This window comes from Terrabacter tumescens (genome assembly GCF_014646815.1).
GTDB lineage: Bacteria > Actinomycetota > Actinomycetes > Actinomycetales > Dermatophilaceae > Terrabacter > Terrabacter tumescens.
Window position 1 is genome coordinate 229,406 of the sequence record NZ_BMNZ01000001.1, and the last position, 451,651, is coordinate 681,056.

General features: G+C 71.7%; 421 protein-coding genes, 9 tRNA genes, 1 other RNA gene, 6 pseudogenes and 2 riboswitches (2 of these 439 cut by a window edge). Of the genes and pseudogenes, 271 read left to right on the forward strand and 166 right to left on the reverse strand.

The genetic code is table 11. The features are described 5' to 3' along the window. Nucleotides 1-44: the end of a SulP family inorganic anion transporter gene (locus IEY30_RS01075; RefSeq protein ID WP_081920281.1), read on the forward strand. It extends 1,723 nt beyond the left edge of the window; only the last 44 of its 1,767 coding nucleotides appear in the window; its start codon lies off the left edge, out of view; the stop codon is at nucleotides 42-44. Next, nucleotides 41-892 (forward strand): diaminopimelate epimerase, encoded by an 852-nt coding sequence (dapF, locus tag IEY30_RS01080; RefSeq protein WP_030146512.1) that lies wholly within the window; start codon nucleotides 41-43, stop codon nucleotides 890-892. Before IEY30_RS01075 ends, dapF begins: the two co-directional genes overlap by 4 nt. A 118-nt stretch (nucleotides 893-1,010) precedes the next feature. Here the strand turns inward: dapF and IEY30_RS01085 are convergent, their stop codons facing one another. Then, nucleotides 1,011-1,763, reverse strand: coding sequence for a nucleotidyltransferase domain-containing protein (locus tag IEY30_RS01085; RefSeq protein WP_030146511.1), 753 nt, complete (start codon nucleotides 1,761-1,763; stop codon nucleotides 1,011-1,013). Beyond that, nucleotides 1,756-2,367: a class I SAM-dependent methyltransferase gene (locus tag IEY30_RS01090; RefSeq protein ID WP_030146510.1), complete on the reverse strand. Its 612-nt coding sequence runs from the start codon at nucleotides 2,365-2,367 to the stop codon at nucleotides 1,756-1,758. The genes IEY30_RS01085 and IEY30_RS01090 overlap by 8 nt, the downstream gene beginning before the upstream one ends. 156 nt (nucleotides 2,368-2,523) lie before the next feature. Here IEY30_RS01090 and hflX point away from each other — a divergent pair, with 156 nt between their 5' ends. The 4 genes from hflX to IEY30_RS01110 all read left to right on the forward strand — a co-directional run bounded on the left by hflX (nucleotide 2,524) and on the right by IEY30_RS01110 (nucleotide 5,754). Beyond that, complete coding sequence (hflX, locus tag IEY30_RS01095; protein ID WP_030146509.1) at nucleotides 2,524-4,029, forward strand: GTPase HflX; 1,506 nt, start codon at nucleotides 2,524-2,526, stop codon at nucleotides 4,027-4,029. Nucleotides 4,030-4,115: 86 nt separating this feature from the next. After that, entirely contained in the window at nucleotides 4,116-4,271 is a 156-nt protein-coding gene (locus tag IEY30_RS01100; protein ID WP_156035057.1) for a hypothetical protein, read from the forward strand. After that, on the forward strand, nucleotides 4,268-5,335 hold the full coding sequence (locus IEY30_RS01105; protein WP_030146507.1) for a GNAT family N-acetyltransferase: 1,068 nt from the start codon (nucleotides 4,268-4,270) through the stop codon (nucleotides 5,333-5,335). The genes IEY30_RS01100 and IEY30_RS01105 overlap by 4 nt, the downstream gene beginning before the upstream one ends. After that, nucleotides 5,332-5,754: a hypothetical protein gene (locus IEY30_RS01110; protein WP_052358185.1), complete on the forward strand. Its 423-nt coding sequence runs from the start codon at nucleotides 5,332-5,334 to the stop codon at nucleotides 5,752-5,754. Before IEY30_RS01105 ends, IEY30_RS01110 begins: the two co-directional genes overlap by 4 nt. Nucleotides 5,755-5,794: 40 nt before the next feature. Here IEY30_RS01110 and IEY30_RS01115 read toward each other — a convergent pair whose 3' ends face one another. Further along, nucleotides 5,795-7,498: a formate--tetrahydrofolate ligase gene (locus IEY30_RS01115; RefSeq protein WP_030146505.1), complete on the reverse strand. Its 1,704-nt coding sequence runs from the start codon at nucleotides 7,496-7,498 to the stop codon at nucleotides 5,795-5,797. A gap of 158 nt (nucleotides 7,499-7,656) precedes the next feature. On the opposite strand from IEY30_RS01115, the gene IEY30_RS01120 reads away from it, so the two are divergent. From IEY30_RS01120 to rpsT, 3 genes are all read left to right on the forward strand, one after another. After that, complete coding sequence (locus IEY30_RS01120; RefSeq protein WP_030146504.1) at nucleotides 7,657-9,897, forward strand: ATP-dependent DNA helicase; 2,241 nt, start codon at nucleotides 7,657-7,659, stop codon at nucleotides 9,895-9,897. 103 nt (nucleotides 9,898-10,000) lie between these two features. Continuing rightward, the gene (gene holA, locus IEY30_RS01125) at nucleotides 10,001-10,960 is read left to right on the forward strand and encodes a DNA polymerase III subunit delta (protein ID WP_030146503.1); all 960 of its coding nucleotides are present in this window, start codon (nucleotides 10,001-10,003) and stop codon (nucleotides 10,958-10,960) included. A 284-nt stretch (nucleotides 10,961-11,244) separates the two neighbouring features. Continuing rightward, nucleotides 11,245-11,505, forward strand: coding sequence for a 30S ribosomal protein S20 (gene rpsT / locus IEY30_RS01130; protein ID WP_030146502.1), 261 nt, complete (start codon nucleotides 11,245-11,247; stop codon nucleotides 11,503-11,505). A 79-nt stretch (nucleotides 11,506-11,584) separates the two neighbouring features. Here the strand turns inward: rpsT and IEY30_RS01135 are convergent, their stop codons facing one another. Beyond that, a complete protein-coding gene (locus tag IEY30_RS01135; protein ID WP_043415895.1) occupies nucleotides 11,585-12,145 on the reverse strand; it encodes a type II toxin-antitoxin system PemK/MazF family toxin in 561 nt (186 codons plus the stop codon). Nucleotides 12,146-12,283: 138 nt separating this feature from the next. Here IEY30_RS01135 and IEY30_RS01140 point away from each other — a divergent pair, with 138 nt between their 5' ends. Further along, nucleotides 12,284-13,513: an MFS transporter gene (locus IEY30_RS01140; RefSeq protein ID WP_030146500.1), complete on the forward strand. Its 1,230-nt coding sequence runs from the start codon at nucleotides 12,284-12,286 to the stop codon at nucleotides 13,511-13,513. Nucleotides 13,514-13,582: 69 nt separating this feature from the next. Here the strand turns inward: IEY30_RS01140 and IEY30_RS01145 are convergent, their stop codons facing one another. Beyond that, nucleotides 13,583-14,737, reverse strand: a complete 1,155-nt coding sequence (locus IEY30_RS01145) for a M48 family metallopeptidase (protein ID WP_229674779.1) — start codon at nucleotides 14,735-14,737, stop codon at nucleotides 13,583-13,585. A 205-nt stretch (nucleotides 14,738-14,942) separates the two neighbouring features. Here IEY30_RS01145 and lepA point away from each other — a divergent pair, with 205 nt between their 5' ends. From lepA to IEY30_RS01160, 3 genes are all read left to right on the forward strand, one after another. After that, entirely contained in the window at nucleotides 14,943-16,787 is a 1,845-nt protein-coding gene (gene lepA / locus IEY30_RS01150; protein ID WP_030146498.1) for a translation elongation factor 4, read from the forward strand. Between the two features lie 37 nt (nucleotides 16,788-16,824). Further along, a complete protein-coding gene (locus IEY30_RS01155) occupies nucleotides 16,825-17,676 on the forward strand; it encodes a helix-turn-helix domain-containing protein (protein WP_052358183.1) in 852 nt (283 codons plus the stop codon). A 65-nt stretch (nucleotides 17,677-17,741) separates the two neighbouring features. Next, entirely contained in the window at nucleotides 17,742-18,221 is a 480-nt protein-coding gene (locus tag IEY30_RS01160; protein WP_229674780.1) for a VOC family protein, read from the forward strand. A 35-nt stretch (nucleotides 18,222-18,256) separates the two neighbouring features. Here IEY30_RS01160 and IEY30_RS01165 read toward each other — a convergent pair whose 3' ends face one another. After that, entirely contained in the window at nucleotides 18,257-19,078 is an 822-nt protein-coding gene (locus tag IEY30_RS01165; protein WP_030146495.1) for a tyrosine-protein phosphatase, read from the reverse strand. A gap of 95 nt (nucleotides 19,079-19,173) precedes the next feature. Between IEY30_RS01165 and IEY30_RS01170 the strand changes: the two genes are divergently transcribed. Then, complete coding sequence (locus IEY30_RS01170) at nucleotides 19,174-20,436, forward strand: MFS transporter (protein ID WP_081920278.1); 1,263 nt, start codon at nucleotides 19,174-19,176, stop codon at nucleotides 20,434-20,436. Nucleotides 20,437-20,477: 41 nt separating this feature from the next. On the opposite strand, the gene IEY30_RS01175 is transcribed toward IEY30_RS01170, so the two are convergent. Further along, complete coding sequence (locus tag IEY30_RS01175) at nucleotides 20,478-21,206, reverse strand: peptidylprolyl isomerase (RefSeq protein WP_162180975.1); 729 nt, start codon at nucleotides 21,204-21,206, stop codon at nucleotides 20,478-20,480. A 55-nt stretch (nucleotides 21,207-21,261) separates the two neighbouring features. On the opposite strand from IEY30_RS01175, the gene hemW reads away from it, so the two are divergent. The 3 genes from hemW (at nucleotide 21,262) to IEY30_RS01190 (ending at nucleotide 25,944) form a co-directional block, all read left to right on the forward strand. Further along, nucleotides 21,262-22,497, forward strand: coding sequence for a radical SAM family heme chaperone HemW (hemW, locus tag IEY30_RS01180; RefSeq protein ID WP_030146492.1), 1,236 nt, complete (start codon nucleotides 21,262-21,264; stop codon nucleotides 22,495-22,497). A 24-nt stretch (nucleotides 22,498-22,521) separates the two neighbouring features. Continuing rightward, nucleotides 22,522-24,075, forward strand: coding sequence for an aldehyde dehydrogenase family protein (locus IEY30_RS01185; protein ID WP_052358175.1), 1,554 nt, complete (start codon nucleotides 22,522-22,524; stop codon nucleotides 24,073-24,075). 141 nt (nucleotides 24,076-24,216) lie between these two features. Beyond that, nucleotides 24,217-25,944 (forward strand): CHAP domain-containing protein, encoded by a 1,728-nt coding sequence (locus IEY30_RS01190; RefSeq protein ID WP_030146490.1) that lies wholly within the window; start codon nucleotides 24,217-24,219, stop codon nucleotides 25,942-25,944. A gap of 74 nt (nucleotides 25,945-26,018) precedes the next feature. On the opposite strand, the gene IEY30_RS01195 is transcribed toward IEY30_RS01190, so the two are convergent. Then, nucleotides 26,019-26,903: a DUF3097 domain-containing protein gene (locus tag IEY30_RS01195; protein ID WP_030146489.1), complete on the reverse strand. Its 885-nt coding sequence runs from the start codon at nucleotides 26,901-26,903 to the stop codon at nucleotides 26,019-26,021. Nucleotides 26,904-27,135: 232 nt separating this feature from the next. Here IEY30_RS01195 and hrcA point away from each other — a divergent pair, with 232 nt between their 5' ends. From hrcA to IEY30_RS01210, 3 genes are all read left to right on the forward strand, one after another. Then, on the forward strand, nucleotides 27,136-28,179 hold the full coding sequence (gene hrcA, locus IEY30_RS01200; RefSeq protein WP_030146488.1) for a heat-inducible transcriptional repressor HrcA: 1,044 nt from the start codon (nucleotides 27,136-27,138) through the stop codon (nucleotides 28,177-28,179). 78 nt (nucleotides 28,180-28,257) lie between these two features. Continuing rightward, complete coding sequence (gene dnaJ / locus IEY30_RS01205) at nucleotides 28,258-29,391, forward strand: molecular chaperone DnaJ (RefSeq protein ID WP_030146487.1); 1,134 nt, start codon at nucleotides 28,258-28,260, stop codon at nucleotides 29,389-29,391. Between the two features lie 18 nt (nucleotides 29,392-29,409). Continuing rightward, on the forward strand, nucleotides 29,410-30,153 hold the full coding sequence (locus IEY30_RS01210; RefSeq protein WP_030146486.1) for a 16S rRNA (uracil(1498)-N(3))-methyltransferase: 744 nt from the start codon (nucleotides 29,410-29,412) through the stop codon (nucleotides 30,151-30,153). An 87-nt stretch (nucleotides 30,154-30,240) separates the two neighbouring features. On the opposite strand, the gene IEY30_RS01215 is transcribed toward IEY30_RS01210, so the two are convergent. The 3 genes from IEY30_RS01215 to IEY30_RS01225 form a co-directional block, all read right to left on the reverse strand. Further along, nucleotides 30,241-31,476 (reverse strand): Gmad2 immunoglobulin-like domain-containing protein, encoded by a 1,236-nt coding sequence (locus IEY30_RS01215; RefSeq protein ID WP_043415623.1) that lies wholly within the window; start codon nucleotides 31,474-31,476, stop codon nucleotides 30,241-30,243. After that, on the reverse strand, nucleotides 31,473-32,057 hold the full coding sequence (locus IEY30_RS01220; RefSeq protein ID WP_030146485.1) for a SigE family RNA polymerase sigma factor: 585 nt from the start codon (nucleotides 32,055-32,057) through the stop codon (nucleotides 31,473-31,475). Before IEY30_RS01220 ends, IEY30_RS01215 begins: the two co-directional genes overlap by 4 nt. A gap of 191 nt (nucleotides 32,058-32,248) precedes the next feature. Next, nucleotides 32,249-35,212 (reverse strand): glycoside hydrolase, encoded by a 2,964-nt coding sequence (locus IEY30_RS01225; RefSeq protein ID WP_030146484.1) that lies wholly within the window; start codon nucleotides 35,210-35,212, stop codon nucleotides 32,249-32,251. Between the two features lie 257 nt (nucleotides 35,213-35,469). On the opposite strand from IEY30_RS01225, the gene IEY30_RS01230 reads away from it, so the two are divergent. From IEY30_RS01230 to IEY30_RS01290, 13 genes are all read left to right on the forward strand, one after another. Then, the gene (locus IEY30_RS01230) at nucleotides 35,470-36,510 is read left to right on the forward strand and encodes a LacI family DNA-binding transcriptional regulator (RefSeq protein ID WP_308423743.1); all 1,041 of its coding nucleotides are present in this window, start codon (nucleotides 35,470-35,472) and stop codon (nucleotides 36,508-36,510) included. 9 nt (nucleotides 36,511-36,519) lie between these two features. Further along, nucleotides 36,520-36,879, forward strand: a complete 360-nt coding sequence (locus IEY30_RS01235; protein WP_030146482.1) for a histidine triad nucleotide-binding protein — start codon at nucleotides 36,520-36,522, stop codon at nucleotides 36,877-36,879. Then, entirely contained in the window at nucleotides 36,876-38,408 is a 1,533-nt protein-coding gene (locus IEY30_RS01240; protein ID WP_030146481.1) for a S10 family peptidase, read from the forward strand. Before IEY30_RS01235 ends, IEY30_RS01240 begins: the two co-directional genes overlap by 4 nt. Before the next feature lie 40 nt (nucleotides 38,409-38,448). Then, nucleotides 38,449-39,585 carry a PhoH family protein gene (locus IEY30_RS01245; RefSeq protein WP_081920277.1) on the forward strand — a complete coding sequence of 379 codons (1,137 nt, stop codon included), beginning with the start codon at nucleotides 38,449-38,451 and terminating at the stop codon, nucleotides 39,583-39,585. Then, on the forward strand, nucleotides 39,582-40,049 hold the full coding sequence (gene ybeY / locus IEY30_RS01250) for an rRNA maturation RNase YbeY (protein ID WP_030146479.1): 468 nt from the start codon (nucleotides 39,582-39,584) through the stop codon (nucleotides 40,047-40,049). Before IEY30_RS01245 ends, ybeY begins: the two co-directional genes overlap by 4 nt. A gap of 19 nt (nucleotides 40,050-40,068) precedes the next feature. Beyond that, on the forward strand, nucleotides 40,069-41,382 hold the full coding sequence (locus tag IEY30_RS01255) for a hemolysin family protein (RefSeq protein WP_030146478.1): 1,314 nt from the start codon (nucleotides 40,069-40,071) through the stop codon (nucleotides 41,380-41,382). Then, the gene (gene era, locus IEY30_RS01260) at nucleotides 41,363-42,358 is read left to right on the forward strand and encodes a GTPase Era (RefSeq protein WP_229674781.1); all 996 of its coding nucleotides are present in this window, start codon (nucleotides 41,363-41,365) and stop codon (nucleotides 42,356-42,358) included. The genes IEY30_RS01255 and era overlap by 20 nt, the downstream gene beginning before the upstream one ends. A gap of 52 nt (nucleotides 42,359-42,410) precedes the next feature. After that, nucleotides 42,411-42,776, forward strand: a complete 366-nt coding sequence (locus IEY30_RS01265; protein ID WP_030146476.1) for a VOC family protein — start codon at nucleotides 42,411-42,413, stop codon at nucleotides 42,774-42,776. A gap of 40 nt (nucleotides 42,777-42,816) precedes the next feature. Next, the gene (locus tag IEY30_RS01270) at nucleotides 42,817-42,966 is read left to right on the forward strand and encodes a hypothetical protein (protein WP_156035055.1); all 150 of its coding nucleotides are present in this window, start codon (nucleotides 42,817-42,819) and stop codon (nucleotides 42,964-42,966) included. Further along, complete coding sequence (locus IEY30_RS01275; RefSeq protein WP_162180974.1) at nucleotides 42,963-44,417, forward strand: DUF5956 family protein; 1,455 nt, start codon at nucleotides 42,963-42,965, stop codon at nucleotides 44,415-44,417. Before IEY30_RS01270 ends, IEY30_RS01275 begins: the two co-directional genes overlap by 4 nt. 55 nt (nucleotides 44,418-44,472) lie before the next feature. Then, nucleotides 44,473-45,300 (forward strand): hypothetical protein, encoded by an 828-nt coding sequence (locus IEY30_RS01280; protein ID WP_030146474.1) that lies wholly within the window; start codon nucleotides 44,473-44,475, stop codon nucleotides 45,298-45,300. 220 nt (nucleotides 45,301-45,520) lie between these two features. After that, nucleotides 45,521-47,266 carry a 2-isopropylmalate synthase gene (gene leuA, locus IEY30_RS01285; protein WP_030146473.1) on the forward strand — a complete coding sequence of 582 codons (1,746 nt, stop codon included), beginning with the start codon at nucleotides 45,521-45,523 and terminating at the stop codon, nucleotides 47,264-47,266. A gap of 48 nt (nucleotides 47,267-47,314) precedes the next feature. Then, on the forward strand, nucleotides 47,315-48,835 hold the full coding sequence (locus IEY30_RS01290; RefSeq protein ID WP_030146472.1) for a glycosyltransferase-like membrane protein: 1,521 nt from the start codon (nucleotides 47,315-47,317) through the stop codon (nucleotides 48,833-48,835). 21 nt (nucleotides 48,836-48,856) lie between these two features. Here the strand turns inward: IEY30_RS01290 and IEY30_RS01295 are convergent, their stop codons facing one another. Both IEY30_RS01295 and IEY30_RS01300 read right to left on the reverse strand, forming a co-directional pair. After that, entirely contained in the window at nucleotides 48,857-49,672 is an 816-nt protein-coding gene (locus IEY30_RS01295; RefSeq protein ID WP_030146471.1) for a maleylpyruvate isomerase family mycothiol-dependent enzyme, read from the reverse strand. A 14-nt stretch (nucleotides 49,673-49,686) separates the two neighbouring features. Next, a complete protein-coding gene (locus IEY30_RS01300) occupies nucleotides 49,687-50,337 on the reverse strand; it encodes an alpha-ketoglutarate-dependent dioxygenase AlkB (protein ID WP_030146470.1) in 651 nt (216 codons plus the stop codon). Nucleotides 50,338-50,458: 121 nt separating this feature from the next. Here IEY30_RS01300 and recO point away from each other — a divergent pair, with 121 nt between their 5' ends. After that, entirely contained in the window at nucleotides 50,459-51,187 is a 729-nt protein-coding gene (gene recO, locus IEY30_RS01305) for a DNA repair protein RecO (protein ID WP_030146469.1), read from the forward strand. Nucleotides 51,188-51,242: 55 nt separating this feature from the next. Then, nucleotides 51,243-52,022, forward strand: a complete 780-nt coding sequence (locus tag IEY30_RS01310) for an isoprenyl transferase (protein ID WP_030146468.1) — start codon at nucleotides 51,243-51,245, stop codon at nucleotides 52,020-52,022. A gap of 71 nt (nucleotides 52,023-52,093) precedes the next feature. Here IEY30_RS01310 and IEY30_RS01315 read toward each other — a convergent pair whose 3' ends face one another. From IEY30_RS01315 to IEY30_RS01335, 5 genes are all read right to left on the reverse strand, one after another. Beyond that, nucleotides 52,094-52,513: a Fur family transcriptional regulator gene (locus IEY30_RS01315; RefSeq protein WP_030146467.1), complete on the reverse strand. Its 420-nt coding sequence runs from the start codon at nucleotides 52,511-52,513 to the stop codon at nucleotides 52,094-52,096. Beyond that, the gene (locus IEY30_RS01320; RefSeq protein ID WP_030146466.1) at nucleotides 52,510-53,583 is read right to left on the reverse strand and encodes a metal ABC transporter permease; all 1,074 of its coding nucleotides are present in this window, start codon (nucleotides 53,581-53,583) and stop codon (nucleotides 52,510-52,512) included. The genes IEY30_RS01315 and IEY30_RS01320 overlap by 4 nt, the downstream gene beginning before the upstream one ends. Next, nucleotides 53,580-54,422: a metal ABC transporter ATP-binding protein gene (locus IEY30_RS01325; RefSeq protein ID WP_030146465.1), complete on the reverse strand. Its 843-nt coding sequence runs from the start codon at nucleotides 54,420-54,422 to the stop codon at nucleotides 53,580-53,582. Before IEY30_RS01325 ends, IEY30_RS01320 begins: the two co-directional genes overlap by 4 nt. Next, on the reverse strand, nucleotides 54,419-55,414 hold the full coding sequence (locus IEY30_RS01330; RefSeq protein ID WP_030146464.1) for a metal ABC transporter substrate-binding protein: 996 nt from the start codon (nucleotides 55,412-55,414) through the stop codon (nucleotides 54,419-54,421). Before IEY30_RS01330 ends, IEY30_RS01325 begins: the two co-directional genes overlap by 4 nt. Nucleotides 55,415-55,492: 78 nt before the next feature. Further along, nucleotides 55,493-55,783 carry a DUF6703 family protein gene (locus IEY30_RS01335; RefSeq protein WP_030146463.1) on the reverse strand — a complete coding sequence of 97 codons (291 nt, stop codon included), beginning with the start codon at nucleotides 55,781-55,783 and terminating at the stop codon, nucleotides 55,493-55,495. A 78-nt stretch (nucleotides 55,784-55,861) separates the two neighbouring features. On the opposite strand from IEY30_RS01335, the gene IEY30_RS01340 reads away from it, so the two are divergent. Together IEY30_RS01340 and IEY30_RS01345 are read left to right on the forward strand one after the other, a co-directional pair. Further along, complete coding sequence (locus IEY30_RS01340; RefSeq protein ID WP_030146462.1) at nucleotides 55,862-57,256, forward strand: glycine--tRNA ligase; 1,395 nt, start codon at nucleotides 55,862-55,864, stop codon at nucleotides 57,254-57,256. A gap of 62 nt (nucleotides 57,257-57,318) precedes the next feature. Continuing rightward, complete coding sequence (locus IEY30_RS01345) at nucleotides 57,319-57,861, forward strand: HEAT repeat domain-containing protein (RefSeq protein ID WP_052358168.1); 543 nt, start codon at nucleotides 57,319-57,321, stop codon at nucleotides 57,859-57,861. Nucleotides 57,862-57,938: 77 nt separating this feature from the next. Here IEY30_RS01345 and IEY30_RS01350 read toward each other — a convergent pair whose 3' ends face one another. After that, nucleotides 57,939-58,778, reverse strand: coding sequence for a sulfurtransferase (locus tag IEY30_RS01350; RefSeq protein ID WP_030146460.1), 840 nt, complete (start codon nucleotides 58,776-58,778; stop codon nucleotides 57,939-57,941). 25 nt (nucleotides 58,779-58,803) lie between these two features. Between IEY30_RS01350 and IEY30_RS01355 the strand changes: the two genes are divergently transcribed. Further along, nucleotides 58,804-59,532, forward strand: coding sequence for an alpha/beta fold hydrolase (locus IEY30_RS01355; RefSeq protein ID WP_030146459.1), 729 nt, complete (start codon nucleotides 58,804-58,806; stop codon nucleotides 59,530-59,532). Nucleotides 59,533-59,562: 30 nt separating this feature from the next. Next, nucleotides 59,563-60,771, forward strand: a complete 1,209-nt coding sequence (gene dusB, locus IEY30_RS01360; protein ID WP_030146458.1) for a tRNA dihydrouridine synthase DusB — start codon at nucleotides 59,563-59,565, stop codon at nucleotides 60,769-60,771. A gap of 3 nt (nucleotides 60,772-60,774) precedes the next feature. On the opposite strand, the gene IEY30_RS01365 is transcribed toward dusB, so the two are convergent. Beyond that, nucleotides 60,775-61,482: a hypothetical protein gene (locus tag IEY30_RS01365; protein WP_030146457.1), complete on the reverse strand. Its 708-nt coding sequence runs from the start codon at nucleotides 61,480-61,482 to the stop codon at nucleotides 60,775-60,777. 56 nt (nucleotides 61,483-61,538) lie between these two features. Between IEY30_RS01365 and IEY30_RS01370 the strand changes: the two genes are divergently transcribed. Continuing rightward, nucleotides 61,539-62,177, forward strand: a complete 639-nt coding sequence (locus IEY30_RS01370) for a YdeI/OmpD-associated family protein (RefSeq protein WP_030146456.1) — start codon at nucleotides 61,539-61,541, stop codon at nucleotides 62,175-62,177. Between the two features lie 21 nt (nucleotides 62,178-62,198). On the opposite strand, the gene IEY30_RS22090 is transcribed toward IEY30_RS01370, so the two are convergent. Further along, nucleotides 62,199-62,330 carry a hypothetical protein gene (locus IEY30_RS22090; protein ID WP_020142547.1) on the reverse strand — a complete coding sequence of 44 codons (132 nt, stop codon included), beginning with the start codon at nucleotides 62,328-62,330 and terminating at the stop codon, nucleotides 62,199-62,201. 102 nt (nucleotides 62,331-62,432) lie between these two features. Between IEY30_RS22090 and IEY30_RS01375 the strand changes: the two genes are divergently transcribed. The 4 genes from IEY30_RS01375 to IEY30_RS01390 all read left to right on the forward strand — a co-directional run bounded on the left by IEY30_RS01375 (nucleotide 62,433) and on the right by IEY30_RS01390 (nucleotide 66,321). Next, complete coding sequence (locus IEY30_RS01375; protein ID WP_030146455.1) at nucleotides 62,433-63,662, forward strand: deoxyguanosinetriphosphate triphosphohydrolase; 1,230 nt, start codon at nucleotides 62,433-62,435, stop codon at nucleotides 63,660-63,662. Between the two features lie 51 nt (nucleotides 63,663-63,713). Continuing rightward, nucleotides 63,714-65,627 (forward strand): DNA primase, encoded by a 1,914-nt coding sequence (gene dnaG / locus IEY30_RS01380; RefSeq protein ID WP_030146454.1) that lies wholly within the window; start codon nucleotides 63,714-63,716, stop codon nucleotides 65,625-65,627. Further along, nucleotides 65,627-66,142, forward strand: coding sequence for a hypothetical protein (locus IEY30_RS01385; protein ID WP_030146453.1), 516 nt, complete (start codon nucleotides 65,627-65,629; stop codon nucleotides 66,140-66,142). Before dnaG ends, IEY30_RS01385 begins: the two co-directional genes overlap by 1 nt. Before the next feature lie 106 nt (nucleotides 66,143-66,248). Beyond that, nucleotides 66,249-66,321: transfer RNA gene (locus tag IEY30_RS01390), tRNA-Asn, on the forward strand. A gap of 58 nt (nucleotides 66,322-66,379) precedes the next feature. Here IEY30_RS01390 and IEY30_RS01395 read toward each other — a convergent pair. From IEY30_RS01395 to IEY30_RS01425, 7 genes are all read right to left on the reverse strand, one after another. After that, nucleotides 66,380-67,285, reverse strand: a complete 906-nt coding sequence (locus tag IEY30_RS01395) for an amino acid ABC transporter permease (RefSeq protein ID WP_030146452.1) — start codon at nucleotides 67,283-67,285, stop codon at nucleotides 66,380-66,382. Next, nucleotides 67,282-67,947 carry an amino acid ABC transporter permease gene (locus IEY30_RS01400; protein WP_030146451.1) on the reverse strand — a complete coding sequence of 222 codons (666 nt, stop codon included), beginning with the start codon at nucleotides 67,945-67,947 and terminating at the stop codon, nucleotides 67,282-67,284. The genes IEY30_RS01395 and IEY30_RS01400 overlap by 4 nt, the downstream gene beginning before the upstream one ends. A 77-nt stretch (nucleotides 67,948-68,024) precedes the next feature. After that, nucleotides 68,025-68,861, reverse strand: coding sequence for a glutamate ABC transporter substrate-binding protein (locus IEY30_RS01405; protein ID WP_030146450.1), 837 nt, complete (start codon nucleotides 68,859-68,861; stop codon nucleotides 68,025-68,027). Nucleotides 68,862-68,943: 82 nt separating this feature from the next. Further along, nucleotides 68,944-69,672 (reverse strand): amino acid ABC transporter ATP-binding protein, encoded by a 729-nt coding sequence (locus tag IEY30_RS01410; protein WP_030146449.1) that lies wholly within the window; start codon nucleotides 69,670-69,672, stop codon nucleotides 68,944-68,946. Nucleotides 69,673-69,882: 210 nt separating this feature from the next. Continuing rightward, complete coding sequence (locus tag IEY30_RS01415) at nucleotides 69,883-71,298, reverse strand: M23 family metallopeptidase (protein ID WP_081920275.1); 1,416 nt, start codon at nucleotides 71,296-71,298, stop codon at nucleotides 69,883-69,885. A gap of 364 nt (nucleotides 71,299-71,662) precedes the next feature. Continuing rightward, complete coding sequence (locus IEY30_RS01420; protein ID WP_030146447.1) at nucleotides 71,663-72,613, reverse strand: zinc metalloprotease; 951 nt, start codon at nucleotides 72,611-72,613, stop codon at nucleotides 71,663-71,665. Nucleotides 72,614-73,296: 683 nt separating this feature from the next. Next, nucleotides 73,297-73,373, reverse strand: a tRNA-Ile gene (locus IEY30_RS01425). 206 nt (nucleotides 73,374-73,579) lie between these two features. On the opposite strand from IEY30_RS01425, the gene IEY30_RS01430 reads away from it, so the two are divergent. The 5 genes from IEY30_RS01430 (at nucleotide 73,580) to IEY30_RS01450 (ending at nucleotide 77,365) form a co-directional block, all read left to right on the forward strand. Then, nucleotides 73,580-73,921 carry a bifunctional 3-phenylpropionate/cinnamic acid dioxygenase ferredoxin subunit gene (locus tag IEY30_RS01430; protein ID WP_030146446.1) on the forward strand — a complete coding sequence of 114 codons (342 nt, stop codon included), beginning with the start codon at nucleotides 73,580-73,582 and terminating at the stop codon, nucleotides 73,919-73,921. A 229-nt stretch (nucleotides 73,922-74,150) separates the two neighbouring features. Next, complete coding sequence (locus tag IEY30_RS01435) at nucleotides 74,151-74,666, forward strand: DUF3145 domain-containing protein (RefSeq protein ID WP_081920274.1); 516 nt, start codon at nucleotides 74,151-74,153, stop codon at nucleotides 74,664-74,666. A gap of 489 nt (nucleotides 74,667-75,155) precedes the next feature. After that, nucleotides 75,156-75,662 carry an HNH endonuclease gene (locus tag IEY30_RS01440; RefSeq protein WP_030146444.1) on the forward strand — a complete coding sequence of 169 codons (507 nt, stop codon included), beginning with the start codon at nucleotides 75,156-75,158 and terminating at the stop codon, nucleotides 75,660-75,662. After that, nucleotides 75,659-76,033: a WhiB family transcriptional regulator gene (locus IEY30_RS01445; protein WP_030146443.1), complete on the forward strand. Its 375-nt coding sequence runs from the start codon at nucleotides 75,659-75,661 to the stop codon at nucleotides 76,031-76,033. Before IEY30_RS01440 ends, IEY30_RS01445 begins: the two co-directional genes overlap by 4 nt. A gap of 123 nt (nucleotides 76,034-76,156) precedes the next feature. After that, entirely contained in the window at nucleotides 76,157-77,365 is a 1,209-nt protein-coding gene (locus IEY30_RS01450; RefSeq protein ID WP_030146442.1) for an RtcB family protein, read from the forward strand. A 105-nt stretch (nucleotides 77,366-77,470) separates the two neighbouring features. Here IEY30_RS01450 and fabF read toward each other — a convergent pair whose 3' ends face one another. The 11 genes from fabF to aceE form a co-directional block, all read right to left on the reverse strand. Continuing rightward, the gene (fabF, locus tag IEY30_RS01455) at nucleotides 77,471-78,721 is read right to left on the reverse strand and encodes a beta-ketoacyl-ACP synthase II (RefSeq protein WP_030146441.1); all 1,251 of its coding nucleotides are present in this window, start codon (nucleotides 78,719-78,721) and stop codon (nucleotides 77,471-77,473) included. 178 nt (nucleotides 78,722-78,899) lie between these two features. Continuing rightward, entirely contained in the window at nucleotides 78,900-79,148 is a 249-nt protein-coding gene (locus tag IEY30_RS01460; RefSeq protein WP_020145270.1) for an acyl carrier protein, read from the reverse strand. A gap of 138 nt (nucleotides 79,149-79,286) precedes the next feature. Continuing rightward, nucleotides 79,287-80,342: a beta-ketoacyl-ACP synthase III gene (locus tag IEY30_RS01465; protein ID WP_030146440.1), complete on the reverse strand. Its 1,056-nt coding sequence runs from the start codon at nucleotides 80,340-80,342 to the stop codon at nucleotides 79,287-79,289. 139 nt (nucleotides 80,343-80,481) lie between these two features. Continuing rightward, nucleotides 80,482-81,414: an ACP S-malonyltransferase gene (locus IEY30_RS01470; RefSeq protein WP_030146439.1), complete on the reverse strand. Its 933-nt coding sequence runs from the start codon at nucleotides 81,412-81,414 to the stop codon at nucleotides 80,482-80,484. A gap of 46 nt (nucleotides 81,415-81,460) precedes the next feature. Then, a complete protein-coding gene (locus IEY30_RS01475; RefSeq protein WP_043415603.1) occupies nucleotides 81,461-82,714 on the reverse strand; it encodes a PucR family transcriptional regulator in 1,254 nt (417 codons plus the stop codon). Nucleotides 82,715-82,802: 88 nt separating this feature from the next. After that, nucleotides 82,803-83,528: a class I SAM-dependent methyltransferase gene (locus IEY30_RS01480; RefSeq protein ID WP_052358164.1), complete on the reverse strand. Its 726-nt coding sequence runs from the start codon at nucleotides 83,526-83,528 to the stop codon at nucleotides 82,803-82,805. Nucleotides 83,529-83,537: 9 nt separating this feature from the next. Continuing rightward, nucleotides 83,538-84,734: an ABC transporter permease gene (locus IEY30_RS01485; RefSeq protein ID WP_030146436.1), complete on the reverse strand. Its 1,197-nt coding sequence runs from the start codon at nucleotides 84,732-84,734 to the stop codon at nucleotides 83,538-83,540. Further along, the gene (locus IEY30_RS01490) at nucleotides 84,731-85,702 is read right to left on the reverse strand and encodes an ABC transporter ATP-binding protein (RefSeq protein ID WP_081920273.1); all 972 of its coding nucleotides are present in this window, start codon (nucleotides 85,700-85,702) and stop codon (nucleotides 84,731-84,733) included. Before IEY30_RS01490 ends, IEY30_RS01485 begins: the two co-directional genes overlap by 4 nt. Before the next feature lie 112 nt (nucleotides 85,703-85,814). Then, on the reverse strand, nucleotides 85,815-86,279 hold the full coding sequence (locus IEY30_RS01495; protein ID WP_030146434.1) for an SRPBCC family protein: 465 nt from the start codon (nucleotides 86,277-86,279) through the stop codon (nucleotides 85,815-85,817). A gap of 38 nt (nucleotides 86,280-86,317) precedes the next feature. After that, the gene (gene argG / locus IEY30_RS01500; RefSeq protein WP_030146433.1) at nucleotides 86,318-87,742 is read right to left on the reverse strand and encodes an argininosuccinate synthase; all 1,425 of its coding nucleotides are present in this window, start codon (nucleotides 87,740-87,742) and stop codon (nucleotides 86,318-86,320) included. A gap of 171 nt (nucleotides 87,743-87,913) precedes the next feature. Next, the gene (gene aceE / locus IEY30_RS01505) at nucleotides 87,914-90,685 is read right to left on the reverse strand and encodes a pyruvate dehydrogenase (acetyl-transferring), homodimeric type (protein ID WP_030146432.1); all 2,772 of its coding nucleotides are present in this window, start codon (nucleotides 90,683-90,685) and stop codon (nucleotides 87,914-87,916) included. Nucleotides 90,686-90,971: 286 nt separating this feature from the next. Here aceE and IEY30_RS01510 point away from each other — a divergent pair, with 286 nt between their 5' ends. The 8 genes from IEY30_RS01510 to IEY30_RS01545 all read left to right on the forward strand — a co-directional run bounded on the left by IEY30_RS01510 (nucleotide 90,972) and on the right by IEY30_RS01545 (nucleotide 96,400). Next, entirely contained in the window at nucleotides 90,972-91,388 is a 417-nt protein-coding gene (locus IEY30_RS01510; protein ID WP_030146431.1) for a DUF3052 domain-containing protein, read from the forward strand. A gap of 69 nt (nucleotides 91,389-91,457) precedes the next feature. Continuing rightward, a complete protein-coding gene (locus IEY30_RS01515) occupies nucleotides 91,458-91,985 on the forward strand; it encodes a peroxiredoxin (RefSeq protein WP_052358163.1) in 528 nt (175 codons plus the stop codon). Nucleotides 91,986-92,019: 34 nt separating this feature from the next. After that, nucleotides 92,020-92,092 (forward strand) — tRNA-Val (locus IEY30_RS01520). A 1-nt stretch (nucleotide 92,093) separates the two neighbouring features. Further along, complete coding sequence (locus tag IEY30_RS01525) at nucleotides 92,094-93,050, forward strand: Nif3-like dinuclear metal center hexameric protein (RefSeq protein ID WP_081920272.1); 957 nt, start codon at nucleotides 92,094-92,096, stop codon at nucleotides 93,048-93,050. Next, the gene (locus IEY30_RS01530) at nucleotides 92,978-93,787 is read left to right on the forward strand and encodes a zinc ribbon domain-containing protein (protein WP_081920271.1); all 810 of its coding nucleotides are present in this window, start codon (nucleotides 92,978-92,980) and stop codon (nucleotides 93,785-93,787) included. Before IEY30_RS01525 ends, IEY30_RS01530 begins: the two co-directional genes overlap by 73 nt. 7 nt (nucleotides 93,788-93,794) lie before the next feature. After that, nucleotides 93,795-94,784 (forward strand): reverse transcriptase-like protein, encoded by a 990-nt coding sequence (locus IEY30_RS01535; protein WP_030146427.1) that lies wholly within the window; start codon nucleotides 93,795-93,797, stop codon nucleotides 94,782-94,784. Between the two features lie 24 nt (nucleotides 94,785-94,808). After that, complete coding sequence (locus tag IEY30_RS01540; RefSeq protein WP_030146426.1) at nucleotides 94,809-95,222, forward strand: rhodanese-like domain-containing protein; 414 nt, start codon at nucleotides 94,809-94,811, stop codon at nucleotides 95,220-95,222. Further along, a complete protein-coding gene (locus IEY30_RS01545; protein WP_030146425.1) occupies nucleotides 95,219-96,400 on the forward strand; it encodes an O-succinylhomoserine sulfhydrylase in 1,182 nt (393 codons plus the stop codon). The genes IEY30_RS01540 and IEY30_RS01545 overlap by 4 nt, the downstream gene beginning before the upstream one ends. 157 nt (nucleotides 96,401-96,557) lie before the next feature. Here IEY30_RS01545 and IEY30_RS01550 read toward each other — a convergent pair whose 3' ends face one another. Together IEY30_RS01550 and IEY30_RS01555 are read right to left on the reverse strand one after the other, a co-directional pair. Continuing rightward, nucleotides 96,558-97,649: an SLC13 family permease gene (locus tag IEY30_RS01550; RefSeq protein WP_030146424.1), complete on the reverse strand. Its 1,092-nt coding sequence runs from the start codon at nucleotides 97,647-97,649 to the stop codon at nucleotides 96,558-96,560. Between the two features lie 4 nt (nucleotides 97,650-97,653). Beyond that, nucleotides 97,654-98,403, reverse strand: a complete 750-nt coding sequence (locus IEY30_RS01555) for a YaaA family protein (RefSeq protein ID WP_030146423.1) — start codon at nucleotides 98,401-98,403, stop codon at nucleotides 97,654-97,656. 94 nt (nucleotides 98,404-98,497) lie between these two features. Here IEY30_RS01555 and IEY30_RS01560 point away from each other — a divergent pair, with 94 nt between their 5' ends. After that, nucleotides 98,498-99,934, forward strand: a complete 1,437-nt coding sequence (locus IEY30_RS01560) for an RNB domain-containing ribonuclease (RefSeq protein WP_030146422.1) — start codon at nucleotides 98,498-98,500, stop codon at nucleotides 99,932-99,934. 144 nt (nucleotides 99,935-100,078) lie between these two features. Here the strand turns inward: IEY30_RS01560 and IEY30_RS01565 are convergent, their stop codons facing one another. After that, a complete protein-coding gene (locus IEY30_RS01565; protein ID WP_030146421.1) occupies nucleotides 100,079-100,864 on the reverse strand; it encodes a hypothetical protein in 786 nt (261 codons plus the stop codon). Between the two features lie 261 nt (nucleotides 100,865-101,125). Between IEY30_RS01565 and IEY30_RS01570 the strand changes: the two genes are divergently transcribed. From IEY30_RS01570 to IEY30_RS01580, 3 genes are all read left to right on the forward strand, one after another. Beyond that, nucleotides 101,126-102,763 carry a peptide chain release factor 3 gene (locus tag IEY30_RS01570; RefSeq protein ID WP_030146420.1) on the forward strand — a complete coding sequence of 546 codons (1,638 nt, stop codon included), beginning with the start codon at nucleotides 101,126-101,128 and terminating at the stop codon, nucleotides 102,761-102,763. Between the two features lie 4 nt (nucleotides 102,764-102,767). Then, nucleotides 102,768-103,490: a polyamine aminopropyltransferase gene (locus tag IEY30_RS01575; protein ID WP_030146419.1), complete on the forward strand. Its 723-nt coding sequence runs from the start codon at nucleotides 102,768-102,770 to the stop codon at nucleotides 103,488-103,490. A 168-nt stretch (nucleotides 103,491-103,658) separates the two neighbouring features. Next, nucleotides 103,659-104,006 carry an STAS domain-containing protein gene (locus IEY30_RS01580; protein WP_162180973.1) on the forward strand — a complete coding sequence of 116 codons (348 nt, stop codon included), beginning with the start codon at nucleotides 103,659-103,661 and terminating at the stop codon, nucleotides 104,004-104,006. Nucleotides 104,007-104,028: 22 nt separating this feature from the next. On the opposite strand, the gene IEY30_RS01585 is transcribed toward IEY30_RS01580, so the two are convergent. Beyond that, nucleotides 104,029-104,427: an ATP-binding protein gene (locus tag IEY30_RS01585; RefSeq protein WP_052358161.1), complete on the reverse strand. Its 399-nt coding sequence runs from the start codon at nucleotides 104,425-104,427 to the stop codon at nucleotides 104,029-104,031. Between the two features lie 66 nt (nucleotides 104,428-104,493). Here IEY30_RS01585 and IEY30_RS01590 point away from each other — a divergent pair, with 66 nt between their 5' ends. Beyond that, the gene (locus IEY30_RS01590) at nucleotides 104,494-106,293 is read left to right on the forward strand and encodes a PP2C family protein-serine/threonine phosphatase (protein ID WP_030146416.1); all 1,800 of its coding nucleotides are present in this window, start codon (nucleotides 104,494-104,496) and stop codon (nucleotides 106,291-106,293) included. 87 nt (nucleotides 106,294-106,380) lie between these two features. Continuing rightward, nucleotides 106,381-106,776, forward strand: an RNA gene (gene rnpB / locus IEY30_RS01595) — RNase P RNA component class A. 261 nt (nucleotides 106,777-107,037) lie between these two features. Here rnpB and IEY30_RS01600 read toward each other — a convergent pair. From IEY30_RS01600 to IEY30_RS01635, 8 genes and pseudogenes are all read right to left on the reverse strand, one after another. Further along, nucleotides 107,038-107,985: a sensor histidine kinase gene (locus IEY30_RS01600; RefSeq protein ID WP_030146415.1), complete on the reverse strand. Its 948-nt coding sequence runs from the start codon at nucleotides 107,983-107,985 to the stop codon at nucleotides 107,038-107,040. A 370-nt stretch (nucleotides 107,986-108,355) separates the two neighbouring features. Beyond that, entirely contained in the window at nucleotides 108,356-109,468 is a 1,113-nt protein-coding gene (mraY, locus tag IEY30_RS01605) for a phospho-N-acetylmuramoyl-pentapeptide-transferase (protein WP_030146414.1), read from the reverse strand. A 255-nt stretch (nucleotides 109,469-109,723) separates the two neighbouring features. Next, nucleotides 109,724-110,464, reverse strand: coding sequence for a class I SAM-dependent methyltransferase (locus IEY30_RS01610; RefSeq protein ID WP_052358160.1), 741 nt, complete (start codon nucleotides 110,462-110,464; stop codon nucleotides 109,724-109,726). Further along, nucleotides 110,461-111,117 (reverse strand): winged helix-turn-helix domain-containing protein, encoded by a 657-nt coding sequence (locus IEY30_RS01615; protein ID WP_308423744.1) that lies wholly within the window; start codon nucleotides 111,115-111,117, stop codon nucleotides 110,461-110,463. The genes IEY30_RS01610 and IEY30_RS01615 overlap by 4 nt, the downstream gene beginning before the upstream one ends. A 72-nt stretch (nucleotides 111,118-111,189) precedes the next feature. Beyond that, nucleotides 111,190-111,939, reverse strand: a complete 750-nt coding sequence (locus IEY30_RS01620; protein WP_156035051.1) for a hypothetical protein — start codon at nucleotides 111,937-111,939, stop codon at nucleotides 111,190-111,192. Nucleotides 111,940-112,218: 279 nt separating this feature from the next. Beyond that, a complete protein-coding gene (locus IEY30_RS01625; RefSeq protein ID WP_052358158.1) occupies nucleotides 112,219-113,805 on the reverse strand; it encodes a DNA polymerase IV in 1,587 nt (528 codons plus the stop codon). A 289-nt stretch (nucleotides 113,806-114,094) separates the two neighbouring features. After that, a pseudogene (gene serA / locus IEY30_RS01630) lies at nucleotides 114,095-115,312 on the reverse strand (phosphoglycerate dehydrogenase); the annotation flags it as partial. Nucleotides 115,313-115,376: 64 nt separating this feature from the next. Then, entirely contained in the window at nucleotides 115,377-116,093 is a 717-nt protein-coding gene (locus IEY30_RS01635) for a GntR family transcriptional regulator (protein WP_081920265.1), read from the reverse strand. 16 nt (nucleotides 116,094-116,109) lie between these two features. On the opposite strand from IEY30_RS01635, the gene IEY30_RS01640 reads away from it, so the two are divergent. From IEY30_RS01640 to IEY30_RS01650, 3 genes are all read left to right on the forward strand, one after another. Continuing rightward, a complete protein-coding gene (locus IEY30_RS01640) occupies nucleotides 116,110-118,935 on the forward strand; it encodes an FAD-binding and (Fe-S)-binding domain-containing protein (RefSeq protein ID WP_030146407.1) in 2,826 nt (941 codons plus the stop codon). Between the two features lie 78 nt (nucleotides 118,936-119,013). After that, nucleotides 119,014-119,400, forward strand: coding sequence for a VOC family protein (locus tag IEY30_RS01645; protein ID WP_043415599.1), 387 nt, complete (start codon nucleotides 119,014-119,016; stop codon nucleotides 119,398-119,400). A gap of 89 nt (nucleotides 119,401-119,489) precedes the next feature. After that, the gene (locus IEY30_RS01650) at nucleotides 119,490-119,753 is read left to right on the forward strand and encodes a DUF1905 domain-containing protein (RefSeq protein ID WP_030146406.1); all 264 of its coding nucleotides are present in this window, start codon (nucleotides 119,490-119,492) and stop codon (nucleotides 119,751-119,753) included. A gap of 16 nt (nucleotides 119,754-119,769) precedes the next feature. On the opposite strand, the gene IEY30_RS21715 is transcribed toward IEY30_RS01650, so the two are convergent. Continuing rightward, entirely contained in the window at nucleotides 119,770-120,069 is a 300-nt protein-coding gene (locus IEY30_RS21715) for a MerR family transcriptional regulator (protein WP_030146405.1), read from the reverse strand. 291 nt (nucleotides 120,070-120,360) lie between these two features. Here IEY30_RS21715 and IEY30_RS01660 point away from each other — a divergent pair, with 291 nt between their 5' ends. Continuing rightward, nucleotides 120,361-120,801, forward strand: coding sequence for an Hsp20/alpha crystallin family protein (locus tag IEY30_RS01660; protein ID WP_030146404.1), 441 nt, complete (start codon nucleotides 120,361-120,363; stop codon nucleotides 120,799-120,801). Between the two features lie 13 nt (nucleotides 120,802-120,814). Then, nucleotides 120,815-121,153 carry a hypothetical protein gene (locus IEY30_RS01665; protein WP_156035047.1) on the forward strand — a complete coding sequence of 113 codons (339 nt, stop codon included), beginning with the start codon at nucleotides 120,815-120,817 and terminating at the stop codon, nucleotides 121,151-121,153. Between the two features lie 279 nt (nucleotides 121,154-121,432). On the opposite strand, the gene IEY30_RS01670 is transcribed toward IEY30_RS01665, so the two are convergent. After that, complete coding sequence (locus IEY30_RS01670) at nucleotides 121,433-121,930, reverse strand: hemerythrin domain-containing protein (protein WP_030146402.1); 498 nt, start codon at nucleotides 121,928-121,930, stop codon at nucleotides 121,433-121,435. A gap of 250 nt (nucleotides 121,931-122,180) precedes the next feature. On the opposite strand from IEY30_RS01670, the gene IEY30_RS01675 reads away from it, so the two are divergent. After that, the gene (locus tag IEY30_RS01675; RefSeq protein ID WP_229674783.1) at nucleotides 122,181-122,975 is read left to right on the forward strand and encodes a histidine phosphatase family protein; all 795 of its coding nucleotides are present in this window, start codon (nucleotides 122,181-122,183) and stop codon (nucleotides 122,973-122,975) included. Nucleotides 122,976-122,994: 19 nt separating this feature from the next. Continuing rightward, nucleotides 122,995-123,873: an NAD(P)H-hydrate dehydratase gene (locus tag IEY30_RS01680; RefSeq protein WP_229674784.1), complete on the forward strand. Its 879-nt coding sequence runs from the start codon at nucleotides 122,995-122,997 to the stop codon at nucleotides 123,871-123,873. Between the two features lie 61 nt (nucleotides 123,874-123,934). Here the strand turns inward: IEY30_RS01680 and IEY30_RS01685 are convergent, their stop codons facing one another. Then, a complete protein-coding gene (locus IEY30_RS01685) occupies nucleotides 123,935-124,891 on the reverse strand; it encodes an SDR family NAD(P)-dependent oxidoreductase (protein WP_052358147.1) in 957 nt (318 codons plus the stop codon). A gap of 122 nt (nucleotides 124,892-125,013) precedes the next feature. Between IEY30_RS01685 and IEY30_RS01690 the strand changes: the two genes are divergently transcribed. Together IEY30_RS01690 and IEY30_RS01695 are read left to right on the forward strand one after the other, a co-directional pair. Continuing rightward, on the forward strand, nucleotides 125,014-126,612 hold the full coding sequence (locus IEY30_RS01690) for a phytoene desaturase family protein (protein WP_229674785.1): 1,599 nt from the start codon (nucleotides 125,014-125,016) through the stop codon (nucleotides 126,610-126,612). Beyond that, nucleotides 126,609-127,067 carry an SRPBCC family protein gene (locus IEY30_RS01695; RefSeq protein WP_030146397.1) on the forward strand — a complete coding sequence of 153 codons (459 nt, stop codon included), beginning with the start codon at nucleotides 126,609-126,611 and terminating at the stop codon, nucleotides 127,065-127,067. The genes IEY30_RS01690 and IEY30_RS01695 overlap by 4 nt, the downstream gene beginning before the upstream one ends. Nucleotides 127,068-127,397: 330 nt before the next feature. On the opposite strand, the pseudogene IEY30_RS22220 reads toward IEY30_RS01695, so the two are convergent. From IEY30_RS22220 to IEY30_RS01705, 3 genes and pseudogenes are all read right to left on the reverse strand, one after another. Next, nucleotides 127,398-127,826 (reverse strand): annotated as a pseudogene (locus IEY30_RS22220) (glycosyltransferase family 2 protein); the annotation flags it as partial. Continuing rightward, nucleotides 127,823-129,199 carry a bifunctional PIG-L family deacetylase/class I SAM-dependent methyltransferase gene (locus IEY30_RS01700; protein WP_156035046.1) on the reverse strand — a complete coding sequence of 459 codons (1,377 nt, stop codon included), beginning with the start codon at nucleotides 129,197-129,199 and terminating at the stop codon, nucleotides 127,823-127,825. The pseudogene IEY30_RS22220 and the gene IEY30_RS01700, both read right to left, overlap by 4 nt. Continuing rightward, entirely contained in the window at nucleotides 129,193-130,242 is a 1,050-nt protein-coding gene (locus IEY30_RS01705) for an acyl-CoA dehydrogenase family protein (protein WP_188960083.1), read from the reverse strand. The genes IEY30_RS01700 and IEY30_RS01705 overlap by 7 nt, the downstream gene beginning before the upstream one ends. 219 nt (nucleotides 130,243-130,461) lie before the next feature. Between IEY30_RS01705 and asnB the strand changes: the two genes are divergently transcribed. After that, nucleotides 130,462-133,263, forward strand: a complete 2,802-nt coding sequence (gene asnB, locus IEY30_RS01710; RefSeq protein ID WP_081920262.1) for an asparagine synthase (glutamine-hydrolyzing) — start codon at nucleotides 130,462-130,464, stop codon at nucleotides 133,261-133,263. Next, nucleotides 133,260-134,228 carry a polysaccharide deacetylase family protein gene (locus IEY30_RS21720; protein WP_229674786.1) on the forward strand — a complete coding sequence of 323 codons (969 nt, stop codon included), beginning with the start codon at nucleotides 133,260-133,262 and terminating at the stop codon, nucleotides 134,226-134,228. Before asnB ends, IEY30_RS21720 begins: the two co-directional genes overlap by 4 nt. Here IEY30_RS21720 and IEY30_RS21725 read toward each other — a convergent pair. Continuing rightward, nucleotides 134,209-134,505 carry a hypothetical protein gene (locus tag IEY30_RS21725; protein ID WP_229674787.1) on the reverse strand — a complete coding sequence of 99 codons (297 nt, stop codon included), beginning with the start codon at nucleotides 134,503-134,505 and terminating at the stop codon, nucleotides 134,209-134,211. The genes IEY30_RS21720 and IEY30_RS21725 overlap by 20 nt on opposite strands. On the opposite strand from IEY30_RS21725, the gene IEY30_RS01720 reads away from it, so the two are divergent. Then, entirely contained in the window at nucleotides 134,474-135,553 is a 1,080-nt protein-coding gene (locus IEY30_RS01720) for a YncE family protein (RefSeq protein WP_229674788.1), read from the forward strand. The two genes, IEY30_RS21725 and IEY30_RS01720, sit on opposite strands and share 32 nt — an antisense overlap. 50 nt (nucleotides 135,554-135,603) lie before the next feature. Here the strand turns inward: IEY30_RS01720 and IEY30_RS01725 are convergent, their stop codons facing one another. Continuing rightward, entirely contained in the window at nucleotides 135,604-136,884 is a 1,281-nt protein-coding gene (locus IEY30_RS01725) for a hypothetical protein (protein WP_030146391.1), read from the reverse strand. Nucleotides 136,885-137,296: 412 nt separating this feature from the next. Here IEY30_RS01725 and IEY30_RS01730 point away from each other — a divergent pair, with 412 nt between their 5' ends. The 5 genes from IEY30_RS01730 to IEY30_RS01750 all read left to right on the forward strand — a co-directional run bounded on the left by IEY30_RS01730 (nucleotide 137,297) and on the right by IEY30_RS01750 (nucleotide 143,040). Further along, complete coding sequence (locus IEY30_RS01730) at nucleotides 137,297-138,130, forward strand: ABC transporter substrate-binding protein (RefSeq protein ID WP_030146390.1); 834 nt, start codon at nucleotides 137,297-137,299, stop codon at nucleotides 138,128-138,130. A gap of 42 nt (nucleotides 138,131-138,172) precedes the next feature. After that, nucleotides 138,173-138,958 (forward strand): amino acid ABC transporter permease, encoded by a 786-nt coding sequence (locus IEY30_RS01735; protein ID WP_030146389.1) that lies wholly within the window; start codon nucleotides 138,173-138,175, stop codon nucleotides 138,956-138,958. Continuing rightward, nucleotides 138,955-139,698 carry an amino acid ABC transporter ATP-binding protein gene (locus tag IEY30_RS01740; protein WP_030146388.1) on the forward strand — a complete coding sequence of 248 codons (744 nt, stop codon included), beginning with the start codon at nucleotides 138,955-138,957 and terminating at the stop codon, nucleotides 139,696-139,698. Before IEY30_RS01735 ends, IEY30_RS01740 begins: the two co-directional genes overlap by 4 nt. Before the next feature lie 139 nt (nucleotides 139,699-139,837). After that, entirely contained in the window at nucleotides 139,838-140,968 is a 1,131-nt protein-coding gene (locus IEY30_RS01745) for a glycerophosphodiester phosphodiesterase family protein (RefSeq protein WP_030146387.1), read from the forward strand. 53 nt (nucleotides 140,969-141,021) lie between these two features. Continuing rightward, nucleotides 141,022-143,040, forward strand: coding sequence for a phosphocholine-specific phospholipase C (locus tag IEY30_RS01750; RefSeq protein ID WP_030146386.1), 2,019 nt, complete (start codon nucleotides 141,022-141,024; stop codon nucleotides 143,038-143,040). A 36-nt stretch (nucleotides 143,041-143,076) separates the two neighbouring features. Here IEY30_RS01750 and IEY30_RS01755 read toward each other — a convergent pair whose 3' ends face one another. Together IEY30_RS01755 and IEY30_RS01760 are read right to left on the reverse strand one after the other, a co-directional pair. After that, nucleotides 143,077-144,177, reverse strand: coding sequence for an NAD-dependent epimerase/dehydratase family protein (locus tag IEY30_RS01755; RefSeq protein WP_030146385.1), 1,101 nt, complete (start codon nucleotides 144,175-144,177; stop codon nucleotides 143,077-143,079). Then, a complete protein-coding gene (locus IEY30_RS01760) occupies nucleotides 144,174-145,592 on the reverse strand; it encodes a glycosyltransferase 87 family protein (protein ID WP_162180972.1) in 1,419 nt (472 codons plus the stop codon). Before IEY30_RS01760 ends, IEY30_RS01755 begins: the two co-directional genes overlap by 4 nt. Nucleotides 145,593-145,706: 114 nt before the next feature. On the opposite strand from IEY30_RS01760, the gene IEY30_RS21730 reads away from it, so the two are divergent. From IEY30_RS21730 to IEY30_RS21740, 7 genes and pseudogenes are all read left to right on the forward strand, one after another. Continuing rightward, nucleotides 145,707-146,267, forward strand: coding sequence for a hypothetical protein (locus tag IEY30_RS21730; RefSeq protein WP_229674789.1), 561 nt, complete (start codon nucleotides 145,707-145,709; stop codon nucleotides 146,265-146,267). After that, on the forward strand, nucleotides 146,264-146,896 hold the full coding sequence (locus IEY30_RS21735) for a molybdopterin-dependent oxidoreductase (protein WP_229674790.1): 633 nt from the start codon (nucleotides 146,264-146,266) through the stop codon (nucleotides 146,894-146,896). The genes IEY30_RS21730 and IEY30_RS21735 overlap by 4 nt, the downstream gene beginning before the upstream one ends. Continuing rightward, nucleotides 146,896-147,324, forward strand: coding sequence for a hypothetical protein (locus tag IEY30_RS01770; protein ID WP_156035044.1), 429 nt, complete (start codon nucleotides 146,896-146,898; stop codon nucleotides 147,322-147,324). The genes IEY30_RS21735 and IEY30_RS01770 overlap by 1 nt, the downstream gene beginning before the upstream one ends. A 47-nt stretch (nucleotides 147,325-147,371) precedes the next feature. After that, a complete protein-coding gene (locus IEY30_RS01775) occupies nucleotides 147,372-148,055 on the forward strand; it encodes a glycosyltransferase family 2 protein (protein WP_030146382.1) in 684 nt (227 codons plus the stop codon). Beyond that, nucleotides 148,052-148,747 carry a TIGR04282 family arsenosugar biosynthesis glycosyltransferase gene (locus IEY30_RS01780; protein WP_052358142.1) on the forward strand — a complete coding sequence of 232 codons (696 nt, stop codon included), beginning with the start codon at nucleotides 148,052-148,054 and terminating at the stop codon, nucleotides 148,745-148,747. Before IEY30_RS01775 ends, IEY30_RS01780 begins: the two co-directional genes overlap by 4 nt. Then, nucleotides 148,744-149,505, forward strand: coding sequence for a class I SAM-dependent methyltransferase (locus IEY30_RS01785; protein ID WP_081920261.1), 762 nt, complete (start codon nucleotides 148,744-148,746; stop codon nucleotides 149,503-149,505). Before IEY30_RS01780 ends, IEY30_RS01785 begins: the two co-directional genes overlap by 4 nt. 191 nt (nucleotides 149,506-149,696) lie before the next feature. Next, nucleotides 149,697-150,419: pseudogene (locus tag IEY30_RS21740) on the forward strand (glycosyltransferase 87 family protein); the annotation flags it as partial. Nucleotides 150,420-150,685: 266 nt separating this feature from the next. Here the strand turns inward: IEY30_RS21740 and IEY30_RS01790 are convergent. The 5 genes from IEY30_RS01790 to IEY30_RS01810 are packed head-to-tail and all read right to left on the reverse strand — an operon-like array spanning nucleotide 150,686 to nucleotide 158,891. Further along, the gene (locus IEY30_RS01790) at nucleotides 150,686-151,933 is read right to left on the reverse strand and encodes an MFS transporter (protein ID WP_030146379.1); all 1,248 of its coding nucleotides are present in this window, start codon (nucleotides 151,931-151,933) and stop codon (nucleotides 150,686-150,688) included. A gap of 28 nt (nucleotides 151,934-151,961) precedes the next feature. After that, the gene (gene narI, locus IEY30_RS01795) at nucleotides 151,962-152,711 is read right to left on the reverse strand and encodes a respiratory nitrate reductase subunit gamma (protein WP_030146378.1); all 750 of its coding nucleotides are present in this window, start codon (nucleotides 152,709-152,711) and stop codon (nucleotides 151,962-151,964) included. Beyond that, complete coding sequence (narJ, locus tag IEY30_RS01800) at nucleotides 152,708-153,397, reverse strand: nitrate reductase molybdenum cofactor assembly chaperone (RefSeq protein WP_030146377.1); 690 nt, start codon at nucleotides 153,395-153,397, stop codon at nucleotides 152,708-152,710. Before narJ ends, narI begins: the two co-directional genes overlap by 4 nt. Next, complete coding sequence (gene narH / locus IEY30_RS01805; protein ID WP_030146376.1) at nucleotides 153,394-155,109, reverse strand: nitrate reductase subunit beta; 1,716 nt, start codon at nucleotides 155,107-155,109, stop codon at nucleotides 153,394-153,396. Before narH ends, narJ begins: the two co-directional genes overlap by 4 nt. Beyond that, nucleotides 155,109-158,891, reverse strand: coding sequence for a nitrate reductase subunit alpha (locus tag IEY30_RS01810; protein WP_081920259.1), 3,783 nt, complete (start codon nucleotides 158,889-158,891; stop codon nucleotides 155,109-155,111). The genes narH and IEY30_RS01810 overlap by 1 nt, the downstream gene beginning before the upstream one ends. Before the next feature lie 275 nt (nucleotides 158,892-159,166). Here IEY30_RS01810 and IEY30_RS01815 point away from each other — a divergent pair, with 275 nt between their 5' ends. After that, on the forward strand, nucleotides 159,167-159,862 hold the full coding sequence (locus IEY30_RS01815; protein WP_052358140.1) for a helix-turn-helix transcriptional regulator: 696 nt from the start codon (nucleotides 159,167-159,169) through the stop codon (nucleotides 159,860-159,862). A gap of 55 nt (nucleotides 159,863-159,917) precedes the next feature. Continuing rightward, a complete protein-coding gene (locus IEY30_RS01820) occupies nucleotides 159,918-160,124 on the forward strand; it encodes an ANTAR domain-containing protein (RefSeq protein WP_030146373.1) in 207 nt (68 codons plus the stop codon). 138 nt (nucleotides 160,125-160,262) lie between these two features. On the opposite strand, the gene IEY30_RS01825 is transcribed toward IEY30_RS01820, so the two are convergent. Next, entirely contained in the window at nucleotides 160,263-160,709 is a 447-nt protein-coding gene (locus tag IEY30_RS01825) for a hypothetical protein (protein WP_081920258.1), read from the reverse strand. Between the two features lie 203 nt (nucleotides 160,710-160,912). Here IEY30_RS01825 and IEY30_RS01830 point away from each other — a divergent pair, with 203 nt between their 5' ends. The 3 genes from IEY30_RS01830 (at nucleotide 160,913) to IEY30_RS01840 (ending at nucleotide 164,105) form a co-directional block, all read left to right on the forward strand. Continuing rightward, nucleotides 160,913-163,258: a molybdopterin cofactor-binding domain-containing protein gene (locus IEY30_RS01830; RefSeq protein WP_030146371.1), complete on the forward strand. Its 2,346-nt coding sequence runs from the start codon at nucleotides 160,913-160,915 to the stop codon at nucleotides 163,256-163,258. Nucleotides 163,259-163,269: 11 nt separating this feature from the next. Further along, complete coding sequence (locus IEY30_RS01835; RefSeq protein WP_030146370.1) at nucleotides 163,270-163,746, forward strand: (2Fe-2S)-binding protein; 477 nt, start codon at nucleotides 163,270-163,272, stop codon at nucleotides 163,744-163,746. Between the two features lie 176 nt (nucleotides 163,747-163,922). Next, nucleotides 163,923-164,105, forward strand: a complete 183-nt coding sequence (locus IEY30_RS01840; RefSeq protein WP_156035043.1) for a hypothetical protein — start codon at nucleotides 163,923-163,925, stop codon at nucleotides 164,103-164,105. 161 nt (nucleotides 164,106-164,266) lie between these two features. On the opposite strand, the gene IEY30_RS01845 is transcribed toward IEY30_RS01840, so the two are convergent. After that, entirely contained in the window at nucleotides 164,267-166,027 is a 1,761-nt protein-coding gene (locus IEY30_RS01845) for a protein kinase domain-containing protein (protein WP_052358138.1), read from the reverse strand. Nucleotides 166,028-166,208: 181 nt separating this feature from the next. Here IEY30_RS01845 and IEY30_RS01850 point away from each other — a divergent pair, with 181 nt between their 5' ends. The 10 genes from IEY30_RS01850 (at nucleotide 166,209) to IEY30_RS01890 (ending at nucleotide 174,363) form a co-directional block, all read left to right on the forward strand. Then, nucleotides 166,209-167,312 carry a YihY/virulence factor BrkB family protein gene (locus IEY30_RS01850; RefSeq protein ID WP_043415595.1) on the forward strand — a complete coding sequence of 368 codons (1,104 nt, stop codon included), beginning with the start codon at nucleotides 166,209-166,211 and terminating at the stop codon, nucleotides 167,310-167,312. An 86-nt stretch (nucleotides 167,313-167,398) separates the two neighbouring features. Beyond that, complete coding sequence (locus IEY30_RS01855; RefSeq protein ID WP_030146367.1) at nucleotides 167,399-168,613, forward strand: FUSC family protein; 1,215 nt, start codon at nucleotides 167,399-167,401, stop codon at nucleotides 168,611-168,613. 68 nt (nucleotides 168,614-168,681) lie between these two features. After that, nucleotides 168,682-168,882 carry a hypothetical protein gene (locus IEY30_RS21745; protein WP_030146366.1) on the forward strand — a complete coding sequence of 67 codons (201 nt, stop codon included), beginning with the start codon at nucleotides 168,682-168,684 and terminating at the stop codon, nucleotides 168,880-168,882. 33 nt (nucleotides 168,883-168,915) lie between these two features. Beyond that, on the forward strand, nucleotides 168,916-169,311 hold the full coding sequence (locus IEY30_RS01860) for a MerR family transcriptional regulator (RefSeq protein WP_229674791.1): 396 nt from the start codon (nucleotides 168,916-168,918) through the stop codon (nucleotides 169,309-169,311). Nucleotides 169,312-169,423: 112 nt separating this feature from the next. Beyond that, on the forward strand, nucleotides 169,424-170,077 hold the full coding sequence (locus IEY30_RS01865; protein WP_030146364.1) for an MBL fold metallo-hydrolase: 654 nt from the start codon (nucleotides 169,424-169,426) through the stop codon (nucleotides 170,075-170,077). A 22-nt stretch (nucleotides 170,078-170,099) separates the two neighbouring features. Further along, nucleotides 170,100-170,906, forward strand: a complete 807-nt coding sequence (locus IEY30_RS01870) for an ABC transporter ATP-binding protein (RefSeq protein WP_030146363.1) — start codon at nucleotides 170,100-170,102, stop codon at nucleotides 170,904-170,906. Then, nucleotides 170,882-172,453, forward strand: coding sequence for a hypothetical protein (locus IEY30_RS01875; protein WP_030146362.1), 1,572 nt, complete (start codon nucleotides 170,882-170,884; stop codon nucleotides 172,451-172,453). Before IEY30_RS01870 ends, IEY30_RS01875 begins: the two co-directional genes overlap by 25 nt. A gap of 121 nt (nucleotides 172,454-172,574) precedes the next feature. Beyond that, nucleotides 172,575-172,748: a hypothetical protein gene (locus tag IEY30_RS01880; protein WP_156035042.1), complete on the forward strand. Its 174-nt coding sequence runs from the start codon at nucleotides 172,575-172,577 to the stop codon at nucleotides 172,746-172,748. Then, entirely contained in the window at nucleotides 172,745-173,434 is a 690-nt protein-coding gene (locus IEY30_RS01885; RefSeq protein ID WP_081920256.1) for a cytochrome b N-terminal domain-containing protein, read from the forward strand. Before IEY30_RS01880 ends, IEY30_RS01885 begins: the two co-directional genes overlap by 4 nt. Next, nucleotides 173,431-174,363 (forward strand): hypothetical protein, encoded by a 933-nt coding sequence (locus IEY30_RS01890; protein WP_030146360.1) that lies wholly within the window; start codon nucleotides 173,431-173,433, stop codon nucleotides 174,361-174,363. Before IEY30_RS01885 ends, IEY30_RS01890 begins: the two co-directional genes overlap by 4 nt. Nucleotides 174,364-174,419: 56 nt before the next feature. Here the strand turns inward: IEY30_RS01890 and ppgK are convergent, their stop codons facing one another. Together ppgK and map are read right to left on the reverse strand one after the other, a co-directional pair. Then, nucleotides 174,420-175,178 carry a polyphosphate--glucose phosphotransferase gene (gene ppgK / locus IEY30_RS01895; protein WP_030146359.1) on the reverse strand — a complete coding sequence of 253 codons (759 nt, stop codon included), beginning with the start codon at nucleotides 175,176-175,178 and terminating at the stop codon, nucleotides 174,420-174,422. Nucleotides 175,179-175,273: 95 nt separating this feature from the next. After that, nucleotides 175,274-176,158, reverse strand: coding sequence for a type I methionyl aminopeptidase (map, locus tag IEY30_RS01900; RefSeq protein ID WP_030146358.1), 885 nt, complete (start codon nucleotides 176,156-176,158; stop codon nucleotides 175,274-175,276). Nucleotides 176,159-176,270: 112 nt separating this feature from the next. Between map and IEY30_RS01905 the strand changes: the two genes are divergently transcribed. Next, nucleotides 176,271-176,489, forward strand: coding sequence for a hypothetical protein (locus IEY30_RS01905; protein WP_030146357.1), 219 nt, complete (start codon nucleotides 176,271-176,273; stop codon nucleotides 176,487-176,489). A 98-nt stretch (nucleotides 176,490-176,587) separates the two neighbouring features. On the opposite strand, the gene panB is transcribed toward IEY30_RS01905, so the two are convergent. Then, nucleotides 176,588-177,481 carry a 3-methyl-2-oxobutanoate hydroxymethyltransferase gene (gene panB, locus IEY30_RS01910; protein ID WP_030146356.1) on the reverse strand — a complete coding sequence of 298 codons (894 nt, stop codon included), beginning with the start codon at nucleotides 177,479-177,481 and terminating at the stop codon, nucleotides 176,588-176,590. A 288-nt stretch (nucleotides 177,482-177,769) separates the two neighbouring features. On the opposite strand from panB, the gene IEY30_RS01915 reads away from it, so the two are divergent. The 4 genes from IEY30_RS01915 (at nucleotide 177,770) to IEY30_RS01930 (ending at nucleotide 185,942) form a co-directional block, all read left to right on the forward strand. After that, nucleotides 177,770-180,091: an immune inhibitor A domain-containing protein gene (locus IEY30_RS01915; RefSeq protein WP_030146355.1), complete on the forward strand. Its 2,322-nt coding sequence runs from the start codon at nucleotides 177,770-177,772 to the stop codon at nucleotides 180,089-180,091. A gap of 165 nt (nucleotides 180,092-180,256) precedes the next feature. Further along, nucleotides 180,257-181,594, forward strand: coding sequence for a type I glutamate--ammonia ligase (glnA, locus tag IEY30_RS01920; protein ID WP_030146354.1), 1,338 nt, complete (start codon nucleotides 180,257-180,259; stop codon nucleotides 181,592-181,594). Between the two features lie 50 nt (nucleotides 181,595-181,644). Further along, nucleotides 181,645-184,677, forward strand: coding sequence for a bifunctional [glutamine synthetase] adenylyltransferase/[glutamine synthetase]-adenylyl-L-tyrosine phosphorylase (locus tag IEY30_RS01925; protein ID WP_030146353.1), 3,033 nt, complete (start codon nucleotides 181,645-181,647; stop codon nucleotides 184,675-184,677). After that, entirely contained in the window at nucleotides 184,674-185,942 is a 1,269-nt protein-coding gene (locus IEY30_RS01930) for an MFS transporter (protein ID WP_030146352.1), read from the forward strand. The genes IEY30_RS01925 and IEY30_RS01930 overlap by 4 nt, the downstream gene beginning before the upstream one ends. 81 nt (nucleotides 185,943-186,023) lie before the next feature. On the opposite strand, the gene IEY30_RS01935 is transcribed toward IEY30_RS01930, so the two are convergent. The 3 genes from IEY30_RS01935 to IEY30_RS01945 all read right to left on the reverse strand — a co-directional run bounded on the left by IEY30_RS01935 (nucleotide 186,024) and on the right by IEY30_RS01945 (nucleotide 189,106). Continuing rightward, on the reverse strand, nucleotides 186,024-187,046 hold the full coding sequence (locus tag IEY30_RS01935) for a peptidoglycan-binding domain-containing protein (RefSeq protein ID WP_030146351.1): 1,023 nt from the start codon (nucleotides 187,044-187,046) through the stop codon (nucleotides 186,024-186,026). 144 nt (nucleotides 187,047-187,190) lie between these two features. After that, nucleotides 187,191-188,666 (reverse strand): MFS transporter, encoded by a 1,476-nt coding sequence (locus tag IEY30_RS01940; protein WP_229674792.1) that lies wholly within the window; start codon nucleotides 188,664-188,666, stop codon nucleotides 187,191-187,193. Beyond that, nucleotides 188,663-189,106 (reverse strand): DUF1810 domain-containing protein, encoded by a 444-nt coding sequence (locus IEY30_RS01945; protein ID WP_030146349.1) that lies wholly within the window; start codon nucleotides 189,104-189,106, stop codon nucleotides 188,663-188,665. Before IEY30_RS01945 ends, IEY30_RS01940 begins: the two co-directional genes overlap by 4 nt. Nucleotides 189,107-189,245: 139 nt before the next feature. Between IEY30_RS01945 and IEY30_RS01950 the strand changes: the two genes are divergently transcribed. Beyond that, nucleotides 189,246-190,388, forward strand: coding sequence for a serine hydrolase domain-containing protein (locus IEY30_RS01950; RefSeq protein WP_188960085.1), 1,143 nt, complete (start codon nucleotides 189,246-189,248; stop codon nucleotides 190,386-190,388). A gap of 204 nt (nucleotides 190,389-190,592) precedes the next feature. Here the strand turns inward: IEY30_RS01950 and glnA (IEY30_RS01955) are convergent, their stop codons facing one another. Continuing rightward, nucleotides 190,593-192,017: a type I glutamate--ammonia ligase gene (glnA, locus tag IEY30_RS01955; RefSeq protein ID WP_030146347.1), complete on the reverse strand. Its 1,425-nt coding sequence runs from the start codon at nucleotides 192,015-192,017 to the stop codon at nucleotides 190,593-190,595. Between the two features lie 196 nt (nucleotides 192,018-192,213). Between glnA (IEY30_RS01955) and IEY30_RS01960 the strand changes: the two genes are divergently transcribed. Continuing rightward, nucleotides 192,214-192,699, forward strand: coding sequence for an RDD family protein (locus IEY30_RS01960; protein ID WP_030146346.1), 486 nt, complete (start codon nucleotides 192,214-192,216; stop codon nucleotides 192,697-192,699). 114 nt (nucleotides 192,700-192,813) lie between these two features. Here the strand turns inward: IEY30_RS01960 and IEY30_RS01965 are convergent, their stop codons facing one another. From IEY30_RS01965 to lipB, 5 genes are all read right to left on the reverse strand, one after another. After that, on the reverse strand, nucleotides 192,814-193,548 hold the full coding sequence (locus IEY30_RS01965) for a DUF4191 domain-containing protein (RefSeq protein WP_030146345.1): 735 nt from the start codon (nucleotides 193,546-193,548) through the stop codon (nucleotides 192,814-192,816). 5 nt (nucleotides 193,549-193,553) lie between these two features. Then, on the reverse strand, nucleotides 193,554-194,579 hold the full coding sequence (lipA, locus tag IEY30_RS01970) for a lipoyl synthase (RefSeq protein WP_030146344.1): 1,026 nt from the start codon (nucleotides 194,577-194,579) through the stop codon (nucleotides 193,554-193,556). Between the two features lie 108 nt (nucleotides 194,580-194,687). After that, on the reverse strand, nucleotides 194,688-195,734 hold the full coding sequence (locus IEY30_RS01975; RefSeq protein ID WP_030146343.1) for an ABC transporter permease subunit: 1,047 nt from the start codon (nucleotides 195,732-195,734) through the stop codon (nucleotides 194,688-194,690). Then, entirely contained in the window at nucleotides 195,731-196,702 is a 972-nt protein-coding gene (locus IEY30_RS01980; RefSeq protein WP_030146342.1) for an ABC transporter ATP-binding protein, read from the reverse strand. The genes IEY30_RS01975 and IEY30_RS01980 overlap by 4 nt, the downstream gene beginning before the upstream one ends. A 128-nt stretch (nucleotides 196,703-196,830) precedes the next feature. Beyond that, the gene (gene lipB / locus IEY30_RS01985) at nucleotides 196,831-197,490 is read right to left on the reverse strand and encodes a lipoyl(octanoyl) transferase LipB (protein WP_030146341.1); all 660 of its coding nucleotides are present in this window, start codon (nucleotides 197,488-197,490) and stop codon (nucleotides 196,831-196,833) included. A 36-nt stretch (nucleotides 197,491-197,526) separates the two neighbouring features. Between lipB and IEY30_RS01990 the strand changes: the two genes are divergently transcribed. After that, the gene (locus IEY30_RS01990; protein ID WP_030146340.1) at nucleotides 197,527-198,594 is read left to right on the forward strand and encodes a Gfo/Idh/MocA family protein; all 1,068 of its coding nucleotides are present in this window, start codon (nucleotides 197,527-197,529) and stop codon (nucleotides 198,592-198,594) included. Nucleotides 198,595-198,759: 165 nt separating this feature from the next. Further along, the gene (locus IEY30_RS01995) at nucleotides 198,760-200,343 is read left to right on the forward strand and encodes a serine/threonine-protein kinase (protein ID WP_052358136.1); all 1,584 of its coding nucleotides are present in this window, start codon (nucleotides 198,760-198,762) and stop codon (nucleotides 200,341-200,343) included. Here IEY30_RS01995 and IEY30_RS02000 read toward each other — a convergent pair. Genes IEY30_RS02000 through lpdA form a run of 3 tightly spaced genes read right to left on the reverse strand, consistent with a single transcriptional unit; the run spans nucleotide 200,321 to nucleotide 204,554 of the window. Beyond that, nucleotides 200,321-201,229 carry a TIGR01777 family oxidoreductase gene (locus IEY30_RS02000; protein ID WP_030146338.1) on the reverse strand — a complete coding sequence of 303 codons (909 nt, stop codon included), beginning with the start codon at nucleotides 201,227-201,229 and terminating at the stop codon, nucleotides 200,321-200,323. The genes IEY30_RS01995 and IEY30_RS02000 overlap by 23 nt on opposite strands. A gap of 27 nt (nucleotides 201,230-201,256) precedes the next feature. After that, complete coding sequence (sucB, locus tag IEY30_RS02005; protein WP_030146337.1) at nucleotides 201,257-203,143, reverse strand: 2-oxoglutarate dehydrogenase, E2 component, dihydrolipoamide succinyltransferase; 1,887 nt, start codon at nucleotides 203,141-203,143, stop codon at nucleotides 201,257-201,259. 31 nt (nucleotides 203,144-203,174) lie between these two features. Continuing rightward, nucleotides 203,175-204,554 (reverse strand): dihydrolipoyl dehydrogenase, encoded by a 1,380-nt coding sequence (lpdA, locus tag IEY30_RS02010; RefSeq protein ID WP_030146336.1) that lies wholly within the window; start codon nucleotides 204,552-204,554, stop codon nucleotides 203,175-203,177. Between the two features lie 200 nt (nucleotides 204,555-204,754). On the opposite strand from lpdA, the gene IEY30_RS02015 reads away from it, so the two are divergent. Together IEY30_RS02015 and IEY30_RS02020 are read left to right on the forward strand one after the other, a co-directional pair. After that, the gene (locus IEY30_RS02015) at nucleotides 204,755-205,102 is read left to right on the forward strand and encodes a hypothetical protein (RefSeq protein ID WP_030146335.1); all 348 of its coding nucleotides are present in this window, start codon (nucleotides 204,755-204,757) and stop codon (nucleotides 205,100-205,102) included. A gap of 176 nt (nucleotides 205,103-205,278) precedes the next feature. After that, entirely contained in the window at nucleotides 205,279-205,467 is a 189-nt protein-coding gene (locus IEY30_RS02020) for a DUF5302 domain-containing protein (RefSeq protein ID WP_030146334.1), read from the forward strand. A 69-nt stretch (nucleotides 205,468-205,536) separates the two neighbouring features. Here the strand turns inward: IEY30_RS02020 and IEY30_RS02025 are convergent, their stop codons facing one another. Beyond that, on the reverse strand, nucleotides 205,537-207,006 hold the full coding sequence (locus IEY30_RS02025; protein WP_030146333.1) for a leucyl aminopeptidase: 1,470 nt from the start codon (nucleotides 207,004-207,006) through the stop codon (nucleotides 205,537-205,539). A 194-nt stretch (nucleotides 207,007-207,200) separates the two neighbouring features. Between IEY30_RS02025 and gcvT the strand changes: the two genes are divergently transcribed. Continuing rightward, nucleotides 207,201-208,319, forward strand: a complete 1,119-nt coding sequence (gene gcvT, locus IEY30_RS02030; protein WP_030146332.1) for a glycine cleavage system aminomethyltransferase GcvT — start codon at nucleotides 207,201-207,203, stop codon at nucleotides 208,317-208,319. 161 nt (nucleotides 208,320-208,480) lie between these two features. On the opposite strand, the gene IEY30_RS02035 is transcribed toward gcvT, so the two are convergent. From IEY30_RS02035 to IEY30_RS02060, 6 genes are read right to left on the reverse strand one after another with little or no spacing between them, the layout of a single operon-like run. Continuing rightward, nucleotides 208,481-209,284 carry an adenosylcobinamide-GDP ribazoletransferase gene (locus IEY30_RS02035; protein WP_043415587.1) on the reverse strand — a complete coding sequence of 268 codons (804 nt, stop codon included), beginning with the start codon at nucleotides 209,282-209,284 and terminating at the stop codon, nucleotides 208,481-208,483. A gap of 6 nt (nucleotides 209,285-209,290) precedes the next feature. Further along, nucleotides 209,291-209,911, reverse strand: a complete 621-nt coding sequence (locus tag IEY30_RS02040; protein WP_030146330.1) for a bifunctional adenosylcobinamide kinase/adenosylcobinamide-phosphate guanylyltransferase — start codon at nucleotides 209,909-209,911, stop codon at nucleotides 209,291-209,293. Beyond that, nucleotides 209,908-210,762: an ECF transporter S component gene (locus tag IEY30_RS02045; protein ID WP_030146329.1), complete on the reverse strand. Its 855-nt coding sequence runs from the start codon at nucleotides 210,760-210,762 to the stop codon at nucleotides 209,908-209,910. Before IEY30_RS02045 ends, IEY30_RS02040 begins: the two co-directional genes overlap by 4 nt. Next, the gene (locus IEY30_RS02050) at nucleotides 210,759-212,381 is read right to left on the reverse strand and encodes an ABC transporter ATP-binding protein (RefSeq protein ID WP_030146328.1); all 1,623 of its coding nucleotides are present in this window, start codon (nucleotides 212,379-212,381) and stop codon (nucleotides 210,759-210,761) included. The genes IEY30_RS02045 and IEY30_RS02050 overlap by 4 nt, the downstream gene beginning before the upstream one ends. Beyond that, a complete protein-coding gene (locus IEY30_RS02055) occupies nucleotides 212,378-213,463 on the reverse strand; it encodes an energy-coupling factor transporter transmembrane component T (RefSeq protein WP_030146327.1) in 1,086 nt (361 codons plus the stop codon). Before IEY30_RS02055 ends, IEY30_RS02050 begins: the two co-directional genes overlap by 4 nt. A gap of 15 nt (nucleotides 213,464-213,478) precedes the next feature. Beyond that, a complete protein-coding gene (locus tag IEY30_RS02060; protein WP_229674793.1) occupies nucleotides 213,479-214,255 on the reverse strand; it encodes an SCO2322 family protein in 777 nt (258 codons plus the stop codon). A gap of 110 nt (nucleotides 214,256-214,365) precedes the next feature. Next, nucleotides 214,366-214,480, reverse strand: a riboswitch (cobalamin riboswitch). 53 nt (nucleotides 214,481-214,533) lie between these two features. On the opposite strand from IEY30_RS02060, the gene IEY30_RS02065 reads away from it, so the two are divergent. Both IEY30_RS02065 and IEY30_RS02070 read left to right on the forward strand, forming a co-directional pair. Continuing rightward, nucleotides 214,534-214,749 (forward strand): hypothetical protein, encoded by a 216-nt coding sequence (locus tag IEY30_RS02065; RefSeq protein ID WP_030146325.1) that lies wholly within the window; start codon nucleotides 214,534-214,536, stop codon nucleotides 214,747-214,749. Continuing rightward, nucleotides 214,746-216,134 carry a serine hydrolase domain-containing protein gene (locus IEY30_RS02070; protein ID WP_030146324.1) on the forward strand — a complete coding sequence of 463 codons (1,389 nt, stop codon included), beginning with the start codon at nucleotides 214,746-214,748 and terminating at the stop codon, nucleotides 216,132-216,134. The genes IEY30_RS02065 and IEY30_RS02070 overlap by 4 nt, the downstream gene beginning before the upstream one ends. Nucleotides 216,135-216,177: 43 nt before the next feature. Here the strand turns inward: IEY30_RS02070 and IEY30_RS02075 are convergent, their stop codons facing one another. From IEY30_RS02075 to IEY30_RS02085, 3 genes are all read right to left on the reverse strand, one after another. Beyond that, the gene (locus tag IEY30_RS02075; RefSeq protein WP_030146323.1) at nucleotides 216,178-216,756 is read right to left on the reverse strand and encodes a DUF3043 domain-containing protein; all 579 of its coding nucleotides are present in this window, start codon (nucleotides 216,754-216,756) and stop codon (nucleotides 216,178-216,180) included. 100 nt (nucleotides 216,757-216,856) lie between these two features. Then, the gene (locus IEY30_RS02080; RefSeq protein WP_030146322.1) at nucleotides 216,857-217,444 is read right to left on the reverse strand and encodes a protein-L-isoaspartate O-methyltransferase family protein; all 588 of its coding nucleotides are present in this window, start codon (nucleotides 217,442-217,444) and stop codon (nucleotides 216,857-216,859) included. Between the two features lie 68 nt (nucleotides 217,445-217,512). Further along, on the reverse strand, nucleotides 217,513-218,322 hold the full coding sequence (locus IEY30_RS02085; RefSeq protein ID WP_052358135.1) for a methyltransferase: 810 nt from the start codon (nucleotides 218,320-218,322) through the stop codon (nucleotides 217,513-217,515). A gap of 87 nt (nucleotides 218,323-218,409) precedes the next feature. Here IEY30_RS02085 and IEY30_RS02090 point away from each other — a divergent pair, with 87 nt between their 5' ends. Further along, nucleotides 218,410-219,780, forward strand: a complete 1,371-nt coding sequence (locus tag IEY30_RS02090) for a dipeptidase (protein ID WP_030146320.1) — start codon at nucleotides 218,410-218,412, stop codon at nucleotides 219,778-219,780. Nucleotides 219,781-219,847: 67 nt separating this feature from the next. Here the strand turns inward: IEY30_RS02090 and IEY30_RS02095 are convergent, their stop codons facing one another. Beyond that, entirely contained in the window at nucleotides 219,848-220,636 is a 789-nt protein-coding gene (locus IEY30_RS02095) for a metallophosphoesterase family protein (protein WP_030146319.1), read from the reverse strand. A 6-nt stretch (nucleotides 220,637-220,642) separates the two neighbouring features. Beyond that, nucleotides 220,643-221,833, reverse strand: coding sequence for a quinolinate synthase NadA (nadA, locus tag IEY30_RS02100; RefSeq protein ID WP_030146318.1), 1,191 nt, complete (start codon nucleotides 221,831-221,833; stop codon nucleotides 220,643-220,645). A 115-nt stretch (nucleotides 221,834-221,948) separates the two neighbouring features. Between nadA and IEY30_RS02105 the strand changes: the two genes are divergently transcribed. From IEY30_RS02105 to aat, 4 genes are all read left to right on the forward strand, one after another. Next, entirely contained in the window at nucleotides 221,949-223,115 is a 1,167-nt protein-coding gene (locus IEY30_RS02105) for a glycerate kinase family protein (RefSeq protein ID WP_030146317.1), read from the forward strand. 130 nt (nucleotides 223,116-223,245) lie between these two features. Continuing rightward, nucleotides 223,246-223,623: an iron-sulfur cluster insertion protein ErpA gene (gene erpA / locus IEY30_RS02110; protein ID WP_030146316.1), complete on the forward strand. Its 378-nt coding sequence runs from the start codon at nucleotides 223,246-223,248 to the stop codon at nucleotides 223,621-223,623. A 164-nt stretch (nucleotides 223,624-223,787) separates the two neighbouring features. Then, the gene (locus tag IEY30_RS02115) at nucleotides 223,788-224,774 is read left to right on the forward strand and encodes a carbohydrate kinase family protein (RefSeq protein ID WP_030146315.1); all 987 of its coding nucleotides are present in this window, start codon (nucleotides 223,788-223,790) and stop codon (nucleotides 224,772-224,774) included. A gap of 51 nt (nucleotides 224,775-224,825) precedes the next feature. Beyond that, on the forward strand, nucleotides 224,826-225,500 hold the full coding sequence (gene aat, locus IEY30_RS02120) for a leucyl/phenylalanyl-tRNA--protein transferase (protein ID WP_030146314.1): 675 nt from the start codon (nucleotides 224,826-224,828) through the stop codon (nucleotides 225,498-225,500). Here the strand turns inward: aat and IEY30_RS02125 are convergent. Beyond that, a complete protein-coding gene (locus IEY30_RS02125) occupies nucleotides 225,469-225,729 on the reverse strand; it encodes a sulfurtransferase TusA family protein (RefSeq protein ID WP_030146313.1) in 261 nt (86 codons plus the stop codon). The genes aat and IEY30_RS02125 overlap by 32 nt on opposite strands. Next, on the reverse strand, nucleotides 225,726-227,009 hold the full coding sequence (locus tag IEY30_RS02130; protein ID WP_229674794.1) for a cysteine desulfurase family protein: 1,284 nt from the start codon (nucleotides 227,007-227,009) through the stop codon (nucleotides 225,726-225,728). The genes IEY30_RS02125 and IEY30_RS02130 overlap by 4 nt, the downstream gene beginning before the upstream one ends. A gap of 144 nt (nucleotides 227,010-227,153) precedes the next feature. Between IEY30_RS02130 and ctaC the strand changes: the two genes are divergently transcribed. From ctaC to IEY30_RS02145, 3 genes are read left to right on the forward strand one after another with little or no spacing between them, the layout of a single operon-like run. Then, the gene (gene ctaC / locus IEY30_RS02135; protein WP_308423745.1) at nucleotides 227,154-228,080 is read left to right on the forward strand and encodes an aa3-type cytochrome oxidase subunit II; all 927 of its coding nucleotides are present in this window, start codon (nucleotides 227,154-227,156) and stop codon (nucleotides 228,078-228,080) included. A gap of 41 nt (nucleotides 228,081-228,121) precedes the next feature. Next, nucleotides 228,122-229,843, forward strand: a complete 1,722-nt coding sequence (ctaD, locus tag IEY30_RS02140) for an aa3-type cytochrome oxidase subunit I (RefSeq protein WP_229674828.1) — start codon at nucleotides 228,122-228,124, stop codon at nucleotides 229,841-229,843. A gap of 3 nt (nucleotides 229,844-229,846) precedes the next feature. Then, on the forward strand, nucleotides 229,847-230,248 hold the full coding sequence (locus IEY30_RS02145; protein ID WP_030146309.1) for a cytochrome c oxidase subunit 4: 402 nt from the start codon (nucleotides 229,847-229,849) through the stop codon (nucleotides 230,246-230,248). Between the two features lie 421 nt (nucleotides 230,249-230,669). Here IEY30_RS02145 and IEY30_RS02150 read toward each other — a convergent pair whose 3' ends face one another. The 6 genes from IEY30_RS02150 to ctaE form a co-directional block, all read right to left on the reverse strand. After that, a complete protein-coding gene (locus IEY30_RS02150; protein WP_030146308.1) occupies nucleotides 230,670-231,023 on the reverse strand; it encodes a metallopeptidase family protein in 354 nt (117 codons plus the stop codon). A 104-nt stretch (nucleotides 231,024-231,127) separates the two neighbouring features. After that, complete coding sequence (locus IEY30_RS02155; protein WP_030146307.1) at nucleotides 231,128-231,691, reverse strand: DUF2231 domain-containing protein; 564 nt, start codon at nucleotides 231,689-231,691, stop codon at nucleotides 231,128-231,130. Between the two features lie 247 nt (nucleotides 231,692-231,938). Continuing rightward, nucleotides 231,939-233,705, reverse strand: a complete 1,767-nt coding sequence (gene qcrB, locus IEY30_RS02160; RefSeq protein ID WP_030146306.1) for a cytochrome bc1 complex cytochrome b subunit — start codon at nucleotides 233,703-233,705, stop codon at nucleotides 231,939-231,941. Then, on the reverse strand, nucleotides 233,702-234,811 hold the full coding sequence (qcrA, locus tag IEY30_RS02165; RefSeq protein WP_030146305.1) for a cytochrome bc1 complex Rieske iron-sulfur subunit: 1,110 nt from the start codon (nucleotides 234,809-234,811) through the stop codon (nucleotides 233,702-233,704). The genes qcrB and qcrA overlap by 4 nt, the downstream gene beginning before the upstream one ends. A gap of 49 nt (nucleotides 234,812-234,860) precedes the next feature. After that, nucleotides 234,861-235,670: a cytochrome bc1 complex diheme cytochrome c subunit gene (gene qcrC, locus IEY30_RS02170; protein WP_030146304.1), complete on the reverse strand. Its 810-nt coding sequence runs from the start codon at nucleotides 235,668-235,670 to the stop codon at nucleotides 234,861-234,863. 61 nt (nucleotides 235,671-235,731) lie between these two features. Continuing rightward, nucleotides 235,732-236,394 carry an aa3-type cytochrome oxidase subunit III gene (ctaE, locus tag IEY30_RS02175; protein WP_081920253.1) on the reverse strand — a complete coding sequence of 221 codons (663 nt, stop codon included), beginning with the start codon at nucleotides 236,392-236,394 and terminating at the stop codon, nucleotides 235,732-235,734. 274 nt (nucleotides 236,395-236,668) lie between these two features. Here ctaE and IEY30_RS02180 point away from each other — a divergent pair, with 274 nt between their 5' ends. Continuing rightward, nucleotides 236,669-237,139, forward strand: coding sequence for a response regulator (locus tag IEY30_RS02180; protein WP_030146302.1), 471 nt, complete (start codon nucleotides 236,669-236,671; stop codon nucleotides 237,137-237,139). Between the two features lie 3 nt (nucleotides 237,140-237,142). Continuing rightward, nucleotides 237,143-238,192, forward strand: a complete 1,050-nt coding sequence (gene trpD / locus IEY30_RS02185) for an anthranilate phosphoribosyltransferase (protein WP_030146301.1) — start codon at nucleotides 237,143-237,145, stop codon at nucleotides 238,190-238,192. A gap of 75 nt (nucleotides 238,193-238,267) precedes the next feature. On the opposite strand, the gene IEY30_RS02190 is transcribed toward trpD, so the two are convergent. Both IEY30_RS02190 and IEY30_RS02195 read right to left on the reverse strand, forming a co-directional pair. Beyond that, nucleotides 238,268-238,552: an Lrp/AsnC family transcriptional regulator gene (locus IEY30_RS02190; protein ID WP_030146300.1), complete on the reverse strand. Its 285-nt coding sequence runs from the start codon at nucleotides 238,550-238,552 to the stop codon at nucleotides 238,268-238,270. Nucleotides 238,553-238,571: 19 nt separating this feature from the next. Further along, on the reverse strand, nucleotides 238,572-240,371 hold the full coding sequence (locus IEY30_RS02195; RefSeq protein WP_030146299.1) for a DEDD exonuclease domain-containing protein: 1,800 nt from the start codon (nucleotides 240,369-240,371) through the stop codon (nucleotides 238,572-238,574). 542 nt (nucleotides 240,372-240,913) lie between these two features. Between IEY30_RS02195 and IEY30_RS02200 the strand changes: the two genes are divergently transcribed. Continuing rightward, on the forward strand, nucleotides 240,914-241,108 hold the full coding sequence (locus tag IEY30_RS02200; RefSeq protein WP_156035041.1) for a hypothetical protein: 195 nt from the start codon (nucleotides 240,914-240,916) through the stop codon (nucleotides 241,106-241,108). Between the two features lie 298 nt (nucleotides 241,109-241,406). Then, the gene (locus IEY30_RS02205) at nucleotides 241,407-242,624 is read left to right on the forward strand and encodes a hypothetical protein (RefSeq protein WP_030146297.1); all 1,218 of its coding nucleotides are present in this window, start codon (nucleotides 241,407-241,409) and stop codon (nucleotides 242,622-242,624) included. A gap of 3 nt (nucleotides 242,625-242,627) precedes the next feature. On the opposite strand, the gene IEY30_RS02210 is transcribed toward IEY30_RS02205, so the two are convergent. Next, nucleotides 242,628-244,418: an AMP-dependent synthetase/ligase gene (locus IEY30_RS02210; protein WP_030146296.1), complete on the reverse strand. Its 1,791-nt coding sequence runs from the start codon at nucleotides 244,416-244,418 to the stop codon at nucleotides 242,628-242,630. A 239-nt stretch (nucleotides 244,419-244,657) separates the two neighbouring features. On the opposite strand from IEY30_RS02210, the gene IEY30_RS02215 reads away from it, so the two are divergent. The 4 genes from IEY30_RS02215 to IEY30_RS02230 are packed head-to-tail and all read left to right on the forward strand — an operon-like array spanning nucleotide 244,658 to nucleotide 247,341. Continuing rightward, the gene (locus tag IEY30_RS02215) at nucleotides 244,658-245,101 is read left to right on the forward strand and encodes an SRPBCC family protein (RefSeq protein WP_030146295.1); all 444 of its coding nucleotides are present in this window, start codon (nucleotides 244,658-244,660) and stop codon (nucleotides 245,099-245,101) included. A 6-nt stretch (nucleotides 245,102-245,107) separates the two neighbouring features. Further along, nucleotides 245,108-245,644: a hypothetical protein gene (locus IEY30_RS02220; protein ID WP_030146294.1), complete on the forward strand. Its 537-nt coding sequence runs from the start codon at nucleotides 245,108-245,110 to the stop codon at nucleotides 245,642-245,644. Then, a complete protein-coding gene (locus tag IEY30_RS02225; RefSeq protein ID WP_030146293.1) occupies nucleotides 245,641-246,609 on the forward strand; it encodes an ROK family glucokinase in 969 nt (322 codons plus the stop codon). Before IEY30_RS02220 ends, IEY30_RS02225 begins: the two co-directional genes overlap by 4 nt. A gap of 39 nt (nucleotides 246,610-246,648) precedes the next feature. Then, nucleotides 246,649-247,341, forward strand: a complete 693-nt coding sequence (locus IEY30_RS02230) for an endonuclease/exonuclease/phosphatase family protein (RefSeq protein ID WP_043415816.1) — start codon at nucleotides 246,649-246,651, stop codon at nucleotides 247,339-247,341. A 10-nt stretch (nucleotides 247,342-247,351) separates the two neighbouring features. Here the strand turns inward: IEY30_RS02230 and IEY30_RS02235 are convergent, their stop codons facing one another. Further along, entirely contained in the window at nucleotides 247,352-248,008 is a 657-nt protein-coding gene (locus tag IEY30_RS02235; protein ID WP_030146291.1) for a hypothetical protein, read from the reverse strand. 177 nt (nucleotides 248,009-248,185) lie between these two features. Here IEY30_RS02235 and IEY30_RS02240 point away from each other — a divergent pair, with 177 nt between their 5' ends. The 4 genes from IEY30_RS02240 (at nucleotide 248,186) to IEY30_RS02255 (ending at nucleotide 252,680) form a co-directional block, all read left to right on the forward strand. Further along, nucleotides 248,186-249,052 (forward strand): lysophospholipid acyltransferase family protein, encoded by an 867-nt coding sequence (locus IEY30_RS02240; protein ID WP_030146290.1) that lies wholly within the window; start codon nucleotides 248,186-248,188, stop codon nucleotides 249,050-249,052. Between the two features lie 103 nt (nucleotides 249,053-249,155). After that, a complete protein-coding gene (macS, locus tag IEY30_RS02245) occupies nucleotides 249,156-250,415 on the forward strand; it encodes a MacS family sensor histidine kinase (protein WP_229674795.1) in 1,260 nt (419 codons plus the stop codon). Then, nucleotides 250,412-251,125 carry a response regulator gene (locus IEY30_RS02250; RefSeq protein WP_229674796.1) on the forward strand — a complete coding sequence of 238 codons (714 nt, stop codon included), beginning with the start codon at nucleotides 250,412-250,414 and terminating at the stop codon, nucleotides 251,123-251,125. Before macS ends, IEY30_RS02250 begins: the two co-directional genes overlap by 4 nt. A 118-nt stretch (nucleotides 251,126-251,243) precedes the next feature. After that, complete coding sequence (locus tag IEY30_RS02255; protein WP_229674797.1) at nucleotides 251,244-252,680, forward strand: class II 3-deoxy-7-phosphoheptulonate synthase; 1,437 nt, start codon at nucleotides 251,244-251,246, stop codon at nucleotides 252,678-252,680. A 150-nt stretch (nucleotides 252,681-252,830) separates the two neighbouring features. On the opposite strand, the gene IEY30_RS02260 is transcribed toward IEY30_RS02255, so the two are convergent. The 3 genes from IEY30_RS02260 to IEY30_RS02270 form a co-directional block, all read right to left on the reverse strand. Then, on the reverse strand, nucleotides 252,831-253,730 hold the full coding sequence (locus IEY30_RS02260; RefSeq protein WP_030146286.1) for a DMT family transporter: 900 nt from the start codon (nucleotides 253,728-253,730) through the stop codon (nucleotides 252,831-252,833). 10 nt (nucleotides 253,731-253,740) lie between these two features. Continuing rightward, nucleotides 253,741-255,738, reverse strand: coding sequence for a Stk1 family PASTA domain-containing Ser/Thr kinase (gene pknB / locus IEY30_RS02265; RefSeq protein WP_030146285.1), 1,998 nt, complete (start codon nucleotides 255,736-255,738; stop codon nucleotides 253,741-253,743). Nucleotides 255,739-255,810: 72 nt separating this feature from the next. Then, nucleotides 255,811-256,776 carry a lytic transglycosylase gene (locus IEY30_RS02270; protein WP_052358130.1) on the reverse strand — a complete coding sequence of 322 codons (966 nt, stop codon included), beginning with the start codon at nucleotides 256,774-256,776 and terminating at the stop codon, nucleotides 255,811-255,813. Between the two features lie 308 nt (nucleotides 256,777-257,084). Between IEY30_RS02270 and IEY30_RS02275 the strand changes: the two genes are divergently transcribed. Next, complete coding sequence (locus IEY30_RS02275; protein ID WP_030146283.1) at nucleotides 257,085-257,483, forward strand: Rv2175c family DNA-binding protein; 399 nt, start codon at nucleotides 257,085-257,087, stop codon at nucleotides 257,481-257,483. A 42-nt stretch (nucleotides 257,484-257,525) separates the two neighbouring features. Here the strand turns inward: IEY30_RS02275 and IEY30_RS02280 are convergent, their stop codons facing one another. Then, a complete protein-coding gene (locus IEY30_RS02280) occupies nucleotides 257,526-258,620 on the reverse strand; it encodes a polyprenyl synthetase family protein (RefSeq protein WP_373286650.1) in 1,095 nt (364 codons plus the stop codon). A 106-nt stretch (nucleotides 258,621-258,726) separates the two neighbouring features. Here IEY30_RS02280 and metF point away from each other — a divergent pair, with 106 nt between their 5' ends. Then, nucleotides 258,727-259,635: a methylenetetrahydrofolate reductase [NAD(P)H] gene (metF, locus tag IEY30_RS02285; protein WP_030146281.1), complete on the forward strand. Its 909-nt coding sequence runs from the start codon at nucleotides 258,727-258,729 to the stop codon at nucleotides 259,633-259,635. Between the two features lie 91 nt (nucleotides 259,636-259,726). On the opposite strand, the gene IEY30_RS02290 is transcribed toward metF, so the two are convergent. Both IEY30_RS02290 and IEY30_RS02295 read right to left on the reverse strand, forming a co-directional pair. Then, entirely contained in the window at nucleotides 259,727-260,284 is a 558-nt protein-coding gene (locus IEY30_RS02290) for a hypothetical protein (RefSeq protein WP_052358128.1), read from the reverse strand. 138 nt (nucleotides 260,285-260,422) lie between these two features. Continuing rightward, the gene (locus tag IEY30_RS02295; protein ID WP_030146279.1) at nucleotides 260,423-261,136 is read right to left on the reverse strand and encodes a DUF4126 domain-containing protein; all 714 of its coding nucleotides are present in this window, start codon (nucleotides 261,134-261,136) and stop codon (nucleotides 260,423-260,425) included. 574 nt (nucleotides 261,137-261,710) lie between these two features. On the opposite strand from IEY30_RS02295, the gene IEY30_RS02300 reads away from it, so the two are divergent. The 6 genes from IEY30_RS02300 to IEY30_RS02325 all read left to right on the forward strand — a co-directional run bounded on the left by IEY30_RS02300 (nucleotide 261,711) and on the right by IEY30_RS02325 (nucleotide 269,314). Next, entirely contained in the window at nucleotides 261,711-262,079 is a 369-nt protein-coding gene (locus tag IEY30_RS02300) for a DUF6504 family protein (RefSeq protein ID WP_268240951.1), read from the forward strand. A 39-nt stretch (nucleotides 262,080-262,118) separates the two neighbouring features. Next, a complete protein-coding gene (locus tag IEY30_RS02305; RefSeq protein ID WP_030146277.1) occupies nucleotides 262,119-262,568 on the forward strand; it encodes an SAV_6107 family HEPN domain-containing protein in 450 nt (149 codons plus the stop codon). Nucleotides 262,569-262,765: 197 nt separating this feature from the next. After that, nucleotides 262,766-266,710: a DNA polymerase III subunit alpha gene (locus IEY30_RS02310; protein ID WP_052358265.1), complete on the forward strand. Its 3,945-nt coding sequence runs from the start codon at nucleotides 262,766-262,768 to the stop codon at nucleotides 266,708-266,710. A 63-nt stretch (nucleotides 266,711-266,773) separates the two neighbouring features. Continuing rightward, nucleotides 266,774-267,538, forward strand: coding sequence for a class I SAM-dependent methyltransferase (locus IEY30_RS02315; protein WP_030146275.1), 765 nt, complete (start codon nucleotides 266,774-266,776; stop codon nucleotides 267,536-267,538). A gap of 42 nt (nucleotides 267,539-267,580) precedes the next feature. Beyond that, nucleotides 267,581-268,840 (forward strand): DNA polymerase IV, encoded by a 1,260-nt coding sequence (gene dinB, locus IEY30_RS02320; protein ID WP_030146274.1) that lies wholly within the window; start codon nucleotides 267,581-267,583, stop codon nucleotides 268,838-268,840. A 75-nt stretch (nucleotides 268,841-268,915) separates the two neighbouring features. Next, the gene (locus IEY30_RS02325; protein ID WP_030146273.1) at nucleotides 268,916-269,314 is read left to right on the forward strand and encodes an SCO2097 family morphological protein; all 399 of its coding nucleotides are present in this window, start codon (nucleotides 268,916-268,918) and stop codon (nucleotides 269,312-269,314) included. 183 nt (nucleotides 269,315-269,497) lie between these two features. On the opposite strand, the gene IEY30_RS02330 is transcribed toward IEY30_RS02325, so the two are convergent. Further along, nucleotides 269,498-269,986: a DUF456 domain-containing protein gene (locus IEY30_RS02330; protein WP_030146272.1), complete on the reverse strand. Its 489-nt coding sequence runs from the start codon at nucleotides 269,984-269,986 to the stop codon at nucleotides 269,498-269,500. A 68-nt stretch (nucleotides 269,987-270,054) separates the two neighbouring features. Then, entirely contained in the window at nucleotides 270,055-270,279 is a 225-nt protein-coding gene (locus IEY30_RS02335) for a DUF7455 domain-containing protein (protein WP_030146271.1), read from the reverse strand. A 360-nt stretch (nucleotides 270,280-270,639) separates the two neighbouring features. On the opposite strand from IEY30_RS02335, the gene IEY30_RS02340 reads away from it, so the two are divergent. The 7 genes from IEY30_RS02340 to IEY30_RS02370 all read left to right on the forward strand — a co-directional run bounded on the left by IEY30_RS02340 (nucleotide 270,640) and on the right by IEY30_RS02370 (nucleotide 278,430). Further along, complete coding sequence (locus tag IEY30_RS02340; protein WP_030146270.1) at nucleotides 270,640-272,772, forward strand: DNA gyrase/topoisomerase IV subunit B; 2,133 nt, start codon at nucleotides 270,640-270,642, stop codon at nucleotides 272,770-272,772. 422 nt (nucleotides 272,773-273,194) lie between these two features. Next, nucleotides 273,195-274,205 carry an AAA family ATPase gene (locus IEY30_RS02345; protein ID WP_052358264.1) on the forward strand — a complete coding sequence of 337 codons (1,011 nt, stop codon included), beginning with the start codon at nucleotides 273,195-273,197 and terminating at the stop codon, nucleotides 274,203-274,205. A gap of 24 nt (nucleotides 274,206-274,229) precedes the next feature. Further along, nucleotides 274,230-275,117, forward strand: a complete 888-nt coding sequence (locus IEY30_RS02350; protein WP_030146268.1) for a DUF58 domain-containing protein — start codon at nucleotides 274,230-274,232, stop codon at nucleotides 275,115-275,117. Beyond that, the gene (locus tag IEY30_RS02355) at nucleotides 275,104-275,583 is read left to right on the forward strand and encodes a hypothetical protein (protein WP_030146267.1); all 480 of its coding nucleotides are present in this window, start codon (nucleotides 275,104-275,106) and stop codon (nucleotides 275,581-275,583) included. The genes IEY30_RS02350 and IEY30_RS02355 overlap by 14 nt, the downstream gene beginning before the upstream one ends. Continuing rightward, nucleotides 275,574-276,563: a VWA domain-containing protein gene (locus IEY30_RS02360; protein WP_030146266.1), complete on the forward strand. Its 990-nt coding sequence runs from the start codon at nucleotides 275,574-275,576 to the stop codon at nucleotides 276,561-276,563. Before IEY30_RS02355 ends, IEY30_RS02360 begins: the two co-directional genes overlap by 10 nt. Next, nucleotides 276,560-277,570 (forward strand): vWA domain-containing protein, encoded by a 1,011-nt coding sequence (locus IEY30_RS02365; protein WP_156035040.1) that lies wholly within the window; start codon nucleotides 276,560-276,562, stop codon nucleotides 277,568-277,570. Before IEY30_RS02360 ends, IEY30_RS02365 begins: the two co-directional genes overlap by 4 nt. Beyond that, a complete protein-coding gene (locus tag IEY30_RS02370; protein WP_030146264.1) occupies nucleotides 277,567-278,430 on the forward strand; it encodes a tetratricopeptide repeat protein in 864 nt (287 codons plus the stop codon). Before IEY30_RS02365 ends, IEY30_RS02370 begins: the two co-directional genes overlap by 4 nt. A 22-nt stretch (nucleotides 278,431-278,452) precedes the next feature. On the opposite strand, the gene IEY30_RS02375 is transcribed toward IEY30_RS02370, so the two are convergent. From IEY30_RS02375 to IEY30_RS02385, 3 genes are read right to left on the reverse strand one after another with little or no spacing between them, the layout of a single operon-like run. After that, entirely contained in the window at nucleotides 278,453-279,715 is a 1,263-nt protein-coding gene (locus IEY30_RS02375; RefSeq protein ID WP_030146263.1) for a ferredoxin family protein, read from the reverse strand. Next, a complete protein-coding gene (locus IEY30_RS02380; protein WP_081920252.1) occupies nucleotides 279,712-282,252 on the reverse strand; it encodes a DNA gyrase/topoisomerase IV subunit A in 2,541 nt (846 codons plus the stop codon). Before IEY30_RS02380 ends, IEY30_RS02375 begins: the two co-directional genes overlap by 4 nt. Nucleotides 282,253-282,306: 54 nt before the next feature. Continuing rightward, on the reverse strand, nucleotides 282,307-282,927 hold the full coding sequence (locus tag IEY30_RS02385; protein ID WP_030146261.1) for a nitroreductase family protein: 621 nt from the start codon (nucleotides 282,925-282,927) through the stop codon (nucleotides 282,307-282,309). Between the two features lie 55 nt (nucleotides 282,928-282,982). Between IEY30_RS02385 and IEY30_RS02390 the strand changes: the two genes are divergently transcribed. The 4 genes from IEY30_RS02390 (at nucleotide 282,983) to IEY30_RS02405 (ending at nucleotide 288,261) form a co-directional block, all read left to right on the forward strand. Next, complete coding sequence (locus IEY30_RS02390; protein ID WP_081920251.1) at nucleotides 282,983-285,682, forward strand: bifunctional acetate--CoA ligase family protein/GNAT family N-acetyltransferase; 2,700 nt, start codon at nucleotides 282,983-282,985, stop codon at nucleotides 285,680-285,682. Nucleotides 285,683-285,786: 104 nt separating this feature from the next. Next, nucleotides 285,787-286,386 (forward strand): DUF5998 family protein, encoded by a 600-nt coding sequence (locus tag IEY30_RS02395; protein WP_030146259.1) that lies wholly within the window; start codon nucleotides 285,787-285,789, stop codon nucleotides 286,384-286,386. 22 nt (nucleotides 286,387-286,408) lie between these two features. Continuing rightward, nucleotides 286,409-287,557: an alkaline phosphatase family protein gene (locus IEY30_RS02400; RefSeq protein ID WP_229674798.1), complete on the forward strand. Its 1,149-nt coding sequence runs from the start codon at nucleotides 286,409-286,411 to the stop codon at nucleotides 287,555-287,557. Between the two features lie 11 nt (nucleotides 287,558-287,568). After that, entirely contained in the window at nucleotides 287,569-288,261 is a 693-nt protein-coding gene (locus tag IEY30_RS02405; protein WP_030146257.1) for a thymidine kinase, read from the forward strand. 68 nt (nucleotides 288,262-288,329) lie between these two features. Here IEY30_RS02405 and sepH read toward each other — a convergent pair whose 3' ends face one another. Then, entirely contained in the window at nucleotides 288,330-290,024 is a 1,695-nt protein-coding gene (sepH, locus tag IEY30_RS02410; RefSeq protein WP_052358123.1) for a septation protein SepH, read from the reverse strand. Between the two features lie 164 nt (nucleotides 290,025-290,188). Here sepH and IEY30_RS02415 point away from each other — a divergent pair, with 164 nt between their 5' ends. The 3 genes from IEY30_RS02415 to IEY30_RS02425 are packed head-to-tail and all read left to right on the forward strand — an operon-like array spanning nucleotide 290,189 to nucleotide 292,945. Beyond that, nucleotides 290,189-290,824 (forward strand): trimeric intracellular cation channel family protein, encoded by a 636-nt coding sequence (locus IEY30_RS02415; RefSeq protein ID WP_030146255.1) that lies wholly within the window; start codon nucleotides 290,189-290,191, stop codon nucleotides 290,822-290,824. Between the two features lie 58 nt (nucleotides 290,825-290,882). Next, nucleotides 290,883-292,049: a ferrochelatase gene (locus IEY30_RS02420; RefSeq protein ID WP_030146254.1), complete on the forward strand. Its 1,167-nt coding sequence runs from the start codon at nucleotides 290,883-290,885 to the stop codon at nucleotides 292,047-292,049. An 8-nt stretch (nucleotides 292,050-292,057) separates the two neighbouring features. Continuing rightward, nucleotides 292,058-292,945, forward strand: a complete 888-nt coding sequence (locus tag IEY30_RS02425; RefSeq protein ID WP_030146253.1) for an inositol monophosphatase family protein — start codon at nucleotides 292,058-292,060, stop codon at nucleotides 292,943-292,945. 138 nt (nucleotides 292,946-293,083) lie between these two features. Here the strand turns inward: IEY30_RS02425 and IEY30_RS02430 are convergent, their stop codons facing one another. Then, nucleotides 293,084-293,269 carry a hypothetical protein gene (locus IEY30_RS02430; protein WP_030146252.1) on the reverse strand — a complete coding sequence of 62 codons (186 nt, stop codon included), beginning with the start codon at nucleotides 293,267-293,269 and terminating at the stop codon, nucleotides 293,084-293,086. Nucleotides 293,270-293,617: 348 nt separating this feature from the next. On the opposite strand from IEY30_RS02430, the gene IEY30_RS02435 reads away from it, so the two are divergent. From IEY30_RS02435 to IEY30_RS02455, 5 genes are all read left to right on the forward strand, one after another. Beyond that, entirely contained in the window at nucleotides 293,618-293,917 is a 300-nt protein-coding gene (locus IEY30_RS02435; RefSeq protein ID WP_030146251.1) for a DUF4193 domain-containing protein, read from the forward strand. Between the two features lie 53 nt (nucleotides 293,918-293,970). After that, nucleotides 293,971-294,468, forward strand: a complete 498-nt coding sequence (dut, locus tag IEY30_RS02440; protein WP_030146250.1) for a dUTP diphosphatase — start codon at nucleotides 293,971-293,973, stop codon at nucleotides 294,466-294,468. A 103-nt stretch (nucleotides 294,469-294,571) separates the two neighbouring features. After that, the gene (locus IEY30_RS02445; RefSeq protein ID WP_030146249.1) at nucleotides 294,572-295,342 is read left to right on the forward strand and encodes a DUF3710 domain-containing protein; all 771 of its coding nucleotides are present in this window, start codon (nucleotides 294,572-294,574) and stop codon (nucleotides 295,340-295,342) included. 43 nt (nucleotides 295,343-295,385) lie between these two features. Beyond that, on the forward strand, nucleotides 295,386-295,781 hold the full coding sequence (locus tag IEY30_RS02450; protein WP_030146248.1) for an OB-fold nucleic acid binding domain-containing protein: 396 nt from the start codon (nucleotides 295,386-295,388) through the stop codon (nucleotides 295,779-295,781). Further along, nucleotides 295,774-296,502, forward strand: a complete 729-nt coding sequence (locus IEY30_RS02455) for a DUF3159 domain-containing protein (protein ID WP_030146247.1) — start codon at nucleotides 295,774-295,776, stop codon at nucleotides 296,500-296,502. Before IEY30_RS02450 ends, IEY30_RS02455 begins: the two co-directional genes overlap by 8 nt. Before the next feature lie 27 nt (nucleotides 296,503-296,529). Here the strand turns inward: IEY30_RS02455 and IEY30_RS02460 are convergent, their stop codons facing one another. Then, entirely contained in the window at nucleotides 296,530-297,216 is a 687-nt protein-coding gene (locus IEY30_RS02460) for a potassium channel family protein (RefSeq protein ID WP_030146246.1), read from the reverse strand. Between the two features lie 23 nt (nucleotides 297,217-297,239). Next, nucleotides 297,240-297,902 carry a potassium channel family protein gene (locus IEY30_RS02465; protein WP_030146245.1) on the reverse strand — a complete coding sequence of 221 codons (663 nt, stop codon included), beginning with the start codon at nucleotides 297,900-297,902 and terminating at the stop codon, nucleotides 297,240-297,242. A gap of 204 nt (nucleotides 297,903-298,106) precedes the next feature. On the opposite strand from IEY30_RS02465, the gene IEY30_RS02470 reads away from it, so the two are divergent. The 8 genes from IEY30_RS02470 to IEY30_RS02505 all read left to right on the forward strand — a co-directional run bounded on the left by IEY30_RS02470 (nucleotide 298,107) and on the right by IEY30_RS02505 (nucleotide 309,456). Next, entirely contained in the window at nucleotides 298,107-300,068 is a 1,962-nt protein-coding gene (locus IEY30_RS02470; RefSeq protein WP_052358263.1) for an APC family permease, read from the forward strand. Continuing rightward, nucleotides 300,065-301,333 carry a class I SAM-dependent RNA methyltransferase gene (locus IEY30_RS02475; protein ID WP_030146243.1) on the forward strand — a complete coding sequence of 423 codons (1,269 nt, stop codon included), beginning with the start codon at nucleotides 300,065-300,067 and terminating at the stop codon, nucleotides 301,331-301,333. The genes IEY30_RS02470 and IEY30_RS02475 overlap by 4 nt, the downstream gene beginning before the upstream one ends. Before the next feature lie 83 nt (nucleotides 301,334-301,416). Beyond that, on the forward strand, nucleotides 301,417-301,824 hold the full coding sequence (locus tag IEY30_RS02480) for an acyl-CoA thioesterase (RefSeq protein WP_052358121.1): 408 nt from the start codon (nucleotides 301,417-301,419) through the stop codon (nucleotides 301,822-301,824). 105 nt (nucleotides 301,825-301,929) lie between these two features. After that, complete coding sequence (locus IEY30_RS02485; RefSeq protein ID WP_052358120.1) at nucleotides 301,930-302,400, forward strand: Hcp family type VI secretion system effector; 471 nt, start codon at nucleotides 301,930-301,932, stop codon at nucleotides 302,398-302,400. 44 nt (nucleotides 302,401-302,444) lie between these two features. Then, nucleotides 302,445-303,725: a methyltransferase domain-containing protein gene (locus IEY30_RS02490; RefSeq protein WP_052358119.1), complete on the forward strand. Its 1,281-nt coding sequence runs from the start codon at nucleotides 302,445-302,447 to the stop codon at nucleotides 303,723-303,725. A gap of 86 nt (nucleotides 303,726-303,811) precedes the next feature. Then, nucleotides 303,812-306,604 carry an aconitate hydratase AcnA gene (gene acnA / locus IEY30_RS02495; protein WP_030146239.1) on the forward strand — a complete coding sequence of 931 codons (2,793 nt, stop codon included), beginning with the start codon at nucleotides 303,812-303,814 and terminating at the stop codon, nucleotides 306,602-306,604. Nucleotides 306,605-306,817: 213 nt separating this feature from the next. After that, nucleotides 306,818-307,969, forward strand: a complete 1,152-nt coding sequence (locus IEY30_RS02500; protein WP_162180970.1) for a C39 family peptidase — start codon at nucleotides 306,818-306,820, stop codon at nucleotides 307,967-307,969. A 131-nt stretch (nucleotides 307,970-308,100) separates the two neighbouring features. Beyond that, a complete protein-coding gene (locus IEY30_RS02505; protein WP_052358116.1) occupies nucleotides 308,101-309,456 on the forward strand; it encodes a C39 family peptidase in 1,356 nt (451 codons plus the stop codon). Nucleotides 309,457-309,571: 115 nt separating this feature from the next. Here IEY30_RS02505 and IEY30_RS02510 read toward each other — a convergent pair whose 3' ends face one another. After that, on the reverse strand, nucleotides 309,572-310,339 hold the full coding sequence (locus IEY30_RS02510) for a VOC family protein (protein ID WP_030146236.1): 768 nt from the start codon (nucleotides 310,337-310,339) through the stop codon (nucleotides 309,572-309,574). A gap of 31 nt (nucleotides 310,340-310,370) precedes the next feature. Between IEY30_RS02510 and IEY30_RS02515 the strand changes: the two genes are divergently transcribed. The 3 genes from IEY30_RS02515 (at nucleotide 310,371) to IEY30_RS02525 (ending at nucleotide 313,148) form a co-directional block, all read left to right on the forward strand. Beyond that, complete coding sequence (locus tag IEY30_RS02515) at nucleotides 310,371-310,763, forward strand: hypothetical protein (protein ID WP_030146235.1); 393 nt, start codon at nucleotides 310,371-310,373, stop codon at nucleotides 310,761-310,763. A gap of 123 nt (nucleotides 310,764-310,886) precedes the next feature. After that, the gene (gene dxs, locus IEY30_RS02520; protein WP_030146234.1) at nucleotides 310,887-312,752 is read left to right on the forward strand and encodes a 1-deoxy-D-xylulose-5-phosphate synthase; all 1,866 of its coding nucleotides are present in this window, start codon (nucleotides 310,887-310,889) and stop codon (nucleotides 312,750-312,752) included. 78 nt (nucleotides 312,753-312,830) lie between these two features. Next, nucleotides 312,831-313,148, forward strand: coding sequence for a hypothetical protein (locus IEY30_RS02525; RefSeq protein WP_030146233.1), 318 nt, complete (start codon nucleotides 312,831-312,833; stop codon nucleotides 313,146-313,148). A gap of 38 nt (nucleotides 313,149-313,186) precedes the next feature. Here IEY30_RS02525 and sigJ read toward each other — a convergent pair whose 3' ends face one another. Then, a complete protein-coding gene (gene sigJ / locus IEY30_RS02530; RefSeq protein WP_268240959.1) occupies nucleotides 313,187-314,158 on the reverse strand; it encodes an RNA polymerase sigma factor SigJ in 972 nt (323 codons plus the stop codon). Continuing rightward, nucleotides 314,155-315,120: an NAD-dependent epimerase/dehydratase family protein gene (locus tag IEY30_RS02535; protein ID WP_030146231.1), complete on the reverse strand. Its 966-nt coding sequence runs from the start codon at nucleotides 315,118-315,120 to the stop codon at nucleotides 314,155-314,157. Before IEY30_RS02535 ends, sigJ begins: the two co-directional genes overlap by 4 nt. Nucleotides 315,121-315,374: 254 nt before the next feature. On the opposite strand from IEY30_RS02535, the gene IEY30_RS02540 reads away from it, so the two are divergent. The 7 genes from IEY30_RS02540 to IEY30_RS02570 all read left to right on the forward strand — a co-directional run bounded on the left by IEY30_RS02540 (nucleotide 315,375) and on the right by IEY30_RS02570 (nucleotide 322,070). Then, nucleotides 315,375-316,601, forward strand: a complete 1,227-nt coding sequence (locus IEY30_RS02540; RefSeq protein WP_030146230.1) for a substrate-binding domain-containing protein — start codon at nucleotides 315,375-315,377, stop codon at nucleotides 316,599-316,601. A gap of 16 nt (nucleotides 316,602-316,617) precedes the next feature. Further along, nucleotides 316,618-317,352, forward strand: coding sequence for an ABC transporter ATP-binding protein (locus tag IEY30_RS02545; protein WP_030146229.1), 735 nt, complete (start codon nucleotides 316,618-316,620; stop codon nucleotides 317,350-317,352). After that, on the forward strand, nucleotides 317,349-318,101 hold the full coding sequence (locus IEY30_RS02550; RefSeq protein WP_052358114.1) for an ABC transporter ATP-binding protein: 753 nt from the start codon (nucleotides 317,349-317,351) through the stop codon (nucleotides 318,099-318,101). The genes IEY30_RS02545 and IEY30_RS02550 overlap by 4 nt, the downstream gene beginning before the upstream one ends. Next, entirely contained in the window at nucleotides 318,098-318,982 is an 885-nt protein-coding gene (locus tag IEY30_RS02555; protein WP_030146227.1) for a branched-chain amino acid ABC transporter permease, read from the forward strand. The genes IEY30_RS02550 and IEY30_RS02555 overlap by 4 nt, the downstream gene beginning before the upstream one ends. Further along, nucleotides 318,979-320,121, forward strand: coding sequence for a branched-chain amino acid ABC transporter permease (locus tag IEY30_RS02560; RefSeq protein ID WP_030146226.1), 1,143 nt, complete (start codon nucleotides 318,979-318,981; stop codon nucleotides 320,119-320,121). Before IEY30_RS02555 ends, IEY30_RS02560 begins: the two co-directional genes overlap by 4 nt. Further along, entirely contained in the window at nucleotides 320,118-321,047 is a 930-nt protein-coding gene (locus IEY30_RS02565; protein WP_030146225.1) for an alpha/beta fold hydrolase, read from the forward strand. The genes IEY30_RS02560 and IEY30_RS02565 overlap by 4 nt, the downstream gene beginning before the upstream one ends. A 78-nt stretch (nucleotides 321,048-321,125) precedes the next feature. Further along, the gene (locus tag IEY30_RS02570) at nucleotides 321,126-322,070 is read left to right on the forward strand and encodes a DUF1254 domain-containing protein (RefSeq protein ID WP_030146224.1); all 945 of its coding nucleotides are present in this window, start codon (nucleotides 321,126-321,128) and stop codon (nucleotides 322,068-322,070) included. Between the two features lie 40 nt (nucleotides 322,071-322,110). Here IEY30_RS02570 and IEY30_RS02575 read toward each other — a convergent pair whose 3' ends face one another. The 5 genes from IEY30_RS02575 to IEY30_RS02595 form a co-directional block, all read right to left on the reverse strand. Further along, the gene (locus tag IEY30_RS02575) at nucleotides 322,111-323,973 is read right to left on the reverse strand and encodes a helix-turn-helix domain-containing protein (RefSeq protein ID WP_229674800.1); all 1,863 of its coding nucleotides are present in this window, start codon (nucleotides 323,971-323,973) and stop codon (nucleotides 322,111-322,113) included. A gap of 49 nt (nucleotides 323,974-324,022) precedes the next feature. After that, the gene (locus IEY30_RS02580; protein WP_081920249.1) at nucleotides 324,023-324,844 is read right to left on the reverse strand and encodes a 3-hydroxybutyrate dehydrogenase; all 822 of its coding nucleotides are present in this window, start codon (nucleotides 324,842-324,844) and stop codon (nucleotides 324,023-324,025) included. A 167-nt stretch (nucleotides 324,845-325,011) separates the two neighbouring features. Continuing rightward, entirely contained in the window at nucleotides 325,012-326,541 is a 1,530-nt protein-coding gene (locus IEY30_RS02585; protein WP_030146221.1) for a helix-turn-helix domain-containing protein, read from the reverse strand. Nucleotides 326,542-326,602: 61 nt separating this feature from the next. Then, nucleotides 326,603-327,463, reverse strand: a complete 861-nt coding sequence (locus IEY30_RS02590; RefSeq protein WP_030146220.1) for an SDR family oxidoreductase — start codon at nucleotides 327,461-327,463, stop codon at nucleotides 326,603-326,605. After that, on the reverse strand, nucleotides 327,460-327,933 hold the full coding sequence (locus IEY30_RS02595) for a nuclear transport factor 2 family protein (protein WP_081920248.1): 474 nt from the start codon (nucleotides 327,931-327,933) through the stop codon (nucleotides 327,460-327,462). Before IEY30_RS02595 ends, IEY30_RS02590 begins: the two co-directional genes overlap by 4 nt. A 56-nt stretch (nucleotides 327,934-327,989) precedes the next feature. On the opposite strand from IEY30_RS02595, the gene IEY30_RS02600 reads away from it, so the two are divergent. Next, nucleotides 327,990-328,643, forward strand: a complete 654-nt coding sequence (locus IEY30_RS02600) for a TetR/AcrR family transcriptional regulator (RefSeq protein ID WP_162180969.1) — start codon at nucleotides 327,990-327,992, stop codon at nucleotides 328,641-328,643. A gap of 79 nt (nucleotides 328,644-328,722) precedes the next feature. On the opposite strand, the gene IEY30_RS02605 is transcribed toward IEY30_RS02600, so the two are convergent. The 4 genes from IEY30_RS02605 to IEY30_RS02620 all read right to left on the reverse strand — a co-directional run bounded on the left by IEY30_RS02605 (nucleotide 328,723) and on the right by IEY30_RS02620 (nucleotide 334,182). Further along, nucleotides 328,723-330,855 (reverse strand): 3-hydroxyacyl-CoA dehydrogenase NAD-binding domain-containing protein, encoded by a 2,133-nt coding sequence (locus IEY30_RS02605; protein WP_030146217.1) that lies wholly within the window; start codon nucleotides 330,853-330,855, stop codon nucleotides 328,723-328,725. Continuing rightward, nucleotides 330,852-332,090, reverse strand: coding sequence for a thiolase family protein (locus tag IEY30_RS02610; protein ID WP_030146216.1), 1,239 nt, complete (start codon nucleotides 332,088-332,090; stop codon nucleotides 330,852-330,854). The genes IEY30_RS02605 and IEY30_RS02610 overlap by 4 nt, the downstream gene beginning before the upstream one ends. Before the next feature lie 224 nt (nucleotides 332,091-332,314). Continuing rightward, entirely contained in the window at nucleotides 332,315-333,601 is a 1,287-nt protein-coding gene (locus IEY30_RS02615; RefSeq protein WP_030146215.1) for an HRDC domain-containing protein, read from the reverse strand. Beyond that, nucleotides 333,598-334,182 carry a DUF3000 domain-containing protein gene (locus IEY30_RS02620; protein WP_030146214.1) on the reverse strand — a complete coding sequence of 195 codons (585 nt, stop codon included), beginning with the start codon at nucleotides 334,180-334,182 and terminating at the stop codon, nucleotides 333,598-333,600. The genes IEY30_RS02615 and IEY30_RS02620 overlap by 4 nt, the downstream gene beginning before the upstream one ends. Nucleotides 334,183-334,277: 95 nt before the next feature. Here IEY30_RS02620 and hemE point away from each other — a divergent pair, with 95 nt between their 5' ends. Together hemE and murJ are read left to right on the forward strand one after the other, a co-directional pair. After that, a complete protein-coding gene (hemE, locus tag IEY30_RS02625; RefSeq protein ID WP_030146213.1) occupies nucleotides 334,278-335,330 on the forward strand; it encodes a uroporphyrinogen decarboxylase in 1,053 nt (350 codons plus the stop codon). A 38-nt stretch (nucleotides 335,331-335,368) separates the two neighbouring features. Continuing rightward, on the forward strand, nucleotides 335,369-337,012 hold the full coding sequence (murJ, locus tag IEY30_RS02630) for a murein biosynthesis integral membrane protein MurJ (protein ID WP_229674801.1): 1,644 nt from the start codon (nucleotides 335,369-335,371) through the stop codon (nucleotides 337,010-337,012). Between the two features lie 86 nt (nucleotides 337,013-337,098). Here murJ and IEY30_RS02635 read toward each other — a convergent pair whose 3' ends face one another. Beyond that, nucleotides 337,099-338,289, reverse strand: coding sequence for a DUF4349 domain-containing protein (locus tag IEY30_RS02635; RefSeq protein WP_030146211.1), 1,191 nt, complete (start codon nucleotides 338,287-338,289; stop codon nucleotides 337,099-337,101). A 140-nt stretch (nucleotides 338,290-338,429) separates the two neighbouring features. Beyond that, on the reverse strand, nucleotides 338,430-339,122 hold the full coding sequence (locus IEY30_RS02640; protein ID WP_229674802.1) for a DedA family protein: 693 nt from the start codon (nucleotides 339,120-339,122) through the stop codon (nucleotides 338,430-338,432). Between the two features lie 67 nt (nucleotides 339,123-339,189). On the opposite strand from IEY30_RS02640, the gene hemG reads away from it, so the two are divergent. Further along, a complete protein-coding gene (gene hemG, locus IEY30_RS02645; RefSeq protein ID WP_030146209.1) occupies nucleotides 339,190-340,572 on the forward strand; it encodes a protoporphyrinogen oxidase in 1,383 nt (460 codons plus the stop codon). 42 nt (nucleotides 340,573-340,614) lie between these two features. Next, the gene (gene hemQ, locus IEY30_RS02650; RefSeq protein WP_030146208.1) at nucleotides 340,615-341,316 is read left to right on the forward strand and encodes a hydrogen peroxide-dependent heme synthase; all 702 of its coding nucleotides are present in this window, start codon (nucleotides 340,615-340,617) and stop codon (nucleotides 341,314-341,316) included. A gap of 42 nt (nucleotides 341,317-341,358) precedes the next feature. Here the strand turns inward: hemQ and IEY30_RS02655 are convergent, their stop codons facing one another. From IEY30_RS02655 to IEY30_RS02665, 3 genes are all read right to left on the reverse strand, one after another. After that, complete coding sequence (locus IEY30_RS02655; RefSeq protein ID WP_052358105.1) at nucleotides 341,359-341,748, reverse strand: DUF1707 SHOCT-like domain-containing protein; 390 nt, start codon at nucleotides 341,746-341,748, stop codon at nucleotides 341,359-341,361. Between the two features lie 75 nt (nucleotides 341,749-341,823). Beyond that, complete coding sequence (gene msrB / locus IEY30_RS02660; protein ID WP_030146206.1) at nucleotides 341,824-342,267, reverse strand: peptide-methionine (R)-S-oxide reductase MsrB; 444 nt, start codon at nucleotides 342,265-342,267, stop codon at nucleotides 341,824-341,826. Between the two features lie 196 nt (nucleotides 342,268-342,463). Continuing rightward, entirely contained in the window at nucleotides 342,464-343,783 is a 1,320-nt protein-coding gene (locus IEY30_RS02665) for a VWA domain-containing protein (RefSeq protein WP_052358103.1), read from the reverse strand. Between the two features lie 331 nt (nucleotides 343,784-344,114). Between IEY30_RS02665 and IEY30_RS02670 the strand changes: the two genes are divergently transcribed. After that, the gene (locus tag IEY30_RS02670) at nucleotides 344,115-345,329 is read left to right on the forward strand and encodes an alpha/beta hydrolase family protein (RefSeq protein ID WP_052358100.1); all 1,215 of its coding nucleotides are present in this window, start codon (nucleotides 344,115-344,117) and stop codon (nucleotides 345,327-345,329) included. On the opposite strand, the gene IEY30_RS02675 is transcribed toward IEY30_RS02670, so the two are convergent. Further along, nucleotides 345,292-346,044, reverse strand: coding sequence for a dihydrofolate reductase family protein (locus IEY30_RS02675; RefSeq protein WP_030146203.1), 753 nt, complete (start codon nucleotides 346,042-346,044; stop codon nucleotides 345,292-345,294). The genes IEY30_RS02670 and IEY30_RS02675 overlap by 38 nt on opposite strands. 102 nt (nucleotides 346,045-346,146) lie before the next feature. Between IEY30_RS02675 and IEY30_RS02680 the strand changes: the two genes are divergently transcribed. Beyond that, on the forward strand, nucleotides 346,147-347,139 hold the full coding sequence (locus tag IEY30_RS02680; RefSeq protein ID WP_030146202.1) for a polyphosphate kinase 2 family protein: 993 nt from the start codon (nucleotides 346,147-346,149) through the stop codon (nucleotides 347,137-347,139). A gap of 45 nt (nucleotides 347,140-347,184) precedes the next feature. Here IEY30_RS02680 and IEY30_RS02685 read toward each other — a convergent pair whose 3' ends face one another. Then, entirely contained in the window at nucleotides 347,185-348,825 is a 1,641-nt protein-coding gene (locus tag IEY30_RS02685) for an acyl-CoA dehydrogenase family protein (protein ID WP_030146201.1), read from the reverse strand. A 121-nt stretch (nucleotides 348,826-348,946) separates the two neighbouring features. Between IEY30_RS02685 and IEY30_RS02690 the strand changes: the two genes are divergently transcribed. The 4 genes from IEY30_RS02690 (at nucleotide 348,947) to IEY30_RS02705 (ending at nucleotide 350,536) form a co-directional block, all read left to right on the forward strand. Then, the gene (locus IEY30_RS02690; protein WP_030146200.1) at nucleotides 348,947-350,155 is read left to right on the forward strand and encodes a YihY/virulence factor BrkB family protein; all 1,209 of its coding nucleotides are present in this window, start codon (nucleotides 348,947-348,949) and stop codon (nucleotides 350,153-350,155) included. A gap of 90 nt (nucleotides 350,156-350,245) precedes the next feature. Next, a tRNA-Gly gene (locus tag IEY30_RS02695) sits at nucleotides 350,246-350,318 on the forward strand. A gap of 28 nt (nucleotides 350,319-350,346) precedes the next feature. After that, nucleotides 350,347-350,417: transfer RNA gene (locus IEY30_RS02700), tRNA-Cys, on the forward strand. Between the two features lie 44 nt (nucleotides 350,418-350,461). Continuing rightward, nucleotides 350,462-350,536 (forward strand) — tRNA-Val (locus tag IEY30_RS02705). Between the two features lie 271 nt (nucleotides 350,537-350,807). On the opposite strand, the gene IEY30_RS02710 is transcribed toward IEY30_RS02705, so the two are convergent. Next, on the reverse strand, nucleotides 350,808-350,945 hold the full coding sequence (locus IEY30_RS02710; protein WP_229674803.1) for a hypothetical protein: 138 nt from the start codon (nucleotides 350,943-350,945) through the stop codon (nucleotides 350,808-350,810). Between the two features lie 133 nt (nucleotides 350,946-351,078). Between IEY30_RS02710 and IEY30_RS02715 the strand changes: the two genes are divergently transcribed. Continuing rightward, complete coding sequence (locus IEY30_RS02715) at nucleotides 351,079-351,741, forward strand: HAD family hydrolase (RefSeq protein ID WP_030146199.1); 663 nt, start codon at nucleotides 351,079-351,081, stop codon at nucleotides 351,739-351,741. Nucleotides 351,742-351,995: 254 nt separating this feature from the next. Here the strand turns inward: IEY30_RS02715 and IEY30_RS02720 are convergent, their stop codons facing one another. From IEY30_RS02720 to IEY30_RS02725, 3 genes and pseudogenes are all read right to left on the reverse strand, one after another. After that, nucleotides 351,996-352,412: a CBS domain-containing protein gene (locus tag IEY30_RS02720; protein ID WP_030146198.1), complete on the reverse strand. Its 417-nt coding sequence runs from the start codon at nucleotides 352,410-352,412 to the stop codon at nucleotides 351,996-351,998. A gap of 230 nt (nucleotides 352,413-352,642) precedes the next feature. Beyond that, a pseudogene (locus IEY30_RS22225) lies at nucleotides 352,643-352,708 on the reverse strand (excalibur calcium-binding domain-containing protein); the annotation flags it as partial. Between the two features lie 363 nt (nucleotides 352,709-353,071). Next, nucleotides 353,072-353,731, reverse strand: a pseudogene (locus IEY30_RS02725) (CoA transferase); the annotation flags it as partial. 726 nt (nucleotides 353,732-354,457) lie between these two features. Here IEY30_RS02725 and IEY30_RS02730 point away from each other — a divergent pair. From IEY30_RS02730 to IEY30_RS02740, 3 genes are all read left to right on the forward strand, one after another. Beyond that, entirely contained in the window at nucleotides 354,458-354,676 is a 219-nt protein-coding gene (locus IEY30_RS02730; protein ID WP_030146197.1) for a hypothetical protein, read from the forward strand. Nucleotides 354,677-354,702: 26 nt separating this feature from the next. Further along, entirely contained in the window at nucleotides 354,703-355,785 is a 1,083-nt protein-coding gene (locus IEY30_RS02735) for a glycosyltransferase family 2 protein (RefSeq protein WP_229674804.1), read from the forward strand. A gap of 106 nt (nucleotides 355,786-355,891) precedes the next feature. Then, nucleotides 355,892-356,311 carry a Dps family protein gene (locus IEY30_RS02740; RefSeq protein ID WP_052358094.1) on the forward strand — a complete coding sequence of 140 codons (420 nt, stop codon included), beginning with the start codon at nucleotides 355,892-355,894 and terminating at the stop codon, nucleotides 356,309-356,311. Between the two features lie 147 nt (nucleotides 356,312-356,458). On the opposite strand, the gene IEY30_RS02745 is transcribed toward IEY30_RS02740, so the two are convergent. The 4 genes from IEY30_RS02745 to IEY30_RS02760 all read right to left on the reverse strand — a co-directional run bounded on the left by IEY30_RS02745 (nucleotide 356,459) and on the right by IEY30_RS02760 (nucleotide 361,275). Further along, on the reverse strand, nucleotides 356,459-356,815 hold the full coding sequence (locus IEY30_RS02745; RefSeq protein WP_030146195.1) for a DUF1622 domain-containing protein: 357 nt from the start codon (nucleotides 356,813-356,815) through the stop codon (nucleotides 356,459-356,461). 261 nt (nucleotides 356,816-357,076) lie between these two features. Continuing rightward, nucleotides 357,077-358,801 carry a glycerol-3-phosphate dehydrogenase gene (gene glpD / locus IEY30_RS02750; protein WP_030146194.1) on the reverse strand — a complete coding sequence of 575 codons (1,725 nt, stop codon included), beginning with the start codon at nucleotides 358,799-358,801 and terminating at the stop codon, nucleotides 357,077-357,079. Between the two features lie 2 nt (nucleotides 358,802-358,803). Further along, the gene (gene glpK / locus IEY30_RS02755) at nucleotides 358,804-360,318 is read right to left on the reverse strand and encodes a glycerol kinase GlpK (RefSeq protein WP_188960087.1); all 1,515 of its coding nucleotides are present in this window, start codon (nucleotides 360,316-360,318) and stop codon (nucleotides 358,804-358,806) included. Nucleotides 360,319-360,423: 105 nt separating this feature from the next. Next, entirely contained in the window at nucleotides 360,424-361,275 is an 852-nt protein-coding gene (locus IEY30_RS02760; protein ID WP_043415558.1) for an MIP/aquaporin family protein, read from the reverse strand. A gap of 192 nt (nucleotides 361,276-361,467) precedes the next feature. On the opposite strand from IEY30_RS02760, the gene IEY30_RS02765 reads away from it, so the two are divergent. Then, on the forward strand, nucleotides 361,468-362,235 hold the full coding sequence (locus IEY30_RS02765) for an IclR family transcriptional regulator (RefSeq protein ID WP_030146191.1): 768 nt from the start codon (nucleotides 361,468-361,470) through the stop codon (nucleotides 362,233-362,235). Then, nucleotides 362,232-363,746 (forward strand): glycerol kinase GlpK, encoded by a 1,515-nt coding sequence (glpK, locus tag IEY30_RS02770; protein ID WP_030146190.1) that lies wholly within the window; start codon nucleotides 362,232-362,234, stop codon nucleotides 363,744-363,746. The genes IEY30_RS02765 and glpK (IEY30_RS02770) overlap by 4 nt, the downstream gene beginning before the upstream one ends. Before the next feature lie 17 nt (nucleotides 363,747-363,763). On the opposite strand, the gene IEY30_RS02775 is transcribed toward glpK (IEY30_RS02770), so the two are convergent. Continuing rightward, nucleotides 363,764-364,894, reverse strand: a complete 1,131-nt coding sequence (locus tag IEY30_RS02775; RefSeq protein WP_229674805.1) for a DUF1254 domain-containing protein — start codon at nucleotides 364,892-364,894, stop codon at nucleotides 363,764-363,766. Between the two features lie 586 nt (nucleotides 364,895-365,480). On the opposite strand from IEY30_RS02775, the gene IEY30_RS02780 reads away from it, so the two are divergent. From IEY30_RS02780 to IEY30_RS02825, 10 genes are all read left to right on the forward strand, one after another. Further along, nucleotides 365,481-365,954 (forward strand): ArsR/SmtB family transcription factor, encoded by a 474-nt coding sequence (locus IEY30_RS02780; protein ID WP_081920243.1) that lies wholly within the window; start codon nucleotides 365,481-365,483, stop codon nucleotides 365,952-365,954. Next, a complete protein-coding gene (locus tag IEY30_RS02785) occupies nucleotides 365,951-366,889 on the forward strand; it encodes a cation diffusion facilitator family transporter (RefSeq protein ID WP_030146188.1) in 939 nt (312 codons plus the stop codon). The genes IEY30_RS02780 and IEY30_RS02785 overlap by 4 nt, the downstream gene beginning before the upstream one ends. A gap of 122 nt (nucleotides 366,890-367,011) precedes the next feature. Continuing rightward, nucleotides 367,012-367,338 carry a putative quinol monooxygenase gene (locus IEY30_RS02790; RefSeq protein WP_030146187.1) on the forward strand — a complete coding sequence of 109 codons (327 nt, stop codon included), beginning with the start codon at nucleotides 367,012-367,014 and terminating at the stop codon, nucleotides 367,336-367,338. Nucleotides 367,339-367,434: 96 nt separating this feature from the next. Further along, nucleotides 367,435-367,507: transfer RNA gene (locus IEY30_RS02795), tRNA-Gly, on the forward strand. Between the two features lie 134 nt (nucleotides 367,508-367,641). Continuing rightward, a complete protein-coding gene (gene ligD, locus IEY30_RS02800; RefSeq protein ID WP_030146186.1) occupies nucleotides 367,642-368,610 on the forward strand; it encodes a non-homologous end-joining DNA ligase in 969 nt (322 codons plus the stop codon). A 61-nt stretch (nucleotides 368,611-368,671) separates the two neighbouring features. Continuing rightward, the gene (locus tag IEY30_RS02805; RefSeq protein ID WP_030146185.1) at nucleotides 368,672-369,154 is read left to right on the forward strand and encodes a glutathione peroxidase; all 483 of its coding nucleotides are present in this window, start codon (nucleotides 368,672-368,674) and stop codon (nucleotides 369,152-369,154) included. A 16-nt stretch (nucleotides 369,155-369,170) separates the two neighbouring features. Next, nucleotides 369,171-370,223: a chorismate-binding protein gene (locus IEY30_RS02810; RefSeq protein ID WP_081920242.1), complete on the forward strand. Its 1,053-nt coding sequence runs from the start codon at nucleotides 369,171-369,173 to the stop codon at nucleotides 370,221-370,223. Between the two features lie 61 nt (nucleotides 370,224-370,284). Continuing rightward, complete coding sequence (locus tag IEY30_RS02815; RefSeq protein ID WP_030146183.1) at nucleotides 370,285-371,130, forward strand: aminotransferase class IV; 846 nt, start codon at nucleotides 370,285-370,287, stop codon at nucleotides 371,128-371,130. Further along, on the forward strand, nucleotides 371,127-371,609 hold the full coding sequence (locus IEY30_RS02820; RefSeq protein WP_030146182.1) for a TIGR02611 family protein: 483 nt from the start codon (nucleotides 371,127-371,129) through the stop codon (nucleotides 371,607-371,609). Before IEY30_RS02815 ends, IEY30_RS02820 begins: the two co-directional genes overlap by 4 nt. Nucleotides 371,610-371,712: 103 nt before the next feature. Continuing rightward, a tRNA-Val gene (locus IEY30_RS02825) sits at nucleotides 371,713-371,786 on the forward strand. Between the two features lie 115 nt (nucleotides 371,787-371,901). On the opposite strand, the gene IEY30_RS02830 is transcribed toward IEY30_RS02825, so the two are convergent. Continuing rightward, entirely contained in the window at nucleotides 371,902-372,675 is a 774-nt protein-coding gene (locus IEY30_RS02830; protein ID WP_030146181.1) for a DUF427 domain-containing protein, read from the reverse strand. Between the two features lie 163 nt (nucleotides 372,676-372,838). Here IEY30_RS02830 and IEY30_RS02835 point away from each other — a divergent pair, with 163 nt between their 5' ends. The 4 genes and pseudogenes from IEY30_RS02835 to IEY30_RS02850 all read left to right on the forward strand — a co-directional run bounded on the left by IEY30_RS02835 (nucleotide 372,839) and on the right by IEY30_RS02850 (nucleotide 376,556). Next, complete coding sequence (locus IEY30_RS02835) at nucleotides 372,839-374,212, forward strand: phosphoribosyltransferase family protein (RefSeq protein ID WP_030146180.1); 1,374 nt, start codon at nucleotides 372,839-372,841, stop codon at nucleotides 374,210-374,212. 59 nt (nucleotides 374,213-374,271) lie between these two features. Beyond that, a pseudogene (locus IEY30_RS02840) lies at nucleotides 374,272-375,554 on the forward strand (erythromycin esterase family protein). 89 nt (nucleotides 375,555-375,643) lie between these two features. Beyond that, entirely contained in the window at nucleotides 375,644-375,994 is a 351-nt protein-coding gene (locus IEY30_RS02845; RefSeq protein WP_030146179.1) for an MOSC domain-containing protein, read from the forward strand. Nucleotides 375,995-376,034: 40 nt separating this feature from the next. Then, nucleotides 376,035-376,556, forward strand: coding sequence for a flavin reductase family protein (locus IEY30_RS02850; protein WP_030146178.1), 522 nt, complete (start codon nucleotides 376,035-376,037; stop codon nucleotides 376,554-376,556). A 72-nt stretch (nucleotides 376,557-376,628) separates the two neighbouring features. Here IEY30_RS02850 and IEY30_RS02855 read toward each other — a convergent pair whose 3' ends face one another. Beyond that, a complete protein-coding gene (locus IEY30_RS02855; protein ID WP_052358092.1) occupies nucleotides 376,629-378,581 on the reverse strand; it encodes an acyl-CoA dehydrogenase family protein in 1,953 nt (650 codons plus the stop codon). A gap of 21 nt (nucleotides 378,582-378,602) precedes the next feature. Continuing rightward, a complete protein-coding gene (locus tag IEY30_RS02860) occupies nucleotides 378,603-379,304 on the reverse strand; it encodes a TetR/AcrR family transcriptional regulator (RefSeq protein WP_030146176.1) in 702 nt (233 codons plus the stop codon). A 99-nt stretch (nucleotides 379,305-379,403) separates the two neighbouring features. On the opposite strand from IEY30_RS02860, the gene IEY30_RS02865 reads away from it, so the two are divergent. The 3 genes from IEY30_RS02865 to IEY30_RS02875 are packed head-to-tail and all read left to right on the forward strand — an operon-like array spanning nucleotide 379,404 to nucleotide 382,906. After that, nucleotides 379,404-380,720, forward strand: a complete 1,317-nt coding sequence (locus IEY30_RS02865) for an acetyl-CoA C-acetyltransferase (protein WP_030146175.1) — start codon at nucleotides 379,404-379,406, stop codon at nucleotides 380,718-380,720. Nucleotide 380,721: 1 nt separating this feature from the next. After that, nucleotides 380,722-382,041, forward strand: coding sequence for a 3-oxoacyl-ACP reductase (locus tag IEY30_RS02870; RefSeq protein WP_030146174.1), 1,320 nt, complete (start codon nucleotides 380,722-380,724; stop codon nucleotides 382,039-382,041). A 7-nt stretch (nucleotides 382,042-382,048) separates the two neighbouring features. After that, nucleotides 382,049-382,906 (forward strand): MaoC family dehydratase, encoded by an 858-nt coding sequence (locus tag IEY30_RS02875; protein WP_030146173.1) that lies wholly within the window; start codon nucleotides 382,049-382,051, stop codon nucleotides 382,904-382,906. Between the two features lie 45 nt (nucleotides 382,907-382,951). On the opposite strand, the gene IEY30_RS02880 is transcribed toward IEY30_RS02875, so the two are convergent. Next, a complete protein-coding gene (locus IEY30_RS02880; protein ID WP_052358091.1) occupies nucleotides 382,952-383,854 on the reverse strand; it encodes a GNAT family N-acetyltransferase in 903 nt (300 codons plus the stop codon). Between the two features lie 268 nt (nucleotides 383,855-384,122). Between IEY30_RS02880 and thrS the strand changes: the two genes are divergently transcribed. Next, nucleotides 384,123-386,108: a threonine--tRNA ligase gene (gene thrS / locus IEY30_RS02885; protein WP_030146171.1), complete on the forward strand. Its 1,986-nt coding sequence runs from the start codon at nucleotides 384,123-384,125 to the stop codon at nucleotides 386,106-386,108. Nucleotides 386,109-386,208: 100 nt separating this feature from the next. On the opposite strand, the gene IEY30_RS02890 is transcribed toward thrS, so the two are convergent. After that, a complete protein-coding gene (locus tag IEY30_RS02890) occupies nucleotides 386,209-386,709 on the reverse strand; it encodes a hypothetical protein (protein WP_030146170.1) in 501 nt (166 codons plus the stop codon). Nucleotides 386,710-386,942: 233 nt separating this feature from the next. Between IEY30_RS02890 and IEY30_RS02895 the strand changes: the two genes are divergently transcribed. Then, nucleotides 386,943-390,224, forward strand: coding sequence for a GH92 family glycosyl hydrolase (locus tag IEY30_RS02895; protein WP_030146169.1), 3,282 nt, complete (start codon nucleotides 386,943-386,945; stop codon nucleotides 390,222-390,224). On the opposite strand, the gene IEY30_RS02900 is transcribed toward IEY30_RS02895, so the two are convergent. Next, a complete protein-coding gene (locus IEY30_RS02900) occupies nucleotides 390,203-391,126 on the reverse strand; it encodes a prolipoprotein diacylglyceryl transferase (protein ID WP_229674806.1) in 924 nt (307 codons plus the stop codon). The genes IEY30_RS02895 and IEY30_RS02900 overlap by 22 nt on opposite strands. Before the next feature lie 546 nt (nucleotides 391,127-391,672). Between IEY30_RS02900 and IEY30_RS02905 the strand changes: the two genes are divergently transcribed. The 7 genes from IEY30_RS02905 to IEY30_RS02935 all read left to right on the forward strand — a co-directional run bounded on the left by IEY30_RS02905 (nucleotide 391,673) and on the right by IEY30_RS02935 (nucleotide 397,889). After that, the gene (locus tag IEY30_RS02905) at nucleotides 391,673-392,227 is read left to right on the forward strand and encodes an HIT family protein (RefSeq protein WP_030146167.1); all 555 of its coding nucleotides are present in this window, start codon (nucleotides 391,673-391,675) and stop codon (nucleotides 392,225-392,227) included. 99 nt (nucleotides 392,228-392,326) lie between these two features. Then, nucleotides 392,327-392,950: a phosphatidylinositol phosphate synthase gene (gene pgsA / locus IEY30_RS02910; protein ID WP_030146166.1), complete on the forward strand. Its 624-nt coding sequence runs from the start codon at nucleotides 392,327-392,329 to the stop codon at nucleotides 392,948-392,950. Further along, entirely contained in the window at nucleotides 392,947-393,960 is a 1,014-nt protein-coding gene (locus IEY30_RS02915; protein ID WP_052358089.1) for a phosphatidylinositol mannoside acyltransferase, read from the forward strand. Before pgsA ends, IEY30_RS02915 begins: the two co-directional genes overlap by 4 nt. Then, nucleotides 393,957-395,129, forward strand: coding sequence for a glycosyltransferase family 4 protein (locus IEY30_RS02920; RefSeq protein WP_030146164.1), 1,173 nt, complete (start codon nucleotides 393,957-393,959; stop codon nucleotides 395,127-395,129). The genes IEY30_RS02915 and IEY30_RS02920 overlap by 4 nt, the downstream gene beginning before the upstream one ends. After that, nucleotides 395,126-395,677, forward strand: a complete 552-nt coding sequence (locus IEY30_RS02925; protein WP_030146163.1) for a hypothetical protein — start codon at nucleotides 395,126-395,128, stop codon at nucleotides 395,675-395,677. The genes IEY30_RS02920 and IEY30_RS02925 overlap by 4 nt, the downstream gene beginning before the upstream one ends. Nucleotides 395,678-395,808: 131 nt before the next feature. After that, a complete protein-coding gene (pdxS, locus tag IEY30_RS02930; protein ID WP_030146162.1) occupies nucleotides 395,809-396,744 on the forward strand; it encodes a pyridoxal 5'-phosphate synthase lyase subunit PdxS in 936 nt (311 codons plus the stop codon). A 110-nt stretch (nucleotides 396,745-396,854) separates the two neighbouring features. After that, nucleotides 396,855-397,889 carry a DUF4037 domain-containing protein gene (locus IEY30_RS02935; protein ID WP_030146161.1) on the forward strand — a complete coding sequence of 345 codons (1,035 nt, stop codon included), beginning with the start codon at nucleotides 396,855-396,857 and terminating at the stop codon, nucleotides 397,887-397,889. A 58-nt stretch (nucleotides 397,890-397,947) separates the two neighbouring features. Here IEY30_RS02935 and kynU read toward each other — a convergent pair whose 3' ends face one another. Beyond that, complete coding sequence (gene kynU, locus IEY30_RS02940; protein ID WP_030146160.1) at nucleotides 397,948-399,201, reverse strand: kynureninase; 1,254 nt, start codon at nucleotides 399,199-399,201, stop codon at nucleotides 397,948-397,950. Between the two features lie 238 nt (nucleotides 399,202-399,439). Between kynU and pdxT the strand changes: the two genes are divergently transcribed. The 10 genes from pdxT to IEY30_RS02990 all read left to right on the forward strand — a co-directional run bounded on the left by pdxT (nucleotide 399,440) and on the right by IEY30_RS02990 (nucleotide 409,939). Beyond that, nucleotides 399,440-400,096 carry a pyridoxal 5'-phosphate synthase glutaminase subunit PdxT gene (gene pdxT / locus IEY30_RS02945; RefSeq protein WP_052358257.1) on the forward strand — a complete coding sequence of 219 codons (657 nt, stop codon included), beginning with the start codon at nucleotides 399,440-399,442 and terminating at the stop codon, nucleotides 400,094-400,096. Beyond that, nucleotides 400,093-400,854, forward strand: a complete 762-nt coding sequence (locus IEY30_RS02950; protein ID WP_030146158.1) for a YebC/PmpR family DNA-binding transcriptional regulator — start codon at nucleotides 400,093-400,095, stop codon at nucleotides 400,852-400,854. Before pdxT ends, IEY30_RS02950 begins: the two co-directional genes overlap by 4 nt. 142 nt (nucleotides 400,855-400,996) lie before the next feature. Continuing rightward, nucleotides 400,997-401,662, forward strand: coding sequence for a crossover junction endodeoxyribonuclease RuvC (ruvC, locus tag IEY30_RS02955; protein WP_030146157.1), 666 nt, complete (start codon nucleotides 400,997-400,999; stop codon nucleotides 401,660-401,662). Beyond that, on the forward strand, nucleotides 401,659-402,261 hold the full coding sequence (gene ruvA, locus IEY30_RS02960; RefSeq protein ID WP_030146156.1) for a Holliday junction branch migration protein RuvA: 603 nt from the start codon (nucleotides 401,659-401,661) through the stop codon (nucleotides 402,259-402,261). Before ruvC ends, ruvA begins: the two co-directional genes overlap by 4 nt. Continuing rightward, nucleotides 402,258-403,388, forward strand: a complete 1,131-nt coding sequence (gene ruvB, locus IEY30_RS02965) for a Holliday junction branch migration DNA helicase RuvB (protein WP_030146155.1) — start codon at nucleotides 402,258-402,260, stop codon at nucleotides 403,386-403,388. Before ruvA ends, ruvB begins: the two co-directional genes overlap by 4 nt. Before the next feature lie 233 nt (nucleotides 403,389-403,621). After that, nucleotides 403,622-403,981 carry a preprotein translocase subunit YajC gene (gene yajC, locus IEY30_RS02970; protein ID WP_030146154.1) on the forward strand — a complete coding sequence of 120 codons (360 nt, stop codon included), beginning with the start codon at nucleotides 403,622-403,624 and terminating at the stop codon, nucleotides 403,979-403,981. Nucleotides 403,982-403,988: 7 nt separating this feature from the next. Further along, nucleotides 403,989-405,908: a protein translocase subunit SecD gene (secD, locus tag IEY30_RS02975; protein WP_030146153.1), complete on the forward strand. Its 1,920-nt coding sequence runs from the start codon at nucleotides 403,989-403,991 to the stop codon at nucleotides 405,906-405,908. Further along, nucleotides 405,905-407,059: a protein translocase subunit SecF gene (secF, locus tag IEY30_RS02980; protein WP_030146152.1), complete on the forward strand. Its 1,155-nt coding sequence runs from the start codon at nucleotides 405,905-405,907 to the stop codon at nucleotides 407,057-407,059. The genes secD and secF overlap by 4 nt, the downstream gene beginning before the upstream one ends. A gap of 41 nt (nucleotides 407,060-407,100) precedes the next feature. Then, the gene (locus IEY30_RS02985; protein ID WP_030146151.1) at nucleotides 407,101-407,625 is read left to right on the forward strand and encodes an adenine phosphoribosyltransferase; all 525 of its coding nucleotides are present in this window, start codon (nucleotides 407,101-407,103) and stop codon (nucleotides 407,623-407,625) included. A gap of 28 nt (nucleotides 407,626-407,653) precedes the next feature. Then, a complete protein-coding gene (locus tag IEY30_RS02990; protein WP_188960088.1) occupies nucleotides 407,654-409,939 on the forward strand; it encodes a RelA/SpoT family protein in 2,286 nt (761 codons plus the stop codon). A 73-nt stretch (nucleotides 409,940-410,012) separates the two neighbouring features. On the opposite strand, the gene IEY30_RS02995 is transcribed toward IEY30_RS02990, so the two are convergent. After that, nucleotides 410,013-411,950 carry a DUF349 domain-containing protein gene (locus tag IEY30_RS02995; protein WP_030146149.1) on the reverse strand — a complete coding sequence of 646 codons (1,938 nt, stop codon included), beginning with the start codon at nucleotides 411,948-411,950 and terminating at the stop codon, nucleotides 410,013-410,015. After that, nucleotides 411,947-412,801 (reverse strand): peptidylprolyl isomerase, encoded by an 855-nt coding sequence (locus IEY30_RS03000; RefSeq protein WP_030146148.1) that lies wholly within the window; start codon nucleotides 412,799-412,801, stop codon nucleotides 411,947-411,949. The genes IEY30_RS02995 and IEY30_RS03000 overlap by 4 nt, the downstream gene beginning before the upstream one ends. Nucleotides 412,802-413,027: 226 nt before the next feature. Between IEY30_RS03000 and IEY30_RS03005 the strand changes: the two genes are divergently transcribed. Both IEY30_RS03005 and hisS read left to right on the forward strand, forming a co-directional pair. Continuing rightward, nucleotides 413,028-413,729: an MBL fold metallo-hydrolase gene (locus IEY30_RS03005; RefSeq protein ID WP_030146147.1), complete on the forward strand. Its 702-nt coding sequence runs from the start codon at nucleotides 413,028-413,030 to the stop codon at nucleotides 413,727-413,729. Between the two features lie 29 nt (nucleotides 413,730-413,758). Beyond that, a complete protein-coding gene (gene hisS, locus IEY30_RS03010) occupies nucleotides 413,759-415,084 on the forward strand; it encodes a histidine--tRNA ligase (protein ID WP_030146146.1) in 1,326 nt (441 codons plus the stop codon). 47 nt (nucleotides 415,085-415,131) lie between these two features. Here the strand turns inward: hisS and IEY30_RS03015 are convergent, their stop codons facing one another. Further along, the gene (locus IEY30_RS03015) at nucleotides 415,132-415,743 is read right to left on the reverse strand and encodes a hypothetical protein (RefSeq protein ID WP_030146145.1); all 612 of its coding nucleotides are present in this window, start codon (nucleotides 415,741-415,743) and stop codon (nucleotides 415,132-415,134) included. Beyond that, a complete protein-coding gene (locus IEY30_RS03020) occupies nucleotides 415,740-416,180 on the reverse strand; it encodes a hypothetical protein (RefSeq protein WP_030146144.1) in 441 nt (146 codons plus the stop codon). Before IEY30_RS03020 ends, IEY30_RS03015 begins: the two co-directional genes overlap by 4 nt. 242 nt (nucleotides 416,181-416,422) lie before the next feature. Between IEY30_RS03020 and ald the strand changes: the two genes are divergently transcribed. The 11 genes from ald (at nucleotide 416,423) to IEY30_RS03075 (ending at nucleotide 426,539) form a co-directional block, all read left to right on the forward strand. Then, on the forward strand, nucleotides 416,423-417,538 hold the full coding sequence (gene ald, locus IEY30_RS03025; RefSeq protein ID WP_030146143.1) for an alanine dehydrogenase: 1,116 nt from the start codon (nucleotides 416,423-416,425) through the stop codon (nucleotides 417,536-417,538). A gap of 35 nt (nucleotides 417,539-417,573) precedes the next feature. Further along, nucleotides 417,574-418,521, forward strand: coding sequence for a site-specific tyrosine recombinase XerD (xerD, locus tag IEY30_RS03030; RefSeq protein ID WP_030146720.1), 948 nt, complete (start codon nucleotides 417,574-417,576; stop codon nucleotides 418,519-418,521). 72 nt (nucleotides 418,522-418,593) lie between these two features. Beyond that, nucleotides 418,594-419,559, forward strand: a complete 966-nt coding sequence (locus IEY30_RS03035; RefSeq protein ID WP_030146142.1) for a ParA family protein — start codon at nucleotides 418,594-418,596, stop codon at nucleotides 419,557-419,559. Nucleotides 419,560-419,573: 14 nt separating this feature from the next. Beyond that, nucleotides 419,574-420,644 carry a segregation and condensation protein A gene (locus IEY30_RS03040; protein ID WP_030146141.1) on the forward strand — a complete coding sequence of 357 codons (1,071 nt, stop codon included), beginning with the start codon at nucleotides 419,574-419,576 and terminating at the stop codon, nucleotides 420,642-420,644. Beyond that, the gene (scpB, locus tag IEY30_RS03045; RefSeq protein WP_030146140.1) at nucleotides 420,637-421,293 is read left to right on the forward strand and encodes an SMC-Scp complex subunit ScpB; all 657 of its coding nucleotides are present in this window, start codon (nucleotides 420,637-420,639) and stop codon (nucleotides 421,291-421,293) included. Before IEY30_RS03040 ends, scpB begins: the two co-directional genes overlap by 8 nt. Then, nucleotides 421,290-422,249, forward strand: coding sequence for a pseudouridine synthase (locus IEY30_RS03050; protein WP_030146139.1), 960 nt, complete (start codon nucleotides 421,290-421,292; stop codon nucleotides 422,247-422,249). Before scpB ends, IEY30_RS03050 begins: the two co-directional genes overlap by 4 nt. Before the next feature lie 46 nt (nucleotides 422,250-422,295). Continuing rightward, nucleotides 422,296-423,378, forward strand: coding sequence for a prephenate dehydrogenase (locus IEY30_RS03055; protein WP_030146138.1), 1,083 nt, complete (start codon nucleotides 422,296-422,298; stop codon nucleotides 423,376-423,378). Between the two features lie 82 nt (nucleotides 423,379-423,460). Continuing rightward, the gene (cmk, locus tag IEY30_RS03060) at nucleotides 423,461-424,168 is read left to right on the forward strand and encodes a (d)CMP kinase (protein ID WP_030146137.1); all 708 of its coding nucleotides are present in this window, start codon (nucleotides 423,461-423,463) and stop codon (nucleotides 424,166-424,168) included. Then, complete coding sequence (locus IEY30_RS03065) at nucleotides 424,165-424,830, forward strand: lysophospholipid acyltransferase family protein (protein WP_030146136.1); 666 nt, start codon at nucleotides 424,165-424,167, stop codon at nucleotides 424,828-424,830. The genes cmk and IEY30_RS03065 overlap by 4 nt, the downstream gene beginning before the upstream one ends. Before the next feature lie 12 nt (nucleotides 424,831-424,842). Further along, nucleotides 424,843-426,378: a ribosome biogenesis GTPase Der gene (gene der, locus IEY30_RS03070; protein ID WP_030146135.1), complete on the forward strand. Its 1,536-nt coding sequence runs from the start codon at nucleotides 424,843-424,845 to the stop codon at nucleotides 426,376-426,378. Between the two features lie 87 nt (nucleotides 426,379-426,465). After that, nucleotides 426,466-426,539 (forward strand) — tRNA-Pro (locus tag IEY30_RS03075). Nucleotides 426,540-426,681: 142 nt separating this feature from the next. On the opposite strand, the gene IEY30_RS03080 is transcribed toward IEY30_RS03075, so the two are convergent. Both IEY30_RS03080 and IEY30_RS03085 read right to left on the reverse strand, forming a co-directional pair. Further along, entirely contained in the window at nucleotides 426,682-428,028 is a 1,347-nt protein-coding gene (locus tag IEY30_RS03080) for a tyrosine-type recombinase/integrase (protein WP_030146134.1), read from the reverse strand. Nucleotides 428,029-428,044: 16 nt separating this feature from the next. Further along, nucleotides 428,045-428,695 (reverse strand): hypothetical protein, encoded by a 651-nt coding sequence (locus tag IEY30_RS03085; protein WP_030146133.1) that lies wholly within the window; start codon nucleotides 428,693-428,695, stop codon nucleotides 428,045-428,047. 176 nt (nucleotides 428,696-428,871) lie between these two features. Between IEY30_RS03085 and IEY30_RS03090 the strand changes: the two genes are divergently transcribed. The 4 genes from IEY30_RS03090 to IEY30_RS03105 all read left to right on the forward strand — a co-directional run bounded on the left by IEY30_RS03090 (nucleotide 428,872) and on the right by IEY30_RS03105 (nucleotide 432,120). Further along, nucleotides 428,872-429,117 carry a hypothetical protein gene (locus IEY30_RS03090; protein ID WP_030146132.1) on the forward strand — a complete coding sequence of 82 codons (246 nt, stop codon included), beginning with the start codon at nucleotides 428,872-428,874 and terminating at the stop codon, nucleotides 429,115-429,117. A gap of 74 nt (nucleotides 429,118-429,191) precedes the next feature. After that, nucleotides 429,192-429,524 carry a hypothetical protein gene (locus tag IEY30_RS03095; RefSeq protein WP_156035037.1) on the forward strand — a complete coding sequence of 111 codons (333 nt, stop codon included), beginning with the start codon at nucleotides 429,192-429,194 and terminating at the stop codon, nucleotides 429,522-429,524. 344 nt (nucleotides 429,525-429,868) lie between these two features. After that, complete coding sequence (locus tag IEY30_RS03100) at nucleotides 429,869-430,714, forward strand: bifunctional DNA primase/polymerase (RefSeq protein ID WP_081920239.1); 846 nt, start codon at nucleotides 429,869-429,871, stop codon at nucleotides 430,712-430,714. Next, nucleotides 430,711-432,120, forward strand: a complete 1,410-nt coding sequence (locus tag IEY30_RS03105; protein ID WP_030146129.1) for an AAA family ATPase — start codon at nucleotides 430,711-430,713, stop codon at nucleotides 432,118-432,120. Before IEY30_RS03100 ends, IEY30_RS03105 begins: the two co-directional genes overlap by 4 nt. A gap of 496 nt (nucleotides 432,121-432,616) precedes the next feature. Here the strand turns inward: IEY30_RS03105 and IEY30_RS03110 are convergent, their stop codons facing one another. After that, on the reverse strand, nucleotides 432,617-433,297 hold the full coding sequence (locus tag IEY30_RS03110; RefSeq protein ID WP_030146128.1) for an SHOCT domain-containing protein: 681 nt from the start codon (nucleotides 433,295-433,297) through the stop codon (nucleotides 432,617-432,619). Nucleotides 433,298-433,633: 336 nt separating this feature from the next. After that, nucleotides 433,634-433,765 (reverse strand): hypothetical protein, encoded by a 132-nt coding sequence (locus tag IEY30_RS22095; protein WP_268240962.1) that lies wholly within the window; start codon nucleotides 433,763-433,765, stop codon nucleotides 433,634-433,636. A gap of 175 nt (nucleotides 433,766-433,940) precedes the next feature. Between IEY30_RS22095 and IEY30_RS03115 the strand changes: the two genes are divergently transcribed. From IEY30_RS03115 to IEY30_RS03160, 10 genes are all read left to right on the forward strand, one after another. Further along, nucleotides 433,941-434,912 (forward strand): restriction endonuclease, encoded by a 972-nt coding sequence (locus tag IEY30_RS03115; protein ID WP_052358083.1) that lies wholly within the window; start codon nucleotides 433,941-433,943, stop codon nucleotides 434,910-434,912. A gap of 29 nt (nucleotides 434,913-434,941) precedes the next feature. Further along, nucleotides 434,942-435,538 carry a hypothetical protein gene (locus tag IEY30_RS03120; protein WP_156035036.1) on the forward strand — a complete coding sequence of 199 codons (597 nt, stop codon included), beginning with the start codon at nucleotides 434,942-434,944 and terminating at the stop codon, nucleotides 435,536-435,538. A gap of 161 nt (nucleotides 435,539-435,699) precedes the next feature. Next, nucleotides 435,700-436,122 (forward strand): hypothetical protein, encoded by a 423-nt coding sequence (locus IEY30_RS03125; protein WP_156035035.1) that lies wholly within the window; start codon nucleotides 435,700-435,702, stop codon nucleotides 436,120-436,122. A gap of 809 nt (nucleotides 436,123-436,931) precedes the next feature. After that, nucleotides 436,932-437,300 carry a hypothetical protein gene (locus tag IEY30_RS03130; protein WP_030146124.1) on the forward strand — a complete coding sequence of 123 codons (369 nt, stop codon included), beginning with the start codon at nucleotides 436,932-436,934 and terminating at the stop codon, nucleotides 437,298-437,300. After that, on the forward strand, nucleotides 437,300-437,797 hold the full coding sequence (locus IEY30_RS03135; RefSeq protein ID WP_030146123.1) for a hypothetical protein: 498 nt from the start codon (nucleotides 437,300-437,302) through the stop codon (nucleotides 437,795-437,797). Before IEY30_RS03130 ends, IEY30_RS03135 begins: the two co-directional genes overlap by 1 nt. Next, entirely contained in the window at nucleotides 437,794-438,018 is a 225-nt protein-coding gene (locus tag IEY30_RS03140) for a hypothetical protein (RefSeq protein ID WP_030146122.1), read from the forward strand. The genes IEY30_RS03135 and IEY30_RS03140 overlap by 4 nt, the downstream gene beginning before the upstream one ends. Then, nucleotides 438,015-439,190 (forward strand): hypothetical protein, encoded by a 1,176-nt coding sequence (locus IEY30_RS03145; protein ID WP_030146121.1) that lies wholly within the window; start codon nucleotides 438,015-438,017, stop codon nucleotides 439,188-439,190. Before IEY30_RS03140 ends, IEY30_RS03145 begins: the two co-directional genes overlap by 4 nt. A gap of 472 nt (nucleotides 439,191-439,662) precedes the next feature. Then, complete coding sequence (locus tag IEY30_RS03150; RefSeq protein WP_030146120.1) at nucleotides 439,663-440,175, forward strand: hypothetical protein; 513 nt, start codon at nucleotides 439,663-439,665, stop codon at nucleotides 440,173-440,175. A 116-nt stretch (nucleotides 440,176-440,291) separates the two neighbouring features. Further along, on the forward strand, nucleotides 440,292-441,026 hold the full coding sequence (locus IEY30_RS03155) for a hypothetical protein (RefSeq protein WP_030146119.1): 735 nt from the start codon (nucleotides 440,292-440,294) through the stop codon (nucleotides 441,024-441,026). A 56-nt stretch (nucleotides 441,027-441,082) separates the two neighbouring features. Further along, entirely contained in the window at nucleotides 441,083-442,768 is a 1,686-nt protein-coding gene (locus IEY30_RS03160; protein WP_229674807.1) for an Ig-like domain repeat protein, read from the forward strand. Nucleotides 442,769-442,788: 20 nt separating this feature from the next. On the opposite strand, the gene IEY30_RS03165 is transcribed toward IEY30_RS03160, so the two are convergent. After that, a complete protein-coding gene (locus IEY30_RS03165; RefSeq protein WP_052358253.1) occupies nucleotides 442,789-444,198 on the reverse strand; it encodes a YibE/F family protein in 1,410 nt (469 codons plus the stop codon). Nucleotides 444,199-444,331: 133 nt separating this feature from the next. On the opposite strand from IEY30_RS03165, the gene clsA reads away from it, so the two are divergent. The 10 genes from clsA to gcvP form a co-directional block, all read left to right on the forward strand. After that, entirely contained in the window at nucleotides 444,332-444,940 is a 609-nt protein-coding gene (gene clsA / locus IEY30_RS03170; RefSeq protein ID WP_030146116.1) for a cardiolipin synthase ClsA, read from the forward strand. Nucleotides 444,941-444,966: 26 nt separating this feature from the next. After that, the gene (locus IEY30_RS03175) at nucleotides 444,967-445,902 is read left to right on the forward strand and encodes a DUF881 domain-containing protein (RefSeq protein ID WP_229674808.1); all 936 of its coding nucleotides are present in this window, start codon (nucleotides 444,967-444,969) and stop codon (nucleotides 445,900-445,902) included. Beyond that, nucleotides 445,899-446,231 (forward strand): small basic family protein, encoded by a 333-nt coding sequence (locus tag IEY30_RS03180; RefSeq protein ID WP_142177902.1) that lies wholly within the window; start codon nucleotides 445,899-445,901, stop codon nucleotides 446,229-446,231. Before IEY30_RS03175 ends, IEY30_RS03180 begins: the two co-directional genes overlap by 4 nt. A gap of 2 nt (nucleotides 446,232-446,233) precedes the next feature. Next, the gene (locus tag IEY30_RS03185; RefSeq protein WP_030146113.1) at nucleotides 446,234-447,379 is read left to right on the forward strand and encodes a DUF881 domain-containing protein; all 1,146 of its coding nucleotides are present in this window, start codon (nucleotides 446,234-446,236) and stop codon (nucleotides 447,377-447,379) included. A 151-nt stretch (nucleotides 447,380-447,530) separates the two neighbouring features. Continuing rightward, complete coding sequence (gene gcvH / locus IEY30_RS03190) at nucleotides 447,531-447,920, forward strand: glycine cleavage system protein GcvH (protein WP_030146112.1); 390 nt, start codon at nucleotides 447,531-447,533, stop codon at nucleotides 447,918-447,920. A 112-nt stretch (nucleotides 447,921-448,032) separates the two neighbouring features. Continuing rightward, nucleotides 448,033-448,503 (forward strand): FHA domain-containing protein, encoded by a 471-nt coding sequence (locus tag IEY30_RS03195; protein WP_030146111.1) that lies wholly within the window; start codon nucleotides 448,033-448,035, stop codon nucleotides 448,501-448,503. Then, on the forward strand, nucleotides 448,500-449,225 hold the full coding sequence (gene ftsR / locus IEY30_RS03200; protein ID WP_030146110.1) for a transcriptional regulator FtsR: 726 nt from the start codon (nucleotides 448,500-448,502) through the stop codon (nucleotides 449,223-449,225). The genes IEY30_RS03195 and ftsR overlap by 4 nt, the downstream gene beginning before the upstream one ends. 41 nt (nucleotides 449,226-449,266) lie before the next feature. After that, the gene (locus tag IEY30_RS03205; RefSeq protein WP_030146109.1) at nucleotides 449,267-449,788 is read left to right on the forward strand and encodes a bifunctional nuclease family protein; all 522 of its coding nucleotides are present in this window, start codon (nucleotides 449,267-449,269) and stop codon (nucleotides 449,786-449,788) included. Nucleotides 449,789-450,059: 271 nt separating this feature from the next. Then, a complete protein-coding gene (locus IEY30_RS03210; protein ID WP_030146108.1) occupies nucleotides 450,060-450,644 on the forward strand; it encodes a MerR family transcriptional regulator in 585 nt (194 codons plus the stop codon). A gap of 116 nt (nucleotides 450,645-450,760) precedes the next feature. Continuing rightward, nucleotides 450,761-450,860: riboswitch (glycine riboswitch) on the forward strand. An 80-nt stretch (nucleotides 450,861-450,940) separates the two neighbouring features. Beyond that, nucleotides 450,941-451,651, forward strand: the beginning of a protein-coding gene (gene gcvP, locus IEY30_RS03215; protein ID WP_030146107.1) for an aminomethyl-transferring glycine dehydrogenase. 2,217 nt of this gene lie beyond the right edge of the window; only the first 711 of its 2,928 coding nucleotides appear in the window; the start codon lies at nucleotides 450,941-450,943; its stop codon lies off the right edge, out of view.

A 451,651-nucleotide genomic window follows, 5' to 3' on the forward strand; every position in this document is an offset into this window, starting at 1 on the left:
CCGCGAGCACGGCCGGACGGCATACCGGAGAATGGCCGGCATGACGCGTTTCACCAAGGGCCACGGCACCGAGAACGACTTCGTGCTCGTCCCCGACCTCGAGGGAACGCTCGAGCTGACCCCCGCCCAGGTGCAGCGCATCGCCGACCGGCACGCCGGTCTCGGCGCCGACGGCGTCATCCGGGTCGTGCGCACGGCGCTCGCGACCGACGAGTCGGTGCGCGCCCAGTCGCACGAGGCGCAGTGGTTCATGGACTACCGCAACGCCGACGGCTCCCTCGCCGAGATGTGCGGCAACGGCACGCGCGTCTTCGCCGAGTACCTCCGCCGCGAGGGACTCGCCTTCGGCTCGTCGTTCGCCATCGCGACCCGTGCCGGTGTCAAGACCGTCCGGGTCGTCGACGAGGGGTATGCCGTCGACCTCGGTCCGTGGCGCCTAGGGGACGAGGAGGGTGCCCGACGTGACGGCTTCGACGTCATGGTCAAGCCGCGCCACGGCAAGCCGGTGCCGGCGCTGACGCTCGACATCGGCAACCCGCACGCCGTCGTCATGCTCCCCGAGGGCATCACCCTGGAGAACCTCGACCTCGGCGAGGCGCCCCAGCTGCACCCCGAGCCCGCCGGCGGCTCCAACGTCGAGTTCGTCCGCGCGGTCGGCCCGGGGCACATCGCGATGCGCGTCCACGAGCGCGGCGTCGGCGAGACGCGGTCGTGCGGCACCGGAGCCGCCGCCGCAGCCCTGGCGACGCGCTTCTGGTCCGGGGTAGAGGACCTCAGCCCGTGGACCGTCGACGTGCCCGGCGGACGCCTGACCGTCACGCCCCTGCCCGGTCAGCGCGTCGAGCTCGCCGGCCCGGCTGTCCTCGTCGCCGACGGGGACTTCCCGCTCTGACATCGGTGGCCCCTCGTTCGAGGTGATGTCGACACCCACGTGAGTGCCGCGATCACCTCGACCGGCGGCCACTCACCCCCGGTTCGAGGTGATGCCGGCCGCCACGCACGTGCCGCGATCACCTCGACTGCGGGGTCTCCGACGGGTCGGTGCCCGCGAGTCTGAAGCCCTCGAAGAGCGGCCCTCCGTGGCGGACCAGGACGTCGTCGGCGAAGGCCATCAGGAGCGACACGTCGCCGGCCGCCGCGGTGACGAGCGCCTGCTCGTGCCGGCTCCGCCAGGTGCTGGCCTCGCGCTCGTCGAGGTCGGCCAGCTCGCGCGCCACCCACTTGCCTCGGCCCCACCAGTGGCCCGACCCGTGCAGGAGCAGGTGGGCAGCCTCGTCGGCGAGCAAGGTCGCGCACACGAGGCGCTCGTGGGCGTCGTGCGCGTGGGTCACGTCGTCGAGCAGGTCGGTCACGGCATACCTCAGGGTGGCGAGGTCGTCGCCGGTGAGCGGAGGAGGTCCGGCTGCGAGCAGCTGCTGGGCGGTCTGCTGCCACTGCGCGCCGGACCCGTCCGTGTCGAGGAGGACGACCGAGCGTCCGAGGAGCCGCACCATGGTGGGCCGCCCGCCGGCGACGTCGCGCCGCACGTAGTGGCCGAGCGAGCTGTCCGTGTGCACGAAGAGCTCGACGGGCCACTCGCGGAAGCGCCGTGCGTCGCGGTAGGGCGCCGGTGGTCCCGGCAGCAGCACGGTCACATCGAGGTCCGAGCCTGGCGTGGCCGACCCGAGCACGACGCTGCCGCCCAGCCACGCGGCCCGGGCCTCGGGGAACCACTGCGCGACGAGGGCGCGGGCGTCGTCGACCGCGCCGTCGACGTCAGGCACGCCGGACCTCGAGGATGCGGAACGCCTTGGCCGACGACAGGCGCGTGCACCGCAGGCCCCAGTCCTGCTCGTTGATCCACTTCTGAAGCGAGTCCGAGCCGAGGTGCTTCTGCACGACGAGGTGGGCGACGCCGTCGTCGGCGAGGCGAGGGAGCCAGCGCTCGAGGAGGGCGTGCAGGGCGGCCTTGCCGACGTGGATCGGCGGGTTGGACCAGATCGTCGCGAAGCGGAGCCCGTCCGGGACGTCGTCGGGCTCGCAGAAGCTCGCGTTCTCGACGCCGGCCGTGGCGGCGTTGGTGCGCGCGAGGTCGAGCGAGCGCCGGTTGACGTCCACGCCCCACACGTGCGCGTCGGGGGAACGGAGCGCGAGGCTGATCGAGATCGGCCCCCAGCCGCAGCCGATGTCGAGCAGGTCGCCGGCGGGACTCGGATCGGGTGCGCCGGAGAGCAGCACCGCGGTGCCCGGGTCGAGCCGGTCGGGCGAGTAGACGCCCTTGGCCGTGGTCAGGGTGAAGGGTCGTCCCTCGAGCGTCACCTCGATGGTGCGGCGCCCCTCCGGCGTGGCCGGCTCGGCAGTGAAGTAGTGGTCGGTCGGCTCGCTCATCAGGGGCCACGCTATCGGCGCGGCTGCGGCTCTGCCGACGAGCGCGCGGGGCACACGTCGCCCAGTACGGCGACGAGCGCGTCGTGCGTGGGTATGCGTCCGGTGGGCACAAACGAGTGGATCGCGGCGTTGGACCAGTGGAACCATAGGGAGAACATGACGAGCAACCACACCCACACCACCGATGACTCCGCCCGCACTGCGGAGCGTGAGCGCGACCTCTTCGCCACCCGCGCCGACGCGCTGGCCGAAAACACCCACGACGGCGCCGAGACGGCATACCCCCTCTACGACGGCGACCAGTTCGACCGCGAGGAGCGTGCCGCTCTCCGGCGCGTCCAGGGACTGTCGACCGAGCTCGAGGACATCACCGAGGTCGAGTACCGCCAGCTGCGCCTCGAGCGCGTCGTGCTGGCCGGCGTCTGGACCGACGGCACGGCCGAGGACGCCGAGAACTCCATCCGCGAGCTCGCGGCCCTCGCCGAGACGGCCGGGTCGACCGTGCTCGAGGGCGTCGTCCAGCGTCGCCAGAAGCCCGACCCCGCCACGTGGCTCGGCAAGGGCAAGGCCCTCGAGCTGCGCGACATCGTCGTCGAGGAGGGCGCCGACACCGTCATCTGCGACGGCGAGCTCGCCCCCAGCCAGCGGCGCGCGCTCGAGGACGTCGTCAAGGTCAAGGTCATCGACCGCACCGCCCTGATCCTCGACATCTTCGCCCAGCACGCCAAGAGCCGCGAGGGTCGCGCCCAGGTCGAGCTGGCCCAGCTGCAGTACCTCCTGCCGCGACTGCGTGGCTGGGGTGAGTCGATGTCCCGTCAGGCCGGTGGCCGTGTCGCCGGTGGTGAGGGCATCGGTTCGCGTGGACCCGGTGAGACGAAGATCGAGCTCGACCGACGTCGGATCAACACCAAGATCGCCAAGCTGCGCCGCGACATCAAGGGCATGAAGACGAGCCGCGACACCCGCCGGCACTCGCGTCGGGCGGGCGGTGTCCCGTCGGTCGCCATCGCCGGCTACACCAACGCCGGCAAGAGCTCGCTGCTCAACCGCCTGACCGGCGCTGGTGTGCTCGTCGAGAACCAGCTCTTCGCGACCCTCGACCCGACGGTGCGCCGCACCGAGACCGAGGACGGCCGCGTCTACACGCTGGCCGACACCGTCGGCTTCGTGCGCAGCCTGCCGCACCAGCTCGTCGAGGCGTTCCGCTCGACGCTCGAGGAGGTCGGCGACTCCGACCTGCTCCTGCATGTCGTCGACGGCTCGCACCCCGACCCCGAGGGGCAGATCTCGGCCGTCCGTGAGGTGCTGGCCGAGGTCGGTGGCGACCAGATCAAGGAGATCATCGTCGTCAACAAGGCCGATATCGCCGACCCCGAGGTGCTTGACCGCCTCCAGCGGCACGAGAAGCACTGCATCACGGTCTCGGCCCGCACCGGCGCCGGGCTCGCGGAGCTGCGTGCGCTCATCGACCACGAGCTGCCCAAGCCCGACATCGAGGTCGAGGTGCTCGTGCCCTACGACCGCGGCGACCTCATCTCGCGCCTGCACGAGGAGGGCGAGATCCTCGAGAGCGAGCACGTGGCCGAGGGGACCCGGCTGCGCGCCAGGGTCACGCCGACCATGGAGCCCGACCTCGCGGCCTACGCCGTCGTCGCCAGCTGACTCCGACCGCTCGAAGGGCCCCCACCGTGGGGCCCTTCGGCATGTCGGGCCCGGGGCTGTCGGCGGTCTCGGGGAGGATGAGCAGCATGGCCCTCGAGATCCCGTGCCCCTACTGCGGCACCCAGATGTACGCCGAGCAGGCGCACAACCGCTGCCCGAAGTGCCTCTACATCGAGCCCTGCTGCGACGGCGCCCCGCTCGCCGCCTGCGAGACGCGTGCGCCCGAGCGACAGGTGCCGTGACCGCTCCTGCCGGCGAAGGCTCCGTCTGGCTGACGACCGAGCGGCTCGCGCTGCGACGTCCTCGTCCCGAGGACCTCGACGACTACGTGCGCGTGCACAACGACCCTCGCACGTACGCCCACTCGCCGGCGGGCATGCCGAGCCCGGAGCAGTGCCGCGAGCGACTGGCGGCCGACCTCGTCGACTGGCAGCGCGACGAGCTGGGGTATGCCGTCGTCGTCGACCGTGCCTCGGGTGACGTCATCGGGTGGGCGGGCTTGCGACACAAGGACTCCGACCACGAGAGCCTCAACCTCTACTACCGGCTCGAGCACGACCGACTCGGTGCGGGCCTCGGTCGGGAGATCTCCCGTGCCGTCGTCGCGTGGGCCGTCGAGCACCGGCCCGACGCCCTGGTGACGGCGATGGTCGACGAGGTCAACGCCGCGTCACTGCGCACCGCGGCGTCCGCCGGACTGGTTCGCGTGGGCACCCGGCCCATGAGGGACGAGCCCGACGGCACGCCGATGGCGTACTTCGAGGCGCCGAGGGTCGCGACCGTGCCACGTGAGGAGGTCACCGACCTCCGGGACGCCGTCGTGGAGCTGTGGCAGCGCGTCAACGACGCCGGCGGCTCGGTCGGCTTCCTGCCCGGCGCCGCACGCCGCGACGTGGCGGCTGCGTGGGACCGGCACGTCGAGGACGTCGACGCCCGGCGCTCCCTGCTGTGCGTGCTGCGCGACCCCGACGGCGCCGTGCGCGGCATCGGTCTCTGGGAGCACTCGCGGGGCTTCCCCCACGAGCACGTCGCCGGCCTCAAGCGGCTCATGGTCGACCCGGACGCCCAGGGACGCAACCTCGGACCCATCCTGCTCGCCGGCATGGTCGGCATCGCGCGGCGCGAGCTGCCGTGGGTCGAGCTGCTCCGCCTCGAGTACCGCGACGGCCTGGGACTGGGGGAGTTCTACGGCCGCGCGGGGTGGACCGAGGTCGGACGTGTGCCGCGCGGTCTGCGGCTCAGTGCGACGGACTACCGCGACGACGTCGCGATGGCGCGCCGCGTCGACGGGACCCCGCTGTCGTGAGCGTCGAGCTGCCCGTCGCGGCCCTGGCGGTGACGGCGGCGCTGCACGCCGGCTTCCAGGTGACGGTCACGGCTCTCGTCTACCCACCTCTGCTGGGGGACGGGTCGGACTGGTCCCGACGCCACGGGCTGCACAGCCGGCGCATCGTGCCGCTCGTCGTCCTGACCTACGGGGCGGTCCTCGTGTCGATGGTCTGGGTCGTCGCGGCCGGGGCGGTGCCTGCCAGCGCCTGGGTGGCCGGCGGGACGTTCGCGCTCACCCTGCTGGTGACGGCGGCGGGCGCCGCGCCGCTGCACGGCCGTCTCGGTCGCGGCTTCGACCCCGTCGTCGCGCGTCGCCTGCTGGTCGTCGACCGGTGGCGCTGCGCCCTCGCCGTCCTGGCGTCGGTGGCGGCCGTCGTGGCACTGCTGCAGGCGTGATGCGCTCGCGGGTCACGACGTCGGGCCACGACAGAACGGGTCACGACAGGCCGGTGACCCGGCCGTCGTCGGTGATGTCGATGCGCTCGGCGTTGGGCGAGGTCGGCAGTCCGGGCATCGTCCGCATGTCGCCGCAGATCGCGTAGACGTAGCCGGCGCCGACCGCGGCCCGCACCTCGCGCACGGGCATCCGCCACCCGCGTGGCGCGCCCCGCAGGCTCGGGTCGGAGGAGATCGACAGGTGCGTCTTGGCGATGACGACGGGCAGGCCTCCGTAGCCGAGGCGCTCGTAGTCCTTGAGCGCCCGCGCCGCCGCAGGACTGACGTCGATGCCGTCGGCGCCGTAGATCTGCGTCGCGACGGCCTCGATCTTCTGCTCGAGCGGCAGGTCGAGGGGGTAGAGGAACTCGAAGGACGTGGGCTCGTGCGCCGCCTCGACGACGACCTGGGCCAGCTCCAGCGCGCCGGCGCCGCCCTCGGCCACGTGACGGGTCACGGCCGACCGCACGCCGAGGCTGTTGCAGTACCGACGGATGACGGCGTGCTCGGACTCGTGGTCGTCGGGGAAGGCGTTGATCGCGACGACGGGCTGCACGCCGAAGCGCCGCACGATCTCGATGTGCTTGCGCAGGTTGGGCAGGCCGGCCTCGACATCCTTGGGGCGCTCCTCGAGCAGGCCCGCGGGCAGCGGCTTCCCGGCCTTGACGGCATATCGGCCCGAATGGGTCTTGAGGGCGCGGACCGTGGCGACGATGACGGCGACGTCGGGCTTGAGGCCACTGACGCGGCACTTGACGTCGAAGAAGCGCTCGGCGCCCATGTCGGCACCGAAGCCCGCCTCGGTGATCGCGTAGTCACTCCCGCGCATGGCGATGAGGTCGGCCGTGACGGACGAGGTGCCGGTCGCGATGTTGCCGAAGGGGCCGCAGTGGATGATCGCGGGTCCGCCCTCGAGGGTCTGGAGGAGGTTGGGCTTGATGGCGTCCTGGAGCATCGCCGTCATGGCGCCCGCCGCGTGGAGGTCCTCGGCGGTGACGCCCTTGCCCTCGGTCGTGTAGCCGATGACGATGCGCCCGAGCCGCGCCCGCAGGTCCCGGAGAGAGGTCGCGAGGGTGAGCAGCACCATGACCTCGCTCGCCGCGGTGATGTCGAAGCCGGTCTCGCGGGCCAGCCCGTCCTGACGCGCGCCGAGACCGATGACGATGTTGCGCAGGGCCCGGTCGTTGACGTCGAGCACCCGGCGCCACGTGATGTTGCGGACGTCGATGCCGAGCGCGTTGCCGTGGTGGAGGTGGTTGTCCATCATGGCGGCGAGCAGGTTGTGCGCGGACGTGACGGCGTGGAAGTCACCGGTGAGGTGCAGGTTGAGCCGCTCCATGGGCACGACCTGGCTGAAGCCGCCGCCGGCCGCTCCGCCCTTGATGCCGAAGGTCGGGCCCATGGACGGCTGGCGCAGCGCGACGACGGCGCGCTTGTCGAGGCGCTGCAGCGCCTGGGCCAGCCCGACCGAGGTCGTCGTCTTGCCCTCGCCGAGCGGGGTCGGCGTGACGGCCGTGACGACGACGTACTTCGCCTGATGCGGGAGTGCGGGCTCCGCGAGCACCGCGAGGTCGATCTTGGCGACGTCGCGGCCGTAGGGCTCGAGGTGCTCGGGTCCGACTCCGAGGTCGGCGGCGACGTCGGAGAGCGGACGCAGGGTCGCCGCGTTCGCGATCTCGAGGTCGGTGGGCAGGGGTGCGCTCATACCCCGATCAAACTCCGGTGGTGGACCTCGGACAGCCGAATCGCCGGAGTGGCGAGTGATGTCGGGCACCGCGGTGCGGCGGGAGCGGCACGAGGTGGGTCCACAGGCCGGGGGTCCACGGGGGCGGAGCCCCCGTGTGTCGGCACTACGCTGAACCAATGCCCCAGCGACCCGCGCTCGACGACCTCCTCCACGCCGCGGTGTCGGGGGTCGGCGGTGCCGAGCGGCCCGGACAGGTCCAGATGGCCAAGGCCGTCGCCCACGCCATCGACGACGGCGAGCACCTGCTCGTGCAGGCCGGCACCGGCACCGGCAAGTCGCTGGCCTACCTCGTGCCTGCGGTCGCCCACGCCTTCGAGGCGGGCAAGCCTGCCGTCGTGGCGACGGCGACCTTGGCCCTCCAGGCGCAGATCGTCGACCGCGACATGCCGCGCGTGGCCGACGCCCTGGCGCCGGTCCTCGGCCGGCGTCCCACCTACGCGCTCGTCAAGGGGCGCCGCAACTACGTGTGCCTCAACAAGCTCGAGGGCGGCTTCCCCGACGACGAGGACGGGCTGCTCTCGGTCGGTCAGGTCGACGCCTCCGTCGGGCGACTCGGCCAGGAGGTCGTCCGGCTCCGCGAGTGGGCGGGCGCCACGGACTCCGGCGACCGCGACGAGCTCGTGCCCGGCGTCTCCGAGCGGGCCTGGCGCCAGGTCTCGGTCTCGGCCCACGAGTGCCTGGGCGGCAAGTGCCCGCTGGTCGCGGAGTGCTTCGTCGAGCGCGCCCGCGAGGCCGCCAAGGACGTCGACGTCATCGTCACCAACCACTCCTTCATGGCCATCGACTCGTTCGAGGGGCGCCAGATGCTGCCCGAGCACGACGTGCTCGTCGTCGACGAGGCGCACGAGCTCGTCGACCGCGTCACCGCGACGATCACCGACGAGCTGACCGGCACCATGGTCATGACGGCCGCCAAGAAGGCCGGCCGCATGTCGGAGAACACCGCCGCGATGGACGAGGCGGGGGAGCTGCTCGCGCAGGCGCTCGAGCCGCTCGAGGAGGGCCGGATGCTCGGCATCCCGGAGTCCCTCGGGATGGCCCTCGCCCGGGTGCGTGACACCGCGCGCACGGTCCAGAGCGACCTCAAGCCGCCGCCCGGGCAGGAGGTCGACGGCGCTCGCCAGATCGCCCGCGCGGCGGTCGACGAGGTGCACGAGAACGCCGAGCGCATCCTCGAGGAGCGCGAGCTCGACGTCGTGTGGTTGAACCGCGACCAGCGCCGCGGGCCGGTCCTGCGCGTCGCGCCGATGAGCGTCGCGATGCTGGTGCGCGACAAGGTCTTCGAGGAGCGCACGGTCGTGCTCACCTCGGCGACGCTCGAGCTCGGCGGCACGTTCGACTCCGTGGCCGGCACCATCGGCCTGCGGGGCGAGGGCGCTCCGAAGTGGCAGGGTCTCGACGTCGGAAGCCCCTTCGACTACCCCAAGCAGGCCATCGCCTACGTCGCGGCCCACCTGCCGCCGCCCGGCCGCGACGGGGCGGGCGACGACACCCTCGACGAGATCGAGCAGCTCGTCCGTGCCGCCGGCGGCCGCACGCTCGGCCTCTTCTCGTCGATGCGTGCCGCGCAGACGGCTGCAGAGATCATGCGCGCCCGCTTCGGCGACGACATCCCCGTCCTGTGCCAGGGCGAGGACCAGATCACCACGCTCGTGCGCCAGTTCGCCCGCGACCCGCGCACCTGCCTCTTCGGCACCCTCACCCTCTGGCAGGGCGTCGACGTGCCCGGCTCGTCGTGCCAGCTCGTCATCATCGACCGCATCCCCTTCCCGCGCCCCGACGACCCGCTCGCCTCGGCGCGGTCGCAGGCCATCGCGCGCATGGGCGGCAACGGCTTCATGGCCGTCTCCGCCACCCACGCCGCGCTCCGGCTCGCCCAGGGGGCCGGCCGCCTCGTGCGCCGGGCCGACGACCGCGGCGTCGTGGCCTTCCTCGACTCCCGGATGATGACGGCGAGGTATGCCGGGTTCCTCCAGCGCTCGCTGCCGCCCTTCTACCCGACGACCGACAAGAAGATGGTGCTCGCCGCGCTCGCCCGCCTGGACGCGATGGCTCCGCCGCCCGTGGCCGTCGAGGAGCCGGCGCTGCGCTCCCTGACCGGGGCACGCGCCGACGCCGACGGCACGGAGCACCCGAGGCCGGTCGCCGTGCCGCCGCCCCCGCCTGTCTCGTCCCGCAGCGCCGTCACCTCCGGACACGCGTGGACCGACGAGCAGGACGAGGAGCTGCGCGACGCCGCAGAGGCCGGCATGCAGCTCGACGAGCTCGTCGACCACTTCGAGCTGCCCGAGGAGACCATCGGCGCACGCGTCGAGCAGCTCGGTCTCACCATTGCCACCGGCGCTCTCTTCGACTGAGCACGACCGGGCTCGCCCGCGGGCTCTCGGGTGCGCCCGCGCGCACCACCCGGATGCGTCGGGGTCGGGTCCTGCTGTCCGGGCCTCATGGCAGAGTTGGGCCATGACCGACCCGGCCGTCCCGCCCTTCGTGCTCGTGACCGGCCCGGAGGGCGTCCTCGTCGAGCGCGCCGTCGCCGCGGTCCTCGTCGGCGCCAAGGAGGCCGACGTCGAGGTCATCCGGATCGACCCGTCGACCTACGAGGCCGGAGCGCTGCAGATGCACGCGAGCCCCTCGCTCTTCGGCGGGGCCAAGACGATCGTCGTGCGCGACCTGCACGAGTCCGCCGACGAGCTGCAGCTCGACCTGCTCTCGCTCCTCGCGGCGCCCGACCCCGACCTCGGCCTCGTCGTCGCCCACGGCGGCGGCATGAAGGGCAAGAAGGTCCTCGACACCATGAAGAAGGCCGGCGCCCGGGTCATCGAGTGCCCGGCCGTCAAGACCGATCGCGACAAGACCGACTTCGTCATGAAGGAGTTCGCGGCCGCCCGGCGCAAGATCACCAACGACGGTGTCCGGGCCCTCATCGAGGCCGTCGGCAAGGACGTGCGCGAGCTGGCCGCCGCGTGCTCGCAGCTCGTCTCCGACACCGAGGGCACGATCGACGACGCCGTGGTCGACACCTACCACGGGGGCAAGGTCGAGGCGACGGGCTTCAGGGTCGCCGACGCGACGGTGGCAGGACAGTCGGGGGAGGCGCTGCGCCTCCTGCGTCACGCCATCGCCACCGGCGTCGACCCCGTGCCGATCGTCGCCGTCATCGCCTCGCAGCTGCGTCAGCTCATCAAGGTCGGTGCCGCCGGTCGCGGCAGCTCGGCCCAGCTGGCCAAGAGCCTCGGGATGGCACCTTGGCAGGTCGACAAGGCGCGCCGCGCCGTCGGGCACTGGAGCGCCGACGGGCTCGCCGTCGCGGTCCAGGCCGTCGCCGCCGCCGACTTCGAGGTCAAGGGCGGCGGACGCGACCCGGTCTATGCCGTCGAGCGGGCGATCCTCACCATCGCCCGGGCGCGCGCCGCGCGCTGACGCGGCGCTGACCGGCGTCTGGCCGGCAGTGTCTGTCCGGCGGCTCTGCTGCCTGCGGGACGACGCCGAGCCCGTGGTCACGAGGAGGGGCGTCACGGCACACGGCCGGTTTGGTGGCGCGCACCGGCCGCTGGTAACTTTGACCCTTGCGTGCGCGCTCAGGTCGTGCGCGCATGCATGCTCCACCCAGAGCTGTTCACGCAGGGTTGTCCCCACTCCCGGTCCCGAGCAGCTTTGCCGCCCTCTAACGGCAACCATCCGACCGAACGAAAGAAACCATCAACGTGGCAAACATCAAGTCGCAGCTCAAGCGCATCAAGACCAACGCGACGCGCACCGAGCGCAACAAGGCCGTCAAGAGCGAGCTTCGCACGTGGGTCCGCAAGGTCCGCGAGGCCACGGCCTCCGGCGACAAGGACGCAGCTGCCGAGGCCCTCAAGACCGCCTCGAAGAAGCTCGACAAGGCTGTCAGCAAGGGTGTCATCCACCAGAACCAGGCCGCCAACAAGAAGTCGGCCATGGCGAAGAAGGTCGCGTCGCTCTGACGCACACCCTGCACGCCTGAACGGGCCCGTCACCACGTGGTGACGGGCCCGATCTGCGTCCGGGAGCGTCCCGGAGCGCTCAGCCGTGCAGGGCGCGAGCCGCCGCGACGACCTCGTCGTACCGGTCACGGGGGAGCACGGCGCCCTCCCGGCGCACCCCGTCCGGGTCCACCCGGACGAGACGGTTGACGCGCACCTCGCTGGGGCGGCCCTGCCGGTCCCAGGCCCCGGAGCCGATGTCGACCCACTCGCGGCCCGAGCGGCGCTCCTGCTGCTCGTCGCGGTCGTGGTCCTTGCTCGTCAGGGGCAGCGCCACGAGCCAGTCGCCCTCGTGCCCGACGACGAGCACGGGACGGTCCTTGCCCTGGCTGTGGTCCTCCTCGTAGGGCACCCACGTCCAGACGATCTCGCCCGGGTCGGGGCGGCCGTCCCGTCGCGGGGCGTAGGTCGTGTCCGGCAGGCGCATCGCGTCACCCGGGTAGGCGCCGACCGGCCCGCCGGCGGGAGTGGCCGGGGTGGTGGAGGTGGCGGCCCCCCGGCGGGAGCTCGCGCGCGGGGCGGGTCGCCGGCCGGTCGCGGTGGAGCCGCTGCGCACGAGGCCGCGCAGCCGGCCGAGGAGTCGCTCGAAGGTGCTGGACATGGGAATCACCGTAGCCGCGCCGCCGTTACCGTTGGAGTCCGAGACCGGGTCGACGGCGATCCGCACCATGCCATCACGCCATCCCGCCGGTGCCACCACCGCCGGACGCCGCCGCACGACCGAACCCGGAGAGACCTCTTGAGCCCCGCCAGACGACGCACGACCCTCGCCATCCTGGCCATCGCCGTCGGCGGCTTCGCGATCGGCACGACCGAGTTCGTGACGATGGGCCTGCTGCCGCAGATCGCCGAGGGCACCGGTGTCGACATCGCGACGGCCGGCCACTACGTGTCGGCCTACGCGCTGGGCGTCGTCGTCGGCGCGCCGCTCATCGCCGTCGCTGCCGCGAAGGTCCCTCGCAAGGGCCTGCTCATGGGCCTCATGGCCTTCTTCGCGATCGCCCACCTGGCCGTCCTCGCGGCCGACACATACCCCACCGTCATGGCCGCCCGCTTCCTGGCCGGTCTGCCGCACGGCGCCTTCTTCGGCATCGGGTCGGTCGTCGCAGCCTCCCTCGTCTCGCACCAGCGGCGCACGGCCGCCGTGGCCGCCATCCTCGGTGGCCTCGGCGTCGCGAACGTCGTCGGCGTCCCGGTGGCGACGCTGCTGGGTCAGCGCTTCTCGTGGCACCTGCCCTACGTGCTCGTCGGCCTCATCGCGGTGGTCACCGTCGTCGCCATCGGCCTCTTCCTGCCGCACCAGGCGCCGAGCGGCGACGAGTCCATGCGCGCCGAGATGCAGGCGCTGCGGCGGGTGCAGGTCTGGCTGGCCCTGCTCATCGGCGTCGTCGGCTTCGGTGGCATGTTCGCGATGTACTCCTTCATCACCCCGACGATGACCGAGCTCGCCGGCCTCGACGAGCGCTACATCCCCTGGGTGCTCGCCGCCTACGGCGTCGGCATGGTCGCGGGCATGGTCCTGAGCGGCCGCGTCGCCAACCGCGTCGGCGTGCTCAAGGGCATCATCGGTGCGCTCGGCCTCATCGCCGTGCTGCTCGCCGTCTTCGGCTGGGCCGCCCAGACGCTCTGGCTCGCCGTCGTCATGGTCTTCGTCCTCGGGCTGCTGCCCTCCATCGTCGTCCCGCTGCTCCAGACGCGGCTCATGGACGTCGCGCACGAGGGCCAGTCGCTCGCGGCCGCCCTCAACCACTCGACGCTCAACACCGCGAACGCGCTCGGTGCCTGGCTCGGCTCGCTCGTGCTGGCCGCGGGCTGGGGCTACGGTGCGCCGAGCCTCGTCGGCGCCGGGCTCGCGGTGCTCGGCGTCGGGGTGGCTGTCCTGTCGGCGGTCGTCGAGCGCCGTTCGCGTGCCGCGCACCCACCCGAGGCGCAGAGCCGGCCGGCGTCCGTCACGTCGGCCCGGGCCTGACCGAGCGCTGCCAGCCGAGCCGCCCGTGACGGTCGGCTCGAGCGCGCCGGGCGACGGCAGCCTCGTCGATCAGGGTCTCCACCGGTCGTCGTCCCGTGTGGGGTCGGGCGCGGGCCGGTCGACGGCCCTCTCGCCGGCCCGGTCGCCGGCCCTGTCGACGGCCTCGTCCTCACGCCGAGCCGGTGCGCCCACGGTCGGCGCCACGTCGACGGGCGAGGCGGCATACGCTCCGTAGGTCTGCTGGACGGCGGCGTAGGCCGGAGCCTCGGCGATGGACGGAGCCGCCACCTCGAGCGGGGTGGGGACGAAGCCGACCATCGCGGGCAGGGCGTAGGCACCGGGAGCGGCCGGCGTGCCCCAGAGCCACGGCTCCTTCGGGCGCCAGAGCAAGCGGCCCGGACGGCGCCGGTCGCGCAGGGCGTGCATGCGCCACAGCAGGACGGGGTGGCTCGCGGCGGCGTTGGTGACCCACACGAAGAAGCCCGGCTCGGTCACGGCGCGGTCCGCCATGGCGTCGACGTCGACCGACCGGCCGAGGTACTTGCCGCCGGCGAGCGTCGCCATGGCCGAGCGGGCGCCCTGCGGCGCGAGGGCGTGGCCGTAGCTGTCGGCGGTGTACTCCTGCGCGCGGCTGAGGGTCGAGCCGATGAACGGGATCCACTGCGAGGCGAACGTGCCGAGGATGCGCCAGTAGCTGACGTGCCCGGCGGCGATGTGGCCGACCTCGTGGGCGATGACGAAGCGCAGCGCGTCGGGCTCGCGCGCCGCGCCGCCGACCTCGAGCAGGTCGCTGTTGACGAAGACGAAGCGGCGGAAGCCGTGGCCCGACGCGGCGGCGTTGATGACGCCGTTGCCGAGCACGACGTAGGCGTCGGGGACGTACGACAGGCCCGACCGCGCGGCCGCGTCGACGAGCATCGAGTAGGCCTCGGGAAACTGCTCGGGCGTCAGCTTGATGCCGCTCAGGCGCTGCTGGGCCCACAGCTGCCCGCGCGCGAACCAGACGAGCACCGGGGCGAAGATCAGCGCCAGGGCGTAGACGTCGGGCGTGCGCCGCTGGTCGATCGCGACCGACACCTCCGAGACGGCCACCACGAGCAGCAGCACCGAGGTGACGACGGCGGCGACGAGCGTCACGATCTCGCGGGGGTGCCGCACGTAGCGGCGCAGCGGCAGGTGCGACCCGGGGGCCACGGGCAGGACCTGCATGGGTTGGGCGCGCATGGCGGCCATTGTGCGTCACGACGGCGACCCTCGTCGGGTGCGGGGCACGACGGCGTGAGCGGCGGACCCCCAAAGCATGGGAGACTGTGGTGGTTGTGGCGGCGCCAGGGCGCCCGAGCGAGCCGATCGCCTCGGACGCCCGGCCCCGCCGACCAGCACCATCCCCGTCACCCTGACTCTGCGAGGTTCGTCCCACGTGTCGCCCATGGCCCGATCCGCGTTGGCACCCAACGCAACGCCGCCGGACCTGATCCGCAACTTCTGCATCATCGCGCACATCGACCACGGCAAGTCCACGCTGGCCGACCGCATGCTGCAGCTGACCGGCGTCGTCGACTCGCGCGCCATGCGCGCGCAGTACCTCGACCGCATGGACATCGAGCGCGAGCGCGGCATCACGATCAAGAGCCAGGCCGTGCGCATGCCGTGGGAGCTGGACGGCACGACGTACGCCCTCAACATGATCGACACCCCGGGCCACGTCGACTTCACCTACGAGGTGTCCCGCTCGCTCGCCGCGTGCGAGGGCGCCGTGCTCCTCGTCGACGCCGCGCAGGGCATCGAGGCGCAGACGCTCGCCAACCTCTACCTCGCGATGGAGAACGACCTCACCATCGTCCCGGTGCTCAACAAGATCGACCTGCCGGCGGCCCAGCCGGAGAAGTACGCCGAGGAGCTGGCCAAGCTCATCGGCTGCGAGCCCGAGGACTGCCTCAAGGTGTCGGGCAAGACCGGTGCGGGCGTCGAGCCGCTGCTCGACACGATCGTGCGCGACCTGCCGGCCCCGGTCGGCGACCCCGCCGCTCCCGCCCGCGCGATGATCTTCGACTCGGTCTACGACACCTACCGCGGCGTCGTCACCTACGTCCGCGTCGTCGACGGCAACCTCAGCCCGCGCGAGAAGATCGTCATGATGTCGACCCGGGCGACGCACGAGCTGCTCGAGATCGGCGTCATCAGCCCCGAGCCGGTGCCCTCCAAGGGCCTCGGGGTCGGCGAGGTCGGCTACCTCATCACCGGCGTCAAGGACGTGCGCCAGTCGCGCGTCGGCGACACGGTGACCAATGCGAGCAAGCCGGCGACGAAGGACCTCGGCGGCTACCGCGACCCCAAGCCGATGGTCTTCTCCGGCCTCTATCCCATCGACGGCTCGGACTATCCCGACCTGCGCGACGCCCTCGACAAGCTCAAGCTCAACGACGCCGCTCTCGTCTACGAGCCCGAGACGTCGGCGGCGCTCGGCTTCGGCTTCCGCGTCGGCTTCCTCGGGCTGCTGCACCTCGAGATCGTCCGCGAGCGCCTCGAGCGCGAGTTCGGCCTCGACCTCATCTCGACCCAGCCCAACGTCGTCTACGACGTGACGATGGACGACGGCAAGGCCGTGCACGTCACCAACCCGAGCGAGTACCCCGACGGCAAGATCCGCGAGGTCAGCGAGCCCGTCGTGCGTGCCACGATCCTCGCGCCGAGCGAGTTCGTCGGCGCGATCATGGAGCTGTGCCAGCAGAAGCGCGGCAACCTGCGCGGCATGGACTACCTCTCCGAGGACCGCGTCGAGATGCGCTACACCCTGCCGCTCGCCGAGATCGTCTTCGACTTCTTCGACCAGCTGAAGTCGCGCACCCGCGGCTACGCCTCGCTCGACTACGAGCCCGACGGTGAGCAGGTCGCCGACCTCGTCAAGGTCGAGATCCTCCTGCAGGGCGAGACCGTCGACGCCTTCTCGGCCATCGTGCACCGCGACAAGGCGTACGCCTACGGCGTCATGATGGCGAGCAAGCTCAAGGACCTCATCCCGCGCCAGCAGTTCGAGGTGCCGATCCAGGCGGCCATCGGCTCGCGCATCATCGCCCGCGAGAACATCCGCGCCATCCGCAAGGACGTGCTCGCCAAGTGCTACGGCGGCGACATCAGCCGCAAGCGCAAGCTCCTCGAGAAGCAGAAGGAGGGCAAGAAGCGCATGAAGATGGTCGGTCGGGTCGAGGTGCCGCAGGAGGCCTTCGTCGCTGCGCTCTCGAGCGACGGCGACTTGGGCAAGACCAAGAAGTAGCCGTCCTCGGAGGCACGCGCGGTCGTACCGTGGTGCCGTGGAGGCGGACTCCCCGGACGGTGAGCGGGCCACCCGCGTCGGAGCGACGCGGGTGGAGCACCACGAGCACGTGCCCACCGCTCGGCTGTCCGGACTCGTCGAGCGTGCCGTCGGCTACCGCCTGTCGGGCTTCCCTGCGGGGATCCACGTCGGTATGCCGTCCCGCACCGTCACGCTGGTCGTGCCCCTGGGGCAGCCGCTGACGGTCGCCGACCCTGGTGGGCTACCCCGGATCCACAGCTCGGTCGTCGCCGGCCTGAGTGCGGCGCCCTCCCACATCCACCACGACGGCGCCCAGCACGGCGTCCAGCTGGCCCTGCGCCCGGAGGCGGTCCGTGCCCTGTTCGGGATGCCGGCCGCGGAGCTCGCCTCGCGCTCCTACGACCTCGCGGACGTCGTCGGGGCGCAGGCGCACAGCCTGCGCGACCAACTCCACGGCGCTGAAGCGTGGCCCGACCGCTTCGCGCTCGTCGACGACTGGCTCGTGGGACTGCTCGACGGTGCCCCACGTCTCGGCACGCCTGAACCCGAGGTCCTCGAGGCGTGGCGGCTCATCGGCGTCTCCGGGGGATCGGTGCCGGTCCGCGACGTGGCCGCGCGCGTGGGCTGGTCGATGCGGCGGTTGCAGTCGCGGTTCCGGCACGAGTTCGGGGTCAGCCCCAAGACCGCGGCGGTGCTCCGTCGGTTCGAGCGGTCCGTGCCGCTCGTCGCCGGTCGCCGGCATGCCCTGACCGAGGTCGCGCTGCGATGCGGCTGGACCGACCACGCACACATGGACCGGGACTGGCGCGCGCTGGCAGGCACCTCGCCGATGCGGTGGCGGACCGAGGACGTGCTGGTCGCCCACTGAGCGCCCGCGGGCCTCGCGCGCATTCGTCCAAGACAGGCCGGTCGGGGTGGCCGCAGGGTGGAGCCATGGACAACGAGATGAGCTCAGGCAGCAGGACCACCATCGGGACGGACGGCGAGGCGGCAGCGGGTGTCGGAGCGGGAACCGTTGCGGCACAAGCGGGCCGTGACCACAACGTCTGGGTCGGTCTCAGCTACGAGGACCCGCTCGCCGCGCGCGAGTGGCTGCGCGCCCTCGGCTTCGTCGACGGCGTCGTCGTGCCGGGGGAGGCTCCCGGCGAGATCAGGCACAGTGAGATGCTCTGGCCCGAGGGCGGCCGCGTCATGGTCAGCAGCCGCGCGCGGACCGACCCCGCCTTCGTGTCGGCACCGGGGGCGGCGACGGTCTACGTCGTCGTCGATGATCCCGACCCGGTCTGGGAGCGGGCCCGGCGCCTCGGCGCCGTCGTGCAGCGTCCGCTCGAGGAGACGGACTATGGATCCCGCGGCTTCTCGGTGGTGGACCCGGAGGGCACGAGCTGGAGCTTCGGCACCTACGCGGGCTGACGGCATACGACAGCGCGTGACGGGTCCCGGACGGCTCAGTCGTCGAGGAGCTTGTGGCGCATGCGGTCCGTGTCGGCGGACGTCCAGCCCTGCGTGCGGAGCCAGCCGTGCACGCCCCCGTGCCGCTCGTCGAGGGCGTCGAGGAGCAGGCGCATCGTGTCGGTCGTGGGGGACTGCTGCGCGACCGTCTTGTCGGCGAGGTTGCGGGCGTAGGCCGGCCGCGAGCGCAGGCGCTCCATGATGGCCGCGACCCGCTCCGCCGAGGCCGCGAAGTCGGCGATGACGAGCTCGTCGGGCACGTCGACGACCTTGAGCGCGAGGCCCACCACGGTGCCCGTGCGGTCCTTGCCGGCGGCGCAGTGCACGACCGCGGCGCCCTCGCTCGAGGCGATGGCCTGCAGGGCTGCGACGACGGAGTCGGGACGGCTGGCGAGGTAGGAGAGGTAGTGCTCCGACCAGAACCGGTCGTGCGCACGGGCCTGGTCCGGGTCGCGCCTCGCGGCCGTGAGCTCGCGTCGCTCGTCGGTCTCCCACGGCAGGGCACGCTCGGCGGCCGGGATGCCCGACTCGTCGGTGTCCTCGCGGTAGAGCGTGTGGTGGTGGTGCGTCACGCCCTCGACCGCGCGGAGGGGGCCGTCGCCCTCCTTGGCCAGCTCGACGTGGGTGCGCAGGTCGACGATGTCGGTGACGCCGTAGTCGCCCACGAGTGTCTCCACGGCGGCGGCGGAGAGGTCCTGGAGGTTGTCCGAGCGCAGCAACCGGCGGGGGCGGACGGTGTCACCGTCGGCTGTCACCATGCCTCCGAGGTCACGCATGTTGACGACGCCGTCGATCTCGATCCAGTGGGGGAGGTACACGTCAGAAGCCTATGCGACCTGGGGAATCCGGTTGCGGCGACCTGCCTACCGTCAGATATCTTGACGTCGAGACAGATTGAGCGAGGGAGACGAGCGTGACGTCCAGCACCACTCCACCTGTGGCAGCGCCCCTGACCCGGCGGGGCGTCCCGGTGGACCACGACCTGCGCATCCTCGCCGTCGGGTCGTTCGCCAACCGGTTCGGCGCCGGCGCCGTCCTCACGACGAGCGCGCTCTACTTCACCCGGCAGGTCGGCTTCAGCGCCACCGAGGTCGCCCTCGCGATGTCCGTGTCGGCGATCGTCGGCATCGTCGTCCAGGTGCCCGCCGGGCACCTCGGCGACACCCGCGGGCCGCGCCGGGTGCTCACCGCGTTCATGGTCGGCGCCGCGGTCTTCAGTGCACCGCCGGTCCTCGCGACCACCCCGTGGGCGCTCGCCCTCCTGCTCGGCGTGCTCGCCTTCTTCGAGCGGGGCGCGGGCGCCGTCAACCAGGGCGTCATCGCCCAGCTCGCGACCGGCGGCCGCGGGGTGCTCTTCAAGGCCTACCTGCGCGCCGTCACCAACACCGCCCTCGGGCTCGGCTCGGTCTTCGGCGGTGCGGCCCTCATCATCGACGAGCGCTGGGCCTACGTCGGCGTCTTCGTCCTCAACGCCGTCTTCACCGGCTTCGCCGCCTGGAACACGACCCGGCTGCCCGACATCGCGCCCCACGCCCGGGCGGTCGGCGAGCCGCGACTCGCCGTCGTGCGTGACTGGCCCTACGTCGTCATCACCGTCCTCACCGGGCTCTTCTCCCTCCACTTCTTCGTCATGGAGCTCGGGCTCGCGCTCTACGTCTCCGCCCGCACGGCCGCCCCGACCGTCATGGTGGCGATCCTGCTCATCCTCAACACGGCTGCCGTCGCGCTCTTCCAGGTGCGTCTGTCGCGCCGCGCGGACTCGGTGGAGGCCGGTGCGCGGGCGCTCGTGCGCGGGGCCTGGTGGATCGCGGCCGGCTTCGCCGTCGTCGCGCTCGCCGACCGGGGGAGCCGCTGGCTCGCCGTCGGTGCCCTCGTCGTCGGGTCCCTCGTGCACGTCGTCGGCGAGATGATCGGCTCGGGCGGCCAGTGGGGGCTGCAGATGGGGCTCGCGCCGCACGAGCGGCAGGGGCAGTACCAAGGCTTCGCCGGGCTCGGCTTCAGCGTGCTCGCCGTCGTCGCGCCCCCGGTCGTCACCTACTTCTGCGTCGACCTCGGCGAGACGGGCTGGCTCATCCTGGCTGCCTTCATGGTCGTCATCGCGCTCGTCTCGGTCCCGGCGGCCCGGTGGGCGCTCGCGTCCCGGGCCCGCTACGGCGTCACGACGCACTCCGGCTGACGCGCCCTGCCCGCGCCGTCGTGGGCGGCCAGCGTGATTGGTCAGCGTGGCCGGACGTCGACGCGGAGGATGCTGATCGACTGCCAGGGCGGCCCGTCGTCCCTGAAGTCCTCGCCGCCGACGCCTGCGACGTGCTCGACGACCGCGAGTCCCGAGGTGACCCGCCCGATCAGCGAGTAGACGGGCGACCCGGACCCCACGGTGAAGGCGTGGTGGACGATGAAGAACTCGCCGGACGTGCTCGGGAAGCCGTCACCGCGCGCCACGCCGACGTCACCGACCCGGTAGGTGCGGTCGGCCGGGACGTTCTCGAGCGGCAGGCCGTAGCCGGGGTCGGCCGTGCTGCGCCCCGTCGGGTCGCCGCACTGCAGGAACGCCGTCGGGGCGCGCCCCGAGGTGAGCCGGTGGCAGACGCTCGGGCTCCAGTAGCCGGACCGCGCCAGCGTGACGAACGAGGCCACGCTCCTCGGGGCCTGCTTCCCGTCGAGCACCAGCGACACCTCCCCGCACGTCGTGTGCAGCACGGCGCTCCAGCCGGAGCCGAGCGCGACCGACGCGGGCGGTGGGGTCGCGAACGTCGGGTAGGTCGAGGGCGCGACCGGCGGGGGTGCGCACGTGCCGGCCGAGGTGCGCGCCGAGGCGCCGGTCTCGCCCGGTCGGGGCTGGGAGGTCGCGGTGGAGCATGCGGCAGCCGCCAGGGCGAGCGCGACCGACACCATGCCCGCGACGACGCGCGACACCTTGGGTCGTGACGGCTGCCCACCAGCCATGAGGGCAGCGTACGTCGTGGACGGGACACCGCTCCGGGGCTGGGACAATGGAGGTATGCCGCCCTCCGCCCTGCCCGACGGGGACCCCGCTCCCGCCACGGGTGAGCTGCCACCCGCAGCCCTCTCCGACGTCTCGCGGACCGACCTCGGCATCTACGTCCACGTGCCGTTCTGCACGGTGCGCTGCGGCTACTGCGACTTCAACACCTACACCCTGACCGAGCTGGGCGGTCCCGGCGCCAGCATCGGCATCGACACCTACGCCGACGCGGCCGTGCGCGAGCTCGACCTCGCCCGAACCGTCCTGGGTGACGAGGCGCCGGCGGTCTCGACGGTCTTCGTCGGCGGTGGCACTCCCACGATGTTGAGGTCACGCGACCTCGTGTCGGTGCTCGACGGCATACGCGACCGTTTCGGGCTGGCGCCGGACGCGGAGGTCACGACGGAGGCCAACCCCGACTCCGTGACGCCCGAGTCGCTGCGCGAGCTCGCCGACGGGGGCTTCACCCGCGTCTCCGTGGGCATGCAGTCGGCGGTGCCGCACGTGCTGCACACGCTCGAGCGCACGCACGACCCCGAGAACGTCGCGCGCGCCGTGGCGGCCACCCGCGCTGCCGGCATGCAGGTCAGCGTCGACCTCATCTACGGCACGCCGGGGGAGTCGCTCGAGGACTGGCGCCGCAGCCTCGAGGCCGCGATCGCGCTCGAGCCCGACCACGTATCCGCCTACGCGCTCGTCGTCGAGGACGGCACGAAGCTGGCCGCTCAGGTGCGTCGTGGTGTCGTGCCCGCGCCCGAGGACGACGACGAGGCGGACAAGTACGAGCTCGCCGACGAGCTGCTGACGGCCGCGGGCTTCGGCTGGTACGAGGTGAGCAACTGGGCCCGCTCCGAGCGGCAGCGGTGCCGCCACAACGTCGCGTACTGGGCCGGCACGAACTGGTGGGGCGTCGGGCCGGGGGCGCACAGCCACGTCGGCGACGTGCGCTGGTGGAACGTCAAGCACCCGAGTGCGTATGCCGGCCGGCTGGCTGCCGGGCAGTCGCCCGCCCATGCGCGTGAGACCCTCACCGACGAGCAGCGCTACGACGAGCGTGTGCTGCTCGGCACACGCCTCGTCGAGGGACTGCCCGTCTCGGATCTGCGAGGATCGGGACGCACCGCGGTGGCCGGCCTCATCGCCGACGGTCTCGTGGACGGGTCTGCGGCCCTGCGGGACTCGCGGCTCGTCCTGACCCGCCGAGGGCGGCTGCTCGCCGACACCGTGGTGCACCGGCTCCTCGCCGCCTGAGGGGCCCCGACGAAGAAGGGCGCCATGAGCGAGACCGTGTCGACGACGACCCCCGGTGAGATCCCCGACGAGACCTCCGGTGACGGGACGAGCCACCCCGAGCAGGTCGGAGCCGTCGCAGGCAGCGCGCCGGCGGACCGCCTCCCGGCAGACGCGGTGGCGGCGGCACGCCGCGCCTTCGAGCAGGACGTCACCAAGCCGCGCCCGTGGCGGGTCGCCCAGCTCCGGGCGCTGCGGACCCTCCTCGTCGAGCACGAGCACGAGATCGCGCAGGCCCTGCACGCCGACCTCGGCAAGAGCGCGACCGAGGCCTGGGTCACCGAGACCGGCTTCGTCGTGCGGGAGATCGACCACACGCTGCGCCACCTGCGGGCCTGGACCGCGCCCCGTCGGGTGCGGGTTCCCTTGTCGCTCAAGCCGGGACGGGCCAAGATCGTGCGCGAGCCGCTCGGTGTCGTGCTCGTCATCGCGCCGTGGAACTATCCCGTCCAGCTGTGCCTGGCGCCGCTCGTCGGGGCGCTCGCCGCAGGAAACGCCGTCGTGCTCAAGCCGAGCGAGGTCGCCCCGGCCACGTCCGCGCTCCTCGCGCGGCTCCTGCCGATGTACCTCGACACCTCCGCCGTGCACGTCGTCGAGGGAGGGGTCCCGGAGACGACGGAGCTTCTCGCGCAACGCTTCGACCACATCTTCTACACCGGCAACGGCGCGGTCGGGCGGATCGTGCTCGAGGCGGCGACCAAGCACCTGACGCCGGTGACGCTGGAGCTCGGGGGCAAGTCGCCGGCCTACGTCTCCGACGACGCCGACCTCCCGGTCGCGGCGCAGCGTCTCGTGTGGGGGAAGTTCACCAACGCGGGCCAGACCTGCGTCGCGCCGGACTACGTCATCGCGAGCCGGCAGACGCTCGAGGCGCTGAAGCCCCTGCTCGTCGACGCCATCCGCGCGGCCTTCGGCCCCGACCCGTCGACCTCGCCCGACTACGGACGCATCATCGGCGCCCGACACTTCGACCGCCTCGCCGCGCTCGTCGACCCGGCGCGGGTCGTCACCGGCGGCCGGTCGGACGCCGCGACCCGCTACCTCGAGCCGACGGTCGTCGACGTGGTGGACGCCGACGACCCGCGCGAGCTGGTGATGCGCGAGGAGATCTTCGGGCCCGTCCTCCCGCTCGTGCCCGTCGACGGGCTCGACGCCGCCATCGACTTCGTGAACCGCCGCGACAAGCCTCTCGCCCTCTACGTCTTCACCACCTCCGACGCCGTGCGACGACGCTTCGAGCGCGACACCTCCTCGGGCGCGCTCGCCTTCAACGTCCCCCTCGCGCACCTGGCCGTGCCGGGCCTTCCCTTCGGCGGCGTCGGGGCGAGTGGGACGGGCGCCTACCACGGCGAGCGGTCGATCGAGCTCTTCTCCCACGCCAAGTCGGTGCTGTCGCTGCCGACCCGGCCGGACACGACCGTGTTCGTGCGGCCGCCATTCTCCTCTGCCAAGCAGCAGGTGATCCGTCGGGTCGCCGTGCCGGGCCGGCGTCGGGGTGGACGGGGCGCCTCCGGCGGCGCCGCGCCGGGCGCTGAATGACAGCGGTGTCATTAGCACGACATTGAGCGAATAGGGGGGATTTGTCGCTCGTGTCGCGTGGTATTTCTGGGAAAGGAGTGTGCTCCCGGCGGGAATGTCCTAGATTGCGGGTGGCATTCACGGCGATCACGGGAGACTCACATGCCTCTGGCCATCGACGACCAGGCAGGTCGGGTCCCGGACCTCCGCGCTCTGCCTGCCGGCCCCGCCGCCCCGCTCGCGCCCGTAGCGCACCGACGCGGGCGCCCTGCCACCGTCCTGCTCGGCATCGTCGCGATGCTCGTGGCGGCCGTCGGTCTGGCCGCCCCCGCGCGTTCGGCCGAGTGGATCGTCCTGTGCAGCGGGTACGACGCCTGCCAGAGTTCTGGCTACTCGCATGCTGGCTACAAGGAAAACAGCGCGACGAGCTACTGGCGCCAGTCGACGGGACACAACTGCACCAACTACGTGGCCTATCGCTTGGTGAAGAATGGGCTGCCCAACACCAAGCCGGCCACTCTGTCGGGGAATGCCTACAACTGGGGGCCCTCCTTTGCGGCCCAGACCAACACGAGCCCGGCCGTCGGCTCGGTGGCTTGGTGGGACACGTCCTACTCCTCGACGGGACACGTCGCTTATGTCGAGAAGGTCCTGTCGGCTTCAGAGATCATCATCTCCGAGGACAACTGGGGCGGCGACTTCCGATGGCGCAGGGTGACAGCCAGTGGTGGCCGCTGGCCCAAGGGCTTCATTCACCTGAAGGACCAGGGCGCAACCATTGCCACCGATGGTCGGGCGTTCCAGGTCGCCGCACCGTCGCGCCTTCTCGACACGAGAACGGGTCTCGGGGCACCGCTCGGCAAGGTGCAGGCGGGCAAGGCTGTCACCGTTCAGGTCACGGGGCGTTCCGGTGTGCCCGCCGCAGGAGTCGGGACCGTGATGCTCAACGTCAACGTCACCGCCCCTGTCACTTCGGGCTACCTGACTGCGCATGCGAATGGCACCGCCCAGCCGAGCTCGCGGGCCGTGTCATACCCGGCGGGTGGGGTCACCACAACTCTGGTTCTCAGTCGTGTCGGCACGGATGGCAAGGTCCGCTTCTACTCGTCTGCTACGACGGACATCTCGGCCGACCTCGTCGGATGGTCGCCGACGGGAGGCTATGTCTCCGGAGGTGCCCCGGTTCGAGTGCTGGACACACGTACTGGCACGGGTGCGCCCAAGGCTCGCCTTGCCGCCGGAGGTAGCGTGACGCTCCCCTTGGCCGGCAAGGCCGGCATGCCGACAACAGGGGTGGCCGCCGTGCTCCTCGACGTGTCAGCATCTGCGCCTTCGGCCGCCGGCTGGCTCACCACGTGGGCAGCCGGGTCGGCGCGTCCGGCCGCTCCCCAAGTGCGATACGAGAGCACCGTCGCCGCCACCGGTCTGGTTCAGGCCCGTCTTGGCTCGAACGGTGCGGTGACGATCCACTCCACCGCCCAGACCGACCTACTCGTTGATGTGGTGGGCTGGCTGCCAGTGGGAGCGGACCAGGTCGCTGTAGGACCCAGCCGTGTCCTCGACAGCCAGACTGGGCTGGGATACCCGTTGGGTCGCGTGGCGGCTGGTCACGCGCCGAGCGTCTCGGTCGTCGGAAAGGCTGGCGTGCCAGCCACCGGCGTCAGGGCCGTCGTGCTGACCGTCACCGTCGTCTCGCCGACAAGCGCCGGGTACGTCACGGCATACCCGAGTGGCTCTACTGAGCCTCCATATGCAACGGCCAAGTACGCCGCAGGTAGGACCGTGACGAACACGGTGCTGGTACCGGTGGGTCTGAACGGTGCCGTGAGCGTCAAGACATCCGCCTCCGCGTATCTGAAGGTGGACGTGCAGGGATACGTGCGCTGGTGACAAAGAGTGCCCACGTCCTCATGCGATGAGGCGTGCGGAGGTCGCGCTGAGGACGCGTCTGACCAGGTCGGCGACTACGCCCCGGGCTCGGTGACGAAGTCGATGAGCTCCTCGACGCTCGCGAGGAGCGTGGGCTCGAGGTCGGCGTAGGACCGCACCGTCCCGAGGATGCGCTTCCACGCCTGCGCGATGTCCGCCTGGCTCGAGTGGGCCCACCCGAGCTCGGCACAGATGCCGTGCTTCCACGACGTGCCGCGGGGGATGACCGGCCACTGCTGCCAGCCGAGCCGCTCGGGGCGCACGGACTGCCACACGTCGACGTACGGGTGGCCGAGGACCTTCACGTGCTGGCTGATCCCGGGCAGCGCGCGCGCCTGCTCGACGATGCGGGCCTCCTTCGTGCCGGGCACGAGGTGGTCGACGAGGACGCCCATCCGACGTCCGGGGCCGGGCTGGAACTCGGCGATGATGCCCGCGAGGTCGTCGACGCCGTCCATGAGCTCGACGACGACGCCCTCGACCCGCAGGTCGTCTCCCCAGACCTTCTCGACGAGCTCGGCGTCGTGGCGACCCTCGACGTAGATCCGCGAGCCGCTCGCCACGCGGGCGCGCGCGCCCTCGACGGCCACCGAGCCGCTCGCGGTCCTCGAGGCGGCACGTCGGGCCTCGGCGAGGGCAGCGCCCGCGGCTGCCTTCGGCGGGGTGAGCGTCACGGGAGCCCCGTCGACCAGGAAGCCCGGTCCCAGGGGGAAGGCCTTGGTGCGTCCGCGGCGGTCCTCGAGGTGCACGACGTGCATCCCGCCCGCCTTCTCGACACGCACGACGGCGCCGACCCAGCCCGTCTCGACCTCCTCGACGACGAGGTCGGGCTCGGCAGGGGTCGGGGTGGACCGGCCGCGCCTCGGGGCACGCCAGTCGCCGCTGAGCACGTCGGATCCGTAGCGATCGTTGGGGGACACGACAAGCGAGCGTATGCCGCGTGCCGGCCGTCGGTGGGACGCCACGCTGGGTGCCCCCCGGGTCCACCGCGGGACGGCTCCCAAGGCGCATACGGTTGGATGAAATCGGAGATCGGCGGGGCACGACGTAGACTTGGCACTCGTCGATCGAGAGTGCCAGACCGACAGCGACAGCAAGAGCGACAGCACGTGTGACAGGCCGGGAGCGCCGGACCGCGGAGGAGGGAAGACGATGAGCGAGGACCGCAGGCTGATGGTGCTGCGCGCGATCGTGCAGGACTACGTCCAGACCTCCGAGCCGGTCGGCAGCAAGGCCCTCGTCGAGCGTCACCACCTCGGCGTCAGCGCCGCCACGGTGCGCAACGACATGGCCCTGCTCGAGGAGGAGGGCCTGATCCACGCGCCGCACACGTCGGCGGGCCGGGTGCCCACCGACGCCGGCTACCGCGTGTTCGTCGACCGGCTCAGCGCCGTCAAGCCGCTGGGCCAGGGCGAGCGCCGGGCCATCGGGCAGTTCCTCCAGGGCGCCGTGGACCTCGACGACGTCGTCGACCGCACGGTGCGCCTGCTGGCCAGCCTGACGCGCCAGGTCGCCGTCGTGCAGTACCCGTCGCTGACCCGGTCGACCGTGCGACACATCGAGCTCGTCCCGATGGGCTCCTCGCACCTGATGATCGTCCTCATCGTCAACACCGGTCGCGTCGAGCAGCGCGTCGTCGACACCGGCCGCGTGCTGGCCGATGCGACCGGCGAGGCCCTCGTCGCCTCGATCCGGTCGCGCATCAACGAGGTGGCGGCCGGCGTGCCGTTCACCGTCGCCGCGACGCGGCTGCGACGTCTCGTCGGCGAGGCCGACGAGGCCGACCGCGCTGCCCTCGAGGCCGTCGTCTCGGCCCTCGGTGACGCCCTCGTCGAGGAGCGCGAGGAGCGTGTCGTCCTCGCGGGTCAGGCCAACCTCGCTCGTGCCGGCGCAGACTTCCCGCGCAGCATCGGACCCATCCTCGAGGCCCTCGAGGAGCACGTCACCCTGCTGCGCCTGCTCGGCCAGCTCGGCGACGACCCCGAGCTCGTCTCGGTGCGCATCGGGTCGGAGAACCCCGTGACCGGTCTGCAGTCGACCTCGCTCGTCTCGATGGGCTACGGCTCCGGCTCGGAGCGGGTCGCGAGCCTCGGGGTGCTCGGTCCCACCCGGATGGACTACCCCACGACGATGGCGTCGGTCCGCGCCGTCGCGCGCTACGTCTCCGAGATCCTCGACGAGAACCAGGCCACCTGACCCAGCACGACCTCGGCCAGTCCGCCGGCGCATCGCCGCGCCGGAACCGAAAGCACCACGTACCAAAGGAATCCCAGCTTGAACGACTACTACGCCGTCCTCGGTGTCTCGCGCGACGCGAGCCAGGAGGAGATCAAGAAGGCCTACCGTCGACTCGCCCGCAAGCTGCACCCGGACGTCAACCCCGGTGCCGAGGCCGAGGAGGAGTTCAAGCGCGTCTCGCAGGCCTACGACGTGCTCTCCGACCCGCAGAAGCGCCAGTCCTTCGACATGGGCTCCGACCCGTTCGCGTCGGGCGGCGGAGCCGGCTTCGGCGCGGGACAGGGCTTCTCGTTCAGCGACGTCATGGACGCGTTCTTCGGAGCCGGGGCCCAGGCGGGCACGCGCGGTCCCCGCTCGCGAGTCCAGCGCGGCCAGGACGCCCTCGTGCGACTCGACATCGACCTCTCCAAGGCCGTCTTCGGCTCCGAGGAGGAGCTGACGCTCGACACGGCCGTCGGCTGCACCCGCTGCGACGGTGACGGCGCCGAGCCGGGCACCGGTCGCCAGACCTGCCCGATCTGCAAGGGCGCCGGCGAGGTCCAGCAGATCCAGCGCAGCTTCCTCGGCCAGGTCATGACCTCGCGCCCGTGCGTCAACTGCCAGGGCTACGGCGCGACCCTGACCGACCCGTGCCACGACTGCTCGGGCGACGGCCGCGTGCGCACCCGCCGCTCGCTCACGCTCAAGGTCCCGGCCGGCGTCGACACCGGCACGCGCATCCAGCTGACCGGCGAGGGCGAGGTCGGGCCCGGCAACGGCCCCAAGGCCGATCTCTACGTCGAGATCCGGGTCGTCAACCACGACACCTACACCCGCCGGGGCGACGACCTGCACTGCAGCGTCGAGCTCCCCATGGCGGCAGCCGCGCTGGGCACGAGCTTCAAGCTCTCGACCTTCGACGGCATGCAGGACCTCGAGATCAAGGCCGGCACGCAGAGCGGCGACGTGCTGACGCTGCGCGGTCTCGGCGTGACGCACCTGCGCCACGGTGGGCGCGGCGACCTGCTCGTCCACACGACGGTGCAGACGCCGACGCGCCTGACGGAGGAGCAGCAGGAGCTGCTGCGCCAGTTCGCGGCCCTGCGCGGCGAGGAGAGCCCCCAAGGACGGCTCCAGCCGGCCAACAAGGGCCTCTTCGGCAAGCTGCGCGACGCCTTCAAGGAGAAGTGACCCTCCCGTGAGCGCCCGGTGACGCACCAGCTCTTCCTCGGCGACCCGTCGGCGGTCGCGGGGGCGGTCGTCGGGTCGAGCTTGCTGCTCGACGGCGACGAGGGCCGCCACGCCGCGGCCGTCGTGCGCCTGCGTGCGGGCGAGCGCTACTTCGTCGCCGACGGAGCAGGCCGACGCATCCTGCTCGAGGCGACCGACGTCGACCGCGGCTGGGTGCGGGGGCACGTGCTCGACGTGACCGACGAGCCCGAGCCCGCACCGCGTCTCGTCCTGGTCCAGGCCCTCGCCAAGGGCGACCGCGACGAGCAGGCCGTCGAGGCCGCCACCGAGCTCGGCGTCGACGAGGTCGTGCCGTGGCAGGCGGAGCGCTCCGTCGTCGTCTGGCGCGGTGACCGCGCCGCCAAGTCCCTGGCCAAGTGGTCCGCGGTCGTGGCCCGGGCGACCAAGCAGTCCCGACGGGCCCGTCTGCCGGCGACGTCCCCCGCGGTCGGGCTCGCCCCGCTCGCCGCACGCGTGGGGGAGTCCGCGCTGACGCTCGTGCTCCACGAGGACGCGACCGAGCCGCTGGCCTCGGTCGACCTACCCCCGTCCGGCGACGTGCTCGTCGTGGTCGGTCCCGAGGGTGGCATCACCGACCGTGAGCTGGAGACCCTGACCGGTGCCGGGGCCCGGGCCGTGCGACTCGGCTCGACGATCCTTCGCGCGTCGTCCGCCGGTCCCGCGGCGCTCGCGGTCCTCAGCGCGCGCACCCGCTGGACCTGACGGCATACGCCCCCACCCCGTGGGTCGAGGTGATGTCGACGACGGGGTGGGTGCCGCGATCACCTCGAACGGGTGGCCGGCCGACGGTCAGCGGGCCGTCACGACGAGGGTCTGCTCGGCGGCGATCGAGCCGTCCTTCGCGCTGCTCTCGAAGACGCGCAGCGTGTAGGTCCCGGAGGCGAGGGGCTTCTTCGTCGTGAACCGGTAGGTCGCGCGGGCCGGGGCCGCCTCGGCGGCGGTCGTGAACCCGCTGTCGACGCGTCGACCGTCGCGGAGCAGCTCCCACTCGACGTTCGCCTCGAAGGTGCTGGCCACTCCCTTGACCGTGAGCGGGCGCCCGGCAGGGACGTCGGCGCCGCGCGCGGGCTCGTCGACCCAGATGGGCGCCACCTGGTCGAGGACCGCGACGGGGTCGGCGGGCCGGGTGTAGGTCGACGACGCCGCGTGGCCGGGGGAGACCTCGGTGCCGCCGTCGGCGAGCTCGAAGCGGACGGGGAGAGCGGCGCCGAGCGCGGCCTGCACCGTCCACACGAGCTGCTCGGTCGCGAGAGGGGAGGCATCCTGCGTGCCCTTCGACAGGCGCACCGTGATGAGGCGCTCGCCCCGCGTCACGGCCTCTGCGGTGACCCCGGTCCAGGCGGAGTGGTAGCGCGACCCGGCGGGGACCGGACCCATGGCCAGCCGCAGCGCAGCCAGCGCGTTGCCCGACGGGACCGCCGGGGAGGGCACCTGCGCGGCCACGAACTCGCGGAACAGTCGGAGCGGGCCGCTCGCCCCCACCACGGGGCCGAGGTAGTAGACGGGCACGCTGGCCGACGCCGTCACCGGAGAGCCCGCGCTCTTCGTGGGAGGCGCCGGGGTGGAGGTCGCCGACGGGGCCGACGGCCTCGGGGCGGTCTGGGTCGGCACGCTCGTCGCTGCACTCGACCGGGCCGCGGAGGGCGTTGGCTCCGGTGTGCCGACGGCGGTCGACGCGCCGATCACCAGGGGCGTCTGCGACGGGGGACGGTTCACCGCCCACACGGTGCCGGCCACGAGCACGGCGGCAGCAGCCGCCGCAGCAGGAAGGACCCAGCGGTGATGGCGGTTCGACGCCGACCCGGCTGCGGCGCCGGGACCGGAGTGCGCGTCCGTGAGGATCGCGGCGAGCCGGTCGCCGGGGGCGATGGAGCGGGCGTCCGCGTCGAGCGCGCTGCGGAGCCGGTCCTCGACCGGCGCCAGACCCTCGCCGATGGGTGTCGGCGGGTCGGCGGGTCGGCTGGTGGTCCGGCCGGTCGGCTCCTCTGCAGGCGTCTGCCCCGGTCGGATCGGGTCGGTGTTCATGACAGCTCCAGGAGTTCGACGGTGCGGCGCAGGGCCGTCAGGCCGCGGTGGGCATGGGTCTTCACGGCGCCGGGGGAGATCTCGAGGGCCTGGGCGATCTGGGCCTCGGACAGGTCGGAGTAGTAGCGAAGGACGAGCACCTCGCGCTGGCGCTCCGGCAGCGTGCGGAGGGCACGAAGGACGGCGTCACGCTCTGCGGAGCGGAGCACCTGGGTCTCGGCGCTGCCGTGGCTGCCCCGGCCGGGCGCGTCCGCCGCGGCCGCCTCGCGCGCGTTCTGCCGGTCGACGACGACGCTGTGGCGCTGCACGGACCGGCAGCCGTTGACCACGGCGGTCTGGAGGTAGCCGACGACCCGGCCGCTGTCGCGGATCGAGGACCAGCTGCGGTGGGTCGCCACGAAGGCGTCCTGGACGACGTCCTCGGCGGCGAGCTGATCGCGCAGCAGGAGCCAGGCGAGGCGGACGAGCCGGTGCCAGTGCGCCTCGTAGAGGACGGTGACGGCGGCGTCGGGATCGGTCGGCAGCTCGGAGGGCCCAGGGGCCTCGGAGGAACCAGAGGCACTGAGCTGGCCAGCCGGCATACCCAACGTTCTCACGCAGATATGACGCGCAGGTGGCGTCGCCGGTTGACACGGCATCGTGTCGCCCCGTGCCCGTCCCGTCCGCGAGGGCTCACGACGCGCTCAGGCCCACGGCAGCCGGCGGGGGCTGCCATGGGCCTGGGCGCAGTCGCGGCGTCGCCGGCGCGTCGCCGGTCGGGCCGTCGGTCGGGTCAGCCGGCCGACTTGGCCATGACCTCGACCTCGCTGACCGTCATGTAGCTCGACGCCGTCATGACGACGCGCACGGCCGAGGTGCGGGTCGGCGTGACCGGCACCGACACGACCGGGGCGGCCGGACCGCTGGCCGCCACCGTGACCTCGCCGGACACCGGAATCCACGAGCCGCCCACGAGGGCCTCGACGTGGAGGGTGCGGGCGTAGCTGACGTTGCCGCCGTCCTGGTAGAAGCGGGTGACGACCTTCGTCACGTCGCGGGGTGCGGGCAGGGTGACGGTGAGCGTGTCACCCGGACGCTGTGTGCCCGACCGCCAGTTCGACCAGGCCTTGTCCGTGAGGACGCCGTTGACGATGCCCTGCACCGAGTAGCCGGGCTCGGTGAACGTCGCCGAGGCCGTCGTGCCGGGCGTGAGGGCGGCATTGGCCTCGACGGGCTCGGTCACCGTGACGACGAGCGTGGCGGGCGCGGTCGACCCGTCCGGCAGCGTGGCCGTGCCGGACAGTCGGACCGTGCCCACGAAGTCGTAGGCCGCCCCACTCGTGTCCCACGTGACCGGCAGCGTCGCCGTGGCGCCGAACCGGTCCGACGTCGCGGTCACCGTCGCCGGGAGGTCGGGAGTCCCACCGACGTAGGTGCGCGCCGTGGCCGGGTCGGTGGCCGAGATCGTGTCGACGGTGACGACGGCGCGCACGGCGAACTCACGCCCGGTGGCCGGGTCGGTGGCCGTGCCGAAGACGAAGACGCGACCGGTGTGGGCCCAGCGTGCTGCGGGGACGGGACGCCACGTCACGGGCAGGGCGCCGGTCCCGGCACCGACGCGGTCGGGGGTGACGGTGCTCGGCAGGGTCGGTGCCACGCCCGGCATGGTGAAGACGGGCACGTCGGCCACGCCGCGGACGGTCTCGTCGACGAGGGTCCAACGCTGGTTGGGCGCGGCGTTCGGCTGCCAGACGCCTACCGGAGAACCATCCGCCGTGGCCTGGCCGCCGACCTCGATGTTGCCCGGGCCGGTCGCGCTCGAGATGGTCCAGGAGCCGTCGCCGGTCGTCGAGAGGTACCACTGTGCCGCGGCGTCAGGAGCCGCCTGTGCCGTCTCCAGCACGAGGGACCCGGACCGCAGGGCGACCTGCCGACCGTCGAGCGCCCGCAGCTGGTAGCGCTCGCGGTTGGTGTCACCGCTCGTCAGCTTCGTGACGGTCCAGAGCTGGTCGGCGCTGGCCGCGTCGGTCGTGCGGATCGCGAGGCCGGGCTGCTCGGCGTCGAGCGAGCGTCCGCTCTGCACGCCGACGAAGCGGTAGGCGTGGCCCTCCTGGAAGGTCGGGGCGTCCGCCGCGACGCCGCGCACGTCGGAGACGACGAGGGTCGTGACCGACTGCGCCGGCACCCGGACGGTGGCCGAGCTGCCGTCGACCGCGACGGGAGCCTGCGACCTCAGGGCGCCGGACGCGTCGGTGACCACGGCGGTGACGCTCGCCTTCGGGCCGATCTTGCCGAACTTCGACAGGTCGACCGACAGGTCCTGCGCGGCTGACCCGCCGTTGGTGTGCACGAGGGTGGCGGTCCGGGCGTCCGGCCGGATGGCGGCGACGGTGCTCGGGTCGTCGACCTTGACGAGGTGGTCGCCCGGGCGGATGTAGTGGGTGAAGTTGCGGACCGTGTTGAACTTCTGGTTCGTGCGGATCGGGCAGCTCTCGAGCGTGTCCTGGGCCGTGCAGTCGAAGCGCATCTGGATGCTGCCCCAGTTGGCGCCGGCAGCGCTCTCGCCTCCCGGCTTCATGTTGTCGTAGTCCTCGACGGGCTGCCAGAACACCCAGGCCGACGGCTCGAGCTCGCGCAGGTCGTCGGTCATGTGCTGGGCCATCCCGATGCCGGGCTCCATGGAGGTGAAGCTCTGGCCGTTGCCCCAGCTGCCCTCGACCTCGGACATCCACAGCGGCTTGGCGTCGGACTTGCTGAGGTCACGCACGGCGGTGCGCTGGGACGTGCCGTAGGTGTGGACGTTCATCCGGCTGATCGCGGCCTTGACGTCGGCGGGGTAGGTCATCCAGTTGGTGACGAACGTGCCCGGGTTGGTCTCGTCCATCGCCGAGATCTTCGCGTCGGTGCCGGAGGCGGCGAGCGCGGGCGCCAGGGCGCGGACCACCTGCTGCTGCAGCTGCGGTCCGATGTGGGCTCCCTCCTGACGGCCGCCCGTCGGGCGGCCGTCGGCGCCGAGCTGGGTGCCCCAGTAGCTCGTGTTGGGCTCGTTGAACGGGTCGATGGTGGCGACCTTGATGCCGTGCGTCTGCTCGAGGCGCTCGGTGACCTTGACGAGGTAGGCCGCGAAGTCGGCGACGCTGCCGGGCTTGAGCTGGTCCTGGGAGGCGTTGAAGTTGCCGGAGACGTAGCCGCTCTGCGTCATGAACCACGGCGGGGAGTTGCTGAACGTCTCCCACGTGGTGACGTCGCCCTTGATGCGGTCGACCCACCAGCGCTGGGTCCGGTCGGCGTCCCAGTTCCAGTCGGCCGGGTCATCGGGTGACCACCAGTCGACGTCGGTGCGGGTCGTGCCGGCCGGGGCCTTCCACCAGCCCTCGACGGCTCCGCCGGGGCGCAGGTAGTCCGCGACGTCGGGTGCGTTGCCGCCGCCGATGTTGTAGCGGGCGATGTTGAGCGCGAGGCCGTCCTTGCCGAAGACGAGGTCGGCGAGCCTGTTGCGCACCGCGTCGGGGTAGTCGCCCGTCGCGTTGGCGAACCACACGAGGCTCGTGCCCCAGCCCTCGAAGGCGGGCTGCTGATAGGAGGGGTCGGGGGTGATGCGGACGGTGGGGACGCCGTCGGCAGCTGCGGCGGGTGGGGGAGCGGTCGCCGGCGCGGCGGGCGCGGCCGTGGCCGCGGGGCCGGCCAGCAGCGAGCCGACGGCGACCGTGGCGGCGGCCAGCGCGCCGGAGGCGACGCGGGTGGGGCGGGGTCTCATGGTGGTGCCTTCCTGGAGCGACGGCGGTGGCGGTCCCGGTCGAACGTGCAGCCCGGTGTCCGGAATGGAGGTATGTTTGCGCAAACATTCGAACCTCGGTCACCGTCCCAGCCCAGCGGGACGGGTGTCAAGGGCCCGTCTCGCGGAGGCTGGCAGGATGAGCCCGGACGCACCCGGCATACGCGGACGGCAGGCACGCACGGCAAGCACGCACGGGGTTCGGCGAGGCGACAGTGGTCGGGGACGAGGAGGCACGGGTGGGGCAGCGGCGAGCGGTCTCGATGGCCGACGTGGCGCGCCTGGCCAACGTGTCGGCGCAGACGGTCTCGCGCGTCTCGAACGGCGAGAGCAGCGTCGTCGAGAGCACGAGGCTCTCCGTCCTCCGGGCGATGGAGGAGCTCGGCTACCGGCCCAACAGCGCCGCTCGCGCCCTGAAGCGCGGGGAGTTCCGGGCGATCGGGGTCATGACCTTCACCCTGTCGACGACCGGCAACGTGCGCACCCTCGAGGGCATCGTGGCGGCCGCCGCCGCCCAGGACTACGCCGTGACGCTCATCCCCGTCGGGGCCCCGTCGCAGGACGCCGTGCGCGGAGCGTTCACGCGCGCCGGCGAGCTCGCCGTCGACGCGGTGGTCGCCATCATGGAGACCCACCTCGCGAGCGACGCGCCCCCGCCCTACCCGCCCGGCTTCAAGGTGGTCGTGGCCGACTCGGACGACGCCGGTGACCGGCACCCCGTCGTCGACACCGACCAGGCTGCGGGTGCCGTCTCGGCCGCCCAGCACCTGCTCGACCTCGGGCACCGCACCGTGTGGCACGTGGCAGGGCCGGAGAGCTCGTATGCCGCGCAGCGCCGTCGCGACGCCTGGCAGGCGCAGCTCGTGGCGCGGGGTCTCGAGGTGCCGCCCGTCCAGCACGGCGACTGGACGCCCCGGTCCGGCTACGAGATCGGTCTCCGGCTGGCCGAGGAGCCTTCGTGCACAGCGGTTTTCGCGGCGAACGACCAGATGGCTCTCGGGCTCCTGCGGGCTTTTCACGACAGTGGCCTCCGGGTGCCCGAGGACGTCAGCGTCGTCGGCTTCGACGACGTGCCGGAGGCGGAGTCCTACATCCCGCCGCTGACGACGGTGCGCCAGGACTTCGAGCAGATCGGCCGGCTCTGCGTCGAGCAGGTGCTCGGACAGGTGCGGCGGACCGGGCCGACGACCGGCACCACCCTCGTGCCCACGCAGCTCGTCGTGCGCTCGAGCACCGCCGCGCCGGGGCGCACGGGTGCGCGGCGCCCACGACGTGCCTAGGGTGCAGTCATGACCTCGCAGACCCCCGATGACTGCCTCTTCTGCAAGATCGTCGCCGGTGAGATCCCGTCCGACCGGGTCGCCGAGAGCGAGCGGTCGATCGCCTTCCGTGACATCAACCCGGCCGCGCCGATCCACGTCCTCGTCGTGCCGCGGCGCCACGAGCCGACCGTCGGTGCGCTCGCGGCCGCGTCGGGCGAGGACCTGACGGACGTCTTCCGCCTGGCCTCCCGCGTGGCCGAGCAGGAGGGCGTGGCTGACGCCCACCGGATGATCGTCAACACCGGCAGCGACGCCGGCCAGACGATCTTCCACGCCCACGTGCACCTCATCGCCGGCGCGGCGTTCAGCGAAGGGCGGATGGTGTGAGCGAGGAGAGCGCGCCGTCTGGCGAGAACGTCTCTGCGACAACGGAGCCGGCCGACGTCGAGGTCAAGGTGGCCGGTGCGGAGGCCAAGCCCGCCGAACCGGTCGACGACCTCGTCACGACGCACCACACGCTCAAGGTCGGGCGTCGCCGCCTGCGCTACACCGCGACGACGGGGCGCGTCGTGCTCCGTGAGGAGGAGCACAAGGACGGCACCTTCGGCGGCCACAAGGCGCGCGCCGAACTGTCCATGACGAGCTACGTCCTCGACGACGCCGACGCCCGCACGCGCCCGGTCACCTTCGCCTTCAACGGCGGTCCCGGCAGCTCGAGCGTCTGGCTCCACCTGGGCCTGCTCGGCCCTCGCAGGGTCGTCAGCGGGGACGTCGGCGCCCTCCAGCCGCCGCCGTACGACCTCGTGGACAACCCCGAGTCGCTCCTCGCCGTCAGCGACCTCGTCTTCATCGACCCCATGTCGACGGGGTACTCCCGTGCCGTTGAGGGCGGCAAGCCGGCGGACTACCACGGCTACCAGAAGGACATCGAGTCCGTCGCCGAGCTGATCCGGCTGTGGACCTCGCGCAACGGTCGCTGGATGTCGCCGAAGTTCGTCGCCGGCGAGTCCTACGGCACGCTCCGCGGTGCGGCTCTCGCGGAGCACCTCCAGTCCCGCTACGGGATGTACCTCAACGGGCTCATCCTCATCAGCAGCGTGCTCGACCTCAGCTCCGTCGACTTCGAGAACCAGCGCAACGACCGCGCCCACGCGCTCTACCTGCCGACGTATGCCGCCGTGGCCCACTTCCACGGCAAGCACGGCCGCCGCTCGCTGCGCTCCGTCCTCGACGAGGCGGAGGCGTATGCCGCCCGCGACTACCCGTGGGTGCTGTCCCGGGGCAACCGCCTGACGAAGGGCGAACGGGCCGAGGCGGTGTCGACCCTGGCGCGGCTCTCCGGGCTGACCGAGGACTACGTCGACCGCGCCGACCTGCGCATCGAGCACTGGCGCTACTTCACCGAGCTGCTGCGCGACGAGCGCCTGTCGGTGGGGCGGCTCGACGCGCGCTTCACCGGTCCTGCCGCGGCAGCCATCGCCGAGAACATGGATGCCGACCCCTCGCACGACGCGATCACCGGACCCTATGCCGCGGCCTGGAACCACTACGTGCGCGACGAGCTCGGCTACGGCAGCGACCTGCACTACGAGCAGATCTCGCGTCTGGTGCACCCGTGGTCGTTCAAGGACTTCGAAGGCCGGCCGATCGACGTCTCGCCCAAGCTCGAGCGGGCCATGCGCCAGAACCCGCACCTCAAGGTGCACATCGCCTACGGCTACTACGACGGCGCGACGCCCCACTTCGCCGCCGAGGACGTCGTGGCGCACCTGCAGCTGCCCGCCGAGCGCCTCGCCAACGTCGAGCACGCCTACTACGAGGCGGGGCACATGATGTACGTCCACGAGCCGTCGCGCCTCCAGCAGAGCCGGGACCTCGCCGAATTCGTGGTGAGGAGCGCGGGCCGCGACACGTAGACTCGTGACCACGATGAATGACGCGCAACCTCGACCATCCGTGACCGACAGTCCCGACGACACGCAGGGCGCCGCGAGCGCCGGGACCGGCGGCGGCGCCCCGGTGCTGACCCGGCAGATCCCGCCGCCGATCGAGATGGTCACCCTCCTCGGTCCGCGCGACGAGCTGCTGCGCACCATGGAGCGCCAGTTCCCGCTCGTCGACACGCACGTGCGCGGCAACGAGATGACCTTCGCCGGCCCCGCCGGGGAGCTGGAGATCATCGACGCGCTGCTCGACGAGCTGCTCGTCATCGTCGAGACGGGCCAGCCGCTCAACCGCGACGCCGTCGAGCGCTCGATCTCGATGCTGCGCAGCCAGACGGTCGAGCGCCCCGCCGACGTGCTGACGATGAACATCGTCAGCAGCCGCGGCCGGACGATCCGCCCCAAGACGCTCAACCAGAAGCGCTACGTCGACGCGATCGACGAGCACACCATCGTCTTCGGCATCGGGCCGGCCGGCACCGGCAAGACCTACCTCGCCATGGCCAAGGCCGTCGCGGCGCTGCAGGCCAAGCAGGTCAACCGCATCATCCTGACGCGCCCGGCCGTCGAGGCCGGCGAGCGCCTCGGCTTCCTGCCCGGCACGCTCAACGACAAGATCGACCCGTACCTGCGGCCGCTCTACGACGCGCTGCACGACATGGTCTCGCCCGAGACCATCCCCAAGCTCATGGCGTCGGGCACGATCGAGGTGGCGCCGCTGGCCTACATGCGCGGCCGCTCCCTCAACGACGCCTTCATCATCCTCGACGAGGCCCAGAACACCTCGAGCGAGCAGATGAAGATGTTCCTCACCCGCCTCGGCTTCGGCTCCAAGATGGTCGTCACCGGCGACATCACCCAAGTCGACCTGCCCGGTGGCACCCGGTCGGGCCTCAAGATCGTGCGCGACATCCTCGGTGACGTCGAGGACATCCACTTCGCCGAGCTGACCTCGCACGACGTCGTGCGCCACCGGCTCGTCAGCGCCATCGTCGACGCCTACGAGCGCGACGACCACCGCGCCGCCAAGCGCGCCCGACGCGCGGGCGGCGAGTCCGGCGCAGGCGCGGCCGGCGGCCGTCCGACCAAGGCGGCCACACGGCATACGCCCTCGGTCCCGGGCGACCTCGCCCAGGAGGACCCGGCATGAGCATCGACGTCCTCAACGAGACCGACGCCGACGTCGACGAGCTCGAGCTGCTCGCCTGCGCGCAGTACGTCATGGAGCAGATGCGGGTGCACCCACAGGCCGACCTCTGCATCAAGCTCGTCGACGAGGCCGCCATGGAGGTGCTCCACGTGCAGTGGATGGACCTCCCGGGCCCGACCGACGTCATGAGCTTCCCGATGGACGAGCTGCGACCCGGCCGCGAGGGCCAGGAGCCCGAGGAGGGCACGCTCGGCGACATCGTGCTGTGCCCGTCCGTCGCGACCAAGCAGGCGGTCGAGGCCGGCCACGCCCCGATCGAGGAGATGCTGCTGCTGACGACGCACGGCATCCTGCACCTGCTCGGCTACGACCACGCCGAGCCCGACGAGGAGCGCGAGATGTTCGAGCTGCAACGCCAGCTGCTGCTCACGTTCCTCGCCACGCGCAACCGACCGAGCGCCTGAGCGCGGACGAGAGACCGAGATGTTCCCGCAGTTCGCCCTCCCGGCGCTCGTCAGCATCGTCGTGGCGTTCCTGCTCTCGGCCGCCGAGGCCGCGATCTTCCGCATGTCCCGCGTGCGCGCCCAGGAGCTCTTCGAGGAGGGGCGCTCGGGCGCGAAGTCGCTCATGACCGTCGTCGGTGACTCACCGGCCTACCTGTCGGTGATCGCGTTCCTGCGCGTCGTCGCCGAGGCCACCGCGGCCGTGCTCGTGACCCTCGCCGTCGCCGGCCAGGTCGAGTCGACGTGGAGCCGGGCCCTGATCAGCATCGCGATCATGGCGGTCGTGTCGTTCGTCGTCGTCGGCGTCTCGCCGCGCACCCTCGGCCGCCAGAACTACGACACGGTGGCCCTGTGGAGCGCGCCGTTCGCCGTCGGGCTGCGGCGCGTGCTCGGCCCGGTGGCCAAGCTGCTCGTCGTGCTGGGCAACGCCGTGACGCCCGGCAAGGGCTACACCGACGGCCCCTTCCAGACCGAGTCCGAGCTGCGCGACCTCGTCGACATGGCCGGCGACTCCGACGTCATCGAGGCCGACGAGCGGGAGATGATCCACTCCGTCTTCGAGCTCGGCGACACCCTCGCTCGAGCCGTCATGGTGCCGCGCACCGACATGGTCGTGCTCGACGCGGACAAGACCCTGCGCAGCGCGATGTCCCTCTTCCTGCGGTCCGGCTTCTCCCGGATCCCCGTCGTCGGCGAGGACAGCGACGACGTGCGGGGGCTGCTGTACTTCAAGGACGTCGCGCGCCGGCTCAACGCGGCGCCGGAGGACGGTCGTCACCTCGCGACCGAGGTCATGCGTCCCATGCACTTCGTGCCTGAGAGCAAGCCGGTCGACGACCTGCTGCGCGAGATGCAGCGCGACCAGAACCACTTCGCGATCGTCGTGGACGAGTACGGCGGCACCGCCGGACTCATCACGATCGAGGACATCATCGAGGAGATCGTCGGCGAGATCGCCGACGAGCACGACCGCGAGGCGCCCGGCGTCGAGCAGCTCGAGGACGGCACCCTCCGGGTCCCGGCCTCGATGGACATCGACGACCTCGCCGAGCTCTTCGACGTCACCATCGACGAGGAGGACGTCGACACCGTCGGTGGCCTGCTCACGAAGGTCATCGGACGTGTCCCGATCGTCGGGTCGTCCGGTACGGTCGCTGGGCTGGAGCTGACGGCCGAGCGGATGGCCGGTCGACGCCACCGCGTCGCGTCGGTCATCGTGCACCGGGCGCCGGTGCCCGAGGACGACGCCGCGCACCACGAGACGGAGGACGCCCATGGCCACGCAGGACGCTGACCGCAAGGCCGCTAAGGCCAGCAAGGCCGGCACGGCCGACACGCAGCTGTCCCAGGGAGGGCGCTCCGACGACTACCGAGCCGGGTTCGCCTGTCTCGTGGGCCGGCCCAACGCCGGCAAGTCGACGCTGACCAACGCCCTCGTCGGGCAGAAGGTCGCCATCACGAGCTCCAAGCCGCAGACGACCCGACACACGATCCGCGGCGTCGCGACGACGCCGACGGCGCAGGTGATCCTCGTCGACACCCCCGGGCTGCACAAGCCGCGGACCCTGCTCGGGCAGCGGCTCAACGACCTCGTCCGCGAGACGCTGCTCGAGGTCGACGTCATCGGCTTCTGCCTGCCCGCCGACCAGCGCATCGGCCCCGGCGACACCTTCATCGCCAACGAGCTCAAGGAGCTGCGCTCGATGCGCCGCCGACCCGTGGTGGCCATCGCCACCAAGGCCGACGCTGTCGACCGCGAGCGGCTCGCCGAGCACCTCATGGCGATCGACCGGCTGGGGGAGTGGGACGCGATCATCCCCTGCTCGGCCGTCTCCGGCAGCCAGGTCGAGGAGGTGCGCGACGTGCTCGCCTCGTTCCTGCCGCGCTCGCCCCAGCTCTACCCCGACGGGGTGCTCACCGACGAACCCGAGATGGTGATGATCGCCGAGCTCGTCCGTGAGGCCGCGCTCGAGGGTGTGCGCGACGAGCTGCCGCACTCGCTGGCCGTCGTCGTCGAGGAGATGGTCCCGCGTGAGGACCGCCCGGAGGACAGCCCGCTGCTCGACGTGCGCGTCAACGTCTTCGTCGAGCGCCCCAGCCAGAAGGCGATCGTCATCGGGCGTGGCGGGAGCCGGCTGCGCGAGGTCGGCACCAACGCCCGCAAGGGCATCGAGGCGCTGCTCGGCCAGAAGGTCTACCTCGACCTGCACGTCAAGGTCGCCAAGGACTGGCAGCGGGACCCGAAGCAGCTCCAGCGCCTCGGCTTCTGACACGCGCCACGACCGCTCTCGCGGCGTGGGCGGCGTCGTCTAGCCTGCTCCGGTGGGCAGCCCCATCCAGCGCCGAGTCGGCCAGGTCTTCGTCCCCGTGCGTGACATGGCAGCCGCCATCGGGTGGTATGCCGCGTTGCTGGGCTTCGAGCCCGGCGCCGCGTCCCACGAGGGCACCATCTACGACATCCCCACCGACGGGGAGACGCGGCTGTCCCTCGACGCGAACCGCCCGGACTTCGAGGCGAGCGGCCCGCCGCGCTTCTTCCTCTGGACCGATGACATGGCGGCGACCGTCGCACACCTTCGCGCCCTGGACGTGAGGATCACCTCTGACGTCGAGGACATCGGCAGCGTCTTCCTCGTCCAGTTCGAGGACCCCGACGGCAACGCGCTCATGGTCTGTCAGCGCGCCTGACCTCACCTCCCGGTCCTAGACTCCGGCCAAGGAGGCAGACATGTCGGAGACCGCTGCACACGACCACGAGCTCGAGGTCCTCGAGGAGGACCAGACGGTCCCGCCACGGCCTGAGGAGCAGGTCGCCGACGCCCGGAACTCGGCGTCGAGTGACGCCGACACCGAGGCGGATGCTGCGGGACCGCCATGAGCGCGTCCTTACCGGGCGCGCCGGACGACCCCTGGGGCCGAGACGACCCACCGGCGGTGGCCGAGGTCGACCTCGAGCCGCTCCCGCCTGTCTTTGCGCAGGTCGTCGCCGCGTTCGAGGCCGGGGACCAGGTGGTCGTGGCGCCCGGTGACCCGACCTCGCCTCCCGGCCTCGGCGACCTGCCCGAACTCACTGAGCTCGTCGACGCCGGCTGGCACGCCCTTCCTACAGGGTGGGTGGGGCATGAGACTGCGCTGCTGCCCGCCGTGTGGCCTCGGGAGCATCGGACGTGGGTCCCGGACCGCCTGCCACGGTTCGTCGCCGTCTCGTACGGCGCTGACGAGACCTACCTCGAGCCCTCGCACGAGAACCCTGCCCACGAGCGCTGGCAGCTCGCCAGATCGGCGCGAGCCGTCGGAATGCCCCCGCCACCGCACGGACGGCTGTGGCTGCTGCGGTCGCCGTGGACGGACATGAGCGTTGCCAGTCTGCTGCTGCTCCTGCGGCAGGTCCGTGATGACGAGCAGCTCGGCTGGGAGCCGAGCGGGATCATGAAGGCGGCCCGCCGTGTGCTGGCCGGCACCGAGGACGAGGCCTGGCAGCGGTGGCGTGGGAGAGAGGCAGAGGCGGCGCGGGCGTGGCGTGGCAGCGGCGCGCCGGGACGTGACGTGGACCGGTGGGTAGCCCGGGGCCTGCGGCCCGATGACGTCCGGGTCCTGACGACCGCCGTGGACGAGGGAGGGGCTGGTCTCACGGTGGAGGAGGGCTGCGCCTGGGCCGAGGTGATCCAAGGTGGCGACGGGCCGGCGGACGTCGTACGGCGGATCATCGGGTGGCGCAAGGCCGGTCTGGCGGCGGATGCGCCGGTCGGACGGCTGGCTACCGTCCTGTGGGAGCGACGCCCCGACGAGGTCGCTGGTTGGCTGGCGGCCGGCTTCACCGCGGAGGACATCGCCGCGTGGGACGCCCAGGACCTGCCGCTGGCACTGCGCTGGCGTGACGCCGGTTTCGGTGTCCGTGAGGCGCGGCGGCTGGTCCTCGCCGACGCGACCCTGACGCCCGAAGAGGCCGAGGCCTTCGATGTCGCCGGCATCGAGCCTTCGCGACGGGTCCGGTGGGTGGCCGCTGGTTTCCCGGCCGCGGAGGCGCGGGAATGGACAGACGTCGACGTCGTCGCATGCGAGGCGCGCGTCTGGAGATCCCTGGGTCTCGGGCCCACCGATGCACGAGCACAGCGCGCTGCCGGCGAGGGCGGCCACCTGCCGCTCGGTTTCGAGAGCGGGTGGACGGCCATGGGACCTGACCGTGATGACATGAGCTTCGGGGTCGCCGACCCGCCCGGGACCCGGGGGAGCCTGGCCGCGCAGCAGTCGATGCAGCCGTGGGGCATGCCGGGCGCCGCACACCCCGATTACGTCGAACCAGCGGCGGAGACGCAGATCGACCTCTAGCCTCGTGCCGCCGGCCCGTGGGGGTGACGGGCGTGACAGGAGAGGGGATCCGACGATGCCGACGAGCCGGTACGCGTACACCGACGTCACGGACCGCGCCGACCTCTCCTCGCCCTATCCGGAGGTGGTCGCCGCCTTCGAGGCGCTCGGCTGGCGCGCGGCCGGGCGCTACACCATGGAGTACCCGCCCCAGGACACCGAGCGAATCGTGTCCGGCTACCGCGAACCGGCTCGCTCCGAGTTCCGAGCCCACCTGCCCGACGTCGCCACCGTCCTGCTGGCGCCCGACGGCACGGCAGCCGCCTTCGTCTCGTGGTTCTGGGACCAGCCGTCGGTCCGGTTGGCCAGCATGTCTGCGGATGGCACCCTGGTCGAGACCGCGCGGCTCTGGACGCGCAAGCCGCCGTGGCCCCGGGCCCTGCGCTCCGGCTGGGCCGGGATGGACCTGCGCGAGGAGATGGAGCGCAGCAGTGTGCCGAGCCGGGGGCGGTCGGTCCGTGCGGTCGCCCTCGGTGATCCCGGCGAGATCACCCGCCCGGTCGTCGCGGGAGCGCTTGTGGACGCGCACCTCGAGCACGTCGCGGAGCTCTCAGCCTCTCCGGTCGTGCTCGAGGACGTCCAGGACGCGATCTCGCTGCGACGCAAGGCGTTCGAGCACGACCTTCGGGTGCGCAAGCGTGTGATCCGGGTGCTGTTCGCGCTGGTGCTCGTGGTTGCCGCCGTGCTGGGCCTGCTCTCCGGCCTCATCCCCCAGACGCGCCGCGCGACGGACGTCTGGCTCGTGGTCGAACTGGTGGTCCTGGTGAGCGCCGTGGTGTGGGCGCAGGGATGGCTCCTGAGACACGTGTCCTACTGGCGATGGATCCGTCCCGCCTACCGCTGACGCGCTCCTCCGTCGTCCACGGATCGGGCAGGGGTCTCACGATGCGGGCACCGGTCCCGAGGGGTGGACGCGACGGGACGACCGGCATACGGTGAACAGGTGCGAGCGGTGAGCCTCCTTCTTCTCTGCCGCGACGAGGCCTGATCCCGGCCCTCCTCGTCGCGGAGTTTCCCGTGTCCGGCCGGACACCGAGCGAAACGCAGACGAAGAGAGCGCAGCGATGAACCACCCCCAGCAGACGTCGGGAATGCCGTTCCAGAAGTACGTCCCGTTCCACGAGCAGATCCCCTTCGAGCTCCCGGACCGCACCTGGCCCACGAAGCGCATCGAGCAGGCCCCGCGCTGGTGCGCCGTCGACCTGCGCGACGGCAACCAGGCCCTCATCGACCCGATGAACTCCGAGCGCAAGCTGCGGATGTTCCAGCTGCTCGTCAAGATGGGCTACAAGGAGATCGAGGTCGGCTTCCCCTCCGCGAGCCAGACCGACTACGACTTCTGTCGGGAGCTCATCGAGGGCGGCCACATCCCCGACGACGTGACGATCCAGGTGCTGACGCAGTGCCGCGACCACCTCATCGAGCGCACCTACGACGCGATCCGCGGCAGCAAGCAGGCCATCGTCCACTTCTACAACTCGACGTCGGCGCTGCAGCGCAAGGTCGTCTTCGGCCTCGACCAGGACGGCATCATCGACATCGCCGTCCAGGCGGCGCGGCTGTGCAAGAAGCTCGAGGAGACGATCCCCGACACGACGATCTACTACGAGTACTCGCCCGAGTCCTACACCGGCACCGAGCTCGACTTCGCGATGCGGATCTGCAACGCGGTCGTCGACGTCATCGACCCGACGCCCGACCACAAGATCATCGTCAACCTGCCGGCCACCGTCGAGATGGCGACGCCCAACGTCTACGCCGACTCCATCGAGTGGATGATCCGCCACCTCGAGCGCCGCGAGTCGATCGTCGTCAGCCTGCACCCGCACAACGACCGCGGCACGGGTGTCGCGGCTGCCGAGCTCGGCTACCTCGCCGGCGCCGACCGCATCGAGGGCTGCCTCTTCGGCAACGGCGAGCGCACCGGCAACGTCTGCCTCGTCACGCTCGGGATGAACCTCTTCAGCCAGGGCATCGACCCGCAGATCGACTTCAGCGACATCGACGAGGTGCGTCGCACCGTCGAGTACTGCAACCAGCTGCCGGTGGGGGAGCGCCACCCCTACGGCGGCGACCTCGTCTTCACGGCCTTCTCCGGCTCGCACCAGGACGCCATCAAGAAGGGCTTCGAGGCGATGGCCGCCGAGGCCAAGGAGAAGGGCACGAGCATCGACGACCTCGTCTGGGGCGTGCCCTACCTGCCGATCGACCCGCACGACCTCGGCCGCTCGTACGAGGCCGTCGTGCGCGTCAACAGCCAGTCCGGCAAGGGTGGCGTCGCCTACATCATGAAGACCGAGCACCAGATGGACCTGCCGCGTCGGCTGCAGATCGAGTTCTCCGGTGTCGTCCAGCGCGGCGTCGACCAGGACGGCGGCGAGGTCGCCCCGGCCGAGCTGTGGTCGCGCTTCCAGGACGAGTACCTGCCCGACCCGACGCGCGCCTGGGGCCGGTTCGAGCTCGTCAGCGTCGTCACCGACTCGACCGTCGACGGCGCCAGCACGATCGAGGCCACGGTCCGCGACGGCTCCGAGTCCGTCACGATCACCGGAACGGGTAACGGCCCGATCGCCGCTTTCGTCGACGCGCTCTCGACCGTCGAGGGGACGCCCGACGTGCGCGTCCTCGACTACGCCGAGCACGCCCTGTCCGCGGGTGGTGACGCCCGCGCCGCGGCCTACGTCGAGTGCGCGGTCGGCGACCGGGTGCTGTGGGGCGTCGGGGTCGACCCGTCCATCGTCACGGCCTCGATCAAGGCCATCGTCTCGGCGGTCAACCGGGCCGAGCGCGACAGCGTCCCGAAGGCCTGAGCGGACGTCCGATCTGACGCCCACTTCGGTGGGGTAGCGTCTGGCGCCATGGAGTCCCCGGTCGGTCGAGTGCTACTTCGACTGGCCGGGGTCTCGCTCGTCGCGGTCGCCGTCGTGGGGCTCGTGGCGCCGCGTGCGGTCAACGTCGCGCACCGCTGGCAGGTGGTCGTGCCCGTCGCCGTCGTGCTCGTCCTGCTCGCGGCGATGCTCCGGCTCCCGCGCTGGGCCAAGAGCCGCTGGTCGCCGGTCGTCATCTCTGTCGGCGGTGGCGCGGTGGCCACGGTCATCGGCCTCATGACGCGCTACCACTACGGCTGGGACGCGCGCGTCGTCCTGGACATGGCCCGGGCGTTGCAGGCCGGTCGTCCGCTCAGCCCCGCTGACTACGACTACCTCTCGCTCTACCCCAACAACCTGCCGTTGCTCGCCATAGATCGTATGGGCGCCGCTGTCGCACAAGCGTTCTCGCTCGCGCCGGACGCGGTCCTCATCCCGCTCAACGGCGTCTGCGTGGCCGCGACGCTGTATGCCGTGCACCTCCTCGTCGTGCAGGTTGCCGGCCGCGGCCCTGCCGTCGTCGCGCAGCTCGTGACGCTCCTGCTCGTCGGCACGAGCCCCTGGCTCGCCGTGCCCTACACCGACTTCTACGCCATGCCGTTCGTCGTCGGGGGAGTGGCCCTCGCCGTCCGCGCGCTGACCCCGCGTCCGCGCACCGGCCGGGTGGTCCTGTGGCTGCTCGCCATCGTGTCGGTGTCGATCGCCTACGCCATCAAGACGACGCCGGTCGTCATCGCCATCGCGGCGGTGCTGACGGCCGTCGTCGCGATGTTCGACCACGACCTCGCCCCCGGCCGACGCGTCGGGGCCATCGTCGCCTGTGCCGCGTCAGCCCTGGCCTTCGTCGCCCTCGGCACCGGGCTCTCGACAGCGGCAGCCACCGTGGCCGGCGTCGACTCCTCGCGCATCGACCCCTCGGTGACACCCCCGGTCCTGTGGTGGGTGGCCCTGGGCGCCGACGCGCAGCGCGCGCCGAGCGGCGTCGTCAACTACGGCGCCTACTCGCGGGACATGGTCGATGCCCTCAACGGCCGCACCCCGGACGAGATGAGGACGTATGCCGCCGACTTCCTCGGCGACCGGTGGGCCGAGCGCGGCCTCGGGGGGACCCTCGCCTTCTACGGCAACAAGGCGGCGTGGAACTGGGGCGACGGGATGTTCTGGGCCTGGGGCGAGGGGCCGGACTCGCTGCCCGGCACCCTCGCGCCGGCGACGGGGGTCACCGGGATCGTCCACGACCTCAACGGCTTTCAGGGCGCCGGATACCAGCTGCGCGCCGACCTCACCCAGGCCCTGTGGCTCGCCGTCCTGCTCGTGGCCGGAGTGGGGCTGCTCCGCGCGCCGTACCGCCGCGAGACCCTGCTCGTCGCTGCGTCCGTGCTCGGCATCGCGGCGTTCACGCTGGTGCTGCAGGGCCGTTCGCGCTACCTGTTCGCGTTCGTCCCCCTCGTCGGGGCGCTGGCCGCGATGGTGCACGCCTCGCTGCCGCGGCTCGGACGCCGCGCGCCCTGAGCCGCGGCACCGAGGCAGCGATCAGTCGATCGAGTCGGCGAGCACCGCGTCGACCGCCGAGAGGGCCGCTGCGTCCCCGTCGCGGACGATCTCGTCCTCGGTCGGGCGGTTCCACAGCCAGCAGTCGATGTCGGCGGCTGACCCGCTGATCTCGGCGGTCGCCGCTGCATCCGGTCCGTCGCCGACGAGGAAGCGCTGCACGTCGATCTCGCGGCCGTTCCAGGTGCCGGTGATCCGCACTGGGGTCACGGTCCACGAGTGCATGGCATCGACGGTGGCGATGGTGACGGGCGTGGAGACCGGGATGTGCGTCAGGTCGGGGTCGGGCTCGTGGCCCCGCATGATGCGCAGCGCCTCGTCGATGCCGTCGGCCGCGAGCCGGCAGTCGATCGGGGTGCGCGCGCCGACGGTGAGCTCGGCGTCGAGCCGGTGGATCAGCGCCTCGTGGGCCTGACGGCGCCGGATGTAGCCGGCACTCTTGTCGTCGGACCACATCCAGAGCGGGGTCTGAGGCGGCAGCGCCGCCAGCTCGCGCTGCAGTCGCTCGCTCGCGCGGTCGAAGAAGCCGAGCAGCCCGGCGCGGTCCGAGGGTCGCTCCTCGCGTGCGTCGTTCATCGCGTCGACCTCGTCCTCGTCGGTGAGCCCGCGCTCGGCGATCTCGCCCCAGAACCACTGCACGCCGCCGAGGTGCCACAGCAGGTCGTCGGCATCCCACTCGGGGCAGGAGGGGACACGCGCGTCAGCGGGTGCGGTCGCGAGGACCTCCCGGAAGCGTGCCGAGTCGGCCGCGAGGTGGTCGAGGAAGGGCAGGGGGCCACCTGAGCGGCTGGACGGCATACGAGGGTCTCCTGTCAGCGGACGCCGGCTACGCGGAACTGCACGGAGATGCGCGGCCCCATCGGCTCGGACGTCTTCGGGACCGCATGGTCCCACGTCCGCTGGCACGAGCCGCCCATCACGACGAGGTCACCATGCCCGAGGGGATAGCGCAAGCTCTTTGCCGTCGAGCCGGGGATGGAGCCACCGTCCCGGGGTCGCAGGGCGAGCGTGCGCGCCGACCCGAGCGACAGGATGGCGATCATGGTGTCGCTGTCGCGGGACCTGCCGATCCGGTCGCCGTGCCAGGCGACGCTGTCGCGTCCGTCGCGGTAGAGGCACAACCCGGCGGTGACGAAGGGTTCGCCGAGCTCCGGCGCGTAGTGGCGGCTCAGCGCCTCACGGGCCTCGACGAGCATCGGGTGGGGGAGCGTCTCGCCGGCCCCGTAGAACTTCGTCAGCCGGGGGACGTCGACGACCGAGTCGTACATCTGGCGGCGCTCGGCGTGCCACGGCACGTCGCGCAGCAGGGCCGTGAAGAGCTCGTCACCGGCAGCGAGCCAGCCCGGGCGGACGTCGACCCACGCGCCGCGGGTCAGCTGGTGACGGGTCTTCCCCGCGCCGACGTCGCGCAGCGTCATCGCGTCCGTGAGGTCGAGGAGCGAACCCTGGAGAGAGAGGTCCATGACCCCACGATAGCCCACGGAGTCGAACGCGTGTTCGACTGTCGGGCTCGATTCCCGTCCGGTCGTCACGCACCGGCGCGTGCGGTGCGGCGGCGGTGGCGCGGAGGGGGAGAATGGACCCATGCCCCTCTACCGTGACGAGGCGATCGTCCTGCGCACCCACAAGCTGGGCGAGGCCGACCGCATCATCACGATGCTGACGCGCACGCGGGGCCGGGTCCGCGCCGTCGCCAAGGGTGTGCGGCGCACGAAGTCGCGCTTCGGCTCCAGGCTCGAGCCCGGCATGGTCGTCGACGTGCAGTGCTACGAGGGGCGCAACCTCGACACGGTCACCCAGGTCGAGACGCTCGCGCCCTACGGCGACGCGATCGCGCGCGACTACACGGCCTACACGTGCGCGACCTCGATGCTCGAGACGGCCCTGCAGCTCACCGAGGAGCACGAGCCGCAGACCCAGCAGTACCTCCTGCTCGCCGGGGCGCTCCGCTCGCTCGCTGAGCGCTCGCACGACCCCGGCCTCGTCCTCGACGCCTACCTGCTGCGTTCGCTGGCCGTCGCCGGCTGGGCGCCGAGCTTCGTCGACTGCGCCAGGTGTGGCGCGCCGGGTCCGCACCGCGCGTTCAACGTGCAGGCCGGCGGCGCCGTCTGTTCCGTATGCCGTCCGCCCGGGTCGAGCGCGCCCGCACCGGAGACCTTCGAGCTGCTCGCCTCACTGCTCACCGGTGACTGGGGCGTCGCCGACGCGAGCGACGAGCGGCACCGGCGCCAGGGCAACGGCATGGTGTCCGCGTTCCTCCAGTGGCACATCGAACGAGGGCTGCGCTCGCTGCGCCTCGTCGAGCGTGCTTGAGCAGCCCAGACCGCGTGAGCCGCAAGCGAACCCGATCCCGACCGACCGGAGACCCATGTACGCCAAGCCATTCCCACACCCGTCCGGCGCGACGGCCCCGGTCATCCCGGCCGAGCTGATGCCCAAGCACGTCGCGATCGTCATGGACGGCAACGGCCGCTGGGCCAACGCCCGAGGTCTGCCTCGGACCAAGGGTCACGAGGCGGGGGAGGCCTCGCTTCTCGACGTCGTCGCCGGCGCCATCGACGTCGGCGTGACCCACCTGTCGGCGTACGCCTTCTCGACGGAGAACTGGCGCCGCTCGCCCGACGAGGTCCGCTTCCTCATGGGCTTCAACCGCGACGTCATCCGTCGGCGCCGCGACCAGCTGCACGAGTGGGGCGTCCGCATGCGCTGGGTCGGGCGCGCGCCGCGGCTGTGGCGCTCGGTCATCAAGGAGCTCGAGGTCGCCCAGCAGCTGACCCAGCACAACACCGGGCTCACGCTCTACTTCTGCGTCAACTACGGCGGACGTGCCGAGATCGCGGACGCCGTTCAGCGGATCGCCCACGACGTCAAGGACGGTCGGCTGCGGCCGGGGTCGGTCGACGAGAAGACGATCAAGCGCTACCTCGACGAGCCGACGATGCCGGACGTCGACCTCTTCGTCCGCAGCTCGGGCGAGCAGCGCACGAGCAACTTCCTGCTGTGGCAGTCGGCCTACGCCGAGATGGTCTTCCAGAACCAGCTGTGGCCGGACTACGACCGCCGTGACCTCTGGGCCGCGATCGAGGAGTACGTCGCGCGCGACCGCCGCTACGGCGGCGCCGTCGACACCCCGACCCCCACCCCCTGACGCCACCTGACCTGGGCAGCCCACCTGCCTGACCAGACCGAACGCCGCGTTCGGTCAGAGGGCAGGAGGTGTCAGGCGTCGGCGGCGGTGCAGTCGGCGCAGGAGCCGAAGATCTCGAGGGTGTGCGTGACGCCGGTGTAGCCGTGCTCGCTCGCCACCTTGTCGGCCCACTTCTCGACCGCGGGCCCCTCGACCTCCACGGTGCGACCGCAGCTGCGGCACACGAGGTGGTGGTGGTGGTGCGTCGAGCAGGCGCGGTAGACGGCCTCGCCGTCGTCGGTGCGCAGCACGTCGACCGTGCCGGCGTCGACCATCGACTGCAGCGTCCGGTAGACGGTGGCCAGACCGACCCCGGCACCGGCCTCGCGCAGCCGCGCGTGCACCGTCTGCGCCGACGTGAAGTCGTCGGAGCGCTCGAGCAGCTCGGCGACGGCGGCCTGCTGGCGGGTCGGCTTGCGTGAGGGCGCGGAGGAGTTGGTGCCGCTCGTCATGGTCTCGCTCCTGTCGTCGGGCCGGATGTCGGGCCAGTCGTCGGGCCGGGTGTCGCGGATGTCAGGCCGGGGGTCGTGCCGGCAGGCTCGGGCACGCCATCGTGGTGCACCCCGTGCTCGTCGTAGTGCCCCTCGTGGGCGGCGTGCAGGTGCCCGTCGTGGACGTAGTCGACGTGGTCGCCGTGGGTGACGGCGGGGTGGCCGCACTCGGCGCCGTGCTCGTGCGGGTGCGTCTCGGCGACGTCGTGCCTCCTGCCGCCGACCCTCGCCATGACGCCGGTGACGACCGCGGTGACGACGAAGAGCGCCACAGCGAGCAGCACGATGGTGCCGCCGGACGGGGTGTCCAGCGGGTACGACAGTGCGACGCCTCCGACGGAGGAGACGAGGCCGAAGGCGATCGCCCACCCCAGCCCTCCGCTGAAGGAATTCGCGACGAGCTGGCTCGCGGCGTTGGGCACGATCATGAGCGCGCTGATGAGGAGCAGCCCGACCACCCGCATCGCGACGACCACGGTGGTCGCGGTGAGCGCGGCCAGCACGATGTTGAGCGGCAGCACCGGCAGGCCGACGGCGCGGGCGTACTCCTCGTCGTTGGCCACCGCGAAGAGGCGCGGGCGCAGGGCCCAGGTGGTGACGGAGATGAGCAGCGCCAGACCCGCGAAGACGTAGAGGTCGGTGCGCTGGGTCGTGAGGATCGACCCGAAGAGGTACTTCATGAGGTTCGCCGGCGTGCCGCTGGAGGACTTGCTGATGATGACGACGCCGCCGGCGATGCCGCCGTAGAAGATGACTGCCAGGGCGACGTCGCCGTTGGTGCGGCCCCGGGCGCGGAGCAGCTCGATGACGACGGCGGCGATGACCGCGGCCACGAGCGCGGTCAGCACCGGCGCGGTGCCGGAGACGAGACCGATCGCGACGCCGGCCAGGGCCACGTGACCCATGCCGTCGCCGATGAGCGAGAGCCGCCGCTGGACGAGGAAGATCCCGACCATCGGCGCGACGGTGCCCACGAGCAGGGCGGCGATGAGCGCCCGCTGCATGAAGTCGACGGAGAGCAGGTCGATCACGGTCGTCTCCTGTCGTTCGGGGTGGCATCGAGCGGGCCTTGCGCCAGCGAGGCGCGGTGGCTCAGCTCGAGGTCGTGGTGGTGGCTGTCGTGGTCGTGGTGCACGTCGGCGCGCTGGGCGAGGTAGGCGGCGGGTGTGCCGTCGAAGCGGATGCGTCCGCCGTCGACGACGACGATGCGCGTCAGGAGCCGCTCGAGCGCCCCGAGCTCGTGCGTGACGATGACCATGGTGACGTCGCGCTCGACGAGCCGGTCCAGCACGTCGGCGAGCACGTGCTGGTTCGCGGCGTCGACGCCCGCAGTGGGCTCGTCCATGATGAGGACCTCGGGCTGCCCGGCGAGAGCACGCGCGATGAGGACGCGTCGCTGCTGGCCGCCGGAGAGCGTGCTCACCTCGGTGGCGGCGCGGTCGGCCAGGCCGACGACGTCGAGCGAGCGGGCCACGATCTGCCGGTCGGTGGCGCGCAGCCGCCCGAGCCAGCCGATGCGGGGGAGCCGTCCGGTCGCGACGATCTCCTCGGCCGTGGCCCTGACAGAGGCCGAGAGCGTATGCCGTTGGGGCACGTAGCCGAGCCGGGCCCGGTCGTGGAAGTCGGCGCTGTCGGTGCCGAAGAGCGTGACGGTGCCGGCGACGCGTTCGTTGAGGCCGAGCAGGCCCTTCATCAGCGTCGACTTGCCCGAGCCGTTGGGGCCCACGATCGCGACGATCTCGCCCTGGCGGATGGACAGGTCGACGTCACTGAGGACGGGTCCGTCGCCGTAGCCGAAGCTCGCTCCACGCAGGCTCACGACCTCGTCTGCCGCTGCCGCGTCGAGGGGGACCAGGGCTGCCGATCTCATGAGCACTCCTGACCGACACGGAGGGTGGCGAGGTTGCTCCGCATCACCTCGAAGTAGTCGGCGCCGGCCGACTCCGTCGTGATGCCTTCGATGGGGTCGAGGGTCTTGACCTCGGCGCCCGTCGAGCTCGCGACCGTCTGCGCGAAGTGCGGCTCCACGAGGGTCTCCTGGTAGATCGTGGTGACGCCGGTGGACCTCACCAGGTCCCCGACCGCCTTGAGGGCCGCGGCGCTCGGCTCGGCCTCGGGCGAGACGCCGGTGATGCCGCGCTGCTGGAAACCGTAGCGGGAGGCGAGGTAGCCGAAGGCGGCGTGGCTGGTGACGAGCTCCTTGATCCGGCACTGGCGCAGGCCGACCCGCATCTCGTCGTCGAGCGCGGACAGCTTCTCGACGAACTGCGCGGTGTTCTTCGCGTACGTCGCGGCGTTCGCCGGGTCGTCCTTCGACAGGCGCGCGCTGATGGCCTGCGCCACGGCGGCGTAGCGCGAGGGGTCGAGCCAGAAGTGGGGGTCGTCGGCGCCGTGGTCGTGCTCGTCGTGCCCGGCGCTCGTGTCGGCCGACTCGCCCGACTCGCCCGACTCGGCCGACTCGGCCTCGTGGTCGGCCCCGTCGGCGGCTGCCGGCACGAGCTTCGCGACGTCGGCGACGTCGAGCACCTTCGAGGCGTCGACGAGCCCGACGGCCTCGTCGACGGCCGGCTGGAACCCGTCGGAGTAGACGACGAGGCGTGCCTTCGTCATGCCCCCGATGTCCTGGGGCGCCAGCTCGAGGTCGTGGGGCTCGGCGCCGGGCTTGGTCAGCACCGTCACCGGCAGCTTCCCGCCCGTGATCTGCTGCGTCGCGAACTGGAGGGGGTAGAAGGACGTCACCACCGACCCGCCGGCTGGGGCGGAGCCGGAGCCGACGTCGCTGCCGCAGGCGGCGGTGCCGAGCACCAGGGCGGTCGCGGCGACGACGGCCGACAGGGTGCGGCGCGCAGGAGGGGAGCTCATGACCACCATCATTCTCAAACTGAAAATGATTGTCAAAACCGTTCTCGCGACGAGCGCCACTGCGTCGTCACGTCCCAGTCAGCCGCCCGGGACGATCCTCACGATTGCGACCGCCACGGCGAGCACGAGGACGGCCGTGCGCATCAGCCGCTCGGGCATCGTCAGGCGCTGCCACGTCAGGAAGAGGAGCCAGGCCACGAAGGCTGCGACGAGCAGGAAGGCGATGCCGCCCCACGGTCGCGGGGCGAGGATGCCAACGGCGAGCAGGACGACGAGCACGCCCAGCCCGACGGGACGCGGGACGGCGTTGAGCCGCTCCACCCAGGGGACGGAGGCGTGCTCGAGACGGGAACGGAAGCTCAGGGCCACGCGACGAGCCTAGGGGACGCCATGGCATACACCGGACGCGTGGCAAAGCACTGGCGCCGGCCCGATAACCTGTCCCGCATGGCCAAGCAGACATCCATCGTGGACACCGTCGTCAGCCTCTGCAAGCGCAGGGGCTTCGTCTTCCCGAGCGGTGACATCTACGGAGGCACCCGGTCTGCCTGGGACTACGGCCCCCTCGGCGTGGAGCTCAAGGAGAACATCCGCCGCCAGTGGTGGAAGTCGATGGTCACGAGCCGCGACGACGTCGTCGGCCTCGACTCCTCGATCATCCTCCCGCGCGAGACGTGGGTCGCCTCGGGCCACGTCGGCACCTTCACCGACCCGCTCGTCGAGTGCCTCAGCTGCCACAAGCGCCGCCGCCAGGACCACCTGCAGGAGGCGTACGCCGAGAAGAAGGGCATCGAGGACCCGGACACCGTGCCGATGTCCGAGATCGTGTGCCCCGACTGCGGCACCAAGGGCCAGTGGACCGAGCCCCGCGACTTCCAGATGATGCTCAAGACCTACCTCGGCGTCATCGAGGACGAGTCGGGCCTGCACTACCTGCGCCCCGAGACTGCCCAGGGCATCTTCGTCAACTTCAACAACGTCATGCAGGCCTCGCGCAAGAAGCCGCCGTTCGGCATCGCCCAGACCGGCAAGAGCTTCCGCAACGAGATCACGCCGGGCAACTTCATCTTCCGCACGCGCGAGTTCGAGCAGATGGAGATGGAGTTCTTCGTCAAGCCGGGCGAGGACGAGGAGTGGCTCCAGTACTGGCTCGAGGAGCGCACCAAGTGGTACGTCGACCTCGGCATCAACCCCGAGAACCTGCGCCACTACGAGCACGCCCCCGAGAAGCTCTCGCACTACTCCAAGCGCACCGTCGACATCGAGTACCGCTTCCGCTTCGCCGGGTCCGAGTGGGGCGAGCTCGAGGGCATCGCCAACCGCACCGACTTCGACCTGTCGACGCACTCGAAGCACTCGGGCACCGACCTCGTCTACTTCGACCAGCAGACGGGCGAGAAGTACACCCCGTACGTCATCGAGCCGGCGGCCGGCCTGTCGCGCTCGCTCATGACCTTCCTCGTCGACGCGTACCACGAGGACGAGGCGCCCAACACCAAGGGCGGCGTCGACAAGCGCGTCGTGCTGCGCCTCGACCCGCGTCTCGCACCGGTCAAGGCCGCGGTGCTCCCGCTCTCGCGCAACGCCGACCTCTCGCCCAAGGCGCGCGACCTCGCGGCGACCCTGCGCAAGCACTGGAACATCGACTTCGACGACGCCGGAGCCATCGGCAAGCGCTACCGCCGCAACGACGAGATCGGCACGCCCTTCTGCATCACGGTCGACTTCGACACCCTCGAGGACCACGCCGTGACGATCCGCGAGCGCGACTCGATGGCGCAGGAGCGCGTCGCGCTCGACCAGGTCGAGGGCTACCTCGCGCAGCGCCTCATCGGCTGCTGAGCCTTCGGACAGACCGCTGACGTATGCCGTCCGCCCACCCGGGCGGGCGGCATACTGCGTCTGTGGTCGAGGACGACGTGCTGTGGGCGACGCCCGGGGAGCGCGCGCGTGCCGCGGCCGACGCGTTGGGGGACGACGCGCTGACCGCGTGGTGCGCCGCCCTCCTCGCGGGGCGCGCATCCTGGGGAGACCCGGCCGACCCGGACCCGCACTGGGTCGGTGGCGCCGCGGTGGACGGCTGGGGCGCACCGGACCATCTCGACGAGCGAACGGCGTACTGGGCGCGGGTCTGGGCGGCGCGGACGCTCCTCTACGTCTGGGACGAGCGGTGCAGCGTGGATGTCGTTGCCGGACTGGGCGATCCGGCGTGGCGGGTGCGCGAGATGTGTGCCAAGGTGGCCGCCCGCTGGGAGGTCGCGGGCGCGGCCGACGCGTGCCTCGTGCTCGTCGACGACGCGGTGTCGCGGGTGCGTGCGGCCGCGGCGCGGGTCCTCGGTGCGATGGGGGACTCGGAGCACACGGCGGCAGCGGTCCGGCTGCTCGACGACGCCGACGTGTCGGTGCGCGCGGCAGCCGAGCGTGCGCTGGGTCCTCGAGACCGGTAGGCGCCCGTCCGGTACCGCACGCCCGAGCGTCCGCGTCAGGGCCTGTCTCGGGCAGTGCTCGCGCCCGTGCGCGACGGTCAGCCGGGCTGGTGACCCAGGGCGATCGGGCGCGCGGGGTCGCGGATCCACTCGCTCCACGACCCGGGGTAGAGCACGGTGTCGATCCCGAGCTCGGCGAGCGCGAGCATCTCGTGAGCTGCCGTGACGCCCGACCCGCAGTAGACGCCGACCCGCCCGTCGCCGAGGTCGACGCCCTCGGTGACGGCGGCCCAGTGCTCGGCCAGGTCGCGGCGGAACGTCCCGTCGTCCGTGACCCACGCCGTGGTGGGGCTGTTGACGGCGCCGGGCACGTGGCCCGCGACCGGGTCGATCGGCTCGGTCTCTCCGGCGTAGCGCTCCGGGGCCCGCGCGTCGAGGAGCAGGCCGTCGCGCGCCAGTGCAGCCGCGCCGTCGGCGTCGAGCGTCGGCAGGGCGCCCGGCCGCACGACGACGTCGCCGTGCCGGTCGGCCGGCTCGTCGGTGGAGACGGGCAGCCCTGCGGCCAGCCAGGCGGCATATCCGCCGTCGAGGACGCGGACGTCAGGCACGCCCACCCAGCGCAGCACCCACCAGGCCCGCGCGGCGGCATACGACTCCTTGCCGTCGTACACGACGACCCGGGTGTGCTCGGTGATCCCCGCGCGGCGCAGCAGCGCCTGGACGACGGTGGGGTCGGGCAGCGGGTGGCGCCCACCCTCGCCCGGGGGAGCCGCGAGCTCGGCGTCCAGGTCGACGAAGAAGGCGCCCGGCACGTGGCCGGCGTCGTAGTCGGCTCGGCCGGCAGGGGTGTTCGCCGTGGTCAGCGCCCACCGGACGTCGAGGACCACGACGTCCTCGATCTCGTGGGCGAGCTCGTCTGCGCTGATGAGGTGGGTCACCGGGCCATCGTGGCATCCTCGCGGTGTGCGTGCTCACCTGGTCCTCGTGCACGGGTCGCGCCTGTCGAGCACCCAGTGGGCGCCCCAGGTGCCGCTGCTGCGCGACCATGTCGACCTGACGCTCGTCGACCTCCCGGGCCATGGCGCGCGCGCCGCCGAGGAGTTCACGCTCGCCCGCTGCGTCGAGGTCATCGACGACGCCGTCCGGGCGGTCCCCGAGGGGTCGCCCGTGGTCCTCGTCGGCCACTCGCTCGGCGGCTACGCCGCGATGGCGTATGCCGCGTCCCACCCCGACGCGCTCGACGGCCTCGTCCTCGCCGGGGCGAGCGCCACCCCGACCGGGCCGGGCGCAGCCGTGTACCGCGGCGTGGCGGCGCTCACCGACCGGCTCGGCCCCGAGCGCATGACCCGCGTCAACGACCGCGTGCTGCACCGGCTCTACCCGGCCGAGCGGGTCGACCCGGTCATCGCCGGCGGCTACTACTTCACGCCGACCGCCGCCGCGTGGCGCGAGGTCATGGCGCACTGCCGGCCCGCCATGCTCCGCGGCGTGCACTGTCCGGTGCTGCTCCTCAACGGACGGTTCGACCAGTTCCGCGTCGGTGCCAAGACCTACCTGAGAGCCTGCCCCGGTGCACGCGTCGAGATCGTCCCGAGGGCGAGCCACTTCGCCAACCTCGACCAGCCTGAGGCCTTCGCCGACGCCCTCCTGCGCTTCGCCGGCGCCGTGGCCGATTCGGCCTCTCGCGCCTGATCGGGGACAATCGAGCGCGTGACCGACGTGATGACCCCTGTGACCGAGACGACGGGCGCCGTGCTGCCGCCGCTGCGCATCGGCCGCCACGTCATCGGCTCGCCCGTCGTCCTCGCGCCCATGGCCGGCATCACCAACCGTGCCTTCCGCCGCCTGTGCCGTGAGTACGGCAACGAGGGGCGGGCCATCCGCGGCGCGAGCGGGGCCACGAGCCTCTACGTCAGCGAGATGATCACCTCGCGCGCGCTCGTCGAGCGGACGCCCGAGTCGATGCGGCTCATCGAGCACGACCCCGACGAGAACCCGCGCTCGATCCAGCTCTACAGCGTCGACCCCGCGACGGCGCGGGCCGCCGCGCGGATGCTCGTCACCGAGGACCGTGCCGACCACATCGACCTCAACTTCGGCTGCCCGGTGCCCAAGGTCACCCGCAAAGGCGGAGGCTCGGCCCTGCCGTGGAAGAAGGACCTCTTCAAGGCCATCGTCGGCGCGGTCGTCGAGGAGGGCGCCAAGCGCGACATCCCGGTCACCGTCAAGATGCGCAAGGGCATCGACGACGATCACCTCACCTTCCTCGACGCGGGCCTTACGGCCGAGGCCGAGGGCGTCGCGGCCGTCGCGCTGCACGGGCGCACCGCGTCGCAGGCCTACTCCGGCACGGCCGACTGGAGCGCCATCCGGATGCTCAAGGAGACCGTGACGAGCATCCCGGTGCTCGGCAACGGCGACATCTGGTCGGCCGAGGACGCCCTGCGCATGGTCCACGAGACGGGCTGCGACGGCGTCGTCGTCGGGCGCGGCTGCCTCGGTCGCCCGTGGCTCTTCACTGACCTCGCGGCGGCCTTCGCCGGTACCTCGGCGCGCGTGACGCCGACCCTCGGGGAGGTCGCCGAGACGCTCCGGACACACACGGCATACCTCTGCGACTTCTACGGCGAGGAGGAGCGCGCCTGCCGCGACATCCGCAAGCACATCGCCTGGTACCTCAAGGGATTCCCGGCCGGCTCGACGATCCGCAACTCGCTCGCGCTCGTCGACTCGATGGCCGCGCTCGACGACCTGCTCGCCACGCTCGACCCCGACGCGCCGTGGCCGGGCGAGGCCGCCGAGGGCCAGCGCGGGCGCGCGGGCTCCTCGCGCACCGTGGCGCTGCCCGACCGCTGGCTCGAGTCCCGCGAGCTGTCCGAGGAGCACCGCCGCACCATCGCCGAGGCAGAGCTGTCGGTCAGCGGCGGCTGAGGCTCACTTCAGCCAGACGCTGAGCGGCCCCAGCCGCTCGCACCCCGCGCCAACAGCGGCGTCGACGCTCGCGCCGGCCTCCCAGCCGACGAGGGGTATGCCGCCGGTGACGGTCCGCGCCGCGGCCGCGGCCGCGCTCCAGGCCCTCTCGACGTCGCCGTCGCGGGCGAAGACGTTGCCGAGCCCCGCCACCTCGCCCGTCACGTTGACGATCGCACCGGTGACGACCGGTGACGCCGGGTCGTCCGAGGTCCGTGCGCCGAGGACGTGGACGCCCGGCTCGTCGAGCAGCGACGGGCGCAGGATGGCCTCGGCGTCGGGGTCGCTCGCCCAGCCGCGCACCCACTCCGCCATCTCGGCAGGCGTCGTGAGGCGCTGCCAGCGGCTGTCGGCGGCCAGCCGGGTCGACGGGACCGACGGGTCGAGCCAGACCCACTCGCCGACGACGAGGCGCGCGAAGTCCTCCATCGACAGGTCGAGCCGGGACCACGAGTCCTTGACGGAACAGCCGTCCGAGTCGTCGATGCGAGCCAGCACGTCGTACTCCCCGGCGTCCGGCGACAGCGTCACGGCGTCGGGGTAGTAGGGCGGCGTGCGCGTCGACGCGGTCCACGCCACGTCGTCGGTCGTGCACGCCACGCCGTGCGAACGCGCGACGGCGTCGCACCAGAGGGCGTTGTTGCGGGCGGCGAGGACGATGCGGTCGGTCACGGGTAGATCCTCCCAGCGTCTGCCGGGGCGTCGGTGGCCGGTGGCAGGATCGGGACATGCGACAGGGCGGATCGGCCGAACGGCCCGCGACCTTCTTCGACGATGCCGACGACTTCCGGGCCTGGCTGGAGGTGCATCACGAGAGCGCCACCGAGCTGTGGATGGGTCTGCACAAGAAGCACGTCGAGCCGCGGGGGCTCCAGTGGGCCGAGGCCGTGCGCGAGGCGCTGTGCTTCGGCTGGATCGACTCGATGGCGCAGCGCATCGACGAGGACGCCGTGCGCCAGCGGTGGACGCCGCGCAAGCCGGGCAGCAACTGGAGCACCATCAACATCAACGCGGTGGCCGAGCTGACGTCGGCCGGGCGCATGCACCCGGCCGGTCTCGCGGCCTTCGAGAGACGCCGGGCCGACCGCTCCGGGGTCTACGCCTACGAGAACCGCGAGCTCGTGTGGTCCGACGACTACGAGGCGCTGCTGCGCGGTGACGAGCGCGCGGCAGCGTTCTGGGACGGCGCCACGCCGTCGTACCGCAAGATCGCCATCAACTGGGTGCTCACCGCCAAGCAGGAGTCGACACGTGAGAAACGCATGGGCGAGCTCGTCGAGGACTGCGCCAACCTGCGCCTCATCAAGACGCAGCGCTACGGCACCGAGCCGGCCTGGGTGCGACGCCTGCAGGCCGAGCTCGGCTGAGCCGAGGTGGTCAGCTCGCCGTCAGCGCTTGGCCTTGGGCGGGATGATCTCCGTGTGGTCCTTGGCGGCGGACTTCGCGTGCTTGTCGGCACGCTTCTCCTTGAGCGATCTGGCCTTCGTGGACATGTGGGACTTCGGTGACTTGTCGCCCATGGCGCGCTCCTGAGGTTGGAAGCCTGAGCGGCTCCATCCCTGAAGTATGCGCCACGGGTGCGGCGCCGCGGTCGGTTCGATCGCGCCGCATAGAGTTCCGGTGTGGGCTATCAGGGTCGGGACCGGGAGCGCTGGGTCGCGGAGGACCCTGCCCAGAAGCGCGCCGACCGTGACGACTTCGCCCGCGACCGGGCCAGGGTCGTGCACTCGTCGTCCCTGCGCCGCCTCGCCGCCAAGACGCAGGTGCTGGCGCCCGGCCACGACGACTTCGTCCGCAACCGGCTGACGCACTCGCTCGAGGTGGCGCAGATCGGGCGCGAGTTCGGCGCGGCGCTCGGCTGCAGCGCCGACGTCGTCGACACGGCCTGCCTCTCGCACGACCTCGGGCACCCGCCGTTCGGGCACAACGGCGAGACCGTGCTCGACGAGATCGCCTCGGACATCGGGGGGTTCGAGGGCAACGCGCAGACCCTGCGCCTGCTCACGAGGCTCGAGGCCAAGCGGGCTCACGCCGACGGCACCTCGGCCGGTCTCAACCTGACCCGGGCGAGTCTCGATGCCACGACGAAGTACCCCTGGGGGCGCGGCGACGGCCCCTACGAGACGAGGAAGTTCGGCGTCTACCCCTCCGACCTGCCCGTCTTCGCCTGGATCCGCGAGGGCGCCGAGCCCCGCAACCGGTGCCTCGAGGCCGAGGTCATGGACTGGTCCGACGACGTCGCCTACTCCGTCCACGACGTCGAGGACGCCATCGCCTCCGGCTGGATGGACCCGAGGGCGCTCCACTCGCGCGACATGGCCGACGTCATCGACGTGGCCGGTCGCACCTACGCCCCCGACCTCGGTGCCGACGCCCTGGGGGCCGCGCTGGAACGCCTGCTGGCCTCGGGAGCGATGCCCACGGCATACGACGGCTCCCGTGGTGACCTGGCGCGCCTCAAGGACATGACGAGCCGGCTCATCGGCCACTTCGTGCTCGTCGTCGAGCAGGCCACCCGGGAGCGGCACGGCCCGGGCGAGCTGTGCCGGTTCGAGGCCGACCTCGTCGTCCCCGACGACACGCGCGCCGAGTGCTCCGTGCTCAAGGCGATCGCCAACCACTTCGTCATGACGACCGAGGAGCGCCTGTCGGTCATGTCGGGCCAGCGTGATGTCGTCCGTGCCCTCGTGGAGGCGTATGCCGGGTCGCCCGAGGAGCGCCTCGACGCCGCCTTCCGGGCCGACCACGCGACGGCCTCCGACGACGGTGAGCGGCTGCGCGTCGTCGTCGACCAGGTGGCCTCGCTGACCGACGTGCGCGCCCTCGCCCTCCACAGCCAGTGGTGCCGGTGACGAGGGGCCGACCGTCGAGCACCTAGAATCACCCCCAGCGACAGGAGGCAGATGGCGGGGCTGATCAACAGCGAGGACATCGCAGCGGTCAAGGCGCGTTCGTCCATCGAGGATGTCGTGCGCGAGCACGTGACCCTGCGCTCCGCCGGCCCCGGCTCGCTCAAGGGCCTGTGCCCGTTCCACGACGAGAAGACCCCGTCGTTCAACATCCGTCCCGCCGTGGGCGCCTGGCACTGCTTCGGGTGCCAGGAGGGCGGCGACGTCATCTCGTTCGTGCAGAAGGTCGACCACCTGAGCTTCTCCGAGGCGGTCGAGCGGCTCGCCCAGAAGCTCGGCATGGAGCTGCGCTACGAGAACGGCGATCGGCCCCGCGAGGAGGGCCTCGGCCGGCGCAGTCGCCTCATCGAGGCCCACCGCGTCGCGGAGGAGTACTACACCGAGCTCCTCCTCGGCAGCCAGGCCGCCCGCACGGCCCGTGACTTCCTCCGCGCCCGCGACTTCAACAGCGAGCACGTCAAGCAGTTCGGCATCGGCTTCGCGCCGCGTGGCGGCGAGGACCTCGTGCGCCACCTGCGCGCCAAGGGCTTCACCGACGACGAGCTCGTCACCGGAGGCATCGCCGGCCGCGGCGCCCGGGGGCTCTACGACCGCTTCCGTGGCCGCCTCGTGTGGCCGATCCGCGACATCACCGGCGACACCGTCGGCTTCGGCGCCCGGCGGATCTTCGACGACGACCGCATCGAGGCGAAGTACCTCAACACCTCCGAGACGCCGATCTACAAGAAGTCGACCGTGCTCTACGGCCTCGACCTCGCCAAGAAGAAGATCTCGCAGGGTCGCCACGCCGTCGTCGTCGAGGGCTACACCGACGTCATGGCCTGCCACCTCGCCGGCGTCGAGACGGCCGTCGCGACGTGCGGCACGGCGTTCGGCGCCGACCACATCAAGACGCTGCGGCGCCTCATGCGCGACGAGGCGGGCCTCGCCCCGGCCAAGGTGATCTTCACCTTCGACGGTGACGCCGCCGGGCAGAAGGCCGCCATGCGCGCCTTCGCCGACGACGAGAAGTGGACCTCCCAGTCCTTCGTCGCCGTCGAGAAGTCGGGCAAGGACCCGTGCGAGCTGCGCCAGGCCGGGGGAGACCCGGCCGTGCAGGCGCTCATCGAGGACGCCGTGCCGATGTTCGAGTTCGCGGTGCGCACGACGATCAAGCGCTTCGACGTCGCGACCGCGGAGGGCCGCATCCAGGCCGTGCGCGCCGTCGCGCCCATCATCGCCTCGATCCGCGACCAGTCGCTCCGCCCGGAGTACACCCGTGAGGTCTCGGGCATGCTCGGCCTCGACGTCGAGCAGGTCGCCACCGAGGTGTCCCGCGCCGGCAAGATCAAGGTCGAGGAGGACGCGCGAGGTGACCGGAACGGCCGCGACGACGCCGAGCCCACCGCGGCCGACCACGCCGGCATGCCGATGCCGGACCGCCGCGACCCCGTCGTGCTCGCCGAGCGGCAGCTGCTCCAGGTGCTGCTCCAGTTCCCCACGGTCTTCAAGCCCGGCGCCATCGACCTGCTGACGCCCGACTCCTTCTCCGCGCCGGCCCATCGCGCGGTCTTCGACGGCATCCGGATCGCCCACCACAGCGGCGACAAGGGCAACGCGCGCGCCTGGACCTCCGCGGTCACCGAGGCCGCGCCGTCCCCGGTCGCGGGCCTCGTGAGCGAGCTCGCCGTCGACACCCTGCCGACCCGGATGGACCCCAACACCGGCCTGCCGACGTCGCGCTACGTCGACGAGCTCTTCGACCGGGTGCGCACCATCGCGCTGACGCGCCGGATCGCCGACGCCATGAGCGAGATGCGCCGGCTCGACCACGCCGAGACGCCGGAGCCCGAGCGCACCCGCGAGCTCGGCATCCAGCTGCAGACGCTCCAACGGGAGCTGGCCGCGATCAAGGCAGGGATGGGCTGATGGCACTCTTCGAACGGCGGCGCCGGCCGGCGCTGCCCGCTGACGTCCGCGCGGCCGTGCCGCTCGGAGGCGGGGCCAAGGTGCTCGCCTGGGCGCGCGACGAGCAGTCGGGCGGCCACGTCGTCGCGACGACCCACCACCTCGCCTTCGTCGGCACCGACGGCCTCGTGTGGAGCCGGCCGTGGCACGAGGCCGAGAGCGGCACGTGGCAGGGCGAGACCTCGACCCTCACCGTGACGTGGGTCGACCGCGGGCAGCCCGCGCGGTGGCGCGTCACCGAGCCCTCGCTGCTGCAGCAGGCGCTGCGCGAGCGCCTGCAGGCGAGCGTCGTGCTCGCCGACGAGTTCCGCACCGCGGGCCGTCGCAGCGTGCGCGTCGTCATCCGCCAGGACCTCGCCACGGGGGCCCTCGTCGAGCAGACGGTGCCCGGCAAGGGTGCCGACCTCACTGACCCCGACGTGGCGCGCGAGGCGGCCCAGCGGCTGGCACGCCTGCGTGCCGAAGTGGGCCTCTGAGGGGTCCGGAGGGGGACGTCCGAGGCCCCTACGACGCCCCGATTGCGAGGCGCCGCACCCGATTTCGTGTCCGCGCGAATGCTTTGCTATGGTTGCGCAGCAGCATTCCCCTGTAGCTCAATTGGCAGAGCAGCCGGCTGTTAACCGGCAGGTTATTGGTTCGAGTCCAATCGGGGGAGCACCGAACGAGAAGGGCCCCGACACCTGGTGTCGGGGCCCTTCTCGTTGGCGTCGAGGTCAGCGCCCGCCGCCGGTGCCGACACCTGAGCCGACCTCGAGGTCGGTGATCTCGGCGTCCGGGGCTCCAGCGGCGCGGTGGGACCCGCCACGTCGCTTGAGCCAGCCCTCCACGGCTCGGGCCAACCGCGTGAGCAGGTAGTTGATGGCGATGAAGATCAGCGCTGCCACGAGGTAGGCCGGGACCGTGTTGGCGTAGGCGGAGCCGAGGGTCTTTGCGGCGTTCAGCAGCTCCGGGTAGGTGATGACGACGCCGAGCGCGCTGTCCTTGAGCACGACGACGAGCTGGCCGACGAGCGCCGGCAGCATCGCCGTCAGGGCCTGGGGCAGCTGGATGGATCGCAACGTCTGGCCGGGCAAGAGCCCGATCGAGAGGCCGGCCTCGCTCTGGCCCTTCGGCAGGCTGAAGACGCCGGAACGGACCAGCTCGGCGATGACCGAGCCGTTGTAGAGCGTCAACGCCAGCACCACGGCAGCCAACGGCGCTGTCTGGGCGGAGACGAGGTCGCTCGTCGCGAAGTATCCGAAGTAGGCGAAGACCATCATGATCAGCACCGGCACCGAGCGGAAGAACTCCACGACGACGCCTGCCGGGATGCTGATCCACCTGTTCGACGACAGGCGCGCCATGCCGAAGACGATCCCGAAGATGCCGGCGAACACGACCGAGAGCGCCGCGGCCTTCGCCGTTCCCCAGAGACCGGGCAGGAGGTACTGCGTCCACACCTCGGGGTCGTTGACGAAGGGCGCCCACATGTAACCCTCGAGCTGGTTGGCCTCGCCCATCTTTCGCACGACCAGCCAGACGAGGGCGAGGGCGACCACGACACCGACCACGGTGAGGATGGCGTGACGCCGCCGGGCCTTGGGGCCGGGCGCGTCGAAAAGCACGATCTCGGAGCTCATCGCTTCACCGCCAGACGCTGGGAGAGATGGGTGAACAGGATCCCGAACGGCAGCGTGAGGATCACGAAACCGAGCGCGAACAGGAAGAAGGTCGGCAGGCTGGCGCCCTCGTTCTCGGTGATCTTGGCGAGCAGACCCGCCGCCTCCGACGTGCCGAGGATGACCGCCGCAACCGTCGTGTTCTTGATGAGGGCGATGAGGACCGAACCCAGCGGTGCCACCGCGCCGCGGAAGGCCTGCGGAAGCAGGACCTCGCGCAACGACTGCCCGAAGGTGAGCCCGATGGCACGCGCAGCCTCGGCCTGACCGGCTGGAACGGTGTTGACGCCACTGCGCAAGGCCTCGCAGACGAAGGCCGCGTGGTAGACGGACAACACCACGACGGCCCAGAGATAGGCGTTACGGGAGAGGTCCTGCGACAGGTTGATCCCCAGGATGAAGGAGAGCCCGAGGATGCTGAAGACCATGAGCAACGTCAGAGGCGTGTTGCGGAAGACGTTGACGTAGGACGTGCCGAGCAGTCGAAGGATCCTCACGGGCGAAACCCTGAGGATCGCCACGATGGTCCCGAGGACCAGCGCGCCGATCGCCGAGAGCACCGAGAGCTGGATCGTGACCCAGAACGCCCCGAAGATGTCGTACTTGCTGAGGATGTCGCCCATCCATCACCTCTCGTGATGATCCGGGCGCGGGATGCCAGACCGTTCGGACATCCCGCGCCCGTGCGTGTGCGTGTGCGTCAGGAGCAGGAAGCCGGGGTGGGCGGGTTGCCCGCACCCGGCTTGTAGCCGGCCGGCCCGAGGTTGGCGTCCACGGCCTTCTGCCAGGACCCGTCGCTGATCATCGTCTTGATGGCATCGGTGATCTTCTGGCACATGGCCGTGTCACCCTTCTTGATGCCGATGCCGTAGTTCTCCGTGGAGAACGGCTGGCCGACGACCTTGAGCTTGCCCTTGTACTGGTCCTGGGCGGCGTAGCCGGCGAGGATCGTGTCGTCGGTCGTCAGGGCGTCGATCGCGCCGGAAGCGAGCGCAGCGACGCACTCGGAGTACGTGCCGAACTCCTGGAGGTTGACGTCCGGCACCTTCTCCTTGACCTTCTGGGCTGAGGTCGAACCGGTCACCGAGCAGAGCTTCTTGCCCTTGAGGGTGTCCGGGCCGGTGATCGAGCTGTCGTCGGCGCGAACCAGAAGGTCCTGACCGGCGATGAAGTACGGCCCGGCGAAGCTGACCTTCTCCTTGCGGGCGTCGGTGATCGAGTAGGTCGCGACGACCATGTCGACCTGACCGGTCGAGATGAGCGTCTCACGCTGGGCGCTGGGAGCCTGGACCCAGGTGATGTCGCCCTCGGCAGTCCCGAGGGACTTGGCGACGTACTTCGCCACGTCGACGTCCATGCCGGTGAACTCGGTGCCCTTCTTGAGGCCGAGTCCGGGCTGGTCGAACTTGATGCCGATCTTGAGCCCCTTGCCGCCGCTGGAGCCGGCGTTGCCTCCGCTGTCGCTGGATCCACACGCGGCGAGCGTGAGCGCCAACGTCGCAGCCGCCGCAACGGCTCCGAGTCGTCGTGCCTTCATCTGGGTTCCTCCTGGGTGGTTGCTCACGGCACGCGGTGCTGCGTGCCGATCCCTGTCGATTGGTGCAGATGGTTCCGGTGGGTCAGTGCGTGAGGATCTTGCCGAGGAAGTCCTTGGCGCGGTCGCTGCGGGGGTTGGTGAAGAACTCCTGCGGCGTGCCGACCTCGACGATCTGGCCGTCGGCCATGAAGACGACGCGGTCCGCGGCCTTGCGGGCGAAGCCCATCTCGTGGGTCACGACGATCATCGTCATGCCCTCCTTGGCGAGGCCCACCATGACGTCGAGGACCTCGTTGACCATCTCCGGGTCGAGGGCCGACGTCGGCTCGTCGAAGAGCATGACCTTGGGGCCCATCGCGAGCGAGCGGGCGATCGCGACGCGCTGCTGCTGGCCGCCGGAGAGCTGGGCCGGGTACTTGTCGGCCTGTGCCTCGACACCGACCCGCTTGAGCAGCTCGGTGGCCTGCCGGTCCGCGTCGGACTTCGACTTCTTGCGCACCTTGATCGGCCCGAGCGTCACGTTGTCGCGGATCGTCTTGTGCGCGAACAGGTTGAAGGACTGGAAGACCATCCCGACGTCGGCCCGCAGCTGTGCGAGCGGCTTGCCCTCCTCGGGCAGTGCCTGACCGTCGATGGAGATGGTGCCCGACTCGATGGTCTCGAGGCGGTTGATGGCGCGGCACAGCGTCGACTTGCCCGAGCCGGACGGTCCGAGGACGACGACCACCTCGCCCTTGCCGACGGTGAGGTTGATGTCGCGCAGCACGTGTAGGTCGCCGAAGTGCTTGTTGACTCCGTCGATGACGACCATCGGGTCACGAGGCGTGTCCGGGGTCCGATCGCTCGGCACCGCGGCGGTGGGGTTCACGTCGTCCATCCCGGAAACCTATCGGCTCCAGCACCCGCGCGACACGCTCCGCGCCGAGCGTGCCCGAATCGTGAGGACCGCAGGCACGCGGTCGGCGCCCTGCTCCACGGGGAGCGGGGCGCCGACCGGTTCACACAGGCCCGGCCACGCGGGTCAGGGGCTGCCCTCCGCCGCCGTCGTCGAGGACGCGCTGGGCTCGCTCGTCGAGGTGGTGGGTTCGCTCGCCGCCGACGTGGCGGGCTTGCTCGTCGCGGTACCCGTGGACGAGCTCGTCGAGGTCTCTGCCGCGGTGGCGACCGCGGTGGCGGTCTTCAGGACGCGGGTCGCGGTCGCCGTGGCGGTCGCCGTAGCGGTGGCGGTCGCCGTCGGCTCGGACGCGGCGGGTGCGGCTGCAGCGGCGCTCGTCGAGCTCGGCGGGTCGGACACAGGCGCCTGGCTCGTGGCGGGGGACTGGGTCGTGGTCGTGGTGTCCGGAGGGGTCGTCGTGGTCGTCGTGCTGGGTGTGCCCGTCGTCGTCCCGGTCGTCCCCGTCGACCCTGTGGTGGTCGTCGTGCTCGGCGGGGTCGTCGTCGGGGGCATGGTGGACGTCGTGGCGCTGCCCGTCGGGGACGGCTTGGTGCTCGTCGGGGACGGCTTCGTCGTGGGAGCAGGAGAGCTCGTCGTGGGACGGCTCGTCGTCGGCGTGCCCGTGGGCTTGCTGGTCGACGGCGGACGGCCACCCGTGCTGCTGGGCGACGACGTCACGACGGTGGCCTCGGTGAGCGGGACGTCACCGTCCGCGACGGTGCGGATGACGCGGCTGCCCGGGTCGAGCACGAGGTGCGGGACGACGGCATACGGGACGGATGCCGTGGCTGACGGCGCGAAGCCGAGGTAGGGAGCGGGGTCGACGTAGCGGTCGTTGATGATGACGTCGAAGTGCAGGTGGCAGCCGGTGGACCAACCGGTCGTACCGCTCAGGCCGATGACCTGGCCCTGCTTGACGGCCTGGCCCTCGGTGACGAGGAACTTCGACTGGTGACCGTAGGCGGTCTTGACCGTCGGGCTGTGCTGGATGATCGTGCGTCCGCCCCATGACGCCGAGACCCGGGCGTAGATGACCGTGCCGTCCGCGGCTGCGTGGATCGGCGTGCCGCAGGCCGCCGCGAGGTCGATGCCGGTGTGGAACATCGGGCGACCGAGGAGCGGGTGGATGCGCGGGCCGAACGGCGAGGTCTCACCGCCGGCCACGGGGTGGATGAAGAGCGGCCGCCCGACGATCGGGGCCGCGATGGCCTCGGCCGTCGCCGGCGTCAGGCTGATCGCCGGGAACATGAACAGACCGCCACCGATGGCGGTCGAGAAGGCGGAGTCGACCGGAGCCAGCGCCGCTGTCGGGGCGCTGGCGGCCGTCGACCGGGACAGCTCGCCCTGGGCCTGCCCCACGGCAGCGACGGCGTCCTTCACGGCAGGCGACCCGGCCGCGAGCACGACCGATGCGGTCGGCGTCTGGGGTGCGCTGCCACCCAGGAAGGGCAGCATCGCAAAGAGCAGGAGCATCGTCGCGAAGGGCACAAGTCTGCCGCGCATCCGAATGTTCAGGACGCGCGGACCACTGCGCTCATTGGCGTCTGTCACCGTCAAGCCACCCCCCTCGAGGTACTGCTGCTGTCACCGTCGACCCTCGTGCGGTGGACCCGGCACCGCAACCGGAAGGCCATCGCGAACGCCCCCACGTCCTGACCGGCCGGTCCCCTCCACCATAGGTGCGAGGGTTGCACAAGGGGCGATTCCCGAGAAATTCGGTCGGGATCCGTGACGGATGTGACGGATGTGCCACATGTCCGGAACGCAGGTGTGGCCCGCCCGGTCCTGGGACTGGACGGGCCACACCTTCGAAGCACGCGGCATACGTCAGCGTGCGACGCTCCGGTGCGACGGGTTGGGGCTGGGATCAGCTGGTGGGGATCTGGCGGAAGTCGACCCAGGCGTCGTTCATGCGCTCGACCTGTCCCTTGGTGAACATGTTCATGCAGGAGTCCTGCGTGTAGTCCATGAAGTTGTGGATCGGGTCGAGGCCGGGCGCGGTGCACGTGTCGGCGCCGGTGGGGCAGTTGAACTGCGGCACCGCCTCGCGCGGGGTGTCGGCCACGAAGTCACCGCTCGCCGAGCACGCGCCCTTGAAGGTGTGCTCGAGCATGAGCCAGTGGCCCACCTCGTGCGTCAGGGTGTCGCCCTGCGCGTACTTGCCGGCCGTGCCGCCGGGCATCGACTCGTCGAGCATGACGACGCCGTCGATGTAGTCGCGACCGTTGTTGTAGCCCTTGGGGAAGTAGGCCCAGCCGAGCAGGCCGCCGCCGATGTTGGCGGAGTAGACGTTGAGGGTCTCGGAGTTGCCGGTGTAGAGCGCCTTCTTCATGTCGCGCTCGGTCTTGCCCGGGGAGACGGTGTACCACTGCGCGTTGACGGTGTAGTCGATCTTGGCGAGGGAGAAGCGGAACGGCGAGTCTGCGGCGTCAGGGGCGGTCTTGCCGCCGTAGGAGTCGTTGAGCACGGTCATCTGCGCGGCGATGAGCCGCTCCCAGCGCGCCTTCTCGGTGGCCGACAGCGTGTGGTCGGAGACGACGTGGAAGACGGTCGGGATGTGGACGCTGCCGTTGGGCAGGCGCGGGGCGTCCTTGATGACGCCGTATGCGTTGGCCTCGTTCTTGGAGTAGAGCTCGGGCTCCTTGGCCGTGCTCCCGGCCCGCACGCGAGCGAGGTCTGGCGCCGTCTGGCACTCCGTAGCCGCGGGCGACGGACGGGTCGGCGCGGCGCTCACTGTCGCGCTCGAGGAGCCGGCGGCGATGACGCTCGCGGCAGCGGCGGAGACCGCCAGCGCGCGCAGGATGGGCTTGGTCGACATACGTGTTCTCCCCAGTCTTGGTGGCCCCCGAGCCTTCGGTCATCGGAACCTATCCCGGGCCGGTGACGCCGTGGGGGCTTGGGACCTCCCAACCTCGGTCCCGCTCCTTGCAGGGATCTTGCGGAAACCACCGACTTTCGACGGGGCGATCTTGCAGACTGCCCGGCACAGTGGTTGTCGTGGGGGAGGAAGACCGGCGAACCCGTGGGGGGAAGCGCCGGAGTGGGGCCGGTAGGGGGTGAGGACGGGGTGGGTTCTGCCGGGGGAGTCGGCGGGACCCGCCCCGATCCCGTTCCACGGGGCTCGGAGGCGTGGGGCGAGATGGGGTGAACGGCACGACTCGTCCCATCTGTGCAATGTGCCGCATTTCGCACGATGCGCCCTCGCCGAGGGTGGAGACTGGAGCCAGGACGGCGCGGCCCCTTCTCGGGAGGAGGGTCGAGGTCGTCCCGCGGACGACGCCGACCTCACGGTCGATGGGCACGGTGCCCCGACTCCCACCCCCGGGGCCCGTGTCCACCCCCCACGTCGTCCGCGCGCCCTTGGGTCCTCGAACGGACCGCGAGGCGCAGGACTGGCCGGCGGTGGTCGCACCCCGACGGCCAGTCCACGCCCGCAGGACAGGTCCAGACGCCTACCGCGACGTGACAGGGCGAACCTGGACGAACCGGGACGAACCACCGTGGTGGGGCAGCAGGGGCTTGAACCCTGGACCGACGGATTATGAGTCCGCTGCTCTGACCGGCTGAGCTACTGCCCCGGGACCTGACGCCGGCATGGCCGACGAGGTCGGTCGGAGTCTAGCGAGCGCTCCGACCTGGTCACGCCTCCGGTCGAGCCGCGTCGGTCCAGCCCCGGCCGAGCTGCCTCGGTCGAGCTGCGCTAGAGCCCCGTTCCACGGTGCGCTCGCGCCACCCTCTAGGCTCGCCGTGACCGTGGTCCCGAGCAGGTGAGGAACGAGCTGGCATGAGTGACGGCATCCGCGTGGCGTCGGTCGACGACGTCGAGCCCGGCGAGGCGCTCGTGCTCGACACCGCGCTGACGGTGACGGACGAGCCGATCTCGCTCTTCCGCGACGACGACGGCACCTACTACGCCCTCGACGACACGTGTTCGCACGAGGACGCGTCCCTCGCGGAGGGCTGGATCGAGGCCGGTGAGGTGGAGTGCCCGCTGCACGCCACCCGTTTCTGCCTCAGCGACGGCCGGCCGATGTGCCTGCCCGCCACCAAGCCCGTGCGGACCCACCGGGTCGAGATCCGGGACGACGAGGTGTACCTCTTCCCCGGGGAGCCACGCGGCGCCTGACGGTGGAGCGGCCCGTGCGCAGTCGCAGACCCGGTCGCAGCGGGTCGTCCAGGAAACACCAAAACGGACAAATCCGATCGTGAGACTGCTGGTGCCCGTGTGGACCATGGTGCACAATGGGCGAGTGCTCGAGGTCGAGCACGCACGATCCGCCGTCACCGAAGCAGTCCACCCGTTCACGAAGTAGCAGGCGTTGGGGAAGACGTCCCTGCAACTTCAGGAGGTTCGGATGGCTGTCGCGATGCCGCGCACCCAGACAGGCGGGGTTCTGTTCATACACGGAGCCCCGGCCGCGCTGTGCCCGCACATCACGTGGGCGATCGAGGCCGTCCTCGACGAACGGGTGACGCTCGACTGGATCCCTCAGCCCGCCGCTCCCCGGATGATGCGCACCGAGCTCCCGTGGTCCGGCGCCGTCGGCACCGGCGCCGAGCTCGCCAGTGCCCTCCGCGGATGGGACGGCCTGCGCTACGAGGTGACCGAGGACCCGTCGCCGGGATGCGACGGCGCGCGCTGGTCCTACACGCCCCGTCTCGGCATCCACCACGCCATGACCTCCGCGTCCGGTGACGCCGTCGTGCAGGAGGACCGGCTCCGCGAGGCGATCCTGCGCACCCGCGGCGACGCCGAGGCCCTCCAGGACGAGATCGACCTGCTCCTCGGCATCCCGTGGGACGACGAGCTCGAGGTGTTCCGCTACGCGGGCGACGGTGCTGCCGTTCGCTGGATGCACAAGGTGGGCTGACCACCGCACGTCTCGTCCGCCACGACCTCCAGCGTGGCGTCCGAGGTGACGAGGGCCCGGGCGGTTCGTGCTCCCGGGCCCTCGTCATGTCCGGCTCGTCCCCGGCGCGTCGACCCGGAGCCGAAAACCACTGGGCAACAGCCGCCTGCGCCTGTCATCATCGACCCGGCGCCAGCATCACTGTGCGCCAACCCATCTCCCTCACCCGCAGACGAAGGGCCAACCATGGCAACGGGACTCACCACCGAAGCGAAGCGCAGCCTGTGCCTCGCCGATGTGGCCTACCCGTTCCCAGGGGAGTGCCGCATCCGGCACACCCAGCCGTGGAGTCCCCACCTGCGATCTCGCTGACGCGACGAGCCTGACCGGCTCCGTCCCTCGAGCCGCCCACCGGGATGACCCGGACGGGCGGCTCTTCTCGTGCCGCCCGTCGCCGCCAGTGAACAGAGACGACGACACGAGTCGCCATGAGGGAGAGGAGGATCGGCCATGACCCAGGTCGAGGTGTGGAACGCCGACGAGACGCTGCTCCACCGGGTATCGGTGCGGCACGCCGTGCGGATGATCTGGCGCGGCGTCGCCACACCGGTCGAGGTCCACGCGACCGAGCGCTTCGGTCCCTACCAGGTCCCGGTCGTCGTCCGACTCGTGCGGTACGTGGAGCAGAAGTGGCTCTACTCGCGCACCCGGGCGACCTACTCCCGCGAGGGCGTCCTGCTCCGTGACCGCGGGCAGTGCGCCTACTGCGGACGCTTCACCGCCACGACCATGGACCACGTCCTCCCGCACTCACGAGGCGGCGCGACGTCGTGGGCCAACGCGGTCGCGGCCTGCGAGCCGTGCAACGCCCGCAAGGGTGACCGCACCCCCGACGAGGCGCGGATGCCCCTGCGATGGGACCCCTACGTGCCCACCCGGGTGCAGCTGCACTTCGCCCGCGCCACCACGCCCACCCCGAGCCCCACCAGCACCGAGCGGAAGGAGTCCGACCCATGACCAGGAACCGCACCCCCGTGCGCACGCAGTCCCTCGCCCAGGTGGGGCTCCGGCCTGCGGCCCGAACGGGTCAGGGACTCGACGCCTGGATCTTCCGCGCCGCGTCCGAGCACCCGTTCGAGCTCGACGGTGCCGTGCCGAGCTGCGCAGCCCACGACCCGGAGCTGTTCTGGCCGGCCACGGAGAGCGAGGCGGAGCGGGCCAAGGCGGTGTGCGCGACGTGCCCCCTGGCCGAGGTCTGCCTCGCCGTCGCCCAGCGTCGGTTCGAGTGGGGCGTCTGGGGCGGCGAGCTGCTCGCCAAGGGTCGTCCCACCACGGACCTGCCGGGCAACGTGCGCCCGTCCCCGCACGACAGCGCGCGCAGCGCCTGATAAACGAGGGCGTATGCCGGGTGGCCGGCTCCCCGCGAGCCCGCCACCCGGCATACGCCACCGCGCACCGACACAGCACGACCACCATCGGGCGACCGCCCGTTTCACGAGAGGATGAGCACCATGACCACCTTCCCTGTCGCGCTCCCTGGCGCGCAGGCCTCCACACTGATGTGGGCCGATCCCGACGAGGTTGAGACGGCCGCGCTGGACCAGCTGCGCAACATCAGCCGGCTGCCCTGGGTGCACGGCCTGCGCGTCATGCCGGACGTCCACCTCGGCAAGGGCGCCACCGTCGGCTCGGTCATCGCCATGCGCGACGCCGTGTCGCCCGCCGCGGTCGGCGTCGACATCGGCTGCGGCATGACCGGCGTCCGGACCAACCTCACGGCTGCCGACCTGCCCGACGACCTCGGCCCCCTGCGGTCGGCGATCGAGTCGGTGCTGCCCGTCGGCTGGAACGCCAACGACGGCTCGGCGCCCGTGCTCGCGCGCGACGCGGGGCTGGCCGGGCGCTTCGACACGCTCATGGGCCGGTTCGCCGAGCTGCGCGCGCCGAAGATCGCAGATCGTGCGAATCGTGCTGCGGCACAGTGCGGTTCGCTGGGCAGCGGTAACCACTTCTGGGAGCTGTGTGAGGGCGACGACGGCCACCTCTGGCTCATGCTGCACTCGGGCTCGCGCAACATCGGCAAGGAGCTCGCGGAGCGGCACATCGCCACGGCCAAGACGCTCGAGCACAACCTCGGCCTGCCCGACCGTGACCTCGCGGTCTTCCTCGCCGGGACGGGCGAGATGGCGGCGTACCTCCACGACCTGTACTGGGCGCAGGAGTACGCCCTGCTCAACCGCGAGGTGATGATGGCGACGACGCGTGAGGTCGTGCGCACGCACTTCCCGGGCGTCGTGTTCGACGAGCCGGTGCGCTGCCACCACAACTACGTGTCGGAGGAGACCTACGACGGGGTGGACGTCGTCGTGACGCGGAAGGGGGCGATCCGGGCCGCGGCCGGCGACCTCGGCCTCATCCCCGGGTCGATGGGCACGGGCTCCTACGTCATCCGCGGCCTGGGCAACGAGGCGTCGTTCAACTCCGCGAGCCACGGCGCAGGCCGCCGGATGTCGCGCAACGCGGCCAAGCGTCGGTTCACGGTCGAGGACCTGCGGGCCCAGACGGCCGGCATCGAGTGCCGCAAGGACGCCGGGGTCATCGACGAGATCCCCTCGGCCTACAAGGATCTCGAGTCGGTGATCGCGGCGCAGACGACCGGGCCGAGCCCGCTCGTCGAGGTCGTGGCGCGGCTGACGACGCTGCTCTGCGTCAAGGGGTAGCCGCCACGCCGGTTCGGCGTCGGACGTGGGACGGGGCGCTCACTCGAGGGAGGCAAACCTCCCGGCGTGTCGAGTGAGCGCCCCGTCCCGGCGCGTCGTGCGTCCTCAGATGCTGCGGATCGCCAGGGCGACGTTGTGGCCGCCGAAGCCGAACGAGTTGTTCAGGGCCGCGATGTCGCCGTCGGGCAGCTTCTGGTGCTCGCCGGTGACGACGTTGAGCGCGATCTCGGGGTCCTGCTCGTCGAGGTTGATCGTGGCCGGCACGAGCCGGTTGTGGATCGACTGGATCGTGATGACGGCCTCGAGTGCGCCGGCCGCGCCGAGCAGGTGGCCGGTCATGGACTTCGTGGCCGTGACCGTCAGGTCGTCGGTGTGGTCGCCGAAGGCCCGCTTGATCGCGTTGTACTCCGCGACGTCGCCCACCGGGGTCGAGGTGGCGTGCGCGTTGATGTGGATGATGTCGGTCGGCGACAGGTCGGCCCGCTCGACGGCATACAGCATCGCGCGGGACGCGCCCGACCCGTTGGGCTCGGGGGCGGTGATGTGGTGCGCGTCGGCCGACATGCCGACGCTCGCGAGCTCGGCGTAGATGCGCGCACCGCGGGCCCGGGCGTGCTCCTCGGACTCGAGCACGATGACGGCAGCGCCCTCGCCGAGGACGAAGCCGTCGCGGCCGGTGTCGTAGGGGCGCGAGGCCTTCGCGGGGTCGTCGTTGCGTGTCGAGAGGGCCTGCATGGCGGCGAAGCCGGCGATCGGCAGCGGGTGGACCGCTGCCTCGGTGCCACCGGCGACGACGACGTCGGCCCGACCGGTGCGGATCATGTCGATCGCGTAGCCCATGCTCTCGGCGCCGGAGGCGCAGGCGCTGACGGTCGTGTGGGCGCCGGCGCGGGCACCGAGGTCGAGCGACACCGCGGCCGCAGGGCCGTTGGGCATGAGCATCGGTACGGCGAGGGGGTAGACCCGTCGGGGGCCCTTCTCGCGCAGGTTGTCCCACTGGTCGAGCAGCGTCCACACGCCGCCGATGCCGGAGCCGATCGCGGCGCCGAGGCGCTCCGGCTCGACCTCCGGCTTGCCGGCGTCGGCCCAGGCCTCGCGGGCGGCGATGAGGGCGTACTGGCTCGACGGGTCGAGACGGCGGGTCTCGACCTTGGCGAGGACGTCACCGGGCGGGGTGGCGATGGTCGCGGCGAAGGTGACGGGGAGCTCGTACTTGGCGACCCAGTCGAACTCCATGGGGCGTGCGCCGGACCGGCCGGCGAGCAGGGCCTCCCACGTCTCCGTGGCGGTTCCGCCCAGGGGCGTGGTGGCTCCGAGACCGGTGACCACGACGCGTCGGTCGCGATTGGACGTCATGGTGACGTGCTCCTCTGAGTCGAGTGGGGTGAGGTCGTGCTGGTCCTGCGGGCGGTGCAGGTCGTACGGGTGGTGCAGGTCGTGCGGGTGGTGCAGGTCGTGCGAGTCACCACGAGGGGTGGGTGCTTGCTGGTGCGGCTCGGTCGGCGCCCGGTGTCCCGGGCGCCGACCGGGTGCGTCAGGACTGCGCGCCGGCGATGAAGGTGACGGCGTCGCGGACGGTCTTGAGGTTCTTGACCTCGCTGTCCGGGATGCGCACGCCGAACTTCTCCTCGGCGTTGACGACGATCGTCATCATCGACAGGGAGTCGATGTCGAGGTCCTCGGTGAAGGACTTGTCCATCTCGACGGACGCGGTGTCGAGACCGGTCTCCTCGTTGACGATCTCGGCAAGACCCTCGAGGATCTCCTGCTCGGACTGAGCCATCTGTCTGCTCCTTGTTCGTGTTGGCGGTTCGTGCTGGCGGTGGTGCCCGGTTCGGTCATCCGTGGTGGATGACCTCCCCTGGCCCGAATGACCCGTCGGGACCGGCGGGAGTGCTGGGACTGCCCGTGCTGGGAGTGCTCAGGGCAGCACGACGACCTGCGCGGCATACACGAGGCCGGCTCCGAAGCCGATCTGGAGCGCGAGGCCGCCGCTGGGGATCTCCTTCTCGGCGAGCATCCGCGTCGTCGCGATCGGGATCGAGGCCGCCGAGGTGTTGGCGGTGGTCACGATGTCGCGGGCGACGGGGATGTCGGCCGGCAGCTTGAGCTGCTTGACCATCGCGTCGATGATGCGGATGTTCGCCTGGTGCGGGATGAACGCGTCGAGGTCGTCGGCCTTGATGCCGGCCTTGTCGATGGCCTGCTGCGCGACGGGGGCCATGCCCCAGACGGCCCAGCGGAAGACGGTCTGGCCGGCCATGCCGATCGCGGGCCAGACGTTCTTGTCGGCCTGGGCCGACTGCCACGACTCGCGCACGTCGGTCCACGCCTGCTTCTGCGTGATGGCGTCGCGCTGCGTGCCGTCGGAGCCCCACACGGTCGGGCCGATGCCCGGGGTGTCGCTCGGGCCGACGATGCAGGCGCCCGCTCCGTCGCCAAAGATGAAGGCGCTGCCGCGGTCGTAGGGGTCGGTGAAATCGCTGAGCTTCTCGACGCCGACGACGAGGACGTAGTCGGCCGAGCCGCCCTTGACCATGTCGCTCGCCATCGCCACGCCGTAGCAGTAGCCCGCACAGGCTGCCGAGATGTCGAGGGCGGGCGCGGTCGAGCCGAGGCGCGAGGCGAGCTCGGGCGCGGCGGCGGGCGTCTGGTACGGGTGCGTCACCGTGGCGACGAGGACGAAGCCGATCTGCTCGGGCGAGATGCCCGCGTGCTCGAGGGCCTGGCGCGAGGCTGCCTCGGCCATGTCGATGACGCTCTCGTCGTCGGCGGCGAAGTGACGGCTGATGATGCCGGACCGCTCTCGGATCCACTCGTCGCTCGAGTCGATCTTGTCGACGATCTCGGAGTTCATGACGACGCGGGCCGGGCGGTAGGCACCGACGCCGAGGATCCGCGAGTGGCGCGCGGCGCCGTTGTCGACGAGGGTGCCGGTGCCCTTGGGCGTCGGCGCGGTGGCGCTGGGGGATGTCACGTGAGGCCTTCTCGAGGGTGAGGGTTCAGATGGGTGCTGGAGCGGCGCTGGAGCGGTCCGTGGGTGCCGGGGTCGCCGTCACGCGGCGACCTCTCCATGAGCGTGCCCCTGTCGGGGTCGGTGCGCCAGTCTTGGTCCGTCACGTCGTCGTGTGGGCCTTGATGAGGCTCTGGGCGGCCTCGAGGTCGTCGGGAGTCTTGACGGCCAGGGTCTCGACGCCGGGCATCGCGCGCTTGGCGAGGCCGACGAGGGTGCCTGCGGGGGCGAGCTCGAGCAAGCCGGTGACACCGAGCGAGAGCATCGTCTCCATGCAGCGGTCCCAGCGCACGGGGTTGCTGACCTGGCGGACGAGCCGGTCGAGCGCGTCCGGGCCGTCGGCGACGGTGGCGCCGTCGGCGTTCGAGAGCAGGCGGAGGGTGGGCGCGGCGGGCGTGACGTCGGCAGCGGCCGCAGCGAGGGCGTCGACGGCGGGCGCCATGTGATGGGTGTGGAAGGCGCCTGCGACCTGCAGCGCGATGACCCGCGCCTTGGCCGGTGCAGCGGCGCGCAGCGCCTCGACCTGCTCGAGGGTGCCGGCGGCCACGACCTGGCCGGCGCCGTTGATGTTGGCCGGTGTGAGGCCGTGGGCCTCGAGCGCAGCGAGGACCTCGTCCGGGTCGCCGCCGAGCACGGCCGCCATCCCCGTCGGGGTGACCGCGCTGGCCTGCGCCATGGCACGGCCGCGCGTGGCGACGAGCGAGATGGCCTGCTCGTCGGTCACGACGCCGGCGAGTGCCGTGGCCGTGAGCTCGCCCACGGAGTGGCCGGCGAGGACGGCGCCCGTCGCGGCGAGGTCGGAGCGGGCGGGGAACAGTGCGTCGGCGGTGACGAGGCCGGCCGCGACGATGAGCGGCTGGGCGACGGCCGTGTCCTTGATGGTGTCGGCGTCGGACTCCGTGCCGTGGGTCACGAGGTCGAGGCCGGCAGCCTGGCCGAGCGCGGTCAGCTGGTCACGCACCCCCTCGAGCTCGAGCCAGGGGGTGAGGAAGCCGGGAGTCTGGGAGCCCTGTCCGGGGCACACGATCGCTAGCACGTGGTCAACCTTTCCCGGTTACCGGTGAGGACCCCGTCACCGAATGTCACGAAGTCGTGGGGGATACTTTGGAGGTTTCCTCCAAGGTCGTGTGGTTGACGGCCGCGCGGCCCGAGACGGCGGGGCCCGGCGGCAGCGCGAGTCGTCCCAGTGCCAGGGCGATCCGCACGGTCCACGCCTCGCGCGGCGAGGTGAGGTCGTAGCCCGTCACGTCGGAGATGCGTCCGAGCCGGTAGCGGACGGTGTTGGGGTGCACGAAGAGGGAGCGCGCGCTGGCCTCCAGGGAGCCGCCGGTCTCGAGGTAGGCCGTGGCCGTCTGCAGCAGTGGGGCATGGCTCGCTGCCGCGAGGGGGCGGTAGATGCGCTCGACGAGGATGCGCCGGGCCGGCGGGTCACCGGCGAGCGCGCGCTCCGGCAGGACGACGTCCGACTCGAGGACCCGTGGTGCGTCCGGCCAGGCGGCGGCCGCGGCGAGACCGCTGAGGGCGGCGCGCGCCGACCGGCCCGCGGCGAAGAGGTGGGGCACGGTGGGCCCGACCACGATGGGCCCCGGGCCGAAGCAGTCGGCGACGGCCTCGACGACCCGCGACGCCTCGCGCGTCCCGCCGAGGATCGCGATGAGGCGCGACCTCTGGACGATCGCCAGCGCCTCGACCCGGTGCTGGCGAACCGACCGACGCAGGTCGTCCACGGCCGGGACGGCGCCTCCGGCAACGGTGGGCGTGCTGCCCACGACGAACGTCACGTCGGCGACGTCGCCCCACCCGAGAGCGCTGGCCCGCGACTGCATCGAGTCGTCGGCCTCACCACGCAGCACGGCGTCGACGACCAGCGCCTCGAGCCGGGCGTCCCACGCACCGCGCGCCTCGGCGGCCCCGGCATAGACCTCGGCAGCGGCGAAGGCGATCTCGCGCGAGAAGCGGAGCACGGACTCGCGCAGCAGCTGCTCGTCCCCGGGGCCCGCGAGGCTCTCGACGCGGGACTCGACGACGTCGACGACCGTGCGAACGAGGTCCAGGGTCTGGCGCAGGCTCACCGACCGCGTCAGCTCCTGCGGCGCGTTCGCGAAGATCGAGATGGCCGACGGCGGATGGCTCTCCTCCTGGTGGAACCAGGCGATGAACTGCGAGATGCCGGCCTGGGCGACGAGCCCGACCTGAGACCGTTCTTCAGCGGAGAGCTCGCGGTACCACCGCAGGTGCTCCTCCATCCGCTGCGACGCGAGCGTCGCGAGCTCCCCGGCGCTGCGCTCGACGGCGCGTGACGTCGCCTCGCTCGGGTGCTGCCGCGGTCCGCTCACGGTGTCAGCCTATGGCGGTGCAGCCGCAGACTTTGTATGCCGTTCACAAACTGGTCTGGGACGCGTCGGTGCACGCGGGGCCGGGCGGTCAGCGGGCGGTGAGCACGGCGGTGCGGCCGGCATACGACCGCGGACCCTCGAAGTGGGGGAGCGAGCGCGCGAGCTCGGGGGAGAAGGTCGCGAGGTAGGCGCAGGCGGCGTCGTGGTCGACGAAGGTCGCACGGGTCTCGACGTCCCGCTGGGTGACGTGCTCGAAGTGCCGGCCGAGGACCTCGGCGGCGTTCTCCGACATGAACTGGGTGACGAGGGGCTCGCCGCCTGCCTCGCGGAGGAGCTCGCCCAGGTGCTCGCGTCCGTTGGTCGCGACGTGCAGCGTGCCACCGTCGCGCAGCACCCGGCGGACCTCGCGCAGCGTGCCGTCCAGGTCCGGCACGTGGTAGAGCATCCAGGCTGCCACGGCCCCGTCGAACGCGTCGTCGGAGAAGGGGAGGTCGTCGGCCGCGGCGACCTGCGCCGGGACGCCGAGCGCCCGCGTGGCCTCGACCATGGCGGGCGAGAGGTCGGTCGCCAGGTAGTCGACCGTGGGAGCCTCGTCGACGACGGAGCGGGCGAACTGGCCCGTGCCGCAGCCGATCTCGAGGATCCGTCCGAAGCCGGAGGACACGACGTTCGCCCGGAGCAGGTCGGTGGGCGACACGCCCTCGGGGCCGGGGCCCCAGACGCTGCGGCGGGTCTCGAGGCGGTCGGTGCTCGCGTACTGCCGGTCCGTGGTGCTCCGGTCGGTCATCTGGCTCATGTCGCGCATCTCGGGCATCGGTGGACCCTATCGGGACCGCCGGGCCCCTGCACCGCCACCGCGCCCGAACAGCTCGGCCAGCCGGACCCGGTGTCCGGTGATGACCAGCGCCCTGCGATAGACCGTCGAGGCGAGCCAGATGCTTCCGAGCCCGGCCAGGGCCGTGAGCAGCAGCGCCAGGGCCAACTGGTAGACCGGGACCTCTCCCGACGCCCAGCGGATCGGCATGGTCAGCGGTGCCGTGAGCGGGAACAGCGAGGCGGCCACGCTCCAGGCCGAGCTCGGGTTGCCGATGACGACGATGACGCCGAGCATGTAGCCCGCGATGATGAGCATCGTCACCGGCAGGACCGCGGTCCCCGCCTCCGTCACCTTGTCGACGAGCGCCCCGCCCGCCGCGTAGAGGAAGGCGAAGAGGCAGAAGCCGAGCACGAACCACGTGATCGCGAGGGCGAGGTCCGGCGCGGCGACGGCCGGCAGCCACGACGACCCGGTCACCGCCGCTCCGACGAGGACCGGCACGGCCAGCACGAGCAGTTGGAGGGTCGCCACCGTCGCGACCGCGAGGACCGTGCCGACGAGGACCTGGCTCGGGCGCAGCACAGCCAGGAGCACCTCGGAGATGCGGCTCGCCTTCTCGGTCGCAACGGTCATCGAGATGACCTGGCCGCTGAAGAGGAGGGCGAGGTAGAGCACGAGCCCCACGGCATACCCGACGTTGGCCCGGCCCTGGTCCTGCGCGGAGGCGACGAAGACCTGCGCGGGCGGCCGCACGGAGTCGAGCCGCGCGACCTGCTCGCTCGTCAGGCCGAGATCGGTCAGCACCCGAAGGGTCTCGATCCGGAGGAGGGACTGGGCGACGATGCCCGGGAAGGGTCCGGCGGTCCGCTCGGGGACGTACATCCGGTCGCCGGCGAGTCCCACCGTCGCCTCGCCGCGCTGGACCGCGACCCGGACCCCCGCCTCGTCCGGCCGCTCGACGTACGTCGTCCGGAAGTCCGCCGACCTGGCTGCCGCCCCGAGCGCGGTCGTGAGGGCCACCGGCGCACGGCCGACGGTTGCCAGCGTGTAGGTGGTCGGCCCACCCGTGATGAGTCTGGGCACCACGACGGCGCCGATGGACAGCAGCAGCAGGACGCCCGTCACGATCTTGAAGGTCTTGGACCGGAGCTGCTCGCGCAGTCCGCGTCCGAGGACGAGGGAGGTGCCGTGCCACCAGGTCATCGCGGACCTCCTCGGCCGGTCTGGACCGGGCCGACCGGATCCACCTGATCCGACCCGTCGCGCGCAGGGTCGCGGGCGCGCCCGACGGCCTCGAGGAAGAGCTGCGAGAGCGAGGGCAGGTCGAGCCCGAAGTCGTCCACGCGCCCCGCCGCTCGCGCCCCGTCGAGCACGCGGAGCGGGTCGGTGCCCGGCGGGATCGCGATCCGCACCTCGTCAGCCTCCTCGCTCACGACGACGGCGCCGGGGAACCCTTCGAGCCACCGGCGGTCCGGGGCATGGACGTCGAGCCGGAGCTGCACGCCCGTCGAGGCGGCGCGCAGGCTCGACAGGGGACCGCGCAGGACGATCCGTCCCGCGTCGACCATGAGGATGTCCTCGCAGAGGTTCTGCACGAGGTCGAGCTGGTGGCTGGAGAACAGGACAGTGCAGCCGGTTCGGGCGCGTTCGCGCAGGCTGTCGGACAGCTCGGCGACCGCCACCGGGTCCAGCCCGGCGAAGGGCTCGTCGAGCACGACAACGTCCGGCTCGTGGACGAGTGCTGTGGCGAGCTGGAGGCGTTGCTGCAGGCCGCCGGACAGCTTGTCCGTGCGCTGGTCCCAGCGGTCCTCGAGACCGAGCTCGGCGAGCACTCGGTAGGCCCGGTCGGTCGCCTCGGCCCGGGAGAGCCCGTGCAGGCGGCCGAAGTAGACCACCTGGTCGCCGACCTGCATGCCCGGGTAGAGCCCGCGCTCCTGCGGCATGTAGCCCCAGTGCTGCCGGACCTCGCTGTCGACCGGCGCCCCGTGGACCAGCACCTCACCGCGGTCCGGGCTCAGCACGCCGAGCATGATCCGCATCAGCGTCGTCTTGCCGGCCCCGTTGGGTCCGAGCAGGCCGGTCAGGACGCCGGGGGCGATCTCGAAGCCGACACCGTCGAGCGCCACCCGGTCGCCGTAGGCGTATGCCACGTCCCGGACCTCGAGGGCCATGCCTCAACGCTAGCCCCGCAGGCACCCCGAGACACGGGTTCTCGGGGTGACCGCAGGCACGCTCAGGGGGCGCGTCGCCGTGACAGCCGATGCCGCTGCCCGGGTGGAGCGCTCAGCCGGCGACGGCCGACGCCAGATTGCCGAGGCTGTCCTCGAGCTGGTCCTTCTCGACGAGCGGGAAGCTCACCTTCTGGAGGATCTCCTTGTCGGTGACGTGGCTCCAGTCGTAGGTCAGCGAGACGAGGGTCGAGCTCGGGCCCTCGGGCGTCAGCTCCCACATCCACTCCCAGCCGGGGGCCGGGGTGTCGGCGGGCGCGGTCTTCCAGGCGAGCAGGGCGTTGTGGGAGTAGCCCGAGACGGTGTTGTCGGTCTGGTACTCGCCACCCATGTGGTCACCGGCCATGTTCATCCGGAACACGTCGCCGACCTTCTGGATCCGCTCGGCCTTCTCGTCGGACCGGACGAACCCGGACCCGTCGAGCTCGACGTGCCGCTTGGGGTTGCTCAGCACGTCGAAGATGTCGGCGGCCGAGGCGTCGATGCTCCGCTGGACGGTGATCTTCTGGGATTCGGTCATGCAGGGTCCCTACCCGCTCGGACCGGAACACCCCTCGCTCAGTCGGTGCCGAACTCCATGGCGGCACGGTCGAGCGCGTCGTCTTCGCTGTCGACGTCCGCCGCGGAGGGGTTGGCCGAGATCGCGGCCGCACCACCGGGCGTGAGCTCGCCCACGAGCTCGTGCGCGTCGGCCCCGAGGAGGCCCTGCGCGGCATACAGCTCGAGCTTGGCGCGGGAGTCGGCGATGTCGAGGTTGCGCATGGTCAGCTGGCCGATGCGGTCGACCGGGCCGAACGCGGCGTCCTCGGTGCGCTCCATCGAGAGCTTCTCGGGGTGGTAGCTGAAGGCGGGGCCGGACGTGCCGACGATCGACCAGTCATCGCCGCGGCGCAGACGGATCGTGACCTCGCCGGTGACGGCGGAGGCGACCCAGCGCTGGAGCGACTCGCGGACCATGAGCGACTGCGGGTCGAGCCAGCGGCCTTCGTAGAGAAGGCGGCCCAGCTTGCGGCCCTCGGCGTGGTAGTTGGCGATCGTGTCCTCGTTGTGGATCGCGTTGAGGAGCCGCTCGTAGGTGATGTGCAGCAGCGCCATGGCCGGGGCCTCGTAGATGCCGCGCGACTTCGCCTCGATGATGCGGTTCTCGATCTGGTCGCTCATGCCGAGGCCGTGACGGCCACCGATGCGGTTGGCGGCGTCGACGAGAGCCACGGCGTCGGCATACTCCGTGCCGTTGATCGCGACGGGACGGCCGCGCTCCCAGCGCACCGTGACGTCCTCGGTCTCGATGGCGACGGACGGGTCCCAGAACTTGACGCCCATGATCGGCTCGACGACCTCGATGGACTCGTCGAGGAACTCGAGCGTCTTGGCCTCGTGGGTCGCGCCCCAGATGTTCGCGTCGGTGGAGTAGGCCTTCTCGGCACTCGCGCGGTACGGCAGCTCGCGGGCCGTCAGCCACTCGGACATCTCGTGCCGGCCGCCGAGCTCGGTGACGAAGTCGGCGTCGAGCCACGGCTTGTAGATGCGCAGGCTCGGGTTGGCCATCAGGCCGTAGCGGTAGAACCGCTCGATGTCGTTGCCCTTGAAGGTCGAGCCGTCGCCCCAGATCGAGACGCCGTCGTCCTGCATGGCGCGCACGAGCAGCGTGCCGGTGACGACCCGGCCCAGGGGAGTGGTGTTGAAGTAGGTCTTGCCGCCGCTGCGGATGTGGAACGCGCCGCACGCGATGGCCGACAGGCCCTCCTCGACGAGCGCGGTCTTGCAGTCGACGAGGCGGCTGATCTCGGCGCCGTACTGGCCGGCGCGGCCGGGGACGGAGTCGATGTCGGGCTCGTCGTACTGCCCGAGGTCGGCCGTGTAGGTGCACGGCACCGCGCCCTTCTCACGCATCCAGGCAACAGCAACAGAGGTGTCGAGACCGCCGGAGAAGGCGATGCCGACACGCTCACCGACGGGCAGCGACGTGAGGACCTTGGACATGGATGCAAGTATATGCACAGCGACGCATACCTATCCAATCGCGTATGCCGTGTGCCCGGCTCCCGCTCGGGGTCTCCCAGCCGCCCGACGACCGTCGCTGCTCCCGGACAGGCGTGTGGCCCGGCCCCTGGGCGGGGACCGGGCCACACGGCATACGTCAGCGTTTGGGCGTCAGCTCTCGCCGCCCGCATTGCCGGACGTGCCGGCGGTGACGTCGTCGAGGCGATACTTCTCGGCCGCGCGACGGGGGACGTCGGCGTCGACCTTGCCCTCCTTGGCGAGCAGCTGCAGCGTGCGCACCGCGACCGACGGACCGTCGATCTTGAAGAAGCGGCGGGCGGCCGCACGGGTGTCGGAGAAGCCGAACCCGTCGGCGCCGAGCGTCGCGTAGGTGCCGGGCACCCACTCGCGGATCTGGTCCTGCACGGCCCGCATGTAGTCGGACACGCCCACGACCGGTCCCTCGGTGCCCTCGAGGCACTGGGTGACCCACGGCTTGACGGGCGACTCACCGGGAGAGAGGAACTCGCGCTCGTCGGCGGCGAGACCGTCGCGGCGCAGCTCGTTCCACGAGGTCACCGACCACACGTCGGCGGCCACGCCCCAGTCGTCGGCGAGCAGCTGCTGCGCCTCGAGCGCCCACGGCACGCCGACGCCGGAGCCGAGGATCTGCGCGCGCGGCGCCTCGTGCGTCCAGCCCTCCGTGTTGGCCGGAGCGATCTTGTGCATGCCGCGCAGGATGCCCTCGACGTCGACGTCGTCCGGCTCCTTGGGCTGCTGGATCGGCTCGTTGTAGACGGTGAGGTAGTAGATGACGTTGGACTCCTCCGCCGTCTTGCCCTCGCCGTACATCCGCTGCAGGCCGTCCTGCATGATGTGCGCGATCTCGTAGGCGTAGGCAGGGTCGTAGTGCACGACCGCCGGGTTCGTCGAGGCGAGGAGCGGGCTGTGACCGTCCGCGTGCTGCAGGCCCTCACCGGTCAGGGTCGTCCGGCCGGCCGTGGCGCCGATGAGGAAGCCACGCGTCATCTGGTCGGCGGCCGCCCAGATCGAGTCGCCGGTGCGCTGGAAGCCGAACATCGAGTAGAAGACGTAGATCGGGACCATCGGCTTGCCGTGCGTCGCGTACGACGTGCCGGCGGCGGTGAAGGCCGCCAGCGAGCCGGCCTCGTTGATGCCGAGGTGCAGGATCTGGCCGCTGACGTTCTCGCGGTAGGCGAGCATGAGCTCGGCGTCGACCGGCGTGTAGTTCTGCCCGTTGGGGTTGTAGATCTTGATCGTCGGGAAGAACGCGTCCATGCCGAACGTGCGCGCCTCGTCGGGGATGATCGGCACGATGCGCGGGCCGAACTCCTTGTCGCGCAGCAGGTCCTTGAGCAGGCGGACGAACGCCATCGTCGTGGCGACCTCCTGCTTGCCCGAGCCCTTCTTGACCTGGGCGTACGCCTCGTCGCCCGGCAGCTTGACCGGCTCGAAGTCGACGCGGCGGCTCGGCAGCGTGCCGCCGAGCTTCTGGCGACGGTCGACGGAGTACTTGATGACCTCGCTGTCGGCGCCCGGGTGGTAGTAGGGCGGCTGGTAGGGGTTCGCCTCGAGCTGCTCGTCGGTGATCGGGATGCGGAGGCTGTCGCGGAAGGCCTTGAGGTCGTCCAGCGTCATCTTCTTCATCTGGTGCGTGGCGTTGCGGCCGGCGAAGTGCGAGCCCAGGCCGTAGCCCTTGATCGTCTTGGCGAGGATGACGGTCGGCTGGCCGGTGTGCTCACGGGCCGCCTTGTAGGCCGCGTAGACCTTGCGGTAGTCGTGACCGCCGCGCTTGAGGTCCCACCAGACCTGGTCGTCGCTCCAGCCCTCGACCATCTTGGCGGTGCGCGGGTCGCGACCGAAGAAGTGGTCGCGGACGTACTTGCCGTCGTTGGCGCGGAAGGTCTGGTAGTCGCCGTCGCTCGTCTGGTTCATGATGTGCACGAGCGCGCCGTCGCGGTCGGCGGCGAGCAGCGGGTCCCACCCGCGGCCCCACACGACCTTGATGACGTTCCAGCCGGCGCCGCGGAAGAATGCCTCGAGCTCCTGGATGATCTTGCCGTTGCCGCGGACCGGGCCGTCGAGGCGCTGCAGGTTGCAGTTGATGACGAAGTTGAGGTTGTCGAGCTCCTCGTTGGCCGCGAGCTGCAGCAGGCCGCGCGACTCGGGCTCGTCCATCTCACCGTCGCCGAGGAAGGCCCAGACGTCCTGCTGGCTGGTGTCCTTGATGCCGCGGTTGTGGAGGTACTTGTTGAACTGCGCCTGGTAGATCGCGTTCATCGGGCCGATGCCCATCGACACCGTCGGGAACTCCCAGTAGTTGGGGAGCAGCCGCGGGTGCGGGTAGGACGGGACGGCCTCGACCTTGCCGTCGACGAGGTGGCTCTTCTCCTGGCGGAAGCCGTCGAGCTGCGCCTCGGTCAGGTGGCCCTCGAGGTAGCTGCGGGCGTACATGCCGGGGGAGGCGTGGCCCTGGAAGTAGACCTGGTCGCCGCCTCCGGGGTGGTCCTTGCCGCGGAAGAAGTGGTTCATGCCCACCTCGTAGAGCGTCGCGGCCGACGCGTACGTCGAGATGTGGCCGCCGACGCCGATGCCGGGGCGCTGGGCGCGGTGCACCATGACCGCGGCGTTCCAGCGGATGTAGCGGCGCATCTCGCGCTCGACGTCCTCGTCGCCGGGGAACCACGGCTCGCGCTCGGGCGGGATCGTGTTGATGTAGTCGGTCGCCGTCAGGGACGGGACACCGACCTGCTGCTGGCGCGCGCGCTCGATGAGCTTGAGCATGATGTAGCGCGCCCGCGTCCGGCCCTTCTCGTCGAGGACGGCGTCGAGCGAGTCGATCCACTCCTGCGTCTCGTCCGGGTCGATGTCCGGGAGCTGACTGGGGATGCCGTTGAGGATCGGTCCGGCCTCGGATGCCACGTCGTGGGTCCTTTCTCGTCGCGAGGCGGCGCCCGCGGCCGGTCGGCCACGGCGCTGCGCCCTCCCATCCTCTACCCAACGGTGGCGACCGTCACAACTGGGTCCGTCAGCTGGGGCGCGGCACTGCGCCTCACGAGCCCTCCCTAGTGGTATGCCGTCCGCTTCCTCTGCTCGTCTGGCGCGGCGGGAGCGTTGTCCCGGACGAACCCCACCTTGCGCGATAGCGTCGGAGCCGATGCACTGATGTCGTGGCAGTCGCGCCACGCAGACGAGAGGACCGGTGACAGTGAGCGAGACCGCGGGAGCGGCGTCCTTCAGCAAGCTCGGATTTGCCAAGGGGCAGGTCATCCAGGAGTTCGGCTATGACGACGACGTCGACGACGACCTGCGGTTCGGGCTCGAGGACGTCATCGGGACCGAGCTCGAGGACGAGGACTTCAACGACGGCGCGGACGGGGTGCTGCTCTGGTACCGCGACGGCGACGACGACCTCGTCGACCTCATGGTGGACGGGCTGACGAAGCTCTTCGACCAGGGGTTCATCGTGCTGCTGACGCCCAAGGCCGGCCGGCCCGGCCACGTCGATGCCGCCGTCGTCGAGGAGGCCGCCTCGACCGCCGGCCTGACGACCGGTGGCCAGGTCAACGTCGCGCGCGAGTGGGCGGCGACGCGGCTCATGCCGCCGAAGGGTCCGCGCCGCTGACGGCTCACGTCGCCCGGCCCCTGTCGAGGGTGGAGCGCGCGGTGTGGTGGTGATGTCACACTTGCCGCCATGACGAACGCGCACCCGACCGTCTCACCGGGCCAGGCGTCCGCCCCGCTGGGCGTCGGCGAGCTGGCTCCCGACTTCACCCTCGTCGACCAGTACGGCGTCGACGTCAGCCTCTCCGCGGTGCGCGACGTCAAGAACGCCGTCATCGTCTTCTACCCGGCTGCGTTCTCGGGCATCTGCCGCGGCGAGCTGGCCGAGATCCGTGACGGGCTCGAGGACTTCCAGGACGGCGACATCCAGATCTTCGCGATCTCGTGCGACTCGATGTACACGCTGCGCGCGTGGGCCGACGCCGAGGGCCACTTCTTCCCGCTCCTGTCGGACTTCTGGCCGCACGGCGAGGTCGCCCGCCGCTACGGCGTCCTCGACGACGAGGACGGTTTCGCGCTGCGCGGGACCTTCCTGCTCGACCGGTCGGGCCGCATCGTCTGGTCCGAGGTGCGCGGCATCGGCCAGGGGCGGGACTTCCGCGCCTACCGCGAGGCGCTCGCGGCGCTCCGCGCGAGCCAGCGCGATGCCGTAGGCTGACCGCCGCCTGCCGGGAACACCGGCCGGCGCGTGAGGGCCTGTAGCTCAGTTGGTAGAGCACCGCGTTTACACCGCGGGTGTCGTCGGTTCGAGCCCGGCCGGGCCCACGTGGACGATCCCGCTCCCGACCTCAGCCCCGAGCTGTCGCTCCGCGACGTCGTCGCGGCCCTCGAGTCGCTCTACCCCCTCGAGAGCGCCGCGGACTGGGACCGCGTCGGCCTCGTCACGGGTGACCTCGAGCAGCCCGTGCGTCGCATCCTCTTCGCGCTCGACCCGACGCTCGCCGTCATCGACGAGGCCCGCGAGTGGGGCGCCGACCTGCTCGTGACCCACCACCCGCTGCTGCTGAAGGGCGTGCACTCGGTCGCGACGTCGTCGGCCAAGGGTGCCTCCGTGACGGCGCTCGTGCGCGCCGGGGTCGCGCTCTGGGTCGGCCACACGAACGCCGACGTCGCCGACCCGGGAGTCTCCACCGTGCTGGCGGACGCCCTCGGTCTGACCGACCAGCGCCCGCTGTCCACGGAGGGGTCTGGAGCCGGGGGACGGGGGCCGGAGGGCGTGCCCGACGGCTCCCGGCCGTTCCGGAATGCGGTGGGGCGCGTGGGGCGGCTGGCCGCACCCGTGAGCCTGGCGGAATTCGCCGACGTCGTGGCCGCGGCCCTGCCCGACACCGCCGGCGGCATCCGCGTCAGCGGTGACCCGGACGGCGAGGTGCGCACCGTCGCCGTCATGGGCGGCTCGGGCGACGACCGCTTCGACGACGTCCGCGCGAGTGGCGTCGACGTCTACGTCACGGCCGACCTGCGCCACCACCCGGTCCTCGAGGCGAGGGAGGAGGCCCGCGGCGGTCGGCCCTACCTCATCGACGCCGGTCACTGGGCGACCGAATCGCTGTGGCTGGCCGACGGGCGTGAGCGACTGGTCTCGGCGCTGGGGCAGGCTCCCGGAGCCACTAGGGTCGAGACCAGAGTCTCAACCATCCGCACCGAGCCGTGGACGTTCGTCGTCGGTGCGAACGCTGCGCGGGCGGACCGCGCGGCTCCCGATACCGGAGGTGTGTCCTGAAAGCCGACCCGTCCCGCCAGTGGCGCCTGCTCGACCTGCAGGCCATCGACACGCGTCTCGACCAGATCAGGCACGCCAAGGCGACGCTGCCGCAGATCCCCGCGGTCGAGGCGGCCCGCCGTGAGCTGGGCGCGCTCGAGACGGAGATCGTCAACGCCCGCACGGCGGCCGGCGACGTCCAGCGCGAGCTGACCAAGTCGGACCAGGACGTCCAGCTCGTGCGCGACCGCGCCGCCCGCAACCAGGCGCGTCTCGACGCCGGTCAGGGCAGCGCCAAGGACCTCCAGGCGCTCCAGCACGAGCTGACCTCGCTCGCGCGCCGCCAGGCCGAGCTCGAGGAGGTCGAGCTCGAGGTCATGGAGCGGTCCGAGGCGCTCACCGCCCGGGTCTCCGAGCTCGAGGCGCGACGTGGCGAGCTCGTTTCCCGCGTCGAGTCGCTCGAGTCCGAGCGTGACGCCGCCCTCGCGAAGCTCGACGCCGAGGCCGGGACGGTCGGGGCCGGGCGTGCTGACATCGTCGCCGGCGTCGGTGAGGAGCTCATCGCGCTCTACGAGAAGATCCGTGCGAGCAGCGGCGGGATGGCCGCGGCCGAGCTGCGCCACCGCCGGTGCGGCGGCTGCCGGCTCGAGCTCGGCAACGTCGACCTCTCCCGCATCCGCAACGCCCCCGAGGACGAGGTCGTGCGCTGCGAGGAGTGCCGTCGCATCATGATCCGCACCGGCGAGTCCGGGCTGTGAGCGGTCGGTGACCCCGCCCCGCGGGTCGGGTCGCCGACTCGTCATCGAGGCCGACGGCGGGTCGCGGGGCAACCCGGGCGTCGCGGGCTACGGCGCCCTCGTGCGTGACCCCGCGACCGGCTCGGTCCTCGTCGAGCTCGCCGAGCCCCTGGGCCAGGCCAGCAACAACGTCGCCGAGTACTCCGGCCTGCTCGCCGGCCTACGCGCAGTGCTCGACCTCGACCCCGGCGCGACGGTCCGCGTCCGGATGGACTCCAAGCTCGTCGTCGAGCAGATGTCGGGCCGCTGGAAGATCAAGCACGAGGACATGCGTCGTCTCGCGCTCGAGGCCCGCGACCTCTGCGCCGAGATCTCCGACGCCGGCGGCAGCGTCGACTTCGAGTGGATCCCGCGCGAGAAGAACAAGGACGCCGACGCCCTCAGCAACGACGCGATGGACGGCAAGAGCGTCCACCGAGTCCTGACCGACGGCGTCCCGTCCGCACCGACCGAGGAGCCGAGCGCTGCTGCGGCACAGGCCTCCTCACCCGGCACCGCCGCCCCGGTCGCGACCCGGCCCCTCCGCCTGCTGCTCGTCCAGGCGCCGTCCGACGCCGAGCCGGCCCCGCGGATCGTCGCGGCGGTCCGTCGCCTCGTGGGCCCCGGCGCACGTGTCGTCGGCACCGATGACGCCGCGGGCGCCAGGGTCGCGGCCGACCTCGCGGCGGCGTTCGAGGTCGACGCGGACACCTCGGAGCAGTGGTCCGGCCGGGCACCCGGCGAGGGGGCCGACGCCACGGTGCAGACGGCATACCACTCGCTCACGGAGTCAGGGGGCACCGTCGTCGCGGTGACGAGCCGCAGGGGGGTGCTCTCGGTGCTCGCCGACGTGCTCGGCACGCCCGTCGACCGGTTCTGGGCGCTCGCCACGGCGCCCGGCAGCCTGACCGCCGTCGAGGTCTGGGAGGACGGTTCGGCGTCGGTGGCTTTCACCAATCGGACGGACCATCTCGCCTGACGGACGCTGTGCGATATTCGGGCCATGAGCTATGCCGGTGACGTGACCCCCGAGCAGGCCTGGACGGTCCTGCGCGACGAGCCCGGTGCGGTGCTCGTCGACGTGCGCACGAGGGCGGAGTGGTCCTACGTCGGACTGCCCGACCTCAGCGCGGCCGGCAAGGACGTCGTCCTCGTCGAGTGGCAGACCTACCCTGAGGGCGCCGTCAACACGCGCTTCACGGCCGAGCTCGAGGCCGCGGGTGTCGCCAAGGACGCCCCTGTCTACTTCCTCTGCCGCTCAGGCGTGCGCTCCGTCGCCGCCGCCGAGGCCGCGACGCGAGACGGCTGGGCACGGTCGCACAACATCCTCGACGGTTTCGAGGGGCCGCACGACGCGCAGCGTCACCGCGCGGTGTCGGGCTGGAAGGTCGCGGGCCTGCCGTGGGTGCAGGGATGAGCGACGCGACCCAGGGCTGGCGCCCCGACACCCTCGCCGTGCGAGCTGGACTGTCCCGCAGCGGTTTCGAGGAGACCAGCGAGGCGATCTACCTGACGTCGGGCTTCGTCTACGAAACCGCGGAGGCTGCCGAGGCCGCCTTCAAGGGCGACGTCGACCGCTTCGTCTACTCCCGCTACGGCAACCCCACGGTCTCGATGTTCGAGGAGCGCCTGCGCCAGATCGAGGGCGCCGAGGCGTGCTTCGCCACCGGCTCGGGCATGTCGGCCGTCTTCGTGGCGCTCGCTGCACTGCTCGGCAAGGGCGACCGCGTCGTCTCGTCGCGGGCCCTCTTCGGCTCGTGCTTCGTCATCCTCGACGAGATCCTGCCCCGGTGGGGGGTCGAGACCGTCTTCGTCGACGGCGCCGACCTCGACCAGTGGCGCGAGGCGCTCTCCGAGCCGACGACCGCCGTGTTCTTCGAGACGCCGAGCAACCCGATGCAGGAGCTCGTCGACGTCGCCGCCGTCACCGAGCTCGCGCACGAGGCCGGCGCCACGGTCGTCGTCGACAACGTCTTCGGCACTCCCGTCTTCAGCAAGCCGCTCGACTTCGGCGCCGACATCGTCGTCTACTCCGCGACGAAGCACATCGACGGTCAGGGCCGCACGCTCGGCGGGGCCGTGCTCGGGCCCAAGGTGTTCATCGACGGCCCCGTGCAGAACCTCATGCGCCACACCGGCCCGTCGATGTCGCCCTTCAACGCCTGGGTGCTGCTCAAGGGCCTCGAGACGCTGTCGCTGCGCGTCGAGCGGATGGCCGACAGCGCGCTCGAGGTGGCTCGCTTCCTCGAGTCGCACCCGAGCGTCAAGCGCGTCGTGCACCCGTTCCTCGAGTCGCACCCGCAGCACGACCTCGCCAAGCGCCAGATGCTCGCCGGCGGCACCGTCGTCACCTTCGAGCTCGACGGCGGCAAGGACGAGGCGTTCGCGCTCATGAACGCGCTCGAGGTCATCGACATCTCCAACAACCTCGGGGACTCGAAGTCGCTCATCACCCACCCGGCGACGACGACCCACCGCCGCCTCGCGCCCGAGGCGCGGGCTGCCGTCGGCATCACCGACGGGGTGCTGCGGGTCTCGATCGGGCTCGAGGACGTGCGCGACCTCGTCGACGACCTGCGCCGCGCCCTCGGCTGAGACATCCCTGCTGCCCCCAGTTCGAGGTGATCGCGGCAGCGACGTGGTGCCCGCCATCATCTCGAACCGGTCGGCGGTCGTTGCGGTTCGAGGTGATGGCGGCGGTGAGGGGGCGTGCGTGATCACCTCGAACGGGTGGAGCGAGCGGGCGGCCGGGTCAGGCGGTCGCGGCGAGCGTGACCGTCGCCGCGGCCACGACGACGACCGCGCAGAGGGCGCCCGTGCGGGCGATCCGGCCGGCGTCGACGGTCAGTCCCGCCGAACGGCAGCGCGAGGCCCACAGCAGCGTCGCGACCGAGCCCCACATCGTGATGATCGGGCCGGTGTTGACGCCGATGAGCAGGGCCGCGAGCCGGGCCGGCGAGTCGGTGACGGCCGGCTCGAGCGCGAGGTAGGCCGGCAGGTTGTTGATGCCGTTCGACGCGAGCACACCGATGCCGCTGACCCGGAAGAGGTCGGCCATCGAGGCGCCGTGCCCGACGACGGTGCGCAGCCAGGCCTCGAGCCCGAGCCGCAGCGCTGCGTCGATGACGAGGAAGAGCACGCAGATCCCCATGACGGTCAGCCACGGCACCTTGATCCGGCGGAGCAGCTCGGGGGCGCGCCAGTAGGTCGCCGCGAGCAGCAGGCCCGCGGCCGGCAGCGAGGCCAGCGCCGGCTGGATGCCGACGACGAACGCCGGGGCGAGCACGACGCAGACCCCGGCCGTGATCTGCATGAGCACCCGGTCGTGGGGCTCGGCGGGCGGCGGTGTCTCGTAGCCGCCGCCGAGGTCGCGCCGGTGCAGCAGCCACAGGACGGCGACGGTGGCGAGGATCGCGACGACCGCGGGGAGCGCCATCAGCCTGATGTAGCCGAACGAGCCGACGCCGAGCGCCGAGAACGGGTGCAGAGCGAGGAGGTTGGTGAGGTTCGAGACGGGCAGCAGGAGCGAGGCCGTGTTGGCCAGCCAGAGCGTCGTCATCGCGAACGGCAGGGGTGGCGCCCCCACCTGACGGGCCACGACGATCGCCACCGGGGTCAGCAGGACCGCCGTCGTGTCGAGACTGAGCACGATGGTGCACGCGACCGCGAGCCCGACGATGAGCAGCCACAGCACGACCACCCGCCCGCGCGCCACGCGCGCCGCGTGGTGGGCCAGGACGTCGAACAGACCCGAGAGGTCGCAGATCTCGGCGACGACCGTGATCGCGACGAGGAAGACGAGGATCGGCGCGACGCGCTCGACCAGTGCAGTGAGGTCGAACACCGTGTCAGGACCTCGGGGTCGTGGCGAGCTGCCACGGTCGGCCCGCCCGCAGCGGGGGAGTGAGCTCGACCTCGAAGCGCTCGCTGAGGCGCTCGGCGAGGGCCTGGGGCGTGCGCGGCGCCTCGGCCTGCACGAGCTCCCGCGTCACGAGGCCGCGGGTGTGCTTGGCCATGTGCGAGGCACCGGGGACGGTGACGTGCACCCAGCGCTCGGCGCGCTCACCCGTGGGACGCCACATGCCGGCATACGTGCTCGACCGGCAGTCGACGACGAGCTCGCGCGGCTTCACCGCGGCATCGAGCGCGGCCGGCAGCTCCTTGCGCCACTCGTGTGACAGGTAGCCGACCCCGGGGAGGGTGCTGCAGACGTTGACGCGGTAGGCGGGCACGCGGTCGCCGAGGCGCAGCGCGCCGAAGAGGGCCGACACGACGACGACCCAACGGTTCGCGCGGCGCTTCGACGCCGTGTCGAGCGAGTCGACGTCGAGCGCCTGGTAGAGCACCCCGGTGTAGACGTGCGAGGCCGCCGCGGTCGGGGCGCTGAGCAGGCGGGTGTTGCGCTCGATCTCGGCGACGAGGTTGGGATTCACCTCGAGGAGCGTCGCGGCGTCGGGCTCTGCGCTGACGCGCGCCACCGTCTCGACGACCGACTCGCGCAGGGGCGTGAGCTCCGGGAACGAGAGCGAGCCGAGGTCGAGAGAGCGCCCCCGCCGGGGTGCCGTCTTCCCCTCGGACGGCGGGAGCAGGATGAGCACGGGGGTCAGCCTAGGCAAACCGGTCGGTGATGTCGCATCTGTCCGCGTGTCGCGGACCCCGCTCCCGCGGCGGTGCGGTGCGTAGGGTGGCGCCATGGCCCAGCGACACATCGTCTTCCGCCCGGCGACCCGGCCCGGCGACGTGGCACAGCAGCTCACCGCACGCTTCGAGGCGGTGCGCCAGGAGTTCGAGGTGCCGGACGGGTTCCCGCCGGAGGTGCTGGCCGAGGCGGCCGCTGCCGCGGGCGCGGCGAGCCTGCCCGAGCAGGACGAGACCGACGTCCCGTTCATCACCATCGACCCGCCGAGCTCGATGGACCTCGACCAGGCCATGTCGATCGGACGGCAGGGTGAGGGCTACCGGGTGCGCTACGCCATCGCCGACGTGCCCGCCTTCGTGCGCGCCGGCGGCGCCGTCGACACCGAGGCCCGCCGCCGCGGCCAGACCGTCTACTGCCCCGACGAGCGCATCCAGCTGCACCCCACGGCCCTGAGCGAGGGCGCCGCGAGCCTGCTCCCGGACCAGGTCCGGCCGGCCTTCGTCTGGGACATCACGCTGGCCGCCGACGGCGAGGGCACCGCGGTCGAGGTCCACCGGGCCATGGTGCGCAGCGTCCGGCGCTACGACTACGAGCAGGTGCAGAAGGAGGTCGACGCCGGCACCGCCGAGGAGTGCCTCGTGCTGCTCAAGGAGGTCGGCGAGAAGCGGGTGCTGCTCGAGCGCAAGCGCGGCGGCGCCTCCCTGCCCATGCCGGAGCAGGAGGTCGAGGAGGACGAGCAGGGCGGCTTCCGCATCTCGTTCCGGCCGATGCTCGCCGCCGAGGACTGGAACGCGCAGATCTCGCTGCTGACGGGGATGGGCGCGGCCCAGCTCATGCTCGACGGAAAGGTCGGCATCCTGCGCACCATGCCGCCGCCCGACCCGCGCGACCTGGCGCGCTTCCGCCGGCAGGCGGCCGCGGCCGGGGTGCCGTGGCCCGACGGGCTCGCCTACGGCGAGTTCCTCCGCACGCTCGACCGCACCGACCCGCGTCACCTCGCGCTCATCCACGAGGCGACCTCGCTCTTCCGCGGCGCGGGCTACACCCCGTTCGACGGGACGGTCCCCGACCAGCCGCTCCACGCTGCCGTGGCCAACCCGTACGCGCACGTCACGGCGCCGCTGCGACGCCTCGTCGACCGCTTCGGTCTCGTCGTGTGCGAGGCGCTGTCGGCCGGCCGGGACGTGCCTGCCTGGGTGCGCGAGGCGCTGCCGACGCTGCCCGAGATCATGTCGACCTCGGACCGCCGCACCAACGGTGTCGAGCGCGCCTGCACCGACGCCGTCGAGGCGGCCGAGCTGCACCCGCACGTCGGCGGGACGCTCGATGCCGTGGTCGTCGACGAGAACGAGAAGGGCGTCGTCGTCCAGCTCATCGAGCTGGCCGTCGTCGCCAAGGCCGCCGGCAAGGCCAAGGCGGGCGAGACCGTCACGGTGCGCGTCGACGCCGCCGAGGTGTCGACGGGCACCATCACGCTGACCATCGTCTGAGGCCGTCCGCCCGCGCGTCGTGGACGGACGGCACCGAGGGCGTATGCCGTCACGCGTCTCCTGGGCGGCCGCTCGGTCCGTGTCGGGCTGGGTCGTGCGCCGGCGTGGTGGCCGTCAGGTGCCGTGCCGTGTCGTCCGGTGGCGTCAGGGGCTGGTCGGTGTGGACGCGGGGGGGCTCGCGCCGTCGGCCGGCGTGGTCGGGGCGCCGGGAGCCGGGGGAGTGGCGTCCCCGGTCGGGGTGGCCGGAGCGGTCGGCGTGCCGGTCGCGCCGGCCGCACCGGTCGCGGCAGGGGTGCTCGCCGCGCCGGTGGAGCCGGTGGTCGCGGCGCCGGACGGGGTGGCGGACGGGGTGCCTGTCGACTGAGTGGCCGGTGCCGAGGGCTCGGCCACGGTGCCCACGGAGCTTGAGGTGCCTGCCTGGGCCCGACCGGCGCTCGAGCCCGCGGGGGAGTCAACGACGGCGCCGGCCGACGTGCGACCGCCGAGGTTGGTGCCGGTCACCTGGGCACCGGTGGTCAGCTGCACGCCCGTGAGGAAGGCCGCGGCGATGGCGAAGACCGCCGCCGTCGTGGCGAGGACCCGGCGCGTCGTCGTGCGGTCGGGACGGCGCCACCAGCTCTCGCGCACGACCTCCACCTGGACGGCGTCGACGCCCTCGACGCCGCCGGCCCCGCGGCGGGAGCGCACGAGCACGACGGCATCCTTCGCCCGGGCCATGGAGTTCGTGTAGAGGCTCGCTGCGATGGCGGAGATGACACTGAGGACCGCGGCGCCGGCGATCGTGCCCACGACGCCGAGACGCGAGCCGAGCGCCGCCGCCGTGGCAGCAGCCATCGAGCCGCCGAGCAGCTGGGTGAGGGAGAGGTCGAGCAGCTTCGCTCTGGGTCGTGCCGGGGGCTCCTGGTCCGAAGCGGTTGCTCGTCCATCCACGGGTCCATCCACGGGTGCATCCACGGGTCGAGCTTCGGGTCGCGTGTCGGGCAGGTCGTCGGTCAGCTGTTGGGTCATGTTCCTGAGGGGTCTGTCGCGGTCGTCTTCTCCCATGCACGACGAACGGGAGCCGCGGATCGTTGACGCCTCGGCGCCGGTGTGACCCGGCTCACGTGCCTCTTGCCGGCCGGTGGGCCGGAGCAGCCGATGCGGAGGTTCGGGCCCAGCGATGACAGACTCGGGGGCGATCACTGGAGGACCATGGACGCCATCGCACTGCCCGACCGCGAGATCGCGGACCGCCGAGAAGCCGGCGGCGCGGGCCACGAGACAGGAGCGGTCGCCCACGAGGCGGCGCGCCGTCGCACCTTCGCCGTCATCTCGCACCCCGATGCCGGCAAGTCGACCCTGACCGAGGCGCTGGCGTTGCACGCGCGCGCCATCGGCGAGGCTGGGGCCGTGCACGGCAAGGGCAACCGTCGCGGCGTCGTCTCGGACTGGATGGAGATGGAGAAGGACCGAGGCATCTCGATCACCTCCGCCGTGCTCCAGTTCGCCTACGACGGCACCGTCGTCAACCTGCTCGACACCCCCGGCCACGCCGACTTCTCCGAGGACACCTACCGGGTGCTCGCGGCGGTCGATGCCGCCGTCATGCTCGTCGACGCGGCCAAGGGCATCGAGCCTCAGACGTTCAAGCTCTTCGAGGTGTGCCGCGCCCGTGGGGTGCCCGTCATCACCGTCGTCAACAAGTGGGACCGCCCGGGTCTCGACGCGCTCGCGATCATGGACGAGCTGACGACGCGGATCGACCTGCACCCGATGCCGCTGACGTGGCCCGTCGGCGTCGCCGGCAACTTCCACGGCGTGCTCGACTGCGCGACAGGCGAGTTCGTGCAGTTCACCCGTACGCCGGGCGGCGCCACCGAGGCGATCACGACCCGCATGGGTGCACACGAGGCCGAGCAGCTGCTCGGCTCGACGTGGACCGACGCGGTCGAGGAGTACGACCTGCTGCGGTCTTCCGGCCACGACTACGACCACGAGCTGTTCCTCTCCGGCGCGGCCTCGCCGGTGCTCTTCGGGTCGGCGGTGCTCAACTTCGGCGTGCGCCAGCTGCTCGACACCCTCGTGGCGCTCGCGCCCGCGCCGGGAGCGCGTCCTGACCGGGCCGGCTCTCCTCGCGACGTCTCGGCGCCGTTCTCCGGCTTCGTCTTCAAGATCCAGGCCGGCATGGACCGCGCCCACCGGGACCGGCTCGCCTTCGTCCGGGTCTGCTCGGGACGCTTCAGCCGGGGCATGGTCGTCACGCACGCCGACACCGGTCGTCCCTTCACGACGAAGTACGCGCAGAGCGTGTTCGGCCGGGACCGGTCCACCGTCGAGGAGGCGTTCCCCGGCGACGTCATCGGCCTCGTCAACGCCAACGCCCTCCGCGTCGGCGACACGCTCTACGCGGACGAGAAGGTCGCCTTCCCGCGCATCCCGCTCTTCGCCCCCGAGCACTTCGCCGTCGCCCGCGCCGCCGTGACCGGCAAGCAGAAGCAGTTCAGGCGCGGCATCGAGCAGCTCGGCGAGGAGGGCGTCGTCCAGGTGCTGCACTCGGACCGTCGCGGCGCGCAGGCACCGGTGCTCGCGGCCGTCGGGCCCATGCAGTTCGACGTCGCCCAGCACCGGATGGAGCACGAGTTCGGCTCGGCGATCCGGCTCGAGCCGCTGGGCTACTCGATCGCCCGTGCCGTGGCCGCGGACGCCATCCCGATCGTCAACAGCCGTGCGGGCGCCGAGGTCCTGACGCGCGAGGACGGGCTCGACGTCGCGGTCTTCGCGGACAAGTGGCGCCTGGCCTCGGTCGAGCGCGACGTGCCTGCCGGCTCCTTCACGCCGATCTTCGGCTGACCTCGTGAGCCGGCGCTTCGAGGAGATCGACTGGCAGCAGACGCCGCTGGGGGAGATCAGCCTGCGGCGCCGGCTCGAGCCGTCGCTGCTCGTCGACGTCTACGAGGTCAAGCTCGGCGAGGAGTTCCTCATGTCGAGCCTCTTCACCGTCGCCGAGGTCGAGCTGGCGCGGATGGGGCTGGCCGCGGTGGAGGGGGAGGGCCTCGACGTCGTCGTCGGCGGTCTCGGTCTCGGCTACACCGCCCTCACGGCGCTCGAGGACGAGCGGGTGCGCACCGTCACCGTCGTCGAGGCGCTCGGCCCGGTCATCTCGTGGCACGAGCGGCAGCTGCTCCCGGACACCGCTGCCCTGACGCCCGACCCGCGCACCACGCTGCTCGAGGGCGACTTCTTCGCCTTCGCCCGCGCAGGTGGAGGGTTCGGCGCCGCGCCCGAGCTGCTCCATGCCGTGCTGCTCGACATCGACCACACGCCCCACCACGTGCTGCACCCGAGCCACGCCGACCTCTACACCCGCGAGGGTCTCGAGGGCCTGGCCGCGCGCCTGCACCCCGGCGGCGTCTTCGCGCTCTGGTCCGACGACCCTCCCGAGGACGCCTTCACCGGGCTGCTCGCCGCCGTCTTCGCGACCGCCGCGGCGCACGAGGTGACCTTCGCCAACCCGCTGACGGGCGGCACGTCCTCGAACACCGTCTACGTCGCCACGACGGCGCTGTCCGCAGCGTAGGGCGTCTTCGTCTTCGTCGCGGCCGGAGCGTGGGCGAGCGCTGCGACGATCGGCGGGACACGGCATGCGCGATCGGTGTTCATCGTCCGGACACGACCGAAGTGCACCACGCAGCACCATGACGTCCTACGGTGGGACGAGACGAACGGCTCGTCCGAAGGAGGTCACGTGAGCGTCTCGGTGTCGAGTGCCGGTCCGGTGACCACGGCACGGCTGTCGGGGGAGATCGACACGTACTCCGTGCCCGACGTCCGGGCCGCGTTCGAGCGGCTGCCGGTCGTGTCGGGAGGAACGGTCGTCGTCGACCTGCGCGAGGTCACCTTCCTCGACTCGTCGGGTCTCGGGGCGATCATCGCGCTCTACCACCGTGCCGACGCGAGCACGGCGCGGCTGCGCCTCGCCTGCGGCGAGGTGACGCTGCGCCTCGTCCAGCTCATGCACCTCGACCAGGTCATGGACGTCGTCGGCGAGCCGTCCGACGCACCCACGGACCCGCAGACGTCCGCTCCTGCCTGAGGCCTTCGACGTCGACCGAGGGTCAGGACGCGAGGCTGAGGTGCACGCGAACGCGCGTCCGCGTGGGCTGCGTCTCGATGGTGAGCCGGTCGGCGAGTCGTTGAGCGATCAGCAGCCCGCGGCCGCTCGTCGCCTCGCCGTCGACGGCGCGCAGCTGCGGCACCGATCCCGTGCCGTCCTCGTCCTCGACCGTGAAGACGATGGAGTCGGCGGTCTCGTCGATGCGCAGGACACCGTGGCCGCCGCCGTGGACGATGCTGTTGACTGCCACCTCGTGCACGGCGAGCACCGCGTTGTCGGCGCGGTCAGGGAGGCGCTCGACGACGATGGTGCGTACCACCTCACGCACGTGACGCAGGTCGTCCGGGCCGAACTCGACACGGCCGAGCTCCCGCTCTGAGGCGACCGACGGACCTGTCACATCTGCATGCTCCCACTTCTGCGTCATCCGTGGGCGATCTGGCGCCTCGACTGTCAGGATGACCCCATGAACGCGCCGTGGCAGACCCCGGAGGCGAGCCGCTCCGCGGTCTCGCCCCGGCTCGCGGCGCTGGCCCGGCTGGCCGCGGAGGTCTCGGCGTCCGCGACCCTCGAACAGCTCACCGAGACGATCACCGAGCAGGCCTCGAAGCTGATGGGAGCATCGCGCGCGGTCTTCGCGGTGCGAGAGGGACAGGATCGGCTGCGCAGCATCGCAACGCACGGTCTCAGCGAGTCCGAGGCGCGGCACTGGGCCGACCTCTCACTCGATGTGAAGTCCCCGCCCACCGACGCCGTGCGCACCGGGCAGGTCGTCACGGTGACGAGCCGGGCGGACCTGCTGGAGAAGTACCCCGACCTGGACGACGGCACCGAGAGGTCGTCGGTGACCTTGCCCCTGATCTCCCGGAGCGACGGCTCGGCGCTCGGCGCGCTGGGCTTCCGCTTCGAGGGAAAGGTCGGGCCGATCGACCCCGACCTGCTGTGGGTGCTCGGGGTGCTCAGCGACGTGTGCGCCCAGACGATGCTGCGCCTGCGCGCCGAGGCCGAGAGCGCCGCGCGCGCTGCGCAGGCCGAGTTCCTCGCGGACGCCTCCGAGGCGCTCTCGACCACGCTGGACTACCGGGAGACGCTGCGGCAGGTCGCCTCCCTCGCCGTGCCCGCGCACGCCGACTGGTGCTCGGTCCAGATGGTCGACGACGGTGTCCTTCGCACGCTGGCCGTGGCTCACATCGACCCGGACAAGGTGCAGCTCGCGAGAGAGCTCGAGACGCGCTGGCCATCGGACCCCAACCGCCCCGGCGGCGCCGCCCAGGTGGCTCGGACCGGCCGTAGCCTGCTCATCGAGAGCGTCAGCGACGAGATGCTCGTCGCCACGGCGCGGGACGAGGAGCACCTCCGGGTCGCGCGCGAGCTCGGGCTGCGCAGCGCCATGGTGGTGCCGCTCCTCGCCAAGGAGCGGGTGCTCGGCGTGCTGACCTTCGTGGCCGCCGAGTCCGGCCGCCGCTACACGCAGAAGGACGTCACCTTCGCCGAGGACCTCGCCCGGCGCGCGGGTCTCGCCATCGACAACGCCGACCTCTACTCCCAGACCCGGCGCGTCGCCTCCGTGCTCCAGGCGACCCTGCTGCCCCAGGACCTCCCGGAGCTGCCGGGGTGGCAGCTCGGCACCGTCTACCGGCAGTCGGGTCGCACCGACGTGGGCGGCGACTACTACGACGTCAGCGGCCGCGACGACGGTCGGGTCATCGCTGTCCTCGGCGACGTCATGGGCCGCGGCGTCGACGCCGCCGTGTCGGGGTCGCTCATGCGCGCCGCGGCGCGCGTGCTCTCTACCCAGGACCCCGAGCCCGGCGCCCTGGCGGCGGCCATGGACCGGTTCATGGCCATCGAGCCACCGACGCAGATGGCCTCCTCCGTCTACGCGCTCTTCGACCCGGCGGAGGACGCCGTCGCTCTTGTCGTCGCCGGCCACCCGCCGCCGCTGCTCGTGCAGGGCGGCAGGACCCGCTTCGTATCCGAAGACGGGTCCCCGGTCCACGGTCTCGGTCCGGTGCCGCGAGGGGCCGTGCACAGCAGCTTCGGAGTCGGTGACCTGCTGCTCCTCTACACCGACGGCCTCGTCGAGCGCCGCGGCGAGGGCATCGACATCGGGCTCAAGCGGCTGCAGTCCGCCGCCGACGAGCTGCTCGTCGGCGCCGACGACGACACCGACCTCGACGAGGTGCTCGAGACACTCGCCGAAGCCGTCTCCGACCCCGAGCGCCAGGACGACGTGGCCGTCCTCGCCTTCCGCCGCACCGTCTGAGTCGCCGTTCGAGTCCCGGCCCCTCGGGTGAGCCCGCCGGGGCGCGGACGCAGCGGACGGCATACGCCCTCTATGCTGGTGCGCGGATGAGTCGGCCAGACGGTCGCGTCAGGGCCTCGGCCCTGCCGAGGAACGTCCGGGCTCCACAGGGCAGGGTGGTGGCCAACAGCCACCCGGGGTGACCCGCGGGACAGTGCCACAGAGAACAGACCGCCGGCCGCTTCGGCAGCCGGTAAGGGTGAAACGGTGGTGTAAGAGACCACCAGCGCTCCAGGTGACTGGAGCGGCTCGGTAAACCCCACCCGGAGCAAGTCCAGACAGCGTGTGCACGGCGCCTTCGGGCGTCGAGGAGACCGGCCCGGTCGAGCGCGCGGGTAGGACGCTAGAGCCGGCCAGCAATGGTCGGCCCAGATGGATGGCCGTCGCCGCGCCACCGGTAACGGGGGCGCGGAACAGAACCCGGCGTATCGGCCGACTCATCCACTTTCAGGCCTCTGACCTTCTTGGTGGAGGTCACCATCTGGTGCTGTTCGGTCGAAGCGACTGGATGCTCACAGTGACCACGCAGACCCGTTTCCCGTGACAACCTTCGCTGGCACCACGACACCAACAGACCGAGTCCCGGCCCCATTCATTAGCCGCGTGCGATCCAGGTGCGATCCGGTCCAGCTCACCGGTCACCGGTGGGGAGGTCGCGTCTCCGCGCGACGGCCACGCATTCCCCGACAGCTCAAGCACCGTCCACTACGGTCTGACGACCTCGCGGAGGGTGTGCATGGCTCGGCCCACGGCGTCGCGAGCGGCATCGATCCGAGCCGCGCTCGAGGGCGCCGCGTGCATCAGCGCGCGGTCGAGCTCGAGCGCGGCCGCGAACAGGTCCTGAAGCACCTCGGAGTGGACCGCCTCGAGGATGCGCTCGCGCTCCTCGAGGCGGGCAAGGCGCTCGCTGCGTCGGATGTTGCAGACGTGGCCCTGCGACCCTGGCTGGGTGTAGAGGTCGGTCACCGCCACCTCCACCCAAGACCAGGCGTCGTCGGTGCGGACCCGGAGCTCACCGACCCGCTCCGGCCGGGGCGGGTCGGACGCCAGCAGCTCCGCGAAGGCTTGGTGGTCCTCGGGATGGATGCGATCCGTGAGCGGCGTGCCGACAACCTCGTCGACGGGCCAGCCGAAAAGGTTCGAGACCGCTGGGCTGGCGTAACTGACCAGAGCTTGCTCGTCGACCAGGACTGCGGCGTCGCTGGAGCGTTCCATCAGGTGCCGGACGGCGTCACCGAGGTTGAGGGAGGCGCCGACGATGCCGATCAGCTCCCCGTCGCGGTACACGCCGGTGTCGGTGACCAGCGCGTGCAGCACCTCGCCGCTGCGGCTGCGAACCGGGAACCCACCGGACCATGGACGGCCTTCCCGCAGAGCAGCCATGATCTCCGCCGCCGCCTGCTGGGAGACCTCCGGCACCGTCACCTCCGTGATGTCACGCCCTATAGCCTCCGCGGCGGACCAGCCGTACAGCTGCTCGGCAGCGTCGTTCCAGGACAGCACCGTCCCCCGCGTGTTCGTCGCGATCACGGCGTGCCCGAGCGCGTGCAGCAGCTCGTCGGCAGACGGGTGCAGGGGGAGGGTATCGGTGTCCATGAATCCAGCCTGCGCCCCTTGCTTCTCGTGGTCACGGGCCGAAAGACCCGACTGCACGGCCGCTCTGTGCCCGCCATCTGCTCCAGAAGGCGGGATCGCCGGCATTGCGGCACTGGGGTGGCGGGCGGCTGCGGCCTGGAGCGAGGGTTCGGCCGACGGGTCGAGCCGTTCCGCGACGGCGCAAGAGCAGCGCGGCGCGGACCTGGCTGCGCGAAGGGGCTCCCGGCCCGGGCGTGTCAAGCCGTGCGGCGACCTGTTCCCCGATCCGTCGCGGGCCAGGGCCCTGTGGCGCGGAACTCGCGGGCTGTGCTCACGGGATCTCCCATCGTCGACAGATGACCTGATGGCGCCGCGCCTTCCGAATGACGTCAGTTGGGTCTGTCTCGTAAGCGGTTCGGTGCGGGCGTTTCGTGGGGGCGGCAGCCGTTCACAGCGTGGCGATCCATTCGCGGTAGAAGAGCGCCAGCCCGGCTGCGACGCAGATGCCGGCGATGATCCAGAAGCGGGCGACGATCGTGACCTCGGACCAGCCGACCATCTCGAAATGGTGGTGCAGCGGTGCGATGCGGAACACGCGCATGCCCGTGGTCTTGAAGCTGATGACTTGGATGATGACCGACGCGGTCACGATGACGAAGAGGCCACCGAGCACGACCAGCAGCAGCTCGGTGTGCGTCAGGATCGCCAGTCCGGCCATGGACGCGCCGAGGGAGAGGGAACCGGTGTCGCCCATGATGATCTGGGCCGGCGAGGTGTTCCACCAGAGGAAGCCGAAGCAGGCGCCGGCGATGGCGCACGAGACGACGGCCAGGTCGAGCGCGTTCGGCACGTCGTAGCACTTGGGCCCGGGAACATTCCGGCATCCCTCGCTGAACTGCCAGAAGCTGATCATCGTGTAGGCGCCGAAGACCATGACCGACGCTCCGGTGGCCAGACCGTCGAGGCCGTCGGTGATGTTCACGCCGTTGGAGGCTCCGGCGATGAGCACGTTGGACCACGCGATGAACAGCAGGACGGCCACCACGGGACCGGCGAAGGCCAGGTCGAGGCTGGTGTCCCTGATGAACGAGACCGCGGTCGAGGCCGGCGAGACGCCCTGCTCGTCCTTGACCAGCAGAGCCGCCACGGCGAAGACGACGGTGACGAGCGTCTGGCCCGTGAGCTTCTGCTTCGAGGTGAGCCCGAGGCTGCGCTCCTTGCGGATCTTGGTGTAGTCGTCGAGGAAGCCGACCAGGCCGAGCCCCGCGAGCAGGAAGAGCACGAGCAGGGCGCTGAGCGAGATGGAGCTGTGGACGACCCAGAGCCGCCCGGTGGCTCCCAGCGCCAGCAGGAGCGCGTGCGAGCCGAAGTAGCCGGCGAGCACCGCCGCGATGATCACGACGCCGCCCATGGTGGGCTTTCCCCGCTTGACGTGGTGGTGGACGAGGTCGTCACGGATGAACTGTCCCCAGCGGCGCCGCACGAGGAGGGCGATGAAGGGCTTCGTGCACAGCAGCGCCACCGCCATCGAGATACCGCCGGCCAGAAGCACGTCGACCATGAATTCCTTTGCCTTCTTCCATTCACAACCACGTCGATCCACCGGCGCCACCGCACGCCAGGGAGATCCGAGATCACCCGCCCCTGCCTCCAGGCCGGACGCGCCGAGGGACCCGCTCATCTCTCGGAGTCGAGTGACGCAGTCGTTCTCGATGTTGCTTCCCCGTGTCGACCCGCTGGACTGTCGTGGTCCAACGTCAGACCACGCCGGCTGAACGAAGGGGCAGACCGAAGACCACGGGCGCCCCCAGTCCTGTCATGGCGATTCGAGGGCGAAGAACAGGAAGCAGATGAAGCGGCGCCCCGTCGGGGGCAGCAGCTCGGTGGGAGTCTCGGGGACGGCGGCCGGCTCGGTGACGGTGGTGATGACCAGGCCGGCGTCGAGGAAGGCGTCGAAGACGTCCTGCAGGGGCCGGTGCCAGTAGGTCAGCGTGAACGAGGCACCGTCGTGCTCGTGGTCCTCGGAGTATCGAGTCAGGGCGAAGTAGTCCTGGTCCTGGTAGCAGAACGCGTAGACGAAGGGGTGGATGATCGAGATGACCAGGTGCCCGCCGGGCCTGAGGACCCGGCGCAGCTCGGCGAGGGCCGGCGCCCAGTCCTGCACGTAGTGGAGCGCGAGCGAGCAGGTGACGACGTCGAACACGTCGTCGTCGTACGGCAGCGGTTCGGACAGGTCAGCGACCCGGACGTCGGCGTCGCTGCCGAGGCGCTCCCGGGCGATGTCGACCATGGCGGGGCTGAGATCGAACCCGACCACGTCGGCGCCCCGCTCGCGCAGGTCGGCCATGAGCGGACCGTGCCCGCAGCCCGCGTCGAGGACGCGCTTGCCGGTGACGTCGCCGGAAAGGCGCAGCATCTCGGGTCGGGCGTACCAGGCGTTGAAGAGGCTGGTGTCGTTGGCGGCTGCGTACGTGGCGGCGAAGTGGTCGTAGTCAGCTGCACCAAGGGCACCAGAGGCATCGGGCGTGGAAGGGATGGTGTAGGCGGTGTCGGTCATGGATGCTGCTCCCTCTGAGGTGCGTCGTCGACGGCGGAGATGTCCTCTACGAGGGCGCCCATGACGACCCCGTAGTACGCGTGGCGCTCCTGGCCGTCCTCGACCTCGGTCAGGGCGCGGGAGATGTCGGTCCAGCGGTCGAGGAGCTCGGCCACCTCGCGGCGCATCTGCTGCAGCTCGGTGTCGCTCAGGCGCACCGCGAAGTCGTCGCTGATGCTGCGGCGCTCGCCGCTGGGGACGTCCGTCGGATCCGGCGTCCGGTGGACGGCCCGATGCAGCGCGAGGACGTGAGCTTCGGCCGCACGCCGGACCGTGACCGCCGCAGCCTGGCCGCCGTCGTGGCGCAGCATCGCGTCGAGGTCGATCTCGAAACCACGGTCGGAGGTCAGGCGCCACCAGCGCTCACGCCCGTTCTCGGCCCGCTCCGGGTTCTCCTCGATCAAGCCGTGCTTGGCCAGCTGGCGCAGGTGGAAGCTCACGGAGTTCGCCGGCTCGTCCACGGCCGCAGCGAGATCCACGGCGCGAGCCGTTCCTGTCCGGGACAACTCCCCGAGCAGTCGCATCCGGACCGGATGCGTGACCGCAAGAACCGCTTTCGGGTCGGTGAGCCGGGTGGGGGACAGGCGCGATGGGTCATCCGTCACGCCGCACACGTTGCCTCACTGCCAGCGAAAGCGCAAGAGGACTTGCGCAAGGGGGCTTGCGAATCGGCTCAGCCGCTCTTCTCAGCGAGTGCGAGCGGTCGTAGGCTGTGTCGTCGGGTCGAGAAGCACCGAGGTTCCGGTCTGCGGAGCAGGCTGGCCCGGGGCGCTGACGTATGCGTGCACGACGCCGGGTGAGGGGTGCAGCACCTGGGCGCGGGCGAACTCCAGGACCGTGGCGGCAGAGGGGCCCCGGACGTACAACGTCAGCTTGTCGTTCTCGACGAAGGGACCGTGCACCGTCACTCCCGCTTGGAGGCCCGCTGCCGCGGCCCGGGAGAGGTTCTGCGGCAGCTCCCGCCACCACGTGGCCACGGGTTTCTCCGTCCCGTAGGAGCCAAGGACGAGCCGGGCCTCGACCTGGTCAGGCGGGACGGGCTCGCGCTGGTACCGGGGCGCTGGAGGCAAGCCGTCTGCGGTTATGGTCCAGTTGTCCGAGCTGCAGGCGCCCTCGCGCCGGGCGACCACGGTGCCCTGCAGGTCGCGAGCCACGAGCTGGTCGCGGTCGCACTGCTGACTGCCGGACGCCTGCCAGTACCCCTTCGCGCCCCACACGAGCGAGCTCCACCCCGCCCCGCCCGGAGCGCTCAGGGTGTCCGCGCGCTCGATGAGCAGCGGGCGACCGGTCTCGTTGGAGACGTCGAGATACGGATACGGCTCGCGCAACCCGTAGAAGAGCAGCAGCATCAGGCCGACATAGCCGGCGACGCCCACACCGATGACGATGAGGACGACCCGCAGCGCCTTTCCGGCGACGGCCCTGGTCCCGCCCATCACGTCCCCCTGTCCTTGCCCGTCAGGCTAGAAGCGGCAGCCGATCAGGTCTGCCGATCGCGCGACAGCGTGCGGCAATCGTGACCTCGGCGCCGGTGGGCGCCTCATCGATCCGATGCCAGGCCACGAGGAACGCGTCGGCGACCACGTCCGCGGCGTCGGACGGCTGCGCGGCGCGGCGTACGGCATGCGCCAGCAGTGCCAGGTGCGCGCCGGCGAACAGCGCCGCAAGCGACCCGACGGGCCGACGTCCATCACCTGTCCACCACGGGGAGAGCGCTACACCAGAGAGTCACTTGAGCCCGCAGACGTGCCCGAGGAACCGTCCGGGGTCCGGCGAGTCGACTCGTCCGGCAGCAGCATCGCGGTGAGCTCATCAGCCTTGCCCAGCGTCGCCAGCGATGTCAGGCGTGCCGGGGGGCACGGCTCCGGCGGGTCCACCCGCATGAGCAGCTCCCGACGGATGTCGAACCTGCGATCCGGTCCCGGTCGGGTGTTCGGGCCCTCGAACCGGACGGTGACCAGACCGTCCTCGGCCCGCACCACCCAGCCCGCGCCGTGATGCGGGTGCGAGACGTCGAGGCCGAGCGCGACGGTGTGTGGGGTCAGGGGTGCCGGCAGCCGTTCCTCGTCCCCGTCGTCCGCATCGTCCTCCAGAGCGGGGCGGCCGACGGCCTCATCGGGCGGTGCATCGTCCAGGAGGTGGCTCTCGTCCGGCGTCGGGACACGATCCGGCGACGCCGAGCTGACGGTGGGCGCCTCTGCGAGGTCCTCCGAGGCCATGAGGCCGTCGACAGCAGCGCCGTCGGCTTCGTCCTGCGGCAGACGCAGCTGGGCCCAGTGGGTCAGCCCGGACAGGGACACCCCCAGGAGGCGGACCGGCTCGACCGGGTTCGCCGCCGTCAGCGCCGCGTCTGCCGCCTCGCGCAGCTGATCGGCCTCGGCGGTCGGGTGGGCCAGGGTGACCGAGCGGGTCAGGGTGGTGAAGTCGGACAGGCGGACCTTGACGGTGACCGTCCGTGCCCCACCACCCTGGCGCCCGAGCCGGCGCAGCGCCCGTGCGAGGACGTCCTCGAGCGCGCCCGGCAGCTCCCACCGGAGCAGGTCCTGGGCGAAGGTCCGTTCTGCACCCACGCTCTTGGCCTCGCGCTCCACGACGACAGGGCGGGGGTCGTCCCCGCGCGCGAGCCGATACAGGTTCCATCCTGCGGCGTCCCCGAGGACCCGCACCAGGTCATCACGCCCGGCTGCGCGCAGGTCGGCGACGGTGCGGATGCCCAGGGTGCGAAGGGTGGCCTCCGTGGCAGGGCCGACACCCCACAGGGCGCCCACCGGCTTCGGCATGAGGAACTCGTCCTCGTTCTCACCGGGCACGACGGTGAACCCGTGCGGCTTGTCCGCGTCGGACGCCAGCTTGGCGATGAGCTTCGAGCGCCCCAGCCCGACGGAGACCACCAGCCCGGACCGGTTGTAGATGAGCCGGCGTGCCAGGTCAGCGGCCGTCACCGGGTCGGCAGCGAACGGTCCCGCGGCCAGGTCGACGAACGCTTCGTCGAGGCTGACGGGCTGCACGAGCGGTGACAGCTGCCGCAGCGTGCCCATGATCAGGGCGCTGTGTGCGGCGTACGCGGGGAAGCGGGGCGTGAGCACGGTCGCGGCCGGGCACAGGACCCGCGCCTGGGACATCGGCATCGCCGACCGGCACCCGACGGCGCGCGCCTCGTAGTTCGCGGTGGCGACGACCCCTCGTGGGCCGGTCCCGCCGACGAGGACCGGGGACCGCGCCAGGGACGGCTTGTGCCGGGTCTCGACCGAGGCGAAGAAGGCGTCGGCGTCGACGTGCATCACGCTCGCGTCCTCGCGCACTGCTCCGCCTCTTCCCGCGTGGTCCTGGGCCGGCGGCTCCCGTGGGTCGCCGGACTACCGACTCACTCTGCCGTACGCCGACGGCCGAGCAGCAGGGCCCGTCCGCTCGAGCACGATCGCCGCTCTCAGAAGCGGGCCGGTCAGGTCGAGGCTGCGGCTGCGCGTGCGGAATGGTTGGCGCCGCGCACCACCAGGGTGTCCGGGTCGGGGTCCACCTGGACGGTGCAGGCGAGCCAGGGAGCGGGCAGGGCGAGCCCTGCCGCGGACCCGACCGCCAGACCGTCGACCGTCAGGCCGAGGTGTCCTGGTGCCAGGTCTCGAGGTGGACGGCCTCGGCGACGTGGCGCAGCGACTCGAGGGTCTCGGGAGTCACGTGGTCGTCGGTGTCAGTGACGACGTAGCCGAGCTCGCCGCGGGTCGCGAGCGACTGGCCGATGACGTTGGCGCCTGCCTCGGCGAGGGTGCGGTTGATCGAGGCGAGGACTCCCGGGACGTTGCGGTGGAGCAGCGCGATCCGGAACGCCCCCTCGCGTGCGGCGGGGGCGACGTCGGGGAGGTTCACGGACAGCGCGGTGGCGCCGTCGAGGATGTATGCCGAGAGCTTGCTCGACACGAAGGTGCCGATCTCCTCCTGTGCCTCCTCGGTCGACCCGCCGACGTGGGGCGTGAGGATGACGTTGTCCAGGCCGCGGAGGGGCGACTCGAAGAGGTCACCCTGCGCCTTGGGCTCGACCGGGAAGACGTCGATCGCGGCGCCCGACAGGTGACCGCTCAGGATGTGCTCGCGCAGGGCGAGGTCGTCGACGACCATGCCTCGCGAGGCGTTGATGAAGACCGAGCCGGGCTTCATCTTGGCGAACTGCTCCGCGCCGAACAGGCCGGCGTTGCCGGGGCGGCCGTCGACGTGGAGGCTCACGACGTCGGACTCCTCGAGGAGCTCGTCGAGCGAGCCCATGCGCTGGGCGTTGCCGTGCGCGAGACGGTCCGCGGTGTCGAAGAAGGCGACGCGCATGCCGATGGCCTCGGCCATGTTGGACAGCTGCGTGCCGATGTTGCCGTAGCCCACGATGCCGAGCGTGCGGCCGCGGGTCTCGTAGGCGCCCTTGGCCGACTTGTCCCAGACGCCGTCGTGCATCCGCTGCGTCTTCTCGGGGAGGCGCCGTGCGAGGGCGAGGATCTCACCGATGACGAGCTCCACGACGCTGCGGGTGTTGGAGAAGGGCGCGTTGAAGACGCCGATGCCGAGCTTCGTCGCGTGCTCGAGGTCGACCTGGTTGGTGCCGATGCAGAAGCAGCCGATGGCGCGCAGGTCGGGGGCGGCGTCGAGGACGGCGCGGGTCACCTTGGTGTTGGACCGGATCCCGACGACCGAGACACCCTGCAGGGCCTCGATGAGCTCGGCCTCGCCCAAGGATCCCGTGCGCGTCTCGACGTCGAAGCCGTGGCGGCGGAACGTCTCCTGGGCGACGGAGTGGACGTTCTCCAGCAGCAGCACCTTCACGCGTGTCTTCTCCTTGGTGTCGTGGTCGTCGTGATCGTGGTGGTCGGGTCGTGTCGCTCTTCAGGCTGCCTCATCGGGCGGCCGCGGCGCGCCGGTGGGCGCTCTGTGAGACGCCGGCTGGCGCAGCAGGGTCGGCCCGCAGGGTGCGGGCCAGGAGTCGGCCGGTGTGCTCGAGGTGGTGGCGCATGGCGCGTTCCGCCGCGGCGCCGTCGCGCGCCAGGACCGCCGCGACGATGGGCTCGTGCTCGTCGCAGATCTCCGGCAGGGTGCGGCCGGCGGTGGTCGTCGGCGGGCCGAGCAGGGCGGTCGTGGCCCGGAGCCGCTCGATGATCGCGGCAGCGCGGCAGTTGCCGCCGGCCCGCACCAGGCAGTCGTGCAGGTGCTGGTCGGCGACCCAGAAGCGGTCCTCGTCGTGGACGGCTGCGCCCAGGGCCTCGAAGGCCGCCCTGATGGTTGCGTGCTCGTCGTCGCTCGCGTGCTCGGCGGCGCGGCGTGCGGCGTCGGGCTCGAGGGCGAGGCGGATCTCGAAGATCTCGAGGATGTCGCTGGCCCGGGGGAGCACCACCCGGAAGCCGCGGTTGCGCTCGATCTCGACGAGCCCGGCCTCGGCCAGTCTCAGGAGTGCCTCCCGGACCGGGCTGCGCGAGACGTCGAGCACCTCGGCGAGCTGGTAGACGGAGTAGGTCCGGTCCGGCACGAGCTCGCCCGCGACGACGCCGGCCCGGATCGAGTCCACGACCGCGTCGGCCAGCGAGGGTGCGCCGGGGGAGAGGGACAACCGAACCATGCGTAACATGTTACTCATGGTCGAGGTGGTTGCTGACGTGGTGCGCGCGCTCGAGCGCGCCGGGCTCGAGGTCCGCGCCGACGCGGGGACGCGCAGCATGTACTCCTCCGACGCCTCGCTCTACCGCATCCCCCCGCTCGCCGTCGTGCGACCGCGTGGCGTCGACGACGTCGCCGCCACCCTGGCCGTCGCGCGCGAGACGGGCGTCCCGGTCACGTCCCGCGGTGCCGGGACGTCGGTAGCGGGCAACGCGGTCGGTCGTGGTGTCGTGCTCGACTTCTCCCGTCACCTGGGCCGCGTGCTGTCCGTCGACCCCGAGACCCGCACGGCCGTCGTGGAGCCGGGGACCGTGCACGCGGTGCTGCAGAAGGCGGCCGCCCCGCACGGCATACGCTTCGGTCCCGATCCCTCGACGCACCCACGCTGCACGATCGGCGGGATGATCGGCAACAACGCGTGCGGCTCCCGCTCGCTGGCCTACGGACGCACCTCCGACAACGTCGCGGGACTCGAGCTCCTCACTGCCGCAGGGCAGTTCCTCTCCACCGGCTACGACGAGAGTGGTATGCCGTGTGCCCGGGGAGCCGACGACGTGATCGCCGGCGTCCGTGCCGTGATGTCGCGTCACCTCTCGACGGCGCGCACCGAGTTCGACCGTTTCGGGCGACAGGTCTCCGGCTATGCAGCGCACCACCTGCTGCCCGAGCGCTTCGACCTCACCCAGGCCCTCGTCGGCTCGGAGGGGACGCTCGGCGTCATCACGCAGGCGACCGTCAAGCTCGTCGTCGACGCGCCGGTGCGCGTCGTCGTCGTCCTCGGCTTCCGCGACATCGTCAGCGCCGGACAGGCCGCGCCCGCAGTCGTCGCGCACGGTCCGACCTCCTGCGAGGGCCTCGACTCCCGACTCATCGACGTCCTCCGTGCGCGTCGCGGCCCCGATGCGATCCCGCCTCTGCCACGCGGGCAGGCTTGGCTGTTCGTCGAGTTCGCGGGTGAGGACCTCGGTGAGGTCACCGCCCGAGCCCGCGCGCTGGTCGGGGAGGGCCTCGCTGACGACGCGGTCGTCGTCCAGGACCCGCGCGTGCAGGCACGACTGTGGCGCATCCGAGAGGACGGTGCCGGGCTCGCCGGCCGGGCCCCGTCGGGCAAGCCGGCCTGGCCCGGGTGGGAGGACGCCGCGGTGCCGCCCGCTCGGCTGGGGGAGTACCTCGCCGCCTTCGACGAGCTCGTCAGCTCCTACGGCATGACCTCGGCACCGTTCGGCCACTTCGGCGACGGCTGCATGCACGTCCGGCTCGACCTGCCGCTCGACCAACCGCACGGCACGGCGACCATGCGCGAGTTCCTCACCGAATCCGCCCGCTTGGTAGGCGGATTCGGAGGATCTCTGTCCGGTGAGCACGGCGACGGACGAGCCCGCTCCGAGCTGCTGCCCCACATGTACTCCGCCGACGCGATCGCGCTCTTCGGCGGCATCAAGCACGCCTTCGACCCCGGCAACCTGCTCAACCCCGGCGTGCTCGTCGATCCCGACCCGGTGGACGCCGACGTGCGACCGGCCGGCCACTTCCCGGTCCTCAGCCTGGCGATGGCCTACCCGCACGACGACGGGAACCTCGCCCAGGCGGTGCACCGCTGCACCGGGGTCGGCAAGTGCCGGGCCGACAACTCAGCGGCCGGTGGCGTCATGTGTCCCTCGTACCTCGCGACCCGTGAGGAGAAGGACTCCACGCGCGGACGCGCGCGGGTGCTCCAGGAGGTCGTCCGCGGTGAGCTGCCCTGGTCGCACCCGTCCGTCCACGACGCGATGGACCTGTGCCTGTCGTGCAAGGGGTGCGCGTCGGACTGTCCCACCGGCATCGACATGGCCACCTACAAGTCCGAGGTGCTGCACCAGACGTACCGTCGTCGGCTGCGCCCTCGCTCCCACTACACGCTCGGCAAGTTGCCGATGTGGTCACGCCTCGCCGGACGGGTGCCCGGGGTGGCCAACCGAGCTCTCACCCTGCCGCTCCTCAAGCCCGTGGCCCTGTGGATGGCGGGCGTCGACCGCCGACGCACGATCCCGGCCTTCGCCGCGAGGCCTTTCCGTCGCACCTTCGCGCCACGACGGTCCGAGCTGAAACCCGTTGTGCTGTTTGCCGACTCGTTCACGGACTCCTTCTCGCCCGAGGTGGCCGAGTCCATGGTCCGGGTGCTGCGCGACGCCGGCTACGAGCCGAGGCTGCCGAGCGGCTCGGTGTGCTGCGGCCTCACCTGGATCACGACGGGACAGCTGGACTCGGCCAGGAGCATCCTGCGGAAGACCGTCGCCGCGCTCGCCCCCGACGCGCGGGCCGGCATCCCCGTCGTCGGCATCGAGCCGTCCTGCACGGCGGTGCTGCGCTCGGACATCCACGAGCTGCTCCCCGGCGACGAGGACGCCGCCCTCGTGGCGTCGAGCGTCCGCACGCTGTCGGAGCTGCTCGCCGAGACGCCGGACTGGACGGCCCCGGACCTGACGGGCACGACCGTCGTGGCCCAGCCGCACTGCCACCACCACGCGGTCCTCGGCTGGAAGGCCGACGCCGACCTGCTCGCCGCCACCGGAGCGACGGTCCAGACCCTGTCCGGCTGTTGCGGGCTCGCCGGCAACTTCGGGGTCGAGATCGGCCACTACGAGGTGTCGGTCGCCGTGGCGGGCCAGAACCTGCTGCCCGCGATCGACGCGGCGCCCGATGCGGTCGTGCTGGCCGACGGCTTCTCGTGCCGCACCCAGGTGGCGGACCTGCGCGAACGGCCGTCCGTGCATCTGGCGCAGCTCCTCGACGCGGCACGTCCGGGCGGTTCCTCCACAGGGTGATCCGACGCGCGGGCACCGGCACGGGGATGGCCGGGCGTCCGCACTGCGCGTCGCGAGTCGGTCGCCTAGCGTGGGCACGTGGTCACCTCCGGCTTGGTCAACGTGTTCACCCAGGACATCGAGAAGGCTCTGGGCTTCTACCAAGGCGTGCTCGGGCTGCCCGAGTACTTTCGGACGCCGAGGGAGGGAGTCCCCGAGCACGTCGAGATGAGGGCCGGTGGCTTCGTCCTGGCGATCAGCTCGGCAGAGGCGGCGAAGCGCGTGCACGGTATCGAGGTCGAGACCGGGCGCGCGGCGATGTCGCTCGTCTTCTGGGTCGACGACGTGGACGCCACGTTCCACGCGGTCACGGCCGCAGGCGTGACCGCGCTGACGGCCCCGCACGACACCGGCAACGGCAACCGCAACGCCGTCGTGCGTGACCCCGACGGCACGCTCGTCGAGTTCGTCGCCAAGCGGTCCTGAGCGGCCAATCACCTCGCGGGCCAGTTCATCTGCAAAGCCCAGGGTCAAGGCTGGCCTCGTGCGTCGCCCCGGCCACTAGTGTCGCTCACATGACAACCTTCAGGACGGTGCTCGAGTCCACCGGCGGCAACAACGTCGGCATCGTGGTGCCCGAGTCGACCGTGCTGGCGTTCGGCCGCGGGAAGCGCGTGCCGGTCATCGTCACGATCGACGGTGGTTACACCTATCGGACGACCATCGGGGTCATGGACGGCCGCTACCTCGTCTCGTTCAACGCGGAGACCCGGAAGCAGACCGGCCGCGGCGCCGGCGACGAGGTCGAGGTCGATCTCGTCGCCGATCCGGAGCGCTGAGCTCGGCCGTCGCCGATCAGGCGCCGGACTGCCGCGCCGTGGCCCGCGGCCGGGGCCGTCCATCCGGTCGGGCGTCGATCTCCCTGCGCAGCCGGGTGTTCTCGTCCTGCAGGTCGAGCAGCATGCCGACGCCGGTGAGGTTGACGCCGGTCGCCATGAGCTCGGCGATCCGCCGCAGCCTCGTCACGTCGTTGGCGCTGTAGCGGCGTGTGCCTCCACTCGTGCGGTCCGGGGTCAGCAGGCCTCGTGACTCGTAGAGCCTCAGGCTCTGCGCCTCGAGGCCGACGAGCTCGGCGGCCACGGTGATGCCGTACACGCCACGATCGAGGTCGTCCTCAGGGTCGTTCGCAGGGTCGTTCGCGGGGTCGTTCGCAGGGTCGTTCGCAGGGGCGTTCGCGGGGTCGTTGGCGGGGTCGGAATCGGGTCGGCTCGGCACGTCCGCTCGCCTCCTCTCCTGGGATCCCGTGAGGGGTCCGACGTTCCTCGCCGCGACCTCTTGCACGATCATCTCGTGGGTGCTACAAAAAATCTATAGCGCATGCCATAGATCGCAACGGGCGATCATGGTCACCGTGGAGCATCACCTGACACGATGGAGGTGAAGACGATGCTGATGCGCACCGACCCCTTCCGAGAGTCCTTCCGAGACCTGGACCGCGTGGCCCAGCTCGCCTTCGGGGCGGCCGGCACCCTCGCCCGACCCTCGGCCATGCCGATGGACGCCTGGCGCGACGGTGACACCTTCCACGTCGAGCTCGACCTGCCGGGCGTCGACCCGCGCTCGATCGACCTCGACGTCGAGCGCAACGTCGTGACCGTCAAGGCCGAGCGGCCGCCGCGGGCGAGCGACGCGGACCTCATCGCCGCCGAGCGTCCGAGGGGCGTCTTCAGCCGGCAGCTCGTGCTCGGCGACAGCCTCGACACCGAGCGCATCGAGGCGAGCTACGACGCAGGAGTCCTCTCCCTGTCGATCCCTGTGGCGGAGAAGGCCAAGCCGCGCAAGATCGCCATCGCCCAGCAGGACGAGCGTCAGGCCATCACGAGCTGAGGCGGTGGCGGTCGTGGTCACGCCGATCCTCCCTGACGACCCCTTCCCTGCCGTCGAGCAGGCCGTCGAGGAGGCCGTCGACGAGCTCTTCGTCGAGCTGATGTGCGCCGACGAGGAGCTGCTGGCCGCCGAGTTCGAGGCGATCGTCGCCGCCGGATGGCCGGAGCAGCCCCGGGTGCCTCCGCCGCGCCGGGGCGAGCCGACCGAACCGGGCAAGGATCCGGACGGGCGCGTCGTCTCCGAGGCGGTCCGGGTCGCGAGTCGTTCATGGCGTATGCCGTCACGCCAGCCGGAGCGGGAGCGCTCGCCCCCGCTCGGGCGAGGACCAGCCCGGACGGGTCACCTGAGCTGAAGGAGGAGGTGGGTTCACCGAGGTACAGCCACGACACGCAGGTCGCGTCCTCGGGTGGGTTCGTGCCACCCGAGGACGCGACGTGTGCGCGCGAGGGTCAGGCTGCGTGGCTGCAGCGCGAGCAGGTGCAGTCCTCGCAGCTGCACGAGTCGCACGTGCAGCCTTCAGGGCAGTTGGCGCAGTCGCACGGGCTGTCGGGCTCGGTCTCGATGGGGATGGGTGGGATCTGTCCGCTCACAGGGTGCTCCTTCTCTCGATTGCTGGGTATCGCCGGTGTCGTCAGGAGACGACGGCGTCGATGGCCTTCTTCATGGCGCTCGGCTGCTCCGGACGTCGCGGAGCCTTCTTCTTCGCCGCCAGCAGCTCCTCACCGAGCTCCTGCAGCTGCTTGCGCCCGAGCCCCTCTCGGACCTTCGGGAACCAGTCCTGCTCCTCCTCCTGCATGTGGTGCTCGACGTTCTCGATGAGGACCGTCGTCTTGGCGTCGAAGCGCTCGTCCGTCGCGTCCATGGTGGAGAGCTCGACGCAGAGCACGTCCGCGACGTGGTGCTCCTCGTACGACTCGAGCACGTCGTCCTCGAGGTCGGGCAGCAGCTCACGGACGCGTGGGTACATCACCTCGTTCTCGATGTAGGTGTGCACGGTCAGCAGCTCGAGGATCGTGTCGACGATCCCCTGCTTCTGCACGGGCGTCAGGTCGGCCTTGCGAAACGCTCGGAACTGCTTGCGGACCTCCTGGTGGTCCTCCTTGAGCAGGACGATGGCGTCCGTCGACATGTGGGCTCCTCCGGGTGTGGCTCATCTGGTGTCGGGGCGCCGGTGGCTGCCCCTCGTGGTTCTCGTACCCATCCCGCCCGACGGCCAACGAGCTCCCTCTGCGCGCGAGCCCGTCCGTGGACCGCACCGGGTGCGTGGCGTGACCGGCATGAGGTCCCCGGTTGGGTCGGCGCGTGGTGGGTACCCGTCAGGCACCCGGCAGCGGGACCGGGCGCCCCTCGGGGGCGTCCGTCGACGAGGAGGAGTCTGCGTGTCGTTCGAACCCACTGAGGCAGGACCCGGCCGTGCAACCGCCGAACCAGCAGGCCCGCAGGTCGCGGAGCTCGTGCTCGTGCGCCACGGCGAGAGCGTCGGCAACGTCGCCGACGACGATGCTCGCCGACGCGGCGCCGGTCGCCTGGAGCTCGACACCCGGGACCCTGACACCCCGCTGTCCGAGCGCGGAGAACGACAGGCGCAGGTGCTCGCCCGCCATGTGGCGACGGGTGAAGCCGACGCACCCGAGGTGGTGCTCTCCTCGCCGTACGCCAGGGCTGCCTCGACGGCGCACGTCGTCGCCTCGGCGGTCGGGCTCGACCCCGTCCTCGACGAGCGGCTGCGCGAGCGTGACCTCGGCATCCTCGACGGGCTCACCGGCGTCGGGATCCGCGAGACCCTGCCGGACGAGGCGGAGCGGCGGGCCCGTCTGGGGAAGTTCTACTACCGGCCGCCGGGAGGTGAGAGCTGGACCGACGTCGCGCTGCGGGTGCGCCACGTCGTCCGCGACCTCGCACAGGTCTACCCGGACCGCCGGGTGTGGGTCTTCACCCACCAGGCGGTGATCATGAGCTTCCGGCTCGTGCTCGAGGGGCTCGACGAGCAGACCCTCCTCGACGTCGACCGCAACGAGCCGCTGGGCAACTGCTCGCTGACCCGCTACCGGCGCCGGGACGGCGCGAGCCTCGAGCTCGTCAGCTTCGCAGACACCCGGCACCTCGACGTCTCGGCGGTGGAGAACACCCGTGAGCCCACGCCCGAGCCCGCCGTAGAACGAGGGAGCGCCTGACATGCAGAACGAGACACCCGTGCCCGTCGACCCTCAGCTGCTGCGGAGCATGCCGCTGCCGGCCACCGACGGGGACAAGTCCGCGCGCGGCACGGTGCTGGTGGTCGGAGGCGCCCGCCAGACACCGGGAGCCGTCCTGCTGGCCGCCGAGACCGCGCTGCGCCTCGGTGCCGGCAAGGTGCAGGTCGCCACGGCCGAGGACACCGCGGCCGCGGTGGCCGCAGCGCTGCCGGAGGCCTTCGTCGAGCCCCTGCCCGCCACGAACGACGGGGAGCTCGCCGTTGCCGGTGCCGACCGCGTGGTCGAGCTCGCCGAAGGCGCCGACGTCGTGCTGGCCGGTTGCGGACTCGGGGACCCTGAGGCCGCGAATCTCTTCCTGGCGCACGTCATCCCGCAGATCGAGGTCGACCTCGTCCTCGACGCGCTCGGGACGGCCTATCTGACGGACCGCGCCGACGGAGTGCGTCATCTCGCGGGCCGGGTGCTGCTCACCCCCAACGTCACCGAGGTCGCCGCCATGCTGGGACGGTCCGAGAAGGCGGTCGAGAAGGACCTGCTCTCTGCAGTCCGCGAGCTCGCGGAAGCGACAGGGGCCGTCGTCCTCAGCGGCAGCGACACCTCCTACGTCGCCACGGCTGACGGTGACGCCTGGTGCTCCGACGCCGGCCCGACCTCGCTCGCCACAGCGGGCTCCGGTGACGTCAAGGCAGGCGCCGTCGCCGGACTGGTGGGGCGGGGCGCATCTCCCCAGGTGGCGGCTCTGTGGGGCGCGTGGATCCACGCCCGGGCGGGGGAGCGCCTCGAGCGGTCACGACCGGGATTCCTGGCCCGTGACGTCGTCCTGGCGATCCCCGAGGAGCTGGCCAGGACGGAGACGGAGCAGCACGGCCGGGACTGAAGCCCCGCGTGCCCTGCTCGCCCGGGGTGGACGCCCGTCCGGGAGGCCGGCCGTGACGGGACTACGTCCGACGACCGAGACCGCGCCGCACCGCAGTGCTCACGGGCCTGATGGCGGAGCCGACTCCCGAACCGTGGCCGCCATCAAGGCGGTTCGACCCGGGGACGCTGCGCCGCACGTTCCCCTCCGTCGGCGGCATGACGTCGGACCGGTCGGACGCGAGCCGGCCGAACAGGGGCCCGACCCAGGCGTCGAAGACCCGCGGGAGCAGCACGAAGCCGAGCCGGGTGACCCGGTCGAAGGCGCCGCCGTGCGTGACCGGCCGCGGGTGCTCGAGGACGTGGGCCACGAGCCCGCCCGCCTTCTCGGCCGACCACACGACCGGTGGCGGCTGCCCGGCCGGCCCCCCGGCATACGCCGCCTGTCGGTAGATGGGCGTGTCGATGCCGGGCAGCGAGACGTAGGAGACGTGCAGGCCCGGCACGTCGCGGTTCTCGACGAGCGCCTGCCGCGCGAGCGCGCGCACGCCCCACTTGCTCACGGTGTAGGCGCCCATCGTAGGGACGGCGATGTGGCCGATCATCGACCCCACGAGCACGACCGAGCCACGGCGCCGGGCGCGCAGGTGCGGGAGCGCGTGCCGCAGCACGTTGGCCGAGCCCAGCAGGTTGGCCTGCACCACGGCGTCGAAGAGGTCCGCGGACAGCTCCTCGAGTCGCCCGTAGGCCACGACGCCTGCGCAGCTGACCACGCCGTCCAGGCTCCCCTCGAGCCGCACGACCTGGGCGACCGCACGCGCGACGGCTGCGTCGTCGCGCACGTCGGCGGGCAGGACCACGACCGACGGGGCGCCGAGGGCGCGGCACTCCTCGGCGGCCCGTCGCAACGGCTCCTCGCCGCGGGCGAGCAGGGCCAGTCGGCGGCCGCGTCGCGCGAGCTCGTGGGCGGCCGCGAGGCCCACCCCGCTGGACGCGCCCGTGACGAGGACGACCGGCGTCGGGGGAGAGGTCTGGGGCATCGCCGGGCTCCCCGGTGTCGTCGGATCCATGCAGGCGACGTGCCCGGTGCGGGCGTGTCGCAAACGCCCGGTTAGCCCCCGAGGGCAGCGGGTACGGCACGACCACCGGACGAGAGGACATCGTGACGACGACGGATGCCGTGGTCATCGGCAGCGGGCCCAACGGGCTCGTGGCCGCCAACCTGCTCGTGGACGCCGGCTGGTCGGTCGTCGTCCTCGAGGAGCAGCAGACTCCCGGGGGCGCCGTCCGAAGCGACGACTCGGTCGCGCCGGGCCACGTCCACGACACCTTCAGCTCGTTCTACCCCCTCGCCGCCGGGTCCCCGACGATCCGTGGTCTCGGCCTCGAGGAGCACGGCCTCGAATGGGTCCAGGCGCCCTCCGTGCTCGGCCACGCCTTCCCCGACGGTCGGTGGGGCGTGCTCCACCGCGACCGGGGAGCGACCGCTGCGGCACTCGACGAGCAGGCCCCCGGCGACGGCGACAGCTGGCTGGCGCTCTGCGACACCTGGGACCGCGTCGGGGACGACCTCATCCGCTGCCTGCTCAGCCCGTTCCCTCCCGTGCGCGGGGGTGCGGGGCTGGGGCGCCAGGTCCTGAGGCCCGGGGGCATGGAGCTGGTGCGCGAGATGCTCATGCCTGCCCGCAGCCTGACGGAGAAGCTCTTCCGCGGCGAGGCCGCCCGCATGCTCGTCGCGGGCAACTCGGCCCACGCCGACATCGGGCTCGAGTCGCCCGGCTCAGCCGCCATGGGACTCCTGCTCGCCCTGCTCGGGCAGACCGTGGGCTTCCCGGTCCCGCGTGGCGGTGCCGGCGAGCTCTCGGCGGCCATGGTCCGTCGCCTCGAGTCCCGCGGAGGCGAGATGTGCCTCGGGGAACGAGCCGAGGGCGTACGCGTGCAGGACGGTCGCGCGGTCGCCGTGCGGACTGCGTCCCGTGAGCTCTCCGTCCGACGGGCCGTCCTCGCCGACGTGTCAGCGCCTGCGCTCTACGGCGGCCTCGTGCCGTGGGACCAGCTTCCGACCAGGCTGCGGCATCGCATGGGCCGTTTCGAGTGGGACCCCTCGACGGTCAAGGTGGACTGGGCCCTCGACGCCGCCGTCCCGTGGGCGGGTGCGCCCGAGCTGTCACCGGGCACCGTGCACATCGCGGACTCGCTGGACGGACTGAGCCTCTCGGGGAGCCAGGTCGCCGCCGGACTCGTGCCGGAGCAGCCGTTCCTCCTCGTCGGCCAGATGGGCGTCGCCGACCCAAGCCGGGTGCCGTTGGGGCACGAGGCCCTGTGGGCGTACACCCATGTGCCACAACGAGTTCGGGGTGATGCGGGGGCCGGCAGGTCCGACCTGCGCGGGGTGCGTGGCACCTGGGACGAGGCGGACCTAGACGCGATGGCCGAGCGCATGGAGCAGCGCATCGAGAGCCGCGCCCCGGGCTTCCGGGACCGCATCATCGCCCGTCGGGTGCTCGGTCCGCGCGAGCTCGAGGCCCGCGACGCCAATCTCGTGGGAGGCGCCATCAACGGTGGCACCGCCGGTCTGCACCAGCAGCTCGTCTTCCGCCCCGTCGCGGGTTCCGGACGGCCCGAGACACCGGTCAAGGGGCTCTACCTCGCATCGGCCTCGGCCCATCCCGGCGGCGGCGTGCACGGCGCGTGCGGCGCCAATGCCGCCCGAGCCGCCCTGTGGCAACACAAGATCCGATCCCCCTGGAGGCGCACATGAGCACCACGACCCGGACGATCCACGCCACGCCTGACGCCGTCTTCGACGTGCTGTCCGATGGCTGGAGCTACAGCCAGTGGGTGGTCGGGGCCTCGCGCGTGCGAGACGTCACGCCCGGCTGGCCGGCGGAGGGCTCCCACATCCACCACTCCGTGGGTGCCTGGCCGATGCTCATCGACGACGCGACGACCGTCCGCGCCTGCGAGCGTCCGGCCCTCCTCGAGCTGACGGTGCGCGCCTGGCCCTCGGGGGAGGGCATCGTGCGGATCTCGTGTCGCCCCAACGGTGCCGGCACCGACGTGACGATGGAGGAGGACGCCACCAAGGGCCCTGCGACCCTGTTCCCCAAGGCCGCTCGGGATCTCGTGCTCGACCGCCGCAACCGGGAGTCCCTGCAACGGCTGGCGATCCTCGCGGAGCGGGCCTCGGCAGGGGTGGACCGCTCCGCGCCCTGACCGCTCCGCACCCTGACCGACCCGCCTCAGCCGGCGAGCGACGTGCTCTGGTCGAGCTCGCTGAGGAAGTGCGCGAACCCGCCCGGCGCGCCCACGCATACGACCGGATGTCCGAAGGTGCAGGGCGTCGGAGGCCACGCAGGTGCCGCCCGAGGCGCGCACGCGCTCGACGAGACCCACGTCCTCGTGCAGGACGAGGGCCTCGAAGCCGCCACACTCCACGTAGCTCGACAGGCGCACGCCGAGGTTGGCGCCATGGACGTGGTGGTGCCCCTCGCGGAGCTGGTGGAGCGATCGCCATCGCGCCAGGACGGCAGGGTCGAGGTCGTGGTGGTCGGGCTCGACCGTGCCGGTCACGAGGTCCACCCCGGCATCGGCCAGGATCGCCTGGCGCACGAGCCAGTCGGCGGGGACGGCGCAGTCCGCGTCGGTGTTGGCCACCCAGTGGCGACCGCGCTCCGTGGCCGGCACCCAGTCCGTCGCGGACGCGACGCCCTGCGCCCGAGCGGCACCGACGTTGCGACAGCCCACCTCGACGAAGCGCACGTCCGCGTGTCGACGGGCGACGTCACGCGACCCGTCGGTGCACGCGTCGAGCACCAGCGTCACGTCCACCGCGATGGCCGGGCGCGCGCGGCGGAGCTCGGCCACGGCGGCGTCGAGCGTCGAGAGCGTGCGGGGCAGCAGCTCCTCCTCGTCGTTGGCGGGTACGACGACGTGCACGTGCGTCAGGTCTCCGGTTGGTGCAGCGGCGCTCACGACGACCCCGCCCGGTGCGCCGCGGTGCGGGAGAGCACGTCCAGCCGGAAGTCGTCCTCGACGTGCGTCACGACGACGGGCGTCCGGGAGGCATCGCGCCAGATCTCGTGCACGCGTGCCCCGTCGAGTGGCCAGCCGCGCACCGGGTGCCGCCAGTGGCAGAGCACGACCGCACCGTCCTCGTCCAACGAGGCCTCGACGCGAGCGACCAGCTGCCGCAGGCGTTTCGGGCTGAGGAAGTAGCCCACCTCGGAGACGACGACGAGGTCGAAGCGGCCGTCCGGCCACTCCTCGGGGACGCGCCGCTGCTCGACGGACACCGCGCCGACGCCATCCGCCGAGTCGAGGAGCTGCCGCGCGGCACGGGTCGCGCTGGCGCTCTCGTCGACGACGGTGAGCCGGTCGCACCGCCGGGACAGCTCTGCGGCGAGCGCTCCGACTGAGCCGCCGACCTCGAGGGCGCGTGAGTAGCGGCGACGGGGGAGCGCGGCCAGGGTGACGTTCCGCTTGCGCTGCTCGTACCAGCTCGTGCGCACCTCCCACGGGTCGTCGGCCGAGTCGTGGAGTCGCTCCAGGGTGTCGTCGCGCACGGGCCCGAGCCGGAGGTAAACCTCGACGTCCCGGCGGAAGTGCTCGAGCATGCCATCGTGGAGCACGGCCTCGTCTCCTGCGGCGTCCGAGAGCGGAGCCACCTGGGTCCGGTGCAGGGCCACGGCCGCGTCCTTCGCCGCTCGCGCCTCGTCGGGCAGGGGCAGCACCTGGAGGTCGGCCCACGGCGCCTGCGCCGGCTCGCACCAGTGCCAGAGCCAGACGGGGTACTCCCACAGCGTCGCGTCGGTGCGCCACGCGGCCACGGCCGCCGCGCGCCCGGCGGCGTCGTGGTCGGAGTGGCCGTCGGCGCGCCAGGGAGCCACGAGCAGCGTGCTGCCGCCGTCCTCCCCGACGACGTCGACGAGGGCCGTCACGACGGCGTCCGCGTGGTCGTGGACCGACCCGTCGGGCAGGCCCAGCCGCTGCAGCGTCCCGTCCGGGGCCAGGCGGCGCAGGGCTGCGCGGGACTCCTCGACCCGGAGCCGGGCCAAGTCATCCGGACTCGTCGAGGGCGACCCTGGGTGCGATCCCTCGCCGTCCGTCAGCAGCACGACGACGACCTCGCGGCCGTCCCGCGCCGTCTGGTGGATGAGACCGCCGGCGCCCAGCGTCTCGTCGTCCGGGTGGGCCGCCACGACGATCAGGCGCCGAACGCCGGTCTCGGCCGGGCGACCCACGCGGACCGCGTGATCCCACTCGGGACTCTCGCGCCAGCGGGCCTCGGGGGTGCCGGCCTCGGAATGGGTGAAGTCCCGGGCCGGACTACCGGGTGCCGTCACCACGGCGGTCCGGTCCGGTCGCCGTCGAGCAGGAGTCGCCCGAGGGCCGCCTCGTCACGCTCGGCATGCTCCTGGCGGAGGTAGAGCTGGAGGTCCGCCACCCGTCCGGCGTGGTCGTCCTCGAGGGCGAGCGGCGCGGGGCCGGTCGCGTGGCCGACGCGTTCGAGCACCGTCTCCGCGGCCCGGGCCACGACGTGGCGGACGCGGAGCGCGAGCGCCGAGCCGTCGGGCCCGGTCGCCCGCCCGTCGTCGACGCGCACCGCTGCGTCGGCCAGCGTCGCCCTCGCCGCCCAGAGAGCGGCATCGACCGCGCCGAGATGCATCTGCGCGATCTGGTCGGGCTCACGTCCGCCGCCGACGAGCCGGCGCGCGACCCCGACCGCGCCACCGAACCAGATCGCCGCGACCCCCATGGCGCCCCAGGCGAACCCGGGCCTCTCGAGGTACCACCCGGTCGGCCCGACGGGGGCGGCCCTGCTGTGCTCGAACGCCACGGGTCCGCTCATCACCGTCGGGAGGCCGCGGGCGAACCACGCCGCAGGCTGGACCGTCACGCCGTTGTCCTGACCCAGCGGGACGGCATACAACCTCCGCGTCGTCTCCCCGTCCCACGCGGTGACGAGGGCGTGCGAGAGGGTGCCCGCGAGCGAGCACCACGGCTTGGTGCCGTCGAGACGCGCACCGAGGGCGCCGTCGGCCCCGTCGTCCGTCGCGGTCAGCCGCACCCCGGGTCCCTCCGCCGCGAAGACGCCCCACGTCGCCGCCTCGGTGGTGTCCGGGACCGCGTGGCCGGCCGAGCGTGCCTCGGCGAGGATCGACAGCGCGTCGAGGTGCGGCTCGACGGCGCGGGCGGCCGTCAGGCTCACGGCGGCGACCGACGCGAGTGAGGTCCACAACGCAGCGGTCTCGCCGCGCCCGGGCAGCGGGAAGGCGCTCGGGTGGCGCTGTACGAGCGCGAGTGCGGTGAGCGGATCGGCGTGCGGGTCGAGGTCGGCGAGCACCGCCTCGACGGTCTCGTCGCCCTGTGGTTCGTCAGCCAGGCGCACGGGCCGCACCATCACGACGGCTCCGCGGTCGCGGCGGACGAGGCGACGGTAGGAAGGGTCACGAGCGACACATACCCAGGGTCCACCGAAGGCCGGCGAGGTCCGGCGCACGCTGGGAAACTGGTGGGGCCCGGCCAGCGTGCGGCCTGCGCCCAGCGTCCTTTCAGGCGCGTCTGTCAGACATGGCCGGTCAGACAAACGTTGGGGGAGGGACTGCCCGTGTGCGGCATCGCCGGCTACTTCGGCCTCGGCCCGGACCGTGGGCTGCTCGAGCGGATGGGCGCGGCGCAGCGGCACCGCGGACCGGACGACCAGGGCACTTTCGTGGACGGTCCCGTCGGTCTGGCCCACCAGCGCCTGTCGATCATCGACCGTGAGGGCGGGCGTCAGCCCATGGCCACGGCCGACGGGCGCTTCGTCCTCGCGTACAACGGCGAGGTCTACAACTACCGGGCGCTGCGCGCCCAGCTCGAGGCGGAGTCGCGCACGTTCGTGACGCAGAGCGACACCGAGGTCGTGCTGCAGGCGTATGCCGCGTGGGGGGCCGACGCCTTCGACCGGTTCAACGGGATGTTCGCCCTCGCCGTCTGGGACCGCGACGAGCAGACCCTGACCCTGGCCCGCGACCACTTCGGGATCAAGCCGCTGCACCTCAGCCGGGTGACGCCTCAGGACGACGGCGCGGGCGGGTCGGGCGGGACCGGCGAGGCGTGGCTCTTCGCGAGCGAGATCAAGCCGATCCTCGCCACCGGCCTGCGGGACCCGGCGCCCGACGAGCGCACGATCTACCGCTACCTGCGCCACCGGGTGCACGACGACGGGGCGTCGACCTTCTTCGAGGGCATCGAGCGGCTGCTGCCGGGGGAGATGGCCACGATCAGCGCGCGCGGTCTCGAACGGCGCCAGTTCGCCACCCTGCAGCAGGATCTCGTCGCGACCCGTCCGCCGGCCACCGGCGCGGGTCCCGAGACCGTCGCTGCGATGCGAGAGGGGCTCAAGGAGTCCATCGCGCTGCGGCTGCGCGCCGACGTGCCCGTGGGCACCTCCCTGTCCGGCGGCCTCGACAGCTCGGCGATCGCCGTCGGCATCGACCGGCTGCTCACTGCGCACGACGACTCGGCCGTGGCCGTCGGTCACCGTCAGCAGACCTTCTCGGCGGTCTTCTCGGGCTACCGCAACGACGAGGAGCGCTGGGTCGACGACGCGGTCGCCGCCTGCTCGGACCGGGTCGAGTCGCACCGCGTGCGGCCCACGTCCGACGAGATGTTCGCCGACCTGGCCGACTTCGTGCGGACGCAGGAGGAGCCGGTCGTCTCGACGGGGCCGTACGCGCAGTACCGGGTCATGAAGGAGGCGAGCCGTCACGTCACCGTCATGCTCGACGGGCAGGGCGCCGACGAGATGCTCGCCGGCTACGTGCCCCAGACCGTGACGCACCTGCGCGACCTGCTGGCACGCGACCGCCGGGCGGGCATCGCCGAGGCGTTCGCCACCCGTGACGTGCTGGGCACCGTGGTGCGGGCGCGGCTGCGGACCCGCATCCGTGGCGGTGGATCCTTCGGCGAGCTGCTGCGACCGGAGTTCGTCGCGGACCACGCCGACGACAGCTATGCCGTGGCCGGGGCGGACCTGCGCCACCGGCTCGTCCACGACCTCTTCGTCGCGTCCCTTCCGGCGCTGCTGCGCTACGAGGACCGCAACTCCATGCGCTTCTCCGTCGAGGGGCGCGTGCCCTTCCTCGACCCGCAGCTGGTGCGCACCGTCTTCGCCATGCCCGACGACGCCATCATCAGTGGGGGCTGGAACAAGGCTGTCCTGCGGGACGCGGAGCAGGACGTCCTGCCGCCGTCGATCACGCGGCGCCGCAACAAGATCGGGTTCACCACGCCGCAGAACGAGTGGTTCCACGAGCAGCGCGAGCAGATCTACCGGGTGTTCCTGTCGGAGTCGTTCTCGCGCCGCCCGTACTTCGACCAGGCGGAGGTGCTCAGCGCGTTCGACCTGTGGCTGAGCGGCCGAGGGTCGCTGGATTCGATGGCCTTCTGGCGCATCCTCAACCTCGAGCTCTGGCTGCGCGAGTTCATCGACCCACGACCCGAGCCTGACGAGTCGGCCCGGCCCGCAACGGTTTCCACGCTCGGGACCAGCCGCGGCACGGGGGTCGACCTCGTGCTCTCCGACGGCTCGCTGGCGCGCCAGCACCTGGTCGGCGCGCCCCGCGTCACCGACCAGGACGACCTGACGAGCCTCGTCGTCGAGCACGTCACCGCGTACCTCGACGTGCTGGGGGACGAGCGACCGGCCGGGGCCCGGTCCCGGCGGTGGTACGTGTTCGTCTCCGGGGAGGTCGTGGCCACGACGCAGCACCGGACGTTCGACGTCTGGGACATCCCGGTGACCCGCATCGCGCGGCTGCTCAGCCGGCACGCCACCCGCACTGGTGCAGGCGTCGGTTTCGGTTCGCCCTTCGCGATGCAGCTCGCGATCGACGAGGTGGGCCTGCCCCGCCTGCTCACCGCCGCGGCGGCGGATGCCGCGGGACGACTGGTGGGGCGCCGTGGCCTCTTCGACACCGTGGTCGGCAGCATCGTGGCGGGCAGAGACGAGCGCGCCGTCGACGGACCGAATCAGGGTTCCGCACGCGCAGCCAACACGTCGATCAGGCTCGCCCCCAAGGACCCCGCAGCCGTGGCAGCCCTACTCAGCAAGGCCCTTCGTCAGGCCCTGCCGGACGAGCTCGCCGCCACGTTCTGCGGCACGGTCGTGGTCGACGCGGACGATCGCGGGTGCACCGTCCTCGGCACGGACGCAGCGACCGCCGTCGCCCGTCTGGAGCAGATGTTCGCCGACGACCCGTGGGGTCGGGGCGCCGGGCAGACACCCCTCGCCCTCGTCCTCGACGACCGTCGCGTCGCCTCGGCCGAGCCACGGGGTCGAGACCACCAGCGGCAGGCGTCGGTCTCGCCGCTGTCGGTGCCGGCGCGAGCTCGTGTCGGCCACTCGACCGGACGGCCGGGATGACGGATCCGCAACCGGACACCGCCGTGCCCGACGGGCCGGACGCCAGCGAGCTGCCTGCCCCTGCAGACGCCTCCGCATCCGAGGGCGACTCCGCCGGCCACGCGGCATCCCGCCGCACCGTGCTCGCTGCCGCCGCCGGCGTCATCGGCGCCCTGGGTGTCGCGGCGTGCTCTCCCGCCGGGACGTCAGGGGCGCCGGGAACGTCAGGAGGGCCGGGGACGCCGACGACCGGGGGACCGGTCGGGACGAGTGCTGCGACAGGGCTGGCGGCCCCGCCGGGCCCCACGACCACCGGCAGTGAGCCCCGGGGAACGACGGGGACCACGACGTCCCCGACGCCGGGACGGCAGTCGGTCCTGGCGTCGGCGGGAGCGGACATCGGCTCCGGACCGCGGGACGTCCCGGCGGTCGCACTCACCTTCCACGGGGCCGGCCCCGCGGCGCGCACGTCGGCCGTGCTCGCCGTGGCCCGCGCGCACGGCGCCCACCTCACCGTCTTCGCCGTCGGCCAGTGGCTGCGGGCGAACCCGGCTCTCGGGCGGGCGATCCTGGCGGAGGGACACGACCTGGGCAACCACACGTGGAGCCACCAGCCGATGCGGCGGCTGACGGCGGCCGAGGCCGAGACGGAGGTCAGCCGAGGCGCCGCCGAGGTGGCTTCGGTCAGAGGATCCGCCGGCCTGCTGTTCCGTCCCTCGGGGACTCCGACGAGCACGGCGGTCATCCGGGCAGCGGCCCGCGCCGCGGGCTACCAGCGGTGCATCTCCTACGACGTCGACCCACAGGACTTCCTCGACCCCGGCGCCAGCGTGGTGCGGGACCGCACGCTCGCGGCGGTCGGCGCCGGGAGCATCGTCAGCCTCCACCTGGGTCACGCCGGCACGGTGGCCGCGCTGCCCGGCATACTCTCCGGTCTGCGGACACGCGGACTCCGTGCGGTCACGGTCACCGAGCTCCTCGCATGACGGGCACGTTTGGGGGAGTGGGGTGCTCGCGTGCCGCAGTCGTGGGCCGGGCGGCCGTGGTCGTGCTGGCCGTGGCCTCGTTGCTCGCGAGCTGTTCGGTCGCCCAGACGTCCGCGACGGGTGCGCCGTCGACGCTGGAACCGGTCGCCTCCGCGGGCGCCACGTCCGGGACGACCACGACCTCCGGACCGAGCCCGTCCTCGAGCCCGACCTCGAGCCCGACCTCGAGCCCGACCGGGCGGGCGGTGTCCGAGCCCTCGGGACCGTACGCGTTCACCGGGGCCTCGAACCTGTCGGCGGAGGCCGAGCGCGCCCGGCCCCTGGTCTACGTGCCGAACCAGCGCGCCGGGACCGTCCAGATCATCGACCCGAGGACGTATGCCGTCATCTCCACCCGGGCCGTTCCACGCTCACCCGAGCACGTGGTGCCGTCACACGACCTGCGCCGGCTCTGGGTCAACAGTGACGCGGGCAACGCCCTGACCCCGATCGACCCCCGCACCGGCAGGATGGGCGCCCCCGTCCCCGTGCGCGACCCGTACAACCTCTACTTCACACCTGACGGGAAGCACGCCCTCGTCATGGCCGAGCGGCTGCGGCGGGTCGACGTCCGAGACGCCCGGACGATGGACCTGCAGAGGTCGTTGCCGGTGCCGTGCAAGGGGGTCAACCACGCCGACTTCACGGCTGACCTGACCCGCGTCGTCGTCAGCTGCGAGTTCAGCGGGCAGCTCGCCGTCCTCGACGCGTCGGCCACCCGGGTGATCCGCATCGTCGACCTCAACCGGGTCGCGACACCCGGGGCGACGTCTCCGGCGCACGCGCGGTCCATGGGTGGCCCTGCCGGCATGCTCGCGGCGGGCGCGAGCTCGATGCCGCAGGACGTCCGGCTCGCTCCCGACGGGCGGTCCTTCCTCGTGGCGGACATGCTCCGCAACGGGGTGTGGGTGCTCGATGCGGCCACCTTGGCCGTGCGGCGCTTCGTGCCCACGGGCCGCGGGGCGCACGGGATCTACCCCTCCCGGGACGCGCAGCGCATCTTCGTGAGCAACCGCGACGAGGGGAGTGTCACCGTGCTGGACGCCGTCCACCTGAGGCGGCTCGCCATCTGGCGCCTACCAGGTGGGTCGCCCGACATGGGCGGGGTCACCGCGAACGGACGCGAGCTGTGGTTCTCGGGACGCTACGACGCCTGCGTCTACGTGATCGACACCGCCACCGGGAGGCTCACGCACCGGATCCCGGTGCGGCCCGGTCCGCACGGCCTCCTCGTCTGGCCGCAGCCGGGCCGCTACTCCCTCGGGCACACCGGCAACATGCGCTGACGACGCGGCGCCGTCGGCTACAGCCGGCCGCCAGACGGCCGACGGGCGGGTCAGCCGCCACCGATCCGCCCGGCGATGATGCTCGTGATGACGACGGAGGTGATGGTCACGGTCGAGAAGCCGGCCACGATCATCTTCGGCAGGATCTCGTGCTCGATGGCCGCGACCTCCTCTGGCGTCTCGCCGGCACCCTTGGCCGCCTCCTGGGACAGGATCATCGTGCCGGGGAAGCCGTAGAGCGAGGTGAGTCCGATGGCCACCGACATCGGCACGCTGTAGCCGAGCAGCTTGCCGACGAGGGCCGAGAAGCCGGTGATCCCGACGACGCCGAAGACGAACGCGATGAGCAGGGGGCCTGCCAGGGCGGCCACGTCCGAGGGCTTCACCGTGGCGAGCGGACCGAAGACGAGGATCATGACCGCGATCATCATGAGCCCGAACGCGTCGATGCCCGAGAGCACCGACGGCCTGAGGATGCCGGCCGTCCGGAGGGCGATGCCGAGGACGAGCGCCACGACGAACGTGTTGAGGATGCCGTCGGTGAGGTTGTTGATCCCGAGGCTGACGAGGACCACGGCCCCGACGACGAAGAGCGTCCCCGCCGTCGTGCGCAGGAAGGCCGGCAGCCTCGTCTCGGGTGCGGGGTCGGGTGTGGGGTCGGGTGCGGTGTCTGGCGCGGGTGCGGCTGCGCCCGTGGACGGGTTGTCGTCGGCGGCGGCCGACGCAGCGCCTCCCGCCGGGACGAGCCTGCCCGCGCGGTACTCGGCCTTGAGCCGGGCCGCCTCGCGCCGCAGGATGATCGAGGTGAGGGGGAAGCCGATGAGGCCCTGGAGCGCGGCGATGAGGACCGGGAAGACGGCGATGCTCGTCAGGCCGACCCCGAGGGCGGCCTCCTGGACGATGAGCACCGAGATCGCCCCACCGCTCAGGGCGCCGGTGCCGGCGATGACGAAGTCGAGTGCCTGCGCGTAGCCGTCGGCTGCGGAGCCGCTGATGCGCGGCCCGAAGAGGAAGCCGGCGAGCAGCAGGGTGAGCCCGATGCCGACGACGGTCGCGATGCCGACGAGCAGCGTCTTCCACTGCTTCTTGAAGTCGTCGAGGCTGATCATCGTGCCGAGGTGCACGATGACGAACCCCACGACGACGCCGGCCAGCGCCAGCAGGCTGGAGCTGGCGAGGAGGTCCTCGGGGAAGACGTCGGTGAGGAAGCCGACGAGGAAGATGATCGAGGCGACGAAGAGCGAGGACAGCAGCGACTGCGTCTTCTTCGCGACGAGGTCGCTGACGGTCCAGACGAGCATGACGATGACGAACGCGAGCACCGGGTTCACGGTGGCCTCAGCTTCCTCGTGGCGGGTCGGTGGGGCGTGGGTGGTGCACCGAGCGTGCCGGACCCGGCCTCGCGCGGATTCCCCCTCGATGGGTGATCCGCACCGTTCCCGGAGCTCAGCCCTGCAGCCGCGCATGGTCGCTGCTGGGCGGACCCGGCGGAGGTGGACCCGATTATCACTTCACGTTACTCGTCCTATAACGTTCTGTAGGTCAGGACGTGTGCCGGCGACGCCACTCGTCCTGTCAGGCCGTCCGGTCGCGCATCGACGACGATGCGCGCGGACACCCCCCTCCTGCAGCGACGCTCGCGCACCCGGCGCATCGCCATGCCCAGACGCAGCCGACCTGCCGACCTGCCCGAGCTGCTGACCTGCCCGACCTGCCCGACTGCTGACCCCAAGGACCTCACCCATGCCTCTGCTCACGCGCTCCGTCACCGCCTCCGCCGTCGCCCTCGTCGCCCTGTCGCTCGCAGCCTGCGGCGGTGGGTCCACGGCGACCGAGAGTGCGGCGGACAACCCCTACGACCTCCAGCAGCCCGGGACGCTCCGGGCGGGCACCCTGACGGACGCACCGCCGAACGTCTTCCTCAAGGACGGCAAGTTCACCGGCTTCGACAACGACCTGCTGACCGCCGTCGCCGCCAAGCTCGGCCTCAAGGTCGAGTTCGTCGGGACCGAGTTCAGCTCCCTGCTGGCGCAGGTCAAGACGCGCAAGTTCGACGTCGGCTCGTCCTCGATCAGCATCACCGAGGCGCGCAAGAAGACTGTCGACTTCACGAACAAGTACGACTTCGGCTTCCTCGGCCTCGACGTGCCGAAGGGCTCGAGCATCACCTCCTTCGACCAGCTCGCCGGCAAGCGCGTCGTCGTCGTCCAGGGCACGGTCCAGGACGACTACGCCACGCGCGAGAACCTCAACCCCGTCCGCGTTCCCGACTACAACGCAGCGCTGAACCAGCTGCGCACCGGCACCGCCGACGCCTGGATCACCCCCGCCGAGATCGGTGAGAAGACGGCCGGCGAGTCCGGGGGCAAGGTCCTCGCCGTGGCCAAGCAGCTCGACCCGGGCGGCATCGCGTATGCCGTGGCGCCCGGCAACGACAAGCTGCGCGCGGCGCTCGACAAGGGCATCGACGCCGTCGTCGCCGACGGCACGTGGGCGAAGCTCCAGAAGCAGTACTACCCCAGCCGCGAGATCCCGGCCGACTTCGAGCCCGGCAGCGGCTCCACCGCGTCGCAGTGACGCGACCGTCCTAGACCACACCATCACCGAGAGGAGGGCCGGATGGACATCCTGACCACGTTGCGGGAGACCTTCTTCGACCTCGGCGCCATGCGCGAGGCCCTGCCGGAGCTGCTCCGCGTCGGCCTGCCCAACACGCTCATCCTGGCCCTCACCTCGGCGGTCATCGGCACGGTGCTCGGCATGGTGCTGGCCGTCTCCGGGCTCTCGCACCGACGCTGGTTGCGTTGGCCTGCAAGGGTGTTCACCGACATCTTCCGCGGTCTCCCTGCTGCCGTGACGATCCTGCTCATCGGGGTCGGCCTGTCGCCCGTGGGGCTGCAGATCTGGGGTCCCAACCCCTACCCGCTCGGTATCCTCGCGCTCTCGCTCATCGCGAGCGCCTACATCGGCGAGATCTTCCGGTCCGGCATCCAGAGCGTCGACGACGGGCAGCTCGAGGCGGCGCGGGCGCTCGGCTTCAGTCGTCCGTCGGGCATGCGCCTCGTCGTCATCCCGCAAGGGGTGCGGCGCGTCCTGCCGGCGCTCGTCAACCAGTTCATCGCGCTCATCAAGGAGAGCTCGCTCGTCTACTTCCTCGGCCTGCTCGCCAGCCAGCGCGACCTCTTCCGGATCGGGCAGGACGCAGCCGCCAACACCGGCAACCAGTCGGCACTCGTCCTCGCCGGCCTGTTCTACCTTCTCGTCACCGTCCCGCTGACCCACGCCGTCAACGCCATCGACCGACGTCTGCGGGAGGGCCGCCGCGCCGACGGCAGCGACGGCAGCGACGGGGTGGACGATGACCGCGTCGAGGCGCCTGTCGCCCAGACCCAGGAGGCCCGATGACCACCGCTCCCGTCCACGGCGTCGCCGTCGCGACACGTGACGTCCACCTCGCCTTCGGCGCCAACCGCGTGCTGCGCGGCGTGGACCTCGAGGTCCCGGCCGCGACGACGGCCTGCGTCATCGGTCCCTCGGGCTCGGGCAAGTCGACGCTGCTGCGCGTCGTCAACCGGCTCCTCGAGCCGGACCGTGGCGACGTGCTGCTCGACGGGCGGAGCGTGCTGCGCGACAACCCGGACGTGCTGCGGCAGCGGGTCGGCATGGTGTTCCAGCACTTCAACCTCTTCCCGCACAAGACCGTCCGCGCCAACGTGACGCTCGGTCTGACCAAGCTCAAGGGCCTGCCCGGGGACGAGGCGGACGAGAAGGCCCTGCACCACCTCGACCGCGTGGGCCTCGCGCACAAGGCCGACGTGCGCCCCGGGAACCTTTCCGGCGGCCAGCAGCAGCGCGTCGCCATCGCCCGCGCCCTCGCCATGGAGCCCGAGGTCATGCTCTTCGACGAGGCCACCTCGGCCCTCGACCCGGAGCTCGTCAAGGGCGTCCTAGCCACGATGGCCGAGCTCGCCGCCGAGGGCATGACGATGCTCGTCGTCACGCACGAGATGGGCTTCGCCCGATCGGTCGCGCAGCAGGTGCTCTTCATGGACCACGGGCGGGTCGTCGAGGCCGGAGCCCCCGACCGGCTGTTCGAGGCGCCGGAGACCGAGCGCCTGCAGCGCTTCCTCTCCCAGGTGCTCTAGCGCCAATCGGGGGTGGTTCGTCCCGTTTTCGTCGCTGTTCGGCGAGGGTTCACGGCAGCGCCATGTCGTGGGCACCTCGGCGGGGCGAGCGGTCCCTAGCGTCGAGGGGTCAGTCCGGCCCCGAGCAGAGGACCCCCCGATGCGTGTGCGACACCTCCTGATCAGCCTGGCCTTGGCGGGCCCCCTCGCGGCAGGAGCCCTCGGGCAGGCCGCCACCGCCGCCACCGCCGCCACCGCCGCCACCGCCGCCACCGCCGCGACCGCCGCGGGGGAGACCGGTGACGGCTCCGGCGTCCTGCCGCAGAAGACCCACTTCGACCTGCAGGCCCACCGCGGCGGCATCGGCATGACCACCGAGGAGTCGCTCGAGGGCTTCGCCAAGGCCATGCGACTCGGTGTCACGACGCTCGAGCTCGACACGCAGGTCACCAAGGACGAGAAGGTCGTCGTCAACCACGACCGGCAGGTCAGCGCGACGAAGTGCCGCGACACCACGCCGGTCACGCCGGGGGACCCGATGTACCCGTACGTCGGCAAGTACATCAAGGACCTCACCCTCGCCCAGGTGAAGTCGATGGACTGCGGCTACCAGCAGCTCCCGGGCTTCCCCGACCAGGAGCGGGTCGCCGGCTTCCGGATGGTCGAGCTCAAGGACGTCCTCGACCTCGTCAAGGCCTACGACGCCAAGCAGGTCACGCTCAACATCGAGACCAAGGTCGAGGCGGGAGCCCCCGAGCAGACCGCCCCCCGTGACCTCTTCGTGCGCCGGGTCTACGAAGAGATCCACGCCTCCGGCGTCGAGGACCAGGTCACCATCCAGTCCTTCGACTGGGGCGCGCTCAACGTCATGCACCGGCTCGCGCCGACGTGGCCGCTCGTCGCCCTGACCAACTACGATTTCCTCCAGGTCGGCAGGCCCGGCGCGTCGCCGTGGCTCGGTGGCGTCGACGCCGACGACTTCGGCGGTGACTACGTCGCGACGGCCGCGGCCGCCGTCCCCGGTCTGACGGCGCTCTCGCCCAACTACGGCTTTCCGCAGAACGGCACGGTGGCCGATCCCGGCTTCCGCTTCTACCCCGACCGAGCCATGGTCGAGTCGGCCCACGCCCGCGGCCTGAAGGTCATCCCGTGGACCTGCGACGACCCGGCGACGGTGAGCGCCCTCATCGACCTCGGCGTCGACGGTGTCATCACCGACTACCCCAACCGGGTCCGCCAGATCATGGCCGACCGGGGCATGCGCCTGCCCAAGGCGTACGCACCCCGCTGAGCCCCACGGCATACACCCACCTTCACGAATCCTCCACCACACCAGGAGTTCCCATGGTCGACCTCGACCGACGTCGCTTCCTCCGGATCGCCGGGGGAGCCGCGGCGGCGACGATGCTCAACGAGAGCATCGCGCGCGCTGCCTCCATCCCCGCCAACCGCGCGACCGGCTCGCTCAAGGACGTCGAGCACATCGTCGTCCTGATGCAGGAGAACCGGTCCTTCGAGCACTACCTCGGCAGCCTGCGCGGCGTCCGCGGCTTCGGCGACCCGCACCCCGTGCGCCTGCCCAGCGGCAAGAACGTGTGGCACCAGTCCGACGGCACGCGCGACGTGCTGCCCTTCCACCCCACCGTCGACGACCTCGGCGCCGCGTTCCTCGAGGGCCTGCCGCACAGTTGGACCGACGGCCAGGCGGCGGTCAACAAGGGGCAGTACGACGGGTGGGTGCCGGCCAAGGGCACGACGACGATGGCCCACCTGGAGCGTCAGGACGCGGCCTTCCACTACGCGCTCGCCGACGCCTTCACGGTGTGCGACGCCTACTACTGCTCCTTCATCGGCAACACCGACCCCAACCGCTACTACCTGTGGTCGGGGTGGACGGGCAACGACGGCAAGGGCGGCGGCCCCGTCCTCTACAACGACGAGCTCGGCTACGACTGGCGCACCTACCCGGAGCGGCTCGAGCAGGCCGGCGTCTCGTGGAAGGTCTACCAGGACGAGGGCACCGGCCTCGACGGCGCGGGCTCGTGGGGCTGGACGTCCGACCCCTACATCGGCAACTACGGCGACAACTCGCTGCTCTACTTCAACCGCTACCGCGACGCGAAGCCGGGAGATCCCCTCTACGAGAGGGCGCGTCGCGGCACGAAGGCCCGAGACGGACAGGACTACTTCGAGCTGCTCCGCCGCGACGTCGAGGCGGGCACCCTGCCGTCCGTCAGCTGGGTCGCGGCTCCGGAGGCCTTCAGCGAGCACTCGAACTGGCCGACGAACTACGGGGCCTGGTACATCTCCAAGGTCCTCGACACCCTGACGTCGAACCCCGAGGTGTGGGCCAAGACGGTCCTGCTCATCACCTACGACGAGAACGACGGCTTCTTCGACCACCTCGTGCCGCCGCACCCGAACTCGCCCGTCATCCCCGGCGCGTCGACGGTCTCGACGGTGGACGAGTTCTACGACGGTGAGCACGGTCCCGGCGCCTACGGGATGGGTCCGCGCGTGCCGATGTTCGTCGTCTCGCCGTGGAGCACCGGCGGCTGGGTGAGCTCGGAGACGTTCGACCACACGTCGGTCATCCGGCTCATGGAGACGCGCTTCGGGGTCAAGGAGCCCAACATCACCCCGTGGAGGCGCTCGGTCGCCGGGGACCTGACCTCGGCGTTCGACTTCGGGAAGATCGTGGAGAAGGTGCCCGCGCTCCCGAGCACGACGAGCTGGAAGCCCTTCGACGACCAGCGTCACCCGTCGTACCGGCCCACGCCGCCCGCCGAGGCGTCCATGCCGTCGCAGGAGCCGGGCACGCGTCCGGCACGCCCGACGCCCTACGCGCTCGAGGTGCGCGAGGTCGCCACGCCGGGCGCCGTCACCGTCGACCTCGACAACCGCGGGCGCCGCGGCGCGCACGTCCAGGCACGCCTCGTCGAGCCGGCGGGTGCGCCTCACAGCTACACCGTGGGCGCCGGCGACGAGCTGCGGGCGAGCTGGCCGGTCAGCGGGGAGTACGACATCCACCTGCACGGGCCGAACGGCTTCTTCCGGCGCTTCGCCGGCGACACGCGGACCGACCGGGTGCGCGTCGAGGTCTCGAGGGTCGGGCGCACCCAGCGCCTGTCGGTGGCCGTCGAGGCGCTCCGCGGCGTGCGCGTCACGATTGACGACGCGTATGCCGGGACCTCCGTCGTCGGGAAGCGGTCCTTCGTCGTCGACACGTCCGCCAACGGCGGGTGGTACGACCTGACCGTGGTCGCGCACGACGGCACGTTCCTGCGGGGAGTGGCCGGTCACCTCGAGACGGGTCGCCCGTCCATCAGCGAGCCGGCCCTGGGGCGCGCAACCACGCGCTGACGCGACCCAGCCCGCAGAGGTTTCGTCCCGCCCCGCTCACCCGGCACGCCGCCGGATGGGCGGGGCGGAGCCGGCCGGTGGCCGCAGCGGCGCGTGCGCGAGCTCGAGCATCCCCTCCTCGAACCCGATCCGGGCCCGCCACCCGAGCTCGACCGCAGCGCGCTCCGAGCTGGCGGTGACGTGCCGCACGTCACCGCTCCGGTAGCCGCCGGTGACGACCGGGGCGAGACCGCCGGCCGCGGTGCTGAGCGCCGCGGCCAGCTCGCCGATCGTGTGCACGACGCCGCTGCCGGCGTTGTAGGCCCGCACCGACCCGCGTGGCCGCGAGCCGGTCGCCTCCAGCGCCACCACCACCGCGTCGGCCACGTCGCGCACGTGGACGAGGTCGCGCCGCTGCGCCCCGTCCTCGAGGACGAGCGGTGCCTCGCCCCGTTCGACGGCCGACCGGAAGATGGAGGCGACACCGGCATACGGGGTGTTCATCGGCATCCGCGGACCGTAGACGTTGTGGAAGCGCAGGGCGATGCCGCTCCCACCGCAGGCGAGCGCCCAGGCCGTCGCGAGGTGCTCCTGGTGGAGCTTCGTGGCGGCATACACGTTCTGCGGGTCCAGCAGCGAGTCCTCGCCGACGAGCGTGGGCCGGAGCGCCCCACCGTCGACGCCCACGGGATCGAACCGTCCGGCGTCGAGGTCGACGCGGCGCCGCGGGCGCGGACGCACGACCGTGCCTGCCTCGTCGAGGTAGTCGCCGTCGCCGTAGACGACCATGGACGACGCCAGCACGAGACGCCGGACGTCGGCTCGGGCCACCGCCCCGAGGAGCACGGCGGTGCCGGTCGCATTGGTGTGCACGTAGTCCTCCGTATCGGCGAAGTCGACGCCGAGGCCGACCTTGGCCGCCAGGTGCACGACGCGGTCACAGCCGACGAGGGCGTCCGCGACGTCGTGCGTCGAGGTCGTGTCACCCACGACGACCTCGACGCCGCACAGCTCCCGGAGCGGGCTGAGGTCCGGCGACGGACCGTGCACGTCGGGCCGCAGCGAGTCCAGGACGCGCACCCGGTGGCCGTCGCGGACGAGGGCCTCCACGACGTGCGACCCGATGAACCCCGCGCCTCCCGTGACGAGCGTGGTCATGCACGCACCTCCTCGTGCGCGACGGCGTGCGGCGTGCGCGCGCGGCGTCGCAGGAGCCATCCGGCCACGACGACCACGACGGCGAGGGGGACCACACCGCGCATCACGGCGACGTCCGGGACGAGCAGGTGGGCGGTCATGACGACGGGGACCACGAACCACTCCCAGCGGCCGGTGAGGGCGATGAAGGGCACGAGCACGAGCGCGTACCACGGGTAGGGCGAGCTCAGGACGAGCAGCATGGCGCCCGCACCGACGAGCTGCGCGGTCCACGGGTCGTCGGGGTCGGCGAGGCGCCACTGGGCCACGGCGACGACGACGAGGGCGACGACCGACACGGCGGAGGCGGCCGGCCCCGGCACGACGAGGTTCGCCAGGGTGAAGCCGTCACCGCTCTCGTATCCCTGCTCTCGCAGGTAGCCCGGGAGGTAGCCGAGCACGGCCCCGCCCGAGACGAGCACGAACGGGATGTAGACCACGACGAACGTCGCCGCTGCGGCGGTGACCACCTTGACCGGGCTGAGGCGGACGAGGGGCAGGGCTGCCGTGCCGGGCACGAACTTGACCGCAGCCGCGAGCCCGAGCAGCACCCCCACGAGAACGGGACGTCGCGAGCGCGACCCGGGGCGCGCCCGGCCCGGCACGACCACGAGGGCACCCGCCGCGAGAGTGGCGCCCACGACGAGGGCGACGCCGAGCGCGTCGATGTGGGAGTTCGTGACCGCCTCCGAGGCCACGAAGGGGCACCACCCCCACCACGCCGCCCGGCACGGGTCGAGCCCACGGCGGGACAGCAGGCGCATCACCATGAGGGTGATCGCCACGACGAGGACCAGGCCGGCCAGCTGCATCGGCCACCACGTCGCGCTCGGAGGGACCGCGCCGCGCACGAGCGCGAACCAGCCCTGCGCGACCGGTGGGTAGATGGTCGGGACGGACGGGCGGTTCAAGGTCGTGCAGAGCAGGTCTCCGTCCGGGACGCTCCGCGTCGTGACCACGCGGGAGCCCACGCAGCGTGCCGTGCCGTCGGCCGCGGCCGTCGCCGGCGGGAAGAGCCAGGGCTCGCGCACCCCGTCCAGGGTGTCGGAGGCGGGCGGCTGGGCGTACGGCGAGATGCCCGCGTCGCTCACGATCCCGTCCCAGGCGTAGCGGGCCGAGTCGGTGCTGGTGTTCGGGGGGCCGGCCATGGCGGCGATGCCGATGGCCAGCGTGCCGACCACAACGAGCGCGGCCGCACGTCGCCGGGGCAGCCGACGCTGGGACCACCACGCCACCGCGAAGAGGGCCCAGGCGACCGCGGTCCATCCGAGCAGGGGCAGCCCGTCGGCCCCGTCGAAGATCGACTCGGCCGCGATGAGCCGGGACGTCACGACGGCGAGCGCGACGAGCGCCAAGGTGGTCAGGGCGGTTCTCACCCCACCGATCATGCCGACGTCGGTGCCGCCGGAATGCTTCCGCAGCAACGGCGTTCGCAATTCGTAAGAAGTCCGTCATGGTCGATGCGAGCCCGGCCCTCGACGCTGGAGAGCGTGAACCGACTCACGCAGAACATCGACGACCTCCTCGTCCCACGGCTGGAAGCCGTCCGCCGCGGACTCGACTCTCCGGCGCGCACGACCCGGAACGCGGTCGTCATCGGGCGGCTCCTCGGAGCCGACCTGGTGGTCGTCCTGCTCACGGGGATGTGGAGCCACGTCGTGCAGGAGCCGCCGACATGGCTCACGCTGCCGACGCGTCCGGCCGGCCTCTACCAGTGGACGCAGGGCGCGCACGTCCTCCTCGGCACGATGATGCTGCCCCTCGTGCTCGCCAAGCTGTGGGTGGTCTACCCGAGGCTCTTCGAGTGGCCTCCGGTCACGTCCCTGCCGAGTGCGGTCGAGCGGTTGTCCGTGGCGCTGCTCGTGTCGACCGGCCTCCTCCAACCGGTGATCGGCCTCGTCAACACCTTCCAGTGGTACCCGTGGCCCTTCCCGTTCCGGCAGACGCACTACGCGCTCGCCTGGGTGATGGCCGGAGCGGTCCTCCTCCATGTCGCGGTGAAGCTGCCGCTCGTCGTGGGCCACTGGCGTGCGGGAGGTGGATCCCGTTGAGGCGCCGACAGGTCGACGTCCCTGAGTCAGCCGACCAGGTGTCGCGGCGGACGTTGCTGACGTCCACCGGCCTCGGCGTGGCCGCGCTGGGTCTGCTCGGCGCCGGACAGACCGTCGGCTGGATCGAGCCCCTGGCCCGGATCGTCCCGCGGGACCGCGCCGTCGGGCCGCAGGGCCTGCCCGTCAACCGCACCGCGGCGCAGGCCGGGGTCACCACCGCCGCGATCGACCCCGCGTGGCGGCTGCTCGTGCGCACCCCGACGGCGAGCACCTCCTTCTCACGGGAGAGCCTGCTGGCCATGCCGCAGTCGCGCTCGGCGCTGCCGATCGCCTGCGTCGAGGGCTGGAGCGCCGACGGCGTGTGGGACGGCGTCGCGCTGCGGGACCTGCTCGTCGCGGCCGGTGCCTCGCCGGGGTCGCGCCTGCGCCTGACGAGCCTCGAGCGCGACGGGGCCTATACGGTCACCGAGATGCCGGGGGAGTATGCCGCCGACCCCCTGACGCTCGTCGCGCTCGCCCTCGGGGGGCGACCGCTCCACGTGGAGCACGGCTACCCGGCACGGGTCATCGCGCCAGGACGTCCCGGGGTGCTCCAGACCAAGTGGCTCTCCTCGGTCGAGGTGCTGTGATGCGCGCCGTCCGGGTGCTCCTCGTGATGGTCGGTGCGGGCCTCGTCGCCGTCGGGGTGGCCGAGGCCCTCGCGCACCTCACCGTCGGGCAGCTGGGGGGCCTCGGTGTCTGGCTGGCCGGTGCCATCGTCGTGCACGACGCACTGGTGGCTCCGGCGACCGCAGTCGTGTCGCGGATGGTCGAGAGGGGCGGGCGGGCCCTTTCGCCTGTCTCTCGTGGCATCCTGCGCGTCGGTCTCGTCGTGGGCTCGGTGCTGACCCTCGTCCTGGTTCCCGGTGTCGTGGCCCAGGGCCGAGGCACCTCCAACCCCACGGTCCTCACCCACGACTACGCGGCGACGCTCGGCGTGGTCTGGGCTGTGGTCACAGCGGTCACTGTCGCGAGTGTGCTTGTGTCGCAGGGTCGTTCGGACGTTCGCGGTTCGTAAGGACTTCGCAACACCGTTGCCCGCGCCGGCCTCCTAGCGTCAGTGACGTGCATCCGACGCCAGCCAGCAACGTCCTCGTCGACATCGTCCTCCCGTGCCTCGACGAGGCCCGGGCCCTGCCCGCGGTGCTCGCCGCCGTGCCGCCCGGTTGTCGTGCCGTCGTCGTCGACAACGGTTCGACGGACGGTAGTGCAGCCGTCGCGGCGCGACTCGGCGCCCTCGTGGTCAGCGAGCCCCGGCGCGGGTACGGGGCGGCCGCCCATGCGGGCCTGTGCGCGGCCACCGCGCCGCTGGTGGCCTTCTGCGACGCCGACGGCTCGCTCGACCTCGCGGACGTGACCCGACTCGCCCGGAGCGTCCTGGCCGGCGACGCGGACCTCGTCCTCGGACGGCGTCGCCCGGTCTCGGATGGGGCGTGGCCCCTGCACGCGCGGCTCGCCAACCGCGAGCTCGCGCGGAGGATCCGGCGCCGGACCGGACTGCCCCTGACGGACCTGGGCCCGCTTCGCGTCGGTCGGCGCGAGGCCCTCCTGGGTCTCGGACTCACCGACCGGCGCAGCGGCTACCCGCTCGAGACGGTGCTACGGGCGCAGGCGGCCGGGTGGCGCATCCGCGAGGAGGACGTGGCCTATGCGCCCCGGGTCGGGCGCTCGAAGGTGACGGGCACGGTCCGGGGCAGCCTCGAGGCGGTCCTCGACATGTCGCGCCTGCTCGCTGAGACAGCCCGATGACGACGCTCGCGGTCGTCGCCAAGGAGTGCGTGCCCGGACGGGTGAAGACCCGGCTGTGTCCGCCCCTGACCCCGGCGCACGCCGCGCTCGTCGCACGGGCAGCCCTGATGGACACCCTCGACGCGGTGCGTCGTGCGGGAGGTCATTCCCTCCTCTATCTCGACGGAGCCGAGACGGACTGCGCTGCAGACGGTTTCGAGGTGATGTCGCAGTGTCAAGGCCCGTTGGACGTGCGTCTGGCCCATCTGCTCGACTCGTGCGACGGGCCGACCGTGCTCATCGGGATGGACACCCCGCAGGTCGACCCACGGCTGCTCCGTCGACTCGCGTCCGAGCCGTGGCCCGACGACGTCGACGCCTGGTTCGGGGCGGCGGCCGACGGCGGCTTCTGGCTGCTCGGGCTGCGGGAGCCGACGGGCGACGTCGTGCGCGGTGTCCCGATGTCGCTCGCGTCGACGGGGGACGAGGTGCGCGGCCGTCTCGACGCAGCCGGCTTGAGGACGCGCGACGTGCCCGTGCTCGTCGACGTCGACACGGCTGCGGAGGCCGTCGCAGTCGCTGCCGCGGCTCCGCGGAGCCGGTTCGCCGCACAGTGGCACGCCTCGATCGCCGAGCTCTCCGAGCTCGCCGGCGCCGATCCGGCCACTCCCGTGTCCGTGCCGGCGGCGAATCACGCCGCGGTGGCGTCATGAGACTCTCCGTGAGCCCCGCGGTGACAACGCCGCCCCAGGAGCCGGTGGAGGCCAATGCCCACCGCGCGACGGGGCCGACAGGAGGCCGCACCGCTCACTTCGGTCACGGGGGAGCACTGCCCTACGAGGTCGCACTGGCTCTCGGCATCGGCACGCTGCTCCTGCGGCCGCGGGACGCGCCAGGCGCGACGCCCTGGGTCGTCGAGGTGGCGCGCTACCTCGACGACGCGGACCGCGTCGACCGCCTCCTGCTGCGGCGGACGTCCGGCTCGGTGCTGGACGTCGGCTCGGGCCCGGGACGCATGGTGGCCGAGGCGCGTCGGCGCGGCCGGGTCGCGCTCGGCATCGACGTGTCCCCGGCCGCCGTCGCGATGGCCCGTGCCGCCGGACGGCCGGTCGAGCACTGCTCGGTCTTCGACGACGTGCCCGGGGAGGGTGGATGGGGGACGACGCTCCTGCTCGACGGGAACATCGGGATCGGCGGTGACCCCGGGGTGCTGCTCGCCCGGTGCGCCGAGCTCACGGCCCCGGGCGGCATCGTCGTCGTCGAGAGCGACCTCGACCCCGAGCGTGACCACCGTTTCGCCGCAGTGCTCGTCGCAGCGGACGGCTCGGGCAGTGCTGCGTTCCCGTGGGCGGTGGCCGGCTCACGAGTCGTCGAGTCCGTCGCGAGGACGGTCGGTCTGGCTCCGCACGGACGGCTGAGGCGCGGTGGTCGGCACTTCGTCCTGCTGCGTCGCGGCGACGCACGGCAGTGAACGTGCCGAGCACGTGGGCCACATGGGCCACGTGGGCCAGGTGGGCCACGTGGGCCAGGTGGCCAGGTCGGGCGCTGCTCGCGGCAGCGCTGGTCGTCGCGACGCTCGTGGCGGTCCGTGGTGGGCACGTCGACCTCGAGGTCTACGCGCGTGCCGGGGAGCGCTGGCTCTCGGGCCTCGACCCGTATGCCGTGCGCCCGGAGTACCCCTTCACCTACCCGCCGTTCGCGGCCGTCCTCGCCGCCGCTGTGACGCTGGCGCCGTCGCTCAGCCTCGTGGTGCTCGGGGTGGCCACCGCCGGAGCGGCCGCCTGGGCGGCGCAGACCGTCTGGCTGGCCGACGTCGACCCACAGGACGGCGCCGACGGGGGAGCGGTCCTCACGACGGCCCGCACCGACCGCCTCCCCGTGGTCCTGGCCCTCGCCGTCGGCAGCGAGCCGGTGCTGCGTGGGCTCCACCTCGGTCAGGTCAACGGGGTGGTGGTCGGTCTCGTGCTCGTCGACCTGCTCGTGGTCCCGGTGCGTCACCGAGGATGGCTCACCGGGCTGGCCGCGGGGCTGAAGCTGACGCCGCTGGTCTTCGGGCTGCACCTCGCGGTGCGTCGGGAGGGCCGCGCACTGGCCCACCTGGCTCTCGGCTTCGTCCTCACGGTCGTGATCGGGCTGGTGGCGCTGCCGCGGTCGGCCGTCCGCTTCTGGAGCGAGCTCGTCGTCAGGGCAGACCGGGTCGGCGACCCCGGCTACGTGGACAACCAGAGCGTCCTCGGAGCCGCGACGCGAGCCGTGCCCGGAGCGGCGGTTCCGGTGTGGGTCGTGGCCGCCGTGGTCGTGCTCGGGCTTGCGGTGGTGGCCATGGTCCGGCGACGCAGGCGGCCTCCCCTCGAGGGGGTCGTCGTCGCCGGCCTGGCCGGTCTGCTCGTCTCCCCGATCTCGTGGTCGCACCACTGGCTGCTGCTCCCCGCGGCGGGCCTGCTCTGCTGGCGCGAGGGCGCACGACTGCTGGGCGGCGTGACGGTCGTGGTGGCCGTCACCGCACCGCAGTGGTCCACAGCGCTCACCGGGCTGCCCGGCCCGGTCGGGCAGCTCGCGGCGAGCTCGGTCACCGTGGTGGGCGTCGCGTGCCTGGCCGCCCTAGCCCGGACCGCAGCCGCACCCGTACCGACGGCGAGCCGGCCGGTGGCTCAGGCCCGACGGGGCCGCCGCTCCGGTGAGCTCGTGACGGCCGACCGGATGCCGGCCTGGGAGAAGACCAGGGCCGCGGCGGCGACGACGGCGAGCAGCACGAGGCCCACGCCGTACTGCGGCATCAGCTTCTCGTACGTCGCGCCGAGCACGAGCGGCGGGAAGTAGCCGCCGAGGCCGCCCGCCGCGCCGACGAGGCCGGTGACGCTGCCGACCCGCTCGGCCGGCGCCGCCTTGGCCACCCAGGCGAAGACCCCTCCGGTGCCGAGGCCGAGGAAGAACGCGATGGCCACGAAGGAGAGCCCGGCGGGCAGCTCGAGCGGGGGCCGGAGCGCGAGCACGACCGCGAGGACCGTGGTGCCGGCGAGCGAGATGGCGAGCACCCGGCGCGGGCCGATGCGGTCGCTGAGGATGCCGCCGAGCGGGCGGGCCAGCACCGCGGCGATGGCGAAGCCTGCCGTGCGGGTGCCGGCTGCCGTGAGGTCGAAGGAGTAGACGTCCTTGAGGTAGGTCGGCAGGTACGTCGAGAAGGCGACGAACCCACCGAACGCGACGGCATACAGGAACGACATCTGCCAGGTGATCGGCAGGCGCAGCGCTGCGGCGAGCTTGGGCACGACGGGGTCGGTGTTCGGGTGCCAGACCGGCGAGTTGCGCATCCACGTCCAGCAGATCGCGGCGGTGGCCGCCAGCGCGACGGCGAGGATGACGTGCGTCGTCGTGTAGCCGAACCACGTCACGAACCGCGGGGTGAAGAAGGCCGACAGTGCCGTGCCACCCATGCCGGCGCCGAAGACGCCGGTCGCGAAGCCGCGCCGGTCGGCGCGGAACCACGCGTTGACGAACGGGATGCCCACCGCGAACGTCGTGCCCGCGATGCCGAGGAAGAAGCCGAAGACGAGCATGAGCGCGAAGGAGCGCGCGTTGCCGGCGACGGCGACGAGCAGCACGAACGGGATGCTTGCCAGGGTGAGCAGGGGGAACATGACGCGGCCGCCGAAGCGGTCGGTCAGCGCTCCGACGGGGATGCGCCCGACCGAGCCGACGAGCACGGGAGTCGCGACGAGCAGCGCCTTCTGGCTGCTGCTCAGCCCCATCTCGCCGGTGTAGCGCACCCCGAGCGGGCCGATGATGTTCCACGCCCAGAACGTGATGGTGAAGGCGAAGAGGGCGAGCGCGAGGTTGCGGGTCTGGCCGGACAGGTCGGGTTCGGCGTCCGCGCGGAGGCTGGCCGCGGTCTGGCTCATGGTGGCTCCTGGTGGTGGGTCGGGCCGCTCAGCGGCGAGGGTCGCGGTCTGTCGTGCCGACGCCGCTCCAGCCGGGACGGCTCGCTCGGTTGCCGGAGGTCTGGCGGTCGCGGGACCGGTAGACGATGTAGGGACGGAAGAGGTAGTGCAGCGGCGCCGTGAAGGCGTGCACCAGCCGCGTGAAGGGCCACAACGCGAAGAGCAGCATCCCGACGATCGCGTGGATGTGGAACTGGATCGGTGCCGCGGCCATCGAGGCGACGTCGGGCCGGAGCAGGAAGACCGACCGGAACCACGGCGAGACCGTCTCGCGGTAGTTGTGCGCCTCGCTGCCGGCCCCGACGCTGACGAGCGTCGTCCAGAGGCCGAGGACGATCGCACCGACGAGCAGGACGTACATCAGCTTGTCGTTCCGCGTCGTCGCCATGAAGACGGGTCCGGTCGTGCGGCGCCGGTAGACGAGGATGAGGATGCCGGCGAGCGTGCACACCCCGGCGATGCCGCCGAAGAGCAGGGAGTTGAAGTGGTAGAGCCCTTCGCTGACCCCGACGGCGTCGGTCCACGACTCCGGGATGACGAGACCTCCGACGTGCCCGAAGAAGACGAGCAGGATGCCGAAGTGGAAGAGCGGCGACCCGATGCGCAGCAGCCGCGACTCGTAGAGCTGCGACGAGCGGGTCGTCCAGCCGAACTTGTCGTAGCGGTAGCGCCACACCGTGCCGCCGACGAGGCTGGCGACGCACAGGTAGGGCAGCACGCCCCACAGGAAGGTGTTCATGACGGCGCCCCTGACGACGCGGCCGACGGGATCGGTTGCAGCGGAGGCAGTCTCGGGTCGTACGGCTCCAGCCCCACGGACTCGCTCGGGTGCGGTCCCGTCATCCCGACCATCTCCATGACGGCCGCGCGGTCCGCCGGGGAGTCCCCGGGAAGGGTTGCGCACACGGCGACGACGGCACCGGCATACGGACTCTGCCTCTCCTGCAGCGCGATCCGCAGCAGCTCGAGGCTCGGGCGGTAGTCCTGGAGGATGGTGCGGCCCGCGTCGGCGTCCACGCGAGCGGCGAACTCGAGCACCATCGGGAGGTAGTCGGGCAGCTCACCGTGCGTGTCGACGACGGCTCCACTGCTGCGGTATGCCGTCTTGAACCGTCCCAGCACCTCGCCGCGCCGGCGCGTGTCACCGTCGGTCCAGTAGGACAGGTAGAGGGCGTGCTTGCGACTGAGGTCGAAGGTGTCGACGTAGGTGCGCTGGACGTCCGCGAGCGGCCCGGAGCCCAGGTGGTCGAGGACCTCTGCGAGCGGTGTGGTGGCGGGGGAGGGCCCCCGCTCGGCCAGCGCCCGCCGCATGGCCGGGACCTCGGCGACGAGCTCGGCGGTCGGGTAGTCGAGGCAGCGACCGGCCACGAGGTGCACGACCCGGTCGTCGGCGACCGGCGCCGCCCGGCGTCGCAGCCCGATCACGACGCGTCCCCGGTGCGGCCGCCGTCGCTGCCGTTCGCGCTGTCGTCGGGGAAGAGCCCGGGAGGGGCGCCGCGACCGTCCCAGTTGAGCAGGTTGACGCGGCCGCGCAGCTCGCCGGAGGCCGTGGTCGGAGTCGTCGACTCGGAGGTCTGGCGCTGCTTCAGCGCGTTGAACGTCTCGACCGCGACGGGCGCCGGCCGGCCGCTCGCCTCGCCGAACGGGCCCGACTCGTACATCCCCGGACCTTCGTCGAAGTCGAGTGAGCAGCCGATCTCCTCGAGCTCGTGCGCGCGCTCGACATGGGCGGTGGGGATGACGTAGCGCTCGTCGTACTTCGCGATCGCCATGAGGCGGTACATCTCGTAGAGGGTCTCCTCGTCGAGGCCCACGGCCGCCGGGATCGACGGGTCCCCGTCGCGCCCCAGCGAGACGTCGCGCATGTAGGCGCGCATCGCGGCGAGCTTGCGGAGCACGTCCGTGACGATGTCGGTGCGGCCGGCGGTGAAGAGCTCGGCGAGGTAGTCGACGGGGATCCGGAGCGCCTCGATCGCTCCGAAGAGCACGCCCCGGTCCTCGGCGTCATGTCCTTGTGCCGCAAGGAGGTCCACGACCGGAGAGAGCGGTGGGACGTACCAGACCATCGGCATGGTGCGGTACTCCGGGTGCAGCGGGAGGGCGACGCGGTACTTCTTGGCGAGGGCGTAGACCGGTGACCGCCGCGCAGCGTCCATCCAGTCGTCGGGTATGCCGTCGCGCCGGGCGGCCGCGATGACCTCGGGGTCGCTCGGGTCGAGCAGGAGGTCGAGCTGCGCCTCGTAGAGGTCAGCCTCGTCGGGGGTCGCGGCTGCCGCGGTGACGCGGTCGGCGTCGTAGAGGAAGAGCCCGAGGTAACGCAGCCGGCCGACGCACGTCTCGGAGCAGACGGTGGGCAGGCCGACCTCGACGCGCGGGTAGCAGAAGGTGCACTTCTCGGCCTTGCCGCTCTTGTGGTTGAAGTAGATCTTCTTGTACGGGCAGCCGGTGATGCACTGGCGCCAGCCGCGGCACCGGTCCTGGTCGACGAGGACGATGCCGTCCTCCTCGCGCTTGTAGATCGCGCCGGACGGGCAGGAGGCCATGCACGAGGGGTTGAGGCAGTGCTCGCAGATGCGGGGGAGGTAGAACATGAACGTCTGCTCGAGCTCGAAGCGGACCTTCTCCTCGGACTCGCGGCGCACGGAGTCGTTGAGCTTGGCGACGATCGGGTCGAGGTGGCCCATCTCGCTCGTGCCGCCGAGGTTGTCGTCCCAGTTCGCCGACCACGTGATCTTCGTGTTCTCGCCGGTGATGAGCGACTTGGGCCGCGCGACGGGGAAGTCGTCGCCGAGGGGTGCCTCGACGAGGGTCTGGTAGTCGTAGGTCCACGGCTCGTAGTAGTCCGCCAGCTTGGGCTGCACCGGGCTCGCGAAGATGCCGAGGAGCTTCTGCACGCGGCCGCCGGCCTTGAGCTTCAGGCTTCCCCGATGGGTGAGCGTCCACCCGCCCTTCCACGTCTCCTGGTCCTCGTAGCGGCGCGGGTATCCCTGACCGGGCCGCGTCTCGACGTTGTTGAACCAGACGTACTCGGTGCCGGCGCGGTTGGTCCACGCCTGCTTGCACGTGACCGAGCAGGTGTGGCACCCGATGCACTTGTCGAGGTTCATCACCATGCCCATCTGGGCCATGACTCGCATCAGTAGGTCACCTCCTGGGAGCGCTTGCGGACCGTGGAGACCATGTCGCGCTGGTTGCCGGTCGGTCCGAGGTAGTTGAACGTGTAGGACAGCTGGGCGTAGCCGCCGATGAGGTGGGTCGGCTTGACGAGCAACCGCGTCACCGAGTTGTGGATGCCGCCCCGGCGCCCGGTGGCCTCGGACTTCGGGACGTCGATGGTGCGCTCCTGGGCGTGGTGGACGTAGACGACGCCCTCGGGCATGCGGTGGCTGACGATCGCGCGTCCGACGAGCACGCCGTTGTCGTTGACGCACTCGACCCAGTCGTTGTCGGCGACGTCGATGGAGCCGGCGTCCTGCGGGCTCATCCAGACGGTGGGGCCTCCGCGCGAGAGCGAGAGCATGAGCAGGTTGTCCTGGTACTCGGAGTGGATGGACCACTTGGAGTGGGGCGTCAGGTAGCGGACCGTCACCTGCTTGCCGCCGTCGGGCCCCAGTCTCGGCTCGCCGAAGAGTCGGTGCATGTCGAGCGGTGGCCGGTAGATCGGCAGCGCCTCGCCGACGTCCTGCATCCAGTCGTGGTCGAGGTAGAAGTGCATGCGGCCGGTGAGGGTGTGGAAGGGCTTGAGCCGCTCGATGTTGACGGTGAACGGCGCGTAGCGCCGGCCGCCGGTCTCGGACCCGGACCACTCGGGCGAGGTGATGACCGGCACCGGCTGGACCTGCGTGTCCGCGAAGGTGATCCGCTTCTCCTCGGACCCCTCGGCGAGGTCGACGAGCTTCTTGCCGACGCGCTCCTCGAGGCTGCGGAAGCCCTGCACCGCCAGGTGCCCGTTCGTCGTGCCCGAGAAGGTGAGGATCGCCTCGGCCATCTTGGCGTCCGTGTCGATCGCCGGGCGGCCGTTGCCGGCGCCGCCCAGCATGACACCGTTCTTGGCCGCGAGCCGGCCGACCTCCTCCTCGACGCGGTACGTGACGTTCTTGACCGTGAAACCGAGCGTGTCGGCGAGCGGTCCCACGGAGGCGAGCTTCTCGGCGATGGCGGTGTAGTCGCGCTCGACGAGCTGGAAGACGGGCATCGTCTTGCCCGGGGTGCCGGGCTGCCCGGTGGTGCGCCAGTCGACCGCGCGACCTCCGGGCTGGGCGGTCTCGCCAGCGGTGTCGTGCATGAGCGGCACGCTGACGAGGTCCTTGCGCACGCCGAGGTGGGTGCGCGCGAGGTCCGAGAGCTTCTCGGCGAGCAGGTGGAAGAGCTCGAAGTCGCTCTTGGCCTCCCACGGCGGGTCGATGGCCGGGGTGAAGGCGTGCACGAACGGGTGCATGTCGGTCGAGCTGAGGTCGTGCTTCTCGTACCACGTCGCCGCGGGCAGCACGATGTCCGACAGGAGCGTCGTCGAGGTCATGCGGAAGTCGGCCGAGAGCAGCAGGTCGAGCTTGCCCTCGGGTGCCTCGTCGTGCCACTTCACCTCGGACGGCCTTGGTGCGTTGGGGTTCTCGCTGCCCATGACGTTGTGGTGCGTGCCGAGCAGGTTGCGCAGGAAGTACTCGTTGCCCTTGGCCGACGAGCCCATGAGGTTGCTGCGCCAGAGCACCAGGGTGCGCGGCCAGTTCTCGGGGGCGTCGACGTCCTCGATCGCCGAGGTCAGCGAGCCGTCGTGCAGGGCACCGGCCACGTATGCCGCGGGGCTGGCGGCGGTGCCCGCGTCGACGGCGGCCTGGGCGTCCTCGGCCACCTGGAGCGGGTTGGTGCCGAACTGCGGGTAGAAGGGCATCCACCCCATCCGCGCGGACTGCGCGATGGTGTCTGCCGTGTGCTTGCCGGCCAGGTGGCCCTTGGCGAGAGGGGAGTTCAGCGAGTCGGCCGAGTAGCCGTCGTTGCGCCACTGGTCGGTGTGCATGTACCAGTACGACGTGCCCGTCATGGTGCGCGGCGGCCGTCCCCAGTCGAGCGCGTTGGCCAGCGAGATCCAGCCGGTGATGGGCCGGCACTTCTCCTGGCCGACGTAGTGCGCCCAGCCGCCGCCGTTGCGGCCCATGCAGCCGGTGAGGACGAGGAGCGAGAGGATTGCGCGGTAGGTCGCGTCACCGTGGAACCACTGGCAGATGCCGGCACCCATGATGATCATCGAGCGGCCTTGTGACTGCTCGGAGTTCGTCGCGAACTCGCGCGCGATGCGGATGCACTGCTCGGCGGGGACGCCCGTCACCTCGGCCTGCCACGCGGGCGTGTAGGGAGTGGTCACGTCGTCGTAGCCAGTCGGCCACGCGCCCGGCAGACCCGGCCGCTCGACGCCGTACTGGGCGAGCATGAGGTCGTAGACGGTCGTCACGAGGTGGCCGCCGACGCGGCGGGCGGGCACGCCCCGGCGCAGCACCGAGCCGGTGCCGTCGGGCTCGACGAAGGCCGGGAGCAGCACCTCGACGGGTTCGGTGTCGCCTCCGGCCATGGTGAGCGCCGGCGTGACGCCCTCGAGGTCGAGGTTCCACCGGCCCTTGCCGGAGTCCGCGTAGCGGAAGCCCATCGAGCCGTTGGGCACGACCGGCTGACCGGTCGTGCCGTCGAGCAGCACCGTCTTCCAGGCGTCCTCGTCGGCGACCGAGGCGCCGTCGGCCGCGAGGTCGGCGGCGGTGAGGAACTTGCCGGGCACGAAGGCGCCGGCGTCCGCGTCACCCGGCGCGGCGGCATACTCACCCTCGGCGTCCTCGAGACGGATGAGGAAGGGCAGGTCGCTGTAGGTGCGCACGTAGTCGGTGAAGAAGCCGACCTCGCGGTCGACGAAGAACTCCTTGAGCAGCACGTGTCCCATTGCCATGGCGAGCGCCGCGTCGGTGCCGGCCTGGGCGGGCATCCACTCGTCGGCGAACTTCGTGTTGTCGGCGTAGTCAGGGCTGACCGTGACGACCTTGGTGCCGCGGTAGCGCACCTCCGCCATCCAGTGCGCGTCGGGCGTGCGGGTGACGGGGACGTTGGAGCCCCACATCATGAGATAGGTCGCGTCCCACCAGTCGCCCGACTCGGGGACGTCGGTCTGGTCGCCGAAGACCTGCGGGCTCGCGACGGGCAGGTCGGCGTACCAGTCGTAGAAGCTCGTCATGACGCCGCCGATGAGCTGGATGAAGCGGGTGCCGACACAGTGCGACACCATCGACATGGCCGGGATCGGTGAGAAGCCGGCGACCCGGTCGGGGCCGTACTCCCTGATGGTGTGCACGTGGGCGGCGGCGGCGATCTCGACGGCCTCACCCCACGAGGCGCGCACGAGCCCGCCCTTGCCGCGGGCGCTCTGGTAGCGCCGGCGCTTCTCCGGGTCGGTCGTGATCTCGTGCCAGGCCGCGACCGGGTCGCCGAGTCGTGCCTTGGCCTCGCGGTACATCTCGAGCAGGACGCCCCGCACGTAGGGATAGCGCACGCGCGTGGGGGAGTAGGTGTACCAGGAGAAGGCCGCGCCGCGGGGACAGCCGCGCGGCTCGTACTCCGGCCGGTCGGGGCCGACAGAGGGATAGTCCGTCTGCTGCGTCTCCCAGGTGATGATCCCGTCCTTGACGTAGACCTTCCACGAGCAGGAGCCCGTGCAGTTGACGCCGTGGGTCGAGCGGACGACCTTGTCGTGGCTCCACCGGTCGCGGTAGAAGACGTCGCCGGCCCGGCCACCCTCACGGAACACCGCGCGGCCGTCGTCGGACTCCTCCCACCGCGTGAAGAACCGTCCGGTCTTGAGCAGTGCCGCCGAAGCCGGGCCGTCGACACCCCCGGAGGCCTGCGCTGGGCTGGAACGGTAGGCGGCACTCACGGGCGCTCCCACGGTCGGACGGTGAGGTGGGACTGGGGACGCACGGATCCTCCAAATCGGCGACGGAGATCGTCCAAACGATCGGTTGCACTGCGCTCGAGGACAGGCGCAGTGCCGCCGCCCGCTGCTCGAACTGGGCCTCACGCTACTGCTGCGAGGGCGGTTCGGCGCGGCAAACACGGCGGCAGAACGCCGATTTCGGCCCTGGTGGCTCGAGTTTGCGATGTCGTCGCTATCCTCCAAATCAACGAAATGGAGAGTGCGTGCCAGAGAACGACAGTGACGTCATGACGTCATCGACCCGCAGAGCCGTCCTCGAGCTGCTGCAGGATGCCCAGCTGCGACCGGACCCCGGAGTCACAGCGGCCGAGGTGGGGGCCGCGCTGGGCCTGCACGTGACGACGGCGCGGTTCCACCTCGAGCGGATGGTGACCGCCGGCGTCGTCGTGACGGCCGAGAGGCGAGGGTCCGTGGGGCGTCCGCGGAAGATCTACCTCGCGGCCGAGGCTGGGACAGCACCGCTCGCGAGCCCCGAGGCGCTGCAGGCCTTCACCGAGCTGCTGACGAGTGCGTATGCCGGTGCGGCGGACGGGTCGCCGGTCGACCCCGAGGGAGCCGGGCGGCGCTGGGTCGAGGAGCGGAGCACGGCGCCGGCGCCGCCGTCGGCAGCGAGCGCCGGAGCCTGGCTCGGCAAGGTCGGGATGGCCGTGGACCTGCTCGACGAGTGGGGCTATCGGCCCGAGCTGCGCACCACGGACCGCGGTCGCACCGTCGAGCTGACGCTGCAGGAGTGCCCCTTCCTGACCATGGCCAAGGCGCACCCGGACGTCGTCTGCGGCATCCACCGCGGCCTCATCCGCGGCACCATGGCGACGGTCGGCGAGGAGGCCGCCGACGTCGACCTGCAGCCCTTCGTCACCGAACGCACCTGCCTGGCCAGGCTGACGACGACCGCCGACTTCCGCCGCGGCGCCCTGTCCTGAGCCGGCTCCCGGATCCGACCGCGCGTGCGGGTCGTCGGGTGGGTATGGCGGTGGTGTGAAGGAACTGCCCCAGCCCGCCCCGTCCTGCTCGCAGGACGGCATCGACGTGGCGGTGGCGATCGACCTCGTCATGCTCGAGCGGGGACTCAGCGCCGACGAGGCCTACGAGCTGATGCGGGTGGGCGCCGAGAGGACCGGGCGCGACCTGCGCTCCGTGGCGAGCGACGTCATCGACCTCGGGACCTCTCGCCTGCCGCGCTGACCCTCCTGCCCTGAGTCGCCACACCGGCACGCCACGAGCCAGTTCCGCGTCCGCGGCCGCACGGCATGCGACCTCGTCTCGAGCGACATGCTCCACCGTCCCGACAGGTGCCAGGGCCGTCGAGGTCAGGCGTCGAGGTCAGGCGGTGGGGTCGAGGCCCCTTGTCGACGGCACGAGCAGCCGCCGCACCGCAAGGCGGCTCACGAGCAGGGTGAGGATGAGCGCCGTCACCGGCACGAAGCTCCCGAGGCTGACCCGATCGCCGAAGACGAGGTCGACGAGCTCGAGCACGACGAACTTGCTGCCGACCAGGACGCCCCAGAGCAGCAGCCCCGCCACCACCTTGCCCAGCGGGGTCCGGGCCGCCGTGAAACGCGCCCGCGCACGCTTCTTGATGCGGACGACGACCTCGAGAACGCCCTTGAGCAGCACCGCCGTGAGCAGTGAGAGCGTGAACGTCTCGCTGATGACCGAGGGCAGGTACTCGACGAAGAGGCCCAGCACCACGACGTAGACGAGGACGTCGACGAGATCGGGCGCCCAGCGGCTCATCTCAGTGGGAGTCGAGTCGTCCTGGGTCGCCACCGGGCTCACTCTAGGGCGACCGCGAGGACCAGGCCGTGACATCGCGTCGACCGGCTCGTTGAGTCAGGGCAATCCGTGGCCGTCCGCACGACGAACCACGGACGAACGAGCACGAAACAGCACGAAGCACCACCACGCGCAGGCCAGCCTCCACCCCCGGCACCCCGGCCCCGCGTGACCGTTCCGAGAAGGGACTCCTGTCGATGACGACAACCTCTGGCCACCCGCATGCCGAAAACCCCGCCCGAGAGCCGGGCTCGCCGCCCGGTGGAGTGTCGCGGAGGAGGTTCATCGGCTTCGTCGTCGCCGGTGCCACCCTCACGGTCGCGGCGGAGATCGGCGGCGCCGAGCCCGCGTCGGCCGCGGTCCCCAGCGTCCCGCAGGTGCCTGAGCTCTACGACCTCGGCGACCTGCAGACGCACTCGGCCCTGCCGACCTCGCAGCTGATCCGCATCACCGTCGACGACCACGGGCTGGCGCACTTCGCCATCCCACGCATGGAGGTCGGCCAGGGCATCACCACGGCTGCGGCGATGATCATCGCCGAGGAGCTGTCGATGCGGGTCGAGGACGTCCGCGTGACGCTGGCACCCGCCCGACCGGAGCTCGTCTTCAACCAGCTCACGGGCGGCTCCAACACGATGCAGTCGATGTTCACGCCGATCCGCGTCGCGGCCGCCGTGGCCAGGGGCGCGCTGCTGCAGGCCGCGGCCACCGAGCTCGGTGCGACCGTGGCCTCGCTCGTGGCCAAGGGCGGCGTCGTCACCGCTCCCGACGGCAGCAGCCGGACGTATGCCGAGCTGTCGGGCGCCGCTGCGAGCTCGACGACCACGGCCGTCGACGTCGAGCTGTCCCCGACGAGCTCGTTCGACGTCGTCGGCACCCCCCGCAGCAGGGTCGACGCGCTCGAGGCCGTGACCGGTCGCAAGCGCTTCACGATGGACCTCGACGTGCCCGACGCGCTGCCGACGATGGTGTGCCGTCCTCCGACGCTCAACGGCTCACCGCGCAGCATCGACAACCTCGCTGCCGTCCTGGGCATGCCGGGGGTCACCGACGTCGTCGCCGTCGACACCGGCGTCGCCGTGCGCGCAGCGACGTTCGGCCAGTGCATCGACGCCGTGCGGGCGCTGCGCGTCACGTGGGCCGGAGGCACGGTCGAGGGGGAGTCGGACGACTCGGTGCTCGCTCGTCTCAAGGCCGCCGAGCTGCCGATGGCCGTGCCCAAGGTGCCGCTGCTGACGCAGACCGTCGACATGAGGTTCGAGTTCATGTTCCGCAGCAGTGCGGCGCTCGAGCCGAACTGCGCGATCGCGGACGTCCGTGACGACCGTGCCACCGTGTGGGCCGGACTCAAGGCGCCGATCGTCGCCCAGCGCAACATCGCCAAGGCGCTCGGCCTGCCGATCGCGAAGGTCGACGTCAACGTCGTCACGGGCGGAGGGTCCTTCGGGCACAAGCTCTTCGGCGACGCCGCCATCGAGGCCGCGAAGATCTCGAGGGCGATGCGCAAGCCCGTCAAGCTCCTGTGGCACCGGGCCGACGAGCCTCGCCAGGGGCGTACGCACCCGATGGCGACGTCGCGCATCCGCGCCACGCTGCTCGCGGGCGAGGTGCTCACCTTCGAGCAGCGGCACACGAGCATCAAGACCGACTTCTCGCACGGGCTCGGCGAGCGGCTCACGGCGATGGCCTCCGAGCTGCCGGCCGGTCTGGGCAACCTTGGCCTCGCCGAGTCGATCTTCACCCTGACCCAGGAGCTGCCCTACGACTTCGGCGTCGTGACCCAGCTGCTCAGCGAGGTCGACATGGGCTTCAACACCGGCAGCATGCGCAACATCTACTCGCCCGACGTCGCGTGTGCCAACGAGCTGTTCATCGACCAGCTCGCCAAGAAGGTGCGCAAGGACCCACTCGCCTTCCGGCTCGCGTTCCTGCGCAACGAGCGCGTCAAGGCGTGTCTGCGCAAGGTCGCCGAGGTCGGGCAGTGGGGTCGGTCGATGCCGCCCGGCACGGCCCAGGGGATCGCGATCCACTCCGAGTACAAGGGCGCGACGGCGGTCCTCGTCGAGATCGACTGCCGTCCCGAGACGGTGGGGCGGCAGATCCGCGACGCCGTCACGGGACCCCGGGTCACCAAGGCGGTCATCGCCGTCGACGCGGGACTCGTCGTCAACCCCCGCGGCCTGGAGGCGCAGATGATGGGCGGCGTGTCCGACGGCATCGCCCTCGCGCTGACGAGCAGCAACCACCTCCAGGACGGCCACTTCCTCGAGGCGAGCTGGGACAACTACTTCTACACGCGCCAGTGGAACGTGCCGCCGAGCTTCGAGTGCATCGTCATGCCCTCGGACGCGCAGCTGCCCGGCGGGGCGGGGGAGGCCGGCGTCGCCGCCTCCGTCGCCGCGACGGCCTGCGCCTTCGCCCGGGCGACCGGCACCGTCCCGACCCGGTTCCCGATCAACCACGGGACGGTGTCGTTCACCCCCAAGACCTTCGTCCCGCCGGTGCCGCCGTCGCCCACCGACGGCCTGACCCACACCTACTGAGGAGCATCTCCATGGCACAACACACCTTCCGGGTGAACGGCGAGGCCGTCACGGTCAACGTCGCCGACGACGTCAGGCTCCTCTGGGTCCTGCGCGACGTCCTCGGCATCACCGGACCGAAGTACGGCTGCGGGATCAACGTCTGCAAGGCCTGCACCTCGCACATCAACGGCAAGGCCTTCAACCCCTGCTCGGTGCAGGTCAAGGACGTGGGCCCCGACGACGAGATCACGACGATCGAAGGGCTCCCCGACACGGTCGGCGCCGACCTGCACCCCATGCAGGAGGCGTGGCTCGAGCGGGACGTCGCCCAGTGCGGCTACTGCCAGCCGGGCCAGATCATGGCGGCGGTCGCCCTCGTGCGCAAGGTGCGGGCCGAGGGCCGCCAGATCACCGACGAGGACCTGGACGGCATACGCAACGTCTGTCGGTGCGGCACCTACAACCGCATCCGGGAGGCGGTCCGGGACGGCGCGGCCCGAATGTAGCCGACGTCTGAAGGGCCTTCGAGCGATACCGTCGCGATACCGTGGCTTGTACGTTCCTTGAGACTTTCTTGCAGAAATCGGGCATTAAGGATCATTGGGCCGAATGGGGCTGGTACACCTGTACCTGGCAGACCGGCCGCAGGGACGAGCCGGCCACCGCGACCAGGGAGACCTCGATGAGCGCAATGACGCCGAGCGACGACGAGACGATCGCCACGGTGATGACGGGCACCGAGCGAGCCGCCATGCTCGAGCGTCTCGTGCAGGCCTGCACGACGAGCGTCGTCGCACCGGTCGGCGCCTCGCGGAACCGAGCAGGGCACTCCACGCGTTCACTGGTCATGTGGCGCTGCCCGTGACGAGTCGCCTCGTCGTCCGCTGAGCCCCATCCCGAGCACCCCGCCGACCGCGGCGCCCCGCCCACGATCTGAGGGCATGGCCACCCGAACGCGGTCGGCGGGGCTCGGTACGTCCGGGGCCGGACGACGTGGTGCAGCGCCCACGCGTCAGCCGGCCGCGCTCAGAGCCGGCGGCTGCTGAGCACCGACGAGCGGTCGATCTTCAGGACCCCGCCGTCGTCGACGAGCGTGTACGACGTGCGCTCCTCGTAGCGGCGGCCGTCGGCGAAGGCGTAGCGCAGGGTGGCGACGACCGATCCCGGTGCCGACCCCGACGCCTGACGGACGCTCACGGAGTCGACCGACGACCAGAAGCGTTCGTACGTCGAGCGGCTGCCCGCGGTCGTCGACCGATAGCGGTCGGTGAGACGGGCCCACCCGGCGTCCCTGTTGTCGGGGAGCAGTGCGTAGTAGTCGCGCACGGCCTTCGCGAGCTCGGCGTCGGTCGTGCCGGCGGGCGCCGTCGAGGGTGTCGTGGACGGCGCCTTCGAGGGCGTCGACGGCGTCGAAGGCGTGGGGGTGGGCTTGGCCGGCGTGCTCGCCGAGGGCTGCTCGGCCTTGGACGTGCTGGGAGGCGGAGTGCTCGGCCGCGGTGTGGCGCTGGAGGTCACCGCGGGCGGTGCGGCCTGGCCGGCCGAGGGGCGCTCGCCCCGCAGGGCCCAGACGACCAGCCCGAGACCCACGAGCACGATGACGCCGGCCAGCAGGAGCAGGCGCCGGCGTCGCTCGGCCGGTGCCTCCCGGGTGGTGCCCGGAGGAATGGCGTATGCCGGATGGCCGGCCCCCTCGTGCACAGCGGGCTCACGAGTGGGCTCCTCGACAGGCTCCGGGGTGGGCTCCACCGCAGGTTTCTCGGCCGGCTCCACGGGCGGTGCGGCGGCGGACGTCGCGGGTGCCGCGGCTGCCAGGCGAGAGGTGGGTGACGTCGTCGGCGCCGACGGTTCGACGGCTTCTGCAGTGGTTTCTGCAGGGGCTCCTGCGGCGGCGGCCCCGGCCACGGGCAGCACCCGCGTCCGGCTCGGACGGTCCGTGTCGGGCTGGTCGGTGACGTCGCGGGTCGCGCGCCCCGCGGCGATCTCGGCGAGCTGGTCCGAGACCTTCCGCATCGACGGGCGGTCCTCGGGCGCGGGGGCGAGCATCGCGAGCAGGAGAGCGGTGAGAGGGCCGTCCGAGGGCGGGTTGATCGAGCCGGACGCGACCCGGTGCAGCAGCGCCATCGCGTTGTCGCCGGTGCCAAAGGGCGGAGACCCCTCGACGGCGGCATAGAGCGTCGCGCCGAGGGAGAAGACGTCGGAGGCTGCGCTCGACGACGTGCCGCGGGCGACCTCGGGTGCGAGGTAGGCCGGGGTCCCCGTGACCATGCCGGTCGAGGTGAGCGAGGCGTCGCCCAGCGCGTGGGAGATGCCGAAGTCGGTGATCCGCGCCGTGCCGTCGTCGGCGACGAGGACGTTGCCGGGCTTGACGTCGCGGTGCACGATGTCGGCCCGGTGAGCGGCAGCGAGGGCCGCGGCGAGCTCGCTCCCGATGCGGGCCACCTCGCGGGGCGGCAGAGGCCCCCGCTCGGTCAGCACGGCCTGGAGGCTGTGCGAGGGAAGGTACTGCATGACGAGGCACGGCGAGCCCTCGTGGTCCACGACGTCGAAGACGGGAACGGCGTTGGGGTGGTGCAGGCGCGCCGTGATCCGGGCCTCGCGCATGGCGCGGTCATGGGCGACGCGGGCCTCGTCCTCCGGCAGGCCGACGGGGGAGTGCAGCTGCTTGACGGCCACGGCACGGTTGAGCCGCTCGTCCCAGGCCAGCCACACGTGCCCCATGCCGCCGGTGCCGATCCGGTTCATCAGCCGGTAGCGGTCGGCGATGAGGACGGGTGGTGCTTGCGCCATCCTCGTCTCCTTCCGGTGCGTGCGGGATCCGGCTCGTCGCTGCGTGGTGCATGGGGGTGGTGCGTCTAGGTCGTACCCACACCAGCGCCCCATGCTGCCACTGGCCCGCCCGGCGCATCGAACCGGGTGCTCGAGGCGCCGATGCGGTGCGCCGTCCCCGTCCACTGGGTACGCGGGGGGCATGGCTCCAGCAGACGACTACGTGCGCGACCCCTCGAAGCGCAGCGACCGCACTCCCGACTCTTCCGGCGACTCCGCTCGCGACTCCGCCCACGACTCGGCCGGCGACTCGGCTCCCGAATCGCCCCGCGACTCGGCGCCGGACGGCCCGACGGACCTGCCGCGCTCCTCTCTCGTCGCCGTGCTCAAGCGCGCGCGCGTCGAGTTCAAGCGTGACAGTCTCACCGACCTCGCGGCGTCGCTGACCTACTACGGCCTGCTCTCGATCGCGCCGGCCCTCGTCGTGCTCGTCGCCGCTCTGGGGCTGCTCGGCCGTGATGCCACGGCCCAGGTCGTCGACCAGGTGCAGGCCGTGGCACCGGGCTCCAGCGCCGACTTCGTGCGCACCCTCGTCGCCCAGGCGCAGGCCAACCGGACCGGTGCCGGCCTGGGTGCGGTGCTCGGCCTGCTCGTGGCCCTGTGGTCGGCCTCCGGCTACGTGTCGGCCTTCATGCGGGCTTCCAACGTCATCTACGACATACCTGAGGGTCGGCCCATCTGGAAGACCATCCCCATCCGCGTCGGGGTCACGTTGTTCGCCGTCGTGGTCATGATCATCAGCGCGGTCATCGTCGTGGTGAGCGGACCAGTGGCGCAGCAGATCGGTGGCCTCCTGGGCGCAGGCGACACGGCACTCCTCGTGTGGGGCGTGCTCAAGTGGCCGGTCCTGCTGGTCCTCGTCTCCGTGCTCTTCGCGGTGCTGTTCTGGGCCAGCCCCAACGCGAAGCAGGGCGGCGTCAAGTGGGTCAGCCCCGGCGGCATCATCGCCGTGCTCATCTGGCTCGTGGTCTCCGGGCTCTTCGCCGTCTACGTCGCCTTCTTCTCGTCGTACAACAAGACCTACGGCTCACTCGCCGGCGTCGTGGTCTTCCTCGTGTGGCTCTGGCTGACGAACATCGCGATCCTGCTCGGGGCCGAGGTCAACGCCGAGCTCGACCGCAGCCGCGCCATCGCGGAGGGGGTGCCCGAGGACCTCGAGCCGTTCGCGGAGCCGCGCGACACCCGTGCCATGGACGACATCGACAAGCGGGCGGTCGCCGAGGCCGCCGAGCGCAGGTCGAGCTGACCTCCGGCGCCCCCTAGAGTGGGGCCCGTGGGAGACGACGCACGCGTCGTGCCGGGCGTGTGGGCACCCCGCGGGGGCGGTGACCGGTGAGCCAGTGGCAGGACGACACGAGACAACGACTGCGCGCCCTGCGCCGCGCGCTGCACCAGCCCGGCCCCGAGCGCGACGCGCTCCTGCTGCTCGTCAAGGCCGCCATCGCGACGGTGCTGGCGTGGCAGTTCGCCGTCCGGGTGCTCGACAGCCCGGTTCCGTTCTACGCACCCATGGCGGCCCTGCTCGTCGTCGACCGCACGATGGTGCGCTCGCTCTCGGCGAGCGCGCAACGCATCGCCGCGGTGGTCCTCGGCCTCAGCGTCGCCTGGGTCGTCGCGACCGTCTTCGGCGTCTACTGGTGGACGATGTTCGGGGTCATCCTCGTCTCACTGGTCATCGGACGGTGGTCGAGGCTCGGCGACCACGGCATCCAGGTCCCCGCGATGGTGCTGCTCTCACTCATCACCGCCAAGGGGACCAACGAGGAGTTCACCTACCTCACGATCGTCGAGACGATCGCGGGCGGCGTCATCGGCGTGGCGACCAACGCGATCGTGTTCGCGCCGCTCCACCTGACCAAGCCTCGCCAGAGGGTGTCGGCCCTGGCCCGGCAGGTGCGCGAGCTCCTCGACGAGATGGCGGAGGGGTTGCGGGGCGACTGGGACGCGAAGGCGGCGAACCGGTGGTACCGCCGTGGCAGCGAGATCGCCGAGAAGGCTCCCTTCGTCATCGAGGACATCCGCACGGGGCGCGAGAGCACACGGTTCAACCTGCGCGGCAACATCCGGCCGGCCGACATCGACTGGGAGGGCTACGAGCACACCGTCAAGACGCTGCGCCGGATGCTCTGGCAGGCGACGGGAATCGCCCGGACCCTCGTCGACGCCGCGGACGAGCGACGGCACCAGCCCACCCCGTCGGAGTCGTTCCTCAGCGAGTACGCGGACGCCCTCGGGGGCCTCGCGAGGGCCGTCTCGCAGTTCGGGAAACACGACGACGAGGCCGCCGCGAAGTTCGACGACGGCATCCGCACGGCGTACGACGTGCTGACCAGGCTTCGCGAGGAGGTGCGCACGACCCCGCTGGAGGACCCCGACGAGTGGCCCGTCTACGGCTCGCTCATCAGCGACTCGTTGCGTGCGCTCGCCGAGCTCGAAGCCGCCCGGGAGTCCGCGGTCGTGCCCACCGACACCGGCTCCCTGCGGCTGCCGCCGGCGTCGTCGCCGGTCTGGTCACGCCTGCGGCGACAGGGTCGCAGGAGTCCGTGACGGATGGCGCGTAACCTGCGCGGCGCTCTCCTCGTTCCCAGACAGACCGCCGACGACAGGAGAACGCCGTGCCGCGCCCGAGCTGCAGCCAGCACCCGTCGACGAGCCCGGCGCCCGCCGAGGGCAGGTGCTGGACCTGGCCGGCCGCGCAGCAGCGCAGGCTCTCGGGGGTCCTCGGTGTCGGACGGGCCCGGCAGCGGCGCCTGCGCTCGGCCCTGTGCCGGGTCACGGACGACGGTCGCGAGCACGACTCCACGCCGCACGCTTGACTTGGAGTGCACTCCAACCCCGACCATGGGCTGGTGACTGTCACCGCACCGGCCGAGGGACTGACCATCGCCGAGGCCGCCGAGCGCACCGGCCTGACCCCGCACACCCTGCGCTACTACGAGCGCGACGGGCTCATGCTCCGGGGCGTGCGCCGCACGAGCTCCGGCCACCGCGTCTACACCGAGCGCGACCTGACGTGGGTCACGATGCTGACGCGCCTGCGCGCCACGGGGATGTCGATCCGCGAGGTCAAGGCGTATGCCGCCCTGTGCCGTCAGGGCGACGGCAACGAGACCGAGCGGCTGGCCCTCCTGCAGACCCACCGGGCCCGGGTGCTCGCGCAGCTCGCCGAGGTCCACGACCACCTCGCGGCGATCGACGTCAAGATCGAGATGTACGAGGCCAGACTCACGCACGTCGACGCCTGACCGCACGCCGATCTCCTGACGACGCAGCGGCTGCGACGGACGCAGTGGCTTGGCCGCAGGCGTGGGCTGTGTCTCGCCCGTCGGCCGAGCCGGCGCGTGGTTAGGTGGAGCCATGCGCGTGACTCACCTCGGACATGCGTGCCTCCTCGTCGAGGCCGCCGACCGTCGCATCCTCATCGACCCGGGCAGCTTCTCGTCGGGGTTCGAGGACCTCACCGACCTCGACGCGGTGCTCGTGACCCACAACCACGCGGACCACTTCGACGCCGAGCGGGTCGCCGCGCTGCTGCGCTCCAACCCGAGCGCCACGGTGCACACCGACCCCTTGACGGCAGAGAAGCTGCGTGCCGAGGGGCTCGACGCGGTGCCGTCACGGCAAGGCGAGGACTTCGCCGTCGGCGACGTGACCGTGACACCCGTGGGCGAGCTGCACGCGTTCAACCACGCGAAGATGCCGCGCATCCCCAACGTCGGCGTCGTCCTGCGGGCCGACGGCGAGCCGTCGCTCTACCACCCCGGCGACGCCTACGACGGCGAGCCCGGTCCGGTCGACGTGCTCGCGCACCCGCTCAACGCGCCCTGGGCTGCCAGCCGCGACTCCATCGACTTCGTGGGCCGCGTCGCGCCCCGGGTGTTCATCCCGATCCACGACGCGCTGCTGAGCGAGCTCGGGCACCGGATGTACTCCGGCCACGTCGAGCAGTTCTCGGGGGTGGAGGGCCTGACCTACGTCCCCCTCCGCGACGCCGAGTCCGCGACCTTCTGACGCTCGACCTCGGGGGAGCGACATGAGCGACATCACCGATCTGCCTGCGCCGCAAGGAGGCCCGGCCGACGGGCCGGCCATCGCACTGCGCGGCCTCGGCAAGCGCTTCGGCGACCTCATCGCCGTCAAGGGCATCGACCTCGACGTGCCGCGGGGCTCGTTCTTCGGTCTCGTCGGACCCAACGGTGCCGGCAAGACGACGACCTTGTCGATGGTCACCGGGCTGCTGCGACCCGACGCCGGCCAGGCGTTCGTCCTCGGCCGCGACGTCTGGTCCGACCCGGTCGCGAGCAAGCGCCTCATCGGGGTCCTCCCCGACGGGCTCAAGCTCTTCGACCGCCTCACCGGCCTCCAGCTCATCACGTATGCCGGCCTGCTCCGGGGCATGTCCCGCGAGCTCGCGTCGGAGCGGGCTGCCGAGCTCGTGGCCGCCCTCGGCCTGACCGAGGCCCAGGGCAAGCTGGTCGTCGACTACTCGGCCGGCATGACCAAGAAGGTGACCTTGGCGTCGGCGCTCGTCCACGGTCCACGGGTGCTCGTGCTCGACGAGCCGTTCGAGGCCGTCGACCCCGTCTCGGCCGCGACGATCCGGCGGATCCTCTCCGGGTTCGTCGAGTCCGGTGGCACGGTCGTCCTCTCGAGCCACGTCATGGACCTCGTCGAGCGCATCTGCACCCACGTCGCCGTCATCTCGGACGGCACCGTCCTGGCCACGGGCGAGCTCGACGCCGTCCGGGGCGGCCGCACGCTCGAGGAGCGGTTCGTCGACCTCGTCGGCGGGTCCACCGAGGTGGTGGGGCTGTCGTGGTTGCGCACCTCGTCCGACTGAAGCTCACCCTGCTGCGCAACATCTTCCGGCGCAGCCTGGCCCAGGCGATCGGCGCCGTCGTCGGCATCGTCTACTTCGCCGTGCTCGTGGCCGGGCTCGCCGTCATCCTCGCGACGTTCCGGGCCTCGCTCGACGCCGCGCGCGTCGTCATCCCGCTGGCCGGCGCCGCCGGGATCATCCTCTGGACGGTCGTGCCGCTCTTCTCGTTCGGGTCGGACCCGACGCTCGACCCGGGGCGCTTCGCCACCTTCGCCGTGCCGCACCGCGACCTCGCCGTCGGCCTCCTGGCGGCAGCGCTCGTCGGGCTGCCCGCGATCGCCTCGACGGTGCTCTCGCTCGGTGTCGTCGTGGCGTGGTCGCACACCGCGCTGTCGACGGCTGTCGCCGTCGTCGCGACCGCCATCGGCCTGCTCACCGCCATCACGACGAGCCGCTGGGTCTCGGCGATCATGACGAGCGCCATCTCGAGCCGCCGGGGGCGTGACGTCGTCGCGGTGCTCGGGCTGCTGCTGCTCGTCGTCATCGGCCCGGCCGTGTCCGTGGTCGCCAACCTCGGCACTGACCTGCGTGAACTGGCCACGACGGCTGCGGGGATCGTCGCCTGGTCACCCCTCGGCTGGGCCTGGGCCGCCCCGGGCGACGTGGCGGCCGGTGACCTGGGCAACGGGATCGTGCGGCTGCTCCTGGCCGCAGGCCTGCTCGTGGTCGTCTTCCAGCTCTGGTCGCGGGTGCTGCGCGACGAGGTCGACAACCCGCGCGCCGTGTCGCGCACCGACTCGGGTGCGTCGCTGGGCGACGACCTCGGACTGCTCGCGCGGTTGCCCGGCACGCCGCTCGGCGCCGTGGCCGCGCGGGTGCTGACCTACTGGCGGCGTGACCCGCGCTACCAGATCAGCATGGCCATGACGCCGCTCGTCCCGCTCGCGCTGCTCGTGCCGTTCATCGCCGGCGACGTCCCGTGGACGCCGCTGCTCATGGGCCCGCTCGTCGCCTTCCTCCTCGGCTGGAGCGAGCACAACGCGGTCGCCTACGAGTCCGATGCGCTCTGGCTGCACGTCGTGTCCGGTGTTTCGGGCCGGGACGACCGGCGCGGGCGCATCGTGCCGGCACTTCTGCTCGCCGCCGTCCTCGTGCCCGTCTACGTCCTCGTCGGGGTCGCCGTCGCCAGACGGTGGGACCTGCTCCCGGCCGTGCTCGGCCTGTCGGTGGGCCTGCTCGGGTCGGGGTATGCCGTGTCGAGCGTCATGAACGTCGTGCTGCCCTACCCCGTGCCGGAGTCGGGGGACAGCCCCTTCAACGCGCCACCGGGGGCCGCCGGAATAACCATCGCCGCCCAGTCGCTGGCCAGCCTAGCGACGATCGCGCTCACGGCACCGACGACCCTGCTCGCCTGGCTGGCGTGGCAGGGGTCGGCGTGGGCCGGCTGGGCCGCCGGCCTCGTCGGGGTCTGCCTCGGCGTCGTCGTCGGTCTCGTCGGGGTGGGGGCGGGTGCCCGTCTCTACGACCGGCGCGCGCCGGAGCTGCTGTCGACCCTCCGACGCACCTGAGCGTTTCCGGGGAACATCCGGTTCCGGTGCGCACCGGCCCCGAGGCGACCTACTCTTACGTTGTGTAGTAGGTCTGCACCGGGCAGGAGGACTCACATCTTCGCGCTCCCGGAGGCCAGACATGATCACCCAGTTGCTCGCCGTGTCACAGCCGGTGCCCGCAGGACCAGTCGTCCAGTGGGGCTGGCTGACGATCACCGTCGCCAACCTCGTCGTCATCCTCGCGATGGTCGTCGTCTTCGTGCTCGCGCTCGTGCTGCCGTTCCCCTCCGACCGTGAGGACGAGGACCGATGAGCAGGGCGGAGGTCTCCCCGCGCGCCACGTCGGAGGCGTCCTCGGCCGGTGCGGGACGCACGACCTGGACCGCCGCCGTCACGCGGTGGGTCGACGGCCTCGTGCCCAAGGGCCAGTGGCTGCCTGACCGGCAGCCGGTCTACGTCGCGTCGTGGATCTACGTGTTCGGGGTCGCCTGTCTCAGCAGCCTGGTCGTCATCATCGTCTCGGGCCTGGTGCTGACCCTCGGCGGTGTCACGTGGTGGCACACGAGCTCGTTCGGTCACTTCGTCAACTCCGTGCACCTCTGGAGCGTCGAGCTGTTCTTCGCCACGATGGTGATCCACATGTGGGGCAAGTTCTTCATGGCCTCATGGCGGGGCAACCGCGGAATGACCTGGGCGACAGGCGCGCTCGCCTTCTTCGGCTCCTTGGGGACGGCCTTCACGGGCTACCTCATCCAGACCAACTTCGACTCGCAGTGGATCTCGACCCAGGCCAAGGACGGGCTCAACGCTGCCGGCATCGGGGCGTACTTCAACGTCATGAACCTCGGGCAGATGGTGCTGTGGCACGTCTCGCTCCTGCCCCTGGTCGTCGGTGGCATCGTCACCGTGCACGTGGTCCTCGTGCGGCGTCGGGGCGTCGCGCCACCCATCGACGCGACGGACCCGACGGCTGACGCCGGCGAGAAGGTCGCGACATGAGCAGGGGGACCGGTGGATGGGGACCCACGCCCGACGCGCACGCCTTCCCCACCCGTCGCTACGACCTCGTCAAGGAGTTCGTCATCGCGCTCGCGGTGGTCTCGGTCCTCTCCGTCGTCGCCGCGCTCGTCTTCTCCTCGCCGGACGAGCCGGCGATCTCCTTGCAGCAGTGGGCCCGTCAGGCTCCGTCCGACGTCGTCGCCACGGCCGCCGGTGAGCTGGCCGGGACGACGACGAGCGCCGGCTACGGTCCGCCGTACAACACCGCGAGCGAGGGGCAGAGCCTGGGACCGGTCGACCTGCAGTCGCTGCCGGGTGTCACCCAGCCGGTCGACCCGGCCAAGGACCTCGTCCTCGACCCGGTGCGCACCCTCACCTCCGACGCCGCCTCCAGCGCCGCCGTTCGGGTGTGGGACGCGGCGTCCGCGGACCGGCAGCAGGCGTGGGCCTCGGCCTACGTGGACGCGCTGGCCGCCGCGCCGGACGGTGACCCGGCCAAGGTCGCGAGCGGTGACTACGGACCGGTCCCGGCCATCGCCGCAGCCGAGCTGCGACTGGCCGAGAGCGGGTCGCTCGAGGGCCTGCTCACGTCGCGCACGAGCTTCTTCGGGGTCGACAGCACCAAGGCGCTGCTGCTCCTCGCGGACGGCACCCACCTCGAGGACGCGGCGCGCGCGCAGAACCTCGGTGGAGACCAGTGGGGCATCATGAACGAGACGGGCAACTACCCGGGCCAGCCGTGGCTGTGGCTGTACTCGCTGTGGTACCAGGTGCCGCCGTTCTCGACGTCGGACAACGCCGACATCGCCGTCTGGGCCCTGATGATCGTGCTCAGCATCGGCTTCGTCTGCATCCCGTGGATCCCCGGGCTGCGGACCCTGCCGAAGCACCTCGGGGTGCACCGCCTGGTCTGGCGCACCCGACGTTGAGAGCGCTCGTGGGCGTATGCCGGGTGGCGGGCCACCCGGCATACACCCACGTCTCGTCAGGCCCGGTCGACGGCCAGGTGCGCGGCGCCGATGATGCCGGCCTGGTTGCGCAGCTGCGCCGGGACGATCGGGCAGCGCAGCTTGAGCTTCGGCAGGAAGTCGTCGCTGTCCTTGGAGATGCCGCCACCGACGATGATGAGGTCGGGGGAGAAGAGCTTCTCGATGGTGTCGTAGTAGGTCTGGAGCCGCTCGACGTACTCGTCCCAGGACAGGCCCTCGATGTCCTTGATCGACGACGCGGCGCGGTCCTCGGCGTCGTAGCCGTCGATCTCGAGGTGGCCGAGCTCGGAGTTCGGGACGAGCCGGCCGTCGTGGATGATCGCGCTGCCGATGCCGGTCCCCAGGGTGGTGAGGATGACGAGGCCCTTGACCCCCTTCGCGGCGCCGTAGTACATCTCCGCGAGCCCGGCGGCGTCGGCGTCGTTGAGGACGGTGACGGCACGGCCGGTGTGCTCCTTGATGAGCGCCTCGGCGTCGGTGTTGATCCACGACGGGTCGATGTTGGCGGCCGACAGCACGGTGCCTCGGATGACGACCGCCGGGACCGTCACGCCGATGGGTGAGTCACCCGTCACGTCGGCGAAGTGGTCGACGATCTGGTCGACGACCTCGGCGACGGCGTCGGGCGTGGCCGGCCTGGGCGTCAGGATCTTGAGCCGCTTGCCGGCGAGCTCACCCGCCTTGAGGTCGACCGGGGCACCCTTGATGCCGCTGCCGCCGATGTCGATGCCGAGGGGCTTGCCGTGCTTGGCCATGGTCCGTGCTTCCTTGTCGAGGACGTGGTCGGGTCAGCGGGTGGTGCTGGTGGTGCGAGTGCGGGTGCGCGTGAGTCCCCACGCAGCAGGACGGCTCAGGCAGCGCCTGCGCCGCCCTCGGGAAGGGTCAGGATCTCGTTGCCGTCGTCGGTGATGACGATGGTGTGCTCGAACTGGGCCGAGCGCCTGTGGTCGCGGGTGACGACGGTCCAGCGGTCGTCCCACATGTCCCACTCGTGGGTGCCGAGGTTGAGCATCGGCTCGATGGTGAACGTCATGCCCGGCTCGATCACCGTCTCGTAGTGCGGCGCGGCGTCGTAGTGCGGGACGATGAGGCCGGAGTGGAACTCGAGGCCGATGCCGTGACCGGTGAAGTCGCGCACGACGCCGTAGCCGAAGCGCTTGGCATAGCTCTCGATGACGCGGCCGATGACGTTGATCTCGCGGCCGGGTCGGGCCGCGCGGATGCCGCGCATCATGGCCTCGTGGGTGCGCTCGACGAGCAGCCGGGACTCCTCGTCGACGTCGCCGACGAGGTAGGTCGCGTCGGTGTCGCCGTGCACGCCGTGGATGTAGGCCGTGACGTCGATGTTGACGATGTCCCCGTCCTCGAGGGGGCGTGCGTCGGGGATGCCGTGGCAGATGACCTCGTTGACGCTCGTGCACACCGACTTGGGGAAGCCCTTGTAGCCGAGCGGTGAGGGGTAGGCGCCGTGGTCGAGCATGTACTCGTGCGCCACCGCGTCGAGCGCGTCGGTCGTGACGCCGGGAGCGATGGCCTTGGAGGCCTCGACCATGGCCGTCGCGGCGATGCGGGAGGCGATCCGCATCTTCTCGATGGTCTCGGCGTCCTTGATCCGCACGTCGCCGTCCTCGCGCGGGTTGGGCACGTCGACGTAGTGCGGCCGTTCGATCGAGGCGGGCACCGGTCGGCGCGGACTGAGGGGGTGTGGCGACACCCGCGGCTGGAGCAACGGCATACGGTGGAGTCTAGGTCGTCGGCGGGTGGCGTCCACGCGTGGCGTTCACGACGCGGACCCGTCCGCTCCGACGGTGAAGTGGCAAGAGTCCGAGGAGAGAAGGAGTGCGCACGTGAGCTTCTGGTACAACGTCGACACGGGTCAGGTCGAGACCGATGACAACCGCAGCCGTGGCGAGCAGGTGCTCGGCCCGTACGCCACCGAGGCGGAGGCGCGTGCAGCGCTCGACACCGCCCACAAGAAGACGGAGCAGTGGGACTCCGAGGACCGCGACTGGAACGAGCGCGGGACCACGGGGTCCGGGGCGGCGTCGGGCGACGGCGACGCCTGAGCCCGACGGCCGGTCCTGATCGCGGACGTTCCGGCCCACACGCCCACACGCCCACGGCGCCCGTGCGGTCCGGCCCGGACCGGACGGGCGCCGGCGCGTCAGGACTCGAACGAGTGCTCGGCGTCGGGGAAGGCGCCCGACTCGACGTCCGCGGCATAGGTCCGTGCGGCGTCGAGCAGGGTGCCGCGCAGGTCGGCGTACTTCTTGACGAAGCGCGGGGCCTTGCCGGTGCGCAGGCCCGCGAAGTCGCTCCACACGAGCACCTGGGCATCGGTGCCGTTGCCCGCGCCGATGCCGATCGTCGGGATGCTCAGCACCTCGGTGACGCGGGCGGCGACGGGTGCCGGCACCATCTCGAGCACCACGGCGAAGGCCCCGGCGTCCTGCAGGGCACGCGCCTCGTCGACGAGGGCGTCGGCGGCGTCCCCGCGACCCTGCACCCGGTAGCCGCCGAGCTGGTGCTCGCTCTGCGGCGTGAAGCCGACGTGGGCCATGACGGGGATGCCGGCATCGGTGAGCGTCTTGACGAGGGGGACCATCGCGGTGCCCCCCTCGAGCTTCACGGCGTGGGCGAGGCCCTCCTTCATGAGGCGCACCGCGCTCGCGAATCCCTGCTCGACGGAGGCGCCGTACGAGCCGAACGGCAGGTCGGCCACGACGAGGGCGCGGCGCGCGGCCGAGGACACGGCCCGCACGAGCGGGATCATCTCCTCGAGCGTCACCGGGACGGTCGTCTCGTAGCCGTAGACGTTGTTGCCGGCCGAGTCGCCGACGAGCAGGACGGGGATGCCGGCCTCGTCGAAGATCTGGGCGGCATACATGTCGTATGCCGTGAGCATCGCCCACCTGCGACCCTCGGCCTTCATGGCGTGCAGGTGGGGGATGCGCACCTTGCGGGGTGACGGAGCGCCGCCCTCCGCCGGGGTGGGGGCCTGCGCACCCCTGCTGCCGGCACCGTAGGGACTCAGCTCCTCGGGAGCGTCTGTGCTCATCCGGGGAGCATATCGGTGAGCCGGGGAGCCCGGTCTGTGACGGGTGGGACCCGTATACGACTCGGGTGGGACCCGTATACGACTCGGGTGGGACCCGTATACGACTCGGGCTGGTTAGCCAAGACCTCGCGGCCGGTCCTTTACGAAGATTTTACGTTCTTGGCGACGAACCGCCTTCTGGCACAAGTTTTTCCGATTGACCTGTGACTGGAGGCCACATTGTCTGTGATGTGTGTTGTTATACGCGAGGTGCCGGATCACGGCGCCTTGTGACCAGGAGGACAGAACGTGAACAAGCGCCATTGGAGCGCTGTCTCGGGGTTGGCTGTTGGGGCGCTCGTCGTCACCGGCCTCACCGCCCCGATGCAGGCTCAGGCAACGCCCGTCGCCAAGGCCCCGGTGAGCGGTGACCCCGCAGCCGCCCAGGCCTCCCGCCCGGACAACCTGCCCAACCCCCTCGCCGAGGCCCAGGCGGCCGAGCGCAAGGACGCCGTCGCCAAGCTCCTCAAGGGCGAGGCCACGACCAAGACCATCAACGGCAACCGCGTCATCGAGGTCAAGGGCAAGGGCAAGGACGGCAAGCCGGGCAAGTCCCGGTACGTCAACTACCCGGTGAACCGTGAGGAGGACATCTTCACGATCCTCACCGACTTCGGCACGCAGACGAAGTCCCCGTTCGACACGACCCCCGGTCCGGTGCACAACCAGATCGCCTCGCCGGACCGCAACTGGGACGGCAACAGCACCGACGACAACTCGACGTACTGGACCAAGGACTTCAACCGGGACCACTACCTGGAGATGATGTTCGGCAACGGTGAGTCCTTCAAGGACTTCTACCTCAAGCAGTCCAACGGCCGCTTCCTCGCCAAGGGTGACGTCTCCGACTGGGTGACCGTCCCCTACAACGAGGCCCGCTACGGCGCCAAGAACAACGCCGACGGCTACTGGAACTACGTCAAGGACACCGCGACGGCCTGGTACAACGCGCAGAAGGCGGCCGGCAAGAGCGACGCCGACATCAAGACGTACCTCGCGCAGTTCGACAAGGTCGACCGCTACGACTACGACGGCGACGGCGACTTCAACGAGCCCGACGGCTACATCGACCACTTCCAGGCGATCCATGCCGGTGAGGGCGAGGAGGCCGGCGGTGGTGCGCAGGGCGTCAACGCCATCTGGTCGCACCGCTGGTACGCCTTCTCCACCGACGCCGGCAAGACCGGCCCCGACTTCAACAAGCTCGGTGGCGTGCCGCTCGGCAGCTCCGGCATGTGGATCGGTGACTACACGACCGAGCCCGAGAACGGCGGCCTCGGCGTGTTCGCGCACGAGTTCGGTCACGACCTCGGCCTGCCCGACCTCTACGACACCAACGGCGGCGACAACAGCACCGCCTTCTGGACGCTCATGAGCGGCGGCTCGTGGCTCAACCGCGGCAAGGACTCGATCGGCACGACGCCCGGCTACATGGGCCCGTGGGAGAAGCTCCAGCTCGGCTGGCTCGACCACAAGGTCGTGCCGTTCGGTGAGAACACCTCGGTCAAGCTCAGCCAGGCCGATCTCGCCACCAAGAGCGGCTCGGTGCAGGCCCTCATCGTGCCGCTGCCCGAGCGCACGGTGACCTCCGAGCGCAACACGCCCCACTCCGGCAAGGCCGAGTGGTGGAGCGGGTTCGGCGACAACCTGAACTCGACCCTCTCGCGCACGGTCGACCTCACCGGTGCCAAGACGTCCGCGTCGGTCAACGCCTGGGTCCAGGGCAACCTGGAGAAGGACTACGACTACATGTACGCCGAGGTCTCCACCGACAACGGCGCCAACTGGACCCAGGTCGGGACGCCCGTCAACGACGTCTTCGGCTGGACCCAGAAGTCGTGGGACCTCTCGGCCTACAAGGGCCAGAGCGTGCTGTTCCGCTTCCGCGTCGCCACCGACGGCGGCGTCTCGAGCGAGGCCTTCGTCGACGACGTCAGCGTGACCACGGACGGCGTCGCCGGCCCGGTCGACGACGTCGAGTCGGGTGCAGGTGCCTGGACGGCCAAGGGCTTCTCGATCATCGACGGCACGTCGTCCAAGAAGGTCCAGGACTTCTACCTCGCCGAGAACCGCGTCTACAGCGGCTACGACGCGACGCTGAAGACCGGCCCGTACAACTTCGGCTGGGGCAACAGCAAGCCCGACTGGGTGGAGCGCTTCCCCTACCAGAACGGCATGCTCGTCTGGTTCGCCAACGGCGAGTACGGCGACAACAACACCATCGACCACCCCGGTGGCGGTCAGGTGCTCCCGGTCGACGCCCGCCCGGCGCCGGTCATGCTCAACAACGCCACGGGTCCGCAGACCATGCTCGGCAACCGCCGTCAGCCGTTCGACGCCACCTTCGGCCAGGAGCGGACCGACGCGGTCACCTTCCACCGCAACGGTGTCGAGACGGTCGTCCCGTCGCAGCCCGCGATCCCGACGTTCGACGACTCGGTCGTCGACCGCTACTGGTCGGCCAAGAACCCGCTCGGTTCCACCAAGGTGGCCGGCTCGGGCACGACGATGACGGTCACCAAGACCCGCGACGGCGGCAACGAGCTGCAGGTCAAGGTCGCCTTCAAGTGACCTCCGACTGACGTCGCGTCATGAGACCGAAGGGCCCCCGGGACACCTCCCGGGGGCCCTTCGCACGCGCACCACACGGCATACGACCCCGTTGACGACGCACCTGCCGTCCCGAGGATCGTGTGTCGCAACATCCGTGAAACAGCCATGCGGCAGGATCGAGACATGAACCGTCAGGAAGAGTTCGTGCTGCGCACGATCGAAGAGCGCGACATCCGCTTCGTCCGTCTGTGGTTCACGGACGTGCTCGGCACCCTCAAGTCCGTGGCCGTGGCCCCGGCCGAGCTCGAGGGGGCCTTCGCGGAGGGCATCGGCTTCGACGGTTCGGCCATCGAGGGCTTCGCGCGCGTCTACGAGGCCGACATGCTCGCCAAGCCCGACCCGTCGACCTTCCAGATCCTGCCGTGGCGCGGCGACCCGCCCGGCACCGCCCGGATGTTCTGCGACCTCCAGCTGCCCGACGGCACGCCGAGCTTCGCCGACCCGCGGCACGTGCTGCAGCGGGCCCTAGGCAAGGCGGCCGACCTCGGCTTCACCTTCTACACGCACCCCGAGATCGAGTTCTTCCTCCTCGAGCAGGGCCGCGACGCGCAGGGACGCCCGATCCCCGTCGACGACGCCGGCTACTTCGACCACGTGCCGCACGGCACCGGCCACGACTTCCGCCGGGCCGCGATCACGATGCTCGAGAACATGGGGATCTCGGTCGAGTTCAGCCACCACGAGGGTGCACCCGGCCAGAACGAGATCGACCTGCGCTACGCCGACGCGCTGAGCACGGCCGACAACATCCAGACCTTCCGCACGGTCGTCAAGGAGGTCGCCCTGAGCCAGGGCATCTACGCGACGTTCATGCCCAAGCCGTTCTCGGAGCACCCCGGGTCCGGCATGCACACGCACCTCTCGCTCTTCGAGGGCGACTCCAACGCCTTCTTCGAGGCGGGCGCGCCCTACCAGCTGAGCAAGGTCGGCCGTCAGTTCATCGCCGGCCTGCTGCGGCACGGGGCCGAGATCGCCGCCGTCACCAACCAGTGGGTCAACTCCTACAAGCGCCTCTGGGGCGGGGGAGAGGCGCCGGCCCACCTGACGTGGGGGCACAACAACCGGTCCGCCCTCGTCCGGGTCCCGATGCACAAGCCCAACAAGGGCCAGTCCACGCGCGTCGAGGTCCGCTCGCTCGACTCGGCCTGCAACCCCTACCTCGCGTTCGCGGTGCTCCTCGGCGCCGGGCTCAAGGGCATCGAGGAGGGCTACGAGCTGCCGCCCGAGACCGAGGACGACGTCTGGAGCCTCACCGACTCCGAGCGCCGCGCCATGGGCATCAAGCCGCTGCCGTCCTCGTTGGGCCGCGCCCTCGAGGTCATGGAGGAGAGTGAGCTCGTCGCCGACATCCTCGGCGAGCACGTCTTCGACTTCTTCCTGCGCAACAAGCGTCAGGAATGGCTCGACTACCGCCACGAGGTCACCCGCTTCGAGCTCGAGCGCTACCTGCCCCGTCTCTGACGGAGCGCGAAACACCCACTCACACCTGGCGATTCGACGGTTCGGCACCCATGTCATCACGCACCAGCACGACCGAGGGCGCTCTCGCCCGGCTCGGCTTCGCCGACCCCGACCGGGCCGTCGGTCTCGTCGACGACCGGGCGCTGCTGCCGATCCGGGCCGCCGTGGCCGACGGTCAGCTCGACGAGATCGCCGGCGTCATGGCGGAGACCGCCGACCCCGACCAGTGCCTGCTGGGCCTCGTGCGGGTCGCAGAGGCGCTCGGTCGGCTCGCGGACGACCCTGGCTGGGGGATCACCGCGTTCGCGACCGAGCTCGCGGCGCCCGGCGTCGGGCGCGAGCGCGTCCTGGGCGTGCTCGGCGCCTCGAGCGCCCTCGTCGACGAGCTGGTCCGCCACCCGGAGCACTGGGTCGACGCCGCCCGCGCGGAGCGGCGGCCGGGGGACCAGGTGCGCACCGATCTCGTCGACGCCGTGGGCGAGGGCCGCGGGGATCACACGGCGCACGACGCCCTGCGGATCGCCTACCGGCGTGGGCTGCTGCGCATCGCCGCCCTCGACGTCACTGCTGCAGACCCGCTCGCCGAGATGCCGGCGGTCGGCGAGGCCCTGGCCGAGCTGGCCGAGGCCGCCCTCGAGGCCGCGCTCGTCATCGCCCGCGAGGAGTACGGCGACGGCCACGAGGCCTGTCGGCTCGCGATCATCGGGATGGGCAAGACCGGCGGGGGCGAGCTCAACTACGTCAGCGACGTGGACGTCATCTTCGTCGTCGAGCCGGCCGACGGCGCCGACGAGGAGACCGCCCTGCGCGTCGGCACCGCCCTCGCGACAGCGACCATGCGGGCCTGCTCGACGCCGACCCCGGAGGGCAGCCTCTGGCCCGTCGACGCGGCGCTGCGACCCGAGGGCAAGCAGGGGCCGCTCGTGCGCACCATCAACAGCCACAAGGCCTACTACGAGCGCTGGGCCAAGACGTGGGAGTTCCAGGCCCTCCTCAAGGCGTGGGTCTCCGCAGGGGACAAGGAGATCGGGCTGCGCTACAAGTCCGAGATCTCGCCGATGGTGTGGGAGGCCGCCGGCCGCGACCACTTCGTCGAGGACGTCCAGGCGATGCGCCGGCGGGTCGAGCAGCACGTCCCGGCCAACGAGGCGGCCCGCCAGCTCAAGCTCGGCCCGGGCGGCCTGCGCGACGTCGAGTTCAGCGTCCAGCTGCTCCAGCTCGTGCACGGGCGCACCGACCCCAGCCTGCGCTCCGCGACGACGCTCGAGGCGCTCTCAGCCCTCGCCCGTGGCGGCTACGTCGGCCGCGAGGACGCCGCCGTGCTCGACCGGGCGTACCGCCACCTGCGCTGCCTGGAGCACCGCATCCAGCTGCACCGCCTCCGGCGCACGCACCTCATGCCGGTGGCCGAGGCCGACCTGCGCCGGCTCGGTCGCGCCATGGGCCACCGCACGCACCCGGAACGCGCCGTCGTCGCCGACCGGCAGGCCGCCGCCCGCGAGGTGCGCCGGCTGCACGAGCGCCTCTTCTACCGGCCGCTGCTCGCGGCCGCCGCCAAGCTCAGCCCCACCGAGGCGCGGCTCAGCCCGGAGGCGGCGCAGCAGCGCCTGCTCGCGCTCGGCTTCCGCGACCCGGCCGGTGCCATGCGCCACATCGAGGCCCTGACGACCGGTGTCAGCCGTCGTGCCGCGATCCAGCGCACCCTGCTCCCGGTCATGCTCGGGTGGTTCGCCGACGAGGCCGACCCCGATGCCGGACTGCTGTCCTTCCGTCGAGTCTCCGACGGCCTCGGCACGACGCACTGGTACCTCAAGATGCTTCGAGACGAGGGCCGTGCCGCCGACCGGCTCGCGCACTGCCTGGCTCGCAGCCGGTATGCCGCCGACCTGCTCGTGCGCTCCCCGGAGAGCGTCTCGATCCTCGGCGACGACAACGGACTGACGCCCCGCAGCCGTGACACGATCACCGCGAGGATGCAGTCCGCGGCCGGTCGGCGCGACTCGGCCGCCGACGCCGTGGCCGCGATCCGCGCGATCCGGCGCCACGAGCTGCTCCGCATCGTCATGGGTGACCTCGTGGGGGTCATCGACCTGGCCGGGGTCGGCGAGGCCCTGACCGACCTCACGGGCGCGACGATCCAGGTCGCGCTCGAGGTCGCCACCCAGGAGGTGGAGCGGCGCGAGGGCCGCCCCGTCGGGGGCGACATCCTCGTCGTCGCCATGGGCAGCCTCGGGGGACGGGAGCTCGGCTACGCCTCGGACGCCGACGTCATGTTCGTCCACCAGCCGCACCCCGACTCCTCGGAACAGGACGTCCAGACCCTCGCGACGATGGTCGTCCAGGAGCTGCGCAAGCTCCTCTCCGGGTCCGGACCCGACCCCGGTCTCGGCCTCGACGCCGACCTGCGCCCCGAGGGCAAGGCCGGCCCCCTCGTGCGCAGCGTCGACTCGTTCCGCACCTACTACGAGCGCTGGGCCCTCACGTGGGAGTTCCAGGCCCTGCTGCGGGCCACGCCGATCGCGGGACCGCAGGAGCTCGCCGACGCCTTCCTCGCACTCATCGACCCGCTGCGGTGGCCCGAGGGCGGCATCAGCGAGAGCCAGGTGCGCGACATCCGCACCCTCAAGGCGCGGGTCGAGAGCGAGCGCCTGCCCCGGGGCGCCGACCCCCGGACCCACCTCAAGCTCGGTCGTGGCGGCCTCACCGACGTCGAGTGGGTCGTGCAGCTGCACCAGCTCCGGCACGCGCACGAGCGCCCGGCGCTCCGGGTGACCGGCACCATGGCGGGCCTCGCGGCACTGAGCGAGGAGGGCCTCGTCTCGGTGGAGGATGCCACCGCCCTCCGGGAGGCCTGGCGCCTCGGTGCGCTCATGCGCAACGCCGGCGTGCTGTGGCGCGGCAGGGCCATCGACAGTGTCCCGTCGGACCTGCGCGACCTCGACGGGATCGGGCGCATCATGGGCCGTTCCGCCGGTGAGGGAGCGGCCTTGGCCGAGCTGTGGCGCCGGGTGGCGCGGCGCTCGCGCCACGCCACTGATTTCAACTTTTACGAGTCCCCACCTCGGGGTAGCGTCGTCCCGTGATTCGGAGCGAGGGCCAGGCCGGCAGTGTGCCGACGTACGGCGCCGTTCTCCGGGTGCCGCGCTACCTCCCGATCTTCCTGGCCAACGCGCTGTCGATGTGGGGGGACTACATCGCCCGCGTCACGGTCGCGGCCGTGGTCTTCGAGCGGACGACGTCGCCGCTCGCGACGGCGACCACCCTCGCCGTCAGTCTGGTGCCGACCTTCTTCGGGCGCAGTCTCGTGGGTCCCATCGTCGACCGCTTCCCCTACAAGTGGGTCCTCATCTGGTCCCACCTCGTCCGGGCGGCGTGCGTGCTCGTCATCATGTGGCTCGTCTTCACGACCTCGACGTTGTGGCTGATCTTCCTCGTCCTCTTCGCGCTCGAGCTCGTCGGTGGCGCGTCGACGGCCTCCAACATGGTGCTGCTCACCGACCTCTTCGAGGACCGTCACCTCTACGCGCGTGCCGTCGGGCTGGGCGCCATGTCGGAGCAGTTCAACCAGGCCATCGGTCTGGCGGTCGGCGGCGGGCTCGTCGCGCTCGTCGGCGCCGAGACCGGGCTGCTCCTCGACCTGCTCACCTTCGTCGTCGCGGCGCTCGTCATCCTCTTCGTCGTGCCGCTGCGGCCGGTCACCGGGGAGCGTGGCAAGGGCCTGCGTGGCTTCGTGCGCGACCTCTCGACCGCTGCCGGCGACCTCGCCCGGCACCCGGTCCTCGCGCGCCTCGTCACGTTGAGCGCCGTGGCCAGCCTCGGCATCGCGGCCCCCGAGGCCCTCGCCATCCCGATCGCGGGTCGCAACGGCTGGGGCGGGGCGCTCATGGCGGCGCCGATCGTCGGGGCCGTCGTCGGCATCCTCGTCGTCGGCCGGCGCGACGTGCACCAGCAGAACCAGTCGATCGTGCCGCTGGCCCTGCTCATGCCGCTGCCGCTGCTCGCGACCGCGCTGCACCCGCCGATCTGGGTCGTCGCAGCGCTCTTCTTCGTCTCGGGCATGCTCCAGGCGTTCATGGTCCCGCTGCAGGCGACCTTCGCGCTCGTCACCGAGCCCGCCCTCCGGGGCCGCATCTTCAGCCTCGCCGGCAGCGTGTCCATCGCGGCGGCCGGACTGTCGTTCCTTGCTGCGGGCTGGGTCGGCCAGCACACGAGCGCCCACCAGGGCGTCGCGGTCTGTGCCGCCGTCTGCCTGGCCCTCATCATGGTCGTCGCCGCCACGTGGCCGCACCGCCGCGTGCGCACGGCCGTGGACCACGCGTATGCCGCGACGTCCTCCCGCGCCGCCTGACCGTCGCCCAGCAGGCACGTCACATGAACACCGTCGCCGAGGCCCGTGGGCCTCGGCGACGGTGGTGGTGGAGGTGGTGGGTCAGCGACGGATGCCGTTGGCAGCCAGCAGCGCCCGCCACGTCGGCGAGTACATGACGCCGCTGGCCGGGAGACCGTGCTTGGTCTGCCAGGACTTGACGCGGCTGGTCGTCGTGGAGCCGAAGGTGCCGGTCGCGGGCGAGACCCCGACGGCCTTCTGCAGGATCGTCACGGCCGGGCCCTTCATGCCGGGGCGCAGCACCATCCCGGACCGCGGCACGAGCTCCTTGAGCAGCGCGCTGGCACCGGCGGGTGCCTTGACGGTGGCGTAGCGCGGGCAGGGGCGGGCATTGGGGGCAGCGTTGCCGGACGACCAGTTGAGGTCGGCGGGGCGGCAGGGACCCCAGTCGACCGGGGCGACCGCCTTGGTCCAGAACGAAGTTCGGCCGTTGGCGCCCTCCCACGAGAGGCTGAGGTGAACGTGGTTGCGGTGGCACGCCGTGTCGTAGGACGTGGACGGCGTCGTCGCACAGGTGCTGTAGGGGCGCCATCCCTCGGAGGGTCGGTACGAGCTCCACATCTTGTTGTTCCAGATGATGTACATGACGCCGAGGCGCCGGGCGTTCGCGTAGCCGTTGCCGGCCTTGTCGGTGCTGAGCAGCCAGTTGATGAGGGCCGTGGCCTGCGCTCGCTGGGTGGCGTTGCGCACGTTGAAGAAGGTGTCGACGGCCCGTCCGTCGAAGTGCTCCGAGGACGGGGTGAGCGCCGAGGTGCAGGGACGCGACAGTCCGTAGGTGTTGGCATACGTCGCCTGGATGAGCTTGGCGAGCTTGAGCGAGCCCGTGCGCGTGCGCAGGTCGCACCCGGTCGGCGGCACGTAGGGCGAGAGCCCCTCGATGGCGGCGGGCAGGCCGGTGGGCGTGGCGGGGACCGGGACGCCGCCCGCAGAGGCGCTGGGCGCGCTGGCCGGCAGCAGCACGAGGGAGGCGAGGACGGACAGCACGAGGCCGAGGCGCCCGAGGCCTCGGAGGCCTCCGAGGGCTCTGGTGCCTCCGGGAGGGGGAGTCGCTGAGGTGGGCTTCATCGGAACTTCCAGACACGGTCGTGAGGCGAGGCCACCGACCGGGACGCCGATGACGGTTCGATTCAAACCTTTTGTCCCTTTTTGGCGCAGCCGTTTGAGGAAACCGGTTCGTTGCGACCGGCGTGTCGTGCTGGACGTATGCCGTCAGGCGTCTCGTGCGCGCCGGCGCCGACCTCGGAGGTCGAGGGCGCTGGCCAGGAGCGCGACGGCGACGAGCACCGCCGCGACCCGCAGCGCCGCGGAGGCTTGGAGCCCCTGTCCGGAGGCGGCTCCGGAGTAGAAGACCGCGCCCACGAGTGCGATCCCGGCAGCCGTGCCGATGCGTTGGCCGGTCTGGAGCAGACCACCTGCGGTGCCAGCCCGGTCGACGGGGACCCGGTCGACGGTCAGGGTGATGTTGGGGGAGATGACGAGGCCGCTGCCGATGCCGGCGACGAGGAGGGGGCCGGCGAGCCACCAGCCGAGCGAGGAGCCGTGGACGGTGCCGAGGACGACGTCGACGGCGATGATGCCGACGAGGACGATGCCGAGCCCGACGGTGACGAGCGACCGTTCGAAACGGCTGACGAGGCGGCCTCCGATCGCCGAGGTCACGGCCGAGCCGGCCGCGAACGGGGTGACCGCGAGACCCGCGAGCAACGGCGTGTAGCCCAGCTGCTGCTGGAAGAAGATCGTCAGCACGAAGAAGATGCCGGTGAAGCCGGCGAAGTAGATGGTGCCGACCGCAGCCCCTGACGCGTAGCCGGGTACCTGGAAGAGCGCGAGGTCGACGAGCGGGCTCCGGCCGCGGCGCGTGTAGGCGCGCTCCCACGCGAGGAAGCCGACGAGGAAGGCCAGCCCGATGACGGCCACCCACCACGGGACGCTGGCGCCGCCACGACCGCTCTCGACGACGGGCAGCAGGATGCCGAGCACGCCGGCGCCGAGCAGCACGACGCCGACGGGGTCGCCGTCGATGCGCCGGGTGCGGTCGCGCTCCGGAGGGTCGGGCAGCCAGCGCATCGCCAGCACGACCGCGGCCACGGCGATCGGGAGGTTGACGAAGAAGATCCACCGCCAGCCGGTCTGCTCGCCGAGGCCGTCGAGGATGACGCCCCCGACGACGGGACCCACGGCCGTCGAGATACCGATGGTCGCGCCGAGCAGGCCGAACGCGCGTCCGCGTTCGGCGCCCCGGAAGAGCTGCTGGATCAGGCCGGAGACCTGGGGGTTGAGGACGCCGCCGGCGGCTCCCTGCACGAGCCTTGCCACGACGAGCAGGGCGCTCCCGGGCGCGAGTCCGCAGGCGAGGCTGGCGAGTCCGAAGAGCACGACACCGACGACGAAGACGGTTCGCCTGCCCAGGACGTCGCCGATGCGACCGGAGGGCACTAGGGTGAGGCCGAAGGCGAGGGCATAGCCGGACACGACCCACTGCAGGTCGCTCGGCGTGGCCTGCACCCCGGACTGGATCGAGGGCAGGGCGACGTTGACGATGCTGACGTCGAGGAGCGTCATGAAGCCGGCGACGAGGCAGACCCACAGGGCCTTCCACCGTCGCGGGTCCGGACTGTCGGGAGTGTCCGTGACCGGCGCGGAGTCTCTGGTGCCGGTGTCGCGTTCGGCGCGCTCCACGGTCACGAGCCGAGGATCCCGGTCGTGGCGTCGTCGCGGCGGCCACCGAAGAAGTGCTCCAGCACGCGCGCGAAGGGCTCGGCGTCGGCAGGATCGTCCGCTGCTCGCTCGAAGAGCGTCATCGACGAGCGCAGCTTCGTCGCGTCGATGGAGCCGAGCACCTCGACCGGGTCGCTGGTGCCGAGGCTGTCCAGCGCCTGCGCACACTCACGGAGGCGGGGTCCGAGAACGGGATGCCGCAGGTAGGCCCGTGCCTCGGGGAGGCCCGACACGGCATACGCCCTCGCTGTCTCGCTGAGTCCGAGACCCGCCACCTGCGGAAACACGAACCACATCCAGTGACCGCGTTTGGACCCCGCCCTCAGCTCGGCCAGCGCGGACGCGTAGGTGCCGCCTGCGTCCTGGGCGCGCACGAACCGCTCGAGGTCGGGGGAGTTCTCGGTCATGTCTGATGACGTACCCGTCGTGGGGCGGGACCCGACGAACCCTCGACAGCCGCACCACCTCCGAACGCTCGAGATCGCCTTGCGTCGCTGTGTCATGCAGCGCACAGACAGCTCCGTCCCTGCGGCGCACCCTCGTGGCATGGACACCGACAAGAGCATCAGATGCGCCGTCGGCCGAGTCACGATGAGCGCGGCCCTTGCGGCAGTAGTTCTCGCGCCGGCAGGTTGCCAGGCCGCTCCGGGCTCGACGGCCCCCGGAGCGAAGGCACCGACCGTGGCGGCACACTCCAGACCTGCCACGCCGGTCACCACCCGCACCGGGACCCTGGCCCGTGCGCAGGCCGCGGTGCGCACGGCGTTCGTCTCCGCTGTCGCCGACAGCTCGGCCGCCGTCGTCCTCGTCCGGGACGGCAAGGACACGGCAGTGCTCGTGCACGGTCTCGCTGACGTCGCCGGCAGGCGGGCACTCACAGTCCAGGATCGTTTCCCCGTGGCGAGCCTCACGAAGTCCATGGTGGCGACCGCGGTCCTCCAGTTCGTCGCCTCCGGGCGAGTCGCCTTGGATGACCCGGTCAACCGCTACCTACCTGGCATCGTGCCCTCGGACCGGATCACCATCCGCCAGCTGCTCAGCCACCGCTCAGGGCTGCACGATCTGACAGATGTGGACGTGGCTGCGGTCCGGCCCCTGACCTACCGGGCGCTGCTGAAGGCGTCGGCCGCCCGGCTCGACTTCGAACCCGGCGCGTTCGGCGTCTACTCCAACCAGGGCTACACCGTTCTCGGGCTGCTCGTCGAGAAGCTGAGCGGCACGACGCTGGCGCAGGCGCTGCAACAACGGGTCTTCGCGCCGGCCGGCATGACCTCCACCACGCTCGCGGGCACGTTCACGGTGCTCGGCTACTCCGCCTACCGGCTCGGACAGCTGGCAGATCGACTCCCCTTGGGCGTGATGTGGGCCAGCGGAGGAGTGGTGTCGACCGTTCAGGACGTCGACCGCTTCTACACCGAGCTCTTTGCCGGCGCCCTCCTCCCGGTGCGTCTCGTCCGCGAGATGGAGAAGCCCACCGGGACCAGCCCCTTCGGGTCCGGCGACTACGGCCTCGGTCTGTGGATCGGCAGCCTGAGCTGTGGGTCGGTCATCGGCCACGGTGGCTCCATCCCAGGCTTCAAGGTCGTCGCCTGGGCGACGCCGGACCACACCCGTGCAGTCGTCGCGATGGTCAACTCCGACAACAGCTTGATGGCCAACAACCTTGCCGACAGAGCCCTCTGCGGCTGACGCCGTGGAGCCGGTGGTCGACGGCACCGCGACGACTCTCGACAGGTTTCGCCACATGCGGCCGGACGCAGACGAGTCCGCCCGCGCTGCCGTTGCAGTGGTGCTGGCAGCACGGGCGGACTCGTTGGATCTCCGGCTTGCGGACCAACTGTGGACTAGGCCTTCATGTGAACAAAGAGCCGCAGTTCAGTCGCGATTTGGTGATCAGAGGTCGAAGTACATCTCGAACTCGTGCGGGTGCGGGCGGAAGCGGATCGGGTCCACCTCGTTCTTGCGCTTGTACTCGACCCACGCCTCGATGAGGTCGGCCGTGAACACGTCGCCCTCGAGGAGGTAGTCGTGGTCGGCCTCGAGCGCCGCGAGGACCTCGGGCAGCGAGCCCGGGACCTGCTCGATCGCCGCGTGCTCCTCGGGCGGCAGCTCGTAGAGGTCCTTGTCGACCGGCTCCGGGGGCTCGATGCGGTTCTTGATGCCGTCGAGGCCCGCCATCAGCTGGGCGGCGAAGCAGAGGTACGGGTTCGCCGACGGGTCGGGAACGCGGAACTCGATACGCTTGGCCTTCGGCGACGTGCCCGTGATCGGGATGCGGACGCACGCCGAGCGGTTGCGGGCGGAGTAGACCAGGTTGACCGGGGCCTCGTAGCCGGGGACCAGGCGGTGGTAGGAGTTCACCGTCGGGTTGGTGAAGGCGAGCAGCGACGGCGCGTGCTTGAGCAGGCCGCCGATGTACCAGCGCGCGATGTCCGACAGGCCGCCGTAGCCCCGCTCGTCGTAGAAGAGGGGCTCGCCGTCCTTCCAGAGCGACTGGTGCGTGTGCATGCCCGAGCCGTTGTCGCCGAAGAGCGGCTTCGGCATGAAGGTCGCGGTGTGGCCCTGCGCCCAGGCGGAGTTCTTGACGACGTACTTGAACTTCATGAGGTCGTCGCCCGAGTGCAGCAGCGTGTTGAAGCGGTAGTTGATCTCCATCTGGCCCGCGGTGCCGACCTCGTGGTGGCTGCGCTCGACGTTGAGACCGACCTCCTTGAGCTCGAGGCAGATCTTGTCGCGGAAGTCCGCGAAGTGGTCGACGGGGGAGACGGGGAAGTAGCCGCCCTTGTAGCGGGTCTTGTAGCCCCGGTTTCCGCCCTCCTCCTCGCGGCCGGTGTTCCACGCGGCCTCGATGGAGTCGAGGTAGTAGTAGGACGCGTTCGCCTTCGTCTCGAAGCGCACGTCGTCGAAGACGTAGAACTCGGCCTCGGCGCCGAAGTAGGCGGTGTCGGCGATGCCCGTGGACTTGAGGTACTCCTCGGCCTTGCTCGCGATGTTGCGCGGGTCGCGGCTGTAGCGCTCGTCCGTGAACGGGTCGAGGATCGAGAAGTTCATGACCAGCGTCTTCTCGACGCGGTACGGGTCGATGAACGCGGTGGCGGGGTCGGGCACGAGCTTCATGTCGGACTCGTGGATCGCCTGGAAGCCGCGGATCGAGGACCCGTCGAACATCTGGCCCACGGTGAAGAAGTCCTCGTCGACCGACTCAGCCGGCACGTTGAAGTGCTGCATGACACCGGGCAGATCACAGAACCGAATGTCGACGAACTTGACGTCCTCGTCCTTGATGTACGCAAGGACCTCGTCGGCTGAGCTGAACATCCAACCTCCTGATGTGGGGCGAGGTCGTCCGGTCCTGGCGATCCTCAGAGCGTCAGGGGGCGTGGGACGGCCCCGTGCTGTCGGTGTCGACACTATCGACAACCGATTTCTCGGCCATGACCCTCATGTTTCGCCGGTGTTACGGATGGACAGGCCCGGGCAAACCGTAGGGACCGGGTCTCGTTACGCTGGTCCCGTGGTGGACCGCAAGGACTTCGGCTCATGGCTCCAGGGCCCCCGTGAGCGCACGAGCGCCGACGCGCAGTACCGGGGCCGCGAAATCGGCCTGCCCCAGCACGGACCGGGGTCGGTGGCCGGCTTCGGCATCCGCCTGGTCGGCGTGCTCATCGACTGGGCGATCGCCTCCGTCATCGCGCGCGGTCTGTTCGGCGTGCCGCTGCCGTTCTCGCAGCCGCCGGCCTCCGGAGGCCAGAGCTTCATCGTGCTCGCCGTCTTCGGCGTCATGCACCTGCTCCTCGTGGGCACGGTCGGTTTCACGATCGGTCACCGGATCGTGGGCCTGCAGGTCCGCTCCCTCGGCGGCAGCGGTCGGGTGCTGCCGGTCCAGGCCCTGGCGCGCACCGTGCTGCTGTGCATGTTCATCCCCGCCGTCGTCTGGGACCGCGACGGCCGCGGCCTGCACGACAAGGCTCCCGGCACCGTCATCGTGCGCACCCGCTGACCTGGCGCTGACCTCGCGCCGCACACCGACTGCCGGCGTATGCCGGAAGGCCGGCTCCCACGGGGAGCCGGCCTTCCGCATACGTCAGGTTGGTGCCGTCCGAGCGGCCCGGGATCACTTGCCGCGCAGGGCCTTGCGGTCCATGCGGGCCCGCATCGGGTCGACGCCGGGCGGCAGGGGAGCACGGAGGCCGCCGAGCGCCTTGAGGCGCTTGTTGACCAGGGCCATCTCGTCCTTGGTGATCTGCGGCTTGAGGCGCTGGACCTTGCTCGCGAGCTTGGGGAGGGGGACCTCGTTCTCGCCCGAGCCGACACGCATCGTCGTGACCGGGACACCGGGGGCGACGCGCTCGACGCGCTTCTTCTCGGTGGCGAGCAGCTTCTGGACGCGGGCGGTCGGACCCTCGCCGACGAGGACGACGCCGGGGCGACCCAGCGCGCGGTAGACCATGGCGGCCGAGTTGATGTCGCCGGGACGGGCGACATCGGCGGCCACGGGCTCGCGGTCGGTGTACCAGCCGCGGCGGATCGAGGTGAGCGCAGCGCCGGCGGCGCCGGCCTGGCCCTCGATCTGGCTGTAGGCCGCGCGCTCGGCACGCCGGCTCATGACGATCGTCGCGGCGAGGATGCCGAACAGCACGCCGAAGATGCCGAAGATCCACGGCAGCTTGACGATGAAGCCGACGACGAGGAGCACCCCGAAGACGACGAGGAACGACAGCAGCATGAACCAGCCGATGACCGGGTCAGCCTGCTTGGAGACCCGATAGACGTCTCGGATCTGGGACAGTCGTCCCTGCTTCTTCTCCTGGGGCGCGCTGCTCGCGTCGCCGTCCTTGTTGCGTGCCATGGTGCTCAGGATACGGCGCCCTGGCCGCGCGCCACCAACGACGCCGCCTCCTGGCGGGCGGGGGACTCGGCGGCCTCGGCGAGGTGCGACAGGTGCGTCGGGATCTCGCGGCCCCACTTGCGCATCGCGGTCGCCCACAGGCGGCCGGCGCGGTAGGACGAGCGGACGAGCGGGCCGGCCATGACGCCCTTGAAGCCCATCTGCTCGGCGACCTCGGACCAGTGCACGAACTCCTCCGGCTTGACCCACCGGTCGATCGGGTGGTGCAGCTTCGAGGGGCGGAGGTACTGGGTGATCGTGAGGATGTCGCAGCCGGCGTCGTGCAGGTCGCGAATGGCCTCCTCGATCTCGGTGTCGGTCTCGCCCATGCCGAGGATGAGGTTGCTCTTGGTGACGAGCTGCGCCTCGCGCGCCATCGTCAGCACCTGCAGCGACTTCTCGTAGGTGAACGCGGGACGGATGCGCTTGAAGATGCGCGGCACCGTCTCGAGGTTGTGGGCGAAGACCTCGGGACGCGCGTCGAAGACCTGGCTCACGAGCTCGGGCTTGGCGCCGAAGTCGGGCGGGAGGATCTCGACGCCCGTGTTGGGGTTGAGCAGGTGGATCTGGCGGATGGTCTCGGCATAGAGACCGGCCGCGCCGTCGGGCTGGTCGTCACGGGCGACGCCGGTGACGGTGGAGTAGCGCAGGCCCATCTGCGCCACCGACTCGGCCACGCGGCGCGGCTCGTCGAGGTCGAGGGAGGTCGGCCGGCCGGTCGCGATGTCGCAGAAGTCGCAGCGGCGGGTGCAGACGTCACCACCGATGAGGAAGGTGGCCTCCTTGTCCTCCCAGCACTCGAAGATGTTGGGGCAGCCGGCCTCTTGGCACACCGTGTGCAGGCCCTCGGACTTCACCATCGAGTGCAGTGCGGTGTACTCGGGACCCATCTTGGCGGTCGTCCGGATCCAGGACGGCTTGCGCTCGATGGGGGTCTCGGCGTTGCGCGCCTCGACGCGCAGCAGACGACGGCCGTCGGGAACGACAGACACACGGGCTCCTTGGTCGGGATTTGCTGCTTCGCACAGGTTACGCCCCCGTGCGGATATCCCCGGACACGGCCGATGGCGTATGCCGTCTGCCGACGTCCCCGGCGCCCCTCAGCTCACGTCGCGCCTCCGGAACGCGACGAGCCCGACCGCCACGATGGCGACGACGACCCCGAGCAGGAAGACCCAGCCCTGGGTGTAGGTGATGGTGTGCTGCGTGTACTCGCAGCGCGCGTCGGTGCACGACTCGGCGAAGTACGTCGAGCCCTTCTCGACGAACGCCTCGATGTTGTGCAATACCGACCAGCGCTGGAGCCGGCCCTGCAGGAAGGACTGCACGGCGATGCCCTCGACGACGACGGCGTAGCCGAGCACGACCCCGATGATCGCCGCGGTGTGGCGCAGCAGCAGGGCGAGGGCCGCGCCGATGAGTCCTGCGCCGACGGCGAGCGCCACGACGCGCAGCCCGAGCAGCGCCAGCGGGTCGGTGAGCTGCGCCGGGTCGGGCAGGACGAGGTCGTCGCCGGGGCGGTTGACCACGGCGACCATGCGGGCGCCCAGGTTGCCCAGGACGAGGCCGAGCAGGGCGATGCCGGCGCCCGCGAGGGCGGCCGCCGTCAGCTTGCTGGAGGCGACCTGCAGCCGTCGCGGCGCGAAGGTCAGCCACGTCCCCATCGAGCCGGTGGAGAACTCCGCCCCGACGAAGCTGGCCCCGAGCAGCAGGGCGACGAAGGCGAGCAGCAGCGCCCCGACCTTGGCGATGCCCTCGGTGATCACGTCCGCCACGGGCAGCACGAGACCCATGTCCTCGAGCGTGGGGGTCTGCTGCTGGTCGCAGCCGAAGTCGACCGCCGGGTCGCCGCTGCGGTCGCGCTCCATCGCCTCCTGCTTCTTGCACTCCTCGAGCATCTGCGGGGCCTGCTGCGTCATGGTGCGGAAGTCATCGAGCTGCTGGGCCAGCCGCTCGGGAGCGCTCGCCGTGTAGGCGTTGTAGACCATCGCGCCGGTGAACAGCACGACGGCGACGACGGCGGCCTTGGTGAGGCGGCGCCACCACAGCCGGCGCAGCTCGACGCCGACGAGCCCGGCGAACGAGGTGCCCTTGGGCCGGCGTTCGGTACGGGGCCGGGAGTCGGGGGAGACGAGGGTCTCGCTCATGACGCACCTCCGTCCGAGCGGCCACCGGCGACCCGGTCGGCCTCGCCCCCGAGGCCTTCACCGGCGGTGAGGGCGAGGAACGCCGACTCGAGGTCCGCACGCACCGGCACGAGCTCGCTGACGTAGAGGCCGTGGCCCGCGAGCGACCGCGTGACGGCGGAGGGGTCGTCCGTCCCGACCATGAGGTATGCGTCGTCGCGGGTCAGCGTGTAGCCCTCGGCCTGCAGCACCTGGGCGGCCCGGTCGGGCGAGGCGACGCCCACCCGGACCTGGCCGACGCCGCTCGCGCCGGCACCGCCGAGGATGTCGCTCACGCGGCCCTCGGCGAGCAGCGAGCCGTGCCCGATGATCGACACGGTATCGGCCACCTGCTCGACCTCGGCGAGGATGTGGGAGCTGACGAGCACCGTCTTGCCCTCTGCGCCAAGGGATCTCATGGTGTCGCGCACCTCGCGGATGCCAGCCGGGTCGAGCCCGTTGGTCGGCTCGTCGAAGATCAGCAGGTCCGGGTCCTTGAGCAGCGTGGCCGCGATGGCGAGGCGCTGCTTCATGCCGAGGGAGAAGCCCGAGTAGCGGTCACGTCCTCGGTCGCCGAGGTGGGTGGCCTCGAGCACCTCGTCGACGCGGTGGCGCGGGCTGCCGATGGCCCCGGCGAGCAGGACGAGGTTCTGTCGAGCTGTGAAGGTCGGGAAGAACTTCGGCGACTCGACGATGGCGCCCACCCGGTCGATGACCTGCGGCAGGCGCTTCGGGACCGCCTCGCCGAAGACCTCGGCCGTGCCGGAGTCGGCGCGCACGAGGCCGAGGAGCATCCGGATCGTCGTCGTCTTGCCCGACCCGTTGGGGCCGAGGAAGCCGTGCACCCCGCCGAGCGGCACGGCCATCGACAGGCCGGTGACGGCGACGCGTCGCGATCCTCGGCTCAGGTACGTCTTGCGTAGGTTGACGGTGCGGACGGCGACGTCCATCGATCCCCCTGGTTCGACCGGTTTGGTGGTCGTCACCCTAGGGGGTGGCACCCGGTCTCGCAGCGGACGCGACGGTCACGACACGGCATACGCCATGACCCGCGTCCGGAGGGGCGCGAGGCGCGTCGTCAGGCGAGGGCGCGGCGGTTGGGCCGGAGCGTCGGAAGGATGTCGGCGAGGTGCTTCTCGACGTGCGGCAGCACCTCGGTGACCGGAACGTCGCGACCGAGCTCGAACGACAGCGAGGTCACGCCCGCACCGACGATGCCGCACGGGATGATCACCTCGCCCCACGAGAGGTCGGGGTTGCAGTTGAACGCGAAGCCGTGCATCGCGACCTGCCGGCTCACCCGGATGCCGATGGCGCCGATCTTGCGTCGCGGGCCGCGGTCGTCCTCGGCGATCCACGTGCCGCTCTCGCCCTCGACGCGGCCCGCCTCGACGCCGAAGTCGGCGCAGACGCGGATCATCATCTCCTCGATGTGCCGGACGTAGCCGACGACGTCGATGGGGCCGGGGAGCCGGACGATGGGGTAGCCGGTGATCTGGCCCGGCCCGTGCCAGGTGATCTTGCCGCCGCGGTCGACGTCGATGACGGGCGTGCCGTCGTTCGGTCGCTCCTGCGGCTCGGTGCGCTTGCCGGCCGTGTAGACCGCCCGGTGCTCGAGGAGGTAGACGGTGTCGGGCTCCTCGCCCGCGACGACCTTCGCGTGGGTGTCGCGCTGGACCTGCCAGGCCTGCTCGTAGTCGACGAAGTCGGGGTCGAGGCCGAGGTGGACGAAGCGCATGCGGCCACCCTACGCCGGGCGGCATACGATGCCGGAATGCCTGCCACCGCGCCGTCCCCGTCCACTCCGCTGCGTGTCGGGCTCGTCGGCTACGGCTCGGCGGGGCGCGGCATCCACGCCCCGCTCATCGGGCGTGCCGGGCTCACGGTGGCGGCCGTCTCGACGTCCAAGGCGACCCGCGCCGACGAGGTGCGCGCCGACCTCCCGGGCGCCGAGGTCGTCCCCGACCTCGAGACCCTCCTCGGCGTCGACGGACTCGACCTCGTCGTCCTCGCGTCGCCGAGCGGCGTCCACGCCGAGCAGGCCGAGCGGGTCATCGAGGCGGGCCTGCCGCTCGTCGTCGACAAGCCGCTCGCCGTCGACGCCAGCAGCGCCCTCGACGTCGTCGACCTCGCGGCGCACCACGGCGTCCCGCTCACGGTCTTCAACAACCGGCGCTTCGACCCGGAGCTCGCGGCGCTGCGCATCGTGCGCGACGAGGAGCTTGTCGGCGAGATCTGGCGTGCCGAATACCGCTGGGACCGTTGGCGTCCCGTGCCCAAGCAGCGCTGGCGCGAGCAGGTGCCGGCCGAGGATGGGGGCGGCCTGCTGCTCGACCTGCAGACCCACCTCGTGGACCAGGCCGTGCTGCTCCACGGAGAGGTCGAGTCGGTCTACGCCGAGGTCGACTCGCGCACGACCGTCGCCGAGGACGACACGTTCCTCGCGTGCCGGCACACCTCGGGCGTCGTCAGCCACGTCATGTCGAGCTCGGTCAACGGCGCCCCCGGCCCGCGGGCCCGCGTCAACGGGGCGGCCGGGTCGTTCGTCATCGGCCGGCAGGTCGACGACGTCAGCGCCTTCACCGAGTTCGAGAACGACGGCGACGCCATCGGCTGGGTCGTGCGCGGCGACGAGCGCGTGCCCGGACCCGTCGTGACCGACGCGGACCAGGCCAACTTCTACCGGGCCGTGGCGGCCGCCCTCGTCGCGTCCGACCCGCAGGCGACGATGCCCGTCGACCCGCGCGACGCCGTCCACGTCCTCGCCGTCCTCGACGCCGCCCGGATCAGTGCTCGTGACCGCCGCGTCGTCGAGGTCGTGACGCCGGGCCAGACGCCCTGACCCGGCCGACAGACCTGACTCTGCCCTGACGGGCTCGCTCGCGTATGCCGGGTGGCGGGGTCACCGGGTCTTGCCGGTCGGCCGGCAGGGTGGTTGCAGGGCTCGTCCCGGCTGGCCTGTGGATGACCCGCCCGGGGCTCGTCCCAGGACTGCTTGCATGAGCTGGTGACCGACAACGAGCGACCGCAGACCCCGCAGCGGCCCGACGTCCCGGGGCACCGCGTCGAGGGGGTGATCGGGGCAGGGGCCTCGGCCGTCGTGTGGTCCGGCACCGACGCCACCGGCCGAAGGGTCGCGATCAAGGTCCCGCACCGCGGCCGGGACGAGCTCGACCGTCAGCAGTCCGTCGCCGAGCAGCAGGTGCTGCTCGCGGTGCAGCACGACCACCTCGTGCCGCTCCGCTCTGTGGTGCCCCTCGCCGACGGTCGCGAGGCCCTGGTCTTCGACCTCGTCCGGGGCGCGCAGCTTGCGGGCATGGTGCGCAGCCGTGGACACCTCCGCCCCGGCGAGGTCGTCACCGTCCTGACCCCCGTGTGCGAGGCCGTGGCCCACCTCCACTCGGCCGGGGGTCTGCACGCCGACATCTCACCCGGCAACATCACGGTGACCGACGACGGCCGCCCGGTCCTGCTCGACCTCGGGGCCGTCCGGGTGGCCGGTCGCGACCCCGGTGCCGTGCACGGCACGCCCGGCTTCGTGGCCCCGGAGGTGGGCCTCGGCTCCGAGCCCGACGAGGCTTCCGACGTCTACGCCCTCGGCGCCGTCGCGTGGTTCTGCCTGACCGGCAACGGCGCCCCCGACACGACGATCCGCCTCGACCCCGAGACGATCGTGAGCCATCTCGGTCCTGAGCTCGCCAAGGTCGTCGGGGCCGCCATCGACCCCGAGCCGACCCTGCGACCCGGCGCCGCCGAGCTGGCGCGGCTGTTCTACGACGCCGCGACGCCCGAGCCCGTCGAGGTGGTCGTCGGCCCGGACGAGGCGTCGGCGCTGACGCACCGGCTACGCGCCGATGCGGGCCGTGAGCCGGTGCCGGTCCCGTCGCCGCCACGCCGCTGGCCCCGCCGGGTGCTCGCGTCGGCGCTCGTCGCGGCCCCCCTGCTCGCTGCCGCCGGTTGGGCCCTGACGGCCCGAGGCGCCGACCCAGCCCCCGACCCGACTCCCCACGCAGCGGTGACGGGCCGCGCCACCTCCTCCGCCGCCTCTTCCGCCACCCCCTCCGCCAGGTCCTCCGCGAGGTCCAGCGCCCCGACCGCAGCCGCCGGCGCTTCCGATCCCCGTCCGCCGGCGCCTCGGCCCACGGCGTCCCGGGCTCCGGCGGCTCCGGGCCTCGACCGGGTGCTCACGGACCCGTCGAGCCCGTCCCGACAGGCCGAGGACCTCTTGCAGGCCCTGAGCGACCGCCGTGCGGCGTCGCTCGTCGCCCGAGACGCGACCACGCTGACGGGCGTCCACGCGCCGGCCTCAGCGAGTCTCACGAGCGACCGGGCCCTCGTCAGCGGGCTCCTCGAGACGCACACCCGGTGGGAGGGGCTCCGCCTCGAGGTGGCCGATGCCGTGTTCGTGTCGGGGACGTCGACGGAGGCTGTCGTGCGTGCCCGCGTCGACTGGACCGCCTACGTCGTCGTCGACGCCGCGGGCGCGCGCTCACCCCGCCCGGCCGACGCAGGGCGTCAGCTCGACTTCCGCCTCGTGCGCGGGGAGCCGGGGTGGCGGATCAGCGCGATCAGCGCTGCACCAGCCACCTGACGGCGCCCTCGAGGTCGGGGTGCTCGAAGGTGAAGCCGGAGGCGAGCAGCGCCTCGGGCTCGACGCGCTGGCTCGCGATGACGTAGTCGGCGAACTCGCCGATGACGGCCCGCAGGGCGAAGTGCGGCGCCGGCACGAAGGCCGGACGCGACAGCGCCGACCCGATGGCCGACGCGATCTCGCGCTGCCGGGCCGAGCCCGGCGCGGTGAGGTTGAACGGGCCGGTCAGGTCCGGTCGGTCCACGAGGTGCAGGATCGCGCGGACCTCGTCGACGAGGGTGATCCACGGCCACCACTCGCGACCAGACGCCATCGGACCGCCGAGGCCGAGGCGACCGAGGAGGACCACCTGCTCGAAGGCTCCGCCCTCGTGCGCCATGACGAGACCGGTGCGGGTGAAGGCCACTGGGAGCCCCGCATCGACGGCCGGCTGCGCGGCGCCCTCCCAGCGCACGACGACCCCGGAGAGGAAGTCCTGCCCCGGCGCGCTGGACTCCGTGAGGTGCTCGTCGCCGCGGTCGCCGTAGTAGCCGACGGCCGAGGCGTTGACGAGACGGATGGCCTCGCCGGTGCGCTCCTGGTGGGAGACCAGCGCCTGCGCGACCGTGCCGGTGGCGTCGGTGCGTGAGCGCTCGACCTCACGCTTGTGCTCGGCGTTCCAGCGGCGGTCGCCGATGCCGACCCCGGCGAGGTTGACGACGGCGTCGACGCCGTCGAGCGCGGATGACTCGAGCCGGCCCCTGGCGGGGTCCCACTGGACCTCGTCCGGCGCCGAGGGGGCGTGGCGCACGAGTCGGACGACCTCGTCGCCGCGCTCCGCGAGCGCACGACGAAGCGCGCCGCCGATCAGGCCGGACGAGCCGGTGACGGCGACGCGCTTCGTCATGGGGTGCTCCTCATGGTGTGGGGGACCTCAGGCCTCGAATTGGCCCTCTTCGAGCCGGGCCTTCATCGTGCCGAGGAACCGAGCGGCGTCGGCCCCGTCGACGATGCGGTGGTCATAGGACAGCGCGAGGTACATCATCGAGCGGATCGCGATGGTCTCGCCACCGTCGGCGTCGGTGACGACGACGGGCCGCTTGACGATCGCGCCGGTGCCGAGGATGGCCACCTGCGGCTGGTTGATGATCGGCGTGTCGAAGAGCGCACCGCGGCTGCCGGTGTTGGTGATCGTGAAGGTGCCGCCGGCGAGGTCGTCGGGCGTGATCTTGTTGCTGCGAGTGCGTGCAGCGACATCGGCGATCGCACGGGCGAGGCCGGCGATGTTGAGGTCACCGGCGTTCTTGACGACCGGGACGATGAGGCCCTTCTCGGTGTCGACGGCGATCGAGAGGTTCTCGCTGCCGTGGTAGACGACCTCGTCGCCCTCGATGCTCGCGTTGACCATCGGGTGCGCCTTCAGCGCCTCGGTGGCGGCGAGCGCGAGGAACGGCAGGAAGCTGAGCTTCGTGCCCTCACGGGCCTCGAAGTCGCCCTTCACCTTGGCGCGCAGGCGAGCCACCTTGGTCAGGTCGACCTCGACGACGGTGGTCAGCTGGGCCGAGACCTGCAGCGACTCGACCATGCGCGAGGCGATGACCTTGCGCAGGCGGGTCATCTTCTCCCGGGTGCCACGCTTCGGCGAGACCGACGCGGGGGCGCTGGGGGCGGACGACGCCGGAGCGGCGGCCGCAGCCGGTGCGGCCTGGGCAGCGGGCTGGGCCGCCGGTGCCTTGGCGGCCTTCGCGGCCTCGGCGGCGTCGAGCACGTCCTGCTTGCGGATGCGGCCACCGACGCCGGTGCCGGTGACCGAGTTCAGGTCGACACCGTGCTGTCCGGCGAGCTTGCGCACGAGCGGGGTGACGTAGGCGGCTGCGTCGTCCCGCGACGGAGCCTCTGCGGGAGCCGCAGCCTCGGGGGACTGCTGGGCCGGCGGGCGCTCCGCGTCGGCGGCCTTGCCTGCAGCTTCCTGCGTGGCCTCCTCCGGCTTCTCCTGGGCGGGCGCCTTCTCCTGGGCGGGCGCCTTCTCCGGCTCGGGCGCCTTCTCCGGCTCGGGCGCCTTCTCCGGCTCCGGGGCCTTCTCCGGCTCCGGGGCCTTCTCAGGCTCGGGCGCCTTCTCGGGCTCCGGCGCCTTTTCCGGCTCGGGCGCCTTCTCGGCCGGCGCGGCGGCGGCGGACCCGCCGATGACGGCCAGGTCGGCGCCGACGGGCACGGTGTCGTCCTCCTGGACGAGGATCTTCGTCAGCTTCCCGGCGACCGGGGAGGGGATCTCGGTGTCGACCTTGTCGGTCGAGACCTCGAGGAGCGGCTCGTCGACGGCGACGTCGTCGCCCTCCGCCTTGAGCCAACGCGTCACGGTGCCCTCGGTGACCGACTCGCCGAGGGCCGGCATCGTCACGGTCTGGCCGTCGCCACCGCTCGAGGCGGACGCCTCTGCCTGGGGCTTCTCGGCGGCGTCGGCCTCGGGCTCGCTCGTGGCCGGCTGGGGCTCCTGCTCGGTGCTCGGCGCCTCGGGGGCGGGAGCGGACTCCTCGGCCGGGGCCGACTCGGCGGCGGGCGCGTCGTCGCCGCCGGACGGGGCAGCGCCGTCGCCGATGACGGCGAGGTCGGCGCCCACGGGGACGGTGTCGTCCTCCTGCGCCAGGATCTCCTGCAGGGTGCCCGCCACGGGGGAGGGGATCTCGGTGTCGACCTTGTCGGTCGAGACCTCGAGCAGCGGCTCGTCGACCTCGATGCGGTCACCGACGTTCTTCAGCCAGCGGGTGACGGTCCCCTCGGTGACTGACTCACCCAGGGCCGGCATGGTCACGCGTTCTGACATGACGTGTTCTCTCCTCTTCCCAGTTTCTGGCTCAAGCGTGTGCGTGCAGGGGCTTACCCGCCAAGGCCAAGTGTGCCTCGCCGAGAGCCTCGTTCTGTGTGGGGTGCGCGTGGATGAGACCGGCGACGTCCTCCGGGTGCGCCTCCCAGTTGACGATGAGCTGTGCCTCGCCGATCTGCTCGCCCATCCGGGCGCCGATCATGTGGACGCCGACGACGGGTCCGTCGACCTGGCGCACGAGCTTGACGAAGCCCTGGGTGCCGAGGATCTGGGACTTGCCGTTGCCGCCGAGGTTGTACTCGTAGGTCGCGATCTCGCCATGCTTCTCGCGGGCCTGGGCCTCGGTCAGACCGACGCTCGCGATCTCTGGGTCGCAGTAGGTGACGCGCGCGATGCCGCTCTCGTCGATCGGCGTCGGCGCGAGGCCGGCGATCTCCTCGGCGACGAAGATGCCCTGGGCGAAGCCGCGGTGGGCGAGCTGGAGGCCGGGCACGATGTCGCCGACGGCGTAGACGCCCGGGACACCGGTGCGCAGCCGCTCGTCGGTGGTCACGAAGCCGCGGTCGACGGTGACGCCGGCGGCCTCGTAGCCCAGGCCGTCGGTGACGGGGCCGCGTCCGACCGCGACGAGGAGCAGGTCGGCCTCGATCGTCTCGCCGGACTCGAGCGAGACCGTGACGACGTCACCCTGCTGGGTGGCGCCGGCGAAGCGCACGCCGGTCTTGAAGGCGATCTTGCGCTTGCGGAAGGAGCGCTCGAGCTGCTTGCTGATGCTCTCGTCCTCGGCCGCGACGAGCCGCGGGAGGGCCTCGACGATGGTGACCTCGGAGCCGAAGCTCTTGAAGACGGAGGCGAACTCGACGCCGATGACGCCGCCGCCGAGCACGACGACGCGCGCCGGTACGTGGTCGATGGACAGCGCCTGCTCGCTCGTCATGATGCGGCCGCCGATCTCGAGACCGGGGAGCGACTTCGCGTAGCTGCCCGTGGCGAGCACGACGTTGCGGCCGGTGAGGCGGCGGTCGCCGACGACCACGGTGTTCGGGCCGTCGAGGACGCCCGCGCCCTCGACGTAGTCGATCTTCGCTGCCTTGACGAGGCCCTGGAGCCCCTTGTGCAGGCGGCTGACGACGCCGTCCTTGTAGGCGTTGACGCCGGACATGTCGACGGATTCCAACGTCGTCCGCACTCCGAACGACGCGCCCTCGCGGGCGACGTCGGCCACCTCCGCCGCGTGGAGCAGCGCCTTGGTGGGGATGCAGCCCTGGTGCAGGCACGTGCCGCCGAGGCGCCCCTTCTCGACGAGCGCCACCGAGAGCCCCAGCTCTGCCGACCGGAGGGCACAGGCGTAGCCGCCCGACCCTCCACCGAGAATGACGACGTCGTAGTCGCTGGCGGCATCAGCCGGCATCTGGGTGTGCTCCTTCTGGGTGGATCGTCCGCTGGGGCCGTCGTGCGGCACAGGGCGGGAACGTGCAGGAGTACGCGGTGGTGGGCGTACGGGGGGTCGTGCAAGAGCATCTTGTCATTGATCGTGTGCGAGGGCACAGGCAGGTCGGGCCCGGCGCGTGCCGACCTCGTGGGCACGGGGTGACCACGTACAGTGCCGCCATGGGCTGGTTCTCACGACGCGGCAGCCGCAAGGGCGCCGTCTTCCCCGGCCGCTCCGACGGGCCGAAGATGGAGATCGACCGCAAGGCGGTCGAGCAGCACCTGCGCAGCTTCGTGGAGTCCCGCCTCGGGGTCGAGGCCTACGTCGAGCCCGCCACGAGCGTCACCCCGACGACGATCGTGCTCATCGCCTGGGACGGCGAGTGGACGCGCCGCGCGGTGGGCTCGCCCAAGGACGGGTTCGAGATCAGCCAGAAGCTCGGCGTTCCCGTCTACGACGTCAACAAGACCGGCTACCCCAACCGGATGCGCGAGTGGAGCAAGCGCCGACGGCAGGGGGACGCCTGACCGCACGACCCGGCACGCGACCCGGCACACGAACCGCAGGCGACCGTCGCCGGCGGCGGTGCCGCAGACGACAGCCGGCGGCCGAAAGCGAGTGGACCGGGCCCCGGTTCGCTGACAGGGTGAAAGGCGTCCAGTCCGTGCCGGACTCGGCGCCACAGCACACAGGAGGTTCTCGAATGTCGAAGCAGGATGGCGCGTCCAACGGGCCGAGCGAGGAGATGAAGGCCAAGTTCCGGGCCGCGCTCGACAAGAAGCACGCGCACGGTGGCAAGGACGTCTCCGACGACCACGACCACTCCAAGGTGCACGGCGCCCACGGCCCCGCCAAGGCCCAGCAGATGTTCCGTCGCAAGTCTGGCGGCTGAGCCCAGCCGCAGCGACGCGAAGAGGCCACGTCCCCGAGCGGGACGTGGCCTCTTCGCGTGCGGCGGGGCTCAGACGTAGGACTCCGCGATCCCGACGAGGGTCCGCACGCCGAAGCCGGTGCCACCCTTGGGCCAGTAGCCCGTCGGGGCCTTGTCGTTGAAGGCGGGCCCGGCGATGTCGAGGTGGCTCCACGGGATGCCCTCGCCGACGAACTCGGACAGGAAGATCCCGGCCGTCAGCATGCCGCCCTCGACGCCACCCTTGTGGGCCAGGTCGGCGTTGATCGACTCGAGCGCAGGACGCAGCTCCTGAGGCAGCGGCATCGGCCAGACCGCTTCGCCCACCGAGGCGGCGGCCTCGACCACGCGGGCGCGGAAGGCGTCGTCGTTGCCCATGACGGCCGCCGTGTTCGCGAGCGCGACGACCTGCGCGCCCGTCAGGGTGGCGATGTCGACGATGGCGTCCGGCTTGCTCTCGGAGGCCAGCGCGATGCAGTCGCCGAGCACCATGCGGCCCTCGGCGTCGGTGTTGAGCACCTCGACGGTCTTGCCGCCGCGCATCGTCACGACGTCGCTCGGGCGCTGGGCCGTGGAGCTCGGCATGTTCTCGGCCAGGCCGAGGTAGCCGGTGACGGCGATCGGCAGGCCGAGCTCGGCGATGGCGAGGACGGCGCCCGCGACGGCGGCGGCCCCGGCCATGTCGCACTTCATCGTCAGCATGCCGTTGGCCGGCTTGATGCAGAGGCCGCCCGAGTCGAAGGTGATGCCCTTGCCGACGAACGCGATCGACGCCTTGGGCCGCGAGGGCGCGTAGCTGAGGACCGCGATGCGCGGGTCGTTGGCGGAGCCCTGCCCGACGCCCACCGTGCCGCCGAAGCCGCCGGCACGCAGTGCCTTCATGTCGTAGGACTTGAGCTTGACCTTCGTGCCCTTGATGCGGTCGGCGAGCGAGTCGACGAACGTCTCCGGGTAGAGCAGGTTGGGCGGCAGGTTGACGAGGTCACGGGTGTAGGCGACCGCCTCACCGAGCGCTGCCGCCCGCTTGACCGCCTTGCGCGAGCTCGCGTCGGCCGGGCCGACGAGCGCGACGGCGTCGACGGCGTCGGTGCTCGTCGTGCCGGCCTTGGACACGGCGTACGCACCGAGCGCCACTCCCTCGGCGACGGCGGACACGATCTCGACCGACGTGCCCGGCACGACGACGGCGACCTTCTTCTTCTTGTTCAGCGAGCGGATCGCCCCGCCGATGCCCTTGCGCAGGTCCTCGAGGTCCGCGGCGTCGCCCGAGAGGGCTCCGACACCGACGAGCACGACGAGCTTGGCGGTGACCTCTGGCACGGCCGCGAGGGTCGTCACCTCGCCGACCTTGCCGGCCAGCTCGAGGTCGGCGACGACGGACTTGAGGTGCGAGACGGTCTTGCGCGGGAGGCCGTGGCCGGGCGCCAGCGTGGCACCGCCGTCGCCGGGCACGAGCGCCACGACGAGGGCGTCGCCGGGGGTGTCGGCGGCCGAGCGGTTCGAGATGGTCAGGTTGGCCACGTGGGACTCCTTGGTCGGGGTGCTCCCGGGCGGACGATGTCCAGCGTCCTCGGGTGCCGCGGGAGCGGATCTGGTGATGCGCGTCGTCGGTGCAGGGTCGGGTGCTCCAGAGTGCCCCCGTCGCCCCGCGGGTGGGCGGCGTTCGATGATAACGAGCGCAGGCGGCATACCCGGTGGGCGGTAGGTTGGCGCTCATGACGACAGCGACGTCGGGGACGACCGCCCCGCTCACCTCACCCCTGCACGACCGCCACGTCGCCCTTGGCGCGAAGATGGCCGACTTCGGCGGCTGGGACATGCCGATCGAGTACCCCGGCGGCGGCGTCGTCGCCGAGCACACCGCGGTGCGTGAGCGCGTCGGCGTCTTCGACGTCAGCCACCTCGGCAAGGCCTCGGTGACCGGCCCGGGCGCCGCCGACTTCGTCAACGCGTGCCTCACCAACGACGTGCGCCGGATCCAGCCCGGGTCAGCGCAGTACACGATGTGCTGCGACGAGGCCGGCGGTGTCGTCGACGACCTCATCGTCTACCTCAAGGCCGACGACGACGTCTTCCTCATCCCCAACGCCGCCAACACCGCCGAGGTGGTGCGCCGCCTGCAGGCCGCCGCTCCCGAGGGCATCACCGTCACCAACCTGCACCGTGACTACGGCGTGCTCGCCGTCCAGGGCACGAAGAGCGACGAGGTGCTCGAGGCGCTGGGGCTGCCGACCGGTCACGACTACATGTCCTTCGTCGAGGCCGACTGGAACGGCGCGCCCGTCATCGTCTGCCGTACCGGCTACACCGGCGAGCGCGGCTACGAGCTCGTCCCGCGCTGGGGCGACGCGCCGGCCCTCTGGGACGCCCTCGTCGAGGCGATCGAGCCGTTCGACGGCAAGCCGTGCGGCCTCGGCGCCCGCGACACCCTCCGCACCGAGATGGGCTACCCGCTCCACGGGCAGGACCTGTCGCTGCAGATCTCGCCGGTCCAGGCGCGCGCCGGCTGGGCGGTCGGCTGGAAGAAGGAGTCCTTCTGGGGTAAGGCCGCGCTCGAGTCCGAGAAGGCCAGCCCGACCCGCCTCATGCGCGGCCTGCTCGTGACGGGTCGCGGCATCCCGCGCGCCCACTGCACGGTGTCCTTCCAGGGCGCAGCGGCGGGGGAGGTCACCTCGGGCACCTTCTCGCCCACGCTCAAGCAGGGCATCGCGCTCGCGCTGCTCAACCCCGAGATCGCCGACGGCGAGACCGTGTCGATCGACGTGCGTGGTCGCGCCCTGGAGGCGACGGTCGTCAAGCCGCCGTTCGTGCAGGTCCAGGTCCGAGAGAGCTGACTTCGCGCTCTGCCGATGGCGTATGCCGGGTGGCGCACTCTGCGAGCCACCCGGCACCCAGCCCCCACCCCCCACGGTCGAGAGGCCACGAGTGGCCCCTGCGGGCACGTCGAGAGGCCACGAACGGCCGTTGCGACGGTCCCGACGTGGTCGCGTGACGGTCAGGCGTGGGGGAGAGCGGTCACGACCGAGGCCGTGACGAGACCGGCCGCGAGGGCGATCTCGAGGGCGGCGCCGATGACGTCCCCCGTGACGCCACCGAGGCGTCGTACGGCATGGGCCCGGGTCGCGACCGACGCTGACGTGCCGGCGAGGACGACGAGCACAGCCCCCAGCGCCCCTGTCCACGAGGCGAACCCGCCGAACGGCGCAAGTGCGCCGCCCACCGCCGCGGACACCGCCCCCACCGCGACCACGAGGACCAGCAGGTCGGCCTTCGACACGGTCCCTGCCACGCCCTGACCCAGGCCCTCGTGGCGCGCGGCCGGTATGCCCGCGCGCGCGCACACCGCGCACGCGAGCCGGCTGGCCACGAGGGCCACGACGGCCAGGACGGTCCCTGCCGCGGTGCCGAGCAGGACTGCGAGGCAGGCGGCGTCGAGGAGCAGGACGAGGACGACGGCCGCAGCCCCGGCGGGCCCGGTGTCACCCCGCCGCATCACCTCCAGCGACCGGACCGGGTCGTGGCCCGACGTCAGGCCGTCGGCCAGGTCGGCGAGACCGTCGAGGTGCAGGGCTCGGGAGAGCAGCGCCGTGACGACGAGAGCCAGCACGGCCACCACGCCGGGCGGCGCCCACCCCGCGGTCGCGGCGACGCCGAGCGCGACCCAGGCGAGGGACGCGGGGACCGTCGTCAGGGGAGCGAGGAGCATCGCCCGACCGAGGACGGTCCGGTCGACCTGCACCGGCTGCGGGACCCGGAGTGCGGTGAACGTGCCGACCGCGAGCCGCCACGCGTCACGCATCAGGCATCACGCGTCCAGGGTCCGCGGTCTTGGCTCCCACGGCACGACCGGCGCGTCACTGAGGTCGACGACGCGGCCGGCCACGACGAGGTGCACCCGGGCGGCTGCCCGCGAGACGAGTGCGTTGAGCCGGCCCAGCTCGTCCTGGAAGAGCCGTCCGGAGGGTGTCGTGGCCACGAGCGACCACCCGACCTCGTTGGTCACGACCACGACGGGAACCGTTGCGGCGCAGAGGGACTCGACGAGCCGGTCGACCTCCTGCCGGACCGTGGCCGAAGCGGCCTCGAGGTCGTCCCATCCGGCGTCGTCGACGACGGCGGTGAGCCACGTGCCGAGGCAGTCGACGAGCAGCGCTCCGGTGGCGTCAGCGACGGCCGTCGCCACGTCCGTCGTCTCGAGGGTGCGCCACGACCCGGGCCGGCGCCCGCGGTGGCTCTCGACGCGCCGGCTCCACTCGGGGTCGGCCGGGTCGGCCCGTCGGCCGGTGGCGACGTAGGTGACGTCGGGGTGGTCCCAGAGCAGGTCCTCCGCGTGGCGGCTCTTCCCGCTGCGGATCGGGCCGGTGACGAGGGTCGTCGTCCGCGCCGCGCGGGCGCCCGTCGCGTCGGGCCCGTACGGGCTGCTCATCGCCGAGGCTCCGCAGGCGTCAGGGACGCGGGAGTGCTCAGGTCGCTCCCCGGTGCGTCGAAGACGACGGGCACCCCGAAGGCCGCGCGCCGGGCGCCGCGTCGGAAGACGCGCAGGAGCGCGGGCCCGGCGAGCAGGACCAGCACCGCGTTGAGCACGCCTCTCGGCAGGTCCCAGCCGAGCGAGGTCGCGAGGTAGAAGAGGCCGTAGTGGGCGAGATTCTCCGAGAGGGGGGCGCCCGGGACGAAGCCCATGCCGCTGGGGGCGTTCGTGCCGAGGAACGGCCAGAACCAGAGGTTCATGAAGAGACCGAACGCGAGGCCGGTCACGAGGGCGTAGGCCGCGAGGACCCAGCGCTCGGCACGTCCGCCCGCTCGGACCGGGAGCAGCCCGGCGCCGAGGCCGATGCCGCCGGCGCAGATCATCTGGAAGGGCAGCCACGGCCCGACGCCGCCCGTGAGCAGAGCTCCCGTGGTGACGGCGAGCGCGCCCGAGACGAAGCCGACGCCCGGGCCGAGGACGCGTCCCGCGACGATGACGACGAAGAACATCGGCTCCAGTCCGGCGGTGCCGGCGCTCAGCAGCCTGAGGCCCCCGCCGGCGGCCGCCGCCACCCCGAGGACCGCGATCGTCTTGGCGTCGAGGCGTCCGGCGGTGACCTCGGCGAGGCAGACCACGGCGAGCAGCCCGAGCAGCACGGCGAAGAGCCACGGTGCGTCGTTGCCGTGGTCGCGCGCGAAGTCGCCCGTCACGAAGAAGGGCCACGTGAAGGCGACTAGGCCGACGAGGCCGACGACCGAGACGGCCACGACGGCCGGCCAGCGCAGCGGGATGACTCTCCGACCGGTCATGCGATCCTCGCCAGCGCGCCGGCGACCTCGGCGACGGTGAGCCAGGTCTGGGGGAGGAGGACCTTGGTCACCTGCGGTGCGAACGCCGGGGAGGATGCGAGGACCTCGCGGGCCGGGCCGTCGGTGACGACCTCACCGTCGGCGAGGATGACGACGCGGTCGGCCACCTCGGCGGCCAGCTCGACGTCGTGCGTGGCGAGCAGGACCGTCGTGCCCTGGGCGGCCAGGCCTCCGAGCACCTCGCCGAGACGCTTCTTGGCGCCGTAGTCGAGGCCTCGAGTGGGCTCGTCGAGCAGGAGCACCTCGGGGGAGCCGGCGAGGATGACCGCGAGCGCGAGCTCGAGCCGCTGCCCCTCGGACAGGTCGCGCGGGTGGACCTCCGGGTCGATGCCGCCGGAGATGCGCTCGAGCAGGGCGCGGGCCGTGCCGGGTGCTGCCCCGAAGTCGTCGTCGGCGGCAGCGCACTCCGCCGCGACCGAGTCCGCGTAGAGGAGGAGCTCCGGCTGCTGGGGGACGAGCCCGACGACGCGCACCCGCTCGCGCGCCGAGCGGGTGTGGGGGTCGACGGCGCCGGCGCCGACGCGCACGTGCCCGCCGGCGAGCCGGTGCTGGGCCGCGACGGCGCCGAGGAGGGTCGACTTGCCGGCGCCGTTGCGGCCCATGAGCGTCGTCACGGAGCCGCGGGCGACGGCGAGGTCGATCCCGTCGAGGACGACGCGCCCGCCGCGCGAGACGCGGACTCCGGCGAGCGTGACGGCGTCACCCGGGCCGATGACCCGCAGGTCCGCGGCGGGGTGGGGCGTGCTGCCGCCGAGGGCCTCGCGAAGGGACCCGGCCTTGCGTCGTGCGTCGCGGATCGACAGGGGGGTCGGCGACCAGCCGACGAGACGGGAGAGGCCGACCACCGGCGGGTAGATGAGCGAGCGCAGCATCGCGTCCGCCGGGTCGAGCAGCTGGGACACGCGGCCCTCGTCGACGAGGACGACGCGGTCGGCGTGGTGGACGACCCGCTCGAGCCGGTGCTCCGCCAGCACGACGGTGACTCCGAGGTCGTGCACGATGCGGTGCAGCGACGCCAGAACCTCCTCTGCCGCAACAGGATCCAGCGCCGACGTCGGCTCGTCGAGCACGAGCACCCGGGGCCCGGCGGCGAACAGGGCGGCGATCGCGACGCGCTGCTGCTGACCGCCCGAGAGGGTGCGCAGGGACCGCGCACGCAGCGGGGTCAGGCCGAAGAGGTCGAGCGTCTCCTCGACCCGGCGACGGATCGTCGTCGGGTCCAGGCCCATCGTCTCCATTCCGTAGGCGACCTCGTCCTCGACGACGTCCGTGACGAACGTCGACGACGGGTTCTGCTCGACGAGCCCCACGACGGTGGCGAGGTCGCGGGGCCGGTGCTCGGCGGTGTCGAGCCCGTCGACGGTGACGCGGCCGGTCAGCGTGCCGCCGCTGAAGTGCGGGACGAGCCCGTTGATGGTGCGCAGCAGGGTCGACTTGCCGCTGCCCGTGGGACCCACGACGAGGACGAGCTCGCCCTCGGGGATCTCGAGCGTGACGTCGTGGAGGCTGGGAGCCGGGGCATCGGCGTACTGCACCGACACGTGCTCGAAGGTGATCACGGAGCGACCTCCCGGGGACGGGGTGTGAAGAAGGCCGGCGTCGCGGCGACGAGCACGGCCAGCACCGCGAGCAGGGGCACGGCGGGCAGCTGCGCCTGCTGGCTCGGCACGACGCCGTCCCAGCCCTGCGCGGAGGCGACGACGAGGACCGCGGCGGGCACGGCTCCGACGAGGACGGTGACGGTCTCGGTCCACGTCCACCGCTCCCGCCGGTGACCCGAGCGGTGGTCCCGCGAGGCGCCCACGAGCAGGCTCGACCCCGCGAGCACGGCGCCGAGCACGAGCACCGGCAGCCCGAGCACCCCGCCGGCCGAGGAGTCGAGCAGGCCGTAGAGGCCGGCGAGGACGCCGACGAGACCGGCGAGCGCGAGCCCCGTCGCCGCGCGACGGCTCGTCGTGGTCGACCGGACCGCGCGACCGTAGCCCCGGGACTCCATCGATGCGGCCAGGCCGAGCGAGCGTTCGAACGCCGTCTCGAGCACGGGCACCGTGAGGCGCGCCATCTCCCGCAGGCCACGGCCGTCGCGACCGCGCAGGGTGCGGGCGGCGCGCACGTCGCGGGCGTCGGTGAGCAGCTGCGGCGCGAACGTCAGGCCCACGACGACAGCCGTCCCGACGTCGTAGAGCGTGGCGGGGAGATAACGCAGCAGGCGGCGCGGGCTCGCGAGCGCGTTGGCCGCCCCGAGGCACGCGAGGACTGCGGCAAGGCGCAGGGCGTCGTAGGCGGCATACAGCAGCGACTCGAGCGTGACGGTGCCGCCGATGCGCACGGCCGCCGCCCAGTCCGGCAGAGGGACCCTGGGCAGGGTGAGCACGACCGTGTCGCCGACGATCCCGTTGCCGAGCAGCGCGGTCATGACGACGCGGAAGGCGACGACGACCGCGCCGATGACGAGGAAGGCCGGCAGCGGGTTGACGGTGGCGGGGTCACGGCGTTCGGAGACGACGAGGACGCAGACGCCGATGACGAGGAGCAGCAGGACCGGGTTGGTCGTGCGCGACGCGGCCGTGGCGAGGCCCAGACCCCACAGCCACCAGGCTGCGGGGTGCTGGAGGCGGGCCTTGTGCCGGGGCCGCGTCACGCTGGCCGGTGCTCCTCAGGCGTCCTGCCGGGCGCGCGACCGCGACCGCACGAGCAGGTATCCGATGAGGGCGAGCAGGACCAGGCCGGCGATGACGTATGCCGCCACCGTCCCTCCCGAGGTGCCCGACGTCGGCGTCGTGGTGACGTCGCCGGCCGTGGCTGCGGCGGAGGTGGTCGCTCCCGCCGACGTGGCGGCGGAGGGGGTGCTGGCCGGGGCCGCGATGGTCACGGGCTGGTCGGCGGCCTTGGCCTCGGGGGAGACCTCCTTGACCGCTCCGCCGCAGTCGCTCGTCGGGTAGCCGGCGACGCCGCAGACCAGGCCCTTCTCGGTGCGCACGTCGCCGGCGGTGGCGAGCACGGCCGCGCTCGTGGCGTCTGCGGCGACGACGGCGCACAGGGCCTTGGGCTCGGGCGGGGTCGCGCCGTCGACGGCGTCGGCCGGGCGGCCGAAGTCGACGACGAGACCGACGCGCTTCTTGCCCGTCTCGGCCGGCGTGCTGCCGCAGACCTGGTCGAAGGTGAGCACGGCGCGCGGGTAGCGGGTCGAGGCCTCGTCGGCGACGGCGAAGCGCCAGCCGTCCACGCTGCCGTCCTTGGGGACCGTCTGGTCCGGGCCCTTCTGCGCGAAGGTCCAGGCGCCGTCGGCGAGCTGGTAGAAGCCCCAGTAGCGGTAGGCGGCTGCCTGGGCGGGGGCGGCTGCCTGGGCGGGGGCGACCGTCAGGGCGGACAGCGCTGCCGCGACGAGCGCGACGAGGACGACCCGGAACGGGGCACGACGGACAAGGGACACGGTTTCCTCCTCGCGGTCGGACACCATGTCGGGTCTGCTGGCTGACGCCGGCCCGGCGGGGTGACTCCGGTCCGCATTCCACGACAGACTGACAAAGGAGCCGGTAGGACGCGGGTTTTCCGACTGGTCACCCCGGGCCGGCTGGCGGCAGGGAGTGGCTTCACGGTTGCGGGTCAGCGCCGGAGTCTCACCGGCTTGCCCCATCGTCCTTCGGGTAAGGCGAACCGTCGCACGGCGGGCGGCCGCCCGTCAAACGAGCAGCCAACTAGGGTGTCGGCATGAGCGCTGACTGGTCCTGGCTGTTCCTCGACGCCCACGGCAACCCGATGGAGGGGGAGGGCCTGACCACCACGGGCTTCCCGACCCAGAGCGACGCCGAGAGCTACCTCGGGGAGTCGTGGCGCGAGCTGCTCGACGCCGGGGTCGAGGCCGTCACGCTGCGCGAGAACGACGCCGTCGTCTACGGCCCGATGAGCCTCCGGGCGGCGGAGTGAGCGCGTCCGCGGCGGGCACGGCGGGCACAGCAGCGGGCATAGCGGGCACGGCCCTGTCGGCCGGTCTCGAGCGGGACCTGCTCGCGCGCGTCGTGACGGCGCAGCGCTCGTGGCGCTCGCCCGGCGTCAGCGTCGGCGTCGTCCGGGACGGACACCTCGTCTGGTCGGCGCACGTGGGCTCCGCCCGTCTCGGGACCAGCCCCGCCCCGGCCACCGACGACACGCAGTTCATGATCGGCTCGGTGACCAAGACGTTCACGGCGCTGACCGTCATGTCGCTGCGCGACGAGGGTCGGCTGTCGCTCGACGACACACTCGAGACGTGCCTGCCGGGCACACGGCATGGCCGGGTTCCCCTGCGGCAGATGCTCGCCCACGCCTCCGGCCTGCAGCGCGAGCCCGTCGGCAACATCTGGGAGAGCCTCGAGGCGCCCGAGCGCGAGGAGTTCCTCGCCGGGGTCGAGCAGGCCGAGCAGGTGCTCCCCGGGCACCACGCCTTCCACTACTCCAACCTCGCCTACGGGCTGCTCGGGGCGGTCGTCGAGCGCGTCACCGGACAGGAGTGGGAGCACGTCGTCCGCGAGCGGGTGCTGGAGCCGCTGGGGATGACCCGCACCGGGCTCGCCCCCGCCGACGACCGCGCCCTCGGCTACCAGGTCGACCCCTATGCCGGCACCGCGAGTGAGGAGCCGCTCTTCACCCTCAACGCGACGGCTCCCCTCGGTGGGCTGTGGTCGAGCGTCGCCGACATGGCGCGCTACGCCGCCTACGTCGCGCGGCCCGACGACCGGGTCGTGCATCCCGAGACGGTCGAGGAGATGTGCCGGCCGATCATCATGACCGACGTCGACGGCTGGAGCGGCGCCTATGGCCTCGGCTTCGGCATGGGCCGGCGCGGGGACCGCGTCTACGTCGGGCACGGGGGCGCGATGCCGGGCTTCCTCACCGGCCTGCGGGTGCGTCGGGCGGACGGTGTCGGCGCCGTCGTCTTCGCCAACGCGACGTCCGGGGCGCTGACGCTCGGGCTCGCGACCGACCTCGTCGAGGCCGTCGTCGAGGCGGAGCCCACTCTCGCCGCCGCGTGGGTGCCCGAGGTGGAGCAGCCGGCTCTCGCGGGGCTGCTCGGCCTGTGGTGGGCCGAGGGGTCGCCGATCACGTTCTTCGTCCGCGACGGCGAGATGTGGTCGCGGTTGTCCGACGACGAGCCGCTCTCCGAGACGCGCTACGCCGCCGAGGGAGCAGACCGCTTCCGGGCCGTGGCCGGTCGCGAGCGGGGCGAGGTCCTCGAGGTCGTCCGGTCAGCGGACGGGTCGGTCGACAAGCTCTACTTCGCGACGTATGCCGTCACGCGGGCGCCGCTGTCGTTCGCCGAGCTCCAAGCCTGAGCGCCTGGGGCTCGGCCCGGCGCAGAGGCTCAGGCGGAGAGGCTCAGGCCGGGTGCTCGCCGCGGGCGACCTGCGGCTTCGGCATACGGGTGCGGCGCATCTGGAAGGCGCGCATGATCGCGTACCACGCGTCGCCCTTCTCGGCCCCGCCGAACTTGTCCTCGACCTTGCGACGCGTCCGGCGCCACATCAGCACGGCGTCGCCGATGGCCACGAGGATCAGGCCGTAGACGAGCACGAAGACCAGCAGCAGCGCCCAGTTGGTGCGCACGAAGCTGAGCAGCAGCACGATGAGCATGATCGGCAGCATGAACTCACCGATGTTCCAGCGGGCGTCGACGGTGTCGCGGATGAAGCGGCGGCGGGGGCCCTTGTCGCGGGCGGGAAGGTACTTCTCCTCGCCCGTCATCATGCCGGCCCGCTGCTTGGCCATCGCCTCACGGCGGGCCGCCTTGTCCTGCGCTCCGGCCGCCTTGCGGTCGGTGACGATGAGCGGACGCTTGTTGAGGGCCTCCTGCTCGCGCCGCTTGGGCGTGGGCCGGTTCTTGGCACCGGGGCGCGCCGGGTCGGTCGTGACCGTGGTGGCGAGCTCGTCGTTGAGGGTCTTCTTGCGTCCGAACACGTGCACACTCTAAGCCGAAGCGGGTCCCGGCCCTGCATCGCGGCCACGGCCACACGGCATACGACTGCGTCCGCGACCACCGACGACCGCGTCCGAGCGCTCAGGTCGGGCTGCCGGGCGCGGAGCGTAGCGGCACGAACCGGTAGTGCCCGTGCCGGCTCGTCGTGACGGACCCGTGGTCGCGGACGACGAGCGTCAGGGAGCCTGCGACCGGCATGACGAGCCGACCGGGGTCGGCGAGCTGGTCGACCAGGGCCTGGGGGAGCGTCGGCGCGGCGGCCGACACGAGGATCCGGTCCCAGGGTCCGTGCTGCGGGTCGCCGAGCACGCCCGGCTCGGCCTCGTGGATGCTCGCCCACGGCGCATCGACACCGGCGAGGTTGGCCGCGCCCCACCGCTCGATGTCGGGCTCCAGCTCGACCCCCACGACCTCGCCGCTCGGGCCGGTGAGGCGGGCGAGCAGGGCCGTGGTCCAGCCCGAGCCCGAGCCGACGTCCAGCACCCGCTGGCCGGGGTGGACGTCGAGGAGGTGGAGCAGGTCGGCGACCGTGCTCGGCTGCGAGCACGTCTGCCCGTGCCCGATGAGGATGGGGGTGTCGTCGCCCGCGCGCGAGCGCGCACCGCGGGGGAGGAAGGCCGCGCGCGGGACGGCCGCGAACGCCTGCTCGACGGGGTCTACCCGGTCCATCCTCAGACCCAAGCACGTCGGGGGCGGCGTCGTCAGCCCCGACGGCAGCTCGACGGCAACCTGCGAGGTCAGGCCCTGCGGCGCGCGATGACGTGGACGAGGGTGCCGAGGGCGCGGTACGGGTCGGTCGAGCCCAGCCGCTCCTCGACGTCGAGGAGCACGGACAGCTCGTCACCCTCGGGGGGCGCCTCGTCGACGGCGACGTCGTCGCTCGCCACGCGGACGCCGTACCACGCTGTGACCTCGAGGCCGGCGGCCTCGCAGTCCGCGGTGAGCGAGGCCAGCGTGTCCGCTCGTGCGTCGACTCCGATCTCGTTGCGGTAGCGGGCATCCCGGCCCTCGTCGGCGGCCCGCTGCTGCTCGTCGAGCATGGCCAGGGCACCGGCCCAGTCGTGGCGGACGGCGGGGCGCCAGGCCATGGCGCCTCCGTTGCGCGCGACGATCGACACGACGCCGCCGGGGGCCGCACGCCGGGCGAGCGCGGCGACGGCGGCCCGGCTCTCGGGGAGGTACATGAGCACCCCGTGGCACATGACGACGTCGTATGCCGTGGGCCGCGTGACGCTGGCCAGCCCCGCGAGGTCGGTGGCCATGAGGGTGACGTGCTCGCGCTGCTGCTGGGTGAGCCCGGCGGCTGCCTGCTCGAAGGCTGCCCGCATGCGCCCGTCCGGCTCGACGGCGGTGACGGAGTGCCCCTTGCGGGCCAGGCGCAGCGCCTGGGTGCCCTGGCCGGCGCCGACGTCGAGGACGCGGAGCGGTCCGCGGGGGAGGTGCGCGGCGAGCTGGCGGGTGACCATCTCCTGGCGCACGACGTTGCGCAGGTTGCCGAGGCGCTCGAGCCACGGCTGCTGCCCGGCGACGAAGGTGTTGTCTCCCATCCGGCCGAACCTACCCAAAGGGGATGACGGGGGATGACGGGCCGGGCGGCAGGGACGTGCCGCGGCGGCGTCGGTAGGGTCGGGCTCGTGACTGACGCTGCCCTCACCCCCGACCAGATCCAGCAGATCCGCGACCGCGTGGCCGAGCTCATGCCGCAGGTGCGCGCCGACCTCGAGGAGCTCGTGCGCATCCCGAGCGTCTCGGCGACGTCGTTCGACCAGAGCCAGGTGGCCCGCAGCGCCGAGGCCGTGGCCGAGCTGCTGCGCCGCGAGGGGCTCGACGTCGAGATCGTCGTGGAGGGCGGCCGCCCGGCCGTCATCGGCCACCTCGACGGCCCCGAGGGCGCCCCGACCGTCACGCTCTACGCCCACCACGACGTCCAGCCCCCCGGCGACGACGCCGACTGGGACACCCCGCCGTTCGAGCCCACCGAGCGCGACGGCCGCCTCTACGGCCGCGGCGCCGCGGACGACAAGGCCGGCGTCATGGCCCACCTCGCGGCGCTGCGGGCCCACTCGGGCGCGCTGCCCGTCGGCGTGACCGTCTTCGTCGAGGGGGAGGAGGAGTTCGGCTCGGCCTCGCTCCCGACGATCCTCGAGAAGCACGGGCACAAACTCGCCGCGGACGCCATCGTCATCGCCGACTCCGGCAACTGGGCCATCGGAGAGCCCGCCCTCACCACGACGCTGCGCGGCGGGGTCCGGGCCGTGGTCCGCGTCGAGACCCTCGACCACTCGGTGCACTCGGGCATGTTCGGCGGCGCCGCCCCGGACGCCGTCACCGCCCTCATCCGCCTGCTGGCCTCGCTCCACGACGACGCAGGCAACGTCGCCGTGCAGGGCCTCGACGAGGGCACGGCCGCCGACCTCGACTACGACGAGGCGCGCTTCCGCGAGGAGTCCGGGCTGCTCGACGGGGTCGAGCTCATCGGCTCCGGCTCGATCCTCACCCGGCTGTGGAACAAGCCCTCGATCACGACCATCGGCATGGACGTCACGTCTGTCGAGAAGGCGTCCAACACGCTCGCCGCCCGTGCGGCCGCCAAGGTCTCGATGCGCCTCGCGCCCACCCAGGACCCGCACGCGGCGTTCGAGCTGCTCCGCACGCACCTGCTCGACCACGCGCCGTGGGGCGCTCGGGTGACCGTCGACCTCGAGGAGCACGGCTCCGGCTTCGCCGCCGACGCCGACGGGCCGGTCTACGACGAGGCGCGCGCGTCGTTCGCCGACGCCTGGGGCACCGACCCCGTCGACATGGGCGTCGGTGGCTCGATCCCGTTCATCTCCGACTTCGTGGCCCGCTTCCCCCAGGCCTCGATCATCGTCACCGGTGTCGAGGACCCCGACACGCGCGCGCACGGCGCCAACGAGTCGCTCCACCTCGGCGAGTTCGAGAAGGTCTGTGTGGCCGAGGCGATCTTCCTCGCCCGGCTGGGAGCGCTGCGTCCCGCCCACTGAGGCAGACGGCATACGCGATCGACGGCGGGGTCCCGGCAGCGTGCCGGGACCCCGCCGTCGTCGGTGCTCAGGTGGCGACGACCGCGGACCCGCGGTAGCGCTGCTCGCGCAGCTCGAGGGCGTAGGCGTCGGCGCCGGGCATGCCGAGCCGCTCGGCCACCGCGACCTCCGCCTCGACGTCGTAGGGCACGCGGACGAACGAGATGCCGACGTGGCCGGGCCCTTCCGTCGCGCCGGCACCGGCAGCTGCACCGAGGGTGCCCTCGAGGACGACGTAGGGCGCGCCCGGCCCGTCCAGCGCGTTGCCGACCGACCCGGCGTTGAAGACGGTGATGCCGTAGTCGACCGAGAGATAGGCGCCGTGGATGTCGCCGTAGCCGACGATCGTGGGCACCGGTCCGTTGCCGGTGAAGTCCGTCTGCGCGACGAAGGCGCGGTGCTCGTCCTCGGTGGTCGGGGCGAAGACGCGGTGGAACTCGCTGACCGCCGAGGCGTGGAAGAAGCGGATCGGCTGGCCGCTCAGCACGAGCTCGTGCACGTTGGGCAGCGCTGCGAGCCAGGCGAGCTCTTCGTCCGACAGGCGGTCGCGGACCCACTGGGCGTGCTCCCAGGGCTGCACGGCGTCACGCGCGATGAAGGTGTCCCAGTTGCCGCGGACGGTCGGGATCTCGCGCTCCCTCGTGAGGCGCACGCACTCGGACCCGCGTGGTCCCTTGCCGATGACGTCGCCGAGGTTGAGGACGTGCCGGATGCCCCGTCGGTCGATGTCGTCGAGCACGGCCTCGTAGGCCGTGACGTTGCCGTGGACGTCCGACAGGACGGCGACACGGTGGAGCTCGTTCGTGCCCTGCGCCACCCCGCCTCAGTCCTTGTGGGTCTTGCCCGGCAGGGCGAGCATGCGGTCGAGGGCGGCCCGCGCCTCCGCGGCGACCGTCGGGTCGACGCGGATCGGGTTGACGACGCGCCCCTCGACGAGCGACTCGAGGGCCCAGACGAGGTGGGGCAGGTCGATGCGGTTCATCGTCGAGCAGTAGCAGACGTTCTTCTCCAGGAAGGCGATCCGCTGCTCGGGGAACTGCCGGGCGAGGCGCTGCACGAGGTTGAGCTCGGTCCCGACGACCCAAGAGGTGCCCGCGGGCGCGGCCGCGATGGTCTGGATGATCTTCTCCGTCGAGCCGACCTCGTCGGCGAGCTCGACGACCTCGTAGCGGCACTCGGGGTGCACGATCACCTTGACGTCCGGGATGTCGCGGCGGGCGGCCTCGACGGCCTCGACCGAGAAGCGGCCGTGCACCGAGCAGTGACCCCGCCAGAGGATCATCCGGGCGCCCTCGAGCTGCTCGCGCGTCAGGCCACCGTTGGGGCGGTGCGGGTCCCACACGACGCAGTCGTCGAGGGAGAGCCCGAGCTCGCGCACGGCGGTGTTGCGACCGAGGTGCTGGTCGGGCAGGAAGAGCACCTTGCCCTGCCCCTCGACGCCGCCCACCTGCTCGAAGGCCCAGTCGAGCGCGGTCCGGGCGTTGGAGCTCGTGCAGATCGTGCCGCCGTGGCGACCGGTGAAGGCCTTGATCGCGGCGGAGGAGTTCATGTACGTCACGGGGATCGTCCGATCGGCGACACCCGCCGCGGCCAGCTGCTCCCAGCAGTCCTCGACCTGGGCGATGGCGGCCATGTCGGCCATCGAGCACCCGGCGGCGAGGTCGGGCAGGATCACGGTCTGCTCGTCGCTCGTGAGGATGTCGGCCGACTCGGCCATGAAGTGCACGCCGCAGAAGACGATGTGGGGCGCGTCGGGCCGGGCGGCCGCGTCGCGGGCCAGCTTGAAGGAGTCACCGGTGACGTCGGCGAACTCGATGACCTCGTCGCGCTGGTAGTGGTGCCCGAGCACGAACACCGAGTCGCCCAGAGCGGCCTTGGCGGCGCGGGCGCGCTCGACGAGTCCGGGGTCGGAGGGCGCGGGCAGGTCGCCGGGACACTCGACGCCGCGCTCGGTGTGCAGGTCGGTGCCCTGACCGAGGACGAGGAGGGGGAGCGGGGCCGGTGCCGTCGTCATGCCCAGATCGTATGCCGCGTGCTGCCCTCCGAGCGCCACCGCCCGGGCCGGGCTCGGGGCGAGCGCCGGGCGAGCGCCGGGCGAGCGCGAAGCGAGCAGTGGCAGGATTCCGGACGTGCACGTGATCATCGCCCCGGACTGCTACACCGGCACCCTCACCGCCTCCCAGGCCGCGGCCGCCATGGCCGACGGCTGGGCCCGCACGGCGCCGGGCGACCGCCTGACCCTCGTGCCCCTCTCCGACGGCGGCCCGGGCTTCGTCGACGTCCTCGCCGAGAACCTCGACGGAGAGGTCCACGCGGTCGTGACGACCGACCCGCTGGGTCGCGAGGTGCCCGGCACCATCCTGCTGACGACCGGCGCGGGTGGGCGCACGGCATACGTGGAGTCGGCCCAGGCGGCCGGGCTGCACCTGCTCGCGCCCGACGAGCGCAACCCGACGCGCACCTCGACGACCGGCGTCGGGACGCTCGTCCTCGCCGCGCTCGACGCCGGCGCCCGACGCATCGTCATCGGTCTCGGCGGGTCCGGCACGAACGACGCCGGGGCGGGCCTCCTCGCCGCGCTCGGGGTCGGCCCGGCAGCCAGGCTCGGCCAGGGCGGACTGGCGCTCGGGGCGACGACGCCGGACGACGTCGCCGGGCTCGACGCCGCCCGCGACCGGCTCCGCGGCGTCGACCTCGTCATCGCGAGCGACGTCGACTCGCCGCTGCTCGGGCTCAAGGGTGCCAGCGCCGTCTTCGCGCCCCAGAAGGGCGCCTCGGAGGAGGACGCGCAGCGCCTCGAGAACGCCCTCGGCCACTTCGCGAGCGTCGTGGCGCGCGTGCGGCCGCCGGCCAAGGACCTCCTCACCGGCACGCTGCTCAAGCCCGAGCGTGAGCCCGGTGCGGGCGCGGCCGGGGGACTCGGCTACGCCCTGCACCTGCTCGGTGCCCGCCGCGTCTCCGGGGTTGAGGCAGTGCTCGACGCGGTCGGCTTCGTCGATCTCGTGGCCTCTGCGGACCTCGTCGTCACGGGGGAGGGCACCTTCGACTGGCAGTCCCTCCGCGGCAAGGTCGTCGTCGGCGTCGCCGAGGCGGCCGCCCGCGTCGGGGTCCCCGTCATCGCCGTTCCCGGCCAGTCGCTCGTCGGCCGGCGCGAGGCCATGACGGCCGGCCTGTCAGGGGTGTATGCCGTCGCCGAGCGCCCCGACCAGGTGGCGGCATCGCTCGCCGAACCGGCCGCCCGCCTCGCCGAGCGGACCGCACGCGTCGCCCGCACGTGGTCGCCGTCCGCGCCCTGAGGTGTCCGATCCGGGGGAGGATGCGCGGTTCCGGCGGTGCCCGACGTATCCTTGGAAGCGCCGGGAACACATCCGGCGCGGCATGGGTTCTCACCTCTGACCCATGTTCCACGACGTGAAGGACCAACACATGAGTGTCGAGACGAACGCATCTGCAGCCGAGGTTCAGACCGAGGCTCCCGCCCACGGTGTCGTCCTGACGGACGTCGCGGCCACGAAGGTCAAGAGCCTGCTCGAGCAGGAGGGTCGTGACGACCTCCGCCTGCGCGTCGGTGTCCAGCCCGGCGGCTGCTCGGGCCTGATCTACCAGCTCTACTTCGACGAGCGCAGCCTCGACGGTGACCTCGTCCGCGACTTCGACGGTGTCGAGGTCGTCGTCGACCGCATGAGCTCCCCCTACCTCGAGGGCGCCACGATCGACTTCGCCGACACGATCGAGAAGCAGGGCTTCACCATCGACAACCCCAACGCGGGCAGCAGCTGCGCCTGCGGCGACTCCTTCAGCTGAGCCGCACCGCACCACGCACGTCCGAAGGGCCCGACCGCACGGTCGGGCCCTTCGTCGTCCCTGGCCATCGTCGTCCCCGCCCCTCGTCGTCCCGGCTGCGTCGTCCCGGCTGCGTCGTCCAAGGCCTGCGTGGGAGGCAGCTCGCAGGCGGGTAGGTTCGTCCCGTGCAGATCGCCATCACCGGTTCCATCGCCACCGACCACCTCATGACCTTCGACGGGCTCTTCGCCGACTCCCTCGTCGTCGAACAGCTCGACAAGATCTCGCTGTCGTTCCTGACGTCCGACCTCCAGGTCCGCCGGGGTGGGGTCGCCGCGAACATCGCGTTCGGCATGGCCAACCTCGGCCAGCGCCCGCTGCTCGTCGGCGCGGTCGGTGAGGACTTCACCGACTACCGCAGCTGGCTGGAGCGCCACGGCGTCGACTGCGGGGCGGTGCACTACTCCGAGTCCCAGCACACGGCGCGCTTCATCTGCACCACCGACAAGGACATGGCCCAGATCGCGACGTTCTACGCCGGCGCGATGAGCGAGGCCCGCGACATCGAGCTCGCCCCGGTCGCCCAGCGCGTCGGTGGGCTCGACCTCGTCGTCGTCGGCGCCAACGACCCGGAGGCGATGATCCGCCACTCCGACGAGTGCCGCAGCCGCGGCATCCCCTTCGCGGCCGACCCCTCGCAGCAGCTGGCCTTCTGCGACGGTCCCACGATCGCCCGTCTCATCGACGGCGCCGAGTACCTCTTCACCAACGAGTACGAGAGCCATCTCGCCTGCCAGAAGACCGGCTGGTCCGAGGACGAGCTCGCCGACCGCGTCCGCGTGCAGGTCAAGACGCGCGGCAAGGACGGCGTCACGGTCCGCGTCCGCGGCGAGGAGCCGGTCGAGGTCGGCATCGCCCGCGAGGTGCGCAAGGCAGACCCGACGGGTGTCGGCGACGCCTTCCGCGCCGGTTTCCTCACCGGCCTCGCCGTCGACCTCCCGGTCCGTCGCTGCGCCGAGCTCGGCTCGATGCTCGCGACGTACGTCATCGAGACCGTCGGCACCCAGGAGTACGTCCTCGGCAAGGAGCGCTTCCTCGAGCGGCTCGCCGAGGCCTACGGACCCGAGTCGGCCGCCGAGATCGGCCCCCACCTGTCCTGCCCGCGGCCGTGACCCCGCAGCCCACCGGGCGCTGACGGCGCGCCCCCGAGACCGGAGCCGTCCGTGCCCACGCCGCCGCCGCCCACCCCCTGGGACTTCGCGCTCGAGCGCGTGCCGCCGGGGGAGGACCTCATCGGCATCGGCGCCGACCTCGAGGTCGCAACCCTCTTCGAGGCCTACTCCGTCGGAGTGTTCCCGATGGGTATCGGCGACCACGGGGCCGAGCCGATCGGCTGGTGGTCACCCGACCCTCGCGGCATCCTGCGCCCGCGCGAGCTCAAGGTGAGCCGCTCGCTGCGCAAGGCGGCCGCCCACTTCGAGGTGCGCGTCGACACCGACTTCCGGTCGGTCGTCGAGCACTGCGCCGCGCCGGACCGGGACGGGCGCTGGATCACGCCGGAGATCGCCGACGCCTACGTCGAGCTCCACGAGGCCGGGTGGGCCCACTCCATCGAGACGTGGCAGGACGGCGAGCTGGTCGGGGGCCTCTACGGCGTCGCGATCGGTGGTCTCTTCGCCGGGGAGTCGATGTTCCACCACGTCCGGGACGCCTCGAAGGTCGCCCTCGTCGGACTGCGCGACCTGCTTCTCGCCGACGGGGACCCCCGCCGCCTCGTCGACGTCCAGTGGCAGACGCCGCACCTCGCGACGCTGGGGGTGCGCGAGGTGCCGCGCGACGAGTACCTCGCGATCCTGCCGACCGTGCTCAGGGCGCCCCTGCCGGCGTGCTGGGCCTGACCACCTCGACCACGTATGCCGCGTGGCCGGCCTCCGCGCGCGCCTCGACGAAGCGGTGGCCGCGCATCCGGCACCACGCGGGGATGTCGTGCGCTGCCGCCGGGTCGGTGGCCAGCACGGTCACGACCCGCACTCCGGGGCGCTCGGCCACGACACGGGCCAGCCGGATGACGGGCAGCGGGCAGCGCTCGCCGCGGGCGTCGACGACCGCCTCGTCGTCGGCGCTCATAGGTCACCGACGCCGAGCCGGTCGCGGACGCCGCCGACCGTCGGGGCGATGGCGGCCGCGAACGCCGCGACGTCGTCGACCAGGCCGGGGGAGACCGCGGGCAGGGGGAGGGTGACGCGGACGTTGCCGTGGGTCAGCACCCCCATCGCCGCGAGCACGTGGCTGGGCTCGAGGGTGCTCGACGTGCAGGCCGAGCCGCTCGCCACGGCGTAGCCCGCAGCGTCGAAGGCGTCGACGAGGGCCTCACCGTCGACGTAGAGGCTCGAGAAGGTGACGACGTGGGGGAGCCGGTCCTCGGGATCACCGACGACCTCGGTGTCGGGGACGGCCGCGGCTGCCGACCGGATGTCGTCGACGAGGCCCCGGGCGACCCCGGCGTCGTCCGCCCGTGTGGCCGCCGTCTGCTGCCACGCCTCCGCCGCCGCGAGAACGAGCGGCACCCAGGGCGTGACGTCCGTGCGCCCGTGCTCGACGTCGGCCCGCGCCTGCGACCACTGCCACCGCACCCCCTCGCGCACGACGAGCACGCCGAGCGGCGGCCCACCCCACGAGCGCGCGTCGCCCACGAGGACGTCCCACGCGGTCGGCACGTCGTCGCGTCCCAGCGACGCCATCGCGTCGACCACGAGAGGTGTGCCGTGGGCGGCGGCCACCTCCCGCGCCGCCTCGAGCGGCTGCCGGGTGCCGACCTCGCCGTTCGCACTCTGCAGGACCGCGACGACGCCGCCCGGCGCCGACAGGGCCGCCTCCCAGCTTTCGAGGTCGAGCCGCCCCGTCGGGTCGACGGCCACCTCGGCGAGCAGCGACGGGTCGTCGGCCGCCGCGGCACGGGCCCGACCGGGCACGAGGATCGCGGAGTGCTCCACCGCGGAGGCCACGGTGCGTGCCCCACGCCGGCGGGCCGCATACGCCATCCCGTCGACGGCCCGCTCCAGCGCCGTGGGACCGCTGGGCAGGAAGCTCACCTCACCGGGTCGCACGCCGAGCCCCGCGGCCACCACCTCACGCGACCGGTCGAGCAGCGCCCGGGCCCGGCGCCCCTCGACGTGCAGCCGGGCGGGGTCGGCCCACCCGACGTCGACCGCGGCGAGGAGGGTGTCCCGGGCGACCGGGTGGAGCGGGCCGGAGGCGGCGTCGAGCAGCCGGCGCGCGCCCGACGCGGAGGTCTGTCGTGGGTCTTGTCGAGGGTTGTCGGGGAGCCCGCTCGACCCACGCTTGGAGCCTCCGTGCGGGGCTGCAGGGGCGGGTCCAACGTTCGTGCCCGGATCGTGACTGACCACTCCGCAACGTTAGCCGCCCCCTGCGGACAGCGTGACGAGTGGGACGGTAGGGTTGCGCCGTGGGCCTTGCTGCCCAGACGGTTTGACGTGAACACGTTCGACGCGCGCCCTGCGCGCCCACGTACGGAACGAAAGGTGCACCTGGTGCCTGAGCACGAAGACACCCCAGCGGCTTCGCCGGTGGTGACGACGCCCGTAGGCGGGACCGGGCGGCGACGCACGGGACTTCGCATCGCGGGGATCGCCGGCCTCGCGGCACTGGCCCTCGGCGGTTGCCAGGGGCAGGTGTCCAACGGATTCCTGCCGAACGTGGTTTCGGACAGCGGCCGGCGGGTCACGGACCTGTGGGTCGGCAGCTGGATCGCCGTTCTGAGCGTCGGCGTCATCACGTGGGGCCTGATGCTCTACGCCGCCGTCCGCTTCCGCAAGCGCAAGGGCGACGAGACGCTCCCCGTCCAGCTGCGCTACAACGTGCCGATGGAGCTGCTCTACACCGTCATCCCGGTGTTCATGGTCGCCGTCTTCTTCTACTACACCGCGCGCGACGAGGCCGCCCTCGTCGACACGAGCACCAAGAAGGACCTCACGGTCAGCGTCGTGGCCAAGCAGTGGAGCTGGGACTTCAACTACGTCGACTCCAACGTCCACGAGACCGGCGTGCACACCGAGCTCGACGGCACCACCGGTAAGCGGGCCCAGATGCCCGTGCTCTACCTGCCGGTCAACAAGCGAGTCGAGTTCGTCCTCAACGCCCGTGACGTCATCCACAGCTTCTGGGTGCCGTCGTTCATGATGAAGATGGACATGCTCCCTGGCAGGACCAACAAGTTCCAGCTGACCCCGACCCAGGTCGGCACGTTCCAGGGCAAGTGTGCCGAGCTCTGCGGTGCCTACCACTCGCAGATGCTCTTCATGGTCAAGGTCGTCCCGCAGGCCGAGTACGACCAGGAGATGGCACGCCTGAAGTCCATCGGCAACGAGGGCCTCATCCCCGTCGACGTCAGCCGCGAGGAGATGGTCCCCGGTGACGCCAACAAGATCCCCGCACCAGCTCGCACCGGGAGCAACTGATGACATCCGCAACGCTCAACCGTGAGGCGCAGGCCCCGGGCATGACTGCCGCGCGGCCACGCCCGGCCAAGGGCCAGACGTTCGTCAAGTGGGTGACGACGACCGACCACAAGGTCATCGGCAACCTCTACTTCATCACTTCGTTCGTCTTCTTCCTGCTCGGTGGCCTGATGGCGCTGCTGATCCGCGCCGAGCTGATGGCGCCGGGTCTGCAGATCGTCGACAACCCGGAGCAGTACAACCAGCTCTTCACGATGCACGGCACGATCATGCTGCTGCTCTTCGCGACGCCGCTGTTCGCCGGCTTCGCCAACGCCGTGATGCCGCTGCAGATCGGCGCGCCGGACGTCGCGTTCCCGCGCCTGAACATGTTCGCGTACTGGCTCTACCTCTTCGGTGGCCTCATCGCGTCGGTGGGCTTCCTGACGCCCCAGGGTGCCGCCGCCTTCGGCTGGTTCGCCTACGCCCCGCTGTCGGACGTGAGCTACTCGCCCGGCGTGGGTGGTGACCTGTGGGTCTTCGGTCTCGCGCTCGGTGGTTTCGGCACGATCCTGGGTGCGGTCAACTTCATCACGACGATCATCTGCCTCCGCGCGCCCGGCATGACGATGTTCCGCATGCCGATCTTCACGTGGACCGTGCTGATCACCTCGCTGCTGGCGATCCTCGTCTTCCCGATCCTCGCGGCGGCGCTGTTCGCGCTCGGTGGTGACCGGCGGTTCGGGATGCACATCTTCGACCCGGAGAACAACGGGGCGATGCTGTGGCAGCACCTGTTCTGGTTCTTCGGGCACCCAGAGGTCTACATCATCGCGCTGCCGTTCTTCGGCATCATCAGCGAGGTGCTGCCGGTCTTCTCCCGCAAGCCGATCTTCGGCTACAAGACCCTCGTGTTCGCCACGATCGCCATTGCGGCGCTGTCGGCGAGTGTCTGGGCGCACCACATGTACGTCACCGGACAAGTGCTCCTACCGTTCTTCTCCGTCATGACGATGCTCATCGCGGTGCCGACCGGGGTGAAGTTCTTCAACTGGATCGGCACGATGTGGGGCGGCAAGGTCGTCATGGCCACCCCGATGCTGTGGGCGATGGGCTTCCTCGTCACCTTCCTCTTCGGTGGCCTGACCGGCGTCATCCTCGCCAGCCCGGCGCTCGACTTCCACCTGTCCGACAGCTACTTCATCGTCGCGCACTTCCACTACACCGTCTTCGGCACTGTGGTCTTCGCGATGTTCGCCGGCTACTACTTCTGGTGGCCCAAGCTGACCGGCCGGATGCTGGATGAGCGACTCGGCAAGATCCACTTCTGGATGCTGTTCATCGGCTTCCACACGACCTTCCTGATCCAGCACTGGCTCGGCGTCGAGGGCATGGCCCGCCGCTACGCCGACTACCTGCCCGAGGAGGGCTTCCAAGCCGCCAACATCGTGTCGAGCCTCGGCTCGTTCCTGCTCGGTGCGTCGATGATCCCGTTCGCCTACAACGTGTGGAAGACGTGGCGCAAGGCCCCGCTCGTGGAGTCCGACGACCCGTGGGGCTACGGCGCCTCGCTCGAGTGGGCCACCTCGTGCCCGCCGCCGCGCCACAACTTCACCTCACTGCCGCGGATCCGCTCCGAGCGCCCGGCGTTCGACCTGCACCACCCCGAGGCCGCGTCAGGCGTCGCGCCCGTCGCCGACCAGGGCACCCTCGTCCAGGTCATGGGGCCGGCCGACGTCGCCCGGGCCGAGACAGCCGCCACCACCGAGAAGCGTGAGGACTGACCGATGCGCGTCGAGACCAAGCTCTTCCTCTACCTGGTCGGGTTCTTCGTCCCCGTCACGCTGATCTACGGCTTCTGGACCAAGTGGCAGGAGCCGATCGGCGTCATCGCACTGCTGCTCTCGGCGCTGCTGTTCGCGCTCACGGGCTTTTTCCTCTGGATGACGGGCAAGAAGCTGGCGCTCCGCCCCGAGGACAACACTGCCGGTGAGATCGAGGACGCCGAGGGCAACTACGGCTACTTCGTCGCCAGCTCGTGGACGCCGCTGTGGCTCGCGGCCTCCGGCGCGGTGATGTTCGCCGGGCTCGCGATCGGCTGGTGGCTCTTCATCATCGGTGCGATGTTCGCCATCGTCGCCGTGTGCCTCTGGGTGTTCGAGTCCTTCTCGGGCGAGTACTCCATCTGACCCTCGCTCACGCACGACGAAGGGCCCCGGTCGACGACCGGGGCCCTTCGTCGTGCTCGTCTCGTGCGCGTCGGGGGAGTGGTGGACCCTGCCCCGGACAGCGGGAAGGGGAAGGCCGTCGGCCTTCCCCTTCGATCCGAACCCGGGCCTTCACGGCCCGTGCGGCTCGCAGTGCGATCGTGTGGGAGAGAACATCCGGTGCGCACCTCCATCCGATCGGTTGAGCGGTACCTCGACCGTAACTCCGCCGTGAGGCGACGTAAAGGGGCACTTCGGCCGCACCCGACAAAGCGTCTTGGATGCGAGACGCCGTCCGCAGAGGGTCCTGCGGGGCGGCCACCGGAGCCTGGACCACGGTCCCAGGGTGCGGCCCCAGGCTTCCAGTGAGCCCGTGTCAGCCCGGTCAGCCCGGTCAGCCCGGTCAGCCCCAGCCGAGCTCGTGCAGGTGCGCGTCGTCGATCCCGAAGTGGTGGGCGATCTCGTGGACGACGGTGATAGCGATCTCCTCGCGCAGCTCCTCGGCGGAGTCGCACAGCCTCTCGAGGGGGCCCTGGAAGATCGTGATGCGGTCCGGGAGGGCCCCGGCACCCCACCACCCGTCACGTTCGGTCAGCGGGGTGCCGTCGTAGACCCCGAGCAGGTCGGGATCCTCGTCCGGCGGCTCCTGCTCGACGAGCACCACGACGTTGTCCATGGCTTGGGCGAGCTCCGCCGGGATCGAGTCGAGGGCGTCTCCCACTGCCTGCTCGAACTCGGTGTCGGAGAGATGGTGCATGGCCCGAGTCTGTCACGCGCGCTGGGGCGCACGAGCGTGTGCTCGCGCGCCGCAGCAACGGCAACCCGTGACGGCCGAGATCGACCGGAAAGCCTTGGTGGTGCTCAGTTGCCGTCGTCGTCGCCACCGGACGGGGGAGTGGTCTGCGAGACCGCGTCACCCCAGGCGGCCTGCGCGCCGCTGTGCCCGATGCGGACGACCTGGGTCGCGGTGCCCAGGGCGGCGACGAGCCCGACGACGGCGCCGCCCACGAGGAGCCACCGCGGGACGGCGTGGGTGCGGGTGGGGACGGCGTCGCTGCCGCCCGCGGCGGAGTTCGCGGAGTCGAGCCCGCGAGCCTTGCGCTCACGTCGCGCCACGACGTAGAGGGCAGCGGCTCCGACGGCCAGGACGGCGACCCACGGGAGCAGGCCCTCCGCCAGCTGGGAGTGGGTCTCGATGAGGTCGCTGTGCTCGACGTGACGCTCGAGCGCCTCACCGGACTCGGTGGACAGGGGAGTCAGGACAACAGCCGCCACGGACAGGGCCAGCGGCATCCAGCCGGCCCACCGACGGAAGCGGGGCCAGACGGCCGCGAGGAGCACGGCCACGGCGGCCGCGGGGACGACCACGGTGGTGGCATGGACGATGAGCGGGTGGACCGGGAGACCGAAGATGGTGTCGAGCATGAACCTGCCTGTCGTTCGGGGGAGCGGGGACAGTCGTGCCCGCAGATGCTCTCGTCGACATCTCAGAGACTTCTCATAACGGACATAGGTCGCGCTTGCGGGTTCGTCGATGTCTGGGGTCGCTGGAGGACGCTAGGGGACGCCGGGGACGGCCGGGGACGAGAGCCGACACGACGAGAGGGACCTCCCGTCAGCGGGTGGTCCCTCTCGTGTGCTTCGTGCGCCTCGGGTGAGGCGAGCGATGGCGTCAGTCGAGCTGCTTGTCGGCCTTGATCGTCTCGCGCTCCGCGCCGGCACCGGCGGGCTCGATGGCCTCGTGGCCACCGTCGGCCACGCCGCCGTGGTCGCCGTGCTCGTGGTGAGCGGCCTCGAGCTCCGAGGGCGTCGCGGGTGCGACGCGGTCGCGGAAGTAGAAGTGCGAGAACTTCGCGCGCAGGCGCTCCTTGCGCGCGATCGGGCTGTCGACGCCGTTGGCGTCCTTGCCGGCCGTCAGCTGCAGCGGCTCCTGCGACTCGTGCTGGACCAGGGCCCAGCGCTCGTCGGGCGTGAGCGGTGCGTGGATCTCCTCGAAGCGACCGTCGGCGTAGCGCCAGATGGTGCCCGTCTCGCGGCCGTGCAGGACCTTCTGGCGGTCCGCACGCTGCAGGCTGAGGCAGATGCGCTTCGTGATCCAGAACGCCACCGGAGGGGCCACGAAGAACAGCACACGCAGGGTCTGCGTGATGTCGTTGATCGACAGGTGCAGCTTGATCGCCATGAGGTCGTTGCCGGCGGCGAGGAAGAGCACGACGTACATCGAGATGCCCGCGATGCCGATCGCGGTGCGCGTGGGCGCGTTGCGCGGACGGTCGAGCAGGTGGTGCTCGCGCTTGTCACCGGTCACCCAGGCCTCGACGAACGGGTAGACGCCGATGATCGTCCACATCAGGGGCAGCAGCACGAGCGAGCCCGGGAAGATGTTCATGCTCCAGGTGAAGTTGCCCCACGAGACGAACTCGAGGAAGCCGGGGAGCAGTCGCAGGGCGCCGTCGGCGAAGCCCATGTACCAGTCAGGCTGCGAGCCCGCGGTGATGGGGGACGGGTCGTAGGGACCGTAGGCCCAGATCGGGTTGATCGTGACGACCGCCGAGATGAGGGCGATGACACCGAAGACGATGAAGAAGAAGCCACCGGCCTTGGCGATGTAGACCGGCATGAGCGGGTAGCCCACGACGTTCTTGTTGGTGCGGCCCGGTCCGGGGAACTGCGTGTGCTTGTGCAGGAAGACCAGCAGGATGTGGGCCGTGAAGAGGCCGACGAGGATCGCCGGGATGAGCAGGACGTGCGCCGAGTAGAGGCGCGGGATGATCGCCTCGCCCGGGAAGGCGCCGCCGAAGATGAAGTAGCTCATGTACGAGCCGATGACCGGCGCCGACTGCATGAAGCCGTTCATGGCGCGGATACCGGTGCCCGAGAGCAGGTCGTCGGGGAGCGAGTAGCCGGCGAAGCCCTCGATGCAGGCCAGCAGCGACAGGACCGTGCCGAAGACCCAGTTGATCTCGCGCGGCTTGCGGAACGCGCCGGTGAAGAAGACGCGGGCCATGTGCACGAAGACCGCGACGACGAAGATCAGGGCCGCCCAGTGGTGGATCTGCCGGATGAGCAGACCGCCACGGATGTCGAACGAGATGGCGAGCGTCGACCGGTAGGCGTCCGACATCGTCACGCCCTGGAGCGGCACGTAGGAGCCGTCGTAGACGACCTGGCTGGCACTCGGGACGAACCAGAACGTCAGGAAGGCACCCGTCAGCAGGCAGACGATCATCGAGTACATCGCGATCTCGCCGAGCATGAAGGACCAGTGGTCCGGGAAGACCTTCTTGGCGAGGAAGGAGACGCCCTTGGCGCCGCCCAGCCGGTCGTCCATCCACCCGGCGATGCCGCCGAGCGGCTTCGCGGCCGCGGCCCGCTCGTCGGCCTGGCTGTCGCCGGCGCGCAACGCGTCGGCGGGGCGAGTCTCGTTGATGGTGCTCATCGCGCACGCTCCCAGAAGCTCGGTCCCACGGGCTCGGCGAAGCCCTCGGGGGCGACGAGGTAGCCCGCGTCGTCGACGGTGATCTTGAGTTGCGGCAGCGGCCGCTTGGCCGGACCGAAGATGACGGCGCAGTCCTCGGTGAGGTCGAAGGTCGACTGGTGGCACGGGCAGAGCAGGTGGTGCGTCTGCTGCTCGTACAAGCCGACGGCGCAGCCGACGTGGGTGCAGATCTTGGAGTAGGCGACGACACCGTCGACACCCCAGTCCTTGGCCTTCTGCACCTTGATGAGGTCAGGGTCGAGGCGGATGAGGATCACGGCCGCCTTGGCCTTGGCCTCGAGGACGTGCTTGCCCTCGTCGAGGTACTTCTGCAGGGTCTCGGGCATCACGTGGAAGACCGAGCCGCTCGTGACCTCGTCGAAACGGATGGGCGTCATCTCGGGGTCGCGCATGAGCCGGATCGGCTTGCCGCCGTTGTCCTTGACGTCCCAGATGGTGTGCTTGAGCTCCTCGATGTCCGTCGGGCCGAGCGACCCGGCGACCTGCAGGCCGAGGGGGAGCGCGAAGAGGCCCAGGGCGCCCCCGAGGGAGTACTTGATCAGCGGGCGGCGGGGGAGCTGCGTGGACTCGACGCCGGCGTTCACGACGGCGACGGCCTTGGCGCGGTCCTCGGGGCTCGAGGCCTGCTCGTGCCGCTCCTCGACGACCTCCTCGTCGGACATGAGCGTCTTGGCCCAGTGCACCGCACCGATGCCGATGAAGAAGATCGAGAAGCCGAGCGACAGGCCGAGGACGACGTTCTGCGTCTTGGCCAGGCCGATGCCGGGGAAGAAGAAGGTCGCCTCGTCGGGGACGGCGAAGTAGCTGACGATGAACACCAGCGTGCCGAGCATCGACAGGGCGAACATCGTGGCGACCTGGCGCTCGGCGCGCTTGGCAGCAGCCGGGTCGTCATCGGCTGCACGGTGCACGTGGGGCGGCAAGCCGGGGTTCTCGAACTGGTCGACACCGGTGATGAGCGATGCGGGCAGCACCTCGCGTCCCTCGCCGGACGTCCGCACGAGCGAGGTGCCCGTGCCCTGGTCCGTGGTCTCGTTGTCGTTCATCGGGTCGTCGTCCTGTCGTCGTTCGTGATCGAGGCGATGCAGCGCTGGCTCATGCGGCCTTCTTGCCGAGCCAGACGGCGCAGCCGATGAGGATGCCGAGCGCGAACACCCAGGCGAAGAGGCCCTCGGACACCGGGCCGAGGTTGCCGAGCGTCAGGCCGCCGACGTTGGCCTGGCTCTCCTGGGCCTTGAGGTAGGAGATGACCTTCTGCTTCGACTCCGGCGTGAGGTTCATGTCGTTGAAGACCGGCATCGACTGCGGGCCGGTGACCATGGCCTCGTAGATGTGCTTCGGCGTGGTGTTGTCGAGGGCCGGGGCGTACTTGCCGCGGGTCAGCGCACCGCCGGCGCCGGCGAAGTTGTGGCACATGGCGCAGTTGACGCGGAAGATCTGGCCGCCCTCGGCGATCGCCTTGTTGTTCTCGGGCGTACCGGGCTGGATGACCGTCGTGTACTTCTCGTCGGGCACCGACGGGCCGGGGCCGAGGGAGGCGACGTAGGCCGCGAGGGCGGAGATCTGCTCGTCGTCGAACTTCACCTTGTTGACGGGCGCCTGCACGTTGGGGCCGGCCAGCGGCATGCGACCGGTGCCGACCTGGAAGTCGACCGAGGCGGCGCCCACGCCGACGAGGGAGGGGCCGGACTTGGTGCCCTGCGCGGCGACACCGTGGCAGGTGGCGCAGTTGGCGATGAAGAGGTCCTTGCCCTTGGCGACGTCGTCGGCGGCCGCGGTCGTCGCGGCGGCGTTGGCGTCCTTGGGGGCGAGGAACGAGTACGCGCCACCGGTCACGAGGAGGCCGAGCAGCAGCAGCACCACGATCGCGGCGGGGTGTCGGCGTCGGGCGGCCAAGGCGTTCACTGTGGGTTCCTGTCGTCCATGGAGGTGGGGTTCGGGTTCGGGCGCGCGCTCATGCCGGAGGTCAGCGCAGGATGTAGATGGTCGCGAAGAGCGCGATCCACACGACGTCGACGAAGTGCCAGTAGTACGACGTCACCACGGCGCCGGTGGCGTTCGCGTGCGTGTAGCGACGCGTCGTGAAGGTGCGGGCGATGATGAGCAGGAAGGCGATCAGGCCGCCGGTCACGTGCAGACCGTGGAAGCCGGTCGCCATGTAGAAGACCGAGCCGTAGGCGTCGGAGCTCAGCGTGACGTTCTCGGAGACGAGCTCGGAGTACTCCATGACCTGGCCCGCGATGAAGAAGGCGCCGAAGAGGTAGGTCAGGACGTACCACTCGCGCATGCCCCAGCCCTTGAGGTCGAGCAGCTTGCCGGTGCGGGCCTTCTGACCGCGCTCGGCCTTCCAGACGCCGAGCTGGCACCAGACGGAGGAGATGACGAGCACGAGGCAGTTGACGCTCGCGAACGGCAGGTTGAGCTTCTCGGTCTGGACCTGCCACAGGTCTCCGCGGACGGACCTCAGCTGGAAGTAGACCGCGAAGAGACCCGCGAAGAACATGAGCTCGCTGGAGAGCCACACGATGGTGCCGACGGCAACCATGTTGGGGCGCGTCGCCGGTCCGTGATGGGCCGGGGTCGCCACTGCGCTTGAAGGAACTGCCGATGCTGTCGCCACGTTGGACATTATTCCCACATTCCTGTCCGGCTGTGCGAGTGACCCCCCGCTTCGGGGTCCTTTCTCGCGCGGGTGTAGAGGATTCGTGACCATTCCGACACGAACCCTGAACAGCCGTGCCGTAGGCCGTTCGGGACCACCTTCCCACGGGCCTCCGGGAAATGGTCCCGCGGGTCGTCCTGCCGGGGCCCTGGCCGGTCCTCCAACGCCTCGTACTACGAGGCGTGGCGCCCGCACGAGGTCGGTGCTCCGGGTCGCCGGCCGCCCCGGTAGCATCGGGCGCATGACCGCCTCGAACGACAGCGCAGCGCAGGCCACGTCCACCGACATCGCGACGCCGGCGGCGTCGCAGCGACCCGTGGCCCGGGTCAGCGTGCTGCTCTACAGCGACGACATCACGACCCGCGACGCGGTGCGCGCGGCGGTCGGCCGTCGCCCCGCCAAGGACGTCGAGGTCGTCCGCTGGCACGAGTGCGCCACCGCTGACGCCGTCATCACCTCCGTGGAGTCCGAGCGGTTCGACATCCTCGTCCTCGACGGCGAGGCGGCCAAGGTCGGCGGCCTGGGCCTGGCCCGCCAGCTCAAGAACGAGATCTTCGAGTGCCCGCCGATCATCGTGCTCACGGGCCGGCCGCAGGACAGCTGGCTCGCGGCCTGGTCGCAGGCCGACCTGGCCGTCCCGCACCCGCTCGACCCGATCGCGCTGACGTCGGCCATCGCCACGCTCGCGCGCTCGGGCGTGCCCACGGCCTGACGCATGGCGCCGGACACGACGACCTGGCCCTCCGTCCTCAGCGACCTCATCGCCGGTCGAGATCTCGACCAGGCGACGGCCGAGTGGTGCATGGGCCAGATCATGACCGGTGAGGCCAGTCCCTCACAGGTTGCGGGCTTCCTCATCGGTCTGCGCGCGAAGGGCGAGAGCATCGAGGAGATGCGAGGCCTCGCCGAACAGATGCTCGCCCACGCCCGCCGCATCGAGGTCCCCGGCCCCAGCCTCGACATCGTCGGCACCGGCGGCGACCGGGCCCACACGGTCAACATCTCGACGATGTCATCGATGGTGGCCGCGGCAGCCGGCGTCCGACTCGTCAAGCACGGCAACCGGGCGGCCTCGTCCTCGTCCGGGTCGGCGGACGTCCTCGAGGCCTTGGGCATCGATCTGTCGCTGGCGCCCGAACGGGTCGTCGAGGTGGCGTCCGAGGCCGGCATCACCTTCTGCTTCGCGCAGACCTTCCACCCCTCGTTCCGGCACACGGCCGTGCCGCGCCGTGACCTCGGCATCGGGACGGCGTTCAACTTCCTCGGCCCGCTGACCAACCCGGCTCAGCCGACGTATGCCGCCGTGGGCTGTGCCGACGCGCGCATGGCGCCGCTGCTGGCGGGCGTCTTCGCCGACCGGCGCAAGGACGCCGCGGTCTTCCGTGGCGACGACGGTCTCGACGAGGTCACCGTGTCGACGACGACCCACGTCTGGTGGGTCCGTGACGGAGTCGTCACCGAGCGCTCGCTCGACCCCACGCGTCTGGGTCTGGAGCTGCACCCCATCGAGGAGCTGCGTGGCGGTGACGCGGCGCACAACGCCCGCGTCGTCGTCGACACCTTCGTGGGGGCCACCGGCGCCGTGCGCGACGCGGTCCTGCTCAACGCGGGCATCGCGCTCGCCCTGACACAGCCGGACTCGGGGTCGTCGGAGGCGGACTTCGACGCCGACCTGCGGGCCGGGATGCACCGGGCCGCGCACGCGATCGACAGCGGTGCCGCCACGGATCTCGTGCAGCGATGGGTCAGCGCCACCCGGAGCTAATGAGGGGGCACGTCCACCCGACGGCTCTCGGCTCCGGCCGTGCGGGAGCAGGCGGGAGCTCGGCCGACGGAGGCGTCAGTCGCCCTCGAGCCCGAGGCTGAACGCTGCCTCGAGGTCGTGCGAGGAGTAGGTGCGGAAGGCGATGTGCGTCGAGGTCCCGACGATGCCCTCGACCTTGTTGAGCTGGTCGGCGATGACGTCGGCGAACTCCTCGTGCGCCTTGACCCGAACCATGGCGATGAGGTCGGTGTCGCCCGTCACCGAGTAGACCTCGGACACGGCCGGGATGTCGGCGATGGCCTCGGCCACCTCGGGGATCCGGTCGACCTCGCAGCTGATCATGACGATGGCGGTGATCACGAGGACACCCTAGCCGGGCCTACCCGGCCCGGCGCAGGCCGGCCGCGCGACCGGTTGCGCCGCCGTGGCCGGATCGGCCGCCGGACCCGGGACCGGACCGTGGGCCGGGCACGTCGTTGTCGAAGCCGACGACGTCGTGGGCGGATGCGACGGCCGGTTCGAGCTCGCTGCGGACCGAGCCGGCTCCGCCGACGGGACAGGTCCACGACCCGTCGAGCTCGACGATGCGCACGCCCGGCGCCTCGAGCCACCGGAGCAGGACCTCGGTCTCCTCGGTCAGCGCGGAGGGTCGCTCGGGGGTCGGGGCGGGCACGACCTCGGCCGTGGCCTGCATGGAGCGGACGTAGGTCATGGGGTCGGCCCCTCGCGGACTCACGACGGTGCCGGCCAGCCGGCCGTGCCGGATCGAGACGAGCTCCCATCCCCCGAGGTCGCTGCGGCGGGCTGCGACGATCTCGGGAGAGCGGAGGAGCGGCGCGAGCCGCTGGGCACGCGCTGCGCCGCGCACGAGCTGCAGGAAGCGGTCACGCACGCGGGCGGCGTCCTCGAAGCGCTCCTGAGAGGCGAGCTCCTCGAGCCTGGCCCGGAGGAGCTCGGCGCTGGGCCGGGCGTTGCCGGTGAAGATGGCACGACACTCCGCGACGACCACGGCGTAGTCGCCCTCGGACTGCGCGCCGGTGCAGGGGGCGCCGCAGCGGCCCATGTCGGCGAGGGCGCAGGCCGTGCCGCGTCCGTTGAGGCGACCCGTGCACTGGCGCAGCGGCACGACCTCGTGGACCGCGTCGATGGCCGACTGGGCCGTGAGGCGGGACCGGAAGGGGCCGATGTAGTGGGCCCCGTCGTCCTTGACCTGGCGGACGATCGACAGACGGGGGAAACGCTCCTGCGTCAGCTTGACCCACATGACCTTGCGGCCGTTCTTCGAGCGGCGGTTGAAGCGGGGCTTGTGCTCGTCGATGAGGCGCAGCTCGCGGACCTGCGCCTCGAGCGAGGTCTGGCACACGACGGGGTGGACGGCCTGGGCCAGACGGACCATCTCGGCCATCCGGCTGCGCTGCTCCGAGGCGGTGAAGTAGCTGCGGACGCGGGTGCGGATGTCGCGGCTCGTGCCGACGTAGAGGACGCGGTCGCTGCCGTCCTTGAAGAGGTAGACCCCGGGGGCGCTCGGGAGCGGGTCGGCGAGGAAGCGCTTGCGGCGCTGCGACGGCGTGACCCTGGAGCTGTAGCTGGCGAGCTCCTCGAGGGTGTGGACGCCGAGGTTGCCGACGCGCTCGATGAGACCGTGGAGCACGTCGACCGTGGCACGCGCGTCGTGGAGGGCACGGTGGTCAGGCGTCGTCGGTGAGCCGAAGACCTGGGCCAGCGAGGAGAGGCGGTGGTTGGGCGACTCGTCGCGGACGACGAGCTGGCGCGCGAGCTGGAGGGTGTCGAGCACCGGGAAGCCGGGCCAGCGGGCTCCCGTCCGCGCGGCGGCGGCCTTGAGGAAGCCGATGTCGAAGCCGGCGTTGTGCGCCACGAGGACGCTGCCGGCTGCGAACTCGAGGAAGGCGGGGAGCGCACTGTCGATGCGCGGGGCGTCGCGGACCATCGTGTCGGTGATGCCGGTCAGGACCGAGATGAACGCGGGGATGGGCTCGGCAGGGTTGACCAGCGTCTGGAACTCGCCGAGCACCTCTCCGCCGCGCACCTTGACGGCGCCGATCTCGGTGATGCCGCACTGGGCCGGGGTACCGCCAGTGGTCTCGAGGTCCACGACGACGAACGTGACACCGGCGAGGGGGGTGCCGAGGTCGTCGAACGTGGACTGGATGGCCTGCATGTCCTTGACCGTATGCCGGGGCGCCGACATCGCCACGGAGGCGCGGCGGGCGCACCTGCAGGCGACTGCCCCGGCATGGCGACCGCATCGCCTTGTCCCGCAAGGGCATCGGGGTGGCGGTCGGGCTGTCGGCGCGCCAGCAGGGGCCGTCGTCGGACGCCACGGACGGCGCTCCGGACGGCGCTGCAGGTGGCCGCCGGCCAGGGCAGCGGTGAGTGCCGCCAGGGCCGGGAGCGCAGGCCCCGGGTCCGACGTGTCGTGGGGGAGTGTCGGTGGGCGCACCTAGCGTCGGTCACGACAGATCGCAACGAGAGACGAAGGGTTGGACCGAGATGATGCTCGTCGACTGCCACACCTGCCCGGTGCGGGACGTCCACTGCGCAGACTGCATGGTGACCGCCCTGACGACGATACCGCTCCGCTCGCACGCCGGCGGACCCCCCGCGCAAGGCCACCGCACCGGACACGACCGAGGGCGCCGCATCGCCGTGGGCCACGGCGATGCGTCCGAACGCCCCGACCACCACGACGGCGATGAGGTCGTGACGGCGCCCCTCGACCGCGCCGAGCGACGTGCCGTCTCGGCCTTCCTCGCGGCCGGACTCGTCTCGACGGCGACGGCCAACGCCGTCCGCGCCGAGCTGGACCCCGTCGACCTCCGTCCGGTCGACCTCGTCCCGGTGGATGGAGGTCCGCGCGAGCTGGGCTCGCTCCGCCGGACCCGCAGGGCCGTCTGAGCGCATTGCCGTCTGACCGTGGGTCCGGACACGAGCCCGACAGCGGTCTCGTCCCGAGCGCCCGAGCCCCGGCCGCCGCGGCGCGTGACACGATGACGCCGTGTCCAGCCCGAGCGGTCGTCCTACCGGTGCAGGGGGCGCCACCGGACGTGCTCCGGCTCCGGGCGCCGGTGCTGCTCGGCGTCGGGTGAGGACCGGGATCGCCCTGGCGACGACGGCAACCATCCTCGTCGGGGGTTGCACCACGAGTGCGCCCTCTGCGCCGTCCGACGTCACGAGCCGGCCGGGGACGCCGGGGATGGCAGCGACGACACGACTGACGTCGGCCGACGTCGACCCCCGGGCCTGGGCCGGTGCTCGCAGTCGCGCCGCGACAGTGCTGCTCCGGGCCCGTGCCGCATCGGCCGACCGGGGCGACGAGGCCGGATGGTTGGCCGCACTGGGTGAGGGCGCCTCGACGTCGCTGCGCACCGACCAGTCCGCCGTCCTCTCGCGCATGGTGGCGATGCGGGTGGCAGACCTGCGTCTCGTGACGGTGCGCGAGGTGACCGAGCCCGTGCCCGCACCGAGCGGCACCCGGGTCGAGTGGGACGTCAGGGCGAGCTTCACCTACCGGCTTCGCGGCTTCGACACCACGCCGCGCAGCTTCGACCTCGACCTCACCTTCAAGGCTGACCCGGCTCGGGTGCAGGCTCTGGGCATCACCGCCTCGTCCCCGTCGGGCCGGCCCCAGCCCTGGGACCTCGCCGGGCTCGTCGTCCGCCGGTCGGCGGACTCGCTCGTGCTCGCCGTCGGCGACGACGCCCGGGTCCAGGAGGTGGTGCGTCGCGCGCGCACGGCCGCCTCGCGCGTGGCCGCCGTCTGGGGAGGGTCGAGGCCCGCCGTGTGGGTGTCGCCGGCCAGTGACGCCGACGCCGCCAGGCTGCTCGGCCGCACGCCCGACCAGCTGCGCGGGGTGGCGGCCGCCACCGACGGTCCGCTGACCCCGGGCGAGCGGGCGGGTGCCGACCGCATCGTCCTCGTGCCCGGTGCCTGGTCGTCGCTGCGACCCGACGGCCGCGACGTCGTCATGACCCATGAGCTGACCCACGTCACGGTCCGCGCGTCGACGACGCGAGGCGTGCCGATCTGGCTCTCGGAGGGGTTCGCCGAGCTCGTGGCCTACCAGCCCATCGACCTGCCGGAGGCGACCGCCGTCGCGCCGGCGCTCGACCGGGTCCGGTCGTCGGGTCTGCCGGCAACGCTTCCTGCGGACGCCGAGTTCGAACCGGGGTCAGGCTCGCTCGCCGCCGCCTACGGACTCTCGCTGCTGGCCCTGCGCACCGTGGCGGATCGCTACGGCACGCAGGCCGTCGTCCGCCTCTACCGCGCAGCGGCCGGCGGGATCACCGAGCCCACCGACCGCCTCGACGACCGTGAGGCAGCCGTCGACGACGCGTTGGTCGCGACCGTGGGCCTGAACCGGTCGGCGCTCGTGCGCCAGTGGCAGGCCCGCATCCGCGACCTGCTCCGGTGAGCCTCAGGCGTAGAGCTTCTCCACCTCGTCGCCGAAGTCCTTCATGACGACGTTGCGCTTGAGCTTGAGCGACGGCGTGAGATAGCCGTTGGCCTCGGTGAAGTCGCCGGGCAGGACTGAGAACTTGCGGATCGACTCGGCCTTGGAGACGGCGTCGTTGGCCCGGTCCACGGCCTCCTGGAGTGCCTCGAGCACCTTGGGGTGGGTGCGGGCCTGCTCGAGCGAGACGCCCTCGACGCCGTGGCTCTTGGCCCAGAGCGGCCACATCTCCTCGTCGAGCGTCAGGAGCACTCCGACGAACGGCTTCTGGTCGCCGACGACGATGCACTGCGAGACGAGGGGATGGGAGCGCAGGCGGTCCTCGAGCACGGCGGGCGCGACGTTCTTGCCGCCGGCCGTCACGAGGATCTCCTTCTTGCGACCGGTGATCCGCAGGTAGCCGTCGTCGTCCATCTCGCCGATGTCGCCGGTGTGAAACCACCCGTCGACGATCGCGTCGGCGGTCGCCGTGGGGTTGTCGTGGTAGCGGGTGAAGACGCCGACGCCCTTGAGCAGGATCTCGCCGTCGTCCGCGATCCGGACGCCGGTGCCCGGCAGCGGCGGGCCGACGGTCCCGATCTTGATCTTGTCGGGGGTGTTGACCGCGACGGGCGCGGTGGTCTCGGTGAGGCCGTAGCCCTCGAGGATGACGACGCCGATGCCGCGGTAGAAGTGGCCGAGACGGGTGCCGAGCGGGGCGCCGCCCGACACGGCATAGCGCACGTGGCCACCCATGGCCGCACGGAGCTTGCCGTAGACGAGCCGGTCGAAGACGGCGTGCTGGACGCGCAGCCCGAGCCCGGGCCCACCGGTGTCGAGAGCCTCGCTGTAGGCGATCGCCACGGTCGCCGCGCGCAGGAAGATCTTGCCCTTGCCCTCCGCGGACGCCTTGGCCTCGGCGGAGTTGAAGATCTTCTCGAAGACGCGGGGGACCGCGAGCACGAAGGTCGGCTGGAAGCCCGCGAAGTCGTCGAGCAGGGTCTTGATGTCGGCCGAGTGGCCCATGCGGGCCTTGCCCGCGACGCACAGCACCTCGATGAACCGCGCGAACACGTGCGCGAGCGGGAGGAAGAGCAGCGTCGAGGCGTTGTCGGTCAGCACGACCTGGCCGAGCTTCTCGATGGCGTTCTCGACGAGGTCGAGGAAGTTGCCGTGGGTCAGCTCGCAGCCCTTGGGCCGTCCGGTCGTGCCGGAGGTGTAGATGATCGTCGCGACGGAGCTGCGGTCGAGGCCCGAGCGGCGTGCGGCGAGATCGGCGTCCGCGACCTCGCGCCCCTGCTCGCGCAGCGCGTCGAGCCCCCCGCCCTCGATGGTGACGACGTCACGGAGCGAGGGCAGGTCGCCCCGGACCTGCTCGACCGTGGCGCGGTGGGCGTCGGTCTCGACGACCGCGAGGTGGGTGTCGGAGTCGGACAGGATCCACTGCACCTGCTCGGCCGAAGAGGTCTCGTAGATCGGCACGACGACGGCGCCCGCGCTCCACGCGGCGAAGTCGACGAGCGTCCACTCGTAGCGCGTGCGCGACATGAGGGCCACCCGGTCCCCGGGCCCGATGCCTGCGGCGACGAGTCCTCGGGCCACGGCCGTGACGTCGTCGGCGAACTGGGCCCACGTCACGTGGGTCCAGCCGCCCGAGGGCGTCTTGCGCGAGAACGCGGTCTCGGTCGGGTTCTCCCGGGCGTTGCGCACGGGGAGGTCCGCGAGGCTGCCCTCCGTCGTGACGGGGGCAAGGGGTGCGACGACGTTGTCCTTCACTGTCACTCCTGATCGCGGGGGGCCGAACTCTGCTGCACCTTACCGAGCGGTAACCGCGACGACCACGTCGCCATGATCACAGGGCTGGCTGCGGTCCCGGGCGCGTCGCCCCTCGGCGCAGGGCTGCCGTCGCCCCATCTTGGCACGGGGCCGACGGCTCGTGGCCGCGGTCATCGCCGTGGTGGTGGTGGCGGCCGGGTCGAGCGGCGTTGGCCCGTGGTCGCGATAGCCTTCGGCGCATGGCCGATCGCACCGAGTCCTCCATCGTCATCGACGCTCCTCCCGGCGAGGTGCTCGACGTCATCGCGGACTTCGAGGCCTACCCCGAGTGGGCCGGCGAGGTGAAGGACGTCTCCGTGCTCGCCGAGGAGGGTGACGGCTGGGCCGACCAGGTGCAGTTCACGCTCGACGCCGGTGCCATCAAGGACACCTACGTGCTCGACTACGAGTGGGACGTCGTGGAGGACGGCACGGGAGTCGTCTCGTGGTCGCTCGTCTCGGCGCAGGTCCTCAAGGCGATGAACGGCTCCTACACCCTGACGTCCGAGGGCGCCGGCACGAAGGTGACCTACCGCCTCGCGGTCGACGTCAAGATCCCCATGATCGGACTGCTCAAGCGCAAGGCGGAGAAGGTCATCGTCGACACCGCGCTCAAGGAGCTGAAGAAGCGCGTCGAGGCCTGACCGACCGTGACGCCGTACGACGCACCCGACCCTCGGCCGGGCTCTGTCGCCGAGGAGGCGGCGCTGCTCGTCGACCTGCTCTCCCAGCGCGGCTGGGGAGGAGGCTCATCGCGTATGCCGTCGGCCGGGCACCACGGGCACGCGACCTCCTCGGGCGGCGACGCCGACGAGCACGCCGGGTCGACCGACACCGACGGCCCGACCACCCCGAACGGTTCGGCCGACACGGACGCCCCGCACGACTCGACCGGCGCGAACGGATCAGACGGTGCGAGGTCCGAGTGCACCTGCGGCGGGACGACGCCCGCGGCGTGCCGCGTCTGCCCGGTCTGCCAGCTCATCGCCTTCGTGCAGCAGGTCAACCCCGACACCATCGACCGGGTCGCCGACTTCGTCGGCTTCGCGGCCACCGCGCTGCGCGACCTCGCGACCTCCCAGCGCGAGCGACGCCCGGAGCCCGGCGCCCCGAACGAGACCCGCACCGACACCCGCCCTGAGACCAGCACCGACAGCGACAGGACCCGACCGGGAGACAGCGCATGAGCAGGCGACTCGCCATCGGCATCGACATCGGAGGCACGAAGGTCGCCGGCGGCGTCGTCGACGAGACGGGGGCCATCACCCACCGCACCCGTCGTGACACCCCGCACCGCTCCACCTCACCCAGCGTCGTCGAGAACACCATCGTCGAGTCGGTCGAGGAGCTGCTGCGCCAGGTCGACCCCGACGACGTCGTCGCCGTGGGCATCGGGGCGGCCGGCTTCGTCGCCGAGGACCGCGCCACCGTCGTCTTCGCGCCCCACCTGTCGTGGCGCAACGAGCCGCTGCGCGCGGCCCTGTCGCAGCGCATCCACCTGCCGATCACGGTCGACAACGACGCCAACGCCGCCGCCTGGGCCGAGGCGTGCTTCGGTGCGGCTCGCGGCGAGTCGCACGTCGTCGTCATCACGCTGGGCACGGGCATCGGTGGTGCGCTCATCATCGACGGGCACGTCGAGCGCGGCCGGCACGGCATCGCCGGCGAGTTCGGCCACATGCAGATCATGCCCGGCGGCATCCGCTGCGAGTGCGGCAACCGCGGCTGCTGGGAGCAGTACGCCAGCGGCAACGCCCTCGTGCGCGAGGCCCGGGCGATGATCGAGGCCGGATCGCCCGTCGTGGCCGACCTGCTGGCCCGCCTCGGCGGCGACGCTGCCGCCCTGACGGGGCCGTTCATCACCGAGGCCGCCCGTGAGGGCGACCCGACGGCGCGCGAGCTGCTCGCCGACATCGGCGAGTGGCTGGGCATCGGCCTCGCCAACCTCGCCTCCGCTTTCGACCCGGGGCTCTTCGTCATCGGCGGAGGAGTCAGCGCCGCGGACGAGATGCTCATCGGCCCGGCGCGCGAAGCCTTCCGCCGCCAGCTGCCCGGGCGTGGCTACCGTCCCGAGGCCCGCATCGTGCGTGCGGTCCTCGGCAGCGACGCCGGGCTCATCGGAGCCGCCGAGCTGGCCCGCGCCGGCCGCTGAGCGGTGCGCGCGGCGCGGCCGCAGCACGTGCTGCGGGTCATGAGCTACAACGTCCACGACCTGCTCGACGACAGCGCCGCCGCCGCTCGGGTCGTCCGCGCCGTCGACCCCGACGTGCTGTGCCTGCAGGAGGTGCCGCGCCGGCTCACGACCGAGCTCCGTCTGCCGCGGTTCGCCCGCGAGTGCCGTCTCCTCTGGAGGGGCGGACGGCTCGGCACCGGCGGGACGGCGGTCCTCACCGCGCCACGCGTGGTCGTCCACGACGGGTGGCGCGGCCGCCTGCCCGTCCGCTTCCCCGACCGGACGCGGGGGTATGCCGCGGCTTCCGTCTCGCTCGGAGGTGACGGTTCCGGCACTCCCGAGCTGACCGTCGTCAGCGTCCACCTCGGGCTGAAGGCGCCCGAGCGGCTGCGCCACGCCGCGCTCGTCCTCGAGGGACTCGGCGACCGGGCCGTCGTGGCAGGGGACCTCAACGAGGGACCCGGCGGCACGGCATACGACCTCATCGCGGCGCGTCTCCCGCTGGCGTCCGCGGGCACGCCGACGTTCCCGGCCCGACGGCCGGCCGTCGCGCTCGACGCGATCTTCGCCGGACGGGACCTACGCGTCGTCCCGCCGGACGACGGCCGTGACGGTCCTGACGGTCGTGGTGACGGTGTCGACGAGCACGACCTCGTGGCGGGTTCGGACCACCGTCCCGTCTGGGTCGACCTCGACCTGACGCCGCGATGAGGAGGTCGTCCTAGACGCGGGTGCCGTCGTCGAACGGGTCGCGCTCGTTGCCGCCGCGCAGGACGAGCAGCACGAAACCGACGACGACCATGGTCAGGGCCGTCACCACCCACCAGCCGCTGCCGTCGCGGTCGAAGAAGAGCACGTAGAGCAGCAGGAGGGGTCCACCGACGAGGCCACCGACGATGGCCCAGAACATCGGGTCCGTCTCGGCCGACGGGAGGTCGATCTCGGACGGCGGCACGAAGTGGTCCTCGTTGTCCACCACGCCGTCGGCGTCGTCGCGGGGCGGCGTGCCACCGCGCCACACGTGCGCGGTGGTGGGCGCGATCGGCAGCTCCAGCAGGCCGGATGGACCGGACGGGCCGGGGCCCGTCGCACCGGCGGCCGGCCGCTGCGGAGGCGCAGCCGGGTCGGTGCCGTGGGGAGCCTGGGACCGCTCGGGCTGAGGACGTTCGGACTGGGACTGCTCCGACGAGGACGGCTCCGTCGAGGGGCGGTCCGTCGCGGCCACGGGCGAGCTCGCCTCGGACGCGTCCGCCTGGCCGGTGTCGTCGACGGTGTCGGTCGGGTCGGGGGCAGCGGCGCGGGGCAACGGGTCGGGTGCCTCGGCGTCCCACCCGGCGATGATGCGCGCGAACTCCGCGTCGAGGTCCGGGTCGCTCACGGTCGGGGACTCCGGGTCCGTCGCGCAGGCAGGCCTGAGGCGGCTGCAGCGTCGGCAGGGACCGTCACGGTGGGACTCCTCGGGGGAGGCGACTGAACCCACTGATCCTCGCATGCCCCGCTGTGCGGGCGCGAGTGTCGTAGAGTTCGAGCCGTCACGGACGGAAGGCGGACACGGTTGTTCTACTGGTTCCTCAAGACGATCGTCATCGGGCCGATCGTCAGGCTCGTCTTCCGCCCCTGGGTGGAGGGCGAGGAGCACATTCCCGAGGAGGGTGCCGCGATCTTCGCGAGCAACCACCTGTCCTTCTCCGACTCGATCTTCCTGCCGCTCGTCGTGCCGCGACGGATGACGTTCCTCGCCAAGAGCGACTACTTCACCGGCCGCGGCATCAAGGGCCGGCTCACCGCTGCGTTCTTCAAGGCCATCGGCCAGGTGCCCGTCGACCGTTCCGGCGGCAAGGCCAGCAACGCCGCGCTCAACTCCGGCCTCAAGGTGCTGCGACGCGGCGACCTGCTCGGCATCTACCCCGAGGGCACGCGCTCGCCCGACGGCCGCCTCTACCGCGGCCGCACCGGTGTGGCGCGGATGGCGCTCGAGGGCAAGGTCACGGTCATCCCCGTCGCCATGATCGGCACCGACAAGGCGCAGCCCACCGGCAAGGTCATCCCGCGGATCATGCGCGTCGGCGTCCGGGTCGGCAAGCCGCTCGACTTCTCCCGCTACGAGGGCATGGAGGACGACCGCTTCGTCCTGCGCTCGATCACCGACGAGATCATGTACGAGCTGATGCTGCTATCGGGCCAGGAGTACGTCGACATGTACGCCACCTCGATGAAGGACCGGCTCGTCTCCGCCGCCCGGGCCAAGGCGCGCGAGCTGCAGGAGGCCGCGAAGCCCGGCAGCGCCGCTCCCGAGCTCGAGGAGGCGCTGGATGCCGCCGAGGGCAGGGACCGTGCGTCGACGGGTGACCCGGTCACCGGGGAGGCAGCCGACCCCGACGACTCCGACGACGGCGACGCTCCTGTCGTGGCGGCGTCCTGACGCGATGGCCGCCATGCGCTCCGGCGCCGGTCAGGACCACACGGGCGAGCCGGGAGGTCCTGGCTCGGCCGTGACCCCGGCGTCCGTGCCTTCCCCTCCGGCCTTGCCGTACGCCGACGGCTCCTCCGTGGCCGCGTCGACGAAGGCGGTGCTGGACGACGAGCACGTCGTCGTCCGAGGGCTGTGGCGCGCCGTCGACGTCTTCCGCTGGCTGGCCCTCGCGTATGCCGTGTGGGCGGCCTGGGAGCGCCACGAGCAGATCGCGCACCTGGCCCTGGGCGTCGCCGTCCTCGGCGTCCTCGCCGGCTGGACCCTGGCGGTGACCCTGCGTCCGGTGCGCACGGTGCGGGCGTACGCGATCGAGCTCGCCATCGGCTGCTCGGCCATCCTCGCGACGCGCCTCGTCGACGACCCCGAGGTCATCACGGCGGGGGCCAAGACGATCCCGTCGATCTGGCCGACGGCCGCCGTCGTCGGGTTCGCGGTGCTGCGTGGCTGGCGCGGCGGACTCGCCGCCGCGTCGGTCGTGGCGGCCTGCTCGTTCGTCGAGGTCGTCGAGCCGACGCCCAACACGATCACCAACTCGATCTTCGGGCTGCTGCTCGGCGGGTGCATCGGCTACTGCGTCGACCTCGCCCGCTCGAGCCACGCGGCGCTCGCCGAGGCGATGCGACTCGATGCCGCGCGCGCCGAGCGGGACCGGCTGGCTCGCACCGTCCACGACGGAGTGCTGCAGACGCTCGCCTTCATCAACCGTCGGGCCAGCGACCTCGGGGGCGAGGCGGCTCGGCTCGGCGCGATGGCGGGGGAGCAGGAGCGCATCCTGCGCACCCTCGTCAGCCAGGCCGACCTCGCCGAGGTGGGCCGCGCCGTGAGCGGCGACGCGGACCTGCGCGGGCTGCTGCGCCACGTCGAGGACGACGACGTGCAGCTCGTCTCGCCGGCCGACGCCGTGCTGCTGCCGCGACGCGTGGCCGACGAGGTCGTCGCTGCCGTCGAGGCGGCCCTCGACAACGTCCGACAGCACGCCGGCGACGACGCGCGCGCCTGGGTGCTGCTCGACGACGCCGGCGACGAGGTGGCAGTCACGATCCGCGACTCCGGGCGGGGAGTGCCGACCGGCCGGCTGGCGGAGGCCGTCGCGCAGGGTCGCCTCGGTGTCTCCTCGAGCATCCTGGGCCGGCTGGCAGACCTGGGCGGCACGGCCACCGTCACCTCGGGCCCCGCCGGCGGGACGACCGTGGAGATGCGGATCCCGAATCGCCGGACGGCAGGGTCGGCCAGCCGCCACCATGGTCGCCAACCGGACCGCCGCGCCGAGCGTCGGGCGGTCGACGGTACCGACGGACGAGGAGCATCGTGACGGAGCAGGAGGACGCCATGCCGCAGCAGGGGAGCAGCACGCCGCCCGAGCACATCAGGGTCGTCGTCGCCGACGACCACCCGATGTGGCGCGACGCGGTGGCCCGCGACCTCGCCGACGCCGGTTTCGAGGTCCTCGCCACGGCCGACGACGGCCGCTCGGCGGTGGCCCGCACCCGCGCCACGGTGCCGGACGTCCTCGTGCTCGACCTCAACCTCCCGGGCCTCACCGGCGCCGAGGTCTGCGCGGCCCTCGCCGCCGCGCAGGTGCCGACCCGGATCCTCATCCTCTCCGCGAGCGGCGACCACCAGGACGTCCTCGACGCCGTCAAGGCAGGGGCCCTCGGCTACCTCGTGAAGTCCGCCGGCCGCGAGGAGTTCCTCGCCGCCGTGCGAGCCACGGCCGCAGGCGAGCCGGTCTTCACCGCCGGGCTCGCGGGACTCGTGCTCGGGGAGTTCCGTCGCGTCAAGGCCGCCGGCGGGGGCAGCCCCGAGCGACCCATCCCGGAGCTCACCGACCGCGAGACCGAGATCCTCAAGTACGTCGCGACGGGCATGGGCTACAAGGAGATCGCGGCGACGCTCTTCCTGTCGCACCGCACGGTCCAGAACCACGTGCAGAACATCTTCGGCAAGCTCCAGATGCACAACCGCGTCGAGCTCGTCCGCTTCGCCATGGAGCGGGGCCTCGACCTCGCCGACCCGACCTGACCTGACCCGACCCGGTCCGACGAGCCCTCAGCCGACCGACCGAAGACCGGGCGGAGGCAGGGTCCGGCGCGACACGGCATACGCCCTCGGTGGGCACACGCCCCCGGGAGGTTTCGGGATGCGGACCCGTGCGGGAGCGGCCCTCGGCGGCGTCTACGCTGACGGGGTGAACACGAGGACCGTCACCGCCGATGCCGGACTCGACCCCGAGAACGGGGCCGAGGCCCTGGCCGCCCTCACGGCTGCCGCCGCCGAGCTCGAGGCCCAGCAGCAGCCTGCCTGGCCCGACACGGCCGCGCTGGCCGAGGTGATCGAGACCCTCGCCTCGTATCCTCCGCTCGTCTTCGCCGGTGAGTGCGACATCCTCACCGACCGGATGGCCAAGGCCGCCGTCGGCGAGGCCTTCGTCCTGCAGGGCGGCGACTGCGCCGAGACGTTCGCGTCCGCGACCGCCGACAACATCCGCGACCGCATCAAGACGATCCTGCAGATGGCGGCGGTGCTGACCTACGGCGCCTCCGTGCCCATCATCAAGATCGGGCGCATGGCGGGGCAGTACGCCAAGCCGCGCAGCTCCACCGTCGAGACCCGCGAGGGCGTCACGCTGCCCGCCTTCCGCGGTGACATGGTCAACGACTTCGCCTTCCACGAGACCGCCCGGATCCCCGACCCGCAGCGGCTCGTCCGCGCCTACCACGCGAGCTCGGCCACGCTGAACCTCGTGCGCGCTTTCACCACAGGCGGATTCGCCGACCTGCGGCACGTGCACGACTGGAACCGCGGCTTCGTCGCCAACTCGGCCAACCAGCGCTACGAGAAGATCGCCAAGGACATCGACAAGGCCATGAAGTTCATGGCCGCGTGCGGCGCCGACTTCGACGCCATGCGCACCGTCGAGTTCTACGCCGCGCACGAGGCCCTGCTGCTCGACTACGAGCGTCCGCTGACACGCATCGACTCGCGGTCCGGTCGCCTCTACGACACGTCGGGCCACTTCGTGTGGGTCGGCGAGCGCACCCGCCAGCTCGACGGCGCGCACGTCGACTTCGTCTCGCGCATCAGCAACCCCATCGGGGTCAAGCTGGGCCCGAAGGCCGACATCGACGAGGTCCTGCGCCTCATCGACAAGGTCGACCCCAACCGCACCCCGGGCCGCCTGACGTTCATCACGCGCATGGGCGCCGGTACGATCCGCGACGCCCTGCCGGCGCTCGTCGACAAGGTGACGGCGTCCGGTGCCACCGTGACGTGGATCTGCGACCCCATGCACGGCAACACGTTCGAGAGCCCGTCCGGCTACAAGACGCGCGACTTCGAGGACATCGTCGAGGAGGTCCGCGGCTTCTTCGAGGTGCACCAGTCGCTCGGCACGATCCCCGGCGGCATCCACGTGGAGCTCACCGGCAACGACGTCACCGAGTGCCTCGGCGGTGCGGAGAAGATCATCGACTCCGACCTCGAGAAGCGCTACGAGTCGGTGTGCGACCCGCGCCTGAACCACCAGCAGTCGCTCGAGCTCGCGTTCCTCGTCGCGGAGATGCTCGGCCAGGCCTGACCGGCCCGCACCTCCCCGCCACACCCCCGACAGCCCGCCTCGACAATCCCGCCGGGGCGGAGTTGTCGAGGCGTTCCGGGCCACTCTGGCCGCGGTTCGTCCGCCGGGGCGGAGCTGTCGTGGCGTTTCGGCGGTCGGGGCCGGCTCGCGTCAGACCTCGTGGTGGAGAGCCTCGGCCGGCAGCTCGCCGGGGCGCCGGCGCGCCAGGAGCTCCACGGCATACATGGCCGTGAGCACGAGCGCCCCGCCCACGACCATCCGCAGGGTCGCTGCCTCGTCGCCGAGCGTCACGGCGAAGAACGCGGCGAAGACCGGCTCGAGCGTCATGACGATCGCCGCCCGGGTCCCCGACATGTGCGCCTGGGCCCATGTCTGGGCCCACAGCGCGAGGATGCTCGCGAACACCACCATGTAGAGCACCGTGCCCCACTGCCCGGGAGTGCTCGGCAGCACGATGCCGCCGGGGAGCGCGCCGACCACGCAGATCACGGCGATGACGACCATCTGGACGACGGACAGGCCGGTCGCGATCTCGGAGGCGCTGTGCCGGCCCAGCCCGACGATGTGCAACGCGTAGAAGGCCGCCGCCATCAGGGTGATCGCCTCGCCGACGCCGACCGACAGGCCGTTGAGCGACAGCAGGGCGAGACCGCCTGTCGCGAGTCCCACTGCGGCCCAAGTGGATCCGGGCACCCGCTCGCGCAGCAGCACCGCGGTGAAGACCGGCGTCAGCACGACGTAGGTGCCGGTGATGAAGGCCGAGACGGAGGCCGGGGTCGTCGCGAGTCCCTGTGTCTGGAAGATCTGGGCCAGCCCGTAGAGGGCTCCGAGACCCGTGCCGACGAGGACCTGGCGACGGCTGAGCGCACGGACGGGTCGCCAGAAGAGGACGAGCATGATGACGGCCGAGATGGTGAAGCGGACCGCGAGGAAGTCGATGGGAGGAATAGCCCGCACGAGGTCGCGGATGAGGTAGAAGGTGGAGCCCCACACGGCCGTCAGGGCGACGAGCAGGATCGTGGCAAGGCGCGTCTGCGCGGCGTGCTGCACGGCGGGCGCCTCAGACGATCGTCAGGTGGATCGTCGTGCCCTTCGGCACCGGCGTGCCCGCGGCCGGGTCCTGGGCGCGGACCTTCTTCTCGAAGAGGTCGCCAAAGGGGTACTGCTTGTCGACCTTGAGGCCGAGGTCGGTCAGCGCCTTGTCGGCGGCCGCGTCCGGCTGGTCGACGACGTTGGGCACCTGCACCCTCACGGGGCCCTTGGACACGACGAGCTTGACCGCGTCGCCCTGGTGGAGCGTGCCCTTGTCGGGTGACTGCGAGACGACCTGCCCGGCGGGCACGGTGTCGCTGTTGACGTCCTCGCCGCGCTGCACCGTGAGCCCGGCCTTCGTCAGGGTGGCCGAGGCGGCGTCGAGGGTGGCGCCCGTGACGGTGGGGACCTCGATCGGGCGGCGCCCCTTGGAGACGACGACCGAGACGGCGGTGTTGCGCTTGACCGACTCGCCCGCGGCCGGGTCCTGGGAGATCACGACCCCCTCGGGGACCGTCTCGCTCCAGGCCTGCGACCTCTCGCCCAGGCGCAGGTTCAGCGGCGACAGGGCGGCGCCGGTCTCGCCGACCTTGGACCCCGTAAGGGTCGGGACCGCATACCGCTCCTTGCCCTTGCTGACGACGAGGCGCACGGTGGAGTCCTTGCCGAGCTCGCTGCCCGCGCCGGGCTCGACGCGCAGCACCACGCCCTGCGCCCTGGTCTCGGAGAACTCCTCGACGAGCTCCGTGGAGAGGGCGGCCTGCTGCAGCTCGCCCTCGGCCTGCGACACCGGCTGCCCCACGACGGCGGGCACGAGGGTCGAGCCGCCCGGGCCGGCCGTGAACCACCAGCCGCCGAACGAGACCCCGCCCACGAGAAGGAGACCGGCGAGCCAGAGCGGCCACCGTCGGCGCGCACTGCGGCGACGACGTCGCTCGATCGGCATGGCCGCGGTGTGCTCGAGGGCCGGTCCGTCCTCGTGGACGGGCCGACCTGCGAGGGCCGCGGCGCCCATGTCGTTGGGACGGGTCCGGTGGCGCTCGGGGGCCCCGGCTGCTTCGGAGCGGCGAGGCCGGTCGGCGGGGGAGAGCTGCGTCGTCGAGGAGACGGGGGCCAGCACCGCGGTGCCGGCGGGGTCGGTGCCGACGGCGGCGGCGCGCCGGTCGAGCTCGCCGGCCGTCAGGCCGCGCCGGACCTCGCGCAGCGCGGTCACGAACGTCGTGGCGGACTCGAAGCGGTCGTCGGGCTCCACGGCGGTCGCGCGGGCGACGAGGTCGTCGAGCACCTCGGGGACGCCGGGCACGAGCGTCGACGGCGCGACGATCGAGCCGTGCACGTGGTTGTACGCGATCTGGATCGGGGTGCCCCCGGTGACGGCCTTGCGCCCGGTGAGCATCTCGAAGAGCAGCAGGCCCGCGGCATACACGTCGCTGCGGGTGTCGGCGACGCCCCGCTCGACCTGCTCGGGCGAGAGGTAGGAGACGGTGCCGAGCAGGACGCCGGTCTGGCTCGTCGCGGCCTGGTTGGTGATCGCTCGGGCCAGCCCGAAGTCGGCGACCTTGACCTCGCCGTCGCGCCGGACGATGACGTTCTCGGGCTTGACGTCGCGATGGATCATCCCGGCGGCGTGGGCCGCACACAGGGCGAGCAGGATCGGCTCGAGGATCGCGAGCGACTCGCGAGCGGTGAGCGGGGCCTCCTCGTGGATGACGTCCCGCAGGGTCTTGCCCTCGACGAGCTCCATCGCGAGGAAGACCTCGCCGTCGTCCTCGCCCTGGTCGTAGACGGCCACGACGTTGGGGTGGCTGAGGCGCGCCGCCGAGCGCGCCTCGGCCCGGAACCGCTCGACGAAGACGTCGTCGGTGGCGAGCCCGGGGCGCATGATCTTGAGGGCCACCTCCCGGTCGAGGCGTCCGTCCAGCGCAACGTAGACGGAGGCCATGCCTCCGTCTGCGAGGTGGGAGAGGATGCGGTACCGGCCGTCGATCACCCGACCGACGAGGGCGTCCGCCACGCTGGACGTCACGACGCGAAGTTTACGGGCTGATGCCGTGCATCCTGTGCAGGCCAGCCGCGGCGGCCCTGCACAGGATGCCCCTCAGAGGCGGTTGTAGACGGCCAGCACGCTCGCGACGTAGCGCTTGGTGTCCTCGTACATGCCCTTGGTGCGGACCGAGTAGAGGCCCTGGTAGTAGCCGGCGATGGCCTGCTCGCGCGAGTCGGCGCTCGCCTGGAGGGCGCGGATGATGAGGACGCCTCCGGTGATGTTGTCCTGCGTGTCGAAGCGGTCGAGCGAGCGGCCGGCGAGCTGGGAGGCCCACGTCTGCGAGACCGGCATCAGCTGCATGACGCCCACGGCGTTGGTGTAGGACACGGCTCGCTGGTACCAGCCGGACTCGAGCCACCCGATGGCGAGCGCCAGCTTGGGGTCCACGCCGTGCCGGGTCGCCGTCGCGCTGATCATCGCCTGTGTCTGCGCGCGGGTGGGCACGGTCATGGCGGCGAGCTTCGCCTTGCTCTCGGCGACGGCCTGGGCGGTCTTGCTCGGGTACTGGTAGCCGGGCGGGGGAGTCGGCGCGGGCGACGGGGTGCTCGGCGAGGCCGCGGACCCGGTGCCCGGGACGGTGATCTTCTGGCCGACGAAGATGATGGTCGTGCTGCTCATCTTGTTGGCGGCCAGCAGCTTCGTCAGGGAGACGCCGTAGCGCTGCGCGATGCCGCTCATCGTGTCGCCGGAGCGCACGACATAGGTCCTGTCGCCGGCCGAGGGCTTCGGGGCCGAGGTCGTCGGCCTCGTCGGCGTGACCGGGCCGGGCTTGGGCGCCTTCGTCGGGCCGGAGGTACGGCCGGGGACGAGCAGCTTCTGCCCGGGCATGATCAGGGCGCCGCCACGGGTGAGCCGGTTCTTCTCGACGATGGCGTGGACGGTCGTGCGGTGCGCGATCGCGAGGTGCCACAGGGTGTCACCGGGACGGACCGTCACGGTCTTCCACGGTGTCGTGGCCACGGGGGCGACAGCGGCATGGGCAGGCAGCGCGAGCGCGGCGACGTCGGCGAAGGGCATGGGGTGTGGAGTCCTTTCCTGGGGCCCGAGCTGAGTTCGTGGAGGGGCGTTCGGAAGGGGCGGTCGGGTTCGGCGATGGTCCGGGTCCTGCAGAGACCTGCGGAAGGTGGTGCGGTGGTGCGGGTCGTTCGAGGTGCTGTGTCGTGCTGGTGGGGCTTTTGTGAACGGTGTGGCGCCTGTGACGATAGCGCACAATTGAGCACTAAAGTTTAAATACACCAGTGTAATTCGTGCTCCTGACCCACCTCGGTCGGCCTCACCCCTCCGGGTGCGCGAGGAGCACGCCGACGGTGGCAGACTCTTGCCCCGTGAGCGAGACCCCTGCACCTCAGTCCGACGAGTCCACCAGCCGCGACCTCGAGTCCCTCGTCGGGGAGTGGCTGACCGTGCCCGACGCCGCCGAGCGGATCGGCGCGCCCCTGTCGCGCGTGCGCCAGTTCATCGCCGACCGCGAGGTCCTGGCCGCCCGCATCGGCGAGCGCCGGGTCACCGCGATCCCCGCGAAGTTCTTCGACGAGGCCGGCCCCCGGCCCGAGCTGCGTGGCACCTTCACCGTCCTCGCCGACGGGGGCATGGACGACGAGGAGATCATCGAGTGGCTCCACACCCCTGACGCGACGCTTCCCGCCGAGGGCGCGCCCATCGACGCGATGCTCGCCGGCTTCAAGACCGAGGTCCGCCGCCGCGCGCAGGAGCTCGCCCTCTGAGGTGACGCCGGCACTCCGGGCGTATGCCGTGTGGCGCGGTCCTCAGGACCGGCGGGCCGTCGAGACCGCCACGAGCGCCTCGAGCACGTCGAGCGCCGACGCGTCGTAGGAGCCGGTCGCGCGCGCCCGGTCGACGGCCCGGACGGACTCGTCGGCCAGCACCGTGATGAGGCTCTCGACGCGCTCGACGGCGCCGGTGTCGACGAGCACCTGACGGATCGACTCGACGCCGCCGAGCTCGAGGTCGTCACGGCCCAGGAGGCTCTCGACGACCTCGCGCTGCGCGTCGGACGCGGCGTCGAGCGCGTGGGCGACGAGGACGGTGCGCTTGCCCTCGCGCAGGTCGTCGCCCGCGGGCTTGCCGGTGGCCTCGGGGTCGCCGAAGACGCCCAACAGGTCGTCGCGCAGCTGGAACGCCTCGCCGAGGGCCAGGCCGTAGTCGGACAGCGGTGCGAGCGACCCGTCCGGGGCGCCCCCGACGAGGGCGCCGATGAGCAGCGGGTGCTCGATGGTGTACTTCGCGCTCTTGAAGCGGATCACCTTGCGGGCCGAGGCGATCCGGGCCTCGAGGCCGAGGCCGTGCCAGCCGCGGGCTGACTCGAGCAGGTCGAGGAACTGACCGCCCATCAGCTGCGTGCGCATGGAGTCGAAGAGCTGGCGACCGCGGGCGAGCTCCTCGCCGGGCAGCCCGCACGTGGCATACAGCTCGTCGCACCAGGTCAGGCACAGGTCACCGGCGAGGATCGCGGTGCCCTCTCCGAACCGATCGGCGTCGCCCGCCCAGCCACGCTGCTGGTGCAGCGAGGCGACGGCGCGGTGCGCGGACGGCATACCGCGTCGGATGTCGCTGCGGTCCATGACGTCGTCGTGGAGCAGCGCGGCGCCCTGGAAGAACTCCATGCTCGCCGCGAGGCGCACGAGCGCGTCGGAGTCGGCGCCGCCCGCGGCGCGGTAGCCCCAGTAGAGGAAGCCGGCGCGCAGGCCCTTGCCGCCGGTCAGCAGGCCGGACACGGCCGACACGAGCGGGGCGGTCTCCTCGCCGATCGCGGCCAGCGACTGCGTGGCCCCGGCGATCTGCCCGTCGATCGCCTGCTGCACCCGACGGCGCAGCACGTCGAGGTCGGTGGGGGTCTGCACGGGGTCCTCCATCGAGTCGCGGGAATCGTGGTCAGCCTACGCGGCGCGCCGGCCGCCCCGTGAACAGCCCACGCACCGTGGACGCGCTCGGCCTAGGGTGTGCGGCATGGCACACGGCACGGCATCCTCGATGGCGCGGGCGGAACGGTTCACGCGGTCCATCCCGGCGATGATCGAGGCCGACACCCCGACCTTCAGCTTCGAGTTCTTCCCGCCCAAGGACGACGCGTCCGAGGCGCAGCTCTGGGACGCCATCCGCCGTCTCGAGAAGGTGTCCCCGAGCTTCGTGTCGATCACCTACGGCGCCGGGGGAGGCACGCGCGACCGCACGGTGCGCCTGACCCAGCGGGTGCTCGAGGAGACGTCGCTGACGCCGATGGCGCACCTGACGTGCGTCAGCCACTCGGTCGCCGAGCTGCGCGGCATCGTCGGGTCGTATGCCGCCGCCGGGGTCCGCAACATCCTCGCCCTGCGCGGTGACCCCCAGGGCGGCCTCGGCCGGCCGTGGGTCGCCCACCCCGAGGGCCTCGACCACGCCGACGAGCTCGTCTCCCTCGTGCGCAGCCTCGGCGACTTCACCGTGGGCGTCGCGGCCTTCCCCGACGGCCACCCCGAGTCGGGCGACATCAACGAGGACGCCGAGACCCTCGTGCGCAAGGAGCGCGCGGGCGCGGAGTTCGCCATCACCCAGATGGTCTTCGACGTCGACAACTACCTCCGGCTGCGCGACGAGCTGGCGCGACGCGGCTCCCGGCTCCCGGTCGTCCCGGCGATCATGCCGATCACCAACGCCCGTCAGGTGGTGCGCATGGCCCAGCTCGCCGGCCAGCCGATGCCGACGTCGGTCACCGAGCGCCTCGAGCGCCACGGCGACGACGCCGCCGGCGTGCGCGCCGAGGGCATGGCCATCGCGACGGAGTCCTCGCGCCGCCTGCTCGACGAGGGCGCACCCGGCATCCACTTCATCACGATGAACCGCTCGTCGGCGACGCTCGAGGTCTTCGGCAACCTCTGACCCGAGATCGGGGCGACGGCCGAGGAGGACCGGCCCCCAGGGAAGGGCCGGCCGGCCGGCCGTTCGGTCGGGTGGTGCGTGCCTGAGCTGCTCAAATGCTCGAGGGCGTGGTCGTCGCCGTGCCGTCCGGGGAGGCGGGCACCTCACCCTGCTGGGACTGCTGGCCCGGCTGGCCCTGCGGGCCCCGGGGGCTGTCGCCGTCGTGGTCGCCACCCCGGCCGCCGGGCCCGCCCGACCCGCCGGGGCCGCCCTCCTGGACCGCCGTGACGGCGAAGGACGCGTCCACCTGAACGGTGACGTGGGTGCCGTCGGCCCGCACCATGTGGGCCTCGTAGACGCCGTCCGAGTCGGTCTCGACGCGCTCGATCGTCGCCGTCGGCTCCTTGGCCTTGGCGGCCGCCGTCACCTTGGCTGCGGTGTCGCCCGTGAGCAGCTTCTCGTCCGAGCGCATGGGCTTGCTCGGGTCGGTGTTGCCGTTGCCGGTCATGCCCGGGCCTCCGGCACGCTCTCCGACCTGTCCGTAGGCGCCGCTCGTCGCGGTGCCGGTGCTGCCCGTCTCGTCCGCGCTGGCGAGGGCTGCCCCGCCGAGCGCGAGCGCCGACGCGGCCACGATGCCGGCCCCGGCCAGCGCGATGGTCTTGTGCTTCATGCGTTCCACTCCTTCGATGGGCTGGCCTCGTGCCAGCTGTGTCCACCGTCGGTGGCGGCCCTGTGGCGACCCCCTCGCCGGGGTGGGGAGGTCCTGTGAGACCCGGGCCGACCTGTGAGCCCGGTCAGGCCGGGGGCGTCAGGTCTCCTGGTCGAAGGGTTGCTCGAGCCGTTCGTCGGCCCGGGGTGGCGACGGAGGCGTGAGCGGCGGTGGAGGCGGCCCGGTCGGCGCGTCCTGCCCTCGGCGTCCGGACGGCACGGCGATGCCCACGCGTTCGCCCCACGCGTCGTAGCGGCGCTTGTAGCGGCGGATGCGGCCTGCCACCTTGTAGACGAGGAACGCCCCGAGCAGGAGCAGGACCAGCGCGATGGCTGCAGCCCACCACGGGTGGGCGATGGCCAGGGCCGTGACACCCGTGACCGTGACGTCCTCGGTGGTGCTGACGAGGACGTTGCTCGCCGGCTCGGGGGAGGTGTTGACGGCCGCGCGCAGGCCGGCCTTGATGCCGTGCGAGATGAGCGCGGTGACGCCACCGGTCGCGGCGCCGATCGCCGCGTCGAGGCTGGCCGTGTCGTGGCCGATGAGGTAGCCGATGGTGGCCCCGACCGCCGGCCTGACGACCGTGTGCACCGAGTCCCAGACGGAGTCGACGTAGGGGATCTTGTCGGCGAGCATCTCGACCGCGAAGAGGATGCCGGCGCCGATGAGCACGTCGGTGCGCGCCAGGGCGTTGGGGATCTGGCTGAGGTTGAAGATCTTGTCGGCGAGCCCGAGGACGAGCACGACCGCATACGCGTTGATTCCGCTGCCCCACCCGGTGGTGAAGGCCATGGGGATGAGCTCGGCGCCCACGACACTCCTTCGGTCGTGCGCCGGCGGGTGCGCCGGTGCGTCTGCTGCCGGGCCGGACGGCCGAGCACAGGTCCAACGTCCCTGACGCTCCCGCATTCCCGGAGGTCGCGCAACGGGGCGCGCTGCGGGTGCGGCGGACAATGGGCGGACAGTGGGCGGACAGTGGGCGGACAGCGGAACGGGCCCGATCCGTGAGCGGACGGGACCCCTGCACCCCTCCGTTCGCGGACCGAACCCGCGGCTCCACCCTGCCGGTGTGAGCGACGGGCGGACCTGAGCACACGTACTCAGATCCGCCCGTTTCGTGCCATGTGCGTGGGCCGTGCGCGTGGGCCCTGCGCCGTATGCCGGGTCGCGCGGAGCGGCTCCCAGGGTCGTCTCGCCGGGGTTCCGGGAGGTGGCACGCCGTTCTTGACACGGTGTCGGCGGCGGGGGTTAGGGTTGTCGTATCGAACAGGTGTTCGAATGAAGATGTCAGTTCAGTCGTCGGTTGGTTGTCGGACCGCTCGTGTGGGGCGCGGGTGGTTCGGGTCGTGATGTCCGGCCTCGACGGGTCCGAGGGAGACGTGTCGTGGTGCGCAGGTTCAATGACTCCGTGCAGGTGAGAGTGCGGGTGCAGGAGCAGTCCGGGGTTTCCCGGCAGCCTCCAGGAGGCGAGGCTTCCGGGGTGCCGCCCGAGGCCTTCATCTGGCGCGGTCGCCTCTACGTCGTGCGCGGCGTCCTCGCGCACTGGCGCGAGCGACGGGCGTGGTGGCGCGACGCGCTCGACACCGACGAGGCGCAGGTGCGTCCCGGCGAGACGCTCGTCGCCGCCGCGAGCGAGCAGCACGTCTGGCGGGTCGAGGCGAGCCCGGGCTGGTCGTTCGCCCCCGGGGTCTACGACCTCGCCCACGACGAGCTCCCGCGCGGCGACCACTGGTCGCTCGTCCGGGTCGCCGACTGAGACCACCCGTCAACACGTCCGGAAGAAGAGGAGACCACCGTGACCACCGCCCACCTGCGCCGCCCACCCATCTCGGTCGCCGTGCTCGACCTGCTCGAGCGGGCCCGCACGACGCTCGAGTCCGCCTGCCGTACCACCGAGGCGTCCGAGCGCTACCGCGACGCCCACCTCGGTGCCCTGCGCGCCGCGGCCGCCATCGTCGCGGCCCGCACCACCCCGACCCCCCGAGCGCGACCCCGCAGCGTCTGGCAGGTGCTGCCCGGCGTCGCGCCCGAGCTGGGGGAGTGGGCCGCCTTCTTCGCCGCCTGCTCGGCCCACCAGTCGGTCATCGACCGCGGCGGCCACCTCAGCGCGCGCGAGTCCGACGACCTGCTGCGCCAGGCCGAGATGTTCCTCGAGATCGTCCAGGACCTGCTCGGGATCCCCCTGACGGTCCCGCTGCCGCAGTCGATCACGCCAGTCTCGAGGGGCCGGGCGACCGGAGGGTGACGACGAGCATGACAACGCCCAGCATGACGACCCCCACCACAACGACGACCAGCACGACGGCCAGCACGACGGCCAGCACGGCCGGCTCCTTCGCGAGTCGCCTCACCAGCGCGCCGAGCCGTGCGGCCGGCGCTGCCGGCGGCACGGGCAGCACGGCTGAGAGCTTCGTGCACCTGCACGTCGCCTCCGGCTACTCCATGCGCTACGGCACGGCCAAACCCCACCAGCTCGTCGAGCGCGCGGCCGCGTTCGGGCAGCCCGCTCTCGCCCTGACCGACCGCGACGGCCTCTACGGGGCGGTCAAGTTCGTCCGTTCCTGCATGGAGCACGACGTCGCCCCGATCTTCGGGGTCGACCTCGCCGTCGGGCCCGAGCAGCCCGAGCGCCACCGGCCTGTCCGCACCCCGGTCCGCGGTGGCGCGCTCGTCGACCCACGACTGCCTCGCGTCACGGTGCTGGCCCGCGGCAGCAGCACCGGTCTCGCTCCGGGCGAGGGATGGGCGGCGCTCTGCCGCCTCGTCACCGCGACCCACCTGCGCGGCGAACGCGGCAACCCCGTCACGACCGCGAGCCTCGTCGCCGAGCACGCCGGCGCGCTCGCGACGTCTCCCACGTCCTCGTCCGCCACCCTGTCCACCTCCTCTCCCATCACGTCGCCCACCACGTCGCCCACCGCGGCGGACGGTCGACGCTCAGAGTCCGGCGGACGGCATACGCCATCGGTGGCGGACGGCAGGCCCTCCCGTCTCGTCGTGCTCCTCGGTCCCGACTCCGACGTCGGTCGCGCGGTGCTCGCCAAGAGGCGCGACCGGGCGCGGGCGGCCCTCGAGCGCTGGGTGGCCCTGCTCCCGCGCGGCGCCGTCGTCGTCGAGGTCGTGTGCCACGGCGGGCCCGAGCACCAGCCCGGCAGCCTCGGCCAGGCGGCCCGCATGCTCGCGCTCGCCCGCGAGGTCGGCGTGCCGAGCGTCATCACGGCAGCGGTGCGCCACACCGACCCGCAGGACGCCGCCATCGTCGACGTCCTCGACGCCGCCCGCCGGCTCGTCGCCCTCGACGCGCGCCACCTCGACCGCGTCACGACGGCCGGGCACCTGTCGCCGACGCCCCTCATGCACGCGCTCGCCCTCGACATCGTCCAGGTCTCCGGGCCCGGTCTCGTCGGCGGCGGGGCGCTCGCCCGCGAGCAGGCGCGCGAGCTGCTCGCCCGCACCACGGCGCTCGCCGCCGAGTGCGTCCAGGACCCGCGGGCCGACCTCGGCATCGGCTCGGTGCACCTGCCCGAGCCGGGGGTGCTCGGCATCCGGCCCGGCACCAACCCGCACCGCGTCCTCGCACGCCGCTGCCGCGAGTCCATCCCGGCCCGCTACCCGGGCCGCACCGAGAGCGAGCTCGTCACCGTCAGCGACCGGCTCGAGGACGAGCTCGGGGTCATCGAGACCCTCGGCTACGCGACCTACTTCCTCACCGTCGCCCAGGTCTGCGACCTCATCCGCGAGATGGGGGTCCGGGTCGCGGCCCGCGGGTCCGGCGCGGGCTCGCTCGTCAACTACCTCCTCGGCATCTCCGGCGTCGACCCGATGCGGCACGGCCTGCTCATGGAGCGCTTCTGCTCGCCGCTGCGGGCCGAGCTGCCCGACATCGACATCGACGTCGAGTCGGCCCGGCGCACCGAGATCTACGAGCGCATCCTCGACCACTTCGGCGGCGACCGCGTCACCTGCGTCTCGATGATGGACACCTACCGGGTGCGCCACGCGATCCGCGACGCCGGCGCCGCGCTGGGGCTGCCGCCGCCCGAGATCGACGCCATGGCCAAGGCCTTCCCGCACATCGCGGCCCGCAACGTGCGCCATGCCCTCGCCGAGCTGCCCGAGCTGCGGGCCAGCGGCCTCGACGTGCCGCGGCTGCAGCTGATGTTCGACATCGTCGAGCGGCTCGACGGGCTGCCGCGGCACATCGCGCTGCACCCGTGCGGGGTCGTGCTCTCCGACTCCGTCCTGCTCGACCGCACCCCGGTCGAGGCGAGCTGGCTCGGCTTCCCGATGAGCCAGTTCGACAAGGACGACGTCGAGGAGATGGGGCTGCTCAAGCTCGACGTCCTCGGCATCCGCATGCAGTCGGCGATGGCCCACGCCGTGGCCGAGGTCGAGCGGGTCGACGGCGACCACGTCGACCTCGACGACGAGTCCCAGGTGCCCTTCGACGACGAGCCGACCTTCGAGCTCGTCCGGTCCACCAAGACCCTCGGCTGCTTCCAGATCGAGAGCCCGGGCCAGCGCGAGCTCATCGGCAAGTTCGGCCCGCGCACCTTCGAGGACCTCATCATCGACATCTCGCTCTTCCGGCCGGGGCCGGTCAAGAGCGACATGATCATCCCGTTCCTCAACGCCCGGCAGGGGTGGAAGGACCCCTCCTACCTCCACCCGACGCTCGTGCCGGCGCTCGAGGAGACCGAGGGTGTCGTCGTCTTCCACGAGCAGGTGCTGATGATCGTCGCCGAGACGACCGGCGTGACCCTGGCCCAGGCCGACGAGGTGCGCCGGGCGCTCGGCACCCCGGACGGCCAGAAGCGCATCGAGGCGTGGTGGCGTCCCGCGGCCCGCGACCGCGGCTACGCCCCCGACGTCGCCGACAAGATCTGGGAGGTGCTCAAGGCCTTCGCCTCGTTCGGCTTCTGCAAGGCCCACGCGGCGGCGTTCGCGCTGCCGACCTACCAGTCGGCGTGGCTCAAGACGCACCACCCGGCCGCCTTCCTCTCCGGGGTGCTCACCCACGACCCCGGGATGTACCCCAAGCGGCTCATCCTCGACGACGCCCGCACCTTCGGCATCGCGATCCTTGGCCTCGACGTCAACGTCTCGACCGGCGCCTACCGCTTCGAGCGCACCGACGACGGCGGCGAGGCCATCCGCCTCTCGCTCGCCGACGTCCACGGCATCAGCGAGGCCGAGGTCGCCCAGATCGTCGCAGGGCAGCCCTACTCGAGCCTCGCCGACTTCTGGCAGCGTGCCCACGTGTCGCGTCCCGTCGCCGAGAAGCTCGTGCTCGCAGGCGGGTTCGACTCGCTGCACGACATCGACCTCGGTGGCCCGTCCCGTCTCGACGAGAGCGGGACCGGCGTCGTGGGCCGGTCCCGGGGCGGTCTCGGCCGTCGCGGCCGGGTCACCCGGCGCGACCTGCTGCTCCACGTCGCCGAGCTCGACCGGTGGTCGTCCTCCCAGCGCTCGTCGCGCCGGTCCACCTCCCGGGTCTCGGCCGCGAGCCGGTCGGGCTCGACGCGGGGACGGGTCACGTCGGTCTCGGCCACCGGCGACATCAGGGCCCTCGCCGCCGCGCAGTCCCAGGCCTCAGCCGGCGCGCCCGAGCACCTCGCGACGCAGCTGACGCTCGACCTCGGCGACACCCCGCGCCTCTCCGCGACGAGCGGGCTGCCCGAGATGACCGGTCCCGAGCAGGTCCGGGCCGAGCTCGAGGTGCTCGGGCTCGACGCCAGCGGGCACGTCGTCGACTTCTACCGTCCGCTGCTCGACGCGCTCGGCGTCACCCGGGCGCGTGACCTGCTCTCCGGTCGCAGCGGGCGCGAGGTCCTCGTGGCCGGGGTCAAGGTCGCCACCCAGACCCCACCGATCCGCACCGGGCGCCGGGTCGTCTTCCTCACCCTCGACGACGCCACCGGCCCGTCCGACCTCACCTTCTTCGAGGACGTCCAGGGCCCGTATGCCGCGACCGTCTTCCACTCGTGGCTGCTGCTCTGCCGCGGGGTCGTGCGGCGCACCGGCCCGCGCGGCGTGTCGATCCGGGCGACCGGTGCGTGGGAGCTCTCGGCGCTGCAGGACGCGTGGACCTCCGGCGGGATCACCGCCGTGCGTGACGCGCTCGACGCCGCCGACCGCGCTGCCTGGGAGCGGGCGACCGCGCTCGCCGGAGCCGACGGGTCACCGGCCGGGGTCGGCGAGGGGCCCGACGGTCGACGGGTGCTCGTCCACGCGTCCGGTTTCAAGCAGTCCCCGTACGCCGACATCAAGCCGGCGGGCGAGGACGTCAGGGGTCCGCGGGGCACGAGCGGGCTCGTGCCCTCCGACACCGTGGGCGGTCCGCCACGCAAGCTGTGGCACGCGAGCCCGGGAAGCTCGGGGCACTAGGGTGAGGACGCACACGAAGCCCACGCAGCACCACGCGTACCACGTTCCCAGACGGAGGATCCCGTGCCCGACGAGCAGCGCCCCCAGCGACGTGGAGGGGTCCGGCCGTCGGCCGTCGTCTCGGCCGTGGGCCGCATCGCCGACGAGTGCAGCACTCACCTCGGCCGTCCGCTCGAGGTGCTCGACCTCGGCGGTGGCACCGGTGGAGTCGCCGTCCCGCTCGCCGAGGCCGGCCACCACGTCACCGTCGTCGACCCCAGCCCCGACGCGCTCGCCTCGCTCGCCCGACGGGCCCGCGAGGCCGGCATCGAGGGCCGTGTCACCGCCGTCCAGGGCGACGGAGACTCCCTGGGCTCCGTCCTGGCCGGTCGTCACGTCGACCTCGCCTGCTGCCACGGCACGCTCGAGTTCGTCGACGACCCCGCAGCCACGCTCCACGCGATCGCGGAGGCCCTCGGCGAGGGCGGCGTCCTGTCGCTGCTCGTCTCGGGCCGGCTGTCCGTCGTCTTCGCCAAGGCCATCGCGGGAGAGTTCGGCCAGGCCAGGGCCGCCCTCGTCGACCCGTCGGGCCGCTGGGGGAGCACCGACCCGCTGCCGCGCCGCTTCGACGTCGAGCAGCTCGAGTCCCTGCTCGCCGACGCCGGTTTCACCGACGTCCGGGTCCGGGGCACCAACATCCTCGGTCACCTCGTGCCGGCCTCGCTCATCGACTCCGAGGCGGACCGTGTCGCCCTGGCCGAGCTCGACGAGCTGCTCGTCTCCGGTCCCGGGCGCGAGTTCCTCCGCACCCTCGGCAGTGCCCTCCACGTCGTCGCCCGACGCGACTGACCGCGCCCGGGTGAGCACGTCGACCCGTCCGGCGGGCCGACGATGAGCCGCCGCCAGTTCACCGCGCCGACCCGCGGCAACGCCGAGCCGCCGGACGACACCGGCTGCACGGTCCTGCACGTCGACATGGACGCCTTCTACGCGTCCGCCTCGCTCATCTCGCGCCCCGAGCTGCGGGGACGCCCGGTCATCATCGGCGGGGCGAGCGGCCGCTCCGTCGTGCTCTCGGCGACCTACGAGGCACGCGCCTTCGGCGTCACCTCGGCCATGCCGATGGCCCGGGCCCAGCGCCTGTGCCCCCAGGCGGTCATCATCGAGCCGGACCACCGCCGCTACGCCGCGATCTCCGAGGCCGTCATGGCGACCTTCGCCACGATCACCGACAGCGTCGAGCCCCTCTCGCTCGACGAGGCCTTCCTCGACGTGTCGGGGGCCGTACGCCGACTCGGACGTCCCACGCAGATCGCCGAGCAGCTGCGCGACACCATCGCCGACGAGCAGGGCATCACCTGCTCGGTCGGGGTGGCCTCGACGAAGTTCGTCGCCAAGCTCGCCTCCACCCTCGCCAAGCCCGACGGGCTCATCGTCGTGCCCCGCGAGGAGGTCGTCTCGTTCCTGCACCAGCTGCCGGTCGGTGCGATCTGGGGCGTCGGTGACAAGACCGAGGAGCACCTGCACCGCCTCGGCCTGCGCACGGTCGCCGACCTCGCCCACACGCCCCTCGAGACCCTCCAGCGGGCCCTCGGCGACGTGGCCGGCCGCAGCCTGCACGACCTCGCGTGGGGGCGTGACCCGCGCTCCGTCGTGCCCGAGCGGCGCGAGAAGTCGATCGGCGCCGACGAGACCTTCGCCCATGACATCGACGACCCGGTCCGCATCCACCGCGAGCTGCTGCGCCTCGCCGACCGCACCGCTGCACGGGCGAGGTCGGCGGGGATGACGGGACGCACGGTCTCGATCAAGGTCCGCTTCTCCGACTTCACGACGATCACCCGGGCCAAGACGCTGCGCCACCACACCGACGTCTCGCGCGACATCTTCGCCACGGCGCGCGAGCTCTACGACCGCCTCGGCCTCCAGCGGGCGCGGATCCGGCTCGTCGGCGTCCGGCTCGAGGGCCTCGTGCCGTCGTCCGTCGCGCCCATCCAGGCCACCCTCGACGAGCCCGAGCACGGGTGGCGCGAGGCCGACCGGGCCATCGACCGGGCCAGTGCGCGCTTCGGTGCCGGATCGGTGCGTCCAGCGTCACTCATGCCTGATCGACCCTCGGGTTCCCAACGTGAGCGGCGCGACTTATCCTGAGGGAAAGAAGTCCGTGTCGGCCGTTTCCGACATACGATTCGGGCACCGTCGATTTCGCACCATGGGAGGTGCCGGGTGGCACTCTCGGAACACGAGGAAGCACTCCTCCAGCAGATGGAGGAAGCCCTCTACGCCGAAGACCCTCGATTCGCGTCGCGCATCGAGAAGACGAAGTCACGCGGCCTCGGGCGTGGGCGCGTCGTCGTGGGCGTCGTCGCCGGGGTGGCAGGCCTCGCGCTGGTCGTGTTCTCCGCGATGAGCAGCAACATCTGGCTCGGCGCCGGTGGCTTCGCCATCATGGTCGCCGGCATCGTCTACGCCATCACGCCGTCGAAGACCAAGCTCGCGGCCGTGAACAGCGACGGCACGACCAAGCCCCGGCAGGGCAAGGTCAAGGCGAGCGCCCCCAAGCAGGGCACGTTCATGGAGCGCCTCGAGGAACGCTGGGAGAAGCGTCGCCGCGACCAGTGGTGACGCCCCGCCGCTCACCCTGACTCACACTGACACGCAGCAGGACCCCGACGACCTGTCGTCGGGGTCCTTGCCGTTGTACGCGAGTGTTTCTGCCCTGGGGTGCCGACAGATGCGGTGCGCACGGCGTGTCCAGTAGGCCCCGTCGGCGACGGGTCGGCCCGGTTCGGTCGGGGTCGCTCCGGGTCAGGGGCGGGTGACGTAGACGGCCACGCCCCACGTCGCGATGATCGCGAAGGCGGTCCCGAGCTCGATGCCGATGTTGAGCATCACGGCCCGGATCGCGTGCGTGGTGGCGCGCCAGGCCGCAGCGTGCTCGCGGTGCTTGATGCGCTCGAGGAGGTAGACCGCGAGCACGAAGCCGAGCGGGGCTCCGATCACCGGGACGACGAAGAAGCCGACCACGGCCACCGCCAGTGCGACGGCGACGACCGCCCCGTCGACGCCGGCAGTCTTCATCCGGCGCCCGGGGAGGACGTACTTCGCGACGAGGCCCACGGCATACAACACCGTGGCCAGCCCGAGAACGAGCCAACCCGGCCCGTCCTGACGCTCGAACGCCCACACGAGCGTCGCCCCCCAGACCACGATGAGTCCCGGGAGCACCGGGACGACGATGCCGACGGTGCCCACGACCATCACGAGCAGAACGAGGACGTTCGTCGCGGTGATCACAGGGCAGTCGTCGGCAGCGTTCGAGTCAGGAGGTCAGGAAAGGGCCGGGTCGGAAGATCGCCTGGTGCTCAGCGTTCGTCCACGGGAGCAGAGCCCGGGATCTCGCTGAGTCGGTCCGTCTCGTCGCGGATGTCGAGAGCCTTGTCCTTCAGCGCCGGGAGGTGCTCCCGTCCGTGGTGCGCGCAGAAGAGCAGCTCTCCGCCGGAAACGAGGCGGGCGCGGATGTAGGCCTGAGCCCCACATCGGTCGCAGCGGTCAGCAGCAGTCAGTTCGGGTGCCAGTGCTGTCGTCATCGTATTTCGCCTCTTTCCTCCCTCGGGGGTTCCCCGGAGGGAAACCCTGCCATGTACCTACGACGCTCGAAGCGGTCCATCGGGTGGACCTCTCGTGCCTCGCGGACGTTCCAACAGTGAATCACGTGGAATCCTTCCCGACGGTGAGGCTCGGTCCATGAGACGCCCGTCGCACCAACATCGTTACGTGTCGGTGATTCGCCGCCGCCCGCGCGGCGGATGGTCGTACAGCTCACTCATACCCAGCGTGGTCGCGCAGCGTGCCTGTCGGGGACGGTCGGTGCTGGTGGCTAGGCTTCCCCTGCCAGCCCTCCACAGCCCGACCGCTGGCGGCTCCCGAGCGAAAGAGATCGACACACCGTGGCCTCCGCCTCCCGTCCTGCTCCCTCCGGCAACGGCGACTACACCGCGCGCCACCTCCAGGTCCTCGAGGGCCTCGAGGCCGTGCGCAAGCGTCCCGGCATGTACATCGGCTCGACCGACCAGCGCGGCCTCATGCACTGCCTCTGGGAGATCATCGACAACGCCGTCGACGAGGCCCTGGCCGGCGTCTGCACCGGCATCGAGGTGATCCTGAGCAGCGACGGCTCCATCGAGGTGCGCGACAACGGCCGCGGCATCCCCGTCGACATCGAGCCGCGCACCGGCCTGTCCGGCGTCGAGGTCGTCTTCACCAAGCTGCACGCGGGTGGCAAGTTCGGCGGCGCGTCGTATGCCGCCACGGGAGGCCTGCACGGCGTCGGTGCCTCCGTCGTCAACGCCCTCTCCGCCCGGCTCGACGTCGAGGTCGACCGCGCCGGCAAGACGTACGGCATGAGCTTCCGCCGCGGCGAGCCCGGCACCTTCACCGACCGGAGCCCGGTGCACTCCCCGGACTCCGAGTTCACGCCCTACGAGAAGAAGAGCGCCCTGCCGGTCGTCGGCAAGGCCAAGCGCGGCGTCACCGGCTCGCGCGTGCGCTTCTGGCCGGACCGCCAGATCTTCCTCAAGGACGCCGAGCTCGACTACGACGCCATCCTGGGCCGCGCCCGCCAGACCTCCTTCCTCGTCCCGGGCCTGCGTCTCGTCATCCGCGACGAGCGCCGCCTCAAGGGCACCCCCGGCGAGGAGGGCCCCATCGAGGAGGTCTTCCAGCACGACGGCGGCATCACCGACTTCGTCGAGTTCCTCGCGTCCGACACCCCGATCACCGACGTGTGGCGTCTCGAGGGGTCGGGCACGTTCACCGAGACGGTCCCCGTCCTCGACGTCAACGGCCACATGACCCCGACCGAGCTCGAGCGCGAGTGCGCCGTCGAGGTCGCGCTGCGCTGGGGCCAGGGCTACGACACGAAGGTCCAGTCCTTCGTCAACATCATCACCACGCCCAAGGGCGGCACTCACGTCACCGGCTTCGAGCAGTCCATCGTCAAGGTCTTCCGCAAGCAGATCGAGGTCAACGCGCGCCGGCTCAAGGCCGGCAACGACAAGCCGGAGAAGGACGACATCCTCGCCGGCATGACCGCCGTCGTCACGGTGCGTCTGGCCGAGCCCCAGTTCGAGGGCCAGACCAAGGAGGTGCTCGGCACCAACGCCGTGCGCGCCATCGTCGCCAAGGTCGTCGAGCAGGAGCTGACCGAGCGCCTCACGTCGACCAAGCGCGGCGACAAGGCCCAGTCGGCGCTGCTGCTCGAGAAGGTCGTGTCCGAGATGAAGTCGCGTATCAGCGCGCGGCTGCACAAGGAGACCCAGCGCCGCAAGAACGCCCTCGAGAGCTCCACGCTGCCCTCGAAGCTGCGCGACTGCCGCACGACCGACGTCGAGCGCTCCGAGCTGTTCATCGTCGAGGGAGACTCGGCGATGGGCACCGCCAAGGAGGCGCGCAACTCCGAGTTCCAGGCGCTGCTGCCGATCCGCGGCAAGATCCTCAACGTCCAGAAGGCGTCCGTGTCGGACATGCTGAAGAACGCCGAGTGCGCCTCGATCATCCAGGTCATCGGGGCCGGCTCGGGTCGGAGCTTCGACCTCGCCTCCGCCCGCTACGGCAAGGTCATCATCATGACCGACGCCGACGTCGACGGCGCCCACATCCGCACCCTGCTGCTGACGCTCTTCTTCCGCTACATGCGTCCCCTCGTCGACGCCGGACGCGTCTACGCGGCGATGCCGCCGCTGCACCGGCTCGAGGTGATCAACGCCGGGGCGAAGAAGAACGAGCTGATCTACACCTTCAACGAGCCGGAGATGCGCCGCACGCTCGCCCGTCTCGAGAAGTCGGGCAAGAAGATCAAGCAGCCCATGCAGCGCTACAAGGGCCTCGGCGAGATGGACGCCGACCAGCTCGCCGACACGACGATGGACCCGCGCCACCGCACCCTGCGCAAGGTCACCATGCGTGACCTCGAGGCCGCCGAGCGCGTCTTCGAGCTGCTCATGGGCAACGAGGTGGCGCCTCGCAAGGACTTCATCATCGAGTCCGCCGCCGAGGTCGACCGGGAGCGCATCGACGCCTGAGCGGAACCGTTCGACCCCTGCCGAGTGTCGGTGGGGTGTGGGGAGCGTCGGCGCGGCACAGCCTGCCGTGCTTACGATGTGTCCCTGCCGGCGCGACTCCCTCCGCCGGTACGCGTCGAGAAGGGGAATCGATGGTGGGCAACGTCAATGCCGAGGAGTCGGTCGCCGACGAGCAGACCGGCGGGTCCGCAGGCGTCGCTGAGCAGGACGGTGTCGGCCACGACGGTGTCGGCCACGACGGTGTCGGCCACGACGGTCTCGGCCACGACGGTCACGACCAGCACGGTGTCGACGGTGAGACCTTCACGGTGCGTCTGCCCGGCTCGGTCCCGGACGACGCCGTCGTCCCCGAGGAGCCCAGCCGGCTCTCCGGGTCGCCCGAGGCGCCGGACGACGACGTGGCCGTCGCCGGCATCGACACGGTGCCCGACCGCACGGCCCCGGCACCTGCGCGCTACCTGACCCCGGACGAGCTGCACTGGGCCGGCGAGACCGTCGAGGCCATCTCGACGGCGTTCGCGTCCAAGGTCGTCGGCCAGGCACGGCTGCAGGAGACGCTCCTCATCGCCCTGCTGACCGGCGGGCACGTCCTGCTCGAGAGCGTCCCCGGCCTCGCCAAGACGACCGCGGCGCAGACCATCGCCCAGGCCGTCGGCGGCCGGTTCCACCGCATCCAGTGCACGCCTGACCTCCTCCCGAGCGACATCGTCGGCACGCAGGTCTACAACCAGCACTCGGGCACCTTCGAGACCCAGCTCGGGCCGGTGCACGCCAACTTCGTGCTCCTCGACGAGATCAACCGCAGCAGCGCGAAGACCCAGTCCGCGATGCTCGAGGCGATGCAGGAGCGGCAGACCTCCATCGGCGACAAGAGCTACGCGCTGCCCGACCCCTTCCTCGTGCTGGCCACCCAGAACCCCATCGAGCAGGAGGGCACCTACCCGCTGCCCGAGGCGCAGATGGACCGCTTCATGCTCAAGGACGTCCTCGACTACCCGTCCCCGGCGGAGGAGGCAGAGGTGCTGCGACGCATCGACTCCGGCGTCTTCGTCACGGCGTCCGAGCCCGTCGTCTCCGTCGCCGACGTCAAGCGCCTCCAGGCCCTGGTGGGCCGCGTCTACATCGACCCCGCGATCGTCAACTACGTCGTCGGCATCGGCTACGTGACGAGGCACCCGCGGGACTACATCGAGCCGCGCCTCGCCGGCTACGTCGACTTCGGGGCCAGCCCCCGCGCGAGCATCGCGTTCACGAGCGCTGCCCGCGCCCGTGCCCTCATCGACGGGCGCAACCACGTCGTGCCCGACGACGTCAAGGCCCTGACGCACCGGGTGCTCCGGCACCGCGTGACGCTCGGCTTCGAGGCGGCCGCCGACGAGGTGGCCGTGGAGAGCATCATCGACGCGATGGTCAACGGGATCCGCACTCCCTGACCGGGAGCCGGACGAGGACGCGACATGACGACGACGCTGCTGACGCGGGTGAAGAGCAAGCTCTTCGTCCACGCGCGCCGCAAGTCACGCAGCCTGCTCGAGGGGGAGTACGCCTCGGTCTTCCACGGCCGAAGCCTCGACTACGACGACCTGCGCGACTACGTCCCCGGGGACGAGGTGCGCGACATCGACTGGCGCGCGACGGCGCGCCACCAAGCCCCGCTCGTCAAGCGCTACGTCGCGACGCGCAAGCAGAACCTCATGCTCGTCATCGACACCGGTCGCGGCATGGCGGCCACGACCCGGAGCGGCGAGCCGAAGAAGTCCGTCGCTATCGCGGCGGCGGGGCTCGTGGGCTACCTCGCCCAGCGTCACGGTGACCTCGTGGGCCTCGTCCGGGGCACGGCGGCGACGACCGTCGCCCACGACCTGCGCGGGTCGGAGGCCCATCTCGAGCTGCTGCTGCGTGCCGTCGACGCCGCGACGGTCCTCGACGGCGACCAGAGCAACCTCGCGACACAGCTGCGCTGGATCGTCCGGCACGTCCGGCGCCGCCTCGTGCTCCTCGTCGTGGCCGACGACAAGGAGCTCGACCCGACGCTCGACGAGCTGCTGCGCCGGCTGCACGTGCAGCACGAGATCCTGTGGATCACCGTCGAGGACGCGGACCCCACTGCGCTGGCCGGCGACCGGATGGCCTACGACGTCGCCGACACCTACACGCTCCCGACCCTCGTGCGCCTGGACCCGCGGGTGCGCACGGCCTATGCCGCATCGGTCGCCGAGCGCGTGCAGCGCACCGCCGCACTGCTCGACCGCCGCGGCATCAACCACGCCCGTGTCGGCTCGTCCGACGAGGTCGTGGCCACGGTCTTCGCCCTGCTCGAGAGGCAGCGCCGTGCCCGTCGCTGACGCCCCGCCGGGCTTCTACGCCCCCGACCCGTATGCCGCCCGGTGGCTGTGGATCGGCATCGGCATCCTCGCGCTCGTCGCCGCCTGGTACGCCTGGGTCTGGTGGTCGACCCGGGAGCGCAAGGTCGTCGTGCCGCCACGCGTGGCCCCGGACCGGCTGACGCGGCTGCGCGCGGACTACACACGGCAGATCGACCTCGTCCTCGCCCGCGCGGCGGCCGAGGAGATCAGTCAGCGCCGGGCGCACCAGCAGCTCAGCGTCCTCGTGCGCCACTTCGTCCAGGAGGTCTCCGGCATCGACGCGCCGACCATGACGCTGACCGAGCTCAACGCCAAGGGCTCGCGGCTCACGCCGGTGTCCGAGGTCGTCGGCACGCTCTACCCGGGCGAGTTCGGGCCGCGCGAGACGGCGACGCTCACCGGCGCCGGCACGGTCGCGAAGCAGGTGGTGGCCCGATGGAGCTGACCGGGCCGGACCTCAAGTGGCCGGGAGTCCTCGCCGTCGGCACGCTGCTCGCGGTCGTGATCGCGTATGCCGTGTACCGCCTCATGTCGCGCCGGCAGGCTCGCGCGTCGGCCGCGGTCGCCAACTCGAGCGCGCTCACCGAGCTGCCCGAGTTCCGCAGAGCACTGCGTCGACACCGGATCCGGATGGCGGTGCTCGCCGCGAGCGCCGTGCTCCTCGGGGGCGCGGCCCTCGTGGGCGCGGCGCGTCCGCTCGACACGACCGTCGACCGTCCGCAGAGCCGCAGCCGCGACATCATGCTGTGCCTCGACATCTCGGGCTCGATGGCCGCCTACGACGCGACGCTCGTGTCGACGTTCAAGACGCTCGTCCAGAGCTTCCAGGGTGAGCGCATCGGCCTCGTCATCTTCAACAGCTCGGCCGCGACGGTCTTCCCCCTCACCGACGACTACGACTTCATCAACGACGAGCTCGACTCGGCGGCTCGTGCGCTCACCGGCGACCCGGCATACGACTCCTTCTTCGCGGGCACCTTCAACGGCCGCGGCACCTCGCTCATCGGTGACGGGCTCGCGACCTGCGTCTCGAGCTTCGACAAGGTCGACCTCCAGCGGGCGCGCTCGCTCGTCTTCGCGACCGACAACCACCTCGCCGGACGACCCATCATCGACGTCGACGAGGCGGGCGCGCTCGCCAAGGCCAAGGGGGTGCGCGTCTACGGGCTCAACCCCGAGGAGGACGGCGCCGACCAGGAGGCCACCGACATGCGCGAGATCGTCACCGGCACGGGTGGGCGCTACTACGCCATGAGCGACCAGTCGGCGATCAAGGGCATCGTGGACTCCGTGCAGGCCCAGGAGGCGACGCTCATCGACGCTGCCTCGCGCTCGCTCTACTCCGACAACCCGACCCTGCCGATCACGCTGGCCGGGCTGGGCCTGGTCGGCGTTATCGGCGCCACGAGGCGGTGGGCGTCATGAGCCTGCTCCCCGTCGGCCCGTGGCCGGTCCTGCTCGTCCTGGTCGTCGCTGCGCTGGCAGCCGTGTGGTGGAACCCGTCGTCGCGCTCGCTGCCGGGGGAGTCGCGGGCCACCCACTGGCGGCTCACCGCCGCGGTGCTGCTGCTCGGCGCGGCTGCACTGCGGCCCGCCGTCCCGGGCGAGCAGGTCGACACGAGCGCCGCCAACCTCAACGTCTACTTCGTCGTCGACACGACGAGCAGCATCATCGCCGAGGACTACGGCGACGGCAGGCCGCGCATCGAGGGGGTCTCGTCCGACATCTCGGCCATCGCGGCCGCCCTGCCCGGAGCGCGCTACTCGGTCGTGACGTTCGACCAGGATGCGCGCGTGCGCCTGCCGCTCACGACCGACACGACGGCGCTCGACGCGGCGGTGCAGACGCTGCTGCCGGAGTCCTACGAGGTCTCGCGCGGCTCCTCGGTGACCGAGGCGGACGCCCGGCTCAAGACGCTGCTCCAGCAGGCCGACGCCCGCACCCCGGAGCGCGGGCGGGTCGTCTTCTACCTCGGCGACGGCGAGCAGACGGCGGCCGACCCACCGGCGCCCTTCGACATCGACAAGCGGCTCATCAACGGCGGCGCGGTGCTCGGCTACGGCACGACCGAGGGCGGCCGGATGAAGGCCACCCGCTCGCGGTTCGACACGAGCAGCGACTACATCAAGGACCCCGCCACGGGCGAGGACGCGCGCTCGGTCGTCAGCGAGGACACCCTGCGCACCATCGGCGACCAGCTCGGCCTTCGCTACGTCCACCGCGAGGCCGGTGACGCGATCGGGCCGGCCGTCGACGGCATCGACCTCGAGCGGTTCGGCACGAGCGAGCAGATCGAGAAGCAGAAGGTCATGGCCCGGCGCGAGCTGTACTGGCCGCTGCTCATCGGGGTGGCCGGCATCGCCGCCTGGGAGCTCGGAGCCGGCATCACGGCCCTGGTCCAGACCCGTCGCCGGAAGGAGACGAGCGCATGACCCTCCTCGACGATCGCTCGGCCCGGGCCGACCCGGCGGCCGACGGTGACGGCGCCGCCGGGACGGGCGTCCACGGGCGTCTGCGTCTGCGCCGCCGTGGCCGCCGGCCCCTGCCGCCCCACCTGCGCCGTCGTCGTCGGCGCCTGCTGCTCGCCTCCGCGCCGGTCGTCGTCCTGCTCGTCCTCGTGGCCGCGCGCCTCGTGTCGCTCAACCTCGTGCACGCGCAGACGCTCGACGCCTACGAGGCCGGCGACAAGCCCCGGACGCTGCTCTGGGGCGAGCGCCAGGGCTGGGTCAACGTCGTCGAGCAGTTCCGTTCGCCCTTCGCCATCGGTGACGCCCACGTCCTGTCGGGGCACTTCGAGCTGGCCCGGCCGTGGTTCGAGCAGGCGTTCGAACAGGTGCCCAAGGGCGGCATCGACGACTGCAAGGTGCGCGTCAACCTCGGCCTGACGTACGAGGCGCTCGGCGACGCCGCCAAGGCCCGTGAGCGCACGGACGAGTGGAAGCAGTACTACGACAAGGGCATCACGATCACCAAGGAGCGGCCGCCCGTGTGCGAGGCGCCGGAGGGCGGCCAGACGGGCGACCAGCTGCAGCAGGCACAGCAGCGGATGGAGCAGAAGAACGCCGACGCGCCGCCGAAGGACGAGCCGCAGCCCGACCAGCCGCAGCCGGGCCCGAGCCAGCCCGCGGACCCGCAGCCCGATCCCGGCAACACCCCGAGCCAGCAGGAGCAGGACTACCTCAAGGAGCAGCAGCGCCAGAACACCATCGAGCGCAACCAGCAGCAACAGCAGCAGGGTGGCGACGACACGGTGCCCGGCGACAGCTCGCAGACCGTCCCCAAGCCGTGGTGACCGCGGCGGAGCGCGTCCTCGCCTAGAACCACGCCTCGAGGATCGAGGCTCGGTGCTCCATCACCTCGATGGCCTTCTTGCCGCACGACTCCGGCCGGGTGCGACCGACCGGCTCGCGCGTGACACCGACCCGCCAGCGGCGCCCGTCGGCGTGCGTGACGATCACCTCCCAGCCCTCGTCCGACGCCTCGGGCTGGTCGGCCCAGAGGGCGGCGATCCGGGTCTCGCCCGTCTCGGCCCTGACGTGCGACTCCGCACACTGGGAGACGCCCGGGACGCCGGAGCGCCCGCGGTCGTGCAGCGGACCGAGCAGCTCCGCCGGCAGGTGCCCCGACTCGCTCGCGGCGAGGACCCACTCCGAGGCGGGCTCGTCGAGGCGCGCGAGCGTCTGACCCCAGGGGAGCAGCACCGCGGTCGGCGCGAACCGGTGGCCGCCCGTGTGCGAGACCTCCCAGGCCCGCCCGGGCGCGACCCGAGCCGCGTGGGCTGCGAGCGGACGCCCGCGCACCGCGCAGCAGACGTCACGACGTCCGTTGGTGCACACGAGCAGGGTCGGTGCAGTGGGGCGTGAGCCGAGGAGCGAGGCCTGGACGAGCGCCTGGCTGCCGCGTGCCAGGGCGCCCCAGTCGAGACCGAGCAGGTCCCCGACGTCGTCGACCTCGGCCGTCAGCAGCCACGCCTCGTCGGGACGGGCGCCGGCGTGGGCGACGAGCACGTGACGCGGCCCGTCGTGCGCCGGGTGGCCGCCGGGACGACGGACGAGCATGAAGCGCCCTCCCGCTCGGCTCGTCCGGGCGTCCAGCTCGGCCCCGAGGTCGCGGTCGAGGTGGGACTCGCGGGCCGCGTCGCGTCCCCAGGGCCCGGGCTGCTCGACGCAGACGAAGAACCGGGCCGTCGCGGCGGTGCCGTAGGCGCTCGTCCCGTCCTGGTCCCACTGGACCGAGCAGGCATCGGTGGCGGGCGTGCCGTACCCCGTCGTCGCAGGGTGCTCGGCGTGCTCCGTCGGCTCAGCGTGTTCAGCGTGTTCGGTGCGCTTCTTCTCGGCGGCGGGTTCGACGGCCTCAGAAGACTCGGCGGACGTCGTGGCCTCCGCAGGGGCAGCCGAAGGAACGGACGGCTCGTCCGCGCCCGCGGCTCGCTCCTGGTGCGCGTCGTCGGCCGGCACGTCCGACGCGCCGGTGAGGGCGTCGACGACCGAGTTCACCGTCGCCGAGGCGGCCGCCCCGGCTGCGGCGGCTGCCGCGGCGGCCCGTCGGGCTGCCTTCGCGCCCCCGGACGGGCTCATGCGCCGTCCCCGTCCGTGCTGCCGTCGCTGGCGCCGGCTTCGGGGGCCGCCGAGCCGTCGGTGGGCGCGCCGCCGGAGGAATGGTTGGCTGCCGGGGGACCGGCGACGTGCGCGATGACCGCGGTCATCGCCACACCGGAACCGTCCCGACGCCCATCGGCTACAGGCAGCTCGATGGCGACGCCGTTGGCGGCCGCGGCACGGGCGGGGGTGTTGCCCGCGAAGGCGAGCACGAGGGTGTCCTCGCCCCGGAGGAACCGGTGGCACCGGACGCCTCCGGTCGCGCGTCCCTTGGCGGGGTACTCCGCATACGGCGTCACCTTGAGCGAGCCGCCCTCGGTGCCCGGGAGGGCGCCCGAGGAGCCGGAGGAGGTGACGACGACGCCGTCGCGGGTCGGGTCGACGACACCGAAGAAGACGACGCGCCCGAAGCCCCCCAGCTTGATGCCGGCCATGCCACCGGCCGAGCGGCCCTGTGGGCGCACGGACTTCGCGGGGAATCGCAGCAGCTGTGCGTCGCTCGTGAGGAAGACGAGGTCGAGGTCGTCACGGTCGGCGACGGCGGCCCCGACGACCCGGTCGCCGTCCTTGAGGCTGATGATGTCCCAGTCGTTGCTCTTCGGAGCGTCCGGCGTGACGCGCTTGACGACACCGCTCGCGGTGCCGAGCGCCACGACGGGCGCGTCCGCACCGATCGGCACGATGGTCAGCGGCTCCTCGCCCTTGCCGAGGTCGACGTAGGCAGCGAGGGGGGCGCCGCCGGAGAGGCTCGGCGCGCCGTTGGTCGGCGGGAGCGTCGGCAGGTCGAGGGCCGAGAGGCGCACCACCCGGCCGGCGCTCGTGACGAGGCCGAACTCGCCGCGGGCGGTCGTGCGCACCGCGCCGATGACGACGTCGTGCTTGGAGCGCGACCCCTCGGCGGTGATGGGCTCGGCGGTGCCGGTCCGGGCCAGCAGGCCCGTCGAGCTCAGCAGCACCCAGCACGGGTCGTCGGCGATCTCGAGCGGCGAGGACGCGGTGGCCGTCGCGCTGACACCCGAGCTCTCGAGGAGCACGGTGCGGCGCGGTGTGCCGTGCGCCTTGGCGACGTCGGCGAGCTCGGTCGAGACGAGCTTGAGGAGCAGCTTCTCGTTCTCGAGCAGGGCCCGCAGCTCCTCGATGGCGCGCTCGAGCTCGGACTTCTCGTTCTCGAGCTCGATGCGCGAGAACTTCGTCAGGCGGCGCAGCTGGAGGTCGAGGATGTAGTTGGCCTGCAGCTCGGAGAGGTCGAAGACGTCCATGAGCCGCGCGCGGGCGGTCGCGGCGTCGTCGGAGCTGCGGATCACCTGGATGACCTCGTCGATGTCGACGATGGCGATGAGCAGGCCCTCCACGAGGTGCAGTCGCTCCTCGCGCTTGGCCAGCCGGTGCGCGGTGCGGCGCCGCACGACGTCGGTGCGGAAGTCGACGTAGACCTTGAGCAGCTCCTTGAGCCCCATGGTCCGCGGCTGGCCCTCGACGAGCGCGACGTTGTTGATGCCGAAGTTCTCCTCCATCGGCGTCAGCTTGTAGAGCTGCTCGAGGACGGCGTCGGGGTTGAAGCCGTTCTTGATCTCGATGACGAGGTTCAGACCCTGCGTGCGGTCGGAGAGGTCCTTGAGGTCGGCGATGCCCTGCAGCTTCTTGCCCTGGACGAGGTCCTTGATCTTGTCGATGACCTTCTCGGGCCCGACGAGGTAGGGCAGCTCGGTGACGATGATGCCCTTGCGGCGCGGGGTGATCGACTCGATGCGCGCCGTCGCCCGGGTGCGGAAGCTGCCGCGGCCGGTGAGGTAGGCGTCGCGGATGCCCTCGAGTCCCACGATCTTGCCGCCGCAGGGCAGGTCGGGCCCCGGGACGAACTTCATGAGGTCCTCGAGCGAGCACGTCGGGTTGGCGATGAGGTGCCGGGCGGCGCCGATCACCTCGACGAGGTTGTGCGGCGGCATGTTGGTCGCCATGCCGACGGCGATGCCGGCCGCGCCGTTGACGAGCAGGTTGGGGTATGCCGCGGGCAGCACTCCCGGCTGCAGCTGGGTGTCGTCGTAGTTGGGGACGAAGTCGACGGTGTCCTCGTCGAGTCCCGCGACCATGAGCAGGGCCGCGTTGGCCATCCGCGCCTCGGTGTACCTCGCCGCGGCCGGGCCGTCGTCGAGCGAGCCGAAGTTGCCGTGGCCGTCGACGAGGGGCAGCCGCAGCGTGAACGGCTGCGCCATGCGCACGAGGGCGTCGTAGATGGCCTGGTCGCCGTGCGGGTGGTACTTGCCCATCACCTCGCCGACGACGCGCTGGCTCTTGACGTGGCCACGGTCGGGGCGCAGGCCGAGCTCGTTGGCGCCGTAGAGGATCCGGCGCTGGACAGGCTTCAGCCCGTCACGTGCATCGGGCAGGGCCCGGCTGTAGATGACGCTGTAGGAGTACTCGAGGAAGGCGTTCTGCATCTCCTCCTCGACGTCGATGCCGACGATCTTCTCCTCGAAGTCCTCCGGTGGAGGCGGGGGGGTCTTTCCACGGGCCATGCCGGGTGGTGCTCCTTGCCTAGCGGGTCAACGCCCCATCATCGCGCAGGGCCCTCACGCGTTCTCACCTGCCACGCCGAAACGGCCCCAGTGGGCCACCTCGCGACCGGTGCGCCGGTGGCGACGCAGGCTCGGGCTCCGAGGTCCCGGGACGGCATACCCGATCGACACGACGCCGACGATCGTGCGCGAGGCGGGGACGTCGAACGCCTCGTGGACGGCCGTGTGCCGCTCCGGCGGCACGCCGAAGAAGAGGCTGCCGAGGCCCTCGTCGGTCGCGGTGAGCAGGATGAGGAGCGAGGCCATGCCGGTGTCGACGTCCCAGTAGGGGACGGGCCAGCGCGCCTCGTCCCGGTCGGTCCACCCCTTGTCGGGTGCGGCGTAGCGGTCGAGGTAGGCGTCCTTGTGCGAGAGGCACAGCACGAGCACGGGTGCCTTGCGTATGCCGTCCAGCCACCTGTCGGGGGCCGCGCCCGGTTCCGTGGTGGCCGTCCAGAACGCGTCCCGCTCGGCCGCCGTGCTGAGGACGACGAAGTCCCAGCCCTGGCTGAAGCCGGCGCTGGGAGAGCGGACGGCGTTGGCGAGGCAGCGCTCGACGACCTCATGGGGGACCGGTCGGTCGGGGTCGTAGCGGCGGACCATGCGTCGGGAGCGGACGACGTCGGTGAACTCCATGCGCACAGACTCCCATCTCCCGGGGTCGCCGGGCCGGGCGTGACACCATGACCCCATGGAGGGTGGCGAGCTCGGCGACGACACCGGCGCCATGGAGCGCGTGTCGGCGCACTCCACGGGTGCTCCGGTCGAGTGGGAGGCCGACGTCGTGCTGCGCGACGGCACGGTCGCGCACGTGCGTCCCATCACGCCCGACGACGCCGAGGGCATCCGTCACTTCCACAGCCTTCAGTCCGCCGAGTCGATCTACCTGCGCTTCTTCGCGCCGCTGCGCGAGCTGAGCGACCGCGACATCCACCGGTTCACGCACGTCGACCACCACGACCGCGTCGCCCTCGTGGCCACGCTCGACGGCGAGATCATCGGGATCGGCCGCTACGACCGGATCGACCCGAGGTCGGCCGAGGTCGCCTTCAACATCTCGGACCACTACCAGGGCAAGGGCATCGGCTCGGTCATGCTCGAGCACCTCGCCGCGATCGCGCAGGAGATGGGCATCAACAGGTTCGTCGCCGAGGTGCTGCCGCAGAACCGCAAGATGCTCACGGTCTTCAAGGAGGCCGGCTACGAGGTCACGCACCACATCGAGGACGGCGTCGTCGAGGTGTCCTTCGACATCTCGCCGACCGAGCAGAGCAAGGCCGTCCAGCTCTCGCGCGAGCACCGCGCCGAGGCCCGGAGCATGCACACGATCCTCTTCCCGGAGCGGGTCGCGATCATCGGCGCGAGCCGGCGCGAGGAGTCGATCGGGGCCCTCGTCATGCGCAACATCCTCGCTGCCGGCTACCAGGGCGAGCTCTACCCGATCCACCGGGTGGCCGAGCAGATCCAGGGCGTGCCGGCCTACCCCTCGATCCACGACGTGCCCCACCCGGTCGACCTCGCCATCGTCGTGGTGCCCGCTGCGCAGGCCGTCGACGTCGTCAAGGACTGCGGCAAGGCCGGGGTCAAGGCGCTCTTGGTCCTGTCGGCCGGCTTCGCCGAGGCGGGCGAGGAGGGGATCCGCCTGCAGGAGAAGCTCCGTCGCCGGGTGCGCCGCGCCGGCATGCGCATCGTGGGTCCCAACAGCTTCGGGATCGTCAACAACGACCCGGCGGTGCGGCTCAACGCCACGCTCGCGTCAGTCATCCCGAGCAAGGGCCGGCTGGGCCTGTTCGCGCAGAGCGGCGCGCTCGGCGTCGCCGTGCTGGCCTCGGCCGCGCGGCGTGGCCTGGGCATCTCCGTCTTCGCCTCCGCCGGCAACCGGGTCGACGTCTCCGGCAACGACCTCATGCAGTACTGGATCGACGACCAGGAGACCGACACGGTCGGGCTCTACCTCGAGTCGATGGGCAACCCCCGCAAGTTCTCGCGCATCGCCCGGGCGCTCGCCGCCGTCAAGCCGGTCGTCGTCGTCAGCTCGGGCGTCTCGAGCTTCGCCGCCCCGCCCGGGCACCGCACGCGCGTCACCAACGTGCCGCCGCAGGCCTTCCGCGCGCTGCTGCGCCAGGCCGGCGTCATCCGCGTCGAGAACGTCCACCAGCTCTTCGACGTCGCGCAGCTGACCCTCCACCAGCCGCTGCCCAAGGGGGACCGGGTCGCCATCGTCGGCAACTCCGACGCCCTCGGTGCGCTGAGCGCCAGCGCCTGCCTCAGCTGGGGCCTGAAGGTCACCCACGGGCCGGTCTCCCTGCAGCCGCAGGCGTCTGCCGAGGAGTTCGCGGCAGCCCTCGACGCAGCGTTCGCCGACCCGGAGGTCGACAGCGTCGTCGCGGCCTTCATCCCGCCTCTCGTGACCCCGGACGAGGAGGTGCACATGGCCGTGCGCAACATCGTCGCCGATTACGAGAAGCCCTGTGTGGCAACGTTCCTCGGCATGCGCGGCGTGGGCGACGGACTGTCCTACGAGCAGGGTGGCGTGCGCCGCTCGGTGCCGGCGTACTCCATGCCCGAGGACGGCATCCGCGCGCTCAACGCCGTGACGCGGTATGCCCTGTGGCGCCAGCGCGACCGCGGCACCCCGGTGGCTCCCGTGGGTATCGACCGGCTCCGTGCGGAGTCGCTGATCGAGGGCTACCTCGCGGGCAGTCCCGAGGGCCGCGCGCTGACGCGCGAGGAGGCGCGCGAGCTGCTCAGCGCCTACGGCATCCGCGTGTGGCCCGCGGTGGAGGTCTCGGGAGTCGACGCTGCGGTCGCGGCCGCGACCGAGCTGACGTTCCCCGTCATCCTCAAGTCGACGTCGCCGGTGGTCCGCCACCAGCCCGGGCTCGTCGGGGTCCGCGGCGACCTCGTCGACGCCGAGGCGGTCCGCGACGCGCACGCCTCGCTCAGCCAGCGTCTCGGGCCCCTGGGCGCCGACCGGTTCGTCGTGCAGCGCATGGCGGTGCCCGGCGTCTCGTGCGTGATCCGTGCGAGCGAGGACCCGCTCTTCGGCCCGGTCGTCAGCTTCTCGGTCGCCGGACCGCCCACCGAGCTGCTCGGCGACGTGGCCCACCGCATCCCGCCGCTCACCGACGTGGACGTCACCGACCTCATCGACGGCGTCAAGGCGGCGCCCCTGCTGAGCGGCCACCGGGGAGCGGCGCCCGTGCACCGGGCGGCGCTCGCCGACCTCATCGCCAGGCTCTCGGTGCTCGCCGACGACCACCCGGAGCTGTCGTCGGTCGAGCTGAACCCCGTCAACGCGTGGACGGGAGGCGTCGACGTTCTCGGTGCCGAGGTCGTCGTGCGTCCTGCGCTCGTGCGCAAGGACCCCGGCCGGCGGCGGATGACCTGACGCGTATGCGACGGGTTGCTGAAGAGGAGAGCTGACCGGGACTGTCGGCCAAGGCTGTGGGCCGCCGCGACGGAGCCATCGCCCACCAGTGCAAGGATGGGGTCATGCGACGCGCGATCCCGGGCACCGGCCAGGCCCTTCCCGAAGACCTCACCGAGGCGATCACCCGTGCCGGCTACTACCCCTCGCTCGTCTGCGACGTCGTCGAGTCGGCCATCGCCGACGACGAGGTCGTGTCGCACCTCGTGCACCAGGAGACGACCTTCGACCACGAGACGGTGCGTCGTCACGTCACCGTCCTCGTCGTGACCCCGCTGCGCCTCGTCATCGCGCACGCCGACGACCACGCCGAGTCCGAGGACAAGCTCATGGCGACGGCCACCACCGAGACGGTGCCGCTCGCCGCCGTCCGCGGCGTCATGCTGACGCACGTGGTGGCCCAGCCCGACACCTTCACCCCTGGCACGCACGGTCGCGACCTCACGCTGACGCTCGGCTGGGGCGCCGTCAGCCGGCTCGACATGATCCCGGCCCAGTGCGGCGACCCCGACTGCACGGCCGACCACGGCTTCGAGGGCACCATCGCCTCCGACGACATCTCCCTGCGCATCAGCTCGGCCGCCGACGGCGAGGACGCCGTCGGCCGGGCCATGCACTTCGCCCGCGTGCTCTCGGCGAGCATCGGCGGCGGCACGGCCCACTGACCGGGTCGCCGTGCCTGCCGACGTGACCGCCCACGCCTCCACCCCGACGGACTGGTCCGCCGGGACGCTCGCCTCCGTCCTCCCGTCGGTCGCCGACCGCCTGGGGGTGGGGAGGTATGCCGGCCGCGACGTCTTCGACCTGCCTGCCGTGCCGCGCACGGTCGTCGTGCTCGTCGACGGGCTCGGCCACGACCTGCTGCGCCAGCGCAGCGGGCACGCCCCCTTCCTGCGCAGCCTGCTCGGCACCGCGCACCGGGTGCCGTGCGGCTTCCCCACGACGACCGCCACGTCGATGGGGACGTTCGGCACCGGTCTGCCGCCCGGGTCGCACGGCCTCGTCGGCATGCAGGTGCTCGACCCGGCGACCGACCGGCTGCTCAACGAGCTGTCGTGGGAGGACGGCCCCGACCCGCGGGCGTGGCAGCCCAACGAGACGGTCTTCGAGGCGGCCGAGAACGCCGGCGTCAGCGTGACCATGGTCGGACCGCACTACTTCGACGGGTCGGGCCTGACCACCGCAGCCCTCCGGGGCGCCCGCTTCCGCGCGGCGCGTTCGCTCGAGGACCGCGTCGACGCCGCAGTGGCCGCGTTGCGGGCCGCGCCCCGCTCGCTCGTCTACCTCTACTGGGGCGAGGTCGACAAGATCGGCCACGTGCACGGCTGCCAGTCCTGGCAGTGGGGCGACGAGGTCGAGTCGGTCGACGCCGCGCTGAGGCAGCTCGCTGTGCGCGTCCCGGACGACACGTCGATCGTGGTCACGGCCGACCACGGCATGGTCGACGTCCCCTTCCACGACCGCATCGACCTCGCGGGCGAGCCCGAGCTGATGGCCGGCGTCCGCCACCTCGGCGGGGAGCCGCGCAACCTCCAGCTCTACGCGGAGCCCGGCTCGGCCGCCGACGTGCAGGCCGCGTGGGCGTCCCGGCTCGGGGACCGCGCCCGCATCCTCACCCGCGAGCAGGCGGTCGACGAGGGCTGGTTCGGGGCCGTGCGCGCCGGGGTCGAGCGACGGATCGGTGACCTCATCGTGGTCATGGACGGGTCGTTCGCCGTCGTGCACTCCGGACTCATGCGCCGCGAGGTCGTCGCGCTGCTCGGCCTGCACGGGTCGACGAGCGACGCGGAACTCGCCGTGCCCGTGGTCGTGGTGCCCCCCCGCCGGGGCGCCTAGGGTGGTGCCTCGTGGCTGAGCTCGTCTTCTTCTCCGGGACCATGGACTGCGGCAAGTCGACCCTCGCCCTCCAGATGGACCACAACCACGGTGCGCGAGGTCGGGTGGGCCTCATCTTCACCAAGATGGACCGGGCCGGCAGCAACGTCCTCAGCTCGCGCCTCGGCCTGTCGACGGGCGCGCTCGAGGTCGGTGACGACCTCGACTTCTGGGAGGCCATCGTCGGCCGGGCCACGGCGGGCACGCGCATCGACTACCTCATCTGCGACGAGGCCCAGTTCTACACGAGCGACCAGGTGGAGCAGCTGGCGCGCATCGTCGACGAGATGGACGTCGACGTCTTCGCGTTCGGCATCACCGCCGACTTCCGCACCGAGCTCTTCCCGGGCAGCAAGCGGCTGATCGAGCTGGCCGACAAGGTCCAGGTGCTCCAGGTCGAGGCGCTGTGCTGGTGCGGGCGCCGAGCGACGACCAACGCGCGCGTCATGGACGGCGTCATGGTCGTCGAGGGCGAGCAGGTCGTCGTCGGCGACACCAAGCCGGGCACGACCGGGGTCGTCGAGTACGAGGTGCTCTGCCGCCGGCACTACATGCGGCGCATGACCTCGCACGCCGCCAAGGCTGCGGCGGTCTCGCCCGAGGTGCTGCCCTTCGACCTCGACGTGTGCCCGCTCCCCCCGCTGCCGATCACGCAGGCGGACTGAGTCCGGCTCGCCCGCACCCGCGGAGGGCGTGGACGCCCGCGCCGGTCGGCCCCAGGGCCGGCGTCAGGTCACTCGTTCTTGCGGCCGAACATGATGTCGTCCCAGCTCGGCACGCTGGGTCGTCCGGACTTGCGGGCCGCCTGCGCGGGACGCGGAGCCGGCTTGGGCCGCGCTGCCGGGAGGCGCTGCTCGACGACGTCGTCGCCGTCACCGTCCCCGCCGAACGAGCGCGAGCCCGAGGCGCCGGGGGAGCCGCTGCCCGACCCGGACCGACGACCCTCCGCGGGGATGCGGGAGACCGGGCGTGGCTCCTGCCGTCGGCGCGCCGCCGGTCGCAGCGGTCGCTCCTCGGCCGGCTCGTCGTCGACGTCGGCGTCGAGGTCGGAGTCGAGGTCGGAGTCGAGGTCGGAGTCGACATCGGCGACGAGGTCGTCCTCGCGATCGTCATCGAGGGCAGGTGCGGAGTCGTGCGGCCGGCGGTCGGCTGCACGGTCCGCGGCCCGGGGGTGCGCGGGACGCTCGGGACGCTGGGAGGCGTCGACGCCGCTGGCGCGGTTCGCGAGCTCCTGAGCCACGTCGCTCTCGTCGACCTCCTCGACCTCGTCGACCTCGTCGTGGTCCCGGAGCTCCTCGTGGTCCTCCGCGTGGTCGTCCACGTTGTCGACACCGCGGTGGTCCTGGTCGTCGTGGTCGTCGTCGACGGCCACCCGTGCGTCGCGCTCCACCTCGGGGTGGGCCTCGGCCACGGGGCCGGGGTCCGCCTCGGACGGTCGTTCCGGGACCTGACGCACCGGCTGGGTGGGCTCGGTGCGGCGCGCCTTGCGCTGGCCCGCCTCGACGCCGACGCGCTGCTCCACCGTGCCGGTCTTGAGGACCTCGGGGTCGTCCTCGGGGTGGGTGTGGGCCGGCGGGGGGAGCTCGTCCCGGGGGTCCGCGGCGAGCTCCTGCAGGGGCAGGGCCTCCTCGGGAGCCTCGTCGAGCCCGGGCACCTCGGTGGACCTCGGACGACGGCGGCGCCCGCGCTGGGAGCTGCGCTCGCGCATGGCAGCCATGAGGTCGACGGTCTCGCCCTCGCGGCGACGCGGGACGGCCGCGCCCACGCCGCCCTCGGCCTCGACGTCGTAGACGCGGCTGGGCCGGGTCGACGCTGCCAGGTGCGGCGCCGGGATCGGGCCGGGTGCCTGCTGGTCCTCGTCCTCGCTGAGCCAGCGGGCCTCGTCGTCGACCGCCGAGACGGTGCGGGCGAGCGGGTCGAACTGCCAGGCGGCCTCTCGCTCGCGGCCGCCGGCGTTGAAGGCCAGCAGCACGGTCCACGCGCCCTTGTCGGTGCGTCGGGAGTCCCAGCGGACCGCGCCGGCGTCGATCTCACGGGTGCGCAGGCGCTCGGAAACCCGGGCGTCGAGCGTCGGGGCGCCGCCGTGGGACCCGCCGCGAGGACGCAGCCGGACCTGACGGGCCAGGCCCGCGACGTGCTCGCGCTCGGCCAGGATCGGGCCCTCGTAGCGGTGGACCTTCTCGACGGTCCATCCCGCGCGCTCGGCCACCTCCTCGGCGGTCATGCCGGCCCGGATCATCGACTGGACGTCCTTGGGGCGCAGGCCCCCCGAGACCTCGATCTGCAGCTGGCCGAGCCGTGGACGGTCGCGCCGCGCCGCGGCACGGAGCGCCTCGTCGAGCGGCACCGAGTAGCGGTTGCCCTCGTCGTCGGCCAGCAGCAGGTGCAATCCGTCCTCGTGGACGCCGACGAGCCTGAGGTGCTGCATGGGTGGGTCTCCCGGGGTGCCGAGTCTGCGTGGTCGTGCCTGTCTGCGTCGACGTCCCGCCGGCCGGGTGAGGGGCCTCGCCGGGTGCGTCGTGCAGTCGAGCATGCCACCGGGCCGGGTGCGCGCCAAAGCGCCCACGCCGCACGGGTACCGTTTGCCTTGGCATGCCTACCTCGTTCGCGTCCGCGCAGCTCGCCCTCGACCTCGTCGGCGTGTTCGTCTTCGCGCTCTCCGGGGGTCTCGTCGCCGTCAAGAAGCGCTTCGACCTCTTCGGCGTCCTCGTGCTCGCGTGCGCCGCGGCGCTCGGCGGCGGCATCGTGCGCGACCTGCTCATCGGCGACATCCCTCCGGTCGGCATCAGCGACTGGCGGCTACTGACGGCCGCAGCCCTCGGCGGGCTCGTGACCTTCCTGTTCCATCCCGGCGTCGAACGCATCACCCGCTTCGTCCGAGTCCTCGACGCGGCGGGCCTCGGCGCCTTCGCGGTCGCCGGCAGCCTCAAGGCCGTGACGACGCCGGGCGTCTCGCCCGTGGCCGCCGTCCTCGTCGGTGTCATCACGGCCGTCGGGGGAGGCGTCGTGCGCGACGTGCTCGCCGGCCAGGTCCCCGAGGTGCTGCGCCGCGAGCTGTATGCCGTGCCGGCCATGCTCGGGTCCGTGGTCGTCGTCGTGGCGGCGCAGCTCGGGTCCCTCCAGGACTGGGTGCTGTGGACCGCGGCTGGGGTCGTCTTCGCCCTGCGCATGCTCGCGGTGCACCTGCACCTCAACGCCCCGACCCCGCTGCGCTCCAATCCCACGTAGCCCCCGCGCCGAACGACGGGCGAACCCCCTGACCCTGCTCACGACCGATGGCGGAGAGATGACACCAGAAGCAGCACCCACCCCCCAGCCCGCTCCCGACGCCACCCCCGAGGCCACGACCGGAGGATCCGACGAGCGTTCCCCGCTCGAGCCGTACGACGCCGTGCTCCTGCTCGGCTTCGGCGGTCCCGAGGCCCCCGAGGAGGTCATGCCCTTCCTGCGCCGGGTCACGGCGGGCCGCGGCATCCCGGACGAGCGTCTCGAGGCCGTCGGCGAGCACTATCACCACTTCGGTGGGCGCAGCCCGATCAACGACCAGAACCGGGCCCTCATCGCCGCGCTCCGGTCCGAGCTCGACTCCCGGGGCATCGACACCCCGATCGTCTGGGGCAACCGCAACAGCGCCCCCTTCATCGACGACGCCCTCCGCGAGAGCCACGCCGCCGGCCACCGCCGGGTCGTCGCGCTGACGACGAGCGCCTACTCGTGCTACTCGTCGTGCCGGCAGTACCGCGAGAACCTCGCCGACGCGGCAGCCGCCGTCGCCGAGGAGGGGATCGCGCTCGAGATCGACAAGGTGGCGCAGTACGCCCGCCGCCCCGGTTTCGCCGAGGCCAACGCCGGCGAGCTCGTGCGTTCGCTGCGCGCCCTCGACGGGGCGCCCGACTCGGAGGTCGCGCTGCTGTTCGTCACCCACTCCATCCCGGACGCGATGGACGACACGTCCGGACCGGGCGACGGCGAGGGCAACCTCTACCAGCGCCAGCACCTGGCGCTCGCCTCGCAGCTCACGGAGGAGGCCAACCGCGTCCTCGGCCGCGACCTGACGGGCGAGCTCGTCTTCTGCTCGCGCTCCGGCCCGCCCAGCCAGCCCTGGCTCGAGCCCGACGTCAACGACCGCATGCGCGAGCTGGCGGCCGCCGGCGTCCGCACCGTCGTCACGGCCCCCATCGGCTTCGTCAGCGACCACATGGAGGTCGTCTACGACCTCGACACCGAGGCCCAGGAGACTGCCGACGAGCTCGGCCTGACGCACGTGCGTGTCCCGACCGTGGGCACCGACGCAGCCTTCGTCCGCGATCTCGTCGACGCCCTCCTCGAGCGCGCCGCCGAGGCCCGCGGCGAGGGCGTGCCGCAGTTCGAGGGCCGCATGCCGTCGGTGTGCGCCCCCGGGTGCTGTCCCAACCTTCGCCAGGCGCGTCCGGCGCTCTGCGGCAGCGACTGAGGACCAGGATGACCAGCACTCCACCCGCCCCCGACCTGCCCGACGACGTCACCGTCGAGGAGCTCCAGCGACTCTGCGTCCGCTTCGCCACCGAGGCTGCCCGCTTCATCCGTGACGAGCGACCCGAGCGCGTGGGGGTCGCTGCCACGAAGTCGAGCGAGACCGACGTCGTGACCGTGATGGACCGGCGCTCGGAGGAGCTGCTGCACCGGCTGATCCAGCAGGCCCGCCCGGACGACGGCATCCTCGGCGAGGAGGGCGCCGACGTCGCAGGCACCTCCGGGCTGACGTGGGTCGTCGATCCCATCGACGGCACCGTCAACTACCTCTACGAGGTCCCGGCGTATGCCGTGTCCGTGGCCGTCGTCGTCGGCGACGCGCACTCCCAGGGCGGCTGGGTCCCCGTGGCCGGCGCGGTCGCCGACCCGAGCCTGCGCCTCGTGCACCACGCGGGACGCGGCAGGGGCGCCTGGACGGGCCCGGAGGACCCAGCGAGCGGCGACGACCCCGTGCGCCTCTCGGTGTCGGGCGAGGACCGCCTCGCCCGCACGCTGCTCGCGACCGGGTTCGGCTACGACCCGCAGGTCCGGGCCCGTCAGGCCGAGGTGCTGCTCCGGGTGCTGCCCCTCGTGCGCGACATCCGGCGCATCGGCAGCGCGGCCCTCGATCTCGTCCGGGTCGCAGAAGGCTCGGTCGACGCCTACGCCGAGACCGGCCTCAACGCCTGGGACCTCGCGGCCGGCTGGCTGATCGTGCTCGAGGCCGGCGGTGTCGTCCTCGGTGCGGGGGAGGGCGAGGCGAGCTCGCCGGGCAAGGCCCTCACCGTCGCTGCCGGCCCGGCGCTCGCGCCGGAGGTGCGCCGACTCTTCGTCGCCACCGGCGACGCGGCGGGCTGACCTGGCAGGCGAGCGGGCCGCACACGACGAACGCCCCACCCGGCCGTGCCGGGTGGGGCGTCTGTCGTACTGGGCATGCGGACGGCATACGCCCTCGGACGCCCTCAGGGCGCTCCCCGGGCACCGCCCGGACGCTGCTCAGGCCGCCTGGAACGGCTCGAGCTCGGGGACGCGGATGCCGTTCTCGGCAGCGAGGCGGGCGAAGGACTCCAGCTCGCCGGTGTGCACCTGCACCCGGAAGTCGTCCCCGGCCTGCCGCGCGTCGGCGAGGTCGCCCAGCGCGTCGTTGACACGTTGCCTGATCTGGTCGACGAACTCGGTCATGGGTGCCACCTCCGGGCCTGGGTTGTCGATCGGTCGAGTCCGCAGACCCTACCGCGCCGTGGGACCCCCAATGTGCACCCGCGATGGTCGGCGAATGGCAAAGGACAGGTGAACAGTTGGCCCGAAAACGGCAGGCATGGGGCGTGCGTCCCGTCTGCGTCTCAGCCGTTGGCGCGAACAACGTGACAACGCCGTGGGGATCGGGCACCATACGCGCACGCGGACATGTTTCGTTGCTGTTAACAGCGTCGTCGACAGCATCCCTCCCACGGGAACAAGCGCGGGCCTACGAGCGTTCTCCGCGTCACAGACCGCAAGGCGCATCACGAGTAGAAGTGAGACAACGAGATGGCAACCGATTACGACGCGCCACGCAAGACTGACGACGACCTGAACGAGGACTCCATCGAGGAGCTCAAGTCACGTCGGGTCGACAAGACGTCGTCCAGCGTGGACGTCGACGAGACCGAGCAGGCCGAGGGCTTCGAGCTCCCGGGCGCCGACCTCTCCGGCGAGGAGCTGTCGGTCCGCGTGCTGCCCAAGCAGGCCGACGAGTTCACCTGTGGACGCTGTTTCCTCGTCCACCACCGCAGCCAGCTCGCCAAGGAGAGCAACGGCATGATGATCTGCACGGAGTGCGCGGCCTGAGCGCATCTCCGACCGGGCAGCGGCACCGCCCGGAGCCAGTAGGGTCGGTCCTCGTGACCGACCCTTGTGCTGTCCCGGTGCGGCTGCTCGACCCGGACCTGCCGCTGCCCGTCTACGCCCACCCCGGCGACGCAGGTGCCGACCTGTGCGCTCGGGTGGACGTGACGATCGAGCCGGGCGAGCGGGTGCTGGTGCCGACCGGGGTCGCGCTGGCGCTGCCTCCTGGGCACGCCGGCTTCGTGCACCCGAGGTCGGGGCTCGCGGCGCGACACGGCATCTCCATCGTCAACGCGCCCGGCACCGTCGACGAGGGCTACCGCGGGGAGATCCTCGTCAACCTCGTCAACCTCGACCCGCGCGAGCCCTTCGAGGTCCGGCGCGGCGACCGGATCGCCCAGCTCGTCGTCCAGCGCGTCGAGCGGGTGCAGTTCGTCGCCGTCGATTCGCTCGACGAGACCCGTCGGGGGGACACTGGACACGGATCCACCGGTGGCTTCGGTCCCGGGGGCGCCGCCTCGCCGACACCGGGGGAGTCGCCCAGCGAGGCGTGATCATCGGATACGGTTCGCCGGGCGCTGCGTCAGCGCCGCGACGACCACCTTTCCGGACGGGCACGACGCCCGCCGGGCAGCAGGACTCTAAGGACGGAATGACGTGGGACTCTTCAGCCGGGGCAAGTCGAAGGACCGCCCGGACGCCGATGCCGTGGACACCGACCTGACCGACGACGGCCTCGACCGCGGCGACCAGGACGATGCCGCCAGCGCGTACGACGACGCGGACGCGCCGGCCGGTCGCGACGCCTCCACCGGCCCGCTCGACCGCAGCGAGGTCGACGACGACAGCGACTACCTCAACCTCGGCGCCATCTGGCTGCGCGGGCAGCAGGGCATGGAGCTGCGCCTCGAGGTCAACGAGCAGGAGCAGCAGATCACCGGCGTCACGGCCGTGCTCGGTGAGTCGGCGGTGCAGCTGCAGGCCTTTGCCGCACCGCGCACCGAGGGCGTCTGGATCGACATCCGCAACGAGATCGCCGCGAGCATCGTCGATGCCGGCGGCACCGCCGAGGTGCTGACGGGCGAGTTCGGCGAGGAGCTGCTGACGCGGATGCCGCAGGCCGACCCCGAGGGTCGGACCGTGTTCATGCCGGCCCGCTTCGTCGGCGTCGACGGGCCTCGCTGGTTCCTCCGCGCCGTCGTCTCGGGCCGCGCCGCCATCGAGCCGGCAGCGGCCGAGGGTGTCCACGAGGTCATCCGGACCGCGGTCATCGACCGCGGCGAGGAGGCCATGCCGCCGCGCGAGCTGCTGCCGCTGCGACTGCCCGACGCCGACGGTGCCGCCCAGGCCGATGCCGGCGATGGCACCGACGGTGGCCCCGACCTCAACCCGTTCGAGCGCGGCCCCGAGATCACCGAGGTCCGTTGATGTCCCGCCCGTGTCCGGCACCGCCTCGAGGCGAGGCGCGCCCGTGACCACGGGCCAGCCCGGTGCGCTGCGGCGGCTGACCGAGCGACTCACGCGCTCGGCGCACGAGATCGAGGCCGCCGAGCTGCGGCGCGAGTCCTCCGACCTGGCCGGCGTCGTCCACATCGGCGACGCGCCCCAGCGCACCACGGTCACCGTGTGCGGTGAGGTGCGCTCGGTGACGCTGCGCCCCCGCGAGGAGACCCCGGCCCTCGACGTCGAGGTCTGGGACGGCACGGAGTCGCTGCACCTCGTGTGGCTCGGCCGCCGCCGCATCGCCGGCATCGTGCCCGGCATCAAGATCCAGGCCACGGGCCGCATCACGAACCGCCGGAAGGTCATGACGATGTTCAACCCCGCCTACGAGATCATCGGCAGGGCAGGGCAGGCACATGGCTGAGGCCGAGGGCGAGGCCACCGTGTCGGGTGCGGGGGAGGGCGACGGGCTCGTGCGCTCCGAGGCCGACCTGCGTCGCTACGACACCGTCGAGGAGCTGCTGCGCGACAAGCTTTCCGAGGCCCTCGGCGGCTGGCGCGGGGCCGTCGAGTCGGCGGTGCCGACGCTGGCGTTCGCGCTCGTCTGGGCCCGCACCGAGAACCTCCGCACGGCCCTGGTCGTCGCCGGGGTGTGCGTCGCCCTGCTGCTCGTCGTCCGTCTCGTGCAGCGCCAGGACCCACGCTTCATCGCGTATGCCGCTGCGGGAGTGGCGATCTCGGCGTTCTTCGCGCTTCGGTCGGGCAAGGCCGAGGACGCCTTCCTGCCGGGGATGCTCCAGAACGCCGGGCTGCTCGTGCTCCTGCTCGTCACGAACCTCACCCGGTGGCCGCTCTTCGGCTTCGTCGTCGGCGTCGCCGAGCCCGAGGCCTTCGCCGAGAACCCGACGTGGTGGCGGCGCCACTCCGGCATCGTGACCGTGGCTGCCCGCCTGGCCTGGGTGCTCATCGCCCTCAACGTCGTGCGGCTGGCCATCATGGTGCCGCTCTACCTCGCCGAGCAGGTCGCGGCGCTCGGCGTCGCCAAGGTCGTGCTGGGCTGGCCGGCCTACCTCGTCGCCATCACCGCCATGGGCGCGATCCTGCTGCGCGGTCGCACCCCGATCGACCCGAGCCGCGTCGCCTGAAGCCGGGCCCGGGCCCGTCGGGACGCGTCAGTCCTCGGTGTCCGCGTGGTGCCGCTCGCCGGGGGCGACGAGGTCCTGGAGGCGGTCCTCCTGCTCCGTCGTGGTGATGAAGAGCAGCTCGTCGCCGGCCTCGATCGCGTCGTCCGGCGTGGGCGCCAGCGGCCGCTCCTCGCGGATGATCGCCACGAGCACGGTGTCGGTGGGCCAGTCGACGTCACCGACGCGGCGGCCTGCGAAGGGGCTGCCCTCGGGCAGGGTGATCTCGACCATCGAGGCGCGACCCTGCTGGAACTCGAAGATCCGCACGAGATCACCGATGCTGACGGCCTCCTCGATGAGGGCCGTCATGAGGCGGGGGGTCGACACCGCGACGTCGACGCCCCACGACTCGTCGAACATCCACTCGTTCTTCGGGTTGTTGACGCGGGCGACGGTGCGCGGCACGCCGAACTCGGTCTTGGCCAGCAGCGAGAGCACGAGGTTGGCCTTGTCGTCACCGGTGGCGGCGACGCACACGTCGGACTCCTCGAGCCGGGCCTCCTCGAGGGCGGCCAGCTCGCAGGCGTCGGCGAGCAGCCACGACGCCTCGGGCACGCGGGAGGCCTGGACGTCGTCGGCGTCCTTGTCGATGAGCAGCACCTGGTGCCCGTTGCCGAGCAGCTCACGGGCGATGGACCGGCCGACGCTTCCGGCTCCGGCGATGACGACGCGCATGGGGGTTTCTTCTCCTGTGCCGGTCAGTGGGGGGCCGGGGCCTGGTCGCAGAGCCGCTCGACCCGGGCGAGGTCGTCGCGCGGGACGGTGAGGTGCACGAGGTCACCCTGCTGCACGACCATGTCGGGACGGGGCAGGGTGCCCTCGCCGAGGCGGGTGACGTAGGCGACGCGGGCGCCGGTCTGCTCCTCGACCTCGGTGAGGTGCCGGCCCACCCAGGCCTCGGCCAGGGGCACCTCGGCGATGACGATCTTGCCGCTCGGGTCGGTCAGCTCGGGCACGGCGCCCTGGGGGAGCAGCCGCTGGATCATCTGGTCGGCGGTCCAGCGCACCGTGGCGACCGTGGGGATGCCGAGGCGCTGGTAGACCATGGCGCGCTGCGGGTCGTAGATGCGGGCCGCGACATGCTCGACCCCGAACGTCTCGCGCGCCACCCGGGCCGCGAGGATGTTGGAGTTGTCGCCGCTGCTGACCGCCGCGAACGCGTAGGCCTCACGGATGCCCGCGGCGATGAGGGTGTCCCGGTCGAAGCCGATCCCCGTCACGGTCTGGCCCTCGAAGGAGGTGCCGAGCCGGCGGAACGCCGAGGCGTCGGCGTCGATGATCGCGACGTCGTGGCCGCCCCTGCCCAGGGTGCGGGCGAGCGTCGACCCGACGCGGCCGCATCCCATGATCACGAAGTGCACGGACGCGACGCTACACCGTGACAGGGCTGCCCACCCCGCAGGCCGCGCACGCCGCCCAGCCCGTGAAACGACCGTGACGGCATACCTTCTCGGACGCTTGTCCGCGGCGTCCCGAGTGGGTCGGTGCGGCACGACGATCCGTCATACAGTGTCGTCGTGCCCGGTACCGGTTCGCTGTTCAAGCGCCTCCTGCTCGGTCGCGCGATGCGCAGCGACAAGCTCGGGGAGACCCTCCTTCCCAAGCGGCTCGCGCTGCCGATCTTCGCGAGCGACGCCCTGTCGTCGGTGGCCTACGCGCCCGACGAGATCCTGCTCATGCTCGGCCTCGCGGGCGGCGCGTTCGTCGCCACGCACAGCTGGCAGGTCACGGTCGCGGTCGTGCTCGTCATGGTCGTCGTCGTCGCGTCGTACCGGCAGAACGTGCACGCCTACCCCTCGGGCGGCGGCGACTACGAGGTGGCGACGGTCAACCTCGGCCCCCGCGCCGGGCTCACCGTCGCGAGCGCCCTGCTCGTCGACTACGTCCTGACCGTCGCCGTGTCGATCTCGTCGGGTGTGCAGAACGCCGCCACGGTGCTCGGCTTCGTGCGCGGCCACGAGGTCATCGTCGCCGTCGGGCTCATCGCCTTCCTCACCGCCATGAACCTGCGCGGCGTCCGTGAGTCCGGCAAGGCCTTCGCGGTGCCCGTCTACGCGTTCATGCTCGCCATCATCGGCATGGGCATCTACGGCTTCATCCAGCACTTCACCGGGTCGCTCACCCCGGCCGAGAGCGCGGGCCTGACGCTCAAGCCGGAGGAGGGCCAGGGCCTGACGGGCCTCGCGGCGGCGTTCCTGCTGCTGCGTGCCTTCTCGTCGGGCTGCGCGGCCCTGACCGGCGTCGAGGCGATCAGCAACGGCGTGCCGGCCTTCAAGAAGCCCAAGAGCGACAACGCCGCCACCACGCTGCTGCTCATGGGGACGCTGTCGGTCCTCATGCTCGGTTCGATCATCGCCCTCAGCCAGTGGACCGGGGTCAAGATCGCCGACGACCCGGGAGCCCAGCTGCTGCGCGACGGCCAGCCGGTCGGCGACTCCTACGTGCAGCACACGGCCATCGGCCAGCTCGCCGAGTCGGTCTTCGCGAACTTCCCGGTCGGCGTCGTCTTCGTCTCGATCGTCACCGGGCTGATCCTCGTGCTGGCCGCCAACACCGCCTTCAACGGCTTCCCGGTGCTCGGCTCGATCCTCGCCCGCGACGGCTACCTGCCCCGCCAGATGCACACCCGCGGGGACCGGCTCGCCTTCTCCAACGGCATCCTCATCCTCGCCGGCGCGGCCATCGTGCTCGTCATCGTCTTCAAGGCCGAGGTCACGGCGCTGATCCAGCTCTACATCGTCGGGGTGTTCGTCTCCTTCACGACGAGCCAGGTCGGCATGGTGCGGCACTGGACGCGCAACCTCCGGCTCGAGCGCAACCCCAAGGAACGCGCGCGCATGCAGCGCTCGCGCGTCATCAACGCGGTGGGCGCCGCGATGTCCGGGACGGTGCTCGTCGTCGTGCTCCTCACGAAGTTCCAGGCCGGGGCGAAGTACGCCATCCTCGCGATGGTCGTCCTCTTCGTGCTCATGCTCGGCATCAAGAAGCACTACAACCGCGTGCGCGACGAGCTCGCCATCGACTGGGACGTCGAGCGGCCGATGCTGCCGAGCCACGTCCACGCCATCGTCTGCATCTCCAAGGTGCACAAGCCGACGATGCGCGCGCTCGCCTATGCCCGGGCGAGCCGCCCCTCCTACCTCGAGGCGGTCACCGTCGACGTCGACCCGGACGAGACCCAGACGCTGCTCGACGAGTGGGACAAGCGCGACATCCCCGTGCCGCTCAAGGTGCTGAGCTCGCCCTACCGGCAGATCACCAAGCCGATCCTGGACTACGTCCGCTCCATCCGTAGCGGCAACCCGCGCGACATCGTCACGGTCTACCTGCCCGAGTACGTCCTCGGGAAGTGGTGGGAGCAGGTGCTGCACAACCAGAGCGCGCTGCGCCTCAAGGCGCGTCTGCTCTTCACACCGGGCGTCATGGTCGTCAGCGTGCCGTGGCAGCTGCAGTCCTCCGAGGGCGCCGAGCGCGACTGGATCGACGAGCCGCCGATCAGCGGGTCCGTGCGCGGAGGAGCCCTGTGAGCGGGCGCCAGACCCGCGAGCGCGCCGCCGGTGGCGAGTCCCTCGTCGGCCGGGAGTGGACCGTCGAGGTCGGGCCGGTGGCGCACGGCGGTCACTGCGTGGCCCGCCACGAGGGCCAGGTGGTCTTCGTGCGCCACACGCTGCCCGGCGAGCGCGTCGTCGCCCGCGTGACCGAGGGCCGTGTGGGCGACAGCTTCGTGCGCGCCGACGCCGTCGAGGTGCTCGAGGCGGCTCCCGGTCGGGTCGCGGCACCGTGCCCGTATGCCGCCCCCGGCCTGTGTGGTGGGTGCGACTTCCAGCACGCGTCCCTGACGACGCAGCGCGAGCTCAAGGCGGCCGTCGTGCGCGAGCAGTTCGCGCGCGTCGCCGGCCTCGAGGTCGATGTCGACGTGCGGCCCGTGCCCGGTGACGAGGACGGCCTGCGCTGGCGCACCCGCGTCGAGTTCGCCGTCGACGGGTCCGGCCGGGCCGGCCTGCGGCGCCACCGGTCCCGCGACGTCGTGCGCGTCGACGACTGCCCCATCGCGACCCAGGGCGTCATCGACTGCGGGGTGCTCGACACCGAGTGGCCCGACCTTGAGTCGGTCGACGTCGTCGACGCCGTTCACCCGGACGAGCCGGTGCTCGTGCCGCTGCCCGCACCCGAGGGGGCGGGCGACGGCGGGGTCGTCGGCGAGCTCGCGCGCGACGGCGTCTGGGAGGGCGAGTACGTCGTCGCGGCCCGTGGCTTCTGGCAGGTGCACCCCGGAGCGGCGTCGACCTTCCTGTCGCGCGTCGTCGCGCTGCTGGGCGCCGAGCCCGGCGACCGCGTCCTCGACCTGTATGCCGGGTCGGGGCTGTTCACGATGCGCCTCGGTGAGCTCGTGGCGCCGGACGGCTTCGTCCTCGGCGTCGAGGGTGACCGCGTCGCCGTCGAGAACGGCGCCGTCAACACCGAGCACCTCGACAACGTCGAGTGGCGCGCCAACCGCGTCGATCGCGAGCTGCGCTCGCTCGTCGGGCAGGGCGTCACCGCGGACCTCGCGGTGCTCGACCCGCCCCGCACCGGTGCCGGCAAGGACGTCATGGGGCTGCTCGCCCGGATGTCGCCACGCCGCGTCGTCTACGTCGCGTGCGACCCCTCGGCGCTCGCGCGCGATGTCAGGGCCGCCGCGACGCACGGCTACGGCCTCGCGTCCCTCGAGGCCTGGGACGCGTTCCCGATGACCCACCACGTCGAGTGCATCGCCGTGCTCGAGCCCCGGGACGCGACCGCCGCGTCCTGATCGGTGTCCTCGGTCTCCCCGCTCCAGGAGGCGTCACCCGCCCCGATGCCGAGGGCGTGCAGCCGTCACGAGACGATGAGCGCATGTCGTTCAGCTACCCCGTGGCCGTGAAGTTCTCCGAGATCGACCTGGCAGGGGTCGTGTTCAACTCGCACTACCTGACGTGGTGCGAGGACGCGAAGATGGCCTTCCTCGACAGCGTCGGCTACGGGCCCTACCGCTTCGCCGACGAGCACCGGCTGGCCCTCGTGCGGCACGCCGAGATCGACTGGACCGCAAGCCTCAAACCCCTGGACCACGCCGACATCCGGGTGGTCGTGGAGCGCATCGGCACGTCGTCCTTCACGCTCCGCCACGAGATCTGGCGCCGGGGCGAGGCGTCGCTGCTCACGGCGACGTGCGTCATCACCTACGTCTGGTTCGACACCGAGGCCGGTGCCTCGGCGCCGCTCGACCCCCACTTCCGCGAGGCGCTCGAAGGAGCGGTGTAAGGCCCGCGGTCACCGGACCGTAGGAGCCCGCCCCCTCGAACCCGCTCGACGGCCGCCGCGCGGTGCTAGCGTCGAACGGAGTGCTCGGCATCGGGTGGAGGCGACATGGATGCGTTCATGAAGTTCGACGGCATCGAGGGCGGCAGCCAGAGCAAGGACCACAAGGGCGCCGTCGACGTGCTCTCCTGGAACTGGGGCGTCACGGCGTCGGCACCGAACGCCGCCGGCGGCGGAGCCGGGGCGGGCCGGGCGCGCGCCCACGAGCTGCGCATCGTGCACCACTACGACCTCGCCTCGCCGCAGCTGACCTCGTTCGCCACCACCGGCAAGCACCTCAAGGACGCCGTGCTCAACGTCGTGCGGCCGGGGGCCCGCAAGGACTCCCTCACCGTGACGATGAAGGACCTCGTCGTGACCGAGGTGCTCGTCTCAGGGGACGAGGAAGTCGTCGACGAGGAGGTGGCCCTCCAGCCGACCTGGATCCGCTTCGACTACGCCGAGCCCGGACCCGGTGGGGGAGCGACGGGCCGGACGTCCAGCGTCACGTGGGACATCCGATCGAACAAGATGGGCTGACCCCGGTTTCGGGCGCACCGGCTCCTCCGCGCCGTCCCGGGTCCGTGGACGAGCGGCTCGAGCTCGCCCTCGCGCGGATCCGCGCCGGTGACGGACCGGGGGCCGAGGCCGTCCTCGCCGACGTGGCCAGTGCTCCGACCGCACCGGACGACGTGCGTGTCGTGCACCTGCGCGCAGTCGCGGCCCACCTGCGCCGCGACGAGGAGGCCGCGGAACGGCTGATGGCATCGGCGCTCGCGGCCACGACCGACCCGACGCTGGTCGCGAGCCTGCACAACGACCTCGGCAACATGCGGCTCGAGGCCGGTCACCCGGGCGCCGCCGTCGCGTCCTATGAGGCGAGCCTCGCCGTGGAGCCCGAGGACGCACCGACGTGGGCCAACCTCGCCACGGCCCGCCGCCATGCAGGTGACCCCGTCGGTGCCGGCCGCGCCGGCCTGCACGTCCTGGAGCTCGAACCGGGTGCTGCGCTCGGTCGTGCGGCCGTTGGTGCCGCCCTGCTGCACCTGACTGGTCAAGGGCGGTCCGCCGAGGCCCTCGACCTGGTCCGTCGGTGGGCCGAGCTCGACCCGGCCCACCCGGGCGCCCGGCACCGCCTCGCCGCCCTCGGCGGACTGCCGGCTCCGGAGCGCGCCCCGGACGACTACGTCGAGACGCTCTTCGACGCGAGCGCCGAGGACTTCGACGACCACCTGGCCGGCCTCGGCTACCGGGCGCCCACCCTCGTGGCCGACCGCGTGGGCGCGCGGGTCGGTGAGGCCACCGGCGAGCTGGACGTGGCCGACCTCGGGTGCGGGACCGGCCTCGTCGGCGACCTCGTGCGACCGTGGGCCCGCAGCCTCGTCGGGTGCGACCTCTCGGTGGGCATGTTGCGACAGGCCCGGCTGCGCGGGTGCTACGACGCCCTGCACCGCGCGGAGCTGAGCGCGTTCCTGCGAGCCCGGCACGCGGCATACGACCTCGTCGTCTGTGCGGACACGCTGTGCTACCTCGGCGACCTCGAGGCGGTGACCCGGGCGGTGGCCGGCGCGCTGCGCCCGGGAGGGACCTTGGTGGCGACCGTCGAGCGTCTCGACGACCCGTCCCGACCGTGGCGGCTGACGCCGACGGGGCGCTACGCGCACGGCACCGAACACCTCCGGGCCGTCTCCGCCCTGGCCGGCCTGAGCGACGTCACCACGACACCGGTGCACCTGCGACTCGAGGCCGGCGAGCCGGTCGAGGGGCTGCTGTGGTCTGCGCGGCGACCGACCGCCGCTGCCCGGCCCCAGGGGGCAGACAGCCGTCCGAGCGAGGGCGAGGATGGGCGGGTAGGGAGGGACTGACATCGACGAACCCGTGTGGTTAGGTATATCTTGACGTCAAGATAAATCGAGCACCGTGACATCAGAGTTGCTGGAAGGAGCCCGTCGTGGGCAGTGTTGACAGCTTCAAGGCCAAGGGGACCCTCGAGGTCGGGGGTCAGTCCTACGAGATCTACCGGCTCGCAGGGGTCGAGGGGCAGGAGACCCTGCCGTACAGCCTCAAGGTCCTCCTCGAGAACCTCCTGCGCACTGAGGACGGCGCGAACATCACCGCCGACCACATCCGCGCCATCGGTTCGTGGGACGAGAACGCCGAGCCGGCGACGGAGATCCAGTTCACGCCCGCGCGCGTGATCATGCAGGACTTCACCGGCGTCCCGTGCGTCGTCGACCTCGCCACGATGCGCGAGGCCGTCGCCGACCTCGGCGGCGACCCGGCCCGGATCAACCCGCTCGCCCCGGCCGAGCTCGTCATCGACCACTCGGTCATCATCGACGTCTTCGGCCGCGCCGACGCCTTCGAGCGCAACGTCGAGATCGAGTACCAGCGCAACCGTGAGCGCTACCAGTTCCTGCGCTGGGGACAGACCGCCTTCGACGACTTCAAGGTCGTCCCGCCGGGCACCGGCATCGTCCACCAGGTCAACATTGAGCACCTGGCCCGCACGGTCATGGTGCGTGACGGCGTCGCCTACCCCGACACCTGCGTCGGCACCGACTCGCACACGACGATGGTCAACGGCCTCGGCGTGCTCGGCTGGGGCGTCGGCGGCATCGAGGCCGAGGCGGCCATGCTCGGCCAGCCCGTCTCGATGCTCATCCCGCGCGTCGTCGGCTTCAAGCTGAGCGGCTCGATCCCCGTCGCAGCCACGGCGACCGACGTCGTGCTCACCATCACCGAGATGCTGCGCAAGCACGGCGTCGTCGGCAAGTTCGTCGAGTTCTACGGCGAGGGCGTCTCCCAGGTACCGCTCGCCAACCGCGCCACCATCGGCAACATGAGCCCCGAGTTCGGCTCGACGTGCGCCATCTTCCCGATCGACGAGGTCACGCTCGACTACCTACGCCTCACGGGCCGCTCCGACGAGAGCGTCGCCCTCGTCGAGGCGTACGCCAAGGAGCAGGGCATGTGGCTCAAGGCGGGCCCCGACCAGCCCGAGGCCCGCTACAGCGAGTACCTCGAGCTCGACCTCGGGACGGTGGTGCCCTCGATCGCCGGCCCGAAGCGTCCGCAGGACCGCATCGCCCTGACCGACGCCAAGGAGTCCTTCCGCAAGGTGCTCCCGACGTACGTCGCACACGACGAGGGTGACGCGGGCGCTGCCTCCTCGTTCCCGGCCAGCGACCCGTCGCCCCAGGGCACGACCGACGGGACCAACGGCGGCTCGAAGCCGGCCGACGAGGGCGACGGCACTGGTCGCCCGTCGAAGAAGGTCAGCGTCACGGACGCCGAGGGCCGCACCTTTGAGATCGACCACGGCATCGTCTCGATCGCCTCGATCACGAGCTGCACCAACACGTCCAACCCGTCGGTCATGATGGCGGCCGCGATGCTCGCCAAGAACGCCGTCGAGAAGGGCCTGTCGGTCGCCCCGTGGGTCAAGACGTCGATGGCCCCCGGCTCCAAGGTCGTCACGGGCTACTACGACAAGGCCGGCATGTGGCCCTACCTCGAGAAGCTCGGCTTCCACCTCGTCGGCTACGGCTGCACGACGTGCATCGGCAACTCGGGACCGCTCAACGACGAGATCTCCAAGGCGATCAACGACAACGACCTCGCGGTCACGTCGGTCCTGTCGGGCAACCGCAACTTCGAGGGGCGCATCAACCCGGACGTGAAGATGAACTACCTCGCGAGCCCGCCGCTCGTCATCGCCTACGCGCTCGCCGGCACGATGGACTTCGACTTCGCCTCGCAGCCGCTCGGCCAGGACACCGACGGCAAGGACGTCTTCCTCGACGACATCTGGCCGGCTCCGGCCGACGTCGAGCGCACCATCGCGGCCTCGATCAGCCAGGAGATGTTCACCGAGGACTACGCCGACGTCTTCGCCGGCGACGAGCGCTGGCAGTCGCTCCCGACCCCCGAGGGCGACACGTTCGCCTGGGACGGCGAGTCGACCTACGTGCGCAAGCCCCCGTACTTCGACGGCATGTCGATGGAGACGACGCCCGTCGCCGACATCGAGGGCGCCCGCGTGCTCGCCAAGCTCGGCGACTCGGTCACGACCGACCACATCAGCCCGGCCGGTGCGATCAAGAACGACAGCCCCGCCGGCAAGTACCTCGCCGAGCACGGCATCGAGCGCAAGGACTTCAACTCCTACGGCTCGCGCCGCGGCAACCACGAGGTCATGATCCGTGGCACGTTCGCCAACATCCGCCTGAAGAACCTCCTCCTCGACGGTGTCGAGGGCGGCTTCACGCGCGACTTCACCCAGGGCGGCGAGCAGACGACGATCTACGACGCCGCGCAGAGCTACGCCGCTGCCGGCACGCCGCTCGTCATCCTGTCGGGCAAGGAGTACGGCTCGGGCAGCTCGCGCGACTGGGCCGCCAAGGGCACGAGCCTGCTCGGGGTCAAGGCCGTCATCGCCGAGAGCTACGAGCGCATCCACCGCTCCAACCTCATCGGCATGGGCGTCATCCCGCTGCAGTACCCCGCGGGCCAGAACGCCGACTCGCTCGGCCTCGACGGCACCGAGACCTTCTCGATCACCGGCATCACGGCCCTCAACGAGGGCACGACGCCCAAGACCGTCAAGGTCGTCGCCACGAAGGAGTCGGGCGAGACCGTGGAGTTCGACGCGGTCGTGCGCATCGACACGCCCGGCGAAGCGGACTACTACCGCAACGGCGGCATCCTCCAGTACGTCCTGCGGTCGCTCGTCAACGGCTGACCTGCACCGCCCGACGGGCCCCGTCCGCCGCTCCCAGCGGCACACGGGGCCCGTCGTCGTTCCCGGCGTCCCGGCGTCCCGGCAGGACGTGCCGTAGCCCCTCGATGGCGTATGCCGTCCGTCACCGACGGGCGCGTCCCCGCCCTCCCCGGGCGGGCCGGTTCGGCCGGACCCGGCCGGGCGGCATACGCAGTCGGATGGCATGCTCGTCGCGTGACTGAGCGACACGCCCTCCTGACCGTGTGGGAGACCGGTTTCGACTGGTCGACCGCGCCCGACGCCGACCACGTGGACGTCCACGCCGACGATGCCGAGCCGGTCACCTACGCGGCACGCGTGTGGGAGTCACCCGTCGTCGAGTCGCCTTTCGCCGCAACCGAGCTCATCCCGTCGTGGAACGCCCGGACCCCGGCTGGCACCTGGCTGCTCATCGAGGGTCGGGTCGACGGACAGGACGGCTGGACGCCGTGGTTCACCTTCGCGCGGTGGGCCGAGGACGACCCGGCGGGGGAGTCGCCGATCACCCGCACCACGCTGCGGGACCAGCACTTCGCCACCGGCCGTGTCGAGACGGACACGTGGGTCGCGGTCCCCGGCCACGGCGTCGAGCGGTGGCAGCTGCGCGTGACCGCCCACGCCGTCGCTGCCGACGAGATCGCCTGGCCCACAGTCACGCTCGTCGCTGTCGTGGCCTCGCGCTTCGAGATCGCGGCCGACGAGCCGACGAGCCTGCCGGGGGTCGGCCGAGACCACGAGGTTGCGGTCCCGCCCCGCTCACAGCGCCTCCACATCGACACCTTCCCCGAGTGGGACAACGGTGGGCAGTCGTGGTGCTCCCCGACGTCGACGACGATGCTGCTCGAGCACTGGGGCCGCGCTCCCGAGCGCGACGAGGTGGCCTGGGTCGGGCACGAGGTCGACCCCGAGGTGGTCCACGGGGTGCGGCGCGTCTTCGACCGCTCCTACGGCGGCGCCGGCAACTGGGCCTTCAACACCGCCTACGCCGGCACCCGCGGCCTGCGCGCCTACGTCACGCGGCTGCGCGACCTGACCGAGGCCGAGGCGTTCGTCGCCGCCGGTGTGCCGCTCGTGGTGTCGGTGACCTTCCGGGAGGACGAGCTCGACGGCGCCGGCTATGAGACGAACGGGCACCTGCTCACGATCGTCGGCTTCACGGCCGAGGGTGACGTCGTGTCGAACGACCCGAACTCGCACCGGGTCGCGAGCAACGACGAGGTGCGCACCGTCTACCGGCGCGACCAGTTCGAGCGGGTCTGGCTGGGCGACAACGGGGGTCTGGCCTACGTCATGCACCCGCGGAACGTCGCCCTTCCCGCGGCGCCCGCGGAGACCAACTGGGGGTGAGGACGGTCAAGCGCGCGTAAATTTCCTGCGCATGCTGCTCACATCGCGAGAATCTTTCACGCGAAGGCCCTGCGGGGCGGTGGCTCGGGTGTTGACTGACCGCGCCCCAGCCCCCGCCCGGAAGGTGTGCCATGACGCATCCCGCCACCCCTGTCGTCCCTGCCGTCCCCGCTGCCGCCGTCGCCTCGCCGAGCCGCCGCGTCCTGCTCGGCTCGGCCGCCGCTGTCGGCGTGGCCGGTGTCGCCGGTGTCGCCGGTGTCGCCGGTGCCGGGTCGGCCGCTGCCTCGTCCGTTGCCTCGTCGGTCGTCGCGTCCGACCCGGGCGACCGGCACATCTCCTACCGCGAGTGGAGTGGCCGGCACCTCGGCCCAGTGCGCTTCACGGGGCAGCGCGACCACGTCGACCCCTTCGACACGACCGCGACCTCGCGGTCCTACGACGTCGCGACGTGGGTCTCGCCCGTGGTCCGGCCCGGCTTCGGCCTCACCGAGCTCGTGGCGTCGTGGAACGCCGACACCCCCGGCCGGTCCTGGGTCGAGGTGTCCGTGCGCGGACGCAGCGCCGGCGTCGCCACCAAGGAGTACGTCCTCGGCCGCTGGTGCCGCTACGACCCCGCCCAGGGCGGCGGCATCCACCGCACGTCGGTCAAGGGGCAGGGCGACACCGTGGCCACGGTCTACACCGACACCCTCGCGACGCGCACGGGCCATGTCCTCGACGAGTGGCAGCTCGTCGTGCGGCTGATGCGTCCCACCGGCACCCGGCAGACGCCGAGGCTGCGGTCGGTCGGGGCCATGGCCTCGGCCCTGCCGGACACCGAGCGCGTGCCGCGCAGCCCCAACGGCCGGGCCCGCGGCCGGGTGCTCGACGTCCCCACCTTCTCCCAGGAGACCCACATCGGTCACTTCCCCCAGTGGGACAACGGGGGAGAGGCCTGGTGCTCCCCGACCTCGACGTCGATGGTGCTCGCCTACTGGGGTGCGGGACCCCGTCGCGACGAGACGGCCTGGGTGACCGAGGCGATGCCCGACGAGGTCGACCCGCAGGTCGACTTCGCCGCGCGCAACGTCTACGACTACACCTACGACGGCGGCGGCAACTGGCCGTTCAACGCCGCCTACGCGGCATCGCGCCCGCGGATGCGCGGCTTCGTGACCCGCCTGCGGTCGCTGACCGAGGCCGAGGAGTTCATCGCCGCTGGCATCCCGCTCGTCACGTCGGTCTCCTTCGAGAAGGACGAGCTCGACGGTGCCGGCTACGGCACCAACGGGCACCTCATGGTCGTCGTCGGCTTCACCCCCGATGGCGACGTCGTCTGCAACGACCCCGCCTCGCACCTCGTCCGAGACAACGCCCAGGTCCGCGTCGTCTACGACCGGGAGCAGTTCGAGAACGTCTGGGTGCCGCACAGCGGCGGCATCGTCTACGTCATCCACCCCGAGCGGCACCGGCTGCCCCGGGCTCCGCGCCGCGAGCCCAACTGGTGACCGCTCGCTTCGGGACGCTGTAGCGAAGTGCCCACTCGACCTGTTCTGATGTCGAGTGGGCACTTCGTCACGCGCGGTCGGGTGTGTGGACGCTCTTCAGCGTGCGCACCGCTCGTCAACGGCCGAGGCCGGAGCGCGGGTCCCGGTCGGTGACGCAGTAGAGCGCGCCCGCCGGGTCGCGCAGCGTGGTCCAGCCGCCGCCGTGGTCGGCGACGACGGTCGCGCCGAGGGCCTCGTGGCGGGCCACCTCGGTCGGCCGGTCGTCGCAGGCCAGGTCGAGGTGGCCGGTGACCGGCCCACCCTCCGAGGCCTCGAGCCGCTGGAGCAGGAACCGGATCGGGATGCCGTCCGGTCGCACGAGGTGCCGGAACTCCGGTCGGCTCACCGACCCGCGCACCGGCCAGCCGGTCAGGGCGGACCAGAAGGCGCACTCCGTCTCGTAGTTGTCGGCCGGGATGTCGAGGCACACCTGGTCGACGACGCTCTCGTGCTCCTGCGGCCAGCGGGTCGGCCACGGGCGCTCCGAGAGCACCTCGTGGACGAAGCAGAAGACGAACCCGCCGGGCGAGCGCAGCACGACGTAGCCGTGCTCGGACCGCTGCACGACCTCGGCTCCCAGCCCCTCGGCGCGTGCGGCGGAGTCCGCGGCCGAGGTCACGTGCAGGTCGAGGTGCAGTCCGGGGGTCGTCGACGAGCCACCGCTCGTGCGCTGGATCTTCAGGAACGGGTCGCCGACCGGCGGGACGAGCGTCGTGAACTCGGCGTGCTCCCCGCGAGGCGGCGACACGGCATACGCTGTCACCGCGGACCAGAAGCGGGTGCCCGCCTCGTGGGCGTCCGGCGGCAGGTCGAGGAAGGCCGTCACCCAGCTGACCGTCGTCATGGTCCGAGACTAGGCGAGGCAGACTGGGGGCATGCCGAGTCCGACACCGCCGGTCCAGCACGGGCACACCCCTCCCGGGTGGCCGCCGGGCGTCCCGCCGGCGCACACGCCGGGCTGGGAGGAGCGCGCCGTGCTGTGGCTGCTCGACCAGTGCCCGCCGGACTACCGGGCGTATGCCGGGTGGCGGCGTCACCCGATCGCGCTCGCGTGGCTCGCCGGCCGGCACCTCGACGGCCAGGTCGTCGCGATGCGCGACGCGTGGCGGGAGGCCCGGGTCGCCATCGGCCCCCACGTCCCGGCCGAGGCGCTGACCGAGATCCTCGGCCAGATCGAGGCCGAGGGCATTCGGCTGCTCGCGGCGTCCCGCTCGGCACGGCTGCTCCACGAGGCGCTGCAGGGCAAGGTGTTCGCGCCGCGGCTGTGAGAGTCGTGTGACGAGGTCGACAGCGTCCGGTGCGCACCGTTGGGAGCCCCCGCGCGTTGACCCGTAGACTCGACCGACCCACCCGTGTGGGAACGGACCGACCCACCGAGAGGACGACGCAGCGTGGCCCTGCTGGAGACGATCACGAGCCCGGCGGCGCTCAAGGCGCTGTCGGCCGACCAGCTGCCGACGCTGGCGGAGGAGATCCGCACGTTCCTCGTCAGCGAGGTCTCCAAGACCGGAGGCCACCTCGGGCCCAACCTCGGCGTCGTCGAGCTGACGATCGCGCTGCACCGGGTCTTCGACTCGCCGCGCGACACGCTCGTCTTCGACACCGGCCACCAGTCCTACGTGCACAAGCTGCTCACCGGACGGCAGGACTTCAGCAAGCTGAAGAAAAAGGGCGGCCTGTCGGGCTACCCGAGCCGTGCCGAGTCCGAGCACGACGTCGTCGAGAACTCCCACGCCTCGACCGCGCTGTCATGGGCCGACGGCATCGCCAAGGGCCGGCGTCTGAGCGGCGAGACCGACCGGCACACCGTCGCCGTCATCGGTGACGGCGCCCTCACGGGCGGCATGGCCTGGGAGGCCATCAACAACATCGCCGTCGACAAGACCCTGCCGCTCGTCATCGTCGTCAACGACAACGAGCGCTCGTACGCCCCGACCATCGGCGGGCTCGCCGACCACCTCGCCACGCTGCGCACGACCCGTGGCTACGAGCGGTTCCTCGACTGGGGCAAGCGCTCGCTGGCCAGGACGCCCGTGGTCGGTGGGGCGATGTTCGAGACGCTGCACGGCGTCAAGAAGGGCATCAAGGACATCGTCGCGCCGCAGGGCATGTTCGAGGACCTCGGGCTGAAGTACCTCGGCCCCGTCGACGGCCACGACGAGCAGGCGCTCGAGCGGGCCCTCCGCAAGGCCAAGGACTTCGGCGGTCCGGTCATCGTCCACGTCATCACCCAGAAGGGCCGCGGCTACCAGCCCGCCATCGACGACGACGCCGACCAGTTCCACAGCGTCGGCAAGATCAACCCGGAGACCGGGCTGCCCTTCGAGGTCGGCGGCCGCATCTGGACCGACGAGTTCAACGAGGAGATGGTGGCGATCGGGCGCGAGCGTCCCGACGTCGTCGCCCTCACCGCTGCCATGCTCATCCCCGTGGGCCTCGACGGCTTCGCCGCCGCCTACCCCGACCGGGTCTTCGACGTCGGCATCGCCGAGCAGCACGCCGTGACGATGGCCTCGGGCCTCGCCTACTCCGGGATGCACCCCGTCGTCGCCGTCTACGCGACCTTCCTCAACCGTGCGTTCGACCAGCTGCTCATGGACTGCGCGCTGCACAAGGCCGGCGTGACCTTCATCCTCGACCGCGCCGGCGTGACCGGCAGCGACGGCGCCTCGCACAACGGCATGTGGGACATGACGCTCACCTCGATCGTGCCGGGGCTGCGGCTCGCAGCGCCCCGCGACGGCGACCAGGTCAAGCGCCAGCTGCGCGAGGCGCTCGATGTCTCCGACGCACCGACCGTGATCCGATTCCCCAAGGGTGACGTCGCCGACCCGCTGACGGCCGTGCGCTCCGCCGGTGACGTCGACGTGCTCTTCGAGAACTCCGGTGGGGACGTCGACCTGCTCATCGTCGGGGTCGGCGCCTTCGCCGGGCTCGCGATCGAGGCGGGCGAGAAGATCGCTGCCCACGGCCGCACGGTCCGCGTCGTCGACCCCCGCTGGGTGCTTCCCGTCAGCGACGACGTCGTGTCGCTCGCGCGGCAGGCGGGCGCCGTGGCGGTCGTGGAGGACAACCTCGTCAGCGGCGGGGTCGGCGCGGCGGTGACCTTCGCCCTGCGCGAGGCCCGGCTCGAGGTCCCGGTGCACACCTACGGCATCCCGAAGCGCTTCCTCGACCACGCGTCGCGGGCGCAGATCCTCGAGGAGCTCGGCCTCACCGCCGACCAGCTCGTCGTCGACCTCGAGGGCCGGCTCTGATCCCGACCCCGTGGAGACGGTGGCGTGCCTCGGCTCCCACCCAGCCGCTGCACAGAGCCGTTGCCTAGGATCGGGCCCATGCAGCTCCGAGACGCCACCGACGTGACGACCGCGCCCATCGCCGCCCTCGGACTCGTCGGCGGCTACGTCGTCGCCCGCGAGAGCGGGGTCCGTCCGCTCGGCGGCGTCGTGCTCGGCGCCGCCGGACTGTATGCCGGCCGCAGCTGGGTCGCCAAGGCCGGGGGAGGCGCCGCTGCCGGGCTCGCAGCGGTCTACCTCGGCGGCTTCGCCGGGTCGCACGTGCTCGCGAAGAAGATCGGCGCCTGGCCGTCGGTCCTCAGCGTGGCCGCCGTCAGCGCGGCGGCCTCGTGGGCCGTCGCCGACCGGCGCGGCTGACCTTCGAGTCGACCTCGGCCGGAGACCCGTCCGGAGACTCAGTCGCCGGGACGTTCGCCGCCCAGCCGGCGGACGAGGGCGTAGGCGTCGCCGACGGGGCCGAGGTGGACGAGCTTGTCGGGGTTGACGACCGCTCGGACGCCCGCGACCTGTCCGTCGACGACGTCGAGGGCCCAGACGGCGAGCAGGCGGCCCTCGACAAGGAACATCGCGCCCGGGTCGCCGTTGACCTCGGCGAGCCGGATCTCCACGTCGGGCAGCCGGCGCAGCGCGCGCAGCCAGTTGGTGAGCGTGTGCGCTACGCGGCTGCGACCGCGCTGCGAGCGTGCCAGCGACGGCGCCTTGCCGCCCCCGTCACCCACGAGCTCGACGTCGTGCGCCAGCAAGGACTCGAGGCCGGCGAGGTCGCCGGTCCGGGCAGCGGCGAAGAAGCGGCTCGCCAGCTCGGTCTGCTTCTCGGCCGTGGCCGTGAACCGCGGGCGCCGCTCCTCGACGTGACGTCGCGCCCGGACGGCGAGCTGGCGCACGTTGGCCTCGCCCTTTCCGACGATCGTCGCGACCTCGTCGTAGCCGTAGCCGAACACGTCGTGGAGCAGCAGCACGGCGCGCTGCTCCGGCGACAGGCTCTCGAGCAGCACGAGCAGCGCCATGGACAGCGAGTCGGCGGTCTCGGCCTGACGCGCCGGGTCCTGGGCGGCCGCCGACCCGTCCGTGAGGAGGGGCTCGGGCAGCCAGTCCCCGACGTACCGCTCCCGACGGACCCGCGCGGACCTCAGCTCGTCCATCGCGAGTCGGGTGGTGACGGTCGCCGTGAACGCCCGTGGGGAGGCGAGCTGCTCGCCTGCCTCGAGGGAGCGGTGGACCCGCAGCAGCGCCTCCTGGACGACGTCCTCCGCCTCGGCGACGCTCCCGAGCATCCGGTAGGCGATGCCGAAGGCCACCGGTCTCAGGCTCACCAGTAGCTGCTCGCGTTCGGGCGAGGCTGCCCGCGTGACCTCGTCGCCGCTCACGCCGCCGCGCCGCCCTCGACCCGGACCTGAGCACCGAGCTCGCGGAAGCCGTCCCGCCACGTGGCGTGCGCCGGGCTCCACCCCAGCTCACGCCTGGCCCTGGCGTTGGACGCACCCCGCAGCTCGGTCATCATCACGGCGCCAGTCTCGCCCGCGAGCAGCTTCCCGACCAGCCGGGGCACCCGCATCGGCGCGGGCGCGCCGAGCGCCTCGGCCAGCAGCGGCAGCCACGTCGCCACGGTCGCCGGCTCGTCGTCGACGACGTTGTAGACGCCGGGAGCCCCGCGTTCGACGGCGGCGACCGTCGCGTCGGCCGCGTCGGCGATGTGGACGAACGACCACACACCGCCTCCGTCGCCGACGACGGGGAACCTCCTGCGGCGGACGGCCTCGGTCTGCTCACCGTCGGGGCCGAGCGAGGTGTGCGGGCCGTAGAAGCCGCCGTACCTCAGGACGAGGCCCTCGGTCCACGTCGCCGCGAGCACCGCGTCCTCGACGTGCCGGATGGCACCGACCGTCTGCTCCATCCCGGCCGGGGGCTCGGTGCCGAACGGGTCGTCCTCCGTCTTCACCGGGCCACCCACCCGGTCGTAGCCGGCGAAGAAGCTCTGCGCTACGAACCGTGTCACCCCGACCGCCCGGGCCGCCGAGAGCAGGTGGTCCGTGCCCTCGGTCCGCAGCCGGTTCGTCCCCGCGAACGCCCGGTCGAAGTGGCGCATGTCCATCGGCCCGATCGCCGTGAGCTGGTGCACGACCACGTCCGGGCTCGCCGTGGCGACCGCCCGCGCCACCTGGTCCGGGTCGAGCGCGTCCGCCACCACGGGGACCGCCCCCAGCTCGCGCAGCAGCTCCCGCTTGGACTCGCTGCGGCTCATCCCGTGAACCTCGTGCCCGGCTCGCACCAGACGCGGCACCAGCTGCCGCCCCATCGCACCGGTCGCCCCTGCCACCAGGATCCTCATGTCGTGCTCCTTCACTCGTCGGTTTCGTGCCTTCACCCATCTGGACGAGACAGCAGCCCGTCCCGTGACACCTCCCGGGGAATTGGTGATCCGACCCGCGACGGTGGGGGCGAGACACATGCCGAGATCGTCTTTGTGGCGTCCGGTCCCACCGCCGTCCGTTCGAGGCTGAACTACTTTCGCCGAAACGGTTGGGCGTCAACGGATCTCGTTGCAGCAAAGGCGCGAGCGCCCGCCAGAGGTGGAGGACATCGGTGTCCAAGCGGTGGAGTCTCGCGCTCGCGAGCGTCATGATCACGCTGTCGGTCGCGGCCTGCGGGTCTCCGGGCCAGCCGGGTGCACCGGCCGACAACGGCACGGCCGGCGCCGGGGGAGCGTCGGGCAACTCGGGCGCGCCGTACAAGGTCGGCCTCGTCTACTCCAAGTCCGGTCCGCTCGCCACCTACGGCCAGCAGTACCGTCAGGGCCTCACGGCCGGCATCGACTACGCCACCAAGGGGACCGGCGCGGTCGCCGGCCGCACGATCTCGATCACCGAGCAGGACGACGCGGGTGACCCCGCCAAGGCCGTCGCCTCCGCGACCGACCTCATCGGACAGGGCAACACGATCATCGCCGGTTCGACGTCGAGCGGCGTCGCCCTGCAGGTGGCCCCGCTGGCCAAGGACAACAAGGTCCTCTTCATCTCGGGTCCGGCAGCGGCCGACGCCGTGACGGGCGCGAACCGCTACACCTTCCGCTCGGGGCGCCAGACGTACCAGGACGTCGCGACCGCGGGCAGCATGCTCGGCGACGTCAAGGGCAAGAAGGTCACGGTCCTCGCCCAGGACAGCGCCTTCGGCAAGGCGAACGTCGCCGCGGTCACGGCCGTCCTCGGTGCGAAGGGTGCCACTGTGAGCTCCGTCGAGGTGCCGGCCGCCGCCACCGACCTGACGCCGTTCGCCACCAAGGTCAAGGGCGCCGCCCCGGACCTGCTCTTCGTCGCCTGGGCCGGTGCCAACGCCACCGCCATGTGGACGACGCTCGGGCAGCAGGGCGTCTTCGACACCACGAAGGTCGTCACCGGCCTCGACATCAAGGCCACGCACGCCCTCTTCGGCGAGGTGGCCACGAAGATCAACTTCCTCTCGCACTTCTTCGAGGGCGCGGCCGACAACGCGGCGTACCAGGCGCTCGAAGCGGGCCTGAAGAAGCAGGGCGCCACGGTCGACCTCTTCACCAACGACGGCTTCGTGGCGGGCCAGATGATCGTCCACGCGCTCGAGGCGGGTGGCGGCGACGTCGAGAAGATGGTGACCTCGCTCGAGGGCTGGAAGTTCGACGGCCCCAAGGGCTCGCTCGAGATCCGCGCCGAGGACCACGCCCTGCTGCAGCCGATGTTCACGGCGTCGCTGAAGAAGGACGGCAGCAACGTCGTCCCGCAGCTCGTCGACACGCTCGGGGCCGAGGCCGTCGCACCGCCCGTCACCCCCTTCAAGTGACCGGACACCACCGGTCGTGATCAGCGCACAAGCGGTCGGCTGGAAGGTCGGCGGCGCCCAGATCCTCGACGACGTCTCCCTGACCGTGGGGGCCGGTGAGCTGCTCGGCATCATCGGCCCCAACGGGGCGGGCAAGTCGTCGTTCGTCAACATCCTCAGCGGGGTGACGCGTCCGTCCAGTGGCCGGATCACCCTGCAGGACAGGGACGTCACGCAGGCAAGCGCCACGCGCCGAGCCCGGATGGGACTGGCGCGGTCGTTCCAGACGTCGGCCCTCTTCGACGGTCTCACGGCCGGGGAGAACGTGCGCCTGGCGGTTCAGGCGTCCGGCGCCGCGCCCTTCTCGCCGTTCCGCGCCGCGGGCTCGGCGACCACGGGCGTCATCGACTCGCTGCTGGACAGGGTGCGTATGCCGGGTCGCGCGGCGACGCTGGCGCGTGACCTCTCGCACGGCGACCGTCGCAAGCTCGAGCTCGCCATGTCCCTCGCGTCCGAGCCGGCGGTGCTGCTGCTCGACGAGCCGATGGCCGGGGTGTCGGCGGAGGACGTCGACGGGCTGACCGAGATCATCGGCGAGGTCCGCGACTCGGGGGTCGCCGTGGCGATGGTCGAGCACCACATGCACGTCGTCCTCGGGCTCGCCGACCGCGTCGCGGTGCTCCACCACGGCCAGCTGCTCGCGGTCGGTGCGCCGACCGAGGTGACGAGTGACGAGCGGGTCCAGCAGGCCTATCTGGGAGAAGCACTGTGACTGATCGGAACTCCTCGCCCCGTGACGGGGCGGGGACCGCCCCCGTCCTGGAGCTCGACGACGTGCACGTCCGCTACGGCGGTTCGCACATCCTCCAGGGGGTGTCCTTCGAGGTGCCGGCGACCGGCGTCACCGCGCTCCTCGGACGCAACGGCGTCGGCAAGACGACGACCCTCAAGGCGGTCATCGGGTTGGCGCCAAGGTCTGGCCGGATCCTGCTGCAGGGCAGCGAGATCCAGACGACATCGACGGCCAAGATCGTCCGCGGCGGCATCGGCTACGTCCCCGAGGACCGAGAGGTGTTCGGCGGCCTGACCGTCGACGAGAACCTCCGGCTCGTGGCACCCGACCAGGGCGTCGAGGCGCCCGTGGTCGGGCGGCTCTTCCCAGACCTCGTCGCGCGACGCGGACAGCGGGCCGGCACGCTGTCGGGCGGTCAGCAGCAGATGGTGTCGCTGGCCCGGGTGCTGCTGCGCGACAACGCCCTCCTGCTCATCGACGAGCCGACCAAGGGCCTCGCACCCAAGCTCGTCACGGAGGTCGCCGACGTGCTCGCGGAGGTGGCGCGGACCACCCCGGTCCTGCTCGTCGAGCAGAACCTGCCGCTCGTGCGCCGGATCGCCGACCGGGTCGTCGTCCTCGACGCCGGGAGGGTCGTGCACCGTGGAGCCGCCGCGGACCTCGTGGCCGACGCCGACCTGACCCGTGAGCTGCTCGGGGTCTCGATGCGGCGGGAGGGGGTGGCATGAGCGACCTCGTCCTCCTCCTCGCGACGGGCCTGGGCCTCGGCGCGCTCTACTTCATCGCCGCGAGCGGGTTGAGCCTCATCTACGGCCTCATGGGCGTGCTCAACTTCGCGCACGGCGCCTTCATGACCGCGGGCGCCTACGCCGCGTGGCTGACGATGGGCGCGCTGCCCACCGCCTGGCCCGTGGCCGGGCGGCTGCTCGTCGGGATCGCTGCAGGCGTCTGCGTCGGAGCGCTGGTGGGCCTCGTCGTCGAGGTCGTGCTGATCCGCCCCCTCTACCGCCACCACATCCAGCAGGTGCTCGTCACGGTCGGCCTCTCGCTCGCGGGTGTCGCTGCAGCACAGGGCATCTGGGGCGCGGACCCCCGAGCGGTGGACAAGCCCGTCTGGATGAGCGGGACGACGGACGTGCTCGGTGCCCGGCTGCCGAACGACCGCTTCGTCTACGTCCTCGTGGCCGGTCTGCTCTTTGCCGGACTGCTGGCGCTGCTGCACCTGACCCGCCTGGGCCTGGTCATCCGGGCTGGGGTCGAGAACCGGACCATGGTCGAGGCCCTCGGCATCAACGTGCACCGGACCTTCACCGTCGTCTTCGCCCTCGGCGGCGCCGCGGCCGGGCTGGCGGGCGTGCTCTACTCGCAGTACGCCGGGGCGGTCTCGCCGGCGCAGGGCGGCTCCCTGCTCATCTTCGCCTTCATCGTCGTCGTCATCGGCGGCATGGGCTCGCTGACGGGCACCGCGGTCGCCGCCGTGGTCGTCGGGCTCGTCCAGCAGCTCGCGAACTACTACGCCGCGAGCGGGGTCGGCGACCTGTCGGTCGTGCTCCTGCTCGCGCTGGTGCTCCTGCTCCGACCGACGTCCCTGAAGGGAGCGACGGCATGACGTCGCCGACCGACCACCTGACCGACACGCATACGTCCTCGGGCGAGGTCGCCGTCGACGACGACGACACAGCCGCACCACGTCCGGCAGGGCAGCGGCCGCAAGGGCGAGCTCACCTGCTCCAACGCCTGTTGCCCGTCGTCGTGCTCGCGGTCCTCGCCTATCTGCCGTACGTCCCCGTCGAGGTGCCCGGCCTGCTGCCCGGGCGGGTCAACGGCCCCGGTTCCCTGCAGCTGCTCGCCACCTGCCTCGTCGTCGGCGGCATCGCCCTGAGCTACGACGTCCTCTTCGGTCGCACCGGCCTGCTCAGCTTCGGGCATGCCCTGTTCGTCGCCGCGGGCAGCTACCTGCTGACCATCTCGCTCTCGACCTGGGACCTGCCGCTGCCGCTGGCGGTGCTGGCGGCCCTCGGCCTGTCGACCCTGCTCGCCCTCGTCGTGGGCGCCGTCGCGCTCCGGGTCGGCGGCATCGCCTTCGCCATGGTGACGCTGGCCTTCGCGCAGGCGGCCTCGATCATCGTCATGCGCAACCCCGGGGGAGTGACCGGAGGTGAGGAGGGTCGCCCGCTCGACCGCGACGCCGTGCCGGACCTGCTCGTGGGCGTGGTCAACGCGCCGTACCGCTACTGGCTCGCCCTCGGCTTCGTCGTCGTCGCGTGGGTCGCCGTGACCCTCCTCGTGCGGTCGCGGGCCGGCCACGCCATGGCGGCCGTCCGCGAGAACGAGCAGCGCGCCGCCGTGCTCGGGCTGGGCACCTACCGCGTCAGGCTCCTCGCGCTCGTCGCCGGCTCCTTCCTCGGCGCCCTCGGCGGCGTCGTCCACGCGCTGGTGCTCGGCGGGTCGAACCCGCACCTGACCACCTCCGAGTTCACGCTGTCGCTGCTCGTCATGGTCGTGCTCGGCGGTGCCGGCAGCCGGTGGGGGGCGCTGCTCGGGGGCGTGCTCTACACCTACGCCGACGCACGGCTCGTCGAGGTCAGCAGCTCCGCCGTGCTGCAGGGCCTGCCCGACGTCGTCCGTCAGGTGCTCTCGCAGCCGCTCTTCATCCTCGGCGTCTTCTTCATCGTCGTGGTCTACTTCGCTCCGTCCGGGCTGACCGGTCTCGGCGGCAGACTGATCAGGAGGTCAGGGTCTCGATGAGTGCCACACCGTCCGCCTTCGTCATCGAGCTGCCGGAGGGCAGCCTCGCCATCCACGACATCAGCCTCGGGTCTCCCGCGGCCGACGCCCCGGTCGTGCTCGCGGTCCACGGCATCACCGCCAACGGCCTGTCCTGGGCGCGCGTCGCGGAGGAGGTCGGCCGCCGGCACGGCCCCGGCGCCGTGCGGTTCCTCGCCCCGGATCTGCGCGGACGCGGTGACAGCCGCTCAGCCCCCGGTCCCTACGGCCTCGGAGTCCACGTCGACGACCTCACCTCCATCGCGACCGTCTTCGGATCGGCGCCCGTGCTCGTCGGGCACTCGATGGGTGCCTTCGTCGCGGCTCTCGCCGCGGCGCGCCACCCGGAGCGCTTCCCCGCCGCCGTCCTCGTCGACGGCGGCCTCGCCTTCCCCGTGCCGGACGACCTCGACGTCGACGCCGCGCTCCAGTCGGTCATCGGGCCGGCCATGGACCGCCTCTCGATGCGCTTCGCCGACCCCACGGCATACCTCGGCTTCTGGGCGGCGCACCCCGCCCTCGGGCCGGTGCTCGAGGGTCCCGGCGGGGACGCCGCGCGCGCCTACATCGAGCACGACCTCGTGCAGGACCCCGACGACGGCCAGTGGCGCAGCACGTGCGTGCTCGAGGCGATCCGCGCCGACGGGGCCGCCGTGATGGCCGACCGGGAGACTCACGCGGGCCTGCGGACGGCCGTCGGGCTCGGCGTCGGGGCCGAGCTCGTCTGGGCCGAGCGCGGCCTGCTCGACGAGCCGCAGGGGCTCTACGACGAGGCGCGGCTCGCGGCGCTCGGCGTGCCGGAGGGCGTGCGCACGACGAAGGTCGACGCCAACCACTACGACGTGATCCTCGGCGACCGTGGGGTCGCGGCCGTCGCGGACGCCCTGGACCGTCAGCTGCGCAGCTGAGGACCAGTCAGCCCAAGGCGGACGTTTCACCGCCTGAGGGTGATGCCGCGGGGGAACCTGCGTCCCCAAACTGCCGACATGAGCGCTCAACATGTCAACGCAGACAACTTCGTCCGGGCCGAGACCGACCGGATGTTCGCGGCCGTGCTCGCGGACGCCGGCGGCGTCAACAGGCTCAACCACAACCGGACGCCCACGCCTCTGGACCACCAGCCGGTGATCCGGATGAACCGCGACACCCTCTACAGCGCGGCGGTCGTCGACATCAGTGAGGGCGCCACGCTGACGCTGCCCGACACACAGGGCCGGTACCTCTCGGCCATGGTCGTGAACCGGGACCACTACATCAACGAGGTGCTCCACGAGCCCGGCGACCACGAGCTGACGACCGACCGCCACGACACCGACGTCGTGCTCGTCGCGATCCGCACGCTCGTCGACCCCGCGGACCCGGACGACGTCGCGGCGGTCAACGCCCTGCAGGACCGCATCCGCCTGACGGCCGCCGCCAGCCGGCCGTTCACGACTCCCGACTACGACGCGGCGTCCCTGGACCGCACGCGTGCGGCCCTGCTCGAGCTCGCCAAGGGCTATCCCGGCTTCGACAGGGCCTTCGGGTCGCGGCTGGAGGTCGACCCGGTGCGCCACCTCATCGGAACCGCCGCCGGGTGGGGCGGGCTGCCCTCCGGCGAGGCCACCTACGTCAACGTCGACCCCGGGCTGCCGGTGGGGGAGTACCAGCTGACGGTCCGGGACGTCCCCGTGGACGGCTTCTGGTCCATCTCGCTCTACAACTCGGACGGTTACTTCGACGACGACGGGAGCGCCGTGAGCCTCAACAACCTGACGGCGCAGCGGGATCCGGACGGGAGCGTGACCGTGCACTTCGGGGGGTGCGGCGACGGGCGACCCAACTGTCTCGGCATCAAGGAGGGGTGGAACTACCTCGTGCGCCTCTACCGACCCCGGTCCGAGGTGCTCGACGGGACGTGGGCGTTCCCGTCGGTGACGCCCGTGCCCTGACGCCTGGGCGGAGTGGCCCCGGCCGGACGTGGTCCGGACCTCAGGCCGGGGCCTGCAACGCCCGGAGGCGCAACGCGATCTGCAGCTCCAGGGACTGGTCGGGCTGCTGCCACGACTCGCCGAGCAGGGCCGTGATGCGCTCGAGCCGCTGCGAGACGGTGTTGACGTGGACGTGCAGGGTCCCTGCGGCGTGCCGCGGGCTCCCGCCGGCGGCGAAGTATGCCGCGAGCGTCCCGACGAGGTCGGTGCCCCGCCGCTCGTCGTAGTCGACGACGGGCCCGAGCAGCTTGCGGACGTACTCGTCGACGTCTGGCTCGGAGCCCACGATGAGCCCGGCGAAGCCGAGCTGCGTCGCGGCCGCGCCCTTGCCGCGGTGGCCGAGCGCGATGAGGGCCCCGACGGTCCGGTGCCCTTCCTCGTGCGCGTCGGCGATGTCGTCCACGTCGCTGACCGGCCCCACACCGGCGACGGTGACGCACGTGCGCTTGCCGATGCGCGCGGCCACGGCGCGGGCCAGGCCGTCGGCGTCGCTGCCGGGCACCAGGGCAACGACGTCGCCGTCGTGGGTGCCGACGAGGGAGGCCTCGCCGGTGGCCGCGCTCGCCGAGATGAGCAGGGCCCGGTGGCCGCCGGGCTCCTCGCCCCGCAGCACGAGCAGGCAGAACGGCTTCTGCGGGTCGAAGCCCACGGTGCGCGCGAGCGTCAGCCGCTCCTCGCGCCCACCTCGCCTGCTGACGAGGTCGCTGACGAGCCGGTTGCGGGCCGACTGCCGCGCGTCGGCGGCCTGGCGCTCGAAGAGGAGCACGAGAGCCGTCACGACCCCTGCCCGTTCCACGGTGCGCTGGTCGGAGTCGCCCAGGGTCAGGCCGCCGACGTAGATGGTGCCGAGGCGTTCGCGGGCAGCGGTCACGGCGACGGCGTAGACGCCGTCGCGCTCGACGAGACGCCCGGTGCCGAGTCCCGGCAGGGCGTCGAGGGCCGCGACGGGGTCGTGGCCCGATGCGTCGGGCTCGGGGGCGGGGCCCGCTGCGCTGTGCCGTGCGCCGTTCTCGTCGACGAGGACGGCCCACCCGCCGAGCAGCTCGGCGAGGGCGTGCGTGATGTCGTCGACGCCGCCGCCGCCGAGCACGAGCGAGGCGAAGCGGTCGTGCGCGGCTGCTGCCTTCTCGACCCCGTCGGCGTAGTGCCGGACCGTCTCGTGGGCGTCGGAGAGCGCTGCCAGGGCGTTCTCGGCGTCCGCGAGGGCGCGGGTCTGCACCAGGGTGACGGCCGCGAGCGTCGCGAGGTTGCCGAGCAGGCCGACCTCCTCCCGGGTGAACGGTCGTGAGGAGCGGTTGGCCGCGAAGAGCACGCCGACGAAGTGCTTCTCGACGATGAGCGGGGTCCCGCAGATAGCGATGATGCCCTCCTCGCCGACCGCGCCGTCGATGGCGTTGGTGTGGCGGAAGCGCTCGTCGGCCCAGTAGTCGGCCGTCCAGTACGGCTTGTGCGTCGACGCGACGAGACCTCCGAGGCCCGCACCGAGCGCGAGGCGCACCGACTGGAACGCCGCCGAGACCGAGCCGTCGGTGGCGCGCATGAAGGTGTCGCCGGCCTCGGGGTCGTAGAGGGTGAGGTAGGCGAGGTCGGTGCCGACGAGCCGGCGCGCGCGTCGCACGATGGCGTCGAGGACCGAGCCCGGGTCGCTCTCGGTCGCCAGCTCGCGTGCCGTGTCGAGCAGGGCCGCGAGCCCGGCCTCACGGTGCTGGTGCACCTCGCGCGCGCCCGTGATCCGCAGCGCGAGGTCACGGGCCTCCGCGGGGGCCTCGGCGGCTGCGATCTCGGCGACGGAGGCGTCGGCGGCCAGCAGCTCGAGCAGGTGGATGACCTGTTCTGCTGTCGACGTCTCGCTGCGGGTGACCACGGGCAGATCCTAGGTGGGTCGGGTCGGCGGGAGGTGGGGGAGACCGGCGTCAGTGCGCGGTCCAGCCACCGTCCATCGAGAAGGACGTCCCGCTCACCGAGCCGGAGGCGGGCCCGCACAGGAAGAGGGCGAGGGCCGCGACCTCGTCGGGCTCGACGAGCCGCTTGACGGCGACGGGCGCCAGCATGACCTTCTCGACCACCTCGGACTCGGGGATCTCGTGCGTGCGGGCCTGGTCGGCGATCTGCTTCTCCACCAGGGGCGTACGCACGTAGGCGGGGTTGATGCACGTCGAGGTGACGCCGTGCGGGCCACCCTCGAGCGCGACGACCTTCGACAGCCCTTCGAGGCCGTGCTTGGCGGTGACGTAGGCCGACTTGAACGCGCTGGCGCGCAGGCCGTGGACGCTCGAGACGTTGATGACCCGGCCCCAGCCGCGGTCGTACATGTGGGGAAGGCTCTGGCGGATGAGGCGGAACGGCGACACGAGCATGAGGTCGAGGATGAGGTCGAACCGGTCGAGCGGGAAGTCCTCGATGGGGCTGACGTGCTGGATGCCGGCGTTGTTGACGAGGATGTCGACCTCGGTCGGCAGCTCGGCGAGGGAGTCGAGGTCGGCGAGATCCGCCGTGATCGTCGCGATGTCCCAGCCGTCCGCCATGGCCGCGAGCCCGTCGGTGTCCCGGTCGACGGCGTGCACCTTGGCGCCGGCGCCCGCGAGCGCGCGGGCCACGCTGGCGCCGATGCCGCTGGCGGCCCCGGTGACGAGGGCGGTCCGGCCGGTGAGGTCGATGGGCTGGTTGACCGCCGTGGGGACCCTCAGGAGGGAGTCCGGGGCGTCGTCGCGGGCGTCGGTGCGGGCGTCGGGCATGCGGGAAGACTAGGGAGACGGGTGCGGGCCACCTGTGTGGTCACCGAACACAAAACCCCGGATCCCATGTGGAGACCGTCCGCCCCTGCGAACGACCACAACCATGCATGCCGCGACGGCCGGATCCGTGCGGACCCGGCCGTCGCGACGACCCCACGACCCGGCGCTCAGATGTCGCGGAAGACCTCGATCGTGGCGCCCAGGGCGTTGAGGCGCTCGGCGAGGTCCTCGTAGCCGCGGTTGATGACGTAGACGTTGCGCAGCACCGAGGTGCCGGGAGCGGCGAGCATGGCGAGCAGCACGACGACGCCGGGGCGCAGGGCCGGCGGGCACACGACCTCGGCCGCCCGCCAGCGGGTCGGGCCCTCGACGATGACGCGGTGCGGGTCGAGCAGCTGCACCTTGGCCCCGACCTTGGTCAGCTCGGTGAGGTAGATCGCCCGGTTCTCGTAGACCCAGTCGTGGATCATCGTGCTGCCCTCGGCGACGGCCCCGATGAGCGCGAAGAAGGGCAGGTTGTCGATGTTGAGGCCCGGGAACGGCATCGGGTGGATCTTGTCGGTCGGGGCCTGCAGCGGGCCGGGGATCGTCGTCAAGTCGACGAGACGCGTCTTGCCGTTGGCCGAGGTGTACTCCGGCGAGAGGTCGTACTTCATGCCCATGCCGTCGAGGGTCGCGAGCTCGATCTCGATGAACTCGATGGGCACCCGGCGGATCGTGATCGAGCTGTCGGTGACGACGGCGGCCGCGATGAGGCTCATGGCCTCGATCGGGTCCTCGCTGGGGGAGTACTCGACGTCGACGTCGATGTCGGCGATGCCGTGGACGGTCAGGGTCGTCGTGCCGATGCCCTCGATGCGGACGCCGAGCTTCTCGAGGAAGAAGCACAGGTCCTGGACCATGTAGTTGGGGCTCGCGTTGCGGATCACCGTCGTGCCGGCGTGCCGGGCGGCAGCCATGAGGACGTTCTCAGTGACGGTGTCGCCGCGCTCCGTGAGCACGATGGCCCGCTCGGGCGAGACGGACCGGTCGGAGCGCGCCTCGTAGAAGCCGTGCGTCGCGGTGACCTCGAGCCCGAAGGAGCGCAGGGCCGCCAGGTGCGGCTCGACGGTGCGGGTGCCGAGGTCGCAGCCCCCGGCATACGGCAGCTGGAAGGCCTCGTGCTCGTGCAGCAGCGGGCCGAGGAACATGATGACCGTGCGCGTGCGGCGGGCGGCCGCGACGTCGATGTCGTCGAGGTTGAGCTCGGCCGGCGGGATGATCTCGAGGTCGTTGCTGTCGGGGAGCCAGCGCGTGCGCACGCCGATCGAGGCGAGCACCTCGAGGATGCGGTTGACCTCCTCGATGCGGGCGAGGCTGCGCAGGGTCGTGCGGCCGCGGTTGAGCAGGGCGGCGCACAGGAGCGCGACGGCGGCGTTCTTCGAGGTCTTGACGTCGATCGAGCCGGTGAGCTTCTGGCCGCCGACGATGCGCAGGTGCTGCGGGCCGGAGTGGCCGAGCGAGACGAACTCCGAGTCGAGCGCGTCACCGATCTTGGCGAGCATGTCGAGGCTGAGGTTCTGCTTGCCCTGCTCGATGCGGGTCACGGCGCCCTGGGAGGTGCCGAGCAGCTCCGCGAGGTCCGACTGGGTCATCCCCTTGTGGCGTCGCGCGTCGCGGATGAGTCCGCCGATCCGGGTGAGGTAGGTCTGAGACACGACGTCGAGGCTAACTCATATATGAGTTATCGCAAGTCGGGCGTGGCCGGCCGTCTCACTTTCAGGGGGCCACGAGCGTGGACACGGGCGTCAGCGGGAGCCACGGGTGCTGCTGATGCCCGGGAACGGGGTCGGCGCGCATCGGGACCCGCTCCATCAGGAGTGCCTGCCGGGCGACCCGGGCAAGGCCCGGACGGACCGGCCGCAGGACGTTTCCGACCGCCCAGACCACAGGGGTCGGGATGTGAGCGGGACGACGGCCGGGCCTCGTCACCAGGCCGGCCAGGGCGGTCTCGGTGAGGTCCTCGCCCGCGACCTCGACGACCTGGCCGTGCAGGGAGGGGTCCGTGCAGGCTCGGGCGACAGCCACGGCGACGTCGTCGACCGCCACGAAGTTCACGGGGTTGCGGCCCCGGCCCAGGACCTTGGGGACGCCCGATCGGCCGGCCGTGCTGCGGAAGAGGTCCAGCCACATGTCCGCAAACGCGGTTGCGCGCACGATCGTCCACCCGAGCCCGTATGCCGCCGCCTCCTCCACGAGCGCCGCCTCCGCTGCTGCCTTCATCCTGAAGAGCTCGATGGGGTGGTCGTCCCGAGCACCCACGATCGACACGAGCACGATGTCAGCGCCCGTCTCGCGGGCGGCTCGGACCAGGTTGCGGTTGCCGTTGCGGTCGACGGTGGCAGGTGACTCGCCGGCGGCGGGGTCCATGCCGTGCACGGCAGAGACCACGACTCGTGAGCCCGCCAGCGCGGGGGGCAGCGACGCGGGGTCGCGCACGTCGGCGGCGACGAACTCCGCCCCGGGCACCGGCGTGACCGGTGCCGACCTCCCCGCGGCCCTCACAGGCAGCCCCTGGGCCACCAGGCGGGCGATGACGAGGCGTCCGAGCCTCCCGGTCCCACCGACCACGGTGATCATGGCTGCGAGGCTCGGTGGGTGCTGGTCTCGTCGACGGTGTTCCCGACGGAGGGAGCGTGTCCGGCCATGGCGGCGAACACCGCGTCGATGTCAGGGCCGCCCGGCTCGACCGGCGCGGCATACATGTGTGCGCTGCTGATGCGGCCGTCGGCGATGACGGCGATGAAGACCATCCGGGTCTCCAGTCGTCGGCCGTCCCACCGCGTGCCGACTTGAGTGCCCTCGAGCCAGAAGCCGGCGTCGGTGACGGCCTTGCCCTCCACGTCCAGGCGCACGTCGGGCACGGCGTTGAACACCGTGTTCCAGTTCTTGCGCACCTGGGCTGCTCCGGTGAAGGACCGCGCCGGGTGGACGGGGTCCGTCAGGGCGTAGGTCTCGGCGAAGCAGCCGACGAGGCCGTCCAGGTCATGCGCATTCACGGCTGCTACCAGTCGGTCCAGCACCTGGGTGGGAGTGCGAGTCTTGTCCATCAGGTCTCCCTTGCATTGGATACAGTCTCCTGTATCTATTCGAGAGGATGCTCCTCATGACGTCCGCCGTCAAGGGACCCATGGACGAAGGTCCAAGGCGTCGCTACGACGCCTCCGCTCGTCGCGCGCGCGCCGCCCAACGCCGCGACGCGGTCGTCGCGGCAGCCCGCAGTCTCTTCCTGGCCCGAGGCTTCGCCGCCACGACCCTCGCCGAGGTCGCGGCCGAGGCGGATGTCTCCGTCGAGAGCGTCTACAAGTGGTTCGGCTCCAAGGCAGGTCTGCTCAAGGCGGTCTGGGACCGGTCGCTGGCCGGTTCCGGACCCACCCATGCGGAGACGCGCAGCGACGCCGGGTCCCGTGCCGCCGCCGACGGGTCCGCCATCATCCGGAACTGGGCCCGCCTGGCGGCTGAGGTGGGTGCCGTGGGGGACCCTGTCCACCGGCTCGTCGAGAGCGCCGCCCACGTCGACCGCGAGGCCGCCGAGCTCCATGCCCAGATCGAGGGTGAGCGTGCCGCGCGCATGGAGCACAACGCGGCGTACCTCCTCGACGGCGGTTACCTGCGGGCGGACGTGACCGTGGAGCAGGCCCGGGACGTGCTCCTGCTCTACACGACGTTCTACGGGAGGCTCGTCACCGAAGGGGGCTGGACGTCCGAGCAGTTCAGCGCCTTCATCGAGCGGGGACTCGCGGCGCACTTGCTGCCGTGACGCAGGTCGAGCCCCTCCCGTCGCACGCGTTCGGCACGTGGGACGGGAAGGGCCCGGTCGCGGGTCCTCGTCAGGCGCCTCAGCCGCGTGCGTCGGCGACGCCGACCGGGAGGAACCGCGCGCCGGTGACGGCCTCGGCCACGCCGGTGCGGTCGAGGAGCGGCGTGATGCCGCCGTTCCAGAACTGGAAGCCGGCACCGGTGATCATCGCGAGGTCGATGTCCATCGGGGCCTGCGCGACGCCCTCGTCGAGCATCCGGCGCGCCTCGTCGGCGAGGACCGTGAGCACGCGCTCGCGCACCTGGGCCAGGTCGAGCACGACCGGGTCGGCGGGCTTCTCGATGAGCTCGGCGACCTCGGGGTCGAGGACCGGGCGCCCGGAGCTCAGGTCGTAGAAGCCGCGCTTGCCGGCCGCGACGATCCGCTGGAGCGTCGGAGAGGCGTAGAAGCGGTCCGGGAACGCCTTCACGAGCGTCTCGCCGTTGTGCAGTGCGATGGCCGGGCCGACGAGCCCGATGAGGACGAACGGCGGCATCGGCGCCAGGCCCGCGAAGGCGCGGTCGACGACCTCGATCGGGGTGCCCTCGTCGAGGATCTTCGCGGCCTCGCCCATGAAGCGCCCGAGCAGGCGGTTGACGATGAACGACGGGCGGTCCGCGGCGCGGATGCACGTCTTCTTCAGCGCCTTGCCCACGGCGAAGGCCGTTGCGAGAGTGGCGTCGTCGGTGCGCTCGCCCGGAATGACCTCGAGCAGCGGCATGACGGCGACCGGGTTGAAGAAGTGGAAGCCGACGACCCGCTCCGGGTGCTGGAGCTGCGAGGCCATCTCGGCGATCGACAGGCTCGAGGTGTTCGTCGCCAGGACGCACTCGGGCGAGACGACGGCCTCGACCTCGGCGAAGACCTGCTGCTTGACCGACATCTCCTCGAAGACGGCCTCGATGACGAAGTCGGCGTCGGAGAAGCCGTCCTTGCTCGTCGAACCGGTCACGAGGGCCTTGTAGCGGTTGAGCTTGTCGGGGTTCAGCCGGCCCTTGCCCGCGAGCTTGTCGAGCTCGGCGTGGACGTAGCCGACGCCCTTGGCGACCCGCTCGTCGTCGATGTCGGTGAGCACGACCGGCACCTGCAGGCGCTGGATGAAGAGCAGCGCGAGCTGGCTCGCCATCAGACCGGCACCGACGATGCCGACCTTGGTGACGTTCCGGGCGAGGCCCTTGTCGGGCGCTCCGGCCGGGCGCTTGGCACGCTTCTGCACGAGGTCGAAGGCATAGAGCCCGGCCCGCAGCTCATCGCTCATGAGCAGGTCGGCGAGCACCTCGTCCTCGGCGGCGAAGCCCTCCTCGCGGGTCGCGGTGCGCGCGGCCGAGAGCAGGTCGAGCGCGGCATACGGGCTCCTGGCCTGGCGGCCGGTCTTGACGTCGGCGAGCTTCCTGGCCTTGGCGATCGCGGCGTCCCACGCCGTCTCGTCGCGGTCGACCTCGGGACGCTCGACCGTGAGCTCGCCGGACAGCACGCGTGCGGCCCAGGCGATGGACTCCTCGAGGAAGTCGGCCGGCTCGAGCAGCACGTCGGCCATGCCGAGCTTGTACGCGTCGACCCCCTTGAGCATGCGGTTCTGGCTCAGCGGGTTGTCGATGACGACGGTGAGTGCCTTCTCGATCCCGACGAGGTTGGGCAGCATCCAGCAGCCACCCCAGCCGGGCACGAGGCCGAGGAAGACCTCTGGCAGCGCGACGGCGGGCACGCCCGCGCTCATCGTGCGGTAGGTCGCCGACAGCGCCAGCTCGACACCGCCGCCCATGGCCGCGCCGTTGACGAACGCGAACGTCGGGACGGGCAGGTCGGAGAAGGCGGCGTATGCCGCGTGGCCGGCCTGCGCGATCTCGATCGCCTGGTCGCGGGACCCGATGAACGGCACCCCGGTGAGGTCCGCGCCCACGGCGAAGATGAACGGCTTGCCGGTGACGGCGACGGCGACGATCTCGCCGGCCTCGGCGCGCTCGCGCAGGCGGGCGACCGTGGCGGTGAGGCCGGCGATCGACTGCGGGCCGAAGGTGTTGGGCTTGGTGTGGTCGAAGCCGTTGTCGAGCGTGACGAGGGCGAGCGTGCCCGCACCACCCGGGAGCGCGACGTCCTGCACGGGGGTGTGCGTCACGACCTCGGTCGCGAAATCGGCTGCGGTCGTTGCCTTCTCAGTCGTCGTGGTGCTCACTTGGCGACCTCCTCGTCGGTCGTGCTCGTCGAGGACTCGTAGGCCTCGTGGTGCGGGTTCTCCCAGATGACGGCGCCGCCCATGCCGATGCCGATGCACATGGCGGTCAGGCCGTAGCGCACCTCGGGGTGCTCCTCGAACTGGCGGGCGAGCTGGGTCATGAGGCGCACGCCCGAGCTGGCGAGCGGGTGGCCGGTGGCGATGGCGCCGCCGTACTCGTTGACGCGCGGGTCGTCGTCGGCGATGCCGAAGTGGTCGAGGAAGGCGAGCACCTGCACGGCGAACGCCTCGTTGAGCTCGAACAGGCCGATGTCCTCGATCGTGAGGCCGGCCTTGGCCAGGGCCTTCTCGGTGGCCGGCACCGGGCCGACACCCATGACCTCGGGCTCGACGCCGACGAAGGACCAGGAGACCAGGCGCATGCGGACCGGCAGGCCGAGCTCCGTCGCTGCCTGCTCGGAGGCGAGCAGGCAGGCCGTGGCGCCGTCGTTGAGACCGGCGGCGTTGCCGGCGGTGACGTTGCCGTGCGCACGGAACGGCGTTTTGAGCTGGCCGAGGTCCTCGACCGTCGTGCCCGGACGCGGCGGCTCGTCGGCGGTGGCCAGGCCCCAGCCCTTCTCGGCGTGCCGCGTGGCGACGCTGACGAGGTCGCGCTGGATCTTGCCGTCGGCATACGCCTTGGCGAGCTTGTCCTGGCTGCCGACGGCGAACGCGTCGGAGCGCTGCTTGGTCAGCTGCGGGAAGCGGTCGTGGAGGTTCTCGGCGGTCTTGCCCATGACGAGCGCGTCGGGGTCGACGATCTTCTCGGCGACGATGCGCGGGTTGGGGTCGACGCCCTCACCCATGGGGTGGCGGCCCATGTGCTCGACGCCGCCGGCGATGGCGATGTCGTAGGCGCCGAAGGCGATCGAGCTCGCGGTGTTGGTCACCGCGGTCATCGCACCGGCGCACATGCGGTCGATGGAGTAGCCGGGGGTCGTGTTCGGCAGGCCCGAGAGGAGGGCGGCGGTGCGGCCGAGCGTCAGGCCCTGGTCACCGATCTGGGTGGTCGCGGCGATGGCGACCTCCTCGACCTTGTCCTTGGGCAGGTTGGGGTTGCGGTGCAGCAGCTCGCGGATGCATCGGATGACGAGGTCGTCGGCGCGGGTCTGGGCGTACATGCCCTTGTCGCCGGCCTTGCCGAAGGGCGTCCGGACGCCGTCGACGAAGACGACCTCATTGAGTGCGCGGGGCACAGTGCCTCCCAGTGGATCGAGGGTGATCGCGGTGGATCAGGGTCGATGGGCCGGCGTCGGGCGCCGGCATCGGGCCGCGGCGGAGCGCGGCCTCCTCGATACTACTTCCCGGTAACTTCGGGTGGGATGGCCGCTCGGGTGACCATCCTCACGAACGCGCGCACCGACGCCGACGTGGTCCGGGGACCGCTGCGACACCGCGGCTCGACGACCGGTCGGCCGGCTCAGGCCGGGGGATTCTCGGTGCAGGCGAGCGAGATCAACGGCGCGGTGATCGTCGTCTGCCAGCGGCGGGCACCGAGGGCCACCAGGGCGTCGGCGACCTCGGCGGTCGTCGGGGCTGCCGGGCTCTCCCAGAGGAAGCGGCGGAGCAGGTCGGGGGTCAGGAGGTTCTCGACGGGAACGGCCAGCTCCTCGGAGACGGCCCCGAGCAGCTCGCGGGCCCGGGCGAGGCGGGCGGCGGCGACGGGGTCGCGGTCGGCCCACGCCTTGGGCGGCGGCGGGCCGCTCGGCGGGAGCGACAGGACCGGCAGGTCGTCCTCGGGCAGGGCGAGGGCCTGGCCGATGACCTCGATGATCGCCTCCTGGTGGCGCCGGATCGACCGCGCGAGCCGAGGCTCGGCGGAGCCCACGGTGCGCGGCGCCCTGGTGGCCCGCTGGTTGGCGATGGCGATCTCGCTGATCGCCGCGTCGGGCAGCACCCGCCCCGGCGAGGTGTCGCGCTGCTGCGCCACGGCGTCGCGCCAGAGCCACAGCTCGCGCACGATGGCGAGGCCACGACGGCCCCGCACCTTGTGCATGCCGGACGTGCGCCGCCACGGGTCGACGCGGGGCTCGGGGCCGGTGAAGTCGAGCAGGTGCTCGAACTCCTCGGTCGCCCACGCGATCTTGCCCTGCGACGCCAGCTCGGCGGCCACCGCGTCGCGCAGGTCGACGAGCACCTCGACGTCGAGCGCGGCGTACCGCAGCCAGGGCTCGGGCAGCGGGCGCACCGACCAGTCGACGGCGGAGTGCTCCTTGGCGAGCTGGAGCCCGAGGTAGTGCTCGACCATGGCGCCGAGCCCGACGCGGGGCAGCCCGGCCAGGCGCCCGCCGAGCTCGGTGTCGAAGAGCGACTGGGGCCGCAGGCCCACCTCGGCGAGGCACGGGAGGTCCTGGGTCGCCGCGTGCAGGATCCACTCGGCGTCGCCGATGGCCTCGCCGACGGGGGAGAGGTCGGGACAGGCGATGGGGTCGATGAGCCAGGACCCGGACCCCTCACGGCGGATCTGGACGAGGTAGGCGCGCTGGCCGTAGCGGTAGCCGGACGCGCGCTCGGCGTCGATGCCGACGGGGCCGGTGCCCGCGCCGATGGCCTCGGCGGCTCGCATGAGCGTGCGCTCGTCCACGACGACGTCGGGCACGCCGTCGCGCGGGTGCGTCAGCGGGACGAGGTCTGGGACGAGGTCTGGTGCGAGGTCGGCGTCGGCGGCGTCGAGGTCGTCGGTGGGCTCGTTCGGCTCTGCCGTCACCGTCGCTGCCCCGGTAGGGGGACGACGCCGTCGGGCAGGGGCGGGATGCCGGCGATGGTGCACAGCATGTCGGCCCAGGCGCGGAGGTGGTCGGCGGCGTCGCCGCCCACCGGCGTCCACGAGGCGCGGATCTCCATCTCGACGCTCGCCTCGCGGTCGGCGAGGCCGGCGAAGCTCTCGCTGACGACCCGCGTGACGGTGCCGGCCTCGGCCGTCCAGCCCAGCCCCCGGTTGGTCAGGGAGTCGGTGAGCCAGGACCAGCCGACGGCGCCGAGCATCGGGTCGCCAGCCAGCTCGGGCTCGAGCTCGGCCCGGGCGAAGGTGACGATGCGCCACTGGCCGTCCCACGTGTCGGGGGCGGCGGGGTCGTGCAGCACGACGAACCGGCCGGTGGCCAGGTCGTCGTCGGGGTCCGCGATGTCGATGACGTCGGCGGTCAGGGCTGCGGCGTACGGGGCGATGCGCGTGGGCGCAGGCACCTCCGTCAGGCGCACCTCCGAGCGCAGACGGACGTCTCGCAGGGCGCTGAGCGTCCTGGCGAAGACCGCGCCGTGGTTGCCCGGCAACGTTCGCGTGTGCACCAGATGAGGGTATGCCGGAGTCGGGCGATCTGTCCTCAGGGCGCGCCGGACGCGCGTGGCGCGGCCCCACCCGGCCGCCGTGGCAGGATTGTCCGGTGCCGACCACAGCCCCGCCAGCCACCCGCCAGAGCGACCTCGTCCGCGCTGCGCGCCGCGAGTCGGTCACCCGGACGCCCGTGTGGTTCATGCGGCAGGCGGGGCGTTCCCTGCCGGAGTATCGCGCCGTCCGCGAGGGCATCCCGATGCTCGAGTCGTGCATGCGCCCCGAGCTCGTCACCGAGATCACGCTGCAGCCCGTGCGGCGCCACGGCGTCGACGCGGCCATCTTCTTCAGCGACATCGTCGTGCCGCTCAAGGCGATCGGTGTCGACCTCGACATCGTCCCGGGGGTGGGCCCGGTCGTGGCCCGCCCGATCCGCACGGCCGCCGACCTCGACCAGCTCGTCCCCCTGACGCCCGAGCACGTGCCCTTCGTCACCGAGGCCGTGCAGCAGCTCGTGCGCGAGCTCGGCGACATCCCGCTCATCGGTTTCGCCGGTGCGCCGTTCACCCTGGCCTCCTACCTCGTCGAGGGTGGTCCCTCGAAGAACCACGAGAAGACCAAGGCCCTCATGCACGGCGACCCCGAGCTGTGGGACGCCCTGTGCGCCAGGCTCGCCCAGATCTCCGGCGAGTTCCTACGCGTGCAGGCACAGGCCGGTGCGAGCGCCGTCCAGCTCTTCGACTCGTGGGCCGGCGCCCTGTCCCGGGCCGACTACACCGCGCGGGCCATGCCGCACTCCGCGGTCGCGCTCGCCGCCGTCGCGGACCTCGACGTCCCGCGCATCCACTTCGGCGTCGGCACGGGCGAGCTGCTCTCGCTCATGGGCGAGGCCGGTGCCGAGGTCGTGGGGGTCGACTACCGCGTGTCGCTGACCGACGCGGTGGCGAGGCTCGGGCCGTCGTATGCCGTGCAGGGCAACCTCGACCCCGCCCTGCTGTTCGCGCCGTGGGACGCCCTCGAGCGCCGCGTGCGCGAGATCGTCGAGGAGGGCCGGCACGCGCCGGGCCACATCTTCAACCTCGGCCACGGCGTGCTGCCCAACGTGGACCCGGACGTGCTCACGCGCGTGACCGCGCTCGTCCACGAGTGCTCGAGCCGCCGATGACCACAGCGGCTCCGTCAGTCGCTCGCTCCAGCCTCACCATGCTCGGTGGGTCTGTGGCCTCGCGCATCCTCGGGGTGGTGCGCAACGGGCTCATCACCGCCATCATCGGTGCGCAGCTGGCCGGCGACGCCTTCTCCCTGGCCAACACCCTCCCCAACGTCCTCTACGTCCTCGCGGCGGGCGGCATCCTCAACGCGGTGCTCATCCCGTCGCTCGCGCGCGCCATGAAGCTCGAGGACGGTGGGCAGGAGTTCACCGACCGCGTCATCACCGTGGCCCTCGCCGGGATGGCGCTCATCACCGTCGTCGTCATGGCGGGCGCCGGGGGGTTCGTGTGGCTGCTGGCCGGCAAGTCCTCGCCGGACTTCAAGGACCTCGCGCTCGCCTTCTCGCTCATCTGCCTGCCCCAGATCTTCTTCTACGGCCTCTTCGCTCTCCTTGGACAGATCCTCAACGCGCGTGGCCGCTTCGGCGCGTTCGCATGGGCGCCCTTCATCGCCAACGTCGTCGCCGTGGCGGGCCTCGTGCTCTTCCTCGTCATCTTCGGACGGGGCGACCAGGACGGACCCGGGGGCCACCACGGTCCCCGTGCGCCCTCGGAGTGGACCGGTCCGATGATCTGGCTCTTCGCCGGCTCGGCCACCCTGTCCGTCGTCGTGCAGGCGCTCTCGCTCGTGCCCGCGCTGCGCCGCACCGGCTTCCACTACCGGCCTCGGTGGGGCCTGCGCGGTGTGGGCCTCGGCGGCGTCAGCAGGCTGGCCCTCTGGGCCTTCGGCGGACTCGCGGTGTCACAGGTGGGCTTCTTCATCAGCCAGGGCGTGCTCAACAACGCCACGGCCCAGGCCAATGAGCTCGGGCTGGAGGGCGCGGCTCGCGGGCCGATGGCCTACAGCATCGCCTTCACGCTGTTCATGCTGCCGCACGCCTTCATCACCGTGTCGATCATCACGGCGCTCTTCCCACGCTTCTCGGCGGCCGCCGCGTCCGGCGACAAGGACAGCCTGCGCCGCGACTTCCGGACCGGCCTCGTCATGCCGCTCGTGGCCAACGTACCGATCATGGTGGCGGTCATCGTGCTCGCCAACCCCATCGTCGCGCTGCTCAACCCGGGCATCGACCCGAGGTCGGTCGAGGTCTCGGCGAGCGTGCTCATCATCATGATCCTCGGCCTCGTGCCGTTCGGTCTCGACCTGCTCTGCTACCGCATGTTCTTCGCGCTCGAGGACGGCAAGCCGACCGTCGTCATGCAGGTCCTGCTCACCGGCATCAGCGCTCTCGCCGGTGTCGTCACCCTCTTCATCAACCCGGTCTGGGCCATCGGCATCATGGCCATGGGCCAGACGGTCGGCAACGTCGTCAGCTCGGGCGTCGGCCTCTTCCTGCTGCGCCGCCGCACCGGGCCGCTGGGGCTGTCCGGCGGTCTCGTCACCCTGTCGCGCGTCGGCATCGCGTCCCTCGTCGCCGGGCTCGTCGCGTGGGGCGTCACGCTCGTGCTGCACCCCATCACCGGCGCAGCCATCGACAGCTCGGCGTCGGCGCTCAAGCGGATGTTCGCCAGCGCGCTGGAGATCGGCCTCGTCGGTCTCGTCTTCGGCGTCATCTACCTCGGCATCGCGCACGCGCTCCACGTGCGCGAGGTCCGTCAGGTCGCCGACCTGCTGCGCCAGCGGCTCGGCCGCTGACCGAGCCGCTGACGGAGCCACTGACCGAGCCGCTCACCGAGCCGCTGACCGAGCCGCCGACCAGGTCGCCGACGCGTCCCGGACCCTCAGTCACCTGACGACGGTCCGGTCCCGGACTGTGCAGCGGTCGCCGCAGCCGGGGCAGGGTCCGTCGCCCCGGCCGGCCCGGCAGCCGGGCCACCGGCCGTCGGGAACGAGGCGGACGGCATACGCACGCTGTGGCGACGCCACATCCGCAGGGCCAGCAGGCCCAGCGGGACGAGGAGGACGAGCCAGGGCAGCAGCGCGGCGAGCCCGGTGAGGATGACCGTCACCGACCCGAGCAGGCTGTCCCACGCCGTGCGCAGCCCGCCGGAGATGCCGTCGTCGACAGGCACCGGGGACGTCGCGTCGGTCCAGAGGGTCACGGTGACATCGCTCATCGTCGTCATCGCGTCGAGCTTGGCGAGGCGCTGCTCGAGCGAGTCCAGGTCGGCCTGACGGCGGCTCAGCTCGCTCTCGAGCGTGATGACCTGCTGGAGGTCGGTCGTCTTGGCCAGCAGGGCCCGCACCCGCTCGATCCCGTCGCGCATGGGCTGGATCCGGGACTTCGTGTCGATGTAGGTGTCGGTGACGTCCTGCGACTGCGACGAGCGGTAGCTGACGGTCCCGATCGCGGACAGCCGGGTCAGCACGTCGTCGAGCGCCTTGGCCGGGACGCTGAGCACGAGGCGGGCCTCGTCGACCCCGATGCTCGGCACCGACGCTCCCGACTCGAACCGGGGGTCCACGCCGTTCGAGCCTACCGGGCCACCCGTCGGGTCGGCGGACGTGACGACGTTCTCCGAGGTCACCTGGCCGCCCGCGTCGGTGGCGATGACGCGAACGCGCCCGGCCGACCCCGCCAGGTCGGCGACCTTGATCCCGAGCCACGCGGAGCGGGCGATCTTCGACTCGATCACCGCGACCGAGGCCCCGAGCCCGGTGCCCTGGGCGGCGCCGCTGTCGGCGGCGGGGGCCTTCGCTCCGGCGTTGGCATCGGTCTGCGGGCTGACGCCCGATCCCACCACGCCGTTGCCGGCGGCGCCGTTGCGCGCGGCCTCGCCGGACGCCGCCCCTGCTGAGGATGACGAGGCCGCTGACGACTCGGAGGACGAGCTGTGGACGGCCCTGAGGCCGATGGGGATCGACAGACCGACCACCGCGACGACGAGGGCGAGGGCGATGAGGAGCCGGCGCCGCGCCGGAGGGCGGGACGCGAGGCGCGGCAGCTGTGGCAGGTGGGACGCAGCAGTCATGGCAGACCTTCCGACGGGTCGCCTCCCGCGCGGGACCGGCTGGTGCAGCTGGCGCGCGGTGTGCGTGGCGACGTGCTTGTCTCCAGAGACACGCGGGCCGACCGGAACGTTGCGACGGACCGGCTGGGGTCCCGGCGGGGTCAGTGCTGTTCGCGCGCCGCGTGCTCGCCGGTCGCGTGCTCGCTGCCCGCCCGCCCGCGACGGAGGCGCCGCACGACGAGCCAGCCGAGCAGGCCCACCACGGCGACCCGGACGACCCAGTCCAGGACCGACGAGTACTGGTCGACGAGCTCGTACCGCGACCCGAGCACCCAGCCGAGCCCGATGAGCAGCCCGTTCCACAGGGCGCTCCCGGCGACCGTGAAGACGGAGAACCGCACGAGCGGCATGCGGACGGCGCCGGCGGGCAGCGAGACGAGGCTGCGCACGCCCGGCACGAGCCGGCCGAGGAAGATCGACCGCCTGCCGTGGTCGGTGAACCACTCCGTCGCACGCTCGAAGTCGTGCCGGTCGACGAGGGGGAGTCGCGCGCAGACGTCGATGGCCCGATCCTGCCCGAGCCGGGCCGCCAGCAGGTAGAGCGTGAGGGCACCGAGGTAGGAGCCGATCGTGCTCGTCACGAGCAGCAGCGTCAGGCCCAGGCCGCCCTGGCGGGCGATGAAGCCCGCGAGCGGGAGCACGACCTCGCTGGGGATGGGCGGGACGACCGTCTCGAGGAAGGTCAGCGCACCGACGCCCCACTCGCCGAGGGACTGGATGACGCGGTACGCGATGCCGACGAGCCCGGAGAGCTCCGCGGGAGGCTGGGTCTCGAGGAGCGCGGGGGTGCCCATGCGCCAAGCCTCTCCCATGGGCAGGGGCTCGACCAAACCGCTCGGGCCGGGATGGGAGAGTGGCGCCATGGTCAGGACGGTCGCGGTCATCGGCGGGGGCATCAGCGGGCTCTCGGCCGCGTGGGAGCTCAGCAGCCACGACGCGGACGTGTCGGTGACGGTCCTAGAGGGCTCGGACCGGCTCGGGGGCAAGCTGCGCCTCGAGGACGTCGGCGGCCACCGCATCGACGTCGGCGCCGAGTCGGTCCTGGCCCGCAGGCCGGAGGCGCTGACCCTCTTCGAGCAGCTCGGCGTCGCGGGCCTCGTCACCCACCCCGGGCCTGCCGGTGCAGCGATCGTCTCGAGGGGCAGGCGGTGGCCGATGCCGCGCGGCACCCTCATGGGGGTGCCCTCGGACCCCGAGTCGGTGCGGGGCCTGCTCACCGACGAGGAGGTGGAGCGGCTCGCCCACGAGGTCGTGGCCGGACCGGTGCCCGGCGACGTCTCGGTGGGGGACCTCGTCGACTCCCGGCTCGGCGCCGCCGTGACCGACCGCCTGGTCGAGCCGCTGCTGGCCGGCGTCTACGCGGGACATGCCCGTGAGATCTCCGCGGAGCAGGCCGTGCCGGCGCTCGCCGCCGCCGCGCACGAGGGGCGTCCTCTGCTCGAGGTGGCGCGGTCCGCGGCCGAGGCTGCCGCGAGCGGGCCGCTCGCGGGCCGGCCCGTCTTCGCCACGCTCGACGGCGGGCTCGGGACGCTGCCCGAGGTGCTCGAGCGTGAGCTCCTCGCGGCCGGCGTCCGGATCCGGAAGGGCTCGATGGCACGCGGGCTGCGCCGCGACGGGGAGGGCTGGGTCGTCTCGACCGGACCCACGACCGAGGTGGTCGACGAACGTTTCGACGCGGTCGTCGTGGCCGTGCCGGCCGCACCCGCCTCCCGTCTGCTCCGCGACGTCGCACCAGCCGCCGCCGCGGCGCTCGCGGGCGTCGAGTACGCGTCCATGGCAATCGTGACGCTCGCCCTCGAGGGACCGTCCCCGGCGGTCCTCGACGGGAGCGGCTTCCTCGTGCCTCCCACCGAGGCGCTGACGATCAAGGCGTCCACCTTCAGCTCGGTCAAGTGGCCCTGGCTGGCCGCCGCCCACCCCGACCGCACGTTCCTGCGGGCCTCGGTGGGGCGCCACCGTGAGGAGTCGACCCTCCAGCGATCCGACGACGAGCTCGTCACCGTGGCACTCGACGACCTGCGCACCGTGCTCGGTCCCGGGATGCCAGGTCCCGTGGCCACGCACGTGCAGCGCTGGGGCGGAGGACTGCCGCAGTATGCCGTGGGGCACCGTGCCCGACTGGCGCCGACCCGCGCTCTGCCGCCGGCGCTCGCCCTGTGCGGGGCGGCCTACGACGGGGTCGGGATCCCGGCCTGCATCGCTTCCGGACGGGCGGCCGCCCGGGCGGTCCTGGACGGCGACTGACCCGCTGCTCGGCGCCCTCGGCCCGCGAGGGATGATGGGGGCATGAGCGAGCGCCTGACCCCGACCCAGATGCGAGAGATCAACGACACCATCCGCTACTGCATGTGGTCGGTGTTCAGCAGCGTCACCCCCCTCGGCGACGACCGCGCCAAGGTGCTGGCCGAGCTCGAGACCTTCCTGGCCGACCTCGCCGAGGAGGGCGTCGTGGTGCGCGGCCTCTATGACGTCGCCGGCCTGCGCGGCGACGCCGACTTCATGGTCTGGTGGCACGCCGAGACCATCGAGCAGCTGCAGTCCGCCTACCACCGCCTCCTGCGCACCGAGCTCGGCCAGCACCTCGAGCCGGTCTGGAGCAACGCTGCCCTGCACCGTCCGGCGGAGTTCAACAAGAGCCACATCCCGGCGTTCATGGCCGACGAGGTCGCCCGCAAGTACATCTGCGTCTACCCCTTCGTCCGCTCCTACGAGTGGTACCTCCTCGAGGACGGCGAGCGCCGCGACATGCTGCGCGAGCACGGCCAGATGGCCCGGGACTTCCCGGACGTGCGGGCCAACACCATCGCCTCGTTCGCGCTGGGCGACTACGAGTGGCTGCTGGCCTTCGAGGCCGATGAGCTGCACCGCATCGTGGACCTCATGCGCGAGCTGCGTGCCTCACGGGCCCGTCGGCACGTGCGTGAGGAGATCCCGTTCTTCACCGGTCCGAAGGTCGAGCCCGCCGAGCTGGTCGCCAACCTGCGCTGACGCGCGGGGACGCCGCCGGATCCGGCGAGGGCGGAGCGACCGTCAGTCGTCGAAGTTCCTGGCGATCACGGCCAGTGCCGGGATGAGCAGGAACCACCACCAGCGCCCGGTCCAGAGGAAGAGCGCGACGGCGATGAAGGGCGAGAGTCCGACGAGCGCCCGGGCGGTCCTGGCCCGCGCGGACCCCGGCGCGGCCGGCTGCACCTCGCCGGCGGACGGACGGGACAGCGCGGCCTGCTCAGGCTTCGGCCGCGGCTCGGGCAGGTCGACGAAGAGCTCGGTGAGGTCGCGCCGGACGACGGCATCGGTGGCGCGGCCGCGACGGTCCTCGTAGACGTTCGCGTCGAGCCGTCCGGCCGCGTGGTGCTCCGCCAGCGCGGCGAGCGCCTGCTCGCGCTCGGCGCTGCCGATCCTGATGTCCCCGTCGTCCATGTCCCAAAGTTAGCCCGAGGGCGGCGTGACGAGTCACGCCGCCCTCGGGCTCAGGTGGGCTGTCCGCCCTGGCGATCAGGCCTGCTGTCCCGCGTCGTCCGGCTCGAGACGGAGCGAGATCGAGTTGATGCAGTAGCGCTGGTCAGTCGGGGTGTCGTAGCCCTCGCCCTCGAAGACGTGACCGAGGTGGGACCCGCAGTTGGCGCAGCGGACCTCGACGCGCTTCATCCCGAAGGTGCGGTCCTCGATGTACTCGACCGTGTCGCCGGCGAGGGGCGAGTAGAAGGACGGCCAACCGCAGTGCGACTCGAACTTCGTGTCGCTGCGGAACAGCTCGGTGCCGCAGGCGCGACACGAGTAGACGCCCTTGGTCTTCGTGTCGGTGTACTCACCGCGGAACGCCGGCTCGGTCCCGGCCTGTCGGAGCACCTTGTACTCCGCGGGCGTCAGGACGGCGCGCCACTCCTCGTCGGTGCGCTGGACGGCATACGGCTTGTCGGAGGTGTCGTGGTGGCTCATGTCCTGACCAACGCCACGTCGCCCGTGTTTGTGCCCGGCACGGGTGCGCCGCGGTCTTACGGCGCGCTTACGCCGCCACGCGGGTGCTCGTGCGCGCGAGGACACCCCATGCACGGCCACGAGGGGCCCCGGAGAACCGGGACCCCTCGTGCCGGTCAGGCTCGCGTGGAGCCTGCCGAGGTGACTCTCGCGTGCGTCACTTCTTGTTGGGCGGGACCGTGCAGGCAGCGGTGGCGGTGTTGCCCGCGGCGTCCGTGGCGGTCACGAGCAGGTCACCGCGCACCGTGACGTGCCAGTCGACCATGCCCGAGAACGGCACGGAGGACGGCGTCGCACCGGGTGCCTGCGTCAGCTTGATGTAGGTGCCCGGGGCATAGGGGCCGAAGCTCGCGCCCGTAGCCGTGTCCGACACCGTCACCATCGTGCCCGGCAGGTTGTCCGCAGCCACGAGCTGGTAGAAGCCGGCCTTCTTGTAGCCGGGAGGCGTCACGCCGTCGGGGTTGACACCCGGACCGCACGAGACGGTCGGCGGCGTCACGTCGTTGACCTTGATGGTGACGGTCTGGACGAACTCTGGGCCGGCCTCTGCGCCGTTGACGAGGAACGTCGTCGTGCACGTCAGGGTCGCGCCCTGGGTCGCGCCCGAAGCGACGGTGATCGCCTCGTCGAGCACGACGGCCTCGCCGCTCGTCACCGTCTGGGGGAGCGCGGGCGAGAACGCGATCGACAGACCCGCGTCGCACGAGACGTCGGCCGTGACCTCCGCGGGCAGGTTGCTCAGCCCGGCAAGGATCGCGTCGGCGACGCCGGCCTCGGCGACGCTCGGGAAGAACTGGCCTCCCGTGGCGCCGGTGATGGCCGTCGCCTGGCCGCCGTTGTCCAGTCCGTTGCCGGCGCCCGAGTCGACGTTGATGGCGATGACCTTGGCCGAGACGCCCTGGAGCGAGGCGATCGCGTCGGCGAGGGTGTGGCCCTCGCTGGGGTCGTGGCCGTTGGAGTCACCGAACCAGGCGACGGCCCGCGTGGACCCCGACCGGAACGCGACCTGGTCGCCCCCGGACCCGATCTGCCACAGCGCGTTGAGCTGGGCCTCGGGGGTGTCGCCACCGTTGCAGAGCACGATGCTGTTGACGGCGTTCACGGCGTCGGTCTTGCTCGAGGTCAGCTGCTGCACGAGGCTGAAGGGCGTCTCGCCCGTGTCGCAGTAGGCGACGACGGCGAACTCGGCGTCAGGCTGGGCGGCCTGGACCGCGTCGATGACGCCGCCCATCTTGGCCTTGACGTCGTCGATGGCCCCGCCCATGCTGCCGGTCCGGTCGACGACGAGGACGATGTCGGGCTTGGGCGGGATCTCAGGGGTCGTGACGGTCTTGGTGACGTGGACGGTGGCGCCCGGGTCGGCCGAGGAGTCGTAGGTGGCCGGGCTGACGCCGGCCCCCAGGGCGATGCCCGGTGTGGCGACGAGCGCCCCGGCTGCCGCGATGCTGAGCACGCTGCGGCGCATGGCGTTGAACACGGTGGTCCCCTTTCGTGGGAACGAGACGGTGAGAAGCGGTGCGCGGATGCCCCTCGCACCCCGAGACAGCCCGTGGCCGTGACCCCCGAAACGGGCCCACCGGGCTGTGACCGGCCCGTCGACCGCCCGGACCGGGGAACGGTCGAGGGTTCGGCTGCCGCCGCTCGTGATGCCCCCGAGGCTCCCGAAGGACGGAGCGTCGGGCTGTCCGATTTGATACACATGTCGCCAGCCGTCTTCGTTGTCGTCTTCGTGGGGGCTTCGTGGTCCGTGCCCCGGCGCGCCCGGCCCCTTGCGGCGGCGGCGGCGGGTCCTTTGCGACGATGAGCCCGTGCAGGTGCGCCGTCTGGTCTCGCGTCCGGTGCTCGTGGCGGCGGCTGCGGGCACCGGGTCGGTGCTGGGTGCTGCTGGTGGCTCGGTGGCCGCGGCGGCGTACTTCGCCCGCAAGGTGATCACGCCCGACGAGCTGCAGCCCGACGACGTCGAGATCCTGCGACACGACGGCGAGAGCGTCACCTTCGCCGTGACGCCCGAGACGGTCGTACCCGGCCGCTACGGCGTGTGGCTCGACGGGGGAGCGGGCCACGCCCGGGTGGGCGACATCATCTCCTCGGACACCACGTCGGTGACCCGTCGGCTGCTGTCCGTCGACCGGGGTCTGCTCGAGGTGGGGCCGGCCCGCTGGAACCAGTACTACTTCTGGGACCGGCCGTCGGTCAGCCTCGGCCTGCCCGACGAGGACGTCAGCATCCTGTCCGACGTGGGGCCGCTGCCGGGATGGCTCGTGCGTCCCGAGGGCGGCCGCACCGGCGCCGACTGGGCCGTCCTCGTGCACGGCCGCGGCGCGCGCAAGGAGGAGACGCTGCGTGCCGTCCCCGTCCTGCGCGAGGGCGGGTGGACGAGCCTCGTCGCGGCCTACCGCAACGACCGCGACGCACCCCGAGGGCCGGACGGCCGCTACAACCTCGGGCTGTCGGAGTGGCGCGACGTCGAGGCGGCCATGGGGTATGCCGTGTCGCACGGTGCGCGGCGCATCCTCCTGGTCGGGTGGTCCATGGGTGGGGCGATCGTGCTCCAGGCGCTCGACCATTCGCCGCTCTCGAGCCACGTCGTCGGCGTGGTCCTCGACTCGCCCGTCGTCGACTGGGGTGTCGTGCTGCGCCACCACGGCCGTCTGCACGGGATGCCCGGTCCGCTCGTGCGGATGGCCACCGGCCTGCTGGGCTCGCGTCGTAGCCGACGCCTCGTCGGCGTGCGTGAGCCCATCGACGTGGCTCGCACCGACTGGGTCGCGCGCGCTGACGAGCTGAGCCATCCCGTGCTCGTCATCGCCTCGGACGGTGACGACTTCGTCCCGATCGGCCCGGCGGTGGGCCTCGCCGGCCGGCGTCCGGACCTCGTGCGCCTCGAGCGCTGGGACACCGCCCGCCACTGCCGCGAGTGGAACTACGACCCCGAGCGGTGGGAGCGCGTGTTGCGCGAGTTCGTCGAGAACCGCCCGGCTGGCTTCAGCCCCCCGGGCGGCGGACGAACCAGCGGCCCATGAGGGTGCCGTCCTGCTCGACGAGCAGCCGCAGGTCGAGGTCGGTGGGCGTGGCGTCCGCTCCGACCGGACGGGGGTGCTCGCCCCCGACGACCTGAGGCGTGACGGTGAAGCACAGCTCGTCGAGCAGTCCGGCCGCGATGAACGAGCCGAGCAGGCTCGGGCCGCCCTCGGTGAGGACGTGGCTCCAGCCGCGATCGTGAAGTGCCGCAAGGAGGGTCGGGACGTCGAGCTCGTCGTCGCCGCAGACGACGACGTTGTCCTCGCCCAGGTCGCGTCGGGCCTGCGCGAGACCCGGGGCGGCGGCCGGGACGGCCAGCAGGACCCGGCCGTCGCGGCACCCCCTCAGGGTCGGCGGCACCTCGCCCCGGTTGCTGACCGCCACGAGGGGGAGCTGGTCCGGCAGGCCGCGCTCGCGCCGGTGCTCGACGAGTGGGCCATCCACGGAGAGAGGCGAATAGCCCTCGGCACGGATGGTGCCCGCACCGACCACCACGACGTGGCTGAGCGCGCGCAGCACCTCGAACACCACGTGGTCCGCGTCGTTGTTGATCGATCCCGAGCGTCCGTCGGCGCCGGTCGCCGCGCCGTCGAGCGAGCTGACCATGTTGCAGCGCACCCACGGTCCCGGTGGGACGGCGTACGCCGTGAGGAGTGCCGCGGTGTCGAGGTCGGTCAGGGCGGCCAGGCCGGAACGGCCGGGGACGAGCAGACGCATGCGGCCCAGTATCGGCGACGGCGTCGCCCTGGGCGGGGACGCCATCGCGATCGGGAGCCTCGCATCCCGTCGTGCCGCCCCGCGGTCGGGCAGGATGACGCCATGGGCAAGGGCGCGAAGGGCAAGAAGTCCGGCAAGAAGTCCGAGAAGAAGTCGGGCAAGAATGCCGGCAAGATCGCGAGTGCGGTCTCCGCCGAAGAGGTGAAGGAGCAGGCGACCGAGGACGAGCAGATCGCCGAGCACGAGGCCGAGGCGGTCGGGGAGATCAAGGACGTCGTCAACGCGCTCCGGGTCGGCAAGGGCTTCGTGCTCGCGGACGTCGACACGAAGGGGACGCCGGGCTTCACCGGTGACAAGCTGGCGGGCAAGGCCGCGCTCAAGGCGTGCGAGGCCGAGCTGTCCGACCTGCTCGAGCGGCTCTTCGCCGAGTCCACGGCCGGAGCCCGCCGCTCCGTCCTGCTCGTGGTGCAGGGCATGGACACCTCTGGCAAGGGCGGCATCATGCGCCACGTCATCTCCGTCAACCCGCAGGGCGTCAAGGCGACCGCGTTCAAGGCGCCGACCAAGGAGGAGCTCGCGCACGACTTCCTGTGGCGCATCGAGAAGGCGCTGCCCGACGCCGGCGAGCTCGGCGTCTTCGACCGGTCGCACTACGAGGACGTGCTCGTCGTTCGGGTGCACGATCTCGTGCCCGACGCGGTGTGGTCCAAGCGCTACGCCCAGATCAACGCCTTCGAGCGCCGTGCCATCGCGGCCGGCACGACGGTGGTCAAGGTGATGATGCACGTCTCCAAGGAGGAGCAGGGGGAGCGGCTCATGGAGCGGCTCGACCGTCCGGACAAGTACTACAAGTACAACCCCGGCGACGTCGACGAGCGGAGCCACTGGGGCGCGTACATGGAGGCCTACCAGGCGGTCCTCGACAAGACCTCGACCGTGGGCGCGCCGTGGCACGTCGTGCCCGCTGACCGCAAGTGGTACGCACGACTGGCCGTCCAGCAGCTCCTGCTGGAGACCCTGCGCGGCCTCAACCTGGAGTGGCCGCAGGCCGACTTCGACGTCGCGGCGGAGAAGAAGCGGCTCGCGGCGAGCTGACCCGAGGGCTGTTGCGGCGCAACGGGACTCGCGTCCCGGGCCGGGTCAGCCGGCTCGCTCGATGACGGCCGCGGTGGCACCGGCGAGGTCGACGTCGAGCGAGCCGAAGGTGTGGCCGCGAGGCCCCGCGATCCGGCTCGCGACGAACGCGTCGGCGACGGGACCGGGGGAGTGCTGCACCAGCAGGCTCGCCTGCAGGGCCAGGGCCAGCTGCTCCACGACGGCACGCGCACCGAACGTCGCCTCGGCAGACGTCGGGTCGAGCGAACGGACCTGCGCCAGAGCGGAGTCCACGTGCGAGTCGAGCTCCGCGCTGCGTCCGCGGACCTCGTGCAGCTCCTTGGTCAGGGCCTCGAGCGTGGACGGCTCACGGCTCACGGCCCGGAGGACGTCCAGGGCGTTGACGTTGCCGGAGCCCTCCCAGATCGAGTTGAGCGGCGCCTCGCGGTAGAGGCGCGCGAGGCCGTTCTCCTCGACGTAGCCGTTGCCACCGAGACACTCGAGTGCCTCGGCCACCATCGGTGCCGTGCGCTTGCACACCCAGAACTTCCCGAGCGCGACACCGAGGCGGGCGAGCTCGGTCTCGCCGGAGTCGACGGCATGCGCGAGGCGAAGCCCGAGGACGGTCGCAGCCTCGGCCTCGAGCGCCAGGTCGGCCAGCACGTTGCGCATGAGCGGCTGGTCGACGAGCAGCGCCCCGAAGGCCGTGCGGTGCCGCGCGTGGTGCAGCGCCCGCGACAGGGCGTCGCGCATCGTCGCCGTCGACCCCAGCACGCAGTCGAGGCGGGTCGCCCCCACCATGTCGATGATCGTGCGCACGCCGCGGCCCTCGTCGCCCAGCCGGCTGCCCCACGTCCCGTCGAGCTCGACCTCGCTCGAGGCGTTGGAGTGGTTGCCGAGCTTGTCCTTGAGCCGCTGGAGGGCGAAGGCGTTGCGCGTGCCGTCGTCGAGCGCGCGCGGCACGACGAAGCAGGTGAGGCCCCCCGGAGCCTGCGCCAGGACGAGGAAGACGTCGCTCATCGGGGCCGAGCAGAACCACTTGTGGCCCGTCAGGCGGTACGTCTCGCCCGGCAGGGGGCCTCCCGGGGCGGGCACGGCGCGGGTGGTGTTGGCACGCACGTCCGAGCCGCCCTGCTTCTCGGTCATGCCCATCCCCGAGAGCGCGCCCGACTTCTGCGAGACGGGGCGGATGCCGGGGTCGTAGCTGCGGCTCGCCAGGGCGGGGAGCCAGCGGGCACCCAGGGTGGCGTCGTGCCGCAGGGCCGACCCCGCGGCATACGTCATCGACACGGGGCAGCCGTGCCCCGCCTCGACGCGGGACCACATGACGAAGCCCGCGGCGCGGCGCACGTGTGCGCCCGACGCCGCGAGCGAGGTCCACGGCTCGGCGGTGAGGCCGGCACCGACCGCCTGCGTCAGCAGCCAGTGCCACGAGGGGTGGAACTCCACCTCGTCGACGCGGTGGCCGCGCGCGTCGTGCGTGCGCAGGACCGGCACGTTGGCGTCGGCGAGCCGCGCGTGCTCCTGCGCCTGCTCGGTGCCGGCGAGGGCGCCGAGGGGTCCGAGCGCGGCGAGAGCCGCCGGCCCGGCCCAGCGCTCGACGGACTCGCGCAGCGCGACGTCCTCGGCGAGGAAGTCGCGTCCCACGAAGGGCGGCACCTGGTTGGTCACCTCGTGTGTGCTCACCCCGCCGAGACTAGGCGTCGACCGACCCTGGCGACCTGCTGGTCGCGTGTCGCGCCGGTCACCCGTCCTCCGCACGGCCGCACCCCGGTTAGCCTCGGACACGATGAGCGCGCGGACGAGGATGCGGACAGTGGTGGAGCGGGTCCCGTGGGGCCTCCCGCTCGCAAGGCTGACGCTCGGGACGATCCGGGTGTGCCTGCGCTACCGCGTCACCGGCCTCGCGGCCGAGGGCGCCTTCTTCATGCTGCTCAGCCTGCCGCCCCTCGTGCTCGGGCTCTTCGGCGGTCTCGGCTTCGTCGGGGGCTGGATCGGGACCGACACGATCAACAGCATCATCTCCGCGATCCAGGTGTACGCCTCGCGATTCCTCACCGAGTCGAGCATCAACGAGCTGCTCCTGCCGACCATCGACGACGTGCTCCGCGACGGACGCGTCGACATCATCTCGGTCGGCTTCATCCTCTCGCTGTGGTCGGGCTCGCGTGCCCTCAACGTCTTCGTCGACACCGTCTCGATCATGTACGGGCAGAAGGACGCCCGGGGGATCGTGCACATGCGCGCCTTCAGCCTGCTGCTCTACACGTTCGGCATCCTCTCCGCGGTCGTCGTGCTGCCGCTCATGCTCCTGGGGCCCGGGCTGCTGGCCTCCTGGCTGCCGGACGCCGCCGCGACAGTCACCAAGGCGCTCTACTGGCCGACGCTGATCGTCTTCAGCGTGCTGCTGCTCGCATCGATGTACCACGTCTCGACGCCGCAGCGCAGCCCGTGGCGGCGCAACGTCCCGGGCGCCGTCCTCGCCATGGGGATCTGGATCGGCGCGTCGTTCGTCGTGCGCATCTCGCTCGAGGCGTCGATGGGCGGGTCGTCGATCTACGGCCCGCTCAGCACCCCCATCGTGCTGCTCGTCTGGTTGTACGCGTTGGCCGTCGCCATCCTCATCGGCGCGGGCCTCAACGCGGCCGTGCGCAGCCTGTGGCCCGTCGACCTGCACGAGGGCGCCGACGTGCGGCTCGTCAACTGGGCGATGGAGGGCGCCGGGGGACTGCTGACGAAGGTCGAGGGTCATGCGGGCACGGCCGACGCCGACCCGCCGGCGGCGTACGACGGGGTCGACTCGGCTGCCGCCGGCACGGGCTCTGCCTCGGCCAGCGGGCGTCGCGAGCGGGACCAGCAGTTCGAGAGCACGGACCACGGCCCGATCAAGGCAGCGATCCAGCGCGGCGTGGGCGGCGGCTCGCAGCCTCCCTCAGGGGCCTCTGGCCAGAGCGCCGCCGGGAGCTCCGACGGAGGCTCGAACGGGCGTTCTGAGAAGGCCCCGCGAGGTGGCTGAGCGCGCTCCGGAGCCGATTTTGTGTCTCGTGGATCGATCGGCTAATGTCTACCAAGCACGCAGCGGGGAAGTTACACCGCTGGTGTTTCCGCGGACGTAGCTCAGTTGGTAGAGCGCAACCTTGCCAAGGTTGAGGTCGCCGGTTCGAGCCCGGTCGTCCGCTCGGAGGCAAAGATCCACTTGCCTTCCACGGTGGAGTGGCCGAGAGGCGAGGCAGCGGCCTGCAAAGCCGCGTACACGGGTTCAAATCCCGTCTCCACCTCGGTGAGACACCACGTAGTATCCAGCAGGACAAGCAAGACCCCCGGGCGATTGGCGCAGCGGTAGCGCGCTTCCTTGACACGGAAGAGGTCACTGGTTCAAACCCAGTATCGCCCACCAGAGAAGAACAGCCCCTGACCAGCGGAGACGCAGGTCAGGGGCTGTTTGCATCTTCGGCGGCACGGGGCTCGACGAGCCTCGGCCCTGGTCTTGCCGCTCGCGCCCTTGCCGATGCGCTTGCCGTCCGGCTGGAAGCCAACATGGGCCGTTGCGATCCAGCGCCGGCGCGAATCTGAGTGGTGCAGCCACACTCTCCGCGGTTACGCCTGGTGCTCAAGGTTTCGAGCCTCGGACTCGAGGAGCATCAAGTAGCGCTCTAGGGCTGCTGCCGTCACGTCACACCGTCTGCCGGGTGGACCACCTCGAGGCGGTGGGCACGTATCTGCTCGTAGATGACGCTTGTGCCCATGCTGAGGAGTGAGATCACATCTGGGATCGTGTAAAGAGCCCGCTCCGCGAGAATGGTCATGGTGCCTCCTGCACCGGTTCTTGGACAAGGTGCAAGGCCCCAGCGGCCAAAGCGGCCGGCCCAACCGCGGTGATGCAGCTGGCACCGCCGTCGCGAGGCTGGTGACGGCCGCCTCGCGGGGTATGGGGGTGCCATGGCAGATACGGCGATCTTCGACGTCGACGGCACCCTCGTGGACACCAACTACCAGCATGCTGTTGCGTGGTTCCGAGCCCTGCGCCGCTATGACATCACCCGGCCGATGTGGCGTATCCACCGCGGCATCGGGATGGGCGGGGACCAGTTCGTCTCGGCTGTCGCCGGTCGGGAGGCCGAGGAAGCGCACGGGGACGACCTCCGCGAGGCGTGGGCGGAGGAGTTCGATGAGCTGATCGGCGAGATCCAGCCTTTCGAAGGTGCGCATGAGCTGTTGGCCGAGGTCAAAGAGCGCGGCTTCCGGCTGGTTCTTGCCAGCTCAGGCAAGACCCAGCACGTCGAGGCGTTCCTCGACCTCATCGACGGCAAGTCCATCGCAGACGCCTGGACGACCTCGGACGATGTGGAGAAGAGCAAACCCGAGCCGGACATCGTGTCGGCGGCGGTGGCCAAGGTCGAGGGTGCCAGCGCCATAATGGTGGGCGACTCCATCTACGACGCTCAGGCGGCGGCCAAGCTCAGCATTCCGACCCTCGGCGTCCGAACCGGGGGCTTCTCCGTCGGTGAGCTGCAGGAGGCGGGGGTCCTGCAGGTCTTCGACTCGCTGGTGGCCTTCCGCTACGCGCTGGATGGCACCCCCTTGGCTCGCGCCAGCCGCTGAGCGCGGTGGTGGGATCGTTCTTGATGCTGTGCTGTCGCTACTGCGTCGGCGCCAAGACAACCAGCTGGCGAGGAGCCAGCCACCCTGGGAGCGGGTCCGGCGACGACTTCTGCTTGCACAGCTCGTGGTGGTTCATCGCGCTGGCAACGCACCACCTGCGGTGGCCGGGCAGGCTTCAGGCCGCGGCGCCGGTGAAGGGAGCAAACCACTGGCCGTCGCCCGAACGGCGCCCCGTCGTCTGCTCCCGACGGAGTTCAGTCCTGTGAGATCGCTTGGATCAGGTCACCGGCCGCCTCATCGGGCAACGCACGGGCGAGGTCGGCCTGACTGAGCATCCCGACGAGCTGGTGGCCGTCGATCACCGGCAGGCGCCGCACCCGGTGCTCGCTCATCGTGCGCAGGGCCTCTTCCAGTGTGTCGTCGGCGCCGATCGTGACCGGCTTCCCCTTGGCGAGGGAGCCCGCTGTCGTCGAGTCGGGATCGAGTCCTGCCGCGACGACCTTGATGGCGATGTCACGGTCGGTGACCATTCCCTTGAGCTTGTCGTCGGTGCCGCAGATCGGCACCGACCCCACCTGCAGCTCCTTGAGGCGTTTGGCTGCCTCGCGGATGGTGTCGTTCTCGCCGATGCACTCGGCACCGGCAGTCATTGCTTCGCGTGCTGTGGTCACAAGTCCTCCTTCGGATCCGGTCGCCCCGGCCCGGGCACCACCGGGATGTGGTGTCCCGAGAGGGCCTTCCCATACCCGACGGCGCCCGGCCCACGCAGCCGACGCGGCCAACGCGGGTGTCCGGCAGGACCGTTCAGGGCCCGGGCATGAGCAGGCGCCTCGACCCATCGGGTGGTCGAGGCGCCTGTTCGGATTGGGACTGCCGCAGAGGTGGCCGACCCTGCGATGCTTCACTCGCACGCCACGCCGTCGCCGTCCGTGTTGAGCTCGCGGGAATATCCCGGCTGCCGGCGTAGATCGGGTCTGCCCCGGCAGCACGCACGGCGGAGCGGTTGGCGTAGTGGACGTCCTCGCGGGCCGCCTCGTCCGCGGCCTCTTCCGCAGCTGCCTTTTCAGCCTGGGCGGCGGCCTTTGCGCGCGCGGCGGCGGCTGCCTTGGCCTTCGCTGCTGCCGCGGCCTTGGTGGCGGCAGCAGCCGCGTCGACTGTCGGCGTCGGGGACGGGCGGCGCCCCCGTCCTACGGAGCGCCCGCGATGGGAACGGCTGCTGCAGTTCGCGGTGGAGCTGTGGAGGCGGCCGCTGCGAGCAGCTCTCGAGGCAGGCGCTCACGCGGTCGTCGTCGGGACGGCCATGACCCATCCGACGACCATCCCCTATGGTTCACGGCCGCTCTGACCGACGACAGCTAGCGGAGCCAACCGAACTCGCAACCTCGGACCATGAGTCCAGCACTTGTGCGATCTCCGAAACACGTCGGGCCGGGGGAGGAGTCGATGTCTCTCCATGGTGGAACCGGGGTGCAGGGGACGGCTGCGGCACGTCATCGACGTCCATGAACGCCTTGCGCTCGCGTGAGTGCTCATGAGACGTGACCTCATGGAGCTCGAGAACGCGGGTGACGCAGGCATCGGTGGGCTCGAGCCGTTCCGCCCACTCGTCCCTGCTGAGCTCCTGGAACCGTCGGGCGATGGTCTCCCGGAGGTGGGGCCACGCATCCCGGTCGTACTGCGATGCCGCCAGCGCCGCGTCGAGTCCCATGACCTCGAGCATCTTCGCGAAGAACTCGGCCTCGACGCAGCCCACCGCGACGTACCGCCCGTCGGCACAGGCATACGTGCCGTAGAACGGGGCCCCGCCGTCGAGAAGATTCTCGCCGCGTGGGTGGCGCCACGTGCCCGAGGCCTTCAAACCGTGCAGGAAGGTCGTCAGCAATGCCGCCCCATCCACCATCGCGGCGTCGATGAGGTCTCCTCGCCCCGTTCGCTCGCGCGCGAGAAGCGCCGCGACGACGCCCAGCGCCATGACCATGCCACCGCCTGCGAAGTCGCCGACGAGGTTGACGGCGCCACCGGCGGCTCACCGGCGGGTCCGATCGACCCCAGAGCTCCGGAGAGGGCGATGTAGTTAATGTCGTGGCCCGCGGTGCGCGACAACGGACCCCTCTGTCCCCGGCGTCACCCTCGTGGGGAGCGCTCCTCGAGGCTGGGTGCTTGGGAACCGCCGAGCTCCTCCGCGCGCAGCTCCTCAACGCGGTGGGCGGACCGCCAGAGGAAGAGGTAGGGAGACAAGGTGGTGCCCGGGATGGCCACGATCATCGCCCAGTAGTGCCATCCCCGAGCACGTCTGCTGGGAGCGCGAAACTCTCGGCGGCCCGGACAGCCCCGGCCCGGATGAGTGACCACACTCCACGGGGGCCGGGCCTCAACGAGGCGGTCGCCGACCACCTCCGGGCTGACAAGGCCGCGGGCATGACCCCGACGTGTCAGATCCGGCGGCCTGAACGCTTTCCTTGTCGTCACGGCGGCCGCCGAGGACCTGCGTAGCAGTAAGTGCAGTAAGCCCCTCGCCTTCCGCGGTCCGCGGAAGGGGCGACCATGCGTCGCCGACCAGCTCCGGGCTGGCAAGGCCGTGGAGCGATGCCGCATCAGAGGGTCGGGACCTGGAGGTGCCGGCCCCCACGGGCGCTCATGGCGCCTCGGGGTGGGTAGGTCTGGGATGCAAGGGCGCTCAAGACGTCGGGCCTTCTGCCCAAAGGAAGGAGGCCTCGTGCAGATCCAGCCGAGAGACCGCTACCTCCTGACCCGCCGCCTCCAGGGAATGAAGGAGCGAGCCCGGCTCTGTGACATACCACTTCGGAGCTGCCCCGTGGCTGTGGCTGTGGCCGTGGCTGTGGCTGTGGCTGTGCACCACGGTGAGGCATCGGAGGGGCTGAAGTACTCGGAGCGGCAGTACTGGTCGTCCCGGACGCCGGAGTTCAGGCCGTGAGCTCGGCCTCGACCCAGCAGGGGCACGTGGGAGTCGAGATGGTCATCCCTCTCAAGTGGCCCGACGGCCTCGCCGAGAAGGTGGCGGAGATGACCCGCTACCTGGAAAGGATCGGGTCGTCCGTCGCCGCAATCACCGTGGTGGACGGGAGCGGTCCTGTCGCCCTCGAGCAGCATCGACGAGCGTGGGGGAGACTCGCGCGAGTGGTGCCGCCGGACCACGGCGTCATCAGTCAGGTCTTCGGGCACGGTCCACGTCCCGGAAGGAAGACGCCGAGCAGCCACCTGAACGGCAAGGTCCTAGGGGCGCTGACGGGAATCCATGCCTCGCGCCACGAACTGGTCATCCTTGCCGACGACGATGTCCGGCACACCGGTGACTCCATCACGCGGCTCGTGTCTGCTCTCGCAGGTGCCGACCTCGTGCGACCTGTGAACCTGTACGACACGTGGCCGTGGCAAGCACAGTGGGACGGTGCCCGATCGCTCATGAACATCGCACTGGGTACCGACTGGCCTGGAACCTTCGGGTTGCGAAGATCCGCGGTCCTCACGTGCGGCGGCTGGAGTGCCGACGTCCTCTTCGAGAACCTCGAGCTCTGGCGAACCGTCAAGGCCGCCGGAGGGCGAGTGGTCGGGCTGGGCGACGTGGTCGTTCCCCGCCAAGCACCCGAGATCACCCAGTTCTGGTCCCAGCGAGTGAGGCAGGCCTATGACGACCTGGCCCAGCCGGGGCGTCTCCTGGTGGAGCTTGGCATCCTTCCCATGGTGGTCCTGGGCGCCCGTCGACCCGCGAGCGGCGCCGGCATGTTGGCGCTGGCTGTGCTGGTGGCGGCATGGGGTCGTCGACGAGTGGGCGCGGGGGGAGTCCCCCGGACCGTGCCGCTCTGGGCGCCCGTGTGGGTCCTCGAACGCGGCCTCTGCATCTGGGTCGCCATGGCCAGCCGCCTCCGAGGTGGTGCGCGGTACCACGGAGGCCGCCTCCCAAGAGCTGCCCACTCCGAGTCCGAGCTGTGCGTCCGCCTCGTCGCACGTGAACGGCCCCGGCAAGCCGAGGACAACTCCACCCCCGGGGAAGGGCCGGTCACGGGGAAGCAGTCGAATGACTGATGTCATGCCGGTCCGGGCGTCACAGCATGTCCTGCGGCCCCGCACGCGCAGGGCACCGGGACTGCGCTTGACACGTCTCGGTCGACCGACGTCAGGAGGTCCCGACATGACGATCAGTGCAGTCGCGGGCGGCGCCGTCTCCGCAGGCTCGAGACCTGCGTACCCGGGGTCCGAGGTCCAGGGGGTGCTCGATCAGCTCAATGACGTGGCCCTGACGCTGAAGCACGCCCACTGGAACGTCACCGGTCCCAGCTTCGTCGCTGTCCACACGATGCTGGGCCCGCAGGCGGCCCAGGTGGGCGACATGGTCGACACCGTCGCCGAGCGGATGGCGGCGATGGGTGGGTCCCCTGACGGGCGAGCCGACGGGATCGTCCGTCGGCGGCACGGCGGCAGCGACGAGCGGGCCGCGCAGACGCTCTCGCACACCTGGCTGCCCTGGATGCCGTCTACAGCCGGGGGATCGACGCCTGTGCGGCAGTGGCCGAGCAGGCCGAGCACGACCCGGCCACCAGCGATCTGCTGACGAGCCAACGCGGCGAGCTGGAGAAGCTGCGCTGGATGGTTCGGGCGCACCGCGGGTGACGGGCCCGCCACGTCCTCAAGACGGTGCGGTCGCTGACCTGCGTCCGCCGGTGGTCAGCGGGTCCAGCCACGCGCTCGGATGGGGCGCCTACTCGGTCGGCCGGTCAGGGGCCGGTTTCTGCCACGGCCAGCGACCGGTGATCTCGAGCTCGAGGGAGAAGCTCAGGAAGGTCCGGATGGCCACGATGAGCGCGAGCACGAGCACGCTGGACAGCGTGGGCGTCACGGCCACCGTGCGGATGATGTCGGCGGCGACGAGGAGCTCGAGGCCGAGCAGGATCGACCGTCCGAGCTGCTGGCGGAACTGACGGTACGTGTCCGCAGATCCGGACCGAGCGCTCCGTGCGGCGCGCACGGCAGCCGCCAGCGCCCCGATCACGAGGACCGCGACACCGGCGGAGTCGATGGCCTTGCCGACCCACTCGATGGTCTCGGTGAACCCCACGTCGGTCCTCTCTGGGTGTGCGCCCGGACCTTGGTCCGTGGCAGTACCGGGCGTCACGCCCGGCCGTGCGGCTCCGCACCGCACGCGGGTCGTTGTCGGCCTCGACGTCCGGTCGAGCCCAGTATGGCGCGATGTGGTCAGGCCGTGGCGCCACTCGCCGTCGTGTCTCATCTCGATGCCGAGAGCACGGGGGACGAGGGAGCGGACGCCGACGTGGCCGTATGCCGTGTGGCGCGCACACGGCATACGGCCACACATCGCTCACGGGGTGCCGGTCGCAACCACCCCGTCGCTTCGGACGTCAGGCGCGCCCAGACGGGCAGCGTCGGCGGTACGGTCGTCGGTCTCGGCCTGCGACTGCAGCTCCGCGTCGAGTCGCGCGTGGTAGTGCCCGACCTCGGCGGCAGCCACCGCATCGTCCCACCCGAGGATCGGTGCGACGAGGTCGGCGACATGGCTCGCACACGTCCGACCGCGGTCCGGTGCCTCGATGGAGATCCTGGTGCGGCGCGTGAGGATGTCGTCCAGGTGCAGGGCACCCTCGGCCAGCGCCGCGTACACGATCTCGGCCTTGAGGTAGGTCGGGGTGCCCTCGAGCGGTTCCCCCAGCTCCGGCTGCTCGGTCACGAGCGCCAGCACCTCCTCCGTGAGGGAGCCGTAGCGGTGCAGCAGGTGCTCGAGCCAGGCGACGTGGAGACCGGCTCGGCGTGCACGCGCGTGACGCTGGTTCCAGGCAGCCGTGTAGCCCTCCGCACCGACGAGCGGCACCCGGTCGGTGCACGACGGCGGAACCTTCGACGGCAAGGACTCCACGGCCGCGTCGACGGCGTCCTCGGCCATCACGCGGTAGGTCGTGTACTTGCCGCCGGCCACCATGACGAGCCCGGCCACCGGGCTCGCGACCGCGTGCTCGCGTGAGAGCTTGCTCGTGGCCTCCGACTCACCCTGCAGGAGGGGCCGCAGTCCCGCGTAGACGCCCACGATGTCGTCGTGCGTCAACGGGGTCTGGAGCAACCGGTTGGCGTGGCCGAGGAGGTAGTCGATGTCGGTGCGACTGGCCGCGGGATGGGCGAGGTCGAGGTCCCAGTCCGTGTCGGTCGTCCCGATGATCCAGTGCGTGTCCCACGGGATGATGAACAGCACGCTCTTCTCGGTCCGGCTGATGATGCCCGTGGTGGCCTGGATGCGGTCGCGCGGCACGAGGATGTGCACCCCCTTGGAGGCGCGGACGTTGAACTGTCCTCGCCCACCGACCATCTCCTGGATCTCGTCGGTCCACACGCCGGCCGCGTTGATCGTCCGCTTCGCCCGGATCTCGTGCTCGGCGCCCGTCTCGAGGTCCCTCACCGTCGCGCCGACGACGCGGTCGCCCTCGCGCACGAAGCCGGTGACCCGCGTGCTCGTGGCACAGAGCGCTCCGTACTGCGCGGCCGTGCGCGCCACCATCATCGTGTGGCGGGCGTCGTCGACCTGGCCGTCGTAGTACTGCACAGCACCCACGAGGGCGTCCTTGCGCAGCGACGGGAAGGCCCGCAGCGCCTGGCGTTTCGTCAGGTGCCGGTGTCCCGGCACGCCGTGGCGACCGCCCATCGTGTCGTAGAGCAGGACGCCGCTGCCGACGTAGGGCCGCTCCCAGAAACGGTGCTGCAGCGGGTAGAGGAACGGCACCGCGCGGGCCAGGTGCGGCGCGAGCGTGTTGAGGATGAGCGAGCGTTCCCGCAGCGCCTCGCGCACGAGCGAGAAGTTGAGCTGCTCGAGGTAGCGCAGGCCGCCGTGGATGAGCTTGGAGCTGCGCGATGACGTGCCGGACGCGTAGTCCCTGGCCTCGACGAGCCCGACGCGCAGTCCTCGTGTCACGGCGTCGAGGGCCGCGCCCGCACCGGTGACACCGCCACCGATGACGAGGACGTCGAGCTCCTCCGCTGCCATCTGCCGCAGCGCCTCGTCGCGGCTCGCCCGGCTCAGCCGGGCTGCTTGGACCTCCATGGTCACACCTCCACCCAGTCCAGGGTCCGCTCGACGGCCTTGCGCCAGCCGCGGTAGCCCTCCTCGCGCTGCTCCTCGGTCCACGACGGCTCCCAGCGCTTGCTCTCGTTCCAGTTCTGGCGCAGCTCCTCCGGGGTCCCCCAGAAGCCGACCGCCAGCCCGGCCGCGTACGCAGCTCCCAGGGCCGTCGTCTCCGCGACGACCGGCCGGCTGACCGTGACGCCGAGGACGTCGGCCTGGATCTGCATGCAGAGGTCGTTGGCCGTCACGCCGCCGTCGACCTTGAGGACCTCGAGCTTGACGCCCGAGTCCTTCTCCATCGCGTCTGCGACGTCGCGGCTCTGGTAGCAGATCGCCTCGAGGGTCGCCCGGGCGATGTGGGCGTTCGTGTTGTAGCGCGAGAGCCCGACGATCGCGCCGCGGGCGTCCGAGCGCCAGTAGGGAGCGAACAGCCCGGAGAAGGCCGGCACGAAGTAGCAGCCGCCGTTGTCGGGCACCTGGCGGGCGAGCGACTCGCTGTGGCTGGCGCCCTGGATGATGCCGAGCTGGTCGCGCAGCCACTGCACCGCTGACCCGGTGACGGCGATCGACCCCTCGAGGGCGTAGACGGGCTTGGCGTCGCCGAACTGGTAGCACACGGTCGTCAGCAGCCCGTTCTCCGAGCGCACGAGCTCCTCTCCGGTGTTGAGGAGCAGGAAGTTGCCGGTGCCGTAGGTGTTCTTCGCCTCGCCCGCGCGCAGGCACACCTGCCCCACCATGGCCGCCTGCTGGTCGCCCAGCGCCGCGGACAGGGGCACCTCGCCGCCGAGCGGACCGTGGGCGAGCGTCTTTCCGTAGAAGCCGGGGTCGGACGACGGCCGGATCTCGGGCAGCATGTGACGGGGCACCCCGAAGATCTCGAGGAGCTCGTCGTCCCACTGGAGAGTCTCGAGATCCATGAGCATCGTGCGGCTCGCGTTGGTGACGTCGGTGACGTGGACGCCGCCGTCGACCCCACCCGTGAGGTTCCACAGCAGCCAGCTGTCGGTCGTGCCGAAGAGGGCGTCGCCGCGCTCGGCGGCCTCGCGGGCGCCGGGCACGTTCTCGAGGATCCACTGGATCTTGCCGCCGGAGAAGTACGTCGCGGGCGGCAGCCCGGCCTTCTTGCGGATCAGCTGACCCCGCTCGTCCTTGTCCAGCGCAGCGGCGATCTTGTCGGTCCTGGTGTCCTGCCAGACGATCGCGTTGTAGAAGGGGCGACCCGTTCGCTTGTTCCACACGACGGTCGTCTCGCGCTGGTTGGTGATGCCGAGAGCGGCCAGGTCGGCGGCGCACAGGCCCTTGCCGTTCATGACGGTCTGCAGGACGGCGCTCGTGCGTTCCCAGATCTCGACGGGGTTGTGCTCGACCCAGCCGGGTCGAGGCATGATCTGCTGGTGCTCGAGCTGGTGCCGGGCGATCTCGTTGCCTCCGTGGTCGAAGATCATGCACCTGGTGCTCGTCGTTCCCTGGTCCACCGCGGCGACGTAGTCAGCCATGGTCACTCCTCCTTGAGTCGGTCGTACGTGTATGCCGTGTATGCCGTGTGCCGGCGTGTGCGCCTGCGCGTCGGGACGGGTCTCGCTCTGCACGAGCGGGTTTCGTCAGGAGACGCTGGCCCGCTCCGGGTGCGCGTGGGGCTCTCCCGCCGGCACTTCGCCGACCTCGTTGGGCTCGTCGTCGTCGGGCAGGTAGCGCTCGACCAGGCCGACGTAGGCGCCGGCACCGAGCAGGCCGCCGATGACCGGGGCCACGATCGGCACCCAGAAGTAGAGGGCGCCGTTCTGATCCTCGAAGGCGGTCCCGTATCCGGTGAGGAACGACGCGAGCCTCGGGCCGAAGTCGCGGGCCGGGTTGATCGCGTAGCCGGCGTTGGCGCCCCAGGCCATCCCGATCGCCACGACGATGAGCCCGATGATGAAGGGTGCCATCCACTGCACCGGCGCGCTGTTGCGCACATCGGTCACGGCGAGGATGAGGAAGAGCAGGATCGCCGTGCCGATGACCTGGTCCATGAAGGCGCTGCCGATGCTGATGGGCAGCGACCCGTTGCCCGGCAGGGTCGAGAAGATGCCCTGGGTCGCGATCGTGTGGCCCGGGTCGACGTTCGCGATCGCGTCGGCGTAGGCGACCCTCACGATGAGCGCCGCGACGAAGGCCCCGAGCGTCTGGACCAGCGCGTAGGGGAGCACCTTGCGCCACTCGAACCCCTTGAACACGGCGAGCGCCACGGTGACCGCCGGGTTGAGGTGGGCGCCGCTGATCCGGGCCGCGACGTAGACGCCGAACGTCACGCCGAGGCCCCACGCCCACGCGATCGAGTCATGGCCGCCGAGCCCGTCCTTGCCGGTCACGACCTGCGCCACGACGCCCACCCCGAAGAGGATGAGGACCATGGTGCCGAGGAACTCTGCCACGAGCTCTCCCGTGAGAGTGCGTCTGTGAAGACCGTCCATGTCGACTCCTTTGTCGTCGAATCTGCTTGCGGTTCGGGCGGATCGCCCGTCTTGCAGTCAATGACCGGAAACGTACGAAGCGTCGGGCGGTCCGACAACGTCGTGCGTTCGCCATCGCCGAACGTCCGGGCGTTCGCCATCGTCGAACGAGCGCCCCTTTCGGCCGATCCGTCCCCGACCTACGCTCGTGACATGTCCGGACCCGTGCAGTCGGTGGAGCGCGCGGCCGCCATCGTCCAGCTGCTGGCCTCCACGGAGGAGCCACTGGGGCTGGCGCAGATCGCGGCCGCGCTCTCCCTGGCCAAGACCACGGCGCACGGCCTCCTGGGGACGCTGTGTGACGTCCGGTTCGTCGAGAAGGACGAGGACGGCTGCTACCGCGTCGGACGTGACCTGCTGCAGATCGGGTCCACCCGCCTGGATCCGAACGAGCTGCGGGCGCATGCGCTCAACTGGACGGACGCACTGGCCGCTCGCACCGGCTGCGCGGCCCGCGTCGCGATGTTCCGGGAGGGCGCCGCGATCATCGCCCACCACGTCTTCGCCATCGGCTCCCAGGAGCAGACGTTGGAGGTCGGCCGCCGCATCCCGCTGCATGCCACGGCCCTGGGCAAGGTCCTGCTCGCCTTCGACCCCGGTGCCGCCAGGAGCGTCCTCTCGCGCCCGGTCCAGAGCTTCACCTACCGGACCATCACCGAGCGGTCCGCGCTCCTGCGCGAGCTGGCCGACACCCGTGAGAACGGGTTGGCCGTAGCGGTGGGGGAGTGCGAGCCGGAGATCGCCGGCATCGCCGCCCCGGTGCGGGACCGCGGCGGCTACGTCGTCGCGTCCGTCGGCATCACCGGCAGCGTCGACGAGCTGTGCGACGCGAGACACCGTCCGCGCCAGACGCTCGAGGACGAGGTGCTCCGCGTCGCCCGAGCCGTGTCACGGGAGTTCGGGCACGGGCGCGCTGCATGAGCGAGCGATACGTGGCCGCCATCGACCAGGGCACGACCTCGACGCGCTGCCTCGTCTTCGACCGCCAGGGTCGACTCGTCGCGCTCACGCAGGAGCAGCACTCCCAGCACTACCCGAGGCCCGGATGGGTCGAGCACGACGCGGCGGAGATCTGGAGGCTGGTCTGCCGGCTGCTGCCCGAGGCCCTCCGAACGGCCGCGATCGACCCCAGCGAGATCGTGTCGCTCGGCCTGACGAACCAACGCGAGACCGTGGTCGTGTGGGACCGCCTCACCGGTGAACCGGTGACCCCGGCCATCGTCTGGCAGGACACGAGGACCGGTCCGCTGCTGCCCGCCATCGCCGAGGAGCTCGACGCGACCGTGATCCACGCGCGGACGGGGCTGCCCCTGGCCACGTACTTCACGGGTCCGAAGCTGCGCTGGATCCTCGAGAACGACGAGTCCTTGCGTGAGCGCGCCGAGACGGGTGAGCTGCTGTTCGGCACGATGGACACCTGGCTGCTGTGGAACCTCACCGGTGGTCCCCGTGGCGGCGTCCACGCGACCGACGTGAGCAACGCGAGCCGCACCATGCTCATGGACCTGCGCACCCTGCAGTGGGACGACGAGCTCCTCGCTGTCATGCGGGTGCCCAGACGCGCGCTGCCCGAGATCCGGCCCACCATGGGAGCCCACGGCGTCACGACCGCCCCGGTCGCCGGCATACCCGTCGGTGCGGTGATCGGCGACCAGCAGGCCTCGCTCTTCGGGCAGACGGCCTTCGAGTCCGGCGAGGCCAAGTGCACCTTCGGCACCGGGACCTTCATGCTGCTCAACACCGGCGACCAGCCTGTTCTCTCGAGGCACGGGCTCGTCACCACGGTCGCCCACCAGATGGAGGGCGAACCGACGGTGTATGCGCTCGAGGGGTCCGTGGCCGTCGCCGGCGCTCTCGTCGAGTGGTGCCGAGAGAGCCTGGGGCTGATCCGCTCCCCGGCGGAGATCGAGACTCTCGCGGCGTCCGTCGACGACAACGGCGGCTGCTTCGTCGTCCCCGCGTTCGCCGGTCTCTACGCGCCGCACTGGGAGAGCCGGGCCCAGGGCATCGTCGCCGGGCTGACCGCCTACATCACCAAGGGGCACATCGCCCGGGCCGTGCTGGAGGCGGTGGCCCTGCAGACCCAGGAGGTCCTCGCCGCCATGAACAACGACGCCGACCTGCCGTTGCTCAGCGTCGCAGTGGACGGCGGCATGACGAGCAACAACCTGCTCATGCAGACCGTCGCGGACGTGCTGGACGTGCCCGTCGTCCGACCGATGATGGCCGAGACGGTCGCCCTCGGCGCTGCCTACGCGGCGGGGCTGGCCGTGGGCTACTGGTCAGACCAGCAGGTCCTGCGTCGCCAGTGGCACCGCGCCGCTGAATGGCACCCCATGATCGACCCGCAGAGGCGCGCGCAGATGCTGCAGCAGTGGTCCCGCGCCATCGAGCTGTCCGTCGCCTGGGGCCGCCCGCATCCTCCCGTGTGAGCGACTCGCGCCCGCGGTCACACCCTGGTGATGGGTGCGGGGTTCCACCGACCGTCCAGGACGTCTGACCCCGGGACGTACACGCGGAGCATTGGTCGGAACGGCCCCGGAGGCGCTGGCAACCAGTTCGCCCGCGCCGCAGCGTCTTTCGGCTCATTGGCGCTGATGCGGATGGTGAGGCTTCCGTCGGCGTCGAAGACGAGCCCGGGCGTGCGGTCGCCGATGGAGTAGCGCTGGATGGGGTTGTCGACGAGGTAGTAGTCGGGAACGTCGTACATCGTCAGCGACCAGAAGCCCTCGTTGGGCGGCGTCGGTGCCAGGGTCAGCGTGTAGTCGTGGGCGCCGGTCAGCTGCTGTCCGTGGTCGTCGACGTACGTGCCGAGGTAGGCCGCCTCGTAGGCATGGTTGCCCCACAGTCCACCCAGCGCGGCGCCGGCCCGGATGAGCAGGCGCCGGTCGGAGTCCTCGATCCTCCATCTGGCGTCGTCGATGGTGCCGACTCCGAAGTGGTCGAGGTTGTAGTCGAAGACGTGCAGCGTGATGAGCCAGCCCGCGACCTCCTCCACCTGGCCGCCGCGCAGGGACTGCTGCAGGTGCTCGGTCCCTGCGGAGTGGCCCTGCTCCAGAGCTGCGCGCACCTCGACCGGCGCGGTGTCGAGGGACGCCTCACCCGTGAGCCACAGCTCCGCGAACGACGCTTGGAGGGCCTCGTCGCGCGCCGCCGGGGGAAAGGCTCGCGATGCACGACGGTACTTCTCCCAGAACTGCAGGGCGGGGGAGAGGCCGTCGAGCCCGACCGTGCTGGGCAAGCCGACCAAGGATGCGTCGGACGGCTGGAGCGGCGTCAGGGTCGTGGCGTCCTGGAGGGCGTGCACGGCGGCGAGGTCGCCGTCCCCGTCGACGGCCCAGCGACCGACGATCGAGCAGACCGCGGTGGGAGACTCGATCGCGGTGCAGTCCGAGGGCACTTCGCCGGTCCAGCCGGGAGGCGTGATCAGGAAGCGTCCGCTCCCCGTGCCGGTGGCGCGCTGACCGACGTAGGCGAAGTTGTCGGTCCACGCGCTGACGAACTGCAGGACGTGGTACCGGCCGTCCGTGTCGGGCACCTCGAGGAACAACGGCCCGTTCGACAGGTCGAGCTGTGCCATCGAGTAGACGGTGTCTGTTGATCGTGACGAACTTGTCCCCGGGACCGGACAGCGTGCGCGCGTGGCTGAAGGAGTTGAACGCCGCCGCGGGGTTGGCACCGACGCCGGTGGTGACGTAGCGCGCTACCCGGTCGAGGTCGAAGACGAGGGGGAAGCCGTAGACGAACGCCCGGAGGGCCAGCTCGCCCAGGCCGTCGGCGTCGACGTCCGGGCTCGACGGGCTCGACGGGCTCGGCGGGCTCGACGGGGTGCCGGGTACCGCGGACATGAGGGACTCCAGACGTAGGGGTCGTGACGGATCGAGAGGTTCACGTGCTGCGGCCGCTGGTGTCGTTTCCAGACGTCGGCCAGCAGCCAGACGACGGCGAAGGCGGACACGAGCACGGCGAGGTTGAGGGACGCCACCCCGGCAAAACAGAGGATGACCCCCACCGCCACGACGACCCATCCGCTCATGTCGAGCATGGCATCACAGTGCGTCAGGGGCGACGTCATCCCCCGAGGGTGAAACAGGCCGTCCGCCCGGGCAGCAGCGCCCGGACCTGGCTGTCGAGGAGGCCGGCCGCGCTTGTCATAACATCTGAGCATGCGTTCAGATGAGGCGGTCATCGGTATCGACGCCTGCACCGACCACTGCGTGCACCCGGAGACGGTGCGTCACGTCCGCTCCCGCGCCCTGCCCGAGGGCGACCTGGTCCAGGTCTCGGCCGTCTTCAAGCTGCTGGGGGACCCGACCCGTGCCAGGCTGCTGTACGCGCTGCTCGAGGCGGGTGAGCTGTGCGTGTGCGACCTCGCCGCCGCGACCGGTGTCGCCGAGACCACGGTGTCCCAGTCCTTGCGGCTGTTGCGCGCCTCGCGGGTCGTCACCGCCCGGCGCGACGGGCGCCTGATGTACTACCGCCTCGCGGACGCGCACGTGCGGATCCTGCTCGACCTGACCCGGGAGCACATGACCCACCAGCCCACGACCGAGCTGCCCGCCCCGGTCGAGCCGGTCGAGCCGGTCGAGCGAGTCGGGCTCGCCCGCACCCGCTCGAAGGCGGCGAGGGCGCGCGCATGAGCCACGGGCACGGTCACGGACACGGACACCGCGGGGGCGTGTCAGCCGCCGGCGCGCACCGGTGGCGGCTGCAGCTGGCCTTCGGGCTGGTCGCGGTGTTCTTCGTCGTCGAGCTCGTCGTCGGGCTCACGTCGCGGTCGCTGGCCCTCATCAGCGACGCCGGCCACATGGCGGCCGACGTCGTGGCGCTCGGTGCGGCCCTCGTCGCGACGCGCATCGCGACCCGCAAGGACACAACCGGGCGGCGGACCTTCGGCTCCTACCGCGCCGAGGTCTTCGCCTCCGGGCTCGCCGTGCTGCTCATGCTCGGAGTCGCCGTCTACATCTGCATCGAGGCGGTCGGACGCATCGGAGCCGAGCCGGAGGTCGCCTCGGGGCCGATGCTCGTCGTCGGTGCGCTCGGACTGGTCATCAACCTCATCAGCATCGCGCTGCTGCGCGCCGGCGCGAGCGAGAGCCTCAACGTCAAGGGCGCCTACCTCGAGGTCCTCGCCGACACCTTGGGCTCGGTCGGCGTCATCGCCGCCGCCGTCCTCGTCGGCAGCACCGGCCGGCCGTGGTGGGACACCGTCGTGGCGCTCGCGATCGCGCTGTTCGTCGCGGTCCGCGCCGTCCTGCTCGGCCGTGAGGTCCTGGCCGTCCTGGGCCAGCACGCGCCTGCCGGGATGCACCCCGACGAGGCCGAGCGGGCCCTGTCGCAGATCGACGGGGTGGTCGAGGTCCACGACCTGCACGTGTGGACGCTGACGTCGGGGATGAACGTCGCGACGGCTCATCTCGTCACCGCCGCCGTGGGGCCGGGGGAGTCCGCCGCCGACACGGCCACGATCCTCGCGCAGGCGGCGGACGTCATGCGCGAACGCTTCGGCATCGAGCACGCCACGCTGCAGGTCGAGCCCTCCGGGTCCAGCGCCTGCACCCAGACCTCCTGGTGACGCCGGGCGTCGGGGAGGACGATGAGTCGTGGGCCCGGAGCGGGTACGCCGCCACTACGACCACGGCTCGACGCGCTCCCACGCGCCCGGACCGTCCACCGACCAGCCAGGAGTGATCAGCCTTGATCTTCATCACCGCCAAGTTCCCCGTGAGGCCCGAGCACGCCGACGAGTGGCCTGAGATCTCCCGGGCCTTCACCCAGGCAACCCGCGCCGAGGACGGCTGCCTGTGGTTCGACTGGTCGCGCAGCCTCGAGGACCCGAACGAGTACGTCCTCGTCGAGGCCTTCCGCGACGACGCGGCCGGCGGTGCGCACGTCCAGAGCGACCACTTCAGGCAGGCCACCGCCGAGCTGCCCGCCTACCTCGCGGCGACGCCCAGGATCGTCAACACGACGGTCGACGGGACGGAGTGGTCCGAGCTCGGCGAGATGGCCGTCCAGAAGTAGCCGAACGGCCACTCGGAGAGCGGGTTTCGCACTCCGGCCGCCCGTCCGCTATGGTCTACCTCGCACCCACGGAGCCCCCGTTCCGGAGGTTGGCAGGCGGACGTAGCTCAGTTGGTAGAGCGCAACCTTGCCAAGGTTGAGGTCGCCGGTTCGAGCCCGGTCGTCCGCTCCGCTGGAAGGGCCCGTCGACTCACGTCGGCGGGCCCTTCCGCACGTCGGGGCGTATGCCGTCCGGCCCGTCCGAGCGCCGAGCCGACCGCCTGTTCGACCGTCGGCAGGCGTGCGGTCCGTAGGCTGTCGCCCATGGCTGCGTCGAGCAAGGCCCCCGCGGAGGAGATCGAGGTCGGCGACCACACGGTGCGCCTCTCGAGCCCTGACCGCGTCTACTTCTCCGAGCGGGGCGAGACCAAGCGGGACCTCGTCGACTACTACCTCTCCGTCGGGCCGGGCATCGTCAACGCGCTGCGGGAGCGCCCGTGCATGCTGCACCGCTTCCCCAAGGGGGTCGACGGTCCCAAGGTGCACCAGAAGCGCCTGCCCGCCGGCGCCCCGCCCTGGGTCGAGACGGTCCGGCTGCACTTCCCGCGCTACGGCCTGCACGCAGACGAGCTGTGCGTGACCCGCCTCGCCGACGTCATCTGGGCGGTGCAGATGTCGACGGTCGAGTTCCACCCGTGGAACAGCCGACGCGCCGACACCGAGAGCCCCGACGAGTGGCGCATCGACCTCGACCCGATGCCCGAGTGCGGCTTCGACACGGTCCGGCGAGCAGCCGCCACGACGTACGAGATCCTCGACGAGCTCGGCGCCGTCGGCTGGCCCAAGACGTCCGGCGGGTCCGGGCTGCACGTCTACGTCCGCATCGCCCCGGACTGGGGGTTCAAGGACGTGCGCCGCGGCGCGCTGGCCTTCGCGCGTGAGGTCGAGCGCCGGCTGCCCGACGACGTCACGACGACGTGGTGGCGCAAGGACCGCTCGCCGAAGGACCTCTTCGTCGACTACAACCAGAACGCCCGCGACCACACCATCGCCGCCGCCTACAGCGTGCGCGGCAACCCGCGGGGCACGGTCTCGGCCCCGCTCGCGTGGGACGAGGTCGCCGACGCCGAGCCACAGGACTTCACCATCGCGACCATGCCGGACCGCTACGCGCGCCTCGGGGACCTCCACGCCGGCATCGACGACGCCGTCTTCGACTTCGCAGCGCTGCTCGAGTGGGCCGACCGCGACGAGCGCGACGGTCAGGCCGTGCCGCCCGAACCCGACGCATGACCCATCTCGACCGACCGCCGCTCCGAACCACCCACCGACACCGCACCACAGAGGAGACCACGTGACCGTCCTGCACGACTTCAAGGCCACCGCCATCGACGGCCAGGAGGTGTCGCTCGAGGAGTACGCCGGCGACGTCGTCCTCGTCGTCAACACCGCGAGCCAGTGCGGCTACACCCCGCAGCTCGCTGGACTCGAGACGCTCTACGAGACCTACCGCGCCCAGGGCCTGACCGTCCTCGGCTTCCCGTGCAACCAGTTCGGCGGCCAGGACCCCGGCAGCGACGAGGAGATCGGGGCCTTCTGCCAGAAGAACTACGGCGTGACCTTCCCGATGTTCTCCAAGATCGACGTCAACGGCTCCGACGAGCACCCGCTCTACACGTGGCTCAAGTCCGAGAAGGGTGGCCTGCTCGGCAAGAAGATCAAGTGGAACTTCACGAAGTTCCTCGTCGCCCGCGACGGCACCGTCATCGGTCGCTACTCGCCGACGACCGAGCCGGCCGACCTCGCCGCCGACATCGAGAAGGCCCTCGCCTCCTAGGCCCTACGATCTGCGGGTGGACCACGCCCGCTTCGCCGACCGGGACGCGCGCGAGGTGCTCGACGTCCGTCACGGCCCGGAAGCCCTCGACGCCATCACGCGTGAGGGCTTCTGGGCCGTCGTGGCCACCTTCGAGGGCGCCGTGACGGCCGTGCGCTTCGCCGAGGTCACCCCGAGGCCGTATGCCGTGGGCCGGGGTCCCGCGCGGCCGCCGGCTCCCGCCGTGGGCTGGGAACCGCTCGACCGCCACTGGCGCACGTCGCTCGACCGGACGGCATACGTCCGCGCTGTCGGGGAGGTCCGGGAGCGGATCGCTGCGGGCACCGTCTACCAGGTCAACGTCTGCCGCGTCCTCAGCCACGAGCTCGACGGCGAAGCGGACCTCGACGGCCTCGATGCGCTTCTGCGACAAGGCAACCCGGCGCCTCACGCTGCGCGCATCCGGTGCGACGCGGCCGGTCTCGACGTCGTCAGCGCGTCACCCGAGCTCTTCCTCTCCCGCCGCGACGGGCGTCTGGTGACACGGCCGATCAAGGGGACGGCCGCCACGGCCGAGCAGATGCTGCCCAAGGACTTCGCCGAGAACGTCATGATCGTCGACCTCATGCGCAACGACGTCTCCGGCGTCTGCGAGCCGGGCACGGTGTCGGTGGACGAGCTGTGCGCGGTGGAGGCACACCCCGGTCTCGTGCACCTCGTCTCGACGGTCAGCGGGCGCCTCCGGGACCGCGTCGGCTGGCCCGAGATCTTCTCTGCCGCCTACCCGCCGGGGTCGGTGTCGGGGGCCCCGAAGTCGAGCGCGCTCGAGGCCATCCACGACCTGGAGACGGCGCCCCGCGGGCCCTACTGCGGCGCGGTCGGCTGGGTCGACGCCGACCGCGGCGAGGCAGACCTGGCGGTGGGCATCCGCACCTTCTGGGCAGAGCCCGACGACGCCGGTGGCCGGTGGCTGCGGTTCGGCACCGGCGCCGGGATCACCTGGCACTCGGACCCCGAGGGGGAGTGGGCCGAGACCGAGCTCAAGGCCGCCCGCCTCATCGGGCTCGCCGCCGGCACTGTGACACCATGAACACTCCCGTCGGGCGCCTCCGGGCGGCCGTCGAGCCACCAGGAAGGGACAGCACCGGCACATGAGCTCCACCACGCGCGTCTGGGTCGACGGCGACCTCGTCGACCCGATCGGCCCTTCCGTCTCCGCCCTCGACCACTCGGTGACGGTCGGCGACGGCGTCTTCGAGACGGCCAAGATCGCTGCCGGCCAGCCCTTCGCCCTGACGCGCCACCACCGGCGCCTCGAGCGGTCGGCCGCCGGGCTGGGCCTGCCGCCCCTCGACCTGGCGCTGGTCGACAAGGGCATCGCCGCCGTGCTCGACGGACCCACCATCGACTTCGGCCGGCTGCGCTACAGCGTCACCGGCGGCATCGGTCCGCTCGGATCGGACCGTGACGACGCCTCGCTGACCTACATCGTCCTCGCGGCACCTCAGCCGCTCCCGCCGGCGAGCGGCAAGCTCACCGTCGTCCCGTGGACGCGCAACGAGCGTTCGGCGGTGGTCGGGCTCAAGACGACGTCCTACGCCGAGAACGTCGTCGCCCTGTCGCGCGCCAAGGCCGAGGGCGCCGTCGAGGCCGTCTTCGGCAACACCCGCGGCGAGCTCTGCGAGTGCACGGGCAGCAACATCTTCGTCGTCGTCGACGGCGTCGTCCTGACCCCGCCTGCCGACTCGGGCCTGCTGCTCGGCATCACCCGGGAGCTGACGATCGAGTGGGGTCGCGCCGCCGGGATCGAGATCCGCGAGGAGCCCCTGCCGCTCGAGATCCTGCAGAGCGCCGACGAGGTCTTCATCACGAGCTCCACGAAGGACGTCCTGCCGATCCACGCCGTCGACGCCCGGACCATGCCGGCCGACCGCCCCGTGACGACCGAGCTGCAGCGGGTCTTCCGGAGCAACGCCGAGCGGGACTCGAACCCGTGACCGGCCCCGAACCGGGCGGCCCCCGGAACGACGGCACCCCGGTGGACTACTCCGACCGCAACGTGACGCTGGACGCCGGTGAGGACCGCTGGGCTTGGCGGGCGCGGCTGCGCAGCAACCGCGCCACCCACCTCGTGTGGCGCACGGCCGTCGGTGTCGTCGGTGGCCTCGTGACCGTCGCCGGGCTCGTCATGGTGCCGGCACCCGGGCCCGGCTGGCTCGTCGTCTTCTTCGGCCTGCTGATCCTCGCGAGCGAGTTCGAGTTCGCCCAGCGCTGGCTCGACTTCGCCCGGCACCACGTGAGCCGCTGGAACGACTGGATCATGGGTCAGGCGATCTGGGTGCGCGGCGTCGTCGCGCTCGGCACGCTGCTGATCGTGTGGGGCGTCATCTGGGGCTACCTCGCCTGGGCAGGCATCCCGCAGTTCGTCCCGCAGTGGGCCGAGCAGCTGCTGACGCAGGTGCCGGGCGTCGACTGACCCGTCGGGGAGAGGTCGTCCCGGGGGCGATTAACGCACCGGCGTCCGCACCGGCTATTGTTTCCCTCCGACGCCCCGACGCCCTGTCGGCACAGGGGCGCCCGGACGTGTAGCTCAGCTGGTTAGAGCGCTCGCTTCACACGCGAGAGGTCAGGGGTTCGAGTCCCTTCACGTCCACCGAACGAGAACGAGCCGCACTGCGCAGTCGCAGGGCGGCTCTTCTGCTTCCCGGGCGTCGAGCGGGCGTATGCCGTGTGCCTCGAACCCGCGGCACCCTGGGTCAGTAGCCGGGTCAGTCACCGGGCATCGAGGTGTCGACGGGCACGTCGTCCACCAGCACCACGGCGGGCCGCCAGAAGCAGACGAGGCCCCGGACTGGCAGCGCGTCGTGCAACGGGTCGGGGTAGAACCACGCGACGTCGGGCGCCCCCTCGACGCCGAGGTAGCTCGCGACCCCCTTGTAGGCGCAGACGGTGTGGTGTGCCGACGGCGTGAGCAGGTCCATCCGGACGTCTTCGCGCGGCAGGTACCACCGCACCGGCAGGTGCGTCTCGACGAGCATCGTCGCGCGGTCGGACTCGGCCACGGTGACACCACCCATCTCGACGCGGACGTGCCGGCTGCTCCGCAGCACGTCGATGCGCTTGAAGGGGTCGTGGGGATGGCCGATGACCGGCTCGTCCTCCTCCAACCAGTCGAAGGGGCTCCAGTGCAGCACGACGCGGCCCCCGAGCTCGGGTGCATCGGGCCGGAACGCCACCTCGCCGCGGACGCCCAGGTGCAGCGACCGGCCCGGCACCGTGTGCCAGTCGTTGTGGCGCGGGGGCAGCACCGGCGCACGCAGCTCGGGCACGGGCGACAGGTCGTGCTCGGTGAGGTCCAGGTCGAGATCAGCAGGCGGAACGGCATACCAGGGCACGATGCGGCGCGGCTCGAAGACGAGCATGGCGTCACGCGTGTCGAGGACCGTGCGCCCCTCGAGCACCGCCCGGATCCGCTTGGGAGATCGGGCGTAGCGCAGCTCGGCGAGACCGCGGAACCACTGCTGCTCCAGGTCGATGGCCATCACCCAGTGTGCGCCTCCCGTTCGTGAGGCGACAGCGGAGCGCGCTCGAGGGCCGGTGGGACCAAGGTCTCTGTCGCGGCGCTCCACCCGGGGCGACGATGAACGGGAGAGACCGCGGTGTGACCGCGTCCGCGCTCGCTCGTCCGCGCGGAGGGAGGACGTCATGGTCGTCTTCGAGGACCGGTGGGACGCCGGTCGGGCGCTGACCGCACGGCTGGCATTCCTGCGGGCCCAGGACGTCGTCGTCCTCGGGCTGCCCCGGGGCGGGGTCCCGGTCGCCTCCGTCGTCGCGGAGTCCCTGGACGCCCCGCTCGATGTCATCGTCGTGCGCAAGCTCGGCGTCCCGTTCCAGCCGGAGCTCGCGATGGGCGCCATCGGGGAGGGCGGCGTCCGGGTGCTCGACCGGATGCTGCTCGCGCGCGCCCGGGTCACCGAGGAGGAGCTCGCTGCGGTCGAGGCCCGTGAACGAGCCGTCCTCGACGCTCGGGTCGAGCGGCTGCGCCGTGGTCGTCCGAGGGTGGACCTGCATGGTCGCGTGGCTGTCGTCGTCGACGACGGGATCGCGACGGGCGCGACCGCACGCGTCGCGTGCCGGGTCGCGCGGCAGCTGGGTGCCGAGCGCGTCGTGCTGGCCGTGCCGGTCGCCCCGGCCCAGACCCTGCGGGAGCTGCCCGAGGCCGACGCCGTCGTGTGCGTGTCGGCGCCACAGCGCTTCCGGGCCGTAGGCGCGCACTACGTGGACTTCTCGCCGACGACCGACGACGAGGTCGTCGCCCTGCTCGAGCAGGCCGACCGTCGCGCGCGGGCCGCCGGCACGGGCGATGCGGCCGGGGCAGGCGACGACCCCGCATCGCACCCCGGATCCGCCACCGACGAGGACGTCGTCGTGCCGGCCGGACGGGTGTCGATCGAGGGGCACCTTCGACTGCCGGCGCGCGCCACCGGCGTCGTGGTGTTCGCCCACGGCAGCGGGAGCAGCCGGCACAGCCGACGCAACCGCTACGTGGCCGACGTCCTGCACGAGGCGGGACTCGGCACGTTGCTCCTCGACCTGCTGACGACCGAGGAGGAGGGTGACCGCGCCGCGGTGTTCGACATCCCGCTGCTCGCGGACCGTCTCGGGTCCGCGACCGACTGGCTGGCGCGGCGGCCCGACACCGCCTCCTGCGCCATCGGGTACTTCGGGGCGAGCACCGGGGCGGGGGCGGCGCTGTGGGCCGCCGCCGAGCCCGGTGCGCACATCGCCGCGGTCGTCTCCAGGGGCGGCCGCCCGGACCTCGCCGGCCCGAGGCTGGCAGCCGTCCGCGCCCCGACCCTGCTCGTCGTCGGCGGCGCCGACCGCGCGGTCCTGGCCCTCAACAGGCGGGCCCGGGAGTCCCTGACCGGGTGCACGAGCGAGCTGGCGGTCGTCCCGGGGGCGACCCACCTGTTCGAGGAGCCCGGGACGCTCGCCGAGGCAGCCGCCCTGGCCCGCGACTGGTTCGTCGCCCACCTCGGGGTGGCCTCGTCCGCGACAACCCGGCGGAGCACGTCATGAGTGCCTGGCGCGGGTCTGCAGATGCGGCCGGAGCGGCTGGGGCCACCGGCACGGAGCGGATGGCCCTGGAGGTCCGCACGCTCGTCGAGCCCTTGCGTGAGGCCTCCGACCTCGACCCGCTCGTCGAGCGTGTGCGTGGCGCGCGGTTCGTCTGCGTGGGGGAGGCCTCGCACGGGACGAGCGACTACTACCGCTGGCGGGCGCTGCTCAGCCGTCGTCTCGTCGAGGAGCACGGCTTCACGTGGATCGGTGTGGAGGGGGACTGGCCCGACTGCTGGCGGATCAACCGCTGGGTCCGGGGCGAGGCCGACCAGGACCTCGACGCGGTCGGCGTCCTCGACCGGTTCGAGCGGTGGCCGACGTGGATGTGGGCCAACCGCGAGGTCGCCGAGTTCCTGACGTGGCTCCACGCGTACAACCTGGCGCGACCCGAGGCCGCCGGGTGGGCTTCTACGGGCTCGACATCTACTCCCTCTGGGACTCGCTCTGGGAGATCATGGGCTGGCTCGAGGCCAACGCCCCGGAGTCGCTGCCGGCGGCCCTGCACGCGTGGCAGTGCTTCGTGCCCTACGGCGAGGACCCGCACCAGTACGCCCGCAGCACGCGGCTCGTCCCCGCCGGCTGCGAGGCGGACGTCGTGCGCCTCCTCGTCGAGGTGCGCCGCCGGGCACGCGAGCGGTCCGGGGACGCAGAGCTCCTGGACGTGGTGCAGAACGCCGAGGTCGCGACCAACGCCGAGCACTACTACCGCACCATGGTGCGCGGGGACCGCCAGTCGTGGAACGTCCGCGACCACCACATGGTCGACACCGTCGAGCGGCTCGCCCGCCACGGCGGCCCGAGGTCGCAGGGGATCGTCTGGGAGCACAACACCCACGTCGGCGACGCGCGTGCCACCAACATGGCGCGTGAGGGGCTCGTCAACGTCGGCCAGCTCCTACGGGAGCGGCATCTCGCCGAGGACGTCGCGCTCGTCGGCTTCGCCTCACACCGCGGGACCGTGCTGGCCGCGGACTCGTGGGGCGCCCCCGAGAGCGTCCTGCCGGTCCCGGTCGCCCGCGCCGGCAGCCTCGAGTCGCTGCTCCACGAGACCCTCGGCGCGCCCGCCCTGCTCGTCTTCCCCGACGACCGGTCCGGGTCGTGGCTCTCGAGCTGGTTGGGGCACCGGGCCATCGGGGTCATCTACCACCCCAAGCGTGAGGTCGGGAACTACGTGCCGACCCGGATCGGCGCCCGCTACGACGCCCTGCTCTGGCTCGAGCGCACGACGGCCGTGCATCCTCTGCACCACGAGGCCCGGCCCACCGAGCCTGAGCTCGAGACCGAGCCCACTGGATTCTGAGGGCCGGTGCAGCGCGACCGGCCCACCGGACACCTGCCCCTGCACGTCGCAACCGTCCGCTGCCGTGCCAGCGGGCTAGCGTGTGGTTCATGATCGCCACGGTCTCGAGCCTGTTCATCTATCCCGACTCCGACGCGCCCGGGCAGCAGCTCGACTCGGTGGAGATGACCGAGACGGGCCCCCAGGGCAACCGCTCCAAGAAGCACGCCGTGCACCTCGTCACGGTCGACGACTACGTCGAGACGCACCCCAAGGCCAACATCGTCCTCGACATGGACTCGTCCGGTCTCGAGAAGCTTGTCGGGCGGGTCGTCCGGCTCGGCGAGTGCACGCTCGAGATCACCCAGACGCCGTCGCAGTGCGCCGGTGTCTACGCCCGGGTGCTCGAGCCCGGCGAGGTGACGGTCGACGACGCCCTCTTCGTGGCCGACCCCGAGTGACGGGCCGTCTCGCCCCGTCCGCGTCCGCCGGGACCCGGTCGTGACGATCCACACCGAGCACCCGTTCGACACCCCTGAGGGCGACCGCGACCAGGTGCGTCGCCTCCGCGGTCGCATCGGCGGCACCGTCTCGCTGTGGACCTCCGGACTCGGAATCGAGCGGGCCGGGCTCACCGTGTCGTCCTACCTCGTCGCAACCGGAGACCCCGCCCGCGTCGTGGGACTGCTCCACGCCGAGTCGGACCTGCTCGACCGCCTCGAGGAGACCGGGACCGCCGTCGTCGCCCTGCTCGGCGCACGGGACCAGCGCCTCGCCGACGCCTTCGCCGGAGTCATGCCCGCGCCGGGTGGCCCGTTCCGGCTCACCGAGTGGGAGCAGACCGAGTGGGGTCCGCGCGCCCTGTCGGCCACGACGTGGATGGGGGTGCGCCTCGACCCGGCGAGCCGCCACGACGTCGGCTGGTCGGTGCTCGTGGAGGCGACCGTCGAGCACGCCGAGGTCGGGGACGACGAGGCGCCGCTCGTGCACCGCCGGGGCCGCTACCAGCGCCCGACGGCCTGACGCACGGACTGACACACGGACTGACGCACGGACCGACCCGCGGCGTTGGCTGCCGGACCCGCCCGCCGGTGCTCAGGCGGTGCCCGACATCTCCGTCGTCAGCAGGCCCTCGGGGATGCCGAACGCCTCGACGAGGGTGACCGCGTGGGGTCGCAGCTCCGCGCAGAGCTCGTTGACCAGTGCGGTCAGGGCCTTGGCGCGCGCGGGGCTCAGTCGGTCGTGCTCGAGGTACCACGCCTTGTGGCGCTCGATCGTCGCCAGCACGTGGAGGTCGCACACCTTGGCGAGCAGGGCCCGCGCCCCGTCGTCGGTGCAGTCCTCGACGGACGCGGCGAACGACTCGGCCACCATGCGTTCGACGTGGGCGGCGCCGGCCTCGACGAGGTGGTCCTGCGTCGCGTTGAAGACGGCGAAGGCGTCGGCGCCGGGGGCGGCGGCCTGCCGCAGGCGGCGGGCCAGCCCCTCGATGAGGTGCTCCTCGCGCTCGCGGAGCAGGCGCAGCTGAGTGCCGCGGATGCCGAAGGTGACGTCCTCGTCCCTCCCCGGGGCGGCGTCGACGAGACGCTGGATGATGCCCCGGGCCGACGAGCGCTCGATGACGGTTCCGCCCACCAGCTTGGCGCCGAACCGCACGATGCCCGCGGTGTCGAGGTCGCCGAAGCTCGCCTGGTACTCCGTGAGGAGCGACTTGGCGACGAGCTGGAGCAGGACGGTGTTGTCGCCCTCGAACGTGGTGAAGATGTCGGTGTCGGCCTTGAGCGCGGCCAGGCGGTTGGCCCAGAGGTAGCCGGCGCCGCCGCAGAGCTCTCGGCACTCTTGGATCGTGTCGGTCGCGTGCCGGGTCGTCAGCACCTTGATGCCGGCAGCCCGAGTCTCGAGCTGCCGCTGGTCCTGCTCGGACGTCGTGCGCCCCGCGAGCACGTCGTCCATCGCCGAGACGAGCTCGTGCTGGGCGAGCTGGAGGGCGTATGCCGTCGCGATCCTCGGCAGGAGCCGACGCTGGTAGGTGCGGTAGTCCAGGACGGTCGTCTCCACGTCGCTCCCGGGCGCCGCGAACTGACGTCGCCCCGCGGCATACCTCGTCGTGACGGCCAGGGCGGATCGGGCGGCCGCCCCCGCGCCGCCCGCGACGGAGATGCGCCCGCGCACGAGGGTGCCGAGCATGGTGAAGAACCGGCGGCCCGGGTTGTCGATGGGGCTCGAGTAGGTGCCGGCGTCGTCGATGTCGCCGTGGCGGCCGAGCAGGTTGGTGCGCGGGACCCGCACGTGGTCGAAGAGGAGGCGGCCGTTGTCGACCCCGCCGAGGCCGAGCTTGGGACCGCAGTCCTCGATGGTGACGCCGCGTGCGGCCGAGCCCGAGTCGTCGCGGATCGGGACGAGGACGCAGTGCACGCCGCGTGACTCACCGCCGACGACGAGCTGGGCGAAGACGGCCGCGACGTGTCCGTCGCGGGCCGCGTTGCCGATGTAGTCCTTGCGCGCGGCGGCCTCGGGGGAGTGGACGACGATCTCGTCGGAGTCCGGGTCGTAGGTCGCGGTCGTGAGCAGGCTCTGCACGTCGCTGCCGTGACCGGTCTCGGTCATCGCGAAGCACCCCTGCAGCTCGCCGGAGATGACCTGCGCCAGCAGGTGGTCGTGGCGGCTCGTGCCGAGGAGGGAGACGGCGCCGCCGAACAGCCCCCACTGGACGCCGGCCTTGACGAAGAGCGAGAGGTCGGTGTGTCCGAGCATCTCGAAGGCCGCGACGGCGTCGCCGTACCTCGCCGTGCCGCCCTGCCGCTCCGGGAAGCCTTGTGCGGCATACGGTTCCGCAGCGAGGGAGGCGAGCTGGCAGGTGACGAGGGCCCGGTGCTCATCCATCGCCAGCGGTGCCGGCGGCGGTCCGTACGTCTCCGGGTCGAGCGCGCGGCAGTGCTCACGGACCTCGCCGAACGGCCCGTCGAGGTGGGCTCGCAGCGCTGCGGTGAGGGTGGTGCCGTCGTGGTCGGACGCGGTAGGGGTGGGCGGGGCTGCAGCGGTGGACATCTCGTGCCTTCCGGTCGGACCTCAGGAGGTCGCTGCGGGCGTGGTGGTGGGGGCCGCGAGGACGGGCGCGAGCCCGTGCCAGGCCAGCTCGGTCAGGGAGTCGACGACGGTGGCGCGGGGGGCCCGCTCGGCCTCGGGCGTGGCGAGCCAGTCGTCCGCGACGGCCCTGACGGAGCCGACGAGCGCGATGGCCCACGTGCGGGCGCGGGACGGGTCGGTCGCCGTCGCCCGGAGCGACTCGAGGAGCAGTCCGGTCAGGCGGTCGGTGACCTCGTCGACGGTGCCGCCCACCGGGTCGTCGACGAGCGGCCGGTCGACGAGGGGACGGTTGACGACGAAGCGGTAGACCTCGGTGTCGGACTCGACGAGGGCGAGGTAGGCCTCGACCGTGGACGCCACGAGCTCCCGCGTGTCGGCCGGCGGTCGTCCAGCGCCACCGAGCGCCGCTCCGACGTTGCCGACGACCCGGCCGTCGATGCGCTCGGCGACGGCGCGGTAGAGGCCGGCCTTGTCGTCGAAGTGCCGGTAGATGACGGTCTTCGACGTGCCCGCCTCGGCGGCGATGTCGTCCATGCCGACGCCGGCGCCGTGGGTGCGGATGGCCCGGATCGTCGCATCGACGAGCGCGGCGCGGCGCTCGGCGCGGTGCCGCTCCCACCGGGAGTCCCGTCCGTCCCGCGGCGTCGCCGGCGGTACCGCAGGAGTGGCCACGTCGTCGTCCATGTCTCGAAAGTAACAGGTACTTGCTGTATCGACTACTACCGGTTTCGGATATCTTGGACGACGACGACAGGTCAGACAGCCGACAGCAGGAGAGACCCCATGGCTTCCCAGAACACCCCGCGGTCCACCCCGCCCGCACCGCGCCCGCCGCGGCGCGTCGCCGTCCTCGGGGGCAACCGCATCCCGTTCGCCCGGTCCAACGGGCCCTACGCCAAGGCGTCGAACCAGGACATGCTGACCGCGACCGTCGACGGCCTCGTGGCGCGCTACGGGCTCGCGGGGGAGCGGCTCGGTGAGGTCGTGGCCGGCGCGGTCCTCAAGCACAGCCGCGACTTCAACCTGACCCGCGAGACCGTGCTCGGCACGCGCCTCCACCCCACGACTCCGGCCTACGACATCCAGCAGGCCTGCGGCACCGGGCTCGAGGCGGCCGTCCTCGTCGCGAACAAGATCGCGCTCGGCCAGGTCGACGCCGGCATCGCCGGTGGGGTCGACAGCGCCAGCGACGCACCCATCGCCGTGAGCGAGGGGCTGCGCCAGACGCTCCTCGCCGCCAACCGCGCCCGGTCGGCGGGCGCTCGCGCCAAGGCACTCGCCGGACTGCGGCCCGGCCACCTCGTGCCGTCCATCCCGGAGAACGTCGAGCCGAGGACCGGCCTGTCGATGGGCGAGCACATGGCCCTCACCGCCGCCCAGTGGGGCATCACGCGTGAGGCCCAGGACGAGCTCGCAGCTGCGAGCCACCGCAACCTCGCCGCCGCCTACGACCGCGGCTTCTTCGACGACCTCGTCACGCCCTACCTCGGCACCTCCCGCGACACCAACCTCCGTGCCGACTCCACCGTCGACAAGCTGTCGAAGCTGAAGCCGGTCTTCGGCAAGGGCGATGGCGCGACGATGACCGCCGGCAACTCGACGCCGCTCACCGACGGCGCCTCGGCCGTGCTGCTCGCCAGCGAGGAGTGGGCCGCCGAGCACCGCCTGACGCCACTCGCGTGGTTCGTCGACGCCGAGACAGCCGCCGTCGACTACGTCCACGGAGACGAAGGGCTGCTCATGGCCCCGGCCTACGCGGTCCCGCGCCTGCTCGCTCGAAATGGCCTGAGCCTGCAGGACTTCGACTTCTACGAGATCCACGAGGCCTTCGCCGCGACGGTGCTGACGACGCTCAAGGCGTGGGAGGACCCGGACTTCTGCCGTGAGCGCCTCGGTCTCGACGCCCCGCTCGGCTCGATCGACCGGACGAAGCTCAACGTCAACGGCTCCTCGCTCGCCGCGGGCCACCCCTTCGCCGCCACGGGCGGGCGCATCGTCGCCTCGCTCGCCAAGCAGCTCCACGAGGCCGGCGGCGGCCGGGGCCTCATCTCCATCTGCGCTGCCGGTGGGCAGGGCGTCGTCGCGATCCTGGAGGCCTGACATGACCGATCTCTTCACGACCATCGTCAGCTCGCCCGTGGCTCGCAAGGTCGGCGTGCCCCAGCCGACCCGCCTGCGCCGCTACGAGCCCGGCCTGCCGCTCTGCGAGGGCCCGGTCCTGGTCGCCGGGGGCGGCCGCTTCGCTGAGGGCATCGCGGCCTGGCTCGCGAGCGCCGGAGTCGCCACGGTCGCCACGGCCGCGGACGCCGCGAACCGTGTCGGCGCCGTGGTCCTCGACCTCAGCACCGCCACCGACCCGGCCGAGCTCGACCAGCTGCGCCTGCTCGGAGCGCCGGCCGTCAAGGCCCTCGCGCGCAACGGCCGCGTCGTCGTCGTGGGCACCGACCCGTCGACGCTGACCGACGTCGCCGAGGTCACGACCCAGCGCGCCCTCGAGGGCGCGGTGCGCTCGCTGGGCAAGGAGCTCCGGGGCGGCGCCACGGCCAACCTCGTTCTCGCGCAGGGAGATGCGCAGGGCGGCGTCCGCTCGGCCGTGGAGTTCTTCCTCTCGGGTCGGTCCGCCTACGTCGACGGCCAGGTCGTGCGCGTCGACGAGTCCACGAGCCCCGACGCCGACGCGCTCCGTCCGCTCGAGGGCAAGGTCGCGGTCGTCACGGGCGCCGCGCGCGGCATCGGGGCCGAGATCGCCAAGGTGCTCTCCAGGGACGGGGCGACCGTCGTCGCCGTCGACGTGCCGGCAGCCGGCGACGCGCTGGCCGCCGTGGCCAACGAGGTCAAGGGCACCGCGCTGCAGCTCGACGTGACGTCCGACGAGGCTGGCCGCCGCATCGTCGAGCACGCCACGTCACGCCACGGCGGGCTCGACATCGTCGTGCACAACGCCGGGATCACCCGCGACAAGCTCTTCGTCAACATGGACGACGACCGCTGGCGCAGCGTCATGGAGGTCAACCTCCGATCGATCCTCCGGATGAACGAGGCCATCCTCGGCGAGGGTGGCCTGGCCGACGGCGGTCGCATCGTCTGTGTCGCCTCCATCGCCGGCATCGCGGGCAACCGAGGGCAGACCAACTACGGCGCGAGCAAGGCCGGTGTCATCGGCCTCGTCACCGCGCTGTCGCGCCAGGTCGCGGAGCGCGACATCACCGTGAACGCCGTCGCCCCCGGCTTCATCGAGACGGAGATGACGGCGCGGATCCCATTCGCCACGAGGGAGATCGGGCGTCGGATGAACTCCCTGCAGCAGGGCGGGCGGCCCAAGGACGTGGCGGAGACCATCGCCTGGTTCGTGCAGCCGGGAGCCGCCGCCGTCACCGGTCAGGTGGTTCGCGTGTGCGGCCAGAGCCTGCTCGGCGCGTGAGTTCGCGATGACGAAGGAGATCACGCTCGACGGCGCCCCGGACCTGCGCCGCATCTATGCGACGGCGGCCCTGCGCCGTGGCAACGCGAGCGACACGCTCCCCGACGTGCGCTACTCCCGGGCCGGCATACGCCTCGAGGTCGACGACGTCGTCGCGTATGCGCGGGTGTGCCGGTTCCCGGTCACCGGCACCCTGCCGCCGACCTATCCGCACCTCGTCGCGTTCCCGCTGCAGATGTCGGTCATGAGCGGGGACCGCTTCCCGCTCCCGCTGCTCGGTGCCGTCCACGTCGAGAACCGGATCGAGGTCGTCAGGCCCGTCGACGTCCACGAGCCGCTCGACGTGTCCGTGTGGGCCCAGGACCTGCGGCCCCACCGCCGGGGACGCCAGGTCGACCTCGTGTCCGAGGTCGGCGTGCGCGGGGAGGTGGTGTGGCGGGGCGTCAGCACCTACCTCTCACGCGGGGCGGAGCACCCCGACGTCGAGGCCGTCGAACCGCCCTCGACCGAGGCGCTGACCGGCGTCTCGGGAGGTCCGGTGTGGCGTCTCGGGGAGGGCACGGGTCGGTCCTACGCCTCCGTGTCGGGGGACTGGAACCCCATCCACCTGCACGCCCTCACGGCCAGGCCGCTGGGCTTCCCCACGGCGATCGCCCACGGGATGTACTCCTACGCAAGGGTGCTCGCGTCCCTCGGCCCGCGCCTTCCCGCAGCGGGGCTGTCGAGCCGGGTCTGGTTCCGCAAGCCCGTGCGACTGCCGTCGACGGTGCGGCTGCGCACCGTCTTCGAGCCGTCCAGGTCGCTCTCGGTGCTGGAGAACGTCAAGGGCGACATCGAGCACGCCGTGGTCGAGAACACCTGGTGATGCCGACGACGTCGCGGGCGCCGGGCGCGCGCGACGTCGCCGCGCTCATGGCCGCCAGACCCAGTTGCGCCGGTCGTAGACCTCGACGAAGCCCGAGCGCAGCATGTTCTGGAGCGACGGGTTGTGCGCACCCTCGGACTCCTGCCACGTCTCGGTGCTCATCCACCCGCACCCCGCGGCGCGAGCCGCCTCGACCCGCACGCGCATGAACGCCGACTGGGCGCCGCGGCCCCTGGCCTCGGGAAGGGTCGCGGCACCGCAGAAGGCAGCCGCAGGACCGGCGACGTGCAGGTTGGCTGCCGCGACGAGCCGGTCGCCGTCCCAGGCGCCGTAGGCGGTGAAGCCCCGTCCACCGGCCCCGGCGGCGGCGAACATGGACAGCAGGTGCGGCTCGGGCGGCATACCGAATCCCGTGGCGAAGACGCGGGCGTACGCGTCGGTGTCGTCCCTGCCGATCCTGCCGATCCGGAGCTCGGTGACCGAGGGGCTGACGGGCACGTCGGCGTGCCGGAGCAGCTTGGCCCACACGGACCCGCCGACGATGCCGTGCGGGGCGCACAGCTCGTCCCAGTCCTCCGGCAGCAGGGACGGAGCGACCTGCAGCGTCATGGCCGGGGCTCCGGCCGTCGCATAGAGGTCCACCAGGTGCGCGACGAGGTCCTCGGTGACGGGCGCCGCCAGCCCGAACCCCAGGGCCTTGTTCCAGTAGCCGCCCGTGGGGTCGGCAGCCATGACGACGGCCACGCCTCCGGCGACGCGCTCCGAGTGCATGCCGAGCGCCCTCCTGGCCTCGGTCGGCGCACCGTCGTGCAGGGCGAGCATGAACTCCGCCTCGGCGGTCTCGGCGAGGGCGACCGCGGCGGTCAGGTCCAGGCCAAGGGCGGCCAGAGCTCCCGGCGAGGCACCGGACGACCTGCCCGGCCCGGTGTCGTCGGTCGTCCCCTCCATGACGCACTCCCTTCCTCGGCGCCGTTCCGAGCGGCTCGGCGGCTCACCAGTATCCGCTCGGAGGTGCGGTCGGAGGAGTGGTTCGAGCCCACTGGGGCCCCACTCATGGCCCGCTCATGCCCGCTCATGCCCGGTCAAGGGGCGCCGACAGCCAAACCGCGTCGCCCGTCCTGCCGGTGTCTCGATACCCTTGCCGAGCCGCACCCAGCGGCTCACACCCACGACCCGTCGCCCGCCGCCGGGTCCTGTCGAACGAGGAGCACCAACCGTGTCTGCACAGATCACCGTCACCGTCGCCGGAAGCGAGCGATCGGTCGCGGAGCAGACGACGGCGGGTGAGCTCTTCGAGGGTGACCGCGCCGTCGTCGTCGCGCGCGTCAACGGTCAGCTGCGCGACCTCTTCCACGTCCTCGGCGACGGCGACACCGTCGAGCCGGTGACCGTCGACAGCGAGGACGGCCTCGCCGTCCTGCGCCACTCGACCGCCCACGTGCTCGCCCAGGCAGTCCAGTCGCTCCACGCCGACGCCAAGCTCGGCATCGGCCCGCCGATTCGCGACGGCTTCTACTACGACTTCGACGTCGAGACCCCGTTCAACCCCGATGACCTCAAGGCCCTCGAGAAGGCCATGCAGAAGATCATCAACGAGGGGCAGACGTTCTCCCGTCGCGTCGTCACCGACGCCGATGCGCTCGAGGAGCTCAAGGGCGAGCCGTACAAGTGCGAGCTCGTCGGTCTCAAGGGCGGCAACGCCGACGAGGCCGCCGAGGGCGCGGGCGTCGAGGTCGGGGCCGGCGAGCTGACGATCTACGACAACATCCGCCGCGACGGCACCCGCGCCTGGGGCGACCTCTGCCGCGGGCCGCACATCCCGAGCACCAAGCTCATCGGCAACGCCTTCAAGCTGATGCGCTCGGCCGCCGCCTACTGGCGCGGCTCCGAGAAGAACCCGCAGCTCCAGCGCGTCTACGGCACCGCGTGGCCGACCAAGGACGAGCTCAAGGCGTACCTCGACCGCCTCGCCGAGGCCGAGCGTCGCGACCACCGCCGCATCGGCGCCGAGATGGACCTCTTCAGCTTCCCCGACGAGCTCGGCTCCGGCCTCGTGGTCTTCCACCCCAAGGGCGGCGTCATCAAGCGCGAGATGGAGGACTACGTCCGCCGTCGGCACATCGAGGAGGGCTTCTCCTACGTCGGCACGCCGCACATCAGCAAGGAGGCGCTGTTCCACACCTCCGGGCACCTGCCGTACTACGCCGACACGATGTTCCCCCCGATGGAGCTCGAGGGCGCGAAGTACCAGCTGAAGGCGATGAGCTGCCCCATGCACAACCTCATCTACCAGTCGCGCGGGCGCTCGTACCGCGAGCTGCCGCTGCGCCTCTTCGAGTTCGGCGGCGTCTACCGCTACGAGAAGTCCGGCGTCGTGCACGGCCTGACCCGCGTGCGCGGCATGACGCAGGACGACTCGCACAGCTACGTCACCGCCGAGCAGGCCCCCTCCGAGATCAAGCACCTGCTCGACTTCGTGCTCGGGCTGCTCAAGGACTTCGGCCTCGACGACTTCTACCTCGAGCTGTCCACCCGTGACACCGAGGGCGAGAAGTCCTCGAAGTTCATCGGCTCCGACGAGCAGTGGGAGGCCGCCACCAAGGTGCTCGAGGAGGTCGCCACGGCGTCCGGTCTCGAGCTCGTGCCCGACCCGGGCGGCGCCGCGTTCTACGGCCCCAAGATCTCGGTGCAGGCGCGTGACGCCATCGGACGCACCTGGCAGATGTCGACGATCCAGTACGACTTCAACCAGCCCGAGCGCTTCGGTCTCGAGTACCAGGCCGCCGACGGTTCACGCCAGCAGCCGGTCATGATCCACTCGGCGAAGTTCGGCTCGATCGAGCGCTTCCTCGGCGTGCTCGTCGAGCACTACGCCGGCGCGTTCCCGGTGTGGCTGGCCCCGGTCCAGGCCCTCGGCGTGCCGGTGGCCGAGGACTACGCCGACTACCTCGGTGAGGTGCTGGACCGCCTGAGGCGCAAGGGAGTTCGCGTCGAGCTGGACGCGAGCGACGACCGCTTCCCCAAGAAGATCCGCAACGCGAGCAAGTCGAAGGTGCCCTTCACGCTCATCGCGGGCGAGGAGGACCGCGCCGCCGGCGCGGTGTCGTTCCGCTACCGCGACGGCTCGCAGAAGAACGGCGTCCCGGTCGACGACGCGATCGCCGAGATCGTCGCGGCGATCGAGAGCCGCGCCCAGGTCTGAGGTCGCACCCGCCACGACGGCGTATGCCGTGTGGTGACGCGAGAGGAGCCCCCGCCGACGTCGTCGGCGGGGGCTCCTTCGCTACGCGCTGCAGTGGTCGTCAGAGGATCGGCAGCGTCACCCCGGCCGCGGTGCACACGCCGGCGTTGCCCATGACAGCCGCGCCGAGGCTCGACTTGGTGTCGGCCGACACCGACCCGTCGCGGGTGTCGCTCAGCTCGAGCGTCCACAGCTCGATGACGGCGTAGAGGCCCCGGAACTTGTCCGGCGCCTGCTCCTTCTGGGAGGTCGCCTCGTCGTGGAGAGCCATCCACGCGGCGCTGTCCGCGACGTCCTTCTGGCCCTGGGCGTGGACGCGACGGTTGAGCTCGACGTAGGCCTCGCAGTGCTTCTTGGCGACGGGGACGTCGGCGTCGTCGAAGACGACCGTCGACGGCGACCCGCCCGGGCCGTCTGCCGTCTCCGCCGCGGTGGCAGAGGCGGTCGATGTGGCCGACGCGGGCGACGAGGCCGAGGGCGTGGCCTGGCCTGTCCCGGAGGTCGAGCAGCCCGCGACCGCGAGCGTGCAGAGGAGGGCGGCGAGCACCCTGGTGGTGAGCATGGAAGTGGTACCCCTGTCTGTCGGCGACCCGAGCGGTCGCGTCGCGAGCGTACGAGGCCGTCCGTCAGATGCGGACCGCGGGGTGGCCGAGGGCGCGGAGGAGGGACACGGCATACGACCTGTTTGTCCGATGTCCGGCGTCCATCGGACAGGACAGGCGTCTCGGGTTGCCCGTCCCACCGGACGACACGAGTCTCGGGAAGGACACCGTCGTCGCCCCAGAAGGAACGTCCATGCGCACCGTGCTCCGCTCGCTCGGCACCGTCGTCCTCGCCGCCACCGCCCTCGGGCCCGTGCTGCCCCCAGGCGCACCCCCGACGGCCGCGGCCGCCGAGCCGCTCGTCGGCTCCGTCAACCCGTTCATCGGCACCCAGGACAACGGCAACACCTTCCCGGGTGCCAGCGCCCCGTTCGGGATGGTCCAGGTCAGCCCGGACACCGGGGGAGAGGGTGGCTACGACTACTCGCAGAAGTCGATCTACGGCTTCAGCCAGACCCACCTGTCCGGGGTGGGCTGTCCGGTCGTCGGGGAGCTGCCCGTCATGCCGACGAGCGGCGCCATCACGAGCGTCGACTCGTCGCGCTACGCGTCGGCGTACTCCCACTCCGACGAGGAGGCGAGCCCCGGCTACTACCGCGTGGGCCTGCCGGCCTACGGCGTCCAGGCCGAGCTGACGGCGACGGACCGCACCGGGTGGCAGCGCTTCACCTTCCCGGCCGACAAGGCCGCCAACGTCCTGCTCAACACGGGCAAGGCCAACATGCGCGTCTTCGACTCGGAGGTGCACGTCATCGGCGACCGCGTGGTCGAGGGCCGCATCCACGACGGCAACTTCTGCGCGGGCAAGGACGAGCACACGGTCTACTTCCGCGCCGAGTTCGACCGGCCCTTCAGCTCGTTCGGCACCTGGAGCGGCTCCACCCTGACGGCCGGCGCGCGTGACGCGTCGACCAAGGCCGGCGGCAACGGCGCTGCCCTGACGTTCCCCGACGGCACGACCTCGGTGACGATGAAGGTCGGCCTCAGCTACACCGGAGCCGACGGCGCGCGGGCCAACCTCGCCAAGGAGACCGGCGACGGCTTCGACTTCGACGCGACGCGTGCCGCCCTGACGCAGCGGTGGGAGTCCGAGCTCGGCAAGGCCCGCATCACGGGCGGCACCGACGAGCGACGGACGGCGTACTACACGGCGCTCTACCACTCGCTCATGCACCCGAACCTCGCCTCGGACGTCGACGGGCGCTACCACGGCTGGGACGGGAAGAACCACGTCGCCGACGGCTACACGCCCCGGCAGAACTTCTCGCTGTGGGACACCTACCGGCCGCAGAACCAGCTGCTCGAGGTGCTCGCCCCCGACGTCGCCCGCGACTCCTACCTCTCGGTGCTCGCCATCGGGCGCGAGGGCGGCTGGCTGCCCCGCTGGGCCCTCGTCAACAGCGAGACCAACATCATGACCGGCGACCCCGTGACGCCGTTCCTCGTGGAGGGCTGGAGCAAGGGCTTCCTCGCCGGGCACGAGGCGGAGGCGTACGCGCTGCTCAAGCAGAACGCGACCGAGCAGCCGCCGGCCGACAGCCAGTACAACGGGCGATCCGGCCAGCACTGGTACGAGAAGCTCGGGTACATCCCGTTCGGCCTGCGGGTCGGCACCGACTGCGTCTCGCACGGTGGTGACGACGACTGCGCCCACCCGGCGTCCGCGACGATGGAGTACTCCGCGGCCGACGCCTCGCTCGCCCTCATGGCCAAGGGCCTCGGCCACACCGCCGACGCGTCGATGCTCACCGAGCGCAGCGGCTGGTACAAGAACCTCTGGGACGCCGACACGCAGTCGTTCCGTCCGCGGATGAGCGACGGCACGTGGCTCGACCCGTACGACCCCGTCGAGGCCTCGCACGCCTTCCACGAGGGCGGCTCCTACCAGTACCAGTGGCTCGCCCCGCAGGACCCGGCCGGTCTGGTGAAGCTCATGGGCGGCCGTGCGACGACGGAGAAGCGCCTCGACGACTTCTTCGCCTACGACAAGCTGCTCATCGACCCGGCCGGCACCGCCCGGACCGACTGGATCGAGGCGACCTACGCCTACTACAGCAAGCCGACGTACAACCCGAACAACGAGCCCGACCTGCTCGCGCCCTACACCTACGCCTGGGTGCAGCAGCCGGCGAAGATCGCGACCGTGGCCCGCGCCGCGTTCACGCTCTTCACCGACGGGGCCGACGGCATGACGGGCAACGACGACCTGGGCACGATGTCCGCGTGGTACGTCTTCTCGTCGTGGGGCCTCTACCCGACGATGAGCGGCGCGAACTACTTCGTCGTCAGCTCGCCGCAGTTCGAGCGCGTCGACATCGACGTCGCGACGCCGACGTCGGTGCGGACCGGACAGGGCGGTGCCCTCACGATCACGGCACCCGGCGTCTCCGACGACCGGCGCTACGTCCAGACCCTGACGGTCAACGGCGCGAAGAGCACGAAGAGCTGGGTCGGTTGGGATGCGCTGCGTCAGGGCGGCACGCTCGCCCACACCGTGGGCACGACGCCCAGCCGTTGGGGCACGACCCCCGCGGACGTGCCGCCGTCGGCGGTCCAGGCGAGCCGCGACCCGCGTCTGTCGCTGTCGATGACGGCGCGCCCCAACCCGGTCGTCGTCCCGACGGGAGCGCGTGAGGCACGACTGTCCGTCGACCTCGTCGGCCAGGCTCCCAAGAGCCTGCCGGTCACCGTCGACGTCACGACGCCGCAGGGCTGGTCCGCCGAGGTGGGCGCGAGCGGCGAGGGGTCGACCGTGCTGCGCAGCAACGGCGTCCCGGCGAGCGCGTCGGTGCCCGTGACCCTCGCGCTGCCGGCAGGGCTCGGTACCGGTTCCCACGAGGTGCGGGTCACGGCCTCGGCGCCCGGTGTCGAACCCGTGACGCGGACCGTCACCGTGCAGCTCCAGGAGGCTCTGTCCTGCGTCTCGGGCGCCACGGGCTGCGCCGTTGACCTCGCCCCGGCACGCAACCACGACGGGACGGCGACGGTCGCCGCTCCGAGCGAGGGCAACTTCGACAACAGCGGGTGGAGCTACGACGCCGCGCTGCTCCCAGCCGCGGGCACGTGGGACTGGAACGGCGTGTCGTATGCCGCTCCGGTGACCTCGGGCACGACGGCGAACTTCGTCGAGGGGCGCGGTCAGACGCTGCTCGTGCCGGCGGCGAGCCGCAGCTCGATCCACGTCATCGGCTCGACGCACAACGGCGACGTGTCCACGGCGCTGCGCCTGACCTACACCGACGGCAGTGTGCAGTCGGTGCCGATCTCGTTGACCGACTGGGCCGCCGGGAGCGGGCACAACGGCAACGCGGTGGCCATCGCGATGGACCACCGGATCAAGGGCGGCTCAGGCGTCGACGGGCCGCCGGTTCAGCTCTTCGGAACCACCGTGGCCGCTGACCCGGCCAGGCAGCTCCAGTCGATCACCCTCCCGGGCGACGACCGCTTCGAGGTCTACGCGGTCTCGCTCGGCTGAGGCTCCCGCGTCTCGTCCGCCTCCGGGTCCGGTGCCGTCGCGCGCCGGGCCCGGAGGCGGAGCAGACACACGAGGCCGACGACGAGGAAGAGGGCGGAGAGGTACTGCGCCTGGCTCAGCGCCAAGGGGCCGTGCAGCTCGTTGACCCGGAAGGGCTCGATGGCGAGCCGCTCGGCGGCTGCGAGCACGATCCAGAGGCTGAACAGCCAGCCGGCCCGGTACGGGTGGCGCCGCAGCGCCCAGAGGACCCCGAAGAGGACGAGCGCCATCGCCGTCTCCCAGATCGGCGTCGGGTGCACGCCCGGGGCCGGGATCTGCACCCCGAGGATGTTGCCCTCGTACTGCTGGGCCCACAGCCACGACGGCAGCCACCCGGGCTTGTCGGCGAGGTCGGCGGCGACACCCCAGTCGCCGTCGCCCGAGACCTGGCAGCCGATGCGCCCGACGGCGTAGCCGAGCATCAGGGCCGGAGCGGCTGCGTCGAGGAACGGGGCGACCCGGATCCGCTTGCGGCGCAAGATGACCACGCCCACCGCGGTCGCGACGACCAGGCCTCCGATGATGTTGAAGCCGTTGCTGCTGAAGACCTGCTCCACCGGGTCGGCGAGCACCGCGCCCGGGTCCTCGGCCAGCGAGAAGAGCTTGGCGCCGGCGATGCCCGATAGGAGCATGGCGGCCGCGAAGGTCGTCGTGAGCTCGTCGAGCTGCTCGAGCGACGCCGGACCGCCGAGCTCGCCGCCGGACCAGCGGCGACGCAGCTCGATGCGCAGGACGAACGTGGCGGCGACGAGCGCCACCAGCACCAGCAGGCCGAACATCGGCATCGGCAGCGGCAGGTCGGCGCCCGTCAGGGCCTTCACGACATCGCTGAGGTAGGGGTATGCGTCGTCCGGGGTGGGCACAGCCGAACGGTAGGTTCCCGGCCGAGGCGGAGCAAGCCGCGGAGGAGAGCGCTCGAGGGGAGAAAGTTTCGCGGAAGTGGTTGCGCCACGGCTCGGGCGGGGTTACAACTGAAGTACCGAACCGCTTCGGCGGAACGGCTTCCGAATCACTTCGGTGATGACGAAGAGGAAGGCCCGGGAACTCATACTTCCCGGGCCTTCACCTTCCTGCCGTGCCGGCGCCCGACCGCGCCGGACGGGTCCCAGGTCGCCGGCCCTGCGGCTCTCACACCCGCAGGGTCGTTCCCTGTCCTGCCCCGTCCTGCCCCGTCGCGCCCCGTCATGCCCTGTCCCGCCTCGTCTCGACCGGCCGCGACGTGCACCCGAGCCGGGGGACGACGAAGGCCCTGCGGTCTCACACACCGCAGGGCCCGTCCTCCATTGAACCCAATCTCGGGGCTCGCGTGAAATCGACACGCTGCGGCACGGGACTGCAACGGAGGCTCGCCGAGCCCTCCCGAAGCCCTCGAGGGGAGCCGACCCGGGGCCGCCCTAGGATCTGACACCATGACGACCCAGGGCAGTGGCACCGAGTCGGCGGCCGAGTTCGCCCACGTCGAGGACGGCTTCGAGCGGCTCTGGACGCCGCACCGGATGGCGTACATCCTCGGAGACAAGCCGACCGAGGCGGCCGGCCACGGCTGCCCGTTCTGCGCCGCTCCGCAGAAGCCGGACGCCGAGGGACTCATCGTCCACCGCGGCGAGCACTGCTACGTCGTGATGAATCTCTTCCCGTACAACCCGGGCCACGTCCTCGTCTGCCCGTACCGCCACGTCTCCCTCTACGTCGACCTCACCGAGGAGGAGACGACCGAGTTCACGGCCCTGACGAAGCAGGCCATCGGCGCCCTCCAGGCCGCGTCGGAGCCGCACGGCTTCAACCTCGGCATGAACCAGGGCGCCGTCGCCGGGGCCGGCGTCGCGGCCCACCTGCACCAGCACATCGTGCCGAGGTGGAGCGGCGACTCGAACTTCCTGCCGATCATCGCCCAGACCAAGGCGCTGCCCGTGCTCCTCGAGGACACCCGCGCCCGCCTCGTGGCGGCCTGGCCCAGCGACTGACCACAGCCGCCCACGAGGAGCGGTCCCCGACGCCGCGACGCGCCACGACCCGAGCGCGGGGGCCTCGCACCCCCGCGTGGTCAGTACGCTGTTGCCACCATGCTCAACAGACTCCTGCGCGCGTCGATGACCAAGATCCTCGGTCCGATCGCCCACCTGTTCCTCCGGCTCGGCATCAGCCCCGACATCGTCACGATCGTCGGCACACTCGGGGTGTGCGTCGGAGCGCTCGCCTTCTTCCCTCGCGGCGAGATCTGGGTCGGGGTGCTCGTCATCACGGCCTTCGTCTTCTCCGACAACGTCGACGGCATCATGGCGCGCGAGTCCGGCCGGTCCAGCAAGTGGGGCGCCTACCTCGACTCGACGCTCGACCGTGTGGGCGACGCCGCCATCTTCGGTGGCCTCGTGCTCTACTACGCCGGCCGCGGCAACAACCAGCTCATGGCCGGGCTCGCCCTCAGCTGCCTCATCCTCGGCAGCGTCGTGTCCTACGCCAAGGCACGGGCGGAGGGCCTCGGCTACACCGCCAACGTCGGCATCGCCGAGCGTGCGGACCGGCTCGTCGCCGTGCTCGTCGCGGCCTTCTTCGCCGACCTCTTCGGCTCGACCGTCCTGCTCGGCGTCGTCCTGGGCCTGCTCGCCGTCGCCAGCTTCGTCACCGTGCTGCAGCGGATGCTGACCGTGCGCCGTCAGGCACTCGCCTCCGGTGAGGTGGGCGCGTGACCGGCCTGCCCCGCCGGGCGACGGACGCGGTGAGCGTCCTCGGCTTCAAGCTCGGGTGGTCGGTCGTACGCGCCCTCCCGGAGCGGGCGGCATACGCCCTCTTCGACCGCGTCGCCGACGTCGCGGTGCGGCGGGACGGCAAGGGCATCCGACGACTGCGCTCGAACTACGCGCGGGTGCGTCCCGAACTGTCCGAGGCCGAGCTCGACACGCTCGTGCGCCAGGGCATGCGCTCGTACATGCGCTACTACTGCGAGGCCTTCCGGCTCCCGTCGCTCTCGCGGGCGCAGGTCGACGGCGCGGTCGTCGTGCGCGGCGACGCCGAGGTCCGCGAGCTGTGCGCCCGCGGCGAGGCCGTCATCGCGTTCGTGGGCCACCTCGGCAACTTCGACCTCGCGGCCGCCTGGTCCGCCGGCAACCTCATGCCGGTGACGACGGTCGCGGAGCGGCTGAAGCCCGAGGAGGTCTTCCAGGAGTTCGTCGCCTTCCGGCGCAGCATCGACATGGACATCATCCCGCTGACCGGGGGAGAGGACCCGTTCCACGGGCTCCTCGACGCCGCTCGCGGCGGTGGCCGGATCATCGCGCTCGCCGCCGACCGCGACCTCACCAACGGCGGGGTCGAGGTCGACCTGCTGGGGCACCGCGCCCGCATGGCCAAGGGGCCTGCGGTCCTGTCGCTCATGACCGGCGCGCCGCTCTACGCAGCCCGGATCTGGTACGAGCCGGCGCCCGCGGGCGAGGGGCTCGGCGGCCACCGCACGGTCATCGAGTTCAGCGAACGGCTCGTGCCGCGGGTGCAGGGCACCACGGCCGTCCGCGCGGCGGACCTCATCCAGCAGTGCGCCGACCACCTCGCCGTCACGATTCGCGAGCACACGTCGAGCTGGCACATGCTGCAGCGGGTCTTCGTCGACGACCTCGCCGCGCCCGTGATGCCCTCCGCCTCGGCCGCCTCAGCTCCGGCGGCCCCCGCGGCGTCGGAGCCCGTCGCAGGCGCGACGTCGTGAGGATCGGGATCGTCTGCCCCTACTCGTTCGACGTGCCCGGCGGAGTGCAGTTCCACGTCCGGGACCTGGCCGAGCACCTCATCGCAGAGGGCCACGAGGTGTCGGTGCTCGCGCCGGCCGACAGCGAGACCGAGCTGCCCGACTACGTCACCTCCGCCGGGCGCGCCACGGCCGTCCGCTACAACGGGTCGGTCGCGCGGCTCAACTTCGGGCCGGTGACGGCCGCGAAGGTCAACCGGTGGCTCGATGCCGGCAACTTCGACGTGCTGCACCTGCACGAGCCCGTCACCCCGAGCATCAGCGTGCTGGCCCTCATGGCGGCCGAGGGGCCGATCGTGGCGACCTTCCACACCTCGATGCTGCGGTCGCGGACGATGCAGACGGCATACCCCATCATCCGGCCGAGCCTCGAGAAGATCTCGGGCCGCATCGCCGTGAGCGAGGACGCCCGCCGCACCGTGACGACCCACGTCGGCGGCGACGCCGTCGTCATCCCCAACGGCGTCTACGTCGACCGGTTCGCCGAGGCCCCACGCCGCTCGGCGTGGATCGGCACCCCCGCGTCGCCGACCATCGCGTTCCTCGGCCGGATGGGCGAGCCGCGCAAGGGGCTGCCGGTCCTCGCCGCCGCGCTGCCCGAGGTGCTGCGCTCGGTGCCCGGCCTCAGCGTCCTCGTGGCCGGACCCGGCGACCCGGAGGAGGTGACCGAGGGCTGGCCGCCGGAGGTCGCCGCCGCGTGCGAGTTCCTCGGGTCGGTCTCCGACGACGACAAGGCCTCGCTCCTCGCGTCGGTCGACGTCTACGTCGCGCCCAACACCGGGGGCGAGAGCTTCGGCATCATCCTCATCGAGGCGATGAGCGCCGGTGCCTGCGTGCTCGCCAGCGACCTCTCGGCGTTCTCCCGCGTCCTCGACGGCGGCACGGCGGGCGCCATGTTCGCCAACGAGGACCCGCACGACCTGGCGCGGACGCTCGTCGACCTGCTCCGCCGCCCGGACCGGCGGGCCGAGCTCGCAGAGGCCGGCCAGCGCCGTGCCCGCCTGTTCGACTGGTCGGTCGTGGCCGACGAGATCCTCGCCGTCTACGAGACGGTCATCGAGGGACGCGCGGCGGCCGACTGGCAGCCGCAGGGTCGCTGGAACCGGTTCCTGCGCGGGGGTGCCCGATGAGCGAGATCCTCTCGTGGGTCTTCGCGGTCCTCTTCGTCCTCGTCGTCATCGCCTGGTACCTCTCCTACACCGCCGCCCGGCTCGACCGTCTGCACGTGCGGCTGAGCGGCACGCTGGCCGCGCTGGACGCGCGGCTCGTGCGCCGGGCCGAGGCGGCCGTCGAGCTCGCCAACAGCGGGCTGCTCGACGGTGCGACCTCCCTCATCCTCGCCAACGCCGCGGCAGAGTCCCTCGAGGCGCCGTCGGAGCACGGCGAGGCCCGTGAGCTGGCCGAGAACGACCTCACCGAGGCCCTCGACCTCGCGCTCACCCCCGAGACCGTCAGCTCGCTGCGCTCGACCGCGCTGGGTGAGGACGTGCTCGCGCGCTTGTCGTCGGCGTGCCTGCGGGTCCAGCTCGCCCGGCGCTTCCACAACGACGCGGTGACCGACGTGCGTCGCGTGCGCCGCAAGTGGACGATCCGGCTCTTCCACCTCGCCGGCTACACGCCGCTGCCGCACACCGTCGAGTTCAACGACGAGTCACCTGAGCACCTCACCGTCGCCTGACACGTATCACAGCACGTCGCCACCGACCGGACCCGGTCGTGCGCGGTCCAGGGCCCGGTCGTGGGCGGCCACCTCGTGGGCCTACGCTTTGAGGCAACCCCAACACCCAGATCACGGGAAAGCAGGACATCGTGAGCACCACCCCGACCACGGGCAGCACGCCCGCGGCTGACCAGCAGGCAGCGGGCTCCACCGGCACGACGCGCGTCAAGCGCGGCATGGCCGAGATGCTCAAGGGCGGCGTCATCATGGACGTCGTCACGGCCGAGCAGGCCAAGATCGCCGAGGACGCCGGCGCCGTCGCCGTCATGGCCCTCGAGCGGGTCCCCGCCGACATCCGCGCCCAGGGCGGCGTGTCGCGCATGAGCGACCCCGACATGATCGACAGCATCATCGAGGCCGTCTCGATCCCCGTCATGGCCAAGGCCCGCATCGGCCACTTCGTCGAGGCCCAGGTGCTCCAGAGCCTCGGCGTCGACTACATCGACGAGTCCGAGGTGCTGACCCCGGCCGACTACGCCAACCACATCGACAAGTGGCAGTTCACGGTGCCCTTCGTCTGCGGCGCGACCAACCTCGGCGAGGCCCTGCGCCGCATCACCGAGGGCGCGGCGATGATCCGCTCCAAGGGCGAGGCCGGCACGGGTGACGTCTCCAACGCGACGACGCACATGCGCACGCTGCGCGCCGAGATCAACCGCCTGCGCTCGATGAGCCCCGACGAGCTCTACGTCGCGGCCAAGGAGCTCCAGGCCCCCTACGAGCTCGTCAAGGAGGTCGCCGAGGCCGGCAAGCTGCCCGTCGTGCTCTTCACGGCCGGTGGCATCGCCACCCCCGCCGACGCCGCCATGATGATGCAGCTCGGCGCCGAGGGCGTGTTCGTCGGCTCCGGCATCTTCAAGTCGGGCAACCCGGCCCAGCGCGCCGAGGCCATCGTCAAGGCGACGACCTTCCACGACGACCCCGACGTCATCGCCAAGGTCTCCCGCGGCCTCGGCGAGGCGATGGTCGGCATCAACGTCGACGAGATCCCGCAGCCGCACCGGCTCGCCGAGCGCGGTTGGTGACCTCCGGCCACCCAGCCACCCGCTGACGTATGCCATCGTGCCCCACCGGGCGCGGCGGCATACGCACGTCCGGCGCTCCTGGGTCGGGCGGATGCTGGCACGATCGGGGCGTGAGCCCCACCGGTGCCCAGCTGTCGCGGTCGTACTTCGAGGACGTCGTGCGTCCCGTCGTCGAGGGGCGCTTGCCTGGGCTGGCGTATGCCGCCGCGCGGCTCGGGAGCGGCTCCGACGTCCTCGGCCTCGACGACGCGATGTCGCGCGACCACGACTGGGGCCTGCGGCTCAACCTCCTGGTCCCGCCTGACCTGGTCGGCGACGTCGACGACCTCCTCGCCCAGCACCTGCCGGACTCCTTCGCCGGCCACCCGGTGCGGTTCGCGACGACGTGGGACCCGACCCGCCGCCACCGCGTGCAGGTGCAGACGACCCGAGACCTGGGCGTGTCCCGCCTCGGCCTCGACCCCAGGACCGACCTGTCGGTCCCCGACTGGCTCTCGCTGACCGGGCAGGCCGTCCTGGAGGTCACCGCCGGCGAGGTGTTCGTCGACGGCACGGGCGAGCTGGCCGGCATACGCCATCGGCTCGAGTGGTACCCCGACGACCTGTGGCGCCACGTCGTCGCCACCGACTGGGCGCGCCTGGCGCAGGAGCTGCCCTTCGTCGGCCGCGCGGGCGAGCGCGGCGACGACCTCGGGTCGCGCGTGGTCGCGGCCCGGCTCGCAGGCGTCGCCATGCACCTCGGCCACCACCTCGAACGCCGGTGGCCGCCCTACGCCAAGTGGCTCGGCACGAGCCTCGCGCGGCTACCCCGAGCGGGCGCGGTGACGGCGCCCCTGCAGCAGGCCCTGGCCGCGGGCGACTGGCGCGAGCGGGAGCAGGCTCTCGTGGACGCGCTGCGCCGGCTCAACCACCTGCAGTCCGAGGTCGGGCTGCCGACCGTCGACGACCCGGTCGAGCCGTTCTGGGACCGGCCCTACCGGGGCGTGCGCGCCGGCGTCGTCGACGTGCTCGCCGAGAGCATCTGCGACCCGGAGGTGCGCGCGCTGCCGAGGGGCGTCGGGTCGGCGGAGCAGTGGAGTGACAACGTCGACGTGCTGGTGCGGCCGGCACTGCGCCGACTGTCACCGGGATCGAACGGCAGATGATCCTGCGTCCGGTGTGGTGATCACCCCACCGGGCGCAGGATCATCGCAGCACGACGTGTCAGGTGACGGCGCCGCGCTCGGCGAACTCCGGGCGCTCGAACTCGCGCCCGTCGAGGACCTCCTTGACGTGCACGGCTGCCCGCACCGCGTCGACGTGCGTGACGTAGAGCGGTGCGAAGCCGAGCCGGATGATGTCGGGCTCGCGGAAGTCGCCGATGACGCCGCGGGCGATGAGCGCCTGCACGACGGCGAAGGCCTGCGGGTGACGCAGCGAGACCTGCGACCCGCGCCGCTCGGGGTCGCGCGGCGTGGCGAGGGGGAGGTCCACGCCGAGGGCGTCGAGCGCCTCGATGAAGGTGCCCGTCACCGACAGGGACGCCGCACGCACGTCGGCGGGGGAGTAGCCGTCGTATGCCGTGAGCGCCGCCTCGAGGGCGAGCACCGACACCAGGGGCGGGGTGCCCACCCGGGCGCGCGTGATGCCGGGCGCCGGCTCGTAGTCGGGTCGCATCTCGAAGGGGTGGGCGTGACCCTGCCAGCCGGTCAGCGGCTGGTCGAAGTCGTCCTGGTGGCGGGTCGCGACGTAGAGAAACGCCGGGGCGCCGGGCCCGCCGTTGAGGTACTTGTAGCCACAGCCGATCGCCAGGTCCGCACCTCCCGCGTCGAGGTCGACCTCGATGACCCCCGCGGAGTGGCACAGGTCCCAGCACGCGAGCGCGCCCACCGCGTGGGCGGCCTCGGTGACGGCGCGCAGGTCCCACAGCTCGCCCGTCCGGTAGTCGACGCTCGAGTAGGACGCGAGGGCCAGGGCGTCGCCGACCTCGGCGATGGCCGCGACCGCGTCACGCGGGTGCACCCGGCGCACCTCCAGGCCGGCGAGCGCGGCTGCGGACTCGGTGATGTAGAGGTCGGTCGGGAACGAGTCGGGGTCGGTGAGCACCACAGTGCGCCCCGGCCGCAGGCGTCCCGCGCCGATGACGGCCTTGAAGAGGTTGACGGACGTCGAGTCGGTGACGACGACCTGGCCCGGTGCGGCACCGACGAGCCGCCCCACGATGTCGCCGACGCGGGTCTGCGCGCCCCACCAGTCGGCCTCGTTCCACGACCGGATCAGCCGCTCGCCCCACTGGCGGTGCATGACGTCGTCGACGACCGCGGGCACGGCCCTGGGCAGCGCACCGAGCGAGTTGCCGTCGAGGTAGATGACGTCGTCGGGGAGTGAGAAGAGCTCTCGCGCACCGCGCAGGGGTGAGGCGTCGTCGGACTCCGCAGCGCGGGCGATCAGGTCGTCGTGGGTGTGCACCGTCGTCATGGGCGCAACGTATCCGTTCGGGTCCCGCCGACGTCAGGGCCGGTCCCGCTGCCGTCTCGTATACCAGACGCTTCCCGTCCGCCGACCCGTGGCCGTGGCCTCGACGCCGGCGCTCTACGCTTGACCGGTGAGCACGACCACGACCACCGGTACGCCCCCGAGTCCCGCCCCGCCGCCGCAGGCCGACGACCCGACGGGTGGCGTCGGCGACACCGGCGACGCCGGTGGGCGACCGCGGATCGGGGTCCTCGCCGTCCAGGGCGACGTGCGCGAGCACCTCGCGGCGCTGACCGCCCTCGGGGCCGAGGCCGTCACGGTCCGCCGCCCGGCGGAGGTCGAGCAGGTCGACGGCCTCGTGATCCCCGGCGGTGAGTCGACGGTGATGGACAAGCTCGTCCGCGCCTTCGACCTGCGCGAGCCGCTCGTGCGCCGCATCCGCGAGGGGCTGCCGGTCTACGGCTCGTGCGCCGGCATGATCATGCTCGCCGACCGCATCGCCGACGGCCGGCCGGACCAGCAGACGCTCGGCGGGCTCGACATCACCGTGCGACGCAACGCCTTCGGCCGACAGGTCGACTCCTTCGAGCAGGACCTCGACTACGCGTGGAGCGACGCGACGCCGCCGGGTTCGACCGGCACCGTGCACGCCGTCTTCATCCGCGCACCGTGGGCCGAGCAGGCCGGTCCGGACGTCCAGGTGCTCGCCCGCGTGAGCGAGGGCGCAGCCGCCGGTAGGATCGTCGCGGTCCGGCAGGGCAACCTCATGGCCACGTCCTTCCACCCTGAAGTGGGGGCCGATCGCCGGATCCACGCCGAGTTCGTCTCGATCGTCAGAGCGCACCGACTCCAGCAGTCGGGTGCACGCCAGTCACCGGAACGCGAGGACACTGCATGAGCGGCCACTCCAAATGGGCCACCACGAAGCACCAGAAGGCGGCCAAGGACGCCAAGCGCGGCAAGCTCTTCGCCAAGCTCATCAAGAACATCGAGGTCGCGGCCCGCCAGGGCGGCGCCGACCCCGCGGGCAACCCGACGCTCTACGACGCCATCCAGAAGGCGAAGAAGACCTCGGTCCCGAACGACAACATCGACCGCGCGGTCAAGCGCGCATCGGGTGCCGAGGCGGGCGCTGCCGACTGGCAGACGATCATGTACGAGGGCTACGCCCCCAACGGCGTCGCCGTGCTCATCGAGTGCCTCACCGACAACCGCAACCGTGCCGCCGCGGAGGTGCGCACGGCCCTGACCCGCAACGGCGGCCAGCTCGCCGACCCGGGCTCGGTGTCCTACGTCTTCAACCGCAAGGGTGTCGTCACCGTCCTCAAGGACGCCGGCTCCGAGGACGACATCCTCGAGGTCGTGCTCGAGGCGGGGGCCGAGGAGGTCAACGACAACGGCGACACGTGGGAGATCATCTCCGAGGCCACCGACTTCGTCGCGGTCCGCAAGGCCATCCAGGACGCCGGCATCGACTACGAGTCGGCCGAGGCGTCGTTCGTCCCGAACCTGCAGGTCCCGCTCGACCTCGACGGTGCGCGCAAGATGATCCGCGTCATCGAGGCGCTCGAGGACAGCGACGACGTGCAGAACGTCTTCGCCAACGGCGACATCCCCGACGACGTGCTCGCGCAGCTCGACGAGGACGAGGACTGAGCCGACACGAGCCGGCGCCAGCCGCAGCACGGGAGGCACGCCGGGACCGGCGTGCCTCCCGTGCTTTCGGGGGAGCGCGGCTAGCGTTGTCCCGAACACCTGTTCGGATCGTCCGCCCCGCCCACAGACCTGGAGGTATGCCGTGCGCGTCCTCGCGGTCGACCCCGGGCTCACGCGGTGCGGCGTCGGCGTCGTCGACGGCGTCCCGGGTCGCAAGCTCTCCCTCGTCGAGGTGGGCGTCATCCGCACCCCGTCCACCGACCCCACGCCGCGACGCCTCGTGGTGGTCGAGGACGAGATGCGCCAGTGGTTCGCCCGGCATCGTCCCGAGGCCGTCGCCATCGAGCGGGTCTTCGCCGACACCAACGTCTCCACCGTCATGGGCACCGCGCAGGTCACGGGAATCGTCATGATCATCGCCGAACGGCTCGGCCTGCCGGTCACCCTGCACACCCCGACCGAGGTCAAGGCCGCGGTCAGCGGCAGCGGGCGGGCCGACAAGGCACAGGTCACCACGATGGTGACCCGGCTGCTCGGACTCGACACGCCACCCAAGCCCGCCGACGCCGCAGACGCGCTCGCGCTCGCGATCTGCCACGTGTGGCGCGGGGGCACCCAGAGCCGTCTCGAGGAGGCGCGGCTCGAGGTGCTCGCCCGCACCGGCAACCGGGGGAGCGGCATACCCCGTCGGGTGCCCCCGGGTGCGGCGCCACCCGTGCAGCGGCTGCGTGCCGCCTCCGCCCAGCCCGGCAACGCCGCCCGGACCACCCGACCGCTACCCCCGCACCCTGGAGCCCAGCCCCGATGATCGCCTCGCTCTCCGGCACCGTCCTCAAGGTCGGCCTCGACTCCGTCGTCGTCGGCGTCGGCGGGGTCGGCATGCTCGTCCACACCACCCCCGCCACGGCGACGTCCGTGCGGTTGGGGCAGCCCACCGAGCTCGCCACGAGCCTCGTCGTGCGCGAGGACTCCCTGACGCTCTACGGCTTCGCCACCGACGACGAGAAGCACGTCTTCGAGACGGTCCAGACGGTCTCGGGCGTCGGCCCGCGGCTCGCCCTCGCGGTGCTCGCGGTGCACTCTCCCGACGCGGTGCGCGTGGCCCTCGGCACCGGCGACCTCGTCGCGCTGACCAAGGTGCCCGGCATCGGCAAGAAGGGGGCCGAGCGCATGGTCCTCGAGCTCAAGGACAAGCTCGGCGCGCTGCCGGGCTCGGCCGGCCATTCCGAGGCGGTGCACCTCGACACCGGCGAGGCCTGGCGCGAGCAGGTCCGGGAGGCGCTCGTCGGCCTCGGGTGGACCGCTCGTCAGGCCGACGACGCCCTCGACAAGGTCGCGCCGCTCGCGGCCGACGGCGCCGGGGTGTCCGCGCTGCTGCGCGCGGCCCTGCAGGAGCTCGGCCGATGAGCGTCGACCGCTCGTGGGAGCTCGAGCAGGCCCCGGACGTCTGGGACGACGGCTCCTTCGACGCGACGGCTCGCATCGTCGACGCCGCCGGCGACACCGACGAGCGGCAGGTCGAGGCGGCGCTGCGTCCCAAGCGGCTGGAGGACTTCCCGGGCCAGACGCGCGTGCGCGACCAGCTCGGGCTCGTGCTCAAGGCCGCCAAGCGGCGCGGCACCCCGCCCGACCACGTCCTGCTCTCCGGACCTCCGGGGCTGGGCAAGACCACCCTCGCGATGATCGTCGCCGGTGAGCTCGAGCAGCCGATCCGCATCACGTCCGGGCCCGCGATCCAGCACGCCGGCGACCTCGCCTCGGTGCTCTCTAGCCTCGCCGAGGGCGAGGTGCTCTTCCTCGACGAGATCCACCGGATGTCCCGCTCGGCCGAGGAGATGCTCTACCTCGCCATGGAGGACTTCCGCGTCGACGTCATCATCGGCAAGGGCCCCGGCGCCACGGCGATCCCGCTCGAGCTGCCGCCCTTCACCGTCGTCGGCGCGACCACCCGAGCCGGCCTGCTGCCCGCCCCGCTGCGCGACCGCTTCGGCTTCACCGGGCACCTCGACTACTACGCCGCCGCCGACCTCGTGACGATCCTGCACCGGTCGGCACGCCTGCTCGGCCTCGACGCCGACGACGACGGCATCCGCGAGATCGCGCTGCGGTCCCGAGGCACCCCGCGCATCGCCAACCGGCTGCTGCGCCGGGTGCGCGACTGGGCCCAGGTGCACGGCGAGGACCGCGTCACCCACACCGCAGCGCGCCAGGCCCTCGAGCTCTTCGACGTCGACGAGCGCGGCCTCGACCGGCTCGACCGCGCCGTCCTCGAGGCGCTCTGCCGCCGCTTCAACGGCGGCCCCGTCGGCCTGTCGACGCTGGCCGTCGCCGTGGGGGAGGAGCCCGACACCGTCGAGACCGTGGCCGAGCCCTACCTCGTGCGTGAGGGCTTCATGGTGCGCACGCCACGCGGACGCGCCGCCTCGGGCCTCGCATGGGAGCACCTGGGGCTCACCCCGCCATTGGACTCGCAGGCCCTGTGGACCGCCACGCTGCCCATCGACGAGGCCGGCGGAGCCCGTTTCGACGGCTGAGTCGGGCCGCTCCGGCGCCTGTCGAGTGCGACCAAAACGTGACCCGCGCCCGCGTCACAACGGCCCGAGTCGGTCTGACAAACTGCACCGGCGCACGTAGACTCCTGCGGGCACCATCGCCGCTGCCGCGGCACCATCCGGTGCCCCTGGTCGTTGACGCGACATCCGACCCGATCGACGGGCGTGGCGCGCATGTGCACCGACCGGACGAAGACACGAAGGACTGAGCTGACATGAACAACAACGGGACCTTCTCGTTGCTGATTTTCGCCCTGCCCCTGCTGCTGCTGGGCTGGCTGTTCTTCACCCAGAACAAGCGGATGAAGCAGATGCGCGACTTCAGCTCGGCGCTCAACGTCGGCGACCGCGTCGTCACGTCGTCGGGGATCTACGGCACGGTCCAGCACCTCGACGACGCCAGCGCCTGGCTCGAGGTCGCCGAGGGCACCACGATCCGGATCGACCGCCGCGCCATCGCGATGAAGCAGGCCGACACGGACGCCACGACCGCGACGAACGCGAGCACGGCCACCGATGTCGCGTCGGACGACGCCCCCGGCACCACGCCGGGCTCCCAGCAGAACGGTCAGTGAGGGTTTCGTGGCACGCAGCTCCACCAAGAAGTCGGCGAGACGCAGCCTCCTGGCGCTCATCGTCGTCATCCTCGGCCTCGGCGCACTGACCGCCGGCCTCGCCAAGTGGGGCGACGGGTCGATGACTCCGCGCCTCGGCCTCGATCTCGAGGGCGGCACGGAGCTCGTGCTCCAGCCCCAGCTCAACGGCACCGAGACGATCAGCGAGGGCCAGGTCAACCGGGCCGTCGACATCATCCGCCAGCGCATCGACGCCAACGGCGTCTCCGAGGCCGAGATCACGACCCAGGGCGGTCGCAGCATCGTCGTGTCGATCCCCGGCCAGCCGACCGCCGAGCAGCTCGACGCGCTGAAGAAGCCCTCGCAGCTGCGCTTCCGCGCGGTCTACGTGCAGGCGCTCGACTCCAACGCCGCGCAGGTAAACCCGAGCGGCACGCCGACCGGCACCTCGACCGGCACCCCCACGGGCACGCCCTCGGGCACCGCAACGAGCAGCGGCACGCCGAAGGCGACCACGACCCCCTCGACGTCCGCCACGGCGCAGAACGGCGTCGTCCCCGACGCGCTGCGAGCCGCCACCACGCCGCCCACCCCGGCCGCCACGCCCACCGGCACTGCGACGGGTACCGCGACCATGCCGGCACCGGCCGCGACCGAGACGGCCCCCGCGCCGACCCCGGCCGAGACCGAGGCCGCGGTCAAGGCCCAGGCCAGCACCGGCCTCGTGGGCCTGGGCTGGGACAAGGCCAAGGCCGACGCGGCCGCCGCCAAGGTCGCCAAGGAGTACGTCGCCCTCAACTGCGGCAAGGCCGGCGCCATCGACGCCGTCAAGGACGACCCGGCCCAGCCGATCGCCACGTGCGGTGAGGACCGCGTCACCAAGTACGTCCTCGGCCCGAGCGAGATCGACGGCAGCGAGATCGCCGACGCGACGAGTGGCTACCAGCCCGGTCCGAACGGCCAGCCCACCTCCATCGTCGAGGTCGCGCTGTCCTTCAAGGACGCCGGCAAGGCCAAGTTCGCCGCCGTCACCAAGCGCCTCTACGGCCTGCAGTCGCAGCCGCCGCTCGACCAGTTCGCCGTCGTGCTCGACAAGGCCGTCATCACGGCGCCGCAGGCGCGGGCCGTCATCACCGACGGACGCGCGTCGATCACCGGCTCGTTCACCATCGACTCGGCCAAGCAGCTCGCGGAGCAGCTGAAGTTCGGCGCGCTGCCGATCTCGTTCGCCCTGCAGACCCAGGACAACATCACGCCCCAGCTCGGTGAGGAGCAGCTGCGCATCGGTCTGCTGGCAGGCTTCATCGGCCTGCTGCTCGTCGTCATCTACTCGCTGTTCCAGTACCGCGCGCTCGGACTCGTCACGGTGGCCTCGCTCGTCGTGGCCTCGATCATCACCTACCTCGCGGTGACGGTGCTCGGGACGACGCACGGCTTTCGCCTGACCATGGCGGGGGTGACGGGTCTCATCGTGGCCATCGGTGTCACGGCCGACAGCTTCATCGTCTACTTCGAGCGCATCCGTGACGAGGTGCGTGACGGTCGTCCGCTCGTCGCCGCCGTGGAGACCGGCTGGAAGCGCGCCCGACGCACGATCATCGCGGCCGACGCCGTGAACTTCATCGCGGCCGGCGTGCTCTACTTCCTGGCCTCGAGCAACGTCCGTGGCTTCGCCTTCACCCTGGGCCTCACGACGCTCATCGACCTCGTCGTCGTCATGCTCTTCACCCACCCGATGGTCCAGCTGCTGGCCCGCACCGAGTTCTTCGGCAACGGGCACAAGTGGTCGGGTCTCGACCCGCAGCGCCTCGGCGCGAAGGAGTCGGTCCGCTACCGCGGGCGCGGCCAGTTCGGGGCACCCGGCGCCCAGCGCCCGCCCGCCACCGTGGGCTCGGCCCGCGTCGCCGATGGGAAGGCCCAGGCATGATCCACTTCGCCCAGGTCGGCAACGACCTCTACACCGGCAAGCGCTCGATCGAGTTCATCAAGCGCCAGAAGACGTGGTACGCCGTCTCGGCGGTCCTCATCGCACTGGCCCTCGTCGGCATCTTCGTCCGGGGCCTCAACTTCGGCATCGAGTTCAGCGGTGGTTCCGAGTTCCGCGTGCAGGGCGTGACGAACAGCCAGGGCTACGAGGAGAAGGCCCAGTCGGCCATCTCCCAGGCCGGCATCGAGGGCAACGTCATCTCGACGATCGTCGGGCAGGACACCGTCCGTGTGCAGTCCGAGGCAGCTTCCGACCGCACGGACGAGGCCAGCGCCGCCCTCGCGAAGGAGTTCGGCGTCGACAAGGGCGCGGTCAGTGCCTCGCTCATCGGCCCGAGCTGGGGGCAGTCGGTCAGCCAGCAGGCGATCCGCGGACTCATCGTCTTCCTCATCCTCGTGACCATCGTCATGGCCCTCTACTTCCGCACGTGGAAGATGGCCGTCTCGGGACTCGTGGCGCTGCTGCACGACCTCGTCATCACGGTCGGGATCTACGCCCTCTTCGGCTTCGAGATCACGCCGTCGTCGATGATCGGCTTCCTGACGATCCTCGGGTACTCGCTCTACGACACCGTCGTCGTCTTCGACAAGGTGCGCGAGAACACGACCGAGGCGTTCCGGACCAAGCGCATGACCTACTCGGCGGCGGCCAACCTCGCCGTCAACCAGACACTGGTGCGCTCGATCAACACGACCGTCGTCGCGCTGCTGCCCATCGCGGCCGTGCTCTTCGTGGGCTTCACGCTGCTGGGTCCGGGCACGCTGCTCGACCTGTCGCTCGCGCTCTTCATCGGCATCGCGGTCGGCGCCTACTCCTCGATCTTCATCGCGACCCCGTTGCTCGTGGACCTGCGCCGCAACGAGCCCGCCGTGCGTGAGCTCGAGAAGTACGTCGCCCGGCACGGCGTCAAGCCGCACGTGGCCGCGCCTCAGGGTGCGCTCGAGCCGGCCGTCGTCGGCGCCGACACCACGGGTGCGGCCGCCGACGCGGCGAGCCCGCTGCAGGCCGACGGATCGCCCCGCCCCGTCCACAAGTACGCCCAGGCGGGACCGCGCAACCAGCCCAAGCGCGCCCCGAAGTCGCGACGCTGACCCGTCGCGACACTGAACGATCCACCACCTCAGGAGACGGCGTGAGCCAGATCAGTGACCTCGTCGCGAGCAAGCTGCGCGACATCCCGGACTTCCCGAAGCCCGGGGTCCTCTTCAAGGACTTCACGCCGCTCATCGCCGACGGGCCCGCACTCGCCGAGCTCGTGCGCGACATCGCCGGGCGCTACGCAGGTCACGTCGACGTCATCGTCGGCATCGAGGCGCGCGGTTTCATCCTCGGTGCCGCGGTGGCCTACGAGCTCGGCCTCGGCATGGTGCCTGTGCGCAAGGCGGGCAAACTGCCGGGGGAGACCCTCAAGGAGTCCTACGCCCTCGAGTACGGCACGGCCGAGATCGAGGTGCACACCGACGCCTTCGAGCCGGGCCAGCGCGTCCTCGTCATCGACGACGTCCTCGCGACCGGCGGCACCGCCGAGGCGACAGCGCTGCTCGTCGAGCGGGCCGGTGCGAAGGTCGCCGCGATCGAGGTCGTCCTCGAGCTCGGCTTCCTCGAGGGACGCAAGCGTCTCGCCGACCGGCCGGTCAACGCCATCCTCACGGTGTGATCCCGGAAGGACCGCCTAGACTCTCTTCATGAGCGAGGACGTCCGCAACGAGCTGTCCACCCCGTCGCGGGTGCGCGCCCGTTTCGCGCGTTTCGGAGCCACTCGGCCGGCCGGCAACCCCGTGCTCGAGCCGCTCATGACCGCGGTCCGCCAGAACCACCCGAAGGCCGACCTGTCGGTCATCGAACGGGCGTATGCCGTCGCCGAGCACGCGCACGAGGGCCAGATGCGCAAGAGCGGCGACGCGTACATCACGCACCCGCTCGCCGTGACCACGATCCTCGCCGAGCTCGGCATGACCCCGCCCACCCTGGCGGCGGCGCTGCTGCACGACACCGTCGAGGACACGGCATACGGCCTCGACGAGCTGCGACGCGACTTCGGTGACGAGATCGCGATGCTCGTCGACGGGGTGACCAAGCTCGACAAGGTCACCTACGGCGAGGCCGCGCAGGCCGAGACGGTGCGCAAGATGGTCATCGCGATGGCGCGCGACATCCGGGTGCTCGTCATCAAGCTCGCCGACCGGCTCCACAACGCGCGCACGTGGCGCTACGTCAGCCCCGAGTCGGCCAAGCGCAAGGCCAACGAGACACTCGAGATCTACGCCCCGCTCGCGCACCGGCTCGGCATGAACACCATCAAGTGGGAGCTCGAGGACCTCTCGTTCGCGACGCTCTACCCGAAGGTCTACGACGAGATCGTGCGCCTCGTCGCCGAGCGCGCCCCGGCCCGCGAGGAGTACCTCGACGGCGTGCGCACCCAGGTCACCGAGGACCTCACGGCCGCCAAGATCAAGGGCGTCGTGACCGGGCGGCCCAAGCACTACTACTCCGTGTACCAGAAGATGATCGTGCGCGGTCGTGACTTCGAGGAGATCTACGACCTCGTCGCCGTCCGGGTCCTCGTCGACACGGTCCGCGACTGCTACGCGGCGCTCGGCGCCCTCCACTCGCGGTGGAACCCCGTGCCGGGGCGGTTCAAGGACTACATCGCGATGCCGAAGTTCAACATGTACCAGTCACTGCACACGACGGTCATCGGTCCGCAGGGCAAGCCGGTCGAGATCCAGATCCGCACCCACACGATGCACCGGCGGGCCGAGTACGGCGTCGCGGCGCACTGGAAGTACAAGGACCAGAGCAACGGCGGCGGTCCCGCGCGACCCGGCGAGATCACGCCGCAGAACGACATGGCCTGGCTGCGCCAGCTGCTCGACTGGCAGCGCGAGACCGAGGACCCGGGCGAGTTCCTCGACTCCTTGCGCTTCGAGATGGGCAGCAGCGAGGTCTACGTCTTCACGCCGAAGGGGTCGGTCGTCGCGCTGCCGATGGGCGGCACGCCCGTCGACTTCGCGTATGCCGTCCACACCGAGGTCGGTCACCACTGCATCGGTGCACGCGTCAACGGCCGGCTCGTCCCGCTCGAGTCGACGCTCGAGAACGGCGACGTCGTCGAGGTGCTGACGTCCAAGGCCGACGGCGCCGGGCCCTCACGTGACTGGCTCCAGTTCGTCAAGAGCCCGCGGGCGCGCAACAAGATCAAGCAGTGGTTCTCCAAGGAGCGCCGCGAGGAGGCCATCGAGGCCGGCAAGGACTCCATCGCCAAGGCGCTGCGCAAGCAGAACCTCCCGCTCCAGCGGCTCATGAGCCACGAGTCGATGACCGCCGTGGCGACCGACCTGCGCTACCAGGACATCGAGGCGCTGTATGCCGCCGTCGGCGAGGGCCACGTGTCCGCGCAGCACGTCGTGGGCAAGGTCGTGGCCTCGATGGGCGGCGTCGACGGCGCGACCGAGGACCTTGCCGAGGCGACGGTCCCGACGCGGGCCGCGAGCCGCCGCAAGCCCGGCGACCCGGGTGTCGTCGTCGTCGGCACGGCCGATGTGTGGGTCAAGCTCGCCAAGTGCTGCACCCCCGTGCCGGGTGACCCGATCATCGGCTTCGTGACGCGCGGCAACGGCGTCTCGGTCCACCGCGTCGACTGCACCAACGCCGACCAGCTGACCGCCAACCCCGAGCGGCTCATCGACGTCGAGTGGGCGCCGAGCTCGGCCAGCGTCGTCCTCGTCCAGCTCCAGGTCGAGGCCCTCGACCGCAACCGGCTGCTGAGCGACGTGACGCGGGTGCTGTCGGACCAGCACGTCAACATCCTGTCGGCGTCGGTGCAGACCTCCCGCGACCGGGTGGCCATCTCGCGCTTCACCTTCGAGATGGGCGACCCGGCCCACCTCGACCACGTCATCAAGGCCGTCCGCAAGATCGACGGAGTGTTCGACGTCTACCGGGTCAACGGCGGCAAGTCAACGATGTGACGGTGACGCACGAGAAGGCCCGCCCGGCGAGTTCGGTTGCCGGGCGGGCCTTCTCGTGTGACTGCTGTTTAGGTCAGCCGCCGAACTCGGCGACACCGGCGCGGGCCTGGTCGAGCCAGACCTGACGTGCGTCGAGGGCCTCACGGGCCTTCTTGATCTTGCTCGCGTTGCCGGAGGCCTCCGCCTTGGCGAGGTCGTCCTGCAGGTCGGCGACGGCGCGCTCGAGCTGGTCGACCATCGCCCGGGCGCGGGCCGCGACCTCGGGGTTGCTCGACTTCCAGCGGCGGTCCTCGGCGTCACGCACGGTCTGCTCGACCCGGCGCATGGCCTTCTCGACCCGCTCCATGTCGGAGCGCGGCACCTTGCCGGCGGCATCCCACTTGTCCTGGATGACGCGCAGCTGGCCCTTGGCCTTCTCGAGGTCGGTCACGGGCAGGATCGCCTCGGCCTCGACGAGCAGGGCCTCCTTGACCGTGAGGTTGCCGCGGTACTGTTCCTCCTCGGCAGCGACGACCTCGTCCTTGGCGGCGAAGAAGCTGTCCTGGGCCGCCTTGAAGCGGGCCCACAGCTTGTCGTCGTCTGCCCGGCTGGCGCGGCCGGCGCGTCGCCACTCGTCCATGAGCCGCTTGAAGGCACCGGCGGTGGCAGCCCAGTCGGTGCTCGTAGCGAGCTTCTCGGCCTCGGCGACGAGGCGCTCCTTGGTGCTCTTCGCGTCGGCGTGCTGCGCGTCGAGGCCGGCGAAATGGCTGCGGCGGGCCTTGTCGAATCCGTTGCGGGCGGCGCTGAACCGCTGCCAGAGGTTCGACTCGGTCTCGCGGTCCAGGCGCGTCGCCGCGCGCTGGTGCGACTTCCACTCGTCGAGCAGCTCGCGCATGCGGGCGCCGCTCGTCTTCCACTGGATGCGGTTCTCGGGCTGGCCCGCGATGGACTCGGCCTCGGCGACGATCTTCTCGCGCTCGGCCGTCGCTGCGGCCCGGGCCTCGGCACGGTGCTGCTGCTCGACGTTGCGCTTGGCCGCGAGGCCGGACTGGATCTCGTCCAGCTTGGTCGCGAGCGCGTCGAGGTCACCGACGACCGTGGCGTCCTTCACCTGGGCTGTCAGCGTCTTGAGACCCTCGGCGACGTCCTTGGACGGAACCTCCGGCTGGGAGAGACGCTGCTCGAGGAGCACCGCGGACGCGAAGAGCTCGTCGTACTTGCGGGCGAAGTAGGTGAGCGCCTCCTGGTCGCCGGCGCCGGGGTAGGAGCCGACCTCGCGCTCCTCGCCGTCCTTGGTGCGCACGAAGACGGTGCCGTTCTCGTCGACCCGTCCGAACGCCGCCGACGCGGAGTGGTCGGTCAGGATCGGGGCCGGCGCTGCTGGCGTCACCGTGGGGTGCGGCACGGCCTTGGCGAGCGCCGCGGGCGTCGGGATCGACGACGGCTTGGGGATGCTGACCGGTGACGGTGCAGCGGGGCTCGCGTCGGCGTCGGGCGTGGCGTCCACGCCGGCGCCCGGGGTGGCCTCAGGTGCAGTGTCGGCGGCGGTGTCAGCGACAGGGGCCTCGACCGTGTCACCGGCCTCCGTGCTGCTCACCGACGCGACACTGTCCGCGGTCTCCGTGGCGGCTGCGGCGGTCTCGTCGCCCTCCACGGCGACGGGCTCTGCTGTTTCCGCGGCGACGGGTTCTGCTGCTTCCGCGGCGACAGGCTCGGTCCCGGCGGCCTCGACGGACTCGGGCTCGTTGACAGGCGCCGGAGCCTCGGCCTCGGGCGCCGTTCCGGCCGGGACGGCCTCCGCGGGCGCCGTCGCCTCGGACGCCTCGAACGCCTCGGTCGTCTTTGCCACGTCGGCGTTGTCGGCTGCGGGGACGACGGCGGGCTCGGTGGCGGGCTCAGCGGCGGGCTCGGTGGCCGCGGTGGCCTCGCTCGTCGCCTCGGCCTCCGGCGTGGCGTCATCCGCCGTGGGGTTGGTCGCCACCGTCTCGGGCTCGGTGGTGTCGTCAGTCTGGGGGTGCTGGATGTCGGTCATGCCTTCTTCTCCGTCACGCTGACGCTGAGGATGCTGATCGGGGAGACGGGGGTACCGTCCGTCGGGCTGGGGGGCAGCGCCTTGTTGGCCGCAATCTTCTCAACGATGTCGAGGCCCTTGGTCACCTTCCCGAAGATCGTGTAGCCACCGCCGTCGGTGGGCAACTGGGTTTCCTTGTAGGTGATGAAGAACTGGCCGCCGTTGCTGTTCGGGTCCTGGGTGCGGGCCATGGCGAGCACGCCGGTGGCGTACTTGCCGTCCTTGGGGGCGTTCTCGATGCCGAAGGTGTAGCCGGGGCCGCCCTGGCCGGTGCCGGTGGGGTCACCGCACTGGAGCACGTAGATGCCCTCGGTGGTGACGCGGTGGCACGGGCTCGGCGCCCAGAAGCCGGTCTTTGCGAGGTTGATGAACGACGCGACCGTCTGGGGCGCCTTGGCACCGTCGAGCTCGAAGGTCAGGTCGCCGCACGTCGTCTTGACGGTCGCGATGAACGTCTTGCCGGCAGCGGTCGCCTTGTCGGGGACGTCCTTCTGCTGCTTCGGGGTGGTCTGGTTGGCCGGGGGAGCGGTGCAGCCGGCCGCGAGCTTCTGGCCCTCGGCAAGCCCTCCGGAGGACGTCGGCGTGGCCGTCGCGGTGCCGGCGGGGGTCGTCGACCCGGCCGCGGGCGTGGCGCTGTCGGAGCTGCCGACGATCTTGGGCACGACGATGACGGCAGCGATGATGAGGATGACCGCGAGGATCACACCGAAGACCTGCTTGTCGCGCGTCGAGTCGCCCACCGGCGGCTTGGCGCTCTTCTGCTGCTCCTCGTGGCGGCGGCGCGCACGTGCGCGTTCCTGCTCTTTGGTCACGAACCTCTCCTCGTACGGGCCACATGGGCGGTCCCCGGGCGTCCGGTCATTTTATGGAACGACGGTCTCGCCGTCGCAGCGGGACGGGTCACGAGTCCGTGACATCTCCCCGCGTGCGCGCGCAATTGCGTCGGCGACGTCGCCGCACGGCGTACCTACCCTCTCGCGACGTCCACCGAGGGCGTATGCCGGGTGCCCCGCTCCGCGTCGTCGCTAGGCTCCCAGCGTGCTGACCATCGCGTTCCCGGCCCAGGCGTTCGACACCAACTGCTACGTCCTCGCCCCGCAGGCGGGGGAGGAGTGCGTCATCGTCGACCCGGGCATCGGCGTCGAGGAGACGCTGCGCGAGGTCCTGGCGCAGCACCGGCTGCGGCCCTCGGCGGTGCTGCTGACCCATGGGCACGTCGACCACGTCTACTCCGTGACGCCCGTCTGCGGGTCCGACACGGCTGCATACATCCACTCCGACGACCGCTACCGGCTGCACGACCTGCTCGGCCGCAGCAACCCCGGGCTCATCGCCATGCTCGAGCAGCAGTTCGGCACCGCGGCCACGTGGACCGAGCCGACCAACGTCGTCGAGATCACGGACGGCACGCACCTGACGCTGGCCGGCATGGAGTTCGACGTGCTTCACGCCCCGGGACACACCGAGGGCTCGGTCATGTTCGGCATCGACCGGGTGCCGGACGGGATCCGCGAGCAGGTCGACGTCGACCGCACCATGGTCACGGGCGACGTGCTCTTCGCCGGCTCGGTCGGCCGCACCGACCTGCCGGGCGGAGACACGGCCGCGATGCAGCGCAGCCTGCGTGACGTCGTGCTGCCGCTGCCCGACACGACGCTCGTGCTGCCCGGGCACTACCAGGCCACGACGATGGCCCACGAACGAGCCACCAACCCCTACCTGAAAGACTTGCCCGCGTGAGCACCCCGCAGCCCAAGGCCGCCAAGGTCATGCCGATCAGCGGCTTCCCCGAGTACCTCCCGTCCGAGCGCATCGTCGAGCAGCGCTTCCTCGACGTCATCCGAGAGACGTTCGAGCTGCACGGGTTCTCCTCGGTCGAGACCCGGTCCATCGAGCCGATCGAGCGACTGAGCTCGCAGGGGGAGGACGCCGACAAGGAGATCTACGCGGTGTCGCGCCTCGCGGGCGGCAGCGACGACGACGCCCGCTGGGGGCTGCACTTCGACATGACCGTGCCGTTCGCGCGCTACGTGCTCGAGAACGCCGGCAAGCTCGCCTTCCCGTTCCGGCGCTACCAGATCCAGAAGGCGTGGCGCGGTGAGCGCCCCCAGGAGGGTCGCTACCGCGAGTTCACGCAGGCCGACATCGACGTCGTCGACGTGGGTCAGCTCTCGCCGCATTTCGAGGCGGAGATGCCGCTCGTCATCGCCGACGTCTTCAGCAAGTTCCCTGTCGGCGAGTTCGTCATCCAGGTCAACGACCGCAAGATCCCCAACGGCTTCTACCAGGGCATCGGCATCACCGACGTCATCGGGACGCTCCGCATCGTCGACAAGCTCGACAAGATCGGCTCCGAGAAGGTCAAGGCCCTGCTCGTCGAGTCGGGCACGACGGCCGAGCAGGCCGACCAGTGCCTCGCGCTCGCAGCCATCCGCTCGACCGACCTCGGCTTCGTCGAGCAGGTGCGGTCCCTCGGCGTCGAGCACCCGCTGCTCGAGGAGGGCCTCGAGTCCCTGGCGCGCGTCATCCGCACCGGGATGGCCCACGCGCCGGGCAAGCTCGTCGCCGACCTGCGGATCGCCCGGGGCCTCGACTACTACACCGGCACCGTCTACGAGACGCAGTTCGTCGGGCACGAGTCCTGGGGCTCGTTCTGCTCCGGTGGCCGCTACGACGCCCTCGCGAGCGACGGGCGCACCACCTATCCCGGCGTCGGCATCTCCATCGGGGTCACCCGCATCCTCGGCCTGCTCGTGGGGCGTGGGCTCGTCACGGCGTCCCGGTCGACGCCGGCGGCCGTGCTCGTCGCGCTGACCGACGACGAGTCCCGCGAGGAGGCGATGGCCGTCGCCACGGCACTGCGGCGGCGGGGCATCGCGTGCGAGGTGGCTCCCTCGGCGGCCCGCTTCGGCAAGCAGATCCGCTACGCGGACCGTCGCGGCATCCCCTACGTCTGGTTCCCCGGGACGGACGGGTCCGCCGACGAGGTCAAGGACATCCGCTCGGGCGAGCAGGTGCCGGCCTCGGCCGACTCGTGGACGCCCCCGGCCGAGGACCTCACCCCGCTGGTGAGCCGCACCGCCGTCGAGAGCTGAGCACCGGCCCGGGCTTGCTGTCCGACGCCGCCCTCAGAGGCGGCTGGTCAGGCCCCCGGCGGCGGGCGCAGGCCCTGGTCCCGCAGCTCGAGCAGGGCGAGCTGTCTGATGACCTCCCGGTCCTGACGACGCCAGGCTCCCGCCGGGTCGTCGGACACCCGGGCGAGCGTCCGCATCGGCTGCGTCGCCATGGCCCGGAGTGCGAAGAGGTCGAGGTCCGCACCGGCATCGATGAAGCGCTGGGACTGGATCGCGTTGCGCACGAAGCGGACCCGGACGTAGAGCCACACGGCGAGCACGAGCAGGATCGGCACGAGTGCCGTGGCGAGGCCGAGACCGAGCGCCAGCCTGTCGACCGTCTCCGCCATCGAGGTGCCCGCGGACTGGAGGGTCGTGCCCGACCCGGCGGCCTGGGTGAGCCACGTCTTCAGCTGGTCGCCCACGAGCGGGATCTGGCCGGCCTGGTCTCCGGCGCCGGTCAGCGCGCCGTTGACGGACCTACCGGCCGAGGTGATCGAGTCGGCCGGGGCGCGCAGCTGGTCGACGGTGTCGTGGACCTGGCGACCGGCATACACCCAGATCGCGACCCACAGCAGCACGAAGACGTCCGACAGCAGCTGGCGGGTGCGGCGTGCGGGGCTGTCCGCGTAGAGCCTCACGAGCCCACTGCTGCGACGAAGATCGTGACGAGGAAGAGGTAGAGCAGGCCGACCGAGCCGATGCCGACGACGACCGACGCGGCCAGGAAGCCCTGCGCGAACGGCCGCAACCGAGGGATCGCCGTGGCAGCGGCGGACAGCACCACCCCGGCGCCCAGGATCCACAGCCCCTTCGACAGCACCACGCCCTCGCCGATCGTGAGCCAGGCGGTGACGATGGCGAAGACCGTCCCCGCTGCGACGCCGTAGCGACGCGGGTGCCCGCGGCGCGACGCCTGTCCGCCGCCTTCACCGCCTCCACCGCCTTCACCGACCCCGGCGGGCGACACCGGCGCCGGCTGCGGAGGGCCGTCGCGAAGGGGCTGGGGCGGGCCCGTCGGCGCGCTCGTCCGGGTGCCCGGCCAGGTGTAGCCCTCGCGGGGCTGGGGGTCGGTCATGTCGGCTCCTCCCGAGTCGTGTGACGGCGGCGCCGGTGCGCGCACCCGGCGCACGGCGTTGCGCACACTCTGGCAGGCCGAGGGCGGCCGCGCCCTCCCGAACGAGGTCCGTACGAGGTCGAGCGAGGTCGTGAACGGGCGGCGGTACCCACGGATACAGTGGGCTCGCGGCCCCGTGCGGGCCCCTTCTCGCCACCGCAACGGCGCCGTGGCCGAGTCAGTCCGGAAGGAAGTGCAGCAGCATGAAGGTCGGCATCCCCCGCGAGGTCAAGAACCACGAGTACCGCGTGGCCATCACCCCCTCAGGCGTCCACGAGCTCGTCGAGAACGGGCACGACGTGCTGGTCGAGAAGGACGCCGGCGTCGGCTCCCAGATCAGCGATGACGACTACACCGCTGCCGGGGCGCGCGTCATCGGGTCCGCGGACGACGTGTGGGGCGAGTCCGACATGGTGCTCAAGGTCAAGGAGCCCGTGGCGGAGGAGTACCACCGCATGCGCGAGGGCCTGACCCTCTTCACCTACCTGCACCTCGCGGCCGACAAGCCGCTCACCGAGGAGCTCGTCAAGCGCAAGGTCACCGGCATCGCCTACGAGACCGTGCAGCTGCCCTCCGGCGGCCTGCCGCTGCTCTACCCGATGTCCGAGGTCGCCGGCTGCCTCGCGCCGCAGGTCGGGGCGCACGCCCTGATGCGCGCGCAGGGTGGCCGGGGCGTCCTCATGGGCGGCGTCGGCGGCGTGGCCAACGCCAAGGTCGTCATCCTCGGCGCCGGTGTGTCGGGCCAGAACGCCGCCAACATCGCGCTCGGCATGGGCGCCGACGTCACGCTGCTCGACACCGACCTCGACAAGCTGCGCATGTCGTTCTGGCGCTACGAGAACCAGGTGCACGGCCTCGCCTCCAACCGGCTCACGGTCCAGCAGCAGGTGCAGGAGGCCGACATGGTCATCGGCGCCGTGCTCATCCCCGGCGCGGCCGCGCCCAAGCTCGTCTCCAACCAGCTCGTCTCGCAGATGAAGCCGGGCTCGGTGCTGGTCGACATCGCCATCGACCAGGGCGGCTGCTTCGAGGACAGCCACGCGACGACGCACGCCGACCCCACCTACACCGTGCACAACTCGGTCTTCTACTGTGTCGCCAACATGCCGGGCGCGGTGCCCAACACCTCGACCTATGCCCTGACCAACTCGACGCTGCCGTATGCCGTGAAGCTGGCCAACCACGGCTGGCGCGAGGCGCTGCGCAGCGACCACGCGCTCGGCCTCGGGCTCAACACGCACGACGGCCACGTCACGTACGCCGGTGTGGCCGAGGCGCACGGCATGCAGTCGGTCAGCCTCGACGAGGCCCTGTCCTGACCCAGCAGGTCGTCACCGAGCCACCCGCGGCACGCCTGACGCGCCTCGAGCGCGACGTCCGCGGGTGGCTCGACCACGTCCGGGTCGAGAAGGGCGCCTCGGACAACACCCTGAAGTCCTACGGCCGCGACCTGCGCGCCTACAGCGCCTTCCTGGCCGCGAAGGGGATCGACGACGCGGGCCGCGTCACCGAGGCCGACGTCACCGACTTCCTCGCGTCGCTGCGTGAGCGAGGCCTCGCGGCCTCGTCCGCGGCCCGCACGCTCGTGGCCGTCCGCGGCTTCCACCGGTTCCTCGCGCTCGAGGGTGAGGTGCCCGGCGACCCGGCGGCCAACGTCGCTCCGCCCAAGCCGCCGGCCCGGCTGCCCAAGGCGATCCCGCTCGAGGCCGTCGAGCGCCTGCTCGCCGCTGCATCGGTCGGCGACACGCCCGAGTCGCTGCGCGACCGTGCACTGCTCGAGATCCTCTACGGCATCGGCGCGCGCATCAGCGAGGCCGTCGGACTCGACGTCGACGACATCGAGACGGCCGGCGCCGACGACCCGTCCGGCGGTGGGGCGACGCGCGCGGGAGTGGCGTCGGTGCGACTGCGCGGGAAGGGCGGCAAGGAGCGCGTCGTCCCGGTGGGGCGCTACGCCGTGGAGGCCGTCACGGCATACCTCGTGCGGGGCCGACCGGCCCTCGCCACGCACGGAACGGGCGGTCCGGCCCTCTTCCTCAACCAGCGCGGAGCGCGGCTCTCGCGCCAGTCGGCGTGGGCGGTCATCCGGCGGGCGGCCGAGCGGGCCGACCTCACCGAGCACGTGTCACCGCACACGCTGCGACACTCCTTCGCCACCCACCTGCTCGACGGAGGCGCCGACGTGCGCGTCGTCCAGGAGCTACTCGGGCACGCCTCCGTGACCACGACCCAGATCTACACCATGGTCTCGGTGCACCGACTCCGCGAGGTCTATGCGGGCGCCCACCCCCGTGCCCGCTGATAAGGTCACACGTGATCAGCGCGAGGCTGACCGCAGCATCCCAGGGCAAGGCCGAGCGGAGTGGAACACCCGGTGAACGAGGAGTCACACGACACCATGCAGTCCGTGCCGTCCGAGGACCTCGACCAGCGCCCCAGTCCGGTGAGCGCCGCCCCGCGCGTCGCGCAGCTGCCGGGCACCGAGTCGGCCGGATCCGGCGCCATGGGCCCGACCGGCCGTCCGCTCCCTGACTTCCCCGTCCCGGGCCCTCTCTCGAGCCACGGGCCGGCGCGGATCATCGCGATGTGCAACCAGAAGGGTGGGGTCGGCAAGACGACGACCACCATCAACCTCGGTGCTGCGCTCGCCGAGCTGGGCCGCAAGGTGCTCGTCATCGACTTCGACCCTCAGGGCGCGCTCTCCGTCGGCCTCGGCGTCAACGCCCAGGAGCTCGACACGACGATCTACAACCTGCTCATCGAGCGCGGCCATGACATCCACGACGTCATCCAGCAGACGCGCACGCCCAACCTCGACCTCGTGCCCGCCAACATCGACCTCTCGGCCGCCGAGGTCCAGCTCGTCGGCGAGGTGGCGCGCGAGCAGATTCTGGCCCGGGTGCTGCGTCCCGTCATCGACGAGTACGACATCGTCCTCATCGACTGCCAGCCGTCGCTCGGCCTGCTCACCGTCAACGCGCTGACCGCCGCGCATGGCGTCGTCATCCCGCTCGAGTGCGAGTTCTTCGCCATGCGTGGCGTCGCCCTGCTCATCGACACCATCGACAAGATCACCGACCGGCTCAACCCGCGCCTGCAGGTCGACGGCATCCTCGCCACGATGTACGACAGCCGCACCCTGCACAGCCGCGAGGTCGTGCGCTCGGTCGTCGACCACTTCGGCGAGCAGGTCTTCCACACCGTCATCAGCCGCACCGTCAAGTTCCCCGACGCGACCCTGGCCGCCGAGCCGATCACGTCCTACTCGTCCGAGCACTCCGGTGCCAACGCCTACCGCCAGCTCGCCCGCGAGCTCATCGCGCGCGGTGGCGCAGCCTGATCCGCAGTGATCTGATGACCGAGCAGGACACCGTCGACCGCACCGCGGTCGACGCCGACGACGCTGCCCTGCCTGCCGAGCAGGCCGACGACTCGGCGCTCGTCCCGGCTGCCGCACCGGCCGAGCTGACTCCCGGGGGCGTCATCACGCGGCGGGCGTCCACGCCGTTCGAGGTGCACCTCGACGTCTTCTCCGGCCCCTTCGACCTGCTGCTCGGCCTCATCAGCAAGCACAAGCTCGACATCACCGAGGTCGCCCTCGCCAAGGTCACGGACGAGTTCGTCGCCCACATCAAGGCGGCCCAGGCCGCCGAGAGTGACTGGGACCTCGGGCAGGCCTCGGAGTTCCTCCTCATCGCCGCGACGCTGCTCGACCTCAAGGCCTCGCGCCTGCTGCCGCAGTCCGGTCCGCAGGACGACGAGGACCTGGCGCTCATCGAGGCCCGCGACCTGCTGTTCGCGCGGCTGCTGCAGTACCGCGCCTACAAGGAGATCGCCAACACCTTCCGCGACCGGATGGCCACAGCGGGGCGCATCACCCCGCGGCAGGCCGGGCTCGAGCCCGAGTTCGCGAGCCTGCTGCCCGAGCTCATCATCGCGATCACCCCGGAGCAGTTCGCGAGGATCGCCGCCCGGGCGATGACGCCGAAGATCGCGCCGACCGTCGGCCTCGAGCACCTCCACGCGCCGCAGGTCAGCGTGCGCGAGCAGGCGGCGATCATCGTCGACCGGCTGCGCCACCGGGGCCAGGTCTCGTTCAGGAGTCTCGTCGCCGACGCCGACAGCACCCTCGTCATCGTGGCCCGCTTCCTCGCGTTGCTCGAGCTGTTCAAGGAGGCTGCGATCGCCTTCGAGCAGGCCGAGGCGCTCGGCGAGCTCGACATCCGCTGGACCGGCACCGAGGCGGGCGACATCGCCATCGACGACGAGTTCGACGAGGACGACGAGGACGCCGAGGACGCCGAGGACGATGGCGACGCGGGCACGCCCGAGCAGGCCGAGGACGCGAACGACGACGCGAACGACGACGCGAACGACGAGACGGGCGGCGCCACCGCCCCACGGACAGGAGCAGACGATGAGTGACCAGTCGGCGCAGGGGCCCGACGCGACCGCCGAGCCGGAGGAGCTCGACGAGCGCGAGGGTGCCGACGAGCAGATCGCCTTCGACATCAACGACTTCCCGGGCGGCGCCCGCTCGGCCCTCGAGGCCGTGCTCATGGTCGTCGACGAGCCGGTGACCGAGGTCGCGCTGGCCTCGGCGCTCGAGCTGCCCGTCGAGGACGTGCGGGGACACCTGCACGCCCTCGAGGAGGAGTACGCCGCCGCACAGCGCGGGTTCACCCTGCGCAGCGTCGCGGGCGGATGGCGGGTCTACAGCCGGTCCGACTTCGCCCCCGTCGTGGAGAAGTTCGTCCTCGACGGCCAGCAGGCCAAGCTGACACAGGCCTCCCTCGAGACGCTTGCCGTCATCGCCTACCGCCAGCCCGTCTCCCGCGCGCGGGTCAGTGCCGTACGCGGCGTCAACGTCGACGGAGTCGTGCGCACGCTGACGTCGCGCGGTCTCATCGAAGAGGTCGAGGACCTCGGGGAGAGTGGCGCGATGCTGTTCCGCACCACGCCCTACTTCCTCCAACGCATGGGGCTGTCGTCGCTCGACGACCTCCCGGCGCTGGCGCCCTACCTCCCGGACGCCGACGTCATCGACGAGCTCATCGAGGAAGGACACGCATGAGCGAGTACTCCAGGTCACCCCGTCAGCCGCGCAAGAAGGGCGGTCCGTCGGGACCGTCCGGCGGCGGTTCCAAGGGCCGCGCCGGTCGCCCCACGGGCACACGCAGCGGCGGCAAGTCAGGCGGCGGCGGCGGCAAGGCGAGCGGTCCGCGCTTCGCCGGGTCCACCAAGGCGAGCCAGCCCACGAAGCTGCCCGACCGCAAGGCCGTGCCCCAGATCGACGTGCACGACCCCGACGGCGTGCGCCTGCAGAAGCTGATGGCGGCCGGCGGCGTCGGCTCCCGTCGCGTCTGCGAGAACCTCATCGAGCAGGGCCGGGTCGAGGTCGACGGCCAGGTCGTCACCGAGCTCGGCGTGCGCATCAACCCGCAGACCCAGGTCGTCCACGTCGACGGCGTCCGCGTCAACCTCGACGAGGACCGCGTCTACCTCGCCTTCAACAAGCCCAAGGGCGTCGTCACGACCATGCACGACGAGCTCGGGCGCATCTCCCTCGCCGACTACGTCGGCAACCGCGAGGAGCGCCTCTTCCACGTCGGACGTCTCGACGCCGACACCGAGGGCCTGCTGCTGCTCACGAACGACGGCGAGCTGGCCCACCGGCTCCAGCACCCGGCATACGGCGTCCTCAAGACCTACATCGCCACGATCCGTGGCCCCGTCCAGCGCGACGTCGGCAAGCGGCTGCGCGAGGGCGTCGAGCTCGAGGACGGGCCGGTGAAGGTCGACTCGTTCCGCATCGTCGACCACCAGCCCGGCAAGGCCATGGTCGAGGTCGTGCTGCACGAGGGACGCAAGCACGTCGTCCGCCGCATGCTCGAGGCCGTCGGCCACCCCGTCGTCGAGCTCGTGCGCACGGAGGTCGGTCCCATCCGCCTCGCCGACCTCAAGTCGGGGCGCACACGCCGGCTCAACAAGGCCGAGATCGGGGCGCTCTACAAGGCCGCCGGTCTGTGATCCGGACGTCCCGTCGGCGTGACGAGACGCTCGCTACGCTGACGGGGTGACCACGCACGTCCGCATCGTCGGCACTGGGCTCATCGGCACCAGCTTGGGAATTGCGCTGTCCCAGAACGGATTTCGCGTCTCCCTCGACGACCCGTCCCCGACCGCCGTCCGTCTCGCGCGTGACCTGCGGGCGGGGGAGGTGGCCGACGAGCAGCCCGGCGCGCCCGACGTCGTCGTCGTGGCTGCGCCCCCGGACGTCGCGGCGGGTGTCGTCGTCGACGCCCTGAACCGCTGGCCGGACGCGGTCGTCACCGACGTCGCCTCGGTCAAGGAGTCGGTGCTGAGGGTCGTGCTCGACTCCGGCGCCGATGCCAGCCGCTACGTCGGCTCGCACCCGATGGCTGGGCGCGAGCGCTCCGGCGCGGCGGCCGCGCGCGCCGACCTCTTCGACGGGCGGGCCTGGGTCGTCGTGCCGCACGAGGCCTCGACCGACGCCGCGGTACGCCGTGTGCGCGAGGTGGCGCTCTCGGTGGGCTCCGCCGTCCGTGTCATGCCGGCGCACGAGCACGACGAGGCCGTGGCGGCCGTTTCGCACGTCCCTCAGCTAGCGGCGAGCATCGTCGCGGCCTGCCTTCGCGAGCTGCCGGAGTCCGCGGTCGGCCTCGCCGGCCAGGGCCTGCGCGACGTGACCCGCATCGCCGCCAGCGACCCCCGGCTCTGGACCCAGATCCTCGCCGGCAACGCGCCGGCCGTGCGCGATGTCCTGCGCCACGTGCGGGACCAGGTCGACGACGTCGTGGGCGCTCTCGACTCGCTGGCCGACGCGGACGGGGAGGGGGCCCTCGGCACCCTGAGCCGCGTCCTCGAGGCCGGCAACCTCGGCCACGCGCGGATCCCCGGCAAGCACGGCGCCGCGCCCGCGGCATACGAGGTCGTGTCCGTGGTCGTCCCGGACGAGCCGGGGTCGCTCGCCCGGCTGCTCACCGACGTCGGCGCGGCCGGCATCAACCTCGAGGACCTGCACCTCGAGCACGGGCTCGGGCAGGCCGTCGGAGTGGCAGAGATCTCGGTCGTCCCGTCCTCCGTCGAGCCGCTTCGCGCGGAGCTCGCGCGGCTCGGGTGGCGCGTCCACGACTGACGAGCGCGTGGCCCCGAGGATGACCGGTCCGCCCGGCGGGCTGGTCCGGGTGGGGCCCGGCCCAGGCACTATCCTCGTCCGCATGTCGCAGACCCCCGAGGAGCACCTGTCCGGATTCGTCGTCGCCGTGGACGGGCCCTCCGGCTCGGGGAAGTCGAGCGTCAGCAAGCAGGTCGCGCGTACCCTCGGCTTCGGCTACCTCGACACCGGCGCGATGTACCGCGCGCTGACCTGGTGGTGCCTGCACGAGGACGTGGACCTGACCGACGCCGACGCGATCGCCGCTGCGGCAGAACGCTTTCCGCTGGCCATCGGCACCGATCCCGACGCTCCCACGGTCACCGTCGGAGGCGCCGACGTCGCGGCCGCGATCCGCGAGACGCGGATCTCCACCAACGTCTCGGCGGTGGCCACGGTGATCCCCGTCCGCGAGATCCTCCGGGTCCTCCAGCGACGCCTCATCTCCGAGGCCTCGCAGGCCAAGGGCGGCGTCGTCGCCGAGGGCCGCGACATCACGACCGTCGTCGCCCCCGACGCACCCGTACGCATCCTGTTGACCGCCTCGGAGGAGGCCAGGCTCGCACGCCGGTCCACGGAGCTGCACGGGGCGGCCGACGCCGCCGCCGTCGCCGCGACCAGGTCGCAGATCGTCGACCGCGACAAGGCCGACTCCGCGGTCTCGGAGTTCACTGTCGCGGCCGACGGGGTCACGACGATCGACACCTCGCACCTCGACTTCGAGGGCTCGGTCGAGGCGGTGCTCCAGGTGGTCGGGGCGGCGCGGGCATGAGCCAGGCGGTCGCTCCCCACCCCAACCGGGCCCGGATCGGCCGCCCGATCGGCAAGGTCATCTTCAGCACGCTCTACCGCGGCACCGCGCTGCACCCCGAGCGCGTCCCGCTGGCCGGTCCCGTCATCCTCGTGGCCAATCACGCGGCCTTCCTCGACGGGCCGCTCGTCTTCGGGCTCGCTCCGCGGCCTGTCAGCTTCCTCGTCAAGCAGGAGGCCTTCTCCGGCTTCTGGGGCTGGACCATCCGCAACGTGGGCCAGATCCCCATCGACCGTTCGGTCGGGGACCGCGCCGCCCTCGCGTCGGCCAGCGCCGTCCTCGAGGCCGGGGGAGCGGTCGGGATCTTCCCCGAGGGCAACCGGGGCGACGGCGAGGTCCACCAGGTCAACCACGGCGCAGCGTGGATCGCACTGCGCACCGACGCCCAGATCGTGCCCGTGGCCGTCAGCGGCACCCGCGCACCAGGCTCCACGAAGGACGACTGGCCGGCGTTCCGCTCGCGCCTCGTCGTCGACTTCGGGGACCCGTTCCGGTTCGCCGTCGACCCCGCGGTGCCGGGCCGGGACCGCCTCCGACTGGCCAGTGACCAGCTGCGCGACGCGCTCGCGTCACATGTACGTCGCTCGCGGGTGGAGAATGGTCCCTCAACAGACGTTCACTGATTCGAGGACACCGTGACTGACGAGACCGCCCGCCCCATCGACGAGGGCGCTCCGATCTCGACCCCCGACCACGCCGTCGACCCCGTCGCCGGCGCCGTCGGCGCCCCTGAGCTCGACGACGCCGCCGTGGAGCGCGCCCTGCGCGCCGGGCTCGACGACTTCGAGCTCAGCCCCGAGGACCAGGCCCTGCTCGACGCGCAGGGGGCCCTCTCCGACGACGGCGCGGCCCAGGGGCCGCTCCCGGTCGTCGCCGTGGTCGGCCGACCCAACGTCGGCAAGTCGAGCCTCGTCAACCGCATCCTGCGACGCCGCGAGGCCGTCGTCGAGGACGTGCCCGGGGTGACCCGTGACCGGGTGTCCTACGAGGCCGAGTGGGGCGGGCGCCGCTTCACCATCGTCGACACCGGCGGCTGGGAGGCCGACGCCACCGGCATCCACCTCCGGGTCGCCGAGCAGGCCGAGATCGCCATCGACCTCGCCGACGTCGTCATGTTCGTCGTCGACGCCACGGTCGGCGCCACCGACGACGACGAGGCGGTCGTCAAGCTGCTGCGCCGTTCCGGCAAGCCGGTCGTGCTCGTGGCCAACAAGGTCGACGACCAGCGCGGCGAGGCCGACGCGGCCATGCTGTGGAGCCTCGGGCTCGGTCAGCCCTTCCCGGTGTCGGCGGTGCACGGCCGGGGGAGCGGTGACGCCCTCGACGCCGTGCTCGAGGTGCTTCCCGACGTGTCGGCACACGGCGCGTACGCCCAGGGTGGCCCCCGGCGCGTCGCTCTCGTCGGCCGGCCCAACGTCGGCAAGTCGAGCCTGCTCAACCGTCTCGCCGGATCCGAGCGCGTCGTCGTCGACAACGTCGCCGGCACGACCCGCGACCCGGTCGACGAGCTCATCAAGCTCGGCGGCAAGACGTGGCGCTTCGTGGACACCGCCGGCATCCGTCGCCGGGTCCACCAGAGCCGCGGCGCCGACTTCTACGCCTCGCTGCGCACCCAGACCGCGCTGGAGAAGGCGGAGGTGGCCGTCGTGCTCATCGACGCCGAGGAGCCCATCGCCGAGCAGGACATCCGCGTCGTCCAGCAGGTCATCGACTCGGGGCGCGCCCTCGTGATCGCCTACAACAAGTGGGACACCCTCGACGAGGAGCGCCGCTACTACCTCGAGCGCGAGATCGAGAAGGAGCTCGTCCAGGTGCCGTGGGCGCCCCGGGCCAACATCTCCGCCCGCACCGGGCGACACATGGATCGCCTGGTGCCAGCGATCGAGACCGCGCTCGAGTCGTGGGACACCCGCGTCCCCACCGGCCGGCTCAACGCGTTCATGGGGGAGATCGTGGCTGCCCACCCGCACCCGCTGCGGGGTGGCAAGCAGCCGCGCATCCTCTTCGCGACCCAGGCCTCGACGCGGCCGCCGCGCTTCGTCATCTTCGCCTCGGGCTTCATCGAGGCCGGCTACCGCCGCTTCATCGAGCGTCGTCTGCGCGAGCAGTTCGGCTTCGAGGGCACGCCGATCGAGGTGTCGGTGCGCGTCCGCGAGAAGCGTCGCCGCTGACTCGAGGCCCGACCGAGGCGCCCACGGGGGCCGATTGGGACCAGTGGCACCCGGTGCGCTAATGTTCCTTTCGCCCCGAGGGGCATTCGGGCTGTGGCGCAGCTTGGTAGCGCACTTGACTGGGGGTCAAGGGGTCGCAGGTTCAAATCCTGTCAGCCCGACCGAATCGCAGGAGAAGGAAACCCGCCGCTCACCTGCGGAAACAGATGAAGGCCCCTGCCGGACTATCACCCGGCAGGGGCCTTCTTCGTGCCCGCGTCTAAGGGCCGTTCTAAGGGATCGCGAGAAACCTCGCAGCGGCTATCACTCCGCTGCGGACTGCCTCGTGCCCGACCCGAGCAGGTCGAGCGCATCGTTGGTCCCCGTCGACGTGGCGCTGGGCAGGTACGTGCTCAGATGCACGTCGACCCGGTGACCGAGCAGGGCGGCACGGGCCGCCATCGGCACCCTGAGGTCGTCCATGCGCTTCGCCAGCGAGTGACGGCAGGAGTGCAGGTGGATGCGCTTGACCCCGGCGTCGTCGCAGAGGTGACGGAAGCGGTCGGAGTACCACTCGGGCCGCACCGGGGCCCCGAGCGCGTCGACGAGAACGAGGTCGTGGCTCGTGTCGTACGCCGTGCCCGCCTTGAGCCGGTCGGCAGCCTGCCGGGCCTTGAGCGCCCTCAGCAGCGCCATCGTGCCGGGGTGCAGGCGGTCAGGCTCGACGGTGCGCCACCGCTGCCCGGACTTCGGCTCGCCGATGATGCTGCGCTGGCCCTCGTTCGCCTCGATGAACCGCTGGCCCTGCAGGGACACACGTCCCTGCGACACGGTGACGGTGCCCGCGTCGAGGTCGACGTCGGACCACCGCAAGCCGCAGATGTCCGCCCGCGTGAGGCCGGTCAGGGTGAGCCGCCACAGGGCCGCGTAGGGGTCGGCGTCGGCGGTGTCGCGGAACTGCAGCAGGGTGTCCCACTCCCACCATTCGAGGTTGCCGAACCCGGCCCTTCCTCGGACCGACGGCAACTCCACCGTCTTGTCGCGGGCTGGGTTGGCGTCGAGGACCTTCTCGGCCACGGCGAGGTCGAGCACCTGAGCGAAGGCGATCATCGCGGCCCTGATCCCTGGTGCCCCGAGGGCCTTGCCGGTGCTGGCACCCTCGGTCTCCATCCAGTCGATGAGGCCCCTGACGTCGTTCAGCCGCAGGCTCCCGACCTGACGCTGCCCCAGCCGCCGCACGACGGGGCGGAGCGCGAAGTAGTAGCCCTCGCGGGTCACGGGGCGAACCTTCCGCTTGCCCTTGAGCCACCGCTCACACAGCGCCTCGACGGTCTCGGCCTTGGTCCCGACGTCCTCCCCGGCCTCGATGCCCGCCCGCACCTTGGCGACATGCGCGCGTGCCTCCACGAGGGTGTTCCACGTCCGCCACTGCTGCTTGCCCGACGGCAGCGTCATGATCGTGCGGAAGCGCACGACACCCGCCTTGGTGACGGCCCGCTGGATCGGCTCGCCCACCTCGGGACAGGCGGGACAGGTCCACGCACGCGGGGTGTCGGCGCTGTCGAGCACCTGCAACCAGCCCTTCTTCCTGAGGGCCGAGACGCTCCCACGCGGTTTCGCGTCGCCGCAGGCGAGGCAGACGTGCAGGGCGTTCTCGGGCAGGTTCCTCACCCTCAACCTGGGTTTGTCAATCGTCATCTTGCTGCTCCTTCTTCTTCGTGGTCGCCCGGCGAGCACCTTGCTCGTCGGGGGTCTGTGTGGCCGGAGGCGACGCACGCCTGCGGCCAGTCGTGGCGGCGTCGATGAGGCCGAGGTCGCGGGCCTCGCGCACGTACTTGTCGATGGACCACACGGTCACGCCGAAGTGGTCGGCCAGCGCCCTGCGCCGCCCGATGCGCCTGCCGTCGACGATGACGCTGACCGGGGTCGCGTTCCACTGGGCCGCGAGCGTCTCGGGTGACGGGGCCTCGTCACGGACGTGGACCTCGCCGGGCTTGGAGGATGCCACCTGCAGGGCCTCTCCGAGTGGAGCGCCTTTGTCGCGCTCGGCCTCGGTCGATCCGATGAACCCCGCCGCCGCCTCGGTCAAGTAGCCGAGGGACACCTGCCGCAGCGCGGCCTGATCGATGGAGCCGCCACGGATCATCAGGGACGTGATGCGTGGCCTGCCGCGCCCGCCCTGCTCGACGGTCACATGCCACTCACGCCCCGAGGAGGGGTCGAACACGACCACCACCTCGTCACGGGCTCCCGTCTCGAAGGCGTTGCCGTCGTCGTCGAAGTCGATGACCGGGCGGAGGTAGCCGTGGGTTTCCCATCGCTCGTAACTGCGTTTCATAACTACAAACGTACACCCTTGGCGTTTCGATAGCGCGTGCCTACCTTGGAAATCAAAGGGGACCAACCTGGCCCACCCTCGACCGCGAAGGACCGCTCATGATCGCGCCCGTCTCCCACCCCAACGAGCCTCACCGCAAGCCACCGGCTGCACACCCAACGCGAGTCAGCGATGTCGTGGACCTCGCCGTCATCCCGGTGTTCAGCCTCACCGAGCCGAACTACGCCGGGCTCCTCGGCCTGTCGGAGTGGAAGGCATACGAGCAGGCCCGGCGCGGGGTCGTCGAGACGATCCCCCTGCTCGGCAGCAGGAAGGCGGTCCTCGTCGCCCCACTGCTGCGCCGCCTCGGCGTCGAGGGCTCGGGGGAGCCGCACGCGCCCACCGACGAGCAGCACGCGGCTGCCAGTGGACATGTCCAGTGAACGCGCCGAGGGCGGTCGAGCCCGAGCAGGCCGACCGCCCTCCGTGCCGCCCCCACACGTCCTGCGATGACGGAATGGAGATCACGATGAACGACACCGAAGGCTACCGCGATGCGCATGACGACCGCCCGCTCCCGGCGTGGCTGGCCCACGACGAGATCATCGCCGCTGTCATCGGGGCATGGGAGCAGGACGAGCGCGACAGGCGTGGCCTTGCACTGCTCGATCGCGTCCACCGCTGCGCGATGGCCGCTGTGGAGCGCGACCGAGCGGCGCACCCCAGCCCATTCCCCTTCGACCTGCGCCTGCCCTCGACATTCGAGGCGAGGTATCGCTCCTACGCCCTGAGGGTCCGCGTGTGGCAGCGGGAGCACTGGGCGGACCGGCTGCCACCGACCTCCGCTTAGACGTCCGCTTAGAGCGCCGCTCGCGCCCCGTGGCTCACCTGCAGCGACCCGGTGATGCCCGCTTCACAGTGCGTCAAGTGCCCAACAGTGGGCGGAGAGCCTCCTCCACGCCTGCAAACCGATTGCCCACTTGCCCAACGAGATTCACGAATCGTCCAAGGACAATCTTGTCAAACCCTCACTGGCAGAGAGAGATTCACGCACCGGCCTATCCCATAGGGCAGCGCTGCGCGACAATCTCATGGACCACATCGCGGGGCCTCACACGGGGCCGGAGCAGCCACAGACAGCACGAGACCGGGCCTTGCGGCCCGGCCTCGATCCCACAGGAAGGATAGCCCGAAGTGGCTGCTTCTCGCGAGACCCCCGCCCCTCTTGACCCGCTCGCCGCACGCATCCTCGACGCCGCTCTCGTGATCGCCGCTGGCGGCCAGCCCGTCTTTCCTTGCTATCCCATCGACGTGGGGGAGTCCGAGGCCAAGTCGCCGCTGACCACCCACGGCTTCCTCGACGCCTCGCTCGACGCCGACCAGATCACGACGTGGTGGACCCGCTGGCACGCTGCCGCGATCGGGATGCCAACCGGTCTGCGCTTCAACGTTCTCGACGTGGACAACAAGCCGGGCGGCGTCAACGGCTACCTCCGGCTCGACTTCCTCGACCAGATGGGCCTTCTCGCGGGTGCGCAGAGGTACGTGCGCACCCCGTCTGGCGGCAGGCACGTCTACTTCCCCGTCGACCCCGACGACCCGATGCCGAACGCGGTGTGGGCGAAGTGCGGCATCGACCTGCGGGGCGAGGGTGGCTACGTCATCGCGCCCCCTTCGGTGCTGTTCACGCCCGATCGGCGGGAGGCCGGGTCGTACGAGGTCACGACCGAGCGCAACGATGCCGAGCACGGCCACCCGTCCCCGCTCGACTGGCGCCATGTCAGGCGGCTGCTCGTTGGTGAACCGAGCACCCCGTCGCCTAAGGCCTACCGGGGCGCGGGTGGCATCGAAGCCCTGGCAGCGTGGGTGGCCCGTGTGGAACCAGGAGGTCGCAACTCCGGCCTCTACTGGGCGGCCTGCCGGGCGATCGAAAACGACCTCGACCCGAGCCCGTTGGTCGACGCGGCGATGAGCGCTGGGCTGTCGTGGACCGAAGCGTCCCGGACCATCGCTAGCGCTGAGAAGGGCGTGCAGCGGTGAGCGCCTTCCAGATGGACGACGAGGCCCGCGAGCGCGGCGTCCAGGCACGCATGGAGCAGGCGGTCGATCTCGATCGCCTTGTGGCTGAGAACCCTTGGTACACCCCGCATCCCAGCGTGTCCGCCATCACGGAGGGCATGAGCCATGAGGTAGTGCAGCGGCTGCTCGACCACGATCAGTTGCCGTCGTCCAACGCCGCAGCGGCACAGGTCAGCCTGCGCCCTGACCTGCTCCTGCGTGGCTGGCTGGGCGGCAGGGTGGATGCCAGCGGGCTCCCGCTGCCCTCGTGCCTGCTCTACCCCGGGCTCCTCCACCTCGTGATCGGCGACTACGGCGCACTCAAGACGTGGTTCGCGCTGGTCGCCACTGCTGAGGCGGTCCGTCGCGGGGACCGGGTGCTCATCATGGAGAACGACACCGGCCAGACGCAGATCATGCAGCGCCTGCAGGCGATGGGACTCCGCCCGAGCCAGATCGAGGCGCAGGTTCTGCACATGAGCACAGCGTGGCTGGGCGAACGGCTGGCACGGAACCCGCTGCACGGGCCAACGACGGTGCATGAATGGTTGGAGCACGCCGTGGTGACGAGCAGGGCGGCACTCGTCATCGTGGACACGGCAACGGCCTATCTCGCCGCTCAGAGTGCCAACGCCAACCAGTCGGGCGACATCGAGTTGGCGTGGAACGTGTTGCGCCGCATCGGCTTCGGCATGGCCCGCAGGTGGACACCCACGGGGCTCGTGAGGCCGCAAGAGCCAACCCGGCCCTCGGTGCTGGTGCTCGACCACCCCAACAAGGCCGACCCGAATGGGAAGGCGGGAGGCTCGGGCTACAAGCAGTCCGGCGTGCCGGTTGTCTTCCACCTGCGGCAACGCGATCGCCTCAAGCCGGGCCTCGTGGGCTCGTCACAGGTTCGGCTGTTCAAAGACCGCCCCGGCGCTCTCGGAGTGCCGCAGGGCGAGGACGCGGAGTCCATCGTGGGCTACCTCGTCGTCGATGCCCGCGAGACGACGGAAGCCGACCCGACCTCCCCGGTGGTGGCCTCCCTGTCGGAGCGCGGCCCGGCATTCGGCCACGACGACCCACTGACTCAGGGGCTCGCTGACACGGCCACACGCGGTCTCGATACCGCCGCCGTGCGTGGTGAGGCACACGCCAAGGTCATGTACGAGGTGCTCATCGCCGCTCCGACCGCCCTTCCGAAGTCGCAGTGGCGAAGCGCCGAAGCGCTCAGGGGGAGCGGTATCGACGTCCTCGAACGTGGCAGGCTCATCGACTCGCTCCTGGAAGGGAAGTACCCGGACCTGCGGGTCGACTCGGGCCACGGACGTGTCCCGAGCGGCCAGAGGGCGCTGTTCTGCTGGCCTGCCTCGCAGCCGGAGAAGGACCCCGGAGGGAGGTCGTGAGCACCCTCTCAACCCGACCGGGCAACCCGACCGAAAGCAGCCCGTTCCGGTCGGGTCTGCCGGTCGGGTTGAAGGAGCCAACCCGACCGACCCGACCGGTCGGGTCCGGTCGGGTCTCCGGTCGGGTTGGTGCGGTCGGGTCTGCCGACAACCCGACCGGGTGGGTGGGGGGTCTTGAAAAGACCCCCACCCGGTCGGGTTGGAGGGCGACCGCCGAAACCGTGTCCTGCCAGAGGGCATGGGTAGTACCGTCCACCGTCTGCCGGACACCCTTGTCCGGCAAGGGAACCGAAGAGAGCAGCACGATGAGCAACCACAGCAGCGCGCTGCGGCTCGCGCTCCGCGCCTCCGCCCACGCCACCTCACCGCCTGTCAGGTGGAGGCACTCCTGTTCCTGCAGGTTAGGCGGCGGGAACCACCGCGACTCTAAGGGCGCGTCTAACCAGGGAAGCCGCTGGGCCGCTGCGAACCTGCGCCCGCTGCGGCGGGCGGGCGCCTAGAGGCGCGACAGAACATCGGCCTTCTTTGCAGCAAACTCCTCCTCGCTCAGGATGCCGGCATCGCGAAGACCAGCGAGTTGCTGAAGTTGAGCCGCGAGGTCGGTACCGGCAGCGGGGGTCGATTGAACAGACGGCTGCTGCACCACCACCGCCACCGGTGCGTTCGCTCTGTCCTGCAGCCCTTCCATGGCGTCGATGATCGCCTGGCGGAACGGTGGGGCATCGTCGTGGCGCACCCGGAACGAGATCGTATTCACCGCCGCCCCTGCGGATGTTTGAACATCAATCCTGTGATACAGCATCCCATCTCGATGATCGGAGACATTCGTGACGTGCTTGAGCAGCACCATGTCGTGTTCGTCGTTGCCGCCCTTGACCCCTGTCACGGCAAGCGACATGCCAACCGTGAACACGCCCGTGGTGATCTTTCCTGCGGACAAGCCTCGGGGGCGCTCCCACTCCAGCCGGTCGGGCCACAGACGCACTCTGGCGTTCTTTCCGGCAATATGGCTCTCCACTTCGTAAAGCGGCGTCAAGGCCGCTGGCACCCAGTCACGATCGGGGGCGGGCTCTGCCTTCTCCGTGACGTGCACCTCCGAGGAGATGTGCTGAGTCCTTTGCCTCGCTTCGTCGACAGCCTGTGACGCTGCCCCCTTCATCTTGTCCATGAAGCCCATGACTATCCGCTCCTTTGGGTCATCGCGGGCCTGGCCGAGTCCTGTTGCCCGACCAACCCAGACACCATCACTCTCCGGCGGCCCGCTAGGGAAAGCGAGTGCCATAGGTCCCGATCCGTTTGTGTGTCCGCTCACACAACTCCTCCCGGCCCCTCCCTCGGTGGGGCTTTACGTGGCTAGCGCACCGCAAACCGTGGCAGGAGCGCCGATCGGAGGGCAGTCAGGGCAACCACACAGCCGGGCGCGTAGAGGGCCGGAGAAACGCGCCTAGCGACGCCCGGTGGGGTGGGGAGAGAAACGGGGATTCCCCTTTCTCACGCCGGGCGTCGCTGGGGCTCAGCGGCACCACTCGCACAGGAGGAGCATCACGCCGTCCTCGATGACGGGCAGCAGGTCCGCGAGGGAGTCGCAGCCGTCGCAGATGCCGGTGGTGTCGGTCTCAGTCGTGGGCTGCTCGTCGTCGGTCATGGCATCACGGTCTCCAAAGGCCCCGATCAGTCTGCAAGGCTCGTCAAGCCGGCGCTTGTTGAACGCGAGGAGCGTTTTGCCGGGCCTGTGTTGGCACCCCCAGATAAGGTCGGCAGCGACCGCAGATGCAGACGAACACAGGGGCAGCGTCGCCATGTCGGAAACAACGTCGAGCATGACCTCCGAGCAACTTCCGGCGTACTCGGACCTCATTCTGCCGACCGTTCGTGCTGTCATCGCGCTCGGCGGTTCGGCGACCGCCCGCGAGGTAACGAGCCAGGTGTTGTCAGACCTAGCGCCGACAGAAGACATGTTGGCTGTGACGCAGCCCAACCGTCCGGAGTCATCCGTCCTCATGGAGCGCATTCAATGGGCAAGGTCTTACGCCAAGTTGATCGGTGCTCTTGAGAGTCCGAAGCGCGGCGTGTTCTTGGTGACGGCGCTCGGCAGGGAGTTGGCAGCGCTGCCGCGCGAGGAGGGCTCCCGGCGGACGCTGGCGCTTGATCGCGAGTACCGCCGCAACCGGCCCAAGCGAGCGCGCGAGCGCACCGCCGAACCGGCTCCTGCCGACCCTGAGGAGGCCGAGGCTCAGGCAGCCGAGGCCGAAGAAGAAGAGTCGCTGTTCACTCTTGAGACGACAGGCAGCGAGCCGGAACGGTGGCAGGACGTCCTCCTCGCCCGCCTTCACCGGCTCAGCCCAGACGCCTTCGAGGAGTTCGTCCTCTACCTGCTCAGGCTTTACGGCCTGCAACTGGAGCGGGTGGGCGGCTCTGGCGATGAAGGGATCGACGGCATCGGGACGGCCCCAATCAGCCCGGTGCTGTCCTCTCGTGTGGCGGTGCAGGTCAAGCGCTTCGACCCGAACGGCAGAGCCGTGAGCCGCGAGGTGGTGGCTCTATTCCAGCGCGATGCGCAGACGAAGGGTGCGGAGCGGGCAATCCTCGTCACGCTGGGCAAGTTCTCGGAGCCCGCACGCAAGGCCGCGATCGTGACCTCGCCGACCGTGGATTTGATCGACGGCGAGCGACTTGCCGACCTCGTGAAGGAGCAGAGGCTTGGTGTCCGCTCGGTGACTCGCGTCGACCCCGCGTGGTTCGACAGGTTCGACTCACCCACGCCCAAACCACTCAGCAACAGGGCCGTGTGACGGCCGTGGTGCAGGGCGTCGGGGATTGGATGTCGAAGTGGGACTGGGGCGACGTGCCCACTTGGGTTGCAGGTTTGGTGACAGCGCTGGCTGTCAGCCTGAGCCTGCTGCAGGTGGCGCGTGAGCGGGCCGACCGACTCGCTGATGAGCGCCAACGCGAGAAGGACGAGAAGCGGCGCGAGGAGGAGGCCCGCAGGGCGCAGGCTTCACATGTGGCCGCGTGGTATGCCGGGATGTCTGGGGGCATAGACGGCGGAAGCGATCTCGCTGGACTCTCGAACGCCTCCAAACTCCCAATCTATGAGGTTGTCGTGACGATGGTGCTGGTGCGGGGTGCTGGGCCACGACAGGGCACCGAGATTCCCGGTGACGACGAGCGCAGGGCCCGAGTGGACGTCGTACCCCCTGGGCAGTGGCGAGTCGATCTCGGGAAACTCGGCTGGGGCGGAATGCACACCCACCCGGGCATAGAGATCGCCTTCCGAGACGCCGAGGGTCGCAGTTGGAAACGTCTCGGTACGGGTCAGCTCGATCCCATCGATGAGGCCCCCCTCGATCACTACGGCATGGGGGTGCTGTTTCCTTACTCCGGGCTACAGCCCGTCCAGGAGCCCCGAGGGACGTGAGTCGCGGTCAAGGGGGAGCGCGCACGTCCGCGCAGTTCAGGGCCCGTAGGGGGGCGGCGTTCTAACGGAACGTCTAAGTACGGACCGGTGAAGGCCCACAGGCAGTGGGGATCACTCCCGATAGCCTGCCGCGCCTCCGCACAAAGGGGCAGACTCGCAGCATGGCAAGCCCCTCCTTGACTCTGCAGCCCAGCGTCGACGACTACGTAGGCGCGTTCGACTCCATCAACGTCACGGCGAAGCAGAGGGCCATGCTGGAGTTCCACCATGCGGCCCCTGGGCGGGCCGTGTCGGCCACGACGCTGGCGAGCGCTGTCGGCTTCTCGAACTACACCAGCGCCAATCTGCAGTACGGGAAACTGGCGGGCCATGTGGCCGGTGCGCTCGGCCTCGTTGTGCCTGAGCATGTGCTCGTTGGAGTCCTCGTGACGTTCGTGTACCCCGATCAAGCGAAGAACGAGCAGTTCCTGTGGGTGATGCGTGAGCGGGTCGCTCTGGCTCTTGAGGAACTGGGGTGGGTGCCGAAGGTGTCCCAGTACCTGTACCCCGACCTCGCGATGAAGGCTCTCGCCGAGGACGGTTAGCGGTGACAGTGGCTCACTGATTGAGGTGAATGCCCTTGTCGGTACTACCGATTGGGACTCTCGACAACCCCATTGAGGCCGCCTAGCATTGGGGCCAAGTGCTGCTGGCTAGTGGGCCGGGCTCCGATTCGATGACCTTCGGGTCACGTCAGGACCGCCCCAGTGCCGCCCACCGCTCCACGTCCCGCCACCTGTGCTGCAGGCGTGCACCTCACGCCCGCGAGGGCGTGGCTCTGATGCCCTGCGCCTGTGGTCAGCGAGGCCCTCGCCGCATTCCTGCCCGCCCGTACCCCTACGGGCGGGTGCCGTCGCGGACGGCGACCACAGACTCCACCCGGACGACTGAGCGCCTCGGCGGGCCTGCCGGTCGTCCGGGTGGGCCGCACCCTCCCGACGAGCATGACGAGGGCGACGGGCCGGTCTCCGATGCCTCGTAGCCGCGTCTCCACCAAGGCTGCCGAGCACCGCCGCCGCGCTCGTCGCCGCGCCGAGGCTGCGGGAGTGCCGATCCCTGAGGCGGCAGCGCTCCGAGACGGCGGGACGCCCAGAACGACACCACGCGACACCGGCTGGCGCGGTGGGGGAGCGGCGGCAGCCCGAGTCCTGCCGAGCCCAGCGCCCAGCGCCGCGCCAAGCCCGGTCGTGCGCCCGGCCCCAGTGCCGAGGCTCGTCATGGCGTGCGAGCAGTGCGGCATCGAGTTCCCCGTCGAGTCGGCACGGGCCCGCCGCCGCGCCCTCTGTCCCCGCTGCCTCAATGGGGCACCTGCCCCAGAGGGTCCTCGGGGTCGTCACTGGTCCATGGAGGAAGCATGAGCGAGCAGCAGCCACAGCAGCCGCGCCGCACCATCGCGGTGACCCACACCCACGGAGGTCTCGGCTCCGAGGCCCTGCTCCGGCAGGGCGAGCACCGCCGCATCATCGAGGCCCGAGGCCTCGCAGATCGTGTCGCCGCCATCGAGCCCCGACCGCCCGCTCCGGCAGCCACGCTTGACTCGCCTGTGCCGCCAGCGCCGTCCTCGTCGCGGACCGCACGCACCCCGAGGCCGTCCGGCCCGATCGTCGTCAACGTCGCGGAGGCGAAGGCGCGGCAGGAGCAGCGGGCCGCCCACCGGGCCGAACTCGACCGGATCGAGTCGGCCATCGACGCCGCCCTTCGGCCTGGGGAGATGCACTTCTGATGAGCGCGGAGCCAACGACGGCGGGCTACCACTGGACGTACGACGGCCCGCACGAGCCGCTGTTCAACCCAACCGGCCAGCGGGTGTGCGAGGTCCCCGGCTGCACGCGCAAGCACGTGTCCAAGGGCCTGTGTGCCATGCACCGGAAGCGGACGAAGTTGACCGGCGACCCGATGGTGGCGAGCAGGTTCGCCACCGAGGAGGAGAAGCGGGCGTTCGTGGCGCGGGAGCGCGCCGAGCGCAAGGCGATGCGTGAGCGGTACTGGCGCGACCGGCAACTCGACGCCGCTGGGCGTCGAGCGCTGGGCGAGGCTGCTCGTCGCCGGATCAGGCCCGAGGCGAAGGCGCTGGTCGCCGCCCTCGACACCATGCCCGAAGCCGAGCGCGCTGCCATCGCCGCCGTCGTCGTCGGTGCCCTGCTCGGTCGGGACGTCGACCTGGCGACCTCAACCGCCTCCACCCGCCACAACCACGATTCCGAAGGGGTCACCTCATGAGCGCCGCCGACAACGCCGACACCACCACGACGACCACCGCCTCCGCCCCGACAGAGCAGGCCACGGCGCTGCTGAGCATTCTCGACGCCATGCCGCAGGAGCAGCGTGCCGCCGTCGCCACCGAGATCGTCGGCGTCCTGCTCGGTCGTCCCGTCGACCTGTCCACCTCACCCGCCTCCACCGCCAGCCACGACCACGAACCCGAAGGGGCCACCTCATGACCGCCGACACCTCGACCACGCGCCACCCGAGGACCCCACCGCCCGTGATGAGCGAGCAGGAGGCGGAGCGGCTGCGCGCCGCGTCGAGCGACGACCCGATCGCGCTGCCCGAGGGTCACCTCGGGTGCGCGTCCTGTGGCATCGCCACCGCCCCGCCGCTCTCGCGTGCCGCCGTGATCTACGCCGACCTCTGGGGCAGCGGGCCGACCGGGACCGTCAGGGGCAACGAGCGCCGTGTCGCGCTGGGCCTGTGCCTGTGCGGAGTCTGCGCCGACCGGGCCGCCCGCGCTGTCGCTCTCGCCGCCCGGCACCCTGCCCTCATCGGCGCGCTCGGGCAGCACCGCGCCGTCGAGGCTGCCGAGGGAGTCCTCACGGCGCTGGACCTGCTCGGTGTCCCGGCCCCGCCGCTCTACCTCGACGACAAGCGCCTGTCCATCCTGATCCGCAACCTCGGCTCGACGGGGCTCGGGCTGCGGTGGCGCTCACACGTCCGGGCCGAGCGCATCGTCGACCGCGCCAACCCGCATCGGTGGGCGCACGTGCGCGCAACCGACCGCTCCGACCTGCGTGCCGCCTACGCCAGCGCCCTCGCGGACCGGGTGCTCCTCACCCGTGGGTCGGTGAAGGTCGTGCCGCCCGAGTTCACCGCCGACGACGTGGGCAAGGGTCAGCACCCCGTGGCCGGTGGGTGCGGCGTCTGCGGCGTCGGGCACGTCGAGGTGGCGGCGGCGAGGGCACGCGGCCCCCACGTCGCCCGCGACGTGTGGACCCTGCACACAGGCGTCGCGCCCGCCTCGCTCGGCGCGAGCAGTTCCCCGGTGACGCTCACGATCTGGCTGTGCCCGGCCTGCGAGGACGCCTACCAGTGGGAGCACTCGATGGGGCCGAGCCTGATGGAGCGTGCCCTGTTCGTCTACCTCGGCACCCTGGGCCAGCAGCCGCCCACCGTCGAGGTGCAGGGCCTCATCGGGTGGGCCGGGCTCCACGCCAACGCCCTGCGCCGGGACCGGCCCGTGCCGAGACCCAACACGGTCCCGTTCGACCACCTCGACCTCTCGCGGTTCACCGTGCGGACGCCCACCGCCGTCGACCCCGCGACCACACACGCGGAGGTCGAGGCGCAGGTGGGGGCCCAGGCGCTTGCTGCGTCGGGCGAGGTCGCAGTCTCGTAGCGACGGTGGGCCTCAGTGCGCGTCTAACGAGCGTCTAAGCAACGGCACCGACCCACACCGATCTGGGCCAACCCCGACCGCGCTCCGGGTCAATGATGCCCGCGCAGGACCGACCCCAACCAACCCCAAACCACCGTGTGACCGTCTCTGGGGGTCAAGGGGTCGCAGGTTCAAATCCTGTCAGCCCGACCGAACGACGAAGGGCCGCACTCTCCACGGAGAGTGCGGCCCTTCGTCGTTGCTGGCCCGTCGCACCGTCCGAAGAGGCGGTTGCCGGACCGTCGTGGGGTGGCGCGAATCCGCTTGTACTGCAAGCCCTCCCGCCGGGCACTGCAAGGACTCCCTTTGTGGCACAAGCCTTGCGCAAGGTATGCGCAGCGTTGCCCGAGGTGCCCTCGTTTCGGCTGTTTCGCGTGTCAGTGTTGCTCCAGCAGCACACCAAGAAACGGTAAAGCCACTCGAGGGAAAGGTCATGGGGGACACCATGCGCAACGAGAAGAAGAACTCCAAGAAGAAGAAGTCCGCAGCTTTCGTCGCCGCCGGTGTCATCGGCCTCGCGACCGCCGGCGGCGCGTACGCCTACTGGGCCAGCCTCGGTGGCGGCACCGGCACGGCCACCACGAGCACGGGTGCCTCGAACGTGTTCGCGGTCACGGGCAACGTCGCCAACGCGATGTTCCCCGGCGACACCGCGCAGACGGTCACGGCGACGGTCAAGAACAACGGCACCGAGAACTACAAGCTCCAGGCAGTCAAGGCCTACGTCACGACCGACAAGCAGGGCTGTGACGGCAGCAACTACAAGATCAACACTGTTGCGGCCCCGACCAGCGCGTCGGACGCGGTCGCCATCAGCGTCACGCAGGCCGACCTCGCCCCGAGCGGGACGACGACCGGCACGTTCACGATGCAGTTCAACAACAAGGACGAGGACCAGAACGCCTGCAAGGGCGCTGCGGTGACGCTCCACTACATCGCCAGCTGAGACCCGGACGGGGTGGGACGCCGCATCGACCCCGGCGCCCACCCCGTCCGCCACGTCCGTAGCAGTGAGGCCCCCGGACAGGGCCAGGATGCCGTTCCAGACAGGGGAGCACGACCGTGACGACGCCGACCAGCACCAGGCAGACCGCCTTGGGGCTGTTCGGCGTCCTCGTCGTTCTGGCGACGTCGGCGGACACGCTTCCCGCCGTCGCTCCCGGCACGCGGCCGGCCGCCCCGGTCCTGACCTCGGTGCCGGCCGACCCGACGTCCAGCGTGACCAACACCGCGACGTGGACCCACCCCCGACCGGGCACGCGCTTCCGCTGCTCGACCGACGACCGGGGCTGGTTCCCCTGCACGTCGCCCCTGACCTGGGCGCTCGACCCGACGCGAGCGGGCCGCCACCGGCTGTCCGTCCTGGCCGTCGGCCCGTCCGGTCGTGAGTCGACCGCCGTGACGTACTCGTTCTCGTACCGCGACGCCCTGCGCGCCTCCGGTCTCCGCTTCACGGTGACGGGCGGCGTCGGCGACCTCACCCCCGGGGTGTGGCGCCAGGTCCCGGTGCGCGTGACCAACCCCGGCCCCGTCGCGGTCCGGGTGACGGCGCTGGAGCTGCACCTGCCGGCCGACAGCACCCCGCCCGGGTGCAAGGCTGCCACCAACCTCGAGGTGCGACAGCCGCGCCTGGCCGGACCGGACGCCCTCGTGGTGCCTGCGCGGTCCACGGTCACCCTTCCCGCACCCGGCGTCGCGACCGCCGCGATCCGCCTCCGGGACCTCGCGACGGTCAACCAGGACGCCTGCAAGAGCAAGTCCTTCGCGCTCACCTGGTCCGGGACGGCACGGCAGTGATGCCGACCCTGACGCCCCCGAAGACGCGCGCACGCCGTGCCGCCCCGAGCCGCGGCGTGCGCGCCCTTCGTGTCGGTGTCCTGCTGACGGTCCTGATGTTCGTCTCGGGCACCGCGTGGGCGGCCTGGACAGCGTTGGGCGGCGGGACGGGCCAGGCGACGACCGGGACCCTGGTCGCGCCCTCGGCCGTCACGGCCACCGCGGTGAGCGGTGCCTCCAGCGTCGGCGTCACCTGGACCGCGCCCTCGACCGGGGTGTCGCCGAGCGGCTACCGGGTCGACCGCACCGACACGTCCTCCGGCAGCACCGTCGCAGCGTGCGGCTCGTCGAGCTCGTCCCTGGTCACGGGCACGTCGTGCACCGACACGTCCGTGCCCGACGGCGGCTACCGCTACACGGTCGTCGCCATCCGTTCCGGGTGGACGGCCACGAGCGCCACGAGCAGCCCCGTCACGGTCCTGGCCACCGTCGCGACGTCGGTCTCGTTGACGTCGTCGGCGACGCCGTCCGTCGTCGGCCAGCCCGTCACGTTCACCGCGACCGTCAGCGCCGCCTCCGGCACCGCGACGGGCTCCGTCGCGTTCCGCGACGGCGGCACCACCATCACGTGCAGCGGCGGGAGCCAGACCCTGAGCTCCGGCGTCGCCACGTGCGTCACCACGTTCGGTTCCAGCGGCACCCGCTCCATCACGGCGGCGTATGCCGGGTCGGCACCTTTCGGCGCGTCCGCGTCGTCCGCGGTCAGCCAGGTCGTCAACATGGCGCCGACGACAACGAGCGTGGCCTCCTCTGCGACGCCCTCGGTGGTCGGGCAGCCGGTGACCTACACCGCGACGGTGTCGGCGGTGGCCCCCGGTGGTGGCACCCCGGCCGGCAGCGTCACCTTCAAGGACGGTGCCACGACCCTGGCGTGCACCGGCGGCACCCAGACCCTGAGCTCCGGCGCGGCCACCTGCGTCGTCGCCCACGGCTCCGCGGGCACGCGCGGCATCACGGCCACGTACGCCGGCTCGGCCAACCACGGGTCCTCGACCTCCGCGGCCGTCACCCAGGTCGTCAATGCTGCCTCCACGACGACCAGCCTGACGACCTCCGCTGCGACTGCCACCACGGGACAGAGCGTCACATTCTCGGCGACCGTCGCTCCGGTGGCTCCCGGTGGGGGAGTGCCGACGGGCACCGTCTCCTTCAAGGACGGCTCGGCCACCATCAGCTGCTCCTCCGGCACGCCGACGCTCAACGCCTTCGGGATCGCCACGTGCACGACGTCATTCGGCGCCGCGGGTTCCCGCACGATCACGGCGACGTATGTCGGCAGCTCGAACCACCTGTCATCGACCTCCGGGGCCGTCACTGAGTCCGTCGTCAACCCCTCAGCCGTCGGACTCGCCTTCGCTGGCGTCACGGTGGACGGCACCAGCGTCGTGCCGGCATGCACCGGCTCCGCGGCCTCCGGCTATGCCTGCACCGTCAGTGGCGGCAACAACGCGGTGGTGTCGGCCTTGGTCGGCTTCGTGGACAGCACGGGCGACCCCATCGCCTACAGCTCGGCGACGGAAACCGTCTCGTGGACGGCCACCGGCAAGACTGCCGGGTCGGGCACCGTGACGGTGGCACCCAACGCGACCGCGTCCACCGCCAAGGTGTCCGCCACGAAGACAGGCAGCAATGCCGCCTCGATCACCGTGACGTACACGACGGCGAGCGGCGCCACCTGGACCGCGACCCTCACGGTGAGCTGACCAGGCCCAGCGGTGGGCAGTCAGCTCGACGTCATCCGGGCCCGGGCTTCGGCACGGGTGGCCGGGGGCGGTGGCCCGCTCGCAGCCCTGACCAGGTCGGCCGCAGTCGGGCCGCTGAGCTCCGACCCGACCTCCTGCGACGGTGTCACGTCGGCTGACGGGTGGACCGAAGGCTTCGCCGTGCCAACGGTCAACGCGGCGACCGCAGTCGTGACGGGCACCGCGAGGACGAGGCCGATGGCGCTGGCGAGCGTGCGCACGATCTCCTCCGACAGCGACTCCGTCTGGAGCATCTCGAGGACGGGACGCTCGTAGAGGAAGAGGAGCAGCAGCACGGGAAGGGCGGCACCGGCATACGCGAAGACGATCGTGTAGATCGTCGAGGCGATGTGGTCGCGCCCGATGCGCATGCCCGACTGGAAGAGCTCGCGACGCCCCATCGAGGGCGCCGCGGCGCGCAGCTCCCACACCGCGGACGACTGCGTGATGGTCACGTCGTTGAGCACGCCGAGCCCGGCGACGATGATCGCGCAGGTCAGCAGCTCGCGCGGGTTCATCGTCGTGACGAACGAGGCGAGGGTCGCCCCCTCGTCGTTGGCGACGCCACTGAGACGCGCCATGTCGACCGCCAGCAGGCCGAGGCCGGCCGTGATCCCGACGCCGAAGAGCGTGCCTGCGAGCGCCGTGCTCGTGCGGACCGAGAGGCCGTGGGCGAGGTAGAGGACGACGAACATGATCGCCGACGAGCCGATGAGCGCGACGAGCAGGCCCGACTGACCGTCGAGCAGCGCCGGCAGCATGAACTTGACGACGACGAGGCCGCCGAAGCCGAGGCCGGCCAGTGCGAGCACCCCACGCCACCGAGCGACGACGGCCACGACGACGAGGAAGAGGGCGAGCATGAGCGAGAGCGGCGCTCCGCGCTGGACCTGCAGGAAGGAGTACGTCTCGGGCTGGCCGCTCTGGGGCGGTGTCCTCAGCAGCTGGACGGTGTCGCCCTCACGCAGGCCCGACGACGAGACCGCGGGCGGCACCGGGACCGACACGACGGGTCGCACGTCGCCGGAGGTCGCTGTGGGCTGCTCGAGCTGCACCGTGATGGCGCCGCACGTGGGCGCCGAACCACCGTCACCGGCCTGCCCGCCCGAGGACGCGTCCCCAGCGCCACCGGTCGGCGTGGCGCAGACGGGCAGGGTCTCCTGCACCTCGGCGATCGGGAAGGTCACGCCGGGGGCGGCGAAGTCGGTCGTGCCCACCCGGTTGGGGGTCTGCGTATCGCCCGGCCAGTACCGCACGAGCCCGTAGACCGTCGCCGCGGCGGCGACCACGAGCAGGAGGGTCAGGCCCACGCGGGCCAGCGTGCTGACGGCGACTGCGCCAGAGGTGCTGCGAGCGTCGTGGCTGTGCGTGTGCGAGTGTCCGCCGGGCATGGTGGTGAGTGTGCCAGAGCCACTGCGCACTGCGGCCGTCCGATACGGCCCGGCTGCCAAGGCTCCCCGCCGTGTCCGGATCGATGCCGAAGACGCGCATCGAGCTGTCCGGAGGCCGGTTAGGCTTGCCGCCGTGGAGGTCGAGAAGGCGGGGGAGCGCGAGCACGTCGTGACGGAGCGTCTGGTGACCATCCCCAACGTGCTGTCGGTGCTGCGCCTGCTCGGGGTCCCCGTCTTCCTCTGGGCGATCGTGTCCGAGCGCGACGGCCTCGCGCTGCTGCTGCTGCTCTTCTCCGGGGTGACCGACTACCTCGACGGGAAGATCGCCCGCCAGTTCAACATGGAGAGCCGACTCGGCCAGTTCCTCGACCCCATCGCCGACCGGCTCTACATCCTCACGACCCTCTTCGGGCTCGCGTGGCGCGAGATCATCCCGGTCTGGCTCGTCGTCGTGCTCCTCGCGCGCGAGGTCGTCATGGCGCTCATGCTGCTCTTCCTGCGCTCGCGGGGGCAGCTGGGCCTGCCGGTGCACTTCGTCGGCAAGGCCGCCACCTTCAACCTGCTCTACGCCTTCCCCCTCCTGCTGCTGGCCCACCGTGACGACTGGCTGGGCGCGCTCGCACGTCCCGTCGGGTGGGGCTTCGCCTGGTGGGGCGTCGTCCTCTACTGGCTGGCGGCGGTGTTGTATGCCGTCCACGCGCGCATCGTGCTGACGCGGGGTCCCCGGGCGGTGACCTCGTGATCGCACCACGCCGGCCGGACGAGTCGATGACGCTGCTGACCACGATGATGGAGCGGCCGCTCGACGCCGGCTACCAGGAAGCGGCCGACCGCCGCGCCGCAGCCGGGCTTCCGCGGGCCACCTCCACCCGCACCGTCCTCGTCGTCGTGCTCATGGTCCTCGCCGGCTTCCTCTTCGCGGTGGCTGCGCAGTCCCTGCGCCCCAAGCCCACCGCCGCGGCGGCGGTCAAGAAGGAGCTCGTCACCCGCATCGAGGCGCTGCAGAAGCACGGCACCGAGCAGGAGGCCAAGGTCGCCTCGCTCGGCAAGCAGGTCCGCGAGTTCGAGGCCCTGGCCCTGCAGCAGTCGGGAGGGCCTGACCTCACGACCACGATCAAGGACCTCGAGGTGCAGGCCGGCGCGGTGCCGCTCACCGGTCCCGGCCTGACCCTGACCCTCGACGACGCAGCCTCGACCCAGGCGGACGGCAACGCCGGCAACCGCCCCAGCAGCGGCTTCGAAGAGGGGCGCGTCACCTCCGGCGACCTGCAGATCATCGTCAACGGGCTCTGGGGAGCGGGGGCCGAAGCGATCTCCATCAACGGCCACCGGCTCAGCTCGACCGCCGCGATCCGCTTCGCGGGCCAGGCGATCATCGTCGACTTCCGGCCCCTCTCGCGGCCCTACGTCATCACGGCGCTCGGCGACTCCCAGGGCATGCAGCAGCTCTTCGAGCCGTCGTTCGCCGGGCTCTACCTCTCGCAGCTCACCGAGGAGTACAAGATCCGGTCGATCATGGCAGGCAGCGACTCGCTCACCGTGCCGGGTGACTCGGCGGCGCGGCTCGAGGTCGCGAAACCCGTCGGGCCGCCCGTAGTCTCGACCGCGCCTTCGACGTCCTCGACGCCGTCACTCCAGAAGCGCACGACCACCCCCGCCTCACCCAGCTCCGCCACACCGACCCGTCAGGAGACCTCGTCGTGATCCCAGTTCTCGGCCTCGTGGCCGGACTCGCGGTGGGTCTCTTCCTCGATCCGTCGGTGCCCGTCTGGCTCCAGCCGTACCTGCCGATCGCCGTCATCGCGGCCCTCGACGCCGTGTTCGGCGCCATCCGCGCGATCCTCGACGGCATCTTCAACGACAAGGTCTTCGTCGTCTCGTTCCTGTCGAACGTCGTCGTCGCCGCCTTCATCGTCTTCCTCGGTGACCAGCTCGGTGTCGGCTCGCAGCTCTCCACCGGCGTCGTCGTCGTGCTCGGCGTGCGGATCTTCTCCAACGTCGCCTCGATCCGTCGGCACCTGTTCAAGGCCTGACGATGGCGAAGCGCAAGAAGGGTCGCCACGACCCGACCACCCCGCCGATCTCCGATCCAGCCACCGAGGCAGCCACCGAGGCAGCCACCGGGGCAGCCACCGAGGCGGAGGTGGGGCAGGACGCACCCGTCGCAGCCGCGACCCCGCAGTCCGACGCGGCCACCGAACCGCACGCACCCGACCCCGAACCGGCACTCGACCCGACGCCCGAACCGGCACTCGACCCGACGCCCGACCCGACGCCCGACCCGACATCCGGCCCCGTCGCTGCCGACCCTGCTGGTGAAGCCGACGACAACGTCGACCACAAGACCGATCACGACGTCGCCGCTCCGCCCGCCCCGATCTTCGGCACGGGTCTCGACGACGGTGCCGAGGTCGACTTCACCTCGTCCGAGGCGCACGAGAGCGGGACCAGCCGCGTCCCGGTCGAGGGCCGGGACGCGTGGACGCGTCTGGTCAAGATGAGCAAGCCCCGCGCCACCCGGGCCAACCTGCTCGGCGCACTGCTCGCGGTGCTGCTCGGCGCCGGGATCGCAGCCCAGGTGCAGCTGACCAACCAGCGCGGTCTGGACGAGCTGAGCCAGACCGACCTCGTCCGCGTGCTCGACGACATCTCGCTGCGGTCCTCGCGCCTGGACCAGCAGGTCCGTGAGCTGGAGTCCACCCGTGACCGTCTCAAGAACGGCACCGGCACCGCGGCGGAGGCCCTCGAGCAGGCCCAGAAGCGCGTGGACACCCTCGGCATCCTGGCGGGGACCCTGGCCGCCAAGGGGCCGGGCATCACGTTGCGCGTCACCGACCCCACCAACGCCGTGACGGGTCCGATCGTCCTCGACATCATCCAGGAGCTGCGCGACGCCGGCGCCGAGTCCATCGACGTCGGGGGCGTCCGTGTCGTCGCCTCCTCGTTCGTGGGCGACAAGGGAGGCCAGATCCTCGTCGACGGCGTCCCCGTGCCCCGTCCCCTCGTCATCAAGGTCATCGGCGACTCCAAGACCCTGTCGTCGGCCATGACGATCCCCGGCGGGATCGTCGAGTCGGTGCGGCAGAAGGGCGCCGAGGCGGTCGTCACCGAGTCGAGCCTCATCGAGATCACCTCGCTGCACCGGCCCACGGCCATGACGCACGCCAAGCCGGTCGAGTGATCTCGGCACACCCACCCGGCCCCACTTCCTGCGCGGCCCGCACGGGTCTGGCATCCTCTCAGGTGCCGCCACATGGTCTGCGGCACCCACGCACAGCAGCACGCGCGGCCCCGACCCCCCTGACCAGGGCCGCCACCGACGAAGGAGCGACATGAGCGAGCTGGACTACCCCTCTGACCTGCGCTACACCAGCGACCACGAGTGGGTCCGCGTCGGCGACGACGGGGTCGTCCGCATCGGCATCACGGCGTTCGCGCAGGACGCCCTCGGCGACGTTGTCTACGTGTCCCTGCCCGCCGTCGGCGACACCGTGACGCCGGGGGACTCCTGCGGCGAGGTCGAGTCGACGAAGTCGGTCAGCGACGTCTACGCGCCGCTCGAGGGTGAGGTCACGGCGACCAACGCCGCGCTCGACTCCTCGCCCGAGCTGATCAACTCCGACCCCTACGGCGAGGGCTGGATGTTCGAGCTCCGCCTGGCCGACGCCTCGTCGGTCGAGGGCCTCATGGACGCCGCGACCTACACGGCTTCCCTCTCCTGACTCCAGCCCCCACCCGGGGTACCCGCTCGTCGTGGCGCCGGGCAGGATGTGACCTGCCCGGTCAACTAGAGTGGATGCACCCGAATCCGCCCGCACCACAGAGGAGGACCGCATGTCGAGCAACCTGCCCGACCCCGACGACATGAACGTCGAACCCCGCACCATGCGGTTCCAGGGCGTGCCGTCGCAGGACAGCGACCACGTCGACACCGTCACGCCGCGCGGACTCAGCGCCGAGGACCAGGCCACCATCGACGCGCTCCGTCCGGGCACGGCGCTGCTGGTCGTGCTCCGAGGACCCAACACGGGAGCGCGCTTCCTGCTCGACGACCAGCAGGTGGCCGCAGGTCGCCACCCGGACTCCGACATCTTCCTCGACGACGTGACCGTCTCGCGCAAGCACGCCCTGTTCGTGGCGCAGGGCGGTGGCTACGTCGTGCGTGACGCCGGCTCGCTCAACGGCACCTACGTCAACCGCGAACGCATCGACGAGGCCCCGCTGCACCTCGGCGACGAGGTCCAGATCGGCAAGTTCCGTCTCGTCTACTACTCGTCCGGAGCCCCCCAGACCGCACCGGCATGACCGCAGGCACGGCGGCGGCCGACGGGGCTGCTCCGTCCCCGCGGCGCCTGACCATCGGCAAGGTGCTGGCCGCCCTGTCCGAGGACTTTCCGGACGTCTCGGCGTCGAAGATCCGCTTCCTCGAGGCCGAAGGTCTCGTGCAGCCGCACCGCACGGCTTCCGGCTACCGCACGTACACCGAGGACGACGTGCGCCGCCTGCGCTACGTCCTCACGGCTCAGCGCGACCGCTACTGGCCGCTCAAGGTCATCCGCGAGGCCCTCGACGCCCTGGACCGGGGACTCTCCGACCCGGCGGAGGACCCCGGTGGGCGCCCCGAACCCCCGACGCCCACCGCCGACCCGGAGGTGCCGAGCCCCGTCGACCTGCTCCCTGCACCGGTCGTGTCGCTGACGGGTCCGGAGCTTCGGGCGGCCACCGGCATCGACCGCGACACGATGCACGCCCTCGAGACCTACGGCCTGCTCCAGGCCGACGAGCGCGGCCACTTCGGGCACGAGGCGCTGGCCATCGGCGCGGCGGCCCGCACGCTCTCCGACCACGGGCTCGAGCCTCGCCACCTGCGGCCGTTCCGCACCGCCGCCGACCGCGAGATCGGCCTCGTCGACCAGGTGCTGGCCACCCGCCGGGGGAGTGGCACCCGGCAGGAGCGTGCGGCCGAGATCGCTTCTGCCTGCATTGCCCTGCACGTCGCTCTGGTCCGGGCGGGGCTGCGCCGCTGAGGCCTGCCCGCGTCGACGACGGGCCGGGGTACGGTGGAGGAGTGAGAGAGGTCGATGTCCTGGGCGTCCGCGTCGAGATGCCCACGAACCACCCGATCGTGCTGCTGCGAGAGCGGGACGGAGGCCGCTACCTGCCGATCTGGATCGGGGCGGCCGAGGCCGCCGCCATCACGTACGCGCAGCAGGGCGTCGTCCCGCCACGGCCACTGACGCACGACCTGATGCGCGACCTGCTCGCCGTGCTCGGACACGAGCTCACGGAGGTGCGCATCGTCGCCCTGAAGGATTCCGTCTTCCATGCGGCGCTCATCATCGACGGCAAGGTCGAGGTGGGATCGCGTGCCAGCGACGCCATCGCCCTGGCCCTGCGCACCGGCGCCAAGGTGCTCGTCGAGCCGGCCATCCTCGACGAGGCCGCCATCGTCGTCTCCTCCGAGGAGGACGACGAGGTCGAGCGCTTCAAGGAGTTCCTCGACCACGTGTCAGCAGAGGACTTCGAGGGCCCGGCCCCGGAGTCCCAGGAGCCCGGCGACCGCCCGGACCGGCCCGACCGTCCTGAATGAACCTGCTGACTGACCATCCTGGCTCATCCACGCCGCCGGGACGCAGCAGGCCGGCCGCGTCACCACGACCGCCGTCAGGGACGCTTACCGTGAGGTAGAGGTCGAAGGTTTGCGTAGAGGCCCCCGACACGCGGTGCCGTTAGCACGTCCGGTGATTGACCGCAGCACGGCGGCGGCCTACCGTCAGTAGAACGACGTGAGTGTAGTTATCTGGATGTCGTCTGCGCGATCGCACCACCGCGACTCGCAGCCTGAGCACGAGGAGGACGGCATGGCCGCCATCGAGGACGCGCGTGACACCGGCCGGGCCCTGCCCGTCGGGTCCCAGGGCCTGCTGTTCACCGACGACCTGCCCGAGCTGGACGAGGACAGCGGCTACCGCGGTCCGACGGCCTGCAAGGCGGCCGGCATCACGTACCGCCAGCTCGACTACTGGGCCCGCACCGGCCTCGTCGAGCCGTCCGTGCGCAGCGCCACCGGCTCCGGCACCCAGCGCCTCTACGGCTTCCGCGACATCCTCGTGCTCAAGGTCGTCAAGCGACTGCTCGACACCGGCGTCTCCCTCCAGCAGATCCGGGTGGCCATCAGCCACCTGCGCGAGCGCGGCGTCGAGGACCTCGCCCAGATCACGCTGATGAGCGACGGCGCCTCCGTCTACGAGTGCACGTCCGCCGACGAGGTCATCGACCTCGTCCAGGGCGGACAGGGCGTCTTCGGCATCGCCGTCGGGCGCGTGTGGCGCGAGGTCGAGGGCGAGCTCGCCCACCTGCCGAGCGAGCGGGCCGACGACGACAGCTCGCTCGACCACCCCGACGACGAGCTGGGCGCCCGTCGCCAGGCACGACGGATGGCCTGACCCGACATCTCCTGACATCTTCTGGCTCCACCTCGACACGGCCCGACCGGACACCCGGCCGGGCCGTTCGCATGACCGGAAAGCCCGCGCCTGCTGGTAGATTCGACAGTGCCGATCGACCCTGCGTGGGAGAGTCCTCGGGGTGCCACGCACCTACGAGGCGCCGAAGGGGCAACATCCCCGGAACCTCTCAGGCGCCAGGACCATGCGGGTGAGGCAACTCTGGAGACACCGCTCTGCGGTGCTCGACAGACGGGGAGCGTGTGTCGTCCGCTCGTACCCGTCAGGAGCCCCGCATGTCGATCGACCAGCTCGTGCCCGTCACCACCGGAACGTCCACCGAGACGGTGATGGCCGACTTCGTCAGCCGCCACGTCGGTCCCGCCGGTGACGACGTGCGCCACATGCTCGAGGTGGTGGGCCAGCCCAGCCTCGATGCCATGTGCGACCGCGCCATCCCCGGCGCCATCCGCTCCGAGACGCCGCTGCGCGTCGAGGCCGCCGCCAGCGAGAGCGCCGTCATCGAGGAGCTGCGCGGGTTCGCCTCGCGCAACACGGTGCTGACCTCGCTCATCGGGCTCGGCTACTACGGCACCGTGACGCCGCCCGTCGTGCGTCGCAACGTCCTCGAGAACCCCGCCTGGTACACCGCCTACACGCCCTACCAGCCCGAGATCTCCCAGGGCCGTCTCGAGGCCCTGCTCAACTTCCAGACCGTCATCACCGACCTCACCGGCCTCGACGTCGCGGGCTCCTCGCTGCTCGACGAGTCGACCGCCGCCGCCGAGGCGATGTCGCTCATGCGCCGCGCGAGCAAGGCGTCCGCGGACGCCGTCGTCCTCGTCGACGAGCGGCTCTTCCCGCAGACGATCGCCGTCATGCGCACGCGTGCCGAGGCCCTCGGCCTGCCCGTCGTCGTCGCGGACCTGCGCGGTGTGACCGACGCCGACTCGCTCTCCGAGGCGGCAGGCGGCAAGGCGGTCGTGGGCGCCATGGTGCAGTACCCC

What these genes read in the sequence shown, in the direction of transcription:
- dapF (WP_030146512.1), top strand. Translation starts at nt 41, where the DNA reads ATGACGCGTTTCACCAAGGGCCACGGCACCGAGAACGACTTCGTGCTC.
- IEY30_RS01090 (WP_030146510.1), bottom strand. Translation starts at nt 2,367, where the DNA reads ATGAGCGAGCCGACCGACCACTACTTCACTGCCGAGCCGGCCACGCCG.
- hflX (WP_030146509.1), top strand. Translation starts at nt 2,524, where the DNA reads ATGACGAGCAACCACACCCACACCACCGATGACTCCGCCCGCACTGCG.
- IEY30_RS01100 (WP_156035057.1), top strand. Translation starts at nt 4,116, where the DNA reads ATGGCCCTCGAGATCCCGTGCCCCTACTGCGGCACCCAGATGTACGCC.
- IEY30_RS01115 (WP_030146505.1), bottom strand. Translation starts at nt 7,498, where the DNA reads ATGAGCGCACCCCTGCCCACCGACCTCGAGATCGCGAACGCGGCGACC.
- IEY30_RS01120 (WP_030146504.1), top strand. Translation starts at nt 7,657, where the DNA reads ATGCCCCAGCGACCCGCGCTCGACGACCTCCTCCACGCCGCGGTGTCG.
- holA (WP_030146503.1), top strand. Translation starts at nt 10,001, where the DNA reads ATGACCGACCCGGCCGTCCCGCCCTTCGTGCTCGTGACCGGCCCGGAG.
- IEY30_RS01135 (WP_043415895.1), bottom strand. Translation starts at nt 12,145, where the DNA reads ATGTCCAGCACCTTCGAGCGACTCCTCGGCCGGCTGCGCGGCCTCGTG.
- IEY30_RS01145 (WP_229674779.1), bottom strand. Translation starts at nt 14,737, where the DNA reads ATGCGCGCCCAACCCATGCAGGTCCTGCCCGTGGCCCCCGGGTCGCAC.
- lepA (WP_030146498.1), top strand. Translation starts at nt 14,943, where the DNA reads ATGGCCCGATCCGCGTTGGCACCCAACGCAACGCCGCCGGACCTGATC.
- IEY30_RS01160 (WP_229674780.1), top strand. Translation starts at nt 17,742, where the DNA reads ATGGACAACGAGATGAGCTCAGGCAGCAGGACCACCATCGGGACGGAC.
- IEY30_RS01175 (WP_162180975.1), bottom strand. Translation starts at nt 21,206, where the DNA reads ATGGCTGGTGGGCAGCCGTCACGACCCAAGGTGTCGCGCGTCGTCGCG.
- hemW (WP_030146492.1), top strand. Translation starts at nt 21,262, where the DNA reads ATGCCGCCCTCCGCCCTGCCCGACGGGGACCCCGCTCCCGCCACGGGT.
- IEY30_RS01185 (WP_052358175.1), top strand. Translation starts at nt 22,522, where the DNA reads ATGAGCGAGACCGTGTCGACGACGACCCCCGGTGAGATCCCCGACGAG.
- IEY30_RS01190 (WP_030146490.1), top strand. Translation starts at nt 24,217, where the DNA reads ATGCCTCTGGCCATCGACGACCAGGCAGGTCGGGTCCCGGACCTCCGC.
- hrcA (WP_030146488.1), top strand. Translation starts at nt 27,136, where the DNA reads ATGAGCGAGGACCGCAGGCTGATGGTGCTGCGCGCGATCGTGCAGGAC.
- IEY30_RS01215 (WP_043415623.1), bottom strand. Translation starts at nt 31,476, where the DNA reads ATGAACACCGACCCGATCCGACCGGGGCAGACGCCTGCAGAGGAGCCG.
- IEY30_RS01220 (WP_030146485.1), bottom strand. Translation starts at nt 32,057, where the DNA reads ATGCCGGCTGGCCAGCTCAGTGCCTCTGGTTCCTCCGAGGCCCCTGGG.
- IEY30_RS01225 (WP_030146484.1), bottom strand. Translation starts at nt 35,212, where the DNA reads ATGAGACCCCGCCCCACCCGCGTCGCCTCCGGCGCGCTGGCCGCCGCC.
- IEY30_RS01235 (WP_030146482.1), top strand. Translation starts at nt 36,520, where the DNA reads ATGACCTCGCAGACCCCCGATGACTGCCTCTTCTGCAAGATCGTCGCC.
- ybeY (WP_030146479.1), top strand. Translation starts at nt 39,582, where the DNA reads ATGAGCATCGACGTCCTCAACGAGACCGACGCCGACGTCGACGAGCTC.
- IEY30_RS01255 (WP_030146478.1), top strand. Translation starts at nt 40,069, where the DNA reads ATGTTCCCGCAGTTCGCCCTCCCGGCGCTCGTCAGCATCGTCGTGGCG.
- era (WP_229674781.1), top strand. Translation starts at nt 41,363, where the DNA reads ATGGCCACGCAGGACGCTGACCGCAAGGCCGCTAAGGCCAGCAAGGCC.
- IEY30_RS01270 (WP_156035055.1), top strand. Translation starts at nt 42,817, where the DNA reads ATGTCGGAGACCGCTGCACACGACCACGAGCTCGAGGTCCTCGAGGAG.
- IEY30_RS01275 (WP_162180974.1), top strand. Translation starts at nt 42,963, where the DNA reads ATGAGCGCGTCCTTACCGGGCGCGCCGGACGACCCCTGGGGCCGAGAC.
- IEY30_RS01280 (WP_030146474.1), top strand. Translation starts at nt 44,473, where the DNA reads ATGCCGACGAGCCGGTACGCGTACACCGACGTCACGGACCGCGCCGAC.
- leuA (WP_030146473.1), top strand. Translation starts at nt 45,521, where the DNA reads ATGAACCACCCCCAGCAGACGTCGGGAATGCCGTTCCAGAAGTACGTC.
- IEY30_RS01290 (WP_030146472.1), top strand. Translation starts at nt 47,315, where the DNA reads ATGGAGTCCCCGGTCGGTCGAGTGCTACTTCGACTGGCCGGGGTCTCG.
- IEY30_RS01295 (WP_030146471.1), bottom strand. Translation starts at nt 49,672, where the DNA reads ATGCCGTCCAGCCGCTCAGGTGGCCCCCTGCCCTTCCTCGACCACCTC.
- IEY30_RS01300 (WP_030146470.1), bottom strand. Translation starts at nt 50,337, where the DNA reads ATGGACCTCTCTCTCCAGGGTTCGCTCCTCGACCTCACGGACGCGATG.
- recO (WP_030146469.1), top strand. Translation starts at nt 50,459, where the DNA reads ATGCCCCTCTACCGTGACGAGGCGATCGTCCTGCGCACCCACAAGCTG.
- IEY30_RS01310 (WP_030146468.1), top strand. Translation starts at nt 51,243, where the DNA reads ATGTACGCCAAGCCATTCCCACACCCGTCCGGCGCGACGGCCCCGGTC.
- IEY30_RS01315 (WP_030146467.1), bottom strand. Translation starts at nt 52,513, where the DNA reads ATGACGAGCGGCACCAACTCCTCCGCGCCCTCACGCAAGCCGACCCGC.
- IEY30_RS01325 (WP_030146465.1), bottom strand. Translation starts at nt 54,422, where the DNA reads ATGAGATCGGCAGCCCTGGTCCCCCTCGACGCGGCAGCGGCAGACGAG.
- IEY30_RS01330 (WP_030146464.1), bottom strand. Translation starts at nt 55,414, where the DNA reads ATGAGCTCCCCTCCTGCGCGCCGCACCCTGTCGGCCGTCGTCGCCGCG.
- IEY30_RS01340 (WP_030146462.1), top strand. Translation starts at nt 55,862, where the DNA reads ATGGCCAAGCAGACATCCATCGTGGACACCGTCGTCAGCCTCTGCAAG.
- dusB (WP_030146458.1), top strand. Translation starts at nt 59,563, where the DNA reads ATGACCCCTGTGACCGAGACGACGGGCGCCGTGCTGCCGCCGCTGCGC.
- IEY30_RS01370 (WP_030146456.1), top strand. Translation starts at nt 61,539, where the DNA reads ATGCGACAGGGCGGATCGGCCGAACGGCCCGCGACCTTCTTCGACGAT.
- IEY30_RS22090 (WP_020142547.1), bottom strand. Translation starts at nt 62,330, where the DNA reads ATGGGCGACAAGTCACCGAAGTCCCACATGTCCACGAAGGCCAGATCG.
- dnaG (WP_030146454.1), top strand. Translation starts at nt 63,714, where the DNA reads ATGGCGGGGCTGATCAACAGCGAGGACATCGCAGCGGTCAAGGCGCGT.
- IEY30_RS01385 (WP_030146453.1), top strand. Translation starts at nt 65,627, where the DNA reads ATGGCACTCTTCGAACGGCGGCGCCGGCCGGCGCTGCCCGCTGACGTC.
- IEY30_RS01395 (WP_030146452.1), bottom strand. Translation starts at nt 67,285, where the DNA reads ATGAGCTCCGAGATCGTGCTTTTCGACGCGCCCGGCCCCAAGGCCCGG.
- IEY30_RS01400 (WP_030146451.1), bottom strand. Translation starts at nt 67,947, where the DNA reads ATGGGCGACATCCTCAGCAAGTACGACATCTTCGGGGCGTTCTGGGTC.
- IEY30_RS01405 (WP_030146450.1), bottom strand. Translation starts at nt 68,861, where the DNA reads ATGAAGGCACGACGACTCGGAGCCGTTGCGGCGGCTGCGACGTTGGCG.
- IEY30_RS01410 (WP_030146449.1), bottom strand. Translation starts at nt 69,672, where the DNA reads ATGGTCGTCATCGACGGAGTCAACAAGCACTTCGGCGACCTACACGTG.
- IEY30_RS01415 (WP_081920275.1), bottom strand. Translation starts at nt 71,298, where the DNA reads ATGCGCGGCAGACTTGTGCCCTTCGCGACGATGCTCCTGCTCTTTGCG.
- IEY30_RS01420 (WP_030146447.1), bottom strand. Translation starts at nt 72,613, where the DNA reads ATGTCGACCAAGCCCATCCTGCGCGCGCTGGCGGTCTCCGCCGCTGCC.
- IEY30_RS01430 (WP_030146446.1), top strand. Translation starts at nt 73,580, where the DNA reads ATGAGTGACGGCATCCGCGTGGCGTCGGTCGACGACGTCGAGCCCGGC.
- IEY30_RS01435 (WP_081920274.1), top strand. Translation starts at nt 74,151, where the DNA reads ATGGCTGTCGCGATGCCGCGCACCCAGACAGGCGGGGTTCTGTTCATA.
- IEY30_RS01440 (WP_030146444.1), top strand. Translation starts at nt 75,156, where the DNA reads ATGACCCAGGTCGAGGTGTGGAACGCCGACGAGACGCTGCTCCACCGG.
- IEY30_RS01445 (WP_030146443.1), top strand. Translation starts at nt 75,659, where the DNA reads ATGACCAGGAACCGCACCCCCGTGCGCACGCAGTCCCTCGCCCAGGTG.
- IEY30_RS01450 (WP_030146442.1), top strand. Translation starts at nt 76,157, where the DNA reads ATGACCACCTTCCCTGTCGCGCTCCCTGGCGCGCAGGCCTCCACACTG.
- fabF (WP_030146441.1), bottom strand. Translation starts at nt 78,721, where the DNA reads ATGACGTCCAATCGCGACCGACGCGTCGTGGTCACCGGTCTCGGAGCC.
- IEY30_RS01460 (WP_020145270.1), bottom strand. Translation starts at nt 79,148, where the DNA reads ATGGCTCAGTCCGAGCAGGAGATCCTCGAGGGTCTTGCCGAGATCGTC.
- IEY30_RS01480 (WP_052358164.1), bottom strand. Translation starts at nt 83,528, where the DNA reads ATGCCCGAGATGCGCGACATGAGCCAGATGACCGACCGGAGCACCACG.
- IEY30_RS01485 (WP_030146436.1), bottom strand. Translation starts at nt 84,734, where the DNA reads ATGACCTGGTGGCACGGCACCTCCCTCGTCCTCGGACGCGGACTGCGC.
- IEY30_RS01490 (WP_081920273.1), bottom strand. Translation starts at nt 85,702, where the DNA reads ATGGCCCTCGAGGTCCGGGACGTGGCATACGCCTACGGCGACCGGGTG.
- IEY30_RS01495 (WP_030146434.1), bottom strand. Translation starts at nt 86,279, where the DNA reads ATGACCGAATCCCAGAAGATCACCGTCCAGCGGAGCATCGACGCCTCG.
- argG (WP_030146433.1), bottom strand. Translation starts at nt 87,742, where the DNA reads ATGTCCAAGGTCCTCACGTCGCTGCCCGTCGGTGAGCGTGTCGGCATC.
- IEY30_RS01515 (WP_052358163.1), top strand. Translation starts at nt 91,458, where the DNA reads ATGACGAACGCGCACCCGACCGTCTCACCGGGCCAGGCGTCCGCCCCG.
- IEY30_RS01540 (WP_030146426.1), top strand. Translation starts at nt 94,809, where the DNA reads ATGAGCTATGCCGGTGACGTGACCCCCGAGCAGGCCTGGACGGTCCTG.
- IEY30_RS01545 (WP_030146425.1), top strand. Translation starts at nt 95,219, where the DNA reads ATGAGCGACGCGACCCAGGGCTGGCGCCCCGACACCCTCGCCGTGCGA.
- IEY30_RS01560 (WP_030146422.1), top strand. Translation starts at nt 98,498, where the DNA reads ATGGCCCAGCGACACATCGTCTTCCGCCCGGCGACCCGGCCCGGCGAC.
- IEY30_RS01570 (WP_030146420.1), top strand. Translation starts at nt 101,126, where the DNA reads ATGGACGCCATCGCACTGCCCGACCGCGAGATCGCGGACCGCCGAGAA.
- IEY30_RS01590 (WP_030146416.1), top strand. Translation starts at nt 104,494, where the DNA reads ATGAACGCGCCGTGGCAGACCCCGGAGGCGAGCCGCTCCGCGGTCTCG.
- mraY (WP_030146414.1), bottom strand. Translation starts at nt 109,468, where the DNA reads ATGGTCGACGTGCTTCTGGCCGGCGGTATCTCGATGGCGGTGGCGCTG.
- IEY30_RS01610 (WP_052358160.1), bottom strand. Translation starts at nt 110,464, where the DNA reads ATGACCGACACCGCCTACACCATCCCTTCCACGCCCGATGCCTCTGGT.
- IEY30_RS01620 (WP_156035051.1), bottom strand. Translation starts at nt 111,939, where the DNA reads ATGGGCGGGACCAGGGCCGTCGCCGGAAAGGCGCTGCGGGTCGTCCTC.
- IEY30_RS01635 (WP_081920265.1), bottom strand. Translation starts at nt 116,093, where the DNA reads ATGGTTCGGTTGTCCCTCTCCCCCGGCGCACCCTCGCTGGCCGACGCG.
- IEY30_RS01640 (WP_030146407.1), top strand. Translation starts at nt 116,110, where the DNA reads ATGGTCGAGGTGGTTGCTGACGTGGTGCGCGCGCTCGAGCGCGCCGGG.
- IEY30_RS01650 (WP_030146406.1), top strand. Translation starts at nt 119,490, where the DNA reads ATGACAACCTTCAGGACGGTGCTCGAGTCCACCGGCGGCAACAACGTC.
- IEY30_RS01660 (WP_030146404.1), top strand. Translation starts at nt 120,361, where the DNA reads ATGCTGATGCGCACCGACCCCTTCCGAGAGTCCTTCCGAGACCTGGAC.
- IEY30_RS01670 (WP_030146402.1), bottom strand. Translation starts at nt 121,930, where the DNA reads ATGTCGACGGACGCCATCGTCCTGCTCAAGGAGGACCACCAGGAGGTC.
- IEY30_RS01685 (WP_052358147.1), bottom strand. Translation starts at nt 124,891, where the DNA reads ATGCCCCAGACCTCTCCCCCGACGCCGGTCGTCCTCGTCACGGGCGCG.
- IEY30_RS01695 (WP_030146397.1), top strand. Translation starts at nt 126,609, where the DNA reads ATGAGCACCACGACCCGGACGATCCACGCCACGCCTGACGCCGTCTTC.
- IEY30_RS21720 (WP_229674786.1), top strand. Translation starts at nt 133,260, where the DNA reads ATGACGGATCCGCAACCGGACACCGCCGTGCCCGACGGGCCGGACGCC.
- IEY30_RS01730 (WP_030146390.1), top strand. Translation starts at nt 137,297, where the DNA reads ATGCCTCTGCTCACGCGCTCCGTCACCGCCTCCGCCGTCGCCCTCGTC.
- IEY30_RS01735 (WP_030146389.1), top strand. Translation starts at nt 138,173, where the DNA reads ATGGACATCCTGACCACGTTGCGGGAGACCTTCTTCGACCTCGGCGCC.
- IEY30_RS01740 (WP_030146388.1), top strand. Translation starts at nt 138,955, where the DNA reads ATGACCACCGCTCCCGTCCACGGCGTCGCCGTCGCGACACGTGACGTC.
- IEY30_RS01745 (WP_030146387.1), top strand. Translation starts at nt 139,838, where the DNA reads ATGCGTGTGCGACACCTCCTGATCAGCCTGGCCTTGGCGGGCCCCCTC.
- IEY30_RS01750 (WP_030146386.1), top strand. Translation starts at nt 141,022, where the DNA reads ATGGTCGACCTCGACCGACGTCGCTTCCTCCGGATCGCCGGGGGAGCC.
- IEY30_RS01755 (WP_030146385.1), bottom strand. Translation starts at nt 144,177, where the DNA reads ATGACCACGCTCGTCACGGGAGGCGCGGGGTTCATCGGGTCGCACGTC.
- IEY30_RS01770 (WP_156035044.1), top strand. Translation starts at nt 146,896, where the DNA reads ATGCGCGCCGTCCGGGTGCTCCTCGTGATGGTCGGTGCGGGCCTCGTC.
- IEY30_RS01780 (WP_052358142.1), top strand. Translation starts at nt 148,052, where the DNA reads ATGACGACGCTCGCGGTCGTCGCCAAGGAGTGCGTGCCCGGACGGGTG.
- IEY30_RS01785 (WP_081920261.1), top strand. Translation starts at nt 148,744, where the DNA reads ATGAGACTCTCCGTGAGCCCCGCGGTGACAACGCCGCCCCAGGAGCCG.
- IEY30_RS01790 (WP_030146379.1), bottom strand. Translation starts at nt 151,933, where the DNA reads ATGAGCCAGACCGCGGCCAGCCTCCGCGCGGACGCCGAACCCGACCTG.
- narI (WP_030146378.1), bottom strand. Translation starts at nt 152,711, where the DNA reads ATGAACACCTTCCTGTGGGGCGTGCTGCCCTACCTGTGCGTCGCCAGC.
- narH (WP_030146376.1), bottom strand. Translation starts at nt 155,109, where the DNA reads ATGCGAGTCATGGCCCAGATGGGCATGGTGATGAACCTCGACAAGTGC.
- IEY30_RS01815 (WP_052358140.1), top strand. Translation starts at nt 159,167, where the DNA reads ATGACGTCATCGACCCGCAGAGCCGTCCTCGAGCTGCTGCAGGATGCC.
- IEY30_RS01830 (WP_030146371.1), top strand. Translation starts at nt 160,913, where the DNA reads ATGACGACAACCTCTGGCCACCCGCATGCCGAAAACCCCGCCCGAGAG.
- IEY30_RS01835 (WP_030146370.1), top strand. Translation starts at nt 163,270, where the DNA reads ATGGCACAACACACCTTCCGGGTGAACGGCGAGGCCGTCACGGTCAAC.
- IEY30_RS01840 (WP_156035043.1), top strand. Translation starts at nt 163,923, where the DNA reads ATGAGCGCAATGACGCCGAGCGACGACGAGACGATCGCCACGGTGATG.
- IEY30_RS01845 (WP_052358138.1), bottom strand. Translation starts at nt 166,027, where the DNA reads ATGGCGCAAGCACCACCCGTCCTCATCGCCGACCGCTACCGGCTGATG.
- IEY30_RS01850 (WP_043415595.1), top strand. Translation starts at nt 166,209, where the DNA reads ATGGCTCCAGCAGACGACTACGTGCGCGACCCCTCGAAGCGCAGCGAC.
- IEY30_RS01865 (WP_030146364.1), top strand. Translation starts at nt 169,424, where the DNA reads ATGCGCGTGACTCACCTCGGACATGCGTGCCTCCTCGTCGAGGCCGCC.
- IEY30_RS01870 (WP_030146363.1), top strand. Translation starts at nt 170,100, where the DNA reads ATGAGCGACATCACCGATCTGCCTGCGCCGCAAGGAGGCCCGGCCGAC.
- IEY30_RS01880 (WP_156035042.1), top strand. Translation starts at nt 172,575, where the DNA reads ATGATCACCCAGTTGCTCGCCGTGTCACAGCCGGTGCCCGCAGGACCA.
- IEY30_RS01885 (WP_081920256.1), top strand. Translation starts at nt 172,745, where the DNA reads ATGAGCAGGGCGGAGGTCTCCCCGCGCGCCACGTCGGAGGCGTCCTCG.
- IEY30_RS01890 (WP_030146360.1), top strand. Translation starts at nt 173,431, where the DNA reads ATGAGCAGGGGGACCGGTGGATGGGGACCCACGCCCGACGCGCACGCC.
- ppgK (WP_030146359.1), bottom strand. Translation starts at nt 175,178, where the DNA reads ATGGCCAAGCACGGCAAGCCCCTCGGCATCGACATCGGCGGCAGCGGC.
- map (WP_030146358.1), bottom strand. Translation starts at nt 176,158, where the DNA reads ATGCCGTTGCTCCAGCCGCGGGTGTCGCCACACCCCCTCAGTCCGCGC.
- panB (WP_030146356.1), bottom strand. Translation starts at nt 177,481, where the DNA reads ATGAGCACAGACGCTCCCGAGGAGCTGAGTCCCTACGGTGCCGGCAGC.
- glnA (WP_030146354.1), top strand. Translation starts at nt 180,257, where the DNA reads ATGAACCGTCAGGAAGAGTTCGTGCTGCGCACGATCGAAGAGCGCGAC.
- IEY30_RS01925 (WP_030146353.1), top strand. Translation starts at nt 181,645, where the DNA reads ATGTCATCACGCACCAGCACGACCGAGGGCGCTCTCGCCCGGCTCGGC.
- IEY30_RS01935 (WP_030146351.1), bottom strand. Translation starts at nt 187,046, where the DNA reads ATGAAGCCCACCTCAGCGACTCCCCCTCCCGGAGGCACCAGAGCCCTC.
- IEY30_RS01945 (WP_030146349.1), bottom strand. Translation starts at nt 189,106, where the DNA reads ATGACCGAGAACTCCCCCGACCTCGAGCGGTTCGTGCGCGCCCAGGAC.
- IEY30_RS01950 (WP_188960085.1), top strand. Translation starts at nt 189,246, where the DNA reads ATGGACACCGACAAGAGCATCAGATGCGCCGTCGGCCGAGTCACGATG.
- glnA (WP_030146347.1), bottom strand. Translation starts at nt 192,017, where the DNA reads ATGTTCAGCTCAGCCGACGAGGTCCTTGCGTACATCAAGGACGAGGAC.
- IEY30_RS01965 (WP_030146345.1), bottom strand. Translation starts at nt 193,548, where the DNA reads ATGGCACGCAACAAGGACGGCGACGCGAGCAGCGCGCCCCAGGAGAAG.
- IEY30_RS01975 (WP_030146343.1), bottom strand. Translation starts at nt 195,734, where the DNA reads ATGAGCGAGACCCTCGTCTCCCCCGACTCCCGGCCCCGTACCGAACGC.
- IEY30_RS01980 (WP_030146342.1), bottom strand. Translation starts at nt 196,702, where the DNA reads ATGGACGTCGCCGTCCGCACCGTCAACCTACGCAAGACGTACCTGAGC.
- lipB (WP_030146341.1), bottom strand. Translation starts at nt 197,490, where the DNA reads ATGCGCTTCGTCCACCTCGGCCTCGACCCCGACTTCGTCGACTACGAG.
- IEY30_RS01990 (WP_030146340.1), top strand. Translation starts at nt 197,527, where the DNA reads ATGCCTGCCACCGCGCCGTCCCCGTCCACTCCGCTGCGTGTCGGGCTC.
- IEY30_RS02000 (WP_030146338.1), bottom strand. Translation starts at nt 201,229, where the DNA reads ATGACGAAGCGCGTCGCCGTCACCGGCTCGTCCGGCCTGATCGGCGGC.
- sucB (WP_030146337.1), bottom strand. Translation starts at nt 203,143, where the DNA reads ATGTCAGAACGCGTGACCATGCCGGCCCTGGGTGAGTCAGTCACCGAG.
- lpdA (WP_030146336.1), bottom strand. Translation starts at nt 204,554, where the DNA reads ATGCCGGCTGATGCCGCCAGCGACTACGACGTCGTCATTCTCGGTGGA.
- IEY30_RS02015 (WP_030146335.1), top strand. Translation starts at nt 204,755, where the DNA reads ATGGGCTGGTTCTCACGACGCGGCAGCCGCAAGGGCGCCGTCTTCCCC.
- IEY30_RS02020 (WP_030146334.1), top strand. Translation starts at nt 205,279, where the DNA reads ATGTCGAAGCAGGATGGCGCGTCCAACGGGCCGAGCGAGGAGATGAAG.
- gcvT (WP_030146332.1), top strand. Translation starts at nt 207,201, where the DNA reads ATGACGACAGCGACGTCGGGGACGACCGCCCCGCTCACCTCACCCCTG.
- IEY30_RS02035 (WP_043415587.1), bottom strand. Translation starts at nt 209,284, where the DNA reads ATGCGTGACGCGTGGCGGCTCGCGGTCGGCACGTTCACCGCACTCCGG.
- IEY30_RS02040 (WP_030146330.1), bottom strand. Translation starts at nt 209,911, where the DNA reads ATGAGCAGCCCGTACGGGCCCGACGCGACGGGCGCCCGCGCGGCGCGG.
- IEY30_RS02045 (WP_030146329.1), bottom strand. Translation starts at nt 210,762, where the DNA reads ATGACCGGTCGGAGAGTCATCCCGCTGCGCTGGCCGGCCGTCGTGGCC.
- IEY30_RS02065 (WP_030146325.1), top strand. Translation starts at nt 214,534, where the DNA reads ATGAGCGCTGACTGGTCCTGGCTGTTCCTCGACGCCCACGGCAACCCG.
- IEY30_RS02080 (WP_030146322.1), bottom strand. Translation starts at nt 217,444, where the DNA reads ATGGACCGGGTAGACCCCGTCGAGCAGGCGTTCGCGGCCGTCCCGCGC.
- IEY30_RS02085 (WP_052358135.1), bottom strand. Translation starts at nt 218,322, where the DNA reads ATGGGAGACAACACCTTCGTCGCCGGGCAGCAGCCGTGGCTCGAGCGC.
- nadA (WP_030146318.1), bottom strand. Translation starts at nt 221,833, where the DNA reads ATGACGACGGCACCGGCCCCGCTCCCCCTCCTCGTCCTCGGTCAGGGC.
- erpA (WP_030146316.1), top strand. Translation starts at nt 223,246, where the DNA reads ATGAGTGTCGAGACGAACGCATCTGCAGCCGAGGTTCAGACCGAGGCT.
- IEY30_RS02125 (WP_030146313.1), bottom strand. Translation starts at nt 225,729, where the DNA reads ATGAGCGCCGACGACGAGGCGGTCGTCGACGCCCGCGGCGAGCGCTGC.
- ctaD (WP_229674828.1), top strand. Translation starts at nt 228,122, where the DNA reads ATGACTGCCGCGCGGCCACGCCCGGCCAAGGGCCAGACGTTCGTCAAG.
- IEY30_RS02145 (WP_030146309.1), top strand. Translation starts at nt 229,847, where the DNA reads ATGCGCGTCGAGACCAAGCTCTTCCTCTACCTGGTCGGGTTCTTCGTC.
- IEY30_RS02150 (WP_030146308.1), bottom strand. Translation starts at nt 231,023, where the DNA reads ATGCACCATCTCTCCGACACCGAGTTCGAGCAGGCAGTGGGAGACGCC.
- IEY30_RS02155 (WP_030146307.1), bottom strand. Translation starts at nt 231,691, where the DNA reads ATGCTCGACACCATCTTCGGTCTCCCGGTCCACCCGCTCATCGTCCAT.
- qcrB (WP_030146306.1), bottom strand. Translation starts at nt 233,705, where the DNA reads ATGAGCACCATCAACGAGACTCGCCCCGCCGACGCGTTGCGCGCCGGC.
- qcrA (WP_030146305.1), bottom strand. Translation starts at nt 234,811, where the DNA reads ATGAACGACAACGAGACCACGGACCAGGGCACGGGCACCTCGCTCGTG.
- ctaE (WP_081920253.1), bottom strand. Translation starts at nt 236,394, where the DNA reads ATGTCCAACGTGGCGACAGCATCGGCAGTTCCTTCAAGCGCAGTGGCG.
- IEY30_RS02180 (WP_030146302.1), top strand. Translation starts at nt 236,669, where the DNA reads ATGACCGCCTCGAACGACAGCGCAGCGCAGGCCACGTCCACCGACATC.
- trpD (WP_030146301.1), top strand. Translation starts at nt 237,143, where the DNA reads ATGGCGCCGGACACGACGACCTGGCCCTCCGTCCTCAGCGACCTCATC.
- IEY30_RS02195 (WP_030146299.1), bottom strand. Translation starts at nt 240,371, where the DNA reads ATGCAGGCCATCCAGTCCACGTTCGACGACCTCGGCACCCCCCTCGCC.
- IEY30_RS02205 (WP_030146297.1), top strand. Translation starts at nt 241,407, where the DNA reads ATGGCAGCGACGACACGACTGACGTCGGCCGACGTCGACCCCCGGGCC.
- IEY30_RS02215 (WP_030146295.1), top strand. Translation starts at nt 244,658, where the DNA reads ATGGCCGATCGCACCGAGTCCTCCATCGTCATCGACGCTCCTCCCGGC.
- IEY30_RS02225 (WP_030146293.1), top strand. Translation starts at nt 245,641, where the DNA reads ATGAGCAGGCGACTCGCCATCGGCATCGACATCGGAGGCACGAAGGTC.
- IEY30_RS02230 (WP_043415816.1), top strand. Translation starts at nt 246,649, where the DNA reads ATGAGCTACAACGTCCACGACCTGCTCGACGACAGCGCCGCCGCCGCT.
- IEY30_RS02255 (WP_229674797.1), top strand. Translation starts at nt 251,244, where the DNA reads ATGCGGACCCGTGCGGGAGCGGCCCTCGGCGGCGTCTACGCTGACGGG.
- IEY30_RS02270 (WP_052358130.1), bottom strand. Translation starts at nt 256,776, where the DNA reads ATGCCCTTCGCCGACGTCGCCGCGCTCGCGCTGCCTGCCCATGCCGCT.
- metF (WP_030146281.1), top strand. Translation starts at nt 258,727, where the DNA reads ATGGCACACGGCACGGCATCCTCGATGGCGCGGGCGGAACGGTTCACG.
- IEY30_RS02290 (WP_052358128.1), bottom strand. Translation starts at nt 260,284, where the DNA reads ATGAAGCACAAGACCATCGCGCTGGCCGGGGCCGGCATCGTGGCCGCG.
- IEY30_RS02310 (WP_052358265.1), top strand. Translation starts at nt 262,766, where the DNA reads ATGCGCTACGGCACGGCCAAACCCCACCAGCTCGTCGAGCGCGCGGCC.
- dinB (WP_030146274.1), top strand. Translation starts at nt 267,581, where the DNA reads ATGAGCCGCCGCCAGTTCACCGCGCCGACCCGCGGCAACGCCGAGCCG.
- IEY30_RS02335 (WP_030146271.1), bottom strand. Translation starts at nt 270,279, where the DNA reads ATGACGACAGCACTGGCACCCGAACTGACTGCTGCTGACCGCTGCGAC.
- IEY30_RS02350 (WP_030146268.1), top strand. Translation starts at nt 274,230, where the DNA reads ATGACGACGACGCTGCTGACGCGGGTGAAGAGCAAGCTCTTCGTCCAC.
- IEY30_RS02360 (WP_030146266.1), top strand. Translation starts at nt 275,574, where the DNA reads ATGGAGCTGACCGGGCCGGACCTCAAGTGGCCGGGAGTCCTCGCCGTC.
- IEY30_RS02365 (WP_156035040.1), top strand. Translation starts at nt 276,560, where the DNA reads ATGAGCCTGCTCCCCGTCGGCCCGTGGCCGGTCCTGCTCGTCCTGGTC.
- IEY30_RS02370 (WP_030146264.1), top strand. Translation starts at nt 277,567, where the DNA reads ATGACCCTCCTCGACGATCGCTCGGCCCGGGCCGACCCGGCGGCCGAC.
- IEY30_RS02375 (WP_030146263.1), bottom strand. Translation starts at nt 279,715, where the DNA reads ATGAGCCCGTCCGGGGGCGCGAAGGCAGCCCGACGGGCCGCCGCGGCA.
- IEY30_RS02380 (WP_081920252.1), bottom strand. Translation starts at nt 282,252, where the DNA reads ATGGCCCGTGGAAAGACCCCCCCGCCTCCACCGGAGGACTTCGAGGAG.
- IEY30_RS02385 (WP_030146261.1), bottom strand. Translation starts at nt 282,927, where the DNA reads ATGGAGTTCACCGACGTCGTCCGCTCCCGACGCATGGTCCGCCGCTAC.
- IEY30_RS02390 (WP_081920251.1), top strand. Translation starts at nt 282,983, where the DNA reads ATGGAGGGTGGCGAGCTCGGCGACGACACCGGCGCCATGGAGCGCGTG.
- IEY30_RS02395 (WP_030146259.1), top strand. Translation starts at nt 285,787, where the DNA reads ATGCGACGCGCGATCCCGGGCACCGGCCAGGCCCTTCCCGAAGACCTC.
- sepH (WP_052358123.1), bottom strand. Translation starts at nt 290,024, where the DNA reads ATGCAGCACCTCAGGCTCGTCGGCGTCCACGAGGACGGATTGCACCTG.
- IEY30_RS02415 (WP_030146255.1), top strand. Translation starts at nt 290,189, where the DNA reads ATGCCTACCTCGTTCGCGTCCGCGCAGCTCGCCCTCGACCTCGTCGGC.
- IEY30_RS02420 (WP_030146254.1), top strand. Translation starts at nt 290,883, where the DNA reads ATGACACCAGAAGCAGCACCCACCCCCCAGCCCGCTCCCGACGCCACC.
- IEY30_RS02425 (WP_030146253.1), top strand. Translation starts at nt 292,058, where the DNA reads ATGACCAGCACTCCACCCGCCCCCGACCTGCCCGACGACGTCACCGTC.
- IEY30_RS02430 (WP_030146252.1), bottom strand. Translation starts at nt 293,269, where the DNA reads ATGACCGAGTTCGTCGACCAGATCAGGCAACGTGTCAACGACGCGCTG.
- IEY30_RS02435 (WP_030146251.1), top strand. Translation starts at nt 293,618, where the DNA reads ATGGCAACCGATTACGACGCGCCACGCAAGACTGACGACGACCTGAAC.
- IEY30_RS02455 (WP_030146247.1), top strand. Translation starts at nt 295,774, where the DNA reads ATGGCTGAGGCCGAGGGCGAGGCCACCGTGTCGGGTGCGGGGGAGGGC.
- IEY30_RS02460 (WP_030146246.1), bottom strand. Translation starts at nt 297,216, where the DNA reads ATGCGCGTCGTCATCGCCGGAGCCGGAAGCGTCGGCCGGTCCATCGCC.
- IEY30_RS02470 (WP_052358263.1), top strand. Translation starts at nt 298,107, where the DNA reads ATGCGCAGCGACAAGCTCGGGGAGACCCTCCTTCCCAAGCGGCTCGCG.
- IEY30_RS02480 (WP_052358121.1), top strand. Translation starts at nt 301,417, where the DNA reads ATGTCGTTCAGCTACCCCGTGGCCGTGAAGTTCTCCGAGATCGACCTG.
- IEY30_RS02485 (WP_052358120.1), top strand. Translation starts at nt 301,930, where the DNA reads ATGGATGCGTTCATGAAGTTCGACGGCATCGAGGGCGGCAGCCAGAGC.
- IEY30_RS02505 (WP_052358116.1), top strand. Translation starts at nt 308,101, where the DNA reads ATGACGCATCCCGCCACCCCTGTCGTCCCTGCCGTCCCCGCTGCCGCC.
- IEY30_RS02510 (WP_030146236.1), bottom strand. Translation starts at nt 310,339, where the DNA reads ATGACGACGGTCAGCTGGGTGACGGCCTTCCTCGACCTGCCGCCGGAC.
- IEY30_RS02515 (WP_030146235.1), top strand. Translation starts at nt 310,371, where the DNA reads ATGCCGAGTCCGACACCGCCGGTCCAGCACGGGCACACCCCTCCCGGG.
- IEY30_RS02525 (WP_030146233.1), top strand. Translation starts at nt 312,831, where the DNA reads ATGCAGCTCCGAGACGCCACCGACGTGACGACCGCGCCCATCGCCGCC.
- IEY30_RS02535 (WP_030146231.1), bottom strand. Translation starts at nt 315,120, where the DNA reads ATGAGGATCCTGGTGGCAGGGGCGACCGGTGCGATGGGGCGGCAGCTG.
- IEY30_RS02555 (WP_030146227.1), top strand. Translation starts at nt 318,098, where the DNA reads ATGAGCGACCTCGTCCTCCTCCTCGCGACGGGCCTGGGCCTCGGCGCG.
- IEY30_RS02560 (WP_030146226.1), top strand. Translation starts at nt 318,979, where the DNA reads ATGACGTCGCCGACCGACCACCTGACCGACACGCATACGTCCTCGGGC.
- IEY30_RS02565 (WP_030146225.1), top strand. Translation starts at nt 320,118, where the DNA reads ATGAGTGCCACACCGTCCGCCTTCGTCATCGAGCTGCCGGAGGGCAGC.
- IEY30_RS02570 (WP_030146224.1), top strand. Translation starts at nt 321,126, where the DNA reads ATGAGCGCTCAACATGTCAACGCAGACAACTTCGTCCGGGCCGAGACC.
- IEY30_RS02580 (WP_081920249.1), bottom strand. Translation starts at nt 324,844, where the DNA reads ATGCCCGACGCCCGCACCGACGCCCGCGACGACGCCCCGGACTCCCTC.
- IEY30_RS02590 (WP_030146220.1), bottom strand. Translation starts at nt 327,463, where the DNA reads ATGATCACCGTGGTCGGTGGGACCGGGAGGCTCGGACGCCTCGTCATC.
- IEY30_RS02595 (WP_081920248.1), bottom strand. Translation starts at nt 327,933, where the DNA reads ATGGACAAGACTCGCACTCCCACCCAGGTGCTGGACCGACTGGTAGCA.
- IEY30_RS02600 (WP_162180969.1), top strand. Translation starts at nt 327,990, where the DNA reads ATGACGTCCGCCGTCAAGGGACCCATGGACGAAGGTCCAAGGCGTCGC.
- murJ (WP_229674801.1), top strand. Translation starts at nt 335,369, where the DNA reads ATGCTCGGTGGGTCTGTGGCCTCGCGCATCCTCGGGGTGGTGCGCAAC.
- IEY30_RS02635 (WP_030146211.1), bottom strand. Translation starts at nt 338,289, where the DNA reads ATGACTGCTGCGTCCCACCTGCCACAGCTGCCGCGCCTCGCGTCCCGC.
- IEY30_RS02640 (WP_229674802.1), bottom strand. Translation starts at nt 339,122, where the DNA reads ATGGGCACCCCCGCGCTCCTCGAGACCCAGCCTCCCGCGGAGCTCTCC.
- hemG (WP_030146209.1), top strand. Translation starts at nt 339,190, where the DNA reads ATGGTCAGGACGGTCGCGGTCATCGGCGGGGGCATCAGCGGGCTCTCG.
- hemQ (WP_030146208.1), top strand. Translation starts at nt 340,615, where the DNA reads ATGAGCGAGCGCCTGACCCCGACCCAGATGCGAGAGATCAACGACACC.
- IEY30_RS02655 (WP_052358105.1), bottom strand. Translation starts at nt 341,748, where the DNA reads ATGGACGACGGGGACATCAGGATCGGCAGCGCCGAGCGCGAGCAGGCG.
- msrB (WP_030146206.1), bottom strand. Translation starts at nt 342,267, where the DNA reads ATGAGCCACCACGACACCTCCGACAAGCCGTATGCCGTCCAGCGCACC.
- IEY30_RS02675 (WP_030146203.1), bottom strand. Translation starts at nt 346,044, where the DNA reads ATGCGTCTGCTCGTCCCCGGCCGTTCCGGCCTGGCCGCCCTGACCGAC.
- IEY30_RS02680 (WP_030146202.1), top strand. Translation starts at nt 346,147, where the DNA reads ATGGGCAAGGGCGCGAAGGGCAAGAAGTCCGGCAAGAAGTCCGAGAAG.
- IEY30_RS02690 (WP_030146200.1), top strand. Translation starts at nt 348,947, where the DNA reads ATGCGGACAGTGGTGGAGCGGGTCCCGTGGGGCCTCCCGCTCGCAAGG.
- IEY30_RS02710 (WP_229674803.1), bottom strand. Translation starts at nt 350,945, where the DNA reads ATGACCATTCTCGCGGAGCGGGCTCTTTACACGATCCCAGATGTGATC.
- IEY30_RS02715 (WP_030146199.1), top strand. Translation starts at nt 351,079, where the DNA reads ATGGCAGATACGGCGATCTTCGACGTCGACGGCACCCTCGTGGACACC.
- IEY30_RS02740 (WP_052358094.1), top strand. Translation starts at nt 355,892, where the DNA reads ATGACGATCAGTGCAGTCGCGGGCGGCGCCGTCTCCGCAGGCTCGAGA.
- glpD (WP_030146194.1), bottom strand. Translation starts at nt 358,801, where the DNA reads ATGGAGGTCCAAGCAGCCCGGCTGAGCCGGGCGAGCCGCGACGAGGCG.
- glpK (WP_188960087.1), bottom strand. Translation starts at nt 360,318, where the DNA reads ATGGCTGACTACGTCGCCGCGGTGGACCAGGGAACGACGAGCACCAGG.
- IEY30_RS02760 (WP_043415558.1), bottom strand. Translation starts at nt 361,275, where the DNA reads ATGGACGGTCTTCACAGACGCACTCTCACGGGAGAGCTCGTGGCAGAG.
- IEY30_RS02765 (WP_030146191.1), top strand. Translation starts at nt 361,468, where the DNA reads ATGTCCGGACCCGTGCAGTCGGTGGAGCGCGCGGCCGCCATCGTCCAG.
- glpK (WP_030146190.1), top strand. Translation starts at nt 362,232, where the DNA reads ATGAGCGAGCGATACGTGGCCGCCATCGACCAGGGCACGACCTCGACG.
- IEY30_RS02775 (WP_229674805.1), bottom strand. Translation starts at nt 364,894, where the DNA reads ATGGCACAGCTCGACCTGTCGAACGGGCCGTTGTTCCTCGAGGTGCCC.
- IEY30_RS02780 (WP_081920243.1), top strand. Translation starts at nt 365,481, where the DNA reads ATGCGTTCAGATGAGGCGGTCATCGGTATCGACGCCTGCACCGACCAC.
- IEY30_RS02785 (WP_030146188.1), top strand. Translation starts at nt 365,951, where the DNA reads ATGAGCCACGGGCACGGTCACGGACACGGACACCGCGGGGGCGTGTCA.
- ligD (WP_030146186.1), top strand. Translation starts at nt 367,642, where the DNA reads ATGGCTGCGTCGAGCAAGGCCCCCGCGGAGGAGATCGAGGTCGGCGAC.
- IEY30_RS02815 (WP_030146183.1), top strand. Translation starts at nt 370,285, where the DNA reads ATGAGCTCCACCACGCGCGTCTGGGTCGACGGCGACCTCGTCGACCCG.
- IEY30_RS02830 (WP_030146181.1), bottom strand. Translation starts at nt 372,675, where the DNA reads ATGGCCATCGACCTGGAGCAGCAGTGGTTCCGCGGTCTCGCCGAGCTG.
- IEY30_RS02835 (WP_030146180.1), top strand. Translation starts at nt 372,839, where the DNA reads ATGGTCGTCTTCGAGGACCGGTGGGACGCCGGTCGGGCGCTGACCGCA.
- IEY30_RS02845 (WP_030146179.1), top strand. Translation starts at nt 375,644, where the DNA reads ATGATCGCCACGGTCTCGAGCCTGTTCATCTATCCCGACTCCGACGCG.
- IEY30_RS02855 (WP_052358092.1), bottom strand. Translation starts at nt 378,581, where the DNA reads ATGTCCACCGCTGCAGCCCCGCCCACCCCTACCGCGTCCGACCACGAC.
- IEY30_RS02860 (WP_030146176.1), bottom strand. Translation starts at nt 379,304, where the DNA reads ATGGACGACGACGTGGCCACTCCTGCGGTACCGCCGGCGACGCCGCGG.
- IEY30_RS02865 (WP_030146175.1), top strand. Translation starts at nt 379,404, where the DNA reads ATGGCTTCCCAGAACACCCCGCGGTCCACCCCGCCCGCACCGCGCCCG.
- IEY30_RS02870 (WP_030146174.1), top strand. Translation starts at nt 380,722, where the DNA reads ATGACCGATCTCTTCACGACCATCGTCAGCTCGCCCGTGGCTCGCAAG.
- IEY30_RS02875 (WP_030146173.1), top strand. Translation starts at nt 382,049, where the DNA reads ATGACGAAGGAGATCACGCTCGACGGCGCCCCGGACCTGCGCCGCATC.
- IEY30_RS02880 (WP_052358091.1), bottom strand. Translation starts at nt 383,854, where the DNA reads ATGGAGGGGACGACCGACGACACCGGGCCGGGCAGGTCGTCCGGTGCC.
- IEY30_RS02890 (WP_030146170.1), bottom strand. Translation starts at nt 386,709, where the DNA reads ATGCTCACCACCAGGGTGCTCGCCGCCCTCCTCTGCACGCTCGCGGTC.
- IEY30_RS02895 (WP_030146169.1), top strand. Translation starts at nt 386,943, where the DNA reads ATGCGCACCGTGCTCCGCTCGCTCGGCACCGTCGTCCTCGCCGCCACC.
- IEY30_RS02905 (WP_030146167.1), top strand. Translation starts at nt 391,673, where the DNA reads ATGACGACCCAGGGCAGTGGCACCGAGTCGGCGGCCGAGTTCGCCCAC.
- pgsA (WP_030146166.1), top strand. Translation starts at nt 392,327, where the DNA reads ATGCTCAACAGACTCCTGCGCGCGTCGATGACCAAGATCCTCGGTCCG.
- IEY30_RS02925 (WP_030146163.1), top strand. Translation starts at nt 395,126, where the DNA reads ATGAGCGAGATCCTCTCGTGGGTCTTCGCGGTCCTCTTCGTCCTCGTC.
- kynU (WP_030146160.1), bottom strand. Translation starts at nt 399,201, where the DNA reads ATGACGACGGTGCACACCCACGACGACCTGATCGCCCGCGCTGCGGAG.
- IEY30_RS02950 (WP_030146158.1), top strand. Translation starts at nt 400,093, where the DNA reads ATGAGCGGCCACTCCAAATGGGCCACCACGAAGCACCAGAAGGCGGCC.
- ruvA (WP_030146156.1), top strand. Translation starts at nt 401,659, where the DNA reads ATGATCGCCTCGCTCTCCGGCACCGTCCTCAAGGTCGGCCTCGACTCC.
- ruvB (WP_030146155.1), top strand. Translation starts at nt 402,258, where the DNA reads ATGAGCGTCGACCGCTCGTGGGAGCTCGAGCAGGCCCCGGACGTCTGG.
- yajC (WP_030146154.1), top strand. Translation starts at nt 403,622, where the DNA reads ATGAACAACAACGGGACCTTCTCGTTGCTGATTTTCGCCCTGCCCCTG.
- secF (WP_030146152.1), top strand. Translation starts at nt 405,905, where the DNA reads ATGATCCACTTCGCCCAGGTCGGCAACGACCTCTACACCGGCAAGCGC.
- IEY30_RS02990 (WP_188960088.1), top strand. Translation starts at nt 407,654, where the DNA reads ATGAGCGAGGACGTCCGCAACGAGCTGTCCACCCCGTCGCGGGTGCGC.
- IEY30_RS02995 (WP_030146149.1), bottom strand. Translation starts at nt 411,950, where the DNA reads ATGACCGACATCCAGCACCCCCAGACTGACGACACCACCGAGCCCGAG.
- hisS (WP_030146146.1), top strand. Translation starts at nt 413,759, where the DNA reads ATGCCGATCAGCGGCTTCCCCGAGTACCTCCCGTCCGAGCGCATCGTC.
- IEY30_RS03020 (WP_030146144.1), bottom strand. Translation starts at nt 416,180, where the DNA reads ATGACCGACCCCCAGCCCCGCGAGGGCTACACCTGGCCGGGCACCCGG.
- ald (WP_030146143.1), top strand. Translation starts at nt 416,423, where the DNA reads ATGAAGGTCGGCATCCCCCGCGAGGTCAAGAACCACGAGTACCGCGTG.
- IEY30_RS03040 (WP_030146141.1), top strand. Translation starts at nt 419,574, where the DNA reads ATGACCGAGCAGGACACCGTCGACCGCACCGCGGTCGACGCCGACGAC.
- scpB (WP_030146140.1), top strand. Translation starts at nt 420,637, where the DNA reads ATGAGTGACCAGTCGGCGCAGGGGCCCGACGCGACCGCCGAGCCGGAG.
- IEY30_RS03050 (WP_030146139.1), top strand. Translation starts at nt 421,290, where the DNA reads ATGAGCGAGTACTCCAGGTCACCCCGTCAGCCGCGCAAGAAGGGCGGT.
- cmk (WP_030146137.1), top strand. Translation starts at nt 423,461, where the DNA reads ATGTCGCAGACCCCCGAGGAGCACCTGTCCGGATTCGTCGTCGCCGTG.
- IEY30_RS03065 (WP_030146136.1), top strand. Translation starts at nt 424,165, where the DNA reads ATGAGCCAGGCGGTCGCTCCCCACCCCAACCGGGCCCGGATCGGCCGC.
- IEY30_RS03085 (WP_030146133.1), bottom strand. Translation starts at nt 428,695, where the DNA reads ATGAAACGCAGTTACGAGCGATGGGAAACCCACGGCTACCTCCGCCCG.
- IEY30_RS03095 (WP_156035037.1), top strand. Translation starts at nt 429,192, where the DNA reads ATGGAGATCACGATGAACGACACCGAAGGCTACCGCGATGCGCATGAC.
- IEY30_RS03110 (WP_030146128.1), bottom strand. Translation starts at nt 433,297, where the DNA reads ATGGGCTTCATGGACAAGATGAAGGGGGCAGCGTCACAGGCTGTCGAC.
- IEY30_RS22095 (WP_268240962.1), bottom strand. Translation starts at nt 433,765, where the DNA reads ATGACCGACGACGAGCAGCCCACGACTGAGACCGACACCACCGGCATC.
- IEY30_RS03115 (WP_052358083.1), top strand. Translation starts at nt 433,941, where the DNA reads ATGACCTCCGAGCAACTTCCGGCGTACTCGGACCTCATTCTGCCGACC.
- IEY30_RS03120 (WP_156035036.1), top strand. Translation starts at nt 434,942, where the DNA reads ATGTCGAAGTGGGACTGGGGCGACGTGCCCACTTGGGTTGCAGGTTTG.
- IEY30_RS03125 (WP_156035035.1), top strand. Translation starts at nt 435,700, where the DNA reads ATGGCAAGCCCCTCCTTGACTCTGCAGCCCAGCGTCGACGACTACGTA.
- IEY30_RS03130 (WP_030146124.1), top strand. Translation starts at nt 436,932, where the DNA reads ATGAGCGAGCAGCAGCCACAGCAGCCGCGCCGCACCATCGCGGTGACC.
- IEY30_RS03135 (WP_030146123.1), top strand. Translation starts at nt 437,300, where the DNA reads ATGAGCGCGGAGCCAACGACGGCGGGCTACCACTGGACGTACGACGGC.
- IEY30_RS03140 (WP_030146122.1), top strand. Translation starts at nt 437,794, where the DNA reads ATGAGCGCCGCCGACAACGCCGACACCACCACGACGACCACCGCCTCC.
- IEY30_RS03145 (WP_030146121.1), top strand. Translation starts at nt 438,015, where the DNA reads ATGACCGCCGACACCTCGACCACGCGCCACCCGAGGACCCCACCGCCC.
- IEY30_RS03150 (WP_030146120.1), top strand. Translation starts at nt 439,663, where the DNA reads ATGGGGGACACCATGCGCAACGAGAAGAAGAACTCCAAGAAGAAGAAG.
- IEY30_RS03165 (WP_052358253.1), bottom strand. Translation starts at nt 444,198, where the DNA reads ATGCCCGGCGGACACTCGCACACGCACAGCCACGACGCTCGCAGCACC.
- IEY30_RS03175 (WP_229674808.1), top strand. Translation starts at nt 444,967, where the DNA reads ATGACGCTGCTGACCACGATGATGGAGCGGCCGCTCGACGCCGGCTAC.
- IEY30_RS03185 (WP_030146113.1), top strand. Translation starts at nt 446,234, where the DNA reads ATGGCGAAGCGCAAGAAGGGTCGCCACGACCCGACCACCCCGCCGATC.
- gcvH (WP_030146112.1), top strand. Translation starts at nt 447,531, where the DNA reads ATGAGCGAGCTGGACTACCCCTCTGACCTGCGCTACACCAGCGACCAC.
- IEY30_RS03195 (WP_030146111.1), top strand. Translation starts at nt 448,033, where the DNA reads ATGTCGAGCAACCTGCCCGACCCCGACGACATGAACGTCGAACCCCGC.
- ftsR (WP_030146110.1), top strand. Translation starts at nt 448,500, where the DNA reads ATGACCGCAGGCACGGCGGCGGCCGACGGGGCTGCTCCGTCCCCGCGG.
- IEY30_RS03210 (WP_030146108.1), top strand. Translation starts at nt 450,060, where the DNA reads ATGGCCGCCATCGAGGACGCGCGTGACACCGGCCGGGCCCTGCCCGTC.